This is a genomic window from Lysinibacillus sp. JNUCC 51 (genome assembly GCF_015999525.1).
Classification (GTDB): domain Bacteria; phylum Bacillota; class Bacilli; order Bacillales_A; family Planococcaceae; genus Lysinibacillus; species Lysinibacillus xylanilyticus.
This window is the reverse complement of record NZ_CP065545.1, coordinates 1,147,000-1,608,372: the sequence shown is the minus strand read 5'-3', so window position 1 is coordinate 1,608,372 and position 461,373 is coordinate 1,147,000. Positions and strand designations below refer to the sequence as shown.

Annotated in this window: 414 protein-coding genes, 8 pseudogenes, 1 riboswitch and 2 other annotated features (2 of these 425 cut by a window edge); of the genes and pseudogenes, 342 read left to right on the top strand and 80 right to left on the bottom strand. The window is 37.6% G+C overall.

Annotation, left to right across the window (positions count from 1 at the left end; translation table 11 throughout):
* A protein-coding gene (locus JNUCC51_RS08015; RefSeq protein ID WP_337991545.1) for an AzlD domain-containing protein crosses the window boundary here: on the bottom strand, positions 1 to 96 show its beginning. Its footprint begins 231 nt before the window's first position; only the first 96 of its 327 coding nucleotides appear in the window; the start codon lies at positions 94 to 96; its stop codon lies off the left edge, out of view.
* Positions 93 to 824 carry an AzlC family ABC transporter permease gene (locus tag JNUCC51_RS08010; protein ID WP_337991544.1) on the bottom strand — a complete coding sequence of 244 codons (732 nt, stop codon included), beginning with the start codon at positions 822 to 824 and terminating at the stop codon, positions 93 to 95. Before JNUCC51_RS08010 ends, JNUCC51_RS08015 begins: the two co-directional genes overlap by 4 nt.
* Before the next feature lie 124 nt (positions 825 to 948).
* Here JNUCC51_RS08010 and JNUCC51_RS08005 point away from each other — a divergent pair, with 124 nt between their 5' ends.
* The 9 genes from JNUCC51_RS08005 (at position 949) to JNUCC51_RS07965 (ending at position 15,564) form a co-directional block, all read left to right on the top strand.
* Complete coding sequence (locus JNUCC51_RS08005; RefSeq protein WP_049668127.1) at positions 949 to 1,500, top strand: helix-turn-helix domain-containing protein; 552 nt, start codon at positions 949 to 951, stop codon at positions 1,498 to 1,500.
* Between the two features lie 11 nt (positions 1,501 to 1,511).
* Entirely contained in the window at positions 1,512 to 2,141 is a 630-nt protein-coding gene (locus JNUCC51_RS08000; RefSeq protein WP_337991543.1) for a TVP38/TMEM64 family protein, read from the top strand.
* Positions 2,142 to 3,021: 880 nt separating this feature from the next.
* Positions 3,022 to 6,531 carry a helicase-exonuclease AddAB subunit AddB gene (addB, locus tag JNUCC51_RS07995; protein WP_337991542.1) on the top strand — a complete coding sequence of 1,170 codons (3,510 nt, stop codon included), beginning with the start codon at positions 3,022 to 3,024 and terminating at the stop codon, positions 6,529 to 6,531.
* 1 nt (position 6,532) lies between these two features.
* On the top strand, positions 6,533 to 10,249 hold the full coding sequence (addA, locus tag JNUCC51_RS07990) for a helicase-exonuclease AddAB subunit AddA (protein WP_337991541.1): 3,717 nt from the start codon (positions 6,533 to 6,535) through the stop codon (positions 10,247 to 10,249).
* A 98-nt stretch (positions 10,250 to 10,347) separates the two neighbouring features.
* Positions 10,348 to 11,514 carry a DUF418 domain-containing protein gene (locus JNUCC51_RS07985; RefSeq protein WP_337991540.1) on the top strand — a complete coding sequence of 389 codons (1,167 nt, stop codon included), beginning with the start codon at positions 10,348 to 10,350 and terminating at the stop codon, positions 11,512 to 11,514.
* A gap of 428 nt (positions 11,515 to 11,942) precedes the next feature.
* Positions 11,943 to 12,071 (top strand): hypothetical protein, encoded by a 129-nt coding sequence (locus tag JNUCC51_RS07980; protein ID WP_337991539.1) that lies wholly within the window; start codon positions 11,943 to 11,945, stop codon positions 12,069 to 12,071.
* Positions 12,072 to 12,158: 87 nt separating this feature from the next.
* Positions 12,159 to 13,061, top strand: a complete 903-nt coding sequence (locus JNUCC51_RS07975) for a fumarylacetoacetate hydrolase family protein (RefSeq protein ID WP_337991538.1) — start codon at positions 12,159 to 12,161, stop codon at positions 13,059 to 13,061.
* Between the two features lie 321 nt (positions 13,062 to 13,382).
* The gene (locus tag JNUCC51_RS07970; protein ID WP_337991537.1) at positions 13,383 to 13,745 is read left to right on the top strand and encodes a YisL family protein; all 363 of its coding nucleotides are present in this window, start codon (positions 13,383 to 13,385) and stop codon (positions 13,743 to 13,745) included.
* 352 nt (positions 13,746 to 14,097) lie between these two features.
* Positions 14,098 to 15,564 (top strand): alpha-amylase family glycosyl hydrolase, encoded by a 1,467-nt coding sequence (locus JNUCC51_RS07965; RefSeq protein WP_337991536.1) that lies wholly within the window; start codon positions 14,098 to 14,100, stop codon positions 15,562 to 15,564.
* Positions 15,565 to 15,662: 98 nt separating this feature from the next.
* Here the strand turns inward: JNUCC51_RS07965 and JNUCC51_RS07960 are convergent, their stop codons facing one another.
* Positions 15,663 to 16,520, bottom strand: a complete 858-nt coding sequence (locus JNUCC51_RS07960; protein WP_337991535.1) for a DegV family protein — start codon at positions 16,518 to 16,520, stop codon at positions 15,663 to 15,665.
* 691 nt (positions 16,521 to 17,211) lie between these two features.
* Complete coding sequence (locus JNUCC51_RS07955) at positions 17,212 to 18,021, bottom strand: Cof-type HAD-IIB family hydrolase (RefSeq protein ID WP_337991534.1); 810 nt, start codon at positions 18,019 to 18,021, stop codon at positions 17,212 to 17,214.
* A gap of 121 nt (positions 18,022 to 18,142) precedes the next feature.
* Between JNUCC51_RS07955 and JNUCC51_RS07950 the strand changes: the two genes are divergently transcribed.
* Both JNUCC51_RS07950 and JNUCC51_RS07945 read left to right on the top strand, forming a co-directional pair.
* Entirely contained in the window at positions 18,143 to 18,907 is a 765-nt protein-coding gene (locus JNUCC51_RS07950) for a prolyl oligopeptidase family serine peptidase (RefSeq protein WP_337991533.1), read from the top strand.
* Positions 18,908 to 18,960: 53 nt separating this feature from the next.
* Positions 18,961 to 19,269, top strand: a complete 309-nt coding sequence (locus JNUCC51_RS07945; protein ID WP_100545611.1) for a metal-sulfur cluster assembly factor — start codon at positions 18,961 to 18,963, stop codon at positions 19,267 to 19,269.
* Between the two features lie 66 nt (positions 19,270 to 19,335).
* Here JNUCC51_RS07945 and JNUCC51_RS07940 read toward each other — a convergent pair whose 3' ends face one another.
* Positions 19,336 to 20,031, bottom strand: a complete 696-nt coding sequence (locus JNUCC51_RS07940; protein ID WP_337991532.1) for a Crp/Fnr family transcriptional regulator — start codon at positions 20,029 to 20,031, stop codon at positions 19,336 to 19,338.
* A gap of 262 nt (positions 20,032 to 20,293) precedes the next feature.
* On the opposite strand from JNUCC51_RS07940, the gene JNUCC51_RS07935 reads away from it, so the two are divergent.
* Positions 20,294 to 22,420 carry an ATP-dependent Clp protease ATP-binding subunit gene (locus JNUCC51_RS07935; protein ID WP_337991531.1) on the top strand — a complete coding sequence of 709 codons (2,127 nt, stop codon included), beginning with the start codon at positions 20,294 to 20,296 and terminating at the stop codon, positions 22,418 to 22,420.
* A gap of 48 nt (positions 22,421 to 22,468) precedes the next feature.
* On the opposite strand, the gene JNUCC51_RS07930 is transcribed toward JNUCC51_RS07935, so the two are convergent.
* Positions 22,469 to 22,663 carry a YjzD family protein gene (locus JNUCC51_RS07930; protein ID WP_100543408.1) on the bottom strand — a complete coding sequence of 65 codons (195 nt, stop codon included), beginning with the start codon at positions 22,661 to 22,663 and terminating at the stop codon, positions 22,469 to 22,471.
* A gap of 1,142 nt (positions 22,664 to 23,805) precedes the next feature.
* Here JNUCC51_RS07930 and JNUCC51_RS07925 point away from each other — a divergent pair.
* The 3 genes from JNUCC51_RS07925 (at position 23,806) to JNUCC51_RS07915 (ending at position 26,783) form a co-directional block, all read left to right on the top strand.
* The gene (locus tag JNUCC51_RS07925; protein WP_053483595.1) at positions 23,806 to 24,744 is read left to right on the top strand and encodes a beta-ketoacyl-ACP synthase III; all 939 of its coding nucleotides are present in this window, start codon (positions 23,806 to 23,808) and stop codon (positions 24,742 to 24,744) included.
* 30 nt (positions 24,745 to 24,774) lie between these two features.
* A complete protein-coding gene (fabF, locus tag JNUCC51_RS07920; protein ID WP_100543409.1) occupies positions 24,775 to 26,016 on the top strand; it encodes a beta-ketoacyl-ACP synthase II in 1,242 nt (413 codons plus the stop codon).
* 536 nt (positions 26,017 to 26,552) lie between these two features.
* Positions 26,553 to 26,783 carry a YuzI family membrane protein gene (locus JNUCC51_RS07915; RefSeq protein WP_049668143.1) on the top strand — a complete coding sequence of 77 codons (231 nt, stop codon included), beginning with the start codon at positions 26,553 to 26,555 and terminating at the stop codon, positions 26,781 to 26,783.
* Between the two features lie 62 nt (positions 26,784 to 26,845).
* Here the strand turns inward: JNUCC51_RS07915 and trpS are convergent, their stop codons facing one another.
* Complete coding sequence (gene trpS / locus JNUCC51_RS07910) at positions 26,846 to 27,835, bottom strand: tryptophan--tRNA ligase (protein ID WP_337991530.1); 990 nt, start codon at positions 27,833 to 27,835, stop codon at positions 26,846 to 26,848.
* Between the two features lie 103 nt (positions 27,836 to 27,938).
* Positions 27,939 to 28,172, bottom strand: a binding site (T-box leader).
* Positions 28,173 to 28,779: 607 nt separating this feature from the next.
* Here trpS and spxA point away from each other — a divergent pair.
* The 6 genes from spxA to JNUCC51_RS07880 all read left to right on the top strand — a co-directional run bounded on the left by spxA (position 28,780) and on the right by JNUCC51_RS07880 (position 36,720).
* Positions 28,780 to 29,175, top strand: a complete 396-nt coding sequence (gene spxA / locus JNUCC51_RS07905; RefSeq protein WP_024362527.1) for a transcriptional regulator SpxA — start codon at positions 28,780 to 28,782, stop codon at positions 29,173 to 29,175.
* A gap of 440 nt (positions 29,176 to 29,615) precedes the next feature.
* Positions 29,616 to 30,284 carry an adaptor protein MecA gene (gene mecA / locus JNUCC51_RS07900; protein ID WP_100545367.1) on the top strand — a complete coding sequence of 223 codons (669 nt, stop codon included), beginning with the start codon at positions 29,616 to 29,618 and terminating at the stop codon, positions 30,282 to 30,284.
* 351 nt (positions 30,285 to 30,635) lie between these two features.
* On the top strand, positions 30,636 to 31,757 hold the full coding sequence (locus JNUCC51_RS07895) for a competence protein CoiA (RefSeq protein ID WP_337991529.1): 1,122 nt from the start codon (positions 30,636 to 30,638) through the stop codon (positions 31,755 to 31,757).
* Between the two features lie 48 nt (positions 31,758 to 31,805).
* Complete coding sequence (gene pepF / locus JNUCC51_RS07890; protein WP_337991528.1) at positions 31,806 to 33,617, top strand: oligoendopeptidase F; 1,812 nt, start codon at positions 31,806 to 31,808, stop codon at positions 33,615 to 33,617.
* Between the two features lie 571 nt (positions 33,618 to 34,188).
* Entirely contained in the window at positions 34,189 to 35,877 is a 1,689-nt protein-coding gene (locus JNUCC51_RS07885; RefSeq protein ID WP_337991527.1) for an MFS transporter, read from the top strand.
* 243 nt (positions 35,878 to 36,120) lie between these two features.
* On the top strand, positions 36,121 to 36,720 hold the full coding sequence (locus tag JNUCC51_RS07880) for a TetR/AcrR family transcriptional regulator (RefSeq protein WP_337991526.1): 600 nt from the start codon (positions 36,121 to 36,123) through the stop codon (positions 36,718 to 36,720).
* A gap of 89 nt (positions 36,721 to 36,809) precedes the next feature.
* Here the strand turns inward: JNUCC51_RS07880 and JNUCC51_RS07875 are convergent, their stop codons facing one another.
* The 4 genes from JNUCC51_RS07875 to JNUCC51_RS07860 form a co-directional block, all read right to left on the bottom strand.
* Complete coding sequence (locus tag JNUCC51_RS07875; RefSeq protein WP_337991525.1) at positions 36,810 to 37,619, bottom strand: DsbA family protein; 810 nt, start codon at positions 37,617 to 37,619, stop codon at positions 36,810 to 36,812.
* Entirely contained in the window at positions 37,612 to 38,019 is a 408-nt protein-coding gene (locus tag JNUCC51_RS07870) for a globin domain-containing protein (protein ID WP_049668151.1), read from the bottom strand. Before JNUCC51_RS07870 ends, JNUCC51_RS07875 begins: the two co-directional genes overlap by 8 nt.
* A 218-nt stretch (positions 38,020 to 38,237) precedes the next feature.
* Complete coding sequence (locus tag JNUCC51_RS07865; protein ID WP_134025338.1) at positions 38,238 to 39,026, bottom strand: transglycosylase SLT domain-containing protein; 789 nt, start codon at positions 39,024 to 39,026, stop codon at positions 38,238 to 38,240.
* 38 nt (positions 39,027 to 39,064) lie between these two features.
* Positions 39,065 to 39,649 carry a CYTH domain-containing protein gene (locus JNUCC51_RS07860; protein ID WP_049668153.1) on the bottom strand — a complete coding sequence of 195 codons (585 nt, stop codon included), beginning with the start codon at positions 39,647 to 39,649 and terminating at the stop codon, positions 39,065 to 39,067.
* Between the two features lie 487 nt (positions 39,650 to 40,136).
* Between JNUCC51_RS07860 and JNUCC51_RS07855 the strand changes: the two genes are divergently transcribed.
* The 6 genes from JNUCC51_RS07855 to JNUCC51_RS07830 all read left to right on the top strand — a co-directional run bounded on the left by JNUCC51_RS07855 (position 40,137) and on the right by JNUCC51_RS07830 (position 45,685).
* Entirely contained in the window at positions 40,137 to 40,520 is a 384-nt protein-coding gene (locus tag JNUCC51_RS07855; RefSeq protein WP_337991524.1) for a UPF0738 family protein, read from the top strand.
* A 62-nt stretch (positions 40,521 to 40,582) separates the two neighbouring features.
* Positions 40,583 to 41,254 (top strand): GTP diphosphokinase, encoded by a 672-nt coding sequence (gene yjbM, locus JNUCC51_RS07850; protein WP_049668156.1) that lies wholly within the window; start codon positions 40,583 to 40,585, stop codon positions 41,252 to 41,254.
* Positions 41,251 to 42,045 (top strand): NAD kinase, encoded by a 795-nt coding sequence (locus tag JNUCC51_RS07845; RefSeq protein ID WP_049668157.1) that lies wholly within the window; start codon positions 41,251 to 41,253, stop codon positions 42,043 to 42,045. The genes yjbM and JNUCC51_RS07845 overlap by 4 nt, the downstream gene beginning before the upstream one ends.
* A 1-nt stretch (position 42,046) precedes the next feature.
* Positions 42,047 to 42,955 (top strand): RluA family pseudouridine synthase, encoded by a 909-nt coding sequence (locus JNUCC51_RS07840; RefSeq protein WP_337992203.1) that lies wholly within the window; start codon positions 42,047 to 42,049, stop codon positions 42,953 to 42,955.
* 898 nt (positions 42,956 to 43,853) lie between these two features.
* Positions 43,854 to 45,230: a magnesium transporter gene (gene mgtE, locus JNUCC51_RS07835; RefSeq protein ID WP_337991523.1), complete on the top strand. Its 1,377-nt coding sequence runs from the start codon at positions 43,854 to 43,856 to the stop codon at positions 45,228 to 45,230.
* Positions 45,231 to 45,283: 53 nt separating this feature from the next.
* A complete protein-coding gene (locus JNUCC51_RS07830) occupies positions 45,284 to 45,685 on the top strand; it encodes a hypothetical protein (protein ID WP_337991522.1) in 402 nt (133 codons plus the stop codon).
* A gap of 65 nt (positions 45,686 to 45,750) precedes the next feature.
* On the opposite strand, the gene JNUCC51_RS07825 is transcribed toward JNUCC51_RS07830, so the two are convergent.
* Positions 45,751 to 46,275: a CotY/CotZ family spore coat protein gene (locus tag JNUCC51_RS07825; protein ID WP_049668160.1), complete on the bottom strand. Its 525-nt coding sequence runs from the start codon at positions 46,273 to 46,275 to the stop codon at positions 45,751 to 45,753.
* Positions 46,276 to 46,408: 133 nt separating this feature from the next.
* Here JNUCC51_RS07825 and JNUCC51_RS07820 point away from each other — a divergent pair, with 133 nt between their 5' ends.
* The 6 genes from JNUCC51_RS07820 to JNUCC51_RS07795 all read left to right on the top strand — a co-directional run bounded on the left by JNUCC51_RS07820 (position 46,409) and on the right by JNUCC51_RS07795 (position 49,789).
* Positions 46,409 to 46,813 carry a YhcN/YlaJ family sporulation lipoprotein gene (locus JNUCC51_RS07820; protein ID WP_337991521.1) on the top strand — a complete coding sequence of 135 codons (405 nt, stop codon included), beginning with the start codon at positions 46,409 to 46,411 and terminating at the stop codon, positions 46,811 to 46,813.
* Complete coding sequence (gene spoVAC, locus JNUCC51_RS07815; protein ID WP_049668161.1) at positions 46,813 to 47,268, top strand: stage V sporulation protein AC; 456 nt, start codon at positions 46,813 to 46,815, stop codon at positions 47,266 to 47,268. Before JNUCC51_RS07820 ends, spoVAC begins: the two co-directional genes overlap by 1 nt.
* Positions 47,262 to 48,257, top strand: coding sequence for a stage V sporulation protein AD (locus JNUCC51_RS07810; protein ID WP_337991520.1), 996 nt, complete (start codon positions 47,262 to 47,264; stop codon positions 48,255 to 48,257). Before spoVAC ends, JNUCC51_RS07810 begins: the two co-directional genes overlap by 7 nt.
* 16 nt (positions 48,258 to 48,273) lie before the next feature.
* On the top strand, positions 48,274 to 48,633 hold the full coding sequence (spoVAE, locus tag JNUCC51_RS07805; protein ID WP_337992202.1) for a stage V sporulation protein AE: 360 nt from the start codon (positions 48,274 to 48,276) through the stop codon (positions 48,631 to 48,633).
* Between the two features lie 65 nt (positions 48,634 to 48,698).
* Complete coding sequence (locus JNUCC51_RS07800) at positions 48,699 to 48,890, top strand: YjcZ family sporulation protein (RefSeq protein WP_337991519.1); 192 nt, start codon at positions 48,699 to 48,701, stop codon at positions 48,888 to 48,890.
* Between the two features lie 650 nt (positions 48,891 to 49,540).
* Positions 49,541 to 49,789, top strand: coding sequence for a stage VI sporulation protein F (locus JNUCC51_RS07795; protein WP_337991518.1), 249 nt, complete (start codon positions 49,541 to 49,543; stop codon positions 49,787 to 49,789).
* A gap of 168 nt (positions 49,790 to 49,957) precedes the next feature.
* Here JNUCC51_RS07795 and JNUCC51_RS07790 read toward each other — a convergent pair whose 3' ends face one another.
* The 3 genes from JNUCC51_RS07790 to JNUCC51_RS07780 form a co-directional block, all read right to left on the bottom strand.
* The gene (locus tag JNUCC51_RS07790) at positions 49,958 to 50,386 is read right to left on the bottom strand and encodes a GNAT family N-acetyltransferase (protein ID WP_337992201.1); all 429 of its coding nucleotides are present in this window, start codon (positions 50,384 to 50,386) and stop codon (positions 49,958 to 49,960) included.
* Position 50,387: 1 nt separating this feature from the next.
* Positions 50,388 to 50,903, bottom strand: a complete 516-nt coding sequence (locus tag JNUCC51_RS07785) for a YjcG family protein (protein WP_049668166.1) — start codon at positions 50,901 to 50,903, stop codon at positions 50,388 to 50,390.
* An 81-nt stretch (positions 50,904 to 50,984) separates the two neighbouring features.
* On the bottom strand, positions 50,985 to 51,704 hold the full coding sequence (locus JNUCC51_RS07780; protein WP_337991517.1) for an alpha/beta hydrolase: 720 nt from the start codon (positions 51,702 to 51,704) through the stop codon (positions 50,985 to 50,987).
* A 112-nt stretch (positions 51,705 to 51,816) separates the two neighbouring features.
* On the opposite strand from JNUCC51_RS07780, the gene JNUCC51_RS07775 reads away from it, so the two are divergent.
* The 3 genes and pseudogenes from JNUCC51_RS07775 to JNUCC51_RS07765 all read left to right on the top strand — a co-directional run bounded on the left by JNUCC51_RS07775 (position 51,817) and on the right by JNUCC51_RS07765 (position 54,057).
* On the top strand, positions 51,817 to 52,398 hold the full coding sequence (locus JNUCC51_RS07775; protein ID WP_337991516.1) for a phosphatidylglycerophosphatase A family protein: 582 nt from the start codon (positions 51,817 to 51,819) through the stop codon (positions 52,396 to 52,398).
* 124 nt (positions 52,399 to 52,522) lie between these two features.
* Positions 52,523 to 53,307 (top strand): annotated as a pseudogene (locus JNUCC51_RS07770) (ABC transporter ATP-binding protein); the annotation flags it as partial.
* 132 nt (positions 53,308 to 53,439) lie between these two features.
* Positions 53,440 to 54,057, top strand: coding sequence for a thermonuclease family protein (locus JNUCC51_RS07765; protein WP_134025311.1), 618 nt, complete (start codon positions 53,440 to 53,442; stop codon positions 54,055 to 54,057).
* Positions 54,058 to 54,390: 333 nt separating this feature from the next.
* Here JNUCC51_RS07765 and JNUCC51_RS07760 read toward each other — a convergent pair whose 3' ends face one another.
* The gene (locus JNUCC51_RS07760; protein ID WP_337991515.1) at positions 54,391 to 55,263 is read right to left on the bottom strand and encodes a glycine betaine ABC transporter substrate-binding protein; all 873 of its coding nucleotides are present in this window, start codon (positions 55,261 to 55,263) and stop codon (positions 54,391 to 54,393) included.
* A 287-nt stretch (positions 55,264 to 55,550) separates the two neighbouring features.
* On the opposite strand from JNUCC51_RS07760, the gene JNUCC51_RS07755 reads away from it, so the two are divergent.
* The 13 genes and pseudogenes from JNUCC51_RS07755 to JNUCC51_RS07700 all read left to right on the top strand — a co-directional run bounded on the left by JNUCC51_RS07755 (position 55,551) and on the right by JNUCC51_RS07700 (position 69,410).
* Positions 55,551 to 56,468: an ABC transporter ATP-binding protein gene (locus JNUCC51_RS07755; protein WP_337991514.1), complete on the top strand. Its 918-nt coding sequence runs from the start codon at positions 55,551 to 55,553 to the stop codon at positions 56,466 to 56,468.
* The gene (locus JNUCC51_RS07750; RefSeq protein ID WP_337991513.1) at positions 56,465 to 57,217 is read left to right on the top strand and encodes an ABC transporter permease; all 753 of its coding nucleotides are present in this window, start codon (positions 56,465 to 56,467) and stop codon (positions 57,215 to 57,217) included. The genes JNUCC51_RS07755 and JNUCC51_RS07750 overlap by 4 nt, the downstream gene beginning before the upstream one ends.
* 12 nt (positions 57,218 to 57,229) lie before the next feature.
* Positions 57,230 to 57,961 (top strand): ABC transporter permease, encoded by a 732-nt coding sequence (locus JNUCC51_RS07745; protein ID WP_337991512.1) that lies wholly within the window; start codon positions 57,230 to 57,232, stop codon positions 57,959 to 57,961.
* A 20-nt stretch (positions 57,962 to 57,981) separates the two neighbouring features.
* The gene (locus JNUCC51_RS07740) at positions 57,982 to 58,332 is read left to right on the top strand and encodes a YxeA family protein (protein WP_337991511.1); all 351 of its coding nucleotides are present in this window, start codon (positions 57,982 to 57,984) and stop codon (positions 58,330 to 58,332) included.
* 78 nt (positions 58,333 to 58,410) lie between these two features.
* Entirely contained in the window at positions 58,411 to 59,124 is a 714-nt protein-coding gene (locus tag JNUCC51_RS07735; RefSeq protein ID WP_337991510.1) for a response regulator transcription factor, read from the top strand.
* Complete coding sequence (locus JNUCC51_RS07730) at positions 59,125 to 60,525, top strand: sensor histidine kinase (protein ID WP_337991509.1); 1,401 nt, start codon at positions 59,125 to 59,127, stop codon at positions 60,523 to 60,525.
* Positions 60,526 to 61,749: 1,224 nt separating this feature from the next.
* Entirely contained in the window at positions 61,750 to 63,243 is a 1,494-nt protein-coding gene (locus tag JNUCC51_RS07725; protein WP_337991508.1) for a helix-turn-helix domain-containing protein, read from the top strand.
* A gap of 69 nt (positions 63,244 to 63,312) precedes the next feature.
* The gene (locus JNUCC51_RS07720) at positions 63,313 to 64,311 is read left to right on the top strand and encodes an HD domain-containing phosphohydrolase (RefSeq protein ID WP_337991507.1); all 999 of its coding nucleotides are present in this window, start codon (positions 63,313 to 63,315) and stop codon (positions 64,309 to 64,311) included.
* Between the two features lie 206 nt (positions 64,312 to 64,517).
* Entirely contained in the window at positions 64,518 to 66,236 is a 1,719-nt protein-coding gene (locus tag JNUCC51_RS07715) for a methyl-accepting chemotaxis protein (RefSeq protein WP_337991506.1), read from the top strand.
* A 202-nt stretch (positions 66,237 to 66,438) separates the two neighbouring features.
* Positions 66,439 to 67,008: a manganese efflux pump gene (locus JNUCC51_RS07710; RefSeq protein ID WP_049668186.1), complete on the top strand. Its 570-nt coding sequence runs from the start codon at positions 66,439 to 66,441 to the stop codon at positions 67,006 to 67,008.
* Positions 67,009 to 67,299: 291 nt separating this feature from the next.
* Entirely contained in the window at positions 67,300 to 67,827 is a 528-nt protein-coding gene (locus JNUCC51_RS07705; protein WP_100545270.1) for a YceI family protein, read from the top strand.
* Positions 67,828 to 68,219: 392 nt separating this feature from the next.
* Positions 68,220 to 68,384: pseudogene (locus JNUCC51_RS24770) on the top strand (transposase); the annotation flags it as partial.
* 99 nt (positions 68,385 to 68,483) lie between these two features.
* Entirely contained in the window at positions 68,484 to 69,410 is a 927-nt protein-coding gene (locus JNUCC51_RS07700) for an NAD-dependent epimerase/dehydratase family protein (protein WP_337991505.1), read from the top strand.
* A gap of 400 nt (positions 69,411 to 69,810) precedes the next feature.
* Here the strand turns inward: JNUCC51_RS07700 and JNUCC51_RS07695 are convergent, their stop codons facing one another.
* The 4 genes from JNUCC51_RS07695 to JNUCC51_RS07680 are packed head-to-tail and all read right to left on the bottom strand — an operon-like array spanning position 69,811 to position 74,382.
* A complete protein-coding gene (locus JNUCC51_RS07695) occupies positions 69,811 to 70,266 on the bottom strand; it encodes a DUF6262 family protein (protein WP_337991504.1) in 456 nt (151 codons plus the stop codon).
* The gene (locus JNUCC51_RS07690) at positions 70,259 to 71,890 is read right to left on the bottom strand and encodes a site-specific integrase (protein ID WP_337991503.1); all 1,632 of its coding nucleotides are present in this window, start codon (positions 71,888 to 71,890) and stop codon (positions 70,259 to 70,261) included. The genes JNUCC51_RS07695 and JNUCC51_RS07690 overlap by 8 nt, the downstream gene beginning before the upstream one ends.
* Positions 71,883 to 73,289: a tyrosine-type recombinase/integrase gene (locus tag JNUCC51_RS07685; protein WP_337991502.1), complete on the bottom strand. Its 1,407-nt coding sequence runs from the start codon at positions 73,287 to 73,289 to the stop codon at positions 71,883 to 71,885. Before JNUCC51_RS07685 ends, JNUCC51_RS07690 begins: the two co-directional genes overlap by 8 nt.
* 1 nt (position 73,290) lies before the next feature.
* The gene (locus JNUCC51_RS07680; protein ID WP_337991501.1) at positions 73,291 to 74,382 is read right to left on the bottom strand and encodes a tyrosine-type recombinase/integrase; all 1,092 of its coding nucleotides are present in this window, start codon (positions 74,380 to 74,382) and stop codon (positions 73,291 to 73,293) included.
* Between the two features lie 377 nt (positions 74,383 to 74,759).
* On the opposite strand from JNUCC51_RS07680, the gene JNUCC51_RS07675 reads away from it, so the two are divergent.
* The 11 genes from JNUCC51_RS07675 to ssuE all read left to right on the top strand — a co-directional run bounded on the left by JNUCC51_RS07675 (position 74,760) and on the right by ssuE (position 90,140).
* Entirely contained in the window at positions 74,760 to 76,043 is a 1,284-nt protein-coding gene (locus JNUCC51_RS07675; protein ID WP_337991500.1) for an AAA family ATPase, read from the top strand.
* Between the two features lie 170 nt (positions 76,044 to 76,213).
* On the top strand, positions 76,214 to 76,789 hold the full coding sequence (locus JNUCC51_RS07670; RefSeq protein ID WP_049668198.1) for an RloB family protein: 576 nt from the start codon (positions 76,214 to 76,216) through the stop codon (positions 76,787 to 76,789).
* Positions 76,790 to 77,180: 391 nt separating this feature from the next.
* Complete coding sequence (locus tag JNUCC51_RS07665; protein WP_337991499.1) at positions 77,181 to 78,824, top strand: glycerol-3-phosphate dehydrogenase/oxidase; 1,644 nt, start codon at positions 77,181 to 77,183, stop codon at positions 78,822 to 78,824.
* 190 nt (positions 78,825 to 79,014) lie between these two features.
* On the top strand, positions 79,015 to 79,578 hold the full coding sequence (locus JNUCC51_RS07660) for a glycerol-3-phosphate responsive antiterminator (protein WP_337991498.1): 564 nt from the start codon (positions 79,015 to 79,017) through the stop codon (positions 79,576 to 79,578).
* Positions 79,579 to 79,734: 156 nt separating this feature from the next.
* Positions 79,735 to 80,538 carry an MIP/aquaporin family protein gene (locus JNUCC51_RS07655; protein WP_337991497.1) on the top strand — a complete coding sequence of 268 codons (804 nt, stop codon included), beginning with the start codon at positions 79,735 to 79,737 and terminating at the stop codon, positions 80,536 to 80,538.
* Positions 80,539 to 80,687: 149 nt separating this feature from the next.
* Positions 80,688 to 82,184: a glycerol kinase GlpK gene (gene glpK / locus JNUCC51_RS07650; RefSeq protein WP_337991496.1), complete on the top strand. Its 1,497-nt coding sequence runs from the start codon at positions 80,688 to 80,690 to the stop codon at positions 82,182 to 82,184.
* 642 nt (positions 82,185 to 82,826) lie between these two features.
* The gene (locus JNUCC51_RS07645) at positions 82,827 to 84,908 is read left to right on the top strand and encodes a catalase (RefSeq protein ID WP_337991495.1); all 2,082 of its coding nucleotides are present in this window, start codon (positions 82,827 to 82,829) and stop codon (positions 84,906 to 84,908) included.
* Positions 84,909 to 85,709: 801 nt separating this feature from the next.
* Positions 85,710 to 87,047 carry a dihydrolipoyl dehydrogenase gene (gene lpdA / locus JNUCC51_RS07640; RefSeq protein ID WP_337991494.1) on the top strand — a complete coding sequence of 446 codons (1,338 nt, stop codon included), beginning with the start codon at positions 85,710 to 85,712 and terminating at the stop codon, positions 87,045 to 87,047.
* Positions 87,048 to 87,554: 507 nt separating this feature from the next.
* A complete protein-coding gene (locus JNUCC51_RS07635) occupies positions 87,555 to 88,601 on the top strand; it encodes an LLM class flavin-dependent oxidoreductase (RefSeq protein WP_337991493.1) in 1,047 nt (348 codons plus the stop codon).
* 11 nt (positions 88,602 to 88,612) lie between these two features.
* Positions 88,613 to 89,572 (top strand): ATP-grasp domain-containing protein, encoded by a 960-nt coding sequence (locus JNUCC51_RS07630; protein ID WP_337991492.1) that lies wholly within the window; start codon positions 88,613 to 88,615, stop codon positions 89,570 to 89,572.
* A 34-nt stretch (positions 89,573 to 89,606) separates the two neighbouring features.
* Entirely contained in the window at positions 89,607 to 90,140 is a 534-nt protein-coding gene (gene ssuE, locus JNUCC51_RS07625) for an NADPH-dependent FMN reductase (RefSeq protein WP_337991491.1), read from the top strand.
* 47 nt (positions 90,141 to 90,187) lie between these two features.
* Here the strand turns inward: ssuE and JNUCC51_RS07620 are convergent, their stop codons facing one another.
* Positions 90,188 to 90,601, bottom strand: a complete 414-nt coding sequence (locus JNUCC51_RS07620) for a hypothetical protein (protein WP_337991490.1) — start codon at positions 90,599 to 90,601, stop codon at positions 90,188 to 90,190.
* 32 nt (positions 90,602 to 90,633) lie between these two features.
* Complete coding sequence (locus tag JNUCC51_RS07615; RefSeq protein ID WP_337991489.1) at positions 90,634 to 90,789, bottom strand: hypothetical protein; 156 nt, start codon at positions 90,787 to 90,789, stop codon at positions 90,634 to 90,636.
* Positions 90,790 to 90,979: 190 nt separating this feature from the next.
* Here JNUCC51_RS07615 and JNUCC51_RS07610 point away from each other — a divergent pair, with 190 nt between their 5' ends.
* The 5 genes from JNUCC51_RS07610 (at position 90,980) to JNUCC51_RS07590 (ending at position 100,728) form a co-directional block, all read left to right on the top strand.
* Positions 90,980 to 92,368, top strand: coding sequence for an aldehyde dehydrogenase (locus JNUCC51_RS07610; protein ID WP_337991488.1), 1,389 nt, complete (start codon positions 90,980 to 90,982; stop codon positions 92,366 to 92,368).
* Positions 92,369 to 92,674: 306 nt separating this feature from the next.
* On the top strand, positions 92,675 to 94,141 hold the full coding sequence (locus tag JNUCC51_RS07605; protein WP_337991487.1) for a UDP-N-acetylmuramoyl-L-alanyl-D-glutamate--2,6-diaminopimelate ligase: 1,467 nt from the start codon (positions 92,675 to 92,677) through the stop codon (positions 94,139 to 94,141).
* 306 nt (positions 94,142 to 94,447) lie between these two features.
* Positions 94,448 to 96,025, top strand: a complete 1,578-nt coding sequence (locus JNUCC51_RS07600) for a peptide chain release factor 3 (protein ID WP_337991486.1) — start codon at positions 94,448 to 94,450, stop codon at positions 96,023 to 96,025.
* A gap of 434 nt (positions 96,026 to 96,459) precedes the next feature.
* Complete coding sequence (locus tag JNUCC51_RS07595; protein WP_337991485.1) at positions 96,460 to 99,504, top strand: efflux RND transporter permease subunit; 3,045 nt, start codon at positions 96,460 to 96,462, stop codon at positions 99,502 to 99,504.
* A 138-nt stretch (positions 99,505 to 99,642) separates the two neighbouring features.
* Positions 99,643 to 100,728: an SDR family oxidoreductase gene (locus tag JNUCC51_RS07590; protein WP_337991484.1), complete on the top strand. Its 1,086-nt coding sequence runs from the start codon at positions 99,643 to 99,645 to the stop codon at positions 100,726 to 100,728.
* A gap of 248 nt (positions 100,729 to 100,976) precedes the next feature.
* On the opposite strand, the gene JNUCC51_RS07585 is transcribed toward JNUCC51_RS07590, so the two are convergent.
* Positions 100,977 to 101,123, bottom strand: coding sequence for a hypothetical protein (locus tag JNUCC51_RS07585; RefSeq protein ID WP_337991483.1), 147 nt, complete (start codon positions 101,121 to 101,123; stop codon positions 100,977 to 100,979).
* A 203-nt stretch (positions 101,124 to 101,326) separates the two neighbouring features.
* Between JNUCC51_RS07585 and JNUCC51_RS07580 the strand changes: the two genes are divergently transcribed.
* Positions 101,327 to 102,091, top strand: coding sequence for a TerC family protein (locus JNUCC51_RS07580; protein WP_337991482.1), 765 nt, complete (start codon positions 101,327 to 101,329; stop codon positions 102,089 to 102,091).
* A 134-nt stretch (positions 102,092 to 102,225) separates the two neighbouring features.
* Positions 102,226 to 103,581, top strand: a complete 1,356-nt coding sequence (locus JNUCC51_RS07575; RefSeq protein ID WP_337991481.1) for a TrkH family potassium uptake protein — start codon at positions 102,226 to 102,228, stop codon at positions 103,579 to 103,581.
* 452 nt (positions 103,582 to 104,033) lie between these two features.
* Here JNUCC51_RS07575 and JNUCC51_RS07570 read toward each other — a convergent pair whose 3' ends face one another.
* Positions 104,034 to 105,773, bottom strand: coding sequence for a B12-binding domain-containing radical SAM protein (locus tag JNUCC51_RS07570; RefSeq protein ID WP_337991480.1), 1,740 nt, complete (start codon positions 105,771 to 105,773; stop codon positions 104,034 to 104,036).
* A 199-nt stretch (positions 105,774 to 105,972) separates the two neighbouring features.
* On the opposite strand from JNUCC51_RS07570, the gene JNUCC51_RS07565 reads away from it, so the two are divergent.
* Both JNUCC51_RS07565 and JNUCC51_RS07560 read left to right on the top strand, forming a co-directional pair.
* Entirely contained in the window at positions 105,973 to 107,451 is a 1,479-nt protein-coding gene (locus JNUCC51_RS07565; protein WP_337991479.1) for a PAS domain-containing sensor histidine kinase, read from the top strand.
* 122 nt (positions 107,452 to 107,573) lie between these two features.
* Positions 107,574 to 108,020, top strand: coding sequence for a MarR family winged helix-turn-helix transcriptional regulator (locus JNUCC51_RS07560; RefSeq protein WP_100544210.1), 447 nt, complete (start codon positions 107,574 to 107,576; stop codon positions 108,018 to 108,020).
* Between the two features lie 553 nt (positions 108,021 to 108,573).
* Here JNUCC51_RS07560 and JNUCC51_RS07555 read toward each other — a convergent pair.
* The 3 genes from JNUCC51_RS07555 to JNUCC51_RS07545 all read right to left on the bottom strand — a co-directional run bounded on the left by JNUCC51_RS07555 (position 108,574) and on the right by JNUCC51_RS07545 (position 110,224).
* Positions 108,574 to 109,275 (bottom strand): hypothetical protein, encoded by a 702-nt coding sequence (locus JNUCC51_RS07555; protein ID WP_337991478.1) that lies wholly within the window; start codon positions 109,273 to 109,275, stop codon positions 108,574 to 108,576.
* A gap of 64 nt (positions 109,276 to 109,339) precedes the next feature.
* Positions 109,340 to 109,954 (bottom strand): CPBP family intramembrane glutamic endopeptidase, encoded by a 615-nt coding sequence (locus JNUCC51_RS07550; RefSeq protein ID WP_337991477.1) that lies wholly within the window; start codon positions 109,952 to 109,954, stop codon positions 109,340 to 109,342.
* Between the two features lie 81 nt (positions 109,955 to 110,035).
* The gene (locus JNUCC51_RS07545) at positions 110,036 to 110,224 is read right to left on the bottom strand and encodes a YkvS family protein (protein WP_053483503.1); all 189 of its coding nucleotides are present in this window, start codon (positions 110,222 to 110,224) and stop codon (positions 110,036 to 110,038) included.
* 122 nt (positions 110,225 to 110,346) lie between these two features.
* Here JNUCC51_RS07545 and JNUCC51_RS07540 point away from each other — a divergent pair, with 122 nt between their 5' ends.
* The 3 genes from JNUCC51_RS07540 (at position 110,347) to JNUCC51_RS07530 (ending at position 111,989) form a co-directional block, all read left to right on the top strand.
* On the top strand, positions 110,347 to 110,535 hold the full coding sequence (locus JNUCC51_RS07540) for a protein YkzS (protein ID WP_337991476.1): 189 nt from the start codon (positions 110,347 to 110,349) through the stop codon (positions 110,533 to 110,535).
* 92 nt (positions 110,536 to 110,627) lie between these two features.
* Positions 110,628 to 110,804 (top strand): aspartyl-phosphate phosphatase Spo0E family protein, encoded by a 177-nt coding sequence (locus JNUCC51_RS07535; protein WP_337991475.1) that lies wholly within the window; start codon positions 110,628 to 110,630, stop codon positions 110,802 to 110,804.
* 318 nt (positions 110,805 to 111,122) lie between these two features.
* Positions 111,123 to 111,989, top strand: a complete 867-nt coding sequence (locus tag JNUCC51_RS07530) for an NAD(P)-dependent oxidoreductase (protein WP_337991474.1) — start codon at positions 111,123 to 111,125, stop codon at positions 111,987 to 111,989.
* Positions 111,990 to 112,426: 437 nt separating this feature from the next.
* On the opposite strand, the gene JNUCC51_RS07525 is transcribed toward JNUCC51_RS07530, so the two are convergent.
* On the bottom strand, positions 112,427 to 112,819 hold the full coding sequence (locus JNUCC51_RS07525; protein ID WP_337991473.1) for a DoxX family protein: 393 nt from the start codon (positions 112,817 to 112,819) through the stop codon (positions 112,427 to 112,429).
* A 157-nt stretch (positions 112,820 to 112,976) separates the two neighbouring features.
* Here JNUCC51_RS07525 and JNUCC51_RS07520 point away from each other — a divergent pair, with 157 nt between their 5' ends.
* From JNUCC51_RS07520 to JNUCC51_RS07495, 6 genes are all read left to right on the top strand, one after another.
* Positions 112,977 to 113,294 (top strand): winged helix-turn-helix transcriptional regulator, encoded by a 318-nt coding sequence (locus JNUCC51_RS07520; protein ID WP_337991472.1) that lies wholly within the window; start codon positions 112,977 to 112,979, stop codon positions 113,292 to 113,294.
* 135 nt (positions 113,295 to 113,429) lie between these two features.
* Positions 113,430 to 114,755 (top strand): MFS transporter, encoded by a 1,326-nt coding sequence (locus JNUCC51_RS07515; RefSeq protein ID WP_337991471.1) that lies wholly within the window; start codon positions 113,430 to 113,432, stop codon positions 114,753 to 114,755.
* Between the two features lie 305 nt (positions 114,756 to 115,060).
* Positions 115,061 to 115,963, top strand: a complete 903-nt coding sequence (locus JNUCC51_RS07510) for a chemotaxis protein (protein ID WP_049668231.1) — start codon at positions 115,061 to 115,063, stop codon at positions 115,961 to 115,963.
* A gap of 319 nt (positions 115,964 to 116,282) precedes the next feature.
* Positions 116,283 to 117,836 (top strand): Ppx/GppA family phosphatase, encoded by a 1,554-nt coding sequence (locus JNUCC51_RS07505; protein ID WP_337991470.1) that lies wholly within the window; start codon positions 116,283 to 116,285, stop codon positions 117,834 to 117,836.
* Entirely contained in the window at positions 117,826 to 119,982 is a 2,157-nt protein-coding gene (locus JNUCC51_RS07500) for an RNA degradosome polyphosphate kinase (RefSeq protein ID WP_337991469.1), read from the top strand. The genes JNUCC51_RS07505 and JNUCC51_RS07500 overlap by 11 nt, the downstream gene beginning before the upstream one ends.
* Before the next feature lie 29 nt (positions 119,983 to 120,011).
* On the top strand, positions 120,012 to 122,012 hold the full coding sequence (locus JNUCC51_RS07495; protein ID WP_337991468.1) for an EAL domain-containing protein: 2,001 nt from the start codon (positions 120,012 to 120,014) through the stop codon (positions 122,010 to 122,012).
* Positions 122,013 to 122,229: 217 nt separating this feature from the next.
* Here JNUCC51_RS07495 and JNUCC51_RS07490 read toward each other — a convergent pair whose 3' ends face one another.
* Positions 122,230 to 122,844, bottom strand: a complete 615-nt coding sequence (locus tag JNUCC51_RS07490; RefSeq protein WP_337991467.1) for a TetR/AcrR family transcriptional regulator — start codon at positions 122,842 to 122,844, stop codon at positions 122,230 to 122,232.
* A 224-nt stretch (positions 122,845 to 123,068) separates the two neighbouring features.
* On the opposite strand from JNUCC51_RS07490, the gene JNUCC51_RS07485 reads away from it, so the two are divergent.
* The 19 genes from JNUCC51_RS07485 (at position 123,069) to JNUCC51_RS07395 (ending at position 145,861) form a co-directional block, all read left to right on the top strand.
* Positions 123,069 to 123,962, top strand: coding sequence for an NAD(P)-dependent oxidoreductase (locus JNUCC51_RS07485; protein WP_337991466.1), 894 nt, complete (start codon positions 123,069 to 123,071; stop codon positions 123,960 to 123,962).
* A gap of 15 nt (positions 123,963 to 123,977) precedes the next feature.
* On the top strand, positions 123,978 to 125,498 hold the full coding sequence (locus JNUCC51_RS07480; RefSeq protein ID WP_337991465.1) for a CoA-acylating methylmalonate-semialdehyde dehydrogenase: 1,521 nt from the start codon (positions 123,978 to 123,980) through the stop codon (positions 125,496 to 125,498).
* 64 nt (positions 125,499 to 125,562) lie between these two features.
* A complete protein-coding gene (locus JNUCC51_RS07475) occupies positions 125,563 to 126,879 on the top strand; it encodes a GntP family permease (RefSeq protein ID WP_337991464.1) in 1,317 nt (438 codons plus the stop codon).
* Positions 126,880 to 126,890: 11 nt separating this feature from the next.
* A complete protein-coding gene (locus JNUCC51_RS07470) occupies positions 126,891 to 127,652 on the top strand; it encodes a 3-hydroxybutyrate dehydrogenase (RefSeq protein ID WP_337991463.1) in 762 nt (253 codons plus the stop codon).
* A 16-nt stretch (positions 127,653 to 127,668) separates the two neighbouring features.
* Positions 127,669 to 128,853 (top strand): iron-containing alcohol dehydrogenase, encoded by a 1,185-nt coding sequence (locus JNUCC51_RS07465; protein ID WP_337991462.1) that lies wholly within the window; start codon positions 127,669 to 127,671, stop codon positions 128,851 to 128,853.
* A 135-nt stretch (positions 128,854 to 128,988) separates the two neighbouring features.
* The gene (locus JNUCC51_RS07460) at positions 128,989 to 129,441 is read left to right on the top strand and encodes an HIT family protein (RefSeq protein ID WP_337991461.1); all 453 of its coding nucleotides are present in this window, start codon (positions 128,989 to 128,991) and stop codon (positions 129,439 to 129,441) included.
* On the top strand, positions 129,434 to 130,246 hold the full coding sequence (locus JNUCC51_RS07455; RefSeq protein ID WP_337991460.1) for a PP2C family serine/threonine-protein phosphatase: 813 nt from the start codon (positions 129,434 to 129,436) through the stop codon (positions 130,244 to 130,246). Before JNUCC51_RS07460 ends, JNUCC51_RS07455 begins: the two co-directional genes overlap by 8 nt.
* A gap of 224 nt (positions 130,247 to 130,470) precedes the next feature.
* Positions 130,471 to 131,238 (top strand): 2,4-dienoyl-CoA reductase, encoded by a 768-nt coding sequence (gene fadH, locus JNUCC51_RS07450; RefSeq protein ID WP_049668243.1) that lies wholly within the window; start codon positions 130,471 to 130,473, stop codon positions 131,236 to 131,238.
* A 137-nt stretch (positions 131,239 to 131,375) separates the two neighbouring features.
* Positions 131,376 to 131,615 (top strand): short-chain dehydrogenase, encoded by a 240-nt coding sequence (locus tag JNUCC51_RS07445; RefSeq protein WP_337991459.1) that lies wholly within the window; start codon positions 131,376 to 131,378, stop codon positions 131,613 to 131,615.
* Between the two features lie 251 nt (positions 131,616 to 131,866).
* Positions 131,867 to 132,307 carry a cyclic-di-AMP-binding protein CbpB gene (cbpB, locus tag JNUCC51_RS07440; RefSeq protein ID WP_337991458.1) on the top strand — a complete coding sequence of 147 codons (441 nt, stop codon included), beginning with the start codon at positions 131,867 to 131,869 and terminating at the stop codon, positions 132,305 to 132,307.
* Between the two features lie 68 nt (positions 132,308 to 132,375).
* A complete protein-coding gene (gene ccpC / locus JNUCC51_RS07435) occupies positions 132,376 to 133,263 on the top strand; it encodes a transcriptional regulator CcpC (protein WP_337992200.1) in 888 nt (295 codons plus the stop codon).
* A gap of 740 nt (positions 133,264 to 134,003) precedes the next feature.
* Positions 134,004 to 136,397 (top strand): DUF8725 domain-containing protein, encoded by a 2,394-nt coding sequence (locus tag JNUCC51_RS07430; protein WP_337991457.1) that lies wholly within the window; start codon positions 134,004 to 134,006, stop codon positions 136,395 to 136,397.
* Positions 136,397 to 137,332, top strand: a complete 936-nt coding sequence (locus JNUCC51_RS07425) for an ABC transporter ATP-binding protein (protein ID WP_337991456.1) — start codon at positions 136,397 to 136,399, stop codon at positions 137,330 to 137,332. Before JNUCC51_RS07430 ends, JNUCC51_RS07425 begins: the two co-directional genes overlap by 1 nt.
* Positions 137,329 to 138,174: an ABC transporter permease gene (locus JNUCC51_RS07420; RefSeq protein WP_337991455.1), complete on the top strand. Its 846-nt coding sequence runs from the start codon at positions 137,329 to 137,331 to the stop codon at positions 138,172 to 138,174. The genes JNUCC51_RS07425 and JNUCC51_RS07420 overlap by 4 nt, the downstream gene beginning before the upstream one ends.
* Positions 138,175 to 138,186: 12 nt before the next feature.
* Positions 138,187 to 139,644: a DUF8809 domain-containing protein gene (locus tag JNUCC51_RS07415; RefSeq protein ID WP_337991454.1), complete on the top strand. Its 1,458-nt coding sequence runs from the start codon at positions 138,187 to 138,189 to the stop codon at positions 139,642 to 139,644.
* Between the two features lie 11 nt (positions 139,645 to 139,655).
* Positions 139,656 to 140,651 (top strand): AAA family ATPase, encoded by a 996-nt coding sequence (locus tag JNUCC51_RS07410; protein WP_337991453.1) that lies wholly within the window; start codon positions 139,656 to 139,658, stop codon positions 140,649 to 140,651.
* A complete protein-coding gene (locus JNUCC51_RS07405; RefSeq protein WP_337991452.1) occupies positions 140,648 to 141,523 on the top strand; it encodes a DUF58 domain-containing protein in 876 nt (291 codons plus the stop codon). Before JNUCC51_RS07410 ends, JNUCC51_RS07405 begins: the two co-directional genes overlap by 4 nt.
* Positions 141,524 to 141,534: 11 nt before the next feature.
* On the top strand, positions 141,535 to 143,280 hold the full coding sequence (locus JNUCC51_RS07400; RefSeq protein WP_337991451.1) for a vWA domain-containing protein: 1,746 nt from the start codon (positions 141,535 to 141,537) through the stop codon (positions 143,278 to 143,280).
* Complete coding sequence (locus JNUCC51_RS07395; protein WP_337991450.1) at positions 143,264 to 145,861, top strand: VWA domain-containing protein; 2,598 nt, start codon at positions 143,264 to 143,266, stop codon at positions 145,859 to 145,861. The genes JNUCC51_RS07400 and JNUCC51_RS07395 overlap by 17 nt, the downstream gene beginning before the upstream one ends.
* 196 nt (positions 145,862 to 146,057) lie before the next feature.
* On the opposite strand, the gene thiW is transcribed toward JNUCC51_RS07395, so the two are convergent.
* The 7 genes from thiW to JNUCC51_RS07360 form a co-directional block, all read right to left on the bottom strand.
* The gene (thiW, locus tag JNUCC51_RS07390; RefSeq protein ID WP_337991449.1) at positions 146,058 to 146,555 is read right to left on the bottom strand and encodes an energy coupling factor transporter S component ThiW; all 498 of its coding nucleotides are present in this window, start codon (positions 146,553 to 146,555) and stop codon (positions 146,058 to 146,060) included.
* A 101-nt stretch (positions 146,556 to 146,656) separates the two neighbouring features.
* A riboswitch (TPP riboswitch) is annotated at positions 146,657 to 146,764 on the bottom strand.
* A 66-nt stretch (positions 146,765 to 146,830) separates the two neighbouring features.
* Positions 146,831 to 148,027, bottom strand: a complete 1,197-nt coding sequence (locus JNUCC51_RS07385; protein ID WP_337991448.1) for an MFS transporter — start codon at positions 148,025 to 148,027, stop codon at positions 146,831 to 146,833.
* A 654-nt stretch (positions 148,028 to 148,681) separates the two neighbouring features.
* A complete protein-coding gene (locus tag JNUCC51_RS07380; RefSeq protein WP_337991447.1) occupies positions 148,682 to 149,755 on the bottom strand; it encodes an ABC transporter substrate-binding protein in 1,074 nt (357 codons plus the stop codon).
* The gene (locus JNUCC51_RS07375; RefSeq protein WP_337991446.1) at positions 149,752 to 150,549 is read right to left on the bottom strand and encodes an ABC transporter permease; all 798 of its coding nucleotides are present in this window, start codon (positions 150,547 to 150,549) and stop codon (positions 149,752 to 149,754) included. Before JNUCC51_RS07375 ends, JNUCC51_RS07380 begins: the two co-directional genes overlap by 4 nt.
* Positions 150,546 to 151,358, bottom strand: a complete 813-nt coding sequence (locus JNUCC51_RS07370) for an ABC transporter permease (protein WP_337991445.1) — start codon at positions 151,356 to 151,358, stop codon at positions 150,546 to 150,548. Before JNUCC51_RS07370 ends, JNUCC51_RS07375 begins: the two co-directional genes overlap by 4 nt.
* Positions 151,348 to 152,454, bottom strand: a complete 1,107-nt coding sequence (locus JNUCC51_RS07365) for an ABC transporter ATP-binding protein (protein WP_337991444.1) — start codon at positions 152,452 to 152,454, stop codon at positions 151,348 to 151,350. The genes JNUCC51_RS07370 and JNUCC51_RS07365 overlap by 11 nt, the downstream gene beginning before the upstream one ends.
* Before the next feature lie 17 nt (positions 152,455 to 152,471).
* Entirely contained in the window at positions 152,472 to 153,014 is a 543-nt protein-coding gene (locus JNUCC51_RS07360) for a helix-turn-helix domain-containing protein (RefSeq protein WP_337991443.1), read from the bottom strand.
* Between the two features lie 406 nt (positions 153,015 to 153,420).
* Between JNUCC51_RS07360 and JNUCC51_RS07355 the strand changes: the two genes are divergently transcribed.
* The 4 genes from JNUCC51_RS07355 (at position 153,421) to JNUCC51_RS07340 (ending at position 156,301) form a co-directional block, all read left to right on the top strand.
* A complete protein-coding gene (locus JNUCC51_RS07355) occupies positions 153,421 to 153,963 on the top strand; it encodes a peroxiredoxin (protein WP_049668263.1) in 543 nt (180 codons plus the stop codon).
* Positions 153,964 to 154,326: 363 nt separating this feature from the next.
* Positions 154,327 to 154,779 (top strand): TlpA family protein disulfide reductase, encoded by a 453-nt coding sequence (locus tag JNUCC51_RS07350; RefSeq protein ID WP_049668264.1) that lies wholly within the window; start codon positions 154,327 to 154,329, stop codon positions 154,777 to 154,779.
* A gap of 373 nt (positions 154,780 to 155,152) precedes the next feature.
* On the top strand, positions 155,153 to 155,815 hold the full coding sequence (locus JNUCC51_RS07345; RefSeq protein WP_049668738.1) for a potassium channel family protein: 663 nt from the start codon (positions 155,153 to 155,155) through the stop codon (positions 155,813 to 155,815).
* 6 nt (positions 155,816 to 155,821) lie between these two features.
* A complete protein-coding gene (locus tag JNUCC51_RS07340) occupies positions 155,822 to 156,301 on the top strand; it encodes a hypothetical protein (protein WP_337991442.1) in 480 nt (159 codons plus the stop codon).
* A 204-nt stretch (positions 156,302 to 156,505) separates the two neighbouring features.
* Here JNUCC51_RS07340 and JNUCC51_RS07335 read toward each other — a convergent pair whose 3' ends face one another.
* A complete protein-coding gene (locus tag JNUCC51_RS07335; RefSeq protein ID WP_337991441.1) occupies positions 156,506 to 157,768 on the bottom strand; it encodes a dicarboxylate/amino acid:cation symporter in 1,263 nt (420 codons plus the stop codon).
* Between the two features lie 431 nt (positions 157,769 to 158,199).
* Between JNUCC51_RS07335 and JNUCC51_RS07330 the strand changes: the two genes are divergently transcribed.
* From JNUCC51_RS07330 to JNUCC51_RS07300, 7 genes and pseudogenes are all read left to right on the top strand, one after another.
* Positions 158,200 to 159,801: an ATP-binding protein gene (locus JNUCC51_RS07330; protein ID WP_337991440.1), complete on the top strand. Its 1,602-nt coding sequence runs from the start codon at positions 158,200 to 158,202 to the stop codon at positions 159,799 to 159,801.
* Positions 159,802 to 160,506, top strand: coding sequence for a response regulator (locus JNUCC51_RS07325; protein WP_337991439.1), 705 nt, complete (start codon positions 159,802 to 159,804; stop codon positions 160,504 to 160,506).
* A gap of 770 nt (positions 160,507 to 161,276) precedes the next feature.
* Positions 161,277 to 163,799: a bifunctional lysylphosphatidylglycerol flippase/synthetase MprF gene (gene mprF / locus JNUCC51_RS07320; RefSeq protein WP_337991438.1), complete on the top strand. Its 2,523-nt coding sequence runs from the start codon at positions 161,277 to 161,279 to the stop codon at positions 163,797 to 163,799.
* A 353-nt stretch (positions 163,800 to 164,152) separates the two neighbouring features.
* A complete protein-coding gene (locus JNUCC51_RS07315; protein WP_337991437.1) occupies positions 164,153 to 164,947 on the top strand; it encodes an alpha/beta fold hydrolase in 795 nt (264 codons plus the stop codon).
* A gap of 193 nt (positions 164,948 to 165,140) precedes the next feature.
* Positions 165,141 to 165,371: pseudogene (locus JNUCC51_RS07310) on the top strand (LD-carboxypeptidase); the annotation flags it as partial.
* Between the two features lie 522 nt (positions 165,372 to 165,893).
* Complete coding sequence (locus JNUCC51_RS07305) at positions 165,894 to 166,391, top strand: GNAT family N-acetyltransferase (RefSeq protein WP_337991436.1); 498 nt, start codon at positions 165,894 to 165,896, stop codon at positions 166,389 to 166,391.
* Between the two features lie 18 nt (positions 166,392 to 166,409).
* Positions 166,410 to 167,405 (top strand): S66 family peptidase, encoded by a 996-nt coding sequence (locus tag JNUCC51_RS07300; RefSeq protein ID WP_337991435.1) that lies wholly within the window; start codon positions 166,410 to 166,412, stop codon positions 167,403 to 167,405.
* An 85-nt stretch (positions 167,406 to 167,490) separates the two neighbouring features.
* Here the strand turns inward: JNUCC51_RS07300 and JNUCC51_RS07295 are convergent.
* Positions 167,491 to 167,589, bottom strand: a pseudogene (locus tag JNUCC51_RS07295) (FMN-dependent NADH-azoreductase); the annotation flags it as partial.
* Between the two features lie 453 nt (positions 167,590 to 168,042).
* Positions 168,043 to 168,705 carry a Crp/Fnr family transcriptional regulator gene (locus JNUCC51_RS07290; RefSeq protein WP_337991434.1) on the bottom strand — a complete coding sequence of 221 codons (663 nt, stop codon included), beginning with the start codon at positions 168,703 to 168,705 and terminating at the stop codon, positions 168,043 to 168,045.
* 88 nt (positions 168,706 to 168,793) lie between these two features.
* Here JNUCC51_RS07290 and JNUCC51_RS07285 point away from each other — a divergent pair, with 88 nt between their 5' ends.
* The 3 genes from JNUCC51_RS07285 (at position 168,794) to JNUCC51_RS07275 (ending at position 172,282) form a co-directional block, all read left to right on the top strand.
* The gene (locus JNUCC51_RS07285; protein ID WP_337991433.1) at positions 168,794 to 169,567 is read left to right on the top strand and encodes an HAD-IIB family hydrolase; all 774 of its coding nucleotides are present in this window, start codon (positions 168,794 to 168,796) and stop codon (positions 169,565 to 169,567) included.
* A 946-nt stretch (positions 169,568 to 170,513) separates the two neighbouring features.
* A complete protein-coding gene (locus tag JNUCC51_RS07280; RefSeq protein ID WP_337991432.1) occupies positions 170,514 to 171,227 on the top strand; it encodes a response regulator transcription factor in 714 nt (237 codons plus the stop codon).
* On the top strand, positions 171,224 to 172,282 hold the full coding sequence (locus tag JNUCC51_RS07275) for a sensor histidine kinase (RefSeq protein WP_337991431.1): 1,059 nt from the start codon (positions 171,224 to 171,226) through the stop codon (positions 172,280 to 172,282). Before JNUCC51_RS07280 ends, JNUCC51_RS07275 begins: the two co-directional genes overlap by 4 nt.
* A 538-nt stretch (positions 172,283 to 172,820) precedes the next feature.
* On the opposite strand, the gene JNUCC51_RS07270 is transcribed toward JNUCC51_RS07275, so the two are convergent.
* Both JNUCC51_RS07270 and JNUCC51_RS07265 read right to left on the bottom strand, forming a co-directional pair.
* Positions 172,821 to 175,103: a binary toxin-like calcium binding domain-containing protein gene (locus JNUCC51_RS07270; RefSeq protein ID WP_337991430.1), complete on the bottom strand. Its 2,283-nt coding sequence runs from the start codon at positions 175,101 to 175,103 to the stop codon at positions 172,821 to 172,823.
* Positions 175,104 to 175,386: 283 nt separating this feature from the next.
* Positions 175,387 to 178,476, bottom strand: coding sequence for an efflux RND transporter permease subunit (locus tag JNUCC51_RS07265; protein WP_337991429.1), 3,090 nt, complete (start codon positions 178,474 to 178,476; stop codon positions 175,387 to 175,389).
* 99 nt (positions 178,477 to 178,575) lie between these two features.
* Here JNUCC51_RS07265 and JNUCC51_RS07260 point away from each other — a divergent pair, with 99 nt between their 5' ends.
* Positions 178,576 to 179,409 carry a TetR/AcrR family transcriptional regulator gene (locus tag JNUCC51_RS07260; protein WP_337991428.1) on the top strand — a complete coding sequence of 278 codons (834 nt, stop codon included), beginning with the start codon at positions 178,576 to 178,578 and terminating at the stop codon, positions 179,407 to 179,409.
* A gap of 502 nt (positions 179,410 to 179,911) precedes the next feature.
* Here JNUCC51_RS07260 and JNUCC51_RS07255 read toward each other — a convergent pair.
* From JNUCC51_RS07255 to JNUCC51_RS07240, 4 genes and pseudogenes are all read right to left on the bottom strand, one after another.
* Positions 179,912 to 180,443 (bottom strand): annotated as a pseudogene (locus JNUCC51_RS07255) (hypothetical protein).
* Positions 180,444 to 180,622: 179 nt separating this feature from the next.
* Positions 180,623 to 181,656, bottom strand: a pseudogene (locus JNUCC51_RS07250) (IS1595 family transposase).
* 125 nt (positions 181,657 to 181,781) lie between these two features.
* Positions 181,782 to 183,449, bottom strand: a complete 1,668-nt coding sequence (gene rnjA / locus JNUCC51_RS07245) for a ribonuclease J1 (RefSeq protein WP_337991427.1) — start codon at positions 183,447 to 183,449, stop codon at positions 181,782 to 181,784.
* 5 nt (positions 183,450 to 183,454) lie between these two features.
* A complete protein-coding gene (locus JNUCC51_RS07240) occupies positions 183,455 to 183,664 on the bottom strand; it encodes a DNA-dependent RNA polymerase subunit epsilon (protein ID WP_100543180.1) in 210 nt (69 codons plus the stop codon).
* Positions 183,665 to 184,111: 447 nt separating this feature from the next.
* Between JNUCC51_RS07240 and JNUCC51_RS07235 the strand changes: the two genes are divergently transcribed.
* Positions 184,112 to 184,882 (top strand): Cof-type HAD-IIB family hydrolase, encoded by a 771-nt coding sequence (locus tag JNUCC51_RS07235; RefSeq protein WP_337991426.1) that lies wholly within the window; start codon positions 184,112 to 184,114, stop codon positions 184,880 to 184,882.
* Between the two features lie 480 nt (positions 184,883 to 185,362).
* Here JNUCC51_RS07235 and JNUCC51_RS07230 read toward each other — a convergent pair whose 3' ends face one another.
* A complete protein-coding gene (locus JNUCC51_RS07230) occupies positions 185,363 to 186,139 on the bottom strand; it encodes a DeoR/GlpR family DNA-binding transcription regulator (protein WP_337991425.1) in 777 nt (258 codons plus the stop codon).
* A gap of 146 nt (positions 186,140 to 186,285) precedes the next feature.
* Here JNUCC51_RS07230 and JNUCC51_RS07225 point away from each other — a divergent pair, with 146 nt between their 5' ends.
* The 5 genes from JNUCC51_RS07225 to phnX are packed head-to-tail and all read left to right on the top strand — an operon-like array spanning position 186,286 to position 191,553.
* Positions 186,286 to 187,038: an ABC transporter ATP-binding protein gene (locus JNUCC51_RS07225; protein ID WP_268636815.1), complete on the top strand. Its 753-nt coding sequence runs from the start codon at positions 186,286 to 186,288 to the stop codon at positions 187,036 to 187,038.
* Entirely contained in the window at positions 187,031 to 188,695 is a 1,665-nt protein-coding gene (locus JNUCC51_RS07220) for an ABC transporter permease (RefSeq protein WP_337991424.1), read from the top strand. Before JNUCC51_RS07225 ends, JNUCC51_RS07220 begins: the two co-directional genes overlap by 8 nt.
* Positions 188,658 to 189,638, top strand: a complete 981-nt coding sequence (locus JNUCC51_RS07215; RefSeq protein ID WP_337991423.1) for an extracellular solute-binding protein — start codon at positions 188,658 to 188,660, stop codon at positions 189,636 to 189,638. The genes JNUCC51_RS07220 and JNUCC51_RS07215 overlap by 38 nt, the downstream gene beginning before the upstream one ends.
* Before the next feature lie 18 nt (positions 189,639 to 189,656).
* Positions 189,657 to 190,757 carry a 2-aminoethylphosphonate--pyruvate transaminase gene (locus tag JNUCC51_RS07210; RefSeq protein WP_337991422.1) on the top strand — a complete coding sequence of 367 codons (1,101 nt, stop codon included), beginning with the start codon at positions 189,657 to 189,659 and terminating at the stop codon, positions 190,755 to 190,757.
* Positions 190,747 to 191,553 (top strand): phosphonoacetaldehyde hydrolase, encoded by an 807-nt coding sequence (phnX, locus tag JNUCC51_RS07205; protein ID WP_337991421.1) that lies wholly within the window; start codon positions 190,747 to 190,749, stop codon positions 191,551 to 191,553. The genes JNUCC51_RS07210 and phnX overlap by 11 nt, the downstream gene beginning before the upstream one ends.
* 111 nt (positions 191,554 to 191,664) lie before the next feature.
* Here the strand turns inward: phnX and def (JNUCC51_RS07200) are convergent, their stop codons facing one another.
* Positions 191,665 to 192,222: a peptide deformylase gene (def, locus tag JNUCC51_RS07200; RefSeq protein ID WP_337991420.1), complete on the bottom strand. Its 558-nt coding sequence runs from the start codon at positions 192,220 to 192,222 to the stop codon at positions 191,665 to 191,667.
* 398 nt (positions 192,223 to 192,620) lie between these two features.
* Here def (JNUCC51_RS07200) and pdhA point away from each other — a divergent pair, with 398 nt between their 5' ends.
* From pdhA to JNUCC51_RS07165, 7 genes are all read left to right on the top strand, one after another.
* The gene (pdhA, locus tag JNUCC51_RS07195; protein WP_337991419.1) at positions 192,621 to 193,736 is read left to right on the top strand and encodes a pyruvate dehydrogenase (acetyl-transferring) E1 component subunit alpha; all 1,116 of its coding nucleotides are present in this window, start codon (positions 192,621 to 192,623) and stop codon (positions 193,734 to 193,736) included.
* Positions 193,737 to 193,739: 3 nt separating this feature from the next.
* A complete protein-coding gene (locus tag JNUCC51_RS07190; protein WP_049668280.1) occupies positions 193,740 to 194,717 on the top strand; it encodes an alpha-ketoacid dehydrogenase subunit beta in 978 nt (325 codons plus the stop codon).
* A gap of 43 nt (positions 194,718 to 194,760) precedes the next feature.
* Positions 194,761 to 196,107: a dihydrolipoamide acetyltransferase family protein gene (locus tag JNUCC51_RS07185; protein ID WP_337991418.1), complete on the top strand. Its 1,347-nt coding sequence runs from the start codon at positions 194,761 to 194,763 to the stop codon at positions 196,105 to 196,107.
* A 5-nt stretch (positions 196,108 to 196,112) separates the two neighbouring features.
* Positions 196,113 to 197,528, top strand: coding sequence for a dihydrolipoyl dehydrogenase (gene lpdA, locus JNUCC51_RS07180; RefSeq protein WP_068983305.1), 1,416 nt, complete (start codon positions 196,113 to 196,115; stop codon positions 197,526 to 197,528).
* Between the two features lie 232 nt (positions 197,529 to 197,760).
* Positions 197,761 to 198,543 (top strand): SDR family NAD(P)-dependent oxidoreductase, encoded by a 783-nt coding sequence (locus JNUCC51_RS07175; RefSeq protein ID WP_337992199.1) that lies wholly within the window; start codon positions 197,761 to 197,763, stop codon positions 198,541 to 198,543.
* A gap of 214 nt (positions 198,544 to 198,757) precedes the next feature.
* Positions 198,758 to 199,201 carry a CidA/LrgA family protein gene (locus JNUCC51_RS07170; protein WP_337991417.1) on the top strand — a complete coding sequence of 148 codons (444 nt, stop codon included), beginning with the start codon at positions 198,758 to 198,760 and terminating at the stop codon, positions 199,199 to 199,201.
* Positions 199,194 to 199,871, top strand: coding sequence for an LrgB family protein (locus tag JNUCC51_RS07165; protein WP_337991416.1), 678 nt, complete (start codon positions 199,194 to 199,196; stop codon positions 199,869 to 199,871). The genes JNUCC51_RS07170 and JNUCC51_RS07165 overlap by 8 nt, the downstream gene beginning before the upstream one ends.
* A gap of 33 nt (positions 199,872 to 199,904) precedes the next feature.
* Here the strand turns inward: JNUCC51_RS07165 and JNUCC51_RS07160 are convergent, their stop codons facing one another.
* Positions 199,905 to 200,501, bottom strand: coding sequence for a class I SAM-dependent methyltransferase (locus tag JNUCC51_RS07160; RefSeq protein ID WP_337991415.1), 597 nt, complete (start codon positions 200,499 to 200,501; stop codon positions 199,905 to 199,907).
* 173 nt (positions 200,502 to 200,674) lie between these two features.
* Between JNUCC51_RS07160 and JNUCC51_RS07155 the strand changes: the two genes are divergently transcribed.
* Positions 200,675 to 201,013: a helix-turn-helix transcriptional regulator gene (locus JNUCC51_RS07155; protein ID WP_337991414.1), complete on the top strand. Its 339-nt coding sequence runs from the start codon at positions 200,675 to 200,677 to the stop codon at positions 201,011 to 201,013.
* 37 nt (positions 201,014 to 201,050) lie between these two features.
* Here JNUCC51_RS07155 and JNUCC51_RS07150 read toward each other — a convergent pair whose 3' ends face one another.
* The gene (locus JNUCC51_RS07150) at positions 201,051 to 202,520 is read right to left on the bottom strand and encodes an aminotransferase class I/II-fold pyridoxal phosphate-dependent enzyme (RefSeq protein ID WP_337991413.1); all 1,470 of its coding nucleotides are present in this window, start codon (positions 202,518 to 202,520) and stop codon (positions 201,051 to 201,053) included.
* Between the two features lie 151 nt (positions 202,521 to 202,671).
* On the opposite strand from JNUCC51_RS07150, the gene JNUCC51_RS07145 reads away from it, so the two are divergent.
* Together JNUCC51_RS07145 and JNUCC51_RS07140 are read left to right on the top strand one after the other, a co-directional pair.
* A complete protein-coding gene (locus tag JNUCC51_RS07145; RefSeq protein ID WP_100545550.1) occupies positions 202,672 to 203,628 on the top strand; it encodes an NAD(P)H-dependent flavin oxidoreductase in 957 nt (318 codons plus the stop codon).
* Between the two features lie 138 nt (positions 203,629 to 203,766).
* Complete coding sequence (locus JNUCC51_RS07140; RefSeq protein ID WP_049668290.1) at positions 203,767 to 204,054, top strand: UPF0223 family protein; 288 nt, start codon at positions 203,767 to 203,769, stop codon at positions 204,052 to 204,054.
* A 281-nt stretch (positions 204,055 to 204,335) separates the two neighbouring features.
* Here JNUCC51_RS07140 and JNUCC51_RS07135 read toward each other — a convergent pair whose 3' ends face one another.
* A complete protein-coding gene (locus JNUCC51_RS07135) occupies positions 204,336 to 204,962 on the bottom strand; it encodes a YktB family protein (RefSeq protein WP_337991412.1) in 627 nt (208 codons plus the stop codon).
* A 121-nt stretch (positions 204,963 to 205,083) separates the two neighbouring features.
* Between JNUCC51_RS07135 and JNUCC51_RS07130 the strand changes: the two genes are divergently transcribed.
* Together JNUCC51_RS07130 and JNUCC51_RS07125 are read left to right on the top strand one after the other, a co-directional pair.
* Entirely contained in the window at positions 205,084 to 205,281 is a 198-nt protein-coding gene (locus JNUCC51_RS07130) for a YkzI domain-containing protein (protein ID WP_049668292.1), read from the top strand.
* A 205-nt stretch (positions 205,282 to 205,486) separates the two neighbouring features.
* Positions 205,487 to 206,281, top strand: coding sequence for an inositol monophosphatase family protein (locus JNUCC51_RS07125; protein WP_337991411.1), 795 nt, complete (start codon positions 205,487 to 205,489; stop codon positions 206,279 to 206,281).
* A gap of 143 nt (positions 206,282 to 206,424) precedes the next feature.
* On the opposite strand, the gene JNUCC51_RS07115 is transcribed toward JNUCC51_RS07125, so the two are convergent.
* From JNUCC51_RS07115 to JNUCC51_RS07105, 3 genes are all read right to left on the bottom strand, one after another.
* Positions 206,425 to 207,315: an IS3 family transposase gene (locus JNUCC51_RS07115; protein ID WP_337992198.1), complete on the bottom strand. Its 891-nt coding sequence runs from the start codon at positions 207,313 to 207,315 to the stop codon at positions 206,425 to 206,427.
* Positions 207,240 to 207,665, bottom strand: coding sequence for an HTH domain-containing protein (locus tag JNUCC51_RS07110; protein WP_337988614.1), 426 nt, complete (start codon positions 207,663 to 207,665; stop codon positions 207,240 to 207,242). Before JNUCC51_RS07110 ends, JNUCC51_RS07115 begins: the two co-directional genes overlap by 76 nt.
* 378 nt (positions 207,666 to 208,043) lie before the next feature.
* Positions 208,044 to 208,229 (bottom strand): DUF5325 family protein, encoded by a 186-nt coding sequence (locus JNUCC51_RS07105; protein ID WP_100545553.1) that lies wholly within the window; start codon positions 208,227 to 208,229, stop codon positions 208,044 to 208,046.
* Between the two features lie 139 nt (positions 208,230 to 208,368).
* On the opposite strand from JNUCC51_RS07105, the gene typA reads away from it, so the two are divergent.
* From typA to JNUCC51_RS07080, 5 genes are all read left to right on the top strand, one after another.
* Positions 208,369 to 210,213 carry a translational GTPase TypA gene (gene typA / locus JNUCC51_RS07100; RefSeq protein ID WP_337991409.1) on the top strand — a complete coding sequence of 615 codons (1,845 nt, stop codon included), beginning with the start codon at positions 208,369 to 208,371 and terminating at the stop codon, positions 210,211 to 210,213.
* 30 nt (positions 210,214 to 210,243) lie between these two features.
* Positions 210,244 to 210,642, top strand: coding sequence for a YlaH-like family protein (locus tag JNUCC51_RS07095; protein ID WP_337991408.1), 399 nt, complete (start codon positions 210,244 to 210,246; stop codon positions 210,640 to 210,642).
* Between the two features lie 283 nt (positions 210,643 to 210,925).
* The gene (locus tag JNUCC51_RS07090) at positions 210,926 to 211,918 is read left to right on the top strand and encodes an ABC transporter substrate-binding protein (protein WP_100545556.1); all 993 of its coding nucleotides are present in this window, start codon (positions 210,926 to 210,928) and stop codon (positions 211,916 to 211,918) included.
* Between the two features lies 1 nt (position 211,919).
* Positions 211,920 to 212,687: an ABC transporter ATP-binding protein gene (locus JNUCC51_RS07085; protein WP_337991407.1), complete on the top strand. Its 768-nt coding sequence runs from the start codon at positions 211,920 to 211,922 to the stop codon at positions 212,685 to 212,687.
* Complete coding sequence (locus tag JNUCC51_RS07080; protein WP_337991406.1) at positions 212,680 to 213,474, top strand: ABC transporter permease; 795 nt, start codon at positions 212,680 to 212,682, stop codon at positions 213,472 to 213,474. The genes JNUCC51_RS07085 and JNUCC51_RS07080 overlap by 8 nt, the downstream gene beginning before the upstream one ends.
* A gap of 195 nt (positions 213,475 to 213,669) precedes the next feature.
* Here JNUCC51_RS07080 and JNUCC51_RS07075 read toward each other — a convergent pair whose 3' ends face one another.
* Positions 213,670 to 213,873: a YlaI family protein gene (locus JNUCC51_RS07075; protein WP_337991405.1), complete on the bottom strand. Its 204-nt coding sequence runs from the start codon at positions 213,871 to 213,873 to the stop codon at positions 213,670 to 213,672.
* An 11-nt stretch (positions 213,874 to 213,884) separates the two neighbouring features.
* A complete protein-coding gene (locus JNUCC51_RS07070) occupies positions 213,885 to 214,385 on the bottom strand; it encodes a peptidyl-prolyl cis-trans isomerase (protein WP_337991404.1) in 501 nt (166 codons plus the stop codon).
* Positions 214,386 to 214,567: 182 nt separating this feature from the next.
* Between JNUCC51_RS07070 and JNUCC51_RS07065 the strand changes: the two genes are divergently transcribed.
* The 3 genes from JNUCC51_RS07065 to pyc are packed head-to-tail and all read left to right on the top strand — an operon-like array spanning position 214,568 to position 219,540.
* On the top strand, positions 214,568 to 214,849 hold the full coding sequence (locus JNUCC51_RS07065; RefSeq protein ID WP_049668302.1) for an Fpa/YlaN family protein: 282 nt from the start codon (positions 214,568 to 214,570) through the stop codon (positions 214,847 to 214,849).
* Positions 214,850 to 214,908: 59 nt separating this feature from the next.
* Positions 214,909 to 216,093, top strand: coding sequence for an FtsW/RodA/SpoVE family cell cycle protein (locus tag JNUCC51_RS07060; protein ID WP_337991403.1), 1,185 nt, complete (start codon positions 214,909 to 214,911; stop codon positions 216,091 to 216,093).
* Positions 216,094 to 216,105: 12 nt separating this feature from the next.
* Complete coding sequence (gene pyc / locus JNUCC51_RS07055; protein ID WP_337991402.1) at positions 216,106 to 219,540, top strand: pyruvate carboxylase; 3,435 nt, start codon at positions 216,106 to 216,108, stop codon at positions 219,538 to 219,540.
* A gap of 278 nt (positions 219,541 to 219,818) precedes the next feature.
* Here the strand turns inward: pyc and JNUCC51_RS07050 are convergent, their stop codons facing one another.
* Positions 219,819 to 220,742: a COX15/CtaA family protein gene (locus tag JNUCC51_RS07050; protein ID WP_337991401.1), complete on the bottom strand. Its 924-nt coding sequence runs from the start codon at positions 220,740 to 220,742 to the stop codon at positions 219,819 to 219,821.
* Between the two features lie 337 nt (positions 220,743 to 221,079).
* Between JNUCC51_RS07050 and cyoE the strand changes: the two genes are divergently transcribed.
* The 7 genes from cyoE (at position 221,080) to JNUCC51_RS07015 (ending at position 228,482) form a co-directional block, all read left to right on the top strand.
* Positions 221,080 to 221,997 carry a heme o synthase gene (gene cyoE, locus JNUCC51_RS07045; RefSeq protein WP_337991400.1) on the top strand — a complete coding sequence of 306 codons (918 nt, stop codon included), beginning with the start codon at positions 221,080 to 221,082 and terminating at the stop codon, positions 221,995 to 221,997.
* A gap of 100 nt (positions 221,998 to 222,097) precedes the next feature.
* Positions 222,098 to 223,186 carry a cytochrome c oxidase subunit II gene (coxB, locus tag JNUCC51_RS07040; protein ID WP_337991399.1) on the top strand — a complete coding sequence of 363 codons (1,089 nt, stop codon included), beginning with the start codon at positions 222,098 to 222,100 and terminating at the stop codon, positions 223,184 to 223,186.
* A 41-nt stretch (positions 223,187 to 223,227) separates the two neighbouring features.
* A complete protein-coding gene (gene ctaD / locus JNUCC51_RS07035) occupies positions 223,228 to 225,111 on the top strand; it encodes a cytochrome c oxidase subunit I (RefSeq protein ID WP_049668308.1) in 1,884 nt (627 codons plus the stop codon).
* On the top strand, positions 225,111 to 225,737 hold the full coding sequence (locus JNUCC51_RS07030) for a cytochrome c oxidase subunit 3 (RefSeq protein WP_337991398.1): 627 nt from the start codon (positions 225,111 to 225,113) through the stop codon (positions 225,735 to 225,737). Before ctaD ends, JNUCC51_RS07030 begins: the two co-directional genes overlap by 1 nt.
* Before the next feature lies 1 nt (position 225,738).
* The gene (locus tag JNUCC51_RS07025; protein WP_049668310.1) at positions 225,739 to 226,083 is read left to right on the top strand and encodes a cytochrome C oxidase subunit IV family protein; all 345 of its coding nucleotides are present in this window, start codon (positions 225,739 to 225,741) and stop codon (positions 226,081 to 226,083) included.
* A gap of 973 nt (positions 226,084 to 227,056) precedes the next feature.
* A complete protein-coding gene (gene ctaG / locus JNUCC51_RS07020) occupies positions 227,057 to 227,986 on the top strand; it encodes a cytochrome c oxidase assembly factor CtaG (RefSeq protein WP_337991397.1) in 930 nt (309 codons plus the stop codon).
* A gap of 34 nt (positions 227,987 to 228,020) precedes the next feature.
* Positions 228,021 to 228,482: a DUF420 domain-containing protein gene (locus JNUCC51_RS07015; protein ID WP_337991396.1), complete on the top strand. Its 462-nt coding sequence runs from the start codon at positions 228,021 to 228,023 to the stop codon at positions 228,480 to 228,482.
* Positions 228,483 to 228,581: 99 nt separating this feature from the next.
* On the opposite strand, the gene ytvI is transcribed toward JNUCC51_RS07015, so the two are convergent.
* Together ytvI and JNUCC51_RS07005 are read right to left on the bottom strand one after the other, a co-directional pair.
* A complete protein-coding gene (gene ytvI / locus JNUCC51_RS07010) occupies positions 228,582 to 229,646 on the bottom strand; it encodes a sporulation integral membrane protein YtvI (protein WP_337991395.1) in 1,065 nt (354 codons plus the stop codon).
* Positions 229,647 to 229,853: 207 nt separating this feature from the next.
* Entirely contained in the window at positions 229,854 to 230,219 is a 366-nt protein-coding gene (locus tag JNUCC51_RS07005; protein WP_337991394.1) for a YugN family protein, read from the bottom strand.
* A gap of 145 nt (positions 230,220 to 230,364) precedes the next feature.
* Here JNUCC51_RS07005 and JNUCC51_RS07000 point away from each other — a divergent pair, with 145 nt between their 5' ends.
* Positions 230,365 to 231,486, top strand: coding sequence for a CAP domain-containing protein (locus JNUCC51_RS07000; RefSeq protein WP_337991393.1), 1,122 nt, complete (start codon positions 230,365 to 230,367; stop codon positions 231,484 to 231,486).
* Between the two features lie 215 nt (positions 231,487 to 231,701).
* Entirely contained in the window at positions 231,702 to 233,177 is a 1,476-nt protein-coding gene (locus tag JNUCC51_RS06995; RefSeq protein WP_337991392.1) for a UDP-N-acetylmuramoyl-L-alanyl-D-glutamate--2,6-diaminopimelate ligase, read from the top strand.
* Here JNUCC51_RS06995 and JNUCC51_RS06990 read toward each other — a convergent pair.
* Complete coding sequence (locus JNUCC51_RS06990) at positions 233,158 to 233,658, bottom strand: PaaI family thioesterase (protein ID WP_337991391.1); 501 nt, start codon at positions 233,656 to 233,658, stop codon at positions 233,158 to 233,160. The two genes, JNUCC51_RS06995 and JNUCC51_RS06990, sit on opposite strands and share 20 nt — an antisense overlap.
* 87 nt (positions 233,659 to 233,745) lie before the next feature.
* On the opposite strand from JNUCC51_RS06990, the gene JNUCC51_RS06985 reads away from it, so the two are divergent.
* Both JNUCC51_RS06985 and JNUCC51_RS06980 read left to right on the top strand, forming a co-directional pair.
* Positions 233,746 to 234,192, top strand: a complete 447-nt coding sequence (locus JNUCC51_RS06985) for a YlbF/YmcA family competence regulator (protein ID WP_337991390.1) — start codon at positions 233,746 to 233,748, stop codon at positions 234,190 to 234,192.
* Between the two features lie 162 nt (positions 234,193 to 234,354).
* Positions 234,355 to 235,407: a tartrate dehydrogenase gene (locus JNUCC51_RS06980; protein WP_337991389.1), complete on the top strand. Its 1,053-nt coding sequence runs from the start codon at positions 234,355 to 234,357 to the stop codon at positions 235,405 to 235,407.
* A gap of 208 nt (positions 235,408 to 235,615) precedes the next feature.
* Here JNUCC51_RS06980 and JNUCC51_RS06975 read toward each other — a convergent pair whose 3' ends face one another.
* On the bottom strand, positions 235,616 to 236,515 hold the full coding sequence (locus JNUCC51_RS06975) for a glycerophosphodiester phosphodiesterase family protein (RefSeq protein ID WP_337991388.1): 900 nt from the start codon (positions 236,513 to 236,515) through the stop codon (positions 235,616 to 235,618).
* 250 nt (positions 236,516 to 236,765) lie between these two features.
* Between JNUCC51_RS06975 and JNUCC51_RS06970 the strand changes: the two genes are divergently transcribed.
* Entirely contained in the window at positions 236,766 to 237,044 is a 279-nt protein-coding gene (locus tag JNUCC51_RS06970) for a YlbG family protein (RefSeq protein WP_049668320.1), read from the top strand.
* A gap of 2 nt (positions 237,045 to 237,046) precedes the next feature.
* On the opposite strand, the gene JNUCC51_RS06965 is transcribed toward JNUCC51_RS06970, so the two are convergent.
* Positions 237,047 to 237,436, bottom strand: a complete 390-nt coding sequence (locus JNUCC51_RS06965; protein ID WP_049668321.1) for a DUF7147 family protein — start codon at positions 237,434 to 237,436, stop codon at positions 237,047 to 237,049.
* A gap of 56 nt (positions 237,437 to 237,492) precedes the next feature.
* Here JNUCC51_RS06965 and JNUCC51_RS06960 point away from each other — a divergent pair, with 56 nt between their 5' ends.
* The 3 genes from JNUCC51_RS06960 (at position 237,493) to coaD (ending at position 240,141) form a co-directional block, all read left to right on the top strand.
* The gene (locus JNUCC51_RS06960; RefSeq protein WP_337991387.1) at positions 237,493 to 238,920 is read left to right on the top strand and encodes an RNA polymerase II; all 1,428 of its coding nucleotides are present in this window, start codon (positions 237,493 to 237,495) and stop codon (positions 238,918 to 238,920) included.
* Positions 238,921 to 239,041: 121 nt separating this feature from the next.
* Entirely contained in the window at positions 239,042 to 239,602 is a 561-nt protein-coding gene (gene rsmD / locus JNUCC51_RS06955) for a 16S rRNA (guanine(966)-N(2))-methyltransferase RsmD (protein ID WP_337991386.1), read from the top strand.
* A 47-nt stretch (positions 239,603 to 239,649) separates the two neighbouring features.
* Positions 239,650 to 240,141, top strand: a complete 492-nt coding sequence (gene coaD, locus JNUCC51_RS06950) for a pantetheine-phosphate adenylyltransferase (RefSeq protein ID WP_337991385.1) — start codon at positions 239,650 to 239,652, stop codon at positions 240,139 to 240,141.
* 300 nt (positions 240,142 to 240,441) lie between these two features.
* On the opposite strand, the gene JNUCC51_RS06945 is transcribed toward coaD, so the two are convergent.
* A complete protein-coding gene (locus JNUCC51_RS06945) occupies positions 240,442 to 241,341 on the bottom strand; it encodes a hypothetical protein (protein ID WP_337991384.1) in 900 nt (299 codons plus the stop codon).
* 119 nt (positions 241,342 to 241,460) lie between these two features.
* Between JNUCC51_RS06945 and JNUCC51_RS06940 the strand changes: the two genes are divergently transcribed.
* Positions 241,461 to 242,507, top strand: coding sequence for a SepM family pheromone-processing serine protease (locus JNUCC51_RS06940; protein ID WP_337991383.1), 1,047 nt, complete (start codon positions 241,461 to 241,463; stop codon positions 242,505 to 242,507).
* Positions 242,508 to 243,140: 633 nt separating this feature from the next.
* On the opposite strand, the gene JNUCC51_RS06935 is transcribed toward JNUCC51_RS06940, so the two are convergent.
* A complete protein-coding gene (locus JNUCC51_RS06935; RefSeq protein ID WP_337991382.1) occupies positions 243,141 to 244,352 on the bottom strand; it encodes a nucleotidyltransferase in 1,212 nt (403 codons plus the stop codon).
* 198 nt (positions 244,353 to 244,550) lie between these two features.
* Here JNUCC51_RS06935 and JNUCC51_RS06930 point away from each other — a divergent pair, with 198 nt between their 5' ends.
* The 31 genes from JNUCC51_RS06930 (at position 244,551) to ileS (ending at position 276,047) form a co-directional block, all read left to right on the top strand.
* The gene (locus JNUCC51_RS06930) at positions 244,551 to 245,084 is read left to right on the top strand and encodes a YceD family protein (RefSeq protein WP_337991381.1); all 534 of its coding nucleotides are present in this window, start codon (positions 244,551 to 244,553) and stop codon (positions 245,082 to 245,084) included.
* A gap of 24 nt (positions 245,085 to 245,108) precedes the next feature.
* Entirely contained in the window at positions 245,109 to 245,282 is a 174-nt protein-coding gene (gene rpmF, locus JNUCC51_RS06925) for a 50S ribosomal protein L32 (protein WP_010858320.1), read from the top strand.
* A gap of 295 nt (positions 245,283 to 245,577) precedes the next feature.
* Positions 245,578 to 246,345 (top strand): enoyl-CoA hydratase/isomerase family protein, encoded by a 768-nt coding sequence (locus JNUCC51_RS06920; RefSeq protein WP_337991380.1) that lies wholly within the window; start codon positions 245,578 to 245,580, stop codon positions 246,343 to 246,345.
* Between the two features lie 110 nt (positions 246,346 to 246,455).
* Positions 246,456 to 246,833, top strand: coding sequence for a transcriptional regulator (locus tag JNUCC51_RS06915; protein WP_100545585.1), 378 nt, complete (start codon positions 246,456 to 246,458; stop codon positions 246,831 to 246,833).
* 482 nt (positions 246,834 to 247,315) lie between these two features.
* Positions 247,316 to 248,218 carry a ketopantoate reductase family protein gene (locus JNUCC51_RS06910; protein ID WP_337991379.1) on the top strand — a complete coding sequence of 301 codons (903 nt, stop codon included), beginning with the start codon at positions 247,316 to 247,318 and terminating at the stop codon, positions 248,216 to 248,218.
* Positions 248,215 to 248,610 (top strand): DUF3397 domain-containing protein, encoded by a 396-nt coding sequence (locus tag JNUCC51_RS06905; RefSeq protein WP_337991378.1) that lies wholly within the window; start codon positions 248,215 to 248,217, stop codon positions 248,608 to 248,610. The genes JNUCC51_RS06910 and JNUCC51_RS06905 overlap by 4 nt, the downstream gene beginning before the upstream one ends.
* Positions 248,611 to 248,870: 260 nt before the next feature.
* A complete protein-coding gene (gene bshC, locus JNUCC51_RS06900; protein WP_337991377.1) occupies positions 248,871 to 250,487 on the top strand; it encodes a bacillithiol biosynthesis cysteine-adding enzyme BshC in 1,617 nt (538 codons plus the stop codon).
* 253 nt (positions 250,488 to 250,740) lie between these two features.
* Positions 250,741 to 251,172: a division/cell wall cluster transcriptional repressor MraZ gene (gene mraZ / locus JNUCC51_RS06895; RefSeq protein ID WP_049668334.1), complete on the top strand. Its 432-nt coding sequence runs from the start codon at positions 250,741 to 250,743 to the stop codon at positions 251,170 to 251,172.
* A 60-nt stretch (positions 251,173 to 251,232) separates the two neighbouring features.
* Positions 251,233 to 252,183, top strand: coding sequence for a 16S rRNA (cytosine(1402)-N(4))-methyltransferase RsmH (gene rsmH / locus JNUCC51_RS06890; RefSeq protein WP_337991376.1), 951 nt, complete (start codon positions 251,233 to 251,235; stop codon positions 252,181 to 252,183).
* Positions 252,184 to 252,552 (top strand): cell division protein FtsL, encoded by a 369-nt coding sequence (gene ftsL2 / locus JNUCC51_RS06885; RefSeq protein WP_337991375.1) that lies wholly within the window; start codon positions 252,184 to 252,186, stop codon positions 252,550 to 252,552.
* On the top strand, positions 252,549 to 254,753 hold the full coding sequence (locus JNUCC51_RS06880) for a penicillin-binding protein (protein WP_337991374.1): 2,205 nt from the start codon (positions 252,549 to 252,551) through the stop codon (positions 254,751 to 254,753). The genes ftsL2 and JNUCC51_RS06880 overlap by 4 nt, the downstream gene beginning before the upstream one ends.
* 47 nt (positions 254,754 to 254,800) lie before the next feature.
* Entirely contained in the window at positions 254,801 to 256,717 is a 1,917-nt protein-coding gene (locus JNUCC51_RS06875) for a stage V sporulation protein D (protein ID WP_337991373.1), read from the top strand.
* Between the two features lie 125 nt (positions 256,718 to 256,842).
* Positions 256,843 to 257,817, top strand: a complete 975-nt coding sequence (mraY, locus tag JNUCC51_RS06870) for a phospho-N-acetylmuramoyl-pentapeptide-transferase (RefSeq protein ID WP_100544031.1) — start codon at positions 256,843 to 256,845, stop codon at positions 257,815 to 257,817.
* Positions 257,814 to 259,163, top strand: coding sequence for a UDP-N-acetylmuramoyl-L-alanine--D-glutamate ligase (murD, locus tag JNUCC51_RS06865; RefSeq protein ID WP_328010718.1), 1,350 nt, complete (start codon positions 257,814 to 257,816; stop codon positions 259,161 to 259,163). Before mraY ends, murD begins: the two co-directional genes overlap by 4 nt.
* Before the next feature lie 40 nt (positions 259,164 to 259,203).
* Positions 259,204 to 260,283 (top strand): FtsW/RodA/SpoVE family cell cycle protein, encoded by a 1,080-nt coding sequence (locus tag JNUCC51_RS06860; protein WP_337991372.1) that lies wholly within the window; start codon positions 259,204 to 259,206, stop codon positions 260,281 to 260,283.
* Positions 260,284 to 260,304: 21 nt separating this feature from the next.
* Positions 260,305 to 261,120 carry a cell division protein FtsQ/DivIB gene (locus tag JNUCC51_RS06855; RefSeq protein WP_337991371.1) on the top strand — a complete coding sequence of 272 codons (816 nt, stop codon included), beginning with the start codon at positions 260,305 to 260,307 and terminating at the stop codon, positions 261,118 to 261,120.
* Positions 261,101 to 261,826, top strand: coding sequence for a DUF881 domain-containing protein (locus tag JNUCC51_RS06850; protein ID WP_337991370.1), 726 nt, complete (start codon positions 261,101 to 261,103; stop codon positions 261,824 to 261,826). Before JNUCC51_RS06855 ends, JNUCC51_RS06850 begins: the two co-directional genes overlap by 20 nt.
* Before the next feature lie 122 nt (positions 261,827 to 261,948).
* Positions 261,949 to 262,668 carry a DUF881 domain-containing protein gene (locus JNUCC51_RS06845; protein ID WP_337991369.1) on the top strand — a complete coding sequence of 240 codons (720 nt, stop codon included), beginning with the start codon at positions 261,949 to 261,951 and terminating at the stop codon, positions 262,666 to 262,668.
* A 3-nt stretch (positions 262,669 to 262,671) separates the two neighbouring features.
* A complete protein-coding gene (locus JNUCC51_RS06840; protein ID WP_337991368.1) occupies positions 262,672 to 263,043 on the top strand; it encodes a small basic family protein in 372 nt (123 codons plus the stop codon).
* A gap of 95 nt (positions 263,044 to 263,138) precedes the next feature.
* Positions 263,139 to 264,422 (top strand): cell division protein FtsA, encoded by a 1,284-nt coding sequence (ftsA, locus tag JNUCC51_RS06835; protein WP_337991367.1) that lies wholly within the window; start codon positions 263,139 to 263,141, stop codon positions 264,420 to 264,422.
* A gap of 53 nt (positions 264,423 to 264,475) precedes the next feature.
* A complete protein-coding gene (ftsZ, locus tag JNUCC51_RS06830; RefSeq protein WP_337991366.1) occupies positions 264,476 to 265,633 on the top strand; it encodes a cell division protein FtsZ in 1,158 nt (385 codons plus the stop codon).
* Between the two features lie 276 nt (positions 265,634 to 265,909).
* Positions 265,910 to 266,743, top strand: a complete 834-nt coding sequence (locus tag JNUCC51_RS06825; protein ID WP_337991365.1) for a sigma-E processing peptidase SpoIIGA — start codon at positions 265,910 to 265,912, stop codon at positions 266,741 to 266,743.
* Positions 266,744 to 266,756: 13 nt separating this feature from the next.
* Complete coding sequence (gene sigE, locus JNUCC51_RS06820; protein ID WP_049668349.1) at positions 266,757 to 267,464, top strand: RNA polymerase sporulation sigma factor SigE; 708 nt, start codon at positions 266,757 to 266,759, stop codon at positions 267,462 to 267,464.
* 114 nt (positions 267,465 to 267,578) lie between these two features.
* Positions 267,579 to 268,352, top strand: coding sequence for an RNA polymerase sporulation sigma factor SigG (gene sigG / locus JNUCC51_RS06815; protein ID WP_049668350.1), 774 nt, complete (start codon positions 267,579 to 267,581; stop codon positions 268,350 to 268,352).
* A 689-nt stretch (positions 268,353 to 269,041) separates the two neighbouring features.
* Positions 269,042 to 269,278 (top strand): PRC-barrel domain-containing protein, encoded by a 237-nt coding sequence (locus JNUCC51_RS06810; RefSeq protein WP_049668351.1) that lies wholly within the window; start codon positions 269,042 to 269,044, stop codon positions 269,276 to 269,278.
* 150 nt (positions 269,279 to 269,428) lie between these two features.
* Positions 269,429 to 270,133: a YggS family pyridoxal phosphate-dependent enzyme gene (locus JNUCC51_RS06805; RefSeq protein ID WP_443136977.1), complete on the top strand. Its 705-nt coding sequence runs from the start codon at positions 269,429 to 269,431 to the stop codon at positions 270,131 to 270,133.
* Positions 270,117 to 270,614 carry a cell division protein SepF gene (locus tag JNUCC51_RS06800; protein WP_134019084.1) on the top strand — a complete coding sequence of 166 codons (498 nt, stop codon included), beginning with the start codon at positions 270,117 to 270,119 and terminating at the stop codon, positions 270,612 to 270,614. Before JNUCC51_RS06805 ends, JNUCC51_RS06800 begins: the two co-directional genes overlap by 17 nt.
* A 20-nt stretch (positions 270,615 to 270,634) precedes the next feature.
* A complete protein-coding gene (locus JNUCC51_RS06795; RefSeq protein WP_049668353.1) occupies positions 270,635 to 270,916 on the top strand; it encodes a YggT family protein in 282 nt (93 codons plus the stop codon).
* A gap of 370 nt (positions 270,917 to 271,286) precedes the next feature.
* On the top strand, positions 271,287 to 272,075 hold the full coding sequence (locus JNUCC51_RS06790) for a YlmH family RNA-binding protein (RefSeq protein ID WP_337991364.1): 789 nt from the start codon (positions 271,287 to 271,289) through the stop codon (positions 272,073 to 272,075).
* A gap of 95 nt (positions 272,076 to 272,170) precedes the next feature.
* The gene (locus tag JNUCC51_RS06785; RefSeq protein ID WP_132357526.1) at positions 272,171 to 272,695 is read left to right on the top strand and encodes a DivIVA domain-containing protein; all 525 of its coding nucleotides are present in this window, start codon (positions 272,171 to 272,173) and stop codon (positions 272,693 to 272,695) included.
* A 98-nt stretch (positions 272,696 to 272,793) separates the two neighbouring features.
* Positions 272,794 to 273,016, top strand: a binding site (T-box leader).
* 262 nt (positions 273,017 to 273,278) lie between these two features.
* Positions 273,279 to 276,047, top strand: coding sequence for an isoleucine--tRNA ligase (gene ileS / locus JNUCC51_RS06780; RefSeq protein WP_337991363.1), 2,769 nt, complete (start codon positions 273,279 to 273,281; stop codon positions 276,045 to 276,047).
* Between the two features lie 142 nt (positions 276,048 to 276,189).
* On the opposite strand, the gene JNUCC51_RS06775 is transcribed toward ileS, so the two are convergent.
* The gene (locus tag JNUCC51_RS06775; protein WP_337991362.1) at positions 276,190 to 277,368 is read right to left on the bottom strand and encodes a helix-turn-helix transcriptional regulator; all 1,179 of its coding nucleotides are present in this window, start codon (positions 277,366 to 277,368) and stop codon (positions 276,190 to 276,192) included.
* 237 nt (positions 277,369 to 277,605) lie between these two features.
* Here JNUCC51_RS06775 and JNUCC51_RS06770 point away from each other — a divergent pair, with 237 nt between their 5' ends.
* Together JNUCC51_RS06770 and JNUCC51_RS06765 are read left to right on the top strand one after the other, a co-directional pair.
* A complete protein-coding gene (locus JNUCC51_RS06770) occupies positions 277,606 to 277,941 on the top strand; it encodes a hypothetical protein (protein WP_337991361.1) in 336 nt (111 codons plus the stop codon).
* Positions 277,942 to 277,998: 57 nt separating this feature from the next.
* A complete protein-coding gene (locus tag JNUCC51_RS06765; protein WP_337991360.1) occupies positions 277,999 to 279,519 on the top strand; it encodes a sodium/solute symporter in 1,521 nt (506 codons plus the stop codon).
* 55 nt (positions 279,520 to 279,574) lie between these two features.
* Here JNUCC51_RS06765 and JNUCC51_RS06760 read toward each other — a convergent pair whose 3' ends face one another.
* Both JNUCC51_RS06760 and JNUCC51_RS06755 read right to left on the bottom strand, forming a co-directional pair.
* On the bottom strand, positions 279,575 to 279,862 hold the full coding sequence (locus JNUCC51_RS06760) for a hypothetical protein (RefSeq protein WP_337991359.1): 288 nt from the start codon (positions 279,860 to 279,862) through the stop codon (positions 279,575 to 279,577).
* The gene (locus JNUCC51_RS06755; RefSeq protein ID WP_337991358.1) at positions 279,859 to 280,488 is read right to left on the bottom strand and encodes a hypothetical protein; all 630 of its coding nucleotides are present in this window, start codon (positions 280,486 to 280,488) and stop codon (positions 279,859 to 279,861) included. Before JNUCC51_RS06755 ends, JNUCC51_RS06760 begins: the two co-directional genes overlap by 4 nt.
* Before the next feature lies 1 nt (position 280,489).
* Here JNUCC51_RS06755 and JNUCC51_RS06750 point away from each other — a divergent pair, with 1 nt between their 5' ends.
* From JNUCC51_RS06750 to pyrE, 14 genes are all read left to right on the top strand, one after another.
* On the top strand, positions 280,490 to 280,612 hold the full coding sequence (locus JNUCC51_RS06750) for a hypothetical protein (RefSeq protein WP_337991357.1): 123 nt from the start codon (positions 280,490 to 280,492) through the stop codon (positions 280,610 to 280,612).
* Positions 280,575 to 280,832, top strand: coding sequence for a hypothetical protein (locus JNUCC51_RS06745; protein ID WP_337991356.1), 258 nt, complete (start codon positions 280,575 to 280,577; stop codon positions 280,830 to 280,832). The genes JNUCC51_RS06750 and JNUCC51_RS06745 overlap by 38 nt, the downstream gene beginning before the upstream one ends.
* A gap of 336 nt (positions 280,833 to 281,168) precedes the next feature.
* Positions 281,169 to 281,648, top strand: a complete 480-nt coding sequence (gene lspA / locus JNUCC51_RS06740) for a signal peptidase II (protein ID WP_337991355.1) — start codon at positions 281,169 to 281,171, stop codon at positions 281,646 to 281,648.
* The gene (locus tag JNUCC51_RS06735) at positions 281,645 to 282,556 is read left to right on the top strand and encodes an RluA family pseudouridine synthase (protein WP_337991354.1); all 912 of its coding nucleotides are present in this window, start codon (positions 281,645 to 281,647) and stop codon (positions 282,554 to 282,556) included. The genes lspA and JNUCC51_RS06735 overlap by 4 nt, the downstream gene beginning before the upstream one ends.
* A 241-nt stretch (positions 282,557 to 282,797) precedes the next feature.
* The gene (gene pyrR / locus JNUCC51_RS06730; RefSeq protein WP_049668361.1) at positions 282,798 to 283,340 is read left to right on the top strand and encodes a bifunctional pyr operon transcriptional regulator/uracil phosphoribosyltransferase PyrR; all 543 of its coding nucleotides are present in this window, start codon (positions 282,798 to 282,800) and stop codon (positions 283,338 to 283,340) included.
* A 20-nt stretch (positions 283,341 to 283,360) separates the two neighbouring features.
* Positions 283,361 to 284,671: a uracil-xanthine permease family protein gene (locus JNUCC51_RS06725; protein WP_337991353.1), complete on the top strand. Its 1,311-nt coding sequence runs from the start codon at positions 283,361 to 283,363 to the stop codon at positions 284,669 to 284,671.
* A gap of 431 nt (positions 284,672 to 285,102) precedes the next feature.
* A complete protein-coding gene (locus JNUCC51_RS06720; RefSeq protein ID WP_337991352.1) occupies positions 285,103 to 285,981 on the top strand; it encodes an aspartate carbamoyltransferase catalytic subunit in 879 nt (292 codons plus the stop codon).
* 1 nt (position 285,982) lies between these two features.
* On the top strand, positions 285,983 to 287,260 hold the full coding sequence (pyrC, locus tag JNUCC51_RS06715) for a dihydroorotase (protein WP_337991351.1): 1,278 nt from the start codon (positions 285,983 to 285,985) through the stop codon (positions 287,258 to 287,260).
* Positions 287,260 to 288,360: a carbamoyl phosphate synthase small subunit gene (locus tag JNUCC51_RS06710; RefSeq protein ID WP_337991350.1), complete on the top strand. Its 1,101-nt coding sequence runs from the start codon at positions 287,260 to 287,262 to the stop codon at positions 288,358 to 288,360. The genes pyrC and JNUCC51_RS06710 overlap by 1 nt, the downstream gene beginning before the upstream one ends.
* Positions 288,353 to 291,550 carry a carbamoyl-phosphate synthase large subunit gene (gene carB / locus JNUCC51_RS06705; protein WP_337991349.1) on the top strand — a complete coding sequence of 1,066 codons (3,198 nt, stop codon included), beginning with the start codon at positions 288,353 to 288,355 and terminating at the stop codon, positions 291,548 to 291,550. The genes JNUCC51_RS06710 and carB overlap by 8 nt, the downstream gene beginning before the upstream one ends.
* 1 nt (position 291,551) lies before the next feature.
* A complete protein-coding gene (locus tag JNUCC51_RS06700; RefSeq protein WP_100544005.1) occupies positions 291,552 to 292,325 on the top strand; it encodes a dihydroorotate dehydrogenase electron transfer subunit in 774 nt (257 codons plus the stop codon).
* The gene (locus tag JNUCC51_RS06695) at positions 292,322 to 293,236 is read left to right on the top strand and encodes a dihydroorotate dehydrogenase (RefSeq protein ID WP_100544004.1); all 915 of its coding nucleotides are present in this window, start codon (positions 292,322 to 292,324) and stop codon (positions 293,234 to 293,236) included. The genes JNUCC51_RS06700 and JNUCC51_RS06695 overlap by 4 nt, the downstream gene beginning before the upstream one ends.
* On the top strand, positions 293,233 to 293,937 hold the full coding sequence (gene pyrF / locus JNUCC51_RS06690; RefSeq protein ID WP_134019053.1) for an orotidine-5'-phosphate decarboxylase: 705 nt from the start codon (positions 293,233 to 293,235) through the stop codon (positions 293,935 to 293,937). The genes JNUCC51_RS06695 and pyrF overlap by 4 nt, the downstream gene beginning before the upstream one ends.
* A gap of 2 nt (positions 293,938 to 293,939) precedes the next feature.
* Positions 293,940 to 294,569 carry an orotate phosphoribosyltransferase gene (gene pyrE, locus JNUCC51_RS06685; RefSeq protein WP_337991348.1) on the top strand — a complete coding sequence of 210 codons (630 nt, stop codon included), beginning with the start codon at positions 293,940 to 293,942 and terminating at the stop codon, positions 294,567 to 294,569.
* Positions 294,570 to 294,995: 426 nt separating this feature from the next.
* On the opposite strand, the gene JNUCC51_RS06680 is transcribed toward pyrE, so the two are convergent.
* The gene (locus tag JNUCC51_RS06680) at positions 294,996 to 296,525 is read right to left on the bottom strand and encodes a cardiolipin synthase (RefSeq protein ID WP_337991347.1); all 1,530 of its coding nucleotides are present in this window, start codon (positions 296,523 to 296,525) and stop codon (positions 294,996 to 294,998) included.
* Positions 296,526 to 297,461: 936 nt separating this feature from the next.
* Here JNUCC51_RS06680 and JNUCC51_RS06675 point away from each other — a divergent pair.
* Genes JNUCC51_RS06675 through JNUCC51_RS06655 form a run of 5 tightly spaced genes read left to right on the top strand, consistent with a single transcriptional unit; the run spans position 297,462 to position 303,151 of the window.
* Positions 297,462 to 298,475, top strand: coding sequence for an ABC transporter ATP-binding protein (locus JNUCC51_RS06675; protein ID WP_337991346.1), 1,014 nt, complete (start codon positions 297,462 to 297,464; stop codon positions 298,473 to 298,475).
* Positions 298,472 to 299,419 (top strand): ATP-binding cassette domain-containing protein, encoded by a 948-nt coding sequence (locus tag JNUCC51_RS06670; protein ID WP_337991345.1) that lies wholly within the window; start codon positions 298,472 to 298,474, stop codon positions 299,417 to 299,419. Before JNUCC51_RS06675 ends, JNUCC51_RS06670 begins: the two co-directional genes overlap by 4 nt.
* 1 nt (position 299,420) lies before the next feature.
* Positions 299,421 to 300,383 carry an oligopeptide ABC transporter permease gene (gene opp4B / locus JNUCC51_RS06665; RefSeq protein WP_337991344.1) on the top strand — a complete coding sequence of 321 codons (963 nt, stop codon included), beginning with the start codon at positions 299,421 to 299,423 and terminating at the stop codon, positions 300,381 to 300,383.
* A gap of 35 nt (positions 300,384 to 300,418) precedes the next feature.
* Positions 300,419 to 301,321, top strand: a complete 903-nt coding sequence (locus tag JNUCC51_RS06660) for an ABC transporter permease (RefSeq protein WP_337991343.1) — start codon at positions 300,419 to 300,421, stop codon at positions 301,319 to 301,321.
* Between the two features lie 15 nt (positions 301,322 to 301,336).
* Entirely contained in the window at positions 301,337 to 303,151 is a 1,815-nt protein-coding gene (locus tag JNUCC51_RS06655; RefSeq protein WP_337991342.1) for an oligopeptide ABC transporter substrate-binding protein, read from the top strand.
* A gap of 343 nt (positions 303,152 to 303,494) precedes the next feature.
* On the opposite strand, the gene JNUCC51_RS06650 is transcribed toward JNUCC51_RS06655, so the two are convergent.
* The 7 genes from JNUCC51_RS06650 to JNUCC51_RS06620 form a co-directional block, all read right to left on the bottom strand.
* Positions 303,495 to 304,421, bottom strand: coding sequence for an ABC transporter ATP-binding protein (locus JNUCC51_RS06650; RefSeq protein WP_337991341.1), 927 nt, complete (start codon positions 304,419 to 304,421; stop codon positions 303,495 to 303,497).
* A complete protein-coding gene (locus tag JNUCC51_RS06645) occupies positions 304,414 to 305,469 on the bottom strand; it encodes an ABC transporter ATP-binding protein (protein ID WP_337991340.1) in 1,056 nt (351 codons plus the stop codon). Before JNUCC51_RS06645 ends, JNUCC51_RS06650 begins: the two co-directional genes overlap by 8 nt.
* Positions 305,470 to 305,483: 14 nt before the next feature.
* Complete coding sequence (locus JNUCC51_RS06640) at positions 305,484 to 306,404, bottom strand: ABC transporter permease (RefSeq protein ID WP_100543993.1); 921 nt, start codon at positions 306,402 to 306,404, stop codon at positions 305,484 to 305,486.
* Positions 306,404 to 307,333: an ABC transporter permease gene (locus JNUCC51_RS06635; protein ID WP_100543992.1), complete on the bottom strand. Its 930-nt coding sequence runs from the start codon at positions 307,331 to 307,333 to the stop codon at positions 306,404 to 306,406. Before JNUCC51_RS06635 ends, JNUCC51_RS06640 begins: the two co-directional genes overlap by 1 nt.
* Before the next feature lie 119 nt (positions 307,334 to 307,452).
* Positions 307,453 to 309,102, bottom strand: coding sequence for a peptide ABC transporter substrate-binding protein (locus JNUCC51_RS06630; RefSeq protein ID WP_337991339.1), 1,650 nt, complete (start codon positions 309,100 to 309,102; stop codon positions 307,453 to 307,455).
* Positions 309,103 to 310,082: 980 nt separating this feature from the next.
* The gene (locus JNUCC51_RS06625; RefSeq protein WP_337991338.1) at positions 310,083 to 311,768 is read right to left on the bottom strand and encodes a methyl-accepting chemotaxis protein; all 1,686 of its coding nucleotides are present in this window, start codon (positions 311,766 to 311,768) and stop codon (positions 310,083 to 310,085) included.
* A 414-nt stretch (positions 311,769 to 312,182) separates the two neighbouring features.
* A complete protein-coding gene (locus tag JNUCC51_RS06620; protein WP_337991337.1) occupies positions 312,183 to 313,880 on the bottom strand; it encodes an Rqc2 family fibronectin-binding protein in 1,698 nt (565 codons plus the stop codon).
* A 667-nt stretch (positions 313,881 to 314,547) separates the two neighbouring features.
* Here JNUCC51_RS06620 and JNUCC51_RS06615 point away from each other — a divergent pair.
* The 16 genes from JNUCC51_RS06615 (at position 314,548) to spoVM (ending at position 329,619) form a co-directional block, all read left to right on the top strand.
* Positions 314,548 to 315,423 carry a YicC/YloC family endoribonuclease gene (locus JNUCC51_RS06615; protein ID WP_337991336.1) on the top strand — a complete coding sequence of 292 codons (876 nt, stop codon included), beginning with the start codon at positions 314,548 to 314,550 and terminating at the stop codon, positions 315,421 to 315,423.
* A gap of 43 nt (positions 315,424 to 315,466) precedes the next feature.
* Positions 315,467 to 316,084, top strand: coding sequence for a guanylate kinase (gene gmk, locus JNUCC51_RS06610; protein WP_049668385.1), 618 nt, complete (start codon positions 315,467 to 315,469; stop codon positions 316,082 to 316,084).
* Positions 316,085 to 316,088: 4 nt separating this feature from the next.
* Entirely contained in the window at positions 316,089 to 316,316 is a 228-nt protein-coding gene (gene rpoZ / locus JNUCC51_RS06605; RefSeq protein WP_337991335.1) for a DNA-directed RNA polymerase subunit omega, read from the top strand.
* Positions 316,317 to 316,632: 316 nt separating this feature from the next.
* Positions 316,633 to 317,640: a bifunctional phosphopantothenoylcysteine decarboxylase/phosphopantothenate--cysteine ligase CoaBC gene (gene coaBC / locus JNUCC51_RS06600; RefSeq protein WP_337991334.1), complete on the top strand. Its 1,008-nt coding sequence runs from the start codon at positions 316,633 to 316,635 to the stop codon at positions 317,638 to 317,640.
* Complete coding sequence (gene priA / locus JNUCC51_RS06595; protein ID WP_337991333.1) at positions 317,640 to 320,054, top strand: primosomal protein N'; 2,415 nt, start codon at positions 317,640 to 317,642, stop codon at positions 320,052 to 320,054. Before coaBC ends, priA begins: the two co-directional genes overlap by 1 nt.
* Positions 320,055 to 320,132: 78 nt before the next feature.
* Entirely contained in the window at positions 320,133 to 320,543 is a 411-nt protein-coding gene (locus tag JNUCC51_RS06590; protein WP_337991332.1) for a hypothetical protein, read from the top strand.
* 57 nt (positions 320,544 to 320,600) lie between these two features.
* Positions 320,601 to 321,095, top strand: a complete 495-nt coding sequence (gene def / locus JNUCC51_RS06585; protein ID WP_049668389.1) for a peptide deformylase — start codon at positions 320,601 to 320,603, stop codon at positions 321,093 to 321,095.
* A gap of 1 nt (position 321,096) precedes the next feature.
* Positions 321,097 to 322,038 (top strand): methionyl-tRNA formyltransferase, encoded by a 942-nt coding sequence (fmt, locus tag JNUCC51_RS06580; protein WP_337991331.1) that lies wholly within the window; start codon positions 321,097 to 321,099, stop codon positions 322,036 to 322,038.
* Positions 322,035 to 323,396, top strand: a complete 1,362-nt coding sequence (gene rsmB / locus JNUCC51_RS06575; protein WP_337991330.1) for a 16S rRNA (cytosine(967)-C(5))-methyltransferase RsmB — start codon at positions 322,035 to 322,037, stop codon at positions 323,394 to 323,396. The genes fmt and rsmB overlap by 4 nt, the downstream gene beginning before the upstream one ends.
* Positions 323,396 to 324,538 (top strand): dual-specificity RNA methyltransferase RlmN, encoded by a 1,143-nt coding sequence (rlmN, locus tag JNUCC51_RS06570; protein ID WP_337991329.1) that lies wholly within the window; start codon positions 323,396 to 323,398, stop codon positions 324,536 to 324,538. Before rsmB ends, rlmN begins: the two co-directional genes overlap by 1 nt.
* Before the next feature lie 6 nt (positions 324,539 to 324,544).
* Positions 324,545 to 325,294, top strand: a complete 750-nt coding sequence (locus JNUCC51_RS06565) for a Stp1/IreP family PP2C-type Ser/Thr phosphatase (RefSeq protein WP_337992196.1) — start codon at positions 324,545 to 324,547, stop codon at positions 325,292 to 325,294.
* A gap of 2 nt (positions 325,295 to 325,296) precedes the next feature.
* Complete coding sequence (gene pknB / locus JNUCC51_RS06560; RefSeq protein ID WP_337991328.1) at positions 325,297 to 327,282, top strand: Stk1 family PASTA domain-containing Ser/Thr kinase; 1,986 nt, start codon at positions 325,297 to 325,299, stop codon at positions 327,280 to 327,282.
* An 11-nt stretch (positions 327,283 to 327,293) separates the two neighbouring features.
* Positions 327,294 to 328,178 (top strand): ribosome small subunit-dependent GTPase A, encoded by an 885-nt coding sequence (rsgA, locus tag JNUCC51_RS06555; protein WP_337991327.1) that lies wholly within the window; start codon positions 327,294 to 327,296, stop codon positions 328,176 to 328,178.
* Positions 328,179 to 328,180: 2 nt separating this feature from the next.
* Positions 328,181 to 328,849: a ribulose-phosphate 3-epimerase gene (gene rpe / locus JNUCC51_RS06550; protein WP_049668396.1), complete on the top strand. Its 669-nt coding sequence runs from the start codon at positions 328,181 to 328,183 to the stop codon at positions 328,847 to 328,849.
* A complete protein-coding gene (locus JNUCC51_RS06545; RefSeq protein ID WP_337991326.1) occupies positions 328,846 to 329,499 on the top strand; it encodes a thiamine diphosphokinase in 654 nt (217 codons plus the stop codon). Before rpe ends, JNUCC51_RS06545 begins: the two co-directional genes overlap by 4 nt.
* Before the next feature lie 18 nt (positions 329,500 to 329,517).
* Positions 329,518 to 329,619: a stage V sporulation protein SpoVM gene (gene spoVM, locus JNUCC51_RS06540; protein ID WP_100544041.1), complete on the top strand. Its 102-nt coding sequence runs from the start codon at positions 329,518 to 329,520 to the stop codon at positions 329,617 to 329,619.
* A 900-nt stretch (positions 329,620 to 330,519) separates the two neighbouring features.
* On the opposite strand, the gene rpmB is transcribed toward spoVM, so the two are convergent.
* The gene (gene rpmB / locus JNUCC51_RS06535; protein WP_004227417.1) at positions 330,520 to 330,708 is read right to left on the bottom strand and encodes a 50S ribosomal protein L28; all 189 of its coding nucleotides are present in this window, start codon (positions 330,706 to 330,708) and stop codon (positions 330,520 to 330,522) included.
* Positions 330,709 to 331,001: 293 nt separating this feature from the next.
* Positions 331,002 to 331,742, bottom strand: a complete 741-nt coding sequence (locus tag JNUCC51_RS06530) for an IclR family transcriptional regulator (protein ID WP_337991325.1) — start codon at positions 331,740 to 331,742, stop codon at positions 331,002 to 331,004.
* A 223-nt stretch (positions 331,743 to 331,965) separates the two neighbouring features.
* On the opposite strand from JNUCC51_RS06530, the gene JNUCC51_RS06525 reads away from it, so the two are divergent.
* The 9 genes from JNUCC51_RS06525 (at position 331,966) to sdaAA (ending at position 341,393) form a co-directional block, all read left to right on the top strand.
* Positions 331,966 to 332,838, top strand: coding sequence for a dimethylarginine dimethylaminohydrolase family protein (locus tag JNUCC51_RS06525; protein WP_337991324.1), 873 nt, complete (start codon positions 331,966 to 331,968; stop codon positions 332,836 to 332,838).
* A gap of 15 nt (positions 332,839 to 332,853) precedes the next feature.
* Entirely contained in the window at positions 332,854 to 333,615 is a 762-nt protein-coding gene (locus JNUCC51_RS06520; protein WP_337991323.1) for a dimethylarginine dimethylaminohydrolase family protein, read from the top strand.
* 164 nt (positions 333,616 to 333,779) lie between these two features.
* Positions 333,780 to 335,213: an amino acid permease gene (locus JNUCC51_RS06515; protein ID WP_337991322.1), complete on the top strand. Its 1,434-nt coding sequence runs from the start codon at positions 333,780 to 333,782 to the stop codon at positions 335,211 to 335,213.
* Positions 335,214 to 335,255: 42 nt separating this feature from the next.
* Positions 335,256 to 336,860 (top strand): M20/M25/M40 family metallo-hydrolase, encoded by a 1,605-nt coding sequence (locus JNUCC51_RS06510; protein WP_337991321.1) that lies wholly within the window; start codon positions 335,256 to 335,258, stop codon positions 336,858 to 336,860.
* Between the two features lie 227 nt (positions 336,861 to 337,087).
* On the top strand, positions 337,088 to 337,366 hold the full coding sequence (locus JNUCC51_RS06505) for a diguanylate cyclase domain-containing protein (protein ID WP_337992195.1): 279 nt from the start codon (positions 337,088 to 337,090) through the stop codon (positions 337,364 to 337,366).
* Positions 337,367 to 337,423: 57 nt separating this feature from the next.
* Positions 337,424 to 337,786: an Asp23/Gls24 family envelope stress response protein gene (locus JNUCC51_RS06500; RefSeq protein WP_053594173.1), complete on the top strand. Its 363-nt coding sequence runs from the start codon at positions 337,424 to 337,426 to the stop codon at positions 337,784 to 337,786.
* Between the two features lie 18 nt (positions 337,787 to 337,804).
* Positions 337,805 to 339,454, top strand: a complete 1,650-nt coding sequence (locus JNUCC51_RS06495; RefSeq protein ID WP_337991320.1) for a DAK2 domain-containing protein — start codon at positions 337,805 to 337,807, stop codon at positions 339,452 to 339,454.
* Positions 339,455 to 339,803: 349 nt separating this feature from the next.
* Positions 339,804 to 340,466 carry an L-serine ammonia-lyase, iron-sulfur-dependent subunit beta gene (sdaAB, locus tag JNUCC51_RS06490; protein WP_049668406.1) on the top strand — a complete coding sequence of 221 codons (663 nt, stop codon included), beginning with the start codon at positions 339,804 to 339,806 and terminating at the stop codon, positions 340,464 to 340,466.
* Between the two features lie 15 nt (positions 340,467 to 340,481).
* A complete protein-coding gene (gene sdaAA / locus JNUCC51_RS06485) occupies positions 340,482 to 341,393 on the top strand; it encodes an L-serine ammonia-lyase, iron-sulfur-dependent, subunit alpha (RefSeq protein ID WP_100543967.1) in 912 nt (303 codons plus the stop codon).
* Between the two features lie 275 nt (positions 341,394 to 341,668).
* On the opposite strand, the gene JNUCC51_RS06480 is transcribed toward sdaAA, so the two are convergent.
* Complete coding sequence (locus tag JNUCC51_RS06480) at positions 341,669 to 341,944, bottom strand: transporter (protein WP_337991319.1); 276 nt, start codon at positions 341,942 to 341,944, stop codon at positions 341,669 to 341,671.
* A 606-nt stretch (positions 341,945 to 342,550) separates the two neighbouring features.
* On the opposite strand from JNUCC51_RS06480, the gene recG reads away from it, so the two are divergent.
* The 90 genes and pseudogenes from recG (at position 342,551) to JNUCC51_RS06030 (ending at position 438,042) form a co-directional block, all read left to right on the top strand.
* Entirely contained in the window at positions 342,551 to 344,596 is a 2,046-nt protein-coding gene (gene recG / locus JNUCC51_RS06475; RefSeq protein WP_337991318.1) for an ATP-dependent DNA helicase RecG, read from the top strand.
* Positions 344,597 to 344,727: 131 nt separating this feature from the next.
* Positions 344,728 to 345,306, top strand: a complete 579-nt coding sequence (gene fapR / locus JNUCC51_RS06470) for a transcription factor FapR (protein WP_049668746.1) — start codon at positions 344,728 to 344,730, stop codon at positions 345,304 to 345,306.
* Positions 345,303 to 346,295 (top strand): phosphate acyltransferase PlsX, encoded by a 993-nt coding sequence (plsX, locus tag JNUCC51_RS06465; protein ID WP_100543965.1) that lies wholly within the window; start codon positions 345,303 to 345,305, stop codon positions 346,293 to 346,295. The genes fapR and plsX overlap by 4 nt, the downstream gene beginning before the upstream one ends.
* A 325-nt stretch (positions 346,296 to 346,620) precedes the next feature.
* Entirely contained in the window at positions 346,621 to 347,574 is a 954-nt protein-coding gene (fabD, locus tag JNUCC51_RS06460; RefSeq protein WP_337991317.1) for an ACP S-malonyltransferase, read from the top strand.
* The gene (gene fabG / locus JNUCC51_RS06455; protein ID WP_337991316.1) at positions 347,567 to 348,313 is read left to right on the top strand and encodes a 3-oxoacyl-[acyl-carrier-protein] reductase; all 747 of its coding nucleotides are present in this window, start codon (positions 347,567 to 347,569) and stop codon (positions 348,311 to 348,313) included. Before fabD ends, fabG begins: the two co-directional genes overlap by 8 nt.
* 58 nt (positions 348,314 to 348,371) lie before the next feature.
* The gene (gene acpP / locus JNUCC51_RS06450) at positions 348,372 to 348,608 is read left to right on the top strand and encodes an acyl carrier protein (protein ID WP_008181678.1); all 237 of its coding nucleotides are present in this window, start codon (positions 348,372 to 348,374) and stop codon (positions 348,606 to 348,608) included.
* A gap of 584 nt (positions 348,609 to 349,192) precedes the next feature.
* Positions 349,193 to 349,957 carry a ribonuclease III gene (gene rnc / locus JNUCC51_RS06445; protein ID WP_337991315.1) on the top strand — a complete coding sequence of 255 codons (765 nt, stop codon included), beginning with the start codon at positions 349,193 to 349,195 and terminating at the stop codon, positions 349,955 to 349,957.
* Between the two features lie 3 nt (positions 349,958 to 349,960).
* Positions 349,961 to 353,542, top strand: coding sequence for a chromosome segregation protein SMC (gene smc / locus JNUCC51_RS06440; protein ID WP_337991314.1), 3,582 nt, complete (start codon positions 349,961 to 349,963; stop codon positions 353,540 to 353,542).
* Positions 353,539 to 354,798 carry a signal recognition particle-docking protein FtsY gene (gene ftsY, locus JNUCC51_RS06435; RefSeq protein WP_337991313.1) on the top strand — a complete coding sequence of 420 codons (1,260 nt, stop codon included), beginning with the start codon at positions 353,539 to 353,541 and terminating at the stop codon, positions 354,796 to 354,798. The genes smc and ftsY overlap by 4 nt, the downstream gene beginning before the upstream one ends.
* A gap of 191 nt (positions 354,799 to 354,989) precedes the next feature.
* On the top strand, positions 354,990 to 355,325 hold the full coding sequence (locus JNUCC51_RS06430) for a putative DNA-binding protein (RefSeq protein WP_134018987.1): 336 nt from the start codon (positions 354,990 to 354,992) through the stop codon (positions 355,323 to 355,325).
* A 12-nt stretch (positions 355,326 to 355,337) separates the two neighbouring features.
* The gene (gene ffh / locus JNUCC51_RS06425; protein ID WP_337991312.1) at positions 355,338 to 356,696 is read left to right on the top strand and encodes a signal recognition particle protein; all 1,359 of its coding nucleotides are present in this window, start codon (positions 355,338 to 355,340) and stop codon (positions 356,694 to 356,696) included.
* A 94-nt stretch (positions 356,697 to 356,790) separates the two neighbouring features.
* Positions 356,791 to 357,063 carry a 30S ribosomal protein S16 gene (gene rpsP / locus JNUCC51_RS06420; RefSeq protein WP_049668417.1) on the top strand — a complete coding sequence of 91 codons (273 nt, stop codon included), beginning with the start codon at positions 356,791 to 356,793 and terminating at the stop codon, positions 357,061 to 357,063.
* Positions 357,064 to 357,078: 15 nt separating this feature from the next.
* The gene (locus JNUCC51_RS06415; protein WP_004269410.1) at positions 357,079 to 357,312 is read left to right on the top strand and encodes a KH domain-containing protein; all 234 of its coding nucleotides are present in this window, start codon (positions 357,079 to 357,081) and stop codon (positions 357,310 to 357,312) included.
* A gap of 700 nt (positions 357,313 to 358,012) precedes the next feature.
* A complete protein-coding gene (gene rimM, locus JNUCC51_RS06410; RefSeq protein WP_337991311.1) occupies positions 358,013 to 358,528 on the top strand; it encodes a ribosome maturation factor RimM in 516 nt (171 codons plus the stop codon).
* The gene (gene trmD / locus JNUCC51_RS06405; RefSeq protein ID WP_337992194.1) at positions 358,528 to 359,265 is read left to right on the top strand and encodes a tRNA (guanosine(37)-N1)-methyltransferase TrmD; all 738 of its coding nucleotides are present in this window, start codon (positions 358,528 to 358,530) and stop codon (positions 359,263 to 359,265) included. The genes rimM and trmD overlap by 1 nt, the downstream gene beginning before the upstream one ends.
* Before the next feature lie 117 nt (positions 359,266 to 359,382).
* Positions 359,383 to 359,727 carry a 50S ribosomal protein L19 gene (gene rplS / locus JNUCC51_RS06400; RefSeq protein ID WP_049668419.1) on the top strand — a complete coding sequence of 115 codons (345 nt, stop codon included), beginning with the start codon at positions 359,383 to 359,385 and terminating at the stop codon, positions 359,725 to 359,727.
* Positions 359,728 to 359,833: 106 nt separating this feature from the next.
* Positions 359,834 to 360,403: a signal peptidase I gene (lepB, locus tag JNUCC51_RS06395; RefSeq protein WP_337991310.1), complete on the top strand. Its 570-nt coding sequence runs from the start codon at positions 359,834 to 359,836 to the stop codon at positions 360,401 to 360,403.
* A gap of 287 nt (positions 360,404 to 360,690) precedes the next feature.
* Positions 360,691 to 361,563, top strand: coding sequence for a ribosome biogenesis GTPase YlqF (gene ylqF / locus JNUCC51_RS06390; protein WP_337991309.1), 873 nt, complete (start codon positions 360,691 to 360,693; stop codon positions 361,561 to 361,563).
* Positions 361,564 to 362,022: 459 nt separating this feature from the next.
* Complete coding sequence (gene rnhB, locus JNUCC51_RS06385) at positions 362,023 to 362,781, top strand: ribonuclease HII (protein WP_337991308.1); 759 nt, start codon at positions 362,023 to 362,025, stop codon at positions 362,779 to 362,781.
* Positions 362,782 to 363,011: 230 nt separating this feature from the next.
* A complete protein-coding gene (locus tag JNUCC51_RS06380) occupies positions 363,012 to 364,907 on the top strand; it encodes a TP0910 N-terminal domain-containing protein (RefSeq protein WP_337991307.1) in 1,896 nt (631 codons plus the stop codon).
* Positions 364,904 to 365,206, top strand: a complete 303-nt coding sequence (locus JNUCC51_RS06375) for an EscU/YscU/HrcU family type III secretion system export apparatus switch protein (RefSeq protein WP_337991306.1) — start codon at positions 364,904 to 364,906, stop codon at positions 365,204 to 365,206. Before JNUCC51_RS06380 ends, JNUCC51_RS06375 begins: the two co-directional genes overlap by 4 nt.
* 162 nt (positions 365,207 to 365,368) lie before the next feature.
* A complete protein-coding gene (sucC, locus tag JNUCC51_RS06370; protein ID WP_337991305.1) occupies positions 365,369 to 366,529 on the top strand; it encodes an ADP-forming succinate--CoA ligase subunit beta in 1,161 nt (386 codons plus the stop codon).
* A 17-nt stretch (positions 366,530 to 366,546) separates the two neighbouring features.
* Positions 366,547 to 367,449, top strand: coding sequence for a succinate--CoA ligase subunit alpha (gene sucD / locus JNUCC51_RS06365; RefSeq protein WP_337991304.1), 903 nt, complete (start codon positions 366,547 to 366,549; stop codon positions 367,447 to 367,449).
* 192 nt (positions 367,450 to 367,641) lie between these two features.
* Positions 367,642 to 368,538, top strand: coding sequence for a DNA-processing protein DprA (gene dprA / locus JNUCC51_RS06360; RefSeq protein ID WP_337991303.1), 897 nt, complete (start codon positions 367,642 to 367,644; stop codon positions 368,536 to 368,538).
* A gap of 91 nt (positions 368,539 to 368,629) precedes the next feature.
* The gene (topA, locus tag JNUCC51_RS06355; RefSeq protein WP_337991302.1) at positions 368,630 to 370,708 is read left to right on the top strand and encodes a type I DNA topoisomerase; all 2,079 of its coding nucleotides are present in this window, start codon (positions 368,630 to 368,632) and stop codon (positions 370,706 to 370,708) included.
* Positions 370,709 to 370,726: 18 nt separating this feature from the next.
* Complete coding sequence (gene trmFO, locus JNUCC51_RS06350) at positions 370,727 to 372,040, top strand: FADH(2)-oxidizing methylenetetrahydrofolate--tRNA-(uracil(54)-C(5))-methyltransferase TrmFO (RefSeq protein WP_337991301.1); 1,314 nt, start codon at positions 370,727 to 370,729, stop codon at positions 372,038 to 372,040.
* A 426-nt stretch (positions 372,041 to 372,466) separates the two neighbouring features.
* Positions 372,467 to 373,366 (top strand): tyrosine recombinase XerC, encoded by a 900-nt coding sequence (xerC, locus tag JNUCC51_RS06345; RefSeq protein WP_134018966.1) that lies wholly within the window; start codon positions 372,467 to 372,469, stop codon positions 373,364 to 373,366.
* A 20-nt stretch (positions 373,367 to 373,386) separates the two neighbouring features.
* Positions 373,387 to 373,932 (top strand): ATP-dependent protease subunit HslV, encoded by a 546-nt coding sequence (gene hslV, locus JNUCC51_RS06340; protein WP_100543946.1) that lies wholly within the window; start codon positions 373,387 to 373,389, stop codon positions 373,930 to 373,932.
* Complete coding sequence (hslU, locus tag JNUCC51_RS06335) at positions 373,932 to 375,329, top strand: ATP-dependent protease ATPase subunit HslU (protein WP_337991300.1); 1,398 nt, start codon at positions 373,932 to 373,934, stop codon at positions 375,327 to 375,329. Before hslV ends, hslU begins: the two co-directional genes overlap by 1 nt.
* Positions 375,330 to 375,415: 86 nt before the next feature.
* Positions 375,416 to 376,195 carry a GTP-sensing pleiotropic transcriptional regulator CodY gene (codY, locus tag JNUCC51_RS06330; RefSeq protein WP_049668434.1) on the top strand — a complete coding sequence of 260 codons (780 nt, stop codon included), beginning with the start codon at positions 375,416 to 375,418 and terminating at the stop codon, positions 376,193 to 376,195.
* A 1,569-nt stretch (positions 376,196 to 377,764) separates the two neighbouring features.
* Positions 377,765 to 378,157, top strand: coding sequence for a flagellar basal body rod protein FlgB (gene flgB, locus JNUCC51_RS06325; RefSeq protein WP_049668435.1), 393 nt, complete (start codon positions 377,765 to 377,767; stop codon positions 378,155 to 378,157).
* A gap of 3 nt (positions 378,158 to 378,160) precedes the next feature.
* Entirely contained in the window at positions 378,161 to 378,622 is a 462-nt protein-coding gene (gene flgC, locus JNUCC51_RS06320; RefSeq protein WP_134018960.1) for a flagellar basal body rod protein FlgC, read from the top strand.
* A 23-nt stretch (positions 378,623 to 378,645) separates the two neighbouring features.
* Positions 378,646 to 378,951: a flagellar hook-basal body complex protein FliE gene (gene fliE / locus JNUCC51_RS06315; RefSeq protein ID WP_049668437.1), complete on the top strand. Its 306-nt coding sequence runs from the start codon at positions 378,646 to 378,648 to the stop codon at positions 378,949 to 378,951.
* A 350-nt stretch (positions 378,952 to 379,301) separates the two neighbouring features.
* On the top strand, positions 379,302 to 380,894 hold the full coding sequence (gene fliF / locus JNUCC51_RS06310; RefSeq protein WP_337991299.1) for a flagellar basal-body MS-ring/collar protein FliF: 1,593 nt from the start codon (positions 379,302 to 379,304) through the stop codon (positions 380,892 to 380,894).
* Between the two features lie 15 nt (positions 380,895 to 380,909).
* Positions 380,910 to 381,923 carry a flagellar motor switch protein FliG gene (gene fliG / locus JNUCC51_RS06305; protein ID WP_053483301.1) on the top strand — a complete coding sequence of 338 codons (1,014 nt, stop codon included), beginning with the start codon at positions 380,910 to 380,912 and terminating at the stop codon, positions 381,921 to 381,923.
* The gene (gene fliH, locus JNUCC51_RS06300) at positions 381,916 to 382,704 is read left to right on the top strand and encodes a flagellar assembly protein FliH (RefSeq protein ID WP_337991298.1); all 789 of its coding nucleotides are present in this window, start codon (positions 381,916 to 381,918) and stop codon (positions 382,702 to 382,704) included. The genes fliG and fliH overlap by 8 nt, the downstream gene beginning before the upstream one ends.
* A gap of 5 nt (positions 382,705 to 382,709) precedes the next feature.
* A complete protein-coding gene (gene fliI, locus JNUCC51_RS06295) occupies positions 382,710 to 384,035 on the top strand; it encodes a flagellar protein export ATPase FliI (protein ID WP_337991297.1) in 1,326 nt (441 codons plus the stop codon).
* Between the two features lies 1 nt (position 384,036).
* Positions 384,037 to 384,486 (top strand): flagellar export protein FliJ, encoded by a 450-nt coding sequence (fliJ, locus tag JNUCC51_RS06290; RefSeq protein ID WP_337991296.1) that lies wholly within the window; start codon positions 384,037 to 384,039, stop codon positions 384,484 to 384,486.
* Positions 384,487 to 384,490: 4 nt separating this feature from the next.
* Entirely contained in the window at positions 384,491 to 385,099 is a 609-nt protein-coding gene (locus tag JNUCC51_RS06285; protein ID WP_337992193.1) for a MotE family protein, read from the top strand.
* Between the two features lie 24 nt (positions 385,100 to 385,123).
* A complete protein-coding gene (locus JNUCC51_RS06280) occupies positions 385,124 to 386,383 on the top strand; it encodes a flagellar hook-length control protein FliK (protein ID WP_337991295.1) in 1,260 nt (419 codons plus the stop codon).
* A gap of 6 nt (positions 386,384 to 386,389) precedes the next feature.
* Positions 386,390 to 387,082: a flagellar hook assembly protein FlgD gene (flgD, locus tag JNUCC51_RS06275; protein ID WP_337991294.1), complete on the top strand. Its 693-nt coding sequence runs from the start codon at positions 386,390 to 386,392 to the stop codon at positions 387,080 to 387,082.
* Positions 387,083 to 387,097: 15 nt separating this feature from the next.
* Positions 387,098 to 387,469: a TIGR02530 family flagellar biosynthesis protein gene (locus JNUCC51_RS06270; RefSeq protein ID WP_049668446.1), complete on the top strand. Its 372-nt coding sequence runs from the start codon at positions 387,098 to 387,100 to the stop codon at positions 387,467 to 387,469.
* A gap of 77 nt (positions 387,470 to 387,546) precedes the next feature.
* On the top strand, positions 387,547 to 388,512 hold the full coding sequence (locus JNUCC51_RS06265; RefSeq protein ID WP_337991293.1) for a flagellar hook-basal body complex protein: 966 nt from the start codon (positions 387,547 to 387,549) through the stop codon (positions 388,510 to 388,512).
* Positions 388,513 to 388,591: 79 nt separating this feature from the next.
* On the top strand, positions 388,592 to 388,813 hold the full coding sequence (locus tag JNUCC51_RS06260; protein WP_049668748.1) for a flagellar FlbD family protein: 222 nt from the start codon (positions 388,592 to 388,594) through the stop codon (positions 388,811 to 388,813).
* The gene (gene fliL / locus JNUCC51_RS06255; RefSeq protein ID WP_337991292.1) at positions 388,803 to 389,231 is read left to right on the top strand and encodes a flagellar basal body-associated protein FliL; all 429 of its coding nucleotides are present in this window, start codon (positions 388,803 to 388,805) and stop codon (positions 389,229 to 389,231) included. Before JNUCC51_RS06260 ends, fliL begins: the two co-directional genes overlap by 11 nt.
* Positions 389,232 to 389,265: 34 nt before the next feature.
* Positions 389,266 to 390,261: a flagellar motor switch protein FliM gene (fliM, locus tag JNUCC51_RS06250; RefSeq protein ID WP_049668449.1), complete on the top strand. Its 996-nt coding sequence runs from the start codon at positions 389,266 to 389,268 to the stop codon at positions 390,259 to 390,261.
* Positions 390,254 to 391,492, top strand: a complete 1,239-nt coding sequence (gene fliY / locus JNUCC51_RS06245) for a flagellar motor switch phosphatase FliY (protein ID WP_337991291.1) — start codon at positions 390,254 to 390,256, stop codon at positions 391,490 to 391,492. Before fliM ends, fliY begins: the two co-directional genes overlap by 8 nt.
* A 21-nt stretch (positions 391,493 to 391,513) precedes the next feature.
* A complete protein-coding gene (locus JNUCC51_RS06240) occupies positions 391,514 to 391,876 on the top strand; it encodes a response regulator (protein ID WP_049668450.1) in 363 nt (120 codons plus the stop codon).
* Positions 391,877 to 391,880: 4 nt separating this feature from the next.
* Complete coding sequence (locus JNUCC51_RS06235; RefSeq protein WP_337991290.1) at positions 391,881 to 392,555, top strand: flagellar biosynthetic protein FliO; 675 nt, start codon at positions 391,881 to 391,883, stop codon at positions 392,553 to 392,555.
* Positions 392,552 to 393,217, top strand: coding sequence for a flagellar type III secretion system pore protein FliP (gene fliP / locus JNUCC51_RS06230; protein ID WP_337991289.1), 666 nt, complete (start codon positions 392,552 to 392,554; stop codon positions 393,215 to 393,217). The genes JNUCC51_RS06235 and fliP overlap by 4 nt, the downstream gene beginning before the upstream one ends.
* 13 nt (positions 393,218 to 393,230) lie before the next feature.
* Positions 393,231 to 393,500, top strand: coding sequence for a flagellar biosynthesis protein FliQ (fliQ, locus tag JNUCC51_RS06225; RefSeq protein WP_337991288.1), 270 nt, complete (start codon positions 393,231 to 393,233; stop codon positions 393,498 to 393,500).
* A gap of 4 nt (positions 393,501 to 393,504) precedes the next feature.
* The gene (gene fliR, locus JNUCC51_RS06220) at positions 393,505 to 394,281 is read left to right on the top strand and encodes a flagellar biosynthetic protein FliR (protein ID WP_337991287.1); all 777 of its coding nucleotides are present in this window, start codon (positions 393,505 to 393,507) and stop codon (positions 394,279 to 394,281) included.
* 1 nt (position 394,282) lies between these two features.
* The gene (flhB, locus tag JNUCC51_RS06215; protein WP_337992192.1) at positions 394,283 to 395,371 is read left to right on the top strand and encodes a flagellar biosynthesis protein FlhB; all 1,089 of its coding nucleotides are present in this window, start codon (positions 394,283 to 394,285) and stop codon (positions 395,369 to 395,371) included.
* Between the two features lie 23 nt (positions 395,372 to 395,394).
* Positions 395,395 to 397,428, top strand: coding sequence for a flagellar biosynthesis protein FlhA (flhA, locus tag JNUCC51_RS06210; RefSeq protein ID WP_337991286.1), 2,034 nt, complete (start codon positions 395,395 to 395,397; stop codon positions 397,426 to 397,428).
* Positions 397,425 to 398,621 (top strand): flagellar biosynthesis GTPase FlhF, encoded by a 1,197-nt coding sequence (gene flhF, locus JNUCC51_RS06205; RefSeq protein WP_337991285.1) that lies wholly within the window; start codon positions 397,425 to 397,427, stop codon positions 398,619 to 398,621. Before flhA ends, flhF begins: the two co-directional genes overlap by 4 nt.
* Positions 398,618 to 399,493 carry a MinD/ParA family protein gene (locus tag JNUCC51_RS06200; protein ID WP_337991284.1) on the top strand — a complete coding sequence of 292 codons (876 nt, stop codon included), beginning with the start codon at positions 398,618 to 398,620 and terminating at the stop codon, positions 399,491 to 399,493. The genes flhF and JNUCC51_RS06200 overlap by 4 nt, the downstream gene beginning before the upstream one ends.
* A complete protein-coding gene (locus tag JNUCC51_RS06195) occupies positions 399,494 to 400,648 on the top strand; it encodes a protein-glutamate methylesterase/protein-glutamine glutaminase (RefSeq protein ID WP_337991283.1) in 1,155 nt (384 codons plus the stop codon). It abuts the gene before it with no gap.
* Positions 400,649 to 400,662: 14 nt separating this feature from the next.
* The gene (locus tag JNUCC51_RS06190; protein WP_337991282.1) at positions 400,663 to 403,065 is read left to right on the top strand and encodes a chemotaxis protein CheW; all 2,403 of its coding nucleotides are present in this window, start codon (positions 400,663 to 400,665) and stop codon (positions 403,063 to 403,065) included.
* 27 nt (positions 403,066 to 403,092) lie between these two features.
* A complete protein-coding gene (locus JNUCC51_RS06185) occupies positions 403,093 to 403,539 on the top strand; it encodes a chemotaxis protein CheW (RefSeq protein ID WP_049668459.1) in 447 nt (148 codons plus the stop codon).
* A 9-nt stretch (positions 403,540 to 403,548) separates the two neighbouring features.
* The gene (locus JNUCC51_RS06180; RefSeq protein WP_049668460.1) at positions 403,549 to 404,181 is read left to right on the top strand and encodes a chemotaxis protein CheC; all 633 of its coding nucleotides are present in this window, start codon (positions 403,549 to 403,551) and stop codon (positions 404,179 to 404,181) included.
* Positions 404,182 to 404,688, top strand: a complete 507-nt coding sequence (locus tag JNUCC51_RS06175) for a chemotaxis protein CheD (RefSeq protein ID WP_337991281.1) — start codon at positions 404,182 to 404,184, stop codon at positions 404,686 to 404,688. It abuts the gene before it with no gap.
* Complete coding sequence (locus tag JNUCC51_RS06170; protein WP_337991280.1) at positions 404,688 to 405,062, top strand: hypothetical protein; 375 nt, start codon at positions 404,688 to 404,690, stop codon at positions 405,060 to 405,062. Before JNUCC51_RS06175 ends, JNUCC51_RS06170 begins: the two co-directional genes overlap by 1 nt.
* 379 nt (positions 405,063 to 405,441) lie before the next feature.
* Complete coding sequence (locus JNUCC51_RS06165) at positions 405,442 to 406,212, top strand: FliA/WhiG family RNA polymerase sigma factor (protein WP_337991279.1); 771 nt, start codon at positions 405,442 to 405,444, stop codon at positions 406,210 to 406,212.
* Positions 406,213 to 406,249: 37 nt separating this feature from the next.
* Positions 406,250 to 406,558 carry an RNA polymerase subunit sigma gene (locus tag JNUCC51_RS06160; RefSeq protein ID WP_100543918.1) on the top strand — a complete coding sequence of 103 codons (309 nt, stop codon included), beginning with the start codon at positions 406,250 to 406,252 and terminating at the stop codon, positions 406,556 to 406,558.
* A gap of 9 nt (positions 406,559 to 406,567) precedes the next feature.
* Positions 406,568 to 407,176 carry a DUF6115 domain-containing protein gene (locus tag JNUCC51_RS06155; protein ID WP_337991278.1) on the top strand — a complete coding sequence of 203 codons (609 nt, stop codon included), beginning with the start codon at positions 406,568 to 406,570 and terminating at the stop codon, positions 407,174 to 407,176.
* A 157-nt stretch (positions 407,177 to 407,333) separates the two neighbouring features.
* Complete coding sequence (rpsB, locus tag JNUCC51_RS06150; RefSeq protein ID WP_049668466.1) at positions 407,334 to 408,053, top strand: 30S ribosomal protein S2; 720 nt, start codon at positions 407,334 to 407,336, stop codon at positions 408,051 to 408,053.
* Positions 408,054 to 408,154: 101 nt separating this feature from the next.
* Positions 408,155 to 409,042: a translation elongation factor Ts gene (gene tsf, locus JNUCC51_RS06145; protein ID WP_337991277.1), complete on the top strand. Its 888-nt coding sequence runs from the start codon at positions 408,155 to 408,157 to the stop codon at positions 409,040 to 409,042.
* 506 nt (positions 409,043 to 409,548) lie between these two features.
* Positions 409,549 to 410,274: a UMP kinase gene (pyrH, locus tag JNUCC51_RS06140; RefSeq protein WP_337991276.1), complete on the top strand. Its 726-nt coding sequence runs from the start codon at positions 409,549 to 409,551 to the stop codon at positions 410,272 to 410,274.
* On the top strand, positions 410,274 to 410,831 hold the full coding sequence (frr, locus tag JNUCC51_RS06135) for a ribosome recycling factor (RefSeq protein ID WP_337991275.1): 558 nt from the start codon (positions 410,274 to 410,276) through the stop codon (positions 410,829 to 410,831). The genes pyrH and frr overlap by 1 nt, the downstream gene beginning before the upstream one ends.
* A gap of 536 nt (positions 410,832 to 411,367) precedes the next feature.
* Positions 411,368 to 412,162 (top strand): undecaprenyl pyrophosphate synthase, encoded by a 795-nt coding sequence (uppS, locus tag JNUCC51_RS06130; RefSeq protein WP_337991274.1) that lies wholly within the window; start codon positions 411,368 to 411,370, stop codon positions 412,160 to 412,162.
* A complete protein-coding gene (locus JNUCC51_RS06125) occupies positions 412,159 to 412,959 on the top strand; it encodes a phosphatidate cytidylyltransferase (protein ID WP_337991273.1) in 801 nt (266 codons plus the stop codon). Before uppS ends, JNUCC51_RS06125 begins: the two co-directional genes overlap by 4 nt.
* Positions 412,960 to 413,105: 146 nt before the next feature.
* A complete protein-coding gene (gene dxr, locus JNUCC51_RS06120; protein ID WP_337991272.1) occupies positions 413,106 to 414,251 on the top strand; it encodes a 1-deoxy-D-xylulose-5-phosphate reductoisomerase in 1,146 nt (381 codons plus the stop codon).
* Positions 414,252 to 414,296: 45 nt separating this feature from the next.
* Entirely contained in the window at positions 414,297 to 415,559 is a 1,263-nt protein-coding gene (rseP, locus tag JNUCC51_RS06115; RefSeq protein WP_337991271.1) for an RIP metalloprotease RseP, read from the top strand.
* Positions 415,560 to 415,750: 191 nt separating this feature from the next.
* A complete protein-coding gene (locus tag JNUCC51_RS06110) occupies positions 415,751 to 417,457 on the top strand; it encodes a proline--tRNA ligase (RefSeq protein ID WP_337991270.1) in 1,707 nt (568 codons plus the stop codon).
* 555 nt (positions 417,458 to 418,012) lie between these two features.
* Positions 418,013 to 420,940: pseudogene (locus JNUCC51_RS06105) on the top strand (PolC-type DNA polymerase III); the annotation flags it as partial.
* Positions 420,941 to 421,667: 727 nt separating this feature from the next.
* Complete coding sequence (gene ltrA / locus JNUCC51_RS06100) at positions 421,668 to 423,494, top strand: group II intron reverse transcriptase/maturase (RefSeq protein WP_337991269.1); 1,827 nt, start codon at positions 421,668 to 421,670, stop codon at positions 423,492 to 423,494.
* Positions 423,495 to 423,603: 109 nt separating this feature from the next.
* Positions 423,604 to 425,007 (top strand): annotated as a pseudogene (locus tag JNUCC51_RS06095) (PolC-type DNA polymerase III); the annotation flags it as partial.
* An 820-nt stretch (positions 425,008 to 425,827) separates the two neighbouring features.
* Complete coding sequence (rimP, locus tag JNUCC51_RS06090; protein ID WP_049668475.1) at positions 425,828 to 426,298, top strand: ribosome maturation factor RimP; 471 nt, start codon at positions 425,828 to 425,830, stop codon at positions 426,296 to 426,298.
* 31 nt (positions 426,299 to 426,329) lie between these two features.
* The gene (gene nusA, locus JNUCC51_RS06085; RefSeq protein ID WP_337991268.1) at positions 426,330 to 427,469 is read left to right on the top strand and encodes a transcription termination factor NusA; all 1,140 of its coding nucleotides are present in this window, start codon (positions 426,330 to 426,332) and stop codon (positions 427,467 to 427,469) included.
* A 181-nt stretch (positions 427,470 to 427,650) separates the two neighbouring features.
* Complete coding sequence (gene rnpM, locus JNUCC51_RS06080) at positions 427,651 to 427,929, top strand: RNase P modulator RnpM (RefSeq protein WP_068983119.1); 279 nt, start codon at positions 427,651 to 427,653, stop codon at positions 427,927 to 427,929.
* On the top strand, positions 427,926 to 428,237 hold the full coding sequence (locus JNUCC51_RS06075; protein ID WP_387080033.1) for a YlxQ family RNA-binding protein: 312 nt from the start codon (positions 427,926 to 427,928) through the stop codon (positions 428,235 to 428,237). Before rnpM ends, JNUCC51_RS06075 begins: the two co-directional genes overlap by 4 nt.
* 14 nt (positions 428,238 to 428,251) lie before the next feature.
* Positions 428,252 to 430,507, top strand: coding sequence for a translation initiation factor IF-2 (gene infB / locus JNUCC51_RS06070; RefSeq protein ID WP_337991267.1), 2,256 nt, complete (start codon positions 428,252 to 428,254; stop codon positions 430,505 to 430,507).
* Positions 430,507 to 430,785: a DUF503 domain-containing protein gene (locus JNUCC51_RS06065; protein WP_337991266.1), complete on the top strand. Its 279-nt coding sequence runs from the start codon at positions 430,507 to 430,509 to the stop codon at positions 430,783 to 430,785. The genes infB and JNUCC51_RS06065 overlap by 1 nt, the downstream gene beginning before the upstream one ends.
* Before the next feature lie 104 nt (positions 430,786 to 430,889).
* Positions 430,890 to 431,231 carry a 30S ribosome-binding factor RbfA gene (gene rbfA, locus JNUCC51_RS06060; protein ID WP_337991265.1) on the top strand — a complete coding sequence of 114 codons (342 nt, stop codon included), beginning with the start codon at positions 430,890 to 430,892 and terminating at the stop codon, positions 431,229 to 431,231.
* 225 nt (positions 431,232 to 431,456) lie between these two features.
* Entirely contained in the window at positions 431,457 to 432,368 is a 912-nt protein-coding gene (truB, locus tag JNUCC51_RS06055) for a tRNA pseudouridine(55) synthase TruB (RefSeq protein ID WP_337991264.1), read from the top strand.
* Positions 432,369 to 432,381: 13 nt separating this feature from the next.
* Positions 432,382 to 433,335, top strand: a complete 954-nt coding sequence (ribF, locus tag JNUCC51_RS06050; RefSeq protein ID WP_337991263.1) for a riboflavin biosynthesis protein RibF — start codon at positions 432,382 to 432,384, stop codon at positions 433,333 to 433,335.
* Between the two features lie 398 nt (positions 433,336 to 433,733).
* Positions 433,734 to 434,003 carry a 30S ribosomal protein S15 gene (gene rpsO / locus JNUCC51_RS06045; RefSeq protein WP_068983113.1) on the top strand — a complete coding sequence of 90 codons (270 nt, stop codon included), beginning with the start codon at positions 433,734 to 433,736 and terminating at the stop codon, positions 434,001 to 434,003.
* 288 nt (positions 434,004 to 434,291) lie between these two features.
* Positions 434,292 to 436,406 (top strand): polyribonucleotide nucleotidyltransferase, encoded by a 2,115-nt coding sequence (pnp, locus tag JNUCC51_RS06040; RefSeq protein WP_337991262.1) that lies wholly within the window; start codon positions 434,292 to 434,294, stop codon positions 436,404 to 436,406.
* A gap of 141 nt (positions 436,407 to 436,547) precedes the next feature.
* Entirely contained in the window at positions 436,548 to 437,771 is a 1,224-nt protein-coding gene (locus JNUCC51_RS06035) for a M16 family metallopeptidase (protein ID WP_337991261.1), read from the top strand.
* Positions 437,772 to 437,883: 112 nt separating this feature from the next.
* Positions 437,884 to 438,042 (top strand): hypothetical protein, encoded by a 159-nt coding sequence (locus JNUCC51_RS06030; RefSeq protein WP_443136976.1) that lies wholly within the window; start codon positions 437,884 to 437,886, stop codon positions 438,040 to 438,042.
* 200 nt (positions 438,043 to 438,242) lie between these two features.
* On the opposite strand, the gene JNUCC51_RS06025 is transcribed toward JNUCC51_RS06030, so the two are convergent.
* From JNUCC51_RS06025 to JNUCC51_RS06015, 3 genes are read right to left on the bottom strand one after another with little or no spacing between them, the layout of a single operon-like run.
* The gene (locus JNUCC51_RS06025) at positions 438,243 to 438,872 is read right to left on the bottom strand and encodes an ABC-2 transporter permease (RefSeq protein WP_337991260.1); all 630 of its coding nucleotides are present in this window, start codon (positions 438,870 to 438,872) and stop codon (positions 438,243 to 438,245) included.
* Between the two features lie 2 nt (positions 438,873 to 438,874).
* Positions 438,875 to 439,717, bottom strand: a complete 843-nt coding sequence (locus JNUCC51_RS06020; protein ID WP_337991259.1) for an ABC transporter ATP-binding protein — start codon at positions 439,715 to 439,717, stop codon at positions 438,875 to 438,877.
* The gene (locus JNUCC51_RS06015; protein ID WP_100543896.1) at positions 439,718 to 440,095 is read right to left on the bottom strand and encodes a GntR family transcriptional regulator; all 378 of its coding nucleotides are present in this window, start codon (positions 440,093 to 440,095) and stop codon (positions 439,718 to 439,720) included. It lies immediately after the preceding gene.
* 143 nt (positions 440,096 to 440,238) lie between these two features.
* Here JNUCC51_RS06015 and JNUCC51_RS06010 point away from each other — a divergent pair, with 143 nt between their 5' ends.
* From JNUCC51_RS06010 to pgsA, 21 genes are all read left to right on the top strand, one after another.
* A complete protein-coding gene (locus JNUCC51_RS06010; protein WP_049668493.1) occupies positions 440,239 to 440,502 on the top strand; it encodes a YlmC/YmxH family sporulation protein in 264 nt (87 codons plus the stop codon).
* 9 nt (positions 440,503 to 440,511) lie between these two features.
* A complete protein-coding gene (locus JNUCC51_RS06005; RefSeq protein ID WP_337991258.1) occupies positions 440,512 to 441,291 on the top strand; it encodes a dipicolinate synthase in 780 nt (259 codons plus the stop codon).
* Positions 441,285 to 441,875 carry a dipicolinate synthase subunit B gene (locus JNUCC51_RS06000; protein ID WP_049668495.1) on the top strand — a complete coding sequence of 197 codons (591 nt, stop codon included), beginning with the start codon at positions 441,285 to 441,287 and terminating at the stop codon, positions 441,873 to 441,875. The genes JNUCC51_RS06005 and JNUCC51_RS06000 overlap by 7 nt, the downstream gene beginning before the upstream one ends.
* Before the next feature lie 82 nt (positions 441,876 to 441,957).
* Positions 441,958 to 442,995: an aspartate-semialdehyde dehydrogenase gene (locus JNUCC51_RS05995; RefSeq protein WP_100543893.1), complete on the top strand. Its 1,038-nt coding sequence runs from the start codon at positions 441,958 to 441,960 to the stop codon at positions 442,993 to 442,995.
* A gap of 13 nt (positions 442,996 to 443,008) precedes the next feature.
* Positions 443,009 to 443,926, top strand: coding sequence for a 4-hydroxy-tetrahydrodipicolinate synthase (gene dapA, locus JNUCC51_RS05990; protein ID WP_337991257.1), 918 nt, complete (start codon positions 443,009 to 443,011; stop codon positions 443,924 to 443,926).
* A gap of 437 nt (positions 443,927 to 444,363) precedes the next feature.
* Positions 444,364 to 446,031 (top strand): ribonuclease J, encoded by a 1,668-nt coding sequence (locus JNUCC51_RS05985; RefSeq protein WP_337991256.1) that lies wholly within the window; start codon positions 444,364 to 444,366, stop codon positions 446,029 to 446,031.
* A gap of 605 nt (positions 446,032 to 446,636) precedes the next feature.
* The gene (locus JNUCC51_RS05980; RefSeq protein WP_337991255.1) at positions 446,637 to 446,825 is read left to right on the top strand and encodes a hypothetical protein; all 189 of its coding nucleotides are present in this window, start codon (positions 446,637 to 446,639) and stop codon (positions 446,823 to 446,825) included.
* The gene (locus JNUCC51_RS05975; protein WP_337991254.1) at positions 446,809 to 446,952 is read left to right on the top strand and encodes a hypothetical protein; all 144 of its coding nucleotides are present in this window, start codon (positions 446,809 to 446,811) and stop codon (positions 446,950 to 446,952) included. The genes JNUCC51_RS05980 and JNUCC51_RS05975 overlap by 17 nt, the downstream gene beginning before the upstream one ends.
* A 128-nt stretch (positions 446,953 to 447,080) precedes the next feature.
* Complete coding sequence (locus tag JNUCC51_RS05970; RefSeq protein ID WP_337991253.1) at positions 447,081 to 449,369, top strand: FtsK/SpoIIIE family DNA translocase; 2,289 nt, start codon at positions 447,081 to 447,083, stop codon at positions 449,367 to 449,369.
* 187 nt (positions 449,370 to 449,556) lie between these two features.
* Positions 449,557 to 450,285, top strand: coding sequence for a GntR family transcriptional regulator (locus tag JNUCC51_RS05965; RefSeq protein ID WP_049668501.1), 729 nt, complete (start codon positions 449,557 to 449,559; stop codon positions 450,283 to 450,285).
* Between the two features lie 59 nt (positions 450,286 to 450,344).
* Positions 450,345 to 451,427 (top strand): BMP family lipoprotein, encoded by a 1,083-nt coding sequence (locus JNUCC51_RS05960; protein ID WP_337991252.1) that lies wholly within the window; start codon positions 450,345 to 450,347, stop codon positions 451,425 to 451,427.
* A gap of 526 nt (positions 451,428 to 451,953) precedes the next feature.
* Positions 451,954 to 453,501 carry an ABC transporter ATP-binding protein gene (locus tag JNUCC51_RS05955; RefSeq protein WP_337991251.1) on the top strand — a complete coding sequence of 516 codons (1,548 nt, stop codon included), beginning with the start codon at positions 451,954 to 451,956 and terminating at the stop codon, positions 453,499 to 453,501.
* On the top strand, positions 453,501 to 454,547 hold the full coding sequence (locus tag JNUCC51_RS05950; protein WP_337991250.1) for an ABC transporter permease: 1,047 nt from the start codon (positions 453,501 to 453,503) through the stop codon (positions 454,545 to 454,547). Before JNUCC51_RS05955 ends, JNUCC51_RS05950 begins: the two co-directional genes overlap by 1 nt.
* 1 nt (position 454,548) lies before the next feature.
* On the top strand, positions 454,549 to 455,508 hold the full coding sequence (locus JNUCC51_RS05945) for an ABC transporter permease (protein WP_337991249.1): 960 nt from the start codon (positions 454,549 to 454,551) through the stop codon (positions 455,506 to 455,508).
* Between the two features lie 257 nt (positions 455,509 to 455,765).
* Positions 455,766 to 457,037 (top strand): EF-P 5-aminopentanol modification-associated protein YfmF, encoded by a 1,272-nt coding sequence (gene yfmF / locus JNUCC51_RS05940; RefSeq protein ID WP_337991248.1) that lies wholly within the window; start codon positions 455,766 to 455,768, stop codon positions 457,035 to 457,037.
* Positions 457,034 to 458,335 carry an EF-P 5-aminopentanol modification-associated protein YfmH gene (gene yfmH, locus JNUCC51_RS05935; protein WP_337991247.1) on the top strand — a complete coding sequence of 434 codons (1,302 nt, stop codon included), beginning with the start codon at positions 457,034 to 457,036 and terminating at the stop codon, positions 458,333 to 458,335. The genes yfmF and yfmH overlap by 4 nt, the downstream gene beginning before the upstream one ends.
* A complete protein-coding gene (ymfI, locus tag JNUCC51_RS05930; protein WP_337991246.1) occupies positions 458,332 to 459,060 on the top strand; it encodes an elongation factor P 5-aminopentanone reductase in 729 nt (242 codons plus the stop codon). The genes yfmH and ymfI overlap by 4 nt, the downstream gene beginning before the upstream one ends.
* A gap of 44 nt (positions 459,061 to 459,104) precedes the next feature.
* Positions 459,105 to 459,362: a DUF3243 domain-containing protein gene (locus JNUCC51_RS05925; protein WP_100543881.1), complete on the top strand. Its 258-nt coding sequence runs from the start codon at positions 459,105 to 459,107 to the stop codon at positions 459,360 to 459,362.
* A gap of 228 nt (positions 459,363 to 459,590) precedes the next feature.
* Entirely contained in the window at positions 459,591 to 460,379 is a 789-nt protein-coding gene (locus tag JNUCC51_RS05920) for a DUF3388 domain-containing protein (protein ID WP_337991245.1), read from the top strand.
* 25 nt (positions 460,380 to 460,404) lie between these two features.
* Complete coding sequence (locus JNUCC51_RS05915) at positions 460,405 to 461,304, top strand: helix-turn-helix domain-containing protein (RefSeq protein WP_337991244.1); 900 nt, start codon at positions 460,405 to 460,407, stop codon at positions 461,302 to 461,304.
* Positions 461,305 to 461,354: 50 nt separating this feature from the next.
* A protein-coding gene (pgsA, locus tag JNUCC51_RS05910) for a CDP-diacylglycerol--glycerol-3-phosphate 3-phosphatidyltransferase (protein ID WP_134018854.1) crosses the window boundary here: on the top strand, positions 461,355 to 461,373 show its beginning. 560 nt of this gene lie beyond the right edge of the window; the window shows 19 of its 579 coding nt (coding positions 1-19); it begins with the start codon at positions 461,355 to 461,357; its stop codon lies off the right edge, out of view.

Genomic DNA, 461,373 nt, shown 5'->3' with positions numbered 1-461,373 from the left:
CACATTTCGAACGAATATAAAAGGAATAATACGCGGTAGCCAAGTTACAAGTGCGCAGCCAATGATGAGGCATACCATAGTAGCAGTTGTCGTCATTTATCTGTCACCACCCCTATAGTTGCTACAATAACTGTTGAAAGAAGAACAGCCACATGTGAAGGTACAATATAAGAAAGACCATACATAATGACAACCATATAGCCGATTAATATAAGATAATGCATTATTTTACCTTTGCCTACACTGTTAAGCTGAAGAACAAGAAGTGCCACAAACATAGCAATCAATGCGAAATCTAAGCCCCATTTTTCAGGAGTTGCTACCCATTGTCCTAAATAGGCACCAGTCACACAAGAAAGTATCCAAAATAGATAAGCAGTTATATTCAGCCCATCCATCCATTTGCCGTGTAGCTTACCAGTTTGCATTTGCTTTGTAACAGCTACACCAAATGTTTCGTCAGTTAATAATGTGCCGAAACCAATATTTCTTAGCATGGAATAGCGTGTAAAATGAGGAGCTATTGTTAAACTCATTAATAAATGGCGTAGATTTACGACGAAAATGGTTACAATAATAGCAGAGGCAGGGCTATTTGTTAAAAGAAGTGCACAAAAGATAAATTGTGCGGAGCCTGCATAGATGAGTATAGTTAAAAGTGCAATTTCGAGTACAGATAACCCAGACGCGGAACCTACAACACCGAAAGCGAGTCCTATGCTAATATAACCGAGTAAAGTGGGGATACAATCTTTAACGCCTTGTAAAAAGCTATCGTCTGGCGTGATTGCTTTTTCATTCTGAAAATCTGTTGTACTTGTCATAAATAGATCGTCCTTTCTTAAAAATTTCCATGTATACTAATAATGGAATAGTCTGATAGTTCATGATGTTTATTAAAGTATACATATGTCCGATAAAATAAACAATAGAAATTGGTGAATATAAATGGAGCAAATGAGTCGAAATTTGGCATTTCAATTAAAGAAGATCCGACAGCAACGTCATTTAAGCTTAGACGATGTTGCCAAAGCTACAGGGGTAAGTAAAGCGCAACTTGCTCAAATTGAAAAAGGGGAGGCAAATCCTACAGTATCAACAATTTGGAAAATTGCTGCGGGAATGCGAATTTCATTTTCTTCGCTATTACAATCACCAACAGCGCACTTCATGAAATATAGTAGTAAGGATGCGCTACATGTAGATGAAGATGAGGGTCGATATCGTGTGTACTCCATTATTCCTTATAATCCAGAACGTGGTTGGGAACTCTATAAGATAGAGATGGAGCCTGGCGCCTTTAGCAGAAGTGAGGCCCACACAGAAGGGGTAGAGGAAACCGTAACGGTTATCCAAGGACAAGCCATCATTTCTGCCGGGGAGATGCATGAATTACTAGAAGAAGGGGATACACTAGTATTCTCTGGACATCAGCCACATGAGTATAAAAATACTTCGGAAAAGTTAACGATTTTACATTTAATTTTGCAATATAAATAGAGGTGTCGATTTTGAGTGAATGGTTTACTGTAGATAATATTGAGCAAATTGCGGCGCAATATCGAACGCTTGGCCCAATCATTGGTTTGTTACTACCTTTTATAGAGGCATTTCTGCCGTTTTTACCGTTGGTCGTGTTCGTTGTCGCCAATGCGAGCGCATTTGGCTTATGGTTAGGTTTTTTATTATCATGGATAGGATCTGTAGCGGGTTCGTATGCAGTCTTTTTGCTTGTCCGACATTTTGGCAAGCATCCAAAACTTCGATTTGTAACAGGCAGTAAAAAAATAGAGAAGCTAATTAAATGGGTAGATATGAATGGTATTAGTCCTCTGTTCGTGTTACTTTGTTTTCCTTTTACACCTTCAGTCATTGTAAACATTGTAGCGGGGCTATCTCATATTCATAAAAAGTTTTATTTAGTAGTGTTAATGGCAGGAAAGTTTGTAATGATTTTAGGAATGAGCGTGCTTGGTTATGATTTAAAATCGCTCCTAACAAGCCCTGTAAGACTGATTATTGCGGCTGTTGCGATTGTCGTGCTTTGGTGGGTTGGTAAACTTATAGAGAAACGATTAAACACGCGTGTAGAGAGAGATTTGAAACAAGCGCGAAAATTGACGAAAAATCACCACCGTTGAAAGTTGAATATACACAACTTCCCCCTTTTATCATGTAAAATGAGAGAAGGGGTCTTTTTATCTTCATTAATTAAAGGTAAGGCAATGCTCAAGTTTATGGAGTAGCGCTTAGATAAAATAGTAAAATGCACAATAGAGCAGCAAAAAGCTCGGGGGTACCATCAAAGTGATGGGTCCATGCAAAACCTGCTCGGGTAGACTGGTAAAGTGATCGGGTCAAAGAGAAAACTGCTCAGGTGAGGGCGCAAAGTGATCAGGTCAAAGAGAAAACTGCCCAGGTAAGGTCGCAAAGTGATCGGGTCAAAGAGAAAACTGCTCAGGTAAGGTCGCAAAGGATCGGGTCAAAGAGAAAACTGCTCAGGTAAGGTCGCAAAGTGATCAGGTCAAAGAGAGCCCAGGTGAGGTCATAAAGTGATCGGGTCAATGTAAAACCTGCTCAAGTACAACAGCAAAGTGAACAGATATAAAAGATTACAACCCATGTTAAGTAGCAAAGCCCAAATATCTACGACAAACATTTATATAACTTCTTTCAGCAGATGTCTTTTGACCGAAAGCGAAGCGACAGGTACAAATGTTTTTTGTAACGAAAGTGCAACGGCAGTTACAGAAGTTTCCCATCTCTATAGGTGTTGTAATGAGTTCGGGTTTAAGTTACTTTTTAGCGGGTGTACAAACATCCACTGACATAGAGGAACTCAGTCTAAAAACGCCACGTCCTGTGGCAATGACTGAGTGACCAACATCTTGTTGGCCCAAAGCCTCCGGCGGATGTCACGGAAATTGGAAAGGAGTGCTCTGTGCCAGCACAAAGCCGATTCCGGACGCAATTATGCCGAGGCATAATTGATATAGATTATTAACAGGAGGAGAAAAGTACATGACATTGCGTATTGTATCAGGACGTTCAGGGACGGGTAAATCAACGTTTATTCATCAAGAGATTGTCGAGCAACTAAAATCAGAGCCGTTAGGTCATCCAATTTTTGTGATTGTACCTGACCAGATGTCTTATTCAACGGAGTATGAGCTTACAAATAAGCATGGCTTGCAAGGCTTAATCCGTGCGCAGGTCATGACATTTAAACGATTAGCATGGCTAGTATTACAGGAAACGGGTGGTATTGCTCGAAAAGAAGTAAATGGCTATGGTTATCGAATGCTTATCCGCAAACTTTTAGAGGAACAAAAAAGTGAGTTCTCATTATTTCGACAAGCAGCTGGGAAACGAGGCTTTACGGAGGAAATTGAAACGCTATTACGAGAGTTTAGTCGTTATAGTGTAAATAGTTCGGTGCTAGCTGAAGTGTCAGCGTCTTTGCAGGCCATTGATGCGCCGAATACATTGCAAGCGAAGACGAATGATTTACAAGTCGTTTTACAGGCTTTGGAGGAACGACTTGGCACGACGTATGTCGATAGTGAGGGGTATTATCCAATTTTAACCGAGCAGCTAAAATACTCCGAGACGATGAAGCAGGCGGCAATTTATATAGATGGTTTTACAGCATTTACGGTAAGAGAATTAGAACTTGTAAAAGAGTTATTAAAGGTAACGAAGCAGGTAACCGTAGTTCTTCCCTTTGACCATATCGAAGAGGTTAATGATGAGCAATCTTTATTCCATGAAGCAGCTTCTACGAATCAACGTTTACACGACATTGCACATGAAGAAGGCATTGAAGTTGAAGCACCATTGCACTTCTACAATACGTATCGTTTTCAATCTGATGATTTACAACATATGGAAGATCGATTTGCTGATATGGTGCCTCAAACGAAAGAAACTTCAGGTGATGTAACGGTATTTGAAGCATCTAATCGACGTGCGGAGATACATGCCATTGCCCGGGAAATAACAAAGCTGACAAGAGAGAAGGGATATCGTTATCAAGATATAGTACTTCTTTATAGACAAGCAGAAGTATATGACCCGCTCATTTCAACAATTTTTCAGCAATATGAAATTCCTATTTTTACAAATTCGAAAAAGACAATGTTGCACCACCCTTTAATTGAGCTTAGTCGCTCTGTTTTAGAGATTATTATTTCTAATTGGAAATATGAACCAGTTTTTCGTAGTGTGAAAACAGATTTATTTTTCCCGTTATATGCTGAATTAAATGTTTGGCGAGAGCGTGCGGATCGTTTAGAAAACTACTGTTTAGCACAGGGTGTCTTTGGTGAGCGCTGGTTTGAGGAAGCTAGGTGGTTTTTCAAAAAGTATCGTGGACTTGAATTCCATTCACGCGTACAAACAGACGAAGAACGTGCTATGCAGGCAGAAATCGAGGCCATTCGCGATGTAATTCGTCAGCCGCTTAAATTATTACAGGACAAGCTGGAAGTGGCGACAACAGGGCGAGATGTAGCGACAGCTTTATTCGAGTTGATTGAGAGTTTAAATGTTTTTGAAAAGCTTCAAGCAATGAAAGACCGTGAACTTGATCGAGGCGATGCATTAGCTGCAAGTGAGCATGATCAAGCGTGGAAAGAATGGATAGCGGTGCTCGATCAGTTTGTTTATATGTTTGGTGAGCAGGAGATGTCCGTGGAGGAAGCGGCGAAAATTTTAGATGAAGGCTTTGATACATTAGAATTTTCGCGTATCCCACCTACATTAGATGAGGTCATGGTAGCGACAGTTGATTTAGCTCGTTTATCGAATATAAAAGTTGCTTTTGTCTTAGGAATGAATGATGGAGTCTATCCAACTCGTATAGATTATGAGGGATTGTTGTCAGATACTGAACGTGAGTGGTTTGGTCAAATTGGCTATGAGCTAGCGCCGACATCTAAAAATCGTTTACTGCAGGAGAACTTCTTGCTATATCGAGCTTTAACGACACCATCCGATAAATTATATATGTCCTATCCTACGGCAGATGAAGAAGGCAAGGCGTTATTGTCTTCACTCTATATAAAGAAAATTATCGGCAATGATAAAACAGCAGGACTTTTGAGCGGTGTTGAGGTAGAGCGAGTTGTGATTGACCCAATTGAATTACTGGATGAAAGTGCTTTACCGTATTTACGCCATCCACGTACAGCTTTAGCACATTTAATGGTGCAAAAACGTCAAGCTGAGCATAGCCGAGAGCTAGCGCCAGAGTGGCTTGCTTTACAAAAATATTATAAACAGGACCCTTATTGGGCACTTATTTATGATCGAGTGTTACATCCAATCACTCATAAAAATGAAGCAGAGCCATTAGAAAACTACATCACCCAGGAATTATATGGTCAAAAGCTAACATCTAGTGTGTCTCGTATTGAGAAATATTTCCGTTGCCCATTCTCTCATTTTACAACGTATGGACTTCATCTAGAAGAACGGGCAGAGTACAGACTAGAAACATTTGCAATGGGCGATTTATTCCATGAGGCATTGAAATGGATTACGGAGGAGACACACCGTCTGCAACTATCATGGATACGTTTAACACAGCAGCAAATTAAACAATTAGCACGCCAAGCTGTAGAGCAAATTGTGCCGGTATTCTCTCATCAAATCTTACTGTCAAGCGCACGTTATCGTTACATTCAACGCAAGCTTATTCGTATTGTCGAACGAACAATGACAGCACTTACGCAGCATGCGAATGTATCCCACTTTAAGCCAATTGCCATTGAGGCATCATTTGGACCGGGACAAAATGAACAGCTTCCTCCACTTGAAATTGATTTAACAGGTGGTAAGAAAATGTTTATGCGAGGTCGTATTGATAGGGTGGATAGTGCGTCTATTGATGACCGCTCTTATTTACGGATTGTCGATTATAAATCATCAGCTCGTGATTTAGATTTGAATGAGGTTTACCACGGATTGTCTCTACAGGTATTAACGTATCTAGATGTGGCGATGGAAAACTCGTCTTATTGGCTGCCAGGTGAGGCGGAGCCAGCCGGGGTTCTTTATGTACATGTCCACAATCCAATGCTAAAGCTTGATAAGGATTTAAGCGATAGCGAAATTGAGGAAGACCGTTTAAAACAATACAAAATGAAAGGTCTTTTGTCAGAAAATGCAGAGGCTATTTTATCGATGGACGAGCAATTAGAGGAATCTAGTGGGCATTCGAAAATTATTCCTGTCTATATGAAGAAAGATGGGACACCGTCAGAATCTCAGTCACGGATTGTACCTGTTAATGATATGAAAAATCTACAGCATTTTGTACGGCGCAAGCATCAAGAGGCTGGTAATGGAATTTTAGCAGGGGATACTTCCATTAGTCCTTATAAACTTAAAACAAAAACAGCATGTGACTTCTGTCAATTTACAGCGGTTTGTCAATTTGACCCATCTGATGGCAAGCAAAGCTATCGTCAGTTACAGCAAGCAAAACCGAATGATATCGTTGAGAAAATTCGGAAGGAGATGAAGTAAGTTGGTACAAAAAATACCCGAAAAGCCAGCGGAAGTGACCTGGACCGACGACCAGTGGAAGGCTATCTATGCAAGCGGTCAGGATACACTAGTATCAGCTGCGGCAGGTTCTGGTAAAACGGCAGTACTTATTAATCGCATGATTGAAAAGGTAGTTGCGATAGAGGATCCCATCAATGTGGACGAGTTACTTGTTGTAACATTTACAAATGCATCCGCAGCTGAGATGCGTCACCGTATGGCGGAGGCACTTGAAAAGGCTATTGCAGAAAATCCAACTTCCAACCATTTACGACGCCAGCTAAGCCTTGTCAATAAAGCACAAATTTCAACGCTGCATTCCTTCTGTTTAGCCATAGTTAAACAGTATGCCTATATGTTAGATATTGACCCAGGCTTTCGTATAGCAAATGAGGCGGAGGTTGCTTTGTTAAGGGACGATATATTAGCAGAAGTATTAGAAGATGCTTACGATTCTGAGGATGAGGCTCAGGTTCAAGCAATCTACCGTCTTGTTGATAGCTTTACGTCGGATCGTGATGATCAAGCTATCGAAACATTAATGAGCAAGCTTTATGATACGTCTCGTGTTCATACAGAGCCTCAAAAATGGCTTCGTAGTCTACCAGAGACATATGACTTAGCAGCGGACGTGACCATTGATGATTTAGAGTTGTCGAAATATGTGAAGTTAACAGTAAAGCATAGTCTTGAAGAGGCATTCGTATTAATTTCTGAAATGCGTGCCATTACGCTACAGCCCGAGGGACCTGCACCATATGCTGAAACCGCAGAAATGGATTTTGCTATGATTCAGGAAGGCATTCGCATTAGTCGCGAAGGAACTTGGCAGGAACTCTTTGATTATTTTGGTACGGTGAAATGGTCAACTTTAAAGCGTGTATCAAAGGATGCTTTAGTGGATGTGGAGCTTCAGGAGCTTGCCAAGAAAAAACGTGAGGCAGCTAAGAAAATTGTGAACAAGCTGAAAGAGACTTATTTCGTTCGGACTCCTGCTCGCTTGCTTGAAGAAATACGATTAATGGGTCCTACGATAGGGACATTAGTCGAATTGACAAATGTTTTTAGTGAACAGTTCCGCATGGCAAAATTAGAACGAGGAATTATTGATTTCTCGGATTTAGAACATTTCGCATTGCAAATTTTAACAATAGAAGTCGAAGGTGAATTACAGCCTTCACCTGTTGCTCTAGATTTGAAACAGCGTTTTAAAGAAGTACTTGTTGACGAATACCAAGATACAAATATGTTACAAGAGACAATATTACAGCTTGTGAAAACAGGTAGTGAGCAAGAGGGAAATCTTTTTATGGTTGGGGATGTAAAACAAAGCATCTACCGTTTCCGTTTAGCAGAACCGAAGCTTTTTATGCGAAAGTACAGTGAGTTTTTAGAGGCCCCAGATTTAACGGGAATGCGTATAGATTTAAACGCTAATTTCCGTAGTCGAAAAGAAGTGTTGAACGCTACAAACTACGTATTTGCACAAATTATGGGTGAGCGTGTAGGGGAAATTCTTTATGATGAAAATGCTTCATTAAAGCCAGCAGCGCCGTATGATGATAAAGAAGTTCCGGTAGAGCTAGTCATCATGCATCCTCCCGGGGATGAGGAGTTGGACGAAGAGGCGGAAGACATTACAAGCGACGTCTCTGAGCTAGAAGAATTAAAAAAATCGCAGTATGAGGCACGTTTTATCATTGAACGTATTCGGCAAATGATGGAGGATGGGACAACCGTATTCGATACAAAAACGAAGACTGAACGTCCATTAAAATATAGTGATATTGTGATTTTAATGCGTTCAATGACTTGGTCAACTGATTTAGTTGAGGAATTTAAGCTTGCGGGAATCCCTCTCTATGCGGAGTCCTCCAAAGGATATTTTGATGCGCTTGAGGTCATGATTATGCTGAATGTACTTAAGGTTGTTGACAATCCATATCAGGATATTCCTTTAGCTTCAGTATTACGCGCACCATTCGTTGGCTTAACAGAAAATGAGCTAGCAAAAATACGGCTAGCAGATAAAAAAGCACCATTTTATGATGCATTAAGGCAATTTATTCGCAGTGAGGGGCATGGTGTGCAAACTAACACTTTTGTGAAGCTTCAGCGATTTATGCTAGCATTTGAAAACTGGCGAGATTTAGCACGACGTGGTTCACTGTCAGATTTAATTTGGAAAATTTATTTAGACACGCATTATTATGAGATGGTAGGGGCGATGCCGAATGGTAAGCAGCGTCAGGCCAACTTACGTATTTTACATGACCGTGCTTTAATGTATGAGAAAACAGCCTTTCGAGGACTATTTCGCTTTTTACGTTTCATTGATCGTATGCGTACGCGTGGGGATGATTTAGGGACAGCTAAATCGATTGGAGAAAAGGATGATGTTGTGCGTCTTGTAACTATCCACTCTTCAAAAGGTTTGGAATACCCTGTTGTCTTTGTTGCAGGGATGGGGAGACCGTTTAATAAAATGGATTTCCACAATCCATATTTATTCGATCAAGATTTTGGCCTTGCCGTGAAGGCAATTGATCCAGAAAATCGTATTACGTACACATCTCTTCCATTTTTAGCTTTGAAGGAGAAAAAGGAGCTTGAAATGCGTGCTGAGGAAATGCGTGTATTATACGTAGCGATGACACGTGCAAAAGAGCGACTTATTTTAGTAGGCTCCGTGAAAAATTGGAGTAAAACGCTCGATAATTGGCAGGATGCTCAAAGTTTACCAGTGGATGCCCCGCTACAGGAGTATTTACGCGCGAGAGCTAATAGTTACTTTGATTGGCTTGGACCTGCAGTTGCTAGACACGGGGATTTTGCAACACTTGCTTCTTCTTCCTATAAGGCACCTGATGATGTATCGCATTGGTGGGTACGTGCTGTTGAAACAAGCCATTATGCGTATGACATACAGGCGTTAGAGGATGATATACAGCCATTGCTAGAAACGACAGAGGACGAAGCTTTGCTGTCGGAAATTACGATGCGCTTTCAAGCACACTATGCATTTCAGAAATCAACACAAAAACGCTCAAAAACATCTGTAAGTGAAATAAAGCGTTTAGAAAATCTACAGCGACAGGAGGAGCCTGAATATTACTTTTCAGTACCTTCTAAGCAAAAAACGACAACTATTGCACCACGTCCAACCTTTTTACAGGACAAACAGCTGACAGGTGCAGAAATAGGAACAGTTGTCCATACAGTCATGCAGCATGTGCCTCAAAACGGCTTTAAGGATGTACAGGAGGTTAAGGAGTTTGTCGCTAATTTAGTTGCAAGGCAGCTTCTTACAGAGACTGAGGGCAAGGTTGTTCCATGGAAAAAAATATATAATTTCTTTACAACAGACATTGGACAACGCTTTAAAAAAGCAAAAACAATCCGGAGAGAACTGCCATTTACGATTAGTAGAGTAGATGAAGATGGCGACGCTCAAATAGTACAAGGGATTATCGATTGCTTGTTTGAGGATGAGAATGGTGAATGGATCTTGCTTGATTATAAGACAGATCGTATCCAATCATATTTTGCTGAGGAGCCTGCGCTAACGAAGGAACTCTTAGACCGATATGGTGTTCAGTTGAGAGTTTATAGTGAGGCGATTGAAGCTATCCTTCAAATTAAAGTAAGTGATAAAGTTCTTTATTTATTCGATATCGAACGTGCTTTACATGCATAAGTAAACGCGGTGAAAACAGGGCAATCTGATATAGTTTTATATAAGGGAATGAATTTAGAGAGCCCTGTTTTCGCCATATACATAGAGGAGGCTATTTTGTGGAGTTAAAACCGACAATGTTGCAGGAACGCATCGCAACATTAGATATTTTACGTGGTATTAGCTTACTAGGCATTTTACTCGTTAATATGTTTGCCTTTTATTTGCCAATGCCATACATTGATTTGGCATCATGGTTTACAACACCGTCAGATATGGTGTGGCAGCAAAATTTAGATATATATGTACAAAGTAGCTTTTATCCACTGTTTGCCATGTTATTTGGCTATGGGCTCGCTATTCAATGGCAGAAAGCACAAAGTCGAGAACAAAATTTTTATACGATAGGACTGCGAAGACTTTCTGTATTATTTGTATTTGGTTTAATACATGCTGTGCTTATTTGGTGGGGCGACATTTTGATGATGTATGCATTTTGTGGCATTTTTTTATTGCTTTTATTACGTCTCCACCCTATTTGGTTATTGTCAATCGGTATTATGATTAACGGTGTTATGCAAGTTTTTATGTTATTTATTGTAGGATATATTAATTTTAATATGAAAATTGATGAGTATTTAGATATTACTTCGGTAGAGCAGGCGATAACTGCTTACGGAACGGGCAGTTGGGTAGATGCATTTATGCAACGTTTAACCGATTTATCTGTTCAGGCTGAGATCGGCATGTGGTTTGTGGCGTTATTTACAATTCTACCATTTATGTTAATTGGTGCAGCGGCCTCTAAATGGCGTTTAGTGGAACGAGCGAAGGAGCTAAAATGGCTTTGGCTTGCATTAGCAATAGCTGGATTAGCAGTTGGTATATTAATTAAGAGCTTACCGATAATGTTTACACGTACGTATTTATTAGACTATTTGAAAGTTTACATAGGTGGTCCAATTTTAGCAGTTGGCTATACGGGGCTCATTGTTTTACTTTGTTTACTTCCAGTTGTATCAAAGTTGCTTAGTCCTTTTGCAAAAATGGGGCGCATGTCATTAACGATGTACATACTTCAATCGATCATAGGAACGTGTTTATTTTATCAATTTGGATTTGGCTGGTATGGAAAAGTGAGCGTCGCAACAGGTGTGTTAATTGCAGTTAGTATTATTATTGTCCAAATGATTGTGGCGGAAATTTGGCTAGCGAAATGGCGACAAGGTCCGTTAGAGGCTTTATGGCGCAAATTAACATATAAAGCGAATGCTAAAGTAGGTTAATGTTTTATCGATATAAGGTATTCGATTCTCATGCAATCTAGCAATCTACGGTGGAAATCAGCCTTCATCTTCTATGTGGTGGAAACATATAGTTAATAATCACGTCTTGTATTATAAGAATAATTTATTGCGATTTGGCTCATCATTAAAGTTGGTGATGACATTTGTTAAAACATATGTCATGTATATAAGTTGATTGGAGTGGAGGCTGGGCGACTCCTTGGGGATTAGCGATAGAGGAACGAAGGCTAAAACCATCACATCCTGTGATAACGCCTTCGTGACCAACATCGGTGCTGCTGTCGCTTCGCTTTCGCGCAAAAAACATCTGTTGGCCCGAGACCCTGGAGCGAGCAACGCGAGTGAAGCGGCTCATCGGACGCCCCCGGGAAGCTCTGCTCTGCGCGAAAGCGAAGCGTCAGCGGCAAATGTTTTCTGTAGCGAAAGCGAAGCGACAGCTACAAATGTTTATCTGTGCGAAAGCGAAGCGACAGCAACAAAGCGCCCAGCTGGAACGGAAATCAACTCCACGTTATGGTGAATGGCCCCGCGGTTGATTAGGAATAAAAAATATTGTCGCAAAAGTAAGGCAATTTCTATTATTTTGTTGTATCATGTAGAAAAAAGAAGGAGCTCTGAAAATCATGAAAATTTTATCGTTTAAATTAGGTGGACATGTAAGCTTTGGACCAAAAGTAAAAAAAGAAGAAGCGGTATGGGATGTACTCGCTATTCAAAATGAACTTCAAGTTCTCCCTTCTTTTTCAAGTTCAATTGTAGATGGCATTGCTCTAGGCTTTGATTTTGTTGAACAGATTCGTAAATTAGTAGAAGCCGCTGAAAAATCAGACCGTGCAGAAAGCTTCAAACGTGAATTTACAGTGATCGAGTGGTTATCACCGATTCCACGTACACCAAAAAACATTATGTGTATTGGGAAAAACTATGATGAACATGCTAAAGAAATGGGTGCAGAGGCAGCTCCGGCAGACTTAATGGTATTTACAAAATCTCCGACTGCTATTGCAGCTGATGGCCAAACTATTTCTATCCATGCTGATCTTTCATCGAAAATGGATTATGAAGGCGAATTAGCAGTTGTCATTGGTAAACGTGGTAAAAATATTCCGAAAAACTTAGCATACGATTATGTATTTGGCTACACGATTGCCAATGATATAACAGCTCGTGATTTACAAGAAAAACATAAGCAATTCTTCTTAGGAAAAAGTTTGGAAGGAACCTGTCCACTTGGACCTTACCTTGTGACAAAAGATGAAATTCCAAATCCACAAGAATTAACAGTGGTAACAAAAGTAAACGACGAAGTGCGTCAAAACGGCTCAACAAAAGATATGATGTTCACTGTAGAATCATTAGTATCGATTTTATCTCAGCATGTAACATTAGAGCCAGGCGATGTTATTTTAACTGGTACTCCAGCGGGTGTTGGCAAAGGCATGAATCCGCCTCAGTTCTTAAAAGCTGGTGATACTGTGAAAGTGTCTATCCAAGGCATCGGTACTTTAATGAATCATTTTGAATAATTTTTCAAATCCGCGTGAGTTTACCTCCGCGGATTTTTAACTTCTTTCAGCGGATGTCCAACCATTCACTGAAATAGAGGAACTCAGTCTAAGAACGCCACGTCCTGTGGCAATGACTGAGTGACCAACATCGTGTTGCTGACGCTACGTTAGCACTACGCTTTCGCGCAAAAAATATTTGTTGGCCTAAAGCCTACGGATGCAATTATGCCGAGGCATAATTTATGTAAATTACATGAACACTATTGTAATGTTTGAAACCCTTTCCATCACATGGTAGGATAGAGTTTGATAGAAAAAAGAATATGAGGTGGGACAATAATGGATTTCTTAACTAGCCAAACGCATTTGCATATTACTACTTGGGTAATTGCAATCGTAATCTTTTTAATTGCAGCATTGGGCAAGCAGTCAAAAGGCTTACATATGACTTTACGTTTATTCTACATTTTAATTATCATTACTGGTGGGGCACTATTCTTTAAGTACCAAGCCGGAGATCCAATGTTATATGGTATGAAATTCTTATTTGGTATTTTAGTTATTGGCATGATGGAAATGGTGTTAGTACGTCAGAAGAAAAATAAACCAACGGGACTATTTTGGATTTTATTTGCGGTATGCTTATTTATCACAATGTTCTTAGGTTTTAAACTACCATTAAACTTCAATTTCTTAGCATAATTATTTGGAAAAGTCGTGAAGATTTCGCTTCACGGCTTTTATTTTTGGGGAGAAGGTAAATCGCTCAGGTAGCTGGAAAAACTGCTCAGGTAAGCTGGAGAAGTGATCAGGTGGGTCCGAAAACTGCTCGGTTAAGCCGGAGAAGCGATCGGGTAGGCCAGAAAACTGCTCAGATAAGTTGTAGAATCGCTCGGCTCCCCCTTCCAAGCCGCCGAATAAATTTATTGGTGAAGTTGACACCTTTTTGCCGTAATTAATTTTGCATTTTCGGAAAATATTTTTAAATGATAGCGACGTGACTATTTTATTTGGTAAAATGACGATGGATTGGTTTGAAAGAGAGGGAAAAAAAGTGAAATTCAAGAAGTGGATAAGTGCGACAGCTGCATCGCTTTTACTAGCAACTTCATTAGTGAGTACTACATCAGTTGCACATGCTGATGAAGCGCCGACAAGAACGATTGCAGAAGAAAGCATCTATGATTTACTCGTTGACCGTTTCTTTAATGGTTCGGGCACTAACGATTTTGATACAAATACGCAAGATCCTACTAAGTTTGCAGGAGGCGATTTTGCAGGTTTACAGGATAAACTAAAATTTATCGGAGAGATGGGCTTTACAATAGCTTCTATTGGTCAGATTTTTGCCACTGAGAAATATGATGGATCGATGCCGACGAGCTACTCATCAATTGAACGTCATTTTGGTACAGCTGAGGAGTTTCAAAGTGTCATTGAGACCTATAAAGCAAAAAATGTATCGATCATGGTTGATTTTCCACTAAACAATGTAAGTCCGAATCATGAGTGGGCAAAGGATCCAGCGAAAAAGGACTGGATTGCCTCAACGAATAATGGACAAGTACAGTGGGACTTAACAAACAAAGATGTACAAGAAGCACTTATTAAATCGGCAACAGATTTTGTTTCTACATATGATATTGGTGGGATGCGTTTAACAAATATTGCTGGTGTCGATAAAGGATTTATCAATGAAATGATTAAAGCATTAAAGGATTCGAAAAAATCGCTCTATGTGATTTCTAATGAAGAAAGTGATGCAGACTTTGATGCAAGCATTTCACCGGCTACGGCTGATATTTACCGTAATATATTTAAAAATGTTGATATGGATTCTTCTAAGTTGATGGAACCTCTTACAGGTGAAAAGCCAACTCAAATTATGGTGGATTCGCTAGAAACACGTCGTTTTACATTTGATTCTGCAGCTGAAAATATGTTCCCACCGACGCGTTTGAAAATGGCGATGGGTGCTTTATTTATGATGCCAGGAATTCCAGTTGTGCAATATGGTACAGAAATTGCGATGAACGGGGAAACAAAACCAGATACGCACCAAATTTTTAACTTTAAAACAGATGAAGAATTGATCGATTATATTAAAAATGTTCAATCTTTACGTAATAAATCTGAGACATTACGCAACGGTGATTTTGAAGTTATTACAAATGAAAATGGCCTACTTGTATTTACAAGAACATCTGATAAAGAGAAATGGGTCATCATGGTTAACAACACTAGTAAAACACAACGCGTTGATTTAACACCTGCTCAGCTTGGAGAAGGTAAAATGTTAAATGGTATTTTACACGAAGAAAAAGTTCGTATTAATGAAAAAGACGTGTATCCGGTTATTTTAGATCGTGAAATGGTAGAGATTTATCAAGTTAGAGATGATGAAGGATTAAATGTACCTTATATGGTAGCACTAGGATTAGTATGGGTTATATTCATAGGATTTGTAGTAGTTATTATTAGACGAGGTAAAGTACGACGTAAGGAGCAAGATGCTCAATAATGAAGAGGGGCTGCATCCCTCATTGATTTTACGGGCAGTTAATGCAAGATAAAATGATAATCCCCCTCAACACTTTTTAAGTGCGGAGGGGGTTTTTGTTAAGCTTGATAGCTTTTATTCGTAAAGAAGATGGCAATTGTACCTGGTCCTACGTGTGAGCCGATAGCTGAACCAATCATTGTTACCTGAATGGCTTTTGGTGAAAATTTTTCTTGGATAGAAGCTTTTACTTCGTTGGCAAAGTCCACATCATCACTGTGACTAATACCAATAATTTTCTCTGAAAAATCACCGCCGCGCTCTTGCATTAAATCTAACATGCGAGAGATAGCTTTTTTGCGTCCGCGAGATTTTTCAATCGGCACAAGCTTACCGTCCTCTACATTTAAAATAGGTTTAATGCTAAGGAGTCCTCCTAGAAATGCGCTTGCCTTTGATACACGCCCGCCTTTAGCAAGGTAATCTAAATCCTCTACTGTAAATAAGTGTTCCATTTGTGGAGTAAGTGCTGTAATTTTTGCTTCGAGTTCCTCCAATGAAGCACCTGTATTTCGGAGTCGAACGGCTTCTTCGACTACTAGGCCAAAACCTAGCGAAGCACATTTAGAATCGATGATAGCTAATTTAAGGGAAGGATATTGCTCCTGAACTTGATTGCGAATCATGACCGCCGTATTATAGGTGCCTGATAATTCTGATGAAAAGGCAATATAGATACCTTCCTCTTCATTCTTTGCTAGATTTTCGAAATGCTTGATAAAAAGCTCTGGTGATACTTGGGATGTTTTTGGGCGAGCACCTTGACGAATAGCATCGTAAATTTCTTTGGAATCAATTGAAATGACATCATCATATTCATTATTGTTCAATTGCACTCGTAGTGGAAGAAGTTCAACATTGTTTTCTTCATAGTAAGACTTTGGTAAATCGCATCCACTATCAGTAAAAATTTTCATCATTTGTCCCCCTAATTTAATATTCTATATGAGAAGTTTTCAAATACCTATACTACATAACAGGTGAACAAGTGTCGAGCTTTCACTTTCCACTCTATGTTTCTCTAAACTATTCCTAAATGAAATGTTATATAGATATATTATCATATCGAGTTTCAGTATAATTGCAACTCAGGAATACTGATGTATTTTTAACTTATTTCAGCGGATGTCCAAATATCTGCTGCTGACGCTACGCTTTCGCGCAAAAAAACATCTGTACCTGTCGCTACGCTTTCGGTACAAAAGATATCCGCTGAAAAAGATGAACTCAGTCTAAGAACGCCACGTTCTGTGGCGATGACTGAGTGACCAACATCGTGCTGGCACGAAGCCTCCTGACGCACTATGTCGAGGCATAAGTGATCTTTATTCAATAAGTACCCATTAAATAAAAGATACCCCTGAATAAAGTTAAACTGAAAAGAATGAGCTCATCACTATAACGAGTGGTTGATTTCCGTTCCGACTGGGCGCTTTGTTGTTGCTGTCGCTACGCTTTCGCACAGAGCAAAGCTTCCTGGGGGCGTCCGATGAGCCGCTAATCCCCAAGGAGTCGCTTAGTCTCCACTCCAATCAACTTTCATAGGTTTTAACAAATGTCATCCACAACTTTCGGTGATGAGCTGAATAATAGGAAATCACTACTTCACTAGGATAATTTTAAGCGATCGATGAGTATTTTAGCGATTCCATCGTCATTATTGGTTGTGGTAATTTCATTGGCAATATTTTTTAAAGTAGGAATTCCATTGCCCATTGCTACACCTATGCCGGCGTAATCAATCATTTCTAAGTCGTTATCTTCATCACCGAATGCAATAATACGCTCGCGTGGGATACCTAAATCTTTTGCCACATGGGCGATTCCCACTGCTTTATTTAAACCGCGGCGAACAATTTCTATAATGTGAAGCGGCGCTCCCCAACGACGATGTTCAATGACTTCAGCGTGAACTTCCTGTAAATGATCACGAATAATCATAGAATTTGCTTCATTAGCTTGAATCAGTAAACTAGTTGGGTTATCAAGTAAATGGGTATAGAGATCTCCAAGAGTAATTTTTGGATTCCCCATGTTAAAGATATTTAATATACGTTCATCCTCTGTATGCACGTAAATATCGTCCTTAACCTCTGCGATAATATTTTCGTATTCAAAGCTATTAATGGAGTCGACGACATTATGCACTACGCCTAAATCAATAGGAGTATGCATAGTCTGCCAAGCAGCATTTTTTGGGTGGTGGACGTAAGCACCATTAAAATTCACGATGGGCGTTGTAAGGCCAAGCTCGTGATAATATATATCACTCGCACGATAAGGACGACCAGTAGCAATCATAACTTGATGGCCTTGTTCCTTTGCCTGCAATAATGTTTTTTTAGTTTTGGCTGAAATTTGTTGTTGGTCCGTTAATAACGTACCATCTAAGTCTAAAACGATTAAATGCGGTTTCATAGCTCATTGCCCCTTTCCTATAATTTGAATAGTATCTCTTTGTAAACCATTCGTCAAAATTTTGTCACATCGAGAAAAGTTTGCTAACATAAAGATGAGACAAAAGTTGGGAGTGACAAAGATGATTGTTGAGAAAGAATTGTGGGGGAATATTCCTTTATTACATATACATACAGAAAATATGAATGAAAGAACCCCAGTAGTGATTTTTTTACATGGCTTTATGAGTGCAAAAGAACATAACTTACATTATGCATATCAATTAGTAGGCAGCGGGGTGCGTGTCCTACTACCAGATGCAAAATTACATGGCGACCGTAGTGAAGGCCTATCTGAGATGAAAATGAGCTTACATTTTTGGGATATTGTTTTAAATTCTATTCATGAAGTTGAACAATTATATAATGAATTAAAGAATAAAAAATTATTAGTGAATGATAAAATTGGCGTTGCTGGTACATCAATGGGTGGAATTGTAACATCAGGCTGTTTAAAGCAGTATGATTGGATCAAAACAGCTGCCGTATGTATGGGCGCACCAGGTTTTCTTAAATTAGCAGAGTATCAATTACAGCAATTCGCTAAAAGCGGTGTGGATTTGCCTATGACCGAAGAAGAAGTACATCAAACGAATGAGCTTCTAGCTAAATACGATGTTAGCCTAACACCAGAAAAATTCGCAGGACGACCTGTGATATTTTGGCATGGGGAATTAGATAAAACTGTACCTTTCAATGAAACGTATGATTTTTATTTAACTTTACGCAAATACTATGAAACGAATCCAGAAGACTTAAAATTCTTAGCAAACAAAAGAGCAGGCCATGCTGTATCGCGAGATGGTATGTTAGCAGCAACTGAATGGCTTGCACAGCATTTGGCATAATAAGATGCATCTGCTATGATTAAGTTAACACTGTGACGGAAGGAGAAATACAGATGGATCAAGATATGAAAGACAGCATGTTAGGTGCATTAGAAAATGTAATTGACCCTGAGCTTGGTATTGATATCGTCAACTTAGGTTTAGTATATGATGTAGAGTTAGATGAAGAAGGTGTAGCAACTGTTACAATGACATTAACTTCTATGGGCTGCCCACTTGGACCTGTTATTGTTGATCAAGTAAATACAGCTTTAGGTGAGCTTCCTGAGGTAAAAAGTACAAATGTCAACATTGTATGGAATCCACCTTGGTCAAAAGATAAAATGTCACGCTATGCAAAAATGGCATTAGGTGTACGCTAAGTCCACTTAAAGCACGATAAAAAATCCCCGCTTGCAACAGTAAGCGGGGATTTTGCGTGTAAAGAATTAATCGATACGACATATTTGTAACGGACAATTCTCACAGGCGATTTCATCCTTTAAAAATTGTAGGTCGTGAATTGTAATATAACCTTTTTCGAAGGATATGATATTGTGGTTCTTCAAGTCATTAAGCATGCGATTAATCATCTCTCGACTCGTCGCACATAAATTAGCGATTTCTGTATTTGTTAATGGTAGGTCAATATAGATAGTATCATTTTCTAAAGGCTTACCATAAGTATTCGAAAGGCGAATGAGTGTTGAAAATAAAGCGCCCTTTTTACCATTTAAAATCAAATCACGTAAACGACTTTGATGCTTTAAATTTTCTGTTTGCAACCACTTCATATATTCCACCATTAAATCTGGTTGTTCCACTAGTAAAAGTTCCAATGATTCACGGCTTAGTACATATAAACTAGAGGGTTCTAAAACTTTAGCAGTCATGGAATTGTAAGTAAGGTTACAAAATAATGAGCCTTCTCCAATAATACTGTCTGGACCACAAATACGAATGGTTAATTCCTTTCCATTCTCCGTTTCCTGACTAATTGAGATAGTTCCTGTTTTTATATAATATATTTCTTTCGCACGTTCGCCCTCTAAAAAAATTTTACTACCCTTATTCACTTTAATAAAAACACCGTGCTTTTGAAAAAGATCGTGAAATTTTTCTTGTATATTATCCTTTATAACCATATCTCCAACACATCGCTTTCTTTTTGTAAAAATGTCTTATTATTACAAAAGGATGATGAACAATTTTCGATACTAAAACTAACATAGTTCTATTATAACGTAATTTTCCAGTTATAAGGGAAGAAATTTTAGGACTAATTCTTTGCGAAGGTTTGTCGTATGTTGTAAAATAAAGTTAGTCAAAAAAGGTCAAACATTTTTTTGTGAAAAACAGAATGGCAAACGGGATTCCGCTTAACATTATTGAAAAGGAGTGCTAAATATGCAATTTCAACAAACTAATGATAAAAAACCATTAGAACAATTTGGACGTAATTTAATTGAAGAAGTAAAAAACGGCAAAATGGACCCGGTAATCGGTCGTGATGAAGAAATTCGTAATGTTATTCGTATTTTAACACGCAAAACGAAAAATAATCCTGTCTTAATAGGTGAGCCGGGGGTAGGTAAAACAGCAATTGTAGAAGGGTTAGCCCAACGTATCGTAAAAGGCGATGTGCCTGAGGGATTAAAAGATTGCATATTGTATGAGTTGGATATGAGTGCCTTAATAGCAGGGGCTAGTTATCGTGGACAATTTGAAGAGCGCTTAAAGGGTGTTTTAAAAGAGGTAAAAGACTCAGAGGGGCGTATCATTTTATTTATCGATGAAATTCATACAATTGTTGGTGCAGGTAAAACGGATGGTGCCATGGACGCGGGGAATATGTTAAAGCCAATGCTTGCACGAGGTGAGCTACATTGTATCGGGGCTACGACATTAGATGAATACCGTATGTATATTGAAAAAGATCCTGCTTTAGAGCGTCGTTTCCAACAAGTACTTGTACGTGAGCCATCTATTGAAGATACAGTTTCCATTTTACGTGGCTTGAAAGAGCGCTTTGAGTTACATCATGCGGTACGTATTCATGACCGTGCGATTGTAGCGGCAGCAGAACTTTCAAATCGCTATATTACTGAGCGTTTCCTGCCAGATAAGGCCATCGATTTAATCGATGAAGCATGTGCGATGATTCGAACAGAAATTGATTCCATGCCGCAGGAATTGGATGCAGTTACACGACGTATTATGCAGCTCGAAATTGAGGAGCAAGCACTACGTAAGGAAAAGGACGAGGCAAGTAAAAAGCGTCTAGAGCAACTCAGTGAAGAATTAACAAAGCTGAAAGAATCCTCTGAGGGCATGCGCAAACAATGGGAAACCGAAAAAGAAGCGTTACATGGCATTCAGAAAAAACGTGAAAAACTTGATAAATACCGCCGTGACTTAGATGAAGCAGAAAGTAAGTATGATTTAAATAAAGCAGCCGAACTACGACATGGGAAAATTCCTACACTTGAAAAAGAAATTCAAGAGATGGAAAAACAATTAGAGAATGCTACGGAATCACGTATTTTACGTGAAGAGGTAACTGCTGAAGAAATCGCATCTATCGTTTCACGTTGGACAGGAATACCAGTGACGAAACTAGTAGAAGGTGAGCGTGAAAAATTATTGCGCTTGAAAGAAACATTGCATGAACGTGTAGTCGGACAAGATAATGCTGTACAGCTTGTTACAGAAGCGGTATGGCGTGCTCGAGCTGGTATCAAAGACCCGCATAGACCAATTGGTAGCTTTTTATTCCTAGGGCCAACAGGTGTTGGTAAAACAGAACTTGCGAAGGCACTAGCGGCACAACTGTTTGATTCTGAGGATCATTTTATTCGTATTGATATGAGTGAATATATGGAGAAGCATAGTGTATCACGTCTTGTAGGGGCACCTCCAGGCTATGTTGGCTATGAAGAAGGTGGGCAATTAACAGAAGCTGTTCGTCGAAATCCATATTCAGTTGTATTATTAGATGAAATTGAAAAAGCCCACCCTGATGTTGCGAATATTTTACTGCAAATTTTAGATGATGGACGCATTACTGATAGCCAAGGTCGTATGGTAAACTTTACGAACACGGTGGTCATTTTAACTTCTAACATTGGCTCAAGCTATTTAATGGAAGCAAAAGAAGACGATGCAGCAGTGGAGGATTTAGTAATGGCTGCGCTGCGTCAACATTTTAAACCAGAGCTGTTAAATCGTATGGATGATATTATTATGTTCCATGCACTATCAGATGAGCACTTTACAGCGATTGCTTGGAAATATGTCGAACAGCTTGTCAAACGAGTTGCAGAGCAAGATATTTCTTTACAAGTAGAACAAAATGTAATTGATTGGGTTGTAGAACAAGGAGCAGATGCTCAGTTTGGCGCACGACCACTAAAACGCTTCGTGCAACGTTATATTGAAACTGCGGTTGCGAAAGAATTGCTTCGAGGTGAAGTATTACCAGGAGAAACATTGCACATTAGAATGCATGATGGTCAATGTATTGTTGAAAAATAACAAAAAAACCTGTTCCGCATTGAGCGAAACAGGTTTTTTCTAGTTGAATTAATGATTGTCTGCAGCTTCTGGAGTTGACTCGTTTGGAATAACCGCACCGATAATGAAAACAAGAATTGTAAATACAACTGATGTTACAACAGCAGTTTGGAAATCAAAATCTACACCAAGTACAGAGCTTACTACGTAGTTTAACATTGAAACTAGTAGGAATGACCAAAAGAATGTTACGATATATTGCATTAATTTCACCTCAACCGAACTTTTTTATATCATAAAGTTTTACTACATATTCATTATCATATCATAACATAAATCGAAAAAAAAAGAACCATTTCTATGAAACATGGCGAATTTGTCACAACGATAATCTTATTTTTGTACTTTTATGCAATTTCAGTAGGATCGGCGAAATTTGAAGACGTCGTAAATGCTGATTGCTAGGGAGTTCCGTGGTTGTTTTAATCTAAGGAGAAGTCGTTCTATTCGTAGTCGAGTCGATTAAGGCAAAAAAGCATTAATTTTAATTCGCCTTGCCGCTGTTCTTTAAACTAATGTTTATCTCATACCGAGGTGGCTTATTGGGATTATCTGTGCGTTGGTCATTTTTAATTTGAAACTTTTTTACGTATCATTCGTATTATAACTAGACAATTCGAATTGATAGAACTGAAAAAAGGGAGAAATGAATTTTTGAACCATTGAATGAAACAATTACTTTTTGTGATTTACTTGATTACCATTGCGGATGCGTATTACTCAACGTTGTTTATTGAACCAAAAACACCACCGCAACACCAGACGATTAAAGCGTCAGCTATTACGTTGACACAACTACGGTAGCAAACCAAATAAAAGGAAACTTACAACTCGTCGTTTGAAACTGCAACCCATCAAGCGATTTCTTCAGAGCATTAAGCGTTCCAAGGAGAAAATGATTCTTAATGAGCTATTAGAAAAAAGATTGGACGTACGCAGAATCATGCGAGTGCCACCTTTCATCTTTTTACGATATCAACTTTTACGTTGTTGATAATATATGCTAGCAATTGTCAGGCTAAAGCTGCAGATTTATTTGCAGCTTTTTTTCATTAACCTGTCATTATTGAATTTTTCAGCCTCACCTAAATATGCTTTTTCTTGCATCAGCTCTAAAAGTTGGAGATGACATTTGTTAAATCGTATGCCATGTATATAAGTTGATTTTCGTTCCGTCTGGGCAATTTCTTAGGGATTATTGGACGCCAAAAGGGAACAAAAATTAACCCCACGTTATCATGATGAGGAACGTTAAATTTAATTCATCTTGCACCAATACTTCATTATGAGTTATAATTAAGACCAGTTACTAATAATTGATAGTAAGAAAGCAGAGGGGTTGCTAAATGAACGCTGGTATTATAGGAATTGGCAAATACGTTCCGGAGAAAGTCGTTACAAATTTTGATTTAGAAAAAATTATGGACACTTCGGATGAATGGATTCGAACTCGCACAGGGATTGAAGAACGCCATTTTGCCGCAGATGACCAAGAAACTTCAGATTTAGCAGTAGCTGCTGCAAAAGAGGCTATTGCAAAAGCAGGTATTACACCAGAGGAAATCGGCTTAATACTTGTAGCAACAGTAACACAAGATCAAAATTTTCCAAGCGTAGCATGTATGGTTCAGGAGCAAATCGGAGCAGTTAATGCAGCTGCGATGGATCAAGCGGCTGCTTGTGCAGGATTTATATATAGTTTAGTGACAGCAAAGCAATTTGTAGAATCAAATGCTTATAAATACGTCTTAGTAGTAGGTGTTGAAAAGCTGTCGAAAGTACTTGATTGGGAAGATCGTAATACTGCTGTGTTATTCGGTGACGGTGCAAGTGCAGCGATTGTTGGTCCAGTATCAGAAGGTAGAGGTATTTTATCATTTGAGCTTGGAGCTGACGGTACAGGTGGAAAGAACTTGTATTTAACACAGCAGGACACGATCGCTATGAATGGCCGTGAAGTATTTAAGTTTGCAGTTCGTCAAATGGGTGAATCTGCAGTAAACGTATTAGAAAAAGCAGGTTTAACAAAAGAAGACGTAGACTTTTTAGTGCCGCATCAGGCGAATATTCGAATTATGGAATCTGCTCGAGAGCGTCTAGAACTACCACCGGAAAAAATGTCGAAAACGATTCACAAATATGGTAATACGTCGGCAGCGTCTATAGGTATTTCTTTGGTAGATGAGCTTGAGGCAGGTAAGATTAAAGATGATGATATATTAGTACTTGTAGGATTTGGCGGTGGCTTAACATGGGGTGCCGTTACAATTAGATGGGGAAAATAAAAAACGAAAATGCTTGAGGGGAGTAATACAATGAGTAAACGACGAGTAGTAATTACAGGAATTGGCGCAGTTACACCACTAGGAAATAGCATCGAAGAAACATGGACTAACATTAAAGCAGGAAAATCAGGGGTTGGCGAGTTAACACGTTTAAATAAAGATCTTTTCGCAGCAAAAATTGCCGCTGAAGTGAAAGACTTCAATATTGAAAAGTATATTGAACGTAAAGAAGCTCGTAAAATGGATCGCTTTACACAGTATGCCTTAGCAGCGTCCATCATGGCGATGGAAGATGCACAATTAACAATCGATGAAGAGCTAGCACCACGAGCAGGTGTCTGGATTGGCTCAGGAATCGGTGGTATGGAAACATACGAGCAACAATTTTTAACATTCCAAGAGCGTGGAGCAAGACGTGTAAGTCCATTCTTTATTCCAATGATGATTCCGGATATGGCTTCAGGCCAAGTGTCGATTCACTTTGGAGCAAAAGGCATTAACTCTTGTTCAGTAACTGCTTGTGCTTCAGGTACAAACTCCATTGGGGATGCTTTTAAAGTAATTGAACGTGGCGATGCAGATGTTATGATTTCTGGTGGTGCAGAGTCACCAATCGTTACGATGGCAGTAGCAGGCTTCTGTGCAAATACTGCATTATCTTTAAATACAGATCCAGAAACAGCTTGCCGTCCATTCGATAAAAATCGTGATGGTTTCATTATCGGTGAAGGTGCTGGTATTGTTATTTTGGAAGAGTATGAGCACGCAAAAGCACGTGGTGCAAAAATCTACGCAGAAGTTCTTGGCTATGGTGCAACAGGAGATGCGCATCATATTACAGCTCCAGCTCCAGAAGGAGAAGGTGCTTCTCGTGCAATGATGCAAGCTTTAACTGATGGCGGCGTAGAAGCTTCACAAGTAGACTATATTAACGCACACGGAACAAGTACACCATATAACGATTTATTTGAAACACAGGCAGTAAAAACAGTCTTTGGTGAACATGCCTATAATCTTGCAATGAGTTCTACAAAATCAATGACAGGTCACTTATTAGGTGCAGCTGGTGGTGTTGAAGCTATTTTCACAGCACTAGCACTTAAAGAAGGTATTATACCACCGACAATTAATTTAACAGATCCAGATCCAGATTGTGATTTAGATTATGTACCGAATGAAGCTCGAAAAGCAGATATTAAATATGCTATGAGTAACTCACTTGGGTTTGGTGGACACAACGCTAGTCTACTATTCAAAAAAATCGAGGAATAATAAAGTAAAACTATAATCAGTGGGAGATACTTCATCTTCCACTGATTTTTTTATATTCACCAGAGCTTCTGTAAAACGAGAGGTTGATTTCTGTTCCGACTGGGCGCTTTTATCGCTGCCGCTTCGCTTTCGCGCAGAGCTTCCTGGGGGCGTCCGATGAGCCGCTTGGGCCAACCGAAGTTTTTTGCGCGAAAGCATAGTGCTAACGAAGCGGCAGCGGCACCGATGTTGGTCACGAAGGCGTTATCACAGGACGTGATGATCTTAGCCTTCGTTCCCCTTTCGCTGATCCCCAAGGAGTCGCCCAGTCTCCACTCCAATCAACCACTTTGCAGCAAAATGCCTTTATATGCGAAACAATAGAGGTAGTAATAACAGATGTACAATCATTTCAATGTTATAAGTCTATTCTGTTAGATTTGTCTTTCAATAACATAAAAAAAACGTCAGCCCATTTTATTTACGTGGCTGACGTCTTTTTTTATAGTTTTGTGAATAGATGATAATTAAGAAGAAATAGAAAGGATGCTCTTATCTTGTTCCGACTATTTTTATTTTTAATGAGCTATGGTTTATTGATTCTCTCAGTAGGGAATCTCATCTTGTATTTAAATTATCGTACACTTGGATATACCTGGCTAGTGGTTTTTAAGTTCATGGCACAAACATCAGCATTTTATCTGGCCATTGGATCAGCCGTTGTGTTATGCGCTGTTGTACTTGATCTTGGTTATGATAAAACTTTAAATGAAAAGGATAAGATGTAACTCTTAAATTACTCTCTTTTTGGCCAAGCTCTTCTAATTATCTCTATGATAAATTTTTATTTTTAGCGACGAGCACGACCAAGGCCCATTGCTTCTTCCATGCGTTTTAAAGTAGCACTTGCAATTGCATTTGCCTTTTCAGCACCTGCATCTAAAATAGTATCTAATTCTGAGGATTCTACTAAATTATAGAACTTCTCTTGAATTGGAGTCAGGTGATCAATAACCGCTGTTGCTACACCTTGTTTGAAACCACCATAGCCAACGCCTTCGTATTTTTTTACAAGATCGTCAATAGATACACCTGAAATGGCAGATTCGATTGTTAGTAAATTAGAAACACCAGGTTTATTTTCCACATCAAATGCCACAAAACCATCAGAGTCAGTAACAGCTGATTTGATTTTTTTCTCAATATCTTTCGCTGAATCTAAAAGCTTAATTGTCGCTTTTGTATTTGGATCAGATTTACTCATTTTCTTTGTTGGCTCTTGTAGTGATTTGATACGAGCCCCTGCTTTTGGTAATTGAATTTCAGGAATCGTTAAAACGTCACCATAACGTTTGTTAAAGCGCTCTGCTAAATCACGAGTAAGCTCAATATGCTGCTTTTGATCATCACCGACAGGAACAATGTTTGTATTATACAAAAGGATATCTGCTGCCATTAATGGTGGATATGTTAGTAGAGCAGCAGATACGCTTTCCTTACCGTGAGATTTATCCTTGAACTGTGTCATACGTTCAAGCTCACCGATCGATGCAACACATTGTAACATCCAGCCTGCCTGTGCATGAGCGGGCACTTCTGATTGAATAAATAATGTAGATTTTTTAGGATCGATACCAGTAGCGATATACGTAGCTGCTAGGTTGCGAATATTTTGACGTAATTCCTTTGGATCTTGTGCCACTGTTATTGCATGCTGATCGACGATACAATAAACAGCGTCTCCTTCATCTTGTAATGCTGGGAATTGTTTAAACGCACCTAAATAATTCCCTAGAGTTACAATACCTGTTGGCTGTACGCCTGAAAAAATAGTTGTCATTGTCATTTCCTCCTAGAATTTTGTTGCCTTAGATAGTCTTTACATAAGGCCTAGTCGATTTTTCCAAAATAAAAAACATCATGCGTCCTCATTAGTTTTCTAATGAAGGGACGAATGATGTTTGAATCCGCGGTACCACCCAGCTTGCCTAAATAGGCCACTTTACTTCGTAACGTGAAGGGACGAGCTCTGCTAATAGACTCCAGTAAGGAAACTAAGACGTTCACAAAGCTAACTCGGAAGTCCATTCCAAATGCTTACACGATCTGTTTGCAGCAACCACAGACTCTCTAAACGTGTAAAGTGCAAATGTACTACTCTTCGTCAGCGTTTTTTATTTAGTTCAATAATTGTCTTCCAAGTGTATAGATGAGGTGAACTCACCAAAGACATAATTGATTGATTGCAAAAAATTATATTATAAAGGCTCAGTGAAATGCAAGTGTGCAAAGTCAGACTTTTGGCGGTGGTCATTCTGGGAAAAAAATTATATGCTATTTTCGCTGCTTTTTTTATCTATTTAGCATTCTAGAAAAGCTCCCAGTTGGTATGGAAATTAACCAAACATTATGGTGTTGAGCTATTTACTTGAAAATGCAACCAATATTAGTAAATATACGTCTATATTGTACACACTGAATTGACAATATTCTCGTTTAAATTTTTTAAATGAGAACAAAAACAATCAGAGATGAGTGTTTAAAATGCGCTACGAATGGGAATGTTATTAGTAGTTCATTAGACATGACAAGAAGTAACTGCTGCTTTTAAAAGTAAAATAAATAGACAGAAAATTTAGTGTGATAAGGTTATTCTTTTTTTTATTGGGACTATATTCAAACATCACAGAGTACTGTATAATGATATGTAGATTACATTACATTAATTCTAATTTAACACACTGGTTATAGATAATGATTAAATGGAAAGGATGTGTCAGTATGATAGTAACTTTATTTACATCACCAAGTTGTACGTCTTGCCGAAAAGCGAAAGCATGGTTAGAGGAGCATGAAATTCCATATACAGAACGTAATATATTTTCCGAACCATTAAGCATTAGTGAAATTAAAGAAATTTTGCGTATGACAGAGGATGGTACGGATGAAATTATTTCAACTCGATCAAAGATTTTCCAGAAATTGAATGTTGATGTTGAAAGCTTACCATTACAACGTTTATATGAGTTAATTCAAGAGTATCCAGGTTTATTACGTCGTCCAATCATATTAGATGAGAAACGTTTACAAGTTGGCTACAATGAAGATGAAATTCGTCGTTTCCTACCTCGTAAAGTTCGTGCGTATCAATTGCAAGAAGCACAGCGTATGGTGAACTAATATCTCCGTATTCTGCATAGAATAAGTATTAGATGTTACATATGCATCAAGCATATTGTGACATCTATTTTTTTATGTTTTACTTATGTAAAACCTTCTATTTAAAGTATAATAAATAATAGGGAAAAGTCATATATTTCCGTAAAGTATGTTAAACTTGATTTAAACTTAATAGTTTACTACAATTTCAATAATTCAAATATCTTCTGTGAAACGGTGTATATCCTTTTCATTTTATGACAGAACAGCATACAATATAATTAGAGACAACTGTGGACAATTAATTTTATTTTTGATTTCGGTTGCTCAAGAGTTTTACTGTAGTGTGGTCAAAGGTTGAAAAACAAAAACGGAGTATGAGGTTAAAAACAATGAATAAAAGCATACTAATGAAACAAAACTGTTTTTCGACAAATGACAGTGAAGGGAGATGAGGTCTAGTGGACATCGAACGTGTAAACGAAAATACACTCAAGCTCTTTATTACGTACAATGATATAGAGGATCGCGGCTATAGTCGTGAAGAAATTTGGTACAATCGAGCAAAGGGTGAACAACTTTTTTGGGATATGATTGATGAAGTAAACACGGAGGATTACTTTGATGTAGAAGGTCCTATTTGGATTCATATCAATGCGTCTGAAGTAGGCTTAGAAATCATTGTCACACGTGCACATATTTTAAAAGACGGTGAAACCTTAGATGGTTCTTCGCAATTTGACGAACACAAAGAGATGTTTGCCCCATTCGAGGACGTTGGAGAGGATCTTCTCAGTCAACTAACTCAGTTTGGTGACTTAGATGAGTCAGAGTTATTTATGGATACAGACATTTATGTTTATAAATTTAAAGATATTGATGAGTTAATCCCTGTAGCGAAACGCATGACAGATGAATTAGTGGATTCCTCATTATTTAAATATGAAAATTGGTACTATTTGGTAGTAGACTTTGCGAACGCAGATGAAGAACTGAATCATCACGATAGAAATGCCGTTATTAAAGAATTTTTAATACCATCAAATTTCACAATCCATCGCTTAGAGGAATATGGCGAAAAAATTATGGAATTTAATTGCTTTGAAACAGTACGAAAATATTTTATTTAAAGTAATGAGTACTTGATTCAGTGGTTTAGACTGTAAACAAACTTGGTGATTATCAAGTTTATTTACAGTCTTTTTATTTAAAAGGATTAAAAAGATTGCAATTTTAACTTCTTTCAGCGGTGTCCAAACATCGCAGAATCTGAAAGGATTTCACATAGGGTGTTAGCCTAAAATCATCGCATCCATGCGATAACGGCTAACTGACCTGCTTCACGCAGGCCTAAGCATGACGCATTGTTTATCTGCGCGACACGGCAATCGAGGCAAAATTTATATTTCAAGAAAAAGCCGTTCTTTATTTGTTGCTATAAAAACACTCCTTTACAATTAGGTTAAAAAGGAGATGATTATATGCTTATGGCCTATAATGAGCAGCAGCAGATTTTCCTTCCATACCAATATTCAAGGGAAGCTTTACAACGATATAGGCGGCAGATGAAATTTTATTGTCCCCAATGCCAACAGCCTGTTCAATTAAAGATAGGTAAATATAATGTGCCTCATTTCGCTCATATTGCTAATAATAGCTGTGTACAGTTATTTGCAGAGGGTGAATCAAAACTTCATTTACAAGGGAAAGTCCAATTATTTGAATGGCTGAGAAAACTCGGGCATACAGTAAAGCTGGAGCCTTATTTACAGAAACTTTCACAGCGACCAGATATGCTTCTGATAAAGGAGCAAAAGCAAATTGCCATTGAATTTCAATGTAGTACAATTTCACATGAAAAGTGGCTACTGCGTACATCTGGATACGAGAATAATTCTATACAGCCATTGTGGCTTTTTCAAACACCTCAAAGACAATCTACACAAGGTATTCGAAAAATTTCCATTTCTCCAATTATGCAAAAGATGATAATTGCCACAGCACGAGGCTTGGCTTATTTGGTGACCTATGATGCAAACACATCTAGTTTTATTTATTGGACGAATCTTCTTCATGTTCATGGGCATACTTTTATAGGTAAAGTACAGGAACTAACTATTCATAAGCAACATTTTCCTTTTTATGAGCCTAAGTCAATTTCAAAAGAGGAATTTCATCTTTATTGGCAGCTTTATAAAAAGCATTGTAAGCAATTCGTATATCAACGTTTATTACATAGTAAAAGTGGGGTACAAGATTCATTTTTACGAAGTTGTTATGAGTTACGTTTTGCTTTAACCGCTTTGCCTGATTACGTAGGTGTTCCGGTAAAAGATGCGGAAGCGATACCGATGTTTTCTATTGAGTGGCAAACGATCTTACATCATTTTTGTCGTCGTTTACAATTAGCACCTCATGAACTAAACGAGGGAAATATTCGATCGTTTTTAATTCAACAAAATGTAGAGGTAACAAATCAAACAGTACAAGCAATCAAAAATTATGGAATGGTGCTGGCAAAAAGTTATAAGGTAAATGATTGTTTTCCGGATATTTGTGAGCAGGTGTACGCACATTTATTTGCAATTGCCACAATATACTGAGAAAATATGAGAGTATAGGAAAAACTCACATATAAAGGGGGCTGGCACATGGCTAGTAATAAAGTTTTAGTAAGAAATGAAGTTCCAGAAGAGTTAACTTGGCGCTTGGAGGATATATTTGCTACTGACGCTCTATGGGAAGAGGAGTATAAAGAAGTTGCAGAAATTGCAAAAAAGGCACCTAGCTTTGCAGGTACTTTAAAAAACGGAGCAGATGCATTATTAGCAGTTCTTACTTATCACGATGATATTTATCAACGTACAATGAAGCTTTACACGTATGCTCATATGCGTAATGACCAAGATACGACAAATAGCACCTACCAAGATATGAATAGTCGTATTCAAACATTAGCGACTAGTATCTCAGCTGCCCTAGCGTTTTTAACTCCTGAGATTTTATCGTTGAGTGAAGAAACAATAGAACAGTACTTAGCAGAAAACAAAGATTTACAACTGTATAAGCAATCCTTATTAGAAATAACGATGGCACGTCCGCACGTTTTACCAGCAGAACAGGAAGCATTACTTGCACAAATGTCTGAGGTTACAGGTACCGCTTCCAATACATTTAGTATGTTAAATAACGCTGATATGGTCTTCCCAAAAGTAAAAAATGAAGAAGGGGAAGAAGTACAGCTAACTCAAGGTAACTACATTAAGTTTCTAGAAAGTAAAGATCGTACTGTGCGTGAAAATGCCTTTAAAGCAATGTATGAAACTTACGGTAACTTTAAAAATACGTTTTCGGCTACATTAACTGGCAATGTTAAAAAGCATAATGTTAACGCCCGTATCCGTAATTATGATTCCGCACGCCACGCAGCAATGTCTAACAATTTCATTCCAGAAAGTGTTTATGATCAATTAGTAGAAACAATCCATAAGCATTTACCAGCTATGCAGCGCTATATTTCATTACGTAAGAAACTTTTAGGTGTGGATGAGCTGCATATGTGGGATTTATTTGCTCCACTCGTTAAGGAAGTAGATATGAAAGTCACTTACGACGATGCTAAGGATATTTTAGTAAAGGCTTTAGCGCCACTAGGTGAGGAATATCAAGGGATTGTTCAGGGTGGTCTTGATAACCGTTGGGTGGATGTCTTAGAAAACAAAGGGAAACGTAGTGGTGCGTACTCTTCAGGTGCTTATGGGACGAATCCATACATTTTAATGAACTGGCAAGACAATGTTAATAATTTGTTTACACTAGCTCATGAATTTGGTCATAGTGTACACAGTTATTATTCACGTAAAAATCAGCCGTTTGTTTATGGTGATTATTCTATTTTTGTAGCTGAAGTAGCTTCGACATGTAATGAAGAACTGTTAAATGATTATTTACTAAAAACAATTGAAGATCCACAACAGAAAATTTATTTATTAAATCATTGGTTAGATGGCTTCAGAAGTACTGTTTTCAGACAAACAATGTTTGCTGAATTTGAACACCTAATCCACCAAATGGATAAGAATGGTGAATCTTTAACAGCAGAGCGTTTAACAGAGGTTTATTATAATTTAAATAAACAATACTTCGGCGAGGATATAGTTGTAGATGAGGAAATCGGCTTAGAATGGGCTCGTATTCCACACTTCTACTATAATTACTATGTGTATCAATATGCTACAGGTAAATCAGCTGCAACAGCATTAAGTAAACAGATTTTAGAAGAGGGTACACCAGCTGTAGAACGTTATATTAATAACTTCTTAAAAGCAGGTTGCTCTGATTTCCCGATTGAGGTATTAAAGGCAGCGGGTGTTGATATGAACGTTGCTAAACCGATTGATGATGCATGTAAAGTATTTGAAGAACGTTTAAATGAGTTAGAGAAATTATTGTTGAATAATTAATTTTGAAGGCTGTAGGTATTTCACTACAGCCTTATTTCTATGGTTAGTTGAGTGATTAACAATAAAAGAATAATGAATTTTTTTGATTTCTAAATGTTTAAAAGTGCGTATCTTGAAAAAATACTGTTTGAAATCGCTTTCTATTTGACAAATTTGTGAATCTACCATCGGATTTATTGCTATATTTACTATCCCATGATAAAGTAATTCATGTGAAATAAATCACAAAACAAACATACACCCCTTTGTTTGAACGTGAACATTTCTCCCATCCCCTTTGTGAAAAAGAAGCGTCACTATCTGTCGAGGATAGTGGCGCTTCTTTTATTTTTTATAATTCTTGATCAAACGGCGAAATATTCCGATAAAATTCAAAAATGTTCCGATAAATCACCGAAACGTTCCGATAAATTACTAATTTGTTCCGATAAATCACTAGAACATTCCGATAAATATTTAGAGCCTTATCGCTGATTTTCTAAAAATAAAATGAATGCAACCAGTTGCATTCGTTTTATTTTTTCTTTATAATGCAATCAAATGGTTGCATTTTGAGGAAAGAGGCTAGAAAATGGAGAGTAAACAAAGTTATATTATGCCGGTAATTGCTGCGGCTCTTGGTTTTTTTATGGCTTTATTGGACACCACAATTGTGAATGTATCTTTGCCAAAAATTACAGCATACTATGAAACTACGATTGATCAAATTTCCTGGGTGATTGATAGCTACAACATTGCATTTGGAGTTATCTTGCTAACAGCGGTAAGATTTGCAGATCAATTTGGAAGGAAGAAAATATTTCAAATAGGGCTTATTTTGTTTGTAGTTGCATCAGTTCTATGTGGAATATCGCAATCTATCGAGTTATTAATATTATTTCGGGCGATTCAAGGTTTGGCGGCAGCAATGATTGTTCCTGTATGTGTTCCTTTAGTACTTGTTCATACTCCGCCTGAAAAGGTTGGTGTTGTAACGGCACTATTTGGAATTATGGCAGGTGTATCGACTGCATTGGGACCGACAATTGGAGGAGTAATCTCAGAGAATTTTTCATGGCAGTGGATATTTTATATTAATTTACCAATCGGTATTTTAGCAGTGTGTTTAATTCATTCTTATGTACATGAATCGTATGATCCTACTGCATCTAAGAAGATAGACTGGATGGGTATGATAATAATTAGTATTTCATTGTTTGCACTCATATACGGTCTTTTACAAGTGAAGGAAGTTGGGTGGTCATCACCACTTGTTCTTAGTTGTTTAATTGGTAGTGTTATAGGATTACTATTGTTTGTAAAGATTGAATCAAAAAATAAAGATCCAATGCTTCCAGTTCAGTTGTTTAAAAACTATCAATTTGCATGCGGGAATATCGCACTGCTATGTTTAGGAATTGGTATGATGTGTGTCTACTTTTTAATGGCATTTTATTTAACAACAGTAAAAGGCATTTCTCAAATACAGGCGGGCTTAATTCTTAGCTCATCTTCTATAGCAACAATGCTCATTACACCTCTTGCAGCTAAAGCAAATAGATGGGGGACATTGTGGTTTGGTGTCATTGGTTATGTACTATTTAGTATAGGAACATTCTTGTTAGGTTTTATTTCACCAGATCAATCGGTTTGGGCTATTGTTGGAGTTTTAATGATTGTCGGTTTAGGATCAGGTTTAATTTTTAGCCCATTATCAATAGCACTCATTTTGCAGGTTCCCGAAGAAAAGGCTGGGATTGCTTCAGGGCTATTTCAAGTAAGTCGTGTAATTGGTGCTGCGGTTGGAGTGGCGATTTTAGTAGTCATGCTACAGCATATGATGCAGAACGAAATGCAAACTGCAAAAAATGAAATGATTGAAAAGGTTGAAATAAGTAAACTTAGTGATAATACTAAGGAAAAGCTAAAGCTTCAATTAGAAAAAAATAAAAATGAACAAACAGAAAATAAATCGTCACTACAGGATGTTTTACATATGCTAACAGACGAAGAGGAAAAAGAACTAAAATCTTCACCAGATAGCGTACAAGCCGAAATTAAGAAGACGTTTGTCACTGAAAGAGGAGAAATAATAAATCTTTATCTAACGCTAGAAAAAATAATTAAGGATCATATTTCTTTAGCATATAAAGCAGTCTTTAGATTTGGAGCAATTGTCATGTTAATTGGTGCTGTTTTCGCTTATTTAAATGGCATAAATGCAAGAAGAATGAAGAAATATATAAGAGAACGGAACTTTGAGGTTTCATTGAAACGATAACGTTTTTGGTACCAAAAGCGAAGCGACAGGTACAGAAGTCTTCCAGCTCTATAGGTGGTGAGATAAATACTGAGTTAAGCCACTTTTCAGCGAGTGTCCAAACATACGCAGAAAGAAGTTAAAGACTCCGGACTCAATTATGCCGAGGCATAATGGATTAAACTGAATGCAACTGATTGCTATCACTTTCTGAATCCGATATAATATTGAGCAAATTATGTTCGGAGGAGGAAAGTGGGCATAATGGCAAAGTTGAAGACAAGAGAAAAAATTCTAAATGCTGCATTGACGCTTTTTGGTGAAAAGGGTTTTGCTGGAACTTCGACACGTGAAATTGCTGAACGTGCTGGTGTAAATCACATTACACTTTTTAGACACTTTGGAAATAAAGAGAATTTGTTTCGTGAGAGTGTTATTTCACATAAAACGGACAGAGATTATTTTCCTAAAATAGAAAAGGCGTTTACAGGTGATATAGAGCATGATCTTAAAATCTTGGCGCAAGCTTATTTTGAAGAAAACATTCCTGTCAAGGAAACTATTTGGGTTCTTATGCGTGAGATTCAACAAGATAAAGAATTTGAAAAAATGTTTTTTGAATATCCAAATAAGTTATTTCACCATTTAGAGAATTATTTAATTAAATTACATGAGCAAGGGAAAATTCCAAAAGGTAACTTTAAATATACTGCGAATTTTTTCTATTCTTTGCTGTCGTCAATTTTAGTTTTCCAATTGACATTACCCTATATAAATGAGCATATTAATCCGGATATTGATGAGATGATAGATGAGGTTGTGCATTTATTTACATTAAGTTTGTATAATCCGAAAGAAAGTTAAGGCTGAGGCTAATAAAAGACAAATAAAAGCAAGTGAAGAAAACTTCACTTGCTTTTATTCTTAGAGCTTAGAATAATAGAATAATTGCATTATTTAATACGCCACAATGTAGCGTGATCTGTCTGAATTCGTTCAATCTTTTGTTGCAGCATACGCTTTTTTAATTCGCGTTCAGCTGTTTGTTCTGTTAATGAGTAGATAGAAGCTACTTCATTTGTTGAAAGTGTATGGAATTTTGTAAATAATTCTTCCAATGTTGGTAATGGTTGACGAACAAGCTGTTCATCCATTATTTCTTGTAAAATATGTTCATAAACTTCATAGGAATAGTTGCCACTAACTTTAAGACCCTCATCTTCAATACATTCATTGAAAAACACAATACTAGGTACTTCATCAACTTCCATTTCACGTTTAATATATAAATCGCATTGGAAGGCACGTGCTGCTTCCTTTGAACCAAAGTCTGCAGAAAACTCATTCATGTCTAATTGAACTTCTTCTGCAATTTTTAACAGCGTTGCATATGAATTGACATCTTGCTGGTTTAGTAATACATATTCTTGTAGTTTCGACAAATAGCGTGCTCCTACACGTTTGCCCTGTAATTCTGCCGCTTTAATAGCGATAGACGGTAAAACAGGGTGATTAATGTCGAGTTCAATACCTGAAATACAACCCTTTACACGTTTGCTTAAACAATTCAAAGAGGCTAGCTCTGTGCTTAGTACAAAGCGCCATGTAAAGTAATGGTTGTACTCAAGATGTAACTTACGAAGAATGGCTTGCATATTAAATGCTTCTGGACAAAGTGGATCTACGAAAATATACAATTCAATAGGCTTATTAGCAGTAGGAATCTCAGGCGTTGGCTTCTGCAGCATTTGAATATTATTCACGTAACAATTCCCCCTCATCGTCATTTGGTGTATTAATCATGTGATGAGCTGTTAATACTAAACGTTGATAATAAGTTTCACGGAACTTCCCTTCCAACCCAACTTCATCCATCGCCTCGGACATACATTCAAGCCAAGCTTGAGCACGATCAGGTGTAATCGGAAAATTCATATGGCGTGCACGCATCATCGGATGTCCATGCTCCTCAGTAAAAAGATTTGGTCCACCTAAATACTGTGTTTGAAATTGAATTTGCTTGCGAGCTGTCTCTGTTAAATCTTTCGGAAAGATTGGAATAAGATCAGGATGCTGAGCAACTCTTTTATAGAATGCATGGATTAGCTCTGAAAGCTTTTCAGCCCCCAGCTCCTCATAAGGAACAGTGTATTTTCGACTCATATGTTTAATGCCCCTTTTAATTCTTTATATCGTAAAGTATATTTTTATACTTGGTCATCTTTACAAATGTGAATTTCTTGTGACTACCTTCATTCTATCAACGTCTTTTCGTTAACACAAACAAACCGCTTTCCGAAATGTTTTTCGCTAGAAAAGCACAAATTTCACCACGAGGGTGAAATTTGCCGAAAAAGACTGTATTAACAATGTTTATGCGATTAGACTGTGTAGTAATTCATCACTTTTTTGACATAATTCTGTGTTTCTTTGAAAGGAGGAATGCCACCGTACTTTGTTACGCGTGAAGCGCCTGCGTTATAAGCAGCTAACGCTAAAGTAGGATCATTATCAAACTTATCTAGTAATTGGCGTAAATATTTTGCCCCTGCCATAATATTTTGCTCAGGATCAAAGGCGTTTGTAACTCCTAAATACTGCGCCGTTTTTGGCATTAATTGCATTAATCCTTGTGCTCCAGCATGACTAACCACGCTTGAATTAAAATTAGACTCTTGCTTGATCACTGCGGCGATAAGTTTCTCAGGTACATTATATGTAGCTGCTGCCTTTTGAATAATCGAAGCGTATTGGTTCGCACCTGCTAATGAATTGGCATACGCTGTTGAACCAATTACATTATCCGAAACATAGGAGTCGAGTTTTGTACTAGATTGTGTATTTGCTAATGCCGTCTGTACAGCAGAAGGTATAAAGACGTCATTAGAACCATTATAAAGTAATGATTGATACGCACTATTTTGCATGTTTTCAGCTAACCCATTTAAACTACTAAACTGGCTCATCATTGACGAAGCGCTTGATACGCCCCCGAGTAGACTAGATAATTTTGCATTGTTAGTAGTAGTTGAATCGCCGAGCAATTCGCTAATCATATCAGAAAATATAGAATTGCTGTCTGTCAGATTGTTTGACGATGAATTTTCTGAGGATCCTAGTGTTTGTAATGCTTGAATTTCAAGTAAAGTTCTGAGTGATTGGATATCCAAGGAATTCCATCCTTTCTTGTAAACTAGTTAGGCTACTGTTAATTATTCATTTGTAACGCTTTCATGAAACGTGCGATTTTTTTATCTGTAACCCGTTTTTCAATACCATATTGCTGTAGAAATTCGTCGAAGATTGCATTTCCTTTTATTGCATCTTTTGATTCATATTCTACCTCATAATCGTCGCACTGCAAATAGAAAGAATGATCGAATACTAGAAGGCCATCCCTATAAGGAATTTCGACACGATCAGTTGTAAGTGAACCAAAAACCGCTAATTTTTCTAAAGAAATGTTGAAGAGAGCTAGTCTTTTTGCAACTTCTGGGGCATAGAAACCTTCTCCAGCAAGCATTTTCTTAGCTTGTTCAGCAGTTAATTCGTCAGTTGTCTCTAAATGAGCGTGTTCAGCATTTTTTTCTTTTAAAGTACATTCAAAATATTTGTCGATTTGTCTAATACGAAGCCCGCTTTGTAGTTTCCGAATAGCTTGAGAGGGTGTGTCGAAATAATGATTTGTTTGACGATGAATAGCATTTTCTGGAATGTTGAAAGCTTGCAGTAAATGTTCGTATTGTTGTTTTGTTAAGAGATTTTTAAATTCTATTTCAAGTTGTTGTGCCATTTTGCTCACCTGTCTATTTAAATTTTTTTACGTGTGTTAATTAAGAAAGATCAGTCGAAAAACACTGCGTGCCAACATGCCGCTACGCTTTCGCGCAGATAAAACCCTTTTGCCGCTGCCGCTACGCTTTCGCGCAGATAAAACCCAGTTGTTGCTGTCGCTACGCTTTCCCACAAAAAACATGTGTTGTCCTAATCGGATCATCGGTTGCCAATAGGAAAGCGCTCAGTCGGAATGGAAATCAACCCCACGGTATTGTTAGGCGTAAAAAGGTTTAATTCATCGTTAACTTCTTTCAGTAAGTCTCTCACTTCACATGCGATAACGGCTAACTGACCTGCATCCTACCGGCCTAAGCACAAAGCCGATTCCGGACGCAATTATGCTGAGGCATAATTGATTTCATTGAATTAATATTTACACACTGCAACTATTTACCCTCTATGATAAAATAAGAGGAAGAGTACGACGAAAAGGGGAACCGCGTGTGCGTAAAATTTATACAATAGAAACATTAAAATTTGAAAACGAGCAACTTCATTTTAGTTTAAACGACATTGAAGCAAATTTACAGTTAAAACCTGCTTCACAATTAATAGCAGATTCTGATGACTTTGCGTTTATTTATTTACTTGATGCAGGGGAGAATTATCATTACTTGCGTTTTCCACCGAGTAGTTGGGATGGACTTTTACATATTTTACAAAAAAAGCAAAATCCAAAGCTACAACTAGGTGCAGAAGTTATTGAGCTGACAAATTTTTACGATGAACTAGAAATGCTCGTATATAATATTGAAGGAAATTACAATTATGGGGCGGAATTTGTCCAAGAGGTGGAGCAACACTTCAAGACATTTCTTGCTGAATAAAAAGACAAAACGAACAGACGGTGTTGGTTTTGTTCGATACCGAATGTCGGGAGGTTTTTGTGATGGGACAATGGGAAATATTTTTAAGTCCTTATAAACAAGCAGTAGATGAGTTAAAAGTAAAATTAAAGGGTATGCGTTCACAGTTTGGTATTGTTAATGCAAATTCACCAATTGAATTTGTGACGGGACGTGTAAAACCTTTAGCAAGTATATACGATAAAACTTTAGAAAAAGGACTGTCATTTGAGCCTTCTAAACAGCTAGGTGATGAGCTAGGGGATATCGCAGGCTTACGTATTATGTGTCAATTTGTAGATGATATTTCAACAGTTACAGAGCTAATACGTCAACGTAAAGATATGCGTGTAGTGGAAGAGCGTGACTATATTACACATAATAAGCCAAGTGGCTACCGCTCATATCATATGATTGTCGAATATCCTGTAGAGACGATACAGGGGAAAAAAGTGGTGTTAGCTGAAATTCAAATAAGAACACTAGCAATGAATTTCTGGGCTTCTATTGAGCATTCTTTAAATTATAAATATAAAGGCATGTTCCCAGAGGAAATTAAAAATCGCCTTCAAAGTGCAGCAGAGGCCGCCTTCCGATTGGATGAGGAAATGTCGTCCATTCGTAGTGAGATACAAGAAGCGCAGGCCTATTTTAGTGAATACAAAGAAGCATCGAATCCTAATTTACTATCGGAGAAGGAGCGTGACTCAAAATGAAATTTTCCATTCAATCACGTAGAGATGCACAGTCGAACGAATTAATGGAGCTAGCCAGAACGTATTTGCAGGACTTTGGGTTAACTTATGATGAAGAGGCTCCTGAGATAGTAATCTCTATTGGAGGAGATGGCACTTTACTACATGCCTTTCATCGATATGCTCATTTGCTAGATCAGGTTGCTTTCGTAGGTATCCATACGGGACATTTAGGATTTTATGCAGATTGGAAGCCATCTGAATTAGAAAAGCTTGTTTTGTCCATTGCCAAAAAGGACTTTAACGTTGTGGAGTACCCACTACTAGAGGTAAAGGTGGAGCATCATAATGCGGAATCCAATACGTATTTAGCGTTAAATGAAGCCACTGTGAAATCACCTGATGTCACGCTTGTAATGGATGTGGAGTTAAATGGTAATCAGTTTGAACGTTTCCGTGGAGACGGTCTTTGTGTGTCAACTCCTTCTGGTAGTACAGCTTATAATAAAGCCCTCGGTGGAGCAATTATTCACCCAACTTTAGCGGCACTCCAAATTACTGAGATAGCATCCATCAATAACCGTGTCTTCCGTACAGTTGGTTCACCACTCATTTTACCAGCACACCATCACTGTGTTTTACGTCCAGTAAATGAACAAAACTTTAATATGACAGTTGATCATTTACAAGTCACTCAAGACGATGTAAAGTCGATTTCATTTAATGTAGCAACTGAAAGAGTACGTTTTGCTCGTTTCCGTCCATTCCCATTCTGGGAACGAGTACATGAATCATTCGTGGCAAATGAGTAAAATGGATACAAGATTTACATTGCATTTTATAGCGGAAAAGGAAGGCCAACTACTAAGGGAAGCATTATCTGAATGGCGCATTTCCAAGCGAGCTTTAACGGCAATTAAATTTGATGGAGGCTTGCTGACAGTGAATGATGTTGAGCGCAATGTTCGACATCCTCTTCACGTTGGAGATCGAGTTGAAGTTAAATTCCCTCCTGAAGAAAAAAGTGAAGGTCTTGCTGTTGAACATGGTGAACTTTCTATTGTTTATGAAGATGAAGCCATTTTAGTGCTTAATAAGCCAGCATATCAGAGTACGATTCCTTCGCGTGAGCATCCAGCACATAGCGTAGCTAACCTAGTGTGTGGTCATTTTCAGCAGCAAGGTTTAGCATCCACTGCTCATATCGTAACGAGACTTGATCGTGATACTTCTGGCTTGTTATGCATTGCCAAACATGCTCATATTCATCATTTAACGGGGCTCGCACAGCGCAGTGGAGAGATTTCTCGACAATATGAAGCAATTGTACATGGACATGTTGCACAAGATGTACAATCAATCATTGCTCCAATTGGACGCAAGGAGACAAGTATTATTGAGCGAGAGGTACGTGAGGATGGTCAATTTGCACATACAGATGTGACGATTTTAAGGCGCTTTTATTTACAGGATGAACCGATGACACATATACAACTAAAGTTACACACAGGGCGTACACATCAAATTCGTGTGCATATGGCCTATGTGGGACATCCACTTGTTGGAGATGAACTTTATGGTGGAAGTCGTGAGTATATAAATAGACAAGCATTACATTGTGTATCCTTAAAGATGCTTCATCCTCTGACAGGTGAGAGTTTACAATTCTCTAGTTATTTAAATGAAGATATGCAACGATTAATGAATGACTCCTTAGTTTGAAGATCCGCTATTGTTTTTCTAAACCTATCTATGAACGAAGACTTCATTAGTTCACTAAGAGTGAAAACTATTACTGAATATGTTATATATTTAAGGAGATGTTCGCACAAACGGGCATCTCTTTATCATTTTTATAACACTATTAAAGTAATAAGTTTTTCTTAACAGCACGTTAACAGAAAAGAAAGTGATTGTAGGATATAGTTGAGTAGAGGGGTAGTTGGCTCAGTACCACAAGTTGAGAATGACATTTTTTAAGTAAGCGTAGCGACAGGTACAAAAGTCTCCCACCTCTATAGGTAGTGAGATGAATGCGATTTTAAGTCACTTTTCAGAGGGTGTGTAAATATCCGCTGAAAGAAGCCTCAGGCGGAAATCAACCCCACGTTATGGTAACAGGGAGAAAATAGAAAAACTTGCCAGAAGGTTTATCCAATTAGATATTGGTAATGATGTAGGTTGCTACGTAGAAAAAAAAGGGTTTGCAGAAAAGGCACAATACATTCTATTATATATAAGGTAGATTTACGGCATTGCCCGTATCAAATCAATTATATTTAACTTATTTCAGCAAATGATTTCTGTACAGAAATCAAAGCGACAGGTACAAATGAATTTACTTTCGGCGGTTGGTCAAACATCCGCTGAAATATAGGAACTCAGTCTAAGAACGCCACGTCCTGTGGCAAAGACTGAGTGACCAACATCACGTTGGCCTAAAGCCTCCGGCGGATGTCACTGAATCGGAAAGGAGTTCTTAGGGGATGTTAGCCTAAAACCATCGCATCCATGCGATAACGGCTAACTGACCTGCATCGTGCAGGCGCCTAAGCACAAAGCCGATTCCGGACACAATTATGCCGAGGCATAATTGATTGCTCGGAAGGAGGGGACAAGCATGATAGAGGAAAGAAAAGAAAAGGATGATGTGCAGTTCGACGAGGCACGTTTGCGAGAAATGCTCGAAGCACATGAAATTAACGCATTCCGTGATGAGTTTTTAGAGCTTCATCCATATGATCAGGCAACGTTTTATGAGAAGGTGGAGCCTGATATAAGGAAGATCATCTATTCGTTCTTGTCTCCGACGGAAATGGCTGATATTTTTGAGGCAATCGAAATAGATGATGATGAATACACAGCGTATCTAGCTGAAATGGATCCGTCATATGGTGCAGAAATGCTTTCTCATATGTATGCAGATGATGCAGCAGACGTTTTAAATGAGTTGGATACGAAACAACGTGAAAGCTATTTAGGCATGATGGATGAGGAAACAGCTGAAGAGATTAATGAGTTATTAAGCTATGACGAAGGTACAGCTGGTTCTATCATGACTACTGAATATGTTGCAATACCAGAAAATTCAACAGTTCGTTCAGCGATGGCGATTTTACGGAAAGAAGCGCCAGATGCCGAAACTATTTATTATATTTTTGTCGTTGATGAAGCACATCGACTATCAGGCGTTATTTCGCTTCGTGATTTAATTATTGCTGATGAAGATACCCTTATTCGTTCGATTATGAATGAACGTGTTGTGATGGTGCACGCAGGGGATGACCAAGAAGAGGTTGCTCAAATTATGAAGGACTATAACTTCTTAGCGACACCAGTTATTGACGATAAGGGAGAATTACTAGGGATTATTACAGTCGATGACATTATCGACGTTATTGATGAGGAAGCATCTGAGGATTACTCTAAATTAGCGGGTATTTCCGATATGGATAAATTTGATACAACCTCGTTCCAAGCGGCTAAGAAGCGTTTACCATGGCTTGTTATATTATTATTTTTAGGGATGTTGACAGCAAATTTGATGGGACAGTTTGAGGCAACGTTAGAAAAGGTTGCGTTACTCGCAGTGTTTATCCCTCTCATTTCAGGTACTTCAGGAAATAGTGGAACACAGGCACTAGCGGTAGCTATTCGAGGAATTGCAACAGGAGATGTCGAAGAACATAGTAAGCTAAAATTACTTCTACGTGAAGCCGGTACAGGCTTAATGTCTGGAATTGTTTGTGGACTAATTGTGATCGGAATCGTTTATGTTTGGAAACAAGAGTTGGTTCTTGGAATGTTGGTGGGAGCAGCGCTATGTGGTTCTATTTTAGTAGCAACACTTGCAGGTTCTTTTATTCCACTACTAATGCATCGCATGAAAATTGACCCGGCTGTTGCATCAGGTCCATTTATTACAACATTAAATGATATTACAAGTATTTTAATTTACTTAGGTTTGGCAACAGTATTCTTAAATCAGATAGGCTAAGAACCAAATATCTTCCTTTTGCATATTGTATGAAAAAAAGGGAAGTGAGTAATGTGGGTCATGAGCCACGCTTGTTTATTAAGTCACCATCTTATTTTCTAAATATTTCTAAGATGCTACATGAACTTGAATTAGATGAAAGTACGTCAGTGTATACCAAGGACGGCTATTTCAATGAGCAAACTTATGAAGAAAAAGAAGAATTGATTAAAAAAGCACAAATAGATCCGTATTTACTAAAGCAGCTTCAATTTTTAGAGAAGCCTTTTCGTCAAAAAGCTTATCAACCTTTACTTATTTGTTTAAAGGATGGTAGAGAATTACGTGGTAGTGCATCTGATGTACAGACTGATTCATTGATGCTTACTTCTTACGAATTAAAGACACAAGAGATTATCTATTTTGAGGACATAGATAAAGTATTATGGCGAGGTAAACAATTACCGACCTTATGAAAAAAGTGTACAGCAGAGGATGCTGTACACTTTTTTTTATGTGTAGTGTGTCAAAGGAGAAAAGATTAGTCACAAATTCCTAAGTCAACATCAGCAATACATTGTACAGCGCAGAAGCATGATAAATCTACAGTGATACAGCTCTCAGTTGAATTCCAATCATCTACTTTACATATTTTTTTCATATTGACACAGCAGCCATCTCGACTTAATAGATCTACTGTACTTTCGCTGGAGTCAAATGAACATAAAGGCTCTAAAACACGCAAAGTAGCGCAGCACTCATCAAACATATCTTCTACACGGAAAAATACTGATGTACATATACATGGATCTGCTGTTGGTGAACTGAAAAATGCTTTAAAAGGAGTACCGTCTTTCGTAATTAACATGAATACACGTGTATCTGCATGAGAGCGTGCAGGACTTACAATGCCTCCAAGTGGTTCTAAGAAACAGTTAGCTGTACATGGTTGACATTCATCTCTCACCGCTTGATTCTGAATGTCTAAAATAGCGCGTACTACGTCACAAACGCAGCCTGCTGAATGGATTGGTCCAATAGGATTTGTTGGCTTGCCACAACCCATATTGTCACCTCCTTTCCTTGTTACTACTTCTACAATATGTGCTTCTGAAAAATGGACTCGGGCTTTCGTATATATAGTTAAATGAATAGTTTTTTTATGTATGGAGAAACTTTAAAGAAAAGGAGGGTAAAACTTGAAGCTCTTAGGAATGATGTTACCTCTATTAGTCAGTTTATCGCTTTTAAGTGGTTGCGGTGAAAAAGAAAAAGTTATCGTCTACGGTTCACCGGAAAATGAAAAGGAAGTTGAAGCCGTTTTAAAAGAAGAGGATTATGTAGACAAAACAACGGTTATCCAATATGACAATAGTATGCTTGTGGCAGTGCAAATTAAACCATGGGATAAGTGGAAAAAGGCTAAATTAGAGAAAAAGTTGCAAAAGAAATTTGATGAAAAATATCCAAGCAAAGATGTTTTTGTCTCAGCTGATTATAAAATATTTTATGAAGCCAATAAAATAAAAAGGGAACAAGTTGAAGATAATAAACTGAAAGATAAAATTACGAAATTGAAAAAGCTTGCAAAGGAGGAAACATAGTGGAAAAAGAACAATACCAGCAATTAGAGCAAAATGTCACGCCGAAACCGCCCTATTTTAAAAATGTTGCAAAGGCGTTTCTAGTAGGTGGACTTATTTGTACAATCGGACAGGCCGTATCCCTTTTTTATATAATTTTCTTTGATTTTACCGAAGCGACTGCCGGAAATCCAACAGTTGCAACAATGGTATTTTTTGCTATGATTTTAACGGGTTTTGGCTTATATAAGAAGATTGGTCAATTTGCTGGAGCTGGATCAGCTGTACCTGTAACAGGGTTTGGTAATGCTGTTATTTCTGCTGCTATTGAGCATAGATCTGAAGGATTAGTACTTGGTGTCGGTGGGAATTTATTTAAATTAGCCGGATCAGTTGTATTATTTGGGGTTGTCTCCGCCTTTTTTGTTGCACTTATTAAATTCATTCTTGTGACGATAGGAGTGGTTTCATGGTAATTGTCTTTCAATCGAAGCCTTCCTTAATAGCAGGTGGTGTGGTAGCAGGTCCACTAGAGAAACGTAGTATATTTAGTCAGTATTTTGATGCAAACTACGATGATGAACGTTGGCAAATGAAAACAAATGAACAAGGTCATCGAAAAATGGTTGAAGAAGCCTGTGAATTTGCAATGAAAAAAGCAGGCGTGAAAAAAACGGACATTGATTATTTTATGGGCGGCGATTTAGTTAATCAAATGACACCAACCAATTTTGCTGCCAGAGATTTGGACATTCCTTTTATCGGATTATTCTCAGCTTGTGCTACCTCTATATCTTCAATAATTGTCGCAAGCCTTTTGACAGAAGTAGGTGCCTCCAATTTTGCTCTAGCTGGTGCATCTAGTCAACACAATGCGGTTGAGCGACAATTCCGCTATCCAATCAATTATGGCTCGCAAAAGCCCCAAACTGCTCAATGGACAGTAACGGCTGCTGGATATGCTCTAATTGGTAAACATCATGAGGAATACCCTTCTATTGAAGCAGCAACTGTTGGAAAATCGGTTGATTACGGTATGGATGATCCATTTCACATGGGCGCAGCGATGGCACCAGCCGCTTTTCAGACGATTCAATCACATTTAGAACAGCGTAATCAAAAAATTTACCACTATGATTTAATTTTAACAGGTGATTTAGGTCAACTTGGCTTAAAACTTCTAAAAGGAATGTTTGTTGAAAGTGGCATAAAGAGTGAGGAGTTAACGCCTTTACGTGATGCAGGCGCGGAGTTTTATGGACAGGATGAAACATTCCAATCAGGTGCAAGTGGTGCAGGTTGCTCGGCAGCTGTTTTTTTAAGTTATGTAATCCAACAGATGCGAGCAGGTACTTTTAAGCGAGTACTTCTAGTGGCGACAGGAGCATTACTGTCTCCGCTTACGTTTCAACAAGGCGAAACAATTCCATGTACGGCACATGCAATTGAAATTACAATGAAATGAGGCGAAAATCATGGCTATGACATTTGTGTTTGCATTTTTTGTAGGAGGCATTATTTGCGCCATAGGTCAATTATTAATGGATTATGGTAAATTAACACCTGGACATACATTAAGTACTCTAGTTGTAGTTGGTGCAATTCTAGACGGAATGGGTTTGTATGAACCACTTATTAATTTTGCTGGTGCCGGTGCAACTGTCCCTATTACATCTTTTGGTAATTCCTTAACGCATGGTGCGCTTGCTGAGGCGGAAAGACATGGGCTTGTAGGTGTGTTAACTGGGATGTTTGAGGTGACAAGCTCAGGAATCAGTGCTGCTGTTGTTTTTGGCTTTATCGGAGCATTAATATTTAAACCTAAAGGAAATGTTGACTAGACGAATACCCCACCCATTTTTACAACTCTAACATATTATAGGTTGTAGAAGGGAGGGGTATTTTTATGGGATATCAAGGCTGGGGTGCGCATTCTTATGGAGGGCATGCTGATGGCTGCTACGGAGGAGACTATGGCGGTTACTATGGTGGTTCCCATTGCGGTTACTATGGCTACGGACATGGTCATAGTTCAACATTTGTCTTAATTGTTGTCCTATTCATTCTTCTGATCATTGTCGGTGCTGCTTGCATATAATTTGATTAACTTCTTCAGCATATCTCTTTTGTACCGAAAGCGAAGCGACAGGTACAAATGTTTTATGTAACGTAAGGCAGAAGTCTCCTACCTTTATAGGTGGTGAGATGAATACGGGTTTAGCTATTTTTCAGCGGATGTCCAAACATTTGCTGAAAGAGAGGAACTCAGTCTAAGAACGCCACGTCCTGTGGCAACGACTGAGTGACCAACATCATGCTGTGTTGCTGTCGCTTCGCTTTCACACAGACAAAAACACGCTGCTGACGCTGCGTTAGCACTACGCTTTCGCGCAAAAAACATTTGTTGGCCCAAAGCCTCTGGCGGATGTTACGGAATCGGAAAGGAGTTCTTAGGGGATGTTAGCCTAAAACCATCGCATCCATGCGATAACGGCTAACTGACCTGCATCGGTGCTGCTGCCGCTACGCTTTCGCGCAAAAAACATCTGCAGGCCTAAGCACAAAGCCGATTCCGAACGCAATTATGCCGAGGCATAATTGATTGTGACAGTAGATAGAGGCTTTAGCTTTTCTTCAGAGTGCTTCATTTTCTGAATAAAGTTTAAAGCCTTCACTAGTTGTCGTATGTTTCATGCATGTGAACAATAGTGGGAATAATTTTGAATTTTAACTGATAGGAGGGGGAACATGAATCGCGGATTCTTTAATTCAATTGAACAAAAAACTGGGGTATCGATGGATGAAATTTTCGCATTAGCAAATGAAATTCAACATGCTGATTTTACAAATGAAAAACAAGTAAGAAAAATCGTACGACGCGTAAGTAAAATGTCCAAGAGACAAATTACGCAAGAGCTTGAAGATCAGTTAGTACAATCTATTATTCAAGATGGTAGTTCACTAGATTTAGATAAAATTACTAAGATGATGAAATAACATGAATCTACTATGCAAAGCAAATATCTAAAAGGTTGATTTAAATGGATTTTCATTTTTAAATCAACCTTTAAAGCATTGTAGTGCAATAAAAAAGGTGTTACGATATGCATCTGCATTCGTAACACCTATGGCTTTGTGCTTGCACAAAGAACTAATTGATAGAAGTTAAATCAATTTTTCCATTGCACGATGTGGGATACCAGCATCCATAAATTCAGGAGATGTTACCGTATAGCCAAGCTTTTCATAAAACGGAATAGCATAGCTTTGTGCATTAAGTTTCAGTTTTTTCTTATTGATTAAAATGGCGTGCTTTTCCATTTCTTTCATTATTAAAGCACCTAGTTTTTTGCCACGTTGATTTTGTAAAATACAAACGCGTTCAATTTTTGCAGCATCGTCCTCGATACTTCGTAAACGTGCAGCACCTACAGGGTCATTGTCTTCGTACATAATGAAATGCGTTGAAGATGCATCCTCAGCATCACATTCTAGATGAAGTGGCACACCTTGCTCTTCAACAAAAACTTGCTTGCGGACTGCAAACGCATCCTCATGTTCTTTTGCTGTTTCAACAATCTTAACGTTATACAGTTTACTCAGCTCCAGTCAATCGGAAAGTTTCATATGTTGTCCACGAGCCGTCTTCCAATTGATATAAAAGATGAATACGATCAATTGTATCTTTTTCGTCAACACCTGTCATACGTAACTGCCCAAAGATATCATCGTGCTCGGAATCTGTCATTTTTTGAGCAATAGTAATATGTGGTACAAATACGTGTTTTGACTCACCGAAAGGTACTTTTTCTTCTAGAACTTGGTGGAATGTTGTTAATTGTTCAGTTGGTTCAATACGGAAATAAATCGCATTTGTTGTTGGGAAAAATGAACTTATGCGTAATGCATGAATGTTTAAAGGTGCATATTTGGCAGCAAGCCCATCTAATTGTTTTACGACAGATTGAATATCTTCTTCTGTTGCATCGAAGCTGTCCTTTAATGTTATATGCGGAGTAATCTTCGCATAATGAGGATCGTAACGTTTGCGATAAGTATTCGCTAAATCTTGTAATTTTTTTGATGGAAATGCCACAATACCATACTTCATAGGCCATTACCTCCCGAAAATAAACAATTTTTTATTTAAGTATAACAGAAATTTCCGATTTCGTAATTTGAATCGTCTTAATTAATTAAAATTTTCAATTAATGCCCGGCGTAGATCAGGTTTCCAATATTTCCATGTATGATTACCATCAAATTCTTCATAAAATGTAGAGAATCCTTTGTTTAACATGAGATTATGAAGCTGACGATTTGGTGTTAAAAAATCTTTAATTGTTTTATCCATCGTAACAACTTTATCTTCTTCTTTTCCGACAATATGATAAATGGAAATTGCACCCGGATCTTTAAAATTTTCAACAGCTTGCAAAACATCTTCATCAACATAAGGTGATTGTAAAATGACCTTGCCAAAAATACTTGGGTATTTTAATGCGGCCATTAAGGAAGCGGTTGCAGCCATTGAGTCACCAATAACCCCACGACTCATTCCCATTTGATATGTTGCATATTCAGCGTCTAGATATGGCACAAGCTCATGTGCTAAAAAACGAAGATATGCTTCATGTTGCTCTCCACTTGGAATATATTTATGACGTCGATCCTTAATATCCTTATAAGGAACGAAGGCGATGATTAAATTTTCGATTTCATAGTCATCAATAAGTTCATCAGCAAGTTTTGTAATACCTCCAAGTTGGAAATAATCTTTTCCATCTGATGCAATTAAAATATTATATTTATATAGTGGAGAATAATTTGCAGGAACATAAATATAGAGCTGTAATTCCTCCTGTAATGCTTCACTATAGAACTTTAAATCCTGTACAGTTCCCTTATCCAATGATGACACTCCTTCTCGTGTTTGTAACAAAATTGTACCATATACCCAAAGTAAAGGTATAATAGGTTGGGCTAGCACTATTCTAGCAATAAAATCGAAGTGAGGGATAGTTATGCATGATAAAAGTTCTCGCGTACACTCTGATGAAGTAGCGAAAGCAGCCCAAGCTGCACTTATTCGTCGCGGTGTATCGCTAGAGGATATTGCTAAAATTGTTTATGAAATGCAAAAACCCTATAATGAAGGCTTAACTTTAGACCACTGTGTTCATTCTGTCGAACGTGTATTACGTAAGCGTGAAGTTCAACATGCTTTATTAGTAGGGATTGAATTAGATGAACTTGCAGAGAAAAAGTTATTATCGGCACCATTACAGCAAATAATAGAATCCGATGAGGGTTTATTTGGTGTGGATGAAACAATCGCACTTGGATCTGTATTTACATATGGTAGCATAGCGGTAACGACTTTCGGACACTTAGATAAGCAAAAAATAGGTATAATTAAGAAGTTGGATACAGAACCTGGCCATCATGTAAATACGTTTTTAGATGATTTAGTTGGCAGTATTGCAGCTTCTGCCGCTTCCCGTATTGCACATCGTATGCGTGACTTGGAAGAAGAAGGCGAGACATTTGCTGATATTGAGCCAGAAGAGCTAGGACCAAAACCAAAATCACATAATGAAATTTAATAGAATATATAACAAAGCCTTCTCAATAATTTGGGGAGGCTCTTTTTAAGTTGTAATGCGAGATATGCAAAAAAAGATGGGCACTTCAATCATATTAATTACACATGATTTAGGTGTTGTTGCGTTAGGTTTAGTAGGTGAATCAGGTTCAGGAAAATCAACGACAGGTCGAACTATTTTGCAGCTTCATCAGCCTACGAATGGAGAAGTCTTGTATCAAGATGTTCCGATTACAAGACTGACGAAAATCAGCTTAAAGCAATGCGTCGTCATATGCAAATTATTTTCCAAGATCCATACTCCTCATTGAATCCTCGAAGAAAGATAATAGATATTATTGGGGAAGCATTAGATATTCATAAACTTGTTAAAACGAATGAAGAGCGTCAACAGCGTGTGGAGGAATTACTTCAACTTGTAGGTTTAAATAAAGAACATGCAATGCGCTATCCACATGAATTTTCAGGCGGACAACGACAACGTATTGGTATCGCAAGAGCTTTAGCAGTGGAGCCAAATTTTATTGTTTGTGATGAACCACTTTCAGCACTTGACGTTTCTATTCAAAAGCAGATTGTAGACTTGTTAAAAGATTTACAGCAGCGACTTGGATTGACCTACTTATTTATTGCAAATGATTTGTCTATGGTTAAACATATTAGCGATCGTGTAGCTGTCATGTATGGTGGGAAAATTGTAGAGCTTGCAGAAAGTGAGGAGCTGTACTCTAATCCACAGCATCCATATACACAAGCTTTATTACACTCAATACCGATTCCAGATCCGACAATAGAAAAGCAAAAATATATGGATACCGAAAATAAGGACATACAAACAAACTATGAGATAGAAAATAGTCAGCTTGTAAAAGTATCCCCAAATCATTGGGTGGCCATTGTATCTACATAGCTTGAATGTAGTAGCCCGATATTTTACAATAGAAACATCGTGAAACTTTTAAGGACTTTTGATGAGTTAAGGATTCTTTTAGGAGCTTCCTTAAAGTGTAATGAAGATGAATAGTTGTGAGGGACCTACTACATGAAAATGCAAGATATAAAAACGTTAATTACGAGTGGTACAATCATTCTTGCTGTTGCATTGTATATGATTTTTGGCAGATCACCAGCCCAAGAAAAAGATACAACATCTACTGACCAGAATGGTGCTATTTCGATTGAACAAGTTGAAGAAAAAACAGGAAATAAACGCTTTGATATAGATTATATTAAAGCATATGATGGTGATACAATTCAGGCAACAATAAATGGCAAGAAACAGAAAATTCGCCTATTGATGGTAGATACACCAGAGATGAACTATAACAAAGGTGAAGCACAGCCTTATGCTAAAGATGCGAGAGATTATACGATTAAGTTGTTAGAACATGCCAAAAAGATTGAAGCGGTTTACGATGTTGGACCAGAAACAGATAACTACGATCGTTTATTAGCTTATGTCTTTATTGATGATGTAATGTTGCAAGAATCATTATTAAAAGAAGGTCTTGCAGCAGTGCGCTTTATCCATAAACCAAACAATACGTTTGAGGATGAATTTAGAGACATCCAGCAAGATGCGGAAAAAGAAAAGTTAAATATTTGGTCACATCAAAATTACTTCCAAAAAGATGGTTTCCATCCGGAAGTATTAAAATAGAAGATATTAATCAAGGGACTGTCCCAAAAGGTAATGAAAATGACTTTTTGGGGCGGTCTTGTCTTAAATTTGAACCAAAACGCTTTCAAAAATTATTAGAATCAAATGTTAAACAATCGCAGCAAAAATCAAAAAAGTCGATTCCATATTGTACTGGGAATCGACTTTTTAATTGCATAGAGTATGTTTTTCGGCTGAACCCCTAACGACAGAATTTCAACGTTTTAATTATTTTCTAAATACAATCAACTAAGTGAAGAAGGTATCTTGTTGTATTTAATTCTATTCCTAATATGTAAAAAGCTAGACGAGTATATGAAACTCAGCATTTGCTTATTTTGCATCTTTTGTCCACTCTGAAACTTTATCTTCATTGTCTTTAATCCATTTTTTTGCTGCCTCTTTAGGATTAGTTCCTTCCATAATATCAAACATGACACTTTCAATATCTTCTGGAGTCCAGTGGAAGCTTTTAAGAACACTATATGCTCCCGGATTATCTTCTTTCAATCCTTTACGTGCAAATGTACCAATATATTCTTCGGCTCCGTAAATACCTTTAGGGTCATCTAAATATTTTAAATCGAAAGCGTTAAATTTCCAGTGTGGAGACCAACCAGTCACTATGATTTCTTCATTTTTCGCAATGGCTTGAGTGAGGGCTGCTGTCATTGCGCCTCCTGATGAGGTAACTACATTCCAACCTTCAAGGTTACTATATTCTTTATAAGCATTTTCTGTAGTTGCTGTCATATTTGCTCCTGGGTCAATGCTAGTTATCGTTTTACCGGCTTCATTTGTTAAATCTTCGATAGAGTTTACATCCATATAACTAGGGACAACTAATCCAATTTTTGCACCTGCAAGGTTTTCACCCAAATCGACTATTTTATCTTTGTACTTCTCAACTTGTGGGGCATGTGTTTGTGGTAACCAGGCTGACACCATACCATCAACCTCTCCTTTCGCAAGAGCTTCCCACATAATTCCATTATCTAGTGGTGTAAGTGTTACATTATATCCTAGATCCTCTAGAACTTGCCCTACTACGTTTGTAGAGGCGATTTCAGTATCCCATTCAACATAGGCTAAGTTTACTTCATTTTTTTCTTTATTTTTCGCGCCTTCACCATCTGAACTACAAGCAGTTAATACTAACAGTAATGCAAAAGCCAATCCTATCTTCACTAAATTACCGAATTGCATAAAATCTCCCTCTCTTTATTAATAGGATGAGAAATATCTAAATATTAACAAGTAACAACTTAAAGTTATCAAAGGGTTGTTACTTTTGTCAAATCGGCTTGTTTCTCAATTTGTAAATCTTAAAGGGAGATTTGAGATAGGACAAGTTAAAAAGTTCATGTTTAAGAGCCGTTGAATCTTTTAATTTAAGGCTGTCGTAAGACTCACTTTAGATTTGAGAAAGGTAAATTCTTTAATGTTTGAGTTGAACAGAAATTAAAAGACTTGAACGGAGATGATTTTTTCCTATGAATACTTCGGCTATTGTACAAACACAGAATCTTACTAAAAAGCATGGATCTATTAATTCAGTAAATAAAGTGGATCTTTGTGTTCAGGAAGGAGAGATTTATGGGTTTTTGGGCCCGAATGGTGCTGGAAAAACAACTACGCTAAAAATGCTGCTCGGACTCATCAAGCCTTCTGAAGGGACAATCAATATATTTGGGGAAAGTTTAAGCAAATGTCGGTCATCCATTTTACAACGTACGGGATCCTTAATCGAATCACCTTCTTATTATGGGCATCTGACAGGACTCGAGAATATGAGGGTCATGCAACGACTAAGAAATGTACCAGATAAAAACATACATGAGGTACTTCGTATCGTACGTCTGGAGAATCAGAAGGACAAAAAAGCTGAACAATATTCTCTAGGAATGAAGCAACGATTAGGTATCGCAATGGCCTTGCTCGCCTTCCCGAAGCTACTTATTCTAGATGAACCAACGAACGGTCTTGATCCCGCAGGCATTGGTGAAATTCGAGAACTCATTAAATCATTGCCAGCACGCTATGGGATAACTGTATTGCTCTCTAGCCATATGCTCTTAGAGATTGACCAAATTGCTACTTCAGTAGGCATTATCTGCGATGGGGATCTACTGTTTCAAGGAAGTATGGAAAGTTTACGAAAAAAAGGTAGAAGCGCAATCAGTCTTAAAACCGGAGACAACACTAAAGCAGAGGAGTTGCTCCTCACGCAAGGCTATAGTTTAACAAAAGGCGGTAGCCGTCTTGAATTCGACAATCTTGCGGACAGAGAGGTTGCAGAAATAAATAGACTACTTGTAGAACATTACATTCCTGTCACTAGGATTGAAGAGCAAAAGAAAAGCTTGGAGGACATTTTCCTGGAGCTGACAGGGAAGGAGCGAAGCTTGTGATTAAAACATTAGGACTAGAATATTACAAAATACGACGTAAAAAAATATGGATCATGATTACATTATTTCTTGGCGTGGAGATGCTGTGGGCATTCATGTCTATTAGCCGATCCATAGCTAAAAATCCGGAACACGCTGTGTGGGAATCTATCATTTTCAATATATCCTCTATGAATGGGCTTTTTCTGCCAATTATTTCTGCCATTGTTGTCTCTCGTATTTGTGATATGGAGCATAAAGGGGCGACTTGGAAATTGCTTGTTGCTACTAATGTGAGACGTGGCAATCTCTACGCAGCGAAGTATATTTGTGCGAATAGTTTGCTCTTATTTGGCATTCTTACACAGGCCGTAATGATGATTATATTCGGATTGATGAAAGGTTTTCCTGGTACACCCCCTATAGAGATTCTACTCCAGTTTATTGTAGTTAACTTGCTGACGACTCTCGCTGTTACGGCTCTTCAGCAGTGGATTTCTTTAGCCATTAAAAACCAAACATTTGCGCTGTGTCTAGGTATGTTAGGGGGCTTCGTCGGGATGACAGCAGGATTATTCCCGGCTGAAGCAAGACATATTTTTATTTGGTCGTATTATTTGGATCTCAGCCCGGTAACTTTTCTTTACACGGAGTCTACAAGTCTCTATATAACACAGTCTGTAGGGGCAGGTATTGTATTGCTTGCACTAGCGATGACTGTTCTATTTTATATTGCCGGAAGCATCCATGTATCTCGGCAGGAAATTTGAGGTGAGAAGATGATGAAACAAAGTATTTCTGCTGAATTGCTCAAGTTGCGACATTCTCGCATTGGTCTTGTACTAATTGTACTTCCCAGCATAAGCCTGATGATTGGATGTGCAAATTTTTATCTTAATCAAGGCATTTTGGAAAATGGATGGTACAGCTTATGGAATCAAATTTGCATATTTTACGGGGAGTTCTTCCTGCCTATTTTGATTGCCATCTGCTGTTCCTTTGTATGTAGAATGGAGCATTTGAACCGAAATTGGAATATGATATTGACCTCTCCTGTATCGATTGCGAGTGTTTTTTTTGCCAAATTGCTTGTAGTTAGCATATTAATTCTGTTCACACAAGCATTTTTTCTAGGGTTGTACTGGTTAGCGGGCACCTTGTTTTCCTTACCTGGTCATTTTCCTGTAGAGACGATTGGTTGGTCCGTTCGTGGTTGGTATGCCACTTTGTCCATTAGTGCTCTACAATTGGCCATATCGTTACGAATTCGTAGCTTTGCAACACCAATCGGTATTTGTCTTTGTGCAGTTTTTATCGGTTTGGGGATGTATACTGCTAATCTAGGTATATTTTTCCCATTTTCACTTCTCACGATTGGTATGAGTGCCTTGAATCAAGATCAGCTGACTGATATACAGAATATTTTATTTTGGGTGGCGAATTTATTTTTCATCATTATTTTTACATCGATATCTATTCGCCGCTTGAAGAAAAAAGATATTGTTTCATCCTAATTGTTTGGAGGAATTTAAAGATGAAAAAAATATTGTTGATATTGGGACTAATCGTTGTGCTTGTGGCATGCTTATTACTGTTCTTTTTTACCCCAGAGAAGTTGACTCCTGAAAATCCTGCTGGAAAGACTATCTATTATGCAGTGATAAACGATTCAGGTGTTCAAGATAATAATAAACGATACGACTATAAGGTGACTGCTTATAGTAAGAAAGGAAAGGAAAAAAAGCTTGAGTTTTCAGCCGGAAAACAATTAAGAAAAGGAGCCTATGTTCTGCTGTATTACACACGTATTCGGGGTGTAACTTATTGGGAAGAAGTCCCTTATGATGAGTTGCCAGTAACGGTTCAACAGAAGTATAAAAAATAACGAAAAGAATAACGGCTGGAAATAGGAAAATACTGATAATCCTCCTATTCATGTATAATAAAAGTCAGGTGATGTAGCGTGGAAAATTTAAAAGATAAAAAAATATTAATTGTAGATGATGAACCAGAAATCAGAAAAATGATTGAAGGTTTTTTGAGAAAAGATGGTTTTTTCCGAATTTATAGTGCAACTGATTGCAGCTCGGCCCTGTCAATCTGCCAAACAGAAAAGCCGGATCTAGCAATTCTTGATGTCATGCTACCTGATGGCGATGGATTCTCACTTTTGTCTTCCATCAGACAATTCTCGGAAATGCCAGTCCTTTTTCTTTCGGCACGGGGCGAGGACGAAGATCGTTTACTTGGACTCGGGCTAGGAGCAGATGATTATATTGTGAAGCCGTTTTTACCACGAGAACTAGTATTACGGCTTACAGCAATTCTGAAAAGGGTTTACTCCTCTCCTATTTCGGAGAAGTTGTCTGTTTTCGCACTCGGAGAACAGACAATTAATCTGGAAAGTGCAGTCGTATACAAGAATCAAAAGGAGCTACCATTGACGGCAAAGGAGCATGCTATTCTTGTGAAATTGTATGAAAATCAGGGGAGAATTGTTACAAGTGATGCCTTATGTCAGGCCGTTTGGGGAGACGACAGTTACGGTTATGAAAATACATTGATGGTACATATTAGGCGAGTTCGTGAAAAAATCGAGATGGACCCATCCAAACCAATTTATCTTCTCACTGTTAGGGGTCTAGGATATAAACTGTTAGTGAAGGAGACAAGATAAGTGGAAGGTGTAAGTCGCATATTACGACGATTTGTTGCTGCCACTATCTTAATCTCAATATTTTTACTTATTTTTAACTTCGCAATGTTATGGGTGCTAGTATTCACAGAAAATAATCAGTCTCCGTCCCCGGAAGAAGTAGTAAAGCTAGTAGTGCAAGGTATAAATAAGCAGGGCGACAACTATCAATTGAACGAGCATACCGCTGAGCTTCTACAAAAAAATAATGCATGGACTATGTTAATCGGTGAAGATGGTCGTGTGCAATGGGGCTATCGTCTACCAAATGATGTTCCGCAATCGTATAGTCTAGTCGAAGTAGCCAAGCTTTCACGTTATTATCTTATGGAATATCCAGTTTATACTTGGGAGCATCAAGATGGTCTTATTGTGGTAGGATATCCAAAGAAAAGCCACTGGAGGTATCAATTTGATTATCTTTCAGAATGGGTAGGGACTCTCCCTTTGAGACTTATACTGTTGCTGATTTCTAACGTAGTACTTGCATTGCTGATATCTATCATAATTGGAACAAGACTTATAAGAAAGGTGCGTCCTCTTGTAGATGGGGTTCATAGTCTTGCTAAGGAAGAAGTGGTTCAGCTGGACTCAAAAGGATTATTTGGTGATTTGGCACAGAGTATTAATTCCACGTCTACTATGCTTCAACATAAAACGGATGCGTTGAAGCTACGCGATGAGGCACGCTCCAACTGGATTGCTGGAATTTCTCATGATATTCGGACGCCGCTCTCCCTAGTTCTCGGCTATGCAAGTGAAATGGAGGAAAATTCAGACTTACCAGAGGAGCAGAGACATCAAGCTGGCATTATCCGGCGTCAAGGCGAGAAGCTACGATCACTTGTAAGTGATCTGAATTTGGTCTCGATGCTTGAGTATGAAATGCAACCTTTACATTTGAAGAACATCCGACTATCAGTTTTGGCGAGACAAGTTGCCACTGATTTTTTTAATAGCGGAATAGATGAGCGCTATTCTATTGATTTAAAACTGGGCGCTGAAGCAGTACAAATCATGGGTGACGAGAAATTGCTATTTAGAGCAATTAACAATCTTATTCAAAACAGTATGCATCACAACTCAGAAGGATGCGAAATCATACTGGAAACCACCGTATCTAAGGAAAGCTCCAAGTATCGATTTATCGTAACGGATAATGGTCAAGGTATCCCGCAAGATCAATTAAAGGATATTACCGAGCTTCCTTATTCACCAAAGAGAAAGGGAACTATCAAGCAAGGGCACGGTTTGGGGCTTCCAATGGTAGCAAGGATTACGAAGGCGCACCATGGTCGCCTAATTCTTGAAAGTGGTGTAGATCAAAGTGGTCTAAAAGTTATTATGGAATTTCCTTTGAATCAACAAAGTGTAGAAAATTAGGAAAAAATAAGAGGCAATTAAAATACTTAAGAGAGATTAAAAGAGGCATTAGTTATAAAAACTAATGTCTTTTTTTTATAGAATAATTTATCTCATATTATCTGTACGTAACCCTTACTGGTTAATGTTGCACTTTATCTTTTGTAGAAGGCTACCGCAAGTAATGGTTAGCAAGTGTTTTGTATTCAATATATCGCTGGACTTAAGGGGAAGGAATAAGCCTTGGTTGAAGTTATGGTGCAGATTTTGATGAAACACAAAATTGCAAGAAAAAAGATTATCAAAATTTGCTCAAAAACTAACAAATTTTGATTTTTTCAATTTTTTAGGTAATGCTATAGTTTCGAATATGAAAATATTGATATTCTTTATTGCTTACTATTGACTATCATACTTGTGATAGTTTTTAACTATCACTGTAATCTATCTACTCACGAACACAGTGATAGTGAGAGGAGAGTTTGGGTGTAAGTGTTACCATTGTAGGATTAAGGATGATCAGAGCGTGTATGGGAGATGTTATTACAAGGTTGAGTGTTATAAAGGTTGGAATCAACTTCAAGTGTTAAGAAAATTGAAGATTCATATGAACTTAACACGCGCACAATTTTCAGCGTTCATATACCGAGCGCTTGATTTACAAGTCTAAACATGCAGGGGGGCAATTTGCTTTTTCAATTTTTAGCTAAGAAAGAGGGGGGAAATATGTATACCACCGCTTGGATTTTACATCTAACCTTGTGAAAGACTAGGCATTGAGAACGATAGAAATTCTATAGGTGGTATGGTTTTAAGATGAAAAATTAGAAATTGAAAATCCCTAAAAGATAGATGTTTTAGATGGATTTATAGGATTATCAAGTTTTGCTAAAAAACGAACAAAAAGTGATTTTGTTTGTTTAAAAATGCCTGTTATAGTGTAAATATCCTTAAAAACTAAGGATTTATTCACAGTTTCTCAAAATGAGTGAATATGATGAAAATAAGATGTAATTGTTGTATAAAAGGGGATTTTCTATTCATTAACATTTGCTTTATTAACAACATTTATTAACCAGAGTAGTTATAAAGTATCGAAAATAATGCTTTTTAATGTTTAGTGTCATAAAAATCGGGAATAGAGATGTATTGATAAGAATTATATAAGCTTATCTAACTTTAAATAAATGGATTATTAGTGTGACACAGTTGGGGTTTACCGGTGGCAGACATTGAGGTGTTTTTATGTATAATTTTTTGGATCGTTTATCTTTACAAAAAGTGAATTTGTTACATCATATTTACAAAGAACGGAGACAATTTTCAAGTTTAGAGTTATCTCAAATGATGGATTTGTCTGAAAGAACAATTTTGAAAATAGTAGATGAGTTGGCAATTGATTTGGAATTTATCACCGAATCTGCTGTTATCCAAAAAGAAGAGCTTAAGTATTTTCAATTAATTTATAAAGATAATTTTTCTATGAAGACTGTAGAAAGATATTATTTACAAAACTCATTAACATATAAGGCTTTTGATGAGATGTTTTACAATAAATTTTTTGATATAAACATGTTTGTTTTGGATAATTTCACTAGCCCTGCATCCGTATATCGACGAATAAAAAAAGTTAAGCCTTTGTTAGATCAATTTCACTTAAAGTATACATCTTATGCGGAAATCAGTCTTGAAGGGACTGAGAAGCAATTACGTTATTTTTATTTCTTGTTTTACTGGAATTCATGTTGGGGAGAGGAATGGCCATTTACTCGAGTTTCAAGAGAAGAAATACTTGAACTAATGGAGGAAGTAGATATAGCCTATTCCGAGCAACTTTTATATTGGCTGGCTATTTGCTTAACACGCGCAAAACTAGGTTGCTTAATTGAATATCATCCAATGTATGCAAACTTTACGAAACATCATCATAACTATGAACAATTATCGAAAAAAATTAAGTATATATTTAGGGAATTTACTGATTTAACAGATGAAGAAATTGAATTAGAAATAATGTTTTCATTCTCTATCATTAGTTGTATGCGACATTATCAGAAGAAAGATAGTGCAGTAAGTTTATTGATGAATTTTGCACAGCACCATAATCAGGAATTGTTTGTACAAGCAACTTTATATTGGATGGAAATATTTATGGAGCATTTTTCAGTTACTTTAGATGTAGAAGAATATGGGGCACTCTTTGTAAACTTACTGCATCTTCATTATTTTATTTTAACCTTTTCTGGTCCAGTTAATTTATTCAAAGACGATCTTTATAAAAAGCGGTTAGAAATGCATGAAAGTGCTCAAATAGAAATTATGAATCAGTTTTACGATCGGTTATTGGAAAATGAGGCCTTCGCTATCGTATTTAAACACAAAGAAATATTAATTGGTCGCTATCATAAATTATTAAAACAAACAATTGATTTTATAAATAGAGATACTATTAAAATAAAAATATATTCAATGATTAATGATGTTCCTTATCTATTCAGTCAAATAAAACGTCTTTTTGTCCATGTTGAGTTATGTTCTGAAGACGAGGAGGCGGAACTAATTATAACAGATCGCTTATACTTAAATATTTACAAAGACTTAGAAGATATATTTGTATGGAATACAGTTCCGCAAAAAGGCGATTATGAAAGGTTATCAATAAGACTACAGGAAATCTATTTTACTAAGTATCAACAGCCAAATAAGCTACTATTGAAAACTTTATTAAGTGAAGTTTAAAGAAATTAATCGATATTTTTGGGGGATTAGTTTTGCTAATGATTAAATAATTGATGGGGTGTCGACCAAATGAATAAAAATATACCAAATGAATTAACGTATTATTTGAAATTGAGTGATGCTGTTGTAATCGTTGATGAAGATCAATTTATTATCGATGTAAATCAACAATATGAAGCGATCACTGGCTATAAAAGAGAATTTCTTATCGGATTATCATTAGAGTGTTTAAAATCGAGTGTAACACCATTTGTTATGTATAAATCGTTAAAGAGAGCATTAAGAGAAAGACAACCATGGTCTGGGACAATGGTGAATGTCAACAAATCATTAGAGCTAAGGTACTCATTTCTAACGATAACTCCAATTGAAATAAAGGGAATTGTTTATTACATTGGAGTAATGCGCTTTGCGGAACAACTATTGATAGAAGAAATGAATCAGAACAAAGTAGACCAAAAGGAGCTATTTAAGTTGTTAGCTTTATCAAGTGAAATGCGCGATGTAAATATAGCAGAACATCTTTTAAATGTGCAAAAGTTATTAGAAGAATTCTTGCTAAGCCTCTTTGAAGATAAAACTTATAAATTATCGTTAGAGTATGTTAGTAAAATTATAGAATATAGCGTATTACATGACATTGGTAAATCAGGAATACCAGAATCTATCCTATATAAAACAGGGCCACTATCAGTCTATGAGAAAAAAATTATAAATATGCATCCTCTTATGGGTGTAGATGTATTGAATAAACTGTCAAATGAAATGAGCAATAAAGTTTTTGATGATATAAAAATAGCTGAAAATATTATTAAATATCATCATGAGAATTGGGATGGAACAGGGTATCCAATAGGTTTAAAAGGAGAAGAAATTCCTTTTGAGGCGAGAGTCTTATCAATAGTAGATGTATATGACGCTTTAATTAGTAATAGGGCTTATAAAAAAGCTTGGACAAAAGAAGAAGCTCTTTCTTATTTAAGAGAACAGAAGGGTATTAAGTTTGACCCTAATTTAGTGGAAGTGTTTATCGAAAAAGTTGCTCATAAAAATAGTATTTATCTATAAGTCCAAAACTATGAGTTATCGGGAAAACTACAATATTCATTTCCATATTTAATCTTTTTTGTTAAAAAGGACTAGTTGAAAGGCTGGGTGACTCCTCGGGGATCAGATTTACTGATTCCCAGGAATGCGTGCAGTCGGAAAAGAAATCAATCCCCAAGTTATGGTGATGAGCTTAAAAAATTATATGAGTATGACGGAGGATTCAAATGAAGTTTTTCAAAAATACATCATTGGTTGGGAAATTCGGAATATTGAACACTGTTATGTTAATTGCAATTGTCATCATAGGTTTTACTGGGGTATATGGTGTTAAAGAAATGAATGATAATGCTAAGCATATTTATGAAGAAAATTTAACATCTGTCTATTTATTAAGCAATATTTCAATTAACCAGCAAAAAATAACGAATTTAAAGTTTCAAATTTTTTATAATTCACAAGATAACGACGAGAAAATCGAATATTACGAAAAAATAGCAGCTTTAGAAGAAGAAAATAGTCGTACTTTTCGAGATTTAAAGAATACAAAAATGAGTAGCGAGGAAAAGAAGCTAAGTAAGAATTTAGAAAAAGTGCTTGAAAGCTATAAAGGTACATTAGAGTCTATCTTTCAACAAGTTATCTCTGATGCGAACATGGAAAATGCTGATGCATTACTAAAACCTCTATTAGAAATAGAAAAGCAAAGAGATGATCTTATGGAACAAATAGAACAAATAAATATTAAAAGTGCTGAAATAAAAAGCGAAGAAAATAATACAGCATATACTAAAACTCTATATAGAAACATCGTTATTATGGCTATTGTTTTAATATTTAATGTAACTGTTTTGATTTATTTAAGCAGATATGTCAAAAAAGCAGTCTCCAATATTCAGGATGTGATAACTGCACTAGAAAATGGTGATTTAACTCGACAATCCCCGGTGATATATTCTGATGACCTTGGAAAAATCACTGAAGGGTTGAACAATTCTATTTCACATATTCAGGAACTTGTTTCTAGTGTTAGTAGCACATCAGCAAAAATGAGTATTTTAAGTGAAGATTTAACTGCCACTATTGAGGAAATTACTGCTTCAATGGATGAATTTGATACAACTACAAAGGATGTTGCTATGGGTAGTACCACATTAAGTGCTACAACCGAACAATTAAACTCGACAGCAAATGAAGTGCTTGATAGTGCGGAAAAATTAAATGAGAAAACAGAATATAGTCTTGATTTTTCACAAAAAGTAAAAGATAGAGCGATTGATATTAAAGAAACAGCTATTCAAGCTTATAGTACAGCTCGTAATCTATACAATGATAAACAAAAGCTAGTTTTAGATGCAATTCAACCCGGGAAAATCGTATCAAAAGTAAAAGTCATGTCAGACACAATAGCAGATATTGCAGATCAAACCAATTTATTAGCATTAAATGCAGCTATTGAAGCTGCAAGAGCAGGGGAGCAGGGTGAAAGTTTTGCTGTTGTAGCTGATGAATTACGGAAACTAGCTGAACAATCATCTGAGACTGTTCAAAAAATACGAACTGTTACTAGTGAAGTTGAAGAAGCATTTACGAATGTGTCTATTAATGCACAAGAGCTATTGCACTTTATTGATCATAAAGTAACACCTGACTATGAGCTTTTCCAAAACAGTGGAATTCAATATGAAGAAGACGCTATGTACTTTAATAAATTAATAACTGAAGTGACAACATTTGTTGGAACGATGAAGTATTCTATGCTAGAAATACAAAAAGCAATTGAAAATGTATCAAATGTTGCTATAGGGTCATCTGATCAGTCAAATGATATTGCGAAGAGTATTTCAGAAACATTACAAGCTATACAGCATTTAGCAGAGTCATCCGTTGAAACTGCAAATATTGCTGAAAATATTTCCAAGTATTTGAATAAGTTCAAGCTATAAGATAACAGTGCCCGCGGGGAAAAGACGAAAAAACGTTAGTAATTTTGAGTCTTCCGCGGGTTTAAGTATGTGAAATAGTCATTGAATCGAGAGCAAACTTAATTTCTCCACGATTAACTCCGTTCAAAACATAGATGAACAAAAATTTTTTCCCTTCATATCCTATGTGAGAATGGATTTTACGTTATTGAGGAGGAAAAGAATGCATTGGATAGCCATCATTCTTATTGGGATAGCTGCCAACTTAGATAATTTAGGGATTGGTCTCGCCTATGGTATTAAGCGAGTGAAAATACCCGTATTATCCAATGCGGTTATAGCTCTAATTTCAATGATCGTCACATACGCTGCAGTAACAGCTGGAAGCGTAGTTATTAATTTTATCTCTCCAGATTTCGCAAACTTAATAGGAAGTCTTTTACTTTGTGCTATTGGGATATGGACTTTATTATCTAGTCGCTTTTCTAAACAAGGAATATTGGGAAATCCCGAAGTATTTGACGAGGATAAAAATTATATAATTTCAATTCGAGAAGCAATGACGCTCGGTTTTGTCTTATCTGCCAACTGTTTAGCTGGAGGAATAGCACTCGGAGCCAATGGTATTTCTGCGATCTGGACAGTTATTTCTATCGGTATTTTTTCGTTTATAACAGTAGGTGCTGGCGTTCATTTTGGAGCATTGCTTACCAAGACTTTTATCGGAAAACACTCAACTGCTATTTCAGGGTGGTTACTTATTCTAATAGCGATCATTGAAATAGTTTCTTAAATACCCCTGGTACGAAAGTCTCCAACCTATCGTCACAATCTTCGAAAACAATTGGTATCAACGATTTAAAAAAATTTAAAAATAACTTGACGTAAGTAAATTATTAATATATATTAAGTTACAGAAAGTAATCAATTACTTTTCGTAACTAATGTTAACTAGGATGTACAAAAGAAGTAACTACGAATGTTTGACCCTTAAAATATGGGGAACATAATTTATGTAGTTGCTTCATATTATAAAATATATCTCGAAATCGAGATAAAATCAACTTCATTGGAGGAATTTATAATGGCAAAATGGAACATTGATTTAGGACACTCAGCAATTAACTTTCAAGTAAAACACATGATGGTTTCAAAAGTAAAAGGTGTATTCGATACTTATTCAGCAGACATTGAAGCGGCAGATCTTGCAGATTTAACAACAGCAAACATTAGCTTTACAATTGATCCAGCTAGCATTAATACACGTAGTGAAGATCGCGATAATCACTTAAAAGCAGCAGATTTCTTCGATGCTGAAAAATATCCGGCAATTACATTTAAGTCAACAAACATTGCAAAAAAATCAGGTGATGAATATGCAATTACAGGTGATTTAACAATTAAAGACGTAACGAAATCAGTAACATTTGATACTGAATTTAATGGTAAAGGTACGAATCCTTGGGGCCAAGAAGTTTATGGCTTTGAATCTACAACATCAATCAATCGTGAAGATTTTGGCTTAACTTGGAATGCTGCATTGGAAACTGGCGGTGTTCTAGTTGGGAAAGACATCAAAATTACAGTTGAACTGGAAGTAAACCCAGCTTAATTTTTTTAAAAGTGCTCGATTTATATCGGGCACTGAAAAAGTCTATATCTTCTCACATTGCGAGGTATTCAACGATTTAATCGTTGAATACCTCGCTTTTTTCATTTGGCACTGTGACTCTACTGTTGTTTTCCGAAGCATTCCGCTCGCTTTCCGCGGGCGAGCGCCGAGCCTCCTCCTACGCTTCGTTGCTGTCGCTACGCTTTCGCACAGAAAACATCCGCTTCGTGCGGGGTCTCGTCTGTCTCGCTTTCCCGCAGGAGTCGAGCGATGCTTCTCCAAACAACGCAATGTATTATTTTAGTTACGCTTTCTTTTATAATAAAAGAATTAATGTGCAGGTGGTGCCCCCAATGATTTCAAATTAAGAAACCCTTAATTTAAGTCCATATATAGCAATCTACGATATTGTTGTGCCAAAAGATAATATACTTCGCCAAATCAATGAACTTGTTGATTTTTCATTCATTTTAGAAGAGTTAAAAACAATATATTGTTTAGACAATGGACGTAAAGTTTTTCAGTGCCCTCATTTATATTGGGCACTTTTTTTACAAATAAAAAAACGCTGCCCCAAAAACACAACAAATAAGTTATTTGCATAATTTTAGTAATTACTGCATATAAAACATCATATTGTTTTTGGGGGCGATGGGATGAATGTATTAGTGACAGGCGGCTATGGTTTTATTGGTAGTGCAGTGGCGAGGCGTTTTTTTAAAGAGGGTGCAAATGTTTATATTATTGATAATTTAAGTACCGGTCATTTACGCAATGTCGACTTTGAGCATAAATCTTATCTTTTGAATGTAGAAGATGAAGTTTGTGAGCATCTCTTTAAAGAAAAATCATTTGATGTAGTAATCCATTGTGCAGCGCAAACGAGTGTTCAAAAATCGGTGCAAGAGCCAGTGAAAGATGTTTTAACTAATATTGTAGGGCTTAGTCAGATGCTCTTCTTATCGTCAAAATATAAGGTGAAGCATTTCGTTTTTGCCTCGTCAGCAGCTGTTTATGGAGATAGTCACTATCCTCCATTAGAAGAAACAGATGTTAGTGAACCGATTTCGATGTATGGATTAAACAAGAGTATTGGTGAGACATACTGTGAAAAATGGCAAAGGGATTATCGTTTACCAACATTAATTTACAGGTTTGCTAATGTATTCGGTCCAAGGCAATGTATGCGGGGGGAAGCTGCGGTAATTCCTAGCATGCTAAGAAGCAGTATTGAAGGAAAGCCATTTACGATATATGGAGATGGAGAGCAAACAAGAGATTTCATATATGTAGATGACATTGCAGATGCTATTTATGCTGGTGTACAGGCTAGATTACAAGGCATTTATAACGTATCAACAAATGAGGCATGGTCGATTCATCAAGTCATTTTATTATTACAGCATTTAAATCATCCTATAGAAATTCAATATGCCCCTGCTAGAGAAGGGGATATTGAACATTCATTTTTAAATAATGAAAAGTTGGCGAAAGCAATAGGATGGAGACCAAAAACTACTTTTGCGGAAGGCATAGAGCGTACATTGCAAGCATTACAAAATGAAAAGATAGTGGAGATTTAATTTAATTGTAAAAATATGTACATGTTATCAAAGTGTACATATATCATTTAGCGTCACAGATGAGACCCTGGAGCGTAGCGGAAATTAACCCCCATTATTGTGATGAATTCATTATACTTTGAAGAGTTATATGAACAAAATCTCATTTTATCGGAACAATTTCAGTTTTTATCAACTATGGGCGACTCCTTGGGAATTTGAACTGCCCCTAGGAAAGCGCACAGTCGGAACGGATCAAAGTAGCACTTAAATGTAATATTTGACGATTTTCCCTACTAAAAGGGGAATTATGTTTACCGTTCAATGTGTAATCTTCTATACACTAAGCTTCCTTGTTAGATTATACACTTACCTGTGTAAAACCTCTTGAAAGTCTCATACTTCCAAGAGGTTTTACATCTTACGAATTTTTATCCTTAAGCTGCGTGATTTTCGAACTTTGAATTTGTTGAATATATTGTTCAAGATCATAAATCCGTCGCTTAAAATTTAAATTCTCTGTTGTTAGATTTGCGTTTTCAGTCAGTAGAGATTTTTTATCTTCTTTAAGTTGTTTATTTTCAGCTCTTAGCTTTTCAATTCTTTCAGCTTGTAATGTACCATTTTGTCTTTTAGAGCGCGTAGGAGGACTAACAGGAGCTTTTAAATCACTTTGTAATGATATTGCTTCCTCAACCATTGCTTTTAAATCTGGACGATTATAAAGTGTTTTGCGAGATATTTCAGCTTCTTTAGCTACACTTGCTAATGAAATAGGCTTATCAGCCTTTTTAAGTACCTTTAAAGCTTCCTCAACCTTCATCGTAGATTTTGCTCTATTAAATTCAGGTAACGACATCTTTTTATCCTCAGTCACTTTTATTGGCCTCTTTCATTGCAATTTTTAGCTGTAAGTCACTAATGTACTTAATCAGCTTTCCTTGTTGGTAGTGTAGTTTTGTTGAATAGACGCTATCGGCAGGAGAGTCACTTAACTCTTTTTCCACTTTTTCTAACCGTTTTTCATACACCGGTAGGTGGTCAGCTGAAGCTATAAATTCGTTACACCCTAAACATACGCCATCTTGCGCACAAGGTTCGCCCCGCATTGGATGATGTAAACATAATCCGTGTGGTAGGAGTTCAATTTTCAATGCTTTACGCATTTTTTCGACTTGTTCGACTGTCTTGCCTTTAAACGGGTTTTCATCGCCTTCAATTGATTCTAAGACAATTCGGTTTGTTGATGAAATTGGTGTTTCGCCAGTTAAAATCTTTTCAATCACTTTTTGCTTCTTACCTTTTGTGTGGTCATAAGTTTCCGTCATAATAATTGATTCGTGATTTAACATTTCTGCTACGTCGTGAAGCCTCATACCATCTTTTAAAGCGTATGTCGCAAAAATATGGCGGAAATAATGTGATGTTAATTTTAAATGGTTTTCTTTTTCATCTCGAATGTTATATTTCTCAATAAACTTCTTTAAATTGTTTCGCGTCCAATTGTTGTGATCAGCTAAACAGACTGGCTTATCTTTGGTTATCGGGTCATAGTGTCTTGATTTATATAGAAATAAATATGGCATTCCAGAAGCATCCCTTAAGGGCTTTGAATACTCTTCTAGCTTTCGAACCGCATTTACGACCAATTCATTGGCTGGTCTAGTGACTTCAGTTTTATCTTTTTTGGTTTTTCTCGTTGTATAGACGATTTGGTATTCACCATTGATTACTTTCAAACAGCCAAATTTAATTGTTAAACATTCACTTAATCTGAATCCTAATTGTGTCATAAGAATAATACTCAGCGCTGTTAAGTAATCCCTTGTTTTAAGATACTTGTATGTCGCTAAATTATCAGACTCAAACTCATCGTGATTCTGCGATATGTGTTCATTAGCTGTGTTGATAAGCAAATCAACTATTTCACTTTTAGGTAAAACTTTTTTTGTTGCACCAAATTTTGTGTCGTCTTTAATTTGTTTGTTTTGAATAATCAATTCATCATACAAACGTTCAATACCTACGGTATCTACAACGGTGTCCCAACTACGCATAGAACCTCTAAGTAAAAGTTCCTTCATTACTTGACCTATCTTCTTTTTCGATACACCCGATAAGGGTAAATCTACCGTGAAATCAAGGTACAATTTAAACTCATTCGCAGTGAAATCTTTAAACGACTGTATATGCTCGTTTTGATTTAAAAAAGTAGGTAAGTGAGCGAATCCAGCTAACTTTCTCTTAACGGAATTAAAAGAACAAAGAGTTAACTCGCTTAAAATGTAATGTTTAATAACTTTTTGAATTCTAGGGTAGGGGGCAAACTCACTAAAATTAAGTCTTAATTTCCCGCCTTTAAGATGTTCAAAGTCTTTTGCTATTACATCTTTGAAGTCCCAAATATCGTCGGAAAATGTGCCACTTCCAATTCTGAAATCATCTTCTGTGCTATTTTTAATTGGTCCTTGCTTAGTAATCAGAAGTTTTAATTCAGCCAACAATCTCACCACCTTCCAAAGCCTTCAAACGACTTATAATCGTTTCTAAAGCTTTTTCCGTTTGGTTTAAGATGTGCTCATTACCAAAAAGGTCTTCTGCCATATATTTTTCTTTATCAGCTCTTATACGTTTTAAATGGTCTTCGTGAACAGCCAAATACTCCGGTGTTGTAATGAATTTTCGGCAAAACAGACAAGCATTAGGTTTTTTACAATTAGGAACTTCTTTTTCAAGAGGTTTCCCACAAGCCCCATCTGGTAGTTGAATAACCAATTTTGTTTGTTGATTTAAATTTTCTCCAGAAGAGTCCTTCAAATCTTCGATGGATTCCTTGATTAATCCTATAAAACCTAATTTCTTATATTCAGCCGTTAATTTATCGTTTCGGACTTTAGCGTATAACCTCGTTGAATGCATTGATTCGTGACCAAGATACTGCATTACTTCGAAAGGGGACATCTCATTGTTCAACAACTCTGTTCCCAATGTGTGTCTAAAACTATGGAAAGTAATTGCTGGATCTAATTGGTGCATTGAAAGCCAAATATCAAGCTTACTTCGGGCATCCGATTGACCTAATTGAGCTACGTCTCTTCCACTTAAGTAAGAAAACAAAGATTCTGCTAACTCGCTTAACCCGCGTTTCTCTTGTTCATTTAGTAAATACTGAACAGCAGCTTTAACTTTATTGTTAACGGGTATATAACGTTCAGTTAAATTCTTTGGACTTATAACTTCTAAAAGATTTTTCCCTAGAATATCCGGTTGAAGACAGTCCTTTTTAAGAACTAAAGCTTCTGAAATCCTAATGCCTGTATGCCTTATTATCGCAACTAACGGCGGTAATAAATAACCTATTCGGTCGTTACTTCGAGTAGGGAAGCCCTGATTTTTAAAAGGGAGTTTGAGTACATTATCAATTTTCTCAAGCTCGTCATCATCAATAACCATTGTTTTAAGAGTATCTTGTGTTTGTAACAATCTAAATTCAGTTCCATCAAAAACTGTGTGCCTTGGGAAACCTGGAGTTTTAAAAAATACACCATAATCTAAAATGTTTTTAATGGCTGCTACACATACAGCTCTCGTACTTGCTGCCTTACCACTATCTAATAAATAGAATACAAATAGCTCAGCTAGTTCGTAATCAAAATCCTCAAATGTTTTAATTTCAACCTTTGTTTCTTCAAGAAAGTTGAAAAAATGCTTTAGAAAATAGTTATAGCGGTGTTGTGTTGAAACAGCCTTATTACCGATAGTAAGGGTTTTATAAGTAATCTCCTTTATTGTGTCTCGAAAATACCCATCGGGTATGAACTCAAAGGAGAAATTAAATTTTTTACCTGAACTATCAATTGACCAGTAATCAGTTTTGATATCAATTAAATAGTTGACCATCTTACTCTTGCCCCCTTTGCGCTAAAAATCTTTCATAGGACAGCGAGAGGGTTTTTACAGAAGGTTTAGCATATTTAGCTGATGTTTCAATGCTGCCGTGGCCTAATCTTTCTTTAATAACATTAATATCGACGCCCATATCCTGTAGTTCGGATGCGTGAGTATGTCGCAGTGTATGCGCGGTTAACTTTACGCCTTTGATATCTACAGCGGCATCTAAATCACTAAAGAAATTAATTATGGTTTGTCTTGTAATAGGTTCCCCTAAGTTGTTAGTCGAATGTGAAACGAAGATATATTCAACACCTGTTTTGTTAGGTCTGTGATATAGAATGTAATCATCAATCTCTTGTAACAATTCATCAGATACAGGCACTGTACGTTCGCCTGTCTTCAATTGCCTATCTTCTAGTTCATTGTCCCGTTCAATAAGATATAAGTTTCCGACCTTTTTATCCGGATCTGGATAATCAAAGTCATCCATTCTTAAATGCAACAGTTCAGATGTTCTAAAACCTGTTTCGTATAAGAGTTTAAAGATTAATTTATTTCTAATTAATAAATCTTCATTACCACCATATAAAGAGCTAATCGCCTCGTAGTACCTAGAAGCACTATCATCGTATAGTCTTTTCTTGTCGGTTTTTTTAGGGTTCTTTTTCTTGTAATAACTTTGGAAATTACCCCATTTAGGCGCTATATGCTTTAAGAATCCGTATCTTCTATTGTTGTTACTATCTACCGTTACAACAGGGGACTCTTCAATATATCCACCAATAGCTTCTAGGTGTCTATAAAAAGAACTAAGTGTTGCTAAATAACGGTTCCAAGTAGCAGGAGATATTTTATTATTCTTCCTAGTATCTAGATACTCTAAAAAACCAAGCAATTCTGATGGCTGAACATTATAGAACTTTAAGCCTTCTTTTTCTAACCAAATATAATAAAGTTTCAAATCATCCAAATAGCTTTTAATTGTATTTGGTGATAAGCCTTTTTTCTCTAACGTATTCGTAAAATCTAAAACCTCTGGAAGTATCCTCATATTGGAATTAACCAATACGTATGAGGTTAGTGTTCTTTCTATTTTCAAAAAAAGCGCCCCTTTATGAAACGAGTGATGGTTACACACCTATAAAAAGTAAGTATACCACCAAACCATTGATACATAAAGGTTTGCAAAAAGATTACACACACTGAGTTAACAGTGTACATAATCTTTCTTTATTCGCTTTCTTAGTAGATCTATATTACACACCTTAAAAACTACATAAACTGCGGTATAACAGTGGTTACACAGATTACACACTTTTGGTTATTATGCACTTTTCAGAAGGGGAAATCGTCTTTTCTATTTTCGATTACTTAATCATTCTTCAGCAAATAATTGTGCATAAATAGGTGCTTTTTTACGAATATAGTATAATTTCTTTTAAAGGAATGTTGCGGAGTTAAACGGGGGGATTACAAATGCTGGTAGATTTCAGAGTGAAAAATTGCTTAAGTTATAAAGATGAAACGCTATTTTCAATGGTGGCGGGAAGCCGAATTCGAAAATTAAAGGACACACATACGATGAAATTTGACTCGTTTTACCTTGTAAAAAGTGCTTTTATTTTCGGACCAAATGGAAGTGGAAAATCGAATTTATTCACTGCTATTAAAATTTTACGTTCTTTATTGTTTAACTTTGAAAATCTTAATAATGTTAAACAACTACGATTGCCCTACCAACCGTTTAAGCTAGGGGCTCGGCAAGAACAACCGACAGAATTTATGATTTCGTTATTATTAGATGGGGTGCTGTACGATTATGAGGTACAGTATAATGCATCGCAGGTTCTTTATGAAGGTCTAACTAAAACGACAAAATCTATGAAAGAGCAACTCTTTAATAGACAATGGGATGGGACAGAATATTTGTATGAAACTGCCCAAAGCACAGCGCTAGAATTGACAAAATATACGCGTAATAATACAGCTTTCTTATCAGTATTAAATGTCTTTAATGACCCAGATGCTACGAAAATATTTGATTGGTTTTTACATAAAATACTGTTTTTAGATGAAGCAAATCGGTTATCAAGTCATCCGCTTATTCGTAAACTTGAAGAGGAGCCCTTTAAAAAAGAGGTTATAAAGTTACTAAAGATTGCAGACTTTTCTATTCAAGATGTGACGGCAAGACGCGTTGAGCGAAGAGAGAAAAATACTATTGGCTATGATTTTGACACTCCGGAGGTTATTCAAGAGGTAGATATCGATTTGCACTATTTATCGTTCGATGAAGCAGGTGCGCCGATCGGGACAGAAACGATCAATTGGACGATGGATTCAAAGGGGACAGTCCGTATGCTACATTTAGCATGTGTCATGGTCGATGCATACAATAAAGGGAAGACGATTTTTATAGATGAATTTGATACAGCATTTCATGTGTCCATCTGCGAATTTTTAATGGCCATTATGAACAGCAAGCGTAACGTTACGAATCAATTTGTTGTTACAAGTCATGCAATTGATTTATTAGATCAGCCACTACGTTCCGATCAAATATGGTTTGTAAATAAAAGCTTTAAAAATGAATCCGAGCTGTACTCCTTATTTGATTTTGCGGATTTACAGAAGAAACGTGGGGATATTTCCTATGCCAAGCGTTACTTAAAAGGAGAATTTGGGGCTACACCGGTTATTAATGAATATTTATCAGATCAATATTTAACTTCTTTCAGCGAAAGTCTCCCACCTCTTTAGGTGTGATGAATGCGGTTTTAACTTCTTTCAGCGGGAATCCAAACACCCGCTGAAATAGAGGAACTCAGTCTAAGAACGCCACGTCCTGTGGCAATTTATCTGTGCGAAAGCGAAGCGACAACAGCCATTATGCAGAGATATATTTGATAGGAAGTGGGGGTGTTTGAGCAGTGAGAGTGCGTCAACAAGGGAATCGAACACTGCGTAAAACAGTTTTAATTTATTGTGAAGGTGAAACCGAACGCATTTATTTTGAGCAAATGCGTATTTTAAAGCGCTCAAAAATGGTAAGCGTCAAAATAAAAAACGTCAAGCGTTCAGCTATTAAGCTAGCTCAGCATGCCTATCGAGATTCAAGCTACCAATATTTTGATGAAGTTTGGATTGTTTTTGATAAGGATGATTTAACTGAAAAGCAATTAGAGGAAGTTAATGACTTTTGTGAGGAGAATAATATTCATATTGCCTATTCAAATGAAGCATTCGAATTATGGCTATTGTTGCATTTTGAAGAAGTCGATCTATCTGAAAAGTATCCTCGTGCTGTATTAAATGACAAGATGGAGCAGCATCTTGGGGTAACACGTTATTTTCGTCATAAAGCGGATGAGTCAGTTATTGCACCTATCGCACTTCGACATGAGGTCGCTATTAAAAATTGCACAGATATGATGGCACTTCGTAAGACGGAAAGCCGTGACAATCCTTATTGCAACATACATGAAATGATACAATACATATTTTAACTTCTTTCAGCAAAATAACAATTATTAAAAGTACGACATATATTAAGTTGATCGGAGTGGACCTTTTTCAATGCGACGATTACTAAAATTTATTTATCTTCCACTCAAGAATATAGATAAATAAATTTTTTGTATTGGGGAATAAATAACCTTAAAAGCCATGACAATTGGACTGTACATATGACACGTCCTTAAACCAATAAATGATAGAAAAGTGTATGTTGTATTTTTTTGACTATCTACCTTGCCTTTTCTTTCTAAACACATTACAATGAAGTTAAGTTAATATACTAGGTTTGAGCGATTGAGAGACCATTAAAAACATATGTACATTTGTACATGTGCTTTTAATGGTCTCTTTTTTTCGCTTTAAATAAGGAGGAATTTCATTATGAGCACAGCTTCAGCAATACAACGTCAACAAACGGTTGTAGAATTAGAAAGTAAAGAATACGATTTATTGGTTATCGGTGGTGGGATTACAGGTTGTGGTATCGCATTGGATGCAATTGCTCGTGGACTATCTGTAGCGTTAGTTGAAATGCAAGACTTCGCGGCTGGTACTTCTAGTCGTTCGACAAAATTAGTGCACGGTGGACTTCGTTATTTAAAACAATTCGAAATAAAAGAGGTTGCAGATTTAGGAAAAGAGCGTGCAATAGTTTATGAAAATGGACCGCATGTAACAACTCCAGTATGGATGCTACTGCCATTCCATAAAGGTGGTACATTCGGTAAATTCTCAACGAATATTGGCTTACGTGTCTATGATTTTTTAGCAGGGGTCAAACGTTCTGAGCGTCGATATATGTTAAATGCTGCAAAAACAATGGAAAAAGAACCTTTGGTTAAAGGTGAGGACTTACGCGGCGGTGGTGTTTATGTAGAATATCGTACAGATGATGCACGTCTGACAGTCGAAGTTGCCAAAGCTGCCATCGAAAAAGGCGCAACACTCATTAATTATACAAAGGCAGAAAACTTTTTATACAATGACCAAAAGAAAATTAATGGAATTGTAGCGCAAGATTTGATTGCCCATAATACGTTTAATATTCGTGCGAAAAAAGTTGTGAATGCTGCTGGTCCATGGGTAGATGAAGTTCGTAATATCGAAGGAAAACAAAATGGTAAGCACTTAATTTTATCAAAAGGTGTGCACATCGTTTTTGATGAATCTAAATTCCCATTACGTCAAGCTGTCTATTTTGATACACCTGATGGTCGTATGGTGTTTGCGATTCCTCGAAATGGGAAAACGTATGTTGGAACGACAGATACATTTTACGAAGGCGATGCCCGAGAAATGAATATCCATCAAGAAGATCGTGATTATATTATGAAAGCAATTCATTACATGTTTCCAAAAGTTAACGTCACTGATGCGGATATCGAATCAAGCTGGGCAGGCGTTCGTCCATTAATTCATGAGGAAGGTAAAAATCCATCTGAAATTTCTCGTAAGGACGAAGTATGGGAATCTGCTTCAGGACTTGTAACAATCGCTGGCGGTAAATTAACAGGTTATCGTAAAATGGCTGAAACGGTTTTAAATATGATTACGCAAGATTTAGAACAACGATTTGGCATTGCATCAAAACCATGTCATACAAAAAATATTCATATATCTGGTGGAGATGTAGGGGGCTCCAAAAACTTACATGCGTTCGTGTCAAAACGAACAAAAATGGGTGTTGATATTGGATTATCAGAAGAGGAAGCGAAACATTTAGCACATCATTATGGTTCTAATGTGGATACTGTTTTTGAATATGCTAAAGAAAAACATCCTGTTTTACCGCAAGGGCTATATGCTCAGCTACTGTATGGTATTCATCAGGAAATGGTTGTTCATCCAAACGACTTTATGATTCGTCGTACAGCATATATGTTCTTTAATATCGCTCTTGTGAAGCAATATAAAGACGCGATATTAGATGAAATGGCAAAACAATTACATTGGTCTGCTGAACAACGTACGCAATATGAAAAAGATTTAAATTTAGAAATAACAAGAGCTACCACTGCATTATAATAAAAAGGAAGGTCGTCTTAAAGGCGACCTCACTTTTTAACTTCTTTCAGCGGGTGCCCAAACATCCGCTGAAAGAAGTTAAAGCCTCCGGCGGATGTCACGGAAATCGGAAAGGAGTGCTTTGTGCAAGCACAAAGCCGATTCCGGACGCAATTATGCCGAGGCATAATTGATATAAAGGGGAAATCAAATGAATTTCAATAATCAACAAATTATTCCCGCTGCACGTACAGTTAAGCATTTTGATGAAATATTAAATAGTCGATTTGAATACATTGTTCTATTAGAAGTGCATATTAGTTCGCTTATGTCAATAAAACGAGAAGCAGATCGAAACGGTAAAAAATTAATTATTCATGCAGATTTAATTCATGGCTTAAAAACGGATAATTTTGCTGCAGATTTTTTATGTAATGATATCCGTCCTGCAGGTATAATTTCCACTCGATCTAATATGTTAATAAAAGCAAAATCTCGTGGGATTATTGCAATTCAGCGCGTCTTTTTAATTGATACGATTGCACTAGAAAAAAGCTTTTCAATGATTGAATCAGCGAAGCCCGATTATATTGAATTATTACCAGGAATCATTCCTTCAATGATTTCAGAAGTACACCAGCGAACAAAAATTCCTGTTATTACAGGTGGACTAGTTCGCACTGTTGAAAGCATTGAGGAAGCGTTATCAGCTGGGGCAGTAGCTATTACAACTTCAAATAAGGATTTGTGGGAAAATTTCCAAAAATATTGTTGACTATGTATATTATTTTCTCTACAATGTACATAAGTTAAAAAGCGCGTGGTTAGGAAAAGGAACCCACATTTATTCATCTGCATTACAACGTGCAGTTTGTTTAAGTGTGGGTTTATTTTTTTACTAAGTGCACTATTACAAAGGGGGGCTTTATGTATGTCAACATTTACAGCTGAACTTGTCGGCACGATGATTCTTATTTTATTCGGTGGTGGCGTTGTTGCAGGTGTATCACTGCACAAATCGAAAGGTTTTGGCGGTGGATGGGTAGTAATTACATTCGCTTGGGGTCTAGGTGTGGCTATGGCTGCATATGCTGTTGGTGGTATTAGTGGGGCTCATTTAAATCCTGCTTTAACGATCGCGCTTGCTACAATCGGTAATTTCCCATGGGAAGACGTACCTACTTACATTGCTGCACAATTGATTGGTGCATTTTTAGGTGGGGTACTCGTTTATTTTATGTATTTACCACATTGGAAAGGTACGAAAGATCCGGAAGCGAAACTGGCTGTATTTTCTACAATGCCTGCTATTAAACATCCATTATCAAATTTAATTTCAGAAATGATTGGTACATTTATACTTGTTTTAGGTATCCTAGCATTAGGAACAAATACAATTACGGATGGCATGAATCCATTTCTAGTTGGTATGCTAATTGTAGTCATCGGGATGGCATTAGGGGGCCCTACTGGTTATGCAATTAACCCTGCACGTGACTTAGGTCCACGTATAGCTCACTTTTTCTTACCAATCCCAGGTAAACGTGACTCAGGATGGTCATATGCATGGATTCCAGTTGTAGGTCCAATTATCGGTGGTACATTTGGTGCCCTATTTTTCCAACAAATTTTTGAAGGAAAAAATAGTATCACATTTTGGGTGTTTGCTATTATCGTAGTTATTATTTTTATCAGTGCTCAAATGACAGTGAAAAATATTAAAAGTGAAGAGTAAATCAATTTGCTTCGGCAAAATTGTGTTCGGAATCGGCTTTGTAGCTGACGCTTCGCTTTCGCTACAGAAAATAATTGTCGCTGACGCTTCGCTTTCGCTACCAAAACATTTGCTGAAAGAAATTAAAAAATTATTTGGAGGTATGACCGATGTCAGAAAAAAAATATATTTTAGCTTTGGACCAAGGTACAACAAGCTCACGTGCTATTTTGTTTGATGAAAAAGGGAGCATTCTCCATGTTGCACAACAAGAATTCCCGCAATATTTCCCACAATCAGGATGGGTTGAACATCACGCAGAAGAAATTTGGTCTTCTATTCTTTCTTGTATCGCTACAGTGCTATCTGCAAAAAATATTGAATCAAATCAAATTGCTGGGATCGGTATTACAAACCAACGCGAAACAACTGTTGTTTGGGATAAACATACTGGGAAACCAATTTATAATGCGATTGTATGGCAATCACGCCAAACGAACGCTATTTGTGAGGAATTGAAAGAAAACGGTTACAATGATTTATTCCGTGATAAAACTGGTTTATTAATCGATGCATACTTCTCCGGTACAAAAGTGAAATGGATTTTAGACAATGTTGAAGGTGCTCGTGAAAAAGCAGAAGCAGGCGATTTATTATTCGGTACAATTGATACTTGGTTAATATGGAAGTTAACAGGTGGTAAAGTCCATGTTACGGATTATTCAAATGCTTCTCGTACATTAATGTACAACATTTATGATTTAAAATGGGATGAAGAAATATTAGAAATTTTAGGAGTTCCTGCTTCTATGCTTCCTGAGGTTCGTCCTTCTTCAGAAGTGTATGGATATACGGAAGAAGCTCTGTTCTTTGGTTCTGCTGTTCCAATTGCAGGGGCTGCAGGTGATCAACAAGCTGCTTTATTCGGTCAAGCATGTTTCGAAGAAGGTATGGTTAAAAACACTTATGGTACGGGCTGCTTTATGTTGATGAATACTGGTGAAAAGGCAGTAAAATCAGAAAATGGCTTATTAACTACACTTGCATGGGGCTTAAATGGTAAGGTTACTTACGCTTTAGAAGGAAGTATTTTCGTAGCTGGCTCTGCTATTCAATGGTTACGCGACGGCTTACGCATGTTCCGTTCTGCTTCTGAATCTGAACAATATGCTGCACGTGTAGAGTCGTCAGACGGCGTTTATGTAGTTCCTGCATTCGTTGGTCTAGGAACACCTTATTGGGATTCAGATGTACGAGGTGCAGTATTCGGTTTAACTCGTGGTACTTCTAAAGAACATTTTGTACGTGCAACATTAGAATCGTTAGCGTATCAAACAAAAGACGTACTTGGTGCAATGGAAGCGGATGCCAATATTCCACTTACGAAATTACGTGTAGATGGTGGTGCAGTTGCAAATAATTTCTTAATGCAATTCCAATCAGATTTATTAAACGTTCCTGTTGATCGTCCTGTCATTAACGAAACAACAGCTTTAGGTGCTGCGTATTTAGCAGGTTTAGCAGTTGGCTTCTGGAAATCACCAGATGAAATTAGTGAGTATTGGAATTTAGATCATCAATTCACACCTAATATGGATGACTCATATCGTGAAGAAATCTATGCAGGCTGGAAAAAAGCTGTAGCAGCTGCTCAAGCGTTTAAATAAAAAGATAGTGATGAAAAAACCTTGATAGGCAATTTTGAAGCGGATCCTGTTGTTAGACAAAAATCTAACTGGGGTCACTTCACTTGCCGATCAAGGTTTTGTTTTAGGTAAGTGTTTAAAGCATCTCATTGATACATGTGGATATAAAACGGTAAGCCCATTTTCTTGACGGTACCCCATATCACTATAGTAGATTAAATATGCGGTATTTTATAAATTGTTAAATCGAAAAATAAGTTATATATCCATTAAAAGTTTCACCATATTCCTCACTGTAAACTCCACTAGTATAATTAGAAATTGTCTTCCTTCAAAAATTTTGGCCAACAATGTTGTTTTCTAACGGATTAGTAAACTCCCAATTTCCTTTAAATTGTTCAAATATCATATATGCAGCATGTTCAGCAATACCTCTACCTCTTAATAATTGAACTAAAAAGATTTCATTAAAAAAATAATCAATTCCTTTATTATAATGTGGAGAAGACGCTATAAGGATAAACCCCGCTGGTTAAAAGGTGAAATTTTAGGTTCTGTCTACCTTGAATAATAGGAGGATAAAACTCATTTCTGTATCAAAACCTTAAGGCATGTTTATTCCAGACAAACATATAGTATATATTGAGAATTATGAGTATTGGAATGAAAGGGGATTGCGTGGATAACTCTAAGTCGAATCAGCGCAAAAATTTAGAAGAGAATGCGAAGAATCAGCAGCTAGAGCCGTTCCGTGTCGATAATGAAGGAAAAAAGATGACGACGAATCAGGGGTTAAAAGTTTCGAATGATGAAAATTCGTTGAAGGCTGGAGTTCGTGGGCCAACTATTATGGAGGATTTTCACTTTCGAGAGAAAATAACGCATTTTGATCATGAACGGATTCCTGAGCGTGTTGTACATGCGCGAGGCTTTGCAGCACATGGAGAATTTGAATTGTATGAATCGATGAGGGAATATACTAAAGCAAGCTTTTTACAGGATCCTAATAAGAAAACACCTGTATTTGTCAGATTTTCAACTGTAGTTGGAAGTTTAGGTTCGATGGATACTGCACGTGATGTTCGTGGCTTTGCGACGAAATTTTACACGGATGAAGGTAATTATGATTTAGTTGGTAATAATATACCTGTTTTTTTTATTCAGGATGCCATTAAGTTTCCTGATTTAATTCACGCGGTAAAGCCTGAACCTCACAATGAAATGCCACAAGCAGCCTCAGCTCACGATACGTTTTGGGATTTTGTAGCGAACAATCAGGAAATTGCGCATATGATTATGTGGCATATGTCTGATCGTGCAATACCTAGAAGTTTTCGAATGATGGAAGGCTTCGGTGTTCATGCTTTTCGTTTCGTCAATGATAAAGGAAAATCGAGGTTTGTAAAGTTTCATTGGAAGCCTGTTTTGGGGGTTCATTCACTCATTTGGGATGAAGCACAAATTATTGCTGGAAAGGATCCAGATTTTCAGCGACGTGATTTATGGGAATCAATTGAGATAGGTGATTATCCAGAGTATGAGCTTGGTGTACAAATGCTTGAGCCAGAAGACGAATTTAAATTTAATTTTGATATTTTGGATGCAACAAAGCTGTGGCCTGAAGAGTTAGTGCCAGTTAAAAAGATTGGGAAAATGACCTTGAATCGTAATGTGGATAATGTTTTTGCTGAAACAGAGCAAGTCGCCTTCCACCCTGGCAATGTTGTACCAGGCATAGATTTTACAAATGATCCACTTTTGCAGGGGCGGCTATTTTCATATTTAGATACACAGCTAATACGTCTAGGGGGACCAAACTTTTCTGAAATACCGATTAACCGACCCATCTGTCCATTTCATAACAATCAACGCAATGGCTTTAGTCGTCAAACTATTAATGTAGGAAAAGTGAGCTATCATAAAAATTCCTTGGCCAATAATACACCATCAACATCAACGGCAAAGGAAGGTGGCTTTGTCCATTATGAAGAAAAGGTTGAAGGACGCATCACACGAGCACGTAGTAAATCGTTTGATGATCATTTTTCTCAGGCAAGGCTGTTTTGGAATAGTATGTCACTCCCTGAAAAGCAGCATATTATTGATGCCTTTAGTTTTGAAGTAGGGAAGGTGAAAAGTAAGTCCGTTCGCCAACAGGTTGTAGATATGTTTGTCCGTGTTGATAAAGCAATGGCAACGACTGTCGCCGATAATGTTGGCGTTAATCGTCCAAAAGGTGAGCAAATAAATGTCACGTTATCATCACCTGCACTTAGTCAAGCTAATACTATAAAAATGCCACAAACACTTAAAGTAGGCGTGCTAATAGGTGATGGATTTGACGCAAATGAAGTTGGAGAAATACTGAAATACTTAACAAGACAGGGTGTTCGATACAGTATTATTTCCGACAGATTAGGGGTTGTTACTAGTAATGATGGTGTACAATTAACAGCAAGTGACACATTTATTACTACCGATGCGGTACTATTTGACTCGTTATATGTTGTAGGCGTAAGAGCAAAAAATCAGGCAAAGTTTAATTCATATATTGTAAATTATATCAATGAAGCGTATAGACATTACAAACCGATTGGTATAGCAACATCAGGAACGACATTTTTTAATATGTCTAATGCCAATGTAGGGCCAGGAATTGTGTTGGCAACTGGCGACAAAGATTTCGCTAAAAAATTTGTCAATGCCATAGCGCAACAACGCTTCTGGGAACGGAATATTTATTAACTTTACGTTGTATCCGCGAGGAGCAGAATATCTGCTTAGCGAGGAACACCCGCGAAAGTAGGGCGAATACTCGCGGAAGCAGAGGGAATACCGTGATGGGAATACGTATAATTATAAATACTCTCATTGTTCTATTAAGAATAATTTGAGTATTTTTTTGCCTATTGAATCTTAAATTCAATTGTTGCTGATGCTTTGTACTCGGTTTTTTGTTTATTTGGGGCTTTTGTGTAAAAGTCAGTGCTCCCTTTTACGATATAATGTCATTTTGGAAAATGACATTTCATTGTATGTTTCATAAATTCAACGAGTTTAGGTTCTGAAAATTCGTCGTACACGTCTCCGCTCGTGTAACCTCTTCGTAGGGCACATTTTGTTCAAGAATACGTGTAAATAGTGGAGTATCCATTACACTAGGTATTTCAAAATTTCGTGTCGTTTCCTGCAAAATAAATAAAAATGGGGAGCCTCCATAGTAAATAGTTATGTTTTGAGCTTGCCCTACATATGTGAGTTTAGTTTTTATCTTTATGGATTCTCCTTCTGTGAAGGTGGGTTTTGAAATAGAGAGTTCATAAAGAAAGTCTTCCTATTGCGTAAAAGCTTTAATGCTTATTTTTCCTGACAGGCGGGCAACTAGGAATAGCATAGAGAGTAGCTGTAATAATTTTTTAGGTAAACATCCTCCTTTATCGTATTTGACGCTAGGTCAGACAATATGTGTTACTGAATTTCCTGCAACATTTATGACATTGCATTCAAATTTTGTAAATGCTATGGTGATAAATGAGGTGATTTTCCGTGAAAAGATTTGATATTGCAATTATTGGTGCAGGTCCTGGGGGCTATGTAGCAGCCATTCATGCAGCCAAAAGTGGCAAGAAGGTCGCTTTAGTAGAGCGCGATAAAGTAGGAGGGGCCTGCTATAATGTCGGCTGTATTCCTTCGAAAATTTTGTTGGAGCATAGTAAGCTCATTCAAGAAATACAACGTGGTAATGACTGGGGCATTGAAACTCCTGCAGTAAATGTGAATTTTCCACGATTGATGAAACGTAAGGATACTATTATTGATGAGCTTTTAAAGAATATTGAGGGCTATATTTTAAGCAATCAAATCACCTTTTATCGAGGAGAAGCGGCAGTATCTAATGATTTAACTGTAACAGTTGGCAGTGAGATTTTTACGGCAACAGATATTATTTTAGCAACCGGAAGTAAACCATTTGTGCCACCTTTTAAAGGTATAGAGACGTCTTCTTATTATACAACGGATACCTTTTTTGATATGAAAGAGCTGCCAAATCAGTTAACCATTATAGGCGGAGGCGTTATTGCAGTAGAGATGGCATTTAGTTTAGCACCACTTGGAACAAAGGTGACGATGCTGAATCATAGTGAAGATATTTTACAGACAGAAGAGCCAGATGCACGACCACTTATTCGTGAAAAGATGAAAAAGCTTGGGATTGAACTTGTGACAGATTTCCAATTTGAGCATTTTAGTGGCAATGAAATTCACACTTCTAAAGGCATTTATACATATGAAAATCTTTTGTTTGCAACGGGTCGACGCCCAAATACAGAAATAGCTCAGCAGCTTGATCTAGCCTTCGATGGTCGATTGATTGCCGTCAATGAGCATCTTGAAACAAGTCATCCACATATTTATGCTATAGGTGACTTAGTTGGTGGCTACCAACTAGCTCATTCAGCGAGTGCAGAGGGAATTAATGTTGTGGAGTATATTTTGGGGAATAAGCCGGCACTAATTGATCAAACATCGATTCCTCGCTGTGTTTATACACATCCTGAAATTGCAACTTTTGGTTTGCTGGAAGAGCAGATTGATGAACCTTATACGGTGACTCAAATGTCTTTACATACAAACCCTAAGGCATTGATGGAAGGAAATACAGTGGGCTTTATAAAGCTTATTGCGACGGAAAAAGAAGGACGTATTTTAGGAGCTTGTGTTGTTGCTGATGGGGCAACAGAAATGCTGAATGCTATTTTAGCTACTAAAAATGCTGGTGGCACTGCCCACACTCTTGCAAATATGATTTTCCCACATCCTACAGTGTCAGAGCATATTGGAGATGCTGCAAAAGCAATTTTTAACAAAGCCATTCACCATTAATGGTCTCAGAAACTACATTCTTCAGCGGAAGGCATCCTTCTCGCTAATGGAATGTAGTTTTTTAATTTAAATAGGGATCGAAATTAACTTCTTAGCCTTCTTTGAAGCGGGTTTTTCTCATTTCACTACTCACCAACAGAGGGTGAAGGTTCAGCATGGCGTTTAGCCCGTTGATATTCTTGTTCTTTTTTGTATGCGGAACTTATGAACAAGTTGCTAAACGCTTTGTTCACCTAGATACCCCTCGAATATTACTGATTAAAAATAAGTATTTATATGGGCTTCAAACACTCATATTTACCTTTGATGGATCTAAATAAAAAACCTATTGACTTTGTATGTTATTATGTTAAATTAAGTTTATAAGAATACTTGGTATTTAAAGTTAAGTTGACTAGACATCTAGAGGCTTCTATTTTACGTAACGGATATCCTTCGACCGTAAATATAGAAGCCTTTTTTATATTTATATTGTGAATTTCTATTGAGCTTTGAGGAGGATGGAATATGAAACTAGGATTTTGGCTACCGATTTTTGGAGGATGGTTACGTAACGTAGAAAATGAAAATATGCCTGCAACATTTGATTATGTAAAACAGGTTATTCAAACAGGAGAAAAACTTGGCTTTGATGCGACGCTTATCGCAGAGCTATATTTAAATGATATTAAAGGCATTGATGCTGACGCACTTGAGGCTTGGTCAACCGCAGCAGCTTTAGCGGCAGTTACTGAAAAGATAGAAATATTGGCTGCAGTTCGACCTGGCTATCATAATCCGGCGGTGATGGCAAAGGTAGCTGCAAACATCGATCAAATCTCTAATGGTCGTTTTACGTTAAATGTAGTTTCAGCTTGGTGGGAAGAGGAAGCAAAGCAATATGGTGGTTATTTTACAGAGCATGGAGAGCGTTATGATCGCACGGAGGAATTCATTGATATTTTAAAAGGTTTATGGACAGAAGAAACGTTCAGCTATCATGGGAAATATTACGAAATAGAAAATGCATATTTGTCTCCAAAGCCATTCAGAAAACCATACCCAACATTATACGCAGGTGGAGAAAGTGAGCGCGGTAAAGAGACAATTGCAAAGTCATGTGACGCTTATGTGATGCATGGAGGAACAGTAGAGGAAGTCGGGGCTAAAATCAAGGATATGCTCGCCCGTCGAGAAGCAATTGGAAAAGGCCCATTCGAAACTTTTGGGATGGCTGCATATGTCATTGTGCGTGATTCAGAAGAAGAAGCACTTGCTGAACTAGCCCGAATTACCAATGTACAGGATACAGCAGGGTATGTAGGCTTTAATGACTTCACTAGTAAATCAAAGCTAGAACAACAAATTACACTACAGGATTATTCAGTTTCAAACAGAGGGCTACGACCAAATTTAGTCGGTACACCTCAACAAGTAGCAGAGCGTATTTTAGCTTATGAAGCGGTTGGCGTAAATCTCTTACTTCTTCAATTCTCCCCGCATCTAGAGGAAATGGAACGTTTTGCAAGAGAGGTTATGCCTTTAGTAAAAATAAAATCAGCCATCATACGGTAAGGAGCGACTACATGACTGCGAAAATTTATATTATTCATGAAAATGATGAATGGACAATTCATTTAACAAAACGTTTAGAGGAACAAAACCTACCATATGAGGTTTGGCATTTGGCAGAGGGATTGATTGACTTATCAAAAGAACCGCCACAAGGAATTTTTTATAGTCGTATGAGTGCTTCATCACATACACGAGGGCATGTATTTGCACCAGAGCTTACAGAGGCAGTGCTCGCATGGCTAGAGTATCATGGCCGTCTTGTTATTAATGGCAGCCGTGCCTTACGATTAGAAGTAAGTAAGGTCAATCAATATTTTGCACTAGAAGCTGTAGGTATTCAAACACCTAAAACGATAGCGACAGTTGGTAAATCGCAGCTAATAGAAGCAGCAAGAACAATTGGTACAACATCGTTTATTACGAAGCATAATCGAGCAGGAAAAGGGCTTGGCGTACAACTATTTAATTCAGTTGAAGCACTAGGAGCATATGCAAATAGTGATACTTTTGAGTCACCTATAGATGGTATTACGCTTGTGCAACAATATATAAAATCACCTGATTCATATATAACACGATGTGAATTTGTAGGGGGCAAATTTTTATATGCAGTGCGAGTTGATACGTCTGAGGGCTTTGAACTCTGTCCTGCTGATAGCTGTCAAATAGAAGATAAATTTTGCCCAGTAGGTGAAACAGCAACTAATAACTCAAAATTTCAAATTTTAGACAGTTTTTCAGAGGAGCTTATTGAGCGTTATGAAGAATTTTTAGCGCAAAATAAGGTAAGTGTCGCAGGGATTGAGTCGATTATCGATAAAGAAGGTAATATTTTTACATATGACGTGAATACCAATACAAACTATAATGCAGAAGCCGAAAAAGCAGTAGGGAAATATGGCATGTTAGCTGTTGCTAATTACTTAGGTGCTACATTACGTCAATATGAAAAGACATTGCATTTGGTGTAAGAACATTTATCTTTATTAATAAGGAGTGGCTAATATGACAAAAGCAGTTATTATTAATGGCAGTAATTCGAGAAATTCACGCGTGACGGCGATTCATGAAAAGGTGGAAAACTACTTAAAAGCACAGGGTATAGTGGTACACACAAATTATGTACATGAACTGCCAGCTGAGGACCTAATTACGGCTAATTTTGCAAGCGAGGACATCATTTCAGAAAATAAACAAGTTGAGGAAGCCGATATTATCGTACTTTTGACACCCATTTATAAAGCTTCGTATACAGGAATATTGAAAACTTATTTAGATTTGCTACCGCAAAAAGCATTGCTTGGAAAGATCATCCTACCAATTGCAGTAGGTGGCTCTATTGGACATTTACTCGCATTAGAATATGCATTAAAACCAGTTTTAGCTGTATTAGGAGCTACAACTATTGCACATTCTGTATATATAGTTGATAAACAAATTATTCGATTAGAAGATGGAAGCTTTGCTATTGAGGAAGAAGCTATTAATCGTCTTGAAGGTGAATTAAAACAATTGCAACAGATTGTGGTAGTAAACTGAAAAATCTAGAACTACGTTCCATAACGTGTGGTTGATTTCCGCTCCGACTAGGTGCTTTGTCGCTGACGCTTCGCTTTCGCGCAGATAAAACATTTGTCGCTGACGCTTCGCTTTCGCGCAGATAAAACATTTGTCGCTGACGCTTCGCTTTCGCGCAGATAAAACATTTGTCGCTGACGCTTCGCTTTCGCGCAGATAAAACATTTGTCGCTGACGCTTCGCTTTCGCGCAGATAAAACATTTGTCGCTGACGCTTCGCTTTCGCGCAGATAAAACATTTGTCGCTGACGCTTCGCTTTCGCGCAGATAAAACATTTGTCGCTGACGCTTCGCTTTCGCGCAGATAAAACATTTGTCGCTGACGCTTCGCTTTCGCGCAGATAAAACATTTGTCGCTGACGCTTCGCTTTCGCACAGATAAAACATTGTCGCTGAGCCATGAAGTTCAAAAAATAGCGCATTATAGGAAATAACCTCCTATAACGCGCTATTTTTAATTAACTTCAGGTTCTTCTTTTGTCTCATCCGGTGTTGTAGAGAGATATAAGAAAGCCTCGTCTTGCAATAGCAATAATTTTTCTTCACAAATACCGTGTGCCAATGGTCCAGAAAAAATAGATTCCCACCAAGTTCCTGTTGTTGTTGTCATTTATCTACGCCCCCGTTTCAATTTTCGATATGTAGTTGTGAATTTCTGGAAATCACAAAATCATCTACACATTCCATCCATTCAAGAAAGAGGAATTTTGGTTGTCAATGTTGTATCGTATAGACAAAGATAGTTTGTTTCGAAATGAAAAAACTATGTATGCCATTAAAAAAAAAGGGGTGCTTTTATTATGAATTTTACGCCACAAGATGTAGAAAATATGATTACAGAACAGCGTCAATTTTATTTTTCACGTGCGACGAAGAGTACAAAATTTCGAAAAGAGCAATTAATAAAACTGAAGAAAACGATTTTAAAATATGAAAAAGAAATTTTGAATGCTCTATATTTAGATTTACGAAAGAGTGAGTTTGAGGCATACGCAACAGAAGTTGGCATTGTTTTAGATAGTATTTCATATATGGTAAAGCATGTTGAAGAATGGGTGAAACCTGAAGCTGTAAAAACACCGATTCAATACCAGATGGGAAAAAGCTTTATTGTAAGAGAGCCATATGGAGTAACATTAATTATTGGTCCATTCAATTATCCATTCCAACTTGTAATGGAGCCTTTAATTGGTGCAATTGTTGGTGGTAATACGGCTATTGTAAAACCATCAGAAACATCTGTGCATACAGCAGCAATCGTAAAAAAAATAATTGAAGAAACGTTTAATCCTTCCTACGTTCGGGTTGTAGAGGGAGAAAAAGAAGAAGTGACGGCACTTATTAATGCATCCTTTGACTATATATTTTTTACAGGGAGTGTGGCAGTCGGAAAAGTTGTTGCAAAGGCAGCGGCGGAACGCTTAACACCAATTGCTCTAGAACTTGGTGGGAAAAGTCCTGCAATTGTTGATCAAACAGCCAATTTAGAAGTAGCAGCGAAAAGAATCGCTTGGGGTAAATTCACAAATACTGGTCAAACTTGTGTGGCACCCGATTATGTCCTTGTCCATAAAGATGTTTATGACCGATTTATGAAAATATTGAAAGCAACAATCCGTTCCTTCTATGGTAAAAATGCATTAAAAAGCCCTGACTACGGCCGTATTGTGAATTTAAGACAATTTGATCGCTTACAGCAAATTATCGTAGAAGAACGTGATGCAATTACATTTGGTGGTAGAACAGATCGTGATGAATTGTATATTGAGCCTACAGTTATTGGATATGTGAAATGGTCAAGTCCTTCGATGCAGGATGAACTATTTGGTCCGATTTTACCTGTGATGATGTACGATGATTTACCGCTAGCCATTCACCAGATTCGTCAATTACCAAAGCCTTTAGCGGCTTATTTTTTCTCAGAGCATGAAAAAGCTACTCAGTACTTTTTAGAGGAATTACCATTTGGTGGAGGCTGTATAAATGATACGATTACACATGTAGGAAATTTACATTTGCCATTTGGCGGTGTCGGACCATCTGGGGTAAAAGCATACCACGGGAAGGCAAGCTTTGAAAACTTTACTCATCCCAAATCTATCTTAAAAAAATCATCGAAGTTAGAGACGAATGTTCTCTTTCCCCCATACAAACAAAAGGTTAAGCTTGTAAGAACTATTATGAAATAGTTAAAGTGAGGTGTCAGGGATCTGACACCTCACTTTTTTACCAGTTCTCCTAAGTATATTTTCACCATACATGGATTTAGGTTGTCGATAAATGTTGATTGATGAGCCAAATTTCATTGAAAGATTAAAAATATATTAAAATGTTAGCGTTTTCATTAAAAAAAACGTCTTAAGAGGCATTTTATTTATGAGCGAATAAGTAGTAAAATAAATTCAATAGAATGTGGGGGAATTCTTTTTGTCATTTCTTGTCGAATAAACAATAAATGATGGAATGAATGTAGAGATTGATTGGAGGACTATGAAATGTATGCAGAGGAATTGTTGAATGCATTACCTTTGAAAAAAATAATTGGAGTGCTACCTGACCAAGTAAGTGATATTGTAATTGATTCACGAAGTGTGCAACCAAATAGTATGTTTGTTTGTATAAAAGGTTATACAGTAGACGGTCATGACTATGCACAGAAAGCTGTTGAAGGTGGCGCAACAATTGTTGTAACAGAACGAAAATTACCGTTAGGTGAAAATATTGCACAGGTCATTGTGAAAGATACGGATCGTGCAGTTGGCTTGTTAGCTGCAAAGTTTTTTGACTATCCGTCGAAAGATATGGCAATGATTGGCGTAACAGGGACAAATGGAAAAACATCAGTAACAGGTATTATCCAAAATATTATGCATGGTATGGGCGAGAAATCTGCACTATCAGGCACAATCGGCTTTAATTTAAATGGTATTTTATATGAATCTGCAAATACTACGAGCGATGCATTATCGACTCAACAAATGATCTTCCGTGCAAAAATGGAAGGCTGTCGATTAATGACTATGGAGGTATCTTCACACGGTTTAGCACTTGGACGTCTAGCTGGTGTAGATTATGATGTAGCAATTTTCACAAATCTTTCGCATGATCATCTTGATTTCCATGGTACGATGGAAGAATACGGACATGCAAAGGGCTTATTATTCTCCCAACTTGGACAAGACTTAGAAAAGAATAAATTTGTAGTGTTAAATGCTGATGATGCTTGGTCAGAGCGTTATGCAGCGATGACACCATTCCCAGTATGGACATATGGTTTAAAAAATGAAACTGCTGATTTTCGGGCTATTAACTGTGAGTATCATGATTTCATGACATCTTTTGACGTTGAAATGCCAGAGGGAATATACCATGTGAAAATGCATTTGCTCGGGGAGTTTAATATATACAATGTACTTGCAGCTATGGTTGCTTTTTATGGCCGTGGTTATTCAATGGAAACAATCATTGAGCAAATTGAGCAATTACCACCTGTAAAGGGACGTATGGAGAAAGTTTGCTCAGATTTACCTGTGCAGATTTTTATTGATTATGCACATACACCTGATGCCATCGAAAAGGCGATTTCTTCAGCTCAACCATATAAAAAAGGTAAGCTTATTTTCTTAGTTGGTACAGGAGGCAATCGTGATAAATCGAAACGTCCAGCAATGGCAGAAAAGGCTTCAGCTGCTGATTACGTTATTTTAACGACAGATGATCCTCGCTATGAAGACTACGATAGTATTACAGGCGATCTTGCCAAAGGGATGCTTCATGAAAAGTATGCATGTATAGGTGACCGTGCTGAGGCGGTGCGTCATGCGATTGAGGTTGCTGAACCAGGGGATATGATTATTTTTGCTGGTAAAGGCCATGAAGATTATCAAATTATTGAGAATACTAAATATCCGCATAGTGATGCAGATATTGCAATAGAAGCTGGCCACTTAAAATTTGTATAATATATGATCTCCAAAGAGGATATTAGAGCGTACTTGATAGTGTGAACGCAATGCATGCAATAATGCGGCAAGTTCACCATACTTAGAGAACCCTTTTAGTTAGTACTAAAGGGTTTTCTTTTTGGGTACTTTTGGTGAATGTCACGATGTTTACAATCGAGTGCAGCTATCGAGATTTTTGAGGAAGCTATACATTATGCCTCGCTAAGATCAAAACCTCTTTTTTGGGGAATTCATGTAAAAAGGTTGTAAGAGAGGCAAGTCTTCTTTTATTATTATTAAGTATGAAAAAAGGAGAATGACGAGATGAATTTAAATTTAGAAAAAGATATATTATCGCGTCGAACTTTTGCCATTATCAGTCACCCTGATGCTGGTAAAACGACGATTACAGAAAAGCTTTTACTATTTGGTGGTGCGATTCGTGATGCCGGTACGGTAAAAGGAAAGAAATCAGGTAAGTTTGCAACATCTGACTGGATGGAAATTGAAAAGCAACGTGGGATTTCTGTAACTTCTTCAGTTATGCAATTCGATTATAACGGTTCACGTGTCAATATTTTAGATACTCCGGGTCACCAAGATTTCTCGGAGGATACGTATCGTACATTAATGGCGGTGGATAGTGCTGTCATGGTTGTAGATGCTGCCAAAGGTATCGAAGCACAAACTTTAAAGCTATTCAAAGTTTGTAAAATGCGTGGTATTCCGATTTTTACTTTTATCAACAAACTAGATCGCCAAGGGAAGGAGCCACTTGAGCTAATTGAAGAGCTTGAGGAGGTACTTGGCATTAACGCTTACCCAATGAACTGGCCTATCGGTATGGGTAAAGAGTTTCTAGGTATTTATGATCGTTATAATAAACGTATCGAGCAATTCCGTACTGAAGAAGATGAACGTTTCTTACCAATTGATGAAAATGGGGAACTTGCAGTCGAGCATCCGATGAAGGTGACTTCATATTATTCACAAGCAATGGACGACATAATGTTGCTTGATGAAGCGGGTAATGAGTATTCTGAAGAAAAAATTCGACGTGGTGAATTAACGCCTGTTTTCTTTGGTTCTGCCTTAACGAATTTTGGTGTACAAACATTCCTTGAAACATATTTACAATTTGCACCGACACCACAGCCTCGAATTACTGAGGATGAACAATTTATTGATCCAGTTGAGCATGAAGAGTTTTCTGGCTTCATTTTCAAAATTCAAGCAAACATGAATCCTGCTCACCGTGACCGTATTGCCTTTGTGCGTATCGTATCGGGTAAATTTGAACGTGGCATGAACATGACATTATCTCGTACAGGTAAATCATTCAAAGTGACACAATCTACACAATTCTTAGCGGATGATCGTGAAACAGTAGATGAGGCAGTTGCTGGTGATATTATCGGCTTATACGACACAGGTACTTATCAGATTGGTGACACTGTTGTTGGTGGTAAAAAGACATTCCAATTTGAAAAATTGCCACAGTTCACGCCAGAGTTATTTGTTCGTGTAACTGCGAAAAATGTTATGAAATCTAAACAATTCCATAAAGGGATTTTACAATTAGTGCAAGAAGGCGCTATTCAATATTATAAAACATTGCATACAGAAGAAGTTATTCTTGGAGCAGTTGGTCAATTACAATTTGAAGTTTTTGAGCATCGTATGAAAAACGAATATAATGTTGAAGTGAAGATGGAGCCAATTGGTTCGAAAATTGCAAGATGGATTGAAAACGAAGAAGATGTTAAAGAATCGATGTCTTCAGGTCGTTCAATGCTTGTAAAAGATCGTTTTGATAATCTTGTTTTCCTATTTGAAAATGAGTTTGCTATGCGCTGGTTTGCTGATAAAAACGAAAACATTAAATTGTATAGCCTTTTATAATAAAAAACACGAATCGACATGTTGCGATTCGTGTTTTTTTACAAGGAAAATTGGAGCCATATGTAGAATATATACAGTATTAGGAAATATAAGTCTGAATGAAAAGTCTCCAGGGAAGAATGTATAAATTTATAAGGTCATTACTATAAAATGGGGTTGCATTTGTTAAAACGTATACTATGTGTATAAGTTGATTGGAGTGGAGACTGGGCGACTCCTTGGGGATTAGCGTCACAGATGAGACCCTGGAGCGAAGCGAAGCGGCTCATCGGACGCCCCCAGGAAGCTCTGCTCTGCGCGAAAGCGAAGCGTCAGCGGCAAAGCGCCCAGTCGGAACGGAAATCAACCACACGTTATGATAATGACCAAATTTATAAAATATTCTCCTTTTCGGGTATCATAGAAAGGAAGAGATAGAAAAGGAGCTTGCAAAAATGAACATTAGTAATTTTTCTATTAAAAGGCCCGTCTTTACTATAGTTACGATGCTACTTGTCATTATATTAGGTGGCGTTTCATTATTAAAAATACCTATTACGCTTATACCAGAATTACGTCCACCAATAGGCATCGTTGTTACCAATTATCCTGGTGCAAGTCCAACAGAGGTTAATGAGAAAATAACAAAGCCCTTAGAAACAACACTCGCCACCTTACCAGGGATAAAAAAACTACAGTCTACCTCTCAAGAAGGATCCAATTTAATTATTCTCGAGTTTGATTGGTCAACCAATATTGAAGATGCTCAGCTCGATATTTTACAACGCATCGATATGACCCCTTTACCGAATGATGCTGAGAAACCTAGCTTTTTAAAATTTGATCCATCACAATTTCCTATAATACAACTTTCACTACGGGCGGAAAATGACAATGTAGATGTGCGTTTACTGGCGGATGCCTTGGAAAAAGAACTTCGTCGAACAGCAGGTGTCGCAAGTGTAAATATTTCCGGTAAGCTGGTAGAAGAAGTTCAAATAACTTTAGATGACTCGAAGTTAGTTGAAAAAGGACTAACACAAGCAGATATTATTCAAATTATTCAATCGAACAATGTTTCTCTTCCTGGTGAACCAGTGTTAACAGCAGATGGGAAGATGCTAACTACACGTATTTTAAGCACTTTAGGTTCACCAGAAAGCATTGCTGATTTAATCATTTCAGTAAATCCGCTAGATGGTAAAGTTTTAACAGTAGGCGAAGTTGCAACTGTTGAACGTATGGAGCAAAAATCCATAACTACAACACGAGCAAATGAGCATTCTGCGGTATTAATGTCTGTATTACAGGAATCGGGTGCTAATACGGCAGAGGTATCAAAAGCTTTTAAAGAAGCTTTAAATGAATTATTGACGAAGAAGCAATATCAAGGAATCGTTGCAGACGTACTAGTGGACCAAGGAAACTATGTGGATTTAGCGATTAGTAATATCGGATCTTCTTTACTTTTAGGTGGATTATTCGCAATGTTCATATTATTTGTCTTTCTACGTAGTGTGAAAAGCCCTATTATCATTGGTATTGCGATTCCATATTCAGTTATTGTTACATTTGTTTTAATGTTTTTTGCTAATTTCTCGCTCAATATTATGACATTAGGGGCGTTAGCACTTGGTATCGGTATGCTTGTTGATAATGCTATCGTTGTTATTGAAAACATTGAAAGACATTTAGGACTTGGTAAGGACCCGATAGTAGCAGCTAAGGAAGGGACAAAGGAAGTGGCACTTGCGATTACTGCTTCCACTCTTACAACGATTGCAGTATTCATTCCTGTTATGTTTATTGAAGGTTTAATAGGACAAATTTTCACAGAGTTTGCATTAACTATTTCCTTTAGCTTAATCGCTTCTTTAGTCGTTGCGTTAACAGTTGTTCCTATGCTTGCAAGCCGTCTTTTAAAAATAAAATCAACGAATATTTACGAAAAGCGTAATGAGTCATCCCTTTACAAGATCTACAAAACATCGATTATTTGGGTATTGCGTCATCGTATGCTTGTACTAATCTTAGCGGTTGTCTGTTTTGGACTTTCTTTGTTAGGGCTTATGAAAATGGGTACAGAGTTTTTACCGCCAACCGATGAAGGATTTGCATCCGTTAGTGTAAATCTTGAAAAAGGGGTAGCAGTGTCAGAAACAGAAAAAGTTGTTGCGAAAATTGAAAAACGTTTAAAACAAGAGAAGGATGTTGACGTATACGTAAGCTTAATCGGTGGTACACAGCAGGCACAAGCGCGAGGACAAACAAGTGCAAACCAAGCAGAGCTATATGTAAAGCTTGTTCCTTTAGCAGATAGGAATCGTTCGATTTTTGAATTTGTAGAAGAGGTTGAGCGAGATTTGCATAAAGAGCTAGGAGAGGAAGTTGAAATTAACTTCAATGTCTCAACGACAACTGGTTCGTCACCAAATACATTAACGTTTAGATTAACGGACTCTGATGAGCAAAGACTTCATAGCTCTGTTGATAAAGTGCAGCAGGAGCTATCAAAAGAACAGGTCATCACAAAGGTATCTACGGATTTAGATATCACTGTTAAAGAAGTTCAAGTAGAAGTAGACCGAGAAAAGGCGAAGGACTACGGATTTGTACCTGCTCAAATTGCTCAAACGGTCAATCAAATGACGAAGGGTCAGCTCACTACGCAAATAATGGCAGAGGATGGCGCTGTATTGCCTGTTTATACAGGCTTTGGTCAAGTATTTAATGATAGTATCGAGTCATTAAAATCGATGCAGCTTCGTTCACCTGCTGGTCTGTTTGTAAAGCTAGAGGACATTGCGACTGTTTCTGTACAGGAAGGGCCAGTATCGATACGACGTTCTGATCAGGCGGCGGCGGTTGCATTTTTTGTCGAGTATGAAACGAAGGAATCGCTAGGGGGCATTTCAGCAAAAGTGGACAAAGCATTGGAAAAAGCAGATTTACCATCTGAAACTCAAGTTGTCTTTAGTGGAGATCGTGAACTTTATGATAGTGCGATTAATGATATGCTTTTAGCCGTTGCATTAGCAATAGTGCTTGTATATATCGTAATGGCTGCACAATTTGAATCATTCAAGTATCCATTCGTTATCATGTTCACAGTACCATTAATGATTATTGGCGTTGCAATTGCAATGTTTGCTACGAACACGCTAATTGGTGTGACATCTGTTATTGGGGTCTTAGTGTTAGTTGGAATTGTTGTGAATAACGGGATTGTACTTGTAGATTACATTAATCAACAAAAAGCTAAGGGAATGGCGACGTATGATGCGATTTTACTTGCTACACAAGATCGACTTCGACCAATTTTAATGACCGCACTAACAACAATCTTAGGATTGCTTCCACTTGCTCTTGGTATTGGTGAAGGAACAGAGATGAATCAACCGATGGGAATTGTAGTAATCGGGGGACTTGTGACATCAACTTTGCTGACATTATATATTGTACCGATTATTTACAGCTTAACTTCTACTGATAGAAGTTAAAGCCTCCGGCGGATGTCACGGAATCGGAAAGGAGTTCTTTGTGCAAGCACAAAGCCGATTCCGGACGCAATTATGCCAAGGCATAATTGATTGGTTAAAGAAACTAGGAAGATGCGGTAAGTTCAGGGGGGATGAGAGATGGGGGTTCATTTTTTTACAGGTTTTCCGGGTTTTATTTCAAGCCAATTAATACGAGAGTTATTTCGAAAAAATCAATCACAGGAAGTCATCGCTATTGTATTAGCAGGTGAATTAGTAAAAGCAAATTTAGAAAGAGAAAATATTGTAGCGGAGTTTCCTAACTGTTCTATTCATATTGTAGAGGGAGATATTACATTACCGAATCTCGGTTTAGAAAATCAAGTTATACAGGAAATTGTACCTCAAATTGAGGTGCTCTGGCATTTAGCTGCAATTTATGATTTAGCAGTACCACGTGATATAGCATGGAAGGTAAATGTGCATGGTACGACTATGGTCAATGATTTTGTTCGAACACTTCCGAACTTAAGACGCTATATGTATTTTAGTACAGCATATGTAGCAGGAACACGTGAAGGTGTTTTGCGAGAAAATGAACTTATTCGTCCGCATGCATTTAAAAACTATTATGAGGAAACAAAATATGAAGCTGAGCATCGAGTAGAGGATTTGAAATCAGAAATACCACTTACAATTATTCGACCTGGCATAGTACGGGGACATTCAGAGACAGGGGAAACTATTAAATTTGATGGGCCGTATTTCTTTTTAAATATGGTGGATAAATTAAAATACCTCCCTTTTATCCCCTATATTGGCCGATCAACATCATCAATAAATGTGGTGCCAGTGGATTATATTATAAACGCCTCGACTTATCTCGTTGATGAAAAAAGTGCTGAAGGGAAAACCTTGCATCTAACTGATCCGAATCCGCATCCTGTGCAGGAAGTGTATCGTACGATGGTAAAATTATTAACTAACCATTATCCTAAGGGGCGATTTCCATTAATACTAGCAAGAATATCTTTACAAGTGCTACTTATTCGAAAATATCTAGGTGTTGAGCAAGAATCTTTAGACTACTTAACTTGGAATGCTAAGTTCGATACATCCGAAGCAGTTTCTATTTTGAAAAAAGGTAGTATTGCATGCCCTGATTTTATACAGACTATGCCTAGAATGATTGATTTTTATTTAGCTAATAAAGAAGATAAACGCTATCAAATTCAAATAAAGTGATGCTTCAATTAGTGGTACGAGCTAATAAACAAGATGTCATTATTCAAAACACAGAGATATTGTAGGTTAAAAGTGGAGTAGATAATTTTGCCACTCGTATATGATAGTGCTATAATAAGTTTTTAGAAGAAAAAACCTTCGACGTTTTGTCAAAGGGGAGTAGCTAACAGGTACGAGCGAAGTATCTGGATTCACATTCGTCAAGACGTGGTTTTTACCATCGGGTGTGATAGGCGAATAACTCTATGCTAGCGGTATTCAACTTCTTTTAGCAAATGTCCAAACATCTGTAGCTGACGCTTCGCTTGCGCTACAAAAAACATTTGTAGCTGACGCTTCGCTTTCGCTACGAAAAACATCTGTAGCTGACGCTTCGCTTTCGCTACAAAAAACATTTGCTGAAAGAAGTTATCCTCAGGACGCAATTATGCCGAGGTATAATTGGTCTACTAGTAATAGAGAGGTACTGACTAAAAAATGTCAGGTACTTATTTGCTTAGCGAGACCTTTGCCTTTTTATAGGGGCAGAGGTCTTTTCTTTTGTACTCGGATAGTAATGACTGTTTTGGGTATACAGAGTTTTAGAGGAGGCACATGAATGGAATCAATTATATTACAATACGGTTGGGTACTTATTGTACTTATAGTATTAGAAGGATTATTAGCAGCAGATAATGCAGTTGTGATGGCTGTGATGGTGAAGCACTTACCACGAGAACAACAAAAAAAGGCATTGTTTTATGGGTTATTCGGTGCATTAATTTTCCGATTCTCAGCACTCTTTGTCATTACAGTATTAGTGAATTATTGGCAAATTCAAGCGTTGGGAGCAGCTTATTTATTATTCATGTCTGCCAAAAATATATATGATTTGCGTTATAAAAAGGATTCAAACGAAGAATCTAATGATAAAGCGAAGAAAAAAGGCTCTGGTTTTTGGATGACAGTGCTTAAGGTAGAGGCAGCGGATATTGCATTTGCTATTGATTCTATGCTTGCTGCAGTTGCTATTGCAGTAACTTTACCGCATTTAGGGAACTTTGATGTAGGTGGCATCAATGGTGGACAATTTATTGTCATGTTACTTGGAGGATTTATCGGAGTTATAATGATGCGATTTGCGGCACAATGGTTTGTGAAAATATTAAATGACTATCCTTCACTTGAGACCGCTGCGTTTTTAATTGTAGGTTGGGTAGGCGTGAAGCTTGTTGTGTTGACTTTGTCACATGAGAAGGTGGGTATATTACCTGCGGAATTTCCTCATTCTACTGTGTGGGAGTTAACTTTCTGGATTGTATTAGTAGCCATCGCACTAGTAGGTTATTTAGTAGGAGTTCGTCATAAACATAAAGATCAATAATCTTTAACTTCTTTAGCAAGCAATATCCGCTGAATAAGAGGAATAGTCGTATCTATTCCTCTTTCTTTTTTTATGTATTTTTTCTATACTAATATCTATCAAGTTTGGCATCATATAAGGAAGGGGTTGTCAAAGTGCTCTGGAAAAGATCAAAAAATAGACTAGTAACACCTTTTCAGGTACTTGTCTCTTATTATTTTATAGCTATAGCGATTTCCTTCCTGTTACTACGGCTACCAGGCGTTCATCAAGAAGGTGTTAAAGTTTCATTATTAGATAGCTTGTTTACTGCAGTAAGTGCAGTTAGTGTAACAGGTTTAACAACATTCAATATATCTGAAAGCTATACAACATTCGGGCTCGTGATGGTTCTTGTTATTTTACAGCTTGGCGCAATTGGCATTATGTCACTTGGTACCTTTGTGTGGTTACTTGTTGGGAAAAAAATCGGTATGCGTGAGCGTCAATTAATTATGATCGATCATAATCAATACAATTTGTCAGGGGTTGTTCAATTAATTCGAGAAATATTGAAAATCTTAATCGGTATTGAAGTGATTGGTGCGTTTATTTTAACTTTGCATTTCACTAACTATTTCGATACTTTCCAAGAAGCCTTGATTCATGGTGTTTTTGCCTCCGTTTCAGCTACTACAAATGGTGGCTTTGATATAACAGGCATGAGTTTACTTCCGTTTCATAAAGATTACTTTGTTCAATTGATAACGATGGTATTAATTGTGCTGGGTGCGATAGGATTCCCGGTATTAATTGAAGTGAAAACCTTTTTATTAAATCGCCATGCAAATTTCCGCTTTAGTTTATTTACAAAAATAACAACCTCCACATATGCAATTTTATTTGTGGTAGGGGCAATTGTTATTTTATTGCTTGAATCATTCCATTCCTTTAAGGGAATGTCTTGGCATGAGGCTTTGTTTTCTGCAATGTTCCATTCTGTTTCAACACGATCAGCTGGACTTACGACGTATGATGTAACAACCTTTAGTGAAGCAACAGATATTTTTATGAGCTTTTTAATGTTTATTGGTTCTTCACCGAGTTCAGTTGGTGGCGGGATACGTACAACAACATTCGCCATGGCAATTCTATTCCTAATTACCTTTGCACGAGGAAGAGAGGATATTCAAGTATTCGGACGTGAAATACATTTAATTGATGTATTCCGCTCATTTGTTGTTATTTTATTGGCATTCTTTATGGTGTTAGTTGCGACAATTATTTTACTCATTACTGAGCCAAACGCTTCACTGATTCAAATAATTTTTGAAATTACATCAGCGTTCGGAACGTGTGGGATGTCTTTAGGAATCACCTCCGACCTATCGGCAGTTGGCAAAATTATCATTATGATTTTAATGTTTGTTGGCCGTGTCGGTTTAATTTCCTTCCTTTACACTTTAGGTGGTGGAGGTAGAGGCAAAAAATCTAGTTATCACTATCCTAAAGAACGAGTAATTATAGGGTAAATTACTAGGAGATTAAAAAAGAGCTAAATGAGCTCTTTTTTAATCTCCTTAATATTTTCCGGTAAAAAATGAGGAATTTAGAGATTACCTTAGTAGAAAATCTATTCATAAAAAAGTGTCTAGACTGTTTATTTGTCTAAAAAATTGGTTTTGCCACAGAATTGTCGAAAAATTTTAAATTGTTTATCCTGGTTATTGCGGTCTATTGGTAGGTAATATTTACAATATTAGGGTGTTGGTCGGTTGAGAATATCGTACTAAACTTTTTTAGGATAATTGTAATGCCTTATAGAACATCGGTTGATCGTAATAAAGATATGGTTTTTACTGACAATGTGCTAAATTAAAAATGTAATTATTTGGTTTTGTTTTGGGTAACATTAACAATTTTAGGTTTTGGTGGATGAAAAAAACGCTAGTCCTAAATTTTATTAAAGGACTAGCGTTTCTTATTATATAGAGTTGATTGTTGCAAAGTATGGTGTTTGACCATGACGGAAGTAAGTTAATAGATAGCCGTTTTTTGGTACAATTTTGCCTTTTGAGAAATTTAGGTAATCTATATGATGTGGAATAATGAGCGTATGTTTAAACAACTCTTTTTCAGATAGATTGAAGCCGGCAAATTCCTCACCTGCAATAGCAGGGTTTTCACGTAAAGCATTGTAAAGTGCTTTTTGTTGCTCCTCTGTAGGGCGCTCTTTCCACCATAATTTACGTGGCTGGAACTGCTGTGCCATTAAATAATCTAGTTGCATTAGGCTTTTAATGATAGTTAAATTAGCACCCTCTACAGTTTCTAAAAACATTAATAAACGGCGGAATAAATCCTCAAGCTGATGACCAATACGAGACCAACCTTTTGTTTCCCAATAAGTACCGAAATTTTGGAAGAAATCAAATGGTGTTTCAAACACTTCAGTTACTAAGTATTCAATCGTATTGTCCATACGGTGATCGTTCCAATATTTCTCAAGTACATCCTCTGCATGTTTAATGCGTACTATATCATCAAACGTTAAGACATTGTTTGAGAAAATCTCGTAAGGAGATAGGTCTACATACGTATAGCCGAATTTTTCAGCCTCTAGACGAAGGCCTGTACCACGCAGAAGTTTTAAGAATCCAAGCTGTAATTCTTCTGGTCGCATCGCGAAAACATCATTAAAGGTTTGACGGAAGCTAGCGTAATCTTCTTCTGGTAAACCAGCGATTAAATCTAAATGCTGATCAATCTTTCCACCTTCTTTGACCATCGTCACTGTACGCGTTAGCTTTTCAAAGTTTTGACGGCGCTGCACAAGAGTATTTGTTAAATCATTTGTTGACTGAACACCAATTTCAAAACGGAAAAGACCTTTTGGAGCGTTATCGTTTAAAAACTGGATAACCTCAGGGCGCATAATATCTGCGGTAATTTCAAATTGGAATACGACACCTGGCTTATGTTCATCGATTAAAAACTGGAACATTTCCATGGCGTAGCTACGACTTATATTAAATGTACGGTCAACAAATTTAATAGTACGTGCACCATTGTCCATTAAAAATCGAATATCTTCTTTTATTTTTTCTCGGTTAAAATATCGAACTCCTACTTCAATAGAAGATAAACAAAATTGACAGCTAAATGGACAGCCTCGACTTGTTTCAATATATTGAATTCGTTTGCTTAGATGAGGGAGGTCCTCCTCAAAACGAAATGGGCTTGGCAATTCACGTAAATCTATTTTTGGTGCTTGTGCGTGAATCCGTACTTTACCATCCTCTAAGTAGCAAATCCCTGGAACATCCTCCAATGCAATTTCACCATGTAAATAGCGTAATAACTGTTTAAAGGAAGTTTCTCCTTCACCCATAACAATGAAATCAACCTCTTCGATTCTACGTAACCAATGGTGGGCATCGTAAGAAACTTCAGGTCCTCCGAGCAAAATTTTAACATTTGGACAGACAGTTTTTAACATCTTGATGACGTGGATGGTTTCTTCAATATTCCAAATATAGCAACTAAATCCTACAATATCAGGTTTTTTTTGAAACAAATCTGATACAATATTAAAAGCAGGATCTTTAATTGTATATTCTGCAATGATGGGATTAAATTCTGGTAAAGCAGCACCTTTTAAATAACGTAGTGCTAAATTTGTGTGAATATACTTTGCGTTTAAAGTAGTTAAAATAGTATTCATGCAATAATCTTCCTTTCAATTTCTAATTGTAACAGTCAAGTAGCTGTCATACAATATAATCCTTTTTACCTATTTATTTTGTGAACAGTTCGTGAAATAATTTTAAATACTTAAATTTACTAAATTTTGTAATAATAGAATCGTGCAATCATAGATTATAGTAAAGGCTCAAAATTCGAATAAGGGGTTATTTACTCTTTTGAAAGGTTCGGTGAGAAAGTTGAAGCAAAATGATATTAATCAATGTTTTGGAAATCTTATGACAAGTACTTCGTCACCAACACTTATTCTTAATAAAGCAGGAAAAATTTTGAACGTGAATGAGGCTGCTATTAAACTTTTTAACCTCAATACAACGTATATTGGCTATTTAACTATGGACGAGCCATCTAATTTAAATTGGGCGAAATTCGTTAAACAATTAGAATGTGATTTAAGATCAGAAGAAATCTTCAATATTCAAACAGCTGGTAATGAATATGAAATGATGTCCTTCAAATGTTTTTATGATCCGAGCACAGAAGAAATTGTTGCGCAAATTTCAACATTAAATAATGACATAGCTCATGAATTATATGTTAGTCAAGAGCAGGAGAGATCACAATCTTTCAATGCTTATGATCACTTACCGTACGCTGTTATTGTAAGTGACGCTAGCGGGATAATTCTTGGGCTAAATAAGTATGCTGAAATGTTTTTAAGAATTGAAAAATCGCTGCTTCTTCATAAGGCACATCAGCACATATTCGATGCATTTACATTGAAGAAAGGTCAGATTACAACATACCTTTCTAAACTGATGGGTGAAAAGCATGCAAGTATTCATGTAGTTGATGAAACTATAGTTACTAGCCCATGCTATTATGAGATTTCGAGTATCTTTGATGAATATAACAATATTATTGTCACAGTTATTAATGATGAAACAGAAAAGAAACAACTTCAACATAAAGTTGAACATCAGCAAGCTTTAAATGTTGTCGGGCAAATGGCCGCAAGTATTGCCCATGAAATTCGTAATCCATTAACTTCTTTAAAGGGCTTTACTGAATTGTTAAAGCTAAACGCTGATGAAGAGTCACGCATGTATTTATCTGTCATTGATAGTGAACTCCAACGGATGGAACAAATTTTATCCGAGCTTTTAGTATTGTCCAAGCCAACAAGTATGAAAGTGGAATTATTAGAACTAGATCACATTGTGAAGCAAGTGATTGAGTTTATGCTTCCGGATGCACTTATGAAAAATATAATGATTCAATACATTTCTCCTCCTACACAAGTCTACATTGGTGGCAATGAGAATCGTTTAAAGCAAGTATTCATGAATCTTATTAAAAATGCGATGGAATCCATGAATAATGGTGGAACGATTACAGTAGAAATGAATGTTATTGACTGTGCGATTGTAGAATTACTGATTAAAGACGAAGGTGTCGGTATGGACAGCGCTACTCTTCAAAACTTATTCCAACCTTTTTACACGACGAAATCAACAGGGACAGGACTAGGCCTTGCTTTCGTGAAAAAGGTGATTGAAGAACATGAAGGTGTAATAGGTGTGAATAGTGAATTACAGAAGGGGACATGCTTCCACTTACAATTCCCGGTATACACATTTAATCAGATGGATACAATGGAGGTTTCCACGAAAGATTCTGCTTATTTAGTAACATAAAAAGAGTCGAAATGGTAACTTAAACCACCATGAAAGGCTTTAAATAACATCTTGCTTTTGACAATGCTTTTCTAATATCGCTATAATTGCATGTATAAAAAGCGAATTGAGAGGAAAAGGATATGACGTCAGAAGATATAAAGCAATCTTTAAAATTATATATTGTATTATCACGTGCACATAAAGCGATTAATGAGACGACCCATCAATTTTTTCAAGAGAATGGATTAAACCCTACTGAATTTGCTGTATTAGAACTTCTTTATCATAAAGGAAGACAGCCATTACAGCAAATTGGCAATAAAATTTTGCTAGCTAGTGGGTCTATTACGTATGTCATTGACAAACTTGAAAAAAGAGGGTATTTATTGCGTGTCTCTTGCCCATCAGATCGCCGTGTTACCTATGCAGAAATTACGGACAAAGGTGAAGCATTTATGGGAGAACTATTTCCAAAACATGAACAGCATTTACATGAACTGATGAGTGTGTTATCTGTTGAAGAAAAAGACCAAGCAATCACTTTATTAAAAAAATTAGGCTTGTCTATAAAAGATTTGTCTTATTAAAAAGAGTTGTCTCAATGAGTTTGAGGCAACTTTTTTTATGGGATGCAAGGACAAGGTGATTCTTATTGTAAGAACCATCTTTTTCATCAATTGTACTCCTAATTCTAGAACGCCCCCTTAAATCATTATCGTCATAGATAGGGCAGGAGAGAGCAAAGTCGAAGGACTAAGTATCCTGTCCTGTGTTAACGGCCTTGTGACCGCTCCTAGACGCTCATCGGACAATTTCCCAGCCATAAAGGAAATCAACCTCACATAATGATATAAACCCTATTTAACTTCTTTCAGCGGGTCTCCAAACATCTGCTGCTGACGCTACGCTTTCGCGCAAAAAACAGCCGCAAATAATAGATGAACACAGTCTGAAAACGCCACATCTTGTGGCATTACTAAGATGACTGATATTGTGTCAGTCATCACGAAGGCCTAAGTAAAAAGCTCGACTACTTACGTCTTGTATAACTGTGCGACAGCTACAATAATACCGAGACATAATTGGTAATAAAAAAAGACTATAGAGCAAACAAGTTTGTCTACAGTCTTTTATGAATAATTATTTTTTTGAAATAGTTGCTGCCATTTTAAGCATTGCATCTGTTAAATCTAATTCGTCGTTATCGTGAATTGTTAGTTTTGTAATTAAACCGTCTTTTTCAAAAACAACGCCGATTACTTTTTCTTTATCTTCAACAAAATGTACAACATAACCTTCAATGTTTTTAACATCTTTGAATACAGCTAGTTCTTCAGAAGATAGAGATGAAGTGTCACCAACAGCATTCATATAATCTTGCATAGATGTTTTTACTTTATCATAGCTTGATTGTGATGCATCAATAGTTTCGATACGCATAAATACTTCAGCGTTGTCATTAGAAACTAGCATGTCTTTACCTGGTTCTTCTTGAGAAAGTGTAAATCCAGGAAGTTGTTGCACTTTATAGTCTTGATCAGCACTTTTAGATTCTGTTGCTTTTTCAGTTTTGTCTACACCTTTTTGTACATATTTAACTTCTTGTTCTTTTTTAGTTTCAGTGTCTGTATTGTCTTTATTTGTTTCATTTGATGTAGGCGTTTCTTGCGCATCATCTACTTTATTATCCTTAGATGATGGTTGCTGCTGCTGTTCAGTCGATGTATTTGATGGCTCATTTTTTTGAGCATCAGAATCCTCTGTTTTATCAGAAGTATTACATCCTACGACTAAAACTGCTGTTAGTAATAATGCGGGTACAGAAAATAATTTTTTTTGCATGAAAAGCCCTCCCTTTCTTAATAAAACGTTGGAAAAGATAAAATGTTTCCAATTTTTAATGCTATCATTTTAAAGGTAACACTAAAAATAATAGTAGTACAAAAACTACATGGGTTACAATAACAAGTGGCATACTTTTACGCCATTCATATAACAAGCCCCAAATAATGCCGGTTAAAAGTGCAGCGATCATACCAAGCATAAAGCCGCTTAGTGCTATGGAGATTGCGCATAAAATCGCAGTTACAATAACTGCAAAAGTAGGACGCATAAAGCGCTTCAGCTGTTGTTGAACATAGCCACGCCAAAAGATCTCTTCGCCAATTGCAACAATGAATACGAGTAAAATATAGTGCCAAATATTTTGTGGTCCATAATTCGCTAAAAATTTGTGTACTGATTGTACTAATGAATCATTAATGTATGGTGCAAGCCAATAGCCAAAGCGTACAATACCGTATGTTATTGTACCGTATCCAATACCGAAAAGTAAAAATTTCCAGGTAGGTAACTGATCTTCAATTTTACCAGCCAAAATTGAAATGGCAATACATACAAGTAAAGTAAATGCATATAGGTACCAAAATACAGCTTGGTTAGCAAAGGTAAAAGCAAGCATGCCATAAACGAATAATAAAGAAAGGAGCAATATTATTGTTTGTTTCGAATTTGTTAGCATTATTCGACCTCCATGCTTTTAATTTTATCAAAAAAAAAGTCCCTTATCATCTATAAAGACAAATAGGGACTATTCAGACTATTAAGCCTCGTTTGTATATAAAATTTTGTAACGTTTATGGTTGACGACCGTTTTTTCTTCAATTTCTAGGGAATCAAAATTCTCCATATATGTTAAATCAACGATCACCGAATTTTCATTTACTTTTTCTACTATACCTTGTAAGCCATCTTTAAACTCGATAATATTTCCAACTTCAGCTATTTTCACAGACAGTCAGCTCCTTCATCGACTAATAATATACAGTTTGCATGAAAAAATGGAAAACGTAAAGCCCTTTTTGAATAATTCATAATTTATTACACAAAATACTAAGAAGTGAGGAATAAAAAATGGAAAAATACGAAAATATGCTTAAACAATTACAAAATGGGGAAGTAAAAAGTATAGAGATAGAGAAGGAACAATTTTATGAGTTTCGAGAAGTGCTTGTAAAACATCCTTTATTTAAACATTTTAGAGGTGAGGCCAAACAAAATGGACGCGTAATCTATACTTATCAAGAAGTTGCAAGAAGCTGATTTGTCGAACATTGTCGTAAGTTAATGCTGTAAGAAATGAAATATAAATGTATAATAATGGTATGATTATTTGTGTGTGGAGGGTTGTATGAATGGTCAATCTACTCTTGAAACAAATGGAGCAAACTCGTGAGATGATGATTCGCTCTGGTGTAGAGAACGGATTACAAAATGCAAAAACCATTCAACTGAGTCGCAGATTAGATCAGTTAATGAATACTTATTATAGACAGACAGCATTTGAAGAAGATGAAGATCAAGAAGATTGAAAGAATGTTCCAGTATTCAATGTAAAACTTTTTAAATAAAATGTTTAAAAAGCATTTGTTGGGGAATACTTATTATGAACACAGCAACATTCTCATTTCCCCCTTTAGAGCAGTGATACCCCATCACCTGCTCTCTTTTTTTATCTTTATTAAGTTTAAATTGATTTACTCGTATATATGCAGCACATAAGGCTTTTAGTACAAGTTAATAAGAAGAGTTTGAATTATCGCACTTACTCAACTACACTGAAAGATAAAATAGGTGCTATTGGTTAATATTAATGAATCGATAGCCTTGATACAAAGGAGTATGTACATATGGGAAAAGAGAGTATTGCATTTATCGGCACTGGCGTTATGGGTGCAAGCATTATAAAGCATTTATTAAAAAATGGCCATGAGGTAACAGTTTATACACGCACACAGGAGAAAGCGGAGCAACTTTTGGCGTTAGGTGCAACTTGGGCAAGTACGCCAGCAGAAGCATTTAAAAATAAGGGAATTGCATTTACAATGGTTGGATACCCTGCAGATGTAGAGGAAGTTTATTTTGGAGATAACGGTTTATTTCAAACAGCTGAATCCGGCAATATTGTCATTGATATGACTACTTCCGAGCCAACATTGGCAAAGAAAATTTTTGAGCATGCCCAAAAGCTTGGAGTAGAAGCGCTAGATGCACCTGTTTCTGGGGGAGATATCGGTGCCCAAAATGGGACATTATCAATTATGGTTGGAGGTAGCCAAGCTACATTTAATAAAGTTTTATCAGTCATGGAACATTTTGGTGAAAATATTGTTTATCAAGGTGAAGCTGGTGCAGGACAGCATGCTAAAATGTGTAATCAGATAGTTATTGCTTCAGGAATGATTGGGGTGTGTGAGTCACTTGCATACGGATTAAAGGCTGGACTTGATTTACCAACAGTATTACAATCCATTTCGTCTGGTGCAGCAGGCTCTTGGTCGTTAAGTAACTTAGCGCCCCGTATGATCAAAGAAGATTTCGCACCAGGTTTTTATATAAAGCATTTTGTAAAAGATATGAAAATTGCATTAGACGAATCTAAAAAAATGGGGATTACATTACCAGGTCTAGCACTTGCTTATGATATGTATGATAAGCTAATAGAAGAGGGCTACGGTGAAAACGGTACACAAGCACTTTTAAAGGCTTATCAATAAAATTTCTATTTAATTGTGAGATTTCATAATAGAAAAACTCTGACTAAGAAAACCAAAGAATTTTAATTTTAGACAACCCGAAGCATCATCTTTTCGAAGGATGATACTTCGGGTTTTCATATATATAGCAGCTCACTAACACACAGAAAATAGCATGCTTGTTGATTAGAAAAATAAAGGCTCATTATTAGCTGATATGTTGATATTTGCTAGCGTAAACCCTAACTGATTGTAGCGGAAGGTTACTCGAGTGCTCCTGTCGCTTCGCTTTTGTCGCAGAGAAAAGCTTCCCCCGGGAAAAGCGAGACATACGAGACCCAATACGAAGCGGGTCGACGCTCGCCCACAGGAAAGTGTGTAGCGGAAATCAGTCTTTTCTAATTAATTCAAGTGGATGAAATATTTAATCAAAACACTTGAGAAAAACTACGGAAGCATTACTCTTTATTGAAAAGTTTTGCGTCTAAAGAAAAACTAGATGCCCCTGCAAGTGCAAAGTATAAAGCGTTTGCAGCTAAAGCTAAATCTAATTCATATCCAGCTAAGCCGTTTTCGCCGATAAAACCAACACTAAGCTTCGCCGTAAAAATGGCAACAATCATTGTCACTGTCAATAATGCGCCAATAAGTCTTGTGCCTAAGCCTAGAATAATTGCAATTCCACCGACTAGTTCTATAATGGCAACAATATAAGCCATAAAGCCTGGAATACCAATGGCATCAAAATAATCAGCTGTAAAGCCAATACCACCTTGGAATTTTTGATATCCGTGAGCTGCAAAGATAAAGCCAAGCACTACACGTAAAATAGTTGAACCAATATTTTGCATAGTTTAATAAACTCCTTTTGTTTTTTACTTACATTTCGTAACTTAGTTTATTTTTAAAAACAACTTTTGTCAAGTAACTAAATTTTATTTTTGGAACTAATTCTTGAAAAAATGATATACTGTTATATAAGAACGAAGTACTTAGGAGGCAGGTAAATTGGATCCAAAAAAAATTTGTCCACGATTTGAAAAGGCGCTAAAAATATTAAATCATAGTTGGAACACCCTGCTTATATATCAGTTATTAGAAGGTCCTCAACGATACTCAACAATTAAAAATCAGGTGGGTATTAGCAGTCGCGTATTAACGGAGAGATTAAAAGAATTAGAGATTGAGAACATTGTGAAACGCACTGTTATTCCATCGACACCAGTAGTGATTGAATATGAGCTAACAGAAAAAGGACAAGCACTTGCGCCAATCCTAAAAGCCATTGAACAATGGTCTTCTATGTGGGTGAATATAGAAGAATAATAAAAAAGATATCCAAGCGAGGGGGCTTGGATATCTTTTTTATTGTAAATAGTGTTAATTTTCTTTAAATAAAAGGTATTTTTTATTACATGAGGGAATTTATTTAATATTATAGAGAATGGGAAGGAGGGTTTTATGAAGAGGAATTCAGTAATAGACGGACAGCATCGAAGTCAACTAGCTCTTTATTTATCACTGCCAATTTTATCATGGGCATTTTATGATTTTGCGAATACAATATTTTCTTCAAATATTAATACTATATTTTTCCCGTTTTATATGGACGAAGTTTTAGGGACGAATGAGGTAATGCAGCAGGTTGCAAGCACGTTTATTTCCTATGCGAATGCCATTGCTAGCTTCTTCCTTGTCGTTTTTTCGCCACTCTTTGGTGTATGGATTGATAATACAGGCTATAAAAAGAGATTTATAGTGTGGTTTGCATCTATCTCCATCTTCTTCACCTTTATGATGGGGGTTTTTGCGAATTTACAAACGTCAACAAATTATTCAGGTGTGCCACTTAGTTTATTTTTAGTTGTTGTTAGTTTTATCGTCGCAAAATTTTTCTTTAATTCAAGTCTAGTGTTCTATGATTCAATGATGAGTGATTTAGGGACAAAAGAAGAAATGCCCCTTATTTCTGGCTTTGGGGTAGCGATTGGTTATCTTGGTACAATTCTTGGACTACTTGTTTATTTGTATGTAGGAAACAGTGGATTCCATCGAGCATTTATTCCAACTGCAATTTTATATTTGTTATTTTCTTTGCCCTTATTTTTTATTAATAAAGATACACCAATTCCAAGGTCTCGGCGCAAGCCTGTTAAATTTCTAGATGGCTATAAGGAAATTGTTCAAACCTTTAAAGACATGAAGCAATATAAAACTATTTTCACCTTTATGATTGCTTATTTCTTTTTAAATGATGCCATTGCAACAACCATTGCAATGATGGCCGTATATGCAACAACGATTGTCGGCTTTACATCGGGGCAATTTATCCTGCTTTATTTAGTGTCTACCGTTTCAACGATTATTGGCTCTTTTGCATTTGGTTATATTACAAAAGCAATTGGAGCTAAACGTGCGATTACCATGGTGGCGCTATTAATGATTGTTGCTTTAACATTTGCCGTCTTTGCGACAGAGCAATGGATGTTCTGGATTGCAGGTAGTATGTTTGGCGTATCACTAGGATCCATGTGGGTAACATCGAGAACATATATTATTGAATTGTCTCCAGAAGAAAAACGGGGTCAATTTTTTGGCCTATTTGCATTTTCGGGTAAAGTGTCCTCAATTATTGGGCCAGCAGTCTACGGAACGGTCACATTGTGGATGAAAGATTACGGAACGCTAGCAAGTCGTGTTGCTTTATCTACATTAATTGTGATGACGATTATTGGCCTATTAGTGCATCTAAAAGTTAATAGCTCAAAAGTTAGAAATGGCATTTGAAAAAACGTATGCCACTCTTGTAGGGGAATGAAGGCTAACGATCACATCCTGTGATAACGCCTTAGTGACCAACATCGTGCTCTTGCCGCTGCCGCTGCCGCTTCGCTTTCGCGTAAAAAACATCTGTTGGCCGAAGCTGCTCATCGGACGCCCCCGGGAAGCGCCTAGTCGGAACGGAAATCAACAACACGTTATGATATAGCTATTTTCATGATAAATTTGGAAAAAGCAAGTAGGAGAAATGTATTGCCTATGATACAATTGAATTATAAATATAAGTTGAAGAGAAAGGAGCGGGGTAGCTTATGGAACATAAAGGTATATTATTAGAAAGTGGCACAAATGAGCTAGAAATTGTTGAATTTGAAGTAGCGAACAATAAATTTGGTATTAACGTTATTAAAGTAAAGGAAATTATTCAACCGATTCCAGTAACATTTATTCCACACGCGCACCCGCATGTAGAAGGGATTATTCAATTACGAGGTGAGGTTTTACCAGTAGTTGATATGCTCCGAGTATTAGGTATTCAAAATGCAGAGCGTAGTCCTCAACAAAAATATATTGTAGCTGAGTTTAATAAACAGCGCGTAGTATTCCATGTAGATAATGTAACGCAGATCCACCGTATTTCATGGAATCAAATCGAGAAACCTTCTGATATGTATCAAGGGGGAACATCACAAGTAATAGGTGTTATTAAGCAAAATGAACAGATGATTTTATTGCTCGATTTCGAAAGAATTATGGTGGATATAAATCCGGATTCGGGTATTAGTGTAGAATCCGTTAAAAAGCTCGGTAAACGTGATCGCTCTGAAAAACGAATTTTAATTGCTGAAGATTCACCATTACTACGTAAGCTTTTATTCGATACTATGAAAGAAGCAGGTTATGAGAATGTTGAATTCTTTGAAAACGGCCGTGATGCTTATGAATACCTCGAAACTATCATCAAAGGTGGTAGCGAAGTAGCCGAGCATATTCAATTAGTGGTGACGGACATTGAAATGCCACAAATGGATGGGCATCATTTAACACGTAAAATAAAGGAGCACCCAGACCTCCAAAAGCTTCCTGTCATTATTTTCTCAAGCTTAATTACGGATGATCTTCGCCATAAAGGTGACCAAGTAGGTGCAGAGGATCAAATTAGTAAGCCTGAAATTGCGGAGCTTATTTTACGAATAGACCAACTTATCTTATAAAAATTAGTTTTATCAGGGTTGAACAATAGAGATATAGTTGGAAAAGGTACTTCACAATATTAATAATGGGTATCCTGAAATATTAATAGTTTAAAGATAGTCGGATGCCTCTTTTAGGCTCCGGCTTTTTTGTATAGATAAATGATGCTAGGAACAAAATAATAAGGGCCAATTTGTTGGGGGATGTATTCAACTTTGACTTGAAAGTGAGTATTCTAACACTAACTTCCTAAAAAATGGGAAGCGCTAAGAGCCCCCAAGTTTGTAAGACAAAAAAATCAATAAATACTATGAATGTACGCGTTAAGGAAGTGATAATTTGAATGAATTAAAAACTGCTATCATCGATATAGGCTCAAACACCATTCGATTAGTATTGTATCAATACGATAAGGAAGAGGGACTTCGTGAGATTGGAAATATTAAAACGGTTGCACGTTTACGTACATATTTACAGCCCTCTGGTGAAATGTCTGAAGAAGGTATACAAGTATTAACAGAAACATTATTGACTTTTAAAGCAATGCTCGATGATTTTGAAGTGACTGATGTTAAAGCTGCTGCAACAGCTGCTATCCGTCAGGCAACAAATAGAGCAGAAATTATTACTTTAATGAAAAAACGGACAGGCATTCATATAGAGCTTTTATCTGAAGAAGAAGAGGCATATTATGGCTTTGTTGCTGTAGCGCATTCAGTAGGCACGAAGTCCGGTGTAACTATCGATATTGGTGGTGGTAGTACAGAAATAACTCTTTTTGAAAATAAAGAACTACAGAAGTCTTATAGTTTTCCTTTTGGTACAGTTTCTTTAAAGCAACGTTTTGTAAAGGGCGAGATTATGAATGGAAGTGAAAAAAAGGACCTCATTGCTTTCGTTAAAGAACAGTTCAAATCACTTCCGTGGATCCAGGATATCGGATTACCGATTATCGCAATTGGTGGTAGTGCTCGAAATATTGCCCAAATTCATCAGCAAAAACATGCATATCCAATAGCAAGTGTACATGGCTACGAAATGACTAAGGAAAATTTAGATGAGCTCAGTCTGTTTTTAGGTAATTTAAGCTTTAATGAATTGAAACAGTTAGATGGGCTTTCGGCAGATCGTGCGGATATCATCGCTCCAGCACTAGATGTTTTCAATGTGTTAATGGAGGTTGTCGGCAGTAAATTGTTTCAGATAACAAAAAAGGGTTTGCGAGAAGGACTCATTATACAGCGTATTTTGCAAACAGATAAAAGTGCGTTTGATAAGAACAATGTGTTTGAGGGAAACGCTAAAAGATTGGCTAGGCAGTATGGTCGAACTGAAAAAGAAATGGACTATTTGACGCGTTTAACGGATCAATTGTACCGTGAATGCTGCCACTTTGGTTATTTACAACATAATCCAAAAGATTTGGGATTATTGGCGAAAGCAGCAAAGGTTTTTAATATAGGGGAGTATATTGAGTTAAGTTCGGCGAGCCAGCATACCTTTTATTTAATTGCGAACCAATCTATCGATGGGCTAAATCATATGGAACGTGTGAAATTAGCATTCTTAGCCTCGTATAAAAATAAAGATTATTATCAGCGATTCGCAGCTCCTTTTACAGAATGGATGAGTCGTGAGGAATATCGTAAAATACGAGACTTTGGCGCACTTTTAAAATTTGTCTATGCGTTAAATGTATCTAAAAGAAAGATTGTACGTACCATTAAAATGCAAACAAAAGAGGATTATGTTCAACTTAACATCTATGTGAAACACAATGCAGCCGCTGAAAAATATCAGGCAAATCGACATAAAAAACATCTAGAACGCGCACTAAAAATACCTATAAAAATAAACTTTATTGAAGAAGGGTTGAACACTTATGACAACTGAAGTTACGAAGAATCAGTTAAGTGAAGGGGATTTAACAGAAATACAAGGTCGTTTACTAGAGGAAATCGCTAAGCCACAATACTATAATAATCGTGAATTAAGCTGGCTAGCCTTCAATGAACGAGTTTTAGAGGAAGCAGAGGATGTCAATAATCCTCTGCTAGAACGATTGAAGTTTTTAGCAATATTTAGCTCGAATCTAGATGAATTTTTTATGGTGCGTGTTGCAGGTCTACAGGATCAGGTACGTGCAGGTTTCCATAAGCCTGAAAATAAGTCAGGCTTAACACCAAAAGAACAATTAGCTAAAATTGCAGAGCGAACTCAGGCATTAGTGCGCCGACAAACTGAAGTTTATAGACATTTAATATATGATTTATTACCACAACATAATGTACATATAGCAGACATGAAAGACTTAAATAGTACACAGAAAGCATTCGTCAATGAAATGTTTGCAGAAACCATCTTCCCTGTTTTAACACCTGTAGCTGTAGATGCGTATCGTCCTTTTCCAACTTTGTTAGGTAAAACATTAAATTTACTTGTTTTATTAGAGCAAGATGAAGCAGACTTAGAAAATCGTGAAAAGGTAGCGATCGTACAAGTTCCGTCTGTTTTAGATCGTTATATTAAAGTACCATCAGCTGACGGAGAGACAGTAATTGTCTTATTAGAAGACGTGATTGTAGCCCATATCGAAAAGCTCTTTTATGGTTACAGTGCCAAATCAGCACAGGCTTTCCGTTTGACACGTAATGCTGATTTAACGATTCATGAGGAAGGTGCAAGAGATTTACTTGTAGAAATAGAAAAAGAGCTGAAAAAACGCAAATGGGGTGTAGGCAGCCGTCTAGAAGTTCGTGAGGGCGAGATGAGTGAGGAAGTTCTTACATACTTACTTGATGAATTTGAAATTGAAGAAACAGATGTCTTTCATATAGATGGACCGCTAGATTTAACATTTATGTTCTCATTTGTAAAAGGAATATCTGTTGGTCGAGAACATTTAGAATATGAAAGTTTTATTCCACAGCCACCATTAGATTTGCAATCGGATGAAAATATTTTTGAAAAAGCTCTGCAACAAGATATCTTTTTCCATCACCCATATGAGTCGTTTGCGCCGATTGTAGATTTTATCTCAGAAGCGGCCGTTAATCCGAACGTTTTAGCAATCAAACAAACTTTATATCGTGTTAGTGGTAATTCACCCATTATACAAGCATTAAAGCTCGCGGCGGAAAATGGGAAACAGGTAACGGTGTTAGTTGAATTGAAGGCACGTTTTGATGAAGAAAATAATGTGCATTGGGCAAAGCAACTTGAGCAAGCTGGCTGCCTAGTCATTTACGGTATGAATAACTTAAAAACACACTCGAAAATAACGCTTGTTGTAAGCCGTCGCAATGGAAAAATTGAACGTTTTGTACATCTTGGAACAGGGAATTATAATGATGCAACTGCAAAGATCTATACAGACATGGGTATAATAACGACAGACAAGGAGTTTGGCATTGATGCTACTAACTTCTTTAACTATTTAAGCGGTTATACAGAAAAGCCAACTTTTAATCATTTAGTCGTAGCGCCATTCGATATTCGAGATGAATTTATCCAATTAATGGATGAAGAAATTGCTTGTCATAAGGAGCATGGGAATGGTTTTATTCGAGCTAAAATGAATTCACTAACGGACAAAGACTTAATGATGAAGCTGTATGAGGCGTCCATTGCAGGTGTGAAAGTAGAGCTTATCATTCGTGGTATTTGTTGTCTAAGACCAGGAATCCCTGGAATTAGTGAAAACATAACAGTAACTAGTATTGTTGGTCGTTTCCTTGAGCATTCTCGTATTTATTGGTTCCATCATAATGGTGAAAATAAAGTGTACTTATCTTCTGCAGATATGATGACTCGTAATATGATTAAACGAGTAGAAATTTTATTCCCTGTATATGCAAGCGAAGCAAAAGCTCGTATTATTAACATAATGAATACACAACTTGAGGATACGGCAAAAGCTCGTATTCAAGACTCCAATGGAAAATATCATTATAAAGAGTTTGATCGTGGTGAAGATCCGATTAATAGTCAGGAAATTTTCCTAAAGGATGCACTAAAACCTACGCTAGACGAAGAATAAAGCAAACACGCTACTTAGTGAGGGATATAATGAAAAAATATAAAGAGAGTGTAGCGCAATTTGCGGACTATCAATTCATACAACTCAACCCATTTGATGCTGTCGTATGTTTGAGAAAAGTTGATACAACAGCGTTTGAAGTTGTTAATTTTAACGAAAAGCTACCGTCATTTATCAAGCTACAAGATGTGAAAGCCACCAACGCAGAACAATTTTTTACGGAGCAATGCTGGCTGCAATTATTGAATATATTACAACAAGAGTTCAATATAGACCAAAGTTTAACGGAATGTACGGAGCACAAAGTAAAAACATTTGCTGTTCGTGTACAGCCCTTAGAAAAATCAGTTATAGCAGTTATTCTACGAGAGAAACAGAATGAAGTAGAACCGTATTTGCAATTTGTGGAACAGCACTTAAGTCCGGTATTAACAACTGATTTACAAGGTTGCATTATTCACGAAAACGTTGTTGCCACTTCTCTATTGTCAAAAGAACATCAAAGCTTGATAGGTCAAAATATTTTTTCATTATTAGAGAATCAGTATATCAACGAATTTAAATTATTATTTGCAAAAACTATTGAGGGCGCAGCCTTTGGTATGCCCAAATGCATGTTTAAACGTCAATTGCTAAGTAAAGAACCATTTTATTTAAGAACGCATCCAACGTACTTTAATGGTGAAATTATAGGTGTACATTTATTTGTGAAAGATGCCACTTCATTTATGAATGACCATGAGGCCTTTTATTACCTAGCATTAATGGATGAATTAACGGGTATTTGGAATCGCAAGGCTTTTAAGGAGCACTGGCTTCAGCATTTAAATGATAAAAAGCAAAATAAGCAAGTGGCTATTATTTTAGTGGATATTGATCGCTTTAAAAAGTTTAATGAATCCCTTGGTGAAAGTAAGGGTGATGAGCTTATGCGAATGTTTAGTCATAGACTTCGTGAGCTCTGTTACTCTAAATGCTCGCTTTATCGTTATAATAGCGATGAATTTATTTTTGTTCTAAAAGATGCAACCGTCAACAAAATTGAGCATACGGCTAATGCTATTTTAGACGCATTAAAACAGCCATTCATGATTGATGGGCAGGAATATTTTATTAGCGTGTCTATTGGTATCTCACTCAGTCCAGCAGATGGCAAGGATTTAGAAACACTTGTACGTAAAGCGGATAAAGCATTGTTTTCTGTAAAAGAGCATGGTCGTTCACACTACCGTTACTATCGTGAAGATATGACAACTATTTTTCCAAATGAAGCTCTGATGGAAGCCCATTTACGTCGTGCTATCGAATTTAATGAGCTAAGTATTCATTTACAGCCACAAATGGATTTAACGAATAATAGCATTAATAGCTTTGAGGCGTTATTACGATGGAATAATCGGAAATTTGGCTTTGTGTCTCCTGCACAGTTTATACCTATTGCAGAGGCATCAGGCTTAATAATTGAAATAGGTGATTGGATTATTGAAGAGGTGTGTCGCTATCAAAAAGAGTGGCAGATGAAGGGCTATCGACCAGTACGTATTGCCATCAATATATCACCAAAACAATTTAGAAAAGAAAACTTTGCTCGGAAAATTAAAACTGCCTTGAAAAAATATAATGTGCCACCTGAATTATTAGAGGTGGAAATTACCGAAAGCTCCATGACTAATGTCCATGAAACATTTTCAATTTTAACCGAATTGAAGCAACTAGGTGTTTATGTTTCAGTTGATGATTTTGGAACTGGTTATTCATCTTTAAGCTATTTAAAGCGTTATCCGATAGATATTATAAAAATTGATCAATCATTTATAGCTGATATTACGAAAGATGATAAAAATGAGGCAATTATTAAGGCCATTATTTCAATGTCCCATAATTTGGGGTTAGAGGTCATCGCTGAAGGGATCGAGGAACCATCACAGGTTGATTTCCTAAAACGTCATTATTGCCAAAAAGGCCAAGGCTTTTTATATAACAAGCCATTACCTGTAGAAACCATTGTTAATAAATATTTTGTTAGCTAATGAAATCAAAAAAAGTAGCACTTCATCATAGATTGGATGGAGTACTACTTTTTTTACAATTTAGAGGATATCTAAGCAAAACGAAGTAAACCTGATAAAAAGGACATAACCGGATCACTTCTCCGGGAAACCGATCAAAAAAGGGCATAACCGGATTATATCTTCGGTCAACCCGAATAAACGGAGATAAAACCTGCGCACCCCCTTTTAAAATTAGCTATTTATTTTTTACTTTTAATCCATCTAACACAATAGCTGTAAATTGCGACATTTCCGCTGATAAATCAAAGTCTTCATTATGAATTAACCAATCATAAACATTCGCACGCATACAGCGTTGAATAATTACTTGAATTTGACTAACCTCTAAATCGTGACGAAACTCTCCAAGTTGAATACCTTCTTCGATGTAAGTGTTCATAATTTGGAAAATCATTCTTTGTGGATTTATTAAATAATGATCTTGTTCCACTTGATTTGTCATCGCAGCAGTATACACTGTTCGTAATAAATCTTTTCCAACAACATTTGTTAAATACTTCATTTGTTCTTGATATAGCAATAAAATTTTTTCACTTGCGGGCAATGTACGATCAATATTTTTTTCCACAGAGCCATAAAAACTATCTAGCTCCTTGAATTTTTCTAAAATAACATCGTACTTAGATGGGAAATGGGTGTAAAACGTTCCCTTTGATACATTACATGCTTTAGTAATTTGCTCAACAGATACATGCTCGAATCCATGTTTATTAAATAAATCTAATGAAACTTTGAGTAATTTTTCACGTGTTTCTAATGCCTTTTTTTGACGGCTCGTCAATGAATTCATACTGGACAATCCTCTCGAGTTAACGTATTCTAACATATCTTTCACGGAAAATATTCTGAAAATAAAATTTTTTTGATTGACGTAAAGGATTTATTTTTATTATCATTTAATTGACCGCGGTCAATGACTATGGTCGATTAATGAATTATGTTATTAATGTTACGATAAAAGAGTAGAGTTTGGCTAGTGTTCATTGGATTTTCAAGGAACGGGGGAGGTCAATAATGACGGAGAAATTAGGTTTTATCGGCTTAGGCAATATGGGGTTACCGATGTCAGTAAATTTATTAAAGGCTGGTTATAAGGTTTTTGGCTTTGATACTATTTCACAAGCAATGGAGCAATTTAAAAAAGAAGGTGGAGTTGGACTTGCGACAGCCAAGGAAGTTGCTGAGCAAAGTGATATTATCATGACGAGCTTGCCAACACCACAAGTAGTGGAACAAGTATATAGATCTGAACAGGGTATAATGCATCATGCTAAAAAAGGAAGTTTATTAATAGACTTTAGTACAGTAAATCCTGAATTGAATGAATCCTTACATAAGGAAGCACAATCAATGGGTTTACGTTATCTTGGGGCACCTGTTAGTGGAGGAGTTATAGGTGCTATTAATGCAACACTTACGATCATGGTTGGTGGTGAAGAGGATGATTATCAAAGTGGGTCTGAAATATTCCGAATAGTGGGAAAAAACATTTATCATCTTGGTACGTCTTCAAGTGTAGGTACACGAATAAAATTACTCAATAATTTAATGATTGGATTTTATACAGAGGCAGTCGCTGAAACAATCGTACTTGGTGAAAAGATGGGTATCCATTCAGATACGCTGTATGAAGTATTAAGTAATAGTTATGGTCAAAGCCGTATTTATGAACGTAATTTTTTAGAATACATGAAAAACGACAACTATCAGCCAGGTTTTTCTACAAATCTATTATTAAAAGATTTGAAGCTAGCAAAAAATATGGCAGAAGAGGCAGGGGTACCACTTCGAATCGGGAATAAATTAGTGGATCTTTATAATGATATATCTCAGCAAGGATATGGAGAAAATGATATGTCTGCGGCTTATTTAAGTTTAAAAGAAGAATGTAAAATTGAACAATTTTAAAGGAGGACAATAAATATGACAACAGCACATGAGGTTAAAACATTAACACATTTCATTGGTGGGGAACTCATTGAAGGAAGAAGTAGTCGCTTTGGTTCTGTATACAATCCAACGACGGGTGAGGTGATTGCCAAGGTGCCGCTAGCAACTGTAGAAGAAACTCGGGAGGCAATCAATAAGGCACAGGTAGCATTTCCACAATGGAGAGATACGTCAGTAGCTAAACGTGCTGAGATTGTATTAAAGTTCCGTAATCTTATTACTGAAAATATGGAGGAGCTTTTAAAAATCATTTGTACAGAAAGCGGTAAAACCATTGAGGATGCAAAAGGCGAAGTTACACGTGGTTTGGAGTCTGTTGACTTAGCTATCAATGCACCTCATTTAATGAAGGGGGAGTATTCAGTCAATGTTGGCGGTGACATTAATGCTTACTCTGCAAAATATCCATTAGGTGTTGTAGCGGCTATTTCACCATTTAACTTCCCGATTATGGTGCCTTTAGCGCAAACGAGTATGGCAATTGCTGTCGGTAATGCAGTTATTTTAAAAGCCTCCGAACGTGTTCCTATGACCGCCTTATATGTTAGCGAGCTTTGGAAAAAAGCTGGTTTACCAGATGGCATTTGGACGGTTGTAAACGGAGATAAAGATGCAGTTAATGAACTATTAGAAAACCCGAGTGTGCAAGCAATTTCTTTTGTTGGATCGACACCCGTTGCCAAATATATTTATGAGACAGGCTCGAAATATGGTAAACGTGTCACAGCCCTAGGTGGAGGAAAAAACAATATGGTTGTTATGCCAGATGCAGATCTTGACCAGGTAGCAAATGCATTTATCGGTGCAGCTTATGGAGCAGCATCTCAACGTTGTATGGCAATTTCTACGATTATGCCTGTTGGAAAGGATACTGCAGATCGTCTCGTTGAAATCTTAAAGGAAAAAATCGCTAACCTGAAGATAGGCTCATATACAGATCCAGAGACAGATTTTGGTCCTGTCATTTCTCAGCAATCGAAGGAAGCGATTATTGCTGCTATCAATCGAGGAGAGTCTGAAGGTGCAACCGTAATTTGTGATGGTCGCGAACTTGATATTGTCAAAGAATCTAAAGGATTCTTTGTAGGGCCTACATTGCTAGATAACGTAAAACCAGGCATGGAAATTTATGAACAAGAAATTTTCGGCCCGGCTCGAAATGTTGTACGTGTTGATTCATTGGATGAAGCCATCCAACTTATTAATAAGCATGAGCTCGGAAATGGGGTAACAATCTTTACGAATGACGGTTTAGCAGCTCGTAAATTTACAACAGAAATCGATGTTGGGATGGTTGGCGTAAATGTCCCAATTCCTATTCCAGTAGGCTACCATAACTTTGCTGGATTTAAAGGTTCTCGTTTTGGAGAGGGGCATATGTTTGGTCCAGATCAGGCACGCTTCTTTACAAAAACAAAAACAATATCGGAGCGTTGGATGGCAGGTCAAGCATCGACGGCGTCTACGTTTGCATTCCCAAGTAATAACGACTAGTTCATATGAAGAGCTGTATTCTTTTACAGCTCTTTCTTTCTAAAAGAATAAGAGGGGGATTTGGATGTTAGAATACATTGGGCTTTTTGGTAGTTTAGCTTTACTTGTGTATTTAACAATGAGGGGCGTAAATTTACTGATTACAGCACCATTGACTGCATTGATAGCAGCATTAACAAATGGTCTAGCATTTTTTCCACAAACAGCTGATGAGAATCAAGCTAACTTCTTAACAAGTTATATGGATGGGTTCACTGGATTCGTTGGTTTATGGTACTTAATGTTCATGGCAGGAGCCATTTTCGGAAAGGTAATGGAAGATACGGGAGCAGCTGATAGTGTTTCTAAATGGATTGTAGAAAAAATTGGAGTGAAATATGCAGCCTATGCAGTAGTAGCTGCAGCAGCAGTACTAACGTATGGTGGTGTCTCAGTGTTTATCGTAGCCTTTTCTGTATATCCAATGGCTATCAGTTTATTCAAACAAGCTAATTTCCCTCGTCGCTTTATTCCTGCAGCACTTGGCTTAGGTTCTGTAACCTTTACGATGACCTCAGCAGGTTCACCGGAAATTCAAAACTGGATTCCTATTCCGTACCTTGGTACAACGCCATATGCTGGATGGGTAGTAAGTTTAATTGTGGCAATTTTTATGGCTACTTGTGGATCACTATGGCTAAATTGGATGATCAAACGTGCAGTAAATAAAGGAGAGATATTTATTGCTCGATCTACTGATCCAGTTGTTGACGAATCTCGTAAACTTCCAAGTCCAATTTTAAGTATCGTACCACTAGTAGTAGTTTTAGGCATTTCCTTTGTGTTCCACGAATCTCTAGGAACTTCAGCCTTAATTGTAGCATTAACAAGCGGATGTATTATGGCATATCTAGTGAGCTATAAATATTCCAAGTCTGTCGGTGCGACACTAACAGCTGGTGCTATGGGGGCCATTGTAGCTATCGCTAATACGGCAGCTGTAGTTGGTTTCGGAGGTGTGGTGAAAGCTACACCGTCATTTTTAGCAACTGTTGACGTTATGACTAATATTCCAGGAAGTCCGTTAATTGGCGGTGCGTTAGCCATCGCTGTAATAGCAGGTTTAACAGGCTCGGCTTCGGGCGGTCAAACAATTGCATTGCCTTTACTTGCTCCACACTATATTGACATGGGAGTCGATACGGAGGCATTGCACCGTACAATTGCTATTGCATCAGGTTCTCTCGATTCATTGCCACACGGTGGTTATGTAGTAACAACCATCAATTCGGTATGTAATGAAAAGCATAAGGATGCTTATATGCCATTTGGTGCTTTAACCGTCATTATACCTATCATAGGTACGTTGATCGCTATCATATTATTCTCACTTGGAATGTAGGAGGGTATTGCGTGAAAGAAAAAACAGTTTTTATAACTGGAGCAGCCCGTGGTATCGGGTTATCCATGGCACTAGCGTTTGCTGAGCAGGGAGCGAATGTAGTAATAACAGATATTAATGAACAGCTTTTAGCGGAGGCAATTAAACACAATCCGCAATTAACCGCATACACATGTGATGTTACGAATGAACAGGCAATATGTGATGCGATTGACTTTACTGTTGAAAAGTTTAAGACAATAGATATTTTAATCAACAACGCAGGGTTTCAACATGTTTCTCTTATAGAGGATTTCGCGACAGAAATCTTCGAATCCATGCAAAAAGTAATGCTTGTTGCACCTTTTATAGCAATAAAATATGTCTTACCGCATATGAAGAAAAATAAGTTCGGACGCATTATTAATATGGCATCTATTAATGGAGTTATTGGGTTTGCTGGTAAGGCCGGATACAACGCAGCCAAACATGGACTTGTCGGTCTAACGAAAGTGGCGGCACTAGAGGTTGCAACTGAGGGGATAACAGTTAATGCGATTTGTCCAGGGTATGTCGACACAGAATTAGTACGTAATCAGTTTACGGATTTAGCAAAGACAAGAGGCATTCAAGTAGAGGAAGTGCTCGAGCAGGTGCTTTATCCACTCGTTCCTCAAAAACGCTTACTAGATGTATCAGAAATTACAGGACTTGCGCTTTATTTAGCTAGTGATATGGCAAAGGGTATAACAGGTCAAGCAATAATTTTGGATGGTGGTTATACAGCACAATAGCTTAGGGGGATTAGATATGATACAAACAAAAACAATCTATACGGTTCATTCGCCAGGAACGATCGTTTATGGACGAGATTCTTTTGAAGAAGTAGGCGTATATGCAAAAAAATTGGGGACTAAGGCTCTTATCATAAGTGATCCAATAATGGATAGCTTAGGCTTTGTTAATCAATGTAGCACTTTATTAAGAGCTAGTGGATTGGAAGCGGTTTCATATTTAGGTGTAACAACGGAACCAGTGGATACGTATGTAGCAGAGGGACTTCATATTTTACAATCAGAGGGTTGCGATATTATTATTTCCGTCGGTGGCGGAAGCTGTATCGATACAGGAAAAGCAATCGCAGTAGTTGCAACGAATGATGGCTATATTGGCGATTATATGAAAATGGCAAAAATTGCAGAGCAAGCACCGATTCCACATATCGCAATACCGACAACAGCAGGAACTGGTTCAGAAGCAACCGATGCAACCGTCATTACTAATACGAAAAATGATGTGAAAATGATGATTAAGCAGCCTGCATTTATGCCAAACATCGCTATTGTAGATCCGATTTTAACGGTTACATCTCCACCCTCTATCACTGCGGCGACTGGTATCGATGCATTAAGTCATGCCATCGAAAGTTATTTATCTCGTTTAGCACATCCGTACTCGAATGTACTTGCATTATCAGCCATGGAGTTAATTGTTAATAATATTTTAAAAGTTTATGAGCAAGGTAATGATATTGAAGCTCGAGAAGCGATGTCGCTAGGTTCAATGCAAGCAGGTCTTTCATTCTCAAATGCTTCTGTCGCTTTAGTACATGGCATGTCTCGTCCAATAGGAGCGCTATTCCATGTGCCACATGGTATTTCAAATGCTATGCTCCTGCCAGCGGTTTTAGAATTTTCAAAGGATGCTTGTGTCGATCGGCTGGCGGATTTAGGTGAATTTTTTAATAAAGAGAATGAGCAGTTGTCTCAAGAGGAGCTTGCCGATTTAGCTATAGTTTCGATTAAGGACATGTGCAAGAAGATGGAAATAGGGAATTTAAAACAATGGGGAATTGATGAACAAGCCTTTTATGAAGCTATTCCAAAAATGACAGCTGATGCAATTGCCAGCGGTAGCCCTGGAAATAATCCTAAGATTCCAACACAAGAAGAGCTAATGGACCTTTATAAAATTGCTTATCATTATGAGTTTTAGAAATTTGAACTGTCTAAAATAGAGATACAAATTATATGTAATTTGTATCTCTATTTTTATTGTTTAGGAAAAATGTACCAATTAATCAATGAGTGTGTTATGATTTTGAAAATTCGAATAAAGGAGTGGGGATTAATGGAGGAATGTTTTATTTGCAATAAACATGCCGGCAATATACAAGCTTCAGGGGTCATGATTTATGAAGATGAATATGTTTATGTTGGGCATATAGACAGTGATGGAGCGCCCAATTATTTAGGTCATATCATGATAGATTTAAAGAGACATGCCCCTACTCTGGGAGATATGACTATAGAAGAGGCACAAGCATTTGGTGTTATTATGGCTAGAGTTAGTAAGGCAATAATGGAGTGTGAAAAGGCAGAGCATATCTATGCATTGGTCTCTGGAAACTCAGTAGCACATTTGCATATGCATTTAGTTCCCCGATATCCTAATACCCCCAAACAGTATTGGGGACCAAATGATGTTTATGACTGGGAAGATGCTCCGATGGGCGACAATAGCGAAGTTGTTAAAGTTTGTACACGTATTAGATCATATCTGGAGAATAATGCAGATGAGTGATTCTATAGAAGATTTTAGTTGGATAGGTAGCCAAGATGACTTCGTAGATCATCCAAATGTTTATCAAATTAAACATGTTATTGTTGGGCGATATGGTGGGAACTCCGATGCAGGACAATATAAAAACGAAGATGGTTGTTTAGTATGGCTCGATGAAAAGCAAGATTGGGAATTTTCCGTAATACTGGATGCTCACAATACATCTGAGAGTGCTCAAATAATTATCGAGCAATTTTTTTATTATAAAGATGAAATTAAATATTTATTATCATTACCGACAACCTATCAAACCTTTAAAAGGCTTGAAGAGAAGATTTTAACTTTATTTCAAACTAAAGAGTTCTTGTCTAGATGCAGGAATATTACTGGAGAAACTGCGTGTTTAATTGTCGTAAGAAAGGATAAATATGTATGGTGGTTTTCAGTTGGAGACTGTGTTCTTTTTTTATTTCATCAAGAATTGGCTGCATTAGGTCAGTTTCAATTAAATCAAAGGCAATTTTACGAATGGATAGGACAAGTCAATACTTTCGAACAGGACGTCCCTTGCTATAGTGTTGGAATTAAAGAACTAAGAAAAGGAGAAAATCGCCTTATTCTTACCACAGATGGCTTGCTTGAATGTCCTCATGAACCATACTCTAACCCTATTAACATTTATAATTCCTTCTTTAACTCTGAGGATCAACAGAGCGTCTGGTCAATGTTAAAGAATATCAAAAAAAATGGTGTCAGAGATAGCACCACCATAATTTTTTGGAAAGTTAATATTGCAAAGGAAGCCACTAGAGCAAGTAATCAATAAGCAAGTCTTTAATCCCCGCGCGGGACGGTGGAATACCCTTGGAAGAGAAGCGGATCCCCGCGCGCGCCATTGATTTACCCGAGAAAGTAAAGTGAATACCTCTTCAACTTAAGAACCTAATTAGAACTACTTCCTACCATTTTACAGAATTAATATGACATATAGGAGAAAATATAGTAATATTTTATATGAATCATCATTCATTTTTCAAAGGGGGAAATCGTATGTTGCAGGGGAAAACAATTATTATTACTGGCGGATCAAATGGAATGGGTCTTTATATGGCAAAGCAATTCGTTGCGGAAGGGGCAAATGTTGTTATTACAGGTCGTAGCGAGGAGCGATTAGCTGAGGCGAAGGCCTTTATTTTAGAGGCAGGAAAAACGATTGAAACATTCCAAATGGATGTTCGAGTGCCTGAACATGCTGAGGCAATGCTAGCATTTGCTATTGAAAAGTTTGGACAAGTTGATGGTCTTGTGAATAATGCGGCTGGTAATTTTATAGTGCGTGCAGAGGATTTATCACCAAATGGTTGGAAAGCTGTTGTTGATATTGTTTTAAATGGGACATTCTATTGTTCTTCGGCAGTCGGTAAGTACTGGATTCAAAATAATATTAAGGGATCTATTCTTAATATGGTTGCCACTTACGCATGGAATGCAGGTGCTGGTGTTATTCATTCTGCGGCGGCTAAAGCAGGTGTATTGTCATTGACTCGAACACTAGCTGTTGAATGGGGGAAACAATATGGCATTCGAGTAAATGCGATTGCTCCTGGTCCAATTGAGCGTACAGGTGGTGCAGAAAAGCTCTGGGAGTCAGAGGCTGCAGCTGCCCGTACACTAGACTCAGTTCCATTAGGTCGTACCGGTACTCCTGAAGAAATTGCAGATTTAGCTACATTTATTATGTCTAATAAAGCAAGTTATATGAACGGTGAATGTGTGACACTTGATGGAGGGCAATGGCTCAATCAGTATCCATTTTAACTTCTTTAAGCAAGTGTTATCTGCGCGAAAGCGAAGCGACAGCAGTAATTATGCCGAGGCATAATTCATAACAAAAATCTTTGCATAATGGAGAGCCGGGTTGACGCATACTAAGGGCAAAGAAAGGAGTTTTGCCTATGGGTATGTGGTTAATACCGGCTCTTATTGCCATTACGATTATTTCTGTCATTTCGTTTGTGTCAACGCTTAAAATTGCCAAGATGACGTCCCAACGGAAATCAGAAAATGATACGCCGATTTCAGAAACCGTTGAAGAGTATGCGACAATGCTCAATCCAGTTGTTTGGGTATATATCATTTTTTTACTTTTTTTAGGGATAATGATTTTTTATTACTGGAGTAAAGCAGGATATTAATTAAAATAATATTTTCATTCAGTTCATATTTTATAATATGGCTGAATGAAGATATTTCTCCATCGCCCTCAAATATAACCCTCGTTATATATGTACTTTCCATACTTAGTTTTGTTCAAAATGCTAAAATAATTCGTTGCTTCTAAAAAACTCTTCTCGGCCTTGTCGTGGTCATAAAAGGAATAGTTATGATATGATAAAAGGGAAGCATCCTGTTCTGCAAAGCGAGGACAGAAAAGGAGAAGAAGTTCATGATTTCAACTAACAGCAAAGACTTATTAGCAATGCCAATTAGTGATTTTATTATTTCATCTGAAAAGGTTGCGCATGTACAAAGTGGAAATAGCGCGGAACATGCACTCCTAGTACTAACACGTACAGGGTATTCATCGATACCTGTTTTAGATTTGAAATATCGACTTCAAGGTTTACTAAGTATGAAAATGATTACTGAATCCATTCTTGGACTAGAACATATTGAATATGAAAAGTTACCCGATATTAAAGTGGATACAATAATGGAGAAAGATATTGCTGTATTAAAGATGACGGATACTTTTCAGCGAGCTCTCGACTTAGTTATTAATCACGCCTTTTTATGTGTTGTGGACGAAGAAGGAACTTTTGCGGGAATATTAACGAGACGTGTTATATTAAAACAATTGAAAAAATATATTTATCAAAAAGAGTAGTAGTTTAAGAGGGGACTCAGATGAAAATCATGAGGCCCTCTTTGCTTGTATCGGAGGTTTACTGATTGATGGCAACGGAGGCTGAAATTTTAAAAGTACTAGCAGAGGAACGTAATATGCGTAAAGCAGCAGAACGTTTATTTTTATCTCAACCAGCACTTTCTCAACGGCTGCAAACTATTGAAAAGGACTGGGGTGCGCAGTTATTTATTCGTTCGCAAAAAGGACTTACGGCCACACCTGCTGGAGAGCTTATTATTGCCTATGCAACTGAAATGCTCAGCAAAAAAGAAGAGATTTTTGAAACAATCCAATCATTAACGACGAAAGTAAACGGGACATTGAAAATCGCCTGTGCATCGATTGTCGGCCAAAACTGGCTTCCGATAATATTAAAGGATTTTGTAACGAAATATCCTGAGGCAAAAATCTCTCTTATGACAGGCTGGAGCTCTGAAATTGTAAAAGCGCTTTATGAGGGTGAGGCTCATGTAGGAATTGTACGTGGGCAGGTTGATTGGAAAGGGGAAAAAATTCACCTTTTTCGTGACACCCTTTATTTAGTAGATAAAGAGCTGAAAACTATAGAAGATGTCTTAACGACAGACCGACCTTTTATTCAATTTAAAAGTGATTCCAATTACTATCAGGAAATTCAACAATGGTGGCAGCAGCATTTCGCTTCAAACCCAAGAAAGCAAATTTTAGTTGATCAGATTGAAATTTGTAAGCAAATGGCATTGAACGGCATTGGCTATGCTATTTTACCTTCCATTACTTTAAATGACCATGATGGTATTAACAAAATTGCATTAACGAATAATGAAAAAGAATTTGGATTAACGCGTGATACTTGGTTAATTGGCTATGAATCTTCATTTGAGTTACGACAAGTAGAGGCCTTTGTAGAGGTAGTGCAAGACCATGCGCGATGTTTGTTTGATTATACGAAATAAGAATACTGTTAAGGCAGTCTCCAGTGATTCACTTGGGGCTGTCTTTTTTTATACAATTCTTAATCTCACCATAGCGTGGGGTTGATTTCCGTTCCGACTGTGCGCTTTGTAGCTGTCGCTTTGCTTTCGCTACATGAAAACATTTGTAGCCGTCGCTTTGCTTTCGCTACATGAAAACATTTGTAGCCGTCGCTTTGCTTTCGCACAGTTAAAACATTGTTGCTGCGCGCAGAGGAGCCGTCCAGTCTCCACTCCAATCTATTTATTCGCATGACATAGGTTTAAAAAAATGTCACCCAACTTTTGAATTTTATCGACTAACTTTCACGTCTTATCACCCAACTTTTGAATTTTATCGACCAACTTTCACGTTTTATCACTCAACTTTTAACTTCTTTCAGCGAATGTCCAAACATCAGCTGAAAGAAGTGCTTTGTGCAAGCACAAAAGCCGACTCAGTACGCAATTATGCCAAGGTATAATTGATTTTATCGACATGCACCTTCCAAAGAGCAAAAAGGATTCATACACAAAACTGTGTGTGAATCCTTTTTCTTAGCCTCCACTCCAATCAACTTTACATGCATATGTTTTAATAAAATATCATCCCTAACTATAGTTATTAGTTAATTCTTAAGAGTTTATGAATATTCATGAAGATGTCGTAAGAAATGGAACAAAATGCAATTTAAAACGTATAATTATGTAGCCAACAATTTACATAAAAAGGGGTTGAGTTTTTGAAAAAAACGAAAATAACGGCACTCATACTATTATTCATGCTTGTTATTAGCTTTATTCTACCAATGGAGCGGGCAAGTGCAGCAGCTACATTAGATGTCCAGGCTAAGGTAGGGATTGCAGGTAAAGCAAAATATCAATCAGCTGTGCCACTTCAAGTAACGGTAAAAAATAATGGAGCAGATTTTTCTGGAGATATGGTCATCAATGCTTCCGCTTCCTATCAAACTGCAACAGCACAAGTACTGCCAATAGATATAGCGGCAGGAGAAGAGAAAACATTTGATATTTATCTAGAAGGTATTGATAACTATAACTCGAATGCAGAAGCTTTTGCGTTTTTTGATGGAGGCATAGAAAAAGGAAAAAAGGTTGCTTATAAAGGAACAAAGCAGCTACAAAGTAACCTTTTAGATCCTTCATCAGTTTTTATTTATACATTAACGGATAAAAGTGATCGTTTATCAGCATTTTTGAGGCTATCCCAATTAGCTCCTCAAAATAATGTTGAAGTTTTCAATTTAAATCAAATCAAGGATTATACACTGCCGGAGGATACAAAAGGGTTTGCAATGGCGAATGTTATCGTCATCGATGAAATTGCTATTGCTGATTTATCGCAAAAGCAACAAGAGTCTTTACTAAATTGGGTACAGAATGGCGGAACATTAATAGTAGGAGCTGCTGATCAAGTAAATGCAACAGCAGGTATTTTCAAGGATTATTTACCATTAGCATTATCCGAGCAAATGACTTCCGTTTCTGCAGATAGCCTATCAAAGTTATCAGGCGGAAAAACCTTTACACAACCTATTTCTATTTATGGGGCAACTGAAAAACAAGGAAGTGTCCCTGTATTAACAGATAACAATAAGATTTTAGCGTCTAAGAAAAAAGTAGGCAGTGGAGAAATTATTCAAACCGCCTTTTCTTTAGGGGATCAACCTCTTGCGTCTATGGATGGCTACCCCGCACTAGTGGCAAAATTGATAAATATTCAAAAGCTGTCACAACAAGGGGTGATGATTAACGGACAGTCACCGATGGATCAAATTTCATTTGACCTACGTAACATAAATGAATTATTCCCTTCGTTTGAAGTATCCGTTAGCTATATGCTAATAGTTATTATTTTATATATTTTAATTATCGGACCTATTTTATATTTCATTTTAAAGAAAATAGACAAACGTGAACATGCATGGTGGATAATTCCTGCGATATCAATTGTGATATCTATTGCTCTATTTATTTTTGGTGCAAAAGATCGAATTGGACAACCGCAAATTCAACAATCTGCATTTTTTAAAGTAAATGAAGATAGTAGTGTAAATGGTTATTATGTAGAGTCCATTTTAACAAATCGTAGTGGTGATTTTGTTGTTAATGCAGATAAGAATACTAGTGCATTTGCGCTGCGAAGTTTTAATGAGTTTGCAGGGCCAATGGGTGATTTACATGAAACATCCTATATTAAGGAAAATGCCAATGGTTCAACGTTAACACTACGTGATTTAAGCTATTGGTCTGTGCAGTCGTTTGCAGGGAAGTCTGCAGCACAAAATATTGGGAAGATGGATATTGATATTACGTTAAAAAATGAAAAGCTAACTGGGACAATTAAGAACAATTTCCCGTTTGCCCTAAAGGACGTTACTTTAATCTCTGGCATTAAAGAAGTTAAACTTGGTGACATTGAAGCGAACGGTACACTAAAAGTCGACACAGAGCTAAAAGCAACGGTTCTTCAAAAACCATCTAATTTTACAGGTTACAATTTTAATAATTATCCAACGAAGAAGGAAGACGTAAATCCTTCACGTATCGAGCGTATGAAATCTATGGCGATACCGCTTGTAGAAAATGATAAAAAACCTGTCATTACAGCATGGGCAGACCAAGCAATTGCTGGGGTTGAGCTAGAAACAGGTGCCAGTATGTCTCCGATTTCCTATTTTGTTCAGCCATTTGATGGCAAAGTAGAGCTATCAGGTCCATTTACGATGAAACGTAACAATTTTACGTATGCAGTAAACCAACTATCTCCTAATTCGTATGCTGAAAAAATAGATGAACAGTTAAATAGTTGGCGCTTATCTGATGGGATATATGAAGTATCCATTGCGATGCCAGAGAATTTTATGAATTCAGTTCAAACATTGAACGAATTGACAGTTTCAAATAAGGATATTGATCGTATGCAACTATCGATTTGGAATAACGAGACGAAAACTTATGAGCCATTGGTAGATGCGAAACAGGTGTTTACAGATAACATAAAAAAATACTTCAATGATAATGATGAATTGCTGATTGAAATTAAATTCGGACCAGATCAAACAGGTGAGGAAACAAAATTACCAGATGTAGAGCTGAAGGGAGTGGCGAAATAATGATTGAAATTCGAGATTTAACGAAAAGATACGGCTCCTTTACAGCGCTAGATCATTTGAATCTATCTTTAGAGGAAGGGGTTGTCTTTGGTTTTGTAGGTGCTAACGGGGCAGGTAAATCGACTACATTCTCGATTTTAGCAACCTTGCTATCTCCAACTTCAGGTGATGCCATTATCAATGGGAAAAGCGTTATTAAGGAACCGAAGGAAGTCCGAAAACAAATTGGTTATATGCCAGATTTCTTTGGCGTCTATGATCAGCTAAAAGTAGACGAATACTTAGACTTTTACGGTGCTAGCTACGGCATTGGGGCAACTGAACGAAAAGTACTTATTCCACAGCTGCTAGAGCTCGTAAATTTAACGAATAAACGTAATGAATATGTTGATTTACTGTCACGTGGGATGAAGCAGCGTCTATGTTTGGCGCGTGCACTTATCCACGATCCTAAAGTATTAATTTTGGATGAACCTGCTTCAGGTTTGGATCCACGTGCTCGAGTAGAAATGCGGGATATTTTGCGGAATTTAAAATCTATGGGAAAAACGATATTAATCTCCTCACACATTTTGCCTGAGCTTGCAGAAATGTGTGATGAAATTGGTGTGATTGATAATGGTAAGCTTATCGCTCATGGCAATGTGGCTTCCATTCAAGCACAGCTACAGGGGGAGAAGCGTATCGTAGTAAAAGTAACGGATCGTTTAAACGAGGTACGTGCGTTTTTGGAGGAGGATCCACTGATTTCTTCTATAGATGTAATGGATAATCGCTTAGAGATAGCCTTTAATTACCGAGGAACAGATAACGATCAGGTAGCACTATTGAAAAAGGCGATACTTGCGAATTTACCTATTTATGCATTAAGTGAAGAGGAAAAAGATTTAGAGGATGTCTTTATGGCTATTACGAAGGGAGCGGACAATCAATGATGGAACGATTTTATAATCCGGTATTCGTAAAAGAATTGAAGTTACGCTTCCGTTCTTTTAAAAGCTTTTCGGGTTTAATGTTTTATTTAGCGGTTATTTGTATTTTTATCGCAGGATTTTTGCTTATAACAACTGAATTCACAGGCAAGGGTTTCTTTAAACCAGAAATAAGCTTTTTAATGTTTGCTGTCTTAACAATATTACAAATGGCTCTTATTCTTTTCATTACACCTAGCTTAACTGCCGGTGCAATTAGTAGTGAAAGGGAAAAGCAAACATTAAATATTTTATTAACAACGACACAAAGTTCTACTCAAATCATCATTGGGAAATTATTATCCTCGGTAGCATTTTTAGTATTAATGCTTATCGCAGGGTTACCGTTGTATAGTTTAGTATTTTTATTTGGAGGCGTATCACCGTCTCAATTAATCTCGATATTTTTATTTTATTTATTAACAGTTGTAGCAATTGGTAGCATTGGTGTTATGTTTTCAACCATTACAAAGCGAACAATTGTTGCGATGATTTCTACGTACGGCACGATCATCTTCTTAGGTGGCATTACAGCGTTTTTCTTCTTCTTATCAATGGCCTTCAATCAAATGGGTAATGCCGTAGGTACTAGTACTTCCTATATGGCATACTTCTGGGCTTCTATTAATCCTGGTGCATTAATGCTTACGCTTACTTCATCATCTATGGGCGATGCTTTAGTGCAAGTTTCGGGAGTGGAATTACCTGTATGGATTAGTTATTTAATAACTTATTCATTAATCATTGTTATTTGTTTAACAATTGCGATTAAAAAATTACGTGCCAATATGAAAAGTAATCGATAAGGAGGAAATCTTATGGAGCGTCGTAAGCAATTACGAAAATATATTCAACGTGCAAAGACGAGTTTAACGGTAGAAAGAAACATTCCGATTGCACAGTACGGTTTGTTTTTGGCATTGCTTTCGAGTGCTGCCCTCTTCTTCGTTTCAAGGCTCTTCGTTTGGCCGTATTATCGCCAAACTGCTCTTGCTACCTTTATCGTTGTCATACTAGCAACAGTGTTGTTTATGTGGTGGAAGCGTGTAAAAGAAAAGGAAGCATTGCATACACTGGATGATTATTTTTCTCACAATGAGCTTGTGACAGCCTTATCGTTCGAGGACGATAAGGACCCACTCGTTCAATCTCTACTAACGAAGGCGCTAGAGAATGTTGAAAAGGCGTTTGCTGATTTTAAGGCTCGAAACAAAAATTTGCTTCGTCCAAAAGCATTGATTGGATTATTTGGGACAGCTGTCGTACTGGCAATTCTTTATATGTTCCCAGCAGCTTCACAAATTGAAGCAGTTGAGGTGGAAAAAGAAAAAGCTGTCATTGAAGACGTAAAGAAGGAAATTGCTAAATTAGAGAAAAAAGCTGAAACAAAAGAAGTGAAAGAGCAATTAAAAGAATTGCAAGATACGTTAAAAAAGACAGAAACAGCTGAAGAGGCATTACGCGAAGTCGTGAAAAAGCAAAAGGAGCTTGCTTTAAAGGAACAACAATTAAAGGATAAGCAAACGGCTAGTAAAAAGGGTGCTTCTGATGACAAAGGTTTATCGAAGGAAGAAGTGGAGCAATTGAAGGAGCTCGCCCAAATGCAGCAGGAGCTAACGCAAAATGCAAATACTACTCAGACAGCTATGAGCAAGCTTGGAAAACCTGCAAGCAATACTCTACAAAATGCTATTGCGAGTGCTAATAGTGCCAATAACAATCAGCAAAACAATCCTAATACCAATCCGTCTGCGAATTCACAGCAAGGTCAAACAGGTCAACAAGGCCAAACTAATTCCCAAAATGGATCCCAACAGGCTAGTGGTAATGGTCAGAAACAAGGATCGAATCAAAGCAATCAACAAGGGCAAGGACAAGGGCAAGGACAAGGACAAGGGCAAGGACAAGGACAAGGGCAAGGACAAGGACAAGGACAAGGACAAGGGCAAGGACAAGGACAAGGGCAAGGACAAGGAAATGGCAAAGGTACAGGTCAAGGTGCAGGCAAAGGTCAAGGCGGCCGCGATTTATTAACGACACCAAATAGAATTGGTGGCTCTAGTCAGACTTCGGTTGATGGTGGAGCATTAGGAGATGGATCACATGTATCAGAGCAACAAGGAAATGGCCCGATTACTAAAGGTTCTATCCGCCCATATGAGGAAGTTATAGGCTCCTATAAAGATAGCTATTTAGAAAGCTCAGAGCGTTTACAATTACCGAAAGATTTGCAAAATGTCGTGCAATCTTATTTCACGTCAATTGAGTCTCAGTAGGAGGAAAAGGAATGGCATTTACAGAGCAACAATATGTTGAAATGAGTACGAAATTACAACAAGTAAAGGAAGAAATTCATCGCTTTATCGTCGGACAAGAGGAAGCAATTGATTATACATTATACGCAGTCCTTGCTGATGGGCATGCATTATTAGAGGGACTACCGGGTTTAGGGAAAACGATGTTAATCCGTACAATTTCTGAAGTACTAGATTTATCATTTTCGCGAATTCAATTTACACCAGATTTAATGCCGGCGGATATTACAGGAACAAGTATGATTGAGCGCACAGCTGATGGCAAGCAGCAGTTTACGTTCCAGCCAGGTCCGATTTTTAGCCAAATGGTATTAGCGGATGAGATTAACCGAGCAACACCAAAAACACAAAGTGCATTGCTTGAAGCAATGGGCGAAAAAACTGTAACTATTTTGGGAGATACAAAGAAGATGGCAAGACCATTCTTCGTATTAGCAACACAAAACCCAATTGAGATGGAGGGAACATACCCTTTACCAGAGGCACAAATGGACCGTTTCCTATGTAAAATTCTTGTGCCGTATCCTGAGAAAAGTGAGCTAATGGAAATTATGAAGCGTACAACAGGCGCTATGGAAATTGGTTTACAAAAGATCATGGATACAGAAGCACTTATTGAAGCGCAGCAAATGGTCAAGGAAGTACTCGTTGCCGATGAAATGCTCGAATTTGCGACGGACCTTGTTGTGGCCACACATCCGGAGAGAGTGGATGCCATTGATGAGGTTAAGCAATATGCGATGTATGGTAGCGGCCCTCGAGGTTTACAAAGTTTAATCAAATTAGCGAAGGCAAGGGCGCTTATGAATGGACGTTTCCACGTTTCTGTAGCAGATATTAAATCTGTGGCTAAGCCAGTGTTACGCCATCGTATGCTGTTGAATTATGAAGGGGAGGCTTCAGGCAAAACAGCAGACGATGTGATTGATGTCATTTTAGAAAAAGTACAGCAGGGTGTTAGCAGGTGACACAAAAATTATTATTGCCCGAGGATTGGTTAGCGAAAATCAGTCGCTTCCAAGTGGCAACGGCCTCCAAATTACGTGGGCAGCACAAGGGCTCGCACCGTTCGCAACGCTTCGGGGCATCGCTCGATTTTTCAGATTTTCGTGAATATCATTTAGGTGATGATGTACGTCAGGTAGATTGGAACGTCTTTGCGAGAACTGATAAATACTTCATTAAACGTTTTTTAGACGAACAAGAAATGCGCGTGCACATTTTGTTAGATACAACTAAATCTATGGGCGAGCAAGCAAAATGGACTTTTGCTAGGCAAATTGTTGCCTCACTTGGCCTAATGGTACTCGGTCGTGATGATCGATTATCATTTTCTTTTCTACAGGATGAGGTGAAGCCACCGTTTCGTCGTAAAGGTGCCATGTATCGTCGCGCTTTTTTACAGGTAGTAACAGAGATTGAGCAAGCAACTTATACAAACAGCTTCGCACAAGGAGCTGTAAAAGCATTGCCCAAGGATAGTACAGTACTATTTATAGTGACGGACGGACTTGAGCCAATCGAAGAATGGGAGCAACTATTAAAAAGGCTACCGCGTTTTGCAGGGGATGTACGTATTTTGCAAATAGTTACGCAGGAGGAAATATCACCAGAATATACGGGTGATGTACGTTTACTTGACCGTGAAACAGGCAGAGATGTAAATGTTACGATGTCTTCTAAAGTTTTGGACACATATACGGCAAGACGTTTATTACATGAAGAGGAATTTGAAGCAATTTGTCGGCGCTTTGGTGTTCGACAATTACAGCTTAAAGTAGAGGATGGATTACAGCATGCCATCTTCCAACAATTATTAAAAGCACATTGGATTAGGTGAGGTGAGCCGTATTGGGCTTTAGTCAATTACTTTTTAGCTGGACGGCCATCATCCCGGTCATTGTCCTACTATATTATTTCTTTCGAAAGAAATATACCGATCAAACCGTATCCTCAACACTTTTTTGGTCGGAAATTATGCAAGAAACACGTGTGTCACCATACTTAAAACATTTACAAAAAAATGCACTGCTTTATTTACAACTACTGGCTCTTCTTTTACTTGTACTGGCATTAATGAATCCTTATGTTAAAAAGTCAACGATCGTTGGTGCGCAGACGATTTTTATTGTAGATACATCTGCAACAATGTCAGCCGGAAAAGAGCAGTCAACATTTGACACACATAAAAAAGAGATGCTGTCATTGGTTAATGAGCTTGATGGAAGACCTGTGACACTCATTATAACAGGGAATACGCCAAAAGCTATTTTACAGCAGGAAACAAATACCAAGAATATTGAAAAAGCCATTCAAGAGTTACAAGTAACATATGAGACAGCTCAAATGAATAAGGCTCTAGATGTGGGACAGGCTTTTGTCGGTAATACGCCAACATCTATTTATGTCTTTACAGATTCACTCGATAAAAAGCAATTACCGATGGAAAAAGATACGGTGAAGTGGATTGTAAAAGGGTCTGCAAAGGATTTAACAAATATCGCAATTACACGTTTTGCTGCTACTACAGATGGACAATCTGCTATGGCGCTTGTTCAATTACAAAATGATACGGATCAAGAGCAAAATGTAACACTTTCGATTGAAAATGTTAAAGGTAAGGAGATAGTCGCGGAGAGTGTTGCATTACCTCCAAATGAAGCTATAACAAAAACTTTCAAAGACTTACCGTTAGAAGATACTATGACTGCCAAAATAGATGCTAAGGACGATTATGTGGTTGATAATTCACAAATAGTATTGCTACAATCAGCTACTTCAAAATTAGTTGTCGATCAAAGTATGCATCAACTCATTCAAAAAGGTTTGCAAACGATTAATAGTAGTGTGAAAATTGTTCCATCTTCACAAATGGCTGACAATCGGGATGCCACATTGGTGACAAATCAGACGGCGTTACTCGAAAAGATGGACAAGCCAATTGTATTATTTGGTAGGGATGACGTTGAGAAGATTGAAGCTAATGGGGAAGTCGGTATAACAAGTGATGCATTGCTTGCATTTAGTGAGCTAAAAGATATTTACGTCAGTGCGTTATATCCTGGATTCAATGACTATAAAACGATTGCATCAGTCGGAGACCAGCCATTTATTCAGCGTTCACCTAAAGGGGATATTGTTGTATTAGCTGATATTGCAGATACAGATTGGCCGTTACATCCTTCATTCCCATTATTTTTATGGAGTGCTGAACAGGAGCTTTCAGAATCAATTGGTTCACTTGGCATTTTCACTCCGAATGAGCAACGTGCTGTTGCTATAACGAAGGGTGATTGGAGTATATATTCGCAGGAAGACGAGTTTTTATCGTCCATTACGAATGGTTTATTAACAGCTCCTATGAAGCCAGGAATTTATACAGCTCGCTCAAATGATGAAGAAAAGCGATTAATTGTACAGCTTCAAGCGCAAGAGCGTGTGATTGAAAAAGGGACAAGCTATACGCTTGGAGAGCTACCGGACAATGGTAAGGAAGAAATATCGAAAGCCTCGTTCGTACCTTGGCTTATTCTTATGATCTTAGTATTACTTGTTTTAGAGTGGGAGGTGCAACGACGTCGTGGATTTACGAATTGATATGCCATTAGCATTGTTGCTTTTACTTCCATTGCTTATGTATTTTGGATGGACCTATTGGCGTGAGCGTCAGCGACTAAAAAAAGGTCATATCGTCGTGCTAGGTATTCGAATTGTGGCCATATGCTGTTTAGTGTTTGCACTTGCAGAGCCCTATATTTTATTGCCTGTAAAGGAAGAACAGGTAGTATTCTTAGTTGACCGTTCTGCTTCAATGAATGGTACAGATGATGAGATGGCCAATTTTATAGCGGAAAGTTTGCAGTCGAAAAAAGATGACCAGCTTGCAGGGATTTATTCATTTTCATCAACATTACAAACGGAAGCCATATTATCGGATTCTTTAAAGGAAGTGCCGAAGTTTACAGCCATAAAAGCAACAGATCAAACAAATATTGAACAAAGCCTACAGCTCGCTTCAGGTATTGTAGATCCGAAAAAAGCAACGCGACTTGTGCTCTTAACGGATGGCAATGAAACAAAAGGAGATGCCTTAGAATTTTCATCGAAATTTAAAGGGTCAAATATTAGTGTGGATATAGTGCCATTTAACAAACCTGTTGCTAAGGATGTATCCCTGAAAAGCTTTGTCACACCACAAGTTGCTTATGTAGGTGAACAGCAACAGCTAGTCACTGAAATAAATGCAACTGCAGCAGAACGAGGAGAGCTATTATTATACGAAAACGATAAGCTTATTTATCGTGAGGCAGTGGAGCTTGCTGAAGGTTCAAATATTTTTACGTATAAACATTCAGCAACGGCTGAAGGGCTTGTAAAATATGAGGCACTCGTGCAGGTTGAACAGGATGCAATTTTTGAAAATAATAAATTAACAAGCGTCACGATGGTACAAAGTGAACCACATTTACTAATTGTTAATGGCTATGATACGGCATCACCAATTGCAGCAGCGCTTGGCAAACAATCAATTGCCTATGATGTTGTAAATGCTAGTAGTCTGCCAAATGAACTCTCTAGTTATTTACAATACAACGCCATCATTTTTGATAATGTGCCAGGGCATTTAGTAGGCGAGGCAAAAATGAGTGTCATTGAGCAGGCAGTGAAAAACTTCGGTGTCGGTTTTACGATGGTCGGTGGCGAAAATAGCTTTGGCTTAGGCGGCTATTTTAAAACACCAATCGAAACTTTACTACCTGTTGAAATGGAAATTAAGGGAAAAGAGCAATTGCCATCATTAGGGCTTGAAATCGTACTTGACCGCTCTGGAAGTATGTCTGGAGCAAAGCTTGAGCTAGCTAAGGAGGCAGCCGCTCGCTCAGTTGAAATGTTACGAGATGAGGATACGCTCGGGTTTATAGCCTTTGATGATCGACCTTGGGAAATTATTGAGACAGGGCCACTTGGCAAGAAGGAAGAAGCGGTGGATACAATTTTATCTGTAACGCCAGGGGGTGGTACCGAAATATATGGATCGCTTGCTAAAGCTTATGAAAATCTAGCTGATTTAAAGCTACAGCGTAAGCATATTATTCTATTAACTGATGGTCAGTCACAGCCAGGTAACTACGAAGACTTAATTGCACAAGGAAAAGAAAATGGCATTACTCTTTCAACGGTTGCAATTGGTCAAGATGCTGATGCCAACTTACTTGAAGCACTCAGTGAGATGGGCAGTGGGCGTTTCTACGATGTTGTTGATGAGCAGACGATCCCCTCTATTTTATCTCGTGAAACTGCCATGATTTCACGCACATATATTGAGGACAACCCATTTTATCCAACTATATTTAATGCATCTGGCTGGAATACGTTATTTGCAAATGGTGTACCTAAAATGAATGCATATATAGGTACGACAGCAAAGCAGGGGGCCACTGTTATTGCAGAAAGTGAGAAGGAAGATCCAGTACTTGCAGAATGGCAATATGGCCTTGGTAAAACATTCGCCTTTACTTCCGATTCGACAGGGAAATGGACGGGGGACTGGGCAAGATGGCAAAATTGGGGCACATTTTGGCAAACGCTTATTTCAAAAATGCTACCAAGCTATAACGATGTTGCCTATGATGTACGGCTAGAATCTGACGGTTCATTTGTCATCACTGACCCAACAAATGAAGCGGCGTTCTTAGATATTGTTGCTGTTAATGAAGCGGGTGAGGAACTTGAAACTCAGCTTGAAACAATTTCAGCATCACAAGTTCGAGCAGTCGTACAAGCAGAACCAGGACTAATCTTCTTCCGCATTGCGGATGAAGAACAGGCCATTTATCAGGCAGGCTTAAGTGTACCTTATAGTGCTGAGTATGAATTACGACCAGTGAATGATAAGCTAGTCGAAGAACTAACAAAACAAACAGATGGCTCCGTGTTGAAAGAACCGAGCGAAGTGTTCCGTGAATTTACTAAAAAAGGTGCGGAACGCCAAAATATTGCTACATGGCTTTTATTAGCAGGGATGCTATTATTCTTCATTGATATTACCATTCGACGCTTTGGTTGGAGCTTCTTAACTAGGCCGAAGAAAAAAGAGCAGCTTGTCGAGGAAAAACCAATACATGCAGAGGACACAAATGTTGCCCAGATATTAAAGGGCATGAAAAAACGATCTTAGTAAATTAAAACGATGGTTCATCGCTTTTTAGCAATGAGCCATCGTTTTTTGTCATTCTATGGCTATCATCAAAATACTGTATTTTCTAAAATGTTCTGATAAATCGAAGAAACATTCCGATAAAGTCTGAAATTGTTCCGATAAATTTCAAAATTGTTCCGATAAATCTCTCATCCCTTCAAAAAGGGTTTATGATTTATAGAAGAGTATTTAGGTTAGTTACAAATACTGACTTACGCAAGTTGCTGGCAACGACAATGCCTAAGATAGCACCAATAGTACTTGAAGTTAAAAAGGCTGGCATGAAAAATAAAGCAGCAACAGATGTCCCCATTAATAAATGTGCGTAAGGTACTGCAATGAGTGAGGCGATGATACCTGTACCGAACATTTCACCAACACCTGCTAGCCATTGCTTGCCGCTGTATTTATAGGCGAGAGATGCACATATTGCACCAATAACACTTCCAGGTATAGCTAGTAATGAGCCTGTGCCTGTTAAAATACGAATGATTGCTGTGACAAAGGCGACCATAACGGTAGGAACAGGTCCAAGAATGATAGCGCCAATAACATTAATGGCATGTTGTACAGGGTAGGCACGCGCAATCCCCGTAGGTATTGAAACAAAGATAGAACCTGCTACGGCAATTGCTACTAACAAGGCCATGATTGTTAATTTTCGAATTGACATAATTTCGACTCCTTTTTAGTATTTAGTGATTCGCTGATAAACCCGACAAAAAAGCCGCTTCCTAAAAGCAATAGGAAGCGGCCCTGCATTTACATAACAAAAAGCAAGTGTCGCCACTTCCCTCCGCTAGTGTGAACTAGATCAGGTTCAAAGGGTCCGTATATGACCATATACGTCTCAGCCTTTTAAAGACTCCCCTAGTGGTAAGAATTTAATTGTTAGTTTTTATCCTAATAATGTAGCACACTACTAAAAATAGTCAATAACTTTTCAGACTAATTTGAATCAGGATGCATAAGGTGTGGTGCTTTTTTCATTGTCCAAATAAGGGCAATGAAGAAGCAAGCCATTAAAATAATAGACCCGAAAATATAAGGACTGTTCATATTCCAATCGAATAACAGACCTGCTAAAGCTGGACCAATCATATTACCGAGACTCATATACGCATTGTTCAGACCAGCTGCATAGCCTTGTTCATTTTCAGCAAGCTTTGAAATCAGTGTGTTGACAGCTGGGCGAATCAATGTCGTAGCCGTAGAGAAGATTGTCGCTACAATTAAAATAAGTGCAAAGCCAGATGCGAATAATATTAAGAAAATCGCAACGGCTGCAATAAATAAATTGACTAACACTACTTTCATTTCGCCAAAGCGATTAAACAGCGGTGTAATAACAAACATCTGTACAACAACACCAAAAGCGCCGCCCATTACTAATATAATGGCGATATCAGTAGGTGTGTAATTAAACTTTTCTGTCACAAATAATGATAATGTTGTTTGGAAGTTAGCAATTCCGAAAGAGAATACAAGCATGATAATTAGCATGACAAAATAAGGCATTCGGACTGAACGGGCCATCTGCTTTACAAGATTATCCTGCTTCTGCGTCTCTTTCGCTGTGTTCGGTTTTGTAGCAGGTAATAAAAAGAACGATAAAATAGCTGCTAAGATAGCTGCAAATCCAGCCGTATAAAATGGAAAATGTAAACTTACTTTTGAGAGGAATCCACCGATACCTGGTCCAATCATAAAACCAAAGGACATTGCTGCCCCTATCATCCCCATACCTTTTCCACGTTCCTCGTATGTTGTGACGTCAGCCACAAATGCCATTATAGGAGGTGCCACAAATGCAGATCCAAGTCCACCTAAAAAGCGTGCCAAGAAGAGCATCCACACATCTGTAGATAGTCCGAAACCAATTTGTGCAAGTCCTGTAACTATAAGACCGAAAATAATGAGATTTTTACGACCATATTGATCGGAAAGATTCCCAGCAATTGGAGAAAATACGAATTGTGCTAAGGCGAACGTTGCAATCAACATGCCAAGTACTTGTCCTGCAGCACCAAAAAGTTTTAAATACTCAGGCATGACAGGAATAATAATTCCGATACTCCCCATTGCGATAAACATATTAAACATTAAAATATACAAAGCCGCCTTATTAGACTTCTGCTGGGTCATCGAATACCCCTTTCTTTAATCAAATATACTACAGTCTACCACAAGGCTTGTACGTTTGCTATTGACTATAAGTCTGAAATAGACCCAGAAACTTATCTCCAGCTAAACAACAAAAAAGCTGTTCTCAACATAAAGTGAGAACAACTTTAACTTCTTTCAGCAGGAGTCGCCTACTTTTATAGGTGGTGGTATGAATAAGGGTTTAAGGTACTTTTCAGAGGGTGTCTAAACATCTGCTGCTGACGCTACGCTTTCGCGCAAAAGACATCTGTACCTGTCGCTACGCTTTCGCGCAAAAGACATCTGTACCTGTCGCTACGCTTTCGCGCAAAAGACATCTGTACCTGTCGCTACGCTTTCGCGCAAAAGACATCTGTACCTGTCGCTACGCTTTCGCGCAAAAGACATCTGTACCTGTCGCTACGCTTTCGGTACAAAAGACATTTGTAACTGCCGTTTCACTTTCGTTACAGAAAACATTGCTGAAATAAGTTAAGCCTACGGCGGATGTCACGGAATCGGAATGGAGTTCACATAGGATGTTAGCCTAAAATCATCGCATCCAAGCGATAACGGCTAACTGACCTGCATCACGCAGGCCTAAGCACAAAGCCGATTCCTGACGCAATTATGCCGAGGCATAATTGATAGAGGTTATCGAATACTCATTTTAAATTCTAAGAACAGTTCATTGTATTTGCCTAAGTAATCAGGACCTAGGTTTTTATAAACTTCTAATGTTTTACGTTGTTCTTTCGAAGGATAGAAACGCTCATCAGATACAACTTCTTTATCCATTAACTTCATCGCTGCAACATTAGGGGTAGAATAGCCTACATAATCAGCGTTTTTAGCACCTGATTCAGCTTTTAGCATAAAATTAATGAAAGCATGTGCACCATCAATATTTTTTGAAGTTTTTGGGATAACCATATTGTCAAACCATAAATTTGAGCCTTCTTTTGGTACAGCGAAGTCTAAATCTTCATTTTCTGACAGCATGTCTGCTGCTTGACCAGACCAAGTGAGTGCTACAGCAGCTTCATTATTAACCATCAGCGGTGTTATTTCATCTCCAATAATGGCTTTAACATTTGGCGCCAATGTGATTAGTTTATCAGTAGCTTTACGCAACTCCTGGTCATTTAAAGAGTTTAGAGAGTAGCCAAGGTTGTTTAAGCCCATACCAATTACCTCACGTGCACCGTCTACTAAAAAGACTTTACGTTTTAACGAAGGATCCCATAAGTCCTTCCAAGATGAGAAGTCTAGATTTCCAACGAGCTTTGGATTATAGACAATGCCGACTGTTCCCCAGAAATATGGAACGGAATATTTATTGTCGTCATCAAATGGTAAATCTAAAAAATAAGGATCGATATTTTTAAAATTAGGGATTTTCGTTTTATCTAAAGGAATAAGCAAGTTTTCTTCCTTCATTTTTTCAATCATATATTCAGAAGGTACTGCAATATCGTAAGCCGTACCGCCTTGTTGAATTTTTGTCATCATTGCTTCATTGGAATCAAACGTTTCATAGATGACGTGAATGCCTGTTTCTTTTTCAAATTGCTTCAGCAAATCCGGGTCAATATATTCTCCCCAGTTAAAGATTGTTAATGTATCTTTACCACTTTTCCCACCGCCGGCACTTAGGGCGTCAGCAGCATAGAATAAAAGGGCGGAAACGACAAGGATTGCGACTGTTGCTTGAATTAATTGCTTCATTGAGTTCCCCCCGTTCTTTTATTAGCGCGGCTTGTAATGAAGTAATAGCCAACTACGACGATAACCGTTACAAAGAATACTAAACCAGAAATAGCGTTAACCGTTAAGGAAATACCGGCACGTGCCATAGAGTAAATTTCAACAGATAAAGTACTGAAACCGTTACCCGTCACGAAAAATGTTACCGCAAAATCATCTAGAGAATACGTTAATGCAAGAAAGAACCCTGCAAAAATACCAGGTCGAATATACGGTAAAATAACACGCATCATAACATCTTTTTTCGTTGCACCTAAATCCAATGCAGCATCGATTAAAGATTTATTCATTTCTAATAGTTTCGGTAAGACCATTAGTACAACAATCGGGACACTGAACGCTACATGTGCTAATAACACAGAAGTAAAGCCTAATTTAATGCCGACCATTGTGAATAAAATTAAAAAGCTTGCACCAATAATGACATCCGGACTAACAATTAATACATTGTTTAAAGAAAGTAGGGTATTGCGCATTTTGGAATCTTTAACTGTGACTATGCCAATAGCTCCTAGTGTCCCGATGATTGTAGAAATCAATGCAGAGAGTAGTGCCACAATGACTGTGTTAATTAGAATAACGAGTAGACGTGAATCCTCAAATACGGCTTTATAATGTTCTAATGTAAAGGACTCAAAATTATTCATCGATCCGCCACTATTGAACGAATAGAAGACTAAATAGAAGATAGGTGCATACAAAACGATAAAAACAATCGCTAAATACACTCTTGCTGTAGCAGATAGTTTTGTCATCGTACGCGACCTCCTTTATCCTTTTTCTGTCCTGTAATTAACATAATGATGACCATAAATAAAATTAAGAAAACAGCAATTGTTGAACCCATTCCCCAGTTTTGGGTTACAAGGAATTGTTGTTCAATAGCTGTACCAAGTGTAATAACACGGTTACCTGCGATTAAACGAGTAATCATGAAAAGTGATAATGCAGGAATAAATACAACTTGAATTCCTGATTTAACACCGTCCATTGTTAAAGGCAATATAACGCGACGGAATGTTGTAAAGGCAGATGCCCCTAAATCACGTGCTGCATAAATAAGAGCCGGATTTAAACGATCCAATGAGTTGAAAATCGGTAAAATCATAAATGGAATAAAAATATAAACTGATACGAACACAAAGCTAATGTCTGTGAATAGCATTTGCTTCGGATTAAAACCAAATACTTCGATAAATGCATTTAATGGGCCATATAAGCCGAAAATCCCGATAAAGGCATATGTTTTTAACAAAAGATTAATCCAAGAAGGAATAATAATTAGTAAAAGCCAAAGCTGCTTATATTTCGTTTTTGTTAAAAAATAAGCTGTTGGATACGAAACAAGTAACGTAAAGAACGTAATTAAAAACGCATACCAGAATGAACTTAATGTCATTTTTAAATAAACAGAAGTAAAGAATGCTTTATAGTTATCGAGCGTGAAATTGCCATGTATGTCTAGTAGGGAATAGTAAACAACAAGGGCAATCGGTGTGATAACGAAAAGTGCAATCCATAAAACATAAGGAAATAAGGCTGATTTCGAAGTCTTAGTTTGCATCTTCGTCGTCTCCATACGCCTCTAAACGTTTATCGAATTCTTCTTCTGTTTCATTTAAGCGCATTACATGAATTGCTTCTGGATCAAAGTCTAAGCCAATTTCTGTCCCTACTTCAGCTTTTTTCAATGAATGTACAAGCCACTCATTTCCATCTTTGTCATAAGTGGATAATTCATAATGCACCCCTCGGAACAATTGAGTATCAACTGTCACGACAAGTTTGCCTTTATCAATTGTTGTCATTTCTAAATCTTCTGGTCGAATGACAATATCAATTTTTTCGTTTGGTCTCATACCTTGGTCAACACATTCAAAAGCTTTACCAGCAAATTCTACTTTGAAATCTTCAATCATCACGCCAGGAACAATATTTGATTCACCAATAAAATCAGCAACGAAGCGGTTAATTGGTTCATCATAAATATCTACTGGTGTACCAGATTGTTGAATTTCACCTTCGCTTAAAACAAATATTTCATCACTCATGGCAAGTGCTTCTTCTTGGTCGTGCGTAACAAAGACAAATGTTTTCCCAAGGCGTTGTTGTAATTCTCGTAGCTCATACTGCATTTCTGTACGTAGCTTTAAATCTAAAGCAGAAAGAGGCTCATCAAGTAAAATTACTTCAGGATCATTTACAATCGCACGAGCGATAGCAACACGTTGACGTTGACCACCTGACATCTCAGAAATTTCACGATTGCTATAGCCTGCTAAGTTAACGAATTTTAATGCTTCAGCCACACGGTTTTTAATTTCATTTTCAGGCAGTTTTTTTATGCGAAGTCCAAATGCGACGTTTTCAAAGACATTTAAATGAGGAAACAACGCGTAATCCTGAAAAACAGTATTTACTTGGCGTTCATTTGCTGGTACTGAGTTGATTTTTTTATCATGAAAATAGATATTTCCTGTAGTTGGTTCTGTGAATCCAGCAATCATACGTAAAATAGTTGTTTTACCACAACCAGAAGGACCTAGCAGTGTATAGAATTTTCCTTTTTCTAGCTCCAAGTTAATGTTTTTTAAGACGACCGTGCCGTCATTATAAGACTTTGAAACGTTTTCAAAGCGGATAATCGAATTCGTTGTCATAGATGTGCCTCCTTAAGCTATAAATATGAATCCGTTGCGACAAGTAAAATTTTTGTTTCATCAGCATGTGCATTAAAAATTTGATGATGATCTGTCGCGTCAAAATAGAGAGCATTGCCTTCACTCGCTATGTATTGTTCATCTCCTAAAACGAGACGAATACGCCCTTCGACAACATAAATAAATGTTTCCGAGAGTGAGGGCTCAAACTGTTTGAATTCCCCCTCAGCAGCAAGTGTCAAGAAAATAGGCTCCATCTCTTTTTCATTTGAAGTAGGAATGAGCCACTGAATTTCATATTTTTTTTCTTCATCTGTATAAGTGGATTGATCTTCTTCTGTATATACAACCTTTTGTTCAGGTGCTTCATCATCGAAAAATTCCTTAGGTGTTGACCCTAAAACTTCTAATAATGAAAAAAGAGTTTCAATGGAAGGTGAATTTAGATCACGTTCTAATTGAGAGATATACCCTTTACTTAAATCTGTACGTTCTCCAAGTTCCTCTTGGGTAAGACCTTTTTTTAAACGAAGCGCTTTAATTTTTGCTCCAATTTGCATCTTTTCCCTCCTAGAAGAAGTTTAGCAATCATAAACTTTTGAAATATGAAGTTTACTTTAACGAAACTTTTAGTTTACTAAAACCATTACAATTATACATAATAAAAAAGAATTTGCAATCGTTTTTTATTAAAAAAAAGTAGATGAAATTTTTAGAAATTATTCATAAATATCGAATAGAAAAATTTCGTTTAAATAAGAATAAATTTGTTAAAAATAGCTAATAAATATGCTGTAGCAGCTATTCCATTTTGGGATTTGACGGAAATTTGTCAGACAATTTTTAATGAGCACTTTTGTGAAGTTTACTTGTTTGAAAAACTACGATTACTCTGTTATCGTAGAAGACGAGTTCGCTGGTGCGAATGGAATATATACACTACATATATAATCGGAGGGATTTATAATGGCAGAACGCATGGTAGGTAAACAAGCACCTGACTTTACAATGGAAGCAGTACTTCCAGACAAATCATTTGGTAAAGTATCATTAGAAGATATTAAAGCACAAGACAAATGGACAGTTCTTTTCTTCTATCCAATGGACTTCACTTTCGTATGTCCAACAGAAATCACTGCAATGAGCGATCGTTACGATGAGTTCGAAGACTTAGATGCAGAAGTAATCGGTGTTTCTACTGATACAATCCACACTCACTTAGCTTGGATTAACACTGACCGCACTAAAAATGGTCTTGGTGAGTTAAAATACCCATTGGCAGCAGATACTAATCACCAAATTTCACAAGAATATGGTGTGTTAATTGAAGAAGAAGGTATCGCACTACGCGGCTTATTCATCATCAGCCCAGAAGGTGAATTAAAATACCAAACAGTATTCGATAACAACATCGGCCGTGATGTAGACGAAACTTTACGTGTACTTCAAGCTTTACAAACTGGTGGTCTTTGCCCAGCAAACTGGCGCCCAGGTCAAGCAACTCTATAATTAACTTCTATCAGCAACTGAAAGAAGGGTTAAAGCTTCTGGCGGAGCCGATTTCGGACTCAATTATGTTGAGGCATAATTGATGTAGAGTTTTATGTCAGCCTTTTAACTGTATTCAAGGCTTGGCGAAATTGATCATTCAAAAATAAAGAGTCCCCACGACACCGTTTGTGGGGATTTTTTTAAACTTGATATAGTAAAAGGTTCATCAAAATTATGGGTGACTCTTGTTAAAACGTCTACTATGTAAATAAGTTGATTGGAGTGGAGGTTGAGCGACTCAAGGAAAGCGCCCAGCCGGAACGGAAATCAACCACACGTTTTGATAATAGTCCTAGAAAAAGGAAAAAAGGAGAATGTTTTATGAAACTTCGTGAACAAATGCCTGAACTTGCAGGCGCAACGACTTGGTTAAATGGTGAAGTAACAAAAGCGGATTTAGTAGGCGAAAAACCAACATTAATCCACTTCTGGTCAGTTAGTTGTCATTTATGTAAAGAAGCAATGCCGGATGTGAACAATTTCCGTGATCAATACAAAGATGAGTTAAACGTTATTGCAGTGCATATGCCACGTTCTGAGGAAGATACAAATTTAGAAACAATCAAATCGGTAGCAGCAGAGCATGACATTGTTCAACCAATCTTTGTAGATAGCGAATTAAAGCTAACGGATGCATTTGAAAACCAATACGTACCTGCGTATTTTGTTTTCGATAAAGATGGTCAGCTTCGTCACATGCAAGCTGGTGGAAGCGGTATGAAAATGCTTGAAAAACGTGTGAATCGCGTTTTAGATGAAATGCGCAACGCATAAAATAGCAGATTAAGAGGCGGGGGATATTTTATTCTTCGTCCTTTTTTATGGAAAACGGATTATTGTAGAGCTCGGCAAATGTGACTTACTCTGAGCGAAGAAGGAGTAGAGTTGATTGAAACAAAAGAGCAGGAGGATGTAGAAGTGATACGAGCGAAAAAGAGATGACCTGATCACTTCCATGGACAACCCGAGGCGAAAAAGACATCAAACCTATCAAAACTAGACGACAACCGAACAAAAGAGCCACTAAGCAGAAAGGTCTTGTCAAAGGATTGGCTTTTATTGTCGAATAGTCTTTTGTTTTGACGATACATATAGCAGAGAATACGTTAAAATAATGGTATAGTAGTTTTCGGAGGGATTTTTAATGATGAAAAAAGAGTTTGCTGTCATTGGACTTGGACGTTTTGGAGGAAGTATTGTTCGCGAACTAATGAGTCAAGGTGCACAAGTTATGGCGATAGATAATTCCTCAGAGCGTGTGGATGAGTTTGCTTCCATTGCTACACAGGCCGTTATCGCAGATTCGACAGATGAATCGGTATTAAATTCATTAGGTATTCGTAATTTTGAGCATGTTATCGTAGCAATTGGTGAAGATATTCAAGCTAGTATTTTGACGACGATTATTTTAAAAGAAATCGGTGTGCAGCAGATTACTGTCAAAGCCCAGAATGATTACCATGAAAAAGTACTGCGTAAAATTGGTGCAGATTTTGTCGTGCATCCTGAGCGAGATATGGGGATTCGTATTGCCAATAATATGCTGTCTAATACAGTGCTTGATTATTTGGAGCTTTCGGATGAACATTCAATTATGGAGCTTAAAGCTAATGATGCAATTGCAGGTTACTCCATTATGGATTTAGATATTCGTGCAAAGTACGGGATTAATATTGTAGGTCTTAAGCGTGGTGCAGATATCATCGTATCTCCGCAGGCGAGTGATAAAATTTTGCTAGGCGATATTATGCTTGTCATTGGTGCAGATGTAGATATTAACCGCTTTGTCAAAAAGGCATTGAATGGGTAATGAAAAATGAATAAACGAAGATGGAAACTAGTTATATTTGCCGCAATTATTCTAATTTGCGCTTTTACATTGCAGTCTCGCGACAAAAATGAGGAAGAGGCTATTTCTCATGTTTTAGATCACGCTGCAGAAATTGATGCAATCGAGCTATTTAAAGGAAAACAATCTTTATTTAGAGCAACAGGTCAGGATGCAACAGCCTATATTGAGAACTATCCGCTAAGCCATGTTAAGAAACTAAGCAAAAAAGAACGAGCTATATTTGAAGAAAAGCCACTCTATCATATTGTCTACGAAATTAAAGGAAAGCCTTTATATGAGGTAGATATTTTAAAGGTCGCTATTAGCTCTGATCTAAGTGAAGAATTACAGCAGATGGTTTTTAATGTTGGTGATCAGCAATATTTAATATATTGGGCAAAAGAGAAAAAAGCACTTGAACAATCAACAAATACACAACGTTTACTTGAAAAATATGTTAAATAAAAAAGGGTAGTGAAAACAGCAACTAGCTGTCATCACTACCTTTTCTTGTAATTAAGGAAAATATAGATTTTTTGCCTGTAGATAACCGAGAACATAGTAACCCTCTAAGCTAAGCGCTACATCCTCGGCTTCGATCCCTCGGGCAAAAGTGGCGGAGCGCTTACTTTTGCTTTGTGGCTCTCCAGCGCTTTAGCGCATTTGATTTTAGGACACAATAGTATTTTTTCCTTGAAGTGCACGTTCTTGCATTTCTACATCAAACTCTTTTTCAGATTTCGATACGACTACACAAGCTACACCGTTACCAATTAAATTTGTTACGGCGCGTGCCTCAGACATGAAGCGGTCAACTCCAATTAATAGCGCAATCCCTTCGACTGGAATCATTGGGAAAGCAGCAAGTGTTGCTGCTAATGTGATAAAACCAGAACCTGTTACACCAGCGGCTCCTTTAGATGTAATCATTAAAATCCCGAGAAGTGTAATGATTTGAATCCAAGTCAAGTCCATTCCGTATGCTTGTGCAATAAATAATGCAGCCATTGATAGATAGATTGACGTTCCATCAAGATTGAAGGAATATCCTGTTGGTACTACTAATCCAACAACTTGTTTAGAGCAACCAAAGTTTTCTAATTTACGCATCATAGATGGTAAGGCAGATTCAGATGATGAAGTACCAATTACTAAGAAAATTTCCTCTTTTATATAAGCGATAAATTTAAAAATGTTGAAGCCGAAAAATTTTGCGATTGTTCCTAAAACAAAGACTACGAATAAGAACATTGTAATGTATACTGCAGCCATTAATAGACCTAAATTGCTTAACGATTTCAAACCAAAATTACCAATCGTATAGGCCATTGCACCAAAAGCACCTATTGGAGATATTTTCATCACCATACTTACGATTTTGAAGAAAATTTCTGCCACTTGTTCAAAAAATGTGATGACTGGTTTTGCAGGTGCGCCAATAGAAGCAGCAGCTAGGCCGAACAATATTGCTGAGAATAACACAGGAAGTAATTGTCCTGTTGCAAGTGCACCTACAACGTTTTCAGGAATAATGCTAGAGATGAACGCACCTAAGCCTTGTTCAGACTCTGCTGCAGCAGTTGTATATTTTGAGATATCGGCTTCGGCAGCACCTGATGTATCTAAACCTGAACCAGGGCTAACGATTAATGCAACAGCAATACCGATTGCTAAGGCAATGGTAGAGACAATTTCGAAATACAGTAACGCCTTGCCGCCGATTTTTCCAACCTTTTTCATATCTCCCATACTACCGATTCCGATTACTACTGTTAAGAAGATAATAGGAGCGATTAACATTTTAATTAGCTTAATGAATAAGTCTGCCAAAATTTTAAGGCTTGCACCAAACTCAGGGAAGATAGCTCCAACAATCACCCCAAGAATGATCGCAGCTATAACCTGAACGGTCAGATTTTTCAGTAATTTCACTTTATGCTACCTCTTTTCTAAATTTTCTCTTTGATATCGTTTTCACTAGAAATATCATAGCGAATCCTTTTAGGAAAAAGAGATTTAGAAAATAAGAAACATATCGTTCATTAAGTACATTCATCCATATTTTAAATAAAACGTAGTGTTTTCAATAACTCAAGCTGTTATGATACTCTGTGAACAATTCAATATTGTTATAATACAAAAATAATTAATAAAAGAAAATTTAGTTTTATGTCAATTTTTCGTAATATTGTTCATTAAGTTCATGACTTTCTCCTATTTATGTCAACTAAAAGTGTTGTCAAAAGATTTTTTTGAAGATAATCTTAAAAGAATATCATAGAAGTGACATTCTGAGCATGAGTAAAATCTGCCCATTAAGCTTCTCTAATAGTGAATGTAGATTTGGAAAGGGAGGAATTAAAATGATAAAAATGCCTGTAAACGGCAAAATCCTAATAGTGACATTTTTAATCATTGCATTCTCCTTTTTACTTGGTGGCATTTTTATACTTGGAAACCTCATAACTGAGCAAGAAAAGGAGTTTGGTCAGCGTGCTATGCTCGTTGCGCGGACTGTATCAAATGTGCCAGAAATCAGTATGCATTTGAAAAATGACAATATTAAAGAAGCGGCGAAAAATGTTAATAAAATAGTAGATGGAATTCGTGTTGTTAATAAAGCAGAGTATATTGTTGTAATGAATATGGATCGTATTAAACTATCTCACCCAGTCAGTAAAGAAATAGGGAAGCGTAGTGAATCACAGGATTTAAATGCTTCCTTTAGTGAGCATTATTATGTATCGAAGGCACAAGGGGAAGTGGGTGTAATGATTCGAGCTTTTGTCCCTATTATTGATGACAAAAAAGAACAAGTAGGCGTAGTCGTTGTAGGGTATTCACTGCCAACTTTTATAGAAATATTGCAAAATTATGAGCATGAAATTTTTATTACCATTCTAATATCGCTTGTTTTTAGTATTTGGGGGGCATATACACTTGGCCGACATATTAAAAAGCAGATGTTTGGGCTTGAGCCTCATGAGATTGCCAAGATGTATGTGGAAAGAACAGAAACGTTCAATGCTATGCATGAAGGCATTATAGCGGTCGATAAAGGAATGAATATTACAATTTTTAATGAAAAAGCAGCTGATATATTAGGGGTTACTAGAAAGATAGAGGATTGTATCGGAGAAAAGATTTATGATGTACTGCCTGACACACGATTACCTGAAATTGTTGAAACGGCAACACCAGTATACAATCAAGAGCTTTACATCAATCATCATAGTATTTTGAGTAATCGTGTGCCGATTATTGTAAATGATGAGTTAGTTGGAGCAGTTGCTATGTTTAAAGATTTAACAGCAGTGAAAAAGCTTGCGGAAGAGGTAACAGGTGTAAAAGCTTTTGTTCAAGCACTGCGCGTACAAACACATGAGCATAAAAATAAACTTCATACTATTGCAGGACTTCTGCAATTGGGACATACAAAGCAAGCACTTGAATACGTTACTGCTACTACCGAAAATGAAGCTTCTTTAACGAAGTTTTTGAATGAACGCTTTCACAATGAAAATATTTCTGGATTATTGCTAAGTAAAGTTAGTTATGGCAAGGAATTAGGCATACAAGTAGAAATTGATCGGAAAAGTCATTTTAAACGCTTCCCACCATTATTAGATCACCATGATTTTGTTGTATTGTTAGGAAATTTAATTGAAAATGCCTTTGAAGCACTAAATGTTCTTTCAAAGAATGATAAATATGTAGCGATTTCTGTAGATGAGCATGACGGTGTACTAGCAATTGCTGTTTCTGATAATGGAATAGGGATGTCTGAAGGAGTACAAGCTCGTATGTTTGAAAATGGATTTTCTACAAAGGCAAGTGAGAATCGTGGTATCGGCTTGCATTTAATACATGAAATTATAAGAAAAGGTAATGGCGATATTGAAGTAGTGAGTGAATTTATGAATGGGACAAGCTTCTTAATTTTATTTGAGTTAGGGGAAGAGTAGATGGATGTAATAAATGTGTTATTAATTGAAGATGATCCAATGGTACGAGAAGTGAACAGGCAATTTATTGAGCAAATCAAAGGATTTTCTATGATAGGCTATGCTGGTAATGGGATAGAAGGGATAGAGAAGATTAAGCAATTAAACCCTGAACTTGTCTTTATGGATATTTTTATGCCTGAGCAGGATGGCATTATTACGCTAGGAAAAATTCGTGAAGAACATATTCCAGTTGATGTTATTGCCGTAACTGCTGCGAATGATATGTCTACTGTGCAGAGAATATTACACCTAGGTGTCTATGATTATATTATGAAACCTTTTACCTTTGAAAGAATTGAACAAACTTTAAAGAATTATCGAGCTTATAGAAAGAAAATAAGTGGTATGCAAGATCTAACACAGCATGATGTGGATAATCTAATGCAGCAACGTATCCCTGAGCAAATAGTTGTTCCTCCAATCACTGAGACAATAATTATTGACGAGCTACCAAAGGGTTTTAACAGAGCGACATTAGACAAGGTACTTGCCTATATTCAAGAAAGTAACGAGGCAGTATCAGCGGAAGAAGTGTCCAACTTCATTGGGACGGCCCGTGTAACAGCTCGACGTTATTTGGATTTTTTAGAAAAACAAAGTTTATTAAAGGTGGATATACAATATGGAAGTGTAGGACGTCCTATCCATCGATATTATATTTAGCTTAAGTTATCGAGGTAAAATATAGCCCATTAATACAACACTTCTATAAAAACAAGCCTGAAATGATGTATGCAATTTTTATACATCCTTGTTAAATCAGCACAGAGCGTATAAAATCTGATAGAAATACTGTATAAATAATGGAGAAAACCTTTATATATCGTTTAAGTAGTATGAAAACAAACTAGCCCCCAAAACATAATTAAGATAGCCATTAGAATTAGGCAGTAACGATAAAGAGCAAACTTTTGTCGTTACTGCCTTTTTTCGATTGGATCACCAGCTGCAGCATGTATAAAAATTTGCATAAATATCATTAAAATTTAATTTTACCTGAACAACGAGATTTGATCGTCCAACAAGAAGAAATGTTTCTTCAGCACATGTTTTTTGTAGCGAAAGCGAAGTGACAGCAACAACACTTGACTGAGTGACAAACTTTATTTTGGCCTTAAGCCTCCGGCGGATGTCACGGATTCTGAAATGAGTGTCTTGTCTTATAATGCTGTTTAATACATCTTTTATAGGGCAACCATAGAAACTAAAGGGATATTAGAAGCATCATTTGCTTTTACACAAATATGATTAGATTTTGGGATGCAGCAAATAGACTCAGTAGAGGTGCTTTATAACGATAGGCAATTTACTTTGACGATACATATAGCAGAGAATCCGTTACAATAATGGTATGTTATTCTTCGGAGGATTTATTATGGAAATTAAAGATATAATTGATTTTAGAAAGCTAATGGGGAGTAGGTTTAACACATATGTTCAACGTTCAAAAAGAGTCGCTTTTTAAATTTTTGAAAATTTTATTTCCAGTAGCGTTTTTAGCAATAGCGATTTATGAAATTCTACAAACGATAAGTGGGATAGATGTTCATTTACTTCGGAAAGAAGTGAGTGAATTGCAGGTATGGGAGCTCTTATTTATTCTTTTTATCACCTTCTGTGCAATTACACCAATGATTTTTTATGATGTTATTTTAGTGAAAATATTAGGAATTAATATAAACAAACGTATTTTGCTGAATCATTCATTTATTGTGAATACCTTCTCAAATCTTATAGGCTTTGGTGGTTTAGTTGGTGTATTTCTGCGTAATTATTTCTATTCGAAATATAAAGAGGATAAGGAAGACTTGTTAAAAAGCATAGCCTCCGTAACACTCTTTTATTTAACGGGGATTTCACTGTTAGCATGGATTATGTATTTATTCTTTTGGGACTTCCCATTGCTAAAAGAAGTAAGATGGTTAAAGATAGCCGTTATTCTTGTCAGCTTATATGTTCCGATATTTATTGCTATGCTCATCATTCGCAATAAAAAAGAAGGTTCTATAAATCCCAAAATCTCTTTTCAACTTATAACAACTTCCGTAACTGAATGGGTTGCAGTCTTTTTAGTTATCTGGATATTAACTTTCATTTTGAAGATCCCAATAGAATTATCCAATTTAATTCCCATATTTTTAATTGCTTCTTGTGCGGGCATTGTCAGTATGATTCCTGGTGGAGTTGGTTCATTTGACCTTGTTTTTTTATGGGGGACTCAAAGTTTAGGAATCGCTGATGAAAAAGTGCTTTTTCTTTTAATTTTGTACCGTGTTGGATACTTTGTGCTTCCTTTTTTAGTTTCAGCTCTTTTATTTGTAAAAGAGTATTGGAATCGTTGGAATCAATCATGGGATGACTTACCAAATGTTATTTTTCAGAAGCTTAGTCACATGTCATTAACGATATTGGTATTTCTCTCCGGCATTGTATTATTGCTATCAGCTTCGGTGCCAGGTATTTTAAGTAGATTAAAAATAGCTCAGGAATTTTTATCTTCGCCAATCATGCATGTCTCTCATCAAATGACTGTTGCAGCTGGCTTTATTCTCTTAGGGTTATGTAGGGGGATTAAATATAAAGTAAAAAGAGCATATCAGCTTTGCCTTATTGTGCTAAGTAGTTCTGCCATTTTTTCAATTTTTAAAGGCTTAGATTATGAAGAAGCTATTTTTTTACTGATTGTCGCAGTGCTTTTAGTTGCCTCAAAAAAACAATTTTACCGTGAAAGTAACGTTTTAACATGGGGAATAGTTATATTTGACCTTGCTGCAGTGACAATCATTACAGTGATGTATGTATTGATTGGTTATGTGAACTTACCTACTGCCAAAATCCATATTCCAGCAGCTTTGCAGGAATACATCATTACCGATTACCGAGACTTATTTTATAGTGCAGTAATTGGTATCCTAATAGCAATTGTCATTTTTTATATAGGTTATTTTATCCGTGCACCTAAGAAGATGGAAAAGCTTTTATCAAGTGAGCAAGAAGAGAGAATTAAAAATCATTTGATGACCTATAAAGGGACAGAGTATTCACATTTGATTTTTTTACATGATAAATTTGTACATTGGAATAAAGAAGGTACAGTTTTATTTTCTTATCAAATCTATGCTGATAAGACTGTTGTACTAGGAGATCCAGTGGGAAATGAATCTGATTTTTTATCTGCTATTCAGGAGTTTTTGGAAATGGCGGATAGGCATGGCTATACACCAGTCTTTTATGAAATTAACAATAAAATTTTTCCTCCGTTACATGAGCATGGTTATAGTTTTTTTAAGCTTGGCGAGGAAGCTTTTGTAGACTTAGATAAGTTTTCACTTGCTGGTAAGGGAATGAAGGGACGTCGAGCTGTAAAAAATAAATTTGAGCGAGAAAATTTTACAGTTGAAATAGTAAACCCTCCTTACTCACGGGAATTAATGAATGAATTGCAAGAAGTATCAACGAAATGGTTGCAGGGAAGGGCAGAAAAAGGCTTTTCTCTTGGCTTTTTTAATGAACACTATTTAAACACTTCAAATATTGCCGTTTTACGTGGTACAGAAGGAGTAATTGGCTTTGCTAGTGTCATGCCAATGTACGATAATGGCGAAAGAGTCTCTGTAGATCTAATGCGTTTTAAGCCGGGAGCACCATCTGGAACGATGGATTTCATTTTCCTCTCGCTCTTTGAATGGGCAAAAGCAGAAGGCTACCGTGTTTTTAATATGGGGATGTCACCTTTGTCAAACGTCGGAAAGTCTAGGTATTCCTTTTTAAGTGAAAAAATTGCAGCTCAAATATTTTTACATGGGCAGCATTTCTATCATTTTAAAGGATTAAAAAACTTTAAATTAAAATATGCAGATTTTTGGGAGCCAAAGTATATAGCATATCGAAAGAAATCTTCATTGCCATTTACAATGGCACAGGTCACTTTATTAATTAGTAAAAAGAGAAAATAGATAATCGCGCTAGCATAATTAAGTATTCGCTAGGCCAATCAAAAAAGATGCATTGCAAAATTACTTTGCAATGCATCTTTTTTTGATGAATTTTTATCGCTGGAAGAACAATGGACATCGCTGATAAAATGGCCGGAATCGCTGATAAATAACAAACATCTCCTGAAACATTATGAACAAAAGAATATGAAAAAATGTAATTTCGCATTTGATTTTCCATTAAAGCTTTGCAATAATAGAGACAATTTTAGTTTTGAGTTAAGTGTTGATTAGTATCTAAATTTTTTATATAGAACCTTTACGAGGCAGAGAAAGGCTCAAACTGTAAGTGAATTAGGGGGAGGAGTAGTACCTTGAAAAATTATATACAATACAATGCATTTCAGAATAAAGAGGTAATAATTGCGATACCTGCGCTTGGTGAACGTAAAGAAATGTATGCAGCATTAGCCAGTATCTTACCGGAAGTCCATATTATAGCAATTGATTTACCGGGCCATAATGGTCAACTAGATAATGATTTTTCATTACGGTCGTATAACAATACGATAAAGGAAATTATGGAGTATTTAAAAATTACTAAAGCTCATTTTCTTGGAAATTCAATAGGTGCATGGATCATTCAAAATTTTTATACTAACTATCCTAATTCGGTTAAATCATTAACATTGTTAGACGGTGGATATTATTTTATAGGTGAATATCATCCTGGTGATGAAGCAGAAATACAATTACCTATCATTGAACGATTAGAAGAATTACAGGAGGCTATACATGAAGAAGTAAAGAATATGGGAAACCTATCTACTGAAAATAAAGAATATTCGTATAATTATTTCCTTCATAATTTTGTTGAAAAAAATAATATCTTTTACCATCACAGCAATGTAAAAGCCTTAAATGATTTGTCTAAAGCAGTTGAAAAAAATAATTACTGTATAGAAAATGAAATTCCTTTGCCGGTGTTATTACTATTGGCAGATGAACATTCGGATAATTTGCAACATAAGAAGTTAGATAGATTTCAAAAAAGACAACCGAATGCACAAGTTGAGATTATTCCTAATAGCTATCATTTTTTGCCTCTCACCAATCCAAATGAGATAGCTGAACGGATTAGAAAGACAATCTTGCATGGATTTATTTAAACTTTTTTAAAGCAGGGGTGAGGGCGGTTTGCGTATTCCGAATAAATTAACAATAGGTGATGAGATACGGGTTATCGCACCTAGTCGTAGCGCAACAATCATGACAGTAGACGGAGCTAAACAAAGAAAAAACTTGAAGAGTTAGGCTTTAATGTATCATTTGGTCGATATATTTTTGAATGCGATCTTCAGCATTCAAGCTACTAGCAATATTAAAGGTATTGCGATAGGACGTTTCCAAAGAGATTCAAATATGACAGAGGAGCAATTACATTTTATTTTAGACAAGCATCCAAGTTTAAGAAATATACCGGTACTTTATGATGTTGATTTTGGACATACACAGCCAATATTTACGTTTCCTATCGGTGGTGAAATTCAAATGAATACGAAAGATTTGATGATACATGTCACTAAATTTTAACTTCTTTCAGCGGGTGTCCAAACATCTGCGGTTGACGCTACGCTTTCGCGCAAAAAACATCTGCGGCTGACGCTACGCTTTCGCGCAAAAAACATCTGCGGCTGACGCTACGCTTTCGCGCAAAAAACATCTGCGGCTGACGCTACGCTTTCGCGCAAAAAACATCTGCGGCTGACGCTACGCTTTCGCGCAAAAAACATCTGCGGCTGACGCTACGCTTTCGCGCAAAAAACATCTGCGGCTGACGCTACGCTTTCGCGCAAAAAACATCTGCGGCTGACGCTACGCTTTCGCGCAAAAAACATCTGCGGCTGACGCTACGCTTTCGCGCAAAAAACATCTGCGGCTGACGCTACGCTTTCGCGCAAAAAACATCTGCGGCTGACGCTACGCTTTCGCACAAAAAACATCTGTACCTGTCGCTACGCTTGCGGTACAAAAAACATCTGTTGGCCCAAAGCCTCCGGCGGATGTCACGGAATTATGTCGAGGCATAATTGATAAAGAAGGGAGTTAATAAAAATGTTAATAAGAGAGGCAATACGTGAAGATGCTGAACAGGTCATAGCTGTCATAAAAAATGCGGAAGAGTCTAATTTTATGTTATTCGGGCCTGGTGAACGAAAGTTAGAGTCTGAACAATTTACAAAATTTATTGAGAATATTAATAATAACAGTCATTCGGCTTTATTTATTGCTGAAATAGAAAAGAATGTAGTTGGTTATTTAATTGTACAAGGTAATAATATGCCATCTAGAGTTTCACATCGAGCCTATATTGTCGTTGGTATCCATAGTGATTTTAGAGGAAGAAAGATTGGTACTGCATTATTTAGTCACCTAGACGATTGGGCAAAAGAAAAGGGCATGCATCGTTTGGAACTGACAGTAATGGGGAACAACACTGCTGGCGTAGCGTTATATGAAAAAATGGGGTTTGAAATTGAGGGGACTAAAAGACATTCCTTATATGTTGATGGTGAGTACATTGATGAATATTTTATGGCAAAATTATTGTAATACAAAGGGTGTGTGTATATGAATTCTAGAAGAAACACTAGAAGTATTAATATCGGTATTTTTTCACCATCTTCACCCGCATCCGTCAATGCAACTTCTCGATATAAGCGTGCAAAAGCTTTTCTTGAACAAAAAAATATTAATCTAATTGAAGGTAGTCTGACAGGCAAAGCTGATATCTATCGCTCTGGCACTCCTAAAGAGCGTGCAGAGGAATTGAATGAATTATTACGTGATCCAAACGTCCACATTATCATGTCGACAATAGGTGGTACAAATTCAAATAGTATACTGCCATATATCGACTATGAGGCGTTTCGGAACAATCCGAAAATCGTAGTTGGTTATTCTGACGCAACGGCAATTTTACTCGCACTTTATGCAAAAACAGGAATTACAACTTATTACGGTCCAGCATTAGTTCCTTCCTTTGGTGAATTTGAGCCATTAGTCAATGATACATATCAATTCTTCGAGAACTATTTCTTTAAATCACAAGAATCACATTATGAAATTCCGATGCCTACATACTGGTCAGATGAACCCGTCAATTGGCTAGAAAAAACGGTGGAAAAAAAGTTATATAAGAATGAATGGGTGACGGTTCAAGAAGGCGTTGCTGAGGGTAGATTAATCGGCGGCAATGTCAATGCCATGTATGGATTCATTGGTACATCTTATTTCCCGAAAATTAATAATGGAGATATCTTATTAATAGAAGATTGCGCTAAAAATACGGCTATCGTTGAGAAGAATTTTGCAATGCTGAAATTGCATGGAGTATTTGAAAAAATAGGTGGCGTTATTTTAGGTAAGCATGAATGTTATGATGACTTAGAAACAGGGCGTAAACCATATGAAGTACTGCTTGAACAGCTAGACGGCATTGATATACCTATCTTAGCAGAATTTGATATATGTCATACACATCCGATGCATCCAATTGCTATAGGAAAACAAGTAAGATTAGATGCAACGGCCAAAAAAGTCTATTGTATTGAGGAATGGTTGTAAAATCAACTATGCCCCGTCATAATTGCGTCCGGAATCGGCTTTGTACTTGCACAATGAACTCCTTTCCGATTCTGTGACATCCGCCTGATTCTTTAAAGCTTGCTAAAAAGGCCTCATATAATTTCACACTCACCGCTTGGCTTGCGGGGCGATTGTTTGCTTTTACAAATAAAACTGTTGTCATTCTTTTTTCCTCCTGTTGCTAACTCTTATTCAACGGGGTGCTTTAGTGAAATAAGGAGTACATAAATAATCAAACTTTATTAAAAATCTAATACTAAATAAAAAAGGTTAAACTCAATTTTGATTAATATTTTTCGGAATGGAATTTGTTTAAATTAGCAATTAAAAAAATCTGATTTCTAATCAAGCATTACTCAATAATAGAAAGGCTTAGGAGCTGATCCTAAGCCTTTTTTGAGGTTTTAAGCATTGGTTTTATGTATTCTAAAAGATTCTTTTGTTAGCGTTCGGTACACTAAATGTAGGAAATAAAGAATCTTTTTAAGTTGTTTAATTCTTATTGAACTAACTGCGCAGTTTAGTTGAACAAACTAATTGAAAAAATGCAATTAACCTCGGTTAAAAAGGTTTTGTTAAAATTAGAACGTTTTATACAATTTTTCGCGATTTAAAACTATTCAAACCGTACATTTTCCGAGATTTCTTTAATCTTGTCCCAATCTAAAATTTGAATTTCATTTTCTTCTCGTTTGATAATCCCTTTCTCTGTCCAGTCCTTTAGTATTCTATTTAGATGTCTTTTTGTAGTACCAATCAATGAGGCAACATCATCTAAAGAATTTGTTTTTATATAATGATTTACATGTGAAGGGAATTCAACCGAGCATAAATAAGCAGCTAGACGTACGCTTACTGGTGAGAGTGCATTTACTTTTGATGAAATGGTGCAAGTTAAAAGCTTATAGGCTAGCTCTTTCAACAATAGTTGATTAAATTTACTATCAAATTTTAAATTTGATTCATACACTTCTAAAGGAATAAATAATATTTCACACGGCTCTGTTGCAATACAGTTTGATGCAACTAAGCAATCTTCAAAGATTTCGATATCACCCATAATCGCTGGTTGTTGACAGTAGCGTAGTAGTAATTCTTTTCCAGTCACTTCTAAGCTAGACACCATATATCTACCTGAAAGTAAAAAATATAAGCCATCTATCTTGTCCCCTGCTTTTAAAATAATTTCATTAGGTTGAAAAGTACGTACAAAAATGGACGATATTAGATCTTTTGATAAAGTGTAGCTATATATAGATCGAAATAGATTTTGACTCATTTTTCCCTCCGGGACATCTGTCCTTTATTGTTTGTTTTTGTTTATTTTAATATAGTTATAGTCAATTAATAAAGAGGTAGGGATTCAAATGAACTTTGTATTCGATTTAGATGGAACACTTTGTTTTAATGGCAAGAGTATCGATAGAGAAATAATTGATGCACTTCAAGAATTAAAGTTTGCAGGGCATCAAGTGATTTTTGCCTCAGCTAGGCCGATTCGTGATTTATTACCTGTTATACCTAAAAGCTTTCATAAAGGTCTAATAGTTGGAGGGAATGGTACATTTACTTATGATCATGGGCATATTCAAGTGATACATTTCGAACAACAAATATTAGACAAACTCATTGAACTCATTCATCTACATCAATTAGAATTTTTAGCAGATGGTCAGTGGAATTACGCCTTTTCAGGTAATGTTGTACATCCTATTTATCAAAATATCGATAAAACTAATTCAACGAACATTCCATTGGAACAATTACTGCCAGTTTGCAAATTAGTTTTATTCCAACCGAATGAAGAAGTATTAGAAGCTCTTCAAGTAATTCCTGTTACAGTCACACACTATAAAACAGAGCATGCCATCGATATTAGCCCTCTAGGTATTAATAAAGTTAGAGGACTTCAACTGTTGAATATTCAACAGTTTATTGCATTTGGAAACGATAGTAACGATCAATGCTTGTTTGAACATGCAGTACATAGTGTATGCGTAGGCAATAATGACGTGAAACATTATGCGAAAGAAAACATTGAACGTGCAGATGTAGCAGGAAAAATTCGAGCATTAATTGGAAAGTATTTTGTAGATGAAAGAGATACAGATCCACTAAACTTGTTAGAAATTAATAAATAACCCTTTAAATAAGGTTTAAACTTTGTAAATACAGTTAGCCAAAAACTTCGACGTAACTAGGATATATTTCATTGGAAATGGATAATTGCCGTTAATAGATATAATTAGCTAACGGCTTTTGGTTTCCTAGAATGAAAGTATTTTATTCAACTAACGTGGTGCTTTACTTAGATCAAGGTTGATATTAAATAAAATATTTAAGTTTTGTTAAGCCGATTTCATGTTTTAAAAGGGAATAAGAGCCACACTTATTAAGTCAATCAGGTGCGTAAAAAGCCCATACCACCTCCCAAATGGGATGAATCCACTACAAGACGAATTTCTTCTGAACGAGATTTAGATGGGCCGTAAAAACGAAGTATTTGAAGTTGTTCAAAGAAGAGTTGATGAATCGATTAATAGCAGTTGAGCAATACCTAGTAGAAAATCAAAAACGATGGAAAGCCAATCAATTCGAACAATTTCAATAAAACAACGGAATATAAAAAAGACGATAACTGTCGTTCTATGACTGATGTAGGAGGAGTAAATGTAATAAAAGAATTTGAAGTAAATTCATTGAACGATGTTTACCTACAAGGGGTTACCTTATCGAAAAAAATTTGTACATTTTTACACAATCTTGACACATTTTAGCCAGTTCCCCGTACGTTAAGGAACCGGTTATTTATTTTACTACCTTTGGAGTTTGTGTAGCAATGGAATCAAAACTTACGTTAAGCATTAGCGGACATTCATTTTAAGTATTATTTTATATATTAGACTTTTAAAAGAAAAATGAAAGGAATATAAACTAAGATAAACTTACGAATTTTGATGTTATATCATTCGTGGATTAAATTATGGGACTAACAATTAGGAAGTACATTTTCAATACTTACATAATAAGTGAATACGGGAAAGATATCTTTCGTTTATTAATGAAGGAACAGAGGAGACGGAATGTATGAAAACAAGAATTGCAATTATAGAAAATGAAGATAATATACGAGAGATATGTAAACGGTACTTAGAAAGAGAAGGGTATGAAGTATACACTGCTGTGAACGGAACAGAAGGATGGAATGTATTTCAACAATACCAACCAGATCTAATTATTTTAGATTTGATGATGCCAGAAAAAGATGGATGGGAACTATGTGAGGAAATTCGCCAACATTCTAATGTACCTATTATTATGTTAACCGCGAGAGGAGAAGAAAGAGAGCGGATTTTAGGATTAACAATGGGAGCGGATGATTATGTAACAAAACCCTTTTCACCTCGTGAATTAGTATTGAGGGTACAAATTATATTAAGAAGAGGAAGTCAAGTAACAATTCAAGGAAAAGAGCCTGCATCTGGAATGATAGAGTTTCTAGATTTGAAAATTGATCCAACGAAAAGACGTGTATTTGTTTGTCGATATGAAATAGAGCTAACAGTGAAAGAGTTTGATGTGCTTTATCTCATGGCAAAACATCCTAAACAGGTGTTTTCACGATCTCAACTTCTTGAACAGATTTGGGGATTTGAGTATGAAGGATGTACAAATACAGTAACTGTATTAATGAGTCGTTTACGTGAAAAGTTGGAGAAGCATGCAACAAAGAACCGTTGGATTCACACAGTTTGGGGCATCGGTTATTGCTTTGAATCAGATGGAGGAAATGATAAGTGAAGTTACGAAATCAACTTTTATTGATGAATCTATTAAGCACGGGTATTATGGTAATTTCTATATGGTATAGTGAAAGGCAAATGTTACTTAGACCAGAACAAACACGGTTATTAATAGTAATTATAATTGTAGCAATGATTATTTCTACGATGATTTATTGGTTAATGACACGCCCTATTATGAGGTCTATTCAAAATTTAATTGCCTTGACCAAACAATTTAGTGATAGACAATTTGGAACGATGTACATAATAGGGAAAGAACCGGAAGAGTTTAAAGAATTAGCGAAAGCTTTTCGAGAAATGGCCAAAAAACTAGACGAAAGCTTTGCTAAGTTAGAAAAAGGAGAAAAAGCACGTACAGAGCTTATTGCTAATATTTCCCATGACCTACGAACTCCTATGGCTAGCATACAATTGATGGTAGAAGCGTTACAAGATGGTTTAATTGAAGACCCTGATATGAAACAACAATATTTAACGACAATCCTAAATGATATACAACGATTAAGCGGATTAATTAATGATTTGTTTGACCTTTCTAAGTTAGAACTTGGACAAGAAGTTTTTAATCCTAGTTTAATACATGTAGATAGTATTCTATTAAAAGTAATAGATTCACATGCTATCTTATTGCAAGATAAAGAGATTGATTTACAATTGTACGTTTCTGAGACATTACCACGACTTTGGATTATGCCATGTAAAATAGCACGAGTTATCAATAATTTGTTGCATAACGCGATTCGGCATTCTCCTACATGTGGAGCTATCGAATTAATTGTTGAGGAAAATAAACAGAAGCAGCAAGTTCAATTCACCTTGCGTGATGAAGGAGAAGGTATTTCCTCCGATGATCAATTACGTATATTTGAACGCTTTTTCAGAACAGACCCATCAAGAAGCTCACAATCTGGAGGTTCTGGACTTGGTTTAGCCATTGCAAAATCGCTAGTTGAAATGCATAAAGGACAAATTGGTGTTCAGGACCGTCAAGATGGGAAACGGGGATGTGAATTTTGGTTTACTATTCCCGTTATACTAGAAAAGAAATAATGTGATTGAAGGACTTTTTGGTCAGAAATCAATGTATCTAATTTTCTGAGCGGTTTTTCATTTATAAGCGAAAAAATGAAGTACGTCTGTCTGGTAATACTTATGGTCATGCATTCCAATCCCATGGGAGTTACAAGGGGTCACCGTACGTACGTTTAGACACAATTTAACTAGCACTATGTATGCTAAGCGTAAGGATGATTAAACAAGTTAATACGTACCAACAGTAAGTGTTGCAAAAATTAACATATATGCAACACTTACTTAGGTCTTAATTTTTATAGCGTCATGTATAGCAAAAGACACTTGTTATGATAACCATTCCAAAATTGACTGCAAGAGCTGTTATAACAGAAAAAGCAATAATATATAAAAGTACTATATGGATTAAAAAACTTAAAGAAAGAGATGGAATGAGTTTTCTCGTTGCAGTTTTCAGCATAGAAATCTTCTCCACGTAGCCAGATGCTCACAAAAAATAGAAATAGACTGCAAAGCTTTCTGAAAGAAACGCTTTGCAGTCTTATGACTTCTTACTTTACTCAATGCTTTCTAATTCCCATTTATGGTTCTCGCCTGGTGAAGTTGTATGTTCAGGTTTTAAAACATTTTCATAACCGAATACAATTGGGGCAATCCCGTTATCTGCAACACTACTAAACCAGTCATTATTTCTATATGTGATGTAAGTTGAATCAGATTTTAAATAGAAGCTATTTTCATCTGGAAGTTTCTCTAATTTAATTGTTGATCTATTACGTTCTTGGTCTAACCAGCTATAATCATATCCATTTCCAACGTTAAGATACTGATAGCCACCATGAGTACTATTCGTAAACTTAAGGAATACTTCTTCATCCTTTCGAATTGGCTCTCCTGGTTTAGATTGACCTTTTCTCTCAATGATGACTGATGTAGCTTCAATATCAGGCCCGTGTATTGCTTGTTTTTTCGGCCCAAGTCTTAATCCATCCCAATTGTTCCCTTTTAAACTAAAGTGCACATATTTCCCGCTTATATTTTGGAATATCTGCGCTGCTCTCCATTCTTCGTTTACACCGTTAGGTAAGTTAGCAGTTGTTTTCAAATAATATTCTTTTCCTTCTACAATAAATTCACCTTTATTATCTACTAATAAATTATCAAACTCTTTATTATACTTAACGACTGTAGAAGTTTTTTGTGTTGGAAGTTTCTTTTGTGCGTCATTGATTTCAAATGTAACTTCTTTTGATGGATCGAATTGATTCAAACTTACAGTTTCTTTAGACTCATATATATTTCCATTTTTCACCAATGTTACTTGTTGTGTTGAATTAGAATTTTTCTTTTCAAAAGTAGCAGTTATTTCATTACTTGCTCCAAATAAGCCCGGTACGACTGCCGCATACAACTTTTCCTTAATTGGATCATACGCACTATATGATAATGTTGGTGGTTGTAGTTTTTCAAAAATACCACCTTGAAAATCTTTTGTTAAACCAGTTTCTTTTACATGTTCTAGATTTTCCTTCGCAACGATAACTTGGTCTTCACCGTACCTGTATACAAATTCATTTGTTTTCTTAGAATCTACATTGATGTGCTTGAATACTTCATTAAAGGTTACATTATTACTACCCAAACCTTCTGGTGCATACACTCTAAACTTCGGCTTATTCCCAATATCAGTTTCTAATAATGCAGTAGACGCATTTACACGCGCTTCATATTTCCCTGCATCTCCTAAGTTTTTAAAATCTCCATCTTGCTCAATAGACACGTCCATTGTACTCGTAGGTAATACTTCAACAGACAGAAGTGCACCTTGTTCAACAGCTTTTAATTCATCTAGCGTTAAGTAAATATTTACATCTGCTTGACCTTCTAAACTGTCAATTAATATTTCTGTTTTATTTCTTCCGCCTTTTTCTGTGCTTAAGTGCTGTGCTTTATAACGATCTTGCGTCGCCTTTACTGTATTGATGATTTTGTCTCCTAAGCGAATGTTAAAGTGAGGAGAAACGTTTTCAGCTGATGCTGTACCTACGTTTTTATATTCTAACTGTAAGCTTACTTTTGCTGCTTTTGCTGTATCAACTGTTGTTGCAGTCGACCAATCAAAATTATTAGAATAGCTTTCTGTTTCCGTATCAGTTTTTGAGTATCCATAGCCTACATTTAATGAAGCATCGGCTTTTGGTACAGGACCCGCTGCTGAACCTTCAACACCGCCTCCTACAGTTAAACCAACATTAAAAGAATGCTGCGTCGATACGCTTTTCTCCCAGCCTTTATTAATAGATCCACCTTTTGAATCTGTAATTTCCTTAATAGGAGTAACTCCAATACGTTTAATTCCAATTTGTAAATTCGGCATATTGGCAACCATTGGGTTGAAATCTGTATCAGAATCACTGCCAAAATACTGAACTTCATACGCATCTGAAAAAGGATCTCCATCAGAATTTGCACTCATAGGATTAGTAATGAATTTTAATTTTCCTTTATCTTTCTCTGGATCCCATGCACTCACTTCATTTTTTCCAGTTTGGTAATTAAACTCAATTTTATATCCTTCTGTCTCTAAATCATTAGGGATGCCATCGTTATCCCAATCATTATTTTGTACTTCAATTTTTTCAGTAGAAATCTGTCCTTTTTTTCCGTCAGTCCCAAGAACAGCTTTTTCTTCTTTTACATTTGCATTCTCATTAAATTTCTCAACTTTACTATCCGGACTTGGCTGTTGTACTTCTGCTAAAGCAGGGGATCCCAAAGTCAATGCCATTGCTACACTACTTAATACAGCAAATGCTGGCTTCAATTTCTTTTTCTTCATCATCATTTTCCTCCTTGGTTTCTAGATGAGTTAAAACATCTACTATTAAGATCAACTACATCATATCTATTAAATCTTTCAAAAATCTTTCGTAAATATTACAAAAGTCTTTCATAACCTTATTTCTTTTCCGATGTCACAGGAAGAGTAAACCAAAGCTTTGCTCTGCGCGGCAGCAACAAAGCGCCCAATTGTAACGGAAATCAGCTCACGCTAAGGTGATGATATCAATACATAGAAAAAAGGGCCTCCTACAATGGAGAGCCCTTTTTACGTGTATTTATTAATTATCTTTAACGTCTTTTCGGTTTTTCTTTAACATTTTAGATAGCATTTCATAAACGATTGGTACAACTACTAATGTTAATAATGTTGAAGATAGTAGACCACCGATTACGGTAATTGCAAGGTCTTTTGAAATTAGACCACTGCCACCATTACCAAGTGCCATTGGAATCATCGCACCGATTGTTGCTATGGCAGTCATTAGGATTGGACGTAAACGAGTTGCACCAGCCTCTAAAATTGCCTCGCGCATAACAAGTCCGTCACGTTCCATATGGATAATGCGGTCTACTAATACGATGGCGTTCGTTACAACGATACCTATCAGCATTAATAATCCCATCATAACAGAAACAGAGATTGTTTGATTTGTGACGTACAAGCCGACAAATGCACCAATTACTGCGAATGGAAGTGAGAACAGAATAGCAAATGGTGCTAAACCTTCACCGAATGTTACTACTAGGATGAAGTAAACAATCGCGATAGCAGCTAACATAGCAATTCCTAACTGTGTGAACGTTTCTTGCATGTCTGCAGCAACGCCTCCAATGCCAGTCGTTACACCTTTAGGTAAATCTAATTTATCGATTTCTTTATCAGCAGCTGAAGTTGCTTTTGAAATATCGTCACCGATAATCGTGCCAGAAACTTTTGCGAAGTATTCACCTTTTGAGCGAGATAATGAGTTTAATGTAGTACCTTCTTCTACTTTTACTAACTCACCGATCGTCATTGTTGTGCCTAAAGCTGTTTGGATTTTAGTAGCTAATACATCGTCAAGAGATTTAGCTGCCGCTTTTTCTTCACGTTGTACAATAACATCAATATCTTCACCATCATACTGAACTTTAGTTAGAACTTCTGGTGATGTGTTTTCATTTAAAGCCATTACAATTTGTGCAGTAGTTAAACCGTATTGTAGAACATTCTTTTGATCTACTTTTAAGGTATTCTCAACAAATGGATCTTCAGTATCAGATTTAATTTCTTCTAAACCGTCAACTTCTTTTAATGCACCTTCCACTTGTTTCACTGCTGTGCGAAGCTTATCTAGATCTTCACTATATAATGTGTAACTTACTTCATTTGAAGACGTCGACATTGATGAGAAGTTTTGAGATTTCCATTCTCCTGATTGACCGATGTTAGTTACATAGTCTTCTACTTCTTGACGTGCTTCAGGGAAGTCCTTCATATCTGGATCGAAGATGAGGTACATTAAGGCACCACCAGCACCGCCACCCATCATCATTGCTGAAGGATCAACATGTTTAGGGTCATTGATAGAAACTTGTAAAATATTAACGTCATCACGTTTCATTAATTCTTTTTCTACTTTTGCAACATTTGCTTCTGTATCTTTCATTAGCTCGCCTGTACCAGGAGTATAAGTTAAGTACATAACCTTATCTTCTTGTGAGCCCATGAAACTAAAGCCAATTAGTGGTGTTAAAGCAAGAGAACCAACAAGCATTACAATCGCTATAACTGATGTAATGATTTTATGATTTAATGCTTTCGCTAATACACCTTTATACCAAAGAGCTAGCTTACCAACTTCTTTATGTTGACTTTCTTTTTTCTCACCATATATTTTTTTACGGAATAGGAAGTGAGATAAAGCTGGAACAATTGTAATCGCAACTATTAATGAAGCACCTAGCGCAAATGACATTGTTAGCGCAAACGGTATAAATAATTCACCAACCATACCGCCTACAAACATTAGTGGAGCAAATACTGCCACAGTTACTAATGTAGAAGAAAGGATTGGTTTGAACATTTCAATTGTCGCTTCACGAATAAGAGCACGACCTGTTAATTTTTCTTCTTTTAAATGGATACGTCGGTAAATATTTTCAACAACTACAATGGAGTCATCGATTACACGACCAATCGCCACGGTAATCGCGCCGAGAGTCATAATGTTTAATGTGATATCCATCCAGTTTAATAGTAGTAATGCCATGAATACTGAAACTGGGATAGAAATAATCGAAATAATTGTTGATTTGAAATCACGTAAAAATAGTAAAATAATTAATACGGCAATGGCGCCACCGAATAATGCTTTTTCAATCATTGTGAAGACTGAATCTTCAATCGGTTTACCTTGGTCAAGTGAGATATCCACTTTTAGGCCGTCTAATGATTTTTCTTCGTCTTTCATTAAATCCTTGACTGCATTTACGACTTTTACCGTATTTGCATCTTGAGCTTTAACGATTTGAATCGCAATCGCATCTTTGCCGTTTGTACGTGATACGGATTGTACTTTACCTTCGACTTCAATCTTTGCAATATCGCCTAAGCGAACGAATGGTGAAGGATTTGTAGCTGAAGGTGTAACTGGAATCATTAAATCTTTTAACTCATCGATAGATTTAACTTTACCATCTACTGAAACGGCCTGTTCACCAACAGTAAATTGATATAAACCAAGTGAAAGTGACATATCACTTGCTTGAATCATTTGCTTGACAGAATCTTCTGTTAAGCCAAGTTCAGCCATTTTTGCTTTATCATATTTAAATGATACTTCATTAATGTGCTGACCATTGATAGTTGCTGAAGCAACGCCATCAATTTTTTCGATTTTAGGAAGTAGAATGTTTTCTACTGTTGAAGTTAATCCAACAATATCTTCCTTAGAGCTACTAACCGATAAAGCGACAACAGGCATCATATTCATGCTAATTGCCATAACTGTCGGTTTTTGAGCACCTTCAGGTAATTTTATACCATCTAAAGCAGACTCTAATTGGCGCTTTTTCTCATCCATATCAATACCATAGTCATATTCAACTTGAACTTGTGCTACGTTTGAAGAGGATGATGAGTAAACTGCTTTTACATCTTCTAAGCTTTCTATTGATTTTTCAAATGGTATGGAAAGCTCATTCATAACCTGTTCAGGTGTTGCGCCAGGATAAACACCCATTACAATTAAATACGGTATAGAAATGTCAGGTATGGATTCCATTTTCATTTTTGTACCTGAATAAATACCAGAGACAGTGATGATAATTGTTAATAACCACACTGCCAATTTGTTTTTCAACACGAAATTAACTAAACCTTTCACCTTTACACCTACCCCTTATTGACTAACTAGATTTCGTTATTTATACTAATGACTAATCGGTCATTTGTCAATGAAATACATTAGGAGAGTATTAAAAGTATGTTAAAAAAGCAACTTATTATGGAAAAAGCGTTGGAGCTATTCTCGGAACAAGGCTTCGAAGCTACATCTGTACAGCAAATTACAGAACGATGTGGAATATCAAAAGGTGCATTTTATTTATCTTTCAAAACAAAAGACGAGCTTCTAATTTCTATGGTAGAGTATTATCTACAACAGTTTGTCACTGACGTTGACCAAGTAGTCAGAAGTTCACTTAGTAAAGATATCATTTTAGTTGAATTTTACAAAAGTATTTTTCAAGCATTTAAAAATCATGCTGCATCTGCCCGTGTGTTTTTTAATGAGAAAGTACTTCTTACAAAAAAAGAATTGTTTCAGAAAATAATTGCCTATGATGTCGAGATGTCTAAGTCGATCATCTATATGCTTGAGCAGCTATATCAGGATGAACTTCATGACACAAAATACGATGTTATGTATTGCATTAAAGGATTTATGAAAAGTTATTCGGAACTTTTTATTTTTTCCGATATACCGCTCGATTTAGATCAATTGGCAAAATCTCTAGCAGAAAAGACGGAAATTATTGCACGGAATACGACGATACCTTTTATTACCGAAGAGCTTGTTCAATTAACGGCAGAATCTTTTGATGAAGAAGTTTCACAGGAATCTTTGCTAGAATTGATCGAACAACATCTAGATGGCTTAGAAGACTCTATAGAACGTGAGTCACTTGAATTATTAAAATTTCAAGTCGAAAGTCCAACCTATAGTAAAGCGATATTAAAAGGTTTAATTGAAAACATACGCTTGCAGCCAGATTATCGTTGGGTTGCTTATAAAATAGGCAAATACTTTAATATGTAGACATAAGGATAGGGTTGCACACTTTAACGGGTGAGCGATCCTATTTTTATCTTCATTCAGTAATTTCTGTGCGAAAGCTAAAATTATGACACTGCGAAATTGGTTAAGGTTAAAGAATGTTGTGCGAAAAATTGAAGTGTTAGCGGCAATTATGTATTAGTCTAGGTGATTAGAAGTGATTGCAGAGTTTCTAATAGTACTTAATAGGGACATGATTCCATTTAAGTAGCTATTTCTTGAACTACTCTAATTTATTTTCGAATCGTATTGTCGTCAAAAGAATTTTAGAGTCGTTATACTATATACGAAAAAAAGAACAAAGAGTTTCGAAAAAATGAAAATAAAAGGCTGTTTTCTCAAAGATTGTTGCTGTTAAAGACAGATTTAATGTGTAGGATAAATCTGTCTTTTCGGTTTGATATTTCGTAAATCGAAAATTTAACGAAGGCTCTGGTTAGTTGAAGAAAAAACATTCATTATTTTTAAAATATTTTACTTACTTCTAATGTAAAATAACTATTTTCCTCGTGGCCAAATGAAATATGAAATATGAAATAGATATGATAAAATCAATTCCCAGTACTAAAGACCATACTTTTAGTGTTTCAAAAAGTATAGAGCTACGGTCCGCATCATTTACTAAGTATATCAATATTAATAAAAATCCTGCTCCGATGATATATGCAAATAAATGCTGAAAAGACCCTTTCAAAGAATTACGAGCATATGCGAAACCAGTCTTTTTTTATGTAGTATAAGAACCTTTCATCAGCCCAACGAACGATACTCTTTCCTAAAGCAATCGAGACACCTAAATAGATAGCAGCAATTGCGTGAGACTTAGTTGCATTTCCACCCTTTAATAGATCTATAGCAGTTACGATTAACAGAAACATATCAATCACGGGTGTTAGAAGTAAAAAGAACGATCCCATTTTTTTAAAGTTATATACATAACGTAAAGTTAGACCGAGTATTATAACAATCCAAAAACCAATTTCTGCTGCAATAATTGACCAAGTAATAAAATTCAATTAACCATCCCACACTTTTACTTACAAAAAATCTAGTAGTATAAAAACACACGCTTATATATTGTATATTATAAGGAGAAACAATAAAAAAATCCACCTTTTATAAAATTTACCATATTAATTCAACGAAAACCTCTTTTTGCTTCGCTAATTGAATAACAGTAAGCCACTGAATCCGCTTAAAAAGCATCTGATAAATGGTGCTCTTTGCCTTTTCTTATTGCTTCAATTGTGAAATAGTTAGATTTTTGACAAGTTGAAATAAGCATTTGCTCTACCCGATTTTCAAATGCCAAGTTTTTATGTAACTCAAGCCAACGATACCAGTAAAGGTAACTATCCAAATAATACGTACCAACTCCCTAAATCGTTCCATCCATCCTTTCAAACGGCGATGGAAGTTATTAACGTGTTGTATATGGAATATCCCTTTTTTTACTCGTTGATTTTGATTAAGATTAACTGTTTCGTGTTTAAGATTTTTTGCTGCTGCAAATTTTTTATAATTGGTTGCGGTATCCGTGCATAACAAAGAAGAATGGGCTATATAATCCCCGATAACCCCATCAATTTCTTCTGCTTTTACACGACCTCTACCCGCCATCCTCGCAATAATATTGTTATTTCGATCTTTTGCTACAACTACAGCAATTTTCTGATTTGAAATCCCTCGTTTTTCATCCTTTTCTCCTCGTTTTTTTGGTTTACGATGTGTAAATCTACGACCTTTTAAAGATTCACGAAAGAAAGTCTCATCACTTTCAATGATGCCAGATAATTGGTTGAAGCCGTTACTTCCTAAAGCGTTTAAAATCTTATGTCTCCAATAAAAAGCGGTAGATATATGAATTTTTAAAGAGTCTGAAATCTTCGGTAATGTAACACCGTTTATCATCATTTTAATGTATTCAATCCATTTTTCCGGATAACGCGAACCTGAAAAAGGCGTATTTGTCATATCATTAAATGTTTTTCCACAATCCTTACATAAATATCTTTGTCTAGAACGATATTTACCATTACGTTTTACGGCAGTACTTCCACAATGAAGACAACCTAAACCAGACGAAAAGCGAGACTCCTTGATCTTAGGAAGTAATTCTTCCATTTTATTTTCTTCTTTTGGATATAGATCTTGTTTCATTGCCTTAAATAAGGCTAGTCGATCTGCTTTTCCTAATTCTCCGACTGCTTCATATACATATCTCCACATTATTGAACGCCTCCTGAAAATGCATTATATTCAACCATATTCAGTATTTTCAAGAGAGCAACAATCTATACGAAAACAGCCAAATAAAAAAACTACGCAATTTTGCGTAGTCTTTTGTAACGAGGTTAAACCTCCATAATGATTGGTAAAATCATAGGGCGACGTTTTGTTTTTTCAAATAAATATGGTCCTAAAACGTCAGTAATTTCATTTTTCAGCTCAGTCCATTGAGGAGTTTTGCTTTGAATTGTCTCGTTCAGGTGACGGTTTAGCATTTTTTGTGCTTCATTAATCATCGTACCTGACTCACGCATGTAAACAAAGCCTCGTGAAATAATGTCTGGACCAGAAACAATTTTTTGGTTTTCCATATCCACACTTACAACAACAATCACTAAACCTTCTTCAGAAAGAATGCGTCGATCGCGTAATACGATATTGCCGATATCTCCAATACCATTACCGTCAATATAAACGTCTCCTGAAGGAATACGGCCTGCTACATGTGCTTCGTTGGCACTTAATGCTAACACGTCACCATTCTCCATAACGAATGTATTTTCAAGCGGAACATCACAATCTTCTGCTAGATGAGTATGCATTTTCAACATACGGAATTCACCGTGAATCGGCATAAAGAATTTAGGCTTCATCAAACGTAGCATTAATTTTTGTTCTTCCTGAGAACCGTGACCAGAAGTATGGATATTATTTAGTGCACCATGTATAACTTCTGCTCCTGCACGGAAAAGTAAGTTGATGATCTTGTTTACACTTACTGTATTTCCTGGTACTGGCGAAGAAGAGAAGACAACTGTGTCGCCAGGCTGGATTTGGATTTGACGATGTGTACCATTGGCAATACGAGAAAGGGCAGCCATCGGTTCACCTTGAGAGCCTGTACATAAAATCATTACTTCGTTGGCAGGAAGACGATTAATGCTTTGGGCATCAATAAATGTATCCTTTGGTGCATTAATATAACCTAGTTCACGACCAATTGTAATGGCATTATCCATTGAACGTCCGAAGACAGCAATTTTTCTTCCGTATTTTACTGCAGCATCAGTTGCTTGTTGTAAACGGTGAATGTTAGATGCGAAAGTTGCAAAAATAATACGACTATCCACCTTGCGGAAAATTTCATCGATACTTTTTCCAACTGTACGCTCTGACATTGTGAAGTTTGGCTTTTCTGCATTCGTACTATCTGAAAGTAAGCATAGTACTCCATCACGGCCGATTTCAGCCATCTTTGTTAAGTTGGCTGGCTCACCTACAGGTGTAAAGTCAAATTTAAAGTCACCTGTATGCACGATGTTACCAGGTGGTGTTTTTACAACGATCCCGTAAGCATCTGGAATACTATGTGTTGTTCTAAAGAAGCTAACAGATGTTTTTCTGAACTTAATAACATCCTCTTCTTTAATTTCAATAAGCTTTGTTGTACGTAGCAAGCCATGCTCGTCTAACTTATTGCGTAATAAACCAAGTGCAAGCTTACCGCCGTAGACAGGGACATTTACCTGACGTAATAAGTAGGGAATACCACCGATATGGTCTTCGTGTCCATGTGTAATAAATAATCCTTTAATTTTGTCGACGTTGCGTACTAAATACGTATAATCCGGAATAACGTAGTCAATGCCGAGTAAGTCGTCCTCTGGGAATTTAATACCGGCATCAATTAAAATGATTTCATCTTGAAATTGAACGCCGTAAGTGTTTTTGCCGATTTCGCCCAGTCCGCCGAGCGCGAAAACAGCTGCTTGGTCATTTTTAACAAACTTCATGTTTGTTAAATTTCCTCCAAGATGAAGTTCGGACTTGCTTGTTCGTAGGCTAAATAGTTACCTTCAAGCAGTTGAACGAACTCGATGTTGTAGTTACGGTCTTTTAGCTTTTCACGTACTTCGCGTTCTGAAGCAGCTTCAAGGTATAGACTTTTAGTGTTTTCGCGAACTGGAATTTCATTTGCTTTTTCTTGATAATAAACTTTGTAAATCATAGTTTGCTCTCCTTTTATTGCGTACAATTTTCTTGCACCTTTGACTAATACCACACACGTACTACAAGAAAAAACAGCAATTTCTAGTATACAACGGAAGAAATTAGGCGTTTGAAGTTCTTGTATCTCAGTGTTACAATCCAGACGTAATTACAACAAGGTGTAATTGAAATAAGCAATGAGACAGTGGTTGCACATAGCCAAATAAATGCATTTCCTTTATATTATCACGCAGTTACTCTAAAATAAAGAAAAGCCCTTCAAATAATGAAGGGCAAATGTTAGGCAATTGATTTTTTTCCGAGTATGCCGCGAAGTTGCTTCAACAATTTACGTTTGAGTTTCTTCAGCATGGCACATCACTCCTTGGGATCATTATAATGAAAAATATTGCCTCTGTAAAGTCATTAACCTTGCGAAATAATACATAATGAAGGGGACTATATGATGAAGAAAATATTATTTTTTGATGTAGATGGTACACTTTATAATAGTGAGAAAATATTACCTGCTTCTGCGAAAAATGCGCTTTTGGAGGCTCGTCGTAATGGTTATGAGATAGCGATTGCAACTGGACGTGCACCTTTCATGATTCAATCCTTACTAGAAGAGCTAGATATTAATACGTATGTGACTTTTAATGGGCAATATGTTGTTTATCGTGGTGAAATTGTCTATACAAATGGTGTTGAGAAAGACGAGCTATCCAAAATCATTGCCTTTGGTGATGCGCGACATGAACCTGTTGTATTTTTAGACGACCAGCAAATGATAGCATCTGTTGGAAATAACGAAATGATCTCAGAAAGTTTAAATACATTAAAATACCCATATCCAAAAATAGATTCAACTTATTATATGCAGAACGAAGTATATCAAACACTTATTTTTATGGAAGAGAATGATGAACATTTATATCGTGAAGCATTCCCAAATGTGCAGTTTGTACGCTGGCATCGCTATTCTTGCGATATTTTACCAAAGGGAGGCTCAAAGGCTGCGGGTATTGAAAAGGTCCTTGAGAAAATGGGGCTGACATTAAATGATGCCATTGCTTTTGGGGATGGTATCAATGATATTGAAATGCTGCAGGCTGTTGGGACTGGTGTTGCGATGGGGAATGGGCATGAAAGAGTAAAGGCTGTTGCTACTCATATAGCAGAGCATGTAGATGAGGACGGCCTTGCTAAAATCATGCGCCAATTAAATATTATTTAACTTATTTCAGTGGGGTCCAAACATCTGCTGCTGACGCTAAGCTTTCGCGCAAAAAATATCTGCTGCTGACGCTAAGCTTTCGCGCAAAAAATATCTGTTGCTGACGCTACGCTTTCGCGCAAAAAATATCTGTTGCTGACGCTACGCTTTCGCGCAAAAAACATCTGTACCTGTCGCTACGCTTTCGGTACAAAAGACATCCATTGAAATAAGTTAAGTCTCTGGCAGATGTCACGTAATCGGAAAGGAGTGCTTAGGGATGTTAGCCTAAAATCATCGCATCCATGTGATAACGGCTAACTGACCTGCATCGGTAAAAACGCCACGTCCTGTGGCATTACCGAAATGACCGACATCGTGTCGGCCCTCGTGCAGGCCTAAGTACAAACCGATCCCGGACGAAGGTACAATTAATTGAAGAAACTAAGAAGCAACTAGTTGTAAGAATGATTACAGCTAGTTGCTTTTTTATTTAGTAAATTATTTAGTGTCTTCGATGTTTGTTTTTACTATTTTCAGTTGTGCACCTTTATCCGTGAAATGATTGATAGTGTCTTTAGAGATTGCGTAATCTGTAATAATCATATCTACCTCATTTACTGGACAAACTTGAATAGCGACATCTTTGTTGAATTTCGAAGAGTCTGCCGCTACATATACAGTTTGAGAAATATTTATAATTTGTTTTCGGGTAATAGCTTCTTCTAAACTGAAATCTGAAATTCCTTTTTCAATCGATACTCCGCTAGCGCAAATAAAAGCTTTATTAATATTAAGGTGATCGAAGCGGAAGAGGAAATCATTAGATGTTACAGATTTTTCGGAATGACGAACTTTACCACCGATGATGATCACTTCGATATTGGAGCCAATTAAATCGAAGGCTACTGGAAGTGAGTTTGTAATGACAGTTAATTTTTCTTTCTCTAATAAAAAAGGTGTCATTTGGTATGTGGTTGTTCCACTATCTATAAAAATACATTCTCCATCTTGTACTAAAGAAGCACATGCTTTTGCAATAGCGACTTTTTCTGGTAGCTGTTCATGAAGTCGGTTATCAATCAATCCCTCAACAGGTTCAATATATTTAACCCCGCCATAAAACTTCTCGATTTTCTTTTCTTGAGCTAGTTGTTGAATATCACGACGGATTGTTTCCATTGATACGTTGAACTCATTCGTTAGTGTTACTAATTTTACTACCTTATGTTTCCGTACAAATTGCAAAATAAGTTGTTGCCTTTCTATTGTATACATTTCATCACCTCTCCTTATTATTTACTCAAAACACTCATAACTTTGTCAATACTTTGTCAAAATTTACTCAACATTTACACAAATACTTAATCCACTTTACAAATTGTTCCTATACTTAAACTAAGAACTAAAGAGAGGTGAATGATTTGTTAGAACTAAAAAATATCTCGAAAAACTATAAAAATAAAAAAGTTATAGAGAATATAAATTTAAGCATTCAATCTGGTGAAATAGTTTCTTTACTAGGCCCGAGTGGCTGTGGAAAAACAACTTTACTCAATATTATTTTAGGTCTTACGCAACAAACGGATGGACAGCTTTTTTTCAATGGACAAGATATATCGAAACAATCCATGCAAGATCGAGGGTTTAATATTGTTTTTCAAGATTTTGCGTTGTTTCCGCATTTAAATGCATATGACAACATCGTGTATGGTTTGAAAAATAAAAAAGAAGGAATGTCAAAAATGGAGGTTCAGGAATATATAGACTTTTTAGAACTGACCCCACATTTACATAAAAAAATTCATGAGTTATCAGGTGGACAAAAACAACGTGTCTCTATAGCTAGAACACTCGTAATGCAGCCCAAAATTTTATTGTTAGATGAACCGTTAAGTGCACTTGATGGCGTAATAAAAGAATCGATTAAAGAACGTATTCAATCAATTGCTCGACAATTTAATTTAACGACTATTATTGTGACCCATGATCCAGAAGAGGCTCTCACACTATCAGATAAAGTGCTGATTATAAATGAGGGAACTGTTTCGCAATTTGGAACTCCACAAGAAATATTAAATATGCCAGAAAACAAATTTGTGGAAGATTTTATATTAAGGCAGCTTCGTATAAAACGTCATAACATTTATCAGCTATTTGGAGAATCGTATGCTTAAAACAAATAAAATGATGAAATTAATTTTTCTACCAATTGTTTTCTTTTTTATCTTCTTTTTAGTTGTTCCGTTACTTTATATGTTTTGGCGGTCTTTAAAAAAAGGAAATGTCATTACCATTCAAAATTATGTAGAAGCATTGCAAAATGTAGAGATTCGAGATGCGTTTTTAAATAGTTTTCATGTCTCTTTAGTAGCGGCTTTGATAACGACGGTTTTAGCTTTCCTATTGGCGTATGCCGTTCATTTTACAATGATGCATCCCTTTACAAAAAAACTTGTGCAAGTTGGTATTACATTACCAATGCTATTGCCAACCATTACATATGGCTTTGTGCTAATTTATACATTTGGCAATCAAGGGATTATTACGAAGATATTTGGTCAGCCCTTGTTTAGGGTATATGGATTTAACGGTTTGTTAATTGGTTATGTACTTTATACATTACCTGTTGCCTTTATATTAATGCAAAATTCTATGCAATACATTGATAAGCGTTTTCTGTTAGTTTCCATGCTGATGCATGATCGTCCATTGCGAAGATTTTATCATACAGTATTTCGACCGATGCTAGGGACGATTGGTGGGGCATTCATACTATCATTTGTTTTAAGCTTTACAGATTACGGGATACCTGCGTCAGTGGGTGGTGGCTATAAAGTTATTGCAACTGAGCTATATCAAGCGATGCTTGGCGCCATTGTACATTTCGAGAGAGGTGCAGTGATTTCGATTTTAATGTTAGTACCTGCCGTACTTGGAGTTGTTATGTTAACGATTTTAGAACGGTTCAATTTTCAGTATAAGCAAGTAAGTAAAAGTGACATCATTGTTCATCGGTTCCGTGACTTGATGTTTACTGTTTTCTCGTTTGTCTGTATAGGTGCAGTGTTCATCATGTTTTTGACAATATTTATAGTACCTTTCACGAAGGGCTATCCATATGATTTCGGATTTACATTAGAACATGTGAAAAACGTACTAGCTGAACAGGGCTTGAAGACAGTCTATATGAATTCGCTAATTGTTGCTGTTTTGACAGCGGTTTTAGGTGTGGTAGTAGCGTTTGTGTCCGCTCTATTAAATGTACGAACACCACTTAAAGGAAGGAAAAGCATAGATCTTGCTTCGATGATTACTAATACTGTTCCAGGTATGGTACTCGGTCTTTCTTATTTGTTTTTCTTTAACGGGAGTACCTTGAAAGGGACTTACCTTATCATTATTGCGTGTAATATTGTTCATTTCTTTACAACACCGTACTTAATGGCGAAAAATTCATTGCAAAAGATGGATCTGACATGGGAAGTGACGGCGGAACTATTAAAAGATTCATGGTTAAAAACTGTTATTCGCATTATTTTACCGAATATCAGACCTACAATTTATCAAATGTTTAGCTACTATTTTTTAAATGCCATGGTGACTGTTAGCGGGGTAATTTTCCTTGTTACTACGAAAACGATGCTTGTATCGACACGTATAAAAGAACTTCAACATTTCGCAAAGTATACAGATATTTTTGTCCTATCGATTTTTATTTTATGTACAAACCTCATTGTGAAATTAGGTTGTGATTATATAGCAATGCCTAAAGAAAAGACAAAGGAGCATAAAGATGAAAAAATCAACAGTAATGATGTTAGGTACAGTTAGTTCAGCAATTGTTTTGGCTGCTTGTGGGGGAGTGGAAGCGGGTTCGAAAGATCAAGTGATTATTTATTCAAATGCTGATGATGAAGCGGTTGAAGTAATGGAAGCAACATTAGATAAAAAAGGTTACGAAGGAAAGTATTTAATCCAATCATTCGGTACTTCTGAACTAGGTGGGAAAATGATGGCTGAAGGGAAAGACATTGAGGCGGATGTCGTTACTATGGCTTCCTATTTTATTGAAAGTGCGCAAAAATCTCAGTCAATGTTTGTGGATTTATCTTCTGATCTAAAGCCTCTAGATGGTGGTACTACGTTTGCGTTACCGATTTTAGGGAATATCGGTTCGATTTTTATTAATACAGATTTATTAAAACAAAAAGGTTTGCCAGTCCCAACATCCATAAAGGATCTAACAGAACCTGCTTATAAAGATTTATTGTCATTTCCAAACATTTTAGAATCGTCAACAGCTTGGTTATTAGTGCAGGCGATTATTAAAGAATATGGAGAAAAAGAAGGTCAACAAATATTAGCTGATTTAATTAAAAATGCTGGCCCGCATATCGAAAGCTCAGGCTCTGGGCCTATTAAAAAAGTAAAAACGGGCGAAGTGGCTGTCGGGTTTGGTCTGCGTATTCAAGCTATCGATGCTAAAAATGAAGGGCTGCCAATTGATTACATCGATCCGATAGAAGGAAACTATACATTAACAGAGTCAGTGGCTGTGGTAGATAAAGAGGGCGATGAAGCGTTGGCACGTGAAATAGCGAAAGTAATAGCGACAGAGGCCCGTCCTGATTTATTGAAGCAATATCCTGTTGCTCTTTATGAAGGTGAGCAAGTGAATGAAGAGTTTGTTCCTAAATATTTGAAGAAATGGGACACGACATTAATGGTGGATTTATTAGAAAAACATCAAGCGTTCTTTAAAGAAGCGCAATAATAAGGAGCTTTTAATTTTATGAACAACTATAAATTGTTAACACCAGGACCCTTAACGACGACAGAAACAGTAAAACAAGAGATGTTAAAGGATCGTTGCACATGGGATGATGATTATAAAAATGTCACGCAATCGATACGTAAGCAGCTTTTAGAGTTAGCGCAAGTGAAAGAATCGGATTATACAGCTGTTCTTATGCAGGGAAGTGGTAGCTTCGTTGTAGAATCTGTATTGACAACTGCGGTTGGTGAGGGAGATAAAATCCTTATTATCACAAACGGTGCCTACGGTGAACGTATTGGCGAAATGGCTAAAGTGCTTAAACTACAGCACACAGTCTATAGTGTTCCTTATAATGAACAACCGTCTCCGCTCGAAGTTAAAGCGCTATTGGAAAATGATTCAACAATAACACATGTTGCCGTTGTACATTGTGAAACGACAACTGGAATATTAAATCCTCTTGCTGAAATAGGAAGCGCTGTGAAAGAGTTGAACAAAACGTTTATCGTTGATGCGATGAGTAGCTTTGGTGGCGTACCAATGGATGTATCAGCATTAGGGATTGATTACTTAATTAGCAGTGCTAATAAATGTATCCAAGGGGTACCGGGGTTTGGCTTTGTTATTGCAAGAATTGAGGAGTTAGAAAAGTGCGAAGGGCGAGCGAGAAGCGTTGCGCTAGATTTATATAATCAGTGGGAAGTAATGAAACTAGATGGAAAATGGCGTTTTACATCACCTACACATGTAGTGGCGGCTTTTGCGAAGGCATTAGAGGAGCTCGAAGAAGAAGGGGGGATACATGCTCGCTACGAAAGATATGCGAATAATAATTATATACTTCGCTCTCGCTTAAAAGAATTTGGGTTTAATGCCTATATTTCAGAGGAACTACAATCACCTATTATTACAACGTTTTTATTCCCTTATGAAGGGTTCTCTTTCGAGCATTTCTATAGTGCGATGAAAAAAGCAGGCTTTGTTATTTATCCAGGGAAATTAACAGATATTGATACATTCCGAATTGGCAATATTGGAGATATTCATGAAGATGATATGACTACATTATGTAAGGTTATCGAAAATTATATGGCGGTGATGAACAATGAAGGTTAAAGGTGTTATTTTAGATTGGGCAGGTACAACTGTTGATTTTGGTTGCTTTGCCCCTGTGAATGTTTTCCTGACAGTTTTTGAAGATGCGGGAATTGAGGTAACGCTAGAGGAAGCGCGTAAACCTATGGGAATGCTGAAAATCGATCATATTCGTACAATGCTCGAAATGCCTAGAATTCGTGAGGTCTGGAACCAAAAATATGGGCGAGATTTTACGGAACAGGATGTCCTAGCTTTATATATGCAGTTTGAATCAAAGCTAATGGAGTCGTTAGCTACTTACACAGATCCGATACAGCATGTGAAAGAAGCGGTGCGTCGATTAAGGGAAGAGGGTATTCGTTTTGGCTCCACGACGGGGTATACAGACTCTATGATGGAGGTAGTGACTCAACACGCTGCGGCAAAAGGTTATGAACCTGATTTTTTAGTAACGCCTACTCAAGTAGGGGATAAAGGACGTCCATACCCATATATGATTTTTAAAAATATGGAAGCATTAGGTATTGAGGCAACGAATCAAGTTGTGAAGATTGGTGATACAACCTCAGATATTAAAGAGGCTTTAAATGCAGGTGTCTGGGCTGTTGGTGTTATTGTTGGAAGCTCTGAAATGGGGTTATCTGAAGAAGAGTTTATGGCTTTATCTGAAGAAGAGCAGCAAATAACTATTGAAAAAACAGCACGAATATTTAAGGAAACAGGTGCCCATTATACAATTCGAACGATGGAAGAACTGCCTGTACTGCTGGAAAAAATTAATGAACGTTTAGAGCGAGGAATAGGAATAGCCTAAAAATTGGGGTATTTTATAGTTGAAAGTGACGGGTAGTAGATACAGCGAGGCTGAAAAAAGTAGACCCCGCAGTTTGTAATAACTGCAGGGGTTTGTTGTCGTTCTTTACTCCTAATCGCGCTCGTAAGGTGTAGAATCTGGAATTTCCGCAAATGGATTTTTTTCATTAATGCGATCGTAAAACATAATGCCGTTAAGGTGGTCTAATTCGTGTTGGAAGGCTATAGCAGGCATGCCTTTAAGTCGCATTTTTTTCTCTTCACCGTCAATTGTTTTAAATTTAACTGTAACACGAGCATGACGGGGTACATAGCCTGGAACATTGCGATCAACAGAAAGACAGCCTTCACCTGCTGGAAGGTACGTATTTTCTACAGAGTGGCTAACTATTTTAGGGTTGATAGCTACAAAACTTAATTGTTCACCGTTGTCATCTGTTAAATGAAGGGCAAACATTCGATGTAGGCTATTTACTTGATTGGCAGCTAATCCAATGCCGCCGCGTAAATTATATTTATCTGCAATTTCAGGGTCTTGGCTGTTTATTAAATATTGAAGCATGTCTTCTGCTAGCAGTCTTACTTCATCAGTTAAAGGGAATTTGACCTCCTCAGCTTTTGTGCGTAAAGTCGGATGACCTTCGCGAATAATATCATCCATTAAAATCATATATGAATCTTCCTTTCAACTTTGTAGTGCTTACTTATAAGTATACATACATCACGTCTTAAAACAATCACATGAAAAAAGACCTTATTTGAATATACTTAAAAAATTTTTCTAAAGCTATTAGATTGTCTAGAATTGGGGCATTCTACTATTGGTAATCGTGTAATGGAACTGAATAATTGTGTACTACGGATATGTTGTTATAATACAGTTCTTCTTTATTGATGATACAGTATGAAACAGGGTTGCTTAATCATTATATTAGAAAAAATCTTTGTTAATACGCGTATTATATGATTGACCGACAGTATTTTATTCAGTATACTGAGTGCAAAGAATAAGTTGTACTAGTTAAAATGGTGATTTATTTTAATACAGTTGAAAGGGAGATGTGACAAATGGGCAAGAAAAACAATAATATTTTTGATGCTAAACAAACGCTAACTGAAATAGAAGATAAATTTGAAATGTTTCAAATTTTGAATGAAGAAGGCGAAATTATAAATGACGAGGCAGACCCAAAGTTATCTGATGAGGAGTTAGTTGAGTTAATGACGCGTATGGTTTATACACGTATTTTAGACCAACGTTCCATTTCTCTTAACCGTCAAGGTCGATTAGGCTTCTATGCACCAACGGCTGGGCAAGAAGCTTCACAACTTGCTTCACACTTTGCATTAGAAAAAGAAGACTGGATTTTACCAGGTTACCGTGATGTACCACAAATCGTATGGCATGGTTTACCTTTAGATAAAGCGTTTTTATTCTCACGTGGTCATTTTATGGGGAACCAAGTTCCTGAAGGTGTAAACGTATTAGCGCCTCAAATCATTATCGGTGCACAATATATTCAAGCTGCAGGTGTAGCGCTTGGTATTCAAAAACGTGGTAAAAAAGCTGTAGCTGTAACTTATACAGGTGATGGTGGTTCATCGCAAGGGGATTTCTATGAAGGCATTAACTTTGCAGGTGCATTTAAATCACCAGCGATCTTCATTGTACAAAATAACCAATATGCAATTTCAACACCTCGTGAATTACAAACAGCTGCGAAAACAATTGCTCAAAAAGGTGTAGCAGCAGGCATACCAAGTATTTTAGTTGATGGAATGGATGCGTTAGCAGTTTACGTAGCAACACGTGATGCACGTGAGCGCGCAGTTAATGGCGAAGGTCCAACTTTAATTGAAACAATGTGCTATCGCTATGGTCCTCATACAATGGCAGGGGATGACCCAACGCGTTACCGTACATCGGATACAGATACTGAATGGGCACAAAAAGACCCTCTTGTACGCTTCCGTAAATATCTAGAGGCAAAAGGCTTATGGGATGAGCAAAAAGAAGAGGCTGTTATTGAGCGTGCAAAAGAAGAAATTAAAGAGGCAATCAAGAAAGCCGATGCTGCTCCAAAACAAAAAGTAACACAGTTAATGGAAAACATGTATAAAGGCGAAATGCCATCAAATTTAAAAGAACAGTATGAAATCTACAAAGAGAAGGAGTCGAAATAACCTATGGCACAAATGACAATGATTCAAGCAATTACAGATGCACTTCGTACAGAATTAAAGAATGATGAAAACGTTCTTGTATTCGGGGAAGATGTAGGTGTCAACGGTGGGGTATTCCGCGCAACTGAAGGCCTACAAAAAGAATTCGGTGTTGACCGCGTATTCGATACTCCATTAGCAGAGTCAGGTATTGGTGGCTTAGCAATCGGACTTTCTCTTCAAGGATTCCGTCCAGTTCCTGAAATTCAGTTCTTCGGTTTCGTTTATGAAGTAATGGATTCAATTAGTGGTCAATTAGCGCGTATGAGCTATCGTAGCGGTGGTGTCTATAATGCACCAGTAACAATCCGTTCTCCATTCGGTGGTGGTGTACACACACCAGAAATGCACTCAGATAGCTTAGAGAGTTTAATGACAGCACAACCAGGTTTAACGGTTGTTGTACCATCTACACCATACGATGCTAAAGGCTTACTAATTTCATCTATTCGAAATGATAACCCAGTAATTTTCTTAGAGCATTTAAAATTATATCGTTCATTCCGTGAAGAGGTACCAGAGGAAGCATATGAAATTCCACTAGGTAAAGCGGATGTAAAACGTGAAGGTAAAGATCTAACAATCATTGCCTATGGTTTAATGGTTCACGAAAGCTTAAAGGCTGCAGAGGAGCTAGAAAAAGAAGGTCACTCTGTAGAAGTAATTGATTTACGTACAATCCAACCAATTGATATTGAAACAATTATTGCGTCAGTTGAAAAAACAGGTCGTGCAATCGTTGTACAAGAGGCTCAAAAACAAGCAGGTATCGCTGCAAATGTTGTGGCTGAAATTACAGAACGCGCGATTTTAAGCTTAGAAGCACCTGTACTACGTGTGGCTGCACCGGATACTGTGTACCCATTCCCACAAGCTGAAGGTGTTTGGTTACCTAACTATAAAGATGTAATGGAAACAGCGAAAAAAGTTTTAACATTCTAATGTGGCTTCTAGAAGGAACTGTAAATAGAAAGGATGGGTACACATGGCATTTGAATTTAGATTACCGGACATAGGCGAGGGTATTCACGAAGGCGAAATCGTGAAATGGTTCGTTAAAGCTGGAGATACAGTAAAAGAAGATGATATTCTTTGTGAAGTACAAAATGACAAAGCAGTAGTAGAGATCCCTTCTCCGGTTGAGGGAACAGTAGAGGAAGTTTTAGTAGGAGAGGGCACAGTAGCGGTTGTTGGTGATGTCTTAATCCGCTTTGATGCACCTGGCTATGAAGACTTAAAGCTAAAAGGTGATGACCATGCTGAAGCGAAAACAGAGGCTCAAGTTCAAGCAACAGCTGAGGATGGTCAGAAAGTAGAAAAGGCTCCTGTTAAAGATGAGCAGGCTTCGGAGAAAGCTATTGAAAAGACTGAAGCTGTAGTAGTAGCAGTAGCTGATGAGAATAAGCGTGTTATTGCAATGCCTTCAGTACGAAAATTTGCACGAGAGCATGATGTTAATATTCGTGAAGTTAAAGGTACAGGCAAAAATGGCCGTATTTTAAAACAAGATATTGAGAATTTCCTACAAGGTGGAGGAGCTGTAGAGGCTGAAGTAGCACCAGTGGCTAATGAAGAAGCTGTTCAGCAAGGAACAACTGCACAAGCAGCACCAGTAGTTCTTGAAGGTGAATTCCCAGAAACACGTGAAAAAATGTCAGGTATTCGAAAAGCGATTGCAAAAGCGATGGTTCACTCGAAACAAACGGCTCCACATGTTACACTAATGGATGAAGTCGATGTAACAGCACTAGTAGCACATCGCAAAAAATTCAAAGATATCGCGGCTGAAAAAGGTGTCAAATTAACGTACTTACCATACGTAGTTAAAGCACTTATTTCAACTTTACGCGAATTCCCAGAATTTAACCGCTCATTAGATGATGCAACACAAGAAATTATTCAGAAGCATTATTATAATATTGGTATTGCAGCAGATACAGAAAAAGGCTTATTAGTACCAGTTATTAAGCACGCTGATCGTAAATCTGTTTTTGCAGTATCAAATGAAATTAATGAATTAGCGACTAAAGCACGTGAAGGCAAGCTTGCACCACATGAAATGAAAGGCGCTTCGATGTCGATTACGAATATCGGCTCTGCAGGAGGACAATGGTTTACTCCAGTAATTAATCATCCTGAAGTAGCAATTCTAGGTATTGGTCGAATTTCAGAAAAACCTGTAATAAAAAATGGTGAAATTGTAGCCGCACCTGTGTTAGCATTATCATTGAGCTTTGATCATCGTATGATTGATGGAGCCACTGCGCAAAATGCTTTAAATCACTTAAAGCGTTTGTTAAGTGAACCAGAATTATTATTAATGGAGGCGTAACAAAAATGGTAGTAGGAGATTTTCCAATCGAAACAGATACTCTTGTCATTGGTTCAGGTCCTGGAGGATATGTAGCAGCAATTCGTGCAGCTCAAACTGGCCAAAAAGTAACAATCGTTGAAAAAAATGTACTTGGTGGTGTGTGCTTAAACGTAGGTTGTATCCCATCAAAAGCATTAATTTCAGTAGGTCACCGTTTTGAGCATGCTAAACATTCAGATGACATGGGTATCATCGCTTCTGACGTGAAATTAGACTTCTCAAAAGCACAAGCATTTAAAGACAGCGTTGTTAAAAAATTAACTGGCGGTGTTGAAGGCTTACTTAAAGGTAATAAAGTTGAAATTGTACAAGGTGAAGCTTATTTCGTTGACGCTCATTCAGTGCGTATCATCAATGGTGAATCTGCTCAAACTTACACATTTAACAATGTAATTATCGCAACAGGTTCTCGCCCAGTTGAAATTCCAACATTTAAATTCTCTAATCGCGTACTAAATTCTACTGGCGCACTTTCTTTACAAGAAGTACCAGGTAAATTAGTAGTTATCGGTGGAGGTTATATTGGTACAGAGTTAGGTTCAGCTTATGCTAACCTTGGCTCACAAGTAACAATTATCGAAGGTGGTAAAGATATCTTAGCTGGCTTCGAAAAACAAATGACACAAATCGTGAAAAAAGGCCTTAAAAAGAAAGGCGTTGAAATGGAAGTAAACGCATCTGCAAAAGGCGTTGAAGAAACAGAAAACGGCGTAGTAGTAACTTATGAAGTTGGCGGAGAAGAGAAAAAAGTTGAAGCTGACTATGTATTAGTGACTGTAGGTCGTCGTCCAAATACAGATGAAATGGGCCTTGCAGAAATCGGTGTTGAATTCGGTGAACGTGGTCTAATCAATGTTGACAAACAATGTCGTACAAATATTCCAAACATCTATGCAATTGGTGATATTGTAGCAGGTCCTCAGCTTGCTCATAAAGCATCTTACGAAGGTAAAGTTGCTGCTGAAGCAATCGCTGGTGAAAAATCAATCGTTGATTATTTAGCTATTCCTGCTGTATGCTTCACTGATCCAGAAATGGCAACAGTTGGTTATAACGAAGACGAAGCAAAAGCTGAAGGCATTGAATACACTGCAGCGAAATTCCCATTCGCAGCTAATGGTCGTGCACTTGCATTAAACCAAACAGAAGGTTTCGTAAAGCTTGTTGCTCGTAAAGAAGATGGCTTATTAATCGGTGCTCAAATCGTAGGTGCTGGTGCATCTGATATGATCGCTGAAATGGGCTTAGCAATTGAAGGCGGTATGACTGCTGAAGATATCGCATTAACAATCCATGCTCACCCAACTTTAGGTGAAATTACAATGGAAGCTGCTGAAGTATTACTTGGCAACCCAATCCATATTGTAGCTAAAAAATAATAAAGTTTATGAAAACGGCTATAAAGCATTTGCTTTGTAGCCGTTTTTTTGTATATTACTTGTAATTTTGATAAAGTAATTATATCGAATGAATATTCTAAAAATATAGTTCGATTGGGAACATATTACATACCGGATAGACTTAGAAATCTAGTAATTGACTAGGTGTCCGGAAATGATAACGATGTCTTTGAAACAAGGGAAGTTGATCAAAAAAACTGAGGTGATAACAATGGAACTAGGCTTAAAGGGGAAAGTAGCAGTTATTACAGGTTCAAGTAAGGGAATTGGTTATTATACAGCGATGCAGCTTGTCAAAGAGGGAGCAAAGGTTGTACTTTGTGCTCGTGGTGAAAAACAGCTTCAAGTGGCTGCTGGCTGTATTAAAAACGAAACAGGCGAGGACGTATTGATTGTACCGACTGATATTACAAAGGAAAAAGATTGTAAGTACTTAATTGAACGAGCAGTAGAGCATTTTGGTCGACTTGATATTCTTATAAATAATGCAGGCACAGCTTCAGCTAATCCATTTGAATCGGTTAGTAGTGAGCTATGGCAAGCTGATTTAGATTTAAAAGTATTTGGTGCTGTTAATTGTTCAAAATATGCTGCACCTCATTTACGGAAGGTTGGTGGAGGTGCAATAGTTAATGTGACCGCGGTAATGGCTAAAACACCACCAGCAAACTCACTTCCTACAACTGTAAGTCGTGCTGCGGGACTTGCATTAACGAAAGCTATGAGCAAAGACTTAGGTAAAGATAATATTCGTGTGAATTCTGTTTGTGTTGGGCTTATTCGTAGTGATCAAATAGAGAAGAAGTGGAAAGAAGAAGAACCAGAGCTTACGTGGGAAAACTATTCTCGCAAAGTAGGTCAAGCAATTCCGCTTGGTCGGGTAGGGGATACTCAAGAAGCGGCAAATGTCATTACTTTTTTAGTATCAGATGCAGCTAGTTATGTGACAGGAACTTCTATTAATATTGATGGTGGTTCTGGACACGCATTATAGAGTGATATTTTTGAAGAAAAGCTTATTTAGCGTTGTCTAAAAAATGAATGTAGAGCAGTTTTTAGACAACCTCTTTATTTGATGTATGTATAGAAAAAGGATGGCTCAAATTGTTTTGGAGTTATCCTTTTTTCTATTGTTTTCCTAAAATTATAATAGACAGAAAATTCCTGCAGATGTAGAATAAACGTTATAGGGGGTGAAATGTGGCGAAATGTTGAACGAAAATATTACTTTGATGTTAAAGAGAGTTGTTCGTATTATTGTTCAGATTGGGATACTCAATATTTTTTATTACATGGGTGTCGGTATTGTGGCTTTACTACATGTACCTCTTCCAGGAAGTGTAATTGGATTACTATTATTAGCGCTTTCGCTCAATTTTAAAATAATTAAAGTAGAATACATTCAAGATGGGGCAGGCTTCTTAATTGGCGTATTAACCTTGTTCTTCATTCCTGCAACAGTAGGAGTGATTGACTACCCTGAACTTTTTTCAACAACTGGCCTCTTGATAATGCTAGCCGTTATAGCAAGCACACTTATCTCTATTTATGTTACAGGATTACTTAGTCAAATGGTTGAGAAAAAAGAGCAGACTAAAAAAGAAACAGAAGCCATTGTAGAAGAAGGAGAGGGGGAGTTAACTGTTGATTGAAATTATTGTTGTCGTTGGCACCGTTGTCTTGTTCGTGTTATTTACAAAACTTTATCAACGTTACCCACATCCTTTAATGATTCCGCTAGTGACGACAACTATCGTCAGTGCTGTTGTGTTATTAGTCTTTAATATTCCATATTCTACTTATATGGAGGGAGGACAATGGCTTCAAAAAATGCTAGGTCCAGCAGTCGTAGCCCTAGCTTATCCTCTATATAATCAGCGTGAGATCATTATGAAATATAAGTATGCTATTTTGTCAGGTATTTTTATCGCTATGATTACGGGCTTAGCGACAATATTTGTTATGCTGAAATGGATTGGTGTTAATAACAGTTGGCTGCTGACGGCCTTGCCTAAATCATTAACGACACCTGTAGGTATGCAGGTGAGTGAGTCAATTGGCGGCATTCCACCATTAACAGCTGTATTTGTAATGCTAGCAGGGTTTGTAGGCGCTATTATTGGACCGTTAGTCATTAAATACGGCAAAATTGATTCAGCCGTTAGTAGAGGCGTTGCAGTAGGTAGTGCTTCTCATGGCGTTGGACTTGTTAAATTAAGAGAATACGGAGAACAAGAATTATCAGTAGGCTCGTTATCTATGGCCTTAACTGCAATTATAGGCGCATTTTTATGTCCACTATTTGTTTATTTATTTTTGTAAAAGCTATATACAGAAAATCTGTATATAGTCTTTTTAACTTTTTTCGATAATAAATTGAATGGTATGAGCAAGTCCTGTGTGGAGTATACCTTCATTTCGCATTTGTTCACCTGTGAAAAAATGGATGATTTTATAAGGTTGACACCATTTTAGAACATCCAAAGGATCATATAAAAAATCAAGCTGTCTTGGGCCACCTGAGGCGTAAGGTAGCTGATGAATTGAATAAAGTTCCATCATAATACGACCGCCAGGTTTTACAGAATTAACAATCCTCTTAAACACTTCTTGTTGCTGTTCAGCTGGAAAATGTCCAAACACCATAATAGCAGCCTGAAACATTTCTTCTGGCAGTTCATCTTGTAGTAAGTCAGTTAGCTTTGTATGAACTGATACATTATGTTTTTCTGCGAGCTGTTCTGTTTTTTTAAGACCGCTTTCCGCATAATCAAAGGCAGTTACTGTATGTCCCTGTAAAGCTAAAAATACAGCATTTCGACCTTCGCCTTCGGCATATGCAGCCACACTTGGATAATCCTTCAAATAGTGTACATAGTCTTCTATAAATGTATTTGGCTGCTCCCCATAAACATATTCGGCTGTTTTAAATCGTTGATCCCATGTGTTCATTCCATCACCCCTCATTAAATATTGTAAGAAAAATATGCTCTAGATTCGAATTTTCTGCTCATTTTCTTTGAAAGCAACTATGCGTTGCGAATTAGCAAATGATAACTTCTAGAATAAAGTGTAATAATCAATTATTATTTGATCAAAATCCTATAAGGTGGAGGTGAAATTCAATGAATTTAGAAAACCGTTTAAAGGAATTGAGAGAACAACATAAGTATACACAGGATGATGTCGCGGGTTTTTTAAATATTTCAAGGCAATCTGTTTCAAAGTGGGAGTTAGGAAAGGGCTATCCTGATATTGATAATTTAAGAAGGTTAAGTGAATTATATAAAATTTCTTTAGACCAGCTTATTACAGGTGAAGAAAAATATCATACACAAGTAGCCTCTGATTCCTTTGATTCTAATGAATCGGATCGTAAAACTGTTGGGGATTTTTTGTGGAGACATTGGTGGCTTGTTTTTCCTGTATTTGGTATGCTTTCTACTTGGTTCTATTATTATTAATCGACAAAAAGCTACCTCTTTTTGAGGTAGCTTTGCATTAAATAATAGGTTTGCGTTCTTTGATGACGCGAATTGTTTTTAATGTGGTATCTTCCGGTCCTTGGACAGGTAACCCGGCTTCGATATTCATCTGAATATAACGAATATTCTCTCGAGTAATTATTTCCCCGGGAATAAAAATCGGAATACCTGGGGGATATACCATAACGAATTCTGCACAAATACAATTATCCGCTTCTGCAAGAGGAACAACTTCAGTATCTGCATAAAATGCATCACGTGGTGACATTGCAAGTGCAGGAATTTCTGGTACATTGACCATTGTTTCAGTAATAGCAGCTTCTGAATCGAATGCTTTTGACATACGGCTAAGGGCATTGACGAGAAGATTAATTTCCTTTTTCGTATCACCTAGTGTCACTAAACATAAAATATTATATAGATCCGATAATTCTACTTCAATATTTGCATTGTGACGAAGCCATTCTTCAGCCTGATGACCAGAGATACCTAAATCTTTAACACTTATTAATAGCTTTAAAGGATCCATATCATAAGTCGCTGATGTATTTAATTTTTCTTTACCAGCACATTTTAAATGTGGGATTTGGTTAATGCGTTTACGTGCATCCTTTGCCAAGCGAAGTGCATCACCAATTAAATCATAACCATGGATTGCTAGCTGACGTCGTGCTGTGTCAAGAGAAGCAAGTAATGGATAAGATGTCGATGTCGTTGTGAGCATCGACAGGACAGCTTGTACACGTTTTGCAGAAACGAGTCCTTCACGAACATTTAAAATAGATGTTTGTGTCATAGAGCCACCAAGCTTATGTACGCTTGTTGCGGCCATGTCAGCCCCAGCTTCCATTGCGGAGTATGGAAGATCATCATGAAATTTAATGTGTACACCATGTGCTTCGTCGACAACTACCGGAATATTGCGGCTATGGACTATTTCGACAATACGCTTTAAGTCAGCTGAGAAGCCGAAGTAAGTTGGGTTAATAACAAGAACTGCCTTTGTATCTGGATAAGCATTTAAAGCTTTTTCAACAGCTTCAGGCGATATTCCATGAGAAATACCATATTCACTGTCTACTTCAGGATGAATAAAAATCGGGATTGCACCAGCGAAAACAATCGCCGACATAATTGATTTATGAACATTCCGTGGTACTAGAATCTTATCACCTGGACCGACGACGGTCAGAATCATCGTCATGATGGCGCCACTAGTACCTTGAACGGAAAAGAATGTATGATCAGCACCAAAGGCTTTGGCAGCGAGTGCTTGCGCTTCTTTAATGGCGCCCTTCGGTGAATGTAAATCGTCTAGTGGAGCAATATTAATTAAATCAATTGATAAAACGTTGTCGCCGACGAATTCTCGGAACGCAGGGTCCATACCTTGACCTTTCTTATGGCCTGGAATATGGAACTGAATTGGATGTCTGTTCCGATGTTTAAGTAATACGTCGAACAATGGAGTCTCTAATTGTGACAACGCAGGTACCACCTCACTTTATAATATGTAAGAAAACAAATGAATTATAGCACCAAATTGCAAGAAAAAATAGACTTTGCAGAAAAAAATAAAAATAAAAGGATTTTTTAATAATTTCGAGAAATTAGTATCGAAAGAAAGGGGAGATACTATGAATTGGAATACACGTGTAACTGAGCTTTTAAATATTAAATACCCAATTATTCAAGGGGGATTAGCCTATTTAGCATATGCGGATTTAGCAGCAGCGGTGTCCAATGCTGGGGGGCTAGGGCAAATAACAGCAATGAGTTTACGAGATCCTGACTTATTGCGCGCAGAGATTCATAAACTACGAACTTTAACGGATAAACCGTTTGGCGTAAATTTTGCAATTGGTATGTATGGTACTGGTTATGAAGATATGGTACGTGTTGCAGTAGAAGAAAAGGTACCGGTTGTTACAATGACTGGAGGGAATCCTGCACCGATTTTTGATATTTTAGAAGGAACGGATATTAAAAAATTAGTACTTGTGGCTGCACGTAGACAAGCTCAAAAGGCGGAAGAGCTGGGCGCAGATGCTGTTATGGTTGTTGGGCAAGAGGGCGGAGGTCATCTTGGACGCGATGATATTGGAACAATGGTGCTTGTGCCACAGGTTGTAGATAGTGTGAAAATACCTGTTATTGCCTCGGGTGGAATTGGCGATGGCCGTGGCTGGATGGCAGCTCATGCACTGGGAGCAGAGGGAATTGAAATGGGCACGCGTTTTATAGCGACAAAGGAATGTGTTGATGCTTCTGAGGCTTATAAAGAAGCCTTAATTGCAAGCACCGAGGCAGATACGACTGTTATTAAACGCTCTATAGGTGCACCAGCAAGAGCGTTGAGCAGTGAATTTACAGAAAAGATTTTAGAAATTGAGCGAACTACACCTACTTATGAGGCCTTAAAAGATTATATTAGTGGGAAAGCAAATAAACGTTTTATTTATGATGGCGAAAAAAATGAAGGAATTGGCTGGGCTGGACAAGTTACAGGAATGATTCATGATATTCCAACAGTCGAGGAGCTAATCACTCGAATGCTTGCAGAAGCAGAAAGTATTCGGGTAAAATGGGCTTAACGAACCAGGCTCAGAGAATAAGGAAGACACAAAAATAAAAATAAAAAGATATAAGTTGTGTCACAGTAGAGATGGCTACATTTTTTTAGAAATGTATGTTTTCGTATCGGGTCAGTAACATAAAGGTGGTTATGTCCAATGGAATACTCTTATCCGTTTTCAACTGATTGGTCAACTGAGGAAATTGTTGATGTTGTCCAATTTTTTGAAGGAATTGAACAAGCTTATGAAAAAGGCATTAAGCGTGAAGTAATGATGGCGAAATATCGTCGTTTTAAAGAAATTGTCCCTTCACAAGCTGAGGAAAAAACCATTTTCCGTGAATTTGAAGAAGCAAGTGGCTATGTCAGTTACCCTGTTGTGAAACAAACAAAAGAAGCAACTGATGGCACGATTATTAAAGTTGCACCAAAGCAACGTCGATAAAAAAAGTGGACGTGAGAATACTCACGCCCACTTTTTTATATGATAACTTTACACTATCTCTGTGGTAAAAATAAGCATATTTCATATACTACATAAACAAAATAAAGCATTTTCCTATTTTAAAAAGGAAAAAATAAATAATCTCCTCAAACTTTCATCTGTAAGAATATTCCTCAAATAAATTTCCGTTTACTAGGGATAATAACGTAAAATTTCCACAATATATAAATATAAGTGTTTAGTTATTATGTCACAAAGTTTGAAGCACAATCCGTCAAACTTTATTTTCCAACAATGATGTTATAAATAGGGAGTAAACTGCTAAAGGTTTCTTCGGTTAATTGATGAAGTTGACTCGCTGACAGTTTTACAGCTTGATCTTTTGGAATATGACGACCTACTAAAAACTCTCCTTTTTTAACATCACGTAATCGGATTAGTAATTCATCTAGCTTGTCTTCCTTTGCCTCTTGCATGGAGATTGCTCCTGGAGACATATGATCCCCAGAGACAATGAAATCGTCAGGAAGCTGCTGTAACATTGCTTTGTTGGCAATTAAACGTTCTGCCATCACATTTTTTTGTGGAGCTTCATAAATAATAGCTAAGACGATGAATAAATGTGTGCTCCATAGACCAATCTGAAAGTGAGGTAATGATTTATAACCTCTTTTGTACGGAGCGAAGGCAACCCAGCTATCATTTGGGGGATTTACTGTTCTACGCGCATGCTTTGCAACGTGAGGATAAAATTCTTCTCCAAGATGACTTGAAAAGTAGGAAGAAAAATCCTCTCCAAGCGATTGGAATTTTGGTCGTACACATACATTTAATGAATCCATTCTTTGTTCTAAACCGTCTATTTGAAAAACATTGAAGTCTTTGTTAGTCCACTTTATTTTCGGCATTTTTATTAACTCCTTTCGATTTATAAGGTTTATTTTATAAGGAAAATGGGAAAAAATCTTATAACAAGCACTTTATTGAATGTGATAAGTTTTTTAAAAAATAAAAAAGGAAGTGATTTTTATGAAACCAATCGTAAAAATTATACGTAAAGTCGACATTGAAAAGCAATATGAACACATTTTACAATTAGAATTAGATTATGAATTAGCCTCGCTATTCTCGGCAATGAATGAAAAAAATGAGATTGAAATTGAAAAAAGCAAAAAACGTTTGGCTGAAATTCAGCTGGAACTTGAAAGCTTACACGCCTATGCGTAATAAAAATTTTATACCGATTTGAAAAATCACTTGCTGAATATTCCGACAGCAGGTGATTTTTATTGCTACAAAGGGTAAAATAGACAGTATATCATAATGAAAGTAATATTTTCAGGTAAGAATTATGAGCTACTTATTAACAAAAACATATTTTATGTAGGCTAAAAGCATAGGGCCTTTTCTTATAATCGAAGGGTGGGTTTTTATGGATTTACAACAAATTAATCAATTTGCGAAAAGTATTATATATGAAGCGGGTAGCCGTATTCGAGAGGCCTTTTCGTACAATCTAGTTATCGAGACAAAATCAAGTGCAAATGACCTTGTCACAAATATTGACCGTGAAACTGAATTATTTTTTATCGAAAAAATACGAGGTTTCGATCCAACCCACAAAATCCTAGGGGAAGAGGGAATGGGAGAGAAAGTAGAGTCGTTAGAGGGTGTTGTATGGATTATTGATCCAATCGATGGCACGATGAATTTTGTGAAACAACATCGTCATTTTATGATTTCTATCGGTATTTTTGTTAATGGGGTAGGTAAACTTGGTTACATATTTGATGTAATGCGTGAAGATTTATTTTATGCTATTGCAGGCGAAGGGGCATGGTACAATGACTCACCATTACGTAAATTGCAGTCAGTTAAAATAGAGGAATCGGTCATTGGTATAAACGCCCACTGGGTAGCACCAAACCGACATATTCACCATGAAAAAGTAATTGAAATGGTTCGGAAAGTACGTGGTACGCGGTCATATGGTTCAGCCGCAATGGAAATAGCGTTTGTTGTCAGTGGTAAACTAGATGCTTATGTATCCATGAGATTATCGCCGTGGGATATTGCTGGAGGTACGATTATAGCTAAGGAAGTTGGTGCTATTGCCACTAATTTACATGGTGAGGGCTTTGATTTCTTGCATCAAGATACGTTTATCATTGCCAATCCTTCTATACACAAAGAGATATTGGAAAACTATATTGTGCCATATGAATAATTAAAGGAGCCGTCTATTTTTAATATGTACCCTTTGTAAAGGACATTTTAAAAAAGGTTAGGCAACTTTCTGAAGCTGCTGTCTGTATTTTGCAGGCGGTAGCTTATTTAAATTCCATTGCCCTCGATAATGATTGTAGTAAATCATATAACTCTTAATTTCTTTACTTCTTCTAACGTTTCACATGCTCTAATAGTTGTTTCATCTTTAAAATGTCCAAAGAATGATTCTTGTGGCGCATTATCCCAACAATTTCCTCGACGTGACATGGACTGCCCCAAGCCAATTTTCTTTACTAAGGCTTGGAACTTTGGATTAGTATAGTGGAAACCTTGATCCGAATGGATAAAGGCATCTTCCCTTAAATGGCGATGCTTCTTCAATTTATGTAACGTGTTGAGCGCAATTTCTATACTCAACGTAGAAGATACTTCATAAGCTAAAATTTCATTTGTTTCAGCGTCTTTTATCGTTGATAAATAAGCACGTTGACCACCGCCATATGTTAAATATGTGATATCGGTTAGTAATACTTTCCCTGCTACACCTTGCTTGAAGTTACGGTCTAATTTGTTAGGACATGTGCGATGTTCCTTTGTTGCTTTTGCCATACGACGTGCTGGATTCGCTTTTCGAATAGGGCAAACAATATTAAATTTCTTCATAATGCGACGGATACGCTTGAGGTTGTACGTAATTTCATATTGGTTTTCGAGTGTCATTTTTATTTGACGTGCACCTTTCTTTCGTCCTCGGAAATGAAAGGCCTTCAAAATAACTTCTTTTACCACTTCATCTGCTTTATTCTGTTTTTGACGAGTTAAGACAGCTTCTTCACTAAAATAGCGATAGTAGCCTGAGCGTGAAACATTTGCGATTGCACAAAGATATCCTATCATTCGTTTTAATTGATATTTTTCAATTATTTGATGGATTAATTCAAATTTTTGTGCAGTACTTATTTTGATTTCTTCCTCATCAGCTGCCTTTCGAGTTGATCTAGCTTTTTTAAAAGTTCGTTTTCTGCTTCTAATAATTTCATCTTCGCCTCTAAGCGAACGTATTTTTCTTCTAAACTTAATTCACGCTCTAAAGGGCGACCTGAAGCATGTTTTCTGGCATCTTCTAAACCCGATAACCCATGCTCTTTATAAGCCATACGCCAACGATTCGAAGCTCTCCGAATACGCGCTGGACCAAGGGCTTCAATATCAAAACCTGCCTCAAGGAAAATTTCACTTGGATATTTTCCTTTATCGTATTCATCAATAAAAAATTCTTTAAATTCATCTGTATAAGTAATGGCTTTTGCGCTTACCGTTTTAACGTATGGATTTAATTTTAATTGCGCCTGTTGTTGTTTCGAAAGTAAATTTTTAGTCATACTATTAACCACCGCTCGTTTTTTCTTCATTATAAACAAAAATACCCTATAAGATGACCTTTTTGAAAGTGTCTATCTTATAGGGTACATATTATTTTAGACAGGCTCCTTATTATTTAATCAATTATGCCTAGGCATAATTGTGTCCGGAATCGGCTTTGTACTTAGGCCTGCAAGTGTTTTTTGTGCGAAAGCGCAGTGCTAACGTTGCGACAGCTGCAGCGATGCAAGTCAGTTAGCCGTTATCGCATGGATGCGATGATTGTAGGCTAACATCTTTTATTAATTCTTTCCAATTCCGTGACATCCGCTAAAAAAGTGACTTAAAATAGCATTCATCTCCCACCTATAGAGGTGGGAGATGAATGCTGAAAGAGGTTAAAGTAGTCCTTGCTCACGCAGTTTACGTTTCATTTTAAAGGCTGTCATGAAGATGACACAAGTAGCCACAATGCCTGCTATTATACCTAATACACTACCAACTGCCACTGAATATCCGATAGAACACATTGCTAATACAGCCGCTAATGCGTAAACGCCCATTACGAATTTTGCACGATTCATAGCCGAGCCTCCTATATTAAAAATTTGTAATGCAAATATATTTTTTTAGAATGATGTAAATTCTAATAAGGACATTTCTATCCTTCTTGTGCTATAATATCACAGTTAAACATTCGAAAAAAGAATATGGAGTGGAATAATGACAAACTTACGTCAAGATCTTCGCAATATCGCAATTATCGCACACGTTGACCATGGTAAAACTACTTTAGTCGACCAATTATTAAAACAATCGGGTACATTCCGTTCAAACGAACATGTTGAAGAACGTGCAATGGACTCTAATGATATTGAACGTGAACGTGGTATTACAATTTTAGCGAAAAATACTGCAGTAAATTATAACGGAACTCGTATCAACATCCTTGATACGCCTGGACACGCCGACTTTGGCGGTGAGGTAGAACGTATTTTAAAAATGGTAGATGGCGTTTTACTAGTTGTCGATGCGTATGAAGGTTGTATGCCGCAAACACGCTTTGTACTGAAAAAAGCGTTAGAACAAAAATTAACACCAATTGTGGTTGTTAATAAAGTAGATAAAGACTCAGCTCGTCCACTAGAAGTAGTAGATGAAGTATTAGAATTATTCATCGAGCTTGGTGCAGATGACGATCAATTAGACTTCCCTGTTGTTTATGCTTCTGGGGTAAATGGTACTGCTTCACTTGATGCAGATCCAGCAAAACAAGAAGAAAACATGCAATGTCTATTTGAGAAAGTTATCGAATCGATTCCAGCGCCTGTTGATAATTCAGCAGACCCATTACAATTCCAAGTAGCTTTACTTGACTATAATGATTACGTAGGTCGTATCGGTATCGGTCGTGTATTCCGCGGTACAATCGAAGTAGGTCAACAAGTAGCACTTATGAAATTAGATGGAACTGTAAAACAATTCCGTGTTACAAAAATCTTTGGTTTCTTTGGCTTAAAACGTGAAGAAATTCAATCAGCAAAAGCTGGTGATTTAATTGCCGTTTCAGGTATGGAAGACATCAACGTTGGTGAAACAGTGTGTCCTGTTGAACACCAAGAAGCTTTAACACCGTTACGCATTGATGAACCGACTTTACAAATGACTTTCTTAGTTAACAATTCACCATTCGCAGGTCGTGAAGGTAAATTTGTAACAGCACGTAAAGTAGAGGAGCGCTTACGTTCTCAACTTCAAACAGACGTTTCTTTACGCGTTGAAGATACAGATTCTCCGGATGCTTGGACTGTTTCTGGACGCGGTGAGCTTCACCTATCTATCCTTATTGAAAATATGCGTCGTGAGGGCTTTGAGCTACAAGTATCAAAACCACAAGTAATCATCCGTGAAATTGATGGAGTAAAATGTGAGCCATTTGAACGTGTACAAATTGATGTTCCAGAAGAAAATGTTGGATCAATTATCGAATCAATTGGTACTCGTAAAGGTGAAATGTTAGATATGGTTAACAATGGCAATGGCCAAGTTCGTTTAACATTCTTAGTACCTGCACGTGGTTTAATTGGATATACAACTGAATTCATGTCAATGACTAAAGGTTTCGGTATCATCAACCATACTTTCGATTGCTACCAACCATATATCCCAGGTCGTATCGGTGGTCGTCACCAAGGTGTACTTGTGTCTATGGAAACTGGTAAATCGACAACTTATGGTATGATGCAAGTAGAAGACCGTGGTACACTATTTGTAGAACCAGGTACTGAAATTTATGAAGGTATGATTGTTGGTGAAAATACACGTGATAATGACATCACTGTAAACATTACAAAAATGAAGCAAAAAACGAATGTTCGTTCTGCGACAAAAGATGCGACAAACGTAATTAAAAAGCCGCGTTTATTAACACTAGAAGAAGCATTAGAATTTTTAACTGATGATGAGTACCTAGAAATCACGCCAGAATCTATTCGCCTTCGTAAACAAATTCTAGACAAAAACGAACGTGAGAAAGCAGCGAAAAAATTAAAAAACGCTGACAAATAATTTTTTGCTTCCATGAAAGGAAGATGAGTCTTGGATATTAAGTCCGCTTTATTAGGTGAACTAAATGTTATTCAAGTTGCTGAACAAGCAAACGTAGAGGAAACAGCAAAAGCCTATGAAAAAATGGCAGGGATAACGCGTTTTTTATATGAAAACTTACCGAGCTATGAAATGGCAGGCTATGTTCTGTTTGCACTAGTGTTCTTGCTCTCAGCACTTGTTTATAAACTAGGCTTTGCAAAGAAATTAAAACTATCACAAAATATAGTTATTTACATTTTCCTGTTTTTAGGGTGTATTATATTAACATTTTTTGCATTATATCTTCCAATGGTAGAGGGGCTCATTGTAGCAGCGTTAATTTTGATCATCTATAAAACACGTTTATGGCGTGAAAAAAGAGAAGAGCAACAAGCTGCGAATCAGTGAAATAACTTTACCTTAATAGAAACAGTCTTAGCGTTGAATAGCTAAGGCTGTTTTCTTTTGTCTTTAAGGTTCTATAGAGAGTTAAAAATATTCGAAACAAAAGTGATGAATAATAGAGCCAACGAGACTGATAGAATCATGGAAGTGTCAAAAAGAACGTCATAATAAGAGGGTCGAAAGGGTCGCATTGTAGAACAATTTTATAAAGATAGGCACCGAAATCTTCCGATATGAATAAGTTAATGTCGATAGGCTTATTTTCATCAATCAAGGAGGAAATGGAATGCGTTGGCTTAAAAAAGGTTTACTAGTTAGTGTTATTGCTTTATTATCCCTTTCTTTAACAGCGTGTAATAAAACGGAGCTTGAAAAAGTTAAAGTTGGGGAAGTGACGCGCTCGATTTTCTATGCGCCGCAGTATGTAGCACTTGAAAAAGGGTACTTCAAGGATGAAGGGCTTTCCGTTGAGCTACAAACAATTGCAGGTGGCGATAAGACAATGACGGCGCTACTTTCTGATGGCATTGATATCGCCTTAGTTGGATCGGAAACTTCTATTTATGTAACGCTCCAAGGTGCCAATGACCCGATTCAAAATTTTGCACAGTTAACACAAACAGACGGCACATTTTTAGTGGCGCGCAAAAAGATGGATAATTTTTCATGGGATCAGTTAAAGGGCTCTACGTTTTTAGGGCAACGTAAAGGTGGTATGCCACAAATGGCGGGTGAGTTTGTCCTGAAAAAGCATGGCATTGACCCTGCTAATGATTTAAAACTTATTCAAAACATTGATTTTGCTAATATTTCTACTGCATTTGCATCTGGAACAGGGGACTATGTACAGCTATTTGAACCAACAGCGAGCATCTTTGAGAAAGAGGGTAAAGGCTATATTGTCGCTTCGTTTGGTACTGAATCTGGGCAATTACCTTATACATCGTTTATGGCGAAAAATAGCTATTTAAAAGACAATTCGAAGACAGTTCAAGGCTTTACAAATGCGTTGAAACGAGCACAGGATTTTGTACAAAAAGCGAGTCCGGCCGAAATAGCGAAAATTATTCAGCCATACTTTGAAAATGTAGATGTTGGATTAATTGAAACAGTGGTTGAACGTTATAAATCACAAGGTTCATATGCTACAGATCCTATTTTGGATAAGGGGGAATGGGATAACTTGCAAAAGATCATGGAGGAAGCAGGTGAACTTCCTCAACGGGTGGATTATGAAAAGCTTGTGAATACAACCTTTGCTAAAAAGGCAGCTGAGTAATATGGAATTTTTAAAAGTAGAAAATATTCATCATAGCTATTTTTCGAATACGCAAGCAAAGGAAGTTTTACGTGATATTAATTTAGATATTCGTGAAGGTGAGTTTGTTTCTTTTATAGGACCGAGCGGATGTGGGAAAACGACGTTATTATCAATTATTGCGGGCTTATTTTCGTCTACAGAAGGTAAGGTGTACATTGAAGGTGAGGAAATTTCACCTCACAATCAGTCTCTAATTGGCTACATGCTTCAGCAAGATTATTTATTTCCTTGGAAAACCATCGAAGAAAATGTCACAATTGGTTTAAAAATCATGGAGCGAAGTAATAAAACGCATAAAGTAACTGCAAATGCACTTCTGCGAGAAATTGGTTTACCGCACGTAGGGAACAATTATCCGAGAGAATTATCTGGCGGCATGCGTCAACGGGTAGCGCTGGCAAGAACATTAGCAGTGGACCCTAAAATTTTATTGTTAGATGAACCATTTTCAGCACTGGATTATCAATCTAAATTAAAACTGGAGGACTTGGTTGTTGAAACCTTAAAGGCCTATCAAAAAACTGCAGTTCTTGTGACACATGATATTGGTGAGGCGATTGCAATGAGTGAACGGGTATTTCTATTCTCTGCAAATCCAGGTACATTGCATAGAGTATTTGAAATACCTTCAGAGTTACAAGAGCTATCACCTTTTGATGTTCGCCAGCATCCAGCATATTCAGATATATTCCAAACGATTTGGAAGGAGCTGGAGAGTCTTGGATAGTACTTTATTTAAACAGTATTTACAAATGTTAAAAAAAGAAAAGCGTTATGTTCGATTATATCAGCTTATCATCTTACTCGTATTTTTTTGTGGGTGGGAGCTTCTTTCAAGATTTGGATGGATTGACCGTTTAATTTTTAGTTCACCAACGCAGGTATGGCACACTTTAGTAGAAAAAGTGAGCGATGGTACGTTATCACTGCATGTTGGTGTTACTTTAATGGAAACGATTATTGGCTTTATTGCCGGTACATTAATAGGTACATTAATAGCAATCGTATTGTGGTGGTCACCGATGCTATCGAAGGTACTAGATCCATATTTAGTTATTTTAAACGCCATGCCGAAAGTTGCATTAGGACCAATTTTAATAGTCGCCCTTGGTCCAGGTTATTTTTCAATTATTGCGATGGGGGCTTTGATTTCAATAATTATTACAACCATCGTAGTTTATACGGCTTTTAAAGGGGTTGATCCAAACTACAGCAAAGTATTACAAACTTTTGGGGCAACCAGATGGCAAATATTTAAAGAAGTTATTTTACCGGCTTCATTCCCAACAATTATTTCTACTCTGAAAGTAAATGTGGGACTTTCCTGGGTAGGTGTCATTGTTGGTGAATTTTTAGTTGCTTCAAAAGGACTTGGTTATTTAATTATTTATGGCTTCCAGGTGTTTAATTTTAATCTTGTCCTTATGTCACTTCTCATCATCGCTTTCTTTGCGACAATTATGTATCAGGTTGTCGAGTTGATTGAGAAGGCGATTGTAAAAAATAATGGTTGAACGACAAAGGAGGTGTCTCAAATATATTGAGTCACCTTCTTCATGTTGATAATATTCCGATAAAAACTGAAATTGTTCCGATAAAATGAGATATTATGCCGATAAAAGCTAAAATTGTTCCGATAAATCTTGGTAAGTGGCCTGAACGATAAAGGAGGTGACTCTAATAATGGGTCACCTCCTTCGGCTGATCAGTTAAAATTCTTTATCCATTTGTGGTGAAGTCCGATAAAAACGGAAATTTCCTGTTTCAATGCGTGCAACGGTATTTTCTTCAATACGATCATGGCATGTATCACACATATACGTATGAATTGGTCGATTGCGTAATTTTTTTGCTAACGGTAAATTATCATCTAAATTGTTAATTGTATCGCAAATAACGCATTTTACGCGCATTGCATTCCCTCCTACTCAGCACGAATTGCTAATACATTTTTGATAGGGTTGTCTACATTTGAGCCGTTTTTAAATAGCACATGAACAGGACCATCTTCAAATAATGGCTTGCCATCTTGGCTATATTTTAATATTAATGTATAAGCTTCTTTGATAGTAAATGGATATTCTTTTCCATCTTCACATTCAATGACGATTGTTGTTGCTTCAGGTTTGATTTCAGCATTTTTCAAGAAGTGACCTAATTCTATCCCGAAAGTACCTGTTTCCATCCCTTTGCGGTCAAATTTTCGTTCTGATTTTAATGTTGGTGGGAAAGTAGCTCCTTCCATAATCTCACGTGACCAGTGAGCACCTACTTCACGCATATATTTAATATCCGAATCTTCCTCAACTTCTTTCGCATCGAAGTATGTTTTTAAATCTAATTTACGATCATCGAAAATCCAAACAGTGGGATCTAATGTTAGTTGAAATGTAACTGCACCCTTGATAGGAATTATTGTTTCCATAATAGAAATCCTCCTCAAATCTTGTATATCCATGAAATAGTATAACGCTAATGACTAGAGATAATAAAGAAATATAATTCGATTTCTCTATTTTCCAATGTAGACACTTGCATTTTTAACGACTAAAAGATAAACTTTATTAAGATAGAATCGAAGAAATATCAGATAATGGGGGCGTCCTCATGGATACTAAATCACAAACTTCTTTTCAAGAGAAGGCTTTGGAGCTTTTAGTTGCTGATGCAGATAAAATTGCTCGCCTCATTCGAGTACAAATGGATCATTTAACAATGCCACAATGCCCTTTATATGAAGAAGTATTAGATACACAAATGTTCGGCCTTTCACGTGAAATTGACTTTGCTGTGAAGCTTGGACTCGTTGATCGCGAAAAAGGCAAGGAAATTCTCGATTCACTCGAGAAAGAACTTTCTGTACTACACGACGCGTATACAGACAAATAAAAAGAAAAAACTCAAACGCAATTTGCGATTTGAGTTTTTTTCTAGAATGAGGTTTTCCAATGAAACAATACTTAAAACGTTATGCACAAAATTTTGATTACCCATTATTTTTTACGTTCCTATTATTAAGCTTATTTGGATTAGTAATGATTTATAGTTCAAGTATAATGGTAGCGATTGTAATAAAAAAACAAGATCCAGATTTCTTTTATCACAAGCAAGTAATCAATTTAATTGTAGCTTTTCTTGGATTTTTAGGGGCAGCATTTTTCCCATACAAGCATTATGCGAATAAAAAAGTTATGTTGCTACTTACGGCTGTGCTTGTTGTGCTATTTACTTGGGTGAAAATTGCTGGTAATGGTGATGAAGCAGGAATAGGATCTAAAAGTTGGATTCACGTTCCGGGTTTTGGGAACTTTCAGCCTTCTGAATATGCGAAGCTATTTATAATTTTATATTTTGCTGCTGCTTTTTATCGGAAAGGACAAAAATATACACTTGAAAAGCTACAACCAACAGAAATATTTTATCCAATATTCCTCTGGATTCTTATTGTTGCTGGTGTAGCATTTGAAACCGATTTGGGAGCAAGTATTATTCTATGTGGAATTGCTGTTTCCGTGGTAGCAGCGAGCGGTATTCCATTTAAAACATTTTGGAAGTTTTTTGGGGTATTAGGTGCATTTGGGGGAATTATCCTCGGTATATTATTGTTGTTTAAAGGAAACATTTTAACAAAAAATCGTCAAGGCCGTATTCTATCATACATAAACCCTTTTAATTATGAAGATGGTAGTGGTCATCAAGTTGTCAATAGCTATTATGCAATTGGCGGAGGCGGTTTAGAAGGAAGAGGTCTCGGTCAGTCGATTCAAAAATTGGGGTATTTGCCTGAACCACAAACCGATTTTATTATGGCGATTATAATGGAGGAACTAGGAATTTGGGGAGTTCTTATCGTATTAGGTGGTTTAGGATTTATTGTATATAAAGGATTTTCGATTGCGTTGCGTACGAAAGATCCACTAGCACGTATGATTGCGGCTGGTATTGCGAGCTGGATTGGCTGGCAAACGTTTATCAATCTTGGGGGTGTAACTGGGTTAATCCCGTTAACCGGTGTAACGTTACCTTTTATTAGCTATGGCGGGACATCTATAATTATTCTATCTTTAGCAATGGGAATATTAATCAATGTTTCTATGTTTGAAAAGATAGAAAGGAAAAAGACACAATCATAAAGGGGGATATCAATGGAGTCAATCAAAAAAATTCTCGTAGCCAATCGAGGAGAAATTGCAATTCGTATTTTCCGTGCATGTACAGAGTTGAATATCCAAACAGTAGCCATTTATTCGCGGGAGGACAGTGGGGCTTTCCATCGCTTTAAAGCAGATGAGGCCTATTTAGTAGGAGCTGGCAAGAAACCAATTGATGCTTATTTAGATATTGAGGGCATTATTTCGATTGCCAAAGATGCTAATGTTGATGCGATTCATCCGGGTTATGGTTTTTTATCGGAAAACGTAGAATTTGCACGTCGATGTGAAGAAGAGGGGATTGTCTTCATTGGGCCGACTTCCAAGCATTTAGATATGTTTGGAGATAAGGTGAAGGCGCGTGAACAAGCAATTGCTGCAGGCATTCCTGTTATTCCTGGTACAGATGGTCCAGTAGAAAATCTAGCAGAGGTAGAGGCTTTTGCAAGCGCATATGATTATCCAATTATGATTAAGGCAGCGCTAGGCGGCGGTGGTCGTGGAATGCGCCTTGTTCATACAGAAAAGGAGCTAGCTTCCTCTTATGAACGTGCAAAATCAGAGGCGAAGGCAGCATTTGGCTCTGATGAGGTATATGTAGAAAAGGCTATTATTAAGCCAAAGCACATTGAAGTCCAAATTATTGGCGATCAACAGGGCAATATCATTCATTTATATGAACGTGATTGTTCGATCCAACGTCGTCATCAAAAGGTTGTTGAAATCGCACCATCTAATTCAATTTCGGAAGATTTAAGAGGCCGAATTTGCGATGCGGCGGTTCAATTAATGAAAAATGTCTCATACATAAATGCGGGGACAGTAGAGTTTTTAGTTGCAGGCGAGGATTTTTATTTCATCGAGGTCAACCCTCGTATTCAAGTAGAGCATACAATTACTGAAATGATTACGGGTGTCGATATTGTGCACGCCCAAATTAAAGTGGCAGCAGGCTACGGTCTGCATAGTGAGGAAATCCATGTTCCACAACAGGCGGATGTTCCAATGATCGGCTATGCGATTCAAGCACGTGTCACAACTGAAGACCCGGCTAATGACTTTATGCCAGATACAGGGAAGCTCATGGTGTATCGTTCAAGCGGTGGTTTCGGCGTTCGATTAGATGCTGGTAATGGCTTCCAAGGGGCTGTAGTAACACCGTACTATGATTCATTACTAGTGAAAATTTCAACAACAGGGATGACGTTTAAAGAAGCCGCAGCAAAAATGGACCGAAATTTAAAAGAGTTCCGTATTCGTGGGGTGAAAACGAATATCCCATTCTTAAATAATGTCGTGACGCATGAGAAATTTTTAACGGGTGAATTTGATACAAGCTTTATCGATACAACACCTGAACTATTTATATTCCCTGAGCGCAAGGACCGTGGGACAAAGCTCTTAAGCTATATTGGCAATGTGACGCTGAATGGCTTCCCTGGAGTAGAGAAGAAGGCAAAACCAATTTTCGTACAACCGAGTATCCCAAAAGTCGATAAATTAATCGTTCCTCCAGCGGGGACAAAGCAAATTTTAGATGCCCAAGGAGCAGATGGGCTTGTGAAATGGATTCTAGAGCAAGAAGACGTGCTATTAACGGATACAACTTTCCGAGATGCACACCAATCACTTCTTGCGACACGAGTACGTTCACAGGATATGTTCGAAATTGCAGATGCGACAGCGCGCATGATGCATGATTTCTTCTCACTTGAAATGTGGGGAGGCGCGACGTTTGATGTGGCGTATCGTTTCTTAAAAGAAGACCCATGGGAGCGCCTTGCCAAGCTGCGTGAACAAGTACCGAATGTGCTATTCCAAATGTTATTGCGTGGTGCGAATGCAGTCGGCTACACAAACTACCCAGATAATTTAATTCGTGAGTTTATCGCTGAATCAGCGGCATCAGGCATTGATGTTTTCCGTATTTTCGATAGCTTGAACTGGATTAAAGGAATGGAAGTAGCCATTGATGCTGCACGACAATCAGGTAAAATTGCTGAAGCTGCGATCTGTTACACAGGAGATATTTTTGATGAAACAAGAGCAAAATATTCAGTTCAATACTACAAGGAAATGGCAAAGGAGCTAGAAGCAGCAGGTGCGCATATTTTAGCGATAAAAGATATGGCTGGATTATTGAAACCAGAAGCAGCATATCGTTTAATTTCCGAGTTGAAAGAGACGACAAGTCTACCAATCCATCTGCATACGCATGATACTAGTGGCAATGGTATTTATTTATATGCCAAGGCGATCGAGGCAGGAGTAGACATCATTGATACAGCGCTAGGTTCGATGGCAGGTTTAACGTCTCAGCCAAGTGCAAATTCATTGTATTATGCAATGAAGGGAAGTAAGCGTGAGGTTCGTGCCGATATCGATGCGCTTGAAAAATTATCGTACTATTGGGAAGATGTACGTAAATATTATAAGGATTTTGAAAGTGGCATGATTAGCCCGCACTCTGAAATTTATGTCCACGAGATGCCGGGTGGCCAATACAGTAACTTGCAGCAACAGGCCAAAGCAGTGGGCCTTGGGGACAGATGGGAAGAAGTGAAGCACATGTATTCCCGTGTAAACCTTCTATTTGGTGATATTGTCAAAGTAACCCCTTCATCGAAAGTAGTTGGTGATATGGCGTTATTTATGGTACAAAATGATTTAGATGAAAACTCTGTATTGACAAGAGGGAAAACTATCGACTTCCCAGATTCTGTGATTGAGTTCTTCCAGGGTTATTTAGGACAACCACATGGTGGCTTCCCAGAGGAACTGCAAAAGGTTGTGCTAAAGGATCGTGAAGCAATTACGGTACGTCCTGGCGAGCTATTGGAGCCTGTGAATTTCGAACAATTAGAGGTAGTACTTGAGGAAAAATTAAATCGTGCCGTGACGAAACAGGATGTGCTAGCGTTTGCTTTGTATCCAAAAGTGTTTGAAGAGTATGCAAAAACAGTGAACTCCTTCGGCAATATTTCGGTATTAGATACGCCAACATTCCTGTACGGGTTAAAACTAGGCGAAGAAATCGAAGTCGAGATCGAAAAAGGAAAAACACTGATTATTAAACTTGTTTCCATTGGTGAACCACAGCACGATGGTACGCGTGTTATTTACTTTGAGCTAAACGGTCAATCCCGTGAATTAGTCATTCAAGATATGACTGTCGAAGTGGATGGTAGCCTGGCATTAAAAGCGGATCCAAGCAATCCAAATCAAATTGGCGCAACGATGCCAGGTACGGTATTAAAGGTAGTCGTATCGAAAGGAAGCCCTGTAAAACGTGGGGATCATTTACTAATTACCGAAGCGATGAAAATGGAAACGACTGTCCAAGCACCGAAAGATGGTATCGTGAAAGAAGTATACGCAAGTGCGGGCGACGCCATTTCAACAGGTGATTTGTTAATTGAAATTGAATAATTGACAAAAAAGAAGGTTATTAGATGGCTTTTATAGCATACTAATAACCTTTTTTATTTTGCTCTATTCGCTCTTTACTATAATGTAGGGTCACCCCAATCAGCATATTTACATGGCATAGGTTTAAAAAATGTCATTCTTAAATTTTGAGAATGTACCTATTAATATTACTATTTTTTAATAATAAACTTGTCGATATTTTGACATATTAATTAGGTAGAAGCGTTTGGAAAGAAAAAGATTCGCCATCGGAAAATATGGCGAATCTTTTTCTACTATTATTTGTTTTTTTCATTATAATTGCTACGTGCTACAAGCATTACCATATAACAAAGTAGACCAAATAGAATTGAAATGAATAATGAATGAAGTAATGCGACTGTTAAATTCAATTTAGTTAGGACTACTAACATACCAGCAATTACTTGTAAAATTACTATAGTAAAGGCAATAATCCAGCCGAAGTAAATAACACGTTGATTTTTATATTCTTTTACAGCGTGCCAAGTTATGTATGCAATCCAAATGAAAAAGATAAGAACAGCTAGACGATGTCCCATTTGCACCCATTCATACATATTATTAAAAGCTGCGAATGGTGTTTCGTTATTGCAAAATGGCCAGTCAGGACATATTAAGCTAGAATCTGTATGGCGAACAAGCGCCCCTGTATAAACTACTAAATAAGAATAAATTGTGACAGCAATCGTATGCCAACGTAATTTTTTTCCAATAAAAACGTTATCGGCATCAAATTTCCGATCGACTTCAAATACAATCATAGAAAGAAGGAGAACAGCAGCAAAGGAAATAAGAGAAATCCCAAAGTGGAGCGCTAATATGAAATCACCTTGTCCCCACAACACTTGAGCCGCCCCAATAAGAGCTTGTGCGAGTAAGAAAAACATCGCTAAGAAACCTAATAATTTTACTTCACGAATATGACCGAGTTTACGCCATGTCCAAACTGTTAACGCAAGAATTGAAATAGATACGACCCCAGTTACAAGACGATGTGAAAATTCAATTAAGACTGCTGGTGTAATTTCTTTTGGAATAAGAGAACCATTGCAATCAGGCCAGTTTCGACCACAGCCTAAGCCACTATCTGTTTTGGTAACAAGTGCTCCACCTAGTAAAATAAGGAGCATTCCAACTGTAGCGGCAACAGCAAACCATTTCATATACCTGTTGTGTTGCATAAAATGAGTCACCTACTTTATCTATGAACATTACATGAAAGTAATGTTTCTGCTACTAGATAATATCGAAAAAACAGGTAAAAAACAACTTGTAAAGAGTAGGTAGTATTAGATGTTGATTCCATTTCACAAATTGTTCATAATTTCGTGCTCTAACCTTCACAATTCATTTTAGAAAATGTTTTACTATAGATATGTTGTTTTTAATTATTTTTCTAGACAAAGCTAATTTTTACAACTTCATCTAAATTTCACTTAATGTCTAGAAATCAATCGCAAATTTCGCTATAGTAATTGGTAGCGGAATATGCTTACAAAAATGAAAGGAGAAGGTATCATGTCAAACGGTCGTGCACTGACGGCTACTAGAAATAGTGGACCAGCATCTACATCTGTTGTAAAAGATTTCTTAGCACTAATAAAAATTGGAATTGTTAACTCGAATCTTGTCACAACGTTTACAGGGATGTGGTTGGCATTTCAATTTACTAGTAGACACTTCTTGCAAGAGCTCGATGTTATATTGTTCACCATGCTGGGTGCGGCATTCATAATTGGTGGCTCAGGCGCAATGAATAACTTTATTGATCAGGATATTGATCCAATCATGAAAAGAACGAAGGGTAGACCGACAGTAACGGGTAGATTTAAGCCGAATTTTGTATTGACCATTGCCCTCTCATTTTTAATTGTAGGTGAAATTTTGTTATTTGCGGCATCGTTTGCGGCCGGCATGTGGGGACTAGTAGGGATATTTGCTTATGTTGTTCTGTACTCAATGTGGTCAAAGAGGAAGCATGTTAGTAACACGGTTGTAGGAAGTATTTCAGGGGCGATTCCACCAGTTATTGGGTTTGCAGCTGTTGAACCTGCATTAGGTCCTGGAGCACTTGCCTTATTCCTCATCATGTTTGCATGGCAACCACCGCATTTTTATGCACTTGCTATGAAACGTACTGAGGAATATCGTGCAGCTAACATACCAATGCTACCTGTAGTAAAAGGATTTAAACGTACAAAGTACTCAATGTTATTCTGGATTCTTTTATTATTACCATTACCATTCCTTTTACCAGAGCTTGGGGTTGGCTTCTTAATTCTAGCTACTGCATTGAACTTGGGCTGGTTGATTCTAGCTTTTAAAGGCTTTACTACAAAAGATGATATGAAATGGGCAAATAAAATGTTTATCTATTCGTTGAATCATATGACCATACTATTTGTATCCATCATAATTTTTGCGTTGTTTAGCTAAATTTAGGAATTCTTTCTTTTCTTAAAGAATTCATATAGACAGAACTTATTTCCTAGGTACACATGAAAATACAACAAAGAAAGAGGGGTTTAATTAAGCTATGATGAAAGGGCTTAAAAAATGGCGTCTTTTTTCACTACTAGCAGTGATGATGGTTTTCCTTTCTGGTTGTGGTGAAGATTATATTTCTACACTGAAACCATCTGGTCAAGTAGGTAAAGAACAATTCAATCTATTAATGCTAGCTACTGGGATTATGACGTTAGTTGTAGTAATAGTATCCGTTATCTATTTACTTGCATTCTTAAAATTCCGCCGTTCAAAAGTTGGCGAGAACGTTATTCCTAAGCAAGTAGAAGGAAGTCACACTCTTGAAATAATTTGGACAGTTATTCCAATTATTTTATTACTAATCTTAGCTGTACCAGTTGTTACTGCTACTTACAAATTTGCAGATGTTGCTGCGATGGACGAAGTAGATGAAAACGGTGACAAAACAGCACTTACAGTAAATGTAACTGCTAAATTATATTGGTGGGAGTTTGAATACCCTAACCAAGGTATTGTAACTGCACAAGAGTTAGTTGTACCAACAGGTCAAAAAGTTTACTTTAACTTAAAAGCTGCCGATGTTAAGCACTCATTCTGGATTCCTGCTGTAGGCGGTAAAATGGATACGAACGTTGATAACTTAAACAAGTTCTATCTAGAATTCGATAAAGAATCAAAAGACCTTAAAGACGGCGTATTCTATGGTAAATGTGCTGAGTTATGTGGTCCTTCACATGCTTTAATGGACTTCAAAGTTAAAGCATTAAGCCCAGATGCATTCGATGCATGGGTAGCTTCAATGAAAGCAACAGATGGAAAAATGCCTGACAAGACTTCAGCTGATCTTGGGGAAGCAACATTTGCTCAGAGCTGTATGGGTTGTCATGCTGTATCTGGTACAAGCGGTCCAGGTTCAAAAGGTCCTAACTTAACTGCATTTGGTGACCGTAACCGTGTTGCTGGTTTCTTAGAACATAATGAAGAAAACTTAAAAGCTTGGATTAAGGATCCTGGGCAATTCAAACCAGGTAACTTAATGATGAACGCAGACGGTACAGCGCCAATTTATGGCGACTTAACTGACGAACAAATTCAGGCTCTTGCAACTTATATCATGGGCTTATCTGTTGAGAAATAATTATAAGTTTTATGTAACAAACTTTGAGGGAGGTAAAAGTTGTGAGCTCATACACACAGAAAAAGGGCTTTGGAGCAACTGTCTGGGACTACATTACAACTGTTGACCATAAAAAGTTAGCTGTAATGTATTTATTAGCCGGTACATTGTTCTTCGCTATCGCTGGTTTTGAAGCGTTATTAATGCGTATTCAACTAATGAAACCAAATAACGATTTCATCTCAGCTGGTTTTTTCAATGAATTATTAACAATGCACGGAACAACAATGTTATTCCTAGCTGCGACTCCATTACTATTCGCATTTATGAACATGCTTGTACCATTACAAATTGGTGCGCGTGACGTTGCATTCCCATTCCTTAACTCTTTAGGGTTCTGGTTATTCTTCCTAGGTGCATTATTCCTTCACCTATCATTCTTTATGGGTGGCGCACCTGATGCGGGCTGGACGTCTTATGCATCATTATCTTTATATTCTCCAGGACATGGTATTGACTTCTATGTTCTAGGTTTACAAATATCAGGGGCAGGTACATTAATATCAGGTCTTAACTTTATCGTTACGATTATTACAATGCGTGCTCCAGGTATGACATTCATGCGTATGCCATTATTCACTTGGACTGCACTTGTATCAAGTGCATTAATTTTATTCGCATTCCCTCCATTAACAATTGGTTTATTAATGATGTTATTTGACCGTATGTTCGGTGGTAACTTCTTTGACCATACAATGGGTGGTAACACAATTATTTGGGAACACTTATTCTGGATCTTCGGACACCCAGAGGTTTATATCTTAGTATTACCAGCGTTTGGTTTATTCTCTGAGATTATTCCAGCGTTCTCTCGTAAACGTTTATTTGGATACTCTTCAATGGTATTCGCAACAATTTTAATTGGTTTCTTAGGGTTCATGGTTTGGGCTCACCACATGTTTACAGTTGGTCTTGGGCCAACAGCTAACGCAATCTTTGCTGTTGCAACAATGGCAATTGCCGTTCCAACAGGTATGAAAGTATTTAACTGGATCTTAACTATTTGGGGCGGATCTATTAAAGTTACAACACCAATGCTTTATGCACTTGGTTTCATCCCGTCATTCGTTGCGGGTGGTGTTACAGGGGTAATGCAAGCATCTGCACCTCTTGACTACCAATTACACGATTCTTACTTTATCGTTGCTCACTTCCACTACGTAATCGTTGGTGGTATCGTAACAGCGTTATTTGGTTCAGCGCACTTCTACTGGCCAATTTTCTTCAACCGTATGTTAAACGAAACACTAGGTAAAATTACTTTCTGGGTATTCTTTATTGGATTCCATTTAACGTTCTTCGTTCAACACTTCTTAGGTTTAATGGGTATGCCACGTCGTGTATTCACTTACATGGAAGGTCAAGGTTGGGATCAGTTCAACTATATCTCTACAATCGGTGCATTAATGATGGGTGTAGGGGTTATCTTAATGGTAATCAACTGCTTAATGTCTATCAAAGGTAAACCAGCAGGTCGCGATCCTTGGGGCGATGGACGTACATTAGAATGGTCAATTCCACAACCAATCCCATTCTATAACTTCCGTCAAACACCACTTGTTCGTGGTTTAGATCCTTGGTGGATTGAAAAACAAGAAGGTAATAAAGAAATTACATTTGCTGAGCCAGTCGGTGATATTCATATGCCAAATAACTCAGCTATCCCATTTGTTATTTCTATAGGTATGTTTATCGCGGCATTCGGTGCTCTTTATAATCCAGATGCAGATAAACCTTGGTCAATTTATGTTTTAATTGCAGGTCTTGCAATTACATTTGGTGCTATGATTTTCCGTTCTGTTAAGGACGATCACGGCTTCCACTTACACAAAGAAGAAATTCTTGAAATTGAAGAACATCTTTACGGCAAAGGAGGAAATAAATAATGGATTTCAATACTAAATTTACTCCTCATACTTGGCCAGATCATCCTGAACAGGCTACGATGGAAGGGAAAAATAAAGTTGTTGGTTTCTGGATTTTCCTTGCCTGTGAAGTTGTACTTTTCGCAAGTTTATTCGCTACTTACCTAGCGCTTAAGAACAAAGGGCCTGCTGGCATGGAGTTCACAACACAAAGTTTATTTGAATTACCTTTAGCTTTCGCAATGACGATGTTATTATTAACATCTTCATTAACATCTGTTTATGCAATTTACCATATGCGTAACTTTAATTTTAAAGCTATGCAAACTTGGTTTGGTATAACAGTACTTTTAGGACTTGGATTCTTAGGTCTGGAAATCTATGAATTCAATCATTATGTAGGTCTTGGCTTTACATTTAACCAATCTGCATTCTCAACTTCGTTTTATTCATTAGTTGGTACACATGGTTTCCACGTAACATTAGGTCTTGTGTGGATTACTACGTTAATGCTTCGTAATGCTAAGCGTGGTCTTAACTTATACAATGCACCTAAATTCTTCGTGGCTGCTTTATACTGGCACTTTATCGACGTAGTTTGGGTATTCATCTTTACAGTAGTATACTTGATGGGAGTGATCGGATAATATGTCATCACACGATACATCTATAGTTGCTAAGTCTCAGGCACAATACGAGTATGATCGTCATCATAATGCCGTTCATATGCGTAAACAAGTAATTAACTTTGCGATTATGATTTTCTTTACGTTTATCGCATTCGCAGTAGTTGCAGCAGATTTTTCTAAATACTTAATTTTACCGCTCATCTTATTGCTTGCTGGCGTACAAGTTGTTCTTCAACTTTACTCTTTCATGCACTTAGAAGACAAAAAAACACACTTCGGTGGTGTAATTGGTTTCTTCATGTGGATGGGTATACTAATCGCATTTACATTCTTCTTAGCATTTTTAACAATTATTTGGTGGTAATCACCAAAAAAGCACGTTCACTACCTAGCGTAGGAACGTGCTTTTCTTTTTTCTATTGTATCAATGAAATTAATGAGTTTTAAAGTATGGCTTGAGCAAAACGAGTGGTTGATTTCCGTTCCGACTGGGCGCTTTCCTGGGGGCGTCCGATGAGCCGCTTCGCTTCGCTGCAGGGTCTCGGGCCAACACGATGTTGGTCACGAAGGCGTTATCACAGGATGTGATGGTTTTAGCCTTCGTTCCTCTATTCGCTAATCCCTGAGGAGTCGCCCAGTCTCCACTCCAATCAACTAATTCACATAGAATGTATTCTCTGACATGTCGGTTTAATTTAAGTGATAAAACGCAACTTTAGCAAAAGGGTTTTATCTGTGCGAAAGCAGCAACAGCAACAAATGTTTTCTGCGCCGAAACAAAGTTTCAGCGGCAACAATGTCAATTACTACACTGTTATAAATATATTCTGTTCAATTATGGTTTCGTCCAATTTTGAAATGAATAAAATTAATAAAAATTCTACGCTACTGTTGATTGGAGTGGAAGGCTACTCGACTCCCGTGGGAAAGCGAGACAGGCGAGACCCTGCACGGAGCGGATGTTTTCTGTGCGAAAGCGTAGTGCTAACGTAGCGGCAGCAACAACAGCGGAGGAAGCGGCTCGACGCTCGCCCGCAGGAAGCTTTGCTCTGCGCGAAAGCGAAGCGTCAGCGACAAATGTTTATCTGTGCGAAAGCGAAGCGACAGCAACAAAGCGAGTAGCCTGGAACGGAAATCACCTCTACGTTATGATGATGAGCTAGCAAGAAATAATATAATTCATGTTGGGTTTATATACTTTGAATATTTTTTTTATAGATACGTTAATCCTGTAAGAAAGGTAAACTAGAATAGTTATTTGTTCACCTTTCGTTCATTGCAGAATAAGTGTAAGCGTTCTATAATAGGAGTACTGAAGTTAAAGGAGTGCGTTCTGTATGCCACTTAGTATATTTGGTTTCCAAGCTTTATGGAGCCCATACTTAATAGGGGTTCTTGTTTTCATAACAGTCATCTATTTTCTAGTCACAACAAAGTGGCGCAAGGATTTTAAAGTAAGTGAGCCTTTGAAAAAAGAAGAGGCTATTTATTTTGTACTGGCAATGGTAACGATTTATATTATTAAAGGATCTCCAATAGATTTAATGGCCCACATTATGTTTACGATGCATATGGTGCAAATGGCTATTTTATTGTTACTTGTACCGATTTTCTTAATTAAGGGGATTCCTTGGTGGTTATGGAAAGTTGCGATTGAAGCGCCAGTTGTTAAATCTTTATTTAAAGTACTTACACTCCCTGTCGTTGCGGTATTTGTGTTTGTTGGTTTATTTTCTTTCTACCATTTACCTGCAGTATTAGACTACATTAAATTAAACGAAACTTTACACGGTACATATACATTTGTATTATTTGTTTCAGCAGTTTTAATGTACTGGCCTTTGATTCAAAAGATGCCTAATAGTTCGCAAATGAAACCTTTGCATAAGCTAGCCTATATCATTGCTAATGCGGTATTAATTACACCTGCGTGTGCATTAATTATATTTGCACCAAATGCTATGTATGAAACATATACAAATGGTGAAGCATGGCTAAAAGCAATGGAACTTTGTGTACCAGTTTCCACACTATCTAGTTTATCTCTATCAGGACCAGAGCTCTTTACAAATATGACATCTGTTGCCGATCAGCAACTAGGCGGTGTTTTAATGAAGATTTTACAAGAGCTTATTTTTGGTGTATTACTGGGATCGATCTTTATTAATTGGTATCGTTCAGAACAAAAGGATCCTGATAAAATTACTGCTGATGCGTTAAAAGAACATCAAAAGAAATGGGAAAATCAACAACAACATCAGTTGTAAAAAGAAATTTTAATTTGTATAAGGGGTTTTGTAAATGGAATTGCAAATTTTGCCTACTATAAGTACATCATTCATCGTTATTAGTGCAGTACTTGTAGCTATTGGTTGGGGCTTAATTATAAAAAGAAACGTAGAGGCACATAAAAAAGTAATGCTTGCAGCAGGAGTTGCAGCACTTATCTTCTTTATTATATACGCTTCACGTACAGTCTTTATTGGTAACACAGCGTTTGGTGGAGGAGAAGATTTAAAGCCTTATTACACATTCTTCTTAATTTTCCACATTACTCTCGCAACAACTGGAGCAGTATTTGGAATTGTTAGTATTATTTCTGGTTTGAAAACTAATCTAAAGCTTCACCGTCGTATTGGACCGATTACAAGTATTATTTGGTTCTTCGTAGCTATTACCGGAGTTTTAGTATACATTTTACTATATGTTATGTTTGAACCAGGTGAAACAACATCTGTCATTAAAGCTATTCTAGGATTTTAACTACTTTTAGCGGGTGGACAAACATCCGCAGGCCTAAATACAAGCCGATTCCGGACGCAATTATGCCGAGTCATAATTGATAAAAAAATATCTCCCTCCTTATTTTTGAGAAGGTGGGAGATTTTTTATGGATGTTTGTTTAAATAGGGAAACGAAAACAACAACGAGTAAAGGACCAATTAAAATACCGGGAAATCCAAACATTTCAAAACCGATAAACATTGCGATAAAAGTTGTTAGTGAGGAGAGTCCAACTTTATTTCCAATAACTCTGGGCTCAATCATACGTCGAACTAAAAATTGTATGATCGTAAGTGCGACTAGCGCAACAGCATAGATATAATCACCTGTAAAGGCTTTGTATATAGCCCAAGGAAGAAGCAAAATAAATGAATCTAAAAAAGGAACGAAATCTAAAATGACTAGTAAAAGTGCTAAAATAAGTGGGAATGGAGTTTTAAGAAAATAAAAGGTTCCAAAAGCTACAGCAAAAATGCAAATACCCACTAAAAATTGTGCTTTTACAAAACCAAATAAAGCAAGTTTTACTCGCTCTCCAATAAATAGTATTTTTTGATGATAATGAAATGAAATAGGTGCAAATATTTTACGGTTAATACTCGGTAATTCTAAAAGAAACATATATAATACAATCCAATAAACAAAAATATCAAATAAACGAGAAGTTATATACGTAAGTGAAGATGACCAAACATTCAAATTTGTTAAAGAAAGAGCATATTTCTCGATTGAAGATAGAGCCCGTGCTATCATAAGTTGAATTTGTATAACAAGATCTAAGGGCAAATGATAAGTAAAGTTGGAAAGCTTGGATTGTATTTGAATCCATAGGGCTGATAGCTGATTGAGGTACTCTGGAATATGAACGATAAATGTTGAAAATTGTTTCCAGCTTATAAATATAATGAGAATACATAATAGTAATGTCATGCTTGAGAAGAGTAAGAAAAAAATGGATGCGACTATTTTGCGTTTTTTTCGGAACCGTTTACTAATTCGTATGATGACAGGTTCCAATAATAATGCAGTTACGTAGGCAAGCAGTATGGGTAATGACAGGGATATAAGCCAGAGAATTGCAATTCCGATAGCTATAACGATGATCGGATGGCGAAAAAAGGGGTGTTTGAAAAATTGTAACATTTATCTCACCTACATCATGTAAAAGATATAGTTAGTATGAGAAGAAATAAAATTTTTACTCAAAATAAAAAAGACTGGACCACCAGTCTTTTCAGATTTAGCTATTGCACTGCATGCTGTTGCCAATTTACTGTTAACCCTAATAAAAAAATAAAATAATTTCGATGTTTAATCGACATGTATGCAAAGTGAAATAACTATCTAAAATTATGCATGAATTTCAAATGCTTCTAGGTCTAATTTAACCTTTTTTAAGATTTCTTCACATTTTGTTACAAGATGAGCTGGATAAACTTCATCATCACCATACTCAACGCCGTGTGGATAGTAGTACTTACCAAGTACTGGTTTCATTAGTGTTAAGATTGCATCGTGTGCACCAACATCTCCAGATTTAGCATATGAGAATACACGTAGGTAATAACGACCTTCACGAGTATCGAAACGCTTATCAAATGTCATACGCTCGTAATCCCAGCCGCCATCACATTCTAAGCCATTTTTTTTCATGACGCTTACAATAAGTTCTTGATCAGCTGTTAAATTTTCAAGGTTAGTATTTTCGAAATACATCTTTAATCCTCCTTTAGGTTCTCGTACAAAGTATACGCTCATTTTTATAATAGAGCATATTCGACATTGTTGCAATGACAACATTGTGTCAACCCAATTACAATTGATATAATAAATAGAATAATGTGATAAGAAGGAGTCATCTATGAAAGCTTTATTTCGCATTTTTATGGTATGTGGTGCAATTGCGTTGATTGGCTTTATGTTTTTTAATACACCGCGTGAAAATGAGCCACTAAAAGGCCCGAATGCTAATTCAAATATTATTCCCAAAAACGAATTAAAGCAGCCTGAAATGGGAGCAACGACACGTCCAAAAAACGGGATGTCGACATTAATCGGTCAAGAAGCTAAGGTAGTTTTGGAGAAATATGGTGAACCAGTACGTAAGGAACCTTCCTCATTTGGATATGAATGGTGGGTTTATAATTCTGATTCCTCCAAGTTTTTTATGGTAGGTGTTGACAATAATATTGTGACACAAGTTTACATTGCTGGTGAAGATTTAGATGCTTCTCCTTTTAAGGTTGGTCAGAAGCGCGATGATATATACCGAATGACAATTATTGATTATGAAGTAACAGCGAATGTCGGTAAAAATATTTTCGTTTTCTCGATGAGTGAGGAAGATATGCAGACACGACTGCTAGTAAAATTTGATGGGATTTTTGCGCAACTTTATATAGATAGAGAAACGGGTGAGCTACAAGGAATACGCTTTACTAATAGTAAAACTCTTGTTCTCCATCAACCGTATGAAATGACATATCAAGGTGAGCTAGTTATACCAACACCACCATCTTCATTTTTACAGCAGGAAATTAATGCAGCAAGTGCTAAACAGCTTGACGATTTAATAAATGTAACAAGATTTCAACATGATTTAACTCCATTAAAGATTGATGAATCATTAGAGGAAGTTGCAAAAGTGCATAGTGAAGATATGAAGATTCATAATTTCCTTGCTCATGAATCACCAACAAATGGAGATTTAAAAAAGAGATTAGAAACACAGGGAATCGAATATAATGAGGCGAATGAAAATCTTGCGACCGATTATTTTGATGCGATCGAAGCTATGCATGGCTGGCTTAATTCACCTGAGCATCGAAATGTCATTTTAAATGAAAAATATACGACAGTGGGATCTGGAGTATTTTTAAACTATTATACGCAAATATTTTTAGAATCTTCTTCTCAGGAGCAGGATAGTGAGAATAAAGACTCTGAGGAGCCGGTAGAAAATATTGATGAATCATCAAAATAAATAGAAATTTAAGACTGAAGATAAACTTGGCGAAATCAAGTGTATCTTCAGTCTTTTTCATTTTTAACTCCCAAGTGTTTTGGTAGCGACAGCTACATTATGCCGAGGCATAGGCATAATTGATACAAAAAGATAAGCACAATAACCTCCTGCATTTTTCGTCACACCGTTACATACGCCGTCATATGATAGAGAACCGAAAGGGGGAATGAAGCTTGCAATTAGCTGAGCTATTAAAAGACTGGCCATGTAGTGTAACCGGGGGATCTATACGCACAACTATTACAGGCGTCGAGGATTATGCTCAGGCAGTTAAACCTGGGGATATTTTTATTGTACGTAAGGGTAAGAAAACATCGGGAAGTCGTTTTGTAAAAGAAGCATTAGCTCGGGGAGCTGTCGCTGTAGTATCAGAGGAAAGTATTTCAATGCCTATTACCGATCAAAGTATTCCTTTTGTTTGGGTTCCGAATACATCTCTATTTTTATCGTATGCGAGTGCAAAGCTTTCAGCATTTCCCGCAGAAGCATTAACAGTCATTGCGATTACAGGTACAAATGGTAAAACAACAGTGAGTCATTTTGTGAGCCAATTATTAAGAGCCCTACATAAAAATGTTGCAGTTATTGGAACTGTAGGATTTTTCATCAACGAGCAGAAACAACAAACAGTGTATGAGCAATTAACTACATTACAGGCAAAAGAGTTACATCCTATTTTAAAGCAATGTGTACGAAAAGGTGTTACACATGTTGTATTAGAAGCTTCATCAATGGGATTACAGCAAAATAGACTTGATCATTGTGATATCGATTGTGGCGTTTTTTTAAATTTATCCGAGGACCATTTAGAAGATCACGGAGGACTTGAGGCATATAAGCGTGCGAAAAAAAGATTGGCAGATTTATCGAAAAAGCTAGTGCTAAATGGAGATGATAATTTTTGCCGTTCCGTAGGTATATATGATAAGAAAAAATCCTGCTCATTTGGCTTTGATAATCATAATGATTTACATATCCAAATTGTCAGTGAATCATTGGGGAAAACAGTAATTTGTTTACAAACGTCATCGAGTGAGCATATTGTAGAAATTCCTTTTGTTGGTAAGTATCATGTACAAAATGCTGTAGCTGCATTGATGACTTTATGGCGCTTAGGTTTCTCAATTGAAGAGATAGCGGAGCATATGTGGTTATTAAAGCTACCAGAAGGAAGACTTGAGAAAATAGACAATTCATTTGGTATTGATGTGTACGTAGACTACGCACATACTGCAGAGGCATTACAGGCTGTTCTGCAAACCTTTGATCGCTCGAAAAACCTTTACCTTGTATTTAGCTGTGGAGGAAATCGAGATAAGGCGAAACGTTTTGCAATGGGAGCAGTAGCCAGTAAGTATGCGAATGTAATTTTTTTAACAACTGATAATCCTCGTGATGAAGATCCGATTTTAATTAATGAAAGTATAATTGCTGGTTTTACTGAGCAGCAATATTATGAAATCTATCTAGATCGTAAAGTTGCAATTCATCAAGCATTAGCGAAGGCGGAAAAAGGTGATATTGTTCTTGTTGCCGGAAAAGGGCATGAACAGACCCAACAAATAAAAAATCAAAAATTCCCTTTTTCCGATCAACAATGTATTCGAGATTACTTTTTAAATCTTATGTCTAAGGACGGCGTTGAATGACAAAGAAAGAAGCAGTTGCAATAGCAAGTTTTCGTCCAGTCTCATCCTCGATATCACATTCCATCACAAGTGTCTGACGCCCTTTATGCACGAAACGTCCACGAGCAATGAGTTCTTTGTTGGTTGTTGTAGCAATATAAGAGATATTCATATTTGTTGTGACAACATTAAAGCCTTCTGGTACTGAACGCGAAGCAAGTCCTCCCATTGCTGCATCCGCGATTGTTGCAATAATTCCTCCGTGTGGTACCTTAATGGTATTATGGATAACTGGTGTAATGGGGATACGAACTTCACTAACTTCAGGCTCAAATTTGCCAACCATGTGTAAGGCAGCATTAATATAACGTCGATGTATACCTTGTTGTTTATCGCGAAGGCCAGACAATAAATGTAGTAAAACTTCCTCATCTTCAACTGTACTATGTTGTAAAATCTCTGCAAGTAATTGTTCTATTTCTTCTTTAGACGATGGTACCAATTAAAAAACTCCTTCATTTAAAAATATCAATAATGTAAAATTACCATAAAATCTGTTATGATGGGAGAGAGATTGGGGGAATTAAAAATGATGATGACCTCTGACTGGGCAATCATTTTGGATGAGGCAGATGAGCTTTGTAAGATGATTGTTTCCTCTGAGCCTGCGAAAATGCTACAGCAAGCATATGATGCTGTATATAGCGATGTTCAAATAGTCGAAGCTATTTTTGCATTTAATCGCATGAAAGAGCAGTACGAAGATGTACAACGTTTCGGAAAATATCATCCGGACTATCATACAATAATGAAATCGATTCGTCAGCAAAAGCGCGCACTCGATTTAAATGAAAAGGTTTCAGCTTTAAGAATTGCTGAGAACGATTTTCAAGATTTACTTGATCAAATAAGCTTACTTATAGGGAAAACTGTTTCAGAAGCGGTAAAAGTTCCTGTAAGTAATCCATTCTTTGCATCAGGTTCTTCATGTGGTGGAGGATGTGGCTCAGGCGGTTCTTGCTCTTGCTCTGCATAAACAAGGTAATACTTTTTTTAGACTGTATGCAAACTCGGATGAGTTTCTATACAGTCTTTTTTTACTGTGCTAACGACAGCAATAAACCTCAGGGTGTTATTACTGAGGAAAAATTGTATAGTAATTGCATAGGCGTTATAGAAATTAAAGGAGGATTAACAAATGAAGACTTATCGAATTGCTGTTATACCAGGAGATGGGATTGGTAAAGAGGTAGTACCAGCGGCGATAGAAGTTCTTAATAAAGTCGCTCAATTAGATGGCAACTTTGAATTTGAATGGACAGAATTCCCGTGGGGTTGTGATTATTATTTAGAGACAGGTAAAATGATGCCTGATAATGGTATTGAAATTTTAAAAGGTTATGATCAAATCTTTTTAGGTGCTGTAGGCATGCCAGATTTAGTACCAGATCACATTTCATTATGGGGACTACTTATTAAAATCCGCCGTGAGATGAAGCAATCTATTAATGTGCGTCCAGCAAAGCTACTTCAAGGTTTGCCCTCACCTTTACGTAACCCAAATGGCTTTGATTTTGTTGTTGTACGTGAAAACTCAGAGGGAGAATATGCTGAGAGTGGTGGCAGAATACATAGTGGGCAGGATGAGGTTGCTATTCAAAATGCTATTTTTACAAGGAAGGGAACAGAACGTGCAATGCGCTATGCATTTGAAATGGCAAAAACTCGACGCCAGCATGTTACAAGTGCCACAAAATCTAATGGAATAACGTACAGTATGCCTTTTTGGGATGAAGTATTTTCAGAAGTTGGTAGAGATTATGAGGATATAGAACAAGTATCTAATCATATTGATGCTTTAGCTGCCTTTTTAGTGATGAAACCAGAAAACTTTGATGTCATTGTTGCGTCAAATTTATTTGGGGATATTTTAACCGACTTAGGTGGTGCAATTATGGGGAGTATCGGAATTGCCCCAGCTGCAAATTTAAATATAGAACGACAATACCCATCAATGTTTGAACCAGTCCATGGCTCTGCTCCTGATATTGCAGGACAAGGGATAGCAAATCCACTTGGGCAAATTTGGACAGGTAAAATGATGCTTGATTTCTTAGGCTATCATGAGCTTGGTACAAAAGTGCTAAATGCGATAGAAGCAACATTAGCAGAAGGTATTAAAACAGGCGATTTGGGAGGAAAAGCGACATTACGTGATGTAACAGATGCGGTATTACGTCATTTACAATAATGCGAAATTTTAACTTCTCTCTACGAAAGTCTCCCACCTCTATAGATGGTGATGTGAATGCGGTTAAACGTCCAAACATCCGCTGAGGTACCTGCTAATTTTATTGGTAGAGAAATTATAAAATATAAAAACAAAAGGTAAGGGCTGTTAGTAGAAGGCCCTTACCAATCAATGTGTAAAATGGAGATTAGGCTCCATTCCATTATTCTTATTTTTGTAGTAATTCTACAGCAATATCAGGTCGATCTGTAATAATACCTTTTGCACCGTTGTGAATTAATTTGTTCATTGTTGCTACGTCATTGATAGTCCAATAATGAACAGGGATGTTTAAATTATTCAAAAACTGGATAAATTTTGGGGAATCAAGTGTGATTACTCCTAATTTAGGTGGTAACTGGAATACGTCTACCTTTGGATGATATAAGTGTCCAAATTGGCTTGAGAAAGAAGCAAATGCTTTACGAACATCTGATTCACCTGCACCGAGTGCTACTTGATTTTGCGCATATAAATTAAAGCGATCGATTTGTTCACCATAAAAGCTAGTGACAACTACTCGATTCTCAGCCCCAAGTTCTTCAATTAAACGCCATAGTTTAGATGGCATTAAACTTCCTTCATACGTATCTGGTGCATCTTTAATATCAATGTTTACCAACATGTTCGGATAAGTTTCTAGTAATTCACGTAATGTGACAACGTCTACTTTTTCATCTCGATAAGGGAATTCCCCATCTAAATCTTCAAATTGATAACCGTGATTTAATGCATTTATTTCTGCTAAAGTCATGTCTGCAACAAGTCCATAGCCATCTGTTGTACGATCAACAGTATCATTGTGGAAAACGATAATTTCCTCATCTTTGGTTAAGCGAATATCTATTTCAAAGCCGTCAACACCTAACTGTGCGGCTTTTTCAAAAGCAGGCATTGTATGCTCAGGTGCTAAATGAGCACCGCCACGATGTGCGAGAATAATTGGGTGATCATATTGTAATGCTTGTTTACCTTCTCGCTGTTGAGGTTTAGAAATAGCTTTACTACCTGCCCAAGCAGCTGCACTTGCCGCTGCGATTGCAAGCGCAATCTTTGTTTTCTTACCCATATTCGTCCTCCTTAACAATTAAATTAATATAAATAGTACCGGCAATTTCACTCTTTAATTTTCAGTTAGTAAACAAAAAGTTCTAACTAAAATTAGTATTCTATAGCTTGCATAAGTGAATGTAAAACTCTTAGTTAACGTTGTATGCTTTTCCATTATAACGGAAAATTGAGCGTTCTGTCAGCTAAACTCTGTTGCTATCATTTTCCGGTCTATGGTATTCTTTTATGTAAGAAATGAGGGGAATAATATGAACGAACGCCAAGGACTAATCGTTTACGTCCATCAATTAAAACATGCGAAGTCTCTTCGAAAGTATGGTCATGTTCTTTATATTTCTCGGAGGCAAAAATATGTAGTGATTTATTGCGAGCGAGAGGAAATTGAATCAATGACAACAAAACTACAACGCCTTCCATTCGTGAAAGACGTTGTAAAGTCTTATCGTCCATTTGTAAAAACTGAGTATGAAAATGCAAAACCAGATAAAGCGAAAGAATATGACTATGACTATAAAGCGGGTCTATAATATTATGTCAACGCTGGAATATAGTGATGAAGTCTCATTATTCCAATTAAGTATTGATAAAATAGTTTTGATTCCGAAAATATAGAAGAGTGCTTTATTTCTACAACAACCGCTTTTCTATCTAGTCGTTTAATACTTTCTTCAAACAATTTTTGTCGCTGTGAAGGCTGCTCTTCATTAAAAGGGATGCCTTCTCGACAAATATAAATCGGCATAAATTTACTTTCACCGACTGGTTTTAAAGCGACTGCTAAAGAGGCAACCTTTTTTTCTTCTTTAGTGGATGTTAGTATAAAGGCTTGGTGGAAGCGATCTTGATTGGTTCTCACGATTTCAAGTAGCTCATAAACATCACCATAGCCCTCACCTAATTCTATAAATTGTTGTGGCATAAAAACTGCACATCCTTTCCAATACACATAGTATCATGCTGCGGGAGGTCAAGCACATGAAATTTGCAATGAGTTTTTTTTCTATTCTAGCACTAATCATTACCGGAACGTTATTTTTTCAATACCATGCTTATTCGTCTGACTTAGAAACAGGCAATGGCGAATTCCATTATTCACAAGAGATAGAAATTGTCTATCGAGAAAATAGCTTGGATATTCGTCAACATTTTAAAAATTTACCCAACCAAAAAGTGGAGATAAAGTGGCCGGAAAATGCGGTGAATCCAAGTTGCTTTATCGACAACGAAAAAAGCTGTGATCGTTTATCAAAAGAAGTCTCATATTTTAATAAAGGAGAGACTAAATCACAATCTGTTTCATACATAATTCCGATTAAGGGTGGCTTAAAAGATAAAATGCTCATCCAAAATGTTTTCGCCACATTAACGAATGGTGAATCATCTTATTCTGTTGTACATATTTCAACTGATAGTAAAATTGTTGGTCAGTGGATAACGGGCTTGCCTTTAGTAGGTCAGCAAAAACTATCACTTGTTAACTATACAATGTTTAGTGGGTATGGTACAGTTCGTGATATTTATTGGCAAACGGGTAATTTAACAGCACAAGAGCAAACTCCTGTGTTATCTATTTATGCCTCGGGAGCTATTTCGAAGGATTTCTTGAAATCATTGGAGAATTTTAAATTTTTGAATGATCAACATATTGCTATTATTCAAGAAAAGAATCCGGTGAAAGAACATGATGACCGACTATTATTTTTACCAGAGTTAACTGAACAAGCTGTTGAACAGGAAGTTATACTGTCGCAAATAAAGTCGCAATATGAGTTTAAAGATTCACCAACATGGTTGCCGGAAGTGGTGGCATCTTATTTAGTGAACGATACGATTGGCTCAGATAAAGCAAAGAAAATCGTGAAGACGCTAAAAGAATATATGACAACTACTCAGGATGCGGCATGGCAGGAAGCTTTGAATAAACTTGGGGAAGAGCCGATTTCTCCTGCATCAATGGACGATCTTTTATCTGAGGTATTAAATGCAAAAACGTCCTATTTTAAGTTGAATGCTGCCCAAGAAAATGGCACATATCCACTATTATTTGAGGATGAACGAAGTGTTTACGTGAATGACGTTGTGAGAGAAGATGTTCATGTAATACTTTATGAAGGGCAAGTATTATATAATGCTGATAAATTGTTACCTTATCTAGGCTACACTGCTGGTGAAGGTAAAAATGGATATTATATCAATAGCGATAATCGCACCTTCCGATTCCCAAAAGAACCTGGTTTTTATGTATTTAATCAACGTAGATATTCGACAATTTCAGAACCGATTATTAAAATTGCCAATAATTATTATGTTGAAGAAGCTTGGCTACAACGATTATTTTTAGTAGAATTACAAAAAAGTGATGGTCGTATCAATATTAAGAAGTTAACACAAGAACAAGAATGAATTTTTTTGCAGCGGAGGTTCGTCTTTCGCTGCAAAAATGCTTTTATCTTCAAACAACAGCAACAACAATTACGCCAATGCGCAATTGATTTATGGAAAAAGAAAGCACGGTGATTTGCCTATGAGAGTTGTAGCAGGAGAACGTAAAGGGATGCCTTTAAAGGCAATTGCAGGGAACACGACGAGACCTACAACTGATAAAGTTAAGGAATCTATATTTAATATTATTGGTCCATTTTTTGATGGAGGGGTAGCGCTCGATTTATTTGCAGGGAGCGGTGGCTTAGGTATCGAATCTTTAAGTAGAGGGGCAGAGCACGCCGTTTTTATTGAAAAGGATGCAAAGGCGTTCCAAGTACTACAGGAAAACATAAAAAAATGTCGTTACGAGGATTACTCTGAGCTTTTTCGTATAGATGCAAAGCGTGCTGTGAAAGCGTTATTAAAACGTGATATTACGTTTAAATTAGTATTTTTAGATCCACCATATCATCACAAAGAATATTATGACTTAGTGCAGGTTCTTGTCGACAATAATAAAATTCAACATGATGGCATTATTTTATGTGAGCATGCAAAAGAAGTAGAATTACCACAGAGATTTGGGGACTTTGTATTAAAAAGACAAGAAACATATGGCGGAACGATTATATCCGTTTATCTTCATTCAGAGGGTGTCTAAACACCCTCTGAAAATTAATCGTTGCATAGAGGAAGAGGGAGAATAAGTTGTCAGAGAAAATTGCTGTAGTTCCTGGAAGTTTTGATCCGGTGACATTTGGTCACTTAGATATTATTAAACGGGCGGCAGATGTATTTGACACAGTTTATGTTGCTGTTTTAAATAATTCATCCAAGCAACCGTTATTTTCGGTAGAAGAGCGTATGGCTTTAATGGCGGAAGTTACTAAAACATTGCCTAATGTACGTATTGAAAGTTCATCGGGGCTATTAATAGACTATGCCAAGGAAAAAAAAGCAAAAGCGATTGTTCGTGGTTTACGTGCTGTTTCGGATTTTGAATACGAAATGCAAATTACTTCGATGAACCGTTTTCTTGATGAAACGATTGAAACGTTTTTCATCATGACAAAAAATCAATACTCATTCTTAAGCTCAAGCATTGTTAAAGAGGTAGCGAAATACGGTAGTGATGTTAGCGAGCTTGTTCCTACTTGTGTTGTAGAAGCTTTAAAAGAAAAGTATGGTTTTAACAAATAAAAAATAGAGGCTAGGTGCAATACTGATCAAAGCCTAAAAAAAGCGCGAGAAATCAATTTTAGAAATATAGATTTCTCGCGCCTTTTTGATGTGGAATTTTGTCATGGCTTTATTAATTTGACAAAAAATGGATTTAAGAATTATCATAATATTTTCTGCTATTTTTGTGGTTACATCTGAGGAAAGTTATAGGAGAAGGAAATTGATTGAAATCCTCTGCTATGCTTACTCCTAAATCCAGTCTTTTCGCTTCATACTACATAAAATGCTTAACCGTATCTTGACTCTAAAGGTGATTATTTATTTTAAGAAAAAAAGAGCATAAATAGTGGGTACAATGATTATGCTAAGTAGGCGGAATTTTAGATATGGTCGAACGGAAAGCTTGGCTGATTTCGCAATTACGAAAATTTGTAAGTGGATGCTTATGCTTTGCATTGTTAACAACATAACAACTAGTAACGGTAAATATGGAAGATTAGGAAAAGCTGAGACGGTCATTTTAAGACCATTTGTAACTTCAAGAATTGCGGCTATGGAAAGCTCAGCTGTATAGGGAAGATTAGGCAATAGTGAATCTAAGCCTTGTTGGACAATCGTTTGGATGGTAGTGAAAAAAATTATTGTAGTTCCAACTAATAGTATTGTCGGTGCTGTTTCTTTAATACTTTCAGAAAATGGTGCTGTATGCAAAGGCGTATTGTGTATGGAAATGCTAGGAGGATCCGTTTTACGAAATAAGAAGTAACCAGTTATTAAACAACAAATATTAAAACTATGTAGTAAACATAAAAACATCCATCCGAACGTATTACTGTTTAATAAATCAAGGCTTACAAAGCCTAGCACGAAAAGAGGGCTAGGCGCGTGACATACGGCTAATAAAAAATTTGCTTCTTTGGGATGTAGTTGCCCGCTGTTTTTTAAGTAAACAATTGTTGTTGCTCCAGATGGATACCCCCCGAGTGCGCTAATAATGTAGGCTTGTACGTATAAAGAAGCTCTTTTTGTTTTCGTTCGCATAGGAGCTGTTAAACGGAGAAGCCACTGCGTTAAAATAAGGTAGGGTAATAAATACGGGAAAAGGGCCTCCATAAAAAGATTTAAACCTAAATCAGTACCGTTATGAGCAGTTTGTGGGAATAACAAGAGTAATAGAATAAGAACTATGCAAATCGCTATTTGAATTATCGCATACATGTTATCATCTCGTTTCAACTTTTTGTCATTCACATAGGCAAATGCTAAAATCAATATATGTAAAAAAGGCAAAAACATGAACGTATGGTTTTGCGAGCGTCCTAGGAGGTGCTTTTTCTTTGAAGAAAAAAATTAGTATTTATGCAGTGTTATTATTCGTGATTTGTTTTTTAATGTTGTACCGATTAGACGCTTATATCATGAAGCCAGGAAGTGCTTATGATGTTAGTAAATTTGTTAACGTAGAAAATAGCCACACCGATGATAAAGGATCCCTAAGTCTAATGACGGTGGCTATGCAGCAAGCTACGCCCTTTTCATATCTATGGGCAAAGACTCAAAAATATCAAAAACTAATGGATATTGACCAAGTTCGAAATCCATTAGAGAACGAAGAGGAATATAATGTTCGACAGTTTAAATTAATGTCTGATTCTCAATTTAATGCAAAGTATGTTGCTTTTCAGAGGGCTGGCCTTCAAACAAAAATTCTGTTTAACGGTGTTTTTATATTAAATGTCCTAGAAGGTGGTGCTTCAGATAATTTATTAAAAGCTGGTGATGAAATTATTGAAGTTGATGGACAACAAATTAAAGACCAACAAATGCTGGTTGATCTTTTAAAGCCGAAGCAACTTGGAGATAAGGTGACAATTAAATTTATACGTGATACAAAAGAACAAGAAGTAACGATTACCTTAAAGGAAATCCCTAAATCAGAAGAGAAAAGGGCAGGGTTAGGTATTACTTATACTGAAAGTAAATCTATTGAAACAAATCCGAATGTGTCTATGAAAACTGAGGATATCGGAGGTCCGTCTGCTGGGCTAATGTTTACCTTAGAAATTTTAGACCAACTTCTCGAAGAAGATTTAACGAAAGGCTATGCTATTGCAGGGACAGGAGAAATGCTTGTTGATGGCTCTGTTGGAAGAATTGGTGGAATAGACTATAAAGTCATTGCTGCTGATCGCGATGGTATGGAAATCTTTTTTGCACCAGATGATGAAATTACTCCAGAAATGAAAGCTAAATATCCTGAACTGGAATCAAATTATGCTACAGCTGTAAAGACTGCTAAAGATATTGGAACAAAAATGAAAATAGTTCCGGTTAAAACTGTTGATGATGCAATCAAATATTTAAAACAGTTACAGCCGAAATAAGTTTTATCATCGTAACGTGGGGTGATTCCCGTTGCTTTCCTGTAGCGAGCGTCGAATCCCTTCAACCGCGCTTTCGCAGGAAAAAACACCCTAATAATTAGGGTGATATCCTAGGCGATATAACAAAGTAAAAGGATTCATACATAGTTTTGTGTATGGATCCTTTTTTTGCTCTTTGGAAGGTGGATGTCGAACAAAACTTAAAAGTTGGTTGATAAAACATGAAAGTTAGTCGATAAAATTCAAAAGTTAGCGGATAAAATTCAAAAGTTAGTCGATAAAATTAAGTTGGTTGATAAAACGTGAATGTTTATCGATAAAAATTAAACTTCTTTCAGCGGTCCAAACATCAGCTATAGAGGAAATCAGGTCTAAGAACGCAACGTCCAGGGGCAACGACTGAGTGCCCAACATCGTGCCGCAGACGCTACATTAGGGCTTCGCTTTCGCGCAAAAAACATCTCCTGGCCCGAGACCTGCCGCTTAGCGAAGCGGCTCATTGTATGCCCGAACGGAGCTCGACCTTCGCTTTGCCCGAGATCTATAATGTGATGCCTCTATTTTCATTGACATAATTGTTTTTCAACAGCAAAAAAGGATGCTAGAAGAATTTCTGGCATCCTTTTTCGTTATTTAAAAACGAATCGGTGGGGTTTGATAATCTTTAGGAAGACTATACTCTTTTGTTCCGTGTTCTACACTTAAATTGTATACCTCTGCTGCATGAATATCTACAGCAAGCATAGCGTCATCAATAGCTGCAACACGACTGATTAAAGGTAAAGATATGTCTTTTTTATGCATTCCTAAATAGGCTTGTCCCTTCTTACTCATACCAAGTAAACGTATACTAGATGGGGCGTCAAAGCTTTGTAACTGTTCCTTTGTAAACCCAGTATAAATGTGTGTGAGCATACGTTGAAGTCGCGTCCAAGTATAGCGTTTTGATTTAATTTTCTCCATAAAGCTACTGAATGAATAACTCGTTTTCGCTGCTTTAATTAGAGCATTCTCAATGCCTTCTGATACTTCAGCATAGCGTGTAAGTTCATGAGGTGTGTGGCGAATAAGTGTAAACTGTAAAAAAGGCCAAAAAGTTTCCCAACTTGCAAATTCACCATATGTTCCATGCCAATCAGCTATATACTCAAACGAAGATTTAGGGAGAAAATCTTGCACACATTGTAGAGTGTTGGTTGTTGCTAGAGCCTTACGTATTCCTGTGGCACTAGCAATGGTTGCACCTTCTTGTAAAGCGTCATGGTAACCTGCAACAATGCGAGGGATCGTTAAAGGTTTAATGTTACTACCAAGGGCTATAGCAGCTTCAATATAATGAAAACCAAGTATATTGTTTGGTTGTCCCAAATCAATGTATGTTGCAGGGAACTTTTGAGAAAGCTGTTCATAGGCGTAATGTAGACTTTTAGGATAGCTTGCACCGGTTTTAAGGCTTTCTTTAATGAGAGCGTTATATTCAGTGCGATGACTATTAATGAGCTGAAACGTATTCATAAAGGGTTGTATGGAACCATCTTCGCTTCCAAAGGCAAAAGAATCGCAACCAATTGCAGATAGTAACGAAATTGCACCTTTTGCAAAATCAGTTGCCGGTGCGGTACTATAAACGTAGGGTAGTTCAATAACTATATCAACACCACCTGCGAGAGCCATTTTTGTGCGTGTCCATTTATCGACCATGGCTGGTTCACCACGCTGCAAAAAATCCCCACTCATGACTGCGATGACAATATCCGCTTGTGCTACTTTTTTTGCCTGTTCCAAATGATAGGCATGTCCGTTGTGAAAAGGATTGTATTCAACAACTATTCCGACTGCTTGCAAATTTAAGCCCCCTTTATCAATATCATTTGCTTCTCGTTCTTATTTGGCACCTTTTTCTTATATAGAACGGTTTGGAGCAAATACACTTTTTATAATATTTAATTATAGGTGGGTTTTATTGTGGTGACAAGAAATTATCTTGACATCTATTTTTACACATTATATAATCAACAGTGTTGTCTCGAGGTGATTAAACGAATGAAATGGTCAATTCATCAATTATCTAAATACCGCCAAAACGGGATGCCAATCGATGCCTATGTCCAACTGGACGAGGTGATGGAGCGAAACCAGGATATTCGAGCAATTTCGCCCGTTCATGTAAAAGGGCTATGTACTTTCGGTGCATCGCAAATGACATGTCAGCTAACTGTGGCAGCGACGTTAACATTACCATGTGCACGCACGTGGGAAGATGTTGAGTTTCCTATCGAAGTTGAGACAGTTGAAGTTTTCAACTGGATTGACGAGGAAAAACGAGGGGAAGATGACGGAGATATTCACTATATTGATGGTGAAGTAATCGACATGAAGCCGGTTATTGAGGAGTTAGTGCTTCTTGAAGTACCTATGCAAGTGTTCAAGGAAAATACCGAAGGGCAAGTGCATGGTGGTAAAAACTGGTCTTACGCAACAGATGAAGACGTTCAACTACACAAAAAAGCTGACGAAAAAAAAGTGGATCCAAGACTTGCTAATTTAGCTAAGTATTTTGATCAAACAGACGAATAGACGATCTGTAAGGAGGTGCCATCAATGGCTGTACCATTTAGAAGAACTTCTAAAACTGCAAAAAGAAAGCGTCGTACGCATTTCAAACTATCTGTACCTGGTATGGTAGCTTGCCCAAACTGTGGTGAAGCAAAATTATCACACCGTGTTTGCAAAGCTTGCGGACAATACAAAGGTAAAGAAGTAGTTAGCAAATAATACAGTGTTTGCTTACTTAAAAGGCTAGTAGAGAGACCATGGCTCTTTACTAGCCTTTTTGTTGGTTTTAACTTCTTTCAGCGGGTGTCCAAACACCCGCTGAAAGAAGTTAAAGCCTCCGGCGGATGTCAAGGAATCGGAAGGGAGCTCTTTGTGCAAGCACAAAGCCGATTCCTGACTCAATTATGCCGAGGTATAATTGATAAGACGGAATCTTTCGGCGATTACAAAAAATATATAGTGCTATAATAATTGTGTGATACAATTTATCCATCGGGACAAAGGGGGAAATGGTATGGCTTATATAATTGATAACAAAGAAGGTATTATGACGTTTACGATTAATCGAGAAGAAAAACGCAATGCAGTGAATGACGAGGTTATGGATGGGTTACAAGAAGTCATTACATATATTCGAAATCATGATGATGTACGTTTTTTAGTCGTAACGGGTGTAGGGGATAAATCATTTTGCTCGGGAGGCGATTTATCTGAATTCCATTCGCTTGAAACAGAGGATGAGGCGTTTGGGATGTTGGGTAAAATGGGTGAAATATTATACGACCTTGCAACATTGCCTGTGCCAACTATTGCGTTAATTAACGGAACGGCGGTTGGTGGAGGCTGTGAAATTGCAACAGCTTGTGATTTTCGTCTAGTGGCAAGTCATGCGAAGTGTGGTTTTATACAGGGGACATTAGCAATTACGAGCGGCTGGGGAGGCGGTACATACTTATTTGAACGAGGATTACGCCATGATCGTGCGATGAAGATGCTAGTCGATGCGAAGCCTTATCCAGCAGAATTACTATATGAGATTGGTTGGGCAATGCGCGTTTTTGAAGGCTCAAAAGAAGCGGCATTGAATGATTTTATCGAACATATGCGTAAAATTCATCCTTCTGTTCATAAGGCTTATAAAGAAATTGAGCTTCGTAAGTGGCGCGAGCGTAATATGTATGAACGTGTTATGGAGGAAGTTCGTACATGTGCGAAATTGTGGGAAAGTAAAGCTCACCACGAGGCAGTTGCTAATTTCCTAACAAAGAAAAACAATAAATAATGTATAACGGCAGTGATTATAACAAAACATAGTCACTGTCTTTTTTGATTCGATGATTCTATTTTGCTCGCCCATGCATATAGTAGTAAAAAATGCGAGGGTGATAGATTATGGAATTGAAAAAAAGAAAAGATCAATGGACAAAGGAAGACGATGAAAGATTAGCAGAAATCGTGTTGCATAATGTGCAAAATGGCAAAACACAGCTAGAAGCTTTTGAGATGGCTGCTACTGAACTAGGTCGTACAAAACAAGCATGTGGTTTCCGTTGGAATAAAACATTACGTAGTCAATATAGTCAGTCACTACTAGCTGTGCGAAATCAGCCGCAACAATCTATGCGAAGTCATTTGAAACTGGCATTAACAAGTTTTGATGAATTAACAGAAGCGTATCAAAGTCTCGAAGTAAGACACCGTGAATTACAAAATGAGCATGAAAAACTAGTGAAATGGTTGCAACAAGGGTATTCTTTAATGAAAGATTAAAATAAGGAAGCTGACGAAAGTTAAAAGTGCTGTAGAGTGAAGAACTTAGAAAAGAAAATGTAAACTTGAACGAAAACATAATGCCGCACTGAGTGTTTCGACGATTATTTATCTGTACCGAAAGCGAAGCGCTGGGTACAAAGCTCCTACCTTGAAATAGTGATAGCAAATAAGTTTGGTGTGAGATTAATGGTCTGTAAAATCCCGATTGGTGAAGACTAATAATCAATGGGCAAAAAACCACTGATTAAAGTTTCGGTTTTTATATTATCGTAAACACTTAGTCAATCCTGTATAATAAAAGAACCTGCATAGGAGGTGCCTTAGAGATTATTCTAAGGCACCTCCTTCTGTAGAAAGGGACAAAAAGGGTCATTTAATGATGGTCGGTTGCGGCTAAAATGTAATTGCGGTAGAACTGTTTAGGAGGGCGTTCCCTTGTGTTAGGTCGTCCATTGTAAATGAGGGAGGTGTGATGTATTGTGAATGTAGCGATTATTGGTGCAGGGGCTGTAGGTCAGTTAACAGCAAGTTTTTTAGCTGAGTCTGGTATGTCTGTAACGTTGGTTGCGAGAAGGCAGGGACAAGCAGATGAACTTAACGCGAAGTATTTAACGCGAGTGAATGTTGATGGAGCGAAAACTGTACAAAAAGTTGTTTCAACTACGAAATTAAAGGGGTTACCACAACAAGATTTAATTGTAATTGCTGTTAAGTACGGTCAATTACAAGACCTTTATGGACAATTATCTGCGTTACCAAGTACAGTTTCGTTGTTGTTTATGCAAAATGGTTTAGCGCATTACGAAGAAGCGCTGCGTTTGCCGCAAAAAAATATTGCTTTTTGCTCCGTGTCATTTGGTGCTCAAATGATAGATCAGTCAACCGTGCAACATAGAGGTGTAGGTGTTTGTAAAATTGCGGTAGAGCGAGGGAACAGTGGTGCGTTTAACGATTTGTTACAAGTAAAAAATTCTTTATTTCCAGTTGAATTGGTTGCTAATGCTGAACAAATGTTATTTGAAAAGGCGGTATTTAACTGCTTAATCAATCCATTAACGACTATATTGCAAGTGAGGAATGGTGAGTTAGTAACGAATAAGCAAGCGTTTTTATTAATGCAAACTATCTATCAAGAACTCACGGAAGCTTTTGAAGGCATAGAACAAGCCATACCTTTTTTTAAAGTAATAGAGTTATGTGAAAAAACAGCAAGTAATACATCATCTATGCTAGCGGATCGGATACATGGTAGAAAAAGTGAAATTGACACGATTGTAGGAGTGATACTAAAAAAAGCACTAGCAAATGGTCATGATTTGCCTACTTTACGCACTTTATATCACCAAGTACTTGCGATAGAGGAGAGCGGTGAAAGACGTTGAAAGATTTTTTACATATAATTATAAGTGTCATTATTTTTTGTCCAATCCTCCTTTTTGTAATTGTCTATTTAATTAGTCGGAAGGTTAAAATTCGAGGTACTCATGCTTTTGGAGTGGCATCGGACTTGACAACATTGTGTTTGTTTTTTTCAGTACCACTAGCAATTGGTGTACTATGGAGTGTCAATGTTAGTGCGTTGTTAGTAACATTGGCGATAATGATGGCGATGATTTTTACATATATTGATTGGCGAACGAAAAAAGAAATTGAAGTAAAATCGCTACTTAAGAAAATTTGGCGCTTTCAATTTTTAGTGTTAAGTACGGCGTATATTGTTATTTGTATAGTAGGTGTTATTCAATCTGTTATAGAATATTTACAGGCTGTCTAAGCATTTTCTTTTCATGTTGAAGCCATAAGCGTTAAAATAAAAGCATTAAATATTGTTTTTTATTAATAACTCTATATGTGCAAAAAATTAAATAAAATTCCAATGTACGACAACGTTTGTGTATCTGACAAAAATCGTATTATATTTTTCTGATTCTTGGAATGTTCTGTCTAAGGATATCGGTAAAGGGATTTATTTTATTTCAAGTTTGCTTATGAAGAGTAAGAAGATGATTTAGTGAGTAGAGGAGTTTGTGTTAAATGAAACTGGAGTCAATCCAAGTACCCATAAAAAATCGTTTGCTAGCAGATTATTGGTCGTCGAATACTGCGATCCATGAGTTTTTTGAATATGAATATAACGATAAATCTTTTGAAAAACGAGCGCAATATTTAGATCAGCATGCATATGATCAAAAAGAATTAACAGCCATCATACGTCAATTTATGGAGCCGCTCGGTTTATCAAAGAAAGCTAATGAACATTTGCAGCAACTAGAGCAAGGAGCTGTTGCGGTTGTCGGTGGGCAACAAGCGGGTATCTTAACTGGCCCTCTTTACTCGGTGCATAAGGCGATTTCGGTCATTGCATTAGCGAAAGAGCAAAGTGTAAAACTTCAGCGACCGGTCGTTCCTGTTTTTTGGATAGCTGGTGAAGATCATGATTTAGAGGAAATTAACCATACGTATACAGTGCGTGGTGAAGATATTAAAAAACGTGGTTACGGTGAACGTTCAAGACGTAAAACAATGGCTTCAGAAACAAGTATAAACAAAGAGTCTATGACACAACTAATAAATACGATTGCGAAGGATATAGGTGAAACAGAATTCACTGAAATGCTAATGAAACAATTAGTGGATATTCTTAATAAGAGTGAAACGTTTACGGAATTCTTTGCGCAACTTATGAACCATTTGTTTAAAGATGAAGGTTTATTGATGATTGATGCAGCAGACTTTAAATTCCGCCAATATGAGCGTGAAAAATTTACCCGTATCATTCATAAAAATGAAGAAATTGCTAGAGTGGTGACAGAAAAAGAAGCGGAGCTTGAGCGTGCAGGTTATGGTAATCCTATTTTGGCAACAAACGAAGCGGCCAATTTATTCTATGTAGAAGATGGGGAACGTCATCTTTTAGAAAGAAAAAATCAGCAATTTGTCAATCTAGCTGCAAATATCAAGCTATCTCGTGATGAGGTTTTAAGAATTGCTGAAAAGCATCCTGAGCAGTTAAGTAATAACGTTGTGACGCGTCCACTAATGCAGGAAATGACATTGCCTGTGCTTGCGTTTGTTGGTGGACCAGGGGAGCTTGCATATTGGGCGACATTGAAGGATGCATTTGCGGTATTAGGTTTACAAATGCCTATTTTTGCTCCACGTCTTCATATCACGATTGTCACACGTCATGTAGAACAACTATTACGTGAATATCGTTTAAATGTTGCTGATGTTTGGGATGGGAAAGCGTTACAGCTTAAAGAACAGTTTATTGATGAAATACAGGATACTGAAGCGAAACGACAAATTCAGGTGATGCAACAAGAGCTTTTAGAAAAGTATGGAGCCCTTCAACTTTATTTAGAAGAGCAACATCTATTACTAGATAAAATTCTTGTGAAAAATAAAGAGAATCATTTAAAGCAATTTGAGTATTTACAGCAAAAGGTTGAACAAACTGTTCTTAACAAGCATGAAACGACAATTCGAAAATTTATGACGCTACAAAATGAGTTGTATCCAAATGATGGATTCCAGGAAAGAACTTATAATCCTTATCAATATTTCAATGAGTTTGGACCTATGCTAATTACTGAAATGCTGAAACAAAATTATAGCATTGGCAATCACCACTATTTAATTTATTTATAATTCCAATGTTTGTAACTTTATGCCTAATTTAAGATTTAATATAATGTTGATTTGATGAACGATGACGACTTAAATAGTAAATAGAGAGCTATCCTACTAAGGATAGCTCTTTTTTTATGTCATTTATCATGGATTCGATATTTCGTTAAAGGTCTATTCACACATTGAGTGTTAAAATGTCAAGTTTTTTTTAAAAAAAGTGGAGGAAAGTGGGGCGATGTGGTACATTATTTAATAAAGTGGGGTGAATAGCATGTTCATGGGAGAATATCAACACTCTGTTGATGCGAAAGGACGATTAATCGTGCCCGCGAAATTTCGTGAAGCCTTAGGTGAAACATTTGTTGTGACACGCGGACTTGATAATTGTTTATTTGGCTATCCTATGGATGAATGGCGAAAACTCGAAGAAAAATTAAAGGGATTACCGATGACCAAAAAGGATACACGTGCTTTTGCAAGGTTTTTCTTTTCTGGAGCAACGGAAGTAGAGATTGACAAGCAGGGGCGCATAAATATTCCTTCAACTCTTATGCAGCATGCACATCTTGTGAAAGAATGTATCGTGTTAGGAGTTTCGAATCGAATTGAAATATGGGCGAAAGATGCTTGGGAAACTTACTTTAGTGAGTCGGAACAATCCTTTAATGAAATTGCAGAAAATATGATTGGCTTTGATTTTTAACTTTTTTTAGACACTTAAGTGTCAACTGTATGAAGTTAAGGCCTGAAGGGAGCAAGCGGTATGTTCGATCATACAACCGTGCTATTAAAAGAAACAGTTGATGGGTTGAACATCGATCCTGATGGTGTGTATGTGGACTGTACTCTAGGTGGGGCAGGACACAGTGAATATTTAGTACAACAATTATCTGAAAAAGGGCGTTTAATTTGCTTCGATCAAGATACGACAGCTATTAACAATGCAAAAATTCGATTGGCGCCATATATTGAGCGCGTGACATTTGTCCATTCGAATTTCCGCTATTTAAAAGAAGAGCTATTAGCGCTCGGTATTGAGCAAGTAGATGGCATTTTATATGATTTAGGCGTATCTTCGCCACAGCTAGATACACCAGAACGTGGCTTTAGTTATCACCATGATGCACCTTTAGATATGCGCATGGATCAAACGGCAACACTTACAGCATTTCATGTTGTGAATGAATGGGCATATGAAGATTTAGTACGTATATTTTTCCGTTATGGAGAAGAGAAATTTTCCAAGCAAGTTGCTCGTAAAATCGAAGAGGCACGTAAGGTGGCACCGATTGAAACAACCGGCCAACTTGTAGAACTTATTAAAGAGGGTATTCCAGCAGCGGCTCGCCGTAAAGGTGGACATCCAGCGAAGCGCATATTCCAAGCAATACGAATTGCTGTTAACGATGAGCTAGGCGCGGCAGAGGATTCATTAGTCGATGCGATTGATATGATAAACGTAGGTGGACGCATAAGTGTCATTACGTTCCATTCATTGGAGGACCGCCTATGCAAGACTATTTTTAAAGAAGCATCATCATTACCAGAATTACCACCGAATTTACCTGTGATTCCTAATCACATGAAGCCAACTTTAAAGCTTATCACGAGAAAGCCGATTCTTCCATCAGATGAAGAATTAGCAGTAAACAACCGTGCTCGTTCAGCAAAGCTTAGAGTGGTGGAGAAAATTAACGACAAAGGGCGTGAGTAAATGGCAGCAGTTCGTGTAAGGCAGCACCAGCAACAACAAGTGCAACAACCGATAACACCCCCTAGTCCACAACCCACTATCATCCGTCGTAAAAAAACGAACCAGAAGTTTGAAAAAACAATGCTAATTGTTTTAGTTAGCATTGTTGCTGTATTATCGGTACTAGTTTTGAATAAACAAGCAGCAATTCAAACGACAAGCATGGACATTCAAAAAATCGAAACTGAAGCAGAAGAGATTACTAAAAAGAATGTTGACTTGACAGTTCGTGTAAGTGAACTTTCTACATACGATAACATATGGAAAAAAGCTAAAGAACTCGGTTTAACTCAAAATGAGAAAAATGTAAAGGTAGTGCCGGGAGAATGAAAAAAAAGAGATTTCGATTCCAATGGGGAGCCTTTCTATTATTAATTTTTTATGGAGGGCTCTTTTTTCTATTGTTCTCAAGAATGTTTATGTTACAGGTGACAGGTGAAGTGGAAGGACAAGAGCTTGCGGCAAGAGCAGCTGCGAAATATAGCAAAGAAAGTGCAATAACAGCAAACCGTGGGAAAATTTACGATACAAATGGACATGTCATCGCTGAGGATACACTTAGTTATCGACTAATCGCAGTCGTCAATGAAAAAGCCACAACCGATGCAAAAAAACCTCGACATGTAGTAAATGCTGAAAAAACTGCAAAAATATTAGCAGAATATATTCCAATGGACGAAGAGAAAATCTATAAGCAGCTTACTAGAGTAAATGATAAGGGCGAAAAGCCTTATCAAGTTGAATTTGGAAGTGCGGGTCGTGGAATAAGTCATGAGACTATGAGTAAAATCAAAGCAGAGAAATTACCAGGGGTTTTATTTGTAAACGATTTAAAACGTTATTATCCAAATGGTATATTCGCCTCGCATTTAATTGGTTTCGCACTAAAAGAGGATAATAAGGATGGTACGTTCACGACAAAAGGAAAGATGGGTCTTGAGCTTACTTATAACAAAGAACTAACCGGTAAAGACGGTAAGGTTGAATATGAGACAGATGCTTTCAGTTATTTATTGCCTAATAGTGAAAAAATGGTGACACCTGCGAAAGATGGTGATGACATTTATTTAACACTAGATAAAACAATTCAAAGCTTTTTAGAGGAATCGATGACAATGGTTGAAAAGGAATATAACCCAGAATCGATGACAGCTATTGTGGCGGATCCGAAAACTGGTAAAATCCTAGCGATGTCTCAGCGACCTACGTTTAATCCTGATACACGTGATGGCAATAATATGAAATGGCTAAATGAGGCTATTGAAGAGACGATTGAACCAGGTTCGACGATGAAAACGTTCACGCTTGCTTCTGCTATTGATTCAGGGGTTTGGGATCCAAATAAGACCTATCCGTCAGGTCAATACAGAGTCCATGATCGTGTAATTAATGATTACAATAAAGTTGGTTGGGGTTATATTACTTATTTACAAGGCTTCCAACGTTCATCCAATACTGCAATGGCGCATTTATTAAAGCTTATTGGTGAGGATGTCTTTTTTGACTATTTAGATCGATTTGGGTTTGGTAAAAAAACAGGTATTGATTTACCAAATGAAGCGACAGGTACACTTTTATCGAATTATCCAGTAGAAAGAGTGACAACAACGTTCGGTCAAGGTTCTACGGTAACGCCGATTCAGTTAATTCAAGCATTAACAGCGATTGCAAATAAAGGGAAGATGATGCAACCGTATGTGATAGATCGTATCGTTGATCCTTTGACAGGAAAAACGATTAAAAAGCATGAGCCGGTTGTTAAGGGACAACCAGTTTCAGCTGACACGGCGAAACAAGTAAAAGAAATCCTTGCATCTACGTTAACAGCTGAGCTAGGTACGGCGACGGACTTTGTTCTTGATGATTATGAAGTTGCAGGGAAAACAGGTACTGCCCAAATTCCACTTGGAAATGGTAAATATTCATGGGGATCAAATGAATTCCTGTATTCTTTCTTAGGAATGGCTCCTGTTGATAACCCTCAGCTCATTATGTATGTCTCAGTAAAAAGGCCAAAGTTAAAAGGGGATGCTGGTTCTATACCAGTTTCAAAAGTATTTAACCCAGTTATGTTAAATAGTTTAAAGTATTTAAACGTTAATCCTGAAGATGTAAAGCATGTTGACAATACATCAATACAAGATTACACAGGTCAAAGTGCTGAGGCTATACAAGTAGAGCTTGCGAATGATGGCTTAAAGCCAGTGATTGTTGGTAGTGGGGGTAAAATTATTGACCAATATCCAAAAGGTCCACAAAAACTCGTTAAAGGTAACTTCGTGTTTTTAAAGACAGAGGGTGATGTAACACTGCCGGACTTCACAAATTGGTCGTTACGTAATGTACTTGCTTTTAAGTCAATGGCAAATTTAGAAATTGAAGCTGTAGGAGAAGGCTTTGTAGCTAGTCAAAGTGTCTCGGCAGGTACCGTGATTTCAGATAGTTCACCAATTGTCGTGAAGCTTAAAACGCCAGCTGAAAGCTTTAAGCAAGATGTAGAGACCCCACCCGAGGGTGAAATAACTGAATAAAAGCCCACTTTATTTCATACGTTGTAAAAAACAAGGTGTGATGTCGAATGAAGTGGATTTCTATCCATTCCAAAAAGCGATTGCGTATTTTATACGTATTGTTTATGTTTGTAGCTGTTGCGATTATTGTTAGGCTAGTCTTCTTGCAAGTATTAGATCAAAAGGACCTGACAAAGAAAGCCGAAGAGAATTGGGACCGAGAAATTCCTTTTGCCAATGAGCGAGGGCACATTACTGACCGTAAGGGGAAAAATATTGTCACAAATAAGCTTGCGCCAACTTTATATTTTATGCCTTCGCAAAGTAAAGATATTGAAGGCGCAGCGGCGAAAATTGCACAAGTTTTGGAAGTAGATGAGAAAAAGCTTTTGGAAAAAATGAAGAAAAAAGCATACTTAGTAAAGCTGGCACCTGAAGGAAAAAATATTCCCTATGAAAAAGCAGTGGAGTTACAAGGTATGCAAATTGAAGGATTATATAGTGGTGTCGATTATTCAAGGGATTATCCATACGGTACCCTACTCTCTCGTTTTTTAGGTTTCACGGGCTATGATTCTCAAGGTTTAGCGGGGATTGAATATGAATACGATAAGCTGTTACAGGCTAATTCTTCGGCAATACGGATTTTTACAGATGCGAAAGGGAATAATTTACCGAACGTAAAGAGTGCCTGGAAGGCTGGTGAAGATGGTGCAACGGTTGAGCTAACGATAGATGTAGATGTACAACAGGTCGTTGAACGTGAATTGTCACAGGCTATGGAGCGTTACGATGCTGACCAAGCAATGGCGATTGCCATGAATCCAAACAATGGCGAAATCTTAGCGTTAGCTTCATTTCCTACCTTCAATCCAGCAGCATATCAAACGGTAGAGCCTGCTATCTACAATCGGAATTTACCAGTTTGGATGACGTATGAGCCAGGGTCAACGTTCAAAATTATAACTCTTAGTGCTGCTTTAGAAGAAAATGTAGTGGATTTAGAGAAGGATACTTTTTATGATCCAGGCTATTCAATGGTTGCTGGAGCAAGGTTGCGTTGTTGGAAGCGTGAAGGTCATGGCTCTGAAACCTTCCTTGAAGTTGTAGAAAATTCTTGTAACCCAGGCTTTATTGAATTAGGTCAGCGAATAGGTAATGAAAAACTACTACAGTATGTTAAAGATTTTGGTTTTGGTAAAAAAACAGGGTCTAATATCGCTGGCGAAGCTTCTGGGATATTATTTTCCAAAGATTCTTTTGGACCTGTTGAGCAGGCCACAACTTCATTTGGCCAAGGTGTTTCCGTTACACCAATTCAACAAGTGCAAGCAGTAGCCGCAGCAGTAAATGGGGGCAAGCTTTATACGCCATATGTTGTGAAGAGAATTCTTAATCCTAATTCTGGAGAAGTTATAGAAGAGACTAAACCGGAAGTTAAAAAACAGGTTATTCGTGAGGAGACGTCTGCAAAGGTCCGAGGTGCATTAGAATCTGTTGTAGCGAAGGGCTCAGGGCGTCAAGCTTATCGAGATGGATTACGGATTGGCGGCAAAACAGGTACAGCACAAAAGGTAGAGAATAGCCGTTATAAAGAAGGCGAATATATCGTATCGTTTATTGGCTTTGCACCTGCGGATAATCCGCAAATTGTCGTTTATGTAGCAGTAGATAACCCGAAAAAGGCAACGCAGTTTGGCGGTGTGGTCGCAGCTCCAATCGTTGGTCAAATTATTGAAGATGTTGCACCTTTTGTTGGCATTGAAAAATCGAAAGAACAGCTTGAAAAGGATTATCGTTGGGGTGACCCAATCACTGTGAAGGTACCAAGTTTTATTGGTCAAACGAAGGATGATATTGCCAAGCAACAATATCCATTCCGTATTGAATGGCATGGAGAAGGAAATAAAATTGGCAATCAACTGCCTGAAGTGGATAGTGTTATCAAACAAGATGGCACCATTCATCTTTATTTAGAAAACTAATATAACTTTACCTTTAAAAAATGGGAAAGAACCACTATTATTATGAAGGGTAGTAATAAATACATGAAAGTTTGTGCTTTTTTCTTTAAGAAGAAAGTGAAACAAGATTTAAAGGAGATTTTTCAATGAAACTCGCAACAACGCTTACCATTTTAGCTATTGCTTTTATAGTAACAGTTATCCTGGCACCAATTTGTATTCCACTTCTTCGCCGATTAAAGTTCGGTCAAAGTATTCGTGAAGAGGGACCACAATCCCATATGAAAAAAGCTGGTACACCAACAATGGGCGGCATTATTTTCTTACTTGCCATTATCCTCACTACTGTTGGTGTAGGTAGCTTTTTAGATTTATTTACAACACAAACCGTCGTACTGTTATTGGTATTAGTAGGGTTTGGGTTAATCGGTTTGTTAGATGATAGCTTAAAGGTTGTTTTTAAACGTAATTTAGGACTAACATCACTGCAAAAGCTTATCGGTCAAATTGTCATTGCAGTCTTGGCTTATTTCTTACTACATGTAGGATCTTTTGATACAACTCTTGCTATACCATTTACAGATTGGACGATTGAACTTGGTAATTTCTATATAGCCTTTTTAATTTTCTGGTTAGTTGGCTTCTCGAATGCAGTGAACTTAACAGATGGACTAGATGGGCTTGTGGCAGGTACTGCATCTATTGCCTTTGCTGCATTCGGTGTTATTGCTCTGTTCCAAGATCAATCTGATATCGCCTTATTTACATTTGCGGTAACAGGTGCATTATTAGGATTTTTACTTTTTAATGCGAATCCTGCAAAGGTATTTATGGGAGATACGGGTTCACTAGCATTAGGTGGAGCTTTAGCCATGGTTTCTGTTTTAGAAAAAGCAGAATTCCTACTGTTATTAATTGGATTGGTTTTTGTTATTGAAACATTATCCGTTATTTTACAGGTAGGTAGCTTCAAACTTCGTAAAAAACGTATTTTTAAAATGAGTCCTATACATCATCATTTTGAATTATCAGGTTGGTCAGAATGGAAGGTAGTACTTGTCTTTTGGTCAACTGCTTTAGCAGTAGCATTGATTGCAGTTTTATCGGAGGCGTTCTTATGAGAAACATTTCAGATTTACAACATAAAAAAGTCCTTGTTTTAGGTTTAGCTAAAAGTGGAGTGGCTGCAGCTGAGATTTTACATGAGCTTGGCGCCTTTGTGACGGTCAATGATTCCAAACCATTTGATGAAAGCCCAGATGCGCAAGGTCTATTGCAAAAGGGAATTACAGTTATTTGTGGCCGTCACCCAGAGGATTTACTAGATGAAGGCTTTGAATTAGTAGTGAAAAATCCAGGGATTCCTTATAGCAACAAAATAGTAGCAGATGCAATAAGTCGTGGAATCCCTGTATGGACAGAAATTGAGCTTGCCTATTTAATTAGTGAAGCTCCATTTATCGGTATTACGGGGTCAAATGGTAAAACAACTACGACAACAGTGATTTTCGACATGCTGAATAACGGTGGTTTAAAACCGTTAATTGCAGGGAATATAGGAACAGTTGCATGTGGTGTTGCAAAAGAGGCACAAAAGGATAATGTAATTGTTACAGAGTTATCGTCTTTCCAATTAATGGGTACAGAAACTTTTAAGCCGAAAATAGCTATATTAACAAATCTTTATGATGCGCATCTAGACTATCATGGAACATTTGACAACTATGCAGAGGCAAAGTTTGGTGTTACACGTAATCAAGATGAAAGCGATTATTTTATTTATAATGCTGATCAGCCGATTGTTGTTGGCTATGCAACAAAATCAAAGGCTAAAAAGGTACCATTTAGTTCTAAGGGACGTACGGATGAAGGAATTAGTGCTGATGAAACAACAATTTACTGGCAAGGTGAGCCGTATCTAGATCGAGCAAATATCGCTTTGCCTGGTAAACATAACTTAGAAAATATTTTAGCAGCTGTCGCAGCTTGTATTTTAGTCGGCTGTGACAAAGCTAAAATGGAAGAAGTATTAGCGAAATTTGGGGGAGTTCGTCACCGTACTCAGTTCGTGCGTGAATGGAACGGACGCAAGATTTACAATGACTCAAAAGCAACAAACTGCTTAGCTACAAAAAGTGCTTTAGATGCATTCCAAGCACCTGTTATTTTACTTGCAGGTGGTTTAGATCGTGGACATTCGTTTGAAGAATTACGTCCATGTATGGGCCATGTAAAAGGTGTTGTTGCCTTTGGAGAAACAGGACTTCGCTTTGTAGAATTTGCGAAATCGTGTGGAGTACAACAAACTGTCATTGCACAAAATGTTGAGGATGCAGTACATTATGCAGCGCCGATGTCGGCAGAAGGCGATGTTATTCTATTATCTCCAGCATGTGCAAGCTGGGATCAATATGACAGCTTTGAAATACGAGGCGATGTTTTTATTGATGCTGTAATGAAGCTGTAATGAGTCTGTAACTATTTTAGAATATACTTGACTTGGAAGGATGGCAATACTGAGAGGGAAAGAAAGCTATTTATTGCTCGTCACAACATTGATGCTTTCTATAATCGGCATTATTTTCGTCTATTCTGCAGGTACCTATTGGAGTGCCGTTCATTATAGTGGAAAAATGCCGTTTTATATGAAGCAAAGTTTATACTTTGCCGTAGCCATTGTAGTGTTTTTAATCACTATTCGATTAAATATTTTGAAAGAGCAGTCCTTTTGGAAAATGGCCTATATATTTTCGTTAATTTTACTAGTCCTTGTGCTTATACCAGGAATTGGACTTGTACGAAATGGTTCTCAAAGTTGGATTGGCGTAGGTCCTTTAACAATTCAGCCAGCAGAGCTAACGAAAATTACAGTCATTGTATATATGAGCCATATTTTAGCGCAGCATAAAACAGGTACGTCGATCATTAATTGGCGGCATGGTTTGATCTTGTTATTGCCTGTTGTACTTATTATGCTACAGCCTGATTTTGGTTCAGTTTTTATTCTAGTTGTTTCTGTGTTTTTATTGTTTTTTGTGGCAGGGTATCCTTTAAAGCTTTATGCGGTGTTTATGATTGCTGGGATTGCCGGGTTAGTAGGCTTGATTATCACAGCGCCATACCGACTAAAGCGGATTGAGGCATTTATTGATCCGTGGGTTGATCCTTTAGGTAGTGGGTTTCAGGCTGTGCAATCGTTAATGGCTATTGGTCCTGCTGGGATTTTCGGGCATGGTTTTGGACAAAGTAGGCAAAAGTTTTTATATTTACCTGAACCACAAAATGACTTTATTTACGCAATAATTCTTGAAGAGGTTGGATTGCTTGGTGGACTTGTTATTTTAGCACTTTTCGTACTGGCGATTTATGCAGGCTATAAATTTGCAGTGCGAGCAAAAACGAGAACATCATATTATGCGATCATTGGACTTGTAACAATGCTAACTGTACAAGCGTTTCTAAATATAGCAGTAGTGATTGGCTTAGTTCCTGTAACAGGTGTCACATTACCTTTTATTAGCTATGGAGGAACATCTTTAGTAACAATGTGGCTAATAATAGGTATTATTTATCAATTAGCGAAATAAATATAAAGGAGGAGTACTTTTTTGGAGAAAGTAATCGACATAGAAGATCGCATACCTACGCTTAAAAAGCGACGAAAAAAGCGTACAAATCGCAAATTTATAGTGCTAATATTACTTTTCTTTATTGTGTTAGCAGTACTCCTTTATTTTCAATCTCCTTACAGTAAAATCAACAACATAACAGTCAACGGTGCTCGATTAGCAGAAGATCAATATTATTTGAAGGCAAGTACTCTTGCAGCTGGAAAGTCGATGTGGGGATTTAAATCAGAAGATGTAGAGAAATTATTGCTAAAGGATAAATGGGTGAAAGAAGCAAATGTTAAACGTAATTGGCCTCAAGGCGTGACAATAGAAATTGAAGAATGGAAAAAGGTTGCGTACTTAGCTGGTGACGGTACTTATTATCCATTGCTTGAAAATGGCAAGCGCTTTGAACAAGCTGGGGATGATATCCCGATTGATGCACCTGTATTTATCGGCATAACTGGCGAAAAGACAATTAAGAAGCTTGTTAAGCAATTGGCAAAATTAAACCCTGAAGTATTAGCATTAATTTCTCAAGTCAATACAAACAGTAATGAGACAAATCCTAATGCAATCAGGCTCTATATGAACGACGGCTATGAAGTTCGGGCTGTTATTCAAACCTTAGCCGAGAAGCTAAATCATTACCCCTCACTTGTAGCACAAATTCCAAATTTGGAGAAGGGGGTTATCGACTTAGAGGTCGGTTCGTATTATCGTCCTTTCAATAATGAGTACAACCAAGCAAATATTGATTTAGATCAAGATGCGGCCAACCAGGAAGTGAAAAATGATGAACAAAAAGAATAGCAAAGAAAATTTTCTTTCAAGAAAACAATTTCAGTTGCTTATTGTTTGTGTGACTATGGGGTTTATCATTGGCTATTCCTACAACCAGGCAAAAGATAATCGAGATGCAGGTTCGACTAATAAAGAGCTTTTAGAGCAAGAGGATTCTTATCGTGAGGAGTTAATTGCGCAGCAAGAGCGCAATAAAGAATTATCAGAAGAGGCAAATGCTTTGCAAGAAAAAATTCGCAAGTATGAAAAATCATTTGTCGGTAGCAAAAAGGATTATACAAAGCTTGTTGAAGAGGCAGAGGATTTACGCTTATTGTTAGGCGATTTAAATGCAGAAGGAAAAGGGATACGTATTACCCTTCAAGATGGTGATTACGATCCGAAATCCGCTAATCCTAATGATTATATTGTGCATGAAAGCCATATTTTTAAATTACTCAATGAGCTTAAAATTTCTGGTGCGCAAGCAATTGCTATTAATGGTCAACGTGTTTTGGCGAATTCTTATATACGCTGTAATGGACCAGTCATCACTATTGATGGTAAGCAACATCCAGCTCCATTCGTCGTCGAAGCTGTAGGGGATTCAGCAACATTAATAGCTGCCTTAAACTTAAATGGTGGCGTTGTGGATCAATTATTAAACGACAATATTGTTGTATCATTAGAAGAAGATCAAAAGCTTACAATGCCAAAAGCGAAAGTAGAAAGTTAAACGATTTCTTGTTAATATTTACAGATTAAATTTGGTTATAGCCTCTAGGTAGCTTATAGATATTAGCATATATTTAAGGCGTAAATCTGTGAGGGGTTACGATACGTCTAGGAGGGGCTATTTTGAAAAAAAATATGTTTACCCGAATAACGATCGTGCTATTTATTATCGGTTTGATGATAGCGGTACAATACAATACCATAAAGCAACCAGCTGAGCGAGATACACGAGATATTTGGGCCATAAGAGAGGAATTAGCAGAAGAGAAGCAAAGGCATTCCGCATTATTAGCAGAAATTCGCTCACTTAATGAAGTAGTGGGTCGCTATGAGCAATCTGAGAAAGCAAATTTACAGTCGGCATTAAATGAAACGTTGAATCGTTTAAAACTACAGGCCGGGCTAACGGAAGTTACAGGTCCAGGAGTTATACTTCGAGTTGAACCAGCACCTGAATTAGTTGAAATGGGGTATGAAATCAAAGAAATTTCGCCTGATTTACTAACCCAATTACTAAATGCTTTGTTTAAAAACAATGCAGCGAGTGTCTCTTTAGATGGAAATCGCGTTGTTCAGACAACAGCTATTCGAGACATAAATGGAAAGACTACAGTGAACAGTGTACCACTGTCCTCACCACCCTTTGAAATTTATGTTGGGACAAGCTCTTATAAAGAAGCTCAAAAAATGTACAACTCGTTACAAGCATCTACATTTATCGATTCCTTTTATTTGGATAACTATAATTTAATAATAGAGGAACCAACTGAGCATTTAACAATCCCAGCATTTGATCAGCCATTGACAAATGATTATTTAACAGAGGTGGAAAAAGGAGAATAATATATGTGGCTACCATTTTTAGGTTTGGTATTTGGACTTGCCCTTGGCTTGTTAACAAATATACAAATACCCTCTATATATGAAAATTATCTGTCAATAGCTGTTTTAGCAGCTTTAGATACATTATTTGGCGGAATTCGTGCTCAATTACAGCAAGTATATGATGATAAAGTATTTGTTTCAGGATTCTTTTTTAATATAGCTTTGGCAGCAGGTTTAGCCTTTTTAGGTGTGTATTTAGGGATAGATTTGTATTTAGCAGCCATTTTCGCTTTCGGAGTACGTTTGTTCCAAAATATAGCAATAATTAGGCGTATTATACTAACTCGGTTAGATGAGAAACGTCGCGAAAGGAACAAAAATTCCATAGAATGAGAGAAAATTGGGCAAAATACTCGATTTGCTTAGACATTATGCCGAATTTACAATAGAATGAGAATAAGAGCATTTTTTCAAGGAGGTGCAGCTAATTGAATCAGCAAGATTTATATATTTCTCTTGATATAGGATCATCCTCTATCAAGGTATTAATAGGCGAAATGAGCGACGGCCAATTACATGTAATTGGAGTCGGAAATGTAAAATCGAATGGAGTTCGAAAAGGTGCAATTGTTGATATTGATGCAACAGTTCAATCGATTCGAAAAGCAATAGATCAAGCTGAACGAATGACAGGATATCAAATTAATGAAGTCGTTTTAGGTGTTCCTGCTAACCAGACGATGTTACAGCTAGTTAAAGGTGTTGTCGCTGTAAACAGTGAAAATAGAGAAATTACAGATGATGATTTAGATAGAGTGGTAGAATCTGCACAAGTCATGTCAATACCACCTGAACGAGAATTAGTAAATATTATTCCAAGACAATTTATTGTTGATAATTTAGATGAAATCAAAGATCCACGAGGTATGATTGGTATTCGTTTAGAAATGGATGCCACAATGATTACAACTTCCAAAACACTTTTACACAATGTTTTACGCTGTGTAGAACGTGCAGGTCTAAGTATTCGAGAAATCTATTTACAACCATTAGCAGCAGGTTTTTTTGCATTAACAGAGGATGAAAAAAACCAAGGTACCGCTTTCATCGATTTAGGAGGCGGTTCAACTACTATCACAGTATTCGAAGAGGGAATGCTAACACATACGGGTGTCATTCCAGTTGGTGGCGATCATATCACTAAAGATATTTCAATCGTTTTAAAAACACCAACAGAACAGGCAGAACAAATTAAACATCAATTTGGACATGCCTTTTATGATGACGCATCAGATGATGAACTCTTCGAAGTACCAGTTGTAGGGACAGATTCAACAGATCAATACAGCCAGCGCTTTATATCAGAAATAATTGGCGCTCGTTTGGAAGAATTATTTGAGTTAGTCATCGACGAGTTAGCCCGTCTAGGTGTTAGAGATTTACCAGGCGGTGTTGTTTTGACAGGAGGCGTTGCAAAGCTAGAGGGTATTGCTCAACTGGCACGCCAGATTCTGCAAACACGTGTTAGAATATATACACCTGACTATATTGGCGTTAGAGAGCCTTCATTTACGACGGCAGTTGGACTTATTCGTTACGCCTATTTAGAAGATGATTTTTATGGAAAAAGCACTAATACGCAGCCTATTGAATATGCAGCTGTAGGATCTCCTGCAGCCTCGCCTAAAAAGCAAGAATATGCGGCACCTTCAGAATCAAAAGGAAGCGTAATCGGAAGAGCAAAAAAATTATTTGATAAATTTTTTGATTAACTTGAATGCGTAATGAATGATACAGAGTCGAGTTACCGTGGGAGGAAAAAGAAATGTTAGAATTTGATACAAGTGTTGATCAACTTGCAGTAATAAAAGTCATTGGTGTTGGTGGCGGCGGTAACAACGCTGTCAATCGAATGATAGAACATGGTGTACAAGGTGTTGACTTTATCGCAGTAAACACGGATGCACAGGCGTTAAATTTATCGAAAGCAGAAATAAAGCTACAAATTGGTACAAAACTTACACGTGGATTAGGTGCAGGTGCAAATCCTGAAGTAGGGAAAAAAGCTGCAGAAGAGAGCCGTGAACAATTAGAAGAGGTTCTACGTGGTGCAGATATGGTATTCGTTACAGCTGGAATGGGCGGAGGCACTGGTACTGGTGCAGCACCAGTAATCGCGCAAATTGCTCGTGATTTAGGAGCTCTTACAGTGGGTGTTGTAACGCGTCCATTTACGTTTGAAGGTCGCAAACGACAAACACAAGCTATCGGTGGTATTGGTGGCATGAAGGAGTCTGTTGATACTTTAATCGTCATTCCAAACGACAAGCTATTACAAATTGTCGATAAATCTACGCCAATGCTAGAAGCATTCCGTGAAGCAGATAATGTTTTACGACAAGGTGTACAAGGTATTTCAGATTTAATTGCAACGCCAGGTCTTATTAACTTAGACTTTGCAGACGTAAAAACAATTATGTCTAACAAAGGTTCAGCGTTAATGGGTATCGGTATTGCTACAGGTGAAAACCGTGCAGCAGAAGCAGCTAAGAAAGCTATTTCAAGTCCTTTACTTGAATCATCAATTGATGGCGCTAAAGGTGTCCTTATGAATATTACTGGTGGCTCAAACCTTAGCCTTTTTGAAGTACAAGAGGCTGCAGATATTGTAGCATCAGCTTCAGATGAAGAAGTAAATATGATATTCGGTTCTGTTATTAACGAAAATCTAAAAGATGAAATTATTGTTACTGTAATTGCGACTGGTTTCTCAGAGGAAGCTTTACAGCAACAACGTAATGCTACACGACCAACGTTAAATACAAATAGACAAGCTGCACAGCAACAGCAAGCTCCGATTCGTGAGCAACGTCAAGATGTGCATGTACAACAAGAACAACCACGTCAAAATCAACAAAATTATGTACAGGATGACATGCTTGAGGTACCAGCATTTTTACGTAACCGTAAAAATCGCGGATAATCAGCATCCAACCTTCTAGAAAGCTCGTATTTTACATTATGTGAAATACGAGCTTTTTATGTTGTAGAAAAACTATTACTTTATGAATGTTGTAGCGCTTTATATGAGGATTTTCATTGATTTACCCTTGACCATTTTCAACGTCTTAAAAATTTATTATGTTCAAATGTGTAAGGAAAAGATGTATTTTGTCAAAACATTTTAATAAAATGATGCGATTGTTTGACAATATTTGTGGGAGTAACATGCTAACTTTGTATGTAGGAGGCGGCTGTTATGTATGGAGAATGGCTGGTGCTCATTAATACACTTTTTAATCTAGCGATACTCAAGTTTACAGCAAAAGTAACAGGGGTTTTTGTAAAGAACACGAGATTATTAATGAGTTCTATTTGTAGTAGTTTTGTAGCTGTAATTGGTGGACAAATGCTGTGGACGACGCTACTAAGCTTTATCTTACTAATCGGACTAGCTTTTCGTTTCAAGATTCGAAGCTTTCAAAAGCAAGGACCGATAGTTTTAACAGCAACAATCATTATCGGTGGATTATTAACAGCATTACAACCGTATTTAAAGAATCTTTCCGTTGTCCATTTTATTATTATTTGCCTACTATTAGCTGTTGGTAATCTAGTTGCTTTTTATAAGCAATGGGGATTTGTAAAGCTTGAGCGGTTAAGTGGTCAGTTTGTGTTTGAAACGACATTAAAAATTTTTAATGTAAAGATACCTCTTTCTGCATTTGTAGATACGGGAAATCAAGCGATTGAGCCACTATCAGGAAAACCTGTTCACTTTGTCTCTTATTCAGCATTACGTCCACATTTACCTGCAGCATTTTGCAAATCATTATTAGAATGGCAAGAAACCGATCCGTATAATGTATCCATGTTTTCAGAAGATTATCAGCGTTACATTCGATTTATTCATGTTAATACAGTACAACAGCAATCGGTTGTATTAGGTTTTCGCTTTGAAGAGTGGCATATCAAAGGGGAGCACTCACAAGTGAAAACAAATGAATATATCGTTTTAACAAAAAAAGCTAAAAATTTTCCACATAGCACAGCAGCAATTTTACATTTTTCAGCGCTTTCAAATAACTCATAGAGGGGGAGAACTATTGCTTCTTAGGCTACTTGCTAGCTTGAAAAAATTTTGGAGTAAGTTTCGGAGTCGTGAAACGTACTATATAGGGGGAAATGATTCATTGCCAGTGCCACTAAGTCGAGAAGAAGAAGTTACAGTCATTGCATCCTTTATGAATGGTGATTTACGAGCTAGAGATACACTAATTGAACGTAATTTACGTCTTGTTGTTTATATTGCTAGACGTTTTGATAATACGGGTACACCGATTGAGGATTTAATAAGTATTGGCTCTATCGGTTTAATAAAGGCGATTGAAACGTTCAATACAGATAAAAATATTAAGCTTGCCACATACGCGTCTCGTTGTATTGAAAATGAGATTTTGATGCATTTACGTAAAACAAGTCGCATGAAGGGTGAAGTTTCATTAGACGAACCATTAAACTCCGATGCTGATGGAAACGAGTTGTTATTGTCTGATATTTTAGGAACTGAAGAGCATATTATTTTAGACAATGTAGAGAAGAAAATTGAGCGTCAACATATGTTTCATGCCATTAATTTACTAGGTGCGCGTGAACGATATATTATGGAATGTCGTTTTGGTCTCAATGGGAAAATTGAAATGACTCAAAAAGAAGTTGCTGATCATTTAGGAATTTCGCAATCATATATTTCCCGATTAGAGAAGAAAATTATTCAAGATTTACGTGAAAATCTGAATCAGCCAATATCTTAGAGAGGGAAATTCCCCCTACCTAAAATTGGTCGTAGCTTTTGTGCATATTCTCGTTTCTCTCGGACAAACTGATGTAACGGTTTAGTCAGAGAATAACATCCGGAGGAATCGAATATGCGAACTAAAGTAGATCTTTGCGGCTTAGATACATCGACTTTGCCAATTTTAAAGCACGAGGAAATGAAGGAATTATTCATTCGTTTACAAGCTGGAGAAACTGAGATTAGGGAAGAGCTTGTAATGTGCAATTTAAGGTTAGTGCTTAGTATTGTCGGTAGATTTGCCTACAGGGGTGAGCAGGCAGATGATTTATTTCAGGTAGGCTGTATTGGCCTCATGAAAGCCATTGATCATTTTGATTTGAAGCATAATGTACGATTTTCAACATACGCTGTACCGATGATCATTGGTGAAATTCGTCGCCATCTGCGTGATCATCATGCATTACGCGTTTCTCGTTCTCTAAGAGATATTGCGTATAAGGCGATGCAGGCAAAAGAGCAATGGATAACCGATAATTTACGAGAACCAACGATTGAAGAAATTGCTGAAATGATTGATATGAAAAAGGAAGATGTTTTATTTGCTTTAGATGCCATTCAAGACCCAGTTTCCTTACAGGAACCCATTTATTCGGACGGTGGAGACGCTGTTTATATGATGGACCAATTACGTGATGATGATGTATCGGAAGATCAATGGGTGGCCTACGTGTCAGTAAAGGAAAGTTTGCAAAAGTTAGATGATCGTCAACAAATGATTGTTGCAAAGCGTTTTTATTACGGTGAGACACAAACTGAAATTGCAAAAGAATTGGGGATTTCTCAAGCGCAAATTTCACGTCTAGAAAAAAATGCAATTGAAACAATGCAGAAAGATTATAAGTAAAAACCAATGCGCACCGAATTCTCGGTGCGCATTTTAATTTTGTCAATGAATAAGAAAGTATGTGTGAAAAATTCAGAAGTTGGGTGATAAAACGCGAAAGTTAGTCGATAAAATTCAGAAGTTGGGTGATAAAACGCGAAAGTTAGTCGATAAAATTCAGAAGTTGGGTGATAAAACGTGAAAGTTAGTCGATAAAATTCAAAAGTTGGTCGATAATTCCTGGAAGCCTTCTGATAAAACTAAAAATTTGTATGTTATTTTGTGGCGTGAATCAGTTGATTGGAGTGGAGACTAGGCAACTCCTTGGGGATTCAGCGATAGATAGAGCATCACATCCTGTGATAACGCCTTTGTGACCAACATCGGTGCTGTTGCTGTCGCTTCGTTGCACTACGCTTTAGCACAGAATGAATCCCTTTTGCTGCCGCTTCGCTTTCGTGCAAAAAACATCTGTTGGCCCAAGCGGTTCGTCGGACGCCCCCAGGAAGCTTTGCTCTGTGCGAAAGCGAAGCGTCAGCGACAAAGCGAGTAGCCTGGAACGGAAATTACCTCTTTTTTTGCCAAAGAGAGATTCCTTGATCATTTCATTTTCATTTAAACAACAATAAACACATAAATATAAAGAGAAAACATAGTTTGTTGAGATAAAACGATGTTGAGAGTAATTGATTTAGTTAGGGAGGGATAAAATGCGTTTCTCAATGTTACAGCAAAAAGAAGTTATTGAAGCAGGCAATGGACGCTTTTTAGGATTTGTTGTAGATGCAGAGGTATCCAAAGAAACAGGCTATGTAACGGCTTTTATGATTGCAGAGCCTCGTAAATATCTAGGCTTTTTTCGCGGAGAAGAATCTGTTAGAAAAGTGTATATGAAAGATGTACTTGTAGTTGGAAAAGATGTAATCTTAGTGAAAGCATTATCCTAAAGAGCAAAATTTCTATGCATATAAAAAATTAAGCAATTTTAAGCGTTGGGAGGGTAAAATGTACTTTCACATAGGTCAGGCTATTCATTGATAATTCAAGCATTGCTTGTTACAATAAAAGAAACTATTGTTGTAAAGTTGGGAAAAACAGTGACAAAAATCATAACAAATTTAAAGAAAATTAATGATCTTATACAAACAGCAAAAAAACATGCAAATCGTGAAACAGAGAAAGTTCAAATTATTGCAGTGACAAAAGAAGTTTCTGTAGAAAGAACACAAGAAGCAATTGATGCAGGGCTTATGCATTTAGGAGAGAACCGCCCTGAAGGTTTAAATTGTAAAGTTGACGCGATTCAAGCTGATGTACATTGGCATTATATCGGGTCTTTACAAACACGTAAGGTAAAACAAGTTATTAACAGTATTGATTATTTACATTCATTAGATCGCTTGAGTTTAGCACAAGAAATTGAAAAAAGAGCAGACAAACCTGTCAAATGTTTTGTACAAGTTAATGTCTCAGGCGAAGAAGCGAAACATGGTTTATCGATTGAAGAAGTTCTGCCTTTTATTGAATCAATAAAGGATTTCACAAAAATTCAAGTTGTTGGTTTAATGACGATGGCACCAAATACAGATGAGGATACAATTATTCGCTCTGTTTTTAAGCAATTAAAACAATGTCAACAGCAAATAGCCGAGCAAGGATTCGCGCATGCACCTTGTACCGAGTTATCAATGGGCATGTCTAATGACTTTGAAATTGCGGTAGAAGAAGGGGCTACATTTGTTCGAGTTGGAACGGCTCTTGTTGGAAATGAAAGAGGGGAACAGGATGAGCATGAAAAATAAAATTAAAAATTTCTTTTATCTTGAGGAAGAATTAGAAGAAGAAATCACGCAAGCTCCTATTCAACAGCAACAACCCGTACAACAACAGCAACAGATTCAATCAGTAAAGCCTAAAAAAGTTATGAAAGAGCGTAAGGCACCTGTTCAGGAAATTTTTCCGCAGAGTACAACACCTACAAACAACATTGTAAGTTTACAAGCAGCAATGAATTCCAAAGGTGCAAAAGTTGTATTAGTTGAACCTAGAGTTTATGCCGAAGCACAGGACATTGCTGAACACTTGAAAAATAAGCGTGCAACAATCGTCAACTTACAGCGTATTGAGCGAGAGCAAGGTGTAAGGATTATTGATTTTTTAAGTGGCACAGTTTATGCACTTGCCGGTGATATTCAAAGAATCGGAAAAGACATTTTCCTATGCACACCTGAAAATGTAGAAGTGTCTGGCGAAATTTCGAATTTTATTTTAGACGATAATTAATAGCGAGGATTGTAGTTTATATGACTTTTTATTTAATCTTGAAGTATGTGTCAATAGCATTTTATGTCTACTCACTAATGTTAGTCGCATATGTTTTAATGTCTTGGGTGCCAGCTGTTCAAAACTCATCAATTGGACGTTTATTAGCAAAAGTATGCGAACCTTATCTTGCCATCTTTAGAAAATTCATCCCGCCAATTGGCATGATTGATATTTCACCTATTGTAGCAATATTCCTGCTTAATTATATTCAAAAAGGGCTTTTTATTGTTATATTAAAAATATACGAGATGTTTGCTTAAAAGAAATCCTCACGAACGGTGGGGATTTTTTATTTATGGGGAATACTATTTAACAAAGATAGTTGGTTAACGATTTAGTGATGATTCTCGAAGTTCTCCTATCCCCGTATAAATGGTACTGCTTGCGTATAATGTGAAGTCAAGTACATATTGAATAAAAAAAACTGAGATAACGTTTGCTATGTATATAAGTTGATTGGTCTCGGACGCCCCCTGGATGCTTTGTTTTGTGCGAAAGCAAAGCGACAGCATAAAGCCTCCAACCGGAACAGAAATCAACACACGTTATAGTTATGAGCCTATTTAAAAAAATCCTGAAAATACCAATGAAATTGAACTAGTAAAAGAGAGATAATAGAGGTGAAGTTATATGGAGCATTTAATACAGCATTTTAGAAAAGATGAGCAGCCTTTTATTGAACAGGTTGTGGGCTGGCAGCATGAGGTAGAGGATCGATATGCTCCAAAGCTTACTGATTTTCTGGATCCTCGACAGCGCTTTATTGTTGCATCGATAATTGGACAGAATGACACATTAAAAACAGCTAGTGCCGGGCTCTTTGATGATGCAGAAAGACAACGCATGCTGGTTTATCCTACTTATTATGAGCCTATGGAGGAAGATTTTCAGCTTACAATATTTACGATTCAATATCCTGTGAAATTTGTCCAATTACGTCATCCAGATGTCCTTGGAGCTTTGTTATCTTTAGGTTTGGATCGTGCCAAATTCGGTGATATTCGTGTCAATGACCATCAAGTACAATTTGTAGTAGCGAATGAGGTAGCGGAATATGTACGCTTACATTTAACAGGCATCGGTAAAGTAAAGGTACATGTAGAATCGATTAAAGAAACGGAACCATTGCTACAAAACGAGGATGAGTGGCTAGAAGAATCTCATACTGTTTCATCTATGCGTTTAGATGTGATTATCTCAACGGTTTTAAAGATTTCTCGTCAGAAGGCACAAGCATTAATTACAGGTAAAAAGGTACGTGTCAATTGGACTGAACGGGATTCAGTTGCTTTTGAATTACAAGAAGGAGATATTTTATCTGTACGTGGAAGCGGTCGAATAAAAATTATGATGACTGAAGGTCGTACAAAAAAAGATAAAATTCGTTTGCAAATCGGTCGATTGGCCCAAAAAAGCTAAAAACCAAGTAAATTTCATTAATTTTTACTGCTAAGTTGTTGGAACAATTGTATAATAGAAAGTACGAATGTACATGTAAAGGAGAGAAGGATCGTATGCCATTATCACCTATTGATATACATAATAAGGAGTTTACTAAATCTTTCAGGGGCTATGCTGAAGATGAAGTAAATGAATTTTTAGATCAAATTATTAAAGACTATGAAATTTTGTTACGTGAAAAAAAGGAAGTAGACAGACAACTAGAAATTTCCTTAGAACAAGCGAGACATTTTAACTCATTAGAGGAAACATTACAAAAATCAATTGTTGTTGCACAAGAAGCGGCTGATGAAGTACGTAGAAATTCTCAAAAAGAGGCTAAACTCATTGTAAAGGAAGCAGAAAAAAATGCTGATCGTATTATCAATGAGGCTTTAACAAAAGCTCGAAAAGTAACAATAGAAATTGATGAGCTGAAAAAGCAATCTAAAGTATTCCGTAATCGTTTTAAAATGCTTGTAGAGGCACAACTGGATTTACTAAATGCAGACGATTGGGACCATTTGTTACAATATGATATTGACCTTACTGAAATTCAAGCATCTGTTGAAGAAGCACAGGAAGCCGATCAAGTTTAATCGCTTTTATAGACATGAGCACGCAATAAGTGAAACTTGACGTGATTGTATGATTTTCATATACTAATGTAATAGTAATTATTTTGAACACATATGCAAAACAGGCGGAGACGAAGACAGTATTTGTTAGGCGTAGTTAAGCGATTTGGGGATAGTGTGAGCCCGAACAAGCAAATAACAATGAACATCACTTCTGAGCTAGAATAACTGAATGCAGTAAGTTATTTCGTGATGCACAACGTTAACGTGCTTTAAGAGTGGTAGTGCAATTTTGTGCTACAATTAGGGTGGTACCGCGAGTATAAGCTTCTCGTCCCTTTGAGGGATTGAGAGGCTTTTTTTTATGTTCAAATGGCGGGAGGCTTCCATTTCTGTTCGTGTGGACAATACTTTTGTTGTTGAAATGTATTTATTTTGCCAATAACTAGAACTTAGGAATGGCATAATCGCACGCCCCAAGAACGCGCCCAGTCGGAACTGAAGTCAATCCTACGTTATGGTGATGAGCCTAATAACTGTCGTATGTGAATTAGCGCCTTAGTGCATATGTTCTTTGTTTGTAAAATAAAGGAGGAATTGAAAAATGGTTGAGTACAAAGATACTTTATTAATGCCAAAAACAGATTTCCCAATGCGTGGAAACTTACCGGCGAATGAACCGAAAATGCAAGAAAAATGGAATGAGATGGACATTAATAAATTACAGATGGAGCGCACAGAAGGACGCCCTGAGTATGTGTTACACGATGGACCTCCATATGCAAATGGTGATATCCATATCGGTCATGCTTTAAATAAAGTACTGAAAGATATGATTACACGTCATCGCTCTATGACTGGCTACCATGTTAACTATATTCCAGGCTGGGATACACATGGTTTACCAATTGAGCAAGCTCTTACGAACAAAGGTGTAAAACGCAAAGAAATGTCTGTTGCTGAATTCCGTAAATTATGTGAGGAGTATGCTTACGAGCAAATCGACAACCAACGTACACAATTCCGCCGTTTAGGTGTTCGTGGTGATTGGGAAAATCCATATATTACATTAAAGCCTGAATTTGAAGCACGTCAAATTGAAGTATTCGGAAAGATGGCTGAAAAAGGCTATATTTATAAAGGTTTAAAACCAGTTTACTGGTCTCCATCATCTGAATCTGCACTTGCAGAAGCAGAGATTGAATATAAAGATATTAAATCGCCTTCTATTTATGTAAGCTTTGCGCTTAAAGATGCTAAAGGGGTTGTCCCAGCAGATGCTAAAATTATCATCTGGACAACAACACCTTGGACACTTCCAGCAAACTTAGGGATTTCTGTAAACCCTGAATTTATTTATGTGGTTGTTGCAGTTGCAGATAAAAAATTCATTATTGCAAAAGAATTATTAGAAAAAGTTGCTAACGAACTTGAGTGGGAAGCATATGAAATTGTTCAAGAAATTAAAGGTGACGCATTAGATCGAATTGTAGCGCAGCATCCATTCTATGACCGTGAATCTCTTGTGATGGTTGGCGAGCACGTAACTGCTGAAGCGGGTACTGGCTGTGTTCATACAGCACCAGGACACGGGGAAGATGACTATCATATTAGCAAGCAATATGGTCTACCAATTCTTAGCCCTGTTGATAATAGCGGCTGCTATACAGATGAAGCACCTGGTTTTGAAGGTGTATTCTACAATGATGCAAACAAATTAATCACAGAAAAATTAAAAGAAGTAGGCGCATTAGAAAAACTTAACTTCTTTACACACTCTTATCCACATGACTGGCGTACGAAAAAACCAGTTATTTATCGTGCAACACCACAATGGTTTGCGTCAATAGATGCATTCCGTGATGAGTTACTAGGGGCTGTAAAATCAACGGCATTTACACCTGCATGGGGTGAAACTCGTCTTTATAATATGATTCGTGACCGTGGGGACTGGGTAATTTCACGTCAGCGCGCATGGGGTGTGCCAATTCCAATTTTCTATGCTGAAAATGGAGAGCCAATTATTACACCAGAAACAATCGCTCATATCTCTGCATTATTCCGTGAACATGGGTCAAATATTTGGTTCCAAAAAACGGCAAAAGAATTATTACCTGAAGGCTTCACACATGCAGGTAGCCCGAACGGTGAATTTACAAAAGAAAACGATATTATGGACGTTTGGTTTGACTCAGGTTCTTCTCACCAAGGTGTGCTAGTAGAACGTGGAATGAAATATCCAGCTGATTTATATTTAGAGGGCTCTGACCAACACCGTGGATGGTTCAACTCATCATTAATTACTTCTGTAGCTATTAATGGCTATGCACCATATAAGGGACTATTAACACATGGTTTCGTGCTAGATGGTGAAGGTCGTAAGATGAGTAAATCTTTAGGGAATGTAATTATCCCTAAAAAAGTTATGGATCAATACGGAGCAGATATTCTTCGTTTATGGGTTGCCTCTGTAGATTATACAGCTGACGTTCGTATCTCAATGGATATGTTGAAGCAAGTATCTGAGGTTTATCGAAAAATCCGTAACACATTCCGATTCTTACACGGAAATGTAGCTGATTTCGATGTAACGAAAGATCGAGTAGCATATGAAGATCTTCGTGAAATGGATCAGTACGTTTATATGCGCTTACAGGATGTATTAAAAACTGTACGTGCTGCATATGATCGCTATGATTTCGCAGCTGTTTATCATGCAGTGAATAACTTTGTTGCTGTAGAATTATCTTCATTCTATTTAGATATTGCAAAAGATGTTGTATACATTGAAGGCCACGACAACAAAGATCGCCGTGCGATGCAAACAGTTATTTATGACACATTAATGACATTAGTAAAAGTGATGTCACCTATTATTCCTCATACAAGTGACGAGATGTGGTCTTACTTACATGCTCAAGGTGTTGTAGAAGAGGTATCTGTACAATTAACAGACTTCCCAGAGGTAGATGAACATGAAAACTTCGAAAGTCTACGTGCAAAATGGGTGAAAATTATTGATGTTCGTGATGATATTTTAAAAGCATTAGAGGAAGCTCGTAATGCAAAAACAATCGGTAAATCACTTGAAGCGAAAGTGACAGTTTATGCAAAAGAAGATGTAACGGCATTATTAAGTGATGCAAGCATTGATTTTGCACAGCTTTCAATCGTTTCTGCCTTTGAAGTAGCATCAATTGAAGCTGCACCTTCAGATGCACTAGCTCTAGAACATGCATCGATTGTTGTAGAAAAGGCAACAGGTGAAAAATGTGAGCGTTGCTGGTCTATTTCAGAAACAGTCGGTTCAAATGAAGCACAACCAACAGTATGTGCGCGTTGTGCGGAAGTTGTAGAAAAATATTACGCTTAATACAAACTGTAAATAAGAATCTGCATTCTATAAAATTAATAACGCAAGTCTCCTTTATGTGGGGGGCTTGCGTTTTTTGAGGTCTAGCAGATTCTTTTTTTTGTAATGGAGCGAATTGTATTCTTCATTTATGTGTTCTGAACTATTTAAATAAAATTTCTTGCGTATTGCGGTAGTCTGTCGGGGATATACCGACATATTTCTTAAATGTCAGGCTGAAATAATTAGGTGTGTTAAAGCCACAGATGAAGGAGATTTTTTCGATGGTGTAATCGTATTTTCGTAAATACGGCAGTGACTTGATGATACGTGTAAAGGCTACGTAATCCACAAAATTGCGACCAGTCTCTTTTTTAAACAATCGGCTAAAATGAGTAGCACTAAAATTGATATATTTGGCAACATCACTGATCGTCAGTTGCTCATCATAGTGATCCTCGATATATTGAATAGCCTTTTGAAGTTGTTCTTGCTTTGTTAAATCTTCATAAAATCGTATATGAATACTATGAACGGGCGGTTTCCTCCGTGCCTTTCGAGCTTGGCTATAGGATTCCTTAACTTGCATGGCATCCTGAAAAACTCCACCAATCCCCATAAAAAGATGTATACCATAATCTTTTTTCAATACTTCTATAACCTCAAGTAAACAAGCTCCCCCCTCAGACCAATGCTTAAATGATGTGTATTCATTAGGAATGCGCATAAGTAACAGTAAATAACGTTCAAAATGTAAAAAGGATAGAGGTGCTTTACTAGCAAAGTTTTGGTGAAACACATTTGTTATAACACTACTAGCATCATGAGGGATAGGTCCACCTTCATTCACATCTATATAGCCCTGGATTAAAAAGACGATATTTGGGATGCAATGCCTCGATAAGAAAGATGATGACTGGATTATTTCCTGCTCACTTTCAACCTCTCCTCGTATAAGTCGTTTTAAAAAAGCTTCTCGGAAGGGTGAAGTATGGTCTTGCGTAATTTGTTGTGATAACTCAAGCATTGTAAGAGTACTTGCCTGTTTTTCTTTGTAGGATGTATAAAGCTTTTTAATAACTCGTAGAAATTTTGTTTTCTGTAATGGCTTTATAAGAAGTGCAGGCAAACTTAGTTCAATTGCTATACCAGTTGAGTAAGTAAGGTGTTCTGCAACAATAGGGATAATTATATTGTTTGGATAATTTCTTTTTAACCGATTTATCTTTACCCAGTCAAATAGACGGTTAATTTCATAGACAATGATGGCTGAAATTTCTGTTTTGGGTTCTTCACAGTTAATAAAAGTATTAGGTAGAAATTCTTCTAACCAGTAGTCCATTTGTTGTTTTTCGTTTGAATTTTCAATGTACCAAACAATATTTAATATGCTAACATCTCCTTTCTATTAAAAATGGAAAATGATAAAAATATTTTAACTTAAAATAGCATTTTTTTGTACTAATACAGCAATATTTTGTAACTATTTTATAGATTAAATAGAATAGAATAATTGTAGTAAATAATAATGTGAAATTTCAGAAAATTATTTACTTACACAGAAAGGGGGAGTTGAAGTATGGCAGAAGTAGGGAGTCATGATTATGATTACGTGGAAGCTGGAACTGTAGATGTGAAGAATCTTCCACCATTAGATGCAACTACTAACAAAATTATGAAAGATGAGTTTACTACAGGTTTTAGCCTAACGGTATTTTATTTCATTTTAATTTTTAGTATTCCAGTTATGAACTGGTTTGCTCCAGAGCTTGCTTTCAAGAAAATTTGGGGTGGTATGACAGTTACATGGTTTGTAACAACCGTCGTTATGATGTTAATGGCCTTTATTATTGCGTATGTGCATACAGCATTGTACGAAAAACGCCTAAAGAAATACGAAATACTAAATAAGTAGTTTTTGCTAAGGGGGTATGTTGAATGATGAAAGCTCTATTAGAACCGAAGATGTTTAATGGGAACAATTGTATACATTACGTATTTAACGAAAAGAAATGCGACGGCATCCGATTTCTTTGTTGGGGGACGAAGTTTTGGATGGTTTACAAATGGTTCAGCAATTGGAGGAGACTATTTAAGCGCAGCTACATTTCTTGGGATAGCTGGTTTAACTTTTCAATTAGGATATGATGGTGCTTATTATGCATTTTGCTTCTCCATTGGATTAACGTTGTTAGCGATTTTTGTGGCAGGTCCGTTAAGACGTTTTGGAGCATTTACTGTTGCTGATTTTTTAGCCTATCGTTTTCATAGTAGACGAGCACGGCTAGTAGCGGTAGCTGTAGTTTTAGCGATTTCTGGTTTTTATGCAGCACCACAATTATTAGGGGCAGCACAAATTTTAAGTATGTTTTTTGGAACTTCATATGAAGTTGGCATCATCTTTACTTGTATTGTAATGGTTTTCTATGTAGGGATAGGCGGTATGAAAGGAACGACAATCAACCAGGCTTTAGAGCTTTGGATTCGCCTGGGTGCGTTTGTTGTTATGTTGATTGCAGCAATGTATAGTGGTTTGCATTACGATAAGATTTTAGCTGCTATCAATTCATTCAGCGGTCCGATTGCAGGAACCTCACCATATGCACTTGATGGAAATGATATTAATTTTGATGGTGCTGCATGGACAGGAACAGGCTTTTATTTCCTGACATTTTGGCAAACCATCAGTATGACAATAGGTTTAGCTTTAGGTACAATTGGTCTCCCACATATATTACTAAGATTTTATACGAATCCAAGTGCGAAGGCGGCTCGGAAATCAGCATTAATGGCGATTGGGATTGCCAGTACGTTTTTCTTATTAGCTGTATTTTTAGGTGTTGTAGGTCGTTCTATTTTTATCTCAGGTACAGCAAGTGAGGAAGTAATGCGTGATTTAGTACTTGGCGGAAACAATATGGTTATTCCTACAACAGCACTGGCACTAGGAGGTAAATGGCTGCTTGGACTAGTCATAGCAGGCGCATTTGCGGCCATATTCTCGAATTTGTCAGGGTTATTTATTACAAGCTCAGGTGCATTAGCCCATGATTTATATGCAAGCATAATGAAAAAGGATATTACAGAAAAACAACGAGTAATTGCAGGGAAAGTAGCAATTGTTTTATTAGGTATTTTATACGGGGCATTGGGCTTACTAGTAAAGGATGCATCCATTGGACATTTAGTGGCACTAGCCTTTACTGTTGCGGCGAGTACCTTTACACCAATATTTATTTTAGGTATTTGGTGGAGAGGCATGACAGAAAAAGGAGCAATTGCAGGTTTACTCATTGGTCTGGGCGTATCCATGTGGATGATTTTTCTACCAGGAACATTACCAAGCTTCCTGCAATTTAAAATCCCAGGCATAGTGACAGTACCAGTAGGCTTCTTATCCGTAGTTATTGTGTCATTATTAGATAGAAAAGTACCAGCTGATGTCAATGATTTCATGAAGCGTGTGCATTCAAAAGAGTCTGAAACAGCCTGAAACTTCTGTATCTGTATAACACATGGAATAAAAATTGAAAAGCTATTGCCATTACTTATGATGTGATGGCAATAGCTTTTTTTGTAGGAACGAAAGTGATGATAGGATAGCGGAAGAGACGGATAAAAAACAGAGCGACGGAAAGAAGAGCTGAAGCGACGGATAGAAAGGTAAGAGCGACGGAAGGGAGGGCCAAGGTGACGGAAGGAAGAGCCAGAGCGACGGAAGGGAAAGCCAAAGCGACGGAAGGAAGAGCTGAAGCGACGGAAGGAAAGGCCAAAGAGACGGATAGAATCGTCAAATTCGTGGATAGAGCAGTCAAATACGTGGATAGAGTAGTCAAAATCGTGGATAGAACCGACAAAATCGTGGATAGAGCCGACAAAGAGACGGAAAGAAAGGCCAAAACGATGGATGAAACTCAGAGCGACGGAAAGAAGAGGCGAAGAGACGGATAGAAAGGTCAGAGCGACGGAAAGAAGAGCTGAAGCGACGGATAGAAGTCAAAGCGACGGATGGGAAGGCCGGGGCGACGGAAGGAAAAGCCGAAGCGACGGATAGAAAGGCCGGGGCGACGGAAGGAAAAGCCGAAGCGACGGATAGAAAGGTCAGAGCGACGGAAAGAAGAGCCAAGGTGACGGCAAGAAGAGTCAGAGCGACGGAAGGGAAAGCCAAAGCGAAAAGGATGGGAAGGCAGAAGCGACGGAAGGAAAGGCCAAAGAGACGGATAGAATCGTCAAAGTCGTGGATAGAGTAGTCAAAATCGTGGATAGAACCGACAAAATCGTGGATAGAGCCGACAAAGGGACGGAAAGAAAGGCCAAAACGATGGATGAAACTCAGAGCGACGGAAGGAAAAGCCGAAGCGACGGATAGAAAGGTCAGAGCGACGGGAAGAAAGCCAGTAGAGACGGAAGGAAGAGCTGAAGCGACGGACAGAAAGATAAGAGCGACGGAAGGGAGGGCCAAGGTGACGGAAGGAAGAGCCAGAGCGACGGAAGGGAAAGCCAAAGCGACGGATGGGAAGGCAGAAGCGACGGATAGAAGTCAAAGCGATGGATGGGAAGGCCGGGGCGACGGAAGGAAGAGCTGAAGCGACGGATAGAAAGGTAAGAGCGACGGAAAGAAGAGCCAAAGCGACGGAAGGAAAAGCCAAAGTGACGGATAGGAAGGCCGGGGCGACGGAAGGAAAAGCAGAAGCGACGGATAGAAAGGTCAGAGCGACGGAAAGAAGAGCCAAAGCGACGGAAAGAAGAGCCAAAGCGACGGAAGGAAAAGCCAAAGCGACGGATAGAAGTCAAAGTGACGGATAGGAAGGCCGGGGCGACGGAAGGAAGAGCTGAAGCGACGGATAGAAAGGTCAGAGCGACGGAAAGAAGGGCCAAAGCGACGGATAGAAGTCAAAGCGACGGAAGGAAAAGCCGAAGAGACGGATAGAAAGGTCAGAGCGACGGGAAGAAAGCCAGTAGAGACGGATACAAAGTCGAAAAACGACGGATAGCTCAGCCAGCACCCACAAGAAACCGCCAAATCTAGCAGAAATCTACCCCACATAAAGTATTGATCCATATTTTCATGCTATATTAGTTATTCTGAGATGGGCTGTTATGGTAGAATAGGTTAGATGTTGAGCGAACGGAGGAGTGTCTGTGTATAAATATTATGGATTGGCCGCATTCGTAGTTATTTTAGATCAGTGGACAAAATGGCTAATTGTGAAAAATATGGAGTATCAAGAACGAATTTCAGTATGGGATCCTTGGTTTGGGATATTGTCTCATCGCAATAGAGGAGCGGCATGGGGGATGCTAGAAGGACAAATGTGGTTATTTAGCATTGTCACGATAGGCGTGATTTGTGCAGTCCTATACTTTTATCATAAAGAGGCTAAAGGTAAACCTCTTTTTCAAGTGGGCTTAATGCTTTTATTAGGCGGAGCTATAGGTAATTTTATTGACCGTATATTTAGAGGTGAAGTGGTCGATTTTGTGAATGTCTTAATTCCGGTAATTAATTATGATTTCCCAATCTTCAATATTGCAGATGCTGCTTTAACAATGGCGGTAGTGATACTAATGATTGGCTTAATCGTTGAAGATAAAAAAGGAAAGAAACAGGTGAAAGAATGACGCAAGTATCATATACAATGGAAGAACAACAACAGGGAGAGCGCATTGATAAGGCGCTTTCGGGTGTGCAATCAGAGTGGTCACGTACACAAATTGGGAATTGGATTACTGAGGGTATTGTCAAAGTAAATGGAGAGACTGTCAAGGCGAAGTATAAGGTAAAAGTAGGGGATATTGTAGAAATTGATGTACCCGAAGCGGAGCCATTAGATGTTATTGCTGAAAACTTAGATCTTGATATTGTTTATGAAGATGCAGATGTCCTTGTTGTAAATAAACCAAAGGGCATGGTTGTCCATCCGGCGCCTGGACATATGACAGGTACTCTTGTAAATGGCTTAATGTATCATTGTAAGGATTTATCGGGCATTAATGGTGTTATGCGACCAGGAATTGTTCACCGTATCGATAAAGATACATCAGGATTATTAATGGTTGCTAAAAATGATGCAGCTCATGAATCGTTAGTGAATCAGCTAGTCAATAAAACAGTGACACGTAAATATACTGCGCTAGTTCACGGGCATATTGCACATGATAAAGGAACAATTGATGCACCGATTGGTCGCGATCAAAAAGATCGTCAAAAACAAGCAGTTGTCGATAAAGGGAAGCATGCAGTAACTCACTTCCAAGTTATCGAACGCTTTGGTGAATACACTCTTGTAGAATGTCGCTTAGAAACAGGACGAACTCATCAAATTCGTGTGCATATGAATTATATTGGTTTCCCACTTGTTGGTGATCCAAAATATGGACCAAAAAAGACAATAGACTTTGGTGGACAAGTGTTACACGCGGGTGTATTAGGCTTCGATCATCCTACTTCAGGTGAATATTTGCAGTTTGAAGCACCAATTCCTGCTGATTATGAACAATTATTAAATGATTTAAGAAATAGTCATTGACGTATAGTAAAAGAAGGTCTATACTAACGGAAGTGAATGAACAACTTAACTAAATATTCACCTTTAATGACAGTCCAGAGAGGCTGAGAAGGTACATGTGAATGTGTTGTAAAAAATTTGTGCTGCAAATTTTTCAACATACTATTTAAACACGTATATAACCCTCTCAGGCCATTCGCCTTGAGAGGTTTTTTTATGGACACATGACCAACAATATATAAAAAGAGAGGAGGAAACTTACATGGCACAAAATGAATTATTAGATGGCCCATCTATGGCAAGAGCGTTAACACGCATTGCACACGAAATTATTGAACGCAATAAAGGAATCGATGAATGTATTCTAGTTGGTATTAAAACACGAGGTGCCTTTCTTGCAAGACGCCTTGCAGAACGAATTGAAAAAATTGAAGGCAAACCGATCCGTACGGGGGAGCTAGACATCACCCTATATCGAGATGACTTAACGACAAAGCATGATAATGAACAGGCACATGTTGAGCAAGTAGATATTGATGATGTGGTCGTTAATCAAAAAATTATTTTAGTCGATGATGTACTATACACAGGGCGTACAGTACGCGCAGCACTTGATGCAGTAATGGATTTAGGGCGACCTGCACAAATTCAACTTGCAGTCCTAATCGACAGAGGTCATAGAGAACTACCAATCCGAGCTGATTATGTCGGCAAAAATGTTCCAACGTCTGGAGCAGAACGTATTGTCGTAAATTTACAAGAGGTAGACGGAGAAGATTGCGTCATCATTTTTAAAGAAGACTAACTAAAAAGTGAGGAAACATTATGTCAAATGCAGTATTAGATATTAAGGATAAACCTACTCCAGTCCAACTAGTGACATTAAGTTTCCAGCACATGTTTGCAATGTTTGGGTCAACGATCTTAGTTCCTCAGTTGGTTGGTCTTAGTCCAGCAATTGCCCTTTTAACAAGTGGGATTGCTACACTGTTCTTCTTATTAATTACGAAATTTCAGGTGCCAGCATATTTAGGTTCATCCTTTGCCTTTATAGCACCGATTTTACTTGCCGCAGGTGGTTTAAATAAAGATGGTACAAGTGTAAATCCAGGTCATGCGATGATTGGTGCGATGGCAGTCGGGATTACATATGGTATCGTATCGCTAATCATCTGGAAGAGCGGCTATAAATGGATTATGAAAATTTTACCGCCGATTGTAGTAGGTCCAGTCATTATGGTAATTGGTCTTGGATTATCAGGGACAGCGGTAAATATGGCGATGAATGTTGATGGTAAATATAGCTTTTTACACTTCTCAGCAGCGTTAGTGACATTATTTACAGCCATTATTTTCACGATATTCTTTAAAGGTATTTTAAGCACAATGCCAATCTTAATTGGCTTAATCGTAGGATATATTTACTCAATGATTATCGGCATTGTTGATTATTCACCAATTGCCAAAGCAGATTTCTTTGCACTACCTGACTTCTTAATTCCAGGTGTTCACTATGACTTTGATATCACAACAAAGCTACTTCTAACAATGGTGCCAATCGTTATCGTAACTATTTCAGAGCATATTGGTCACCAGTTAGTATTAGGAAAAGTTGTTAATCGAGATTATATTAAAGAGCCTGGCTTACATCGTTCACTTTTAGGGGACGGAATTGGAACATTTATTAGTGCATTAATCGGTGGTCCACCAAAAACAACTTACGGTGAAAATATCGGTGTCCTTGCTATCACACGTGTGTACAGTGTGTATGTCATTGCGGGTGCAGCAGTCGTAGCAATTTTACTATCATTCTTCGGGAAAGCAATGGCAGTTATTGCAACGATTCCAACAGCTGTACTTGGTGGGGTTTCCATCTTGCTCTTCGGTATCATTGCAGCAAGTGGATTACGAATGTTAGTTGATAATCATATCGACTTTGGGAATAGTCGTAACTTGGTCATTGCCTCTGTTATTTTAGTCATTGGCATCGGTGGTGCAAAGTTCGTCATTTCAGAATCACTAAGTATTGAAGGTATGGCGTTAGCAGCGATTATCGGTGTTGTTTTAAATGCCATTCTACCAGGTAAAAAAGAAGCGGATATACCAGTACAGTACAATCAAAATAAAAATTCATAGAAGTACCTTTTAATGAATTGTCCAGAGAGGCAAAAAAAGGGAAGTTGTAGATAAGCTAGAAGTAGGGGTGTATCCTGCTGTAGTTTGTCACGCCTCCTTATGCCTCGTTGATGACATCAACGAGGCTTTTATTATCTTCATTCATCCCACCCCTGAAGGTGAGATGAATGAAGATAAAGCCTCCGGCGGATGTCACGGATTTTGAAAGGAATGGATATAAGGATGTTAGCCTAAAACCTTCGCATCCTGCGAAAACGGCTAACTGACCTGCATCCTGCAGGCCTTAGCACAATTCAAAATCCGGACGCATTGTTTATCTGTGCGAAAGCGAAGAGCTAACGTAGCGACAGCAACAATTACGCCAAGGCGAAATTGATTTTAGCGAACGTTATACATAACGTTCATGAAACACAACCCAGTGGAGGTACATGATGAAGAACTTATTATCGATGGAACATTTAACAAATGAAGAAATTAACCACATTCTAGATCGAGCGCAAGCTTTTGAGAATGGTGAAGCATCATCATTATCTCGCCCATACAACGTCGCAAATTTATTTTTCGAACCAAGTACGCGCACGAAAACAAGCTTTGAAATGGCAGAGCGCAAAGTTGGCTGTATCGTGATTCCATTTGATGCTAGCTTTTCAAGCGTCACTAAAGGAGAGACATTGTACGATACGGTAAAGACGTTAGAAATGATTGGTATGGACGCAGTAGTCATTCGCGCAAAGGAAGATGCATATTACAATGAACTACTTGAAGGCATCAATGTGTCAATTATTAATGGAGGTGACGGCACTGGTCAGCATCCGTCTCAATCATTATTAGATCTTTATACAATCAGAAAAGAGTTTGGTTCTTTTGAAGGGTTGAATGTGACAATCGCTGGAGATATAAGCCATAGCCGTGTAGCGAAATCGAATGCCTTAGCGTTACAGCGCTTAGGGGCAAATGTTCATTTCCTTTGTCCAGAAGAGTGGGCAGGCAGTTTCGAAGCGCATCATTCTTGGGATGATTTAATCGAAATAAGCGATGTGATTATGTTACTTCGTGTGCAGCATGAACGTCATAAGGTTAATAAAAGCTTCTCAAAAGAGAGCTATCATAATGAGTATGGTTTAACAATTGAACGTGAGAAACAAATGAAGGAAAAGGCAATTATTATGCATCCAGCACCGGTCAATCGTGATGTGGAAATTGCTTCAGAGCTAGTAGAATGCGAACGTTCTCGAATTTTCGAGCAGGTTCGAAATGGTGTCTATACACGAATGGCTATTGTTGAAACAATTTTAAAGGGGAGAGAATAACATGACAAAGGTTCTTCAAAATGTACAAATGCTAAATGAACAAGGCGAGCTACAAACAGTAAATATCGCTATGGCAAACGGCAAAATTACTGCAATAGGTCAAAACGTAAATGTTGCAGACGCAGAAATTATTGAAGGAAATGGTTTAGTTGTTGCACCAGGCTTTGTCGATGTACACACGCATTTACGTGAGCCAGGCTTTGAACATAAAGAAACAATTGCTACAGGTTCAGCATCAGCAGCAAAAGGCGGCTTCACAACAATTTGTGCGATGCCAAATACAAAACCAGTGCCAGATTCAGTAGAAAATATGCAGTTGATCAATGGTCTTATTAAAGAAAGTGCAGTTATTCGAGTACTTCCATACGGTTCATTAACAAGAGACATTTCAGGTGAGGTTCGTACAAATATTGAAGAATTAAAAGCACACGGGGCTGTCGCATTTTCAGACGATGGTGTTGGTATCCAGCTTGCATCAACAATGTATGAGCAAATGAAGGATGCAGCACAGCACGATGTGGTAGTTGTAGCGCACTGTGAAGATAACTCATTAATTTACGACGGTGTGATGCATGAAGGGAAGCGTAATCAAGAGCTTGGTTTACCAGGAATTCCATCGATTTGTGAATCCGTTCAAATTGCACGAGATGTGCTACTGGCAGAAGCAGCTGGAGCACGCTACCACGTATGTCACGTATCAACGAAGGAATCTGTCCGTGCAGTACGTGACGCGAAAGCAGCGGGTATTCGTGTCACTGCAGAAGTTTGTCCACATCATTTATTACTTGAAGAAATGGATATCCCATCAGATGATGCAAACTGGAAAATGAATCCTCCGTTACGTGGAGCAGATGATAAAGACTCACTTCACGCAGCTATGCTAGACGGCACAATCGATTGTATCGCAACAGATCATGCTCCACATACAGTAGAAGAAAAATGCTGTGGTATGGTTGGTGCTCCATTTGGCATTGTAGGCTTCGAAACAGCGTTCCCACTGCTTTACACACAGTTTGTAGAAACAGGGAAATGGACATTAAAACAGTTGATTGACTGGATGTCTGTAAAGGCAGCTCAAATATTTGATTTACCATATGGCACATTAGAAGTTGGTGCTTCGGCAGATATGATTTTAATAGATTTAAATAAAGAGCAAACAATTGATGCAGAAGGCTTTGTATCAAAAGGACGCAATACACCATTCAATGGTTGGGTTGCAAAAGGATGGCCAGTGCTAACAATTTTTGAAGGCAATATCGTATACCAGGAGGCAGAGTAATGAAAAAACGTTTACTTATTTTAGAAGATGGCACAGTATTTACAGGTACAGCGTTCGGTAGTGAGCGAGCTTCGCAAGGCGAAGTTGTATTCACAACAGGGATGACAGGTTATCAGGAAACAATTTCGGATCCTTCATTCTACGGACAAATCGTAACGTTAACTTACCCTTTAATCGGTAATTACGGTATTAACCGTGATGACTTTGAATCAATCACACCGGCTATTCGTGGATTTGTAGTCCGTGAATTAGCAAAAACACCTTCTAACTTCCGTTGTGATTTAACGGTAGATGAGTACTTAACTTCAAAGGATATTCCGGGGATTGAAGGAATTGATACACGAAAATTAACACGCATTATTCGCAGTAAAGGTTCAGTAAAGGCTATTTTAACAGCGGCTGATGAAGAAGTGAATGTGGATGAAGTCGTAGCAAAATTACAGGTAACACCAGCGATTACTCATCATGTTCGTGAAGTATCGCCGAAAGCAGCTTACCCATCACCTGGTCGTGGCAAACGCGTCGTATTAATTGACTATGGTATGAAGCACGGTATTCTACGCGAGTTAAACAAACGTGATTGCGATGTACTTGTAGTCCCTTACAATACTTCGGCAGAAGAAATTTTAGCTTGGCATCCAGATGGAATTATGCTGTCAAACGGTCCAGGTAACCCTGAAGACGTAGTAGAAGGCATTGAAACCGTACGCAATTTAATCGGAAAAGTGCCAATGTTCGGTATTTGCTTAGGTCACCAAATCTTCTCACTAGCATGTGGTGCACGAAGCTTCAAATTACCATTCGGTCACAGAGGTGGTAACCATCCGGTAAAAGATTTACGTACTGGTCGTACGGACTTAACATCTCAAAACCATGGTTATGCAATCGATATCGATTCATTAAAAGATACAGATTTAGAAATAACACATATCGCATTAAATGATGGTACTTGTGAGGGTGTGCGTCACAAGAAATATCCAATTTTCACAGTGCAATATCACCCAGAAGCATCACCAGGTCCAGAAGATTCAAATCACCTATTTGATGAATTTATCGAAATGATGGAAGTAGAAGCAGGGAAGGGGAAACAACATGCCTAAACGTACAGATATTGAAACTATTTTAGTAATCGGATCAGGTCCAATCGTTATCGGACAAGCAGCAGAATTTGACTATGCAGGAACACAAGCTTGTCTTTCTTTAAAAGAAGAGGGCTATCGCGTTATCCTAATAAACTCAAACCCTGCAACAATTATGACAGATACAGAAATTGCCGACAAAGTATATATTGAGCCAATTTCACTAGAGTTTGTATCACGTATTTTACGTAAAGAACGTCCAGATGCAATCCTACCAACACTTGGTGGTCAAACAGGTTTAAACATGGCCATTGAATTAGATAAATCAGGAATTCTAGATGAGCTTGGTATTGAAATTCTTGGAACAAAATTAGAAGCGATCCATAAAGCTGAAGACCGTGATTTATTCCGTAATTTAATGTATGAGCTAGGTGCTCCAGTACCTGAATCAGATATTATTCATAACTTAGACGAAGCGAAAAACTTTGTAGCGAAAATCGGCTACCCAGTAATCGTTCGTCCTGCCTTCACACTTGGTGGTACTGGCGGCGGTATTTGCTACAACGATCAAGATTTAGAGGAGATCGTGACATCTGGTCTAAAATATTCTCCAGTAACACAATGTTTACTAGAAAAATCAATCGCTGGTTATAAAGAAATCGAATATGAAGTAATGCGTGATGCTGCCGACAACGCTATCGTTGTATGTAACATGGAAAACGTTGACCCAGTTGGTATTCATACAGGTGACTCTATCGTAGTAGCACCTACACAAACACTTTCAGATCGAGAAAACCAAATGCTACGTAATATTTCATTAGATATTATTCGAGCACTAAAAATTGAAGGTGGCTGTAACGTACAGTTAGCGCTTGATCCATATAGCTTTAATTACTATGTAATCGAAGTAAACCCTCGTGTATCACGCTCATCGGCGTTAGCATCAAAAGCAACAGGCTATCCAATTGCAAAGCTAGCAGCAAAAATCGCAGTTGGTTTAACATTAGATGAAGTTAAAAACCCTGTCACAGGTTCTACGTATGCTTGCTTCGAACCAGCTCTAGACTACATCGTGGCGAAAATTCCACGCTGGCCTTTCGATAAATTCGAATCTGCAAAGCGTAATCTAGGTACACAAATGAAAGCGACTGGTGAAGTAATGGCACTTGGTCGTACATTTGAGGAAGCTATGCTAAAAGCAGTGCGCTCTCTTGAAACAGGTCAAGTTCACTTAGAGCTGAAACATGCAGAAGAAAACTCTGATTCTTGGATTGAAAAACGTATCCGCAAAGCAGGAGACGAGCGTCTATTCTTTATCGGAGAAGCACTTCGTCGCGGTGTAACAATTGAGCAAATCCATGAATGGTCAGAAATTGACTTATTCTTCTTAAATAAATTTAAAAACATCGTAGATATGGAGCAAACACTTGCTGACAATAAAAACGATAAAGATGTGTTACGTACAGCAAAACGTCTAGGCTTTGCAGATAAGAAAATTGCTGAGCTTTGGGAAACAACTCCAGAAGAAGTATATGCATATCGTAAAGAAAATGGCATTATCCCAGTATATAAAATGGTTGATACATGTGCAGCGGAGTTTGAATCTGAAACACCATACTTCTATGGAACATATGAGGAAGAAAACGAATCGATTAAATCAGACAAGCCGTCAGTTGTTGTACTTGGATCAGGTCCAATCCGCATTGGTCAAGGGGTAGAATTCGACTACGCAACAGTACACTCAGTATGGGCAATTCAAGAAGCTGGCTACGAAGCGATTATTATTAACTCGAATCCAGAGACAGTATCAACTGACTTCTCGATTTCAGATAAATTATACTTTGAGCCATTAACAATCGAAGATGTTATGCATATTATCGACCTTGAGCAACCAATTGGTGTAGTTGTACAATTCGGTGGTCAAACAGCTATTAATCTAGCTGATAAATTAGCTGCCAATGGCGTGAAAATCCTAGGTACAACGCTTGAAGATATCGACCGTGCTGAAAACCGAGATAAATTCGAGCAAGCATTACGTGACTTGGACATTCCACAGCCACAAGGTCAAACAGCTGTATCTACGGAGGAAGCTCTTGCGATTAGTGAACGTTTAGGCTTCCCAGTACTAGTTCGTCCTTCATACGTACTAGGTGGACGCGCGATGGAAATTGTCTACAACCAAGAAGAACTAAAACATTATATGGAGAACGCAGTAGAAGCATCTCCTGATCATCCAGTATTAGTAGACCGCTACTTAACTGGTCAAGAAATTGAAGTAGATGCAATTTGTGACGGTGAAAATGTATTAATTCCAGGTATTATGGAGCATATCGAACGTGCAGGGGTTCACTCTGGTGACTCTATCTCTGTATACCCTCCACAAAAATTAACTCAAGCGCAAAAAGATACGTTAGTGGATTATACAACTCGCCTTGCAAAAGGTCTTGGCATCATAGGCTTAATGAACATTCAGTATGTAATTTCACAAGGCGAAGTATTTGTCATCGAGGTTAACCCTCGTTCATCTCGTACAGTACCGTTCTTAAGTAAAATTACAAATATTCCAATGGCGAATATCGCAACGAAAGCGATTCTTGGTAAATCAATCGTAGAACAAGGCTATCCAACAGGTTTAGCGAAAGAGCAAAAGGGTGTCTTCGTTAAAGTACCAGTGTTCTCATTCGCTAAATTACGTCGCGTTGACATTACACTAGGACCTGAAATGAAATCAACAGGTGAGGTAATGGGTAAAGATGCAACGTTAGAAAAAGCACTTTACAAAGGTTTAGTTGCAGCAGGTATGGAAATTCGCACAGAAGGAACAGTATTGTTCACTGTGTCCGATAAAGATAAAGAGGAAGCAATTGAACTTGCAAAACGCTTCTCAACAGTAGGCTATCGTATTGTCGCAACTGAAGGTACAGCTAAAGCGTTTGAAGATGCAGGCGTACGCACAGATGTAGTTGGCAAAATCGGTGCAAAAGGTGAAACATTAATCGATTTAATTCAAAACGGTGAGGCACAACTTGTTGTCAACACTTTAACAAAAGGCAAGCAGCCGGCACGTGATGGCTTCAGAATTCGTCGTGAGTCTGTAGAAAATGGCGTACCTTGCTTAACTTCATTAGACACAGCAGAAGCAATGGTTCGTGTTATTGAATCAATGACATTCACAGCAGAACAAATGCCAAAAGCGGAGGTAGTACATTAATATGATTCGTCAAGAGAAAATGACGGTCGTCTCTCAAAAGCAAATTGCGACAAACATTTTCGAATTGACACTTCGTGGAGAACTGGTTCAGGATATGACACCTGGCCAGTTTGTCCATGTAAAGGTGTCGGATTCATTGGAGCCGCTTTTACGTCGACCAATTAGTATTGCAAACATAGATAAAGACAACAACGAATTTACAATGATTTATCGTGCGGAAGGTCGCGGAACACAAGTGTTAGCGACAAATCGTGAAGGGCAGCTTGTCAATGTCCTTGGTCCAATCGGTAATGGGTTCCCTGTAGAAGCAGTAAAAGAGGGAGGCACAGCCCTGCTAGTTGGTGGGGGAATTGGAGTACCACCATTACATGAGCTTTCCAAGCAATTGAACGCGCGTGGTGTTAAAACAATTCATGTGCTAGGCTTTCAATCGGAAGATGTATGCTTCTATGAAGAAGAATTCAGTGCCCTTGGAGAAACGCATTATGTAACGGTTGACGGCTCTAAAGGAACAAAGGGCTTTGTCACAAATGTTTTAGAGTCAAGAGCACCTGAATTTGATGTCTTTTATTCTTGCGGTCCGTTACCAATGTTAAAAGCACTTGAAGGCTTTTATCCAGAAAAAGAAGGTTATTTATCATTTGAAGAGCGTATGGGCTGTGGGATTGGAGCTTGCTTTGCATGCGTATGTAAAACAACAGACCAAGTAGCAAAAGACTATGTCAAAGTATGCTCTGATGGTCCAGTTTTCCCGAAAGGTACGGTGGCATTATGAGTCGTTTAAACATTCAATTACCAGGCTTAGATTTAAAAAATCCAATAATGCCAGCATCCGGTTGCTTTGGCTTTGGACGTGAATATGCACAGCTTTATGATTTATCAAAGCTTGGCGCTATTATGATTAAAGCTACGACTGTGGAAACACGTCCCGGCAATCCAACTCCACGCGTAGCAGAAACAGCAGCAGGGATGTTGAATGCAATTGGTTTACAAAATCCCGGAATCGAAAAAGTAATGAATGAAGAATTAAAGTTTTTAGAAGCGTATGATGTGCCAATCATTGCAAATGTTGCGGGTACAGAGACAGCGGATTACGTAGAAGTAGCGCAACGCATTTCTACTGCACCAAATGTTAAAGCATTAGAGCTTAATATTTCTTGTCCGAACGTTAAATGTGGTGGTATTCAATTTGGGACAGACCCTGCAACTGCACGTGAGTTAGTAAAAGCTGTCAAGGCTGTTTCTGAAGTGCCTGTATACGTGAAATTGTCTCCTAACGTAACGAATATCGTAGAAATTGCACAAGCTGTTGAAGCGGGTGGTGCAGACGGCATTACAATGATTAATACACTAATTGGTATGCGTTTAGACGAGCGTACAGGTAAGCCAGTGATTGCCAATGGTACGGGCGGCTTATCTGGTCCTGCCGTAAAGCCAGTTGCGATTCGCATGGTCTATGAGGTGTATAAGGCTGTCAATATTCCGATAATTGGGATGGGTGGCGTGACAGAAGCGCAGGATGTTATTGACTTTATGTCGGCTGGCGCATCTGCAGTTGCTGTTGGAACAGCAAACTTTGTCGATCACTTCGTTTGTCCAAATATTATTGATGAACTACCAGCAAAGCTCGATAAATTAGGAGTAGAGCATATTTCAGAAATTATCGGAAGGAGCCACCGCTCATGAATACAAAACCAATACTTGCACTAGATTTTCCTGGAGAAGCAGAAGTATTCAACTTTCTAAAGCACTTTAATGAGCCTCTTTTCGTGAAAATTGGTATGGAATTATATATGCAGGAAGGGCCAGATATTGTACGTAAGGTAAAAGATCTAGGTCATGATATTTTTCTAGATTTAAAATTACATGATATTCCTAATACAGTGGGCTCTGCTATGAAAGGCCTAGCAAAATTAGGGGTAGATTTAGTTAACGTTCATGCTGCAGGCGGACGTCCAATGATGGAGGCAGCACTTGAAGGGCTTGAAGCGGGTACTCCTGCAGGACGTGAACGTGCGGCGTTAATTGCCGTAACACAACTGACTTCTACAACAGAAGAGCAAATGCAAGCAGAGCAAAAAATTGCTTTATCTTTACAGGAGTCTGTATTACATTATGCAAGCTTAACAAAACAAGCTGGTTTAAATGGTGTTGTCTGCTCCGTACACGAGGCAAAAGCTATTGCAGAAGTGTGCGGTGAAGATTTCTTGCGTGTGACTCCTGGTATCCGATTAGCAGGTGGCGACGCACACGACCAAAAGCGCATTGCAACACCAGACGGCGCAAAACGTGACGGTTCTTCGTTAATCGTCGTTGGACGTGCCGTTACAGGTGCACAAGATCCAGTAGCAGCATATAAAATCGTAAGTGAATTATGGGAGGCATAAATATGACATTACAAAATGAAATCGCACACGCTATGTTAAAGGTAGGCGCAGTAGAATTAAATCCAACAGAACTATTCACATGGGCATCAGGCATTAAATCCCCAATCTACTGTGATACACGTTTGACAATTTCTGACCCTGTAATTCGTAAGCAATTAGCAAACGGTTTAGCATCTCTTATTAAAGAAAACTTTGGTTCAACAGAAATCGTAGCAGGTACAGCAACTGCGGGCATTCCACATGCGGCTTGGGTAAGTGATATTTTAGATTTACCTATGGTTTATGTACGCTCAAAAGCAAAAGAACATGGCCGTGGTAACCAAATCGAAGGAAAATACGCAGCAGGTCAAAAAGTCGTAGTAGTAGAGGATATCGTTTCTACAGGCGGCTCATCTATTACAGCTGTAGAAGCCTTACGCGCAGCAGGCTGTGAAGTACTAGGTGTTGTTTGTGTCTACACATACAACCTTCCACGTGCTGAACAAGCATTTGAAGAGGCAGGCATTAAATATGTATCTCTAACAAATTTCGATTATTTAATTGAAGCAGCTAATGAATCAGGTGCTATTCAAGAAGGAGACATTCCGTTCTTAAAAGACTGGCATGGAAAGTTAAAAGCAGGAGAGCTTTAACTATAAGTAGGGTGGTATGAATTTTTTCATACCACCCTTTCATTTGTTGAAAAAACTTTTGCGTCATAAAAAAGACTGTCGACAGACTCAATATTTTTTTGAGTTTGTTTACAGTCTGAAAAGTAAAGGAAATCTTTGCGAATGTTGAGATGCTTGAGATAGGGTGATTTCTCAAAAAAGTAGAATGACACTCAATAAGATACATGATATGTGAAGTGGTTGATTGGAGTGGAGGCTGGGCGACTCCTTGGGGATTAGCGTCACAGATGAGACCCTGGAGCGAGCATCGCGAGTGAAGCGGCTCATCGGACGCCCCCAGGAAGCTTTGCTCTGTGCGAAAGCGAAGCGACAGCAACAAAGCGCCCAGCCGGAACGGAAATCAACCCCTAGTTTTGACCAAGAACTACACTTTATTTATTTATTAATTTACAGCAGAGGAGAAATGAGTCGCATAAGAGATTCAAGCATGCGCTTTTGAACACTCCGCTTTTGAAATGACTCCCATGTAATTTCTATGGATTCTTTAAAATCTTGTTCAAAATCATTTTTTATATCCAGAACCGTTTTAGATTCATATAGGACTGCAATGATTTCATAATTAAGCTCAAAACTACGAATATCCATATTTGCTGTACCAATTGATGCAACTTCTTCATCAACAAGTACAATCTTGGCGTGCATAAAAGCATCTTTATAAGAGTAAATAGAGACCCCCGCTTTTAGAAGCGGTGTAAAGTATGATTGGGATGCTTGATCACTAATTATGCTATCACCTTTTCCGGGATATAAAATGCGGACATCTACTCCAGATAGTGCACTCAAACGTAATAATGTTAATGTTTCCTGATCAGGAATGAAGTACGGAGTGGCAATCCAAATTGACTTTTTTGCAGAGCCCATAATTTTCAATAAAGCATTCCGAATACTTGTATCATCTGAGCTAGGTCCACTTGCAACGATTTGTACGGCACCTTCTGCCTGATGAATTCCTTGACCTGGAAAGTATGTTCTATCCATGAATTGGTTCCAAGAATGAGCATTTAAACTATTAGTGGCATAGAGAAAATCTTCTAGGAAAATGGACTGTAGTTTATATAATGCTTTTCCTTCTATTTTTAAATGACTATCACGCCAAATAGGAAACTTCTTCGACCGACCAAGATATTCATCCCCGACATTGAGTCCACCTGTAAAACCAATTGTCCCATCTACAATAACAATCTTACGGTGGTTACGATAATTTACGGTTTCTAATAGCCAAGGTGAAAGAATAGAATCAAATTCGACTACTTCAATCCCAGCATCTTTCATTGGTTGTAAGAAACCGCTTCGTAATTTATTACTTCCGAGTCCATCGTAAAGAAAGCGTACGATTACGCCAGATTTTGCTTTCCTTATTAAGGCATCTCGAATTTTTGTACCGATTTCATCTGATCGATAAATATAGTATTGAATATGAATATGATGTGTAGCTTTTTCAATTGCTTGTATGATTTCAGTAAATGTTTCATCACCGTTTGTTAAGAGCTTTGTTGTTGTTTCATTCGCAGCAGGACCACCGTCAAATTTTTGGATAACTTGTGTTAAATAGGTGGATCGTTCATTTAAAGGGGAAGAGATGTCTAAATTAAAACTTTTCCCTGCTAAAATCTCACGGAATATCATTCTTTTCTCTTCTGAACGTTGTAAATGTTTCTTTCTTCTCCAGCGACTTCTTCCGAAAAGTAAGTACAGAAGTACACCGATAATAGGGAGAATGGCTAGTACTAAAAACCAAGCCAATGTACTTTGAGGGGAACGGTTTTCAATAAAAATAACAAAGGAAATCCCAATAATTGTGATAGGCCACAGTATACCGATTATCGTATATAAGGAAATGAGGGACTTATTTAAGACTATGAGTATAATTGCTGCAATTGTAAATACAAATAGTAATTGGACTACTCGATTTTTCATATGTACATTTTCACCTATTCTTTCTTATTTCTCATAAAAGCAAGATTGTACTTTAAAAAATTTAAAATAAAGTGTTTCTTTTTTTATAATATAGACATCTTCGCTCCAATGAAAATAGTAATGAGCAAATTAATATCGCTAATTGCAAATGCTCCTTCTTTATAAATTTCTTCTATAGTAATCACGATTCTTTAATATTACCCATGAAATACTCCTTTGAGTTTAACTATTTATCTATGTTAACAGTCTTTTATTTAAAACTTTTAGAATATATTACCTTTATTTTTGCATATATTATTTAGAAAGGAAATTATTTTTTTGGAATGAATATAATCGAGAGGTACGTATATGATTAGGTAAAAAGAAATGAAATAATTACTTTTTCAGTATATCAATATTATTGTTATTTTTTTAGCACTTTAAACGAGAAAACTATTCGTTAAAAATAATTATGAATAGATTCAATATATTTTAATGAGAGTTTGTATTTATTATCTGTTATATAAATATAATCAAAGTAATTAAATGGTATTTTTTTATAAAGTAAGTTTATATAATTATTATATTTAAATAACAAATATAGAGGAGCGTACATAGTAGGTTGAAAAAAGGACAAACAATTTAGTAAAGAAAAAATAAAGTTTATAAAAATATTTTGTAAAGATGTACAGGGTGAATTTATCATATCTTCGTAATATTTAGAAAAATTTACTTGATTTAATGTATTAATTCTAGATAAAATAATATCACAGTTAATTTTCAGATAATTCAATCGGTGTTTTTAGTTGTCTGAAAAAGTAAAAAATATATGAAAGGTGTTTACAAATATTAATGGAGGTGTAAATAAATTTTCTAATAAAATATAATTCTGAAATAAATTCAAAAGATACATATAATTATTTTTCAGAATATTGAATATAGGAAGGGGGAGATTGTTTGAATACAGCAAATGACCTATTAACAATTAGAAATCTAACTACAAGTTTCCGCATCAAAGAAACATACCACGCTGCTGTAGAGGATGTCTCACTTTCGCTTAAAAAGAATGAAGTATTAGCAATCGTTGGCGAATCAGGTTGTGGTAAAAGTACATTAGCGACTTCCATTGTTGGCTTGTACAATACTGTAAATACAAAAGTTACAGGTGAAATCTTCTATAATAATCAAAATTTAACGCAATTAAATGACGAACAATTTAATAGTTTGCGTGGTAATCACATTGGTTTTATTTTTCAGGATCCTCTATCAGCTCTTAATCCATTAATGCGGATTGGAGAACAAATTGCAGAGGGGCTAATGTATCATACAAAGCTCTCAAAACAACAGCGCCAGGAGAGAGTATTAGAATTATTGAATCAGGTAGGTATCGCTAATCCAGAGCGAGTGGCAAGACAATTCCCACATCAATTGTCCGGAGGAATGAGGCAGCGTGTTGTGATTGCCATTGCATTGTCGTGTAAACCTTCTATTTTAATTGCGGATGAGCCGACAACAGCTTTAGATGTAACGATCCAAGCTCAAATACTTGATCTACTAAAAGTACTACAGTCAGAAACTGAAACAGGTATTATCTTAATTACCCATGATTTAGGCGTTGTGGCGGAAATTGCTGATCGAGTTGCAGTGATGTATGCAGGTGAAGTAGTAGAAGAAGCACCTGTCCAGGAATTATTTACTAATGCAAAACATCCTTACACTCGTTCTTTATTGAATTCTATTCCGCAAACACATAGTGAAAATGAAAGACTTGAAGTTATTCAAGGTATGGTGCCATCGCTGATGAATTTACCTCGGGAAGGCTGCCGATTTTCAGCGCGAATACCGTGGATTGATGCATCTGCACATGAAAGAAAACCACAATTACATGAAATTGCACCAGGACATTTTGTTAGATGTACCTGCTGGAAACACTTTCATTTAGAAGGTGAAGAAGGAGGCGGGACTGTATGAGCTTTATGCAAATTAGCGATTTAAACGTTCATTACCCAATTCGAGGAGGCTTTTTTAATACAGTAATCGATAAGGTATATGCGGTTGATGGTGTCACAATGGAGTTTGAAAAAGGAAAAACTTACGGTTTAGTAGGGGAATCAGGATCTGGAAAGTCGACAACTGGGAAGGCCATTATAGGTCTAGAGAAGATCACCTCGGGTCAAATTTTCTATGAAGGTGAGAATGTTACAAATCAGCGTAGAAAACGTGATTCGGCATATAACAAAGATATTCAAATGATTTTTCAAGATTCCCATTCAAGTATGAACCCTAGAAAACGTGTAATAGACATTTTAGCAGAGCCTATTCGAAATTTTATGAAGCTTAGTGATCAAGAGGAGCGTAAGCGCATTAAAGAGTTACTAGCGATCGTAGGTATGTCTGAAGATGTATTGCTAAAGTATCCACATGAATTTTCAGGTGGTCAAAAGCAACGTCTTGGAATCGCGCGTGCTGTTGCTTGTAATCCAAAAATGATTATTGCTGATGAACCTGTATCTGCACTAGATCTATCTGTACAAGCTCAAGTGCTCAATTTCATGAAAGACATTCAGAATGAATTTGGACTTAGTTATTTATTTATTTCGCATGATCTAGGTGTCGTGAAGCATATGTGTGATCACATAGCTATCATGTATAAAGGGCGCTTTGTTGAAACAGGCACTCGAAATGATATATACAAGAATCCACAACATATTTATACAAAGCGCCTGTTATCAGCTATTCCAAATATTGAGCCAGAAACACGTTTGGAGCGAAAAATAACACGTCAAGATGTCGAGGCCAATTATCAAAAAGAACAGCATAAATATTATGACGAGCATGGCAAAGTATACCCATTAAAATCCATCTCGGATACGCATAAAGTAGCGATGTCTGACATTGAACAGGGGGGTATATAAAATGTGGAAAACAATTGTTAGACGTGTATTGTTGATGATTCCTCAGCTTTTTGTATTAAGTCTTTTTATCTTTATATTGGCAAAACAAATGCCAGGAGATCCATTTACAGGGCTTATTACACCAGAGACTGACCCTGCAAGGCTTGAGGAACTTCGTATAAAGGCAGGTTTCTATGACCCTTGGTATGTTCAGTATTATCACTGGATTACAAACGCTTTTCAAGGTGATTTTGGACAAAGCTATACATATAAAATTGCAGTGTCCACACTTATTGGTGAGCGAGGATTAAATACATTCTGGCTTTCATTACTTAGTGCAATTTTTGTATATTTGATTGCGATTCCACTAGGGGTGTTGGCAGGGCGCTATCAAGAATCATTTTTAGATAAATCTATTACACTATATAGTTTTATTAGTTATGCCATTCCAACTTTTGTACTATCATTAATTTTCGTATATATTTTTGGCTATAAACTCATGTGGTTCCCAACTAGTGGAACTGTTGATGTAGGACTTGAACCGGGTACGATGGCATATTATTGGAATAAAATCTATCATTTAATACTACCTGCTATTACGTATGCTATTTTAGGTACAACAGCTATTATTCAATATTTACGCTCAGAAATAATAGATGCAAAAACACAGGATTATGTGAAAACAGCTCGAAGCAAAGGTATCCCAATGCGAAAAATCTATACGAGACATATTTTCCGTAATTCCTTACTACCAATCGCAGCTTTTTTAGGGTTTACAATAACAGGTTTATTAGGCGGCTCTATTTTTATTGAAACAATTTTCGGATTCCCTGGGATGGGTCAGTTGTTTATCAATTCGATCATGAGTCGAGATTATAGTGTTATTACGGCACTAGTTATGCTTTATGGCTTCTTAACATTATTAGGTAGTCTACTGTCTGATATTATTATGAGCATTGTTGATCCACGTATCCGCATAGACTAACTACTAAAATAATGTTTAAGGAGAGGTGTTTTCAAATGGAACAACACAATAATGAAATAGTCAAATTTGATAACTCTCCACCGACGGGAATACAAGTCGTTTTACGAGAGTTTAAAAAAGATAAAGTAGCAATGTTTTCCTTTTTCGGGATAACGCTGCTGATCGTTGTAATTTTAGTCGCTTCAATGTTATTAAATCAAGAAGAAATTTTAAAGATTAAACTGTTAGAGCGTTTCACTGAGCCCGGTGTAAATGGTTATCGACTTGGAGCGGATGAAGCTGGTCGTGATATGCTTGGGCAACTAGTGATAGGGGCAAAGAATTCGATAATAATTGCATTTGCCATTACGATCATTACTAGTGTTGCTGGGATAGCTCTTGGCATTATTATGGGTTATTACGGAGGATTTATTGATAATTTGTTTATGCGAATTATTGATTTCTTTATAACATTACCTACCCTAATGATTATTATTGTTTTCGTAACTATAATACCAAAATATGGTATTATCGATTTAATTTTAATCATAAGTTTATTTCAATGGATGAGCACCGCGCGTTTAGTTCGAAGTAAAGCCCTATCGGAGGGGAAAAGAGATTATGTAAATGCGTCTAAAACAATGGGGACTAGTGATCTCGCTATTATGTTTAAAGGAATTTTACCAAATTTAAGTTCTATTTTAATAGTTGAAGTAACTTTGAACTTTGCTGGTAATGTCGGTATTGAGACGGGGTTGTCCTTCTTAGGTTTTGGTTTACCACCATCAACTCCGAGCTTAGGAACTCTTGTAAACTATGCAACAAATCCTTTAGTACTATCAACAAAATGGTGGGTATGGTTGCCCGCATCAATATTAATTCTAATCTTGATGCTTGGTATAAATTATGTCGGTCAAGCACTTCGTCGTGCAGCTGACGCAAAACAAAGAATTGGATAAAGGGGAGGATTTACAATGAAAAAAAATTGGTTATTACTATCAGTTATTTTTGCAGTGATGTTTGTATTAGTAGCCTGCAATAAAGATGGTAAAGATGCAGCAAAAACGGATGATGGCAAGAAAGATAATCCAGAACAAGCAGAAGAAACTAAAGTGGATACAACTTCACTTCCTATGGAAATAACAAACGATGGTGATGTTATTAAAGGCGGTACTTTAAAGGTAGGTCTTGTAGTAGATACGCCTTTCAAAGGAGTTTTCTCTTGGGAATTATATGATGATAACCCAGATTCAGAAATAATGAAATACGCAACAAACAGTCTTTTTGCAACGGATGGGGATTTCCTAGTAACTGATGAAGGTATTGCGAAATTAGATGTTGATAAGGACAATAAAAAGGCGAAAATTACTATTCAAGGAGACGTTAAGTGGTCTGACGGTCAACCTTTGACTGCTGACGACTTAATCTATCCATATGAAATTATTGGTCATCCAGATTATGAAGGAGTACGTTATGATGACGACTTCCAAAATATTGTTGGTGCACAAGAATATCATGATGGAAAGGCTAAGACGATTTCTGGTATTAAAAAAATCGACGAAAAATCAATTGAAATTACGTTCAAGAAAGTGTCGCCAGCGATCTACGCAGTTGGAGATGGTTTATGGGGTTATGCAGCACCGAAGCATCAGCTAGAGTCAATCCCTGTTAAAGACCTAATTTCTTCAGATGCAGTTCGTAAAAATCCTGTAACACTTGGCGCATTTAAATTTGACAAGATTAAAAATGGAGAGTCTGTTCAGCTTGTAGCAAATGAATACTACTATAAAGGTAAACCAAAGGTAGATAAAGTGGTTATCGAAGTTGTTCCTTCAAGTTCAATCGGTGAAGCAATGAAAACAGGAAAATATGATATTGCAACTTCATTCCCAACAAATCAATATGATAGCTTGAAAAGTCTTTCAAATATAGCGATTCTAGGTCGTCCTGAGTTAGCATATTCTTATATTGGGTTTAAAGTAGGGAAATATGATAAAGCAAATCGTAAAAATATTTTTAATGAGAAATCAAAAATGAATGATGTAAATTTACGTCAAGCGATTGGCTATGCGATGGATATTGAATCTGTTGGAGAAAAATTCTATCAAGGTCTACGTGTAAGAGCAAATTCATTAATTCCGCCAGTGTTTGCATCTTACTATGATGGTACGTTAGAGGGTTATAAATATGATCCTGAAAAGGCTAAAGAATTACTAGATAAAGCTGGCTATAAAGATACAGATGGAGACGGAATCCGTGAAGATAAAGACGGCAAGAAATTCACTATTCGTTTAGCAGCAATGTCTGGTTCAGATACTGATGAAGCGATTGTTGAGTACTATCGTCAAAACTGGAAAGAAGTTGGATTAAATGTTGAACTGACTACTGGCCGTTTAATTGAATTCAATAGCTTCTACGATAAAGTAAAAGCCGATGACCCAGAAATCGATATGTTTATGGCTGCATGGGGAACAGGTACAAATCCATCTCCAATAGGTTTATATAGTGAGAGTGCAGAATTTAACATGAGTCGTTTCGTTTCTCCTGAATTGACAAAAATGTTAGAAAACATTGATTCGGCAGAGGCAATGGATCCAAAATATCGTTCAGAAGCATTCCGTACATGGCAAGAATATATGAGTGAAACAGCAACGACAATACCAACGTTGTTCCGTACGGAAATCATTCCAGTAAACAAACGCGTGAAAAATTACAATGTTGATTATGCAAATGATACACAAGACAATCTTCAAACAATTGAATTAACAGCAGATGCTCCATTAAAATAAGCTTTTCAGAAAAAACAGTCTTTCTTCATATATGGGGAGAAAGACTGTTTTTCATAACTATACGCTCTTCGCAAGGGATGATATTAGTTAAAGCGTGTGCAATGTATATAGGTTGATTAGAGACGCCTTGTAGACTAATCACGAATTACTTTGAAGCGAGCAGAGGTAAGGTATCATATCGTGTGATAATGCCTTCTAGACTAATGCTACAAGTTTCTCATCGGAATCCCTGGAAAGAAACACTCAGGTTGGAAAGAAATCAACTCTGTGTTATTAGTATCGAGCTTTCTTTATACAAAAAATCCACCCACTGGAAAATACCAATGGATGGATTTATAAGTTATTATCGATTAGCAACCCAAGTTTTCACAAGATCTGCAGTACCATAAACGTAATGCTGATCGCCAACTTCATGGTATGTTGCGCTATCGTCCACCTCTGTATGCTTGTACGGAATACGTTGACGGCGTTTTTCTGACATTGGGTCAGGAAGTGGAATTGCAGATAATAATGATTTTGTATATGGATGAACAGGATGATTATAAATATCATCTGCTTTACCGATTTCCATGATTTTACCACGGTACATAACAGCGATACGGTCACTGATATACTTAACCATTGATAAGTCATGGGCAATGAAAAGATATGTTAAGCCACGTTCTTTTTGCAGTTCTTTTAATAAGTTAACAACTTGCGCTTGAATCGAAACGTCAAGTGCAGAAATAGGTTCATCGGCGATAATAAACTTTGGATCTAAGCTTAGCGCACGAGCAATTCCGATACGTTGACGTTGACCACCAGAGAATTCGTGAGCATAACGGTTTGCGTGCTCTTTATTTAAGCCAACAGCTTCTAAAAGTTGATTAACTTTTTCACGACGCTCTTTTTTATCTTTGTAAAGACCGTGAATCGTAAAGCCTTCACTAATGATTTCTCCAGCTGTCATACGCGGGTTTAGTGATGCATATGGATCTTGGAAAATCATTTGCATTTGACGATTAAATTTCTTTAAATCATTATTAGATTTTTTCCCATGGACGTTCTCACCATCGAAAATAATTTCACCATCTGTAATGTCGTACAGACGGATAATGGAACGACCAGTTGTCGATTTACCACAGCCTGATTCTCCAACAAGACCAAGTGTCTCACCTTCGTATACATCGAAGCTAATACCGTCGACAGCTTTAATAGGGTTACCGGCTGAACCGAAATGCTGCTTTAAATTTTTAATTTCAAGTATTTTTTTTGCGCCCGTTTTAGCCATTTGATTGTGCCTCCTTTGCTAAATATCCTTCAATCCGTTTAGCAACGGCATCTGGAAGCGGAATTTTTGGTGCGTCAGGATGCATCAACCAAGTTTTTGCAAAGTGTGTTTCACTTACTTGGAACATCGGTGGCTCTTGCTCATAGTCAATAGCCATTGCAAATTCATTACGAGCGGCAAACGCATCGCCCTTTGGAGGGTTAATAAGATCTGGTGGTGAACCAGGAATCGTGCGTAATAGCTCATCGGTATCGTTATCTAAGTCAGGCATTGAACCAAGCAGTCCCCATGTATATGGATGCTTAGGATTATAGAAAATATCATTAACAGTACCATATTCAACGATTTGACCTGCATACATAACTGCAACTCGGTCGGCAATGTTTGCAACGACACCTAAATCGTGAGTAATGAAAATGATAGATGTTTTCGAATTTTTTTGGATTTCTTTCATTAGCTCTAAAATTTGCGCCTGAATTGTAACGTCTAATGCTGTTGTTGGTTCGTCGGCAATTAGAAGCTTTGGATCAGCTGCAAGTGCGATGGCAATAACAACACGTTGACGCATACCGCCTGAAAATTCATGCGGGTATTGGTTATAACGTTTTTCAGGGAAGGGGATACCTACCTGAGTTAAAAGTTCGATTGCACGTTTTTTAGCATCAGCTTTTGATACTTTTTTATGTTGTAAAATAACTTCAGTTATTTGACGTCCGACCTTCATCGTCGGGTTTAAGCTTGTCATTGGATCTTGGAAAATCATTGCAATTTCATTTCCGCGTATTTTTGACATTTCTTTATCGCTTAAAGGCACTAAATCACGACCATTAAATAAAATTTGTCCTGACTCATAAATACCAGGTGGCTGTGGAATTAGTTTCATCAATGCGTTACTCGTAACACTCTTACCAGAACCGGATTCACCAACAATAGCAAGCGTTTCACCTTCTTTTAAATCAAAGGTTACACCTCGAACAGCATGAACAAGTCCTGCATATGTTTTAAAGTTTATTTTTAAATCTTTTACTTCCAGAATTGTTTTACTCATTTTCGGCCACCTCCTTATTTACGTAGTTTTGGATCTAATGCATCGCGTAAGCCGTCACCAACTGCGTTAAACGCAAAGATTGTTAGTGAAATAAACAATGCTGGGAATATTAAACGCCAAGGAGCGTTTGTAATTGCACCATTACCTTCAGAAGCCATTGTTCCCCAAGATGCAAGTGGAGCAGGAACTCCAAGCCCTAAATAACTAAGGAAAGACTCTGTAAAAATAGCAGATGGTACTGTTAATGTCATTGTAACTAAAATCGCACCAAGTGCATTTGGTACTAAATGTTTTAAAATTAAATGTCCTGTGCGTGCACCTAAAGTACGAGCAGCCAGTACATATTCTTGGTTCTTAATAGATAAGACTTCACCGCGAACAATACGAGCCATTTGAATCCAACCTGTAATAGATAATGCGATAATCATTGGTACAATACCTGGTTTTAATACTACTAAAAGTACAATAACAACTAAAAGGTAAGGTATAGCTGTTAGAACATCGGCAATACGCATCATAATATTGTCAACACGACCGCCTGCTAAACCAGAAATACTTCCCCATAATACACCAATGATCAAGTCAATAATGGCAGCAGCAAACCCGATTAATAAAGAAATACGAGCGCCTGCCCATACTCGAACGAAAATGTCTCGGCCTAAATCATCTGTACCAAACCAAAATTCTGCCGATGGTGGAGCATTATAAGAACCTAATTGCTCACTATAGTGGTATTGTGAAAACATTGGCACAAAGGTAGCCATTAAAACAATACCTATTAAAGCGATTAAACCAAAAATCGCCATTTTATTATGAGAAAAACGAAGAAATACTTCCTTCCAAAAGGAGACAGATTTATCAGCTAATTTATCAGTTGCTTCATGATTTCCGCCAACAATTTTGAACTTATCTTTTTCTATTTGTTGCTGTGTCATTACTTTTTCGCTCCTTTCAGCTTAATTCGCGGATCGATTACGCTATATAAAATATCTACGATGAATACCGCAAATAAAAGAATGATTGCGTAGAACACGGTTGTCCCCATAACAACTGTATAGTCACGGTTCGTAATACTTTGCACAAAGTGTTTACCTAAACCAGGAACCGCAAAAATTTGCTCTACAATGAAGCTACCTGTAACAACCCCAGCCGTTAATGGACCTAAATAAGTAACAACTGGTAAAAGGGCATTACGTAAAGTATGTCGGAAAACAACTGTCCATTTGCCTAAACCTTTTGCACGAGCCATTTTTACATAATCGCTATTGTTTTGTTCAAGCATACTTGAACGTGTCAGTTTAGCGATAAAGCCCATATGCGAAAATGCAATAGCTAAGGCTGGCAATATACTATAACTAAAGCCTTTCCATCCACTAATCGGGAATAACTGAAGTTTGTATGCAAGGAAATACTGCATGAGTCCAGCTAAAATGAAAGATGGAACGGAAATTCCGAGCACCGCAAAGGTCGTTGCCAAATAATCTGGAAACCTATTATGATAAAGCGCTGCCACTACACCGATTAATACACCAAACCCAATAGCTAGCAGCATAGCCTCAATTCCTAAAGTTAAAGATACCGGGAAGCCTTCTGCAATCATATCATTAGTAGAACGCGCTTTATATTTCATAGATTCACCGAAATCAAAAGTGGCCGCATCGATTAAATAATCTTTGTACTGAATATACCAAGGGTTATTTAATCCATACGTTTCGTTTAACTTTTCCTCTATTTGAGGAGGGAAATTACGTTCAGATGCAAATGGGTTACCAGGAGCAAGACGCAATAGGAAAAACGTAGCCGTTACGATGACGAAAAGCGCGAGAAGTATATACATCAGCCTTTTCAAAATATATTTAATCACATAAAACTCCTCCTTCTATTTGTCAATTGTCTGACAAATAAGTGCCTTCGTATTTTAAAAAGAGCTGACTCGCGCCGAAGTGGCTACGAGGCAGCTCTCAGCTTAGAGCTTAAAAAGAATTATTTTTTCTTTACATATTTAAGATGAATATCACCAGTTGGATTTGGATTTAAGTTTTCGATACCATCTTTAACTACTGATAAGTTAGTGTAGTAGTAAATAGGTGCAACTGGAAGTTCTTTCATAATGACTGCTTCTGCTTGTTTTAAGTAGTCAATACGTTTAGCTTCATCTACTTCAGCAATAGCTTTATCTAAGAAGCCTTTGTATTCAGCGCTTTCCCAACCTGTATCGTTATTACCATTTTTAGCAGAATCGAACATTTCAAGGAATGTATATGCGTCTAGATAGTCAGCTACCCAACCCATACGTGCTACTTGGTAGTCACCAGTGTTGATTTTTTCTAGATATACTTGCCATTCTGAATTATCTAACTGAGAAGTAATACCAAGTTTTGTTTTCCATTCTTCTTGAATAAATTGCGCAATTGCAGCATGCGCTTCAGAAGTGTTAAATGAAATGTTAACTTTAATATCTTTAGGATCTTTAATGCCAAGTTCTTTCATACCTGCTTCAAGAGCAGCTTTTGCTCCATCAACATCGTTATCTTTCATATAACCGCGGTCTTCTTCAAATTTAGGAACTGCTACCGGAACCATACCTGTAGCTGGTTTTTGCTCACCTTTAGTTACGTTGTCAATTAATTTTTGACGATCGATAGCTAGAGTAAGCGCTTTACGGATATTGGCATTAGACATAATTTTATCTTTTGTATTGAATTTATACCAATAAATACTTGCTTCGTCCTTGATTTTTAACGAACCATCTTTTTTGAATTCATCAATTACATTAAGATCTACTGTTTGGAATGGTTTACCGATATAGTCAAGCTCGCCACCTTTATATTTAGTAGCAACAGTTGCTTCTTTTTCAACCATATCAATATTAACAGTATCAAGATCAACATTTGATGCATCCCAATAATCTGCATTTTTTGCAAGAACGATAGATTCAGAATGTTTCCAATCGCTTAATTTGAAAGGACCATTTGTTACGAAGTTTTCACCTGCGTCTGTATACCATTCTTTATTAGCTTCAGTCACTTTTTGGTTAACTGGTAAATAAGTTTTGAATCCTGTTAGTTCTAAGAAGTACGGAGTTGGATTTTCTAAAGTTACGACTAAAGTTTTGTCATCTTCAGCTTTGATACCAACAGCATCAATAGAACCGCCCTTTTCGTTGTAAGCTTGAGCCCCTTTAATTGGGTAGAAGATAGAAGCGTACTCTGAAAGGTTTTCTGGATTTAACGCCCATTTCCAAGCATATTCGAAGTCACCTGCTACAACTGGATCACCATTTGACCATTTTGCATCACGTAAGTGGAAAGTATAAGTCTTTTTATCAGGACTGATATCCCACTTCTCAGCCATACCTGGAGTAGGCTTTCCATCAGCATCTGAAACAGTTAGACCCTCAAAAACGTTAATTAAGATTGCACTAGATGTAGTATCTGTTGCAAGTTGTGGATGTAGAGATGGTGGTTCAGAAGAGATTGCTAAGTTAATTTCTTTAGATTTTGAACCAGAATCTTTCGTACCGTCTGAAGATGAAGAATTATCAGACTTTTCGCCACCGAAGCCACATGCAGCTAGTACTAATGAAAAGACTGCAAGGACTGTTAGTAATAAAAACTTTTTGTTTTTATTCATGTGAATCCCCCTTATATAATTTTAAGCCTTCTATGAAGCTCTTATTTAATATACCAAAAAATCATTGTGTAAAAAATAAAAAAGATTCAAATTTATATAGTATTATCTGACATTTAAGAAGATAATACTTTTTTTCGATTCACCACACTAAAGAATGAAAGCGCTTTCGTAATAAAAAAATGATGTTTATTTGTTCCGAATATCAAAAATAAAACAAAAATAAAAAAATAACTCACTATACAGAAGATTCATATTCTTTAGATAATATTATCAATATTTGAAAAATGAGTCGAAAGTCACGCGTGCGATACTACAAGATATTTGTATAGATTTGTAGAAAATCAATGTAAAACTGAGTGATTTAGATTCTTAGTCAGGTATTTTTTTGTAATTAGTAATCTCAAAGAATGAAATTTTTTATCTATAAATGATATATAAGAAACTTGTTTTGTATTTATTTAAGATTAAGCAGTATAAAAGAGGAGAAAGTAGAATTAGAGTAAAATATGCCTTTCTTAAAGAAAAAATATTCGGTATTAAAGTAAAATATGTTTTTTTGAAATAATTTACTCATTGCTTGAATATATAACGATGTATAAAAAAACGGTGCATTAAATCAATTATATAAAAGTAGGATTTGATATGTAGTAAAAGGAAAAATGCATTTGTTTTTTGATATTGTTTTATGGAGAAATCCATTTGTCTCGCTTAGGAGGAATGCTCCTACATAAAATTACTAAAAATTTGTGTACGTAGAACTTAATGATTAGAAAATTACTTAAATTCTTTATGTGGTTTATTTTACCATATGAGGTTAATTAATTGTTAGTCTTCCTAAAAATAAACAATAAGTAGTAGCTGCATAGGGCATCATGAGTAGTCTCGACTGCTGTGCTCTACTAAACCCACGCTTTCACTATCAAAAATGCTGAAAAAAATAAGCAGAACATTTCGATTAAAGAAATGCTCTGCTTAAATGTTTAAAGTTTAAATTGATTAATTTGGGATTGTAAGTCCGAGGATTTTTCGCTTAAATCTGTAGCAACATGATTTACTTGTTGCATTGTCGCAGCTTGTTCTTTACTAGCTTCGGCTATGATCTGTGTACTTGCTGCACTAGAAGAAGCACCATGAGCAATTTCCGCAACAGAGGCTGCTACTTGTTCAGCGCTTGCAGAGATCTCTTCAGAAGTAGATGAAATGTCTTCTATTTGATCTGTCATCGTATTGATCGCTTTTACGATTGCTTCAAAAGAGTTGCCAGCATTGCCAATAATTTTCACACCATCTGTGACAGATTGGAGCCCATCTTCGACAGCCTTCTCTACATTTTGCGTATCTTCTTGGATTTCTTGTGTTAACGTAACGATTTGATTGGCTGATTGCTTTGATTCTTCTGCTAGTTTACGAACTTCGTCAGCTACGACAGCAAAGCCTTTACCGTGTTCACCTGCACGTGCAGCTTCGATTGCAGCGTTGAGCGCTAATAAATTTGTTTGATCTGTGATGGCTGTAATTACTGTAGTTATATTACCTATTTCTTCTGATTGCTTACTTAATTTTTGAACGAGTTTGTTAATCGTTTGAGTAGAGTCATAAATCACATTCATTTGTTGTTGAGCCTCATCGACTGCGCCATTACCGTTATTTGCCAATTCGGTTGTAGTCACTGCGCTGTGGTGAAGTTGTTGAGTTGCTTCTGCAATACGTTGAACACCTATTGCTGTTTCATCCATCGCATGTGCACTCTCATTGGCAGCAATCGTAGCGGTAGACGCTGCATTTGCTGTCTCGTTAATACGTACAGTAACCTCATCAGCAGAAGCAGAAATCTCTTCGATAGAGGCAGATAGCTCTTCAGCAGAAGCAGATAAATGTTCCGCATTGCCTTGAATATGTGTTAATAAACCTCTCAAACTACTTTTCATTAAGTTAAAGGCTGTAGAAAGCTGGCCGATTTCATCTTTAGATTGATGAGAGATATCTTGATGATATAATTCGCCATTAGCAATATTATTGGCAGCGATAACTACGGATTTTAACGGTCGTGAAATTGTACGCTGTACATAATACATCAGAGATATACCAAGTATTACACCAATTATGATAGCAATGATTGAGATGATTTGAGAATATGATACTGCTTTTTTAGACTCTTTCGTGACAATATCAAGCTGATTCTTTTGATAACTTACAATTTTCTCTGATACTGCTAACAAATCTGTATTTGCTTTTTGAACATCGCCATTAACTTTTTGTATCGCTTCTTCTAATTTTCCAGCATCATGAAGTGCTAGTGCTTCTTCAGCCGCTTTGTTAAAAGCTTCATTATATGTATTTAGATCTTTTGCATAAGTCTCCATTTCGGAGGAATCAGATTTTTCCATGGTCTCTATTACATGCTCATCTAACATTTTTGCAGCCTTTGTAAAGTTATCTTTATTAGTTGCTGTGTCTTCAAGGAGTATTGCCCGAATGTAAAGACCTTGCATTGCTCGTTCAGTTTGAATATTATTTGCTAATTCTACTAGAGCTACACGGTTATCTAGTGCATTTTCTACTTTCTTGTCAATGTTTAAGAATTGAATAAACATAATGACTAATGAAATAATTAAGGTCAGAATGATGGTTAAAAAACCAAAGCTTAATTTTTTGCCTACAGACATAAAGATACGTCCTTTCTGGAATGCTATTTACTTTTTAATTAAATTTAGCCATTTAGAAGAGGGGAAGTCAATAACCTCGTAATAATCAGTTCGGATTATTCATGGGTTTATTAGCGTTATTATAAAAAGGAACAATAGATACAAAAATTAATCAAATTAAAGGGGAATATAATAGATGTATAGTACAGATTTCGTGGTCATGCCATAAAAAAACGTTACATTTCATCATCAAGGTAAGCTCACCATGAAGATGCCGAGACATATAGAAGCTCCCCACAAAATACTAAATGTTGGAGTGGTACGATTAAATCGCTATATAACTTTAAACATCAAAAAAGCGCGAGAAATCAATATTTTAAAAATTGATTTCTCGCGCTTTTAAGGTTTTGATTAGTTTTGTCCCAGCCTCATTCTTTAAGACTGTTTTTTTAATTGTAAAATGACAGTTTCATCAGGATCAATGTATAAAGTCTTTTGTTCAAAGTAAATAACAAAACCAGGTTTAGAGCCATTTGGTTTTTTTACCTGGCGTATTTCTGTGTAATCTACTGGGACAGAGGAAGAGTCTCTTGCTTTTGAAAAATAGGCAGCAAGTGTTGCGGCTTCTCGTAATGTTGTTTCATCAGGTTCACTTGTATGGATGACAACATGTGAGCCTGGAATGTCCTTTGTATGCAGCCAGATATCTGTGCGTTTTGCCAATTTAAATGTAAGCATGTCATTTTGTTTGTTATTTTTCCCAACAGAGATCGCTACACCAGTAGAAGAGACGTAACGTTCAGGCTCAGGTTTCATTTGTTTTTTCTTTTTGCGTGCATGACGTAATTTCAAATAACCCTGTTCTGCTAATTCTTCTCGAATTTCTTCTATATCTCCAGGAGCAGCTTGTTGTACCTGCTGAGCAAGCATTTCAAAATAGGCTATTTCTTCCTTTGTTTTTTCTAACTGTTCTTGTACCATTATAAGGGCATTTTTTGCCTTTGTGTATTTTGTGTAATAGCTTTGAGCATTTTCAATAGGTGTTTTACGTTCGCTTACTGGAATGGTGATTTCTTCATCTCCAGTTTCACTATAATAGTTAGTGACAGTTACTTCCTTTACACCTTTTTCAAACGTGTAAATATTCGCCATCAGTAATTCCCCGTATAATTGGAACTGATCTAGCTTAGATGCACGTTCGTAGTCTTTATTTAACTTTTTAGTTTTTAGTATAAGCTTATCAATTTCATTTTGCAGCCATCTTTCCAAATCACCTGCCTGCTGTTTGACACGATCACGCTCAGCTCTGGCAAAGAATACGCGGTCAAGTAACTCATGGACATTTGGATAAATCGTTACATCTCCTTGTAAATGCGTTAGAGCGATTGGAGAGAAGTAAGTTTTATTGTTTGCGATGACATACATTGGCTTTGTTCCACCATTATTAAATGAAGCTATAAAATTTTTAAAGCAATTTACACGATCAACTGTATCTGTTAATCGGAATAATAATTCCTCTGCATGTATAGGAGAGAAACCGATAAATTGCGAAACAACTTCCTTAGCCGTTTTTGGTTCAGAGAAAAAAACTGTAAGCTGTTCATCGGTTACTGCTAGAGGGTGCCATTTATTCTGTGCGGGCGGTGCGATATAAGGCTGACCAGGTAAAACTGTACGGAAACTATTCACGGAAGGTGGCAGATGCTTTAAGCTGTCGACTATTTTTCCCTGTTCTTTATCTATTAACAACAGGTTACTGTGACGGCCCATAATTTCAGCATGTAGCTCCCTTACAATAGGGTCACCAATTTCATTTTTACTTTCAATTTCTACTATTATAATTCGATCGAAATCGTGCTGTTTAATAGAAGAAATAAAACCACCCTCTAAATGTTTTCTCAACAGCATACAAAACATAGGGGGTTCTGCTGGATTTTCTATAGATTGCTCAGTAAGGTGAACACGTGCGTAAGAAGGATGAATCGAATAAAGTAATTTATGATTGCTTCCGTTCGCACGGATATGTAGAACAACTTCCTGAGCGTTTGGTTGATGTATTTTAGTAATTCGACCTGTTACTAATTGTTGTAGGTCGGCTGTCATTGAGTAAGTAAATAAGCCATCAAATGCCATATGAATTCCTCTTTCCAAAGATATAAGCATCTTGGTACTTTCGTATTTTATATTTTAATGGTGCATTAGCTGCATACTCTAAAATTTGTGTAGTAGTTATCACTATAGAGTGGCTAATGTACTTTTCCGCCATAGTGTGTGGTTGATTTCCGTTCTTTGCCGCTGACGCTTCGCTGAATCAATTTATTCAAATCATTTATATTGCGCATTGCGCATCACCATAATATGAGTTGATTTTCGTTCCGACTGGGCGCTTTTCTTGAGCGCCTGTTGAGTCGTTAAGGTCTCAATTGTGACATTGAAGTGGCGCAGTCTTCGCTCCAATAAACTTCTAGATATGGCATACAATTATAACGACCGTCATCTCTTACTTTTGGTGATGAGTTTTTTCTTATGTTTATCATAGCATTTTTTAGGTGAATATTAAAATATAGCTTCAATTGTGGTAGAATTAGCTTTTGCTCTATCTTCATTCAGTGGGTGGCCAACCACCCACTGAATGAAGATAGAGGCCTCCGGCGGATGTCACGGATTTTGAATTGTGCGAGCACAATTCAAAATCCGGACGCAATTACGCCAAGGCGAAATTGATCAATTTTTTTTACGTCATAAATGACAGCGCTTATGTTATAATAATCCCAGTATGCAAAGAAAGGTGTGACGAACCTTGGTGCGTAGTATGACTGGTTTTGGCAGAGGTGTCACAACAACAAGAGACTTTCAATTAACCGTAGAAATGCGCTCGGTCAACCATCGATTTTTAGAAATTAATGCAAAATTCCCGAAAGAATGGCTTGAAGCAGAAATTTTTGCAAAGAAATTAATTTCGCAAGCTTTGTCACGTGGCAAAATTGATGTGATGGTTAATGTTAAAGATTTAGAAAACGTCGAGCAATCTATTGAAATTAATTGGTCATTAATTGAAGCGTATCGTAAGGCAAAAGAGCAATTAGCAAGTAAAGTACCACTAGAAGAAAAATGGACAATGCAAGAGTTACTATCGCTTGAGCAAGCGCTTGTACAGGAAAAGCCACAGCTTACACCTGAGGATTTACTCTGTGCTGTTGAAAAGGCTATTTCACAAGCACTTGAACAGCTCATTCAAATGCGTGAGCGTGAAGGGCAAGAACTGCATGATGTTGTTGTACAATATAAAAAACAGTTAATGGATCAAGTGAACCAGATTCGTTCATGTGCCTCTCTTGCTGTAGAAAAATATCGTACACGATTATTGGAAAGAATTAATCAAGTGGCGGATGGAGCGTTGTTAGAAGATCGCCTACTTGCTGAAGTAGCGATATTTGCAGAACGTGTGGACATCGCTGAAGAATTGGACCGATTAGATAGTCACTTTAATCAACTGGAAGAAACATTACAAGAAACAATTTCAGTTGGCCGTAAATTAGACTTTTTAATGCAGGAAATACACCGCGAAATCAATACGATTGGTTCTAAAAATCAATCGACAGAGGCGGCTGTTGCAGTAGTTCAGGCGAAAACAATTTTAGAAAAGATGCGCGAGCAAGTTCAAAATATCGAATAGCTTGCCTGTATCTGTTATAAATTAAGGGAGATATAGAGAATAAATGATAAAAGAACGTGGATTATTAATTGTTCTGTCTGGCCCCTCTGGTGTAGGTAAAGGGACAGTGCGAAAAGAATTATTTTCTCAGCCGAATACGAATTATGAGTATTCCATCTCGATGACAACACGAAATCCTCGCGAAGGTGAAGTAGATGGTGTAGACTATTTTTTCAAGACACGTGAAGAATTTGAAACGTTGATTGAACAGGGTGGCTTATTAGAGCATGCTGAATTTGTAGGGAATTATTACGGAACACCGTTAGCCTACGTAAATGAAACACTTGATGCAGGACGTGATGTGTTTTTAGAAATCGAAGTGCAAGGTGCTGCACAAATTCGCAAAAAGGCTCCAGATGCATTATTTATTTTCTTAGCCCCACCAAGTTTAACGGAATTAAAAGACCGTTTAGTAGGTCGAGGGACGGAAACAGCAGACGTTATTGCGAAGCGTATTGCAACTGCAAGTGAAGAACTTGAAATGATGAGCCTTTATGATTATGTAGTTGAAAATGATGAAGTGACAAATGCTTGTGATCGTATAAACGCGATTATTAAAGCTGAGCATTGTCGTAGAGAACGTGTTGAAAAAAGATATTTGTCAATGTTGAGAGGAGAATAAACCTATGTTATACCCATCAGTAGATACATTAAAAAAAGAAATCGATTCAAAATACTCTTTAGTAAGTCTAGCATCTAAACGTGCTCGTCAAATGCAAGAGGAACAAGGCACTGAACGTTTACACAAGTATGTTTCCCATAAATACGTAGGGAAAGCACTTGAAGAAGTAGCTGCAGGTGTACTTACGAAGGTATCACAGGATGAGTCAACTGTGTACGAAGACGAAATCTAACATTGATAAATAAGCTTTTGCCAAATTAATGTTAACTTCTTTCAGCAGAAGTCTGCCACCTCTATAGGTGGTGAGATGAATGCCGATTTAAGCTACTTTTCAGCGGATGTCCAAACACCCGCTGAAAGAAGTTAAAGCCTCCGGCGGATGTCACGGAATCGGAAATGAGTTCTTTGTGCAAGCACAAAGCCGATCCCGGACGCAATTATGCCGGGGCATAATTGATCGTCAGCAGTGGATTTTTGATTATACAGAATGTCGAGAGCTCCCGAGGAATATTCCTTTGGGAGCTTATCATTTGAAAGGACGATTGTGCATGAATAAAAATATTTTACTTTGTGTTTCAGGTGGTATAGCGGTTTATAAGGCTGTCGCTCTAGTTAGCAAGCTATCTCAAGCAGGAGCAAATGTAAAGGTTATCATGACGGCATCAGCAAGACAATTTGTAAATCCGCTGAGCTTTCAAGTTATGTCCAAAAATGATGTTTTTTTCGATACTTTTGATGAAAAGGATTCGAGTGTTATTGCCCATATTGATTTGGCAGATTGGGCTGATTTAATTTTAGTTGCACCAGCTACCGCAAATGTCATAGGAAAACTGGCGAATGGAATTGCAGACGATATGGTAACGACGACCTTGCTTGCAACAACTGCCCCTGTATGGCTAGCACCAGCGATGAATGTACATATGTATGACCATCCAGCGGTAAAACGAAATTTGGCTCAGTTACAATCTGATGGCTATCAATTTATTGAGCCTTCGGAAGGATTTTTGGCATGTGGCTATGTTGGTAAAGGTCGTTTAGAGGAGCCAGAAAAAATAACGGCGATTGTGCAAGAATTTTTTTCGGAGAAGCTAAAGCCATTAGCTGGTAAAACGGTAGTGGTTACAGCTGGAGCTTTCTATGTTCCATTGGACGAGCACCATATTATTAGTACACAGTCGAATAGTAAAATTGGTCAGGCAATAGCAAAAGAGGCAAAAACACTTGGGGCAAATGTAATCCTAATAGATGAGAAAGAAACAAGCGTGCATAAGCTCTTTGAACTGCTTGAGGATTATAAAAAGCAATATCCATCTGCATTTTTTATCCATGCAGCAAATACGCCTAAAATTGAAGGGGCACCGATATTATCCGTAGAAGGAATTAGCGCAATAACGTTTGGACAAAAGGTTATTGGTGAACCAATGTTAACAATTATGTCTGACACGTGGATTGAATTTAGTGACACGGCAGAAGTAAATGGTCAATTGTGGGATACGACAAATGCCACGCAGTTTGCGCAAGCATTATGGACATATGTATTACAGGGTGAGAAGTAATGAGTTTGTTAATTGCAGAGGTTATAGTGGATGTTTCAACTTACCATGTAGATCGTCCATTTGACTATGAAGTCCCTACAGAATGGGCACATATTATAGAGATGGGCTGTCGTGTAAAAGTACCATTTGGGCCACGAAATGTTTTAGGCTTTGTGGTCGGATTAAAAAATGAAACTGATGTACCATCTAATAAATTAAAGTCTGTTGCGCAAATTTTAGATATAGAGCCTGTATTAACCGAAGAAATGCTGTTAATGGCAAAGTGGCTGAAAAACGAAACGATTTGCTATGAAATTGATGCCTTACAGGTCATGCTCCCATCAGCACTTCGAGCGAAGTATGAAAAAATTATAACGCTACTAGTGGAGAAAGACGCTTTGCCAGCTGAGGCTCAAGCTATTTTTGGAAAGCGACAACAGGTTAATTTCAAAGAATTCGAGCGTGCAGAATTACTTCCTTTATTAAAGCAGCTTATCACTAATAAAATTGTAAAAATTGAAAATGTTGTGAAGCAGCAAGGTAATGTGAAAGAAATACGGATGGTCAAAATTTCAGATAATCAGCAAGATATCGACAAAGCAATGGAAGGTGCAGCGAGAGCAGCTAAACAACGCCAGCTAATTGAATGGATGGGCAGACATCTTGGAGAGTTACTTTTGCCACAGAAAATCTATGAGGAAACAGGTGTATCTTCCGCTGTATTACAGTCAGTTATTGAAAAAGGGGCCGCTCAATTTATACAAGAAGAGGTGTATCGTGATCCTTTTACGAGAGAGGTTTCCCGTACGCAATCTTTACAGTTGACGGATGAGCAGCACGTAGCTCTAAAGGCTATTGTTGGATCGATGGAAGAACAGACAGCGAAAACTTTTTTACTTCACGGCGTTACTGGAAGCGGTAAAACTGAAATATATTTGCAAGCGATACAAAAGGTGTTAGATGAAGGTAAGGAAGCCATTATGCTTGTACCGGAAATATCATTAACACCACAAATGACAGAGCGTTTTCGTAGTCGTTTTGGAGAAATGGTTGCTGTGATGCATAGTGGCTTATCTGTCGGTGAAAAGTATGATGAATGGCGTAAAATCCAGCAAGGAAAAGTAAGCGTTGTTGTTGGAGCTCGTTCAGCAATTTTCGCACCTTTTACAAATTTAGGTCTTATTATTTTAGATGAAGAGCACGAGTCAACATACAAGCAAGAGGATTCACCTCGTTATCACGCTAGAGATGTAGCGATTTGGCGTAGTGAATTTTACAAATGTCCTGTTATATTAGGTAGTGCAACGCCTGCACTTGAATCATTTGCGAGAGCAAAGAAGGGTGTATATAGTTTGCTATCCTTAAAGCAACGTGCTTTGCATCAACCGTTACCAACTGTTTTTATTGCCGATATGCGAGAAGAACTTCAAAAAGGGAATCGTTCTATGTTTTCAGAGCAGCTTATTGATGCTATACGTATAAGGCTTGAGAAAAAAGAACAGATGGTGCTGTTTTTAAATCGTCGTGGCTATTCTTCTTTTGTGCTTTGTCGTGATTGTGGGACGGTTGTACAATGTCCGAACTGTGACATCTCGTTGACGTATCATCGAACAACAGAGAAATTAAAATGTCATTATTGCGGTTATGAGGAACGTGTTCCTCAAATATGTCCACAATGCCAGAGTGAGCATATTCGTTATTTCGGTACGGGAACACAAAAAGTCGAGGAAGAAATTTATAAGCTATTTCCTGAGGCAAGGGTTCTCCGAATGGATGTTGATACCACAAAGCAAAAGGGTGCACATGAAGAAATTTTGCAAGCATTTGGAGAAGGACAGGCAGATATTTTGCTAGGAACTCAAATGATTGCTAAAGGTCTTGATTTTCCTAATATTACGCTAGTGGGTGTACTTAGTGCTGATACATCTCTGCATCTACCCGATTACCGTGCAGCGGAGCGTACATTCCAATTATTAACGCAGGTTAGTGGTAGGGCTGGACGTCACGAAAAGCATGGTGAGGTTATTATTCAATCGTATACACCAGAGCATTATGCAATTGAACTGGCCAAAATACAAGATTACGAGCCATTTTACGAACGTGAAATGTTTTTACGCCGCCGCTCAAGCTATCCACCGTATTATTATGTAGCACTTGTTCAAATATCCCATGAGGATGTAATGATGGCGGCAGAGTATGCTGGACGTGCAGCGGATTGGCTAAAGGAAAACTTATCTAACCAGGTAGCAATTATTGGACCAACAACTGCAAGCATTAGTCGTCTCCAAAATAGATATCGCTATCAATGTTTGATAAAATATAAAATTGAACCAAATCTCATTCCTGTATTACAGCGCCTTCTAGCGATGTATCGAGCGGAATGGATTAAACAGGGAATATTAATGACGGTAGATTTAGATCCGTCAACTATATAAAATAGTTCATCACCAGATTAGACATGACATTTTGTTGGAATTTATGCCATGCGAGTAGTTGATTAGAGTGGAGGCAGGGTGACTCATCGAGGATCAGCATCACAGATGATGCCCTGCAGCGAAGCGACAGCAACAAATGTTTTCTGTGCGAAAGCGAAGCGACAGCAACAAATGTTATCTGTGCGAAAGCGAAGCGACAGCAACAAATGTTTTCTGTGCGAAAGCGAAGCGACAGCAACAAATGTTTTCTGTGCGAAAGCGAAGCGACAGCAACAAATGTTATCTGTGCGAAAGCGAAGCGACAGCAACAAATGTTTTCTGTGCGAAAGCGAAGCGACAGCAACAAATGTTATCTGTGCGAAAGCGAAGCGACAGCAACAAATGTTATCTGTGCGAAAGCGAAGCGACAGCAACAAATGTTTTCTGTGCGAAAGCGAAGCGACAGCAACAAAGCGCCCAGCCGGAACGGAAATCAGCCCCACATTATGATTTAGCGTTACAATTAGACAAGGTATAAGTCTTAAATATAGAAATGAGGAACAGAAGATGGCAATTAAAAAAGTTGTTGAACATCCAGCAAAGGTACTATCAACGCCGTGTGCGGAAGTAAAAGAAATTAATGAAGAAATTATTACATTACTAGATGATTTATATGACACAATGGTTGAATACGATGGCGTTGGTATTGCAGCCCCACAAATAAATGTAGGATTACGTGTTGCAATTGTTGAGCTTGGCGAGGAACGTGATATTTTAGAAATGATTAACCCGACTGTCATTGAAACAGATGGCGCTGAAGTAGATATTGAAGGATGCTTAAGCTTCCCGGGATTATACGGTGAGGTTGAACGACCTGACTATGTGAAAATTGAAGCGTGTGACCGTGAAGGACGTGTATATGAGCTGGAAGCGGGAGGCTTTGATGCACGAGCAATTTTACATGAAATCGATCATTTAGATGGTGTCCTATTTGATTCAAAAATCAAACGTATTCTAACTGAAGAAGAGCTAGAAGCAATGTACGCTGAAGAGGAGGAATAATATGACTTCAATAATTTTTATGGGAACACCTGATTTCTCAGCGCCAATTTTGCGTATGCTACATCATGAAGGTTATGATATTAAAGCTGTAGTTACACAACCAGATCGTCCAGTTGGTCGTAAGCGTGTGCTAACACCTCCACCTGTAAAAGCAGCGGCTATGGAGTTAGGTTTACATGTTATTCAGCCTGAAAAACTCCGCGGTTCTGAGGAATTACAGCAAATTATTGATTTACAGCCTGACCTAGTCGTAACAGCCGCTTTTGGACAAATCTTGCCAAAAGAATTACTAGATGCACCACCGCTTGGTTGCATTAACGTCCATGCGTCACTTTTACCGAAGTATCGTGGTGGAGCACCTATTCACCAAGCAATTATCGATGGTGAAAAAGAGACTGGTGTAACTATTATGTATATGGCGCAAAAGCTTGATGCCGGTGATATCATATCTCAAAAGGCTATCTCAATTGAAGAGGATGATCATACGGGTGGACTATTTGATAAGTTAAGTGTTGTAGGCTGTGAATTATTAAAAGATACACTTCCTTCTATTATTAATGGAACAAATAGTCGTACAGTGCAGGATGAAGCGCAAGTAACCTTTGCAAGCAATATTTCACGTGAACAAGAACGTATCGATTGGACTAAGGATGCTACAACTTTATACAATCAAGTGCGTGGTCTTCATCCGTGGCCAGTTGCCTATTCAACATTTGAAGATGGCAACTTTAAAATTTGGTGGGCACAGGTTGGCGACACGAAGCATGATGCTATACCTGGTGAGGTTGTTGCGATTTCAAAGGATCATTTTGAAGTTGCAGCAGGAAATGGGACAACACTTGCCCTGTATGATGTACAACCAGCTGGTAAGAAACGCATGACAGCAGAGGAATATTTGCGTGGTACAGGTTCTAAATTACAGATTGGGGACCAATTTAAATGAGTAAAAAAAGCGTAGTAATTTGGGATGGAAATGTGCGTGATGCTGCACTTTCTATTCTGTTAGCAGTAGATAAAAATCAAGCCTATAGTAATTTGCTTTTAAATGAAACGATAAAGCGACATAAAATCGAAGCGAAGGATCGTGCGCTTTTAACAGAAATTACGTATGGCACTTTACAATATAAAATGACACTAGACTACTATCTAGAGCCATTTATTCGTGGCTCAGTGGATCATTGGGTGCGCTGGCTTTTACGTTTATCTTTATATCAAATGCATTATTTAACGCGTATCCCACCACATGCAGCGGTAAATGAGGCTGTAGAAATTGCAAAACGTCGAGGTCACCAAGGTATTGCTTCAATGGTCAACGGTATATTACGATCTATTTTACGTCAGGGTGTAGCTTCTACTGATGAAATTAAAGATCCAATTGAACGCCTAGCTATTGAAACGAGTCATCCCGAATGGTTAGTGCAGCGCTTTGTCGATAACTACGGTATTGAAGTAGCTGCTGAAATGCTACATGAAAACAATGTACCTCCAGTGCAGACTGTACGTGTAAATACTACGAAAGCAACCGTTGAGCAAGCGATTGCGAGCATAGAAGCGGAAGGTTTATCGGCGAAAAGAAGTGAGCTGATGCCTGAATGTTTACATGTAACAAATGGTCAGCCGGCTCGCACAAAGGCATTCCAAGATGGGCTTATTACTATTCAGGATGAAAGCTCCATGATTCCAGCAAATGTTTTGCATCCATCTCCTGGCATGCGTGTCTTAGATATGTGTGCAGCTCCAGGTGGAAAGACAACACATATAGCCGAGATTATGAAAAACGAAGGTTCGATTTTAGCGACTGACCTTCACCCTCATAAATTAGATTTAATCGACCATAATACTGATCGTCTAGGGATTGATATTGTAGAGACTGCTCCTATCGATGGACGTAAGGCACCAGATTTTCTACAATTAGAATCATACGACGCTATATTAGTCGATGCACCTTGTAGTGGTTTAGGTGTTATGCGCCGCAAGCCTGATATTAAATATACAAAACGTGAAGAAGATTTAGAAAACCTTCAAAAAATACAATTGGCGCTATTAGATGCTGCAACAAAAGTATTGAAAATAGATGGCAGGCTTGTGTACAGTACATGTACAGTAGATAAAAGAGAGAATGAAGGTACTGTAGAGGCCTTTTTATCAACGCATCCAGAAATGGAAGCTATACAACTAGAATCTTTACCAACAAAATTAGCGGAAAAGCAAGCAAATGGCATGCTTCAAGTCTTTCCACAAGACTTTGGCAGTGACGGTTTCTTCGTTGCCGCCTTTCGTAAAAAAGGAGAATCCAACTAATGGTGGATCAAGAGAAATTTAATGAGCGCATTAACGACTTAGTTGAAGAGGCAGAAGACAAGCCTGTTCGACGCGCGAAAAAAGAAAAACCAAATTTAAAGGAATCGGTATACTCATTACAGCCGAAACAGTTAGAAGAATGGTTAAAGGAAAATGGTGAAAAACCATTCCGTGCAGCACAAATTTTTGATTGGCTTTATAATAAACGTGTGAAAACATTTGAAGAAATGTCTAACCTTTCAAAGGGGTTACGTGAAAAGCTTGAAGCAAGTTTTGCATTGACGACATTGTCAACAATTATTCAACAGGAATCAAAAGATGGTACTATCAAGTTTTTATTCCAATTACAAGATGGCTATTCTATTGAAACTGTATTAATGCGTCATGAATATGGGAACTCTGTTTGTGTGACAACACAAGTAGGCTGCCGAATTGGCTGTACGTTTTGTGCGTCAACTTTAGGTGGATTAAAACGTCACTTATTAGCAGGAGAAATCGTGGAGCAAGTTGTAAAAGTACAACAAACTTTAGATGAACTGGGCGAGCGTGTTTCACATATCGTCATTATGGGTATTGGAGAACCTTTCGATAATTATGATGCGATGATGAACTTCTTAAAAGTCATTAACCATGAAAAAGGATTAAATATTGGTGCTCGTCACATCACTGTTTCAACATCAGGGATTGTTCCGAAAATTTACGAATTTGCTGATGAACAGCTACAAATCAACTTTGCTGTATCATTACACGCACCTAACCAAGAGGCTCGTCAAAAACTGATGCCAATTGCACGTGCTTACAAATTGGATGAATTAATGGAAGCAGTCCGTTACTATACGGAAAAAACTGGCCGACGTGTTACTTTTGAGTATGGTTTAATGTCTGGTGAAAATGATTCAGTTGAAATTGCAGAAGAATTATCTGCATTAATAAAAGGACTTAAATGCCACGTAAACTTAATTCCTGTAAACTACGTACCAGAACGTGATTATGTTCGCACATCCCGAAGTCAAATTTTTGCCTTTGAAAAAACATTAAAGAAGAATGGTATAAACGTAACGATCCGCCGAGAGCAAGGTTCTGATATTGCTGCTGCGTGTGGTCAATTACGTGCGCAAGAGAGATCTGAAGAGACGAGGTGACCAGTGTTGGAATATACAGTCGAAAGTGATATTGGGTTAAAACGAGCAATTAATGAAGACCGTGCGGCATTTTTTCAACGTCCAGACGGTCTTGCACTAGCACTTGTAGCGGACGGCATGGGTGGTCATAATGCTGGCGATGTAGCGAGCGATATGGCGATGAAACAGATAGAATCCGTTTTTTTACAGGCAGAGGCACATCATTTTGCATCAATGACAACAAAAAAAGAGTGGTTATTACAAGCAGTCAAGCAATTGAATAAAAGTATATATGACTATTCTTTATCACATGAAGACTGTAAAGGAATGGGCACGACGTTTATTGCAGTGTTAATTGAAAAAAATCATTGCTTTATCGCACATGTTGGCGATAGTCGTGTGTATTATTTCTTTGATGATGGTGCACAACAAATAACAAGAGATCACTCTTATGTAAATGTTCTGGTTGAAAACGGTGAAATTAGTGAAGAGGAAGCGTTGACGCATCCGAAGAAAAATTTCATCTTAAAAGCGGTTGGTACAGAAGAAACGATTGAACCAGACTTTTACGAAGTTGATTTAGCATCAGAATCGTATTTACTCATTTGCTCTGACGGTTTAAGCAATAAACTTACAGTATATGAAATGGCATCAATTATTACGTATCCAGATTCAATAGAAGAAAAAGGACGAAAACTTGTGGAATTAGCAAATGCAAGCGGGGGAGAAGACAATATCTCCCTCGTGCTACTCACAAGGCAAGATGAGGAGGTGTAAGTATGCTTGTAGGTAAACGAATTAGTGACCGTTATAAAATTATAGAGCTTATTGGTGGCGGTGGTATGTCCAATGTTTATTTAGCACATGACATGATTTTAAACCGTGATGTAGCGATCAAAATATTACGCTATGATTTTACCAATGAGGATGAATTGCATCGCCGTTTTCAACGTGAAGCACTTTCTGCTACAAGCCTTACACATCCAAATATCGTTAGTATTTATGATGTAGGTGATGATGGTGATCTACATTATATTGTGATGGAGTATGTCCAAGGAAAAACATTAAAGCAGTACATACAGGAATTTGCACCAATTTCTCCTGCTAGAAGTGTGCATATTATGAAACAGTTAACATCAGCAATTGCCAATGCTCATGAAAATCATATTATCCATCGTGACATTAAACCTCAAAATATTTTAATGGATGCTGAAGGCAATGTGAAAATAACTGATTTTGGCATAGCGATGACCCTTAGTGCAACGTCATTTACACAAACAAACTCCGTGCTTGGAACGGTGCATTATTTATCACCAGAGCAGGCTCGTGGTGGTACGGCAACAAACAAATCTGATATTTATGCACTTGGCATTGTTTTATATGAATTATTAACAGGGGAATTGCCATTTTCAGGTGAGTCAGCTGTTTCTATCGCGCTTAAACATTTACAATCTGAGACACCGTCAGTTCGTGCATTCGATGCTACAATTCCACAAAGCTTGGAAAATGTCGTACTAAAAGCTACAGCAAAAGATGCTTCTCATCGTTATTCAACTGTAGAAGAAATGCAAGCAGATTTAGAGACAGTTTTATCGCCAAATCGTATCAATGAACCGAAGTTTGTCATACCGGTAGATAATGATGTAACAAAAGCTATTCCGATTATAAAAGAGCCAGTGATACGTAAAGACGAAGATTTAACGGAGACAAGAGCAATCGAACCAATTGCACAAGCAAAGCCGAAACCCGAGGCTAAGAAGCCCGTTGAAAAAACGACACCTGTAAAGAAAAAGAAAAAATGGCCAATATATGTTGCTGGACTAGTAATAGCAGCTATCGTCATTTTCCTATTCGTTGTCTTTGCCACAGGTTTATTTAGCCCGAAAAAGATATCTGTACCTAGTGTGGCTAATATGACAATTGAGGAGGCTACTAAGAAATTAGAGGCTGAAGGCTTTACTGTTGGTGGTGAACATCAGGAGCGTTATGATGAGAACGTTGAAAAGGATAAAGTCATTGAAACAGACCCTGCGGAGGGGACGGAGCGTGTAAAAGGTTCGGAAATAGACTTAATCGTCAGTCTTGGAGTAGAGACGACGAAAGTGGAAGATTATAGAGGACAGCAAATTAGCCAAGTTCAATCAATGTTAAAGGGTAAATTTTTAGAGCCACAAATTAACTACGTGTATTCAACAGTGCCAGAAGGACAAATTATTGATCAAGAGCCGAAACCACAAGAAGAGGTAATCGCTAAAGATACAACGATGAAATTTACGGTAAGCGCAGGTGTACAAATGGTTACCGTAGATAATGTTGTGAATTACACGAAGGCTCAAATGGATGAGTATGTAAGTAGAAAAGGCTTAAAATGGCGTATGGCTTCTGAAGAATTTAATGATACAGTGGCTGCTGGAAGTGTTATTTCACAATTGACAAAAGTCGGGACTTCAGTTGAAGTAGGATCTACAATAGCAGTTGTTATAAGTAAAGGACCTGCTGAAAAACCTAAAAAAACTTTGGTGAAAACTGTGGCTGTGAAAATACCATATGAACCAGCTGAGGAAGGTATAGAGCAAACTATTCGTATTGAAATTCAAGATAAAAACCATACAATGTCATCAGTAGCCGATAAATTTACTATTACGGCTGATAAAGATTATAAAATACAGCTTGTCATTGAAGAGGGCGAAGTAGGCGCATATAGAATTATTCGTGATTCAGAAATTATTGCTGAAGACAGATTCAACTACGACGATGTCAAATAAGGGGGAATTGGATGGCTCAAGGCCAAATACGTAAAGCATTAAGCGGTTATTACTATGTATATGATGGAGAACAACTAATACAATGTCGAGGACGTGGGGTATTTCGTAATCGCGGGGAATCCCCACTTGTTGGCGACATTGTAGAATATTCACTAGAAACAAAGGGATCAGACGGTACTATTCAAAAAATTATGGAACGTCAAAATGAATTAGTGCGTCCTCCGATAGCTAATATTGATCAAGGTATTCTTGTGTTTTCTGTAAAAGAACCTAATTTTAATACAATTTTACTGGATCGTTTCTTAGTTGTTTTAGAGTCATTTCATGTTCATCCGATTATTTGTTTAACAAAGATGGATTTGCTAGAAGATCATGAACGTGAGGAATTGCAGTCCTATATAGCAGATTATGAAAACATGGGTTATACCGTGCTACAAACCTATAAGGGTGAGGAAGAGCTAGTTGATCGTCTACAGCCTATTTTAAAGGAAAAAACTTCTGTATTAGCAGGGCAATCTGGAGTTGGGAAATCCACATTACTAAATACATTGATTCCAGATTTAAATTTAAAAACTGGAATTATTTCACAAAGCTTAGGGCGTGGAAAACATACGACGCGCCATGTCGAATTAATAGAGGTATGTAACGGCTTATTAGCAGATACTCCAGGATTTAGTTCATTTGATTTTGATGAAATAGAAAAAGAAGAATTAGGCGCATGCTTCCCTGAGATGGCTCGTATTGCAGACGATTGTAAATTTAGAGGCTGTTTACACTTAAAGGAACCCAAATGTGCTGTAAAGGCAGCTGTTGAGACGGGGGAAATTCGTGACTACCGTTATAAACACTACGAACAATTTATGCAAGAAATTATGGATCGAAAGCCGAGGTATTAAGAATGATACAAATAGCACCATCAATTTTAGCAGCTAATTTTGCTAAATTAGGAGAAGAAGTAAAAGAAGTAGAAAAGGCTGGGGCACAGCTTATTCATATCGATGTTATGGATGGTCATTTTGTGCCAAATATTTCTTTTGGCTCTATTGTATTAGACGCCATTCGTCCTTTAACTGATTTACCGCTAGACGTTCATTTAATGATCGAAAATCCTGATCAATATATTGAACAATTCGCCAAAGCAGGAGCGGACTATATTACGGTGCATGTAGAGGCTTGCCGCCATTTACACCGTACAATTCAATTAATTCGTTCATATGGAGTCAAACCTGGTGTTGTATTAAATCCACATACACCAATAGAATCTATTCAACACGTTTTAGAAGATATTGATATGGTGTTGTTCATGACAGTGAATCCAGGGTTTGGTGGGCAAAAATTCATTCATTCTGTTGTTCCAAAAATTGAAGCATTAGCAGCTATTATAAAAGAACGTAATCTTGATATTGCTATTGAGATTGACGGTGGTATTAATGCAGAGACTATTATTCCTTGTGCTAAAGCAGGCGCAACAATTTTTGTAGCTGGTTCCGCTATTTATAGTAAAGAAGATCGTTCTGCGGCCCTACAGGAAATTTTGGCTGCTGGTGAGGCAGCGATTCAAGGATGACAGTAGTCGTTGTTTGTGCAGGCGGGCCAAGAGCGGAACTCTGTTCATTTAGCCCGTATAAAGAGCAAAGTGATGTGTTATTTATCGGAGCAGACCGAGGAGCGCTATATTTAATCGAGCAAGGAATCACACCACATGCCATAGTAGGAGATTTTGACTCACTATCGCAAGAGGAATACGAGCTTGTGATGGCACATACAAATGATAGACAACGATTCCAGGAAGAAAAAGATGAAACAGATACAGACTTAGCGTTATTAAAAGCTTTGACCTATACACCGTTAGAAATTGTACTTACAGGTGTTACAGGTGGTCGTTTAGATCATTATGAGGCAGCAGTTCGTTCGATTTATCGTTTGCAAAAAGAGCATCCACAGGTAGTATTGAAGATTATTAATCATGCAAATATGATGCAATTTTTAATACCAGGCACACACATCATTGAAGCAAACGAGCAATACCGTTATTTGTCTTTCTTTGCGCATGAAGAGCCGATTAAAGATGTGACATTAAGGCAAGTAAAGTATGAAACAACAAATGAAGAAATCTCTCTTGGTACATCTCGCTTTACAAGTAATGAAATAATAGGTAATTCAGGGTCTATATCTTTCACGCAAGGCATATGTTTAATGATAAGAAGCATAGATTAGCGTAAGGGGGAGAGAGTCCTGAAAGTATATACGTTCCAGCTGCCGAAATTTGTAAGTAGTATTACGCGTACATGTATCAACATTTTTAAAAAAGAAAAGAAAGTAAAAAAATCCGACTAACACTAGTCGGATTTTTTTATGGTGTTGAATAACAAAATGGTCAAGGAATTCTTTGTGAATATTGTGGTGGGTGATTTCCGTTCCTGGCTACTCGCTTTGTCGCTGACGCTTCGCTTTCGCGCAGAGCAAAGCTTCCTGTGGGCGAGCGTCGAGCCGCTTCCTTCGCTTCGCTTCGTGCAGGGTCTCGCCTGTCTCGCTTTCCCACGGGAGTCGAGTAGCCTTCCACTCCAATCAGCGATAGCGTAGAACTTTTATTAATTTTATGTATTTCAAAAGTGAAGGCTATGGCTACTCAACATAATCAAACAGAAGAAACTTATAACAATAATGCTATTGTACATCTGATCTTGCTGACGCTACGTTAACACTACGCTTTCGTGAAAGGGGTACATACTATGAGAAGTGGTTGATTGGAGTGGAGACTGGGCGACTCCTTGGGGATCAGCGAATAGAGGAACGAAGGCTAAAATCATCACATCCTGTGATAACGCCTTCGTGACCAACATCGTGTTGGCCCGAGACCCTGGAGCGAGCAAGTATGGGAACGAAGGCTAAGAGCATCACGTCCTGTGATAACGCCTTCGTGACCAACATCCTGTTGCCCCAAGCGGCTCATCGGACGCCACCAGGAAGCTCTGCTCTGCGCGAAAGCGAAGCGACAGCAACAAAGCGCCCAGCCGGAACGGAAATCAACCCCTAGCTTTGCTAAAGAACTATACTTTATTATATCGTAACTGCCTTTCTGCATAGGCGTTTTGTTGTGCTGCTATATGTAAAGAAAGCCGCAAGCAATTACGTTTCCTTGTAATTGCTTGCGGCTTTGTCATTGTTAGTCCAGTTAATAAGACAGAAAAAAATCGATTTGCGCCAAATGCGAAATCGATTTTTTGGAAGCGACGATTAAACGCGCTCGATTTTACCTGATTTTAATGCACGAGCAGAAACCCATACACGTTTTGGTTTACCGTCTACTAAGATACGAACTTTTTGAAGGTTAGCACCCCATGTACGTTTGTTAGCGTTCATAGCGTGGGAACGGTTGTTACCAGTACGAGCTTTACGTCCAGTGATTACACATTGTTTTGGCATGTTGTATTCCCTCCTTACTGTTAATGCTGAAAGATTATTATTTCAGTTCGGTATTTCACATACCATAATAATTTAACATACCATGACGTTCAGTGCAATAGTTTTCACTTAACCTTTCAAGAAAAAAACCTTTACAGACAAAAAATACTTTTTAAAAAAGTGGTATTAATTGGTTCATCACCAAAAGTTATGGGGATTGGAGTCGTTATGGTGATATACTTATTAATTCACTTCTTGCCTGATAAAGAAGATTCTGTAGGGAATGAGAAAACCCTATTGATTAATGTTTCACCTTATTTGCCACGGTAACCAAGCTTCATAGAAACACGTTTCCCGGTTTCCACTAAACGCTCTGTAAGGGTATTAATATGTTCTGCTGAAACGTTAAAGCTAACAAAACCTATACTTACTGCGCCGACTACTTCATTGAAACCATTTAAAATAGAAACTGCAATTGAAGATGTTCCTGCAGTTCTTTCCCCATGACTAATAGCAAATCCTTGTAGTCTTATTTGCTCGAGCTGTGCCTCTAATTCAGCGATTTCTTCATGAGGAATAAGCTGTTCAATAATTTCCTTTGCTTGAGAAACAGGCATTGTGGCTAAAATGGCTTTATTTGCAGCTCCAATATGCATCGGTATACGAATACCAAGCTGATCATAAATACGAATAGGATTAGCTGCACTGTCTATTCTTTCGATAATAATTGTATCTAAACCTGCGGGCTTACTTAAATAGACGCTTTCCTCGACTTCTCTTGCTAAACGCTCTAATTCTGGCCTAATTTTACTAATGTAGTCCATCGTATCATACACTTGTAAGCCGAGTTCCATCCAAATTGTTCCGAGTCGATATTGTTTAGTTTGATCGTCTTGTTCAATCATTCCTTCCTTGATCATCGCTTTTAAAATTCTATGTAATGTACTAAGTGGTAAATTGCATTTTTCCGAAAGCTCTGAAATGGACAAGCTATTTTCACTTGCTTCAGAGGCCAAAACTTTAGCGATTGTCATAGCTCGTTCTAATAATTGCATTCATGTCCCACCTCTCCTTCATTTATTTTATTTTTATTCTTTGTCTAAGTCTAGCTACATAATCGTGGATTTCTATTTCGTTACGCCTCTTACCTCGAAAAGAATGAATATAGGGATTTTTCTAAATATATTGACAATATACCTTAAAACACATATATTTTTCATATAAACTTTCCTCTATGCGGAAACGTTTTCCACTACGCGGAAAAAAGGGGTGAAGGGAATGCATTATTGTTCGTCAATGTATGCACCTTTGAAACACGTAATAGTAAAACATCCAAAAGATGCTTTCCGAAACCAAGAGCATCTTAGCGATGAATGGAAAACATTTAACTACTTATCAGAACCTAACTATAATGAGGCTCTTATAGAATACGCTGAATTTATGAGTATTCTAGAAAAGTATGTTGAAAAAATTGATTTTTTACCAGAATCAGATGAAGTAGGGTTGGATTCGTTATATGCACATGATCCTGTAAAGTTCACATCAAATGGTGCCATTATCCTGAAATCTGGCAAAACATTAAGACAGCCAGAAGCAGCTGTGTATAAAGCATTTTTACAGGAGAAGGGCATTCCAGTTATTGGAGAATTGACTGGAGATGCTGTATCAGATGGTGGCGATATAGTTTGGCTTGATGATCGTACTCTTGTTGTAGGTAGAGGTTATCGAACGAATGATGAAGCTATTCGTCAGCTAAAGGACATGACGGAGGATATAGTCGATGATTTCATTGTTGTACAGCTTCCGCATGATTTAGGTGAAGCTGAATGTTTACACCTAATGTCCTTCATTAGTATGGTGGACAAAGATTTAGCCGTTGTACATTCACGATTAATGCCGGTATTTTTTCGTCAGCTTCTAATCAACCGAGGTATTCAATTAATTGAAGTCCCGAAAGATGAGTATGATGCGCTAGGCTGTAACGTTTTGACACTTGCACCTAGAGTATGTATTATTCCCAATGGAAATCCAATTACAAAGCAACAATTACTTAATGCAGGCGTAACAGTTTATGAATATAAAGGAAATGAAATTTCGCTAAAAGGAACAGGTGGACCAACATGTCTAACTTGCCCAGTAGTAAGAAGATAAAAGGAGATGTCGTAAATGTTTAAAAATGTTATTGTAAAAAATCCAGGAAATAGTTATTTAAATGGTTTAACGACTAGTGACTTAGGAAAACCGCTTTTAGAAAAATTATTTGAGCAGCATGAAAGATATATAGAAGCTCTAAAGAAATGTGGCGTAGAGGTTACACATCTTCCAGCAAATGAGGCCTTCCCAGATTCAACATTTGTAGAGGATACAGCTGTTTTAACACCTGACTTTGCCATTATTTCAAATCCAGGGGCAGAGGCTCGTAATCGTGAGATTGAGGAAATCGAACCAGCTGTTAAAAAGTTCTATGAAAATTTATATTATATCGAAGGCCCAGGAACACTTGATGGCGGAGATGTATTGCAGGCAGAAAAGAAATTTTATGTAGGCATCTCTGACCGTACTAATGAAGAAGGGGCTCGACAATTTAAAGAAATCGTTGAAAAAGAAGGCTATGAGGCAACGATTATTCCGTTAAAAGAGTTTTTCCATTTAAAAACGGGCATCGCATATGTTGGTGAAAATCGTATGGTGCTAGCAGGAGAGTTTATCGAACATCCTGCATTCGAATCCTATGAAAAAATTATTATTCCAAAAGAGGATGAGTATTCAGCAAACTGTATTCAAGTAAATGATTATGTCATTATTCCTGCAGGCTATCCAGAAACAAAGCGTAAATTAAATGATTTAGGCTACCAAACAATTGAGCTTGAAATGTCTGAATTTAGAAAACATGATGGTGGACTAAGCTGCTTGTCATTACGTTTTTAACTTCTTGCAGCGGGTGTACAAGCATCTGCGGCAAGTATGCCGAGGCGTATTTGATTTCAATGTAAAAATACCCAATCAATTTAGGAGATAAATTGATTGGGTACTTTAGTAGAAGTGATAACAGAATATTCGATATATTAATAGCAACTAGAGAGTGGGGATGGATGTTGAGTAAAGGGGAACAACGGCAAGATAATCAATTAAACCGTTCAATGAAAAGTCGTCATTTATTAATGCTTTCGCTCGGTGGCGTTATTGGAACAGGACTCTTTTTAAATGTTGGCTACACAATTAATCAAGCGGGTCCTGGAGGCGCATTAATTGGTTATTTATTTGGTGGTTTAATATTGTATATGGTAATGAATTGTCTTGGAGAATTAGCTGTTTACATGCCTGTAACTGGTTCTTTCCAAACCTATGCAACACGTTTTATCGGTCCTTCAGCAGGATTTTCTTTAGGATGGATGTATTTTGTAGGGTCAGCTGCCACAGCGGGAGTAGAATTTACTGCAGCGGGGATTTTGATGCAACATTGGTTCCCTAATGTCCCAATTTGGATTTGGTGTGCTGTATTTATGGTGCTGTTATTTACTTTAAATGCTTTAACAACTAGAGGCTTTGCAGAAGCAGAATTTTGGTTTGCAAGCATTAAAGTTATTGCGGTGATTGCGTTTATCGTTATAGGAGTTGCAGCAATCTTTGGAATGATTCCGCTAGCTGATCGTCCAACACCACATTTTACGAATTTAGCACCGTCTGGTTTATTCCCAGCAGGTATTACGATTATATTTGTCACAATGATGAATGTTATCTTTTCTTATCAAGGTTCTGAACTTGTCGGGATTGCAGCAGGAGAAACTGAAAATCCAGAGAAAAATATTCCTCGGGCAATAAAGACAATTCTTTTTAGAATTATAGTTTTTTATATTGCTTCTATTATTGTTTTATCTGCTATATTCCCTTCATCGGAGCTTGGACTACTGGAAAGTCCTTTTGTGACATTGATGAATTTAGCTGGCGTTCCATATGCTGCTGGCATTATGAACTTTGTTATTTTAACAGCGATATTATCAGTAGGTAATTCATGTTTATATGCTTCAACACGTTTATTATGGTCGATGTCAAAAGAGGGAATGGCTCCCAAATTATTTGGGCGATTAACGAAAAATAAAGTCCCATTAAATGCACTCATTTTCACGATGCTTTTCTCGCTGCTTTCTTTATTAACGAGCGTGATGGAAGCAGATGCAGTATTTGTTTTACTCATGTCTATTGCAGGAATTGCTGTAACAATTTCATGGATGGGAATATGCGCATCTCAATTGATGTTCAGATATCGATATGTCAAAGCAGGGGGAGAGGTAGCTGAATTAAAATTTAAAACACCGCTTTATCCATTGATTCCAGTGTTCTGCATTGTTTTTTGCATGCTAATCCTTATCTTTTTAGCATTCGATCCAACACAAAGAGTTGGTTTACTTTATGGGATTGGATTCTTTATTGCTTGCATGATTTTCTATAAATTAAAATTGAGTAAAACAAATACAGTTTCCTCTGAGTTTGAAATAAAAAATGAGGAATCACTTGATATACACTGATATGTATTCTGTGTTGAGAAGATCGGATAAAGGAGAGTTTTTATGAATGTTTATCTTTGGAATACCCCTGAAAAACTACGTGCATTATTATGTGAACTTGTCAGTTGGGAAAGTAGAACTTTAACAAAAGGTGAGCATGAATTTGCCTATAAATTAAAAAATAAATTGCGAACGCTTTCTTATTTTCAGAAAAACCCAGAACTTATTGAATTGCATGATGCAGGTCTTGAACGCAATGCTGTGACTGCTTTGTATAAGCATCCATCTGCAGTAGAAACGGTTGTGTTAATTAGCCATTTTGATACTGTCCATACAGAAGAATATGGTGAGCTTGAACCATTAGCCTTCTTCCCTGAAGAGCTGACAAAAAAGCTAATGGAACCTAAATACAAAAAAGATTTACCGGAAGCCGCAAGAATTGATTTGGAATCAGGCAACTACTTATTCGGTCGTGGGACGATGGATATGAAAATGGGGCTTGCTTTGCATATGCAGTTGATTGAAAAGGCAAGTATTGAAGAATGGCCAATCAATCTTATTTTAACGGCTGTGCCAGATGAAGAAGTGAATTCTGCTGGGATGCGTGCAGCAGTTGTAGAGCTTGTCAGACTTCGTGAACTACATGGACTTTCTTATAAACTATTTTTAAATAGTGAGCCTTCTTTTTCACAAGGCCCGGCTGATATCAATGAATATATATATTCAGGAACTATCGGAAAAATCATGCCTGCAGCTTTATTTTACGGTAAAGAGACCCATGTAGGTGAGCCATTAAAAGGAATGACAGCGAATTTTATTGCCTCATACATGACTCAGCATATGGAGTGGAATCCAATTTTCAGTGAAACTGATCTAGGCGAAAGTACGCCATTACCTGTATCTTTACAATTAAAAGATTTGAAAATGGAGTATTCTACACAAACACCATATCGAGCAGCAGCCCTTTATAATGTGTTTTTATTAAAGCGCACAGCATCTGAAGTAATGGATATTTTTGAACAAGTTGCATTAGAAGCAATGTCAGCTTGTAATGAACAATATAAACGAATTTGTGAGCGCGAAAAAGTACATGGAGTAGGTGAAGTAAAGGTACTTCGTTATGAGGCACTTTTAGAGTATGCGATAAAGAAATTAGGCGCTGTTGAAGTAAGTTTAATAAAAAATCAAGTTCTTGAAAATAGTGCATGGGATGATCGGGAGAAATCTATTCGCATCGTGGATCAGCTAATGATTCGCTGCCAGGAACTAGCACCAGCGACAGTGTTGTTATATGCACCACCATATTATCCGGCGATCAATTCATCCAATCACCCCCTTATCATTCAATCGATTGAATTGATGAAGAAAACGGCCAAAACATTTGATATTGAAGTAGAGCAAATTCATTATTTTAATGGTATTTGTGATTTGAGCTATGTCAATTATTCAGATGACTCAAATGAATGGACAGCATTCGAGCACAACACACCGGTATGGGGAGACACGTACAGTATTCCTTTTGAAGCGATGTCCGCATTACAGGGCCCTGTTTTAAACGTAGGACCTTTTGGGAAAGATGCCCACCAAAAGACGGAAAGACTACATGTGGATAGCGCATTTAAGGAAATGCCAGTGATGATTGATACGCTTATTAAAAGCTTATTTTAATTGAATGGCTTTGTTAAATAATACTGATGATAACTAAATCAAGGACCTTGTGAGGTTCTTGATTTTTTGCTGTTAGCTTTATTATTTTTTGTGAATATTTTATGCAACGAAATAAAATGCCTGCTATAAAGTTTTGTTTTTGACTACGGAAACCTGCCTAGCAATATGTAGGTTTTTTGTGATTTTTTAAGGTGGGGCCAATCTAGTTTTTCAATGCTTGTGAGGAAATTTTAGAGGAAGTACGCAACTTAAATATTAGTCATGAGCGTTCGGAAGTAGCTGATATTTTAACAGTCAGCATCGGGATGTGTCATGCTAAAATCTCGAATAGCGAGCAATTGAAAACATGCTGTGAATTAGCTGATCAAGCACTATACACAGTAAAACGAACGGTCGTAACAATTATTACAGAAAAAGTGGAAATTTTGGTGAAGGTGTATGTCTACCTTTGTAATGTTAGTAAAACGTTGATACAATGCGCTTTCATGCCTTCCAAGGTTGCTTAATGTATAACGAAAGTGTTACAATATCATTTAGTCAAAAAGAGCCAAGGGGGCATTTCTATGTCAATTGAATTAAACAATGAATTCGGCCAAATTGATATTTCAACAGATGTACTTGCACAAATAGCTGGTGGCGCTGCTGTAGAATGCTACGGTATTGTTGGCATGGCATCTAAACATCAAATTCGTGATGGTCTAACTGATATTTTACGTAAAGAAAATTTTGCAAAAGGTGTTGTTATTCGAAAACAGGACGACGATTTACATATTGATATGTACATTATTGTTAGTTACGGGACAAAGATTTCGGAAGTTGCTTATCAAGTACAATCGAAAGTGAAATATACAGTGGATAAAACATTAGGTATGAGCGTGAAATCTGTCAATATCTTTGTACAGGGCGTTCGTGTAGCGAATGATTAAGAGGAGGAACTAATTCTAATGCAGTCTTTAGACGGAATAAAGTTTGCAGAAATGGTGCAAATGGGTGCCCATCACCTATTCCAAAATGCAAATTATGTTGATTCATTAAATGTATTTCCAGTACCAGACGGTGATACAGGAACGAATATGAACTTATCGATGACATCTGGGGCAAAGGAAACGGAGCAATATGCGTCAGAGCATATCGGCAAAACAGCTCAAGCTTTATCAAAAGGTTTACTTATGGGAGCACGCGGAAACTCAGGCGTTATTTTATCGCAGTTATTCCGTGGTTTTGGTAAATCTATCGAAAAAGAAGCAACAATTGATGCAAAGGGCTTTGCGGGTGCCTTCCAAGCAGGCGTAGAAACTGCTTATAAAGCAGTAATGAAGCCAGTTGAAGGAACAATTTTAACGGTTGCACGTGAAGCTGCGAAAAAAGGTGTAGAAGTGGCAGAAACTGAAACCGATATCATTGCGGTGATGGAAGCATTTACTGCTGAAGCTCAGGCTTCGTTGCAACGTACACCTGAACTTCTACCTGTTCTAAAAGAAGTCGGTGTTGTAGATAGTGGCGGTCAGGGTCTTCTATTTGTGTATGAAGGATTTTTAGCATCCTTAAAAGGCGAGCCATTACCGGTGAAAAATGAAGCAACTTTAGATGATTTAATTAATGCAGAACATCATAGAGCACAAGATTTCATGGATACTGCGGATATTGAATTTGGTTATTGTACAGAAATCATGGTTCGTTTTGAAGAAGGAAAAGAGCCATTTAGTGAAGAACAATTCCGCAATGAATTAAGCCCTCTAGGTGATTCTTTACTCGTTATTTCAGATGAAGAAATTGCAAAAGTGCATATTCATTCTGAGCAACCAGGCGCTGTTTTAGCAATGGGCCAAAAATATGGTAGTCTCATTAAAATTAAAGTCGACAATATGCGTGAACAGCATTCTGCCATTGTTGGTGAGGAGCATAAAGCACCTTCTTCAGCTAAAAAAGCAGAAAAGCACCCATATGCAATTGTAACGATTGCAATGGGCGAGGGAGTTGCTGAATTACTTCGTTCAATTGGTGCTTCTTATGTTATTGAAGGCGGTCAAACAATGAACCCTTCAACTGAAGATATCGTGAAGGCAGTACAAGAAATTGGTGCTGAAAAAGTATTGATTTTACCAAATAACAAAAATATCGTCATGGCAGCAGAACAAGCAGTAGAGCTTTTAGATATAGAAGCGGCTGTAGTTCCAACGAAAACAATCCCTCAAGGTATGGCAGCGATTCTATCGTTTAATCCAGAGGCGGCAGTTGAATTGAACCAATCAACAATGACAGAAGCCTTTGCAAATGTTAAAACAGGCCAAGTAACTTATGCAGTTCGTGATACATCTATTGATGGTGTGGAAATTCATAAGGATGATTTCATGGCTCTTGCAGAAGGGAAAATTGTATTATCTACTCCAGCATTAAAAGATGCTGCTCAGAAGGTAATTACTGATTTAGTAGATGAAGATGCAGAAATTGTAACAGTCATCTATGGTGAGGATACAACGGAAGAAAACGCCTCAGAATTAGTGAAATTTATTGAAGAGAATTATCCAGAGGTTGAAGTAGAGTTATTTAATGGTAAACAAGGATTATATCCGTATATTATTTCAGTAGAATAATTCAATCTACTTTGCGTATAAGTAGACAAAGCAGTGCACAAGCCGTGTACTGCTTTTGTTTATGGTACAAGGAGAATAGGAATTAATAAACTATAAAATCAGCTAAAAATTAATGATCTGATGTATGTTTCCAGAGGACAATGAACTTGGGAATACTGGAATTTCGGCATTATTAAATCATTGTATATACGGAGTAGACAAAAATTAATCGATATTTCCGTTATGAAATTATAGTCGTGTAAATTTTCTGAAAGTTGATAAAGAAGTGCTTTACTTTTATAGTAACTATCAAGCATGATATAAATAAAAAATCGATATTATTATTTGGATAGAATAGAGGGGTGTTATTATGAAGTTTACTTCAGTATTTGATATTATTGGACCAGTGATGATCGGGCCTTCTTCTTCTCATACGGCAGGCGCCGCACGAATTGGACGCGTTGCTAGAGATTTATTTGGAAGACAACCAAAATGGGCGAAAATCCACTTATATGGTTCGTTTGCTGAAACGTATAAAGGGCATGGAACAGATGTAGCTTTGGTAGGGGGCCTATTAAATTACGATACATTCGATGAACGGATTAAAACAGCTTTTGCCGATGCAGAAAAGGCGGGCTTAGATTATGAGTTTATCCCTGAAACAGCAAATATGGAGCATCCGAATACAGCTCGCCTTGTGATTGGCGATGATGAAGGAGAGATGTCTGTCGTTGGTATCTCTATCGGTGGCGGTAAAATTGAAGTGAGTGAGGTTAATGGCTTCAAGCTACGTCTAACAGGTGGCATGCCAGCAATCCTTGTTGTTCATGATGATCGCGCTGGCTGTATTGCCAATGTGGCAAATTGCTTAGCGATGCATGCTGTCAACATTGGCCATATGGAGGTTTCACGTATTGAACGTGGTTTAACTGCCCTTATGGTGATAGAAGTCGATCAAAATATCGAGGATAAAATATTACAACAAATTTCTTTAATACCACATATTTCGAAGGTTTCTAAAATTAATAACTAAAGGAGGCGCACCAATATGGATGTATTGTTTCATAATGTTCGTGAACTAGTTGAACGAGCGGAGCAAGAAGGAAAGCTGATTTCTGAAATTATGATTGAGCAAGAAATGTTAATAACTGGACGCACAAGAGAAGAAATTATACAGCAAATGGACAATAATTTAACGGTAATGGAGGAAGCTGTTGAAAGAGGCCTGAAAGGTGTAAAATCTGTAACAGGCTTAACAGGCGGTGACGCAGTATTACTTCAAAATTATATTGCACAAGGAAATTCGCTGTCGGGTGATTTATTACTAGACGCGGTGAGTAAAGCGGTTGCTACAAATGAAGTTAATGCGGCTATGGGTACAATTTGTGCAACCCCAACTGCAGGTTCAGCTGGGGTTGTACCAGGGACACTGTTTGCAGTGAAGAACAAGCTAAATCCGACACGTGAGCAAATGATTCGTTATTTATTTACATCTGGTGCTTTCGGCTTTGTTGTTGCTAATAATGCTTCGATTTCAGGTGCTGCTGGTGGCTGTCAAGCAGAGGTTGGCTCAGCTGCTGGTATGGCAGCGGCAGCGATTGTAGAGATGGCTGGTGGTACTCCACAGCAATGTTCAGAAGCATTTGCCATTACACTGAAAAATATGTTAGGGCTTGTTTGTGATCCGGTAGCTGGCTTAGTAGAGGTTCCTTGTGTTAAGCGGAATGCTATGGGAGCGGCAAATTCCCTTGTAGCAGCGGATATGGCACTTGCAGGGGTCACAAGTCGCATCCCATGTGACGAAGTGATTGGCGCGATGTATCGAATTGGACAATCTATGAGTCCGAATTTAAAAGAAACTGCACGTGGAGGCCTTGCTGCAACACCAACAGGTAAAGCTATTAGCAAAGCCATCTTTGATAACGGCAATTTAGAAAGTATCAAGTCACTTCAAAAATAAAAATATTCAACACGTTTTCCTAAGTGGAAGGCGTGTTTTTTTGAGGTTCTACATGGTATAGGTGTTTTTATGATTAGTATGGAAGTTTGGACAAAGTGGATACATTTTCCTGGTAATACACTCATCACCGTAACGTGTGGATGATGAGCCGCTTTGCTTGTGCTTCCGGGCTTTATCTGTGACGCTACAATCAAATTATATATGGCATACGTTTGAATAAATGTCATCCCTTACTTTTGGTGATTAGCCCTATTAAGAAAAAGCCTTTTGGAATTTTAGTAAAGGGTAGGGGTAGGGTAACAGGCAACGGCATCAATCAATCCTTCATCGAATCCGTAGAACGTCCAGTAGGCACCGTTCCATCTATATCCAGATACTTCACCCATCTCTATTCGAGTAGGATAAAACCAAAATTCTCTCCCGTTTCTAAGCCATACATAAGTATTTTGATATACACAATCAATGACATAGGATACAGAAGGTTTTGTTGGTCTGAAGTTTGGTGGAGGTGATTGTGGTCTCATTGTTCCTTGAGGTGGAAAAAATCCCAAGTGATTTCACTCCTTTTTCAACATTATATGCTGAGAAGAAATTAATGCTTTTATTTAACAGAACTTTTAAAACCTAAAGATTGTAAAGCTATGTATTTCTACTGAAGGTGGGTTTTTTTGAAGCTAAATAAGTTTATGTTTTTTATGTACGCTACTTAAAGATATAATTATCCAGGCGTGTTGAGTAAGAAAAAATAGGTTTATTATTAAACGATAAAAGGATTTTTTGTTGCTATTTGCGTAGGGGCGACTTGACTCCCGCGGGAAAGCGAGACAGATGAGACCTCGCCCGTAACGGAAAGAAGAGTCTTCTGTTTAACGGGATGGATAAAAAATGCTTAATAAATACACCTGTTAACTATAAATCAATTATTAGTGAATTGAATTGCTATCTTAGTGAAAATGAAAAGTTATATAATGATTAATGAATATATAATAATGTTTAGTATTTTGTTCAAAAGTGTTAAACGGAAACAACAATATTATGAAAGCTAAGAGTAATCGTAAGAAAGGGGAAAACTCAAATGCTGAAAAATAGTATGGTTAAACGGATGACTGTAGGTAAAGTACTTGTGGTGAAAAACTTTGGAGGAGCTGTCGTGCAAGGTGACTGATTTAAAGAGTCCCGTTTCTGAATTAAAGGGAGTCGGGAAAGAAACAGCAGGACATTTAGAAGCAATAGGCATCGAGACGATAGCGGATTTGTTATGGACGTTTCCGCATCGACATGAGGATTTTCGTTTAAAGGATTTGGCACAAACACCACATAATGAACGTGTCACTGTTGAGTGTAAAGTGGAACGTGAGCCGACAGTATTGTTTTTAGGTCGCAATAAATCACGATTACAAGTCACGGTATTAGCAGGTCGACATTTAGTTAAGGTTGTTTTTTTTAACCAAGGTTATTTGAAGCAGAAGCTTGTACCAGGAGCTATTATTACCGTTACAGGGAAATGGGATAGGGGTAGACAAGTAATCAATGGAACGTCTGTAACGTTTGGTCCTAAGACAGATCAGGTCGACTTTGAACCTGTTTATAGTTTAAAAGGTTTGATTCCGCAAAAACGTTTTCGTAAATATATGCGCCAAGTGCTAGATGAGTTTGGTGCAGAGATACCAGATGCTGTTCCGCAGCATTTACAGGCAGATTATAAGCTTGCTTCAATGCGTGATGGGCTTGAGGGAATTCATTTCCCTGTTGATGCAGGACATGCTAAACAGGCTAGAAGACGCTTTGCCTACGAAGAGTTACTAAACTTTCAACTACGAATTCAAGCGTTGCGTAAAATCCGAAAGGACAGTGAGCGTGGTACAGTTATACAGTTTGATTTGCAAAAGTTACGTGCCTTTATTGCATCGTTACCATATGAATTAACAGGTGCACAAAAACGTGTCGTTAATGAAATTTGCAAAGATTTGAAAGAACCGCATCGTATGAACCGCTTACTTCAAGGTGATGTAGGGTCGGGGAAAACCGTTGTTGCGGCAATATGTTTATATGCAGCTGTAACTGCTGGTTTTCAGGGGGCTTTAATGGCGCCGACGGAAATTTTAGCTGAGCAACATGCAGAAAATTTGATGGAATGGTTTGAGCCATTTGGCGTTCGTGTAGCTTTACTATCGGGGTCGACGAAAGCAAAGGAGCGTCGTTTGCTTTTAGAAGAATTGGCAAACGGAAACATAGATATTTTAATTGGTACACATGCGCTAATTCAGCCTGATGTCGTTTTTCACAAGCTTGGTTTTGTTATAACAGATGAACAGCATCGTTTTGGTGTAGAGCAGCGTAGAATATTACGTGATAAAGGAGAAAATCCAGATGTGCTCTTTATGACGGCCACACCAATACCACGTACACTGGCGATTACAGCATTTGGAGAAATGGATGTTTCAATGATTGATGAAATGCCAGCAGGACGTAAGCAAATTGAAACACATTGGATGAAAAAAGAGCAATTTGGCTCTGTTATGTCAAAGCTAGAATTAGAGCTTGCAGCTGGTAGACAGGCTTATGCTATTTGTCCACTGATCGAGGAATCAGACAAGCTGGATGTTCAAAATGCTGTAGAAATCTATGAGCAGCTTGCAGCATATTTTAATGGACGTTACAATGTCGGATTAATGCATGGTCGTCTATCCGCGGATGAAAAAGACGCTGTCATGCGAGCTTTTAGTGAGGGAACTATTCACGTACTCGTGTCTACAACAGTTGTTGAGGTTGGGGTTAACGTACCGAATGCAACTTTTATGATTATTTATGATGCTGAACGCTTTGGCTTAGCTCAGTTGCATCAGCTTCGTGGGCGTGTTGGACGAGGTGAACATCAGTCATATTGTGTGTTGCTAGCCGATCCAAAATCGGATGAAGGTAAAGAGCGAATGCAATCGATGACGGAAACGAATGATGGCTTCCGCCTAGCTGAAAAGGATTTGGAACTACGTGGTCCGGGTGATTTCTTTGGGCGTAAACAAAGTGGTTTGCCTGATTTTAAAGTAGCGGATTTAGTGCACGATTATCGAATACTTGAAACTGCGAGAAAAGATGCAACGGATATGCTTAAGACTGATGCTTTTTGGCATGATGATGAGTACAAATATTTACGTGAAATGCTTGAAAATTCAGGCGTTTTACAAGGGGAACGCTTCGATTAACTGAATTTTTGATACTCAATTAGGAATGTGAGCACTTGTTTTTAAAACAAGTCTTGCATTCTTTTTTTATACTCTATATACTGATATTAGTACCAAGTGCTAATAACAACTAAAAAAGGTGGCGAATGATGTTGAGACGAACGAAAAAAGAGCGACAGCGACTATTATCCGAAACGATAGCTGATAATCCATTCGTCACAGATGAACAGCTAGCAACACAGTTTCAGGTTAGTGTCCAAACAATTCGTTTAGATCGTATGGAATTAGCGATTCCAGAATTACGAGAACGAATTAAAGATGTTGCTTCGAAAACCTATGAAAATGAAGTGAAATCTCTACCGATCGATGAAGTGATCGGAGAAATAATTGATATTGAATTGGATAATCGTGCATTATCTATTTTTGATGTAAAAGAAGAACATGTTTTTCAGCGCAATGGCATCGCACGTGGACATCATTTGTTTGCACAGGCAAACTCATTAGCGGTAGCAGTTATTGACGACGAACTAGCATTAACAGTACATTCTAACATTACCTTTGTGAAACCTGTTAGAGCTGGAGATCGTGTTATTACAAAAGCAATCGTTATCGGACGTGACGAAAAAAGTCATCGTACAAAAGTAGAGTTAACGTCCACAGTTAACGGTGAAACAGTTTTTGTTGGTGAATTTGATATGTACCGCACGAAAGGTAAAGGTGAACAACAATGAAATTAGCGCTTGATGGAATGGGTGGAGACAACGCACCAAAATCAGTTGTTGAAGGTGCTCTATTAGCATTAGAGCAAATCCCAAATTTAGAAATTCAATTATATGGTCAGCAGCAAAAGCTTGAACCATTTTTAAAAATACATGATCGATTAACTGTAGTACATTGTGATGAAGTAGTTGAAGGAACAGACGATCCAGCACGCGCTGTTCGTCGTAAAAAGGATTCATCAATGGCAAGAATGATGGATGCAGTTGAAGAAGGAAAGGCAGATGCTTGTCTTTCAGCAGGTAATACAGGTGCTTTAATGGCAGGAGGCTTATTTAAAGTAGGACGTATTGAAGGGATTGCTAGACCTGCTCTAGCCACTACACTTCCTACTTTAGATGGTAAGGGCTTTTTAATGCTTGATTTAGGGGCAAATGCAGACGCGCGACCTGAGCATTTATTGCAATATGCAATTATGGGCGATATTTATGCGAAAAAAGTAGGTGGCCTACAAAAGCCACGTATCGGCTTGTTAAATATCGGTACTGAGGATAAAAAAGGAAATGAATTAACGAAGGCAGCTTTTGGATTGTTAAAAGAAGCAGATTTAAACTTTATCGGTAATGTTGAAGCTCGAGATTTACTTGAAGGGGTAGCGGACGTAGTTGTAACAGACGGCTTTACAGGTAATATGGTGCTGAAATCGATAGAAGGTACTGCTGGCGCGTTATTTTCAATGCTAAAAGAGGCGTTCATGTCTTCAACAAAAACAAAAATTTCAGCAGCGCTTATGAAAAATAATTTGCGTGACCTAAAAAATAAAATGGACTACACAGAGTACGGTGGTGCAGGCTTGTTTGGTTTACAAGCACCTGTGATTAAGGCTCATGGCTCATCGAATGCCAAAGCAATATACAGTGCAATTCGCCAAGCAAATACGATGGTTGAGCATACAGTCATCTCGACAATTACAGATACAGTACGTCACTTAGAAATTGATTAACTTCTTTCAGCTGGTGTCCAAAACACCCGCTGAAATAGAGGAACTCAGTCTAAGAACGCCACGTCCTGTGGCAACGACTGAGTGACCAACATCGTGTTGCTGACGCTACGTTAGCACTGCGCTTTCGTACAAAAAACATATGTTGGCCTAAAGCCTCCGGCGGATGTCACGGAATCGAAAAGGAGTTCTTAGGGGATGTTAGCCTAAAACCATCGCATCCATGCGATAACGGCTAACTGACCTGCATCGTGCAGGCCTAAGCACAAAGCCGATCCCGGACGCAATTATGCCGAGGCACAATTGATTAAAAAGGGGATTAATGAATATGACGAAAATAGCATTTATTTTTCCAGGCCAAGGTTCTCAAGTAGTTGGGATGGGGCAAGAGTTTATCGAGAATGCGGCAGAAAGTAAAGCATTTTATGAGCGTGCAAATCAATCGCTTGGCTTTGAGCTTTCTAAGCTTATGTTAGAAGGACCAGCCGAGGAGTTAACATTGACTTACCATGCGCAGCCGGCATTGTTAACTACTGGTGTGATGGTTGCAGAAAAATTACTTGCAGCGGGTATCAAGCCGAATTACGCAGCCGGACATTCACTTGGAGAATATGGAGCATTAGTAATCGCTGGAGTGCTATCGTTTGAAGATGCAGTTTCAGTTGTTCATAAGCGTGGGCTTTATATGAATGAAGCTGTACCTGCAGGGCAAGGTGCTATGGCAGCTATTCTAGGGCTGGAGCTTGAGGCACTGCATGAAGTAACTGAAAAAGTTTCTGCAGCAGGTGATCCAGTTCAGGTAGCGAATGTAAACTGTCCAGGGCAAATCGTTATTTCTGGTACAAAAGAAGGCGTTGAAAAGGCTTCTTTAGCGGCAAAGGAAGCTGGTGCAAAACGAGCGATTCCTTTAGTTGTTAGTGGTCCATTCCATTCAGAGCTAATGCGACCATCTTCTGAAAAATTAGGAGCAACGTTGGCTGATATATCATTATCAGCTCCACAAATCCCGGTAATCGGCAATGTAATGGCGAAAGAATTAGAGGATGTTTCAGCTATTCAACATGAGTTAGTAGAACAAGTATATAGCGCTGTGCAATGGGAAGCATCTGTGCGTGAAATGATTGCACGAGGTGTAGATGTCTTTATTGAGTGTGGACCAGGCAAAGTATTAAGCGGATTAGTGAAGAAAATTGATCGATCTGTTGCGACATACTGTGTTTATGATGAAGCATCATTAGAGGCTGTACTAGAAGCGGCGAAGGAGTGGACAATTAATGCGTAAATTAGAGGGTAAAGTAGCTGTTGTAACTGGTGCTTCACGTGGAATAGGACGATCTATTGCATTAAAGCTTGCTGACGAGGGTGCTAAAGTTGTCGTTAACTACAGCGGTTCACAGGCAAAGGCGGAAGAAGTTGTTACGGCGATTCAAGAGAATGGCGGCGAGGCTATTGCTGTACAAGCGAGTGTTTCAAAAACAGAGGAAGTTTCAGCATTAATGGATGCAGCGGTGAAAACATTCGGCTCGCTTGATATTTTAGTAAATAATGCGGGTATTACTCGTGATAACTTATTAATGCGTATGAAAGAAGATGAATGGGACGATGTGCTAAATACAAACCTAAAAGGTGTTTTCCTTTGTACGAAAGCAGTAACACGTCAAATGATGAAGCAACGTGCAGGCCGTATCATCAATATTTCATCGATTGTAGGTGTAGCTGGTAATCCAGGGCAAGCTAACTACGTAGCTGCAAAAGCAGGGGTTATCGGGCTAACTAAAACAACTGCAAAGGAATTAGCATCACGTAATATTTTAGTAAATGCAGTTGCACCAGGCTTTATAGAAACTGAAATGACTGAGCAACTACCAGAAGATATAAAGCAAGGCATGCTTACACAAATTCCTCTAGCAAAACTTGGGCAGCCTGAGGATATTGCAAAGGCCGTAGCTTTTCTAGCTTCAGAAGATGCTAACTATATGACAGGTCAAACGTTACATATAGATGGCGGTATGGTAATGTAATTTCGATTAGTCAAAAATATTGATTTTTTGTATAATCATTTGAGGGGAGGTGAATGTTTTGTCTACAGTATTAGAACGCGTAACAAAAGTAATCGTGGACCGTTTAGGTGTTGAAGAAAGTGAAGTAACTCTAGAAGCTTCTTTCCGTGATGATTTAGGTGCTGACTCATTAGATGTAGTTGAGCTTGTAATGGAGCTTGAAGACGAATTCGATATGGAAATTTCTGATGAAGATGCTGAAAAAATCTCAACAGTTGGTTCTGCAATTTCATACATCGAAAGTAAAATAAACTAATCGTTTAACTTTATATAGCAGAGATTAATCACCTCTACTGGTGCTGACATGGATGCGGTCATTATACAATAAATGTTTATGATTGAATAAAGTTAAAGCCTTTTGCAGAAATTACTCATGCATTTCTTCGGCGTGAAGAGTAGATACTATGCTGAGGCATGTTTAAAAAGGGGACGAAATGGTTCGTTTAGCGAACTGTGATCGTCCTCTTTTTTTATCTTCATTCAGTAGAAGACACTCACTTATGAAGGTGGGTAAGAAGAATACAAGAGTCGTTCTTTTTTAGTAAGTGTCCTAACATCTACTTATATAAAGGAACTAAGTCTAAGAACGTCACGTCCTGTGGCGACGACTGAGTGACCAACATCACGTTGGCCTAAAGCCTCCGGCGGATGTCATGGATTTTGAAAGGAACGAATTGCGCAGGCACAATTCAAAATCCGGACTCAATTACGCCAAGGCCAAATTGACCTTAAAAATAATTAATTTCCAAAACATTGTATTTAAGCCGAAATACTTTTGCATAAATGCCTTGAAAAAGGTACACTTAAACGGTAGAAACTATTAGGAAGGCAGATTGTTCAATGGCTATGAAAAGAAAAGGAACTATGCAGAAATCTGGCGTGCTTCCTGAAAAAGTACGCAATCAATTCGAGCTGTTACAGCATGAATTAAATATCACATTTATTAATAAAAATTTATTGTATCAAGCATTCACACATTCATCTTATGTGAATGAGCATCGCCGTAAATTGTTTACGGATAATGAGCGTCTTGAATTTTTAGGAGATGCAGTACTTGAACTGTCTGTTTCTAAATACCTTTTTGAGAAATACCCTCAAATGAGTGAGGGTGAGCTGACGAAGTTACGAGCATCCATAGTATGTGAGCCGTCACTTGTAATCTTTGCAAATGAATTAGGCTTTGGTCGCTTTGTATTACTTGGAAAAGGTGAAGAATTAACAGGTGGACGGGAACGCCCAGCGCTACTTGCAGATGTATTTGAGTCATTTGTAGGTGCCCTTTATTTAGATCAAGGCTTACAAACGGTTGTGTGCTTTTTAGAACGAATCGTATTCCCGAAAGTAGAAGTCGGTGCTTTTTCGCATGTGATGGATTTCAAAAGTCAATTGCAAGAAATGGTACAGCAAACAAATAACGGCCTTCTTCATTATGAAATTATTGATGAAAAGGGTCCTGCACATAACCGTACCTTTATATCGAGCGTACTATTAAATGGACAGGAGCTTGGTGTTGGTCGTGGGAAATCAAAAAAAGAAGCCGAGCAGCAAGCTGCGCAATGTGCGATGCGTTCTATGCGTGAGCAAACTGCAAAAGAGGAGGCTTAATATATGTTCCTAAAACGACTCGAAGTGATTGGCTTTAAATCTTTTGCGGAGCGCATTGGAATTGATTTTGTACCAGGTGTTACAGCGGTGGTTGGACCAAATGGTAGTGGAAAAAGTAATGTCACTGATGCCATTCGTTGGGTACTTGGGGAGCAATCGGCAAAGTCGTTACGTGGGGCAAAGATGGAGGATGTTATTTTTGCTGGAAGTGACTCACGTAAGCCACTAAACTTTGCAGAGGTAACATTAATTTTAGATAACACAGATGAACAGCTTGCTTTTTCATATACAGAAGTAAGCGTAACAAGACGCGTATACCGTTCAGGTGATAGTGAATATTTACTAAATAACCAGCAGTGTCGCCTGAAGGATATTACGGACTTGTTTATGGACTCAGGACTTGGGAAAGAGGCCTTCTCCATTATTTCACAAGGCCGTGTCGATGAAATTTTAAATAGCCGACCTGATGACCGTCGCTCAATTTTTGAAGAGGCAGCTGGCGTATTAAAGTATAAGCTAAGAAAGAAAAAGGCAGAGCATAAGCTTGTTGAAACAGATGAAAATTTGTATCGTGTTTTAGATATTTTACATGAGCTAGATAGTCGTCTGGAGCCGTTAGAAATTCAGGCATCAAGTGCAAGAGATTATGTGCAAATGTCAACAGAGTTAAAGGATTTTGATATCGCTATCCTTGTGCACGATTTAAAAAATTGTGCACAATCTTTGCATGCTCTGAAAGCAGAGTATACAGAGCTATATGAAATGGAGCAAAAACAAGCTCATCATATTTCTTCGATAGAAAAGCAAACTGCAAGTATTCGTAAGCTTTTAAAAGAGTTAGATGATTATTTAGATACTACTCAGGCTGAGTTTGTTAATGCAACGATGGAAGTAGAGCGTTGGGATGGTCGTAAAGCGTTAATGGCTGAAAAGCGACAAAATGCTTCTAATCAACTACTTCAATTGAATACGGCATTACAAGAAGCAAAAGATGAGGTTGAGGCTCTTATAGCTCAAGAGCAAGAGAAAAAAGAATTGTTCACTGAAAAACAACAAGAGGTTGCAGGGCTGAAACAAAGCATTAAGCGATTAGAACAATCTTTAAATCGCTCTGTTTCTGAAATTGAACAAGAAATAGAAGAACAAAAAAACCGATATATCGACTCCTTAAACGAAGAAGCAACAGTTAAAAATGAATTAAAAAATATCGAGCAACAGTTAGCGCAGCAAAAAGCGATGGCGACACGAATGTCAGATCAAACTGATGAAATCGGGCAAGAGCTTGCGCAAATTCTTGCTGAAAAAGAGAAGCTAGATGTTGCTCATACTATAACATCTAACGAATTGCAGGAAAAACTTGAGCAATATGAAGCATTGCAAATACAGCTTAAAAACGTCAATGCATCATTTAATGAAAAGCAGGATATGCTTTATAAAGCTTACCAACATCAGCAACAACTAAAAGCTAGAAAAGATACGCTAGCTGAGCTTGAAGCAGATTTCTCTGGGTTCTTCCATGGAGTAAAAGAAGTATTATTAGCACGTGATAAAGGTGAACTAGCTGGGATTGAAGGAGCCGTTGCTGAGTTAATTCAAGTAGATAGAAAATATTCTCAAGCTATTGAAACAGCACTAGGGGCTGCCTCTCAGCATATTGTGACAACTAATGAACAATATGCTCAACAGGCAATTCATTGGTTAAAACAAAAGAGAGCTGGACGCGCAACATTTTTACCTAAAACAGTTATCAAGTCTCGGAAAATCAATCTCTCTATGATTCAGCTAGCCACTGAGCATCCAGCATTTGTCCAAATGGCAGATGCACTTGTTACGTTCGATGAAAACAACCGCACAATTGTCGAGAACCTCCTTGGTAATGTCATCGTTGCATCGAGTTTAGAAGGTGCAAGCCAAATTGCTCGATTATGTGGGTTTAGATACCGTGTTGTAACACTTGAAGGTGATATCGTCAATGCAGGCGGTTCATTGACAGGTGGTGCAATGAAGCAACAATCTTCACTCTTTACAAGAAAAGCGGAATTAGATGGTTTAATAGTAAAGCTAGAATCATTGGAAGCATCTATTTTTGGTGCTGAACAGGCTGTCTCGACTGAAAAAGAGAAGCTTGCAACGTTGCGAGACAAAGTAGAACAATTGAAGCTTGACGGTGATCAGCTAAGAAAAGATGAAATGCAACAGGCGAGTCGTATACGCGAGCTAGAGGTTGTCGAGAAAAGCTTATCTGCACGAGTATCTTTTGCTTCTAATGAAACACAAGATGTAAAAACACGCGAAGAAGCATTGTTAACTCAAAGGGAAGCGGCTACGGAGCGTTTAACGGCATTAGCAACAGAACTGTTAGAGATAAATGAAACAGTGGAGCAACTAAGTAAGGTGAAGCTACAAAGTGAATCGGAAAAAGATGTACTTCGTGAGCAGTCAGCAGAAAAACGCTCGCAGTTAGCGGTTATGCAGGAGCAAATGTCACAAGTACAAATTGCTACAGCCGAGTTAGCTCTACAATTAAACAAAGGTCGTCAAAAAGTCGACAATATTTCTCAGGAAATAATCTGGCTCCAATCTGATGAATCGACAAAACTTTTAAGTGATGAAGAAGTGGATGAGCAAGTTGCTACGTGGAAAGCTAGAAGAGATTCGCTGCAGGATACTATTTCACAGAAAAAAGATGAAAAAGTAGCACAACAACAAGAGCTTACTACTTTAGAAGAACAACTGAAGGAATTACAACGTACACATAAAGGCTACGTTGAAGCGATACGTGCAAATGAATTGAAGCGAAGTCGCGTAGATTTTGAAATCAATAATTTCAATGAACAGCTAGAAGAAAACTATCAGCTAACATTTGAGGAAGCTGAGGAGTTAGCCCTTGCAATTGAAGATGAAGAGCATATGCGACGTCGAGTGAAATTACTGAAGAAATCTATAGAGGAGCTAGGTCCTGTTAATTTGAGCGCCATTGAGGAATATGATCGTGTCCTTGAACGCCATTCATTTTTAACGGAGCAGCGTGAGGATTTACTTGCTGCACAGGAAACATTACATGAGGCTATTAAAGAAATGGATGAAGAAATGACGCTACGATTTAGCGAAACTTTCTATGCCATTCGAGAGCAATTTAAACGTGTATTCCGTGAATTGTTTGGTGGAGGTCAGGCAGATTTAGTGTTATTGGACCCTCAAAATCTGCTAGAAACAGGTATAGAAATTGTAGCGCAACCTCCAGGGAAAAAATTACAAAATCTAAGCTTGCTTTCAGGTGGCGAACGTGCACTAACTGCAATCGCTTTATTATTCTCCATCCTAAATATTCGACCTGTACCATTTTGTATTCTCGATGAGGTAGAGGCGGCTTTAGATGAGGCGAATGTCGTTCGATATAGCCAATATTTGAAGAAGTTTAGCCGAAATACCCAATTTATTGTGATTACACATCGTAAAGGAACGATGGAGGGAGCGGATGTCTTGTATGGTATTACAATGCAGGAATCTGGCGTATCTAAACTTGTATCAGTAAAATTAGAAGATGAACCCGTACTTGCGGAGCAAAGGAGCGAACAAGCATGAGTTTTTTTAAACGTTTAAAAGATAAATTGATTGGCAATCCCACCGAGGAAGAAAAAGTAGCAGAGATTATTGAAGAAGAAGCTGCTGAACAGAAACAAGATGAAGCTACAGAGCCTGCTCAAATTGAAGCAATTGTAGATGAAAATGAAAAAGCTGAGGAAGTTTCTGTAACGGAAGCAACAAGTGAAACAGAAATTCCTGTAGCAAGTGAAGATCAAGGTCAACAAGATCAACAAGAAGAAGTGCAAGAGGTCGCAATAGTAGAAGAGCCTGTAAAGGAGAAAAAACCTTCTGCATGGTCTATTACACAAAAGTTTAAGGCTGGACTTGAAAAAACACGTAATTCATTTACTTCTAAAGTAAACGACCTAGTTGCTCGTTATCGAAAAGTGGATGAAGATTTCTTTGAAGAATTAGAAGACTTATTATTACAGGCGGACGTTGGCTTTGAAACAGTAATGGAGCTAATGGACAAATTACGCTTCGAGGTTCAGCGTAAAAATATAAAAGATACAAGCGGTATTCAAACGATTATTTCTGAAAAACTTGTGGAAATCTATGAGCAAGGAGAAGAGGATTTAATCGAGCTAAATATGCAGCCTAAAGGTGAGCTTACGGTAATTTTATTCGTTGGGGTAAACGGTGTTGGGAAAACGACGACAATCGGTAAACTTGCCCATCGTTTAAAATCACAAGGTAAAACAGTTGTTTTAGCTGCAGGTGATACTTTCCGTGCAGGTGCCATCGATCAATTGCAAGTTTGGGGAGACCGTGTGGGCTGTGAAGTGATTAAACAATCGGAAGGTTCAGATCCAGCGGCGGTTATGTATGATGCAATTCGTGCAGCGAAAAACCGTAATGCAGATGTGTTAATCTGTGATACAGCAGGGCGCTTACAAAACAAAGTAAACTTAATGAATGAGCTTGAAAAAGTTCATCGAGTAATCTCTCGAGAGGTGCCAAATGCTCCGCATGAAGTACTTTTAGCATTAGATGCAACAACAGGTCAAAATGCACTTGTTCAAGCGCAAACATTTAAGGAAGCTACAAATGTAACAGGGATCGTTTTAACAAAGCTTGACGGCACTGCAAAAGGTGGTATTGTTCTCGCTATTCGTAATAAATTACACATTCCTGTGAAGTTTGTTGGTCTTGGTGAAAAAATGGATGATTTACAACCATTCGATGCAGAGCGTTATGTGTATGGCTTATTTGCTGAAGGTTTAGATAAAGAATTACAAAATAGTGAGGACTAATAGCTCACAAGCAATTTAAAGCGCTCGTCTGTAAACAGGGAATCGCATTGTTTAAAAGAGAAATACTAGCTATAGGTGAAAAACGCCTAAAAAGCAGTTAATTAAAGCTTTTAGACAAGGAGATTACCTTGACACAGACGGGCGCTTTTCGTTATGATACAAATGACTAATAACGGGAGGAGAAACATTCGATGCTACTTGAAAAAACAACACGCATGAACTTTCTCTTCGACTTTTATCAAGCATTATTAACAGATAAGCAACGAAGTTATATGGAACTCTATTATTTAGATGATCACTCACTTGGAGAAATCGCTGAATCGTATGGGGTTTCACGCCAAGCTGTTTATGATAATATTCGTCGAACAGAAGCGATGCTTGAAGAATATGAAGAAAAACTATGTTTACTTGAAAAATTTCAACAACGTACACAAATGCTTGCGCAACTAACAACAGGGATTACAGAACAAAGTATGACAGTTGAAGAGCAGCTAACGCTTATAGAACAGTTGAAAGAATGGGATTAGGAGGCGAAAGCAATGGCTTTTGAAGGATTAGCGGAGCGACTCCAAGGAACGATCCAAAAGATTAAAGGTAAAGGTAAAGTATCGGAACAAGACGTTAAAGAAATGATGCGCGAAGTCCGATTTGCTTTAATCGAGGCGGATGTTAACTTAAAAGTAGTCAAAGAATTCGTTAAAAAGGTCAGTGAACGTGCTGTCGGTGTAGATGTTATGCAAAGCTTAACACCAGGTCAGCAAGTTATTAAAATCGTACAAGAAGAATTAACAGATTTAATGGGTGGCGAGCAAAGCCCAATTAAATTTAATACAAAGCCACCAACTGTTATTATGATGGTCGGCTTACAAGGTGCGGGTAAAACGACAACTACAGGTAAATTGGCAAATGTGTTACGTAAAAAATATAATCGTAAGCCATTACTTGTTGCTGCAGACGTTTATCGTCCAGCAGCTGTTCAGCAGTTACAAACATTAGGAAAGCAGTTATCCCTACCTGTTTTTGCATTAGGAACTGATGTATCTCCAGTAGAAATTGCACGTCAGGCAATTGAATTGGCAAAAGAAGAACATCACGATGTCGTTATTATCGATACAGCTGGTCGCTTGCATATCGATGAAGATTTAATGCAAGAATTAAAAGATATTCGTGCGTTAAAAGAACCGGATGAAGTATTCCTAGTTGTAGATGCTATGACAGGTCAGGATGCTGTCAACGTGGCAGAAAGCTTTAATGAAGCGGTCGGTATTACTGGAGTTGTTTTAACAAAGCTCGATGGTGATACACGTGGTGGTGCAGCGTTATCAATTCGTTCCGTTACACAGAAGCCTATTAAGTTTGTCGGTATGGGTGAGAAAATGGATGCGCTGGAACCTTTCCATCCAGAGCGTATGGCGTCTCGTATATTAGGAATGGGTGATGTTTTATCACTTATTGAAAAGGCTCAGGCAAATGTTGACGAAGCAAAGGCTAAAGAACTAGAGGAAAAATTTAAATCCCAGACCTTTACGTTCGATGATTTCGTTGAACAATTGCAACAAGTAAAGAAAATGGGTCCACTTGACGAAATTTTGAAAATGTTACCAGGTGCAGGTAAAATCAAAGGCTTAGACAATGTTAAAGTTGATGATAAGCAAATGGGTCGCGTAGAAGCGATTATTTACTCGATGACACCTGCTGAAAAGACGAATCCAGAAATTATTAACGGTAGCCGTAAAAAGCGTATAGCGAAGGGTTCTGGGACATCAATTCAAGAGGTAAATCGTCTATTGAAGCAATTTGAAGAAATGAAAAAAATGATGAAGCAAATGACAGGCATGGCGAGTGGCAAAGGAAAGAAAAAGATGAAACTACCAGGCTTCGATTCATTGTTTAAATAATATTTTTTAGGTGTTAAGAAAAAACACTTTACAAACAACCTAAACATTGATAATATACTATCTTGTGTGAAACTTATTCGGAGGTGCTATTAAAATGGCAGTTAAAATTCGCTTAAAACGTATGGGAGCTAAAAAATCTCCTTTCTATCGTATCGTAGTTGCAGACGCTCGTTCACCACGTGACGGTCGTTCAATCGAAACAGTTGGTACTTACAACCCACTAACTAAACCAGCTACTGTAAACATTGATGAAGAGAAAGCTCTTAAATGGTTAACTGACGGTGCAAAACCATCAGATACAGTACGTAACTTGTTCTCAGAACAAGGTATCATGGAAAAATTCCATAACCAAAAATTCAGTAAATAATCGGGGGCGAGGTCTTTGAAGCAGCTGATTGAAGCAATCGTTTTACCGTTAGTCGATTATCCAGAAGAAGTTCGTATAGAGACGGATGAAAATGCAAATCGAATTGTTTATAAACTTTTTGTTCATCCAGAGGATCGAGGGAAAGTCATAGGCAAGCAAGGGCGAGTAGCGAAAGCGATTCGTACAATTGTTTATTCAGCGGCGGGTAGTCACCATCAAAAAAAGACCTACGTCGATATATTGGATTGAAAGAAAAGATTTTCACGCTCTTTTATATGCAACAAGCACTGGAGAGTCCTGACGGGTATGTTCACATACGCTTAGGAATTCGAAGTGGCCTTGAGGTAAAGCGTAAAATCTGGACTTAAAAGGAAGGAGCTTGCCGGTTCCTTCCTTTTTTCATTATCTTAGTTACATTGAGAGATAATTGAACATAATGACATTGAGGAAGTCTGGTCAACGTCGAAGCTATAACACAATCCCCAAAAAGTTAAACTGCTTTTGTAGGTGAAAGGTGAAAGAAAGATTACTTTTTGATCTGGCTAGCTAGTAGCTTTACGGGGATGAATATGTTTTAGCATTTTTATTTTCATTCAGCATAAGACTCCCACCTCTTAAGGTGGGGAGATGAATGAGGATGTGATTCCTTTTCAGTGGATTTCAAACTCCCACTGATATAAAGGAACTCAGTCTAAGAACGCCACGTCCTGTGGTGACGACTGAGTGACCAACATACGTTGGCCTAAAGCCTCCGGCGGATGTCACGGATTTTTAAAGGAATGAATAAAGGATGTTAGCCTAAAACCTTCGCATCAAGCGAAAACGGCTAACTAACCTGCATCGGTGCTGCTGTTGCTACGCTTTCGCAAAAAACATCTGCAGGCCTAGGCACAATTCAAAATCCGTACGCATTTACGCCAAGGCGAAATTGATACGAGGTGAGATTTGAATGGAATGGTTTAATGTAGGGCGTATTGTCAATACACACGGTATTCGTGGTGAAGTGCGTGTGTTATCAACAACAGATTTTGAGGAAGAGCGTTTCGCAGTAGGAATAAAGCTTGCGGCGTTTAAAAAAGATGATAAAAAGCCAACATGGGTAACAATTGAATCGATGCGTCGTCATAAAAACTTTATTTTGTTAACCTTTGAGGGAATGAATAACATCAACTTGGTTGAGCCTTTTAAAGAAGGAATGCTCAAAATTACGAAAGATCAAATGACAGATGATTTATTAGAGGAAAATGAATATTTCTTCCATGAAATAATTGGCTGTACAATTGTATCTGAAGAAGGAGAAACAATCGGAGCAGTGACCGACATTCTTCAAACAGGTGCAAACGATGTGTGGGTAGTCAAAGGCACTAAAAAAGAGCATTACATCCCATATATCGAGGATATCGTCAAGGAAATTGATGTTGATGAGAAGAAAATAGTGATACATGTAATGGAAGGTCTGCTATGATGAATATTCATGTGTTAAGTTTATTTCCTGATATGTTTACGGGCGTTTTTGGTGCATCCATATTAAAGAAAGCACAGGAAAAAGGTGCAGTGAATCTGGAAGTAACTGATCTCCGTGGATTTTCGGGTAACAAGCATAATCAAGTAGACGATTATCCGTATGGTGGTGGTGCGGGAATGGTGCTGAAACCGGAACCGATGTTTAGTGCTGTCGAGGCCATTACTGAAGGAAAAAATCCTCGTATCATTTTGATGTGTCCACAAGGTGAGCGCTTTACTCAAAAAAAGGCAGAAGAGCTAGCACAAGAAAAAGAGCTAGTATTTTTATCTGGTCATTATGAAGGTTATGATGAACGCATTCGTCAGCATCTTGTCACAGACGAGATTTCAATTGGAGACTTCGTATTAACTGGTGGAGAGCTAGGGGCTATGACGGTAATAGATAGCGTTGTACGACTTCTACCGGGGGTTTTAGGACAAGAGGATTCTCACATACAAGATTCTTTCTCAACGGGTCTTCTAGAGCACCCACATTATACACGCCCTGCTGAATTTCGCGGAATGAAAGTACCCGATGTTTTACTATCGGGCAATCACGCAAAGATTGAGCAATGGCGTACGGAAGAATCTTTGAAAAGAACATTCGAGCGTCGTCCTGATTTACTCGAGAATTATCCATTAACAGACAAGCAAAAATTGTATTTAGAAAAACTTAAAAACAACAATAAAGATGCTTGATTGTTATCTATATTTATGATAACATCTAATCTGTACTTCTATGTGAAGTACTGAATTACGGTGTTCCGCTGTGGCATAGATTGCGTGCAAGAGCATCTGTCTAAGGAGAGAAAAACAATGTCAAACATTATTACAGAGATTACAAAAGCTCAGCTTCGCACTGATCTACCAACTTTCCGTCCTGGTGATACTGTTAAGGTACACGTGAAAGTAGTAGAGGGTACTCGTGAACGTGTCCAAGTATACGAAGGTGTAGTAATTAAACGTCGTGGTGGCGGTATTAGCGAAACTTTCACAGTTCGTAAAATTTCTTACGGTGTAGGTGTTGAACGTACATTCCCTGTACACACACCAAAAATCGCTAACTTAGAAGTTGTACGTCGTGGTAAAGTACGTCGTGCTAAACTTTACTACCTACGTAACCTACGTGGTAAAGCTGCTCGTATTAAAGAAATTCGATAATTATGACTTAAAAGTGAGGGGCTTGTACAACAAGCCCCTTTTCTTTTTGCTTGTCATCTTAAATAGCTTTCAACTAAAATGAGGATAGACAAGGGGGCAAATCTCGATGGAAAAACAGATAAAGGAAAAGAATGAACTATGGGAATGGACAAAGGCACTTCTAATTGCATTTGCGATTGCAGCGATTATTCGTTATTTTTTATTTACACCCATTGCAGTAGATGGTCAATCCATGATGCCAACCCTTGAAGATGGCGACCGTATGATTGTGAATAAAATTGGTTATAAAATAGGTGAACCAAAACGCTTTGATATTGTTGTATTCCATGCTCCTGAAAAGAAAAACTATATTAAACGTGTTATTGGACTTCCAGGAGAGACATTGGAATATAAAAATGACCAATTATACATTAACGGTGAACCGATAGATGAGCCCTATTTAGATGCTTACAAATCAAAAATTACAGAAGGTACTTTAACAGAGGATTTTACATTAAAAGACATTGATGTAAACCTAAAAGATAATGTAATTCCAGAAGGCTATGTTTTCGTAATGGGAGATAATCGTCGATACAGTAAGGACAGTCGTATTATTGGAGTCGTCGATCAGAAAGAGATTATTGGTAATACAAGTCTGATTTTCTGGCCGTTTAGTGATATTAAAATTGTAAAGTAATTCTTGAAAGGGAGAGATCAATTATGCCTTGGCATAATTGCGTCTGGAATCGGCTTTGTGCTTAGGCCTGCAGGATGCAGGTCAGTTAGCCGTTATCGCATGGATACGATGATTTTAGGCTAACCTCCCCTAAGAACGCCTTTCCGATTCCATGACATCCGCCGGAGGCTTTAACTTCTTTCAGCAGGTCTTTTTTGTAGCGAAAGCGAAGCGTCAGCTACAGGCGTTTGGACACCTGCTGAAAGAAGTTAAAACTCCCTTTTTCTTTTAGTTTAGGAGGTATAGATATGACTATACAATGGTTTCCAGGGCATATGGCAAAGGCCCGCAGAGAAGTAACAGAAAAATTAAAGTTAGTTGATATTATATTTGAATTAATAGATGCACGTTTACCGCTATCTTCCCGAAATCCGATGATAGACGAAGTAATTAATCAAAAACCACGTCTCCTTATCTTAAATAAGTCAGATATGGCAGATGAGCAGGAAACACGTAAATGGGTTGAATACTTTGCACAGAGGGGGCATAAGGCAGTAGCAATCAATTCTCTGGAAGGCAAAGGATTACAGCAGGTTACAAAGGCTGCTCAAGAAATATTAAAAGAAAAATTTGACCGTATGAAGTCACGTGGGATGAAGCCGAGAGCCATTCGAGCAATGATTGTTGGAATTCCTAACGTAGGGAAATCGACGCTGATTAATCGCCTAGCAAAGAAAAATATAGCGAAAACAGGGAATACTCCGGGGGTCACTAAGGCTCAGCAATGGATAAAGGTAGGCAAGGAGCTTGAATTACTCGATACACCAGGTATTTTATGGCCGAAATTTGAAGATCAAGAAGTAGGTTATAAATTAGCCTTAACAGGTGCTATAAAGGATACTATAACGAATATGGAGGATTTAGCTGTATATGGTCTACGCTTTTTATCCGTTCATTATCCGTCACGAATGGAAGAACGCTATGGCTTCCAGTTTATCCATGAAGATTTAGTAGATACCTTCGATCATATCGGTAAACTTCGTCGTGTTTTCGGTCCTGGTGGAGAAATCGATTATGATCAAGTAGCTCAACTGATCGTTCGAGATATTCGTGGATTACAATTAGGCAAACTAACATTTGACTTTGTTGACGAACAACTTGAAAAAGAAACAGAACAGTAATAAAACTGTCATACTCACGCCTTAAATCGTGAGTGTGACAGTTTTTCTTTTAGGAATACTTCATCTTGCCGATAAATGATATAGAGAGAGAAAAAAGAAATAAATATTTTTGAATCAATTCGGAGCTTTTCGTTATAACGTGGGGATTGATTTCCGTTTCGGTTAAACGCTTTCGTCGTCCAGCCTCCACTATAATCAATTAAAATACATGAAATACCATTCCAGAATATTAGTGATGATTCCAAACCTGTTCTTTATAAAAAAGTATTGTTAGTATAAAAGTATGGGCGAGAATACTCAGACTGCACACGTGCGGAATGAAGAGTGATTGTGTATTTAAGTACATATTACAAAAAAGGATGTATATTGTGAAAAACGCCAAAACGTTAGGGTGAATGTTTAGCCCTCTAAAAAGTAAGATTAGCGAATAACTGTTAAGAACCAAAAGGGAGTAAATATATGAAAACGATTAAAGAAATTACTACAGCATTAAAAGAAGTGGAGGAATGGCAGGATTGGATGACAGGGATAGCAACCGATGAACGTGCAGGAGTGCAAAAGGCTTGGCAAGGCTGGAAAAAGCGCCAAGAGAAGAAGCAACAGCTACTGCAGGAACATCAAGCGAAAGTTGATTTCGATCAAAGTTACGGAGGAGAAAATACTTTAATTGCTGGGGTAGATGAAGCAGGGCGTGGACCGTTAGCAGGACCGGTAGTAACAGCTGCTGTTATTTTACCAGCAAACTGTGAGGCTCTAGTCGGATTAAATGATTCAAAGCAATTATCAAAAGATAAACGCAATGCTTATGCCGCTTTAGTAAAAGAGCATGCATTATGTTATTTTATCCATTTCCAATCAGCACAACAAATTGATGAATTAAATATTTACGAAGCGACGAAGCAATCGATGAAGATAAGTGTAGAATCGTTATCTATTAAACCTAATTATGTGTTAGTTGATGCTATGACGCTACCAATCTCAATTCCACAGAATTCAATAATTAAAGGGGATGCGAAAAGCTTAGCTATTGCAGCTGCATCCATATTAGCAAAAACGGCTCGAGATGATTATATGGATCAATTGGACGAGGAATTCCCTATGTATGGTTTTGCCCAGCATGCTGGATATGGTACAAAACAGCATTTAAAAGCACTTGAAGAGTTCGGTCCAACAATCCATCATCGTAAGTCGTTTGAGCCAATAAAATCAATGCTTTAAGGCATTTTAATAACATAATTGCATACAAAAAATAAAAGGCACATCACCAAAAGTTAGGAAGGATATTTGCTATAACGTATATTATGTGGATAAGTTGATTGGAGCGGAGACTGGACGCCCCCCATGAAAGCGCGCAGTCGGAGCGGAAATCAACCCTACGCTATGGTGATGAGCCAAATAAAAATAGAAGCCAATTACGCCAAGGAGTAATTGATGAAAGGAGTATGTATATGACAGCCACATCTTTTAATCCGATTCAAATGCAACAAGCTACTTTAACCTCAGCTAATCAGCCACTCACTTTAAAACAAGGACAAGTATTTCAAGGAACAATTAAACAATTATATCCAGATCAAATGGCAGAAATTCAAGTTGGTCATCAAAAATTTGTTGCTAAACTCGAAGTGCCACTAAAAGCAGGAGATGCCCATTTCTTCCAAGTAACGGGTACAAGCCCACAAACAGAACTAAAAGTTGTTACGGGCCCTATGGAGCAAACGACTTCCCAAAGTCAACAAATTAATCAATTACTTGAATCAATGAATTTGCCAAAAACGGCTGAGATGCAGCAACTTCTAACTCATTTTATGAAAGCGCAACTCCCGATTTCAAAAGAGCAGTTGATGCAAGCAGAAATGTGGTTAAAAGGATTACCAGAGGACGTTACTAAGATGGATGCCCTGCAAGCCATTCAAAAAATGGTAGAGTTAAAAATGCCAATGACAAATGATGTTTTTCAAGCTCTTATTAGTGGACAAAAGACTAATGGCATGATTTCCGTAATGGAAAACTTTACACAGCTTTTAACGAAAGAACTCGCTTTACCAGAAAACCTTAAGCAAAATCTAATGCAACAGGTACAGGCTATTGCAAAGCCTTTTGAAGTAGAAACAGGTAGTTTAGTACTTGCTAAGTCCATACAAATATTAACGAATAATGCTGCTTCTATGAGTGAAAAGATTCAAGCCATGAATATCTTAAAGGAGGCAGGAATACTTCCTCAGCAGGCAACCTTGCAAAACTGGTCAAGCCTTAACGATGTAAAGTCTATACAGTCAAATCAGTTTCAGCAGGCAGGAGAAGTTATTCAAGCAATTTTAACGACAAAATCTGACAATATAAATCATCTTGTTGACCAGCTTAAATCTTGGACGGCAAATCAAAGCTTGCTAACCGATGAACAAAAGCAGTCATTAAATCAACTTATCGATAGACTTAATCAGCTACCAGCAACTAAACAAACTCTAGAGATTTTTGCAAAACAGATGCAAGAACAACTTATAAAAGCGTTTGCAGAAAATTCCTCGGAGCGTTTATTTACACAAGACGCTAATGCTCTTTCAGTAAAGGACCACTTATTATCACTTTTAAAGCATGAAGCTACTACTCCGCTACAAAATGAAGCATTCATGCGAAGTCTTATGAAAAATAGTGTTGAATCCCCGCAATCAATGATTCAGCAGATTGTTACGCAAGCAGATGCCTATGTACAAAATTCTATGGACAGTAAAGCGATGGAACATGCGCTTAAAACGGTATTAAAAAATCTAGGGGTTAGCTATGAAGCGACACTTAATAATAAGTCGGCAGATTTACAGCAGATTGCGCATCAATTAAAACCGCAGCTACATACATTATTGCAGGAAACACATATTTCTCCACAGCTGAAAGAGGCCGCAGAAATGTTAATGACACGAATGAACGGCATGCAGCTAGCATCAGGGGAGAATGGCCATCAGCATCAGCTTATTATGCAAGTGCCATTGGAATTTTTCGGTAAGAAAATGGATGCGACATTGCAGTGGAATGGGCGCATGAAGGAAGACGGTAAAATTGATGCCAATTATGCGCGTATATTATTTTATTTACAAATGGAATCTATGAAAGAAACGGTTATTGATATGCAGGTTCAAAATCGTGTAGTTTCTGTGACAGTATTTAATGAAAATGATGATATTATTCCGCTTGCAGAACCACTGAAAGCAGCGTTAAAAATAGGCCTAGCTGAAAAAGAATATCAACTTTCGGGAGTTTTTATTAAACAATTTGAAAAAGCCCAGCCTGCTAAAACAACCCCTGTAGTAGAACAGCAGGAGGAACATAGTGGGGTGGATTTTCGCGTATGAGTGAAGAAAAATTTACTCGAAAAGAGGCCATCGCTCTCACGTATAAGTTAGGACGTTTTGATAGTCCAACAGTAGTAGCAAAAGGAAAAGGAAAAATAGCTGAAAATATATTAGCGCGCGCGAATGAGCACGATGTCCCGATTTATGAGGATCCAAACCTTGTCCAACTACTTGGACAATTAGATCTAAATGAGTCAATCCCAGAAGAATTGTATGAAGCTGTTGCTGAGGTTTTTGCATTTATTTATCGATTAGACCAACAATATGCTCGAAAATATAGAAAAAATAGAGAATTCTGATTTTCATAAAACTCTGTTTTAGTACACTAAATAGAAGAATGCGTCATATTAAAAGATAAAAAATGAATAAGAGACAAGGTATAGACTTTATCAGAATCTTTCGTTAGAATAGATTATGTTAGTAAAACAATTTTATGCAAATGTTTGATGGGAGGATGTATTATGAATATCCATGAATATCAAGGGAAAGAGATTCTTAGAAAATATGGTGTAGCTGTACCAAACGGAAAAGTAGCTTTTTCCCCTGATGAAGCAGTGAAAGTAGCGAAAGAACTTGGCTCTAATGTGACAGTAGTCAAGGCGCAAATTCATGCAGGTGGACGCGGTAAAGCAGGGGGCGTAAAAATCGCTAAAAACCTTGACGAGGTGCGTACATACGCAAAAGAATTAATAGGTAAAATTTTAGTAACTCATCAAACAGGTCCAGAGGGAAAAGAAGTAAAACGCTTATATATTGAAGAGGGTTCTGATATCCAAAAAGAATACTATTTAAGTCTAGTATTAGACCGTGCAACATCCCGTGTAACAATGATGGGGTCTGAAGAGGGTGGCATGGATATTGAAGAAGTAGCGGAATCTAATCCAGAAAAAATCTTCAAAGAAGTTGTGGATCCTGTTGTTGGATTAACAGGTTTCCAAGCACGTCGCATGGCGTTTAATATGAATATTCCAGCTAACCTAGTGGGGAAAGCTGTTAAATTAATGTTAGGCTTGTATCAAGCATTTATCGACAAAGATGCTTCAATTGTAGAAATTAATCCACTTGTTATAACTGGACAAGGAGAAGTTTTGGCATTAGATGCTAAATTTAATTTCGATGCAAATGCGTTATATCGTCATAAAGATATTGTCGAATTACGTGATTTTGATGAAGAAGATCCGAAGGAAATCGAAGCATCAAAATATGACCTTAGTTACATTTCGTTAGATGGCAACATTGGCTGTATGGTTAATGGAGCTGGTCTTGCAATGGCTACAATGGACACAATTAGCTATTATGGCGGAAGCCCTGCTAACTTCCTAGATGTAGGTGGCGGTGCAACGGCAGAAAAAGTAACAGAAGCTTTCAAAATTATTCTTTCTGATCCACAAGTAAAAGGCATTTTCGTAAACATTTTTGGCGGAATTATGAAGTGTAACATTATTGCCGAGGGTGTTGTGACAGCTGCCAAAGAAATTGGCTTAGCTGTGCCGTTAGTTGTACGTTTAGAAGGTACAAATGTAGAACTTGGAAAAGAGATTTTAAATGCATCTGGTTTAAACATCGTTGCAGCGGATTCAATGGCTGACGGTGCACAAAAAATTGTGGGACTAGTAGGCTAAGGAAGGCAGGGAGAACAATGGCTGTATTTATTAATAAAGATACTAAGGTAATTGTACAAGGGATTACGGGCGAAACTGCGCTTTTCCATACGAAGCAAATGCTTGAGTATGGTACTAAAATTGTAGCTGGAGTAACACCGGGTAAAGGTGGACTTGAAATCGAAGGAGTACCTGTATTTAACACTGTGGCGGAAGCTGTAGCTGCAACAGGCGCAACAACTTCAGTTATTTATGTACCTGCTCCATTCGCTGCAGATGCTATTTTAGAGGCTGTAGATGCTGAATTAGAATTAACAATCTGTATTACTGAACATATTCCTGTCCTTGATATGGTTAAGGTTAAACGTTATATGGAAGGTAAAAAGACACGTCTAGTAGGCCCGAACTGTCCGGGTGTTATTACGGCAGATGAATGTAAAATTGGTATTATGCCAGGTTATATCCATACGAAAGGGCATGTAGGAGTTGTTTCTCGCTCTGGTACGTTAACATACGAAGCCGTACACCAATTAACACAAGCTGGTATTGGTCAAACTACAGCTGTAGGTATCGGTGGAGACCCTGTCAACGGTACAAACTTTATCGATGTTTTGGAAGCGTTTAACAACGATCCAGAAACATATGCAGTTGTAATGATTGGGGAAATTGGGGGTACAGCTGAAGAAGAAGCGGCTGAGTGGATTAAAGCAAATATGACAAAACCTGTCGTTGGCTTTATCGGTGGACAAACAGCACCTCCAGGTAAACGTATGGGTCACGCAGGTGCTATTATTTCAGGTGGTAAAGGAACAGCAGCAGAGAAAATTAAGGCAATGAATGCTGCTGGTATTGAAGTAGCAGAAACGCCATCTGTCATTGGTGACACACTTATTAAAGTAATCAAAGAAAAAGGGCTATACGAAAAGTGTAAAACCCATTAAAATGGAAGATGTAGCACGTTGTGGCTACATCTTTTTCTTTATTTTGGCATGGCTTTAAACGCTTTTAATGGAATTGTGTTCAAGAGATGAAATAGCTAACTCCCTACTTACTGTAAAAGGACCTTTCCTAAAAAAAGCTATGTCATTAAAGATGCGGTCATTTAATTTCTTCTATTAAAAGGAGGTTTTTAAATGATTTTTTCAGTCGATACACAGAGATTACTAGCTTTACATTATATATACCCATTACCACTTCAAAAACTTCAGCAATTATTGTCCCCGGTGGATATACTAAGTTATTTTGAAGAAGCGCCCCCCAACGAGATTGCCAAAGCACTACAAATATCATCTCAAAAAGCATTGGAAATATCTCAGATTTTCCGACAAATTGTGACATTTCCATTTGAGGGAGCTTATGAACGGGCCAATATTTCCCCTATCCCTTTTCATCATCCTGTTTACCCGGCGCAATTATTTGAAATATCCAGTCCACCTACTGTATTGTATGTGAAAGGTCAGTATTCTCTATTAACGAAAGAAAAACAAGTAGCTATTATAGGCTCTAGAAAGGCTACAGCTTATACAAAGACTGCGATGGACCTAATCGTCCCGCCACTTGTTGAACACGAATATACAGTTGTAAGCGGACTTGCAAGAGGGGCAGATACGATAGCTCATGAGACAACCATAAAAGTTGGCGGATCCACAATTGCAGTGCTTGGGCACGGGTTTAATTATTTATATCCTAAGGAAAACCAGTCTCTCGCTGAGCATATGGCGGAGCATCAGTTACTTGTCACAGAGTACCCTCCGTATATGAAGCCTGAAAAATGGCATTTTCCAATGCGTAACCGAATAATTAGCGGGTTGTCCAAAGCTTTAGTTGTAACCGAAGCAGCATTAAGAAGTGGAACGCTTATTACAACAGAATATGCATTAGATCAAGGAAAAGATGTATTTGTTGTACCGGGTCCAATTAATGCGGAGCAATCAAAAGGCACAAATAAACTACTATTAGAAGGGGCTATTCCGGTGTGCAATGGTCATGAAATCGTTGAAACACTTACTCTCTTTTCTAACAAAAATTGAAAAAAAGTTGCATTATCTTAAAATCTGTTATACATTTTGCAACAGGTAACTTAAAAAATTAGCAATAGACCTCTCTAAGGGGGAGACATAGATGGCGGATTATTTAGTGATTGTAGAATCACCAGCAAAAGCAAAAACAATTGAACGATATTTAGGGAAAAAATATAAAGTAAAGGCGTCTATCGGGCATGTTCGTGATTTACCACGTAGCCAAATGGGCGTTAGTCCTGAAAATAATTATGAACCTAAATATATTACGATTCGTGGTAAAGGGCCTGTTTTACAGGAATTAAAGTCTGCGGCTAAAAAAGTGAAGAAAGTATTTCTAGCGGCCGATCCAGACCGCGAGGGAGAAGCGATTGCTTGGCACCTTGCAACTGCATTAAATATTGATATTCATTCAGATTGTCGTGTCGTTTTTAATGAAATTACTAAAGATGCGATTGTAGAATCTTTTAAAAATCCACGTCCTATTAATATGGATTTAGTAGATGCACAGCAAACACGTCGTATATTGGACAGACTTGTTGGTTATAACATTAGTCCGATTCTTTGGAAAAAGGTTAAAAAGGGACTATCAGCAGGACGAGTTCAATCTGTAGCACTACGTATGATTATTGATCGTGAAAATGAAATTAAAAACTTCCAACCGGAAGAATATTGGACAATTGAAGGATCTTTTGAAAAAGGTAAGAAAACGTTCGATGCGCTTTATTATGGCAATGGCAAAGAAAAAATTAAATTAACAAATGAAGAACAAGTAAAATCTATTTTAAAAAATGTTAAAGGTACAAGTTTTGAAGTTGTCAATGTATCTAAAAAAGAACGTAAACGAAACGCAGCACCTGCTTTTACAACATCTTCATTACAGCAAGAGGCCGCACGTAAGTTAAATTTCCGTGCTAAGAAAACGATGATGCTTGCGCAACAATTATATGAAGGTATTGATGTTGGTAAAAAAGAGGGGACAGTCGGTTTAATCACTTATATGCGTACCGATTCAACACGTATTTCGGATACGGCAAAAACAGAGGCTATTGCCTACATTGAATCCAAATACGGCAAAGAATTTATCTCCACAGAATCGAAGCAGGCTAAAAAAGCATCTAATGCACAAGATGCCCATGAGGCTATTCGTCCAACTAGTACGATGAGAACTCCGGATGAATTAAAAGCGGTGCTTAGTCGTGACCAATTGCGCTTATATCGTTTAATTTGGGAGCGCTTTATCGCAAGTCAGATGGCACCAGCTGTACTTGATACAGTTGCTGTTGATCTTCAAAATGGGGATGTTTTATTCCGTGCAAACGGTTCGCAAGTTAAATTTGCTGGCTTTATGAAATTATATATTGAGGGTACAGATGATCAAACTGAAGAAACAACAAAGCTTCTACCTGAAATGGAAGTTGGCGATCAAGTAAAATCGCTTGAAATTGAGCCGAAGCAACATTTTACACAGCCACCACCACGCTATTCAGAGGCGCGTCTTGTAAAGACAATGGAAGAGTTAGGTATAGGGCGCCCGTCCACTTATGCACCGACCCTCGATACAATTCAGCGCCGTGGCTATGTCGTGTTAGATGCAAAACGATTTATGCCGACCGAGCTAGGAGAAATCGTACACCAACTTGTATTAGAGTTTTTCCCTGATATCATAAATATCGAATTCACAGCACAAATGGAGCAAGATTTGGATCATATTGAAGAAGGCGATCGTCAGTGGAAAGAAGTTGTACATGAGTTTTATAAGGATTTCGAGGTCCATGTAAAACATGCAGATGAGGCTATGGAAAAGGTTGTTATTAAAGATGAACCTGCCGGCGAGGATTGTGAGCTTTGTGGATCTCCAATGGTCTATAAGCTTGGACGATATGGGAAATTTATGGCTTGTTCAAACTTCCCAGATTGCCGCAATACAAAAGCTATTATGAAACCTATTGGTGTAAAATGTCCTTCCTGTGAAACAGGCGAAATTGTAGAACGAAAGAGTAAAACAAAGCGTTTATTCTATGGTTGCAATCAGTACCCAGAGTGTGAATTTGTTTCTTGGGACAAGCCAATTAGTAGACCATGCCCGAAATGTAGTGCATTATTAGTAGAGAAAAAAATTAAAAAAGGTGTGCAAATTCAGTGTACGAAATGTGACTATGAAGAGACACCTACTCAATGATAGAAAGATGGTAAGAACATGACTGAACAAGTAGTAAATGTAATAGGCGCAGGTCTTGCGGGCAGTGAGGCCGCTTGGCAAATTGCTCAACGTGGTGTGAAAGTTAAACTTTATGAAATGCGTCCGGTAAAGCAAACACCAGCCCACCATACTGATAAATTTGCAGAGCTTGTTTGTTCGAACTCACTACGTGCAAATGGATTAACAAATGCAGTAGGTGTGATTAAAGAAGAAATGCGTATTTTAGATTCTGTTATTATGAAGGCAGCAGATGCATGTTCAGTACCAGCAGGCGGTGCCTTAGCGGTGGATCGTCATGAATTTGCGGGATATGTGACAGAATCAGTAAAAAATCATCCTCTTGTCGAAGTAATTCATGAAGAAGTCACTGAAATTCCAGAAGGCATTACTGTAATCGCAACAGGACCACTAACATCGAAAGCTTTAGCTGAAAAAATTCAGGGCTTAACAGGGTTAGATTATCTATATTTCTACGATGCAGCAGCACCAATTATTGAAAAAGATAGCATCGATATGGAAAAAGTTTATTTAAAATCTCGATACGATAAAGGGGAAGCAGCTTATTTAAACTGTCCTATGACAAAGGAAGAATTTGATCGTTTCCGTCAAGCGTTAATCGAAGCAGAGGTTGTGCCATTAAAAGAATTTGAAAAGGAAATTTACTTTGAAGGCTGTATGCCTATCGAAGTAATGGCTGCTCGCGGGGAGAAAACAATGTTATTTGGACCGATGAAGCCAGTAGGTTTAGAAGATCCAAAAACAGGGAAACGACCTTATGCTGTTGTTCAATTACGTCAAGATGATGCAGCAGGAACTCTTTACAATATTGTTGGCTTCCAAACACATTTAAAATGGGGACCACAGAAAGAAGTACTGCAATTAATCCCGGGATTAGAGAATGTTGAAATCGTTCGTTATGGAGTTATGCATAGAAATACGTTCATTAATTCACCAAAGGTTCTAGAGAAAACTTATCAGCTTCGCGAGCGAAAAAATATTTTCTTTGCAGGTCAAATGACAGGTGTCGAAGGATATGTTGAATCTGCTGGTAGTGGATTAATTGCTGGTATAAATGCAGCTCGAGTAGCATTGGGACAAGAAACAATTATCTTCCCATTCGAAACGGCGTTAGGAAGTATGGCGCGTTATATAACAGAAGCACAATCTAAAAACTTCCAGCCAATGAACGTTAACTTCGGAATTTTCCCTGAATTACCACCGGGGCGTCGTTCAAAACCAGAGCGTGCAGAGATGCATGCAACACGTGCAATAAGCGCAATTCGTAATTTTGTGAATTCACAAACAATTTGATTGCAAAAAGCCTCTAAAAGTTGATATACTCTTAGAGGCTTTTTCTTTTTGTAGGTAAAATGCTAATTTACACGTATTTTATTCTTTTGTATGGAGATTTTCTCAAAATATAAACATTTCCACTTGCTATATGATGAAGATAGGTATAGTGTCAATATGTATGTTTTCTACTTTTCGATACCCAAAGTGACAAACCTAAAGAGATAAACGTAATTGTGCATTCTTTAAAAGGTGTAAGTATTTGGGTCCATTACCAAACATTAGTTATGGCATTGAAACGTATGCTATGTATATATGTTGGTTTCCGTTCCGACTGAGACGCCCCCCGGGAAAGCGACCAGCCGGAACGGAAACCAACCCCACGTTATGGTAATGAGCCGTAATTTTGAGAAGGTTTATAATAATTCGTTGGTGGTGAATCTTTTAATGTTAGTTTCGTCACAAGATGCACTTGAGCAGTTTATGCTTTATATCCAAATTGAAAAAAACTTCTCTGTTCATACAGTGCGAGAATATGAATCGGATCTACTAGATTTTTTAGCGTTTTTGCAGGTGGAAGGCGTAAATGATTTAGCTAGTGTTGAGTATATACATGCACGTCTTTATGTAACAAAGTTGTACGATGAAAAGAGAGCAAGATCATCGGTGTCAAGGAAGATCTCCTCAATACGCTCTTTCTATCGCTTTCTAAATAGACAGTACGGATTAGATGATGGGGCGTTTCGATCACTTTATCATCCAAAAAAAGAATCACGCTTACCTAGTTTTTTCTACGAAGAAGAATTGAAGCAGCTATTTGATGCGAATGTTGGCGATGATTTGAAATCATTAAGAAATACAGCTATATTAGAGCTGTTATATGCAACAGGTATTCGTGTAAGTGAGCTCACCTCTATTCAAGTAGAAGATGTTGATTTTCATTATTCAATTATTAGAGTAATGGGAAAAGGGCGAAAAGAACGTATTATTCCATTCGGGCAATTTGCGAGTTTAGCTATGCAGGATTACATAGAACAAGCTCGTCCACGATTGATGAAAAACACTAGTCATCAGCAATTGTTTGTCAACATGCGCGGTGGGGAACTTACTCCTCGAGGTGTACGTCATATTTTAACAGAAATGATTGACAATGCCTCGCTCCATACGAAAATATATCCACATATGCTTCGCCATACTTTTGCCACACATTTATTGAATAATGGCGCAGATTTACGTACGGTGCAGGAGTTATTAGGCCACGCTCATTTAACTTCTACACAAGTTTACACACATGTAACAAAAGAGCATCTTCGTCAAACCTATATGAATGCTCATCCAAGGGCATAATAAGCTAAGGAGGAAGGCAAATGGGACAAATTCATGCGACTACGATATTTGCAGTTCATCATAATGGAGGTTGCGCTATGGCAGGTGATGGTCAAGTAACCCTAGGGAATGCGGTTGTGATGAAGGGTACAGCAAGGAAGGTCAGACGTCTGTTTAATGGGCAGGTGTTAGCCGGATTTGCCGGATCGGTTGCCGATGCTTTTACACTTTTTGAAATGTTTGAAGGAAAGTTAAATGAATACAATGGCAACTTACAACGTGCAGCGGTTGAAGTGGCTAAGCAATGGCGCGGTGATAAAATGCTACGCCAATTAGAGGCCATGCTACTTGTAATGGATAAAAGTACGCTCCTTCTTGTTTCGGGTACGGGAGAAGTAATTGAACCGGATGATGGGATTTTGGCAATTGGTTCTGGGGGTAATTATGCATTATCAGCAGGTCGTGCTCTGAAAAAATATGCGGGTGATACAATGTCTGCTCGCGAAATTGCAGAAGCGGCATTAGAAACCGCTGCTGAAATCTGTGTGTTTACGAATCATAATATTATCGTGGAGGCGCTTAACTAATGACAAAAAATAATTTAACGCCAAGACAAATTACTGAGCATTTGGATCGTTATATCGTTGGACAAAATGAAGCGAAGCGAGCGGTAGCTATTGCACTTCGTAATCGATATCGTCGCTCATTATTAAGTGATGAGATGAAGGCTGAGGTAATTCCGAAAAATATTTTGATGATTGGACCTACAGGTGTCGGAAAAACAGAAATTGCACGAAGAATTGCAAAACTAACGAATGCACCATTTGTGAAGGTAGAAGCAACAAAGTTTACAGAAGTAGGGTACGTTGGACGCGACGTCGAGTCAATGGTACGTGATGTAGTAGAAGCTTCTCATCGTCTTGTTAAAGAAGAAATGATGGAGTCTGTGAAAGACCAAGCAGAAGAATTAGCAAACGAAGCCATCGTAAAGTTATTGGTTCCTTCCTTACGAAAAAAACAGTCTATGCAAAATCCATTTGAAATGTTATTTGGTGGGAAAGAACAGCCGTCCAATGACGATTCATCTGAAGAAACTGAAGTACGCTCCAAACGTGCGCAAATCGCTATCGATTTACGTAATGGTAAATTAGAAAACGAATGGGTTACAGTTGAAGTAACTGAACAGAATCCTTCTATTTTCGATGCATTACAAGGAACGGGAATGGATATGTCTTCAAACAATGGCATGCAGGATATGTTATCTAGTTTGATGCCTAAAAAGCAGAAGAAACGCCGTGTACAAGTGAAAGATGCGCGCCGTATTTTAACAATCGAGGAAGCGAATAAGCTGATAGATGCAGATGAAGTTGCCCAAGAAGCTATTTTAAGAGCTGAACAGTCAGGTATTATTTTTATTGATGAAATTGATAAAATCGCTAGTAAGGATAGTAACTCCTCTGCGAATGTATCACGTGAGGGTGTGCAACGTGATATTCTGCCTATCGTTGAAGGTTCTACTGTAACGACGAAGTATGGTGCTGTAAAAACAGACTTTATGCTGTTCATTGCTGCTGGAGCGTTTCATATGTCGAAGCCATCAGATCTAATTCCTGAATTGCAAGGTCGATTCCCGATTCGAGTAGAGCTAGAAAAACTAACAAAACAAGATTTTGTACGTATTTTGAAAGAACCAGACCAATCACTTATTTTGCAATACAAGGCATTATTAGAAACAGAAGGCGTGGAAATAAACTTTACTGAAGACGCGATTGAACGAATTGCAGAAATTGCAACCGAGGTCAATCAAGAGACTGATAATATTGGGGCTCGACGTTTACACACAATTTTAGAACGCTTGTTGGAAGAACTATCCTTTGAAGCTGCAGAAATTGCTCCTGCTAGTATTCCGATCAATGCTGCATATGTAGATAGAAAACTTGCGGGTATAGTAAAAAACAAAGATTTGTCACAGTTTATATTGTAAGAAGGCTGAATAGTTGTTATTTAGTTGTAAAAAACTTTAGAATATTAAGTAAATACTCTTCGGAATATTTATAGGAGGAACATATAATGAACTTATTAGAAAAAACGCGTAAAATTAACTCGATGCTCCAAGCATCTGCTGGTAAGCCAGTAAACTTTAAAGAAATGGCAGATACATTAGGAGATATCATAGACAGTAATGTTTATATTGTAAGCCGTAAAGGGAAGCTTTTAGGCATTTCAATTCACCAACAAATTGAAAACGAACGTATGAAAAAGATGTTCGAAGAGCGTCAATTCCCAGAAGAATATACACATAGCTTGTTTACAATTTCTGAAACTTCTTCAAACTTAGATATCAATGACGAACATACTGCTTTCCCAGTTGAAAACAAAGAGCTATTCCAAAATGCATTAACAACGATTGTTCCGATTGTTGGTGGTGGTGAGCGTCTAGGTACATTAATTCTTGCTCGTTTATCTTCACAATTCGAGGATGACGATCTAATTTTAGCTGAGTATGGTGCAACAGTAGTTGGTATGGAAATTTTACGTGAAAAATCTGAGGAAATTGAAGAGGAAGCTCGTAGCAAAGCGGTCGTACAAATGGCAATTAATTCTCTTTCATACAGTGAGTTAGAGGCAATTGAACATATCTTTGAAGAGCTTGACGGCCATGAAGGCTTACTTGTTGCTTCAAAAATTGCAGACCGAGTTGGCATTACACGTTCAGTAATCGTAAACGCATTACGTAAACTAGAATCTGCAGGTGTAATCGAATCTCGCTCTCTAGGTATGAAAGGTACTTACATTAAAGTACTAAATGATAAATTCTTAAATGCATTAGCTGAAATTAAAATGAAATAATATTAAAACGTTCTTTGGGAACGGTTTAAGGCATCTGGAATGAAGTTATCCGGATGCCTTTTTAATTTCTTTCAGCAAGTCTTTTTTGTAGCGAAAGCGAAGCGGCAGGTACAAGTCTTTTTTGTAGCGAAAGCGAAGCGACAGGTACAGAAGTCTCTCACTCCTTTAAGAGTTAGGATGAATGTGGATTTAAGTTACTTTTCGGTGGGTGTCCAAACACCCTGCTGGAATCGAGGAACCTAGTCTAAGAACGCCACAACCTGTGGCAATGACTTAGTGACCAACTTCGTGCTGTTGCCGCTACGATTTCGCGCAAAAATCATTTGTTAGCCGAAAGCCTCCCGACGTAATTATGTCGAAGCGTAATGTGCTTAAAAACAAAATGGCGAAGGAAATCTTTATGAATACACGCGATGTGAGGAGTTTGATTGGAGTGGAGGCTGGGCGACTCCTCCGGGATCAGCGATAGAGGAACGAAGTCACGTCCTGTAATAACGCCTTCGTGACCAACATCGAAGCAGGAGCGACAAAGCGCCCAGCAGGAACGGAAATCAACCGCTAGTTTTTCCAAAAGAACCATAATTTATTTAACTTCCTTTCAGCTCGAAGTCTCCCACCTCTATAGGTGGTGAGATGAATGCGGTTTTAAGTCCCTTTTCAGCAAAAAGTTAAGGCCTCCGGCGGATGTCATGGAATCGGAAAGGAGTTAATAAAGGAAGTTAGCCTAAAATCATCGTATCCATGCGATAACGGCTAACTGACCTGTGTCGGTGCTGTGTTGCCGCTGCCGCTGCCGCTGCCGCTACGTTAACACTACGCTTTCGCGCAAAAAACATCTGCAGGCCTAAGCACAAAGCCGATTCAGGAATCAATTATGCCGAGGCATAATTGATTATCACACCTAAATTTCATTAGTAACATGAAGGCATCTGAAATAATTATTTCAGATGCCTTTTTGAACTTTTTCGTAATTCGACAAGGATTCGACGAAATTTTTAGCCGGTTTACAATACTCTAATTAAGTCGAACTATGATATAGTACTAAATAGGGGGGAGGAATCATCTATGTTTTAATCCTTTTCCTCATCTCTATAGGTAAGTTTTTATCCCTCGTAGACGCAATTATCGTTGCTTTCTCCCTAAATTAGTTTTTTTGAATGCGAATTACTTTTTGCATAAGTGAAAAAAATAAATTACTCCAATGGTTACTTATAAGCCAGTCTAGAACTACTATTCTGAATTTTGTGCAATATTCCCAACTTGTACTTAAATAGTAAAAAGGAACTCTAATTTAGACATTGTGTCTACCGTTATTTTGTTAAAAAAAGGGGGGAATTCAATTCTAAAACCGTAAACACTGTCGAAATAGTGTAAATTGACTAGAAATGTGTTGTGCTCCGCGAAGCCTGTCGTAGTAAGGGGTGCGGAAGTATTGTCCTGGTTATTTGTAAATAAAAATGGGCCATATTCACTATTAGAAAGTGACAAAAGACAATAGACACTACGTATCATATTAATTACAATTGTGATATTGGATAAAAAATGAAATACATAAATGAGGTGAATGTTTTGGATTTGTTTGGAGGAACTATTAGTAGCCTGGAAAACGGACTTTCCTATGCAACTTTGAATCATAAAACAATCGCTAATAACATTGCGAATGTCGATACGCCGAATTATAAGGCGAAAAATGTAAGTTTTAAGGATATGTTGGAGAAAGAACAACAAATGTCAATTTCGGCATATCGTACTGATAGTAGACATTATGATTTCGAGATTCGACAATCAACACCTGGTGTGAATAATGTCGATGGCTTACGTTATCGAAATAACGGTAATGCCGTGGATATGGATGCTGAACAGGCGAAACTAGCGGAAAATCAAATTTATTACAATGCATTAATTGAACGTATGAACGGTAAGTTAAATACACTAAATACTGTTATTAAAGGAGGTAAGTAATAAATGTCTATTTTTCATGGAATGAATACCACAGCCTCAGCTTTAACAGCACAGCGTTTGCGAATGGATGTCATTTCTTCAAATATGGCAGGTATGGATACAACGCGTGCTAGACAAGTGAATGGGGAGTGGGAACCATACCGTAGAAAGTCTGTGACATTTACGGCGCAAGAGGGGCAGTTTTCAAAGTTCTTTAATGTCGCACTTGGTAAAAACGCAAAAAGTGGCGTTGGTAACGGCGTAAAAGTTACACAAATAAAAGAAGATACAGAAACACCTTTCAAACTTGTGTATGATCCAACTCATCCCGATGCGAATGCAGAGGGCTATGTGAATATGCCGAATGTAGATCCATTAAAAGAAATGGTAGATTTAATGTCAGCCACTCGTTCCTACGAGGCAAACGTAACTGTATTGAATGCAAATAAATCCATGCTGACAAAGGCTTTAGAGATTGGAAGATAAATAAGAAGAAAGGAAGATACATAATGACAATTTCGTCCGTTTCACAAATGACACCTACTCAGGTTGTAAATGAAACAAATAAACTTAATACGACACCTTATGAAGCACAACAGAGCTTTGCGAACTCGTTAAAAGAAGCAATATCAAAAGTTAATGATCAACAAATTACTTCTGATAATCTTACTCAAAAGTTAATTAATGGTGGAGATGTAGAGTTGCATGAAGTGATGATTGCATCACAAAAAGCAAGCATTACATTAAATGCAACAATTGAAGTTCGCAATAAGGTGATTGAAGCTTACCAAGAAATAATGCGAATGAGTGTCTAACTTTCAAGTGATGGATTCACTATTGAAGTAAAGAATATATCCTATAATTTAAAGTTTTTTAATGAATGATTGATGTGAAAGATAGACGCTTTCTTAGGGATTACGTTACAGATAATACACTGGAGCAAGTCAGTAGGGAATGAAGGTTAATAGCATCACTTCATGTGGTGATGCCTTCGTGACCAACATCCTGATTGTCCCAAGTGGCTCATCGGACGCTCCTGGGAAAAACCTAATCTAAACGGAAATCAAACTGTTAAGGTGATGATAATGATTGAATGTTATGGGATATCACTGTTTTCGCGAATTATTAGATGGATAGGTTATTCACTATAACCGGAGGATTCATAATGAATGAACGATTGACGAAAATAAAAAACGACACCAGCCAATTTTGGACAAGTCGCAGTAAAAAACAAAAAATTGTAATGATTGGTTCAGTATTAGGGATTATAGCGCTTGCTACCGTTATTACAATTTTTGCTACAAAAACTACATATGTACCACTTTATAAGGATTTATCGACAAGAGAAATCGGACAAGTGAAGGAAGCACTAGACACTCAAGGTGTAAAGTATGAAATTGAACCTGGTGGGACATCGATTTCAGTACCTGAAGACCAAGTAGATTCATTGTTAGTGCAGTTGGCATCGGAAGGATATCCGCAATCAGGATCGATTGATTACTCTTTTGCAAATAGCTCTGGTTTTGGTATGACAGATAATGAGTTTAATCTATTGAAAAAAGCTGCGACTGAAACAGAAATTGCAAAGCTTATTAAAAATCTAGATGGTGTAAAAGATGCAAAGGTAATGATCAACATTCCAGAAGAGGGAGTTTTCTTAAAGGATGTTAAAGAAGAAGCGACAGCATCTATTGTTTTGAATACTGATCCTGGCTATAAATTTACAGAACAACAAATTGCTACTATGTACAATTTAGTGTCAAAAAGTGTTCCGAACTTAAGTACGGATAATATTGTTATTTCTAACCAATTTTCAGATTACTTTGATCTACATGCAGCGACTACTGATGGAACTTCAACAACGACAGCAGAAGGTCAGTTACAAGCGAAGAAATTGATTGAGCGTGACCTACAACGACAAGTTCAAAGTATGCTAGGTACACTTATGGGACAAGACAAAGTAGTAGTTTCTGTAACAACTGACGTCGATTTCAAAAAAGAAAATCGTGAAGAAAAATTAGTTACGCCTGTTGACGAAGAGAATATGGAAGGAATAGCTATAAGTGCTCAACGTATTTCAGAACAATACTCTGGTACAGGAGCTGCAGCTACTGGTACACCTGAAGCTGAAACGACGACAGATAACTTCACAACATATAACGAAGGTGCAAATGGTAATGGGGATTACGAAAAAACTGAAGAGACAATTAATAATGAAGTAAACCGTATAAACAAAGAAATTCAAGAGGCACCATATAAAATTCAAGATATGGGTATCCAAGTAATTGTTGAACCACCGAAAGGCACTGACGCTGGAACGTTACCAAATGGGGTCCAAGAGGATATCCAGAAAATTTTAAGTACTATTGTTCGTACGACGATTTCTAAAGATGTAGCAGCTGAACTTACTCAAGATCAAATCGATGAAAAAGTAGCTGTATCAGTGCATCCTTTAAATGGTAAAGCGACAGAGACAGCTAGCGAAAAATCTGTTATTCCATGGTGGGTTTGGGTAATCGGCGGCATATTACTAGCTGTAATATTATTGCTTGCATTCTTTATTATCCGTTCACGTAAACGTGCAAAGGAAGAAGAAGAACTTAGTATCCTAGATGAACAAGAAGAACTAATGATTGAAGATATAAATGAAGAAATTGAAACGGAAGCTACAATGCGTCGTAAGCAGCTTGAAAAAATGGCAAAAGATAAGCCAGACGATTTTGCGAAGTTACTGCGTAGTTGGATTGCGGAAGACTAACTAGGAGGTTAGGCTGTGTCCAAGAAAGATAAGGAATTAACCGGAAAACAAAAGGCCGCTCTCTTGTTAATTTCATTAGGGCCTGAGGTTTCAGCTTCTGTCTATAAACACTTAACAGAAGAAGAAATTGAACGTTTAACATTAGAGATTTCAAGCGTAAAAAAAGTAGAAGCAAATGTTAAAGAGGAAATTATTGAAGAATTCCACAATATTGCACTTGCTCAAGATTATATTACACAGGGTGGTATTGGTTACGCGAAGACAGTATTGGAAAAAGCACTTGGTGTAGAACAGGCGCAAACGATTATTAATCGTCTAACATCTTCTTTACAAGTACGTCCATTTGACTTTGCACGTAGAGCTGATCCAGCACAAATTTTTAACTTTATTCAAAATGAACATCCACAAACAATTGCCCTTATTCTCTCTTATTTAGAGGCAGGGCAAGCGGGTGTTATTTTATCTTCATTACCACAAGAAGTACAAGCTGATATTGCTAAACGTATAGCCGTAATGGAATCAACTTCACCAGAAGTTATTAGTGAAATTGAATCTGTTTTAGAGCGTAAATTATCATCAACTGTTACACAGGATTACACGGAAACGGGTGGCGTTGACGCAGTTGTTGAAGTGTTAAATGGTGTAGACCGACAAACGGAAAAAACGATTCTCGATGCACTCGAAATCCAAGATCCAGAGCTTGCAGAAGAAATCAAAAAACGTATGTTTGTATTCGAGGATATTGTTACGCTCGACAACCGCTCAATTCAACGTGTTATTCGTGATTGTGAAAATGAAGACTTACTGCTTTCAATGAAAGTTTCAAGTGAAGAAGTAAAAGATATTATTTTCCGCAATATGTCACAACGTATGGCTGAGACATTTAAGGAAGAAATGGAAATTATGGGACCTGTACGTTTGCGTGATGTAGAAGAAGCGCAATCTCGAATTGTTGCGGTTATTCGTCGCTTAGAGGATGCTGGTGAGATTATTATTGCACGTGGTGGAGGAGATGACGTCATTGTCTAGAATCATCCGTTCTGTACACACACAGTCCAATGGCGATCATGTCAAAAAGATTCAAATTCGTGACATGTTTGAGATGCAAGAGATAGTAGATGGGGAAATTCAACCTCAAAAACAAATTACTATAGAAGAAGTGCTTGAAGAGCGCGAACGTTTACTTGCAGAGGCTAGAGCTATTTTACAGGCTGAACGTGAGGCTTTTGAACAAGAAAAGCAAATGTTCTTTCAAGAAATTGAACATTTAAAGCAAGGTTGGGAAGAAGAACGACCTAATCGAGTGCAAGAAGCTTATGATGAAGGATTTGGTCAAGGCTATGAGGATGGGATGAACAAAGCTAATGAAGCGATGGAACAATCCCTTCAAACGGCCAATGAAGTAATCATTCATGCGAGGGAAAATGCCCGAAAATATATTGAAGATCAGGAATTGATTATTTTAGAGCTAGGCTTAACTGCTGCAGAGCGAATAATTGATGCGTCTTTAGAGCGAGATAACGAATTATTTGTTTCGATCGTTCGTAGAGGACTTAAAGAAGCGAGAGAAATGAAAGAAATAAAAATTTACGTTTCGCCTACCTACTACGCTTTAATTACTGCTAATCGGGATGAACTAGCTGAAATGTTCCCAACTGACGTACCATTTATGATTTTTGTAAATGAGGATTTAGAAAATGAAACAGATTGTTTTATTGAAACAAATCATGGACGTATCGTTGTAAGTATTGATGAGCAATTGAACGAACTAAGATTGAAGCTACATGAAATATTAGAAAGTAAGGAATGATCTAGATGAAAACGGCTCAATTAATCGAACAAATTCCTCAAATACCAACCTTTAAAAAATTTGGTAGAGTAACCAGAGTTGTCGGCTTGATGATTGAGTCACAAGGTCCAGATAGTTCCATTGGTGATGTCTGTAAAATTCATGTGGAGACTTCTAAAAATGGCCATCAAATCATCTTAGCAGAGGTTGTAGGCTTCAAAGATGAAATTGTCGTCTTAATGCCTTTTACTTCTCTTAGAGAAATATCAATTGGCTGCCTAGTCGAAGGAACAGGGGCACCACTTGAGGTAAAAGTGGGCCCTGAGCTAATTGGTAAAATACTTGATTCTATGGGGAATCCAATAGATGGAACTGTATTACCGAAAGGATTAATGACAGTTCCGACAGAGCAGGACCCACCCAATCCGCTAACGCGCCCACCTATTAATGAAAGACTTGAAGTAGGCGTTAAAGCAATTGATGGCATGTTAACAGTGGGGAATGGACAACGTGTTGGTATTTTTGCTGGTTCTGGGGTCGGGAAAAGTACATTGCTCGGTATGATTGCTCGAAATACCCAAGCGGATTTAAACGTAATCGCGCTAATTGGAGAACGTGGTCGTGAGGTACGTGAGTTTATAGAACGTGATTTAGGACCAGAGGGATTAAGTCGATCAATAGTAGTAGCTGCTACTTCTGATCAGCCTGCCCTAATGCGAATTAAAGGGGCCTTTACCGCAACAGCAATTGCCGAATATTTTAGAAATCGCGGCTTAAATGTCATGTTGATGATGGATTCTGTGACTCGTGTTGCTATGGCGCAACGTGAAATCGGTCTTGCGACAGGTGAACCACCAGCTCAAAAAGGATATACACCATCTGTATTTGCAATTTTACCTAAACTATTAGAGCGCACAGGTACTAATGAGAAAGGCTCTATTACTGCCTTTTATACAGTGTTAGTAGATGGTGATGATATGAATGAGCCAATAGCAGATACGGTGCGAGGGATATTAGATGGACATATAGTCCTTGATCGAAACCTTGCCAATAAAGGTCAATATCCAGCTATTAATGTATTAAAAAGTGTCAGCCGTTTGATGAATCATGTAGCGGAGTCAGAACACAAAAAGGCTGCAGAACGATTAAGGGAGCTCTATTATACATATGACAAGTCAGAGGATCTAATTAATATCGGTGCCTATAAGACAGGAACATCAAAGGAAATTGATGAAGCCATTTACTATGAGCCTCTAATTACCGCTTATTTAAAGCAGGGCTATTTAGATAAGGTGACCCTTGAGGAAAGTAAGAATGAGTTAATTTCATTATCGAACGGTGGTGGAAGATAGGGTGGTAAGCTATATATATCGTTTTGAAAAAGTGTTAACCATTCGAGAGCAGGAAAAAAATGAAACAGAAATTGCCTATAAAGAATCTGTACGTTCTTTTGAAGAAATTGCAAAAAAGCTATATGAGTTGTTAAAAAAGAAAGAAGATTTAATAGAGTTTCAGCAGGAGCGTTTAGCTGTAGGTTCATCAATAGAGGAAGTTCATCACTATGCACGGTTTATTGATAGCCTCGAAAAAACAATAGCTGATGTACAGCAGAAAGTTGTTCAAGCTCGTGCAAAAATGAATTGGCACGAAGAAAAATTATTAGAAAAAAACTTGGAAGTACGTAAATTTGAAAAAATGCGAGAAAAAGATTTTAAAGTATTCCAGCAGGAACAGGATCGTATTGAAGGCATTTTTTTAGATGAGATTTCATCGCTTACGTATAACAAGAGAGAAATCAGGTGATTTCATGGCAAAAACAGACAATCGACTTAAAGCAGAATTAGTAGAACAACCGCCTGAACGTAAATCAGGAGGCTTTCGTAAGTTTTTTACGTGGTTTGTAATACCTATCATGTTTGTAGCGGCAGTTCTACTTGTTGTTGCGACCCTTATGAATACGAATGTTTTTGATTTAGGGAAGAAGGCAGTTCAAAGCTTACCGTTCGTTACTTCAGAAGAACAACAAGCAAAAGATGCTGTAGTGAATAATGATTCAAAGGTTGTAAATTTACAGGCCGAAATCCAAGAAAAAGAAGCGGAAATCGTACAGCTTCAAAAAAAGATGGATACGGCAACAACTGAAAAAGAAAAGTTAACGACAGAAAATGAACAGTTAAAATTTGAAGTTGAAAAATTAAATAGGGAGCAAAGTGACGTAAAGCGTGACTTTAATGATATTTTAAAAACATTTGATAAAATGTCTCCTAAAGCAGCAGCGCCAGTTCTTATTAAAATGAGCGATACTGAAGCTCTTCGTATTTTAACAAACTTAAAACCAGATAAATTGGCTGCAATTTTAGAAAAAATGGATCCACAAGATGCAGCAAAATATACAGAAATGATGGCTAAACAATAACGAAATCTGAAAGGAGGTGAAAAAATGGATGTGGCAATGATGCAAATGATGTCTAAGACTAATATAGCGGCTACAAAACCTTCAACATCAGGAGCTTCAAATGTTAAAGAAGATGGAACGTTGAACAAAGCAAATTCGGCTACATTTGGGTCTGTTTTTGGAGAAGTTATTTCATCTTCAAATCAAACAAAACAGTCTACACAGTCAACAGATACAAAAGATAGCTCTGATTTAGAAGCAGTCTTAAATGCTGATTCTATAGAAGAAGTATTAGATGTACTAGGTATTCCACACGAAGATGGCTTGTTAATGCTTCAAATTGGTGAAGAAGGCAAAGCAGTCGCTATAGATGAAATGTTAAATCTTGATAATTTAATGGATGCATTGGGGATTGATACCGAGCAGCTTCAGGAATTAATGCAAAAGTTGCTAGGGGAGGATAAAGAAGCAAAAGATGTATGGGAGCTTTTAGCACTAGTAGATGCTCAAGCACCGATGCTTCAAACACAAATCGTAGCAGCTTTACAAGGCGAAGGACAAGTGACTCCAAAGGAAGTAGCACCATTACTTCAAGTGTTAAAGTTAGCACAATTAGTTGGGCAAAAAACAGACTTAACAGCATCACAAGAAAACTTGCTAACTGACATAAAAAGTCTTTTGACAACGCTACAAACACGAGTAGAAACGGCTCAAGTTACAACTAAAACAACCGTAACGCTTCCGTTGCAAGGTTTCCAGAAAGTAATCCAACAAGTTCAGGTTACAAAGCAGACAGAAACAAGTCCTAATGAAATGGTGACTGCTAATACAGTCCAAACAAAAGCAGACACGTTCCAAGTGACGCTGCCAGCTGCAAAACCAACACAGTCTGAGGCATTTTTGAAAGAGATGCAAGCAATCATCAATAGAGCCCAAATCTCGAATGCACAAGGTATAACACGCTTATCGTTGAAATTGTATCCTGAAAATCTAGGAACAATACGTATCGAGCTTGTACAAAATGACGGTGTCCTGACAGCTCGTCTACTAGCTTCAACAGCTCATGGACGTGAATTACTTGAAAGTCAGGCACATCAATTAAAGCAAGCCTTTGTACAGCAAAATATTCAAGTTGATCGACTTGATATTGCTCAATCATTGCAAGACGCAGATCGCCAACAACGCGACCAAAGCTTCTTCAATAATTTCTTCAAGCAACAACAGCAAGAAGAGCAGGAGCAAAAAAACGACGATGACGATGAAGGTAAATCATTTAGTGACTATTTATTAAGTGAGGAGGTGTAAATACATATGGCAGATGCAACGAAAAATATAAAACCAGTAAATACAAATGTAACAGGTGACCTTTATTATTCCAACTATAAGAAGCCAACGAAGCAAACGGGGAATAGTGATCTTGGTAAGGATGCTTTCTTAAAATTATTAATTACTCAATTACAACACCAAGATCCAACAAATCCAATGGACGACCGGGAATTCATTTCTCAAATGGCACAATTCTCTTCTTTAGAACAAATGCAAAATATGACAAAAGCGATGGAATCATTACTTGCCTCACAGCAGCAAACACAGCTTATGAATTATACATCATTTGTTGGTAAGGAAGTAAAATGGCATGAGCTAACAGATAAGCTAGATGAAAAAGGCAAACCTGTTATTAAAGAAGGAACAGGCACAATTAAATCTGTGAAGTTTGTAGAAGGTAATGCGGTGTTTGTACTAGCGGATGGTAAGGAATTAACTCCTGGTAATATTTCAGCTATTTTAGGCGGTTCGAGTGATGATGTAGTAACAGAATCAGAATCAGAATCTCCACTTGTACAAGCAAGCAAACTAATTGGTAAAAATGTTACGTATATGGACGGCGAGAAAGAATTAAAAGGACGTATCGTTTCTGTAACAAGTAAAGATGGCGTAACTCATTATGTCTTAGACAATGACAAAAAATTAACAGATAAAGATTTTACCGTAATAAGCGAATAAAGGTGGAGAAAAAAGATGGATAAGTTTTCAATACATCGTGTTCCATTGCATCCATCTATTCGCCAGACACAACCTACGCCAATAAAATCACAGCAATCGTTTAAAGCTCATTTACAGGAGGCTACCAATCAACAAGAGTTAAAAGTGAGTAAGCATGCCCATGAACGTATTATGGAGCGTAAGATAGCGATATCTGAACAAGAATGGCAGGCTGTATCGGACAAGGTATTTGAAGCACACTCAAAAGGTGTAAAACAACCATTAGTCTTGATGGATCAAGCAGCTCTAATTGTCAGTGCTAAAAACGCAACTGTCATTACAGCAATGGATCGCACGGAAGCAAAACAACAAATATTTACAAATATTGACGGCACAATAGTGCTATAAGGGCTGGACCTTTGAAAGGAAGCCTATGTGTGCTGATTGATAGAGGCACACAATATAAATGAAGGGAGAACGACATTATGTTACGTTCTATGTATTCAGGTATTTCAGGTCTTAAAAACTTCCAAACAAAGCTAGACGTTATTGGTAATAATATTGCTAACGTTAATACAGTTGGTTTTAAAAAGGGGCGTGTTAATTTTAAAGATTTAATGTCTCAAACGCAGGCAAGTGCATCAGGGTCTACTGCAACGCGTGGTGGTGTAAACCCACAACAAGTAGGTTTAGGTTCACAACTAGCTGCTATTGATACTATTCACGGTGGAGGATCCTTACAGCAAACAGGACGTGGATTAGATTTAGCTATTTCAGGTGAAGGCTTCTTTATGGTGGCTGATGCTAATGGTGAGCCAAATAAGGATGGTTTTATTGATGCAGCTGGTTTCAATAACACGTTATTTACTCGTAACGGTATTTTCTACATGGACAATAATGGCTATTTAGTAAATGCCGATGGTAAATATATGGTAGGTATTTCAGCTGGTGATGATATTGTTATCGAGAAAGATGATACAGGTATTTTAGAAGCAGATGGAAAAAAAGCATCTGGTGATAAAGGTGAAAATTTATTTGATGATACTGGGGAATTAAAACCTGCTGAAGGTGATGTAGGACCAATTCGTATCCCGCCAACAGCTAAAGAAGTACACATTAGTCAGGATGGTACGATTACTTATATAGATTTAAATGGTACTCTACAATGGGCTGGTCAATTGATTATGGCTAAATTCCCGAATGCTGGTGGTCTTGCTAAAGTAGGCGGCAATTACTATCAACAAACATCAAACTCAGGCAAAGCGTATGCACAAGTAGGTACTGTGGCGGGTATGGGTAGTGTTGAAACTGGAAAGGTAGAAATGTCTAACGTTGATCTATCTGAAGAATTTACAGAGATGATTGTTGCACAACGTGGTTTCCAAGCAAATACGCGAATTATTACAACATCAGATGAAATTCTTCAAGAGTTAGTAAACTTAAAACGCTAGTTTGAAAGATTGTAAAAAAACATAATTTTTTTTGAGGGAGGGTCGGGCCGGCTCTCGTACTAGACCCGGCCCTATTTCAATGATTGAACTAACACGTTTAAATGGCAAAGCATTTACATTGAATGCTTTATACATAGAAACGGTCGAATCTTTTCCAGATACGACCATTACATTAACGACTGGAACCAAAATCATTGTTTTACAGAGTGAAGATGAGGTGCGACAAAAGGTAACAGCCTTTTATAAAAATATACAAATACTATCAAACCCGCATCTACGAGGTGAAGAAGATGAAGAATAACAAAGTGTTAACGATGATTATCATCGTACTAGTAGCAATTATACTTATCGGTGGAATTTGCTTTGTATTGTTTACCCAATTTAATAAGCCGGCAAAGACTCTTGAGCCAACCATTGATGAAATTGTAGAAGCTTCTGTTGAAATTCCGGAAATTACAACAAATCTAGCTGATAACAAAGTTGTACGTTTGTCGTTAAAAATTCAAACAACGAATAAAGATGCGGCTGCTGAGTTAACGAAGCGTGATTTCCAAGTGAAAAACATCGTTATTCAAGAGCTTTCTGAAATGGAGCAAAAAGATTTAGAAGGTAAACAAGGTAAACAAATTTTCCAAAAAGCATTAAAAACACGATTAAATGAATTGATGCAAGAGGGAGAAGTTCAGGAAATTTATCTTACCTCCTTCATCACCACATAATAATAAAGAAACTGCTTGAAATGGAGGTGGGCAAATGGCAGGAGATGTGTTATCTCAATCAGAGATAGATGCGCTGCTTTCCGCTATATCAACTGGGGAAATGTCAGCTGATGACATGAAAAAAGAGGACGAGGGTCGCAAGGTTAAAGTGTATGACTTTAAACGAGCGCTGCGTTTCTCGAAAGATCAAATCCGAAGTTTGACCCGAATACATGAAAATTTTGCACGATTACTGACAACCTTCTTTTCTGCACAGCTTAGAAGCTATGTGCAGATTACTGTTGCATCAGTGGACCAAATACCATTTGAAGAGTTTGTACGTTCGATTCCGAATATGACACTCATTAATGTGTTTGAAGTGCCGCCATTAGATGGTAATATATTGATGGAAATAAACCCGAACATTGCCTACTCGATGTTAGATCGTTTAATGGGCGGTAGTGGGGCGAGTCATAGTAATGTTGATAACTTAACAGAAATTGAAACTAAAATTATGACAAACCTTTTTGAACGTTCATTCGACAATTTACGCGAGGCATGGGAAAATGTGGCGGAAATTGATCCGATTTTAGTAGAACTTGAGGTCAACCCTCAATTTTTACAAATGATTTCACCAAATGAAACGGTAGTCGTTATTTCCTTAAATACGATCATCGGTGAGACAAGCGGTATGATTAATATTTGTATTCCGCATGTTGTATTGGAGCCAATTGTTCCAAATCTTTCTGTTCGCTACTGGATGCAGACTAATACAAAAGAGATGTCTCCAGAGCAAACAAAAATGCTTGAAACACGTGTGAAACAAGCACAACTACCTGTTTCCGTTGAACTAGGAATTACAGACATTACCATTGAGGATTTCCTCACAATGCAAGTTGGAGATGTTATTCAATTAGAACAAAAAATTGAAGATCCACTACTGTTAAAAGTAGGGACATTACCGAAATTTACTGTTCAACCAGGAAAGCAAGGCAAAAAATTAGCAATCCAGATTATCGACCCTTTGAAAGGAGGAGACGAAGATGAGTGATGAAATGCTCTCCCAAGAAGAAATTGAAGCGTTATTAAGGGGCGAAACGTTGGAAGATAACAACAGCGGCACTGAAGCTTCTACAAATGATGAAATGAATGATTTAAAAGTAGAGGATTACCTCGATTCGTTTGCGCAAGATGCGTTAGGTGAGGTAGGAAATATATCTTTTGGTAGCTCTGCCACAGCGCTTTCAGCCTTATTAGGTCAAAAAGTAGATATTACTACCCCAAGTATTTCAATGATTAACCGAAATAAATTAGAAGAGGAATTTCCTCATCCATATGTAGCCGTACAGGTTGAATATACAATCGGGCTAACAGGTATGAATTTACTTGTTATTAAACAATCAGATGCAGCGATTATTGCTGATTTAATGTTAGGTGGAGATGGCTTAAATCCGAAACCAGATTTAGGTGAAATTCAGCTAAGTGCCGTGCAAGAAGCTATGAATCAAATGATGGGCTCAGCGGCTACTTCAATGTCGACAGTATTTAATAAAAAAGTGGATATTTCTCCACCTTCTATTGATTTAATGAATATCTCTAAAAACGAAGGAAGAGAAAATATTCCTGAAGATGATTTACTCGTAAAAGTATCCTTCAGATTAAAAATTGGTAATTTAATTGATTCGAATCTAATGCAATTATTACCGCTGAAATTTAGCCAAAACATTGTAAAATCTCTACTAGGAGAAACAGAATCAATCGAGGAACCTGTGGCTGCAACAATAGCACCTGAAGCGCCAGTAGCACCGTCGCCTGTACAACCAGAAGCGTTTATGCAACCACAAGCACCTGTAACACCACCGCCTGCGCAGCCGGTATATCAACAGCAGGCAGCGCCAGTGCAGCAACCAGTGTATCAAGAGCAACAACAGATTCCTCAAGCAACAAGACCTATGCAACCGGTCAATGTTCAACAAGCACAGTTTGCTAGTTTTGATCCAAATGTTATCTCGCAATCTGAAGCTAGAAATTTAAATATGCTACTTGATATTCCATTGCAAGTTACTGTAGAGTTAGGACGTACAAAGCGTTCTGTAAAAGAGATTTTAGAACTATCAAGTGGTTCGATTATTGAACTAGATAAACTAGCTGGTGAACCAGTTGATATTTTAGTTAATAGTCGTTTAATCGCTAAAGGTGAAGTCGTTGTTATTGATGAAAACTTCGGTGTTCGCATCACAGATGTTTTAAGTCAAGCAGAGCGTTTAAATAATTTAAGATAGTTTCAATTGGAGGAGTTAACCATGTCTAAAAGAATTTTGATTGTAGACGATGCCGCATTCATGCGCATGATGATCAAGGATATTTTATCGAAAAATGGGTTTGAAGTTGTTGGAGAAGCTGCTGATGGTTTACAGGCTGTTGAAAAGTACAACGAATTAAAGCCAGATTTAGTAACAATGGATATTACGATGCCAGAAATGGACGGTATTGCTGCTCTTAAAGCAATTAAAGGTTCAGATCCAAATGCAACAGTTATTATGTGTTCAGCAATGGGACAACAAGCTATGGTAATCGATGCAATTCAAGCTGGTGCGAAAGACTTTATTGTTAAGCCTTTCCAAGCTGATCGTGTAATTGAAGCGATTCAAAAAGCTCTAGGATGATTGAATGCAAATGTTAAAATCATTTCGTCTTACGATGATTTTCGCATTTCTTGTATCCTTCCTGTTTTTGTACCCTACAACGACTCCTGTGTATGCAGAATCTAACACAAATTTTGTAAACGACTGCATCAATAATGGAGATTGTAAAGAAGATAGTACTCCAGCTGCTAAGAAAGATTCAGATGTACAAGCGGCTGGAGACATATCTGCGTGGGAATACATAAAAATGGTTTTGGCGCTTATTTTTGTAGTAGCTTTATTTTATGGATTAATGAAGTTTTTAAATAAAAGAAATTTGAACTTTCAACGTAATCAATTAGTACAAAATTTAGGCGGTTTATCGTTAGGTGCTCAAAAGTCTGTACAACTATTACAAGTAGGGAAAACTCTCTATTTAGTTGGCGTCGGTGAGGATGTCCAACTATTACGTGAAATTACTGATCCTGATGAAGTTGCATCACTTTTAGCACTATATAATGAACGACAAGAACTTGCAGCAACATCACCGTATATTGCAGAAGTATTATCTAAGTTTAAGAGAAAAAATAATGAGCGTTCATCAACTCAGCAAAAACAAGAATCCTTTGGTGTGCTATTTGAAAAAAAGATTTCCGAAATTAAACAGGAGCGCAGTGAAGAACTGGAGAAATGGAAGCAAAAGGAGAATAAAGATAAATGAATGATGTAATCAATGTTTTTTCCAACAGCGATCCGACAAATGTCTCAACTTCTATAAAACTCCTTTTAATGTTAACAGTTTTATCATTGGCACCAAGTATTTTAATTTTGATGACATCGTTTACACGAATAGTTATAGTGTTATCGTTTGTCCGTACGGCGTTGGCGACACAGCAAATGCCACCGAACCAGGTCATTGTGGGCCTTGCCTTGTTTTTAACTTTCTTTATCATGGCCCCGACATTCCAAGAGGTCAATAAAGAGGCATTGCAGCCGTTGTTTTCTGAGGAAATTGGAATTGAAGAAGCATATGATCGTGCCAGTGTGCCGTTTAAAGAGTTTATGAGTAAGCATACAAGGCAAAAGGATCTTGATTTATTTTTAACCTACAATAAAGCAGAAAAACCAGCATCTGTAGAAGAAATTCCTCTTACAATGCTCGTACCTGCTTTTGCATTGAGTGAGATTAAAACAGCGTTCCAAATTGGCTTTATGATTTTTATTCCATTCCTAGTAATCGACATGATTGTTGCAAGTACTCTAATGTCGATGGGGATGATGATGTTACCACCGGTTATGATATCATTGCCGTTTAAGATTTTATTATTTGTACTCGTTGATGGCTGGTATCTTGTGATGAAATCATTACTACAAAGTTTTTAGGGGATGATACAGTATGACAGGTGAATTGGTTATTTCAATTGCAGAGCGTGCCATTATGATTATCCTTCTAACAAGCGGTCCGCTACTATTAGTTGCTTTAATCACTGGTTTAGCGGTAAGTATTTTTCAGGCAACAACATCGATTCAAGAGCAAACTTTAGCATTCGTTCCAAAAATCATCGCTGTATTAGCAGCCATCGTATTTTTCGGTCCTTGGATGTTATCACAAGTGACTAGCTATGCGAGAGACATTTTTGAGAATTTAACGCGTTATATAGGGTGAGTAGATGAATGAATTAATCCCGCATTTTACGGTTTTCTTATTAGTGCTTGTGCGCGTATCGGCATTTTTTGTCACTGTGCCTTTTTTCTCGTACAGAACGATTCCGCCACAGGTTAAAATAACTCTCGCGTTAGTTTTAGCTTGGATGATGTATTACACAATTGACGTCGAACCATTTGTATTTAATGGTGATTACATACTTTTAGTGATGAAAGAAGCGCTCATTGGACTGTTACTCGGTCTAGTTGCTTATATCATCATGTCGGCAATTCAAATTGCCGGAAGCTTTATTGATTTTCAAATGGGTTTTGCCATTGCCAATATTATTGACCCGCAAACAGGTGCACAAAGCCCATTAATAGGACAATTTTTTAATACGCTAGCCTTACTATTTCTACTAGCTATCAATGGACATCATATGATTCTCGATGGAATTTATTATAGTTATCAATTCTTACCGATGGATCAAGGATTTCCTAATTTCGCAAATAACAATTATGTAGAGTTTATCATCACAACATTTACGGCTGTTTTTGCGATTGCCTTTCAAATGGCTGCTCCTGTTGTAGCAACTTTATTTTTAGTCGACTTGGCACTAGGAATCACAGCGAAAACTGTACCACAATTAAATATTTTTGTTGTTGGTTTTCCTATTAAAATAGGTGTTAGTTTTCTAGTGTTATTCACAATGATGGCTGTAATGGTTCAGGTGATACAAAAGCTTATTACAATCATGATTTATGCGATGCGTGATTTAATGGCTATTTTAGGTGGTGGGTAAAATGTTGCTACTGCTGGATCTAGATTTACAGTATTTTGCGGGAGAAAAAACGGAAAAGGCGACGCCCAAAAAACGACAAGATGCTCGAAAAAAAGGTCAGGTCGTCAAAAGTCAGGATATTTCCAGTGCGATTGTTATGCTCATGGTATTTATCTTTTTATTCTTCTTTGCAGGTTCACTGCGTGACGATCTTTTAGCTTTTTTCAGGCAAACTTTTATTCATAACATACGCGTAGAAACACTAACAATTGATAGTGTAATGCGCTTATTTACAGAAACATTGGCGCAAATGGCTTTCATCATTGTTCCAATTATGGGAATTGCATTTGTCGGTGCATTGGTAGGTAACTTTCTACAGTTCGGTTTTCTATTTACATTAGAGCCGATGAAGTTTGATTTAAAAAAAATGGACCCGATAAAAGGGTTGAAAAAAATATTTTCTGTTAAAGCCATTATAGAGCTTCTAAAGTCAGTATTAAAGATTGGCTTCATCGGTGGCGTTACGACAATTATAGTTTGGATGAATTTGCCGGAAGTTTTGGCGTTATCCTTTAAAAGCCCATGGATAACTCTTATTACAGTAGGTAAGCTTGTTGGTATCATGGGGATTGCTGCTTCTCTCGTCTTACTTTGTGTATCCCTTTTAGACTGGATGTATCAAAAACATGATTACGAAAAAAATCTTAAAATGTCTAAACAAGATATTAAAGATGAATATAAAAATAGTGAGGGCGATCCGCTGATAAAATCGAAAATCAAGCAACGCCAACGCGAAATGGCGATGCGTCGAATGATGTCAGAGATACCTAACGCCGACGTTGTCATAACAAACCCAACTCACTATGCGATTGCCCTCAAATATGATGAGGGAAGTATGGATGCCCCACGCATTGTTGCCAAGGGTACAGACTTTATCGCTCAAAAAATTAAACTGATTGCGAAAGAACATGATGTGATTATGGTTGAAAACAGGCCATTAGCACGAGCAATGTACGATCAAGTAGAAATCGGTGATCAAGTACCAGAAGAGTTTTTCAAAGCAATAGCAGAAGTGCTTGCTTATGTTTATCGAATTAAGCGGAAAATTTAAAGCTTTTTGTAGGAGGGACACAAATGAAAGTTCGCGATATAGGGGTATTAGGTGCGGTTATTTTAATCGTTGCGATGCTCATCATCCCTCTTCCTCCGTGGATGTTAAGTTTCTTAATCGTCATTAATATTACATTAGGATTAATAGTACTGTTAACAGCAATGAGTATGAAGGAAGCATTAGACTTTTCTATCTTTCCCTCGGTTATTTTATTGTTAACTTTGTTCCGACTCGGACTAAGCGTATCTACAACACGTGCCATTTTAGCAAAAGGTGATGCTGGTGCTGTTGTTGAAACGTTTGGTGACTTTGTAGTCGGCGGGAATGTACTAGTTGGTTTAGTTGTATTCTTAATTCTTGTGTTAATTCAGTTTATCGTTATTACAAAAGGTGCGGAGCGTGTAGCAGAAGTAGCAGCACGTTTTACACTTGATGCGATGCCCGGTAAACAAATGAGTATTGATGCTGACTTAAATGCAGGAGTTATTTCTGAACGGGAAGCACGTGAACGACGCGATAAAGTAGCGGGTGAAGCGGACTTCTACGGAGCGATGGATGGTGCCACAAAATTCGTAAAAGGGGATGCCATTGCCTCAATGGTCATGGTTATTATCAACTTATTATTTGGTATCATCATCGGAGTTGCGCAGATGGGTCTTTCATTTGCAGATGCAGCAAACCATTTTTCTAAGTTAACAGTCGGAGATGGTATTGTCTCACAAATTCCTGCGCTACTTATTTCTACAGCGACAGGGATTGTCGTAACACGTGCATCTTCTAAGGGAAGTCTCGGTGAAGATATTACAGGGCAGCTTTTTGCTCAAGCGAAACTGCTTTATGTAGCTGGTGGAACAATACTTTTACTTGGATTTTTCACACCTATACCTATCTGGATAACACTTCCAATTGGTTGTTCACTAATTGCTGGTGCTTATATGATGGATCATAAGAAACCAGAGGATCAAGAAGAATTACTTGAAATTGAGGAAGAAGTCGCAACAGACGGCATGAAGAGCCCTGAAAACGTTGTGAATTTATTAAATGTGGACCCAATCGAGTTTGAGTTTGGCTATGGTTTAATACCATTAGTAGATGCTGCTCAAGGCGGCGATTTATTAGATCGAGTCATTATGATACGTCGACAGCTAGCATTGGAATTAGGAATTGTCATTCCGGTTGTCCGTATTCGCGATAATATTCAATTACAACCAAATGAATATCGAATTAAAATAAAGGGTAATGAAATGGCACGAGGTGAACTTCTACTTGATCATTATTTAGCAATGAGTCCAGGAGATGATGATTCCATCGATGGAATTGATACAGTTGAACCGTCATTTGGCCTACCTGCAAAATGGATTACTGAGCAAGTTAAAGAGGATGCCGAAATGTTCGGCTACACAGTGGTTGACCCACCGAGCGTTGTGTCGACTCACTTAACGGAAATGATTCGTGCAAATGCTTATGAATTACTTGGACGTCAAGAGACGAAGCAGTTAATTGATCATTTACGTGAAACACATCCAATTTTAGTCGAAGAGTTGACGCCTACACCGTTATCGACTGGGGAAATTCAAAAAGTACTGGGTAAACTCCTACGAGAAAATGTTTCAGTCCGAAACTTACCAATTATTTTTGAGACTCTAGCAGACTATGCAAAGTTAACGAGCGATACCGATATATTAACTGAATATGTACGTCAATCATTGGCACGTCAGATTACTTCTCAATACGTAGGAGACAGCTCGTCGTTAAAAGTTATAACTGTTTCGGGTAAAGTAGAGAAAATGATTGCTGATAGTATTCAACAAACTGATCACGGAAATTACTTAGCGATGGACCCACAAGATTCTCAAACTATCTTAGAAATCATTGCTGCTGAAGTAGAACGCGTTTCCTTTATGGAACAATCTGCTATTATCTTATGCTCTCCAGCAGTTCGTATGTATTTACGTCAACTAACGGAGCGTTATTTCCCGCAAATTCCAGTTCTATCATACAATGAACTTGATGCTACGGTTGAAATTCAAAGTGTTGGGATGGTGAATGTTGAATGAAACGGAAAAAATATTATGCATCCTCCATACCAGAAGCGATGAAGCTTGTGCGTGCTGAATTAGGTGAGGACGCTGTCATTTTGAATTCAAAAGTAGTAGTTACAAAAAAGTTTTTTGGAATCATTAAAAAGAAAAGCTTTGAGGTTGTTGCAGGGATTGACTCAATGGAGCCGAGTAATGTGGCTCCAGCTCCTGCAGCTTTACCTATAACAACAGCTAAAAAAGAAAATGTAAGGTTACAAGAGATTACGAATGCTGTGCAAGCTAAAATGCACCAAGTACAGCCACAGAATGATGCGCCCTTACATGAGGAAACTAGCATTTCTGAAGATTTGAGGAAGGAAATTGCAGATTTAAAATCTTTAATGCATTCTATGCATAAGAAGACTATCCAAGATCAATATCCCGATGAACTCTTACCCTTCATTGAATACTTAAGACAGCAGGAGCTTAATGAGGAGCTCATCACAACGATTGGTGATGAGCTTTTTACTCATTTCAAAGAAACGTCGGAAATCAATTTTTCTCAATGTAAGATGGTTACGAAAAATCTATTGCGCAAAGAGCTAGAGAATCTCCCGGTTGGGGGCTTATCCTATGAAAAAAAATATATTAATGTTTTAGGTCCAACAGGTGTCGGAAAGACTACGACAATAGCTAAAATGGCAGCTAGAGCAGTTTTAGAAAAAAAGAAAAAAATAGGATTTATCACGACCGATACTTACCGTATTGCCGCAATTGAGCAATTAAAAACGTATGCTGGACTGTTACAAGCTCCTGTCGAAATTGCCTATAATGCAACAGATTTTGAACAAGCAATTCATCGATTGGCTCATTTAGATTTAGTGTTTATAGATACAGCAGGTCGCAATTATAAAGAGGTAAAATATGTAGACGATTTACAGCGTCTCATAAAATTTGATAATCAAGCTGAGTCTTTCTTAGTACTTGCTTTGACAACGAAAGAAAAGGATATGGCAAACATTGTAGAGCAATTTAAGCAACTACCAATTGAAAAATTCATTTTTACAAAGATGGATGAAACAAATTCTATTGGCACAATGATTAATTTAATGATTAAATATAATAAAGGACTTGCTTACTATACGAATGGTCAAGAAGTACCAGAAGATATTGAGGAAGCTGATCTAGAAGCAGTACTAAATTTATTTTTCCAAGGTGAAGAAAAATGAGAGACCAAGCTGAAACATTACGCTTGAAAATGTTGAACCAGCAGGGAGAATTAGGTAGGGCAATTGCGATTGTAAGCGGTAAAGGTGGGGTTGGTAAAAGTAACTTCACAACGAATTTTGCAGCTACATTGGCCAATAAAGGGAAAAAAGTTGTCATCGTTGATATGGATATTGGTATGGGCAATATCAATATTTTAATTGGAAAAAGTGTTTCTTATAGTTTAAAAGATTACTTAGAAGGAAATAAGTTGCTAGATGAGGTAATATTTGAAGGGCCATACAATTTAAAGTATATTTCAGGTGGGTCTGGTATGTCTGGCGTCTTAGAATGGTCAGAGGTACTGTTTGAACGACTCATTCATGCATTTGAGCAGCTTCAAAAAAGCTTTGATTACATCTTGTTTGATATGGGAGCAGGAGCTACTAGCTGGTCTTTAGATTTACTAGCTTCTATAGATGAAATCATTGTTCTATCAACAGCAGAGCCAACTTCTATAACAGATGCATATTCAATGATGAAATATATTCATACGAGAGATGCAGACAAGCAATTTTATATACTCTGTAATCGAGCTTATAGTAAAGAAGAAGGAATGGAAACCAATGAACGACTAAAGCGTACGATGAAACGGTTTTTGGATAAAGAAGTTACGGTATTGGGCTCATTACCTGAAGATTCTGTTGTGCGTAAGGCTGTGCGTGAACAAGTGCCTTTTTCACTTGCCTATCCAGACGCACTTATTACAAAGACACTGCATCTTATAGTGGCGCGTTTTATGGAACACCGTACGGAGGAAGTCCATGCCCATGATCAGTCAGCGGGTAAATTCTTAACTAAATTAAGAAATATTTTTTCGAAAGGACGTGATTAATTGGACTTTTTACATAAAAGCAAGCTATTAGTTGTTGATGATTCTGCTTTTATGAGAAAGCTAATTAGTGACTTTTTTGTTGGCAACTCGAAGGTAGAAGTAGTTGGAACAGCACGAAATGGGAAAGATGCGATAAAAAAGATTCAATCATTGAAGCCAACAGTTGTGACAATGGATATTGAGATGCCTGAAATGAATGGGCTTGAAGCTTTAAAAGAAATTATGACTATATGTCCAGTACCTGTTGTGATGCTCTCTAGTACAACTCAACGAGGAGCAGAAAATGCCTTATCAGCAATTGAACTAGGGGCAGTAGATTTTGTCGCGAAGCCGAGCGGAACAATTTCTCTTGATTTACATAAAATCCAAACCGAACTTGTCCACAAGGTTGAACAAGCATCATTGGTATCTATTTCAAAATTAAAGAAACCTTCTGGTAGTAGAAGACAACAAGAACATACATTAATAGCGAGTACCATTAGAAAAGAATCATTTAGTGAAGGCAGGGTGACTCCTCCTGTCAATGCTTCCCCTACAAGGGCAGAATTATCAAAGCCACATGTGGAATGGAATAAAGTAGGCCGGAAAATTGTACTGATTGGGACTTCCACTGGCGGACCTAGAGCATTACAAGAAGTAATAACAAAAATCCCAAAATCAATTCAAGCACCAATTTTAATTGTCCAGCATATGCCAGCAGGATTTACAAAATCTCTAGCTACTCGTTTGGACCAATTGAGTGAGATTACCGTAAAGGAAGCTGAGCAAGGAGATATTCTCCAAAATGGAGTGGCGTATATTGCACCTGGTGGGTATCATTTAAAACTTAGAAAAGTAGGTACCTCCTTTGGCATAGTCCTTGATAATAATGAACCACCTAGATCTGGACATCGCCCTTCAGTAGATGTGATGTTTGAAGATGTGAGCCAATTTAAAGATTTTGATAAAGTGGCAGTGATTATGACAGGTATGGGCCATGATGGCACAAACGGACTAAAAGCACTAAAAAGTACTGGTAATGTGATTGCAATCGCTGAGTCAGCTGAAACTTGCATAGTGTATGGTATGCCGAAAGCAGCAGTGGAAACCCAGCTTGTCGATGAAGTAGCAGATGTAGATGATATTGCACAAACAATAATGAAATATTTGCCTTAAAGGGGTGTCCTCTTATGGAAGTCAATCAATATTTAGAAATGTTTATTGAAGAAAGTAAAGACCATTTACAAGCGTGTAGTGAACATTTATTAGAATTAGAAAAAAATCCAGACGATTTGGCGATTGTTGGAGAAATTTTCCGCTCTGCGCATACATTAAAAGGTATGTCTGCGACAATGGGCTTTGAAGATTTAGCAGATTTAACTCATAAAATGGAAAATGTGTTGGATGCGATCCGAAATGAGAAAATCCATGTGTCTCCTGAAATTTTAGATGTTGTCTTCGAGTCTGTAGACCATCTAGAAGAAATGGTGATGGACATTGCGAATGGCGGAGATGGAAAGCGTGATGTATCCTCGACTGTTGCTCAGTTAAAGCGTATTGAATTAGGTGAGTATGCGATTCCTGAAGTAGTAGCAACTACTGAGACACCAGTTACTGCTGTAGCGAGTGTTTTAGAGTATGACGGCTTTGAACAAACAGTTATTTCACAATCTGCTGAACAAGGTTTCAATGCATTCGAAATTTCAGTGAAATTACGTGAGGACTGTCTGTTAAAAGCAGCACGAGTATTTATGGTGTTTGAGATTTTAGAGAAATATGGAGATGTTATTAAATCAAATCCATCTGTAGAAAAGCTTGAAGACGAACAGTTCGATCAACAATTTTACGTAGCTTTCGTAACAAAAGAATCTGCTGAAGATATGAAGAATAAGATTATGAAAGTTTCAGAAGTTGAAGAAGTAATTGTCGCAACTATTGGGAAACCAGCTACTGCTGTAGCGAGTGTTTTAGAGTATGACAGTTTTGAACAAACAGTTATTGCACAATCTGCTGAACAAGGTTTCAGTGCATTTGAAATTTCAGTGAAACTACGTGAGGACTGTCTGTTAAAAGCTGCGCGTGTATTCATGGTGTTTGAAATATTAGAAAAAGATGGAGATGTTATTAAATCAAATCCATCTGTAGAAAAGCTTGAAGACGAACAGTTCGATCAACAATTTTACGTAGCTTTCGTAACTAAAGAATCTGCTGAAGATATGCAGAAAAAAATTATGAAAGTTTCAGAAATCGAAGAAGTGATTGTCACAACTATTGAACCGAAGCAACATAGTGAAAAAGAACCAGTAATTCAAGAAGTAGCGGCTACAGCAACGGTAGAAGTTAAGGCTCAACCTGCTACTGCACCTGAAACAAATACTGCAGCATCTACACCTGCAAAAGCAGCAGCGCCTGCTAAAACTGATAAGAGCCATGCGCCTGTTGGTAATAAAACAATTCGTGTTAATATCGAGCGACTTGATATTTTGATGAACTTATTTGAAGAGCTTGTTATAGACCGAGGACGATTACAGTCTATTTCAACTGAAGTTAACCATGGAGAGTTAAATGAAACTGTGGAGCGTATGAGCCGCGTCATGGGTGATTTACAAACAATTATTTTAACGATGCGTATGGTTCCTGTTGAAACAGTATTCAATCGCTTCCCGAAAATGATTCGTCAGCTATCACGTGATCTAAACAAGAAAATTAACCTTGAAATTATTGGTGCTGAAACAGAACTAGATCGTACAGTAATCGATGAAATTGGGGATCCACTTGTTCATTTAATTCGTAACTCTGTTGACCACGGTATTGAAAATCCGACTGCTCGTCGTGCAAAAGGTAAACCAGAAGAAGGAACTGTTGTACTACGTGCTTATCATAGCGGTAACTATGTCTTTATTGAAATTGAAGATGATGGTGCAGGTATAAATCGTGAAAAAGTTCTAGCTAAAGCTATTTCTAAAGGTATTGTTACACAAGAACAATCATATTCAATGTCAGATAAGCAAATCAACGAGCTTATTTTGGCTTCTGGGTTCTCAACAGCAGATGTTATTTCTGACGTATCAGGTAGAGGCGTTGGATTAGACGTTGTTAAAACAACAATAGAATCATTGGGTGGAAATATTTCTATTGAATCTACACAAGATGTAGGATCAATATTCTCGATTCAATTACCACTGACATTATCGATTATTTCTGTCATGCTAGTAGAAATTGAGAAAGAGATTTATGCAATTCCACTTTCATCAATTATTGAAACTTCAATTATCCGTTCATCTGAAATTATGAATGCGCATAATCAAAAAGTAATCGACTTCCGTGGCAAAGTAGTACCACTAGTATTTTTAGAAGAAATCTTTGAGGTACCTCGCAAAGAACCACAGGATGACGAATTCCATTCAGTGGTCATCGTTCGAAAAGGTGAGAAGCTTGCTGGTTTAGTTGTGGATTCATTCATTGGCCAACAAGAAATTGTGCTGAAGTCATTAGGAAACTACTTAACGAATATCTTTGCAATTTCAGGTGCAACAATTTTAGGTAACGGAAAAGTAGCCTTAATTGTGGATTGTAACGCACTTATTAAATAAGGTGAATGAATAAGAGAGGTGTAAACAATGACAAATGCAGTGGAACAAGAAAGTATTAAAGTAATTGTTTTTCAACTAGCAGATAAAGAATATGCGATTCCAGTGTCACATGTACAAGGGATTGAAAAACTAATGCATATTACGCGCGTACCGAAAACGGCGAAATATGTAAAAGGTGTTATTAACCTACGCGGCGTCGTAACACCAATTGTAGATTTGCGTGAACGATTTGAATTACCTGTCTCAGAGCATGAAGAAACAACACGCATTATCATTATTTCATTAGAAGATATGGAAGTAGGTTTCGTCGTAGACTCTGCAAATGATGTGTTGGACATCCCTGCTGACTCAATTGAACCACAGCCCGAAGTAGTAGGTTCACTGGAAGAAGATTTCATTTCAGGGGTAGCTAAAATAGATAAACGATTATTAATCTTATTGCATTTAGAGAAAGTATTAAATCCACTAAAGTAGGGATCGATAATGACATATAATCAAAAGATTACATCACTACATTTAGATGTATTAAAGGAAATTGGTAATATAGGTGCTGCGCATGCTGCGACAGCACTTTCCAATTTGCTTGGTAAAAAAATTGATATGCGAGTACCGAAGGTTGAAATGGTGTCATTTAATGACATGATGGAGCTTGCCGGAGGATCTGAAAATGTTGTAGTTGGAATCTTTCTACGCATTGAAGGTGATGCGGAAGGTAGTATGTTCTTTATCCTGCCTATTGAACAAGCAAATCGCTTCATTCGTCGTCTTATATTTGATGAATCATTCGACTTTAAAAAACGACCTGTTTCAGAGTTAGGCTTATCAGCTATGCAGGAAATGGGGAATATTTTATCTGGCTCTTATTTATCTGCGTTATCTGACTTTACGAATTTGAAAATTTATCCAACTGTGCCAGGACTAAGCGTTGACATGTTTGGAGCCATTATTAGTATTGGTTTGATTGAATTATCACACGTTAGCGATAATGTTATCGTAATAAACACATCCATTTTTGAAGACGGTGTAGAGGATCAGGAAACGGTAAGAGGGCATTTCTTCTTATTACCAGATCCAGACTCATTTGATGCTATTTTTAAAGCATTGGGAGTTTCATAGATGATACAAAACAATAGTAATGGGCAAGTTATAAAAGTTGGGATTGCACAAATGGATGTAGTAAAGTTACCAAATACGATAAGAACATCAGGTCTGGGATCTTGTGTAGGTGTCATTTTATATGATGAATCAAAAAAAATTGCTGGTTTAATTCATGTGATGTTACCAGATTCGAGTTTAGGTAGACAAGAGTCAATAAATGTGGCTAAATTTGCTGACACAGGCATTGCGGCAATGATTGACTTATTAAAGTTAGAAGGCGTTCAAAAATTCAAGCTAAAGGCAAAAATTGCAGGTGGTGCACAGATGTTTCAATTCACTTCAGATAAAGATTCCATGCGCATCGGCCCACGTAATGTAGAAGCTGTAAAGCATGAGCTAAAGCGTCATGGAATTCGTTTAGTTGCCGAAGATACAGGGGGCAATAGCGGTAGAACAATTGAATTTAATCCTGCGACTTCGACATTACATATTCGAACGGTAAACCAAGGAGTGAGCGAAATATAATGTTTGGTTCTATTTTTTATAACCTATGGGGAGCGTTAATTGCCTTTTCTATATATTTTTTTAGTACATTTCTAAAACCTTATACACCACTACGAATTATCATAGGGTCATTTGTGGCGGGAATAATTGCGTTTTTCGTCATGTATATTGTTAGATTTTTAATTGCCTACGTTTTATTCACACCTGAGGGCGATGCAGAAGTCAGTGAAAGTGATCATGAAGAAAACGAATCTGACAATCGCCAGGAAGAAAATCAAGAAGCACCGACGGCCAACTCTACCGTCGAGTTTCAAGATGAAAACTCAGAAGAAATTGCTCAAGTTGTGCGCACAATGATGCATCGTGAGGATGATCCGCAATTAAATAATGCTTAAAAAAGGGGAGTCGCGTGTAGCGACTCTTTTTTTATAGATATCTTAATTCTTGCATATTTTTAATTATATGGTGTCTTAGTGACCTTGGACTAAGTCCGAACTAAAAAATGCTGACACATAAATGTAAAGAATCTGTGATAGAGTACGAGAAACAAATGAAATTATAGTCGATTCTTGTTATAATATAGGAAAGAATTAGATGGGTTATTATGTTAAGGGTCATAACTAGTAACGCTTTTTATGTCGAGGCATAATGGATCTTCTTCCAACAAGTGTTTACGTAGCGAAAGTGGAACGTCAGCTACAAGTGTTTTTTGTATTGGTATAAGACAGTAGCAAACAGGCGCGTAGATGCGTTTTTTTTAGAGAGGTGGATTACATGACACAACCAATTCTGAACGATGAACAAAAGCTGTGGAACCGCTGGATAAATGAACGTGATCCAGATGCTGGTGATTTACTTATAAAAAAATATATTTCTCTAGTATCCTATCATGTACAACGTATTGGAGCGAGCTTACCAAAGAGTGTATCACGAGACGATTTAACGAGCTTAGGTATGGTAGGTCTTTTTGACGCGTTAAATAAATTTGATATTAATAGAGACTTGAAATTTGATACATATGCTTCTTTTAGAGTAAGAGGAGCAATTATTGATGGTTTACGTAAGGAAGATTGGTTACCGCGTTCCGCACGTGAGAAGGCAAAGAAGTTAGATGCACAGATTGAACAGTTAGAACAAAAATATATGCGTCATATAACACCTGAGGAACTTGCGGAACATATGACTTTACCTGTTGAGGAAGTATACCAAACTGTACAAGAGCATTTCTTTTCAAATGTCCTTTCCATTAATGAACAGCAAGATCAAGATGAGACTGATGGAAAGTCATTCGTTATTCGTGATGATACGACAAAGACACCTGAGCAAGCTGTCGTTAGGTCAGAACTGCTAGGGGATTTAGCGGAAAATATCCAAAAGCTTAATGATAAGGAGCAGCTGGTGCTTAGTTTATTTTATACTGAGGAATTAACATTAACAGAAATTGGAGAAATGCTTGGATTATCAACATCACGCATTTCACAAATCCATTCTAAGGCGCTATTGAAGCTAAGGAAATTATTATCCAATGAAATGATTAATGCATAATCATCTTTAGATACATATCGTTGAAGGAGGAAGTTTCATGAGTTTAAAGGGTGTCGAACTACAAATAGCTATTCCAAAAACATTTGAAGCAGGAAAAATGGCGGATCAGGCACAACAACAAACTTTGGCTCAGCAAGCGCATGCAAATGAAGCGTTAAAAAAAGAAATAGAACGCAAGCAAAAAGTTGTGAATACTTCAGAGGGTATGGATAAGATTAGTGAAGATGAAGAAGCAGGTGGCGAGTATATAAAAGGTACTCGAAAAAAGAAAAATAAGGATAATGAGAATCGAGAAAAGCAGGCGCAGCATCCGTTTAAAGGAAATTTCGTGGATTATAGCGGATAGGAGTTTACTATGACAATCATACTAATTGCAGTTCTATTTATTTTACAGCTACTTTCATTTTATTTTCTTATCATATTAAATACGAAGCTAGCAAAATTTAAGGACCTAGAAAAAAAACAGGAGCGCTTAATGCGTGAAATGGATGACACAATCAGTATCTATTTAGCTGATATGAAAGATGAAAATGATCGTCTAATTCAAGAGTTGCAAAGAGTTTCAAAGTCTGAAATTCAAAATGCTGTGAAACAGAAAGAACAGATTGTGAGACAGAAGGAGCAGGAGCAACCTCCTTCTCTGACAAAGGAAGAAAGCACAGTAGACGGTTCTGTTAGTTTAGATAATGAACCGCGTGTTTATGTGCCCAAAAATATCGTAGCCAATGCTTATTCACGTCAGCAGCAAACTGGTGCTAAAAATGATGCAAATAAAACTGAGGCTAAGGTGGCACAATCAGCCCAAGAACCAACTGATGCAACCAAAAAAGAAGAAGCAAAGTCATTAACGATCGAACAACAAGCTGTTGAATTAGCGAAACAAGGTAAAACTGCAGAAGAAATTGCCAAGCAACTTCAAAAAGGAAAGACAGAAATCGAGCTTTTATTGAAATTTCATCACTAAAACAGTTGCGAATGGTATAAAGCTATGATATAGTTGCAAATGGTGTTATTAATACACACGCATTTTGATGTAGTAAGTGGTGCTCTAAGCTTAGGGTAGCTTGTTGCAAGTGATAAATGCGGAGGATAAAAACCAAACATACTAGGAGGAAATACACATGTCAGTAATTTCTATGAAACAATTACTTGAAGCTGGTGTACATTTCGGTCACCAAACTCGTCGTTGGAACCCAAAAATGAAGAAATATATCTTCGTTGAGCGTAACGGGATCTACATCATCGACTTACAAAAAACTGTTAAAAAATTAGAGGAAGCTTATGACTTCATGCGTCAAGTTGGTCAAGACGGTGGTAAAGTTCTTTTCGTTGGTACGAAAAAACAAGCACAAGAAGCGATCAAAGATGAAGCTGAACGTTCAGGCAACTACTACATCAACCAACGTTGGTTAGGTGGTACTCTTACAAACTTCGGTACAATTCAAAAACGTGTTGCACGTATGAAAGCAATCGAAAAAATGGAAGAAGATGGAACTTTTGAAGTTCTACCTAAAAAAGAAGTAATCCAACTTAAAAAAGAACACGAACGTCTAATCAAATTCTTAGGCGGTATCCGTGATATGCACGCTCTTCCAGACGTAATGTTCGTGGTTGACCCACGTAAAGAACGTATTGCTGTTGCAGAAGCTATTAAATTAAACATCCCTCTAGTAGGTATTGTTGATACAAACTGTGATCCAGATGAAATCGACTACGTAATTCCTGCTAATGATGATGCTATTCGCGCTGTTAAACTTTTAACTGCTAAAATGGCTGACGCTTTAATCGAGTCAAAACAAGGTGAAGAGGAAGCTCCAGCTGTAGAAGCTGCTGCTGAGTAATTCACGTTTACAAAAAGGTGATAAGTGGCTCAAAACCCTTATCACCTTTTTTAGAACTTATCACTAAAATTTGTACAACCAATTTGAGGAGGAAACACTAAATGGCAAACATTACTGCACAATTAGTAAAAGAATTACGTGAAAAAACTGGCGCTGGAATGATGGATTGTAAAAAAGCGTTAGTACAAACTGATGGCGATATTGATGCTGCAATCGATTTCCTACGTGAAAAAGGTCTTTCTTCAGCTGCTAAAAAAGCTGACCGTATCGCTGCAGAAGGTACAACTTACATTTTAGAAAATGGTAACGATGCAATCATCCTAGAAGTAAATGCTGAAACTGACTTCGTTTCTAAAAACGATAAATTCCAAGTATTAGTTGCTTCATTAGCTGAACAATTACTTGCTGCTAAACCTGCAACAGTTGAAGCTGCATTAGAGATTGCAAATGCTGAAGGTGTAAAAATTGTTGACCAAATTTCAACAGCGATTGCAACAATCGGTGAAAAAATTACTCTTCGTCGTTTCGAAGTGAAAACAAAAACTGATGCAGATGCATTCGGTTCTTACTTACACATGGGCGGCCGCATCGGTGTATTAGTTACTTTAGAAGGTTCTACAGATGCTTCTGCTGCAAAAGATGTTGCTATGCATATCGCAGCTATTAACCCTACTTACGTTTCTCGCGACGAAGTTTCTGCTGATGAAGTTGAACGTGAGCGTAAAGTATTAACTGAACAAGCTCTTAACGAAGGTAAACCAGAAAACATCGTAGCAAAAATGGTTGAAGGTCGTCTTGGTAAATACTTCGAAGATGTTTGCTTACTTGACCAAACATTCGTTAAAAACTCAGATCAAAAAGTACGTGACTTCGTTGCTTCAACTGGCGGTTCAGTAAACGGCTTCGTACGTTACGCTGTAGGTGAAGGTATCGAAAAACGTGAAGATAACTTTGCTGAAGAAGTAATGAGCCAAGTTAAAGGTAACTAATTTACTTGCGTTTGATCCTAATCAAATAATATCTAGATTTTCTAGACAAAAAATGGGGAACACAACATAGCGTGTTCCCTATTTTTCCGAAATGAGAGAAAAAAGATATAATTAGTTCATCCACTGAAAATTGTGAATGACATTTGTTAACACTTATACTAAGTATAAAAGTTGATTAGAGTGGTGGCTGGGCGACTTCTTGGGGATCCGCAATAGAGGAACGAAGGCTTAAAAGCATCACGTCCTGTGATAACGCCTTCGTGACCAACGTCGTGTCGCTGTCGCTACGTTAGTACTGCGCTTTCGCACAAATAACATCTGTTGCCTAAGCGGCTCATCGGACGCCCCCAGGAAAGCCCATTCGGAATTAAAATCAACCACATGTTATGGTGATGAGCCATATAATTTCCTATTCTGCCTTATTCATAACTAGCAATTATTGTTATTTATACTATAATGGAAAAGGGAATAAAGATGTTCTAAATAAAGTCTGACGGAGGTTTACAATGAGTGTGCCACAATATAAACGAGTAGTTATAAAATTAAGTGGTGAAGCGTTAGCTGGGGAAGCGGGCTTCGGTTTATCACCAAAAATTATCAAGGCTGTTGCAGAAGAGGTAAAACAAGTAGTAGATCTTGATGTAGAAGTTGCTGTTGTTGTAGGTGGCGGTAATATATGGCGTGGAAAAATCGGTAGCGAAATGGGGATGGATCGTGCAGCAGCCGATTATATGGGTATGCTAGCAACGGTTATGAACTCTTTAGCGTTACAAGATGCACTAGAGAAATTAGGAATTGAAACACGTGTGCAATCTTCTATTGTAATGACACAAGTAGCAGAGCCGTATATTCGCCGTAAAGCAGTTCGTCATCTAGAGAAAAAACGTGTAGTTATTTTTGCAGCAGGTACTGGTAACCCATTCTTCTCTACTGATACTACAGCTGCGTTACGTGCAGCTGAAATCGACGCAGATGCAATTTTAATGGCTAAAAATAATGTAGATGGTGTTTATTCTGCAGATCCAAAAGTAGATGCAACTGCCATTAAATATGATACACTCACATACTTAGATGTTATCCAACAAGGCTTACAAGTAATGGATTCAACAGCTTCTACTTTATGTATGGATAACGATATTCCGTTAATTGTCTTCTCAATTACGGAACCAGGTAATATTAAACGTGCCGTACAAGGCGAGAAAATTGGAACAGTTGTTAGGAGGAATGTATAATGGCTAAACAAGTTTTAGAACAAGCTAAAGAAAAAATGAACAAAACAATTGCAGCTTTTTCACGTGAACTAGCTTCAATCCGTGCAGGTCGTGCAAATGCTTCACTATTAGATCGCATTACGGTTGATTATTATGGTGCACCAACACCGATTAATCAGCTTGGAGGTGTTTCGGTACCGGAAGCACGTTTATTAGTAATTACACCTTACGATAAAACAATTTTAGGTGAAATCGAAAAAGCAATTATGAAATCAGATATTGGTATTACACCAACAAATGATGGATCTGTTATTCGTTTAATGATCCCTGCTTTAACAGAAGAGCGTCGTAAAGATCTTGTGAAGCAAGTTAAAAAAGAAGCAGAGGATGCAAAAATTGCAGTACGTAATGTTCGTCGCGATGCTAATGATGATCTAAAAAAACTTGAAAAAGCTGGCGAAATCACAGAAGACGATCTACGTGGCTACGGTGAAGATATTCAAAAATTAACCGATGATTTCATCGTTAAAGTAGATCAAGTGACGAAAGAAAAAGAAAAAGAAATTCTAGAAGTGTAAGCAACTCGCTTTGCATATCTACGATGGAACTTTTTGATGAGATGAAGGCGTCCTATATATAAAGGACGTCTTTTCTCTTTACTGTTAAAGTATCTTCATTCAGCGGGTGTCCAAACATTTACTGAGATAGTGGAACTTTAATTGTTTTAAGGGAAGTATCTTTCATCTATTTTTGCTTTCTTTTAAGATTAAGAAGAACTATTCTTTATATGAACTAAAATACATTATTTTAAGGGGAGCAATACCCCATTTTAACCTTAAGTTGAGTGGGCGTGATAAAAGTCTTAAAAGCCCCTCTTTATAAAGAGTTCATCACCAAAAGTCGTAATATGTCATGTTAAGTTGATTATCGTTTAGAACTATACTCAGCTGTTCAAAAGTTAACTCAACATATGGTGATATCTTACGATGTAGGTAGTTCTAAAATAAGGTAGTTCATACATAGTCAATTTAGAGGGGAAAAAAAAGACAAAAAGCGCTTTTGTTTGTTATGATAGGTTAGTATACGTCTGATTAGTTGTAGTGGGGGAGTTAGCATGTTTAAAAAGCTATTAGGTAAACAAATAAATATAGATACACTATCATTGGAGGAACGTGTTGCCATTGCTAAAAACGAGCCAATTCCTGCCCATGTCGCGATTATTATGGACGGAAATGGACGTTGGGCAAAGAAACGTGCCATGCCACGTGTTGCTGGGCACCATGAAGGTATGAAGACGGTACGAAAGGTAACTAGATTTGCGTCAGATCTAGGTATTAAAGTTTTAACGGTATACGCGTTTTCTACAGAAAATTGGAAGCGGCCAAAACCAGAGGTCGATTTCCTAATGCGTTTACCTGTAGAATTTTTAGGTTCCTTTTTACCTGAAATGATGGAACGCAATGTACGTGTTGAAATGATAGGTGATCCATCTTTGTTACCGGCACATACGCAAAAGGCGTTGTTTGAGGCGATGGAAGAGACGAAGCATAATACAGGATTAATTTTAAATTTTGCTCTGAATTATGGAAGTCGTTCGGAAATGGTTAACGCCATGAAAACAATGCTTCAGAAGGTGCAGGATGGTCAATTAACGATGCAAGACATAACAGAAGAATGCTTGACATCTCATTTAATGACGGCTCATCTGCCAGAGCCAGATCTATTAATTCGTACAAGTGGTGAAGTGCGATTAAGCAATTTTATGTTATGGCAGCTCGCTTATACAGAATTTTGGTTTACAGATACATTATGGCCAGATTTTAGCGAGGAAAACTTACTGAAAGCGGTGGAAAACTACCAGAAACGTAATCGCCGTTACGGTGGGTTGAAGGGAGAAGAATCAACTTGAAACAACGAATTATTACGGCAATAATTGCAGCAGCACTATTTATTCCATTTGTTATTTATGGAAAAGTGCCATTTACAATACTTGTGCTTGCAATGGCTGTTGTGGGCTTTTATGAAATACTAAAAATGAAAGGTATTTCACTTTTTTCAGTACCTGGATTTTTAGGGTTACTAACATTAATATTACTTGTAATACCAACTAACTGGTCAAATAAGGTGGTAGATGCAATAGGCTATTCCTCCAATTTAATGGTTGTGTATGGTCTAATGATGCTATTGCTCATATACGTAGTACTTGTAAAAAATAAAATTACATTCGATGAAGTTGCATTTATTTTATTAGGTGCGTTTTATGTCGGATTAGGCTTCCATTACTTAATCGAAACTCGAAGCTATGGTTTAGAGTTTGTCGTATATTGTTTACTTGTAGTTTGGACAACTGACTCAGGTGCATATTTTGTAGGAAGAAAACTAGGTAAAAATAAGTTGTGGCCTGAAATTTCACCGAAGAAAACTGTGGAAGGTTTTATAGGGGGAATTGTCATTGCAGTAATCTTTGCTCTAGGGATGCAGGCAATTTATCCATTTACAGATAGTTACGTCTCACTTATTTTCATCACAATCTTTGCGTCAATTATTGGTCAAATGGGCGATTTAGTGGAATCGGCTATCAAGCGTCATTTTGATGTAAAGGATTCAGGCAATATTTTACCTGGACATGGCGGTATTTTAGATCGCTTTGATAGTCTATTATTCGTCGTGCCTTTACTACATTTTTTACATCTTTTTGTTAACTAGGAACAATAGAGGCTCATCGGACTCGAAAAACGAAATTAACTCTATGTTATGTTGATGAGCCATAATAATAGCATTTTCCTCTAAACAGAGTGGTAATAATCGTGCTATATCATTTTTGCTGAGATAGAAAAAGGGGACAATTTGTCGTGAAAAAAATTAGTTTACTTGGTGCAACTGGTTCAATCGGTTGGCAAACCTATGATATTTTAAAAGAACAACGCGATGCCTTTCATTTAGTGGCGTTTTCTTCAGGGAAAAATATCGAAAAAACTCGTGAAATGATTGAAACTTTAAAGCCTGAGCTTGTATCTGTTCAGTTAGAAGAAGATGCAATTATGCTCGCTAAAGAATATCCACAAGTTCACTTTACGTTTGGTGCAAAAGGGCTTGTAGAGGTAGCTACACATCCTGATTCGACGGTACTAGTAAACGCGGTTCTTGGAAGTGTTGGACTAGAATCGACATTAGCTGCAATTCGCATGGGCAAAACAATTGCCATTGCCAATAAAGAAACACTTGTAACTGCTGGACATTTAGTGATGGCAGAAGCCAAGAAATACAATGCGGCAATTTTGCCAGTTGATAGTGAGCATTCAGCGATTTTCCAATCGATGAATGGTGAGAATCCAAAAAATATTGAACGTTTAATTATTACAGCTTCTGGTGGTAGCTTCCGTGACAAAACACGCGAGGAATTGAAGCATGTAACGGTTGCAGATGCACTAAACCACCCGAACTGGTCAATGGGTGCGAAAATTACGATAGATTCTGCTACAATGATGAATAAAGGACTAGAAGTCATTGAAGCACATGTCTTATTTGATATGCCATATGATAAAATTGATGTACTTTTGCATAGAGAAAGTATTATTCACTCCCTAGTTGAGTATCATGATACTAGTGTCATTGCACAGCTTGGTACGCCGGACATGCGTGTACCTATCCAATATGCATTAAGTTACCCAGATCGTATGCCGCTGCATAACGGACAACGACTCAATTTAGCACAAATTGGTCAGTTACATTTTAAAGAAATGGATTTTGAACGTTATCCAGCATTGCGACTAGCATATGAAGCTGGGCGCACAGGCGGTACAATTTTAACAGCGATGAATGCAGCAAATGAAGCGGCGGTTGCAGCATTTTTACAAGGGAAAATAACATTCCTAGAAATTGACGAAACGATTGAGCGTGTAATGCAAGCACATAACAACATATTAGTGCCAGATTTGCAAACAATTTTGCATGTAGACAGTGAAACAAGAAAAACAGTGTTAAACATGGTAAAATAAAGAGAAAAGATATCGTTAACTATTCGCTTTTAAAGGTGGGGTTTTATGCAAACAGCTATTGCATTTATTTTGATATTTGGCCTACTTGTATTCTTCCATGAATTTGGTCACTTCTTATTCGCGAAACGAGCAGGAATTATGGTTCGAGAATTTGCAATTGGTATGGGACCAAAAATTTATGGAAAAACACATGGTGAAACAATCTATACGTTACGTTTATTGCCGATTGGTGGTTATGTACGTATGGCTGGTGAGGACATGGATGGTACCGAATTACAGCCGGGCTATCGAGTAGGGCTTATTGTAGATGAAGATAATGTTGTAAAGAAAATTATCTTTAATCAAAATAATAAGCAATTACCAGATTTGTTATTTTTAGAAGTTGAGCGTGCCGATTTAGAAAATGAATTATTTGTAGAAGGCTATGATGAAGAAGAAAAATTAGTTCGTTATAATGTTGCGAGAGATTGTATTCTTGTAGAAAACGGTAAAGAAACGTTAATTGCACCATATGATCGTCAATTTAACGCTAAAACAGTCGGTCAACGAGCTATGACAATCTTTGCAGGCCCGTTATTTAACTTTATTTTAGCTTTTTTTATTTATCTGCTAATTGGGTTAATTAATGGTGTACCTACGTATGAGCCAATCATCACAGAAGTAGTAGAAAATGATCCAGCTGCACAGGCAGGAATGCTTGCAGGAGATAGAGTAGTTGACATTGATGGACAAGTTGTTAAAAAATGGCAAGACCTGGCTGCAATTGTACAAGATCACCCAGGTGAAAATATTAATGTAACAGTTGATCGAAATGGTCAGCAAGTTAACCTAAATATGAAGGTAAAAGAAGTAGAACAAAATGGCGAAAAATATGGTCAAATAGGGGTTAAGTATGAGAGTCCACGAGAATTTAATCCATTAAAGGCTGTTGTTTATGGCGCTCAAGAAACGTATAATATGACTGCTAAAATATTTGAATTGCTTGGTATGTTAATTACCGGTAAATTCACGATAGATGCTCTATCAGGTCCAGTAGGAATTTATAAAGCGACAGAGCAGGTAGCTCAATATGGATTCATGAATTTAATGAATTGGGCAGCGATGTTAAGTATTAACCTTGGTATAATGAACTTACTACCGCTTCCAGCACTTGACGGAGGACGTCTATTATTCTTTGGCTTCGAAGCAGTAAGAGGTAAACCAATCGATCGTCAAAAAGAGGGTCTTGTGCATTTTGTCGGTATCGTACTATTGATGATTTTAATGGTCGTAGTTACTTGGAACGATATACAAAGATTTTTCTTTTAACTAAATGAAGTAAAGTTAAGTTTTTCAAGTAAAACATATTTAAAGGAAGCCCTGGCAATTACGCCAAGGTGAAAATTGATTGAAAAAACATAGCTTTGAACGCAATTTTTTTGAAACATTGCGTTCAAAGCTAAATTTGTTTATGCTAATTAGAGTATAAAAACTTATCTATTAAAAAGGTGGAACACTGAATGAAGCAAAGTAAAACATTTATCCCAACGCTACGTGAAGTACCTGCTGATGCAGAGGTAAAATCACATAAGCAATTACTACGTGCAGGGTTTATTCGTCAAAATACAAGTGGGGTATACTCGTATTTACCGCTTGCAAAACGTGTGTTAACAAAAATAGAAAACATTATTCGTGAAGAGATGGAAGCAATCAATTCAATTGAGCTTTTAATGCCTTCATTACAATCTGCGGAACTTTGGCAGGAATCAGGCCGCTGGGAAAAATACGGTCCAGAATTAATGCGTTTAAAGGACCGTCATGATCGTGATTTCGCATTAGGGCCAACACATGAAGAAGTGATTACAACTTTAGTACGTGATGAAATTAAATCATATAAAAAATTACCGATAACACTTTATCAAATTCAAACTAAATTCCGTGATGAAAAACGTCCTCGCTTTGGTTTACTACGAGGAAGAGAGTTTATTATGAAAGATGCATACTCTTTCCATGCATCACGTGAAAGTTTAGATGAAACATATGATGATATGTATAATGCCTATTCAAATATTTTCTCTCGTCTAGGCTTAAACTATCGTGCAGTTATTGCAGATGCAGGCTCAATCGGTGGTAAAGGTACACATGAATTTATGGTTCTTTCTGAAATTGGGGAAGATACAATTGCATACTCTGACACGTCTAATTATGCTGCAAACATCGAAATGGCAGAAGTTCTTGTAGACTATCAACCATCAGATGAAGCATTAAAAGACCTTGAAAAAGTGGCAACACCAGACCAAAAAACAATTGAAGAAGTATCAGCTTTCTTAAATGTTGATCCTTCAAATGTCATTAAATCATTAGTGTTTGATGTTGATGGGGAATTAGTTGTAGTACTTGCTCGTGGAGATCACGAAATTAATGATATTAAACTGAAAAATGCACTTGATGCTGGTTCTGTTGAGCTTGCTAGTGAAGCGGCAATCCGTGATTTATTAGGCTGCGGTGTTGGTTCAATCGGTCCTGTTAAATTACCAGTAGACGTAAAAGTAGTAGCTGACAATGCTATTAAATCTATTCGTAACGGTGTAGCCGGTGCAAATGAAGATGGTTTCCATTTAGTAAATGTTAATCCAGAACGTGATTTTGCTGTGAATGAATACTTAGATATTCGTTTTATTCAAGTGGGTGATCCATCTCCAGATGGACAAGGAATTATCAAATTTGCAGAAGGTATTGAGGTTGGTCATATTTTCAAATTAGGAACAACTTACTCTGCAAAAATGAATGGTACATTCTTAGATGAACAAGGTAAATCACAACCATTTATTATGGGATGCTATGGTATTGGTGTATCACGTATTTTAGCTGCTGTTGCAGAGCATTTCCAAGATGAAAATGGTTTTGTATGGCCAACACAATTAGCTCCTTATGATATCCATGTTGTTCCTGTTAATACAAAGGATGAAACACAGGTTGCATTAGCTGATGAGCTATATGGCTTATTGAAATCTTACCGTTATGATGTGCTATTAGATGATCGTGCTGAGCGCGCTGGAGTTAAATTCGCAGATGCTGACTTAATTGGCTTACCTGTCCGTGTAACAGTAGGTAAAAAAGCAACTGAAGGTATTGTTGAGGTTAAATTCCGTCAAACAGGTGAAACGTTCGAATGGAAAAAAGAAGAGGTTATTGATCGCTTAAATGAATTTTTCCGCAAAAATTAACTTCTTTCAGCTGTAGTCTCCCATCTCAATGGTGGTGAGATGAATACGGGTTTTAAGCTACTTTTTAGTGGTTGTCCAAGCACAGCTGAAATAGAGGAACTCAGTCTAAAAACGCCACGTCCTGTGGCAACGACTGAGTGACCAACTTCGTGTTGGCCTAATGCCTCCGGCGGATGTCACGGAATCGGAGAGGAGTTCTTAGGGGATGTTAGCCTAAAATCATCGCATCCAAAATGCGATAACGGCTAACTGACCTGCATCCTGCAGGCCTAAGCACAAAGCCATTCCAGACGCAATTATTCCAAGGCATAATTGATTTTCCTTTAAAACGGCTTGTCCCAAAAAGGATGAAAATGGCATTAAATAGATAAAAGATTCGCGCCACTTCTCGGGGACAGCGAGCCAAGCATGAATTCATAGATGTTTAGGATTTGTGAGGCTTGACGGTCGCCCGCGGAAAGGGAGCGAATTTTTTCTTTGGTTCGTAAACGTTGGTGAGGAAATAAAACAAGGGGCTTTAAAGACTGCCTCTTTCTGAAAGTAGGTGTCAATAGATTGGAACAGCAACAAGAAGCAAGAACTAAGTTTCAAATGCTCTTGCAACAACTAGAGTTAACAGATGATGTGTATATGTCCTTTTTTGAAGAAGGTGAATTATCACGCCTAACTGTACACAAAAAGAACAGGCTATGGAATTTTACTATTAAATTACGAGATGTACTTCCTTTTCCACTATACCAACTATTTCGGACTCGTTTGACTGAAAAATTTTCAGCAATCGCTCAAATCCACACAACTTTTGATACTGTAGAGAAAAATGTTACGGAAGAACTTGTCCAACAATATTGGCTAACAGTAGTAGAACAAATAGATGAGATGGCGCCACCTTTAAAAAATTGTCTAGCATCGCAAATGCCTATGTGGAATGGGCAAAAAATCACTTTATCTTGCATGCAAGAAATGGAATTTATGATGCTGAAAACAAAGTATGCAGAAAAGCTTTCCGAAAGCTATAGCCAATTTGGCTTCCCACACATTGTGATAGATTTTGTGCTTCAAGATCAAACGGAAGAAATGATTGCGGCACAGGAAGCTTTCATGGAACAGAGACGTTTAGAGGAAGCAGCTTTAGCTCAGCAAGCGATACAAGATTATCAAAAACGTGAGCAAGAGAAGAAAGAAAATCCAGCTATTGCGAACCTTGGTGACCGACCATTCCAGCTTGGTATGTTAATTAAAGACGATGAAACAATGGAAATTAAACGCATTGTTGAGGAAGAACGTCGTGTTATCATAGAAGGTTTTGTTTTTGATACGGAAATTAGGGAGCTGAAAAGTGGTCGCTCTTTATTACAAATTAAAATTACCGACTATACGGATTCTATCGTAGTAAAAATGTTCTCACGTGATAATGATGATGCGGAACTTATGAAGCATTTGAAAAAAGGCATGTGGGTAAAAGTCCGAGGCTCTGTACAAACTGATACATTCATTCGTGATTTAATCGTTATGGCAAATGATATCAATGAAATCAAAAAAGAAACACGACAAGATAAGGCGCCAGAGGGAGAAAAACGAGTTGAATTACATTTGCATACACCAATGAGTCAAATGGACGCTGTTACACCGGTTGATAGACTTGTTGCGCAGGCTGCAAAGTGGGGTCATCCAGCCGTGGCTATTACAGACCATGCTGTTGTACAATCCTTCCCAGAGGCTTATTCTGCAGGGAAAAAGCATGGTATAAAAGTTATTTATGGCCTGGAAGCTAATTTAGTTGATGACGGTGTACCAATTGCTTATGCATCTGAGCACCGATTATTAGCTGATACTACCTATGTCGTGTTTGACGTTGAGACAACAGGTCTCTCTACTGCTTACGATACTATTATTGAGCTTGCAGCGGTTAAAATTAAAGATGGAAATGTTATAGACAAATACGAAAGCTTTGCAAATCCACATCATCCACTTTCAGCAACGACTATTGAACTGACAGGTATTACAGATGATATGGTACGTAACGCGCCAGAAGTGGAACAAGTTATTAAAGAGTTCCATGAATTTATCGGAGATGGCATAGTAGTAGCCCATAATGCATCGTTTGATATGGGCTTTTTATACACTGGCTATAAAAAATTCGGGCTAGAGGGAACGATTCATCCAGTTATTGATACGCTGGAGCTTGCGAGAATGCTTTATCCAACGATGAAAAACCATCGTTTAAATACACTTTGTAAAAAATTCAATATTGAATTAACCCAGCATCACCGAGCTATTTATGATACAGAAGCAACTGGTTACTTACTTTTACAGTTGTTAAAAGACGCAGATGAATTAGATATCAAATACCACGACGACTTTAATAAGCATGTTGGTGGTGGAGATGCTTATAAAAAGGGACGCCCAATGCACTGCACAATATTAGCGGTAGATAATGCTGGACTAAAAAATTTATTTAAATTAGTCACCCACTCCCATACTAAAACTTTCTATCGTGTACCTCGCGTAACACGAGCGGTTCTAGAGCAATATAGAGAAGGTTTATTAGTCGGATCAGGTTGTAATAATGGTGAATTATTTGAGACGATGATGAATAAATCCCCAGAGGAAGCGGAGCAAGTTGCGAGATTTTATGATTATATTGAAGTTCAACCAAAGGCAGTGTATGCACCGTTAATTGAGCGCAATGTCATACGTGATGAATGGACACTTGAAGATATTATTCGCAAGTTAGTAAAGCTAGGGAAGAAGATGGATAAACCAGTTGTAGCAACCGGCAATGTCCATTACTTAGATCCGACAGATGGGATGTTCAGACAAATTCTAATTGGCTCTCAAGGTGGCGCCAACATCCTAAATAGATCGAAGCTACCTGAAGTTCATTTTAGAACGACTGATGAAATGCTTGAGGAATTTGATTTTTTAGGACCGGATCTTGCGAAGGAAGTAGTTGTCACTAACTCTCAAAAAGTCGCAAATATGATTGGTGATGTTAAGCCAATTAAAGATGATTTATATACACCGAAAATTGAAGGCTCAGATGATGAGGTCACAAATTTAACCTATGAAATGGCATATAGTATTTACGGAGAAGAACTACCAGAAATCGTTAAGGCCCGAATTGAAAAAGAATTAAAGTCAATTTTAGGCCATGGTTTCGGAGTAATTTATTTAATTTCTGCAAAGCTTGTGAAAAAATCATTAGCTGATGGCTATTTAGTAGGTTCCCGTGGATCTGTTGGATCTTCATTAGTTGCGACATTTATGGAGATTACTGAAGTAAACCCACTTCCACCTCATTATATTTGTCCAAACTGTAAGCATTCCGAGTTTTTTGATGATGGTTCGGTAAGCTCAGGCTATGACTTACCAAATAAAGATTGTACAGAATGTGGGACACCGTATAAAAAGGATGGGCAAGATATCCCATTCGAAACGTTCCTTGGCTTTAAAGGAGACAAGGTACCTGATATCGATTTGAGTGCGACACGTTGTTAACTGAAAAGGTTAACCGCCTTAATTGGTAGAACTGCTATTTCGAAGTGTGGAATGAGAGGGTAACGCCTTGAAACACACTCGCTGAAGCTACGACAAGCGTAGATGGTCTTGCAAATACCTAAAACGTTTGAAGCTCGTTAAAGTAGGCTGAAGTTCACCCAAACAATTCGGCTGTGGAAAGAGAGATAGAAATCTCTTGTGAATGATAGGTCTGGCGTCTATAAAATTCCTATGGTTAGAAGCGGTAGAATAACCGAGACGAACCCTTGACTGACTTTTCGTGAATGTCACGTAGTAGAAATGCTGCGGGGTCCATTTAGGACTTCTAGGTGTGGATGAGTAAATGTTAGGTTATGAAAATCCATATTGTGTTACAGGCACAATCCAGCCTAGCGGAATTTAGAGGGAACCTACGGGAATTATGTACAGATAGAAATAGTGGAACGTGTGAAGCTCCTAACGTAAGAGAAGATTGCACTTCGATGAAGACGGTGTATGGAAAGGCAAAATGGCTATAACATACTTTAAAGGAGTGGCAGTAGTGCCGTAGTACTGACGAAGAAATGCTGTTGATGACTGAATAACCAATAAGTCGGAGGAAAAAACATTTCAGAGGGAAGGGCACAAGTCGTTAACGTTGAAACAAAACCTACAATAAGTCAGATTCGAGTATGACTAAAGAGAACGAAAACTTCGTAAAGGAAGTGATTAGTTGGCTGACTTAATGATTCAAAAGTTAAGAAATAACGAATATTTTGGCTTACAAGAGACATTTGATAACCTTTTTATAGAAAGTGAAAAGGGTCGATACTTTACAGATATTTACAAGCTGATTATTTCTGAAGAAAATATTTTACTCGCTTTTCGTAACCTAAAAAGTAATACAGGTAGTAAAACGAAAGGTACAAACGGACACACAATTAAACATTTAAACAAAATGAATGCCGACAAGCTAATAAAGATAATAAGAAAAAGACTTGAAAACTACACACCACATTCGGTTAAAAGGTTGTTTATTTCGAAGCCAAACGGAAAAATGAGACCACTTGGAATACCTACGATTGAAGATAGATTGATTCAGCAAATGTTCCTACAAGTACTGGAGCCGATTGTAGAAGCTAGGTTTCATCCTCAAAGCTACGGATTTAGACCGAAAAGAAGTACACATGATGCATTAGCAAGGTGTTACCATTTGGTTAATCATAGTCATCAACACTTTGTGGTCGATATAGATATAAAAGGATTTTTCGATAACGTTAATCATAAAAAGCTTATAAGGCAATTATGGACAATTGGTATAAGGGACCAAAAAGTTTTAACAATTATTAAAAAGATGCTAAAAGCTGAAATTACAGGTGAAGGTATTCCGACTAAAGGAACTCCACAAGGCGGTATCTTATCCCCGCTTCTTGCTAATATAGTGTTGAACGAATTAGATTGGTGGGTATCGAACCAGTGGGAAACAAAGCCGACAAAAGTGCCTTATAAATTGAAACGAAATAAAACGGATGCTCTAAAGAAAACTAGGCTAAAGCCTATGTACCTTGTCAGATATGCAGATGATTTTAAAATCTTTACAAACTCTTTTGAAAACGCTCGAAAGATTAAAATAGCTGTTGAAAAATGGCTAAAAGAGCGACTCATGCTTGAGATAAGTAAAGAGAAGAGTAAAGTCACAAATCTACGTAAAAATGGTACAGATTTTTTAGGGATACGATTTAGGGCAGTTCCAAAAGGTAACTCTAAAACAGGGTATATCGTAAATTCTAAAATGGACCCTAAAGCAAAAGAAAAAGTACAAGGGGTTATAAAGTATCAATTAGTTAAACTTAGAAAAAGTCCTACTCCAGAAAAAGTGATGAACTTTAATGCAAATATTCTTGGACTGCATAACTATTACAAAATTGCGACCAGGATATCACAAGATTTTAATGCAATAAGACATAAAGTGCATCCGAATATCAAATCATTGTTGTTTAGAAACATTTTCGTGAAAACGAAGGAAACAAACAATGTCATTGATAAATTTTATGGGGATTACAATTATCAAAGATTTAAAAGTAATGGATTGCTGGTATATCCTATTGAAGCAATTCGACATGATATACGAGGACAGAGAAAACCTGAATTTACGATTTACAATGAGAAAGACAGGTCCTTAATTCATAAAGATTTAAAACATGTGTCAGTTCGTGAAATTGAGATGTTTCGTAAAGGAATATATAAAGCTAACAGTGTTTTGTATGAAAATAATCGCCTGAGTAAATATGTGGCTCAAAAAGGGAGTTGCGGAATAACAGGTGAAAGACTTACTCCGCATCAAGCCGTTTGTCATCATATTAAGCCGACAGCTCACGGTGGAACAGACGACTATGATAACCTGATTATTATCAAGAGGAGTTATCACATGCTTGTCCATACAAAAGACCCGCTCGCTTATAAAGGTTATGTAAAGATGCTAGCTCGATTCGAAAAGAAAGCAATAAATAAAATAAACGAACTAAGAACGGAAGTAGGAAATCCAAAACTTAGTTTATAAATTTCAACAAAGTTAACGATGGAACGCCGTATGACGCCGAAAGGGTCACGTACGGTGTGGGACGGGGGAAAAGCTGGAGATAATATCAAATGTTTACCTATCGTCATACTTTTCCGGGGAATATCAACCACAAGCCCATAACTATACGAAGGTATTATTCGGTGAAGATTATGTATATCGTGCCGGAACAATCGGTACAGTTGCGGAAAAAACAGCGTATGGCTATGTAAAGGGCTATGCTAGCGATAACAACTTGCATTTCCGCGGTGCTGAGGTAGATCGGTTAGTGCAAGGCTGTACAGGCGTAAAACGTACTACAGGACAACACCCTGGGGGGATTATCGTAGTACCAGATTATATGGATATTTATGATTTCTCACCAGTGCAATTCCCTGCAGATGCTCAGGATGCAGAATGGCGTACGACGCACTTTGATTTCCATTCCATTCACGATAATATTTTAAAGCTTGATATTCTTGGACACGATGATCCGACTGTGATTCGTATGTTGCAGGATTTATCAGGAATTGATCCAAAAACGATTCCAACAGATGATCCAGTCGTTATGAAAATCTTTAGTACTCCAGAATCTTTAGGCGTAACAGAAAAACAAATTGGCTGTAAGACCGGAACACTCGGCATTCCTGAGTTCGGTACTCGTTTTGTACGCCAAATGCTTGAAGACACAAAGCCATCAACATTCTCAGAGCTTGTGCAAATTTCAGGACTTTCACACGGAACGGACGTATGGCTTGGTAATGCACAAGAATTAATTCAGAATGGTACATGCGTGCTGAAAGAAGTAATTGGCTGTCGTGACGATATTATGGTGTATTTAATTTACCAAGGGCTAGAACCGTCACTGGCATTTAAAATTATGGAGTCTGTACGTAAAGGGAAAGGTTTATCTGAAGAGTTTGAGGCAGAAATGCTGGCGAATAAAGTACCAGGCTGGTATATCGAATCATGTAAAAAGATAAAATATATGTTCCCGAAAGCCCATGCGGCAGCTTACGTGTTAATGGCTGTTCGTATTGCATGGTTTAAGGTACATTTCCCGATTCTTTATTATGCAGCGTATTTCACAGTACGTGCAGATGATTTTGATTTAATTGCCATGGTACAGGGCTCGCAAATGATTCGTGCAAAAATTGATGAAATCAATATGAAGGGCTTAGATGCTTCAACAAAAGAAAAAAACTTATTAACTGTGATGGAACTAGCACTTGAAATGTGTGAGCGTGGTATGAGCTTCCAGAAGGTCGATTTATATCGTTCGCAGGCTAGTGAATTTATCATTGATGGGAACTCGTTAATTCCACCATTCGATGCGATTCCTGGACTCGGTACAAACGTTGCGAAACAAATTGTGGCAGCACGTGAGGACGGAGAATTTTTATCGAAGGAAGATTTACAGCAACGAGGTCGAGTATCCAAGACATTAATAGAGTACATGGATCAATTAGGTTGTTTAGAAGGGATGCCTGATGCGAATCAGTTATCACTTTTCTAAAATAAGAAGTGAAGGCTTCATCATCAATAACGAATAACTTATAAGCCTTTTGCTCAAATTAAGGCTTATAAAGTTGAGTGTGACATTTATTAAACTGTATACCATGTATATAAGTTGATTGAAGTGAAGGCTGGCTACTCCTTTGGGAATAGCAATAGAGGAATGAAGACAAAGAGCATCACGTACGCCTTCGGCCAACATCCTTTTGGCCCAAGCGGCTCGTCGGACGCCCCCAGGAAAGCGCTCAGTAGGAACGGAAATCAACCCCACTTTATGATGATGAGCATAAAATAAAGCACAAATTTTAATTTCTAGACACAATCTTTAACTTCTTACAGCGGATTTCCAAACATCCGCTGTAATAGAGGAACTCAGTCTAAGAACGCCACGTCCTGTGGCGACGACTGAGTGACCAACATCACGTTGGCCCAAAGCCTCCGGCGGATGTCACGGGATCGGAAAGGAGTTAACATAGGATGTTAGCCTAAAATCATCGCATCCATGCGATAACGGCTAACTGACCTGCGTCATGCAGGCCTAATCACAAAGCCGATTCAGGACGCAATTATGCAGAGGCATAATTGATTAGGTGTCTAGAAAAAGGAAATTTGCATTGTACCGTAAACTATGCTATCCTTATGGTAATAATTTGTTGATATTTTTCCAGCAAAAGAGTGGGACCTTCCCGCTCTTTTCTGTTGTTATACCGTAGCAAAACAAATTTTTGACTAACAGCAGGTAAGACCGTTAAATTTCACCAAAGCTACTGGTGGAATTTCTGTTTTATTACGCCAGAATTTGATAGATACAGGAGGAAACAATGAGCAAAGTACCATCTTTAGTTGAAGAGCTCGCTAAACCGATTGTTGAAGAGTTGAATCTTGAGCTAGTAAATGTCGAGTTCGTAAAAGAAGGACGTAATTGGTTTTTACGTGTTTATGTGGATACACCTGAAGGTGGAATTGACATTGAACAATGTGCTCAAGTTAGTGAACGACTAAGTTTGCTATTGGATGAAAATGATCCAATTACACAAAACTATTATTTAGAAGTTTCTTCACCTGGAGCAGAACGTCCATTAAAAAAAGATACTGATTTTGAAAAAGCGATTGGCAAATTTATTTATGTTAAAACCTATGAGCCCATTAAGGACATGAAGGAATTCCAAGGCTACTTAACGTCATACGATGAACATACATTAGTGATGGAAGTACGCATTAAAACGCGTAAAATTACAGTAACAATTGAACAAGAAAAAATCGCATTGGCACGACTAGCCATCGATTTTTAAGCATAATGCATATTTAGGAGTGAAAACAAAAATGAGTAGTGATTTGTTAGATGCGCTAAATGCGCTAGAAGAACAAAAAGGAATTTCAAGAGATGTGTTAATTGAAGCAATAGAAGCGGCATTAGTTACAGCTTACAAACGCAACTTCAATCAAGCACAAAATGTTCGTGTTGACTTAAACTTAGATAAGGGCTCTATTCGTGTCTTTTCACGCAAAGATGTTGTTGAAGAAGTAGAAGATGACCGTTTACAAATCTCTGAAGAAGATGCCAAAGCTATCAACCCTGCATATCAATTGGAAGATGTGGTTGAGCAAGAAGTAACACCTCGAAACTTTGGGCGTATTGCTGCACAGACAGCAAAACAAGTTGTTACACAACGTGTACGCGAAGCAGAACGTGGCCTAATTTACGAACAATATGTGGACCGTGAAGATGATATCGTGACGGGTGTAGTTGAGCGTCTAGATGCTCGTAATATTTACGTAGGTCTAGGAAAAGTAGAGGCTGCATTACCGCAAAACGAACAAATTCAAGGTGAAACATACCATCCACACGATCGCATCAAGGTTTATATTACAAAGGTTGAACGTACAACACGTGGACCACAAGTTATTGTTTCACGCACACATCCTGGTCTATTACGCCGCTTATTTGAAATGGAAGTACCTGAAATTTATGAAGGTATTGTAGAAATTAAATCAATTGCTCGTGAAGCAGGGGATCGTTCTAAAATTTCTGTTTACGCACATAACGAAGAGGTAGATCCAGTAGGTTCATGTGTAGGAGCAAAAGGCGCTCGTGTGCAAACGATTGTAAATGAATTAAACGGTGAAAAAATCGATATCGTTGAATGGTCAGAAGACCCAGTTGTATTTGTAGCAAATGCTCTTAGCCCATCTAAAGTTTTAGATGTTCAAGTTAATGAAGAAGAAAAATCTACTACTGTTGTTGTTCCAGACTATCAATTATCACTAGCAATTGGTAAACGTGGTCAAAATGCTCGTTTAGCTGCTAAGCTAACTGGCTGGAAAATTGATATTAAGAGTGAAACAGATGCTCGTGAGTTAGGTATTTATCCATCTGCAACAAGCACTTTCGTACCTGCTGAGGATGAAGAAAGTGATTTTGATGATGTGACAGTTGACTTATATCAAGACGACGAAGAATAAGTAAGAAAGCCCGTGTGACTAGTTAGCTGCCATTATTCAGTGGGCGTTTAGCTGCGTCGACTGAATAATGGCAGAGCCTACATTGGGAAATATCATGGTTAAAATCCAAATATATATAACCAATGTGGTGCATGGCTAGTCCACCTCTTACGACAAGCTTCAGAGAGGAAAGGTGATTCTTATGGCTATTAATAAAAAAGTACCTCTTCGAAAATGTGTAGCTACCGGAGAAATGTTACCAAAGAAAGAAATGATTCGTGTCGTTCGTTCGAAAGAGGGCGAGGTAAGTGTTGATGTTTCCGGAAAAAAACCCGGACGTGGTGCCTATGTCTCTAAATCGGAAAAGGCAATTGAAATCGCCCGTAAGAAAAACGTTTTAGGGCACCAACTTGATGTGAAAATTCCTGAAGAAATTTACGATGAGCTTATTTTGTTAATTCGTAGGGAGTCTATTATATGATTAATAATCAAGCGGTGTATAATTTGCTTGGGATAGCCGCAAGAGCCCGTAAAGTGATTTCAGGAGAAGAGTTAGTAGTAAAGGAAGTCCGCAATGGTAATGCTAAGCTAGTACTGCTTGCAAACGATGCTTCTAAAAACTCTAGCAAAAAAATTCAAGATAAATGCACGTATTACAACGTTGAGTATCATGTAATTGGTGATCGTTATGATCTAGGACATGCTACAGGTAAGGAGGCCCGAGTGGCTTTAGCTATTACCGATAAAGGTTTTGCAAGCAAATTGTCTAGTCTACTCAACGAAAAATAATCGGGGGTGAGCAGATGACCAAAATCAGAGTTCATGAATATGCGAAACAAGTGAATAAAACGAGTAAAGAGGTTATTGAAGCACTTAATAAATTAAATGTTAGTGTAACAAATCATATGTCAATGTTAGAAAAAGACATAGTGACAAAGTTAAACCAAACATTTAATAATGTAAAAGATGTGAAGCAACCTACTCAAAACGTATCGCAAAAATCACAGCAACCGGTGAAAAAGCAAGATGGGCAAAAGCAGCAATCTGCTACTTCCAAGCCTAAAGCCAATAATCAGCAACAAACGTATCAAAACTCAAATTCGTCTAACGAAAAATCTAAGAATACAAAAGGTAATCAAAATAGAAATATGACAAATAATAACAATAATAATAATAATAATAATAATCGTAGAGGTGGCGGCGGTTACAACCAACGTCCAAAACCAGGAATTCATGGCGGGAAACGTCGCCATCCAAAAACACATCAACCAAGTCTACCAGTGAAACAAAAGGAATTACCAGAAAAAATTACTTTTGTTGAATCACTTTCTGTAGCGGAATTAGCTAAAAAATTACACCGTGAACCATCAGAAATTATTAAAAAATTATTTATGCTTGGTGTAATGGCAACAATTAACCAAGAATTAGATAAGGATGCAATTGAACTAATTTGCGCAGACTATGGTGTAGAAGTTGAAGAAGAAATTCGTGTAGATATTACGGATTTAGAAACACACTTCGAACAAACAGAAGAAGTTAACGAGGCGGAATTATCAGAACGTCCTCCTGTAGTAACAATTATGGGTCACGTTGACCATGGTAAAACTACATTGTTAGACTCTATTCGCAATACTAAAGTTACAGCTGGTGAGGCTGGAGGTATTACTCAGCATATCGGTGCTTATCAAGTTACCGAAGGCGACAAAAAGATTTCGTTCCTAGATACACCAGGACACGCTGCATTTACAACGATGCGTGCGCGCGGTGCAAAAGTAACGGACTTAACAATTTTAGTAGTAGCTGCGGATGATGGCGTAATGCCACAAACAGTAGAAGCGATTAACCACGCAAAAGCAGCGGAAGTACCAATTATCGTTGCAGTCAATAAAATGGATAAACCTTCAGCTAATCCAGACCGTGTAATGCAAGAGTTAACAGAACATGGCCTAGTTCCTGAAGCTTGGGGTGGCGAAACTATTTTCGTACCAATTTCTGCATTAAAAGGTGAAGGCATTGACACATTACTTGAAATGATTTTACTTGTTGCTGAAGTTGGAGAATTAAAAGCGAACCCTAATCGTTTAGCACTTGGTACAGTAATTGAAGCACAGCTAGATAAAGGTCGTGGCTCTGTTGCAACACTTTTAGTACAAGACGGGACATTAAAAGTTGGGGATCCAATTGTTGTCGGCCATACTTTTGGTCGAGTACGTGCTATGGTAAATGATAAAGGCCGTCGTGTGAAAGAAGCTGGACCATCAACGCCAGTAGAAATCACAGGCTTAAATGAAGTACCACAAGCTGGCGACCGTTTCGTTGTCTTTGAAGATGAAAAAACAGCACGCCAAGTTGGTGAAACACGTGCAATGTCAGCGATTCAAGCACAACGTTCAGAAAAGCAACGTGTAACGCTTGATAACTTGTTTGAACAAATGAGTCAAGGCGAAATGAAAGAGCTTAACTTAATTGTTAAAGCTGACGTTCAAGGTACTGTAGAAGCTATGGCAGCATCATTAATGAAAATTGATGTTGAAGGCGTAAACGTGAAAATTATTCACACTGGCGCTGGAGCGATTACAGAATCAGATATTTCTCTTGCAGCGGCTTCAAATGCAATTGTTATTGGCTTCAACGTTCGTCCAGATATCAATGCAAAACGTGCAGCAGAAGAAGAAGGCGTAGATATTCGTTTACACCGCATTATCTATAAAGTAATCGAGGAAATTGAACAAGCAATGAAAGGTATGCTTGATCCAGAATTCGTAGAAAAAATTATTGGTCAAGCAGAAGTTCGCCAAACAATTAAAGTATCAAAAGTTGGTACAATTGCTGGTTCATACGTAACAGAAGGTAAAGTAACTCGTGATTCTGGCGTACGTGTAATCCGCGATAATGTAGTAATTTTTGAAGGTGAATTAGATACACTTAAACGTTTCAAAGATGAAGTTAAAGAAGTTGCCAAAGGTTACGAATGTGGTATTACAATTACAAACTTCAACGATATTAAAGAAGGCGACATTATTGAAGCCTATATTATGGAAGAAGTTAAACGCGTATAATGATTGTTTATGCAGAAGTTGAATTCATGATTCAAACTGCCCATTCTTTGAAGGAAAAACGTGCTGTTTTACAGCGTATGCTTATCCGCACTAAGCAAAAATTTAATGTATCCATTGCGGAAATTGACCATCAAAATGTATGGCAACGCACGAAATTAGCGCTTGTTGCTGTTTCTTCTTCGAAAGAAGCAGCCGAGCGTGAAATTAATCACGCGCTTCATTACTTACAGTCAAATCCGGAATGGGAACAGCTTAATGTGTGGCGAGACTATTTATAAGTAACATTTGAAGTTATGTTGTATGATTTAGCCATACCTTGCATGTAAATATATGTGCAAGTGAAGACATAACTTTCTGTACATCGAAATTGAGGTGACAAACTATGTCTCTACGCTCAAACCGTGTCGCTGAGCAAATGAAAAAAGAGCTTGGTGATATTCTTGGACGTAAAATAAAAGACCCGCGTGTTGGTTTCGTTACTGTTACTGGTGTTGAGGTAACAGGTGATTTACAGCAAGCGACAATTTATATTACAACTCTAGGCAATGAACGTGAAAAAGAGGAAACACTAAAAGCTTTATTAAAGGCTTCTGGTTTCATCCGCTCAGAAATCGGTTCACGAATCCGTTTACGTCGTACACCAGAACTAATCTTTGAATTCGATTCATCGATTGAATATGGGAACCGTATTGATTCATTGCTACGTGGTTTACACGAAGAATAAGCTTAACTTAAAAAAGTCTGCCATATGCATGTTCATGCAGGCAGGCTTTTTACATTCAACAGAACATTTTGCGGCTTTATCATTTTTGTAAAGTTTCACTAAATGTTCTGGCGAATGACTGACAAGTCTCCTGCTAATTTTTCTGCAGAAGTGTCAGGGTATTTATCTTTATAAAACTGTAGCAAGAAAACAAAATATGCTAATAGTGAACTTAGGAGGAAATTTATGAACGGTATTTTACCGCTTTGGAAGGAACGTGGCATGACAAGCCATGATTGCGTCTTTAAATTACGTAAAATTTTACGTACTAAAAAAGTTGGCCATACAGGCACACTTGATCCAGGTGTTGAGGGAGTTCTTCCGATTTGTATTGGTCAAGCAACACGCATCGCAGAATACTTAACTGATGCAGGAAAAATCTATGAAGCTGTTATTTCAATTGGCCGTACAACGACAACTGAAGATGCAGAAGGAGAAACAGTTGAGCAAGATAGTACGAATAAAAAGTTCACACGAGCTCAATTGCTAGAGGTTTTAGCATCACTAACAGGTGTTATTCAACAAACGCCACCGATGTTTTCAGCTGTCAAAGTAAATGGTAAACGTCTCTATGAATATGCTCGAAAAGGCGAAATTGTCGAAAGACCTACACGTCAGGTTACTATTTATGCATTAGAACTACTAGATGATGTAGAAATATATGAAGGGGAAGAAATTACATTCCCAGTACGTATAGCCTGTAGTAAAGGTACGTATATTCGAACACTTGCTGTGCAAATCGGAGCGGCACTTGGTTATCCAGCACATATGAAAGAACTCGTACGCACAGCCTCAGGTACATTTACACAAGAGAATTGCTTTACGTTGGCACAAGTTGCTGAACTGATGGAAGCTGAACAAATTGATACATGCATTTTACCAGTTGAGTATGCATTAACAGATTATCCATATATAGAGATCACTTCCGCGAACGAAAAAGAAATTTCCAATGGACAAGTGCTTCCCGCAGATGCATTATTAAAGAAACATGATAAAATTGTTTTTGGAATCAATGGGAAAGCATTTGCGGTTTATCAAGCCCATCCTACAAAGGAAGGGTTTATGAAGCCACATAAGATGTTTCCGATGATAGAGTAGGAGGATTTTTAGTATGGAGGTCATTCATTTAAAATACCCACACCAACTACAGCAACAAGAAAGCATGCAGCCATATTCATTGGCTCTTGGTTTTTTTGATGGTGTACATAGAGGGCATCAGGCAGTTATTAAGGCAGCGAAGGAAGAAGGAGACAAGCGTCGAATTCCAACGGCTGTTATGACATTCGATCCCCATCCTTCATTAGTGCTTGGCGGACGTAACGAAAAAGTATTTTATATAACGTTATTACAGCAAAAATTGCAGCTTTTTGAAGAACAGGGTGTTGATACAGCATTTGTTGTACATTTCACATCTGATTTTGCAAAGCTTTCACCTGATGCATTTATTGATACATTTATTCGTGGGTTGAACATTCAACATGTTACAGCTGGCTTTGATTATTCTTTTGGTGCATTTGGTAAAGGTACAATGGAAGATATGCGTGCATTGAGTAATGGAGATTACGGCGTAACAGTTGTTGAAAAGAAAACGGATGATATCGAAAAAATTAGCTCTACACGTATCCGTAAGCTTTTGCAAGAGGGAGATATGGAAGAAGCAAGATTGCTCCTAGGACGACCATTTGAAGTTACAGGTATCGTTGTACATGGTGATAAGCGAGGACGCACAATAGGTTTCCCAACTGCAAATGTCCAAGCGTTAGAGGGAACTTATATTCCAGCTAGCGGTGTATATGCGGTTCGAGTACTTGTACAAAATAACTGGTTTGATGGTGTATGTAATGTAGGCTATAAACCAACATTTAAAGATCCAAACGACAAACAATTATCCATCGAAGTCCATATATTAAACTTCGAAAAAAATATTTACGGTGAAGAAGTGCATGTCGCTTGGTATAAGCGTATAAGAAGTGAACGAAAATTCGATGGTATTGAAGCTTTAAAAGCACAAATCGAAAAAGATAAACAAGAAGCGATTGAATATTTCAATGAGCTTCAACAGTAAATCTCAAATGGAGCAATGTTAAATTCAGAAAAAGTATTTATATCTGCTCTCTGATAAAGTATAGGTAGATTGGGGAGAAAGCTAGGACACCCCAGGAAGCTTTACTCTGTAGCGAAAGCGAAGCGACAGCTACAAATGTTTTCTGTGCGACAGCAACAAAGCGCCCAGCCGGAACGGAAATCAACCCCACACGTTACGGTGTGAGCTATATTTTATCGGGTTTGCAAATTAAAACTACTTTAACATATGAATAGGCTGACGTTAACGCTTGCTTGCCCTATTGATTTATGGTAACATTCATAAGTGCATAATATGCTTATCCTTAGCTCGGTATATCGATGACTCCAACGTGTACTGTGCTAATGGGGATTAACAATTATTTAGGAGGTCCATACAAAATGGCTATTTCAAAACAACGTAAAAACGAAATTATTGCTGAGTTCCGTACTCACGAAAGTGACACTGGTTCTCCAGAAGTACAAGTTGCAGTATTAACAGAGGAAATTAACGCTCTTAACGCTCACTTACGTACACACAAAAAAGATTTCCACTCTGAGCGTGGTCTTCTTAAAATGGTAGGTCGTCGTCGTCACTTATTAAAATATCTTCGTGAAACTGACGTACAACGTTACCGTGAACTAATCACTCGTTTAGGCTTACGTCGCTAATTGTCAATCGAAAAGCGGGATTAATCCCGCTTTTTCTTTATGTTTATAAACATTAAGAACAAAGTACGCTTTACTATTAAAAAAAAAGCATGTATGATATGAACTTCAAGCAAAAAAACACTATTTCAATTAAAAACAGAAATAAATCCTAAATAAATTGGCAATAACTGAATTTAAATGTATTATTATTTCATGAAATATTTAGCATAGAACAAGCATTTTTGGTACACTTACTATTAGTACATACAGACGAAGTAAGTGTTTTTATAATAGAGAGGGGTTCATTGAATGAACGAAAAGAAAGTCTATTCCTATGAATGGGCTGGCCGTCCACTTGTAATCGAAGTTGGACAGTTAGCAAAACAAGCAAACGGGGCCGTATTAGTACGCTATGGTGATACATCTGTACTTTCAACAGCAACAATGTCAAAATCACCGAAACCACTTGATTTCTTCCCATTAACAGTAAACTACGAAGAACGTTTATACGCAGCAGGTAAAATTCCTGGTGGCTTTATTAAACGTGAAGGTCGCCCATCTGAAAAAGCAATATTAGCAAGCCGTTTAATTGACCGTCCAATTCGTCCGATGTTCCCAGACGGTTTCCGTAACGAAGTACAAGTTATTTCAATGGTTATGTCTAACGATCCAGATTGCACGTCTGAAATGGCTGCAATGGTTGGTTCGTCATTAGCGTTAGCTATCTCGGATATTCCATTCGACGGACCGATTGCAGGTGTACAAGTTGGATATATTGACGGTAAATTTATTGTGAACCCAACAGTAGAACAATCTAATCAATCAACAATCCATTTATCTGTAGCAGGTAACAAGGACGCTATCAACATGGTTGAAGCAGGTGCACTAGAAGTACCGGAAGAAGTAATGCTAGAAGCTATTATGTTCGGTCATGAAGAAATCAAAAAAATTATTGCTTTCCAAGAGCAAATTGTTGCAGAAGTAGGGAAAGAAAAATTACCGGTAACATTATTTGAAATTGATGAAGCAATTCAAGCAGATATAAAAGCAGCTTGTGAGACTGACATGCATGATGCAATTCAAACTGCAGAAAAACATGCACGTGATGAGGCTATTCAAGCAGTAAAAGACCGTGTTATTGCATCTTATGAAGAGCAAGAAGCGGATGAAGTAACAATGAAGCAAGTTTATACAATTCTAGATAAAATGGTAAAAGACGAAGTACGTCGTCAAATTACAGAAGATAAAGTTCGTCCAGATGGTCGTAAGTTAGACGAAATTCGTCCACTTTCTTCTGAAACAGGCTTATTACAACGTACTCACGGTTCAGCATTATTTACGCGTGGACAAACACAAGCCCTTTCTATTTGTACATTAGGTGCACTTGGTGATGTACAAATTATCGACGGTTTAGGTGTAGAAGAATCAAAACGCTTTATGCATCACTATAACTTCCCTCAATTCTCTGTAGGGGAAACAGGCCCAATTCGTGGACCAGGTCGTCGTGAAATCGGTCATGGTGCACTAGGAGAGCGTGCTCTTGATGCGGTTATTCCAGATGAATCTGTATTCCCATATACAATCCGTTGTGTATCAGAAGTACTTGAGTCAAACGGTTCTACATCACAAGCTTCTATCTGTGCTTCAACGTTAGCGATGATGGATGCTGGTGTTCCATTAAAAGCACCTGTAGCAGGTATTGCAATGGGGCTTATTAAAAAAGGCGAACATTACTCTATTTTAACTGATATTCAAGGTATGGAAGACCACCTTGGAGATATGGACTTTAAAGTTGCAGGTACAGCTAAAGGTGTAACAGCACTTCAAATGGACATTAAAATTGATGGTTTATCACGCAATATTTTAGAAGAAGCATTAACACAAGCTAAAATTGGACGTATGCACATTTTAGAATCAATGCTTGCTACTCTTGCAGAACCACGTGAAAAATTATCTGCATTTGCACCGAAAATTGTAATCGTGAAAATTAATCCTGATAAAATTCGCGATGTCATCGGACCTGGTGGTAAACAAATTAACAAAATTATTGAAGAAACTGGCGTAAAAATTGATACTGAGCAAGATGGTACAATTTACATCTCTTCTGCAGATGAAGAAATGAACGCTCGTGCAAAACAAATTATCGAAGACATCGTACGTGAAGCAAAAGTTGGCGAGTACTACTTATCAACAGTTAAACGTATTGAAAAATTCGGTGCGTTCTGCGAAATATTCCCAGGCAAAGACGGCTTACTTCACATCTCTGAAATTCAAGAGGAACGTACAAAACAAGTTGAAGATGTCTTAAAACTTGGCGATCAATTACTTGTGAAAGTTATTGAAATCGACAAGCAAGGTCGTGTGAATTTATCTCGTAAAGTTGTTATCCAAGAGGAAAAAGAACGCGCTGAGCAAGATAAATAATAAATTGTAGAAAAGGCTGCGTATAATGCGCAGCCTTTTTTAAATAAAGTATAAGGAATTTGGTTCTATAATATTTGTGGGAAGCTTCACATTGTGCCTACCCCTTGATGTAGAACCAGAGATATAATTGGGGGAGATTTTATGGTACAAGTACATACATGTCAGAATGGTGTGCGTATTGTGTCTGAGCAAATCGATCATGTAAGATCCGTTGCGCTAGGCATTTTTGTTAATGCAGGATCTCGGTATGAGCTACCTGAGGAAAATGGCATTACGCATTTTATAGAACATATGCTTTTTAAAGGGACAAAAACTCGAACAGCTCGCCAAATTGCTGAAGAATTTGACCGAATTGGTGGAGAGTTAAATGCCTTTACATCCAAGGAAAATACTTGTTATTATGCAAAGGTTTTAGACCATCATGCAGAGCTTGCAGTTACAATATTAGCGGATATGTTCTTTAACTCTACGTTCGCACAGGAAGAGTTAGAGAAGGAAAGACAAGTTGTACTAGAGGAAATATTAATGAGTGAAGATGCAGCTGATGACGATGTTCATGAAAAGCTGTGGGGAGTCATGTATCCAAACGATGCACTCGGTCGTCCAATTCTAGGAACTGCGGCTACTTTACAAACATTTACAGCAGATATGATACGTAACTATATGGCTAAACATTATGGTCCAGAATCAGTTGTTATTTCAATAGCGGGAAATATTTCTGCAAAGCTCATGCAAACAATTGAAGACTTATTTAGCCAATATCAGCCATCTCCACTTGCAGTTGAGCCTGTACTTTCGAATTCTCCTTTTTATCCAGGAGAGATTTCAAAAACTCGTGATACAGAGCAAGCTCATTTAGCCATTTCTTATCCAGCGATTGGTGTAAAGGATCCTGATATGTATAGCTTTATTGCACTTAATAATATTATTGGTGGTAATATGAGCTCTCGTTTGTTCCAAGAAGTACGCGAAGAACGTGGTTTAGCATATTCAATATTTTCTTACCAATCTTGTTATGCTGATGTTGGAGCATTTACGATTTATGGAAGTACAAGTCGTCAGCAATTATCACAGCTTCAACATACAATTGATGCGACATTACTTGATATCGTAGCAGGTGGCGTGACAGAAGAAGAACTTATGAATGCGAAGGAACAGCTAAAGGGTAGTTTTGTTCTCGGTCTAGAGGGGACAGGTGCTCGAATGAATCGCAATGGTACTAGTGAGTTAGTGCATCGCAGACATCGTTCAGTTGATGAAGTATTAGCGTCAATCGATGCCGTATCGATGGAATCAATCGATCGCTTAATAGCAAAAATTTTAAAAGCTGAGCCAGCCATTTCAATTATCGGCCCAGAAGCTTAAAATAAAAGGAACACAAAACTATCGCTATAGTTTGTGTTCCTTTTTAATTGAAAAGTCTTAATAGGAGGATCTCGATAGCTTTCGAGGTTCTTTTTTTGCAGCCTTCAATAAATTGCATAACGCTAAAATGATGGAGCTGTTACGTACGCTTGATTTCTCATTATTTGAGCTCACGCCATTGGAAGGTCGCTACGTGGTAGGCTTCGGTAAGGCATTTACAATTGATATAACGAATGATACTTTAGTCCATGTAGTAATTGATAAAAAATAGGTTGCCCTTTTAAGGCAACCATTTTTTTATTCTTTAATAAAACTCTCTTGCTAAATATAATGTAAAGCTTTGAAGTAACCAATGATTATTCTCATGATTGTAGGGATCAAAATAATTATCAAAAAATTTTCTGCTACTTGTGATAAATAGTAATGGATAGGGGCTTTGTAAAAGTAAAGCCTGCATTGTCTCCGTCCCTACTAGAATTCTTTACGTTGATATATTGCGGTTGAAATGAGAGAGGACAGCCATAAGATTAAAAGTCCGGCAAAAGGAGCAAAAAACATATACTGTTTTAAGTTGGATAATGTTAATGTGATATCTGGTAAATACTCTTTTAAAAGATTAAATAAGATACTAGGTATGAAGCAAAGAGCAATAAGAAACATTCTGCCCTTTATAGAACCAAATTTAATGTAGATCGGTAATAATAGTGCTAGCATACAAAAGGCTAATGCAACAAGGAGATTAAATGTTAGAAAAAACTCTGCTGATGCCCAGTTATTATTCGTAAAACGATGAATGATAAATACAATCGGTAGTGCGAGGATAAGCCCAAAAAGCATAAGAAGGACACTAAGTATATATTTACTAAGTATTATGTCACCTTTTGAAATGGGTAAAGTATTTGCATATTTATCCCAGTTACTTTGTTCATCATAAGTGAGAGCAGTTATAGCTTGAAAGGTCACGATAAATATAATAAGTGTAAAGAGTATTAAACCTTGTTGCATAAAAATTGATATAAATAGGAAGAAAATCAACAGGAAGGCCTGTGCTTTTATTTGACGCTGAATCGACATTAAATCTTTTAAGATAAGACCAGCCATAATCAAACACTCCCTTTCACATAAAATAGCATTATATCCTCTATAGAAGGCTTTTCAAGGGAAAATACCTCATTTACTTCGTTTTTTAGAACTAAGGCTTCTATACCAAAGGCTCCATTACGTTTTCTTATAATGGCATGTTCTGGTATTGCACTTACTTCCTCTTTATTGCCTTTAAATATTCCGTACTCATAGAGCAGTACGTCTTTACCTTCACTAAATAGAATTTCACCGTTATGAATAAATGTAATATAGTCGGCTATCTTTTCTAAATCACTTGTTATATGAGAAGAAAATAGAATGCTATGTGTTTCATCTTGCATAAACGTTAAAAATAAATCGAGAATATCATCACGAATTATCGGATCTAGTCCACTCGTTGGTTCATCTAAAATTAAAAGTTTTGGATGATGCGACAATGCTATTGCTATGGAAAGCTTCATCCTCATTCCTCGGGATAATTCTTTAACCTTCTTCTTCTCGGGAACTTTAAATTGTGCTAATCGCTCAAAATAATAGCCTGAGTCCCACGTTTTAAAAACTTTTTTCATAATTTTGTCGAGCTGCGTCGCATTAAGTGTTTCAGGCACATGTAAATCGTCAAAAACCACACCGATGTCGTTTTTTATCGATAATTCATGTTCGACAACATCCTTACCAAACAGCAAAATTTCGCCATATTCTTTTTTGAGTAAATTAAGTATGCATTTAATTGTAGAAGACTTTCCAGCACCGTTTTCTCCTACAAAACCCATGACAGTCCCTTGAGGTACTGAAAAACTTACATCTTTAAGAGAAAACCCTTCAAAGCTTTTCTGTAAATCATGAACTTCAATCACATTCATTTAGTTGTCCTCCTCCAAAATTAATGAAAGTAACTCCTGTACTTCCTCTTTGGTCATGCCCGCAGTTTTGGCCGTTTTCACTGCTTTTTGCATATGTTCTTCAACTTGACGCAATAATTCCTCGCGTAGAAAATCTTGATTTCGTTCTGTAACAAAGCTTCCTTTCCCAGCTACTGTTTCGATAAATCCGTCCCTCTCTAAATCAGCATAAGCACGTTTCGTTGTCATAACGCTAATTTTTAAATCCTTTGCAAGTGCACGAATAGATGGTAGTGCGTCGCCTGCCTGTAACTTATTGGCTAGTATCGCTTCCTTAAGCTGTACGGTTATTTGCTCATAAATGGGTTTATCACTGGCGTTGCTTAAATGGATATGCATAAATTTCTCACCTCGCACAACTGTATATATACACTATACACGGTTGTGTTGATAAAAGCAACATTTTCATACTTTGGGTATGGGTCACGAATTGCAAAAACTCGGCATATATTGGGGTAACGGTTCAAGGAGGGAGATGAGGCATGCTACTATCAGAGATGGTGGATAAAGAGTTAATTCAAATTGAGGGTGGCGTACATTTTGGTATATTGGCACATACAGAATGTCTATTAGATGTGCAAACAGGAAAGATTCATGGTTTCGAGATTATTAAAGATAAATTGCCATTCCAAAAAAAGAAAGTAAAAGTTAGTGAAATGATACCTTGGCATGAAATTATACTAATTGGAGAAGATCGGATTTTATTTAACAAAACAACGACGGTACAGTCAGAATTTTTACAGTGAGGTGAGCTTTTGGAAAATGAAAAATGGCTTGTTATCGGTGAGGACCTAAGGTTAAAGGAATTAGCTACAATGCTAAGAAGCCCATCGAGAACGGTATTTTATAAAAGAACATCAGTTTGGAATGAAGAGTTAAATAGGCTTGTATTAGAATTCCAACCAAATAGAATTATTCTTCCCATTCTTCCACTAAAAATTGAAGTGGAACAGCTTTATGGGATATCGCAAGTTAAGTTTTATACAGGGCGTTTAACTATGCATTGGAAGCAATTGCTTGAGAAAAATGAAACAAATTGTTATTTACAACAAGAATCTTTTATTTGGCAAAACGCAAGATTAACGGCGGAGGGTTTTATCGCAACGTTTTACGGACTCGAGCAAAAATGTATTTACGGACAAAACTTTACTATCGCAGGTTTTGGACGCACAGCCAAAATGCTCGCATCTTTACTCGTCAAGATGGGCGCTAATGTCCATATAGTTGCGCGTTCAGTTGTACAAGTGAGTGAAGCAAAGGCATATGGTTATAAAGCTACGAATTTAGATGACCGCCTATGGTCAATTAATGATGGGATTTTTATCAATACGATTCCAGCTAAATGGATTACAGAATCATTCCAAGATCATGTCCCAGCTGTCCTATATGATTTGGCTTCAGAGCCTGGATGTTTAGATATAGACGCTGAGCAATTACAAACATACGTACTATTGCCATCATTACCTGGGAAATACTTTGCACATGATGCGGCTACAATTTTGTGCAAGGCAATAGAGGAGGAAGAAAATTGCTAACGGGTAAACGAATTGGTTTGGGTATTACAGCCTCTCACTGTACGTATGAGGATGTAGTACCTAAAATTCAAAACTTTATAGACGCAGGAGCTACAGTTATTCCAATAATTACACACTCCGTGTTACATGCGGCTACACGTTTTGGTACCGGAGAAGAATGGATTGCAAAAATAGAGGAATTAACTGGGGAAAATGTTATTTCTTCTATTAAAGAGGCAGAACCATTCGGACCATCCAATCCATTGGATGCAATGGTTATAGCACCGATGACAGGTAATAGTATTAGTAAATTTGCTAATGCAGCAACAGATAGTCCGGTATTGATGGCTGCTAAGGCAACATTGCGAAACGGTTCCCCAGTAGTCCTAGGCATCTCAACAAATGATGCACTTGGCTTAAATGGTATGAATATTATGAGACTGCTAAATGCTAAAAATATTTACTTTATTCCATTCGGGCAGGACTCTCCACATTCCAAGCCAAATTCCTTGATTGCTGATTTTGATCAAATGGTCGCAACTGTACATGAAGCGATTACTGAGAAAAAGCAATTACAACCACTGTTTATACAATATTTCAAATAATTCGCGAATTACACACAATTTTCAGTATTTTTGTGATACAATAGCACACATTATGGAACATGTATTCAAGGAGAGATGACAGATGACAAAGCAGTTAACAGTTGCGGTTGTTGGAGCAACAGGGGCAGTAGGCACAAAAATGATGGAGCAACTAATCAAACGGAATTTTCCAATCGGAGATATAAAATTTTTAGCATCTGCACGTTCAGCAGGGAAACCAATCGAATTTAATGGTAAGACATATACAATTGAAGAAGCGACACCTGAAGCTTTCGAAGGCGTCAATGTCGCTTTATTCTCAGCTGGTGGTTCGGTATCAGCGGTGCTAGCACCGGAAGCGGCAAAACGCGGTGCAGTAGTTATCGATAACACGAGCCATTTCCGTATGGATCCGGAAGTACCACTAGTTGTTCCAGAAGTAAATCGTGGCGATCTTGCTAAGCATAAAGGGATTATTGCGAATCCAAACTGCTCTACGATTCAAATGATGGCTGCACTTGAACCAATTCGTAATGCATATGGCTTAACAAAAATAATTGTATCGACATATCAAGCTGTTTCAGGTGCAGGTATTTCGGCTATTCAAGAATTAAAGGCACAAAGTGAAAACTGGGATGCAGGTAAGGATGTAGAAGCAAATATTTTACCTTCTGGTAGCGACAAACGTCATTATCCAATTGCTCGTAATGTCATTCCACAAATTGATAAATTTACAGACAATGGCTTTACATACGAAGAAATGAAAATGATTAATGAAACGAAGAAAATTATGCATGCACCAGAGCTAAATGTAGCAGCAACTTGTGTTCGCGTGCCAGTCGTTTCAGGACACTCTGAATCTGTTTATATTGAAGTAGAAAAAGAAGCAACAGTACAGGAGATTTTTGAAGTATTACGCAGTGCACCAGGTGTAGTATTGCAAGATGATATCGCAACACAAACTTACCCAATGCCTATCTATGCAGAAGGGGAAGATGCTACTTATGTAGGACGTATCCGTCAAGATTTAGACAATAAAAAAGGATTCCACCTATGGATCGTTTCTGACAATCTTTTAAAAGGCGCTGCATTAAACTCTATTCAAATTGCAGAAGCAATGCTGGAGGATAACTTACTATAAGAGGGGTGTAAGGATGAATTTAGGTCGAATTGGGACGGCGATGATTACGCCGTTCAAAGAAGATGGCACGATTAATTATCCAGAACTAGAACGTATTATTAATTATTTGATTGATAATGGTACAGATTGTATTGTCGCATGTGGCACAACCTCTGAAAACCCAACTATGTCCACAGAAGAAAAAATTGAAGTTGTACGCTTTACAGTAGAAAAAGTAGCAGGTCGTGTACCTGTAATTGCAGGTACAGGGGATAACGAAACTGCTTACTCTATTGCAATGACGCACAAGGCTGAAGAAAATGGTGCAGATGGTATCATGCTTGTAGCACCATATTATAATAAGCCAAATCAACGCGGTATTTTTGCGCATTTTGAAACAATTGCAAAAGAAACAAGTTTACCTGTCATGCTTTATAACGTGCCAGGACGTACAGGCGTCAATGTTGCCTTTGAAACTTCCGTTGCTTTAAGTAAAATTCCTAATATTTCATGGATTAAAGAAGCGAGTGGCAATTTAGATCAAATGGGCGATATTATTGAAAATGTTGATTCAGAAGATGATTTCTTTGTGTACAGTGGGGATGATGGTTTAACGCTTCCACTACTAGCAATCGGCGGAGCAGGAATTATTTCAGTTGCTGCTCATGTTGTTGGAAATGATATGCAATTAATGATTAAAGCGTTTGAAGAAGGAAATCACGAGCTAGCAGCCAAAATTCACCGAGCATTATTACCACTTGTACGTGCGCTGTTCGCACAGCCAAACCCATCGCCTGTAAAATACGCGATGACCAAATTAGGTTTTGATACACTTAATGTTCGTCTGCCAATGATGGAAATGACAGATGAAGAAAAAGCGAACTTTGACCGAATTTGGGATACGTATCAAGAAAAAGCGAAAAGCTTTAGGAAAATAAGTACCTTTAGTTAAATCCTCAGACCGTAAACAAACTTGAGAAATTTTAGTTTGTTTACGGTCTTTTTTCTTTTGTAAGAAATATAAAAGAATAAGACCGTTGCTCAGGAGGGAGGCCCCCTCTCGGGTAAGACAGTATCCGCTCGGGTAGGATGAGGAACTGCTCAGGTAAGGCAGAAAACCGCTCAGGCGCTAGAACAAACTTACAGAGAATGGTTTGCAAACTGCGATTTTTCCTATCCTAACAAGCTACGTCGCTTAATAAAAGGCAAAAATTAGACCTTTTACAATGCTACATACTCAACCTTCTTTCCATCTATTAGTAATAAATTTAGCAATAAATTTCTGTTTCCATCATGAAAGTTGTATTTTTAATTTGTGCAAAAGCTTTGCAAACCGTATAATAAATCTTAAGTGGTTGCTGTTCGGGATATTTTTTAGGAGGAAATAAATTGACAAAAAAGAAAAATGAATTAATTCGCATCATCCCACTTGGGGGCGTAGGCGAAATTGGGAAAGCAATGTACGTAGTAGAAATTGACGAAGAGCTATTTGTAGTGGATAGCGGATTGATGTTCCCAGAAGACGAAATGCTGGGCATTGATATCGTAATTCCGGATATTACGTATTTAGAAGAAAATAAAGAACGTGTGAAAGGGATTTTCTTAACACATGGTCACGAAGATGCAATTGGCTCGATTGCCTATGTATTACAAAAAGTGAAAGCGCCAGTGTACGGATCAAAATTAACAATTGCACTTGCAAAGGAACATTTAAAGGAATTGCCTGCACCACATCAGGTGAAATTCTTTGAGGTTACGAACCGTAGTCGTATGAATTTTAACTCAACGTATGTGACATTCTTCCATACAACACATAGTATTCCCGATTCGTTAGGGGTAGTGTTCCATACATCTGAAGGAGCAATTGTTCATACAGGTGAGTTTAAATTCGATCAATCAGCTACAGGTAAATTTAAGCCTGATTTAGCAAAAATGGCTCAGTTAGGTGAAGAAGGCGTATTTATTCTGTTATCTGAGTCGAGTGAGGCTGAGCGACCAGGTTATACGACATCTGAGATTGTAATTGAAGAGCAATTATCAAAAACATTCCATTCAGCACCAGGTCGTATTTTAGTTGCTGTTTATGCATCGAATTTTATTCGTATTCAACAAGTATTTACACAAGCTCAAAAATCGTTCCGTAAAGTAGTTATCGTAGGAAAACCTTTAGAAAAAGCCGTGGATTTAGGTGTACAGCTAGGTTACTTAACGGTTGAAGAAGATACAATTATCCCTATCTCAGAAATGCAAAAGTATCAAGATGATGAGATTATTATTATTGCTACAGGTAATAAAGGGGAGCCACTTGATGCATTAGAAAAAGTCGTTCGCAAACATCACCGAGACATTAAAATTAAGCAAGATGATACAGTATTAATTACTTTTACTCCGTCTCCAAGTATGGAAGTACAAATGGCTAATACGATGAATTCTATCGCAAAAGCAGGTGCTGAAATTCTTACATCTAGCAAAAATGTACATGTGTCGGGTCACGGTAGCCAAGAGGATTTAAAATTAATGCTAAACCTAATGCAACCGAAGTACTTTATCCCTGTGCAAGGTGAGTACCGTATGCTTATTGCTCACTCTAAGCTTGCTCAACAACTAGGTATGCAAAAATCACAAATTTTTATCGCCGATAAAGGGGATATTGTAGAATATAAAAGTGGTAAAATGCGAATGAGTGGCCGTGTACAAGCTGGTAATGTATTAATAGACGGTATTGGAGTTGGCGATGTAGGTAACATCGTACTTCGCGATCGTAAGTTATTATCACAGGATGGTATTTTCATTGTTGTAGTTACGTTAAACCGTGCTCAAAAGAAAATTGCATCTGGTCCGGAAATTTTATCGCGTGGTTTCGTATATGTACGCGAATCAGAAGAATTAATGGTAGAAGCTTCTGAGATTGCTAAAAATGTTATTGAAAAATACGTTGGTAAAGATACATTTGAATGGACAAACATTAAACAAGAAATTCGAGATACACTGAATACGTATTTATTCCAAAAAACGAAGCGCCGCCCAATGATTATCCCAATCATTATGGAATATTAACTTCTTTCAGCAAATCACTTTTGTAGCGAAAGCAAAGCGTCAGCTACAGAAGTCTCCCCCTCTATAGGTGGTGAGATGAATGCGAATGTAATTTATTTTTCAGCGGGTGTCCAAACGCCCGCTGAAATAGAGGAACTCAGTCTAAGAACGCCACGTCCTGTGGCAACGACTGAGTGACCAACTTCGTGCTGCTGACGCTACGTTAGCACTACGCTTTCGCGCAAAAAACATCTGTTGGCCCAAAGCCTCCGGCGGATGTCATGGAATCGGAAAGGAGTTCTACTTAGGATGTTAGCCTAAGATCATCGCATCCATGCGATAACGGCTAACTGACCTGCATCACGCAGGCCTAAGAACAAAGCCGATTCCAGACGCAATTATGCCAAGGCACAATTGATAAGTGAAAGATCATCGTTGAACGAAAAAGGATTTTCTAACCGAATGTAAACGGTGGAAAATCCTTTTTTTGTCTCAATCCAGAAAGTTAGGGATGACACTTATTGTGATAAACGTCGTGTGTAGGCTCATCACCAAAAGTTGTGGATGTCATTTGGTAAAACAGATGCCATGTATAATAAGTTGATTGGTGGAGGCTGGGCGACTCCTTGGGGATCATCGGACGCCCCAAGGAAGCTTTGCTCTGTGCGAAAGCGAAGCGACAGCAACAAATGTTTTCTGTAGCTAAAGCAAAGCGACAGCTACAAATGTTTTCTGTAGCTAAAGCAAAGCGACAGCAACAAATGTTTTATCTGTGCGAAAGCGAAGCGACAGCAACAAATGTTTTCTGTAGCTAAAGCAAAGCGACAGCTACAAATGTTTTCTGTAGCTAAAGCAAAGCGACAGCAACAAATGTTTTATCTGTGCGAAAGCGAAGCGACAGCAACAAATGTTTTTTGCGCGAAAGCGAAGCGGCAGCGATAAAAGCGCCAAGCCGGAACGGAAATCAACTACACGTTATAGTAGTGAGTGAGTTTTTTTTTGAAATAATCAAGTTCTACATGTTATTATTCGCTACATATAAAGAAGGACTATAAAAGAAGGTGAAATAGATGGCGACTAGTAAAAAAAGAAAAGTCACGAAACCAAAAACGACTACAGCAAAAAAAGAAATGCATCCGCTTATGTATGAAATTTTAGGTCTAATCTTAATTGCATTAGCGGTTATTATGATTTTTGAATATGGCATGATTGGACGTATTCTACAAACAATAGCAATGTTTTTTTTAGGGAATTTACATTTTGCTGTGCCATGTATGCTTGTATTTGTTGCGCTGTTACTAATGATTGGGCGGAAAAAAGTAAGTATATATGATCGACTAATATTAGGTATGCTCCTCATTGTTATGAGTTTAACAATTTTTAGTCACGGTATTCTTTTTGAACAATTATCAAAATCCGGAGGTTTATTATCAGACTCTGTGTTACGTGAATCTTGGCGAATTTTAATTAGTTCAGAGGGAATTATCCATCGAAGTAACGCACTTGGCGGAGGTATGATTGGTGCACTATTATTCAGTGCTCTACATGTATTATTTGAGGCGACAGGTGCGAAGGTTGTCGCATGGGTTATTTTCTTTATAGGGTTAATTTTAGTTACAGGGAAGGCGCTTGTGCCATATTTAGCGGAAAAAATGCCCGCCATTTTTGGTAAATGGCAAAAGAAACATCGTGAAAAGAAAAAAAATATGCCTAAAAAAGCTAATAATCGCCGTTCAAAAGTAGAAAGCAGGGATGAAATTGCGGCTGTCGATCAGGAGCCTGAGGTGAAAGAGGAAGAGGAAATTTCTCATGAACCAATCATCTCTGCCTTTACGCAAAATGTGTCTCATGAACGAGAAGAATATGCAACTGTTGAAAATGAAGATATTGAACATGGGGAACTTGTTGATGATGTCCATATCGAAGGGGCAGATGCTGTAGAAAATGCAGATTATCAATTGCCGTCTTATAATCTTTTACAATTACCGCCACAGCACGACCAAAGCGGTGAATATTCTGTCATTCAGGCAAATGCGAAAAAGCTTGAGCAAACTTTGCAAAGCTTTGGTGTAAAGGCAAAAGTAACGCAGGTTCATTTAGGCCCAGCTGTAACGAAATACGAAATATTACCAGATATAGGTGTGAAAGTGAGTAAAATTGTAAACTTACAGGATGATCTTGCCTTAGCACTTGCTGCAAAGGATATTCGTATGGAAGCACCTATTCCCGGGAAGTCTGCGATTGGCATTGAAGTACCAAATAGTGAGGTAGCAATTGTTACACTTCGAGAAGTGTTAGAGTCTAAAGATGGTGCAAAGCCAGAAGCATTATTACAAGTCGCATTTGGTCGTGATATTACTGGACAAGCAGTACTCGCCGAGCTCAATAAAATGCCACATTTACTTGTTGCAGGTTCAACGGGTAGTGGGAAAAGTGTGTGTATAAATGGCATTGTCGTATCAATACTTATGCGTACAAAACCACATGAAGTAAAACTAATGATGATTGACCCGAAAATGGTGGAATTAAATGTTTATAACGGAATTCCTCATCTTCTAGCGCCAGTTGTCACAGATGCACGAAAAGCATCACAGGCACTAAAGAAAGTAGTATCAGAAATGGAACGCCGCTACGATTTATTTTCTCATACAGGAACACGTAATATTGAGGGCTACAACAACCATGTACAAAAGGTAAATGACCAAACCGATGAAAAACATCCGAAATTACCGTATATAGTAGTGATTGTAGATGAGTTAGCGGATTTAATGATGGTTGCCTCTAGTGATGTAGAGGATTCTATTACACGTTTAGCTCAAATGGCACGTGCAGCAGGGATTCATTTAATAATTGCAACCCAACGACCAAGTGTAGATGTATTGACAGGTGTTATTAAAGCAAATATTCCTTCGCGAATTGCCTTTGCGGTGTCGTCAGCAATCGATTCTAGAACGATATTAGATATGGGTGGAGCAGAACGTTTACTCGGTCGAGGAGATATGCTGTTTCTACCTGCCGGTGCATCTAAACCAAAACGTGTGCAAGGTGCATTTTTATCAGATCAAGAAGTTGAGTCTGTTGTTAACTTTGTTATAGAACAGCAAAAAGCACAATATCAGGAGGAAATGATACCGTCCGAAGAAGAGACAATTTTAGAGGAAACGGACGAATTATTTGATGAGGCTGTGCAGTTAGTTGTTAGTATGCAGACGGCCTCTGTTTCGATGTTGCAGCGCCGCTTCCGTATCGGCTATTCGAGAGCTGCTCGTATTGTCGATCAAATGGAACAACGCGGTATTGTCGGGCCTCCGGAGGGTAGTAAACCTCGACAAGTGCTCATTCATCAATACGAAAATTAGTACTAATACCACGACAAAAAGTTGAATAATATTGTGTACATCAAGTAGGCCTAAATTCATTTCAAAATTTGGGCGTAATTAGGCAAAGGTGCAATTGCTTTCAATCTATAAAAATGTTATATTAATGAACGATTAGTAGGAATGTTGTACATCAGATGTCTGATCTCTGATTTTGGTGGTGATATATGTGACTATTAAAGCAGATCATCGTCATCTCTATCTTCAAGTAATTGATCGTTTAAAGTCTGACATTGAAAAAGGCATTTTTAAAGAAAATGAAAAATTGCCTTCAGAGTTTGAATTATCGAAATCACTAGGAGTCAGTCGAGCAACTCTTAGAGAAGCGCTACGACTGTTGGAAGAGGAAAATGTTATTGTACGTAGACATGGGGTGGGGACATTTGTAAACCCTAAACCGTTGTTTACATCAGGTATCGAGCATTTATCGAGCATTTCTTCTATGATCGAGGCAGCAGGTATGGAACCCGGTTCCCGCTTTTTAAAGGCGACGGAAAGCATACCTTCTGAGGAAGATTTAAAACGCTTCCAATGTGATGACGAAGATAAGATACTCACAATTGAACGTGTCAGAACAGCGGATGGCGAGCCGGTAGTATACTGCATAGACAGGTTACCAGCAAGCTTCCTGCCAACTGACTTTGTAGAAAAAAAAGAAGTTTCACTTTTTTCTGCACTTGAACAATCTGGTAAAGTTCATGTTGCCTATGCTGTTACATATATTGATCCAATCGGGTATCATGAGCAAGCTTCACCGATTTTAAATTGCGGGCGTGAAACAGCTCTTTTAGTATTAAAGCAGTTGCATTACGATGATCATGATCAAGTAGTGCTGTATTCAAAAAATTATTTCCGAGCTGATAAATTCAGCTTCCATGTAGTTCGTAAAAGGGTGTAGAACATTTCTAAATAATTATATTTTCCTGCTAATTACAATACCTTTGGGGGGTTATCAAAATGAAAAAACGTAAATTTGGCTTAGTATTATCATCAGTATTAGCTGCAAGTGCAATCTTAGGTGCATGTGGTACCAAAGACGAAGACAAACCTGCAAAAGAAAATGAAACATCAGGCGAAAGCAAGAAAGAGGATGCGTTCTCAGTAGCAATGGTTACTGACGTAGGTGGCGTTGATGATAAATCATTCAACCAATCTGCTTGGGAAGGTGTTCAAGCTTACGGTAAAGAACATAACCTGGAAAAAGGTGATGGAGGCTTCGACTACTTACAATCAAAAACTGACGCAGACTATGAAACAAACTTAAACAACTTATTACGTCGTGACTTCGATTTAGTTTATGGAATCGGTTTCATGATGGCTGATGCAGTTGATGCTGTTGCTGCAGAAAACCCAGAAAAACATTTTGCATTAATCGACGCTGAAGTAAAAGAAGACAACGTTGTTAACGTTCTTTTCAAAGAGCAAGAAGGCGCATTCTTAGCTGGTGTAGCTGCAGCGAAAATGTCTAAATCAGGTAAAATTGGTTTCGTAGGAGGCGTAGATATTCCAGTTATCAACCGCTTCGAGGCTGGCTTCGTAGAAGGTGCAAAAGCGGTAAATCCAAATATCGATATCCAATCAAAATATACTGGTGCATTCGATAAAGCGGATCTTGGTAAAATCACTGCAAACAGCATGTATTCTTCTGGTGTAGATGTAATCTTCCACGCTGCTGGTGCAACTGGTAACGGTGTATTCTCAGAAGCAAAAGAACGTAAGAAAAAAGACCCTAAAGCAAATGTATGGGTAATTGGTGTAGACGCTGACCAATACGAAGAAGGTAAAGTAGACGATAAAACAAATGTAACTTTAACTTCTATGTTAAAAGGTGTTAACACAGCAGTTATAGATATTTCGAATAAAGCTAAAAACGGTGAATTCCCAGGTGGTAAAACGCTTACTTATGGTTTAGCTGAAGACGGCGTGAAACTTGCAGATTCTCGTGGTGCAATCCCAGAAGACGTACAAAAGGTAATTGATGAATATAAAGAAAAAATTGCTAAAGGTGAAATTAAAGTTCCAGAAAAAGTGAAAAAATAATTCATCTTTTGATCATCATAAGGGACTTAAAAGGCCCTTATGATGATTTTTCAATCTATCGTTATATTTTGACTATTTGTAATATTCTATTTGGCTATATTTATCATTACCATAGAGGTAGTAATATTATATGAGATTATTGCAAGAATAGTAATGATGGTATCAAGTTAATAGAAGAAAGGTTTCTAACGATGACCTTTCCTGTATTAATTTATCTTCATTATTTAACTTCTTTACACCCGCTGGAAGAAGTTAAAGCCTCCGGACGCAATTATGCCGAGGAATAATTAATTATCTACCTCTATTGGTTCGACAGATATAAGTGGATTTTTTGGGGTATATAATGCCCGATGAGAGAAGATGGAAGTTCTAGCTAAGTCATTGTTGCGATGTAAAACTATTGAGCTAACAGTGAATGTGGCTAATTTATAGATTATTATAATCAAAAACTGGGCGTATTGTTTATCTGTAGCGACATTACGTCAAGTCGAAAGTGATAAAAGTGCCTATTAAGGGAGTGACGAAATTGGAACACGTGATTGAGATGCTAGGAATACGAAAAGAATTCGGTAATTTCGTGGCGAATAATAACATCACCCTCCAACTGAAAAAAGGCGAAATCCATGCATTACTAGGTGAAAATGGTGCAGGTAAATCGACTTTAATGAACGTCCTTTTTGGTTTATATCAACCAGAGGGTGGCGAAATTCGTGTTCGTGGGAAGGCTGTTAAAATTACAAACCCAAATGTGGCCAATGATTTAGGAATTGGTATGGTCCATCAACACTTTATGTTAGTGGAAAATTTCACAGTGACGGAGAACATTATTTTAGGTTCTGAACCTACAAAAATGGGGATTGTAAACATTAAAGATGCGGCGAAGAAAGTACAAGCACTTTCTGAAAAATATGGTTTAGATGTTGATCCATATGCCAAAATCGAGGATATTACTGTAGGGATGCAACAGCGTGTTGAAATTTTAAAAACACTTTATCGTGGTGCAGAAATTTTAATCTTTGACGAACCTACGGCATCTTTAACACCACAGGAGATTACAGAGCTAATTCAAATAATGCGCCGTTTAATTGAAGAGGGCAAATCCATTATTTTAATTACCCATAAGCTAAAAGAAATTATGGAAGTTTCTGACCGTGTGACGATTATCCGAAAAGGGGAAGGGATTGGAACAGTTACTACTGCTGAAACAAATCCTGACCAATTAGCTGAAATGATGGTTGGTCGCCAAGTCGAATTTAAAACAGAAAAAACAGAAGCAAAACCAACTGATGAAGTACTTACAATCGAAAACTTGGTTGTTACAGACTATCGTAATATCGATAAAGTAAAAGGTTTGAACTTAAAAGTACGCAAAGGTGAAATTGTTGGTATTGCGGGTATCGATGGCAACGGACAATCGGAGTTAATCGAAGCCATTACTGGTCTACGTAAAGTAAAGAGTGGAAATGTTAAATTAAATGGTACTGATATTACAAACATGAAACCTCGAAAAATTACTGAGGAAGGCGTTGGGCACATCCCACAGGATCGCCATAAGCATGGTTTAGTATTAGATTTCCCAATAGGTCATAATATCGCACTACAAACATATTATCAGTCTCCAATAGCTAAGGGCTTTGTTATGGACTACAAGAAAGTGTCTGAAAAAGCGCGCCAAATTATTGAAGAATATGATGTGCGTACGGGTAATGGTGAAATGACTCCAGCGCGTGCCCTTTCAGGTGGTAACCAGCAAAAAGCAATTATTGGCCGTGAAATTGATCGTAATCCAGATTTATTGATTGCAGCTTTACCAACACGTGGTCTTGACGTAGGTGCTATTGAATTTATTCACTCTCGCCTAATCGAGCAACGTGATAAAGGAAAAGCAGTACTGTTAATTTCATTTGAACTAGATGAAGTCATGAATGTTTCGGACCGTATCGCTGTTATTTATGATGGTCAAATTGTTGATGAGTTAAGTCCAAAAGAAACGACAGAACAAGAGCTTGGTCTATTAATGGCAGGACAAAGTAGTAAAAATAAAAAGAATGATGCGAAGGAGGGGAACGACTAATGTCAAATCGTGCCATTAATATACTCGTTCCTATCATCTCTATCATTATCGGTTTAATTGTTGGTGCTATCGTAATGGCAGTCAGCGGCTATGATCCTATACTAGGTTATAGCGCCCTTTGGACAGGTATTTTTGGAGATTCATATTCAATTGGGAACACAATCCGTCAAATAACACCGTACATATTGGCGGGTCTTGCAGTAGCGTTTGCCTTCCGTACAGGTTTATTCAACATTGGTGTTGAAGGTCAGCTAATTTTAGGATGGCTAGCAGCAGCTTGGGTAGGATATGCATTTGAACTACCTAAAATTATTCACTTACCATTAGCATTACTTGCGGCAGCTGCTGCAGGTGCATTTTGGGCCTTTATTGCAGGTTTCTTAAAAGCGAAATTTAAAGTTCACGAAGTTATTGCGACAATTATGTTAAACTACACTGCGCTTTATATTGCGAATGCGGTAATTAAAAAATTGTCGGATGGTAGCTTTAAAACAGAACGCGTACATGAATCGGCTTCTTTACGTTCTCCGTTTTTAAGAGAGCTTACAGACAATTCAAGTCTTCACTATGGGATCTTAGTTGCACTGTTAATGGTAATAGTTATGTGGTTCATTTTAGAAAAAACAACACGTGGATATGAGCTGAAAGCGGTAGGCTTTAATAAGCATGCTGCAGACTATGCTGGTATGAACGTCAACAAGAACATTATTTTAGCTATGACAATTTCAGGTATGTTCGCTGGTCTTGGTGGTGCTATGGAGGCACTAGGTACATTCGGAAATGCTTCTATTAAACCAGGCTTTACTGGTATAGGTTTCGATGGTATTGCTGTTGCCTTACTTGGTGCTAACACGCCACTAGGGGTTGTATTCGGGGCTTCATTATTCGGTTCACTTAAATACGGAGCGCTAAATATGCCGAATGCTGCCGGTATTCCAGAGGAAATCGTATCTATTATTATTGCGTTAATTATTTTCTTTGTAGCATCAGGCTATATTATTCGAGTAGGTTTACAAAAGTTAAGCAAGAAAAAGGAGGGGCAATAACATGAGCTTTTTAGAAATGTTATATTTCATCATCCCTTCAGCAATTCTTTATGCAACACCATTAATCTTTACGGCAATCGGTGGTGTATTCTCTGAACGTTCAGGTGTAGTAAACATCGGACTTGAAGGTTTAATGATTGTTGGTGCATTTGTTGGTATTTATGTCAACTTAGAATATGGTTCAACATTCGGTGCAGCAACAATTTGGGTAGCAATGCTAGCAGCTATGATTATTGGGGGCATTTTCTCTCTGTTCCATGCAGTTGCTTCAATTTCTTTCCGAGCCGATCAAACAGTATCAGGGGTTGCCATCAATTTACTTGGTTTGGCTGTATCTGTATTCATGGTGAAAATGATTTATGATAAAGGTCAAACGGATACGATTACTCATTCAATAGATCGTTTCGCCATCCCTTATTTAGAAGATATACCGTTCTTCGGTCCATTATTATTTCAAAATGTTTATAGCACATCGATATTAGCGTTTGCAGTAGCTATCGGGGCATGGTTTATCATTTATAAAACACCGTTTGGTTTACGTTTACGCGCTGTTGGTGAACATCCAATGGCTGCTGATACGATGGGCGTAAATGTTAATAGAATGCGCTATATTGCTGTTGTCATCTCTGGGGCATTAGGTGGTCTTGGTGGTGCAGTATACGCGCAAACAATTACACATGATTTCTCACATGCAACAATTGCTGGTCAAGGCTTTATGGCGATTGCCGCAATGATTTTCGGTAAATGGCATCCAATTGGTGCTTTAGGTGCAGCATTATTCTTCGGATTAGCACAAACGTTAAGTATTGCAGGAAACCAAATTCCTTACATTGAAGAAGTTCCTGCTGTATACCTACAAATTTTACCTTACGTATTAACAATCTTTGCATTAGCAGGATTTATCGGTAAAGCAAATGCACCAAAAGCTAGTGGTCAACCTTATATTAAGGGTAAACGCTAATAAACAGACAATTATTTATACTAAAGACTGGGCGAAAATGCTCAGTCTTTTTCCTTGTACATATCTTGAGTGTTTGGGAAAATAATGGTTGGAGGTTGATCGTTATTTGCTAGTATGAACAGGTTCATCAATCAACCAAAAGCAATTTCACACATATCATATACATACTTTGGATTCTTTTTGCAATTATAGACAATAGACATGTATAGTATGTGTAGTACTTTGTTATATTAAGAAAGATAAGGAGGGTTCTATATATGTTTAAAACAATACCTTTTGCAAAAGGTGTAAATTTGCATATCCGACAAACGACCCAATTTAAAACCGTAAATTTTTCAATTAAATGGAGAAAAGCTTTAACGGCGACAAATGCGTCTGAACGTACAGTGTTAACAAATGTATTGCAACACAGTAATGCTCAATATAAGACAACAGCTGCATTCCGTAGTTTCTTGGATGACTTGTATGGAACAGTGTTATATTTTGACACATCTAAACGTGGTAATGAACATACAGTACTGATGAATGTAGAAGCAGTTAATGATCATTATCTGGCGAATACAAGTGTTTTAAACGAGGTACTTGATTTATTGCACACAGCAATATTTGAACCGAATTTAGAAAATGGTGTATTTAAGGAATCTATTGTAGAACGTGAAAAGAAAACGGTCATTCAGCGTATTGAATCTATTTTTGACGATAAATCTCGTTTTGCGCAGCAACGCATTCAACAAATTTTACGTCCAAATGAACCAGCCTCTATTTCTGCTAACGGAACTGTCGAGGACATTCAAAAAATTACCCCTACATCTTTGTTTGAAGCATATCAATCCATGCTTACTAACGATAAAATAGACATTTATGTCGCGGGTGATATTAATGAAGACGAAATCGTAGCGAAACTAAAAGAAGCGCTACCATTTAATGATCGTACACCTGAAGAAATTCCTGCTGTGCTTCCACAACAGCATCCACAAAATGATTATGTACGTGAACAACAAGAAATGAAGCAAGGTAAGCTGCATATCGGCTTTAGTACACCAGTACGATTTGGTGACTCTGATTTCCCTAAAATGCAAATCTTTAATGGCGTGTTCGGTGGCTATCCTCATGCTAAATTATTTATGAATGTTCGTGAAAAGGAAAGTTTAGCATACTATGCGTCAAGCTCATATGCGTCACATTATGGTTTAGTCTTTGTTGTGTCAGGAATTGAACCAAAGAATGAAGAAAAAGCGCTATCACTTATTAAGGAACAACTTGCTGTTATGCAAGCTGGCGATATTACAGATTTGGAAATAGAACAAACGAAGGCAATGCTAACAAATCAGCTAAAAGAAGCGTTAGATTCTGCCCGTGGACAAATAGAAATTTTTGACCAATATAAAGATTTACCTGAGGAGTTCTCTGTTGAAGCTTGGGCAAATAAATGGAAAGCTGTGACAAAGCAAGATATTGTTGAAATGGCGAAACAAGTACAGCTAGAAGCGGTCTATTTCTTATGTGGAAAGGAGCAAGCCGCACAATGAAAACAATTGAATTCAAACAATTAGATGAAACATTGTACTATGAAAAATTAGAAAATGGCTTAGATGTCTATATTTTACCAAAAAAAGGCTTTTCCAAAACGTTTGTGACATTCACTACAAAATACGGTTCTGTTGATCGTACATTTGTGCCAATTGGTGGAACTGAAAGCATTACAGTACCAGATGGCATTGCCCACTTCTTAGAGCATAAAATGTTTGAAAAAGAAGATGGAGATGTCTTCCAAAAGTTTAGTGAATTCGGCGCTTCAGCCAATGCCTTTACATCATTTACACGTACAGCGTATTTATTTTCTTCGACGAACAATATTTATAACAGCACAGAAACATTATTAAATTTTGTTCAAGAGCCTTATTTTACAGAAGCAACAGTTAATAAGGAAAAGGGCATTATTGGTCAGGAAATTACGATGTACGACGATCAACCAGATTGGCGCCTATATTTTGGTACAATCGAAAATATGTATCATAATCACCCAGTAAAAATTGATATCGCTGGGACAATAGAGTCGATTGATGGCATTACTGCGGACCATTTATATACGTGCTACAACACATTTTATCATCCGTCCAATATGTTATTATTTGTCATTGGTGCAGTAGATCCTAATGAAATGATGACGTTTATCCGTGACAATCAAGACAAAAAAGAATTCTCTGAGCCAACACCAATTCAACGTTTCTTCGATCAAGAACCGACAGAGGTTGCTGTTAAAGAACGTGAGTTGCATATGGATGTACAAAAGCCTAAGGTCTATGTCGGTTTAAAAGCAAAAGAAACAAATCTTTCTGGTCGTGACATGTTAAAACATGAACTGTCTGTTCAAATTGCACTGGAACTTATATTTGGACGCACATCTAAATTTTATGAGAGCGTCTATGATAATGGTTTAATTGATGAAACGTATGCATTTGATTTCACGTTAGAAAATGGCTTTGGATTTGCTATGATTGGCTCAGATTCTACAGAACCGGCTGCATTAGAGAAAGCTATTAAGGATGAATTGGCGAAGTATGATGGAGATGCACAATTTGAAAGTGCCGATTTAGACCGAGTAAAACGTAAAAAAATAGGTTTCTTCCTACGTGCACTGAACTCTATTGAATTTATCGCAAACCAATTTACACGTTATTCGTTTAATGATATGAATTTGTTCGATGTTGTGCCTGTCCTAGAAGAACTAACGATTGAAGATTTGAAAAAAGCATTTGCTTCAGTTCAGGGTGAATCTCAACAAACTGTCTTTAAAATTTTACCTACAGAGAAGGGCGTACAGTGAAAAAGTTTGCCCTTGTGTTAGGTGCATCGGGTGAGATTGGCCGTACTATTTGTCGAAGTCTGGCAGAAGACGGTTGGTCCATCTACATACACTTTTCAAACAATGAAAAAGCAGCACAGGCTTTATACCGCTCTCTTTCAGAAAGCTTCCCTGCACAGGAGTTTATGCTTGTACAGGGAGATTTTTCGAAAGCGTCCGGGGCACAATTGTTAGCATCGCAAATTTTTAATGTGCAAGCGATCGTCTTTGCAAATGGTCAGGCACATTATTCTTTGCTTGAAGATACAACGGTGGAAGATATGGATGCATTATGGCGTGTTCATGTGCAAAATCCAATGCATCTGACGGCTTTACTGTCATCAAAACTGCGCGCTCATGATGTTAGCTATGTGCTTTTTATCGGTTCGATTTGGGGGGAAGCTGGGTCGGCTGGTGAAGCACTTTACGCCGCTGTGAAGGGTGCCCAACATGCTTTTGTGAAGTCTTATGCAAAAGAAGCAGCACTGTCACGTATTCGTGTTAATGCCATTGCGCCTGGCTTTATTAATACCACGATGAACGGACATTTAAGCGAAGAGGAGCTTGAATATATAATAGAGGACATTCCGCTAGGTATAATTGGACAAACATCTGATGTTGCTGAAATGGTACGTTTCTATCTTTCTGGAAAAGCAGATTATGTAACGGGACAAATCATTAGATTAAACGGTGGCTGGTACATATAATGTTCTTTTTTGCACATACTACATGTGTAAAGGAGGAGAAACATATGACTATTTTAGAGAACTGGCAAAAATGGACATCGTTTTTAGGTCAAAATGTTGCGCGAGCTGAATCAAGCGGTATGCCATCGAAAATGATTCAACAGGCTGCTGTACAAATTGGAGAATATTTAGCGACAAATGTCGATCCTAAAAATGAACAAGAGCGAGTGCTGTCGGATTTATGGGGCGTTGCCTCTGAAGAAGAAAAACAAGCATTGGCGAATTGTGTCATTAAACTTGTAGAAAATAAGCCTGTGCAGTAAAACGAAGAGGAGAACTATCTCCTCTTTTTTTTCTGGATAAAAAGTGATTTTTGCATTGAAAAGGGAACGTATGTAAGCCTATTCTGTACGTTCAAAAAAAAAATAGTAAGTTTTTAAAAATAACGCCATAATTCCATATATTCTAACTTTCCATTACATAAAAAATCAGCTATGATGGAACTTATAAAGGATTTTTTACGTTAACTAATAGGAAGGGAACGAGTGTGTTTGAGCGATTGGTACTTTGAATATGAAATTCAGGTGAATCGCCCTGGATTATTAGGAGATATTGCTTCACTTTTAGGGATGCTTCGTGTCAATATTATCTCAATAAATGGTGTCGATGAGGATCGACGTGGTATGTTAGTGCATACAGACAACGATGAGACAATTGAGCGTTTTCGTACAATTGTTTCGACAATGGAACATATTAACGTTACCAAATTTCGACAACCTAAACTCCGTGATCGTTTAGCCATTAGGCACGGTCGTTATATTCCTCGAGATGCAGATGAAAAGAATACCTTCCGCTTCGTACGAGATGAACTTGGTATTTTAGTTGACTTTATGGCTGAGCTTTTTAAAAAAGAAGGGCATAAGCTTATTGGGATACGTGGAATGCCCCGTGTTGGAAAAACCGAATCGATTGTAGCGGCTAGTGTATGTGCCAATAAAAAATGGATTTTTTTATCGTCTACAATGATTAAGCAGACTGTTCGCAATAAACTTGCTGGTGATGAATTCAGTGACAATAATATTTTTATATTAGATGGCATTGTGACGCGTCGTTCATCTGATGAGCGACATTTGCAACTAGTGCGTGAAATGATGAATATGCCTTCTATTAAGGTCATCGAGCATCCAGACATGTTTGTTCAGCATTCAGAATATAAGATAGAGGATTTTGATTATATCATTGAATTGCGTCATCACCCAGATGAAGAAATTACGTATGAAATAATGGAAAAAGACCAAATGATGTCCGAATCTAATTCATTTGGTGGATTTAATTTTTAATTTGATATTAAAGTAGGTGTTATGAGTGGCAGAATTAGGGACTCGACTGAAAGAGGCGAGACTGTCTAAAGGCTACAGTTTAGACGATTTACAAGAAATAACAAAAATTCAAAAGCGTTATTTAATAGGTATTGAAGAGGGCAATTATTCGATTATGCCTGGTTCGTTTTATGTACGAGCTTTTATTAAACAATATGCTGACGCTGTTGGTTTGGACGCGGAGGAGCTTTTAGAAACTTATAAAAGCGAACTACCAGGAACTCCAAACAATCAAGTGAGTCAGATGACTAGTAGTCCAAGTAGAAGGAAAGTTTCAAAAGGCCCTTCTACTAAAATGATGGAAGCAATGCCGAAAATAATCGTTGGTTTATTTATCATTGTTATTATTGTGGTGATTTGGGTTCTAATGCAGTCTAAAAATAGTGCAGTGCCAGATGTTATGGACGATACTTCATCAGAAATAGAATATGATACAAAAGTAAAACCTATAGATACAGAAAAAGATAAAGAAAAAGAGCATAAAAAAGCTCAATCGAAGGACAAACAAGACTCAACAGATTCAGCAGACACACCTGATGAAAAGCAAACTGAAGACGTTAAGCAATCGATTTCAGCTGGGACTATTGAAGCGGACGGTGCTACAACTACTTATACGTTAACAGGTGCCGATGCATTTAAAATACGTATAGAAGTATCAGGTCCTACATTTATCGGTATTCGAAACCAACAGCAACAAGAAGTACTAACAGATACTCGTGTATATAATGCAGGAGAAGTAGTAGAATTCGACGCAACATCTCAAAATTATGCCCGTATCCGTTTAGGTAATTCAACGCAAGCTAAAGTATACATTAATGACGAGCCTTTAACGTATGCACAGCAAATTGTTACGCAAAACATCGTCATCAATTTCAATAAAGAATAGTAGTCATCTAGTGATGACTACTTTCTTTCATCATGAAAGGTGTTAGAAAAATGAACATTCCAAATAAAA

Bases quoted from the DNA above. Each gene is read 5' to 3' on its own strand.
- JNUCC51_RS06650 (WP_337991341.1), bottom strand. From the start codon at position 304,421: ATGGCTAAAACGGGCGCAAAAAAAATACTTGAAATTAAAAATTTAAAG.
- JNUCC51_RS07465 (WP_337991462.1), top strand. From the start codon at position 127,669: ATGATACAAACAAAAACAATCTATACGGTTCATTCGCCAGGAACGATC.
- JNUCC51_RS07125 (WP_337991411.1), top strand. From the start codon at position 205,487: ATGGATTTACAACAAATTAATCAATTTGCGAAAAGTATTATATATGAA.
- pdhA (WP_337991419.1), top strand. From the start codon at position 192,621: ATGGGCAAGAAAAACAATAATATTTTTGATGCTAAACAAACGCTAACT.
- JNUCC51_RS06875 (WP_337991373.1), top strand. From the start codon at position 254,801: ATGAAGTGGATTTCTATCCATTCCAAAAAGCGATTGCGTATTTTATAC.
- JNUCC51_RS08005 (WP_049668127.1), top strand. From the start codon at position 949: ATGGAGCAAATGAGTCGAAATTTGGCATTTCAATTAAAGAAGATCCGA.
- fliY (WP_337991291.1), top strand. From the start codon at position 390,254: ATGAGTGATGAAATGCTCTCCCAAGAAGAAATTGAAGCGTTATTAAGG.
- JNUCC51_RS06165 (WP_337991279.1), top strand. From the start codon at position 405,442: ATGACACAACCAATTCTGAACGATGAACAAAAGCTGTGGAACCGCTGG.
- dapA (WP_337991257.1), top strand. From the start codon at position 443,009: ATGAATTTAGGTCGAATTGGGACGGCGATGATTACGCCGTTCAAAGAA.
- JNUCC51_RS06265 (WP_337991293.1), top strand. From the start codon at position 387,547: ATGTTACGTTCTATGTATTCAGGTATTTCAGGTCTTAAAAACTTCCAA.
- uppS (WP_337991274.1), top strand. From the start codon at position 411,368: ATGTTTAAAAAGCTATTAGGTAAACAAATAAATATAGATACACTATCA.
- topA (WP_337991302.1), top strand. From the start codon at position 368,630: ATGGCGGATTATTTAGTGATTGTAGAATCACCAGCAAAAGCAAAAACA.
- plsX (WP_100543965.1), top strand. From the start codon at position 345,303: ATGAAATTAGCGCTTGATGGAATGGGTGGAGACAACGCACCAAAATCA.
- JNUCC51_RS07110 (WP_337988614.1), bottom strand. From the start codon at position 207,665: ATGACTAAAAATTTACTTTCGAAACAACAACAGGCGCAATTAAAATTA.
- JNUCC51_RS07945 (WP_100545611.1), top strand. From the start codon at position 18,961: ATGGATCAAGATATGAAAGACAGCATGTTAGGTGCATTAGAAAATGTA.
- JNUCC51_RS07585 (WP_337991483.1), bottom strand. From the start codon at position 101,123: ATGTTTTTTGTAGCGAAAGCGAAGCGTCAGCTACAGATGTTTTTCGTA.
- JNUCC51_RS07260 (WP_337991428.1), top strand. From the start codon at position 178,576: ATGTTAAAAAAGCAACTTATTATGGAAAAAGCGTTGGAGCTATTCTCG.
- phnX (WP_337991421.1), top strand. From the start codon at position 190,747: ATGAAGGTTAAAGGTGTTATTTTAGATTGGGCAGGTACAACTGTTGAT.
- fliE (WP_049668437.1), top strand. From the start codon at position 378,646: ATGACAATTTCGTCCGTTTCACAAATGACACCTACTCAGGTTGTAAAT.
- JNUCC51_RS06960 (WP_337991387.1), top strand. From the start codon at position 237,493: ATGAAATTTGCAATGAGTTTTTTTTCTATTCTAGCACTAATCATTACC.
- JNUCC51_RS06075 (WP_387080033.1), top strand. From the start codon at position 427,926: ATGATTAATAATCAAGCGGTGTATAATTTGCTTGGGATAGCCGCAAGA.
- JNUCC51_RS07595 (WP_337991485.1), top strand. From the start codon at position 96,460: ATGAACATTAGTAATTTTTCTATTAAAAGGCCCGTCTTTACTATAGTT.
- trmFO (WP_337991301.1), top strand. From the start codon at position 370,727: ATGACTGAACAAGTAGTAAATGTAATAGGCGCAGGTCTTGCGGGCAGT.
- JNUCC51_RS06720 (WP_337991352.1), top strand. From the start codon at position 285,103: ATGAAGAACTTATTATCGATGGAACATTTAACAAATGAAGAAATTAAC.
- coxB (WP_337991399.1), top strand. From the start codon at position 222,098: ATGATGAAAGGGCTTAAAAAATGGCGTCTTTTTTCACTACTAGCAGTG.
- JNUCC51_RS06170 (WP_337991280.1), top strand. From the start codon at position 404,688: ATGTTTGGTTCTATTTTTTATAACCTATGGGGAGCGTTAATTGCCTTT.
- JNUCC51_RS07485 (WP_337991466.1), top strand. From the start codon at position 123,069: ATGACGGAGAAATTAGGTTTTATCGGCTTAGGCAATATGGGGTTACCG.
- JNUCC51_RS07290 (WP_337991434.1), bottom strand. From the start codon at position 168,705: ATGAGTCAAAATCTATTTCGATCTATATATAGCTACACTTTATCAAAA.
- rnhB (WP_337991308.1), top strand. From the start codon at position 362,023: ATGAAAACGATTAAAGAAATTACTACAGCATTAAAAGAAGTGGAGGAA.
- priA (WP_337991333.1), top strand. From the start codon at position 317,640: ATGAGTTTGTTAATTGCAGAGGTTATAGTGGATGTTTCAACTTACCAT.
- JNUCC51_RS06825 (WP_337991365.1), top strand. From the start codon at position 265,910: ATGTATGGAGAATGGCTGGTGCTCATTAATACACTTTTTAATCTAGCG.
- JNUCC51_RS07510 (WP_049668231.1), top strand. From the start codon at position 115,061: ATGGAACATAAAGGTATATTATTAGAAAGTGGCACAAATGAGCTAGAA.
- rplS (WP_049668419.1), top strand. From the start codon at position 359,383: ATGTCAAACATTATTACAGAGATTACAAAAGCTCAGCTTCGCACTGAT.
- ribF (WP_337991263.1), top strand. From the start codon at position 432,382: ATGGAGGTCATTCATTTAAAATACCCACACCAACTACAGCAACAAGAA.
- frr (WP_337991275.1), top strand. From the start codon at position 410,274: ATGGCTAAACAAGTTTTAGAACAAGCTAAAGAAAAAATGAACAAAACA.
- rimP (WP_049668475.1), top strand. From the start codon at position 425,828: ATGAGCAAAGTACCATCTTTAGTTGAAGAGCTCGCTAAACCGATTGTT.
- JNUCC51_RS06270 (WP_049668446.1), top strand. From the start codon at position 387,098: ATGGATAAGTTTTCAATACATCGTGTTCCATTGCATCCATCTATTCGC.
- JNUCC51_RS06495 (WP_337991320.1), top strand. From the start codon at position 337,805: ATGCAGTCTTTAGACGGAATAAAGTTTGCAGAAATGGTGCAAATGGGT.
- JNUCC51_RS07925 (WP_053483595.1), top strand. From the start codon at position 23,806: ATGAACGCTGGTATTATAGGAATTGGCAAATACGTTCCGGAGAAAGTC.
- JNUCC51_RS07300 (WP_337991435.1), top strand. From the start codon at position 166,410: ATGAATTCTAGAAGAAACACTAGAAGTATTAATATCGGTATTTTTTCA.
- xerC (WP_134018966.1), top strand. From the start codon at position 372,467: ATGTTAGTTTCGTCACAAGATGCACTTGAGCAGTTTATGCTTTATATC.
- fabF (WP_100543409.1), top strand. From the start codon at position 24,775: ATGAGTAAACGACGAGTAGTAATTACAGGAATTGGCGCAGTTACACCA.
- JNUCC51_RS06965 (WP_049668321.1), bottom strand. From the start codon at position 237,436: ATGCCACAACAATTTATAGAATTAGGTGAGGGCTATGGTGATGTTTAT.
- def (WP_337991420.1), bottom strand. From the start codon at position 192,222: ATGATTTTAATGGATGATATTATTCGCGAAGGTCATCCGACTTTACGC.
- JNUCC51_RS06670 (WP_337991345.1), top strand. From the start codon at position 298,472: ATGAGCTTTATGCAAATTAGCGATTTAAACGTTCATTACCCAATTCGA.
- JNUCC51_RS07380 (WP_337991447.1), bottom strand. From the start codon at position 149,755: ATGAAGCAATTAATTCAAGCAACAGTCGCAATCCTTGTCGTTTCCGCC.
- JNUCC51_RS07090 (WP_100545556.1), top strand. From the start codon at position 210,926: ATGCGTTGGCTTAAAAAAGGTTTACTAGTTAGTGTTATTGCTTTATTA.
- JNUCC51_RS07460 (WP_337991461.1), top strand. From the start codon at position 128,989: ATGGAGGAATGTTTTATTTGCAATAAACATGCCGGCAATATACAAGCT.
- sucC (WP_337991305.1), top strand. From the start codon at position 365,369: ATGAATATCCATGAATATCAAGGGAAAGAGATTCTTAGAAAATATGGT.
- JNUCC51_RS07240 (WP_100543180.1), bottom strand. From the start codon at position 183,664: ATGATTTACAAAGTTTATTATCAAGAAAAAGCAAATGAAATTCCAGTT.
- trmD (WP_337992194.1), top strand. From the start codon at position 358,528: ATGAATATTCATGTGTTAAGTTTATTTCCTGATATGTTTACGGGCGTT.
- JNUCC51_RS06190 (WP_337991282.1), top strand. From the start codon at position 400,663: ATGGAAGTCAATCAATATTTAGAAATGTTTATTGAAGAAAGTAAAGAC.
- JNUCC51_RS06840 (WP_337991368.1), top strand. From the start codon at position 262,672: ATGTGGCTACCATTTTTAGGTTTGGTATTTGGACTTGCCCTTGGCTTG.
- JNUCC51_RS06710 (WP_337991350.1), top strand. From the start codon at position 287,260: ATGAAAAAACGTTTACTTATTTTAGAAGATGGCACAGTATTTACAGGT.
- pnp (WP_337991262.1), top strand. From the start codon at position 434,292: ATGAACGAAAAGAAAGTCTATTCCTATGAATGGGCTGGCCGTCCACTT.
- JNUCC51_RS07825 (WP_049668160.1), bottom strand. From the start codon at position 46,275: ATGGGTTGTGGCAAGCCAACAAATCCTATTGGACCAATCCATTCAGCA.
- JNUCC51_RS07410 (WP_337991453.1), top strand. From the start codon at position 139,656: ATGGCATTTACAGAGCAACAATATGTTGAAATGAGTACGAAATTACAA.
- JNUCC51_RS07340 (WP_337991442.1), top strand. From the start codon at position 155,822: ATGAATAAACGAAGATGGAAACTAGTTATATTTGCCGCAATTATTCTA.
- JNUCC51_RS07885 (WP_337991527.1), top strand. From the start codon at position 34,189: ATGGAGAGTAAACAAAGTTATATTATGCCGGTAATTGCTGCGGCTCTT.
- ccpC (WP_337992200.1), top strand. From the start codon at position 132,376: ATGGCAACGGAGGCTGAAATTTTAAAAGTACTAGCAGAGGAACGTAAT.
- JNUCC51_RS08010 (WP_337991544.1), bottom strand. From the start codon at position 824: ATGACAAGTACAACAGATTTTCAGAATGAAAAAGCAATCACGCCAGAC.
- fliP (WP_337991289.1), top strand. From the start codon at position 392,552: ATGAATGATGTAATCAATGTTTTTTCCAACAGCGATCCGACAAATGTC.
- JNUCC51_RS07280 (WP_337991432.1), top strand. From the start codon at position 170,514: ATGAAAACAAGAATTGCAATTATAGAAAATGAAGATAATATACGAGAG.
- JNUCC51_RS06430 (WP_134018987.1), top strand. From the start codon at position 354,990: ATGCTACTTGAAAAAACAACACGCATGAACTTTCTCTTCGACTTTTAT.
- rpsB (WP_049668466.1), top strand. From the start codon at position 407,334: ATGTCAGTAATTTCTATGAAACAATTACTTGAAGCTGGTGTACATTTC.
- JNUCC51_RS06800 (WP_134019084.1), top strand. From the start codon at position 270,117: ATGAGCATGAAAAATAAAATTAAAAATTTCTTTTATCTTGAGGAAGAA.
- rimM (WP_337991311.1), top strand. From the start codon at position 358,013: ATGGAATGGTTTAATGTAGGGCGTATTGTCAATACACACGGTATTCGT.
- smc (WP_337991314.1), top strand. From the start codon at position 349,961: ATGTTCCTAAAACGACTCGAAGTGATTGGCTTTAAATCTTTTGCGGAG.
- JNUCC51_RS07785 (WP_049668166.1), bottom strand. From the start codon at position 50,903: ATGAAGTATGGTATTGTGGCATTTCCATCAAAAAAATTACAAGATTTA.
- JNUCC51_RS06725 (WP_337991353.1), top strand. From the start codon at position 283,361: ATGTCAAATGCAGTATTAGATATTAAGGATAAACCTACTCCAGTCCAA.
- JNUCC51_RS07145 (WP_100545550.1), top strand. From the start codon at position 202,672: ATGAATTGGAATACACGTGTAACTGAGCTTTTAAATATTAAATACCCA.
- ctaG (WP_337991397.1), top strand. From the start codon at position 227,057: ATGCCACTTAGTATATTTGGTTTCCAAGCTTTATGGAGCCCATACTTA.
- lepB (WP_337991310.1), top strand. From the start codon at position 359,834: ATGGAAAAACAGATAAAGGAAAAGAATGAACTATGGGAATGGACAAAG.
- JNUCC51_RS07015 (WP_337991396.1), top strand. From the start codon at position 228,021: ATGGAATTGCAAATTTTGCCTACTATAAGTACATCATTCATCGTTATT.
- mgtE (WP_337991523.1), top strand. From the start codon at position 43,854: ATGATAGAGGAAAGAAAAGAAAAGGATGATGTGCAGTTCGACGAGGCA.
- fabG (WP_337991316.1), top strand. From the start codon at position 347,567: ATGCGTAAATTAGAGGGTAAAGTAGCTGTTGTAACTGGTGCTTCACGT.
- fliF (WP_337991299.1), top strand. From the start codon at position 379,302: ATGAATGAACGATTGACGAAAATAAAAAACGACACCAGCCAATTTTGG.
- ssuE (WP_337991491.1), top strand. From the start codon at position 89,607: ATGACAAAAGCAGTTATTATTAATGGCAGTAATTCGAGAAATTCACGC.
- addB (WP_337991542.1), top strand. From the start codon at position 3,022: ATGACATTGCGTATTGTATCAGGACGTTCAGGGACGGGTAAATCAACG.
- JNUCC51_RS07425 (WP_337991456.1), top strand. From the start codon at position 136,397: ATGATTGAAATTCGAGATTTAACGAAAAGATACGGCTCCTTTACAGCG.
- JNUCC51_RS07385 (WP_337991448.1), bottom strand. From the start codon at position 148,027: ATGACCCAGCAGAAGTCTAATAAGGCGGCTTTGTATATTTTAATGTTT.
- JNUCC51_RS07775 (WP_337991516.1), top strand. From the start codon at position 51,817: ATGCATGATAAAAGTTCTCGCGTACACTCTGATGAAGTAGCGAAAGCA.
- JNUCC51_RS07515 (WP_337991471.1), top strand. From the start codon at position 113,430: ATGAAGAGGAATTCAGTAATAGACGGACAGCATCGAAGTCAACTAGCT.
- rpmB (WP_004227417.1), bottom strand. From the start codon at position 330,708: ATGCCAAAACAATGTGTAATCACTGGACGTAAAGCTCGTACTGGTAAC.
- JNUCC51_RS06850 (WP_337991370.1), top strand. From the start codon at position 261,101: ATGATGAACAAAAAGAATAGCAAAGAAAATTTTCTTTCAAGAAAACAA.
- JNUCC51_RS06010 (WP_049668493.1), top strand. From the start codon at position 440,239: ATGCTACTATCAGAGATGGTGGATAAAGAGTTAATTCAAATTGAGGGT.
- ytvI (WP_337991395.1), bottom strand. From the start codon at position 229,646: ATGTTACAATTTTTCAAACACCCCTTTTTTCGCCATCCGATCATCGTT.
- JNUCC51_RS07665 (WP_337991499.1), top strand. From the start codon at position 77,181: ATGAGCACAGCTTCAGCAATACAACGTCAACAAACGGTTGTAGAATTA.
- rpmF (WP_010858320.1), top strand. From the start codon at position 245,109: ATGGCTGTACCATTTAGAAGAACTTCTAAAACTGCAAAAAGAAAGCGT.
- JNUCC51_RS06795 (WP_049668353.1), top strand. From the start codon at position 270,635: ATGACTTTTTATTTAATCTTGAAGTATGTGTCAATAGCATTTTATGTC.
- JNUCC51_RS06375 (WP_337991306.1), top strand. From the start codon at position 364,904: ATGAGTGAAGAAAAATTTACTCGAAAAGAGGCCATCGCTCTCACGTAT.
- flhF (WP_337991285.1), top strand. From the start codon at position 397,425: ATGAAACGGAAAAAATATTATGCATCCTCCATACCAGAAGCGATGAAG.
- rbfA (WP_337991265.1), top strand. From the start codon at position 430,890: ATGTCTCTACGCTCAAACCGTGTCGCTGAGCAAATGAAAAAAGAGCTT.
- JNUCC51_RS07720 (WP_337991507.1), top strand. From the start codon at position 63,313: ATGAATAAAAATATACCAAATGAATTAACGTATTATTTGAAATTGAGT.
- JNUCC51_RS07215 (WP_337991423.1), top strand. From the start codon at position 188,658: ATGAAAAAATCAACAGTAATGATGTTAGGTACAGTTAGTTCAGCAATT.
- cbpB (WP_337991458.1), top strand. From the start codon at position 131,867: ATGATTTCAACTAACAGCAAAGACTTATTAGCAATGCCAATTAGTGAT.
- JNUCC51_RS06200 (WP_337991284.1), top strand. From the start codon at position 398,618: ATGAGAGACCAAGCTGAAACATTACGCTTGAAAATGTTGAACCAGCAG.
- JNUCC51_RS06160 (WP_100543918.1), top strand. From the start codon at position 406,250: ATGAGTTTAAAGGGTGTCGAACTACAAATAGCTATTCCAAAAACATTT.
- JNUCC51_RS07370 (WP_337991445.1), bottom strand. From the start codon at position 151,358: ATGCAAACTAAGACTTCGAAATCAGCCTTATTTCCTTATGTTTTATGG.
- hslU (WP_337991300.1), top strand. From the start codon at position 373,932: ATGACAAAAAATAATTTAACGCCAAGACAAATTACTGAGCATTTGGAT.
- JNUCC51_RS07490 (WP_337991467.1), bottom strand. From the start codon at position 122,844: ATGAATTCATTGACGAGCCGTCAAAAAAAGGCATTAGAAACACGTGAA.
- JNUCC51_RS07755 (WP_337991514.1), top strand. From the start codon at position 55,551: ATGAATACTTCGGCTATTGTACAAACACAGAATCTTACTAAAAAGCAT.
- JNUCC51_RS07710 (WP_049668186.1), top strand. From the start codon at position 66,439: ATGCATTGGATAGCCATCATTCTTATTGGGATAGCTGCCAACTTAGAT.
- JNUCC51_RS06770 (WP_337991361.1), top strand. From the start codon at position 277,606: ATGGCAGAAGTAGGGAGTCATGATTATGATTACGTGGAAGCTGGAACT.
- JNUCC51_RS07525 (WP_337991473.1), bottom strand. From the start codon at position 112,819: ATGCAAAATATTGGTTCAACTATTTTACGTGTAGTGCTTGGCTTTATC.
- JNUCC51_RS07105 (WP_100545553.1), bottom strand. From the start codon at position 208,229: ATGAATCGTGCAAAATTCGTAATGGGCGTTTACGCATTAGCGGCTGTA.
- rnc (WP_337991315.1), top strand. From the start codon at position 349,193: ATGGCTATGAAAAGAAAAGGAACTATGCAGAAATCTGGCGTGCTTCCT.
- JNUCC51_RS07350 (WP_049668264.1), top strand. From the start codon at position 154,327: ATGAAACTTCGTGAACAAATGCCTGAACTTGCAGGCGCAACGACTTGG.
- JNUCC51_RS07935 (WP_337991531.1), top strand. From the start codon at position 20,294: ATGCAATTTCAACAAACTAATGATAAAAAACCATTAGAACAATTTGGA.
- JNUCC51_RS07800 (WP_337991519.1), top strand. From the start codon at position 48,699: ATGGGATATCAAGGCTGGGGTGCGCATTCTTATGGAGGGCATGCTGAT.
- JNUCC51_RS07130 (WP_049668292.1), top strand. From the start codon at position 205,084: ATGAAACCAATCGTAAAAATTATACGTAAAGTCGACATTGAAAAGCAA.
- flgC (WP_134018960.1), top strand. From the start codon at position 378,161: ATGTCTATTTTTCATGGAATGAATACCACAGCCTCAGCTTTAACAGCA.
- JNUCC51_RS06745 (WP_337991356.1), top strand. From the start codon at position 280,575: ATGGATGGGAAGGCCGGGGCGACGGAAGGAAGAGCTGAAGCGACGGAT.
- ftsZ (WP_337991366.1), top strand. From the start codon at position 264,476: ATGTTAGAATTTGATACAAGTGTTGATCAACTTGCAGTAATAAAAGTC.
- JNUCC51_RS07065 (WP_049668302.1), top strand. From the start codon at position 214,568: ATGGATACTAAATCACAAACTTCTTTTCAAGAGAAGGCTTTGGAGCTT.
- def (WP_049668389.1), top strand. From the start codon at position 320,601: ATGGCAATTAAAAAAGTTGTTGAACATCCAGCAAAGGTACTATCAACG.
- JNUCC51_RS06525 (WP_337991324.1), top strand. From the start codon at position 331,966: ATGCATTATTGTTCGTCAATGTATGCACCTTTGAAACACGTAATAGTA.
- ftsL2 (WP_337991375.1), top strand. From the start codon at position 252,184: ATGGCAGCAGTTCGTGTAAGGCAGCACCAGCAACAACAAGTGCAACAA.
- JNUCC51_RS06790 (WP_337991364.1), top strand. From the start codon at position 271,287: ATGGAGCATTTAATACAGCATTTTAGAAAAGATGAGCAGCCTTTTATT.
- pyrH (WP_337991276.1), top strand. From the start codon at position 409,549: ATGAGTGTGCCACAATATAAACGAGTAGTTATAAAATTAAGTGGTGAA.
- yjbM (WP_049668156.1), top strand. From the start codon at position 40,583: ATGGGACAATGGGAAATATTTTTAAGTCCTTATAAACAAGCAGTAGAT.
- fliI (WP_337991297.1), top strand. From the start codon at position 382,710: ATGAAAACGGCTCAATTAATCGAACAAATTCCTCAAATACCAACCTTT.
- JNUCC51_RS06235 (WP_337991290.1), top strand. From the start codon at position 391,881: ATGCAAATGTTAAAATCATTTCGTCTTACGATGATTTTCGCATTTCTT.
- JNUCC51_RS07305 (WP_337991436.1), top strand. From the start codon at position 165,894: ATGTTAATAAGAGAGGCAATACGTGAAGATGCTGAACAGGTCATAGCT.
- JNUCC51_RS07050 (WP_337991401.1), bottom strand. From the start codon at position 220,742: ATGCAACACAACAGGTATATGAAATGGTTTGCTGTTGCCGCTACAGTT.
- JNUCC51_RS07415 (WP_337991454.1), top strand. From the start codon at position 138,187: ATGGAGCGTCGTAAGCAATTACGAAAATATATTCAACGTGCAAAGACG.
- JNUCC51_RS06500 (WP_053594173.1), top strand. From the start codon at position 337,424: ATGTCAATTGAATTAAACAATGAATTCGGCCAAATTGATATTTCAACA.
- yfmH (WP_337991247.1), top strand. From the start codon at position 457,034: ATGAAAACAATTGAATTCAAACAATTAGATGAAACATTGTACTATGAA.
- JNUCC51_RS07190 (WP_049668280.1), top strand. From the start codon at position 193,740: ATGGCACAAATGACAATGATTCAAGCAATTACAGATGCACTTCGTACA.
- JNUCC51_RS07895 (WP_337991529.1), top strand. From the start codon at position 30,636: ATGCTTATGGCCTATAATGAGCAGCAGCAGATTTTCCTTCCATACCAA.
- JNUCC51_RS06735 (WP_337991354.1), top strand. From the start codon at position 281,645: ATGACGCAAGTATCATATACAATGGAAGAACAACAACAGGGAGAGCGC.
- JNUCC51_RS06240 (WP_049668450.1), top strand. From the start codon at position 391,514: ATGTCTAAAAGAATTTTGATTGTAGACGATGCCGCATTCATGCGCATG.
- JNUCC51_RS07330 (WP_337991440.1), top strand. From the start codon at position 158,200: ATGATAAAAATGCCTGTAAACGGCAAAATCCTAATAGTGACATTTTTA.
- JNUCC51_RS06985 (WP_337991390.1), top strand. From the start codon at position 233,746: ATGATGATGACCTCTGACTGGGCAATCATTTTGGATGAGGCAGATGAG.
- JNUCC51_RS07220 (WP_337991424.1), top strand. From the start codon at position 187,031: ATGCTTAAAACAAATAAAATGATGAAATTAATTTTTCTACCAATTGTT.
- JNUCC51_RS05970 (WP_337991253.1), top strand. From the start codon at position 447,081: ATGGCGACTAGTAAAAAAAGAAAAGTCACGAAACCAAAAACGACTACA.
- JNUCC51_RS06945 (WP_337991384.1), bottom strand. From the start codon at position 241,341: ATGTATGCGATAATTCAAATAGCGATTTGCATAGTTCTTATTCTATTA.
- sdaAB (WP_049668406.1), top strand. From the start codon at position 339,804: ATGAAGTTTACTTCAGTATTTGATATTATTGGACCAGTGATGATCGGG.
- JNUCC51_RS07705 (WP_100545270.1), top strand. From the start codon at position 67,300: ATGGCAAAATGGAACATTGATTTAGGACACTCAGCAATTAACTTTCAA.
- JNUCC51_RS06035 (WP_337991261.1), top strand. From the start codon at position 436,548: ATGGTACAAGTACATACATGTCAGAATGGTGTGCGTATTGTGTCTGAG.
- JNUCC51_RS07760 (WP_337991515.1), bottom strand. From the start codon at position 55,263: ATGCAATTCGGTAATTTAGTGAAGATAGGATTGGCTTTTGCATTACTG.
- JNUCC51_RS07840 (WP_337992203.1), top strand. From the start codon at position 42,047: ATGGATACAAGATTTACATTGCATTTTATAGCGGAAAAGGAAGGCCAA.
- JNUCC51_RS06680 (WP_337991347.1), bottom strand. From the start codon at position 296,525: ATGAAAAATCGAGTAGTCCAATTACTATTTGTATTTACAATTGCAGCA.
- JNUCC51_RS06880 (WP_337991374.1), top strand. From the start codon at position 252,549: ATGAAAAAAAAGAGATTTCGATTCCAATGGGGAGCCTTTCTATTATTA.
- rsmD (WP_337991386.1), top strand. From the start codon at position 239,042: ATGAGAGTTGTAGCAGGAGAACGTAAAGGGATGCCTTTAAAGGCAATT.
- JNUCC51_RS07135 (WP_337991412.1), bottom strand. From the start codon at position 204,962: ATGCCGAAAATAAAGTGGACTAACAAAGACTTCAATGTTTTTCAAATA.
- JNUCC51_RS07495 (WP_337991468.1), top strand. From the start codon at position 120,012: ATGAAAAAATATAAAGAGAGTGTAGCGCAATTTGCGGACTATCAATTC.
- JNUCC51_RS07930 (WP_100543408.1), bottom strand. From the start codon at position 22,663: ATGCAATATATCGTAACATTCTTTTGGTCATTCCTACTAGTTTCAATG.
- JNUCC51_RS07210 (WP_337991422.1), top strand. From the start codon at position 189,657: ATGAACAACTATAAATTGTTAACACCAGGACCCTTAACGACGACAGAA.
- fabD (WP_337991317.1), top strand. From the start codon at position 346,621: ATGACGAAAATAGCATTTATTTTTCCAGGCCAAGGTTCTCAAGTAGTT.
- JNUCC51_RS06930 (WP_337991381.1), top strand. From the start codon at position 244,551: ATGAAATGGTCAATTCATCAATTATCTAAATACCGCCAAAACGGGATG.
- JNUCC51_RS07715 (WP_337991506.1), top strand. From the start codon at position 64,518: ATGAAGTTTTTCAAAAATACATCATTGGTTGGGAAATTCGGAATATTG.
- thiW (WP_337991449.1), bottom strand. From the start codon at position 146,555: ATGTCAATTCGAAAATTAACAATCATGGCCTTGTTAGTAGCAATTGCC.
- JNUCC51_RS07170 (WP_337991417.1), top strand. From the start codon at position 198,758: ATGTTGAACGAAAATATTACTTTGATGTTAAAGAGAGTTGTTCGTATT.
- rpsP (WP_049668417.1), top strand. From the start codon at position 356,791: ATGGCAGTTAAAATTCGCTTAAAACGTATGGGAGCTAAAAAATCTCCT.
- JNUCC51_RS06155 (WP_337991278.1), top strand. From the start codon at position 406,568: ATGACAATCATACTAATTGCAGTTCTATTTATTTTACAGCTACTTTCA.
- rseP (WP_337991271.1), top strand. From the start codon at position 414,297: ATGCAAACAGCTATTGCATTTATTTTGATATTTGGCCTACTTGTATTC.
- JNUCC51_RS07455 (WP_337991460.1), top strand. From the start codon at position 129,434: ATGAGTGATTCTATAGAAGATTTTAGTTGGATAGGTAGCCAAGATGAC.
- rpe (WP_049668396.1), top strand. From the start codon at position 328,181: ATGATACAAATAGCACCATCAATTTTAGCAGCTAATTTTGCTAAATTA.
- JNUCC51_RS07795 (WP_337991518.1), top strand. From the start codon at position 49,541: ATGAATCGCGGATTCTTTAATTCAATTGAACAAAAAACTGGGGTATCG.
- yfmF (WP_337991248.1), top strand. From the start codon at position 455,766: ATGTTTAAAACAATACCTTTTGCAAAAGGTGTAAATTTGCATATCCGA.
- pyrR (WP_049668361.1), top strand. From the start codon at position 282,798: ATGGCACAAAATGAATTATTAGATGGCCCATCTATGGCAAGAGCGTTA.
- JNUCC51_RS07030 (WP_337991398.1), top strand. From the start codon at position 225,111: ATGGATTTCAATACTAAATTTACTCCTCATACTTGGCCAGATCATCCT.
- fliM (WP_049668449.1), top strand. From the start codon at position 389,266: ATGGCAGGAGATGTGTTATCTCAATCAGAGATAGATGCGCTGCTTTCC.
- JNUCC51_RS07070 (WP_337991404.1), bottom strand. From the start codon at position 214,385: ATGGAAACAATAATTCCTATCAAGGGTGCAGTTACATTTCAACTAACA.
- JNUCC51_RS07940 (WP_337991532.1), bottom strand. From the start codon at position 20,031: ATGGTTATAAAGGATAATATACAAGAAAAATTTCACGATCTTTTTCAA.
- gmk (WP_049668385.1), top strand. From the start codon at position 315,467: ATGATAAAAGAACGTGGATTATTAATTGTTCTGTCTGGCCCCTCTGGT.
- pepF (WP_337991528.1), top strand. From the start codon at position 31,806: ATGGCTAGTAATAAAGTTTTAGTAAGAAATGAAGTTCCAGAAGAGTTA.
- rnpM (WP_068983119.1), top strand. From the start codon at position 427,651: ATGGCTATTAATAAAAAAGTACCTCTTCGAAAATGTGTAGCTACCGGA.
- dprA (WP_337991303.1), top strand. From the start codon at position 367,642: ATGATTTTTTCAGTCGATACACAGAGATTACTAGCTTTACATTATATA.
- JNUCC51_RS07535 (WP_337991475.1), top strand. From the start codon at position 110,628: ATGGTCAATCTACTCTTGAAACAAATGGAGCAAACTCGTGAGATGATG.
- JNUCC51_RS07845 (WP_049668157.1), top strand. From the start codon at position 41,251: ATGAAATTTTCCATTCAATCACGTAGAGATGCACAGTCGAACGAATTA.
- JNUCC51_RS07970 (WP_337991537.1), top strand. From the start codon at position 13,383: ATGGATTTCTTAACTAGCCAAACGCATTTGCATATTACTACTTGGGTA.
- JNUCC51_RS07725 (WP_337991508.1), top strand. From the start codon at position 61,750: ATGTATAATTTTTTGGATCGTTTATCTTTACAAAAAGTGAATTTGTTA.
- JNUCC51_RS07365 (WP_337991444.1), bottom strand. From the start codon at position 152,454: ATGACAACGAATTCGATTATCCGCTTTGAAAACGTTTCAAAGTCTTAT.
- JNUCC51_RS07960 (WP_337991535.1), bottom strand. From the start codon at position 16,520: ATGAAAATTTTTACTGATAGTGGATGCGATTTACCAAAGTCTTACTAT.
- JNUCC51_RS05925 (WP_100543881.1), top strand. From the start codon at position 459,105: ATGACTATTTTAGAGAACTGGCAAAAATGGACATCGTTTTTAGGTCAA.
- mraY (WP_100544031.1), top strand. From the start codon at position 256,843: ATGAAACTCGCAACAACGCTTACCATTTTAGCTATTGCTTTTATAGTA.
- ileS (WP_337991363.1), top strand. From the start codon at position 273,279: ATGGTTGAGTACAAAGATACTTTATTAATGCCAAAAACAGATTTCCCA.
- JNUCC51_RS07870 (WP_049668151.1), bottom strand. From the start codon at position 38,019: ATGAGTCGAAAATACACTGTTCCTTATGAGGAGCTGGGGGCTGAAAAG.
- carB (WP_337991349.1), top strand. From the start codon at position 288,353: ATGCCTAAACGTACAGATATTGAAACTATTTTAGTAATCGGATCAGGT.
- JNUCC51_RS07500 (WP_337991469.1), top strand. From the start codon at position 117,826: ATGACAACTGAAGTTACGAAGAATCAGTTAAGTGAAGGGGATTTAACA.
- flhA (WP_337991286.1), top strand. From the start codon at position 395,395: ATGAAAGTTCGCGATATAGGGGTATTAGGTGCGGTTATTTTAATCGTT.
- glpK (WP_337991496.1), top strand. From the start codon at position 80,688: ATGTCAGAAAAAAAATATATTTTAGCTTTGGACCAAGGTACAACAAGC.
- JNUCC51_RS07375 (WP_337991446.1), bottom strand. From the start codon at position 150,549: ATGACAAAACTATCTGCTACAGCAAGAGTGTATTTAGCGATTGTTTTT.
- JNUCC51_RS07655 (WP_337991497.1), top strand. From the start codon at position 79,735: ATGTCAACATTTACAGCTGAACTTGTCGGCACGATGATTCTTATTTTA.
- JNUCC51_RS06915 (WP_100545585.1), top strand. From the start codon at position 246,456: ATGGAATTGAAAAAAAGAAAAGATCAATGGACAAAGGAAGACGATGAA.
- JNUCC51_RS07765 (WP_134025311.1), top strand. From the start codon at position 53,440: ATGAAAATGCAAGATATAAAAACGTTAATTACGAGTGGTACAATCATT.
- pyrC (WP_337991351.1), top strand. From the start codon at position 285,983: ATGACAAAGGTTCTTCAAAATGTACAAATGCTAAATGAACAAGGCGAG.
- JNUCC51_RS07345 (WP_049668738.1), top strand. From the start codon at position 155,153: ATGAAAAAAGAGTTTGCTGTCATTGGACTTGGACGTTTTGGAGGAAGT.
- sucD (WP_337991304.1), top strand. From the start codon at position 366,547: ATGGCTGTATTTATTAATAAAGATACTAAGGTAATTGTACAAGGGATT.
- JNUCC51_RS07075 (WP_337991405.1), bottom strand. From the start codon at position 213,873: ATGCGCGTAAAATGCGTTATTTGCGATACAATTAACAATTTAGATGAT.
- JNUCC51_RS06185 (WP_049668459.1), top strand. From the start codon at position 403,093: ATGACAAATGCAGTGGAACAAGAAAGTATTAAAGTAATTGTTTTTCAA.
- JNUCC51_RS07620 (WP_337991490.1), bottom strand. From the start codon at position 90,601: ATGCGCTATTTTTTGAACTTCATGGCTCAGCGACAATGTTTTATCTGT.
- ffh (WP_337991312.1), top strand. From the start codon at position 355,338: ATGGCTTTTGAAGGATTAGCGGAGCGACTCCAAGGAACGATCCAAAAG.
- JNUCC51_RS05995 (WP_100543893.1), top strand. From the start codon at position 441,958: ATGACAAAGCAGTTAACAGTTGCGGTTGTTGGAGCAACAGGGGCAGTA.
- JNUCC51_RS05960 (WP_337991252.1), top strand. From the start codon at position 450,345: ATGAAAAAACGTAAATTTGGCTTAGTATTATCATCAGTATTAGCTGCA.
- JNUCC51_RS07880 (WP_337991526.1), top strand. From the start codon at position 36,121: ATGGCAAAGTTGAAGACAAGAGAAAAAATTCTAAATGCTGCATTGACG.
- JNUCC51_RS06285 (WP_337992193.1), top strand. From the start codon at position 384,491: ATGGCAAAAACAGACAATCGACTTAAAGCAGAATTAGTAGAACAACCG.
- JNUCC51_RS07355 (WP_049668263.1), top strand. From the start codon at position 153,421: ATGGCAGAACGCATGGTAGGTAAACAAGCACCTGACTTTACAATGGAA.
- sigG (WP_049668350.1), top strand. From the start codon at position 267,579: ATGCGAACTAAAGTAGATCTTTGCGGCTTAGATACATCGACTTTGCCA.
- fadH (WP_049668243.1), top strand. From the start codon at position 130,471: ATGTTGCAGGGGAAAACAATTATTATTACTGGCGGATCAAATGGAATG.
- pyrE (WP_337991348.1), top strand. From the start codon at position 293,940: ATGACATTACAAAATGAAATCGCACACGCTATGTTAAAGGTAGGCGCA.
- JNUCC51_RS07555 (WP_337991478.1), bottom strand. From the start codon at position 109,275: ATGCAAAAAAAATTATTTTCTGTACCCGCATTATTACTAACAGCAGTT.
- JNUCC51_RS07570 (WP_337991480.1), bottom strand. From the start codon at position 105,773: ATGAATACTATTTTAACTACTTTAAACGCAAAGTATATTCACACAAAT.
- JNUCC51_RS06810 (WP_049668351.1), top strand. From the start codon at position 269,042: ATGCGTTTCTCAATGTTACAGCAAAAAGAAGTTATTGAAGCAGGCAAT.
- rpsO (WP_068983113.1), top strand. From the start codon at position 433,734: ATGGCTATTTCAAAACAACGTAAAAACGAAATTATTGCTGAGTTCCGT.
- JNUCC51_RS06110 (WP_337991270.1), top strand. From the start codon at position 415,751: ATGAAGCAAAGTAAAACATTTATCCCAACGCTACGTGAAGTACCTGCT.
- lpdA (WP_068983305.1), top strand. From the start codon at position 196,113: ATGGTAGTAGGAGATTTTCCAATCGAAACAGATACTCTTGTCATTGGT.
- JNUCC51_RS06515 (WP_337991322.1), top strand. From the start codon at position 333,780: ATGTTGAGTAAAGGGGAACAACGGCAAGATAATCAATTAAACCGTTCA.
- JNUCC51_RS06700 (WP_100544005.1), top strand. From the start codon at position 291,552: ATGATTCGTCAAGAGAAAATGACGGTCGTCTCTCAAAAGCAAATTGCG.
- coaBC (WP_337991334.1), top strand. From the start codon at position 316,633: ATGAATAAAAATATTTTACTTTGTGTTTCAGGTGGTATAGCGGTTTAT.
- JNUCC51_RS07140 (WP_049668290.1), top strand. From the start codon at position 203,767: ATGGAATACTCTTATCCGTTTTCAACTGATTGGTCAACTGAGGAAATT.
- spoVAE (WP_337992202.1), top strand. From the start codon at position 48,274: ATGACATTTGTGTTTGCATTTTTTGTAGGAGGCATTATTTGCGCCATA.
- JNUCC51_RS07160 (WP_337991415.1), bottom strand. From the start codon at position 200,501: ATGAACACATGGGATCAACGATTTAAAACAGCCGAATATGTTTATGGG.
- pyc (WP_337991402.1), top strand. From the start codon at position 216,106: ATGGAGTCAATCAAAAAAATTCTCGTAGCCAATCGAGGAGAAATTGCA.
- JNUCC51_RS06065 (WP_337991266.1), top strand. From the start codon at position 430,507: ATGATTGTTTATGCAGAAGTTGAATTCATGATTCAAACTGCCCATTCT.
- JNUCC51_RS07675 (WP_337991500.1), top strand. From the start codon at position 74,760: ATGCTGGTAGATTTCAGAGTGAAAAATTGCTTAAGTTATAAAGATGAA.
- JNUCC51_RS07000 (WP_337991393.1), top strand. From the start codon at position 230,365: ATGAAAGCTTTATTTCGCATTTTTATGGTATGTGGTGCAATTGCGTTG.
- JNUCC51_RS06980 (WP_337991389.1), top strand. From the start codon at position 234,355: ATGAAGACTTATCGAATTGCTGTTATACCAGGAGATGGGATTGGTAAA.
- JNUCC51_RS07475 (WP_337991464.1), top strand. From the start codon at position 125,563: ATGTTAGAATACATTGGGCTTTTTGGTAGTTTAGCTTTACTTGTGTAT.
- JNUCC51_RS06920 (WP_337991380.1), top strand. From the start codon at position 245,578: ATGGCTTATATAATTGATAACAAAGAAGGTATTATGACGTTTACGATT.
- JNUCC51_RS07530 (WP_337991474.1), top strand. From the start codon at position 111,123: ATGGGAAAAGAGAGTATTGCATTTATCGGCACTGGCGTTATGGGTGCA.
- JNUCC51_RS07810 (WP_337991520.1), top strand. From the start codon at position 47,262: ATGGTAATTGTCTTTCAATCGAAGCCTTCCTTAATAGCAGGTGGTGTG.
- nusA (WP_337991268.1), top strand. From the start codon at position 426,330: ATGAGTAGTGATTTGTTAGATGCGCTAAATGCGCTAGAAGAACAAAAA.
- rsmH (WP_337991376.1), top strand. From the start codon at position 251,233: ATGTTCGATCATACAACCGTGCTATTAAAAGAAACAGTTGATGGGTTG.
- JNUCC51_RS07285 (WP_337991433.1), top strand. From the start codon at position 168,794: ATGAACTTTGTATTCGATTTAGATGGAACACTTTGTTTTAATGGCAAG.
- JNUCC51_RS07700 (WP_337991505.1), top strand. From the start codon at position 68,484: ATGAATGTATTAGTGACAGGCGGCTATGGTTTTATTGGTAGTGCAGTG.
- JNUCC51_RS06620 (WP_337991337.1), bottom strand. From the start codon at position 313,880: ATGGCATTTGATGGCTTATTTACTTACTCAATGACAGCCGACCTACAA.
- pknB (WP_337991328.1), top strand. From the start codon at position 325,297: ATGCTTGTAGGTAAACGAATTAGTGACCGTTATAAAATTATAGAGCTT.
- JNUCC51_RS07950 (WP_337991533.1), top strand. From the start codon at position 18,143: ATGATTGTTGAGAAAGAATTGTGGGGGAATATTCCTTTATTACATATA.
- JNUCC51_RS06175 (WP_337991281.1), top strand. From the start codon at position 404,182: ATGATACAAAACAATAGTAATGGGCAAGTTATAAAAGTTGGGATTGCA.
- JNUCC51_RS06975 (WP_337991388.1), bottom strand. From the start codon at position 236,515: ATGGGTAAGAAAACAAAGATTGCGCTTGCAATCGCAGCGGCAAGTGCA.
- JNUCC51_RS07270 (WP_337991430.1), bottom strand. From the start codon at position 175,103: ATGAAGAAAAAGAAATTGAAGCCAGCATTTGCTGTATTAAGTAGTGTA.
- JNUCC51_RS06970 (WP_049668320.1), top strand. From the start codon at position 236,766: ATGAACGAACGCCAAGGACTAATCGTTTACGTCCATCAATTAAAACAT.
- opp4B (WP_337991344.1), top strand. From the start codon at position 299,421: ATGTGGAAAACAATTGTTAGACGTGTATTGTTGATGATTCCTCAGCTT.
- JNUCC51_RS05950 (WP_337991250.1), top strand. From the start codon at position 453,501: ATGTCAAATCGTGCCATTAATATACTCGTTCCTATCATCTCTATCATT.
- truB (WP_337991264.1), top strand. From the start codon at position 431,457: ATGAACGGTATTTTACCGCTTTGGAAGGAACGTGGCATGACAAGCCAT.
- JNUCC51_RS06655 (WP_337991342.1), top strand. From the start codon at position 301,337: ATGAAAAAAAATTGGTTATTACTATCAGTTATTTTTGCAGTGATGTTT.
- JNUCC51_RS06765 (WP_337991360.1), top strand. From the start codon at position 277,999: ATGGGAACAATTGTATACATTACGTATTTAACGAAAAGAAATGCGACG.
- JNUCC51_RS06860 (WP_337991372.1), top strand. From the start codon at position 259,204: ATGGCAATACTGAGAGGGAAAGAAAGCTATTTATTGCTCGTCACAACA.
- JNUCC51_RS07325 (WP_337991439.1), top strand. From the start codon at position 159,802: ATGGATGTAATAAATGTGTTATTAATTGAAGATGATCCAATGGTACGA.
- JNUCC51_RS06630 (WP_337991339.1), bottom strand. From the start codon at position 309,102: ATGAATAAAAACAAAAAGTTTTTATTACTAACAGTCCTTGCAGTCTTT.
- JNUCC51_RS06180 (WP_049668460.1), top strand. From the start codon at position 403,549: ATGACATATAATCAAAAGATTACATCACTACATTTAGATGTATTAAAG.
- cyoE (WP_337991400.1), top strand. From the start codon at position 221,080: ATGTCAAACGGTCGTGCACTGACGGCTACTAGAAATAGTGGACCAGCA.
- flgD (WP_337991294.1), top strand. From the start codon at position 386,390: ATGGCAGATGCAACGAAAAATATAAAACCAGTAAATACAAATGTAACA.
- fmt (WP_337991331.1), top strand. From the start codon at position 321,097: ATGACTTCAATAATTTTTATGGGAACACCTGATTTCTCAGCGCCAATT.
- JNUCC51_RS07235 (WP_337991426.1), top strand. From the start codon at position 184,112: ATGAAGAAAATATTATTTTTTGATGTAGATGGTACACTTTATAATAGT.
- rlmN (WP_337991329.1), top strand. From the start codon at position 323,396: ATGGTGGATCAAGAGAAATTTAATGAGCGCATTAACGACTTAGTTGAA.
- JNUCC51_RS07740 (WP_337991511.1), top strand. From the start codon at position 57,982: ATGAAAAAAATATTGTTGATATTGGGACTAATCGTTGTGCTTGTGGCA.
- JNUCC51_RS07060 (WP_337991403.1), top strand. From the start codon at position 214,909: ATGAAACAATACTTAAAACGTTATGCACAAAATTTTGATTACCCATTA.
- JNUCC51_RS06545 (WP_337991326.1), top strand. From the start codon at position 328,846: ATGACAGTAGTCGTTGTTTGTGCAGGCGGGCCAAGAGCGGAACTCTGT.
- fliL (WP_337991292.1), top strand. From the start codon at position 388,803: ATGAAGAATAACAAAGTGTTAACGATGATTATCATCGTACTAGTAGCA.
- JNUCC51_RS06640 (WP_100543993.1), bottom strand. From the start codon at position 306,404: ATGACACAGCAACAAATAGAAAAAGATAAGTTCAAAATTGTTGGCGGA.
- JNUCC51_RS07615 (WP_337991489.1), bottom strand. From the start codon at position 90,789: ATGACAACAACAACAGGAACTTGGTGGGAATCTATTTTTTCTGGACCA.
- sdaAA (WP_100543967.1), top strand. From the start codon at position 340,482: ATGGATGTATTGTTTCATAATGTTCGTGAACTAGTTGAACGAGCGGAG.
- JNUCC51_RS07480 (WP_337991465.1), top strand. From the start codon at position 123,978: ATGACAACAGCACATGAGGTTAAAACATTAACACATTTCATTGGTGGG.
- fliQ (WP_337991288.1), top strand. From the start codon at position 393,231: ATGACAGGTGAATTGGTTATTTCAATTGCAGAGCGTGCCATTATGATT.
- JNUCC51_RS06645 (WP_337991340.1), bottom strand. From the start codon at position 305,469: ATGAGTAAAACAATTCTGGAAGTAAAAGATTTAAAAATAAACTTTAAA.
- JNUCC51_RS07085 (WP_337991407.1), top strand. From the start codon at position 211,920: ATGGAATTTTTAAAAGTAGAAAATATTCATCATAGCTATTTTTCGAAT.
- JNUCC51_RS06280 (WP_337991295.1), top strand. From the start codon at position 385,124: ATGGATGTGGCAATGATGCAAATGATGTCTAAGACTAATATAGCGGCT.
- JNUCC51_RS07550 (WP_337991477.1), bottom strand. From the start codon at position 109,954: ATGCTAACAAATTCGAAACAAACAATAATATTGCTCCTTTCTTTATTA.
- JNUCC51_RS07610 (WP_337991488.1), top strand. From the start codon at position 90,980: ATGAATTTTACGCCACAAGATGTAGAAAATATGATTACAGAACAGCGT.
- JNUCC51_RS07580 (WP_337991482.1), top strand. From the start codon at position 101,327: ATGGAATCAATTATATTACAATACGGTTGGGTACTTATTGTACTTATA.
- JNUCC51_RS07605 (WP_337991487.1), top strand. From the start codon at position 92,675: ATGTATGCAGAGGAATTGTTGAATGCATTACCTTTGAAAAAAATAATT.
- rnjA (WP_337991427.1), bottom strand. From the start codon at position 183,449: ATGAAGTTTGTTAAAAATGACCAAGCAGCTGTTTTCGCGCTCGGCGGA.
- JNUCC51_RS07590 (WP_337991484.1), top strand. From the start codon at position 99,643: ATGGGGGTTCATTTTTTTACAGGTTTTCCGGGTTTTATTTCAAGCCAA.
- JNUCC51_RS07005 (WP_337991394.1), bottom strand. From the start codon at position 230,219: ATGTATTTCGAAAATACTAACCTTGAAAATTTAACAGCTGATCAAGAA.
- mraZ (WP_049668334.1), top strand. From the start codon at position 250,741: ATGTTCATGGGAGAATATCAACACTCTGTTGATGCGAAAGGACGATTA.
- JNUCC51_RS07745 (WP_337991512.1), top strand. From the start codon at position 57,230: ATGAAACAAAGTATTTCTGCTGAATTGCTCAAGTTGCGACATTCTCGC.
- flhB (WP_337992192.1), top strand. From the start codon at position 394,283: ATGTTGCTACTGCTGGATCTAGATTTACAGTATTTTGCGGGAGAAAAA.
- rpoZ (WP_337991335.1), top strand. From the start codon at position 316,089: ATGTTATACCCATCAGTAGATACATTAAAAAAAGAAATCGATTCAAAA.
- codY (WP_049668434.1), top strand. From the start codon at position 375,416: ATGAACTTATTAGAAAAAACGCGTAAAATTAACTCGATGCTCCAAGCA.
- JNUCC51_RS06785 (WP_132357526.1), top strand. From the start codon at position 272,171: ATGCCATTATCACCTATTGATATACATAATAAGGAGTTTACTAAATCT.
- hslV (WP_100543946.1), top strand. From the start codon at position 373,387: ATGGGACAAATTCATGCGACTACGATATTTGCAGTTCATCATAATGGA.
- trpS (WP_337991530.1), bottom strand. From the start codon at position 27,835: ATGACAACTATTTTTTCAGGCGTACAGCCAACAGGTATTGTAACTCTA.
- JNUCC51_RS07660 (WP_337991498.1), top strand. From the start codon at position 79,015: ATGAATTTCAATAATCAACAAATTATTCCCGCTGCACGTACAGTTAAG.
- JNUCC51_RS07635 (WP_337991493.1), top strand. From the start codon at position 87,555: ATGAAACTAGGATTTTGGCTACCGATTTTTGGAGGATGGTTACGTAAC.
- fliR (WP_337991287.1), top strand. From the start codon at position 393,505: ATGAATGAATTAATCCCGCATTTTACGGTTTTCTTATTAGTGCTTGTG.
- ftsY (WP_337991313.1), top strand. From the start codon at position 353,539: ATGAGTTTTTTTAAACGTTTAAAAGATAAATTGATTGGCAATCCCACC.
- JNUCC51_RS07360 (WP_337991443.1), bottom strand. From the start codon at position 153,014: ATGCAAATTGGAGCAAAAATTAAAGCGCTTCGTTTAAAAAAAGGTCTT.
- JNUCC51_RS07600 (WP_337991486.1), top strand. From the start codon at position 94,448: ATGAATTTAAATTTAGAAAAAGATATATTATCGCGTCGAACTTTTGCC.
- JNUCC51_RS07185 (WP_337991418.1), top strand. From the start codon at position 194,761: ATGGCATTTGAATTTAGATTACCGGACATAGGCGAGGGTATTCACGAA.
- JNUCC51_RS06510 (WP_337991321.1), top strand. From the start codon at position 335,256: ATGAATGTTTATCTTTGGAATACCCCTGAAAAACTACGTGCATTATTA.
- JNUCC51_RS05945 (WP_337991249.1), top strand. From the start codon at position 454,549: ATGAGCTTTTTAGAAATGTTATATTTCATCATCCCTTCAGCAATTCTT.
- JNUCC51_RS07685 (WP_337991502.1), bottom strand. From the start codon at position 73,289: ATGGTCAACTATTTAATTGATATCAAAACTGATTACTGGTCAATTGAT.
- JNUCC51_RS07230 (WP_337991425.1), bottom strand. From the start codon at position 186,139: ATGTATACAATAGAAAGGCAACAACTTATTTTGCAATTTGTACGGAAA.
- rsgA (WP_337991327.1), top strand. From the start codon at position 327,294: ATGGCTCAAGGCCAAATACGTAAAGCATTAAGCGGTTATTACTATGTA.
- bshC (WP_337991377.1), top strand. From the start codon at position 248,871: ATGAAACTGGAGTCAATCCAAGTACCCATAAAAAATCGTTTGCTAGCA.
- JNUCC51_RS05975 (WP_337991254.1), top strand. From the start codon at position 446,809: ATGTTTTCTGTAGCTAAAGCAAAGCGACAGCTACAAATGTTTTCTGTA.
- JNUCC51_RS06380 (WP_337991307.1), top strand. From the start codon at position 363,012: ATGACAGCCACATCTTTTAATCCGATTCAAATGCAACAAGCTACTTTA.
- JNUCC51_RS07540 (WP_337991476.1), top strand. From the start codon at position 110,347: ATGGAAAAATACGAAAATATGCTTAAACAATTACAAAATGGGGAAGTA.
- JNUCC51_RS06530 (WP_337991325.1), bottom strand. From the start codon at position 331,742: ATGCAATTATTAGAACGAGCTATGACAATCGCTAAAGTTTTGGCCTCT.
- typA (WP_337991409.1), top strand. From the start codon at position 208,369: ATGACAAACTTACGTCAAGATCTTCGCAATATCGCAATTATCGCACAC.
- JNUCC51_RS07155 (WP_337991414.1), top strand. From the start codon at position 200,675: ATGAATTTAGAAAACCGTTTAAAGGAATTGAGAGAACAACATAAGTAT.
- mprF (WP_337991438.1), top strand. From the start codon at position 161,277: ATGTTCAACGTTCAAAAAGAGTCGCTTTTTAAATTTTTGAAAATTTTA.
- JNUCC51_RS06660 (WP_337991343.1), top strand. From the start codon at position 300,419: ATGGAACAACACAATAATGAAATAGTCAAATTTGATAACTCTCCACCG.
- murD (WP_328010718.1), top strand. From the start codon at position 257,814: ATGAGAAACATTTCAGATTTACAACATAAAAAAGTCCTTGTTTTAGGT.
- JNUCC51_RS07955 (WP_337991534.1), bottom strand. From the start codon at position 18,021: ATGAAACCGCATTTAATCGTTTTAGACTTAGATGGTACGTTATTAACG.
- JNUCC51_RS06775 (WP_337991362.1), bottom strand. From the start codon at position 277,368: ATGGACTACTGGTTAGAAGAATTTCTACCTAATACTTTTATTAACTGT.
- JNUCC51_RS07560 (WP_100544210.1), top strand. From the start codon at position 107,574: ATGACGTCAGAAGATATAAAGCAATCTTTAAAATTATATATTGTATTA.
- JNUCC51_RS07975 (WP_337991538.1), top strand. From the start codon at position 12,159: ATGAAAATTTTATCGTTTAAATTAGGTGGACATGTAAGCTTTGGACCA.
- JNUCC51_RS06520 (WP_337991323.1), top strand. From the start codon at position 332,854: ATGTTTAAAAATGTTATTGTAAAAAATCCAGGAAATAGTTATTTAAAT.
- JNUCC51_RS07860 (WP_049668153.1), bottom strand. From the start codon at position 39,649: ATGGCACAACAACTTGAAATAGAATTTAAAAATCTCTTAACAAAACAA.
- JNUCC51_RS06015 (WP_100543896.1), bottom strand. From the start codon at position 440,095: ATGCATATCCATTTAAGCAACGCCAGTGATAAACCCATTTATGAGCAA.
- rsmB (WP_337991330.1), top strand. From the start codon at position 322,035: ATGAGTAAAAAAAGCGTAGTAATTTGGGATGGAAATGTGCGTGATGCT.
- JNUCC51_RS06625 (WP_337991338.1), bottom strand. From the start codon at position 311,768: ATGTCTGTAGGCAAAAAATTAAGCTTTGGTTTTTTAACCATCATTCTG.
- tsf (WP_337991277.1), top strand. From the start codon at position 408,155: ATGGCAAACATTACTGCACAATTAGTAAAAGAATTACGTGAAAAAACT.
- JNUCC51_RS07645 (WP_337991495.1), top strand. From the start codon at position 82,827: ATGAAAGGGGATTGCGTGGATAACTCTAAGTCGAATCAGCGCAAAAAT.
- infB (WP_337991267.1), top strand. From the start codon at position 428,252: ATGACCAAAATCAGAGTTCATGAATATGCGAAACAAGTGAATAAAACG.
- JNUCC51_RS07630 (WP_337991492.1), top strand. From the start codon at position 88,613: ATGACTGCGAAAATTTATATTATTCATGAAAATGATGAATGGACAATT.
- JNUCC51_RS07025 (WP_049668310.1), top strand. From the start codon at position 225,739: ATGTCATCACACGATACATCTATAGTTGCTAAGTCTCAGGCACAATAC.
- JNUCC51_RS06695 (WP_100544004.1), top strand. From the start codon at position 292,322: ATGAGTCGTTTAAACATTCAATTACCAGGCTTAGATTTAAAAAATCCA.
- JNUCC51_RS07445 (WP_337991459.1), top strand. From the start codon at position 131,376: ATGGGTATGTGGTTAATACCGGCTCTTATTGCCATTACGATTATTTCT.
- JNUCC51_RS07980 (WP_337991539.1), top strand. From the start codon at position 11,943: ATGTTTTCTGTAGCGAAAGCGAAGCGACAGCTACAAATGTTTATCTGT.
- JNUCC51_RS06020 (WP_337991259.1), bottom strand. From the start codon at position 439,717: ATGAATGTGATTGAAGTTCATGATTTACAGAAAAGCTTTGAAGGGTTT.
- JNUCC51_RS07420 (WP_337991455.1), top strand. From the start codon at position 137,329: ATGATGGAACGATTTTATAATCCGGTATTCGTAAAAGAATTGAAGTTA.
- JNUCC51_RS06025 (WP_337991260.1), bottom strand. From the start codon at position 438,872: ATGGCTGGTCTTATCTTAAAAGATTTAATGTCGATTCAGCGTCAAATA.
- JNUCC51_RS06260 (WP_049668748.1), top strand. From the start codon at position 388,592: ATGATTGAACTAACACGTTTAAATGGCAAAGCATTTACATTGAATGCT.
- pyrF (WP_134019053.1), top strand. From the start codon at position 293,233: ATGAATACAAAACCAATACTTGCACTAGATTTTCCTGGAGAAGCAGAA.
- ylqF (WP_337991309.1), top strand. From the start codon at position 360,691: ATGACTATACAATGGTTTCCAGGGCATATGGCAAAGGCCCGCAGAGAA.
- JNUCC51_RS07175 (WP_337992199.1), top strand. From the start codon at position 197,761: ATGGAACTAGGCTTAAAGGGGAAAGTAGCAGTTATTACAGGTTCAAGT.